This is a genomic window from Exiguobacterium sp. SH0S7, assembly GCF_004337195.1.
Classification (GTDB): Bacteria; Bacillota; Bacilli; order Exiguobacteriales; family Exiguobacteriaceae; genus Exiguobacterium; species Exiguobacterium aurantiacum_A.
Genome location: NZ_SJVA01000002.1, coordinates 173,015 through 612,904, shown reverse-complemented (window position 1 = coordinate 612,904; position 439,890 = coordinate 173,015). Strand labels below are relative to the sequence as shown.

432 protein-coding genes, 14 tRNA genes, 2 rRNA genes, 1 other RNA gene, 1 pseudogene and 5 other annotated features (1 of these 455 running past the window's edge) are annotated in these 439,890 nt (G+C 51.3%); of the genes and pseudogenes, 338 read left to right on the top strand and 112 right to left on the bottom strand.

All coding sequences use genetic code 11. The annotated features are described in order from the left end of the window. The 21 genes from EVJ22_RS06820 to EVJ22_RS06720 all read left to right on the top strand — a co-directional run. Positions 1 to 123: ribosomal RNA gene (locus tag EVJ22_RS06820) — 23S ribosomal RNA — on the top strand; the annotation flags it as partial. 94 nt (positions 124 to 217) lie between these two features. Beyond that, positions 218 to 333 (top strand): 5S ribosomal RNA (rrf, locus tag EVJ22_RS06815). Positions 334 to 341: 8 nt separating this feature from the next. After that, positions 342 to 416, top strand: a tRNA-Asn gene (locus tag EVJ22_RS06810). 15 nt (positions 417 to 431) lie between these two features. Next, positions 432 to 522 (top strand) — tRNA-Ser (locus tag EVJ22_RS06805). Positions 523 to 539: 17 nt separating this feature from the next. Beyond that, a tRNA-Glu gene (locus tag EVJ22_RS06800) sits at positions 540 to 614 on the top strand. Positions 615 to 631: 17 nt separating this feature from the next. Beyond that, positions 632 to 705 (top strand) — tRNA-Met (locus tag EVJ22_RS06795). 6 nt (positions 706 to 711) lie between these two features. Continuing rightward, a tRNA-Asp gene (locus EVJ22_RS06790) sits at positions 712 to 787 on the top strand. A 31-nt stretch (positions 788 to 818) separates the two neighbouring features. Next, positions 819 to 894 (top strand) — tRNA-Phe (locus EVJ22_RS06785). A 5-nt stretch (positions 895 to 899) separates the two neighbouring features. Then, positions 900 to 983 (top strand) — tRNA-Tyr (locus EVJ22_RS06780). Positions 984 to 986: 3 nt separating this feature from the next. Continuing rightward, a tRNA-Trp gene (locus tag EVJ22_RS06775) sits at positions 987 to 1,057 on the top strand. 9 nt (positions 1,058 to 1,066) lie between these two features. Next, a tRNA-His gene (locus EVJ22_RS06770) sits at positions 1,067 to 1,142 on the top strand. 6 nt (positions 1,143 to 1,148) lie between these two features. After that, a tRNA-Gln gene (locus EVJ22_RS06765) sits at positions 1,149 to 1,223 on the top strand. Between the two features lie 4 nt (positions 1,224 to 1,227). Beyond that, positions 1,228 to 1,302 (top strand) — tRNA-Gly (locus tag EVJ22_RS06760). A gap of 12 nt (positions 1,303 to 1,314) precedes the next feature. Continuing rightward, a tRNA-Cys gene (locus tag EVJ22_RS06755) sits at positions 1,315 to 1,388 on the top strand. Positions 1,389 to 1,397: 9 nt separating this feature from the next. After that, a tRNA-Leu gene (locus EVJ22_RS06750) sits at positions 1,398 to 1,478 on the top strand. 6 nt (positions 1,479 to 1,484) lie between these two features. Beyond that, a tRNA-Gly gene (locus tag EVJ22_RS06745) sits at positions 1,485 to 1,555 on the top strand. A 73-nt stretch (positions 1,556 to 1,628) separates the two neighbouring features. After that, entirely contained in the window at positions 1,629 to 2,777 is a 1,149-nt protein-coding gene (gene queG, locus EVJ22_RS06740; RefSeq protein ID WP_131443551.1) for a tRNA epoxyqueuosine(34) reductase QueG, read from the top strand. Next, positions 2,767 to 3,201, top strand: coding sequence for a methylated-DNA--[protein]-cysteine S-methyltransferase (locus EVJ22_RS06735; RefSeq protein ID WP_131441624.1), 435 nt, complete (start codon positions 2,767 to 2,769; stop codon positions 3,199 to 3,201). The genes queG and EVJ22_RS06735 overlap by 11 nt, the downstream gene beginning before the upstream one ends. A gap of 10 nt (positions 3,202 to 3,211) precedes the next feature. Continuing rightward, positions 3,212 to 3,685 (top strand): tRNA (uridine(34)/cytosine(34)/5-carboxymethylaminomethyluridine(34)-2'-O)-methyltransferase TrmL, encoded by a 474-nt coding sequence (gene trmL / locus EVJ22_RS06730; protein ID WP_070327891.1) that lies wholly within the window; start codon positions 3,212 to 3,214, stop codon positions 3,683 to 3,685. A gap of 228 nt (positions 3,686 to 3,913) precedes the next feature. Then, the gene (locus EVJ22_RS06725) at positions 3,914 to 4,471 is read left to right on the top strand and encodes a DUF5366 family protein (RefSeq protein ID WP_131441616.1); all 558 of its coding nucleotides are present in this window, start codon (positions 3,914 to 3,916) and stop codon (positions 4,469 to 4,471) included. 62 nt (positions 4,472 to 4,533) lie between these two features. Continuing rightward, positions 4,534 to 5,364 carry a hypothetical protein gene (locus EVJ22_RS06720; RefSeq protein ID WP_158625504.1) on the top strand — a complete coding sequence of 277 codons (831 nt, stop codon included), beginning with the start codon at positions 4,534 to 4,536 and terminating at the stop codon, positions 5,362 to 5,364. A 25-nt stretch (positions 5,365 to 5,389) separates the two neighbouring features. Here the strand turns inward: EVJ22_RS06720 and EVJ22_RS06715 are convergent, their stop codons facing one another. Further along, positions 5,390 to 7,177: a transglycosylase domain-containing protein gene (locus EVJ22_RS06715; RefSeq protein WP_233589631.1), complete on the bottom strand. Its 1,788-nt coding sequence runs from the start codon at positions 7,175 to 7,177 to the stop codon at positions 5,390 to 5,392. A gap of 152 nt (positions 7,178 to 7,329) precedes the next feature. On the opposite strand from EVJ22_RS06715, the gene EVJ22_RS06710 reads away from it, so the two are divergent. Genes EVJ22_RS06710 through EVJ22_RS06695 form a run of 4 tightly spaced genes read left to right on the top strand, consistent with a single transcriptional unit; the run spans position 7,330 to position 13,519 of the window. Then, positions 7,330 to 8,484 (top strand): glucose-1-phosphate adenylyltransferase, encoded by a 1,155-nt coding sequence (locus EVJ22_RS06710; protein WP_071399201.1) that lies wholly within the window; start codon positions 7,330 to 7,332, stop codon positions 8,482 to 8,484. A 34-nt stretch (positions 8,485 to 8,518) separates the two neighbouring features. Next, complete coding sequence (gene glgD, locus EVJ22_RS06705; protein WP_131441613.1) at positions 8,519 to 9,619, top strand: glucose-1-phosphate adenylyltransferase subunit GlgD; 1,101 nt, start codon at positions 8,519 to 8,521, stop codon at positions 9,617 to 9,619. Positions 9,620 to 9,630: 11 nt separating this feature from the next. Beyond that, a complete protein-coding gene (gene glgA, locus EVJ22_RS06700; protein ID WP_131443534.1) occupies positions 9,631 to 11,064 on the top strand; it encodes a glycogen synthase GlgA in 1,434 nt (477 codons plus the stop codon). A 22-nt stretch (positions 11,065 to 11,086) separates the two neighbouring features. Further along, the gene (locus EVJ22_RS06695) at positions 11,087 to 13,519 is read left to right on the top strand and encodes a glycogen/starch/alpha-glucan phosphorylase (RefSeq protein WP_071399203.1); all 2,433 of its coding nucleotides are present in this window, start codon (positions 11,087 to 11,089) and stop codon (positions 13,517 to 13,519) included. 13 nt (positions 13,520 to 13,532) lie between these two features. On the opposite strand, the gene EVJ22_RS06690 is transcribed toward EVJ22_RS06695, so the two are convergent. Then, a complete protein-coding gene (locus EVJ22_RS06690; RefSeq protein ID WP_233589630.1) occupies positions 13,533 to 14,351 on the bottom strand; it encodes a sulfurtransferase in 819 nt (272 codons plus the stop codon). A 97-nt stretch (positions 14,352 to 14,448) separates the two neighbouring features. On the opposite strand from EVJ22_RS06690, the gene EVJ22_RS06685 reads away from it, so the two are divergent. The 3 genes from EVJ22_RS06685 to EVJ22_RS06675 all read left to right on the top strand — a co-directional run bounded on the left by EVJ22_RS06685 (position 14,449) and on the right by EVJ22_RS06675 (position 17,708). After that, positions 14,449 to 16,176, top strand: a complete 1,728-nt coding sequence (locus tag EVJ22_RS06685) for a phospho-sugar mutase (RefSeq protein WP_071399205.1) — start codon at positions 14,449 to 14,451, stop codon at positions 16,174 to 16,176. A gap of 126 nt (positions 16,177 to 16,302) precedes the next feature. After that, positions 16,303 to 17,061, top strand: coding sequence for a transporter substrate-binding domain-containing protein (locus EVJ22_RS06680; RefSeq protein ID WP_071399206.1), 759 nt, complete (start codon positions 16,303 to 16,305; stop codon positions 17,059 to 17,061). Next, positions 17,058 to 17,708, top strand: coding sequence for an amino acid ABC transporter permease (locus EVJ22_RS06675; RefSeq protein ID WP_016510211.1), 651 nt, complete (start codon positions 17,058 to 17,060; stop codon positions 17,706 to 17,708). The genes EVJ22_RS06680 and EVJ22_RS06675 overlap by 4 nt, the downstream gene beginning before the upstream one ends. 42 nt (positions 17,709 to 17,750) lie before the next feature. Here EVJ22_RS06675 and EVJ22_RS06670 read toward each other — a convergent pair whose 3' ends face one another. Then, positions 17,751 to 18,851, bottom strand: a complete 1,101-nt coding sequence (locus EVJ22_RS06670) for an ABC transporter ATP-binding protein (RefSeq protein ID WP_070327880.1) — start codon at positions 18,849 to 18,851, stop codon at positions 17,751 to 17,753. Between the two features lie 104 nt (positions 18,852 to 18,955). After that, positions 18,956 to 19,807, bottom strand: coding sequence for a PucR family transcriptional regulator (locus tag EVJ22_RS06665; RefSeq protein WP_071399207.1), 852 nt, complete (start codon positions 19,805 to 19,807; stop codon positions 18,956 to 18,958). A 75-nt stretch (positions 19,808 to 19,882) separates the two neighbouring features. On the opposite strand from EVJ22_RS06665, the gene EVJ22_RS06660 reads away from it, so the two are divergent. From EVJ22_RS06660 to EVJ22_RS06645, 4 genes are all read left to right on the top strand, one after another. Further along, positions 19,883 to 20,974: a DUF445 domain-containing protein gene (locus EVJ22_RS06660; protein ID WP_071399235.1), complete on the top strand. Its 1,092-nt coding sequence runs from the start codon at positions 19,883 to 19,885 to the stop codon at positions 20,972 to 20,974. A 37-nt stretch (positions 20,975 to 21,011) separates the two neighbouring features. Beyond that, positions 21,012 to 21,383, top strand: coding sequence for a YlbF/YmcA family competence regulator (locus tag EVJ22_RS06655; protein WP_016510204.1), 372 nt, complete (start codon positions 21,012 to 21,014; stop codon positions 21,381 to 21,383). Between the two features lie 130 nt (positions 21,384 to 21,513). Further along, complete coding sequence (locus EVJ22_RS06650) at positions 21,514 to 23,289, top strand: SLC13 family permease (RefSeq protein ID WP_233589628.1); 1,776 nt, start codon at positions 21,514 to 21,516, stop codon at positions 23,287 to 23,289. 61 nt (positions 23,290 to 23,350) lie between these two features. Continuing rightward, positions 23,351 to 23,827: a hypothetical protein gene (locus tag EVJ22_RS06645; RefSeq protein ID WP_071399209.1), complete on the top strand. Its 477-nt coding sequence runs from the start codon at positions 23,351 to 23,353 to the stop codon at positions 23,825 to 23,827. Between the two features lie 31 nt (positions 23,828 to 23,858). On the opposite strand, the gene EVJ22_RS06640 is transcribed toward EVJ22_RS06645, so the two are convergent. The 3 genes from EVJ22_RS06640 to EVJ22_RS06630 are packed head-to-tail and all read right to left on the bottom strand — an operon-like array spanning position 23,859 to position 26,181. Beyond that, positions 23,859 to 24,071 (bottom strand): YhzD family protein, encoded by a 213-nt coding sequence (locus EVJ22_RS06640; RefSeq protein ID WP_233589627.1) that lies wholly within the window; start codon positions 24,069 to 24,071, stop codon positions 23,859 to 23,861. Between the two features lie 46 nt (positions 24,072 to 24,117). Next, complete coding sequence (gene dinB / locus EVJ22_RS06635) at positions 24,118 to 25,209, bottom strand: DNA polymerase IV (RefSeq protein WP_233589626.1); 1,092 nt, start codon at positions 25,207 to 25,209, stop codon at positions 24,118 to 24,120. 60 nt (positions 25,210 to 25,269) lie between these two features. Beyond that, entirely contained in the window at positions 25,270 to 26,181 is a 912-nt protein-coding gene (locus EVJ22_RS06630) for a magnesium transporter CorA family protein (RefSeq protein ID WP_131443533.1), read from the bottom strand. Positions 26,182 to 26,264: 83 nt separating this feature from the next. On the opposite strand from EVJ22_RS06630, the gene EVJ22_RS06625 reads away from it, so the two are divergent. Continuing rightward, complete coding sequence (locus tag EVJ22_RS06625) at positions 26,265 to 27,224, top strand: HD domain-containing protein (RefSeq protein WP_071399212.1); 960 nt, start codon at positions 26,265 to 26,267, stop codon at positions 27,222 to 27,224. 37 nt (positions 27,225 to 27,261) lie between these two features. Here EVJ22_RS06625 and EVJ22_RS06620 read toward each other — a convergent pair whose 3' ends face one another. Continuing rightward, a complete protein-coding gene (locus EVJ22_RS06620; protein ID WP_071399213.1) occupies positions 27,262 to 28,260 on the bottom strand; it encodes a peptidylprolyl isomerase in 999 nt (332 codons plus the stop codon). Between the two features lie 142 nt (positions 28,261 to 28,402). On the opposite strand from EVJ22_RS06620, the gene EVJ22_RS06615 reads away from it, so the two are divergent. Further along, entirely contained in the window at positions 28,403 to 28,747 is a 345-nt protein-coding gene (locus EVJ22_RS06615) for a DUF1878 family protein (RefSeq protein ID WP_131443532.1), read from the top strand. Here the strand turns inward: EVJ22_RS06615 and EVJ22_RS06610 are convergent. Both EVJ22_RS06610 and EVJ22_RS06605 read right to left on the bottom strand, forming a co-directional pair. After that, positions 28,734 to 29,297 (bottom strand): HTH-type transcriptional regulator Hpr, encoded by a 564-nt coding sequence (locus EVJ22_RS06610; protein WP_071399215.1) that lies wholly within the window; start codon positions 29,295 to 29,297, stop codon positions 28,734 to 28,736. The genes EVJ22_RS06615 and EVJ22_RS06610 overlap by 14 nt on opposite strands. A gap of 60 nt (positions 29,298 to 29,357) precedes the next feature. After that, entirely contained in the window at positions 29,358 to 29,714 is a 357-nt protein-coding gene (locus EVJ22_RS06605) for a hypothetical protein (protein ID WP_233589624.1), read from the bottom strand. A 168-nt stretch (positions 29,715 to 29,882) separates the two neighbouring features. Between EVJ22_RS06605 and EVJ22_RS06600 the strand changes: the two genes are divergently transcribed. Further along, positions 29,883 to 30,218: a hypothetical protein gene (locus EVJ22_RS06600; protein WP_071399216.1), complete on the top strand. Its 336-nt coding sequence runs from the start codon at positions 29,883 to 29,885 to the stop codon at positions 30,216 to 30,218. Between the two features lie 52 nt (positions 30,219 to 30,270). Here EVJ22_RS06600 and EVJ22_RS06595 read toward each other — a convergent pair whose 3' ends face one another. Then, positions 30,271 to 30,699 (bottom strand): HIT family protein, encoded by a 429-nt coding sequence (locus EVJ22_RS06595; RefSeq protein WP_131443531.1) that lies wholly within the window; start codon positions 30,697 to 30,699, stop codon positions 30,271 to 30,273. 132 nt (positions 30,700 to 30,831) lie between these two features. Between EVJ22_RS06595 and EVJ22_RS06590 the strand changes: the two genes are divergently transcribed. After that, on the top strand, positions 30,832 to 31,884 hold the full coding sequence (locus EVJ22_RS06590; RefSeq protein ID WP_071399218.1) for a hypothetical protein: 1,053 nt from the start codon (positions 30,832 to 30,834) through the stop codon (positions 31,882 to 31,884). A gap of 50 nt (positions 31,885 to 31,934) precedes the next feature. Here EVJ22_RS06590 and EVJ22_RS06585 read toward each other — a convergent pair whose 3' ends face one another. After that, complete coding sequence (locus EVJ22_RS06585) at positions 31,935 to 32,189, bottom strand: GlsB/YeaQ/YmgE family stress response membrane protein (protein ID WP_070327866.1); 255 nt, start codon at positions 32,187 to 32,189, stop codon at positions 31,935 to 31,937. Positions 32,190 to 32,357: 168 nt separating this feature from the next. On the opposite strand from EVJ22_RS06585, the gene EVJ22_RS06580 reads away from it, so the two are divergent. Together EVJ22_RS06580 and EVJ22_RS06575 are read left to right on the top strand one after the other, a co-directional pair. After that, positions 32,358 to 33,095: an ABC transporter ATP-binding protein gene (locus EVJ22_RS06580; RefSeq protein ID WP_071399219.1), complete on the top strand. Its 738-nt coding sequence runs from the start codon at positions 32,358 to 32,360 to the stop codon at positions 33,093 to 33,095. Further along, positions 33,092 to 34,222: an ABC transporter permease gene (locus tag EVJ22_RS06575; protein WP_131443530.1), complete on the top strand. Its 1,131-nt coding sequence runs from the start codon at positions 33,092 to 33,094 to the stop codon at positions 34,220 to 34,222. The genes EVJ22_RS06580 and EVJ22_RS06575 overlap by 4 nt, the downstream gene beginning before the upstream one ends. Positions 34,223 to 34,266: 44 nt before the next feature. Here EVJ22_RS06575 and EVJ22_RS06570 read toward each other — a convergent pair whose 3' ends face one another. Continuing rightward, positions 34,267 to 35,565: an ammonium transporter gene (locus EVJ22_RS06570; RefSeq protein ID WP_131443529.1), complete on the bottom strand. Its 1,299-nt coding sequence runs from the start codon at positions 35,563 to 35,565 to the stop codon at positions 34,267 to 34,269. Positions 35,566 to 35,693: 128 nt separating this feature from the next. Here EVJ22_RS06570 and EVJ22_RS06565 point away from each other — a divergent pair, with 128 nt between their 5' ends. The 16 genes from EVJ22_RS06565 (at position 35,694) to EVJ22_RS06490 (ending at position 53,185) form a co-directional block, all read left to right on the top strand. Then, a complete protein-coding gene (locus EVJ22_RS06565) occupies positions 35,694 to 35,999 on the top strand; it encodes a MerR family transcriptional regulator (protein WP_071399222.1) in 306 nt (101 codons plus the stop codon). Between the two features lie 116 nt (positions 36,000 to 36,115). After that, entirely contained in the window at positions 36,116 to 37,165 is a 1,050-nt protein-coding gene (gene hemE / locus EVJ22_RS06560) for a uroporphyrinogen decarboxylase (protein ID WP_070327861.1), read from the top strand. Continuing rightward, the gene (gene hemH, locus EVJ22_RS06555) at positions 37,162 to 38,091 is read left to right on the top strand and encodes a ferrochelatase (protein WP_070327860.1); all 930 of its coding nucleotides are present in this window, start codon (positions 37,162 to 37,164) and stop codon (positions 38,089 to 38,091) included. The genes hemE and hemH overlap by 4 nt, the downstream gene beginning before the upstream one ends. After that, positions 38,084 to 39,469 carry a protoporphyrinogen oxidase gene (hemG, locus tag EVJ22_RS06550; protein WP_071399223.1) on the top strand — a complete coding sequence of 462 codons (1,386 nt, stop codon included), beginning with the start codon at positions 38,084 to 38,086 and terminating at the stop codon, positions 39,467 to 39,469. The genes hemH and hemG overlap by 8 nt, the downstream gene beginning before the upstream one ends. A gap of 84 nt (positions 39,470 to 39,553) precedes the next feature. Next, entirely contained in the window at positions 39,554 to 40,447 is an 894-nt protein-coding gene (locus tag EVJ22_RS06545) for a Cof-type HAD-IIB family hydrolase (protein ID WP_071399224.1), read from the top strand. Between the two features lie 71 nt (positions 40,448 to 40,518). Next, complete coding sequence (gene lplA, locus EVJ22_RS06540) at positions 40,519 to 41,508, top strand: lipoate--protein ligase (RefSeq protein WP_071399225.1); 990 nt, start codon at positions 40,519 to 40,521, stop codon at positions 41,506 to 41,508. A gap of 155 nt (positions 41,509 to 41,663) precedes the next feature. Beyond that, positions 41,664 to 42,137 (top strand): PTS sugar transporter subunit IIA, encoded by a 474-nt coding sequence (locus EVJ22_RS06535; protein ID WP_233589623.1) that lies wholly within the window; start codon positions 41,664 to 41,666, stop codon positions 42,135 to 42,137. Between the two features lie 103 nt (positions 42,138 to 42,240). Continuing rightward, positions 42,241 to 43,785 carry a long-chain-fatty-acid--CoA ligase gene (locus EVJ22_RS06530; RefSeq protein WP_071399227.1) on the top strand — a complete coding sequence of 515 codons (1,545 nt, stop codon included), beginning with the start codon at positions 42,241 to 42,243 and terminating at the stop codon, positions 43,783 to 43,785. A gap of 96 nt (positions 43,786 to 43,881) precedes the next feature. Further along, positions 43,882 to 44,184, top strand: coding sequence for a metal-sensitive transcriptional regulator (locus EVJ22_RS06525; protein WP_070327854.1), 303 nt, complete (start codon positions 43,882 to 43,884; stop codon positions 44,182 to 44,184). A 12-nt stretch (positions 44,185 to 44,196) separates the two neighbouring features. Next, the gene (locus EVJ22_RS06520; RefSeq protein ID WP_071399228.1) at positions 44,197 to 46,308 is read left to right on the top strand and encodes a heavy metal translocating P-type ATPase; all 2,112 of its coding nucleotides are present in this window, start codon (positions 44,197 to 44,199) and stop codon (positions 46,306 to 46,308) included. Beyond that, positions 46,305 to 46,511, top strand: coding sequence for a cation transporter (locus tag EVJ22_RS06515; RefSeq protein WP_071399229.1), 207 nt, complete (start codon positions 46,305 to 46,307; stop codon positions 46,509 to 46,511). The genes EVJ22_RS06520 and EVJ22_RS06515 overlap by 4 nt, the downstream gene beginning before the upstream one ends. A 341-nt stretch (positions 46,512 to 46,852) precedes the next feature. Next, a complete protein-coding gene (locus EVJ22_RS06510) occupies positions 46,853 to 47,515 on the top strand; it encodes a response regulator transcription factor (protein WP_071399230.1) in 663 nt (220 codons plus the stop codon). A gap of 29 nt (positions 47,516 to 47,544) precedes the next feature. Next, on the top strand, positions 47,545 to 48,891 hold the full coding sequence (locus tag EVJ22_RS06505; RefSeq protein ID WP_233589622.1) for a sensor histidine kinase: 1,347 nt from the start codon (positions 47,545 to 47,547) through the stop codon (positions 48,889 to 48,891). 121 nt (positions 48,892 to 49,012) lie between these two features. Further along, entirely contained in the window at positions 49,013 to 49,483 is a 471-nt protein-coding gene (locus EVJ22_RS06500) for a competence protein ComK (protein WP_070327851.1), read from the top strand. A gap of 102 nt (positions 49,484 to 49,585) precedes the next feature. Further along, positions 49,586 to 52,639, top strand: coding sequence for an efflux RND transporter permease subunit (locus EVJ22_RS06495; protein WP_370246364.1), 3,054 nt, complete (start codon positions 49,586 to 49,588; stop codon positions 52,637 to 52,639). Between the two features lie 135 nt (positions 52,640 to 52,774). Continuing rightward, entirely contained in the window at positions 52,775 to 53,185 is a 411-nt protein-coding gene (locus tag EVJ22_RS06490) for a hypothetical protein (RefSeq protein WP_131443527.1), read from the top strand. A 26-nt stretch (positions 53,186 to 53,211) separates the two neighbouring features. Here the strand turns inward: EVJ22_RS06490 and EVJ22_RS06485 are convergent, their stop codons facing one another. Beyond that, entirely contained in the window at positions 53,212 to 53,565 is a 354-nt protein-coding gene (locus EVJ22_RS06485; RefSeq protein ID WP_131441590.1) for a hypothetical protein, read from the bottom strand. 55 nt (positions 53,566 to 53,620) lie between these two features. After that, complete coding sequence (locus EVJ22_RS06480) at positions 53,621 to 54,001, bottom strand: truncated hemoglobin (protein WP_070327848.1); 381 nt, start codon at positions 53,999 to 54,001, stop codon at positions 53,621 to 53,623. 156 nt (positions 54,002 to 54,157) lie between these two features. On the opposite strand from EVJ22_RS06480, the gene addB reads away from it, so the two are divergent. The 9 genes from addB (at position 54,158) to EVJ22_RS06435 (ending at position 69,794) form a co-directional block, all read left to right on the top strand. After that, the gene (gene addB, locus EVJ22_RS06475) at positions 54,158 to 57,598 is read left to right on the top strand and encodes a helicase-exonuclease AddAB subunit AddB (RefSeq protein WP_131443526.1); all 3,441 of its coding nucleotides are present in this window, start codon (positions 54,158 to 54,160) and stop codon (positions 57,596 to 57,598) included. Beyond that, the gene (gene addA / locus EVJ22_RS06470; protein ID WP_131443525.1) at positions 57,582 to 61,184 is read left to right on the top strand and encodes a helicase-exonuclease AddAB subunit AddA; all 3,603 of its coding nucleotides are present in this window, start codon (positions 57,582 to 57,584) and stop codon (positions 61,182 to 61,184) included. The genes addB and addA overlap by 17 nt, the downstream gene beginning before the upstream one ends. A gap of 192 nt (positions 61,185 to 61,376) precedes the next feature. Further along, the gene (locus tag EVJ22_RS06465; RefSeq protein ID WP_070327845.1) at positions 61,377 to 61,739 is read left to right on the top strand and encodes a response regulator; all 363 of its coding nucleotides are present in this window, start codon (positions 61,377 to 61,379) and stop codon (positions 61,737 to 61,739) included. Then, positions 61,736 to 64,294, top strand: a complete 2,559-nt coding sequence (locus tag EVJ22_RS06460) for a sensor histidine kinase (protein ID WP_084813062.1) — start codon at positions 61,736 to 61,738, stop codon at positions 64,292 to 64,294. Before EVJ22_RS06465 ends, EVJ22_RS06460 begins: the two co-directional genes overlap by 4 nt. A 135-nt stretch (positions 64,295 to 64,429) precedes the next feature. Next, the gene (locus EVJ22_RS06455; protein WP_071399240.1) at positions 64,430 to 64,810 is read left to right on the top strand and encodes a YisL family protein; all 381 of its coding nucleotides are present in this window, start codon (positions 64,430 to 64,432) and stop codon (positions 64,808 to 64,810) included. Between the two features lie 101 nt (positions 64,811 to 64,911). Further along, a complete protein-coding gene (locus tag EVJ22_RS06450; RefSeq protein ID WP_071399242.1) occupies positions 64,912 to 65,913 on the top strand; it encodes a class I SAM-dependent methyltransferase in 1,002 nt (333 codons plus the stop codon). Positions 65,914 to 66,017: 104 nt separating this feature from the next. Next, a complete protein-coding gene (locus tag EVJ22_RS06445; protein WP_071399243.1) occupies positions 66,018 to 67,511 on the top strand; it encodes a phytoene desaturase family protein in 1,494 nt (497 codons plus the stop codon). Continuing rightward, positions 67,508 to 68,986 (top strand): phytoene desaturase family protein, encoded by a 1,479-nt coding sequence (locus tag EVJ22_RS06440; protein WP_131443524.1) that lies wholly within the window; start codon positions 67,508 to 67,510, stop codon positions 68,984 to 68,986. Before EVJ22_RS06445 ends, EVJ22_RS06440 begins: the two co-directional genes overlap by 4 nt. Further along, on the top strand, positions 68,955 to 69,794 hold the full coding sequence (locus EVJ22_RS06435; protein WP_131443523.1) for a phytoene/squalene synthase family protein: 840 nt from the start codon (positions 68,955 to 68,957) through the stop codon (positions 69,792 to 69,794). The genes EVJ22_RS06440 and EVJ22_RS06435 overlap by 32 nt, the downstream gene beginning before the upstream one ends. 469 nt (positions 69,795 to 70,263) lie before the next feature. Here EVJ22_RS06435 and EVJ22_RS06430 read toward each other — a convergent pair whose 3' ends face one another. From EVJ22_RS06430 to ybaK, 6 genes are all read right to left on the bottom strand, one after another. Continuing rightward, positions 70,264 to 71,730 carry a phytoene desaturase family protein gene (locus EVJ22_RS06430; protein WP_131443522.1) on the bottom strand — a complete coding sequence of 489 codons (1,467 nt, stop codon included), beginning with the start codon at positions 71,728 to 71,730 and terminating at the stop codon, positions 70,264 to 70,266. A 24-nt stretch (positions 71,731 to 71,754) separates the two neighbouring features. After that, positions 71,755 to 72,822, bottom strand: a complete 1,068-nt coding sequence (locus EVJ22_RS06425) for a glycosyltransferase family 2 protein (RefSeq protein WP_071399247.1) — start codon at positions 72,820 to 72,822, stop codon at positions 71,755 to 71,757. Next, positions 72,819 to 73,517, bottom strand: a complete 699-nt coding sequence (locus tag EVJ22_RS06420; protein WP_071399248.1) for a lysophospholipid acyltransferase family protein — start codon at positions 73,515 to 73,517, stop codon at positions 72,819 to 72,821. Before EVJ22_RS06420 ends, EVJ22_RS06425 begins: the two co-directional genes overlap by 4 nt. Beyond that, on the bottom strand, positions 73,483 to 74,232 hold the full coding sequence (locus EVJ22_RS06415) for a carotenoid biosynthesis protein (protein ID WP_071399249.1): 750 nt from the start codon (positions 74,230 to 74,232) through the stop codon (positions 73,483 to 73,485). The genes EVJ22_RS06420 and EVJ22_RS06415 overlap by 35 nt, the downstream gene beginning before the upstream one ends. Positions 74,233 to 74,322: 90 nt before the next feature. After that, complete coding sequence (gene pssA / locus EVJ22_RS06410) at positions 74,323 to 75,021, bottom strand: CDP-diacylglycerol--serine O-phosphatidyltransferase (protein WP_071399250.1); 699 nt, start codon at positions 75,019 to 75,021, stop codon at positions 74,323 to 74,325. Between the two features lie 19 nt (positions 75,022 to 75,040). Beyond that, positions 75,041 to 75,505 carry a Cys-tRNA(Pro) deacylase gene (gene ybaK, locus EVJ22_RS06405; protein WP_084813064.1) on the bottom strand — a complete coding sequence of 155 codons (465 nt, stop codon included), beginning with the start codon at positions 75,503 to 75,505 and terminating at the stop codon, positions 75,041 to 75,043. A 153-nt stretch (positions 75,506 to 75,658) separates the two neighbouring features. Here ybaK and EVJ22_RS06400 point away from each other — a divergent pair, with 153 nt between their 5' ends. Further along, positions 75,659 to 76,396 (top strand): enoyl-CoA hydratase/isomerase family protein, encoded by a 738-nt coding sequence (locus tag EVJ22_RS06400; protein WP_131443521.1) that lies wholly within the window; start codon positions 75,659 to 75,661, stop codon positions 76,394 to 76,396. Between the two features lie 35 nt (positions 76,397 to 76,431). Here the strand turns inward: EVJ22_RS06400 and EVJ22_RS06395 are convergent, their stop codons facing one another. Both EVJ22_RS06395 and EVJ22_RS06390 read right to left on the bottom strand, forming a co-directional pair. After that, the gene (locus EVJ22_RS06395) at positions 76,432 to 77,790 is read right to left on the bottom strand and encodes an MATE family efflux transporter (protein WP_071399253.1); all 1,359 of its coding nucleotides are present in this window, start codon (positions 77,788 to 77,790) and stop codon (positions 76,432 to 76,434) included. 158 nt (positions 77,791 to 77,948) lie between these two features. After that, positions 77,949 to 79,733 carry a glycoside hydrolase family 13 protein gene (locus tag EVJ22_RS06390; RefSeq protein ID WP_071399254.1) on the bottom strand — a complete coding sequence of 595 codons (1,785 nt, stop codon included), beginning with the start codon at positions 79,731 to 79,733 and terminating at the stop codon, positions 77,949 to 77,951. Between the two features lie 373 nt (positions 79,734 to 80,106). Here EVJ22_RS06390 and EVJ22_RS06385 point away from each other — a divergent pair, with 373 nt between their 5' ends. The 10 genes from EVJ22_RS06385 to EVJ22_RS06340 all read left to right on the top strand — a co-directional run bounded on the left by EVJ22_RS06385 (position 80,107) and on the right by EVJ22_RS06340 (position 92,326). Continuing rightward, positions 80,107 to 81,372, top strand: a complete 1,266-nt coding sequence (locus tag EVJ22_RS06385) for an extracellular solute-binding protein (RefSeq protein WP_084813065.1) — start codon at positions 80,107 to 80,109, stop codon at positions 81,370 to 81,372. A 105-nt stretch (positions 81,373 to 81,477) separates the two neighbouring features. After that, positions 81,478 to 82,830: a carbohydrate ABC transporter permease gene (locus tag EVJ22_RS06380; RefSeq protein ID WP_071399255.1), complete on the top strand. Its 1,353-nt coding sequence runs from the start codon at positions 81,478 to 81,480 to the stop codon at positions 82,828 to 82,830. A 1-nt stretch (position 82,831) separates the two neighbouring features. Further along, complete coding sequence (locus tag EVJ22_RS06375; protein ID WP_071399256.1) at positions 82,832 to 83,665, top strand: sugar ABC transporter permease; 834 nt, start codon at positions 82,832 to 82,834, stop codon at positions 83,663 to 83,665. A gap of 22 nt (positions 83,666 to 83,687) precedes the next feature. Then, positions 83,688 to 85,199 (top strand): alpha-amylase family glycosyl hydrolase, encoded by a 1,512-nt coding sequence (locus EVJ22_RS06370; RefSeq protein ID WP_131443520.1) that lies wholly within the window; start codon positions 83,688 to 83,690, stop codon positions 85,197 to 85,199. A 49-nt stretch (positions 85,200 to 85,248) separates the two neighbouring features. Further along, positions 85,249 to 86,292 carry a LacI family DNA-binding transcriptional regulator gene (locus EVJ22_RS06365; RefSeq protein WP_071399258.1) on the top strand — a complete coding sequence of 348 codons (1,044 nt, stop codon included), beginning with the start codon at positions 85,249 to 85,251 and terminating at the stop codon, positions 86,290 to 86,292. A 234-nt stretch (positions 86,293 to 86,526) separates the two neighbouring features. Further along, positions 86,527 to 87,504, top strand: a complete 978-nt coding sequence (locus EVJ22_RS06360) for a YsnF/AvaK domain-containing protein (RefSeq protein WP_071399259.1) — start codon at positions 86,527 to 86,529, stop codon at positions 87,502 to 87,504. Between the two features lie 89 nt (positions 87,505 to 87,593). Next, a complete protein-coding gene (locus EVJ22_RS06355; RefSeq protein WP_158625503.1) occupies positions 87,594 to 88,403 on the top strand; it encodes a YsnF/AvaK domain-containing protein in 810 nt (269 codons plus the stop codon). Continuing rightward, positions 88,403 to 88,810, top strand: a complete 408-nt coding sequence (locus EVJ22_RS06350; RefSeq protein ID WP_233589621.1) for a general stress protein — start codon at positions 88,403 to 88,405, stop codon at positions 88,808 to 88,810. Before EVJ22_RS06355 ends, EVJ22_RS06350 begins: the two co-directional genes overlap by 1 nt. 224 nt (positions 88,811 to 89,034) lie before the next feature. Further along, positions 89,035 to 91,332, top strand: coding sequence for a glycoside hydrolase family 65 protein (locus EVJ22_RS06345; protein ID WP_131443518.1), 2,298 nt, complete (start codon positions 89,035 to 89,037; stop codon positions 91,330 to 91,332). 145 nt (positions 91,333 to 91,477) lie between these two features. Continuing rightward, entirely contained in the window at positions 91,478 to 92,326 is an 849-nt protein-coding gene (locus tag EVJ22_RS06340; protein ID WP_131443517.1) for a YitT family protein, read from the top strand. Between the two features lie 51 nt (positions 92,327 to 92,377). Here EVJ22_RS06340 and EVJ22_RS06335 read toward each other — a convergent pair whose 3' ends face one another. Then, positions 92,378 to 93,190, bottom strand: coding sequence for a Cof-type HAD-IIB family hydrolase (locus tag EVJ22_RS06335; RefSeq protein ID WP_070327821.1), 813 nt, complete (start codon positions 93,188 to 93,190; stop codon positions 92,378 to 92,380). A gap of 164 nt (positions 93,191 to 93,354) precedes the next feature. Here EVJ22_RS06335 and EVJ22_RS06330 point away from each other — a divergent pair, with 164 nt between their 5' ends. The 11 genes from EVJ22_RS06330 to EVJ22_RS06280 all read left to right on the top strand — a co-directional run bounded on the left by EVJ22_RS06330 (position 93,355) and on the right by EVJ22_RS06280 (position 100,111). Then, positions 93,355 to 93,549 carry a YjzD family protein gene (locus EVJ22_RS06330; RefSeq protein WP_131441566.1) on the top strand — a complete coding sequence of 65 codons (195 nt, stop codon included), beginning with the start codon at positions 93,355 to 93,357 and terminating at the stop codon, positions 93,547 to 93,549. 68 nt (positions 93,550 to 93,617) lie between these two features. After that, complete coding sequence (locus EVJ22_RS06325) at positions 93,618 to 94,037, top strand: thioredoxin family protein (protein ID WP_131441565.1); 420 nt, start codon at positions 93,618 to 93,620, stop codon at positions 94,035 to 94,037. Next, positions 94,034 to 94,819, top strand: a complete 786-nt coding sequence (locus EVJ22_RS06320; protein ID WP_131443516.1) for a phosphatidylserine decarboxylase — start codon at positions 94,034 to 94,036, stop codon at positions 94,817 to 94,819. Before EVJ22_RS06325 ends, EVJ22_RS06320 begins: the two co-directional genes overlap by 4 nt. A gap of 139 nt (positions 94,820 to 94,958) precedes the next feature. After that, the gene (locus EVJ22_RS06315; RefSeq protein WP_070327818.1) at positions 94,959 to 95,585 is read left to right on the top strand and encodes a YqeG family HAD IIIA-type phosphatase; all 627 of its coding nucleotides are present in this window, start codon (positions 94,959 to 94,961) and stop codon (positions 95,583 to 95,585) included. A gap of 133 nt (positions 95,586 to 95,718) precedes the next feature. Next, a complete protein-coding gene (gene yqeH / locus EVJ22_RS06310) occupies positions 95,719 to 96,831 on the top strand; it encodes a ribosome biogenesis GTPase YqeH (protein ID WP_016508207.1) in 1,113 nt (370 codons plus the stop codon). Continuing rightward, the gene (gene aroE / locus EVJ22_RS06305) at positions 96,828 to 97,613 is read left to right on the top strand and encodes a shikimate dehydrogenase (RefSeq protein ID WP_071399265.1); all 786 of its coding nucleotides are present in this window, start codon (positions 96,828 to 96,830) and stop codon (positions 97,611 to 97,613) included. Before yqeH ends, aroE begins: the two co-directional genes overlap by 4 nt. 5 nt (positions 97,614 to 97,618) lie before the next feature. After that, positions 97,619 to 97,915: a ribosome assembly RNA-binding protein YhbY gene (yhbY, locus tag EVJ22_RS06300; protein ID WP_016508126.1), complete on the top strand. Its 297-nt coding sequence runs from the start codon at positions 97,619 to 97,621 to the stop codon at positions 97,913 to 97,915. After that, positions 97,912 to 98,481, top strand: coding sequence for a nicotinate-nucleotide adenylyltransferase (locus EVJ22_RS06295; RefSeq protein WP_131443515.1), 570 nt, complete (start codon positions 97,912 to 97,914; stop codon positions 98,479 to 98,481). Before yhbY ends, EVJ22_RS06295 begins: the two co-directional genes overlap by 4 nt. Beyond that, positions 98,471 to 99,028 (top strand): bis(5'-nucleosyl)-tetraphosphatase (symmetrical) YqeK, encoded by a 558-nt coding sequence (yqeK, locus tag EVJ22_RS06290; protein WP_071399267.1) that lies wholly within the window; start codon positions 98,471 to 98,473, stop codon positions 99,026 to 99,028. The genes EVJ22_RS06295 and yqeK overlap by 11 nt, the downstream gene beginning before the upstream one ends. Positions 99,029 to 99,038: 10 nt before the next feature. Continuing rightward, positions 99,039 to 99,386 (top strand): ribosome silencing factor, encoded by a 348-nt coding sequence (gene rsfS / locus EVJ22_RS06285; RefSeq protein WP_070327814.1) that lies wholly within the window; start codon positions 99,039 to 99,041, stop codon positions 99,384 to 99,386. Next, positions 99,386 to 100,111 carry a class I SAM-dependent DNA methyltransferase gene (locus EVJ22_RS06280; protein ID WP_131443514.1) on the top strand — a complete coding sequence of 242 codons (726 nt, stop codon included), beginning with the start codon at positions 99,386 to 99,388 and terminating at the stop codon, positions 100,109 to 100,111. The genes rsfS and EVJ22_RS06280 overlap by 1 nt, the downstream gene beginning before the upstream one ends. A 41-nt stretch (positions 100,112 to 100,152) precedes the next feature. On the opposite strand, the gene EVJ22_RS06275 is transcribed toward EVJ22_RS06280, so the two are convergent. Next, the gene (locus tag EVJ22_RS06275; RefSeq protein ID WP_131443513.1) at positions 100,153 to 100,566 is read right to left on the bottom strand and encodes a VOC family protein; all 414 of its coding nucleotides are present in this window, start codon (positions 100,564 to 100,566) and stop codon (positions 100,153 to 100,155) included. A gap of 152 nt (positions 100,567 to 100,718) precedes the next feature. Between EVJ22_RS06275 and EVJ22_RS06270 the strand changes: the two genes are divergently transcribed. The 3 genes from EVJ22_RS06270 to nfsA all read left to right on the top strand — a co-directional run bounded on the left by EVJ22_RS06270 (position 100,719) and on the right by nfsA (position 103,782). Next, positions 100,719 to 101,306 (top strand): DUF2238 domain-containing protein, encoded by a 588-nt coding sequence (locus tag EVJ22_RS06270; RefSeq protein ID WP_070327811.1) that lies wholly within the window; start codon positions 100,719 to 100,721, stop codon positions 101,304 to 101,306. Positions 101,307 to 101,419: 113 nt separating this feature from the next. After that, positions 101,420 to 102,889, top strand: coding sequence for a catalase (locus tag EVJ22_RS06265; protein WP_070327810.1), 1,470 nt, complete (start codon positions 101,420 to 101,422; stop codon positions 102,887 to 102,889). Between the two features lie 143 nt (positions 102,890 to 103,032). Then, positions 103,033 to 103,782: an oxygen-insensitive NADPH nitroreductase gene (gene nfsA, locus EVJ22_RS06260; protein WP_071399271.1), complete on the top strand. Its 750-nt coding sequence runs from the start codon at positions 103,033 to 103,035 to the stop codon at positions 103,780 to 103,782. A 584-nt stretch (positions 103,783 to 104,366) separates the two neighbouring features. Here the strand turns inward: nfsA and EVJ22_RS06250 are convergent. From EVJ22_RS06250 to EVJ22_RS06240, 3 genes are all read right to left on the bottom strand, one after another. Beyond that, positions 104,367 to 105,491: a TlpA family protein disulfide reductase gene (locus EVJ22_RS06250; protein ID WP_131443512.1), complete on the bottom strand. Its 1,125-nt coding sequence runs from the start codon at positions 105,489 to 105,491 to the stop codon at positions 104,367 to 104,369. A 63-nt stretch (positions 105,492 to 105,554) separates the two neighbouring features. Continuing rightward, positions 105,555 to 106,955 (bottom strand): MBL fold metallo-hydrolase, encoded by a 1,401-nt coding sequence (locus EVJ22_RS06245; RefSeq protein WP_070327806.1) that lies wholly within the window; start codon positions 106,953 to 106,955, stop codon positions 105,555 to 105,557. A gap of 67 nt (positions 106,956 to 107,022) precedes the next feature. Next, entirely contained in the window at positions 107,023 to 107,319 is a 297-nt protein-coding gene (locus EVJ22_RS06240; protein WP_071399275.1) for a rhodanese-like domain-containing protein, read from the bottom strand. Between the two features lie 114 nt (positions 107,320 to 107,433). Here EVJ22_RS06240 and EVJ22_RS06235 point away from each other — a divergent pair, with 114 nt between their 5' ends. The 7 genes from EVJ22_RS06235 (at position 107,434) to EVJ22_RS06205 (ending at position 115,204) form a co-directional block, all read left to right on the top strand. Beyond that, the gene (locus tag EVJ22_RS06235; RefSeq protein ID WP_233589620.1) at positions 107,434 to 107,805 is read left to right on the top strand and encodes a rhodanese-like domain-containing protein; all 372 of its coding nucleotides are present in this window, start codon (positions 107,434 to 107,436) and stop codon (positions 107,803 to 107,805) included. 41 nt (positions 107,806 to 107,846) lie between these two features. Then, on the top strand, positions 107,847 to 108,626 hold the full coding sequence (locus EVJ22_RS06230) for a sulfite exporter TauE/SafE family protein (protein ID WP_071399276.1): 780 nt from the start codon (positions 107,847 to 107,849) through the stop codon (positions 108,624 to 108,626). 206 nt (positions 108,627 to 108,832) lie between these two features. Next, entirely contained in the window at positions 108,833 to 110,740 is a 1,908-nt protein-coding gene (locus EVJ22_RS06225; protein ID WP_131443511.1) for an LTA synthase family protein, read from the top strand. 400 nt (positions 110,741 to 111,140) lie between these two features. After that, positions 111,141 to 112,622 carry a SulP family inorganic anion transporter gene (locus EVJ22_RS06220; RefSeq protein ID WP_131443510.1) on the top strand — a complete coding sequence of 494 codons (1,482 nt, stop codon included), beginning with the start codon at positions 111,141 to 111,143 and terminating at the stop codon, positions 112,620 to 112,622. 15 nt (positions 112,623 to 112,637) lie between these two features. Continuing rightward, the gene (locus tag EVJ22_RS06215) at positions 112,638 to 113,051 is read left to right on the top strand and encodes a universal stress protein (protein ID WP_131443509.1); all 414 of its coding nucleotides are present in this window, start codon (positions 112,638 to 112,640) and stop codon (positions 113,049 to 113,051) included. A gap of 57 nt (positions 113,052 to 113,108) precedes the next feature. Beyond that, entirely contained in the window at positions 113,109 to 113,723 is a 615-nt protein-coding gene (locus EVJ22_RS06210) for a class I SAM-dependent methyltransferase (RefSeq protein WP_131443508.1), read from the top strand. Positions 113,724 to 113,956: 233 nt separating this feature from the next. Further along, entirely contained in the window at positions 113,957 to 115,204 is a 1,248-nt protein-coding gene (locus tag EVJ22_RS06205; protein WP_199749312.1) for an MFS transporter, read from the top strand. On the opposite strand, the gene EVJ22_RS06200 is transcribed toward EVJ22_RS06205, so the two are convergent. The 4 genes from EVJ22_RS06200 to EVJ22_RS06185 form a co-directional block, all read right to left on the bottom strand. Continuing rightward, positions 115,201 to 116,103 carry an arsenic resistance protein gene (locus EVJ22_RS06200; RefSeq protein ID WP_131443547.1) on the bottom strand — a complete coding sequence of 301 codons (903 nt, stop codon included), beginning with the start codon at positions 116,101 to 116,103 and terminating at the stop codon, positions 115,201 to 115,203. The two genes, EVJ22_RS06205 and EVJ22_RS06200, sit on opposite strands and share 4 nt — an antisense overlap. 104 nt (positions 116,104 to 116,207) lie before the next feature. Continuing rightward, positions 116,208 to 116,402, bottom strand: a complete 195-nt coding sequence (locus tag EVJ22_RS06195) for a hypothetical protein (RefSeq protein ID WP_233589619.1) — start codon at positions 116,400 to 116,402, stop codon at positions 116,208 to 116,210. A 134-nt stretch (positions 116,403 to 116,536) separates the two neighbouring features. Then, positions 116,537 to 117,274: an ABC transporter permease gene (locus tag EVJ22_RS06190; protein WP_070327797.1), complete on the bottom strand. Its 738-nt coding sequence runs from the start codon at positions 117,272 to 117,274 to the stop codon at positions 116,537 to 116,539. Continuing rightward, complete coding sequence (locus EVJ22_RS06185) at positions 117,252 to 118,184, bottom strand: ABC transporter ATP-binding protein (RefSeq protein ID WP_071399282.1); 933 nt, start codon at positions 118,182 to 118,184, stop codon at positions 117,252 to 117,254. The genes EVJ22_RS06190 and EVJ22_RS06185 overlap by 23 nt, the downstream gene beginning before the upstream one ends. A 334-nt stretch (positions 118,185 to 118,518) precedes the next feature. On the opposite strand from EVJ22_RS06185, the gene EVJ22_RS06180 reads away from it, so the two are divergent. Both EVJ22_RS06180 and odhB read left to right on the top strand, forming a co-directional pair. After that, positions 118,519 to 121,365 (top strand): 2-oxoglutarate dehydrogenase E1 component, encoded by a 2,847-nt coding sequence (locus EVJ22_RS06180; protein ID WP_131443506.1) that lies wholly within the window; start codon positions 118,519 to 118,521, stop codon positions 121,363 to 121,365. A gap of 18 nt (positions 121,366 to 121,383) precedes the next feature. Continuing rightward, positions 121,384 to 122,655: a 2-oxoglutarate dehydrogenase complex dihydrolipoyllysine-residue succinyltransferase gene (odhB, locus tag EVJ22_RS06175; protein WP_131443505.1), complete on the top strand. Its 1,272-nt coding sequence runs from the start codon at positions 121,384 to 121,386 to the stop codon at positions 122,653 to 122,655. 36 nt (positions 122,656 to 122,691) lie between these two features. On the opposite strand, the gene EVJ22_RS06170 is transcribed toward odhB, so the two are convergent. Continuing rightward, on the bottom strand, positions 122,692 to 124,287 hold the full coding sequence (locus EVJ22_RS06170; protein WP_071399285.1) for a sensor domain-containing diguanylate cyclase: 1,596 nt from the start codon (positions 124,285 to 124,287) through the stop codon (positions 122,692 to 122,694). Between the two features lie 153 nt (positions 124,288 to 124,440). Here EVJ22_RS06170 and EVJ22_RS06165 point away from each other — a divergent pair, with 153 nt between their 5' ends. The 4 genes from EVJ22_RS06165 to EVJ22_RS06150 all read left to right on the top strand — a co-directional run bounded on the left by EVJ22_RS06165 (position 124,441) and on the right by EVJ22_RS06150 (position 127,305). Then, on the top strand, positions 124,441 to 125,112 hold the full coding sequence (locus tag EVJ22_RS06165; RefSeq protein ID WP_071399286.1) for a DsbA family protein: 672 nt from the start codon (positions 124,441 to 124,443) through the stop codon (positions 125,110 to 125,112). Beyond that, positions 125,109 to 125,528 carry a disulfide oxidoreductase gene (locus tag EVJ22_RS06160; protein WP_131443504.1) on the top strand — a complete coding sequence of 140 codons (420 nt, stop codon included), beginning with the start codon at positions 125,109 to 125,111 and terminating at the stop codon, positions 125,526 to 125,528. The genes EVJ22_RS06165 and EVJ22_RS06160 overlap by 4 nt, the downstream gene beginning before the upstream one ends. Before the next feature lie 4 nt (positions 125,529 to 125,532). Continuing rightward, positions 125,533 to 126,120, top strand: a complete 588-nt coding sequence (locus EVJ22_RS06155; protein ID WP_131443503.1) for an SCO family protein — start codon at positions 125,533 to 125,535, stop codon at positions 126,118 to 126,120. Positions 126,121 to 126,210: 90 nt separating this feature from the next. Then, positions 126,211 to 127,305: an MBL fold metallo-hydrolase gene (locus tag EVJ22_RS06150; RefSeq protein ID WP_233589618.1), complete on the top strand. Its 1,095-nt coding sequence runs from the start codon at positions 126,211 to 126,213 to the stop codon at positions 127,303 to 127,305. Positions 127,306 to 127,330: 25 nt separating this feature from the next. On the opposite strand, the gene EVJ22_RS06145 is transcribed toward EVJ22_RS06150, so the two are convergent. Further along, positions 127,331 to 128,548, bottom strand: a complete 1,218-nt coding sequence (locus EVJ22_RS06145; protein WP_071399289.1) for an MFS transporter — start codon at positions 128,546 to 128,548, stop codon at positions 127,331 to 127,333. 172 nt (positions 128,549 to 128,720) lie between these two features. Here EVJ22_RS06145 and relB point away from each other — a divergent pair, with 172 nt between their 5' ends. Then, positions 128,721 to 128,942: a type II toxin-antitoxin system RelB family antitoxin gene (relB, locus tag EVJ22_RS06140; RefSeq protein WP_071399290.1), complete on the top strand. Its 222-nt coding sequence runs from the start codon at positions 128,721 to 128,723 to the stop codon at positions 128,940 to 128,942. A gap of 62 nt (positions 128,943 to 129,004) precedes the next feature. On the opposite strand, the gene EVJ22_RS06135 is transcribed toward relB, so the two are convergent. Both EVJ22_RS06135 and trhA read right to left on the bottom strand, forming a co-directional pair. Beyond that, positions 129,005 to 129,700, bottom strand: a complete 696-nt coding sequence (locus EVJ22_RS06135; protein ID WP_071399291.1) for a DsbA family oxidoreductase — start codon at positions 129,698 to 129,700, stop codon at positions 129,005 to 129,007. An 86-nt stretch (positions 129,701 to 129,786) separates the two neighbouring features. After that, a complete protein-coding gene (gene trhA, locus EVJ22_RS06130) occupies positions 129,787 to 130,431 on the bottom strand; it encodes a PAQR family membrane homeostasis protein TrhA (RefSeq protein WP_070327786.1) in 645 nt (214 codons plus the stop codon). Positions 130,432 to 130,556: 125 nt separating this feature from the next. On the opposite strand from trhA, the gene EVJ22_RS06125 reads away from it, so the two are divergent. Then, complete coding sequence (locus EVJ22_RS06125) at positions 130,557 to 131,081, top strand: DUF1836 domain-containing protein (RefSeq protein ID WP_071399292.1); 525 nt, start codon at positions 130,557 to 130,559, stop codon at positions 131,079 to 131,081. A 42-nt stretch (positions 131,082 to 131,123) separates the two neighbouring features. Here EVJ22_RS06125 and EVJ22_RS06120 read toward each other — a convergent pair whose 3' ends face one another. From EVJ22_RS06120 to EVJ22_RS06105, 4 genes are all read right to left on the bottom strand, one after another. Continuing rightward, on the bottom strand, positions 131,124 to 131,402 hold the full coding sequence (locus EVJ22_RS06120) for a hypothetical protein (RefSeq protein WP_071399293.1): 279 nt from the start codon (positions 131,400 to 131,402) through the stop codon (positions 131,124 to 131,126). Positions 131,403 to 131,416: 14 nt separating this feature from the next. Then, the gene (locus EVJ22_RS06115) at positions 131,417 to 132,031 is read right to left on the bottom strand and encodes a PH domain-containing protein (RefSeq protein ID WP_071399294.1); all 615 of its coding nucleotides are present in this window, start codon (positions 132,029 to 132,031) and stop codon (positions 131,417 to 131,419) included. Between the two features lie 13 nt (positions 132,032 to 132,044). After that, positions 132,045 to 132,878 carry an aldo/keto reductase gene (locus EVJ22_RS06110; protein ID WP_071399295.1) on the bottom strand — a complete coding sequence of 278 codons (834 nt, stop codon included), beginning with the start codon at positions 132,876 to 132,878 and terminating at the stop codon, positions 132,045 to 132,047. Positions 132,879 to 132,941: 63 nt separating this feature from the next. Further along, positions 132,942 to 133,853, bottom strand: a complete 912-nt coding sequence (locus EVJ22_RS06105; protein ID WP_071399296.1) for an MBL fold metallo-hydrolase — start codon at positions 133,851 to 133,853, stop codon at positions 132,942 to 132,944. 365 nt (positions 133,854 to 134,218) lie between these two features. Here EVJ22_RS06105 and abc-f point away from each other — a divergent pair, with 365 nt between their 5' ends. From abc-f to EVJ22_RS06090, 3 genes are all read left to right on the top strand, one after another. Beyond that, positions 134,219 to 135,916, top strand: coding sequence for a ribosomal protection-like ABC-F family protein (abc-f, locus tag EVJ22_RS06100; protein WP_131443502.1), 1,698 nt, complete (start codon positions 134,219 to 134,221; stop codon positions 135,914 to 135,916). Between the two features lie 12 nt (positions 135,917 to 135,928). Next, positions 135,929 to 136,702 carry a hypothetical protein gene (locus EVJ22_RS06095; protein ID WP_131443501.1) on the top strand — a complete coding sequence of 258 codons (774 nt, stop codon included), beginning with the start codon at positions 135,929 to 135,931 and terminating at the stop codon, positions 136,700 to 136,702. 116 nt (positions 136,703 to 136,818) lie between these two features. Then, positions 136,819 to 137,721 carry a cation diffusion facilitator family transporter gene (locus EVJ22_RS06090; RefSeq protein WP_131443500.1) on the top strand — a complete coding sequence of 301 codons (903 nt, stop codon included), beginning with the start codon at positions 136,819 to 136,821 and terminating at the stop codon, positions 137,719 to 137,721. 41 nt (positions 137,722 to 137,762) lie between these two features. Here EVJ22_RS06090 and EVJ22_RS06085 read toward each other — a convergent pair whose 3' ends face one another. The 3 genes from EVJ22_RS06085 to EVJ22_RS06075 all read right to left on the bottom strand — a co-directional run bounded on the left by EVJ22_RS06085 (position 137,763) and on the right by EVJ22_RS06075 (position 140,377). After that, entirely contained in the window at positions 137,763 to 138,902 is a 1,140-nt protein-coding gene (locus EVJ22_RS06085; protein ID WP_070327777.1) for a zinc-dependent alcohol dehydrogenase, read from the bottom strand. A gap of 106 nt (positions 138,903 to 139,008) precedes the next feature. Then, complete coding sequence (locus EVJ22_RS06080) at positions 139,009 to 139,866, bottom strand: metallophosphoesterase (protein ID WP_131441043.1); 858 nt, start codon at positions 139,864 to 139,866, stop codon at positions 139,009 to 139,011. Positions 139,867 to 139,963: 97 nt separating this feature from the next. Next, positions 139,964 to 140,377, bottom strand: a complete 414-nt coding sequence (locus tag EVJ22_RS06075; RefSeq protein WP_083273990.1) for an organic hydroperoxide resistance protein — start codon at positions 140,375 to 140,377, stop codon at positions 139,964 to 139,966. Between the two features lie 117 nt (positions 140,378 to 140,494). Here EVJ22_RS06075 and EVJ22_RS06070 point away from each other — a divergent pair, with 117 nt between their 5' ends. Then, on the top strand, positions 140,495 to 140,941 hold the full coding sequence (locus EVJ22_RS06070) for a MarR family winged helix-turn-helix transcriptional regulator (RefSeq protein ID WP_070327775.1): 447 nt from the start codon (positions 140,495 to 140,497) through the stop codon (positions 140,939 to 140,941). Between the two features lie 21 nt (positions 140,942 to 140,962). Beyond that, positions 140,963 to 141,883, top strand: coding sequence for a CAP domain-containing protein (locus tag EVJ22_RS06065; protein WP_071399301.1), 921 nt, complete (start codon positions 140,963 to 140,965; stop codon positions 141,881 to 141,883). A 43-nt stretch (positions 141,884 to 141,926) separates the two neighbouring features. Here the strand turns inward: EVJ22_RS06065 and EVJ22_RS06060 are convergent, their stop codons facing one another. Continuing rightward, a complete protein-coding gene (locus EVJ22_RS06060) occupies positions 141,927 to 142,403 on the bottom strand; it encodes a glutathione peroxidase (RefSeq protein WP_071399302.1) in 477 nt (158 codons plus the stop codon). A 159-nt stretch (positions 142,404 to 142,562) separates the two neighbouring features. Between EVJ22_RS06060 and EVJ22_RS06055 the strand changes: the two genes are divergently transcribed. Both EVJ22_RS06055 and EVJ22_RS06050 read left to right on the top strand, forming a co-directional pair. Then, a complete protein-coding gene (locus EVJ22_RS06055; protein ID WP_071399303.1) occupies positions 142,563 to 143,081 on the top strand; it encodes a VanZ family protein in 519 nt (172 codons plus the stop codon). 295 nt (positions 143,082 to 143,376) lie between these two features. Then, positions 143,377 to 144,690 (top strand): murein hydrolase activator EnvC family protein, encoded by a 1,314-nt coding sequence (locus EVJ22_RS06050; protein WP_131443499.1) that lies wholly within the window; start codon positions 143,377 to 143,379, stop codon positions 144,688 to 144,690. Positions 144,691 to 144,721: 31 nt separating this feature from the next. On the opposite strand, the gene EVJ22_RS06045 is transcribed toward EVJ22_RS06050, so the two are convergent. From EVJ22_RS06045 to EVJ22_RS06035, 3 genes are all read right to left on the bottom strand, one after another. Further along, positions 144,722 to 144,919, bottom strand: a complete 198-nt coding sequence (locus tag EVJ22_RS06045; RefSeq protein ID WP_233589617.1) for a hypothetical protein — start codon at positions 144,917 to 144,919, stop codon at positions 144,722 to 144,724. Positions 144,920 to 144,961: 42 nt separating this feature from the next. Further along, positions 144,962 to 145,801: a GNAT family N-acetyltransferase gene (locus EVJ22_RS06040; RefSeq protein ID WP_233589634.1), complete on the bottom strand. Its 840-nt coding sequence runs from the start codon at positions 145,799 to 145,801 to the stop codon at positions 144,962 to 144,964. Between the two features lie 79 nt (positions 145,802 to 145,880). Then, positions 145,881 to 147,095 (bottom strand): dicarboxylate/amino acid:cation symporter, encoded by a 1,215-nt coding sequence (locus tag EVJ22_RS06035; protein ID WP_071399305.1) that lies wholly within the window; start codon positions 147,093 to 147,095, stop codon positions 145,881 to 145,883. 210 nt (positions 147,096 to 147,305) lie between these two features. Here EVJ22_RS06035 and zapA point away from each other — a divergent pair, with 210 nt between their 5' ends. The 7 genes from zapA (at position 147,306) to EVJ22_RS06000 (ending at position 153,735) form a co-directional block, all read left to right on the top strand. Continuing rightward, a complete protein-coding gene (zapA, locus tag EVJ22_RS06030; RefSeq protein ID WP_016508139.1) occupies positions 147,306 to 147,527 on the top strand; it encodes a cell division protein ZapA in 222 nt (73 codons plus the stop codon). 8 nt (positions 147,528 to 147,535) lie between these two features. Next, on the top strand, positions 147,536 to 148,072 hold the full coding sequence (locus EVJ22_RS06025; RefSeq protein ID WP_071399306.1) for a CvpA family protein: 537 nt from the start codon (positions 147,536 to 147,538) through the stop codon (positions 148,070 to 148,072). Positions 148,073 to 148,141: 69 nt separating this feature from the next. After that, on the top strand, positions 148,142 to 149,851 hold the full coding sequence (polX, locus tag EVJ22_RS06020; protein ID WP_131443498.1) for a DNA polymerase/3'-5' exonuclease PolX: 1,710 nt from the start codon (positions 148,142 to 148,144) through the stop codon (positions 149,849 to 149,851). Next, the gene (locus tag EVJ22_RS06015; protein WP_071399308.1) at positions 149,852 to 152,206 is read left to right on the top strand and encodes an endonuclease MutS2; all 2,355 of its coding nucleotides are present in this window, start codon (positions 149,852 to 149,854) and stop codon (positions 152,204 to 152,206) included. 7 nt (positions 152,207 to 152,213) lie between these two features. Beyond that, positions 152,214 to 152,630, top strand: a complete 417-nt coding sequence (locus EVJ22_RS06010; RefSeq protein WP_084813069.1) for a DUF350 domain-containing protein — start codon at positions 152,214 to 152,216, stop codon at positions 152,628 to 152,630. A gap of 141 nt (positions 152,631 to 152,771) precedes the next feature. Continuing rightward, a complete protein-coding gene (locus tag EVJ22_RS06005) occupies positions 152,772 to 153,236 on the top strand; it encodes a hypothetical protein (RefSeq protein ID WP_131443497.1) in 465 nt (154 codons plus the stop codon). A gap of 31 nt (positions 153,237 to 153,267) precedes the next feature. Then, positions 153,268 to 153,735, top strand: a complete 468-nt coding sequence (locus EVJ22_RS06000) for a hypothetical protein (protein ID WP_131443496.1) — start codon at positions 153,268 to 153,270, stop codon at positions 153,733 to 153,735. Positions 153,736 to 153,786: 51 nt separating this feature from the next. Here the strand turns inward: EVJ22_RS06000 and EVJ22_RS05995 are convergent, their stop codons facing one another. Further along, positions 153,787 to 154,803, bottom strand: coding sequence for an ABC transporter permease (locus EVJ22_RS05995; protein WP_131443495.1), 1,017 nt, complete (start codon positions 154,801 to 154,803; stop codon positions 153,787 to 153,789). Between the two features lie 33 nt (positions 154,804 to 154,836). After that, positions 154,837 to 155,151: a hypothetical protein gene (locus tag EVJ22_RS05990; protein ID WP_158625501.1), complete on the bottom strand. Its 315-nt coding sequence runs from the start codon at positions 155,149 to 155,151 to the stop codon at positions 154,837 to 154,839. Positions 155,152 to 155,436: 285 nt separating this feature from the next. Between EVJ22_RS05990 and EVJ22_RS05985 the strand changes: the two genes are divergently transcribed. From EVJ22_RS05985 to EVJ22_RS05955, 8 genes are all read left to right on the top strand, one after another. Further along, the gene (locus EVJ22_RS05985) at positions 155,437 to 155,640 is read left to right on the top strand and encodes a hypothetical protein (protein WP_131443493.1); all 204 of its coding nucleotides are present in this window, start codon (positions 155,437 to 155,439) and stop codon (positions 155,638 to 155,640) included. Between the two features lie 176 nt (positions 155,641 to 155,816). Next, complete coding sequence (locus EVJ22_RS05980) at positions 155,817 to 157,709, top strand: DEAD/DEAH box helicase family protein (RefSeq protein ID WP_131443492.1); 1,893 nt, start codon at positions 155,817 to 155,819, stop codon at positions 157,707 to 157,709. A 2-nt stretch (positions 157,710 to 157,711) separates the two neighbouring features. After that, entirely contained in the window at positions 157,712 to 157,882 is a 171-nt protein-coding gene (locus tag EVJ22_RS15475) for a hypothetical protein (RefSeq protein WP_158625500.1), read from the top strand. A 4-nt stretch (positions 157,883 to 157,886) separates the two neighbouring features. Further along, positions 157,887 to 159,827, top strand: a complete 1,941-nt coding sequence (locus EVJ22_RS05975) for a hypothetical protein (protein WP_131443491.1) — start codon at positions 157,887 to 157,889, stop codon at positions 159,825 to 159,827. A gap of 12 nt (positions 159,828 to 159,839) precedes the next feature. Continuing rightward, positions 159,840 to 160,292: a hypothetical protein gene (locus EVJ22_RS05970; RefSeq protein WP_131443490.1), complete on the top strand. Its 453-nt coding sequence runs from the start codon at positions 159,840 to 159,842 to the stop codon at positions 160,290 to 160,292. A gap of 602 nt (positions 160,293 to 160,894) precedes the next feature. Then, entirely contained in the window at positions 160,895 to 162,394 is a 1,500-nt protein-coding gene (locus tag EVJ22_RS05965; protein WP_131443489.1) for an ISL3 family transposase, read from the top strand. 411 nt (positions 162,395 to 162,805) lie between these two features. Beyond that, complete coding sequence (locus EVJ22_RS05960) at positions 162,806 to 163,009, top strand: hypothetical protein (protein WP_131443488.1); 204 nt, start codon at positions 162,806 to 162,808, stop codon at positions 163,007 to 163,009. A 9-nt stretch (positions 163,010 to 163,018) separates the two neighbouring features. Next, complete coding sequence (locus EVJ22_RS05955) at positions 163,019 to 163,342, top strand: nucleoside triphosphate pyrophosphohydrolase (protein ID WP_131443487.1); 324 nt, start codon at positions 163,019 to 163,021, stop codon at positions 163,340 to 163,342. A gap of 46 nt (positions 163,343 to 163,388) precedes the next feature. On the opposite strand, the gene EVJ22_RS05950 is transcribed toward EVJ22_RS05955, so the two are convergent. From EVJ22_RS05950 to EVJ22_RS05935, 4 genes are read right to left on the bottom strand one after another with little or no spacing between them, the layout of a single operon-like run. Beyond that, the gene (locus tag EVJ22_RS05950; RefSeq protein WP_131443486.1) at positions 163,389 to 163,853 is read right to left on the bottom strand and encodes a hypothetical protein; all 465 of its coding nucleotides are present in this window, start codon (positions 163,851 to 163,853) and stop codon (positions 163,389 to 163,391) included. Beyond that, complete coding sequence (locus tag EVJ22_RS05945) at positions 163,853 to 165,871, bottom strand: AAA family ATPase (RefSeq protein ID WP_131443485.1); 2,019 nt, start codon at positions 165,869 to 165,871, stop codon at positions 163,853 to 163,855. The genes EVJ22_RS05950 and EVJ22_RS05945 overlap by 1 nt, the downstream gene beginning before the upstream one ends. Before the next feature lies 1 nt (position 165,872). After that, positions 165,873 to 166,061 carry a hypothetical protein gene (locus EVJ22_RS05940; protein WP_131443484.1) on the bottom strand — a complete coding sequence of 63 codons (189 nt, stop codon included), beginning with the start codon at positions 166,059 to 166,061 and terminating at the stop codon, positions 165,873 to 165,875. Positions 166,062 to 166,081: 20 nt separating this feature from the next. Further along, complete coding sequence (locus tag EVJ22_RS05935) at positions 166,082 to 167,470, bottom strand: DNA phosphorothioation system restriction enzyme (RefSeq protein ID WP_131443483.1); 1,389 nt, start codon at positions 167,468 to 167,470, stop codon at positions 166,082 to 166,084. A 121-nt stretch (positions 167,471 to 167,591) separates the two neighbouring features. On the opposite strand from EVJ22_RS05935, the gene dptF reads away from it, so the two are divergent. From dptF to dptH, 3 genes are read left to right on the top strand one after another with little or no spacing between them, the layout of a single operon-like run. After that, positions 167,592 to 169,892, top strand: a complete 2,301-nt coding sequence (dptF, locus tag EVJ22_RS05930; RefSeq protein WP_158625499.1) for a DNA phosphorothioation-dependent restriction protein DptF — start codon at positions 167,592 to 167,594, stop codon at positions 169,890 to 169,892. A gap of 23 nt (positions 169,893 to 169,915) precedes the next feature. Continuing rightward, positions 169,916 to 171,325, top strand: a complete 1,410-nt coding sequence (gene dptG, locus EVJ22_RS05925) for a DNA phosphorothioation-dependent restriction protein DptG (RefSeq protein WP_131443481.1) — start codon at positions 169,916 to 169,918, stop codon at positions 171,323 to 171,325. Next, complete coding sequence (gene dptH / locus EVJ22_RS05920) at positions 171,306 to 175,343, top strand: DNA phosphorothioation-dependent restriction protein DptH (RefSeq protein ID WP_131443480.1); 4,038 nt, start codon at positions 171,306 to 171,308, stop codon at positions 175,341 to 175,343. Before dptG ends, dptH begins: the two co-directional genes overlap by 20 nt. A 51-nt stretch (positions 175,344 to 175,394) precedes the next feature. Here dptH and EVJ22_RS05915 read toward each other — a convergent pair whose 3' ends face one another. From EVJ22_RS05915 to dndD (EVJ22_RS05885), 7 genes are all read right to left on the bottom strand, one after another. After that, positions 175,395 to 176,513 carry a cysteine desulfurase family protein gene (locus EVJ22_RS05915; RefSeq protein ID WP_131443479.1) on the bottom strand — a complete coding sequence of 373 codons (1,119 nt, stop codon included), beginning with the start codon at positions 176,511 to 176,513 and terminating at the stop codon, positions 175,395 to 175,397. A gap of 1 nt (position 176,514) precedes the next feature. Continuing rightward, positions 176,515 to 176,895, bottom strand: a complete 381-nt coding sequence (locus tag EVJ22_RS05910) for a DndE family protein (protein WP_131443478.1) — start codon at positions 176,893 to 176,895, stop codon at positions 176,515 to 176,517. Next, a complete protein-coding gene (dndD, locus tag EVJ22_RS05905) occupies positions 176,879 to 178,903 on the bottom strand; it encodes a DNA sulfur modification protein DndD (RefSeq protein ID WP_131443477.1) in 2,025 nt (674 codons plus the stop codon). Before dndD (EVJ22_RS05905) ends, EVJ22_RS05910 begins: the two co-directional genes overlap by 17 nt. Next, on the bottom strand, positions 178,893 to 180,548 hold the full coding sequence (gene dndC, locus EVJ22_RS05900) for a DNA phosphorothioation system sulfurtransferase DndC (RefSeq protein WP_131443476.1): 1,656 nt from the start codon (positions 180,546 to 180,548) through the stop codon (positions 178,893 to 178,895). The genes dndD (EVJ22_RS05905) and dndC overlap by 11 nt, the downstream gene beginning before the upstream one ends. 28 nt (positions 180,549 to 180,576) lie before the next feature. Beyond that, positions 180,577 to 181,677 carry a DNA sulfur modification protein DndB gene (gene dndB / locus EVJ22_RS05895; RefSeq protein WP_131443475.1) on the bottom strand — a complete coding sequence of 367 codons (1,101 nt, stop codon included), beginning with the start codon at positions 181,675 to 181,677 and terminating at the stop codon, positions 180,577 to 180,579. Positions 181,678 to 181,833: 156 nt separating this feature from the next. Continuing rightward, positions 181,834 to 182,229, bottom strand: a complete 396-nt coding sequence (locus EVJ22_RS05890; RefSeq protein ID WP_131443474.1) for a hypothetical protein — start codon at positions 182,227 to 182,229, stop codon at positions 181,834 to 181,836. Positions 182,230 to 182,233: 4 nt separating this feature from the next. Further along, a complete protein-coding gene (gene dndD, locus EVJ22_RS05885) occupies positions 182,234 to 184,480 on the bottom strand; it encodes a DNA sulfur modification protein DndD (RefSeq protein ID WP_131443473.1) in 2,247 nt (748 codons plus the stop codon). A gap of 151 nt (positions 184,481 to 184,631) precedes the next feature. Here dndD (EVJ22_RS05885) and EVJ22_RS05880 point away from each other — a divergent pair, with 151 nt between their 5' ends. From EVJ22_RS05880 to EVJ22_RS05865, 4 genes are all read left to right on the top strand, one after another. Beyond that, complete coding sequence (locus EVJ22_RS05880) at positions 184,632 to 184,880, top strand: hypothetical protein (RefSeq protein WP_131443546.1); 249 nt, start codon at positions 184,632 to 184,634, stop codon at positions 184,878 to 184,880. Between the two features lie 127 nt (positions 184,881 to 185,007). Then, positions 185,008 to 186,546 (top strand): hypothetical protein, encoded by a 1,539-nt coding sequence (locus tag EVJ22_RS05875; RefSeq protein ID WP_131443472.1) that lies wholly within the window; start codon positions 185,008 to 185,010, stop codon positions 186,544 to 186,546. Between the two features lie 249 nt (positions 186,547 to 186,795). Further along, positions 186,796 to 188,142, top strand: coding sequence for a PepSY-associated TM helix domain-containing protein (locus EVJ22_RS05870; protein WP_071399321.1), 1,347 nt, complete (start codon positions 186,796 to 186,798; stop codon positions 188,140 to 188,142). A 5-nt stretch (positions 188,143 to 188,147) separates the two neighbouring features. Continuing rightward, on the top strand, positions 188,148 to 188,615 hold the full coding sequence (locus EVJ22_RS05865) for a hypothetical protein (RefSeq protein ID WP_071399322.1): 468 nt from the start codon (positions 188,148 to 188,150) through the stop codon (positions 188,613 to 188,615). A gap of 43 nt (positions 188,616 to 188,658) precedes the next feature. On the opposite strand, the gene EVJ22_RS05860 is transcribed toward EVJ22_RS05865, so the two are convergent. The 5 genes from EVJ22_RS05860 to EVJ22_RS05840 all read right to left on the bottom strand — a co-directional run bounded on the left by EVJ22_RS05860 (position 188,659) and on the right by EVJ22_RS05840 (position 191,250). Then, positions 188,659 to 189,015: a DUF1304 domain-containing protein gene (locus tag EVJ22_RS05860; protein ID WP_131441014.1), complete on the bottom strand. Its 357-nt coding sequence runs from the start codon at positions 189,013 to 189,015 to the stop codon at positions 188,659 to 188,661. A gap of 1 nt (position 189,016) precedes the next feature. Then, positions 189,017 to 189,310 carry a putative quinol monooxygenase gene (locus tag EVJ22_RS05855; RefSeq protein WP_071399330.1) on the bottom strand — a complete coding sequence of 98 codons (294 nt, stop codon included), beginning with the start codon at positions 189,308 to 189,310 and terminating at the stop codon, positions 189,017 to 189,019. 15 nt (positions 189,311 to 189,325) lie between these two features. Then, positions 189,326 to 189,964 carry a nitroreductase family protein gene (locus tag EVJ22_RS05850; protein WP_071399331.1) on the bottom strand — a complete coding sequence of 213 codons (639 nt, stop codon included), beginning with the start codon at positions 189,962 to 189,964 and terminating at the stop codon, positions 189,326 to 189,328. Positions 189,965 to 189,986: 22 nt separating this feature from the next. Next, complete coding sequence (locus EVJ22_RS05845) at positions 189,987 to 190,397, bottom strand: MarR family winged helix-turn-helix transcriptional regulator (RefSeq protein ID WP_071399332.1); 411 nt, start codon at positions 190,395 to 190,397, stop codon at positions 189,987 to 189,989. A gap of 106 nt (positions 190,398 to 190,503) precedes the next feature. Next, positions 190,504 to 191,250, bottom strand: coding sequence for a hypothetical protein (locus EVJ22_RS05840; protein ID WP_131443471.1), 747 nt, complete (start codon positions 191,248 to 191,250; stop codon positions 190,504 to 190,506). Positions 191,251 to 191,429: 179 nt separating this feature from the next. Between EVJ22_RS05840 and EVJ22_RS05835 the strand changes: the two genes are divergently transcribed. From EVJ22_RS05835 to mnhG, 16 genes are all read left to right on the top strand, one after another. Continuing rightward, positions 191,430 to 191,831: a GntR family transcriptional regulator gene (locus EVJ22_RS05835; protein ID WP_131443470.1), complete on the top strand. Its 402-nt coding sequence runs from the start codon at positions 191,430 to 191,432 to the stop codon at positions 191,829 to 191,831. Further along, a complete protein-coding gene (locus EVJ22_RS05830; protein ID WP_131443469.1) occupies positions 191,806 to 192,687 on the top strand; it encodes an ABC transporter ATP-binding protein in 882 nt (293 codons plus the stop codon). The genes EVJ22_RS05835 and EVJ22_RS05830 overlap by 26 nt, the downstream gene beginning before the upstream one ends. Further along, the gene (locus tag EVJ22_RS05825) at positions 192,677 to 193,804 is read left to right on the top strand and encodes an ABC transporter permease subunit (RefSeq protein WP_131443468.1); all 1,128 of its coding nucleotides are present in this window, start codon (positions 192,677 to 192,679) and stop codon (positions 193,802 to 193,804) included. The genes EVJ22_RS05830 and EVJ22_RS05825 overlap by 11 nt, the downstream gene beginning before the upstream one ends. Positions 193,805 to 193,816: 12 nt before the next feature. Continuing rightward, on the top strand, positions 193,817 to 194,293 hold the full coding sequence (locus EVJ22_RS05820; protein WP_131443467.1) for a DUF4825 domain-containing protein: 477 nt from the start codon (positions 193,817 to 193,819) through the stop codon (positions 194,291 to 194,293). Between the two features lie 136 nt (positions 194,294 to 194,429). Continuing rightward, on the top strand, positions 194,430 to 196,103 hold the full coding sequence (locus EVJ22_RS05815; RefSeq protein WP_071399338.1) for an AMP-binding protein: 1,674 nt from the start codon (positions 194,430 to 194,432) through the stop codon (positions 196,101 to 196,103). Between the two features lie 80 nt (positions 196,104 to 196,183). After that, on the top strand, positions 196,184 to 196,762 hold the full coding sequence (locus EVJ22_RS05810; protein ID WP_070327744.1) for a fatty acid metabolism transcriptional regulator FadR: 579 nt from the start codon (positions 196,184 to 196,186) through the stop codon (positions 196,760 to 196,762). Positions 196,763 to 196,841: 79 nt separating this feature from the next. Then, positions 196,842 to 197,615, top strand: a complete 774-nt coding sequence (locus EVJ22_RS05805) for an electron transfer flavoprotein subunit beta/FixA family protein (RefSeq protein WP_131443466.1) — start codon at positions 196,842 to 196,844, stop codon at positions 197,613 to 197,615. Positions 197,616 to 197,629: 14 nt separating this feature from the next. Then, positions 197,630 to 198,595 (top strand): electron transfer flavoprotein subunit alpha/FixB family protein, encoded by a 966-nt coding sequence (locus tag EVJ22_RS05800; protein WP_131443465.1) that lies wholly within the window; start codon positions 197,630 to 197,632, stop codon positions 198,593 to 198,595. A gap of 107 nt (positions 198,596 to 198,702) precedes the next feature. Continuing rightward, the gene (trxA, locus tag EVJ22_RS05795; RefSeq protein WP_131440988.1) at positions 198,703 to 199,017 is read left to right on the top strand and encodes a thioredoxin; all 315 of its coding nucleotides are present in this window, start codon (positions 198,703 to 198,705) and stop codon (positions 199,015 to 199,017) included. Between the two features lie 373 nt (positions 199,018 to 199,390). Then, complete coding sequence (locus tag EVJ22_RS05790; RefSeq protein ID WP_131443464.1) at positions 199,391 to 201,820, top strand: Na+/H+ antiporter subunit A; 2,430 nt, start codon at positions 199,391 to 199,393, stop codon at positions 201,818 to 201,820. Further along, positions 201,804 to 202,241, top strand: coding sequence for a Na(+)/H(+) antiporter subunit B (locus tag EVJ22_RS05785; protein WP_131443463.1), 438 nt, complete (start codon positions 201,804 to 201,806; stop codon positions 202,239 to 202,241). Before EVJ22_RS05790 ends, EVJ22_RS05785 begins: the two co-directional genes overlap by 17 nt. Then, complete coding sequence (locus EVJ22_RS05780; RefSeq protein WP_071399343.1) at positions 202,241 to 202,582, top strand: Na(+)/H(+) antiporter subunit C; 342 nt, start codon at positions 202,241 to 202,243, stop codon at positions 202,580 to 202,582. The genes EVJ22_RS05785 and EVJ22_RS05780 overlap by 1 nt, the downstream gene beginning before the upstream one ends. Continuing rightward, positions 202,575 to 204,056, top strand: coding sequence for a Na+/H+ antiporter subunit D (locus tag EVJ22_RS05775; protein ID WP_131443462.1), 1,482 nt, complete (start codon positions 202,575 to 202,577; stop codon positions 204,054 to 204,056). The genes EVJ22_RS05780 and EVJ22_RS05775 overlap by 8 nt, the downstream gene beginning before the upstream one ends. A gap of 7 nt (positions 204,057 to 204,063) precedes the next feature. Next, positions 204,064 to 204,549, top strand: coding sequence for a Na+/H+ antiporter subunit E (locus EVJ22_RS05770; protein WP_131443461.1), 486 nt, complete (start codon positions 204,064 to 204,066; stop codon positions 204,547 to 204,549). After that, positions 204,546 to 204,842 carry a Na(+)/H(+) antiporter subunit F1 gene (locus tag EVJ22_RS05765; RefSeq protein WP_199749311.1) on the top strand — a complete coding sequence of 99 codons (297 nt, stop codon included), beginning with the start codon at positions 204,546 to 204,548 and terminating at the stop codon, positions 204,840 to 204,842. The genes EVJ22_RS05770 and EVJ22_RS05765 overlap by 4 nt, the downstream gene beginning before the upstream one ends. After that, positions 204,820 to 205,179: a monovalent cation/H(+) antiporter subunit G gene (gene mnhG, locus EVJ22_RS05760; protein WP_016510023.1), complete on the top strand. Its 360-nt coding sequence runs from the start codon at positions 204,820 to 204,822 to the stop codon at positions 205,177 to 205,179. The genes EVJ22_RS05765 and mnhG overlap by 23 nt, the downstream gene beginning before the upstream one ends. Before the next feature lie 37 nt (positions 205,180 to 205,216). On the opposite strand, the gene EVJ22_RS05755 is transcribed toward mnhG, so the two are convergent. Continuing rightward, positions 205,217 to 206,530: a dihydrolipoyl dehydrogenase family protein gene (locus EVJ22_RS05755; protein ID WP_131443460.1), complete on the bottom strand. Its 1,314-nt coding sequence runs from the start codon at positions 206,528 to 206,530 to the stop codon at positions 205,217 to 205,219. 71 nt (positions 206,531 to 206,601) lie between these two features. Here EVJ22_RS05755 and uvrC point away from each other — a divergent pair, with 71 nt between their 5' ends. After that, positions 206,602 to 208,386, top strand: coding sequence for an excinuclease ABC subunit UvrC (uvrC, locus tag EVJ22_RS05750; RefSeq protein ID WP_131443459.1), 1,785 nt, complete (start codon positions 206,602 to 206,604; stop codon positions 208,384 to 208,386). A gap of 30 nt (positions 208,387 to 208,416) precedes the next feature. Here uvrC and EVJ22_RS05745 read toward each other — a convergent pair whose 3' ends face one another. Next, positions 208,417 to 208,809: a YslB family protein gene (locus EVJ22_RS05745; protein ID WP_233589615.1), complete on the bottom strand. Its 393-nt coding sequence runs from the start codon at positions 208,807 to 208,809 to the stop codon at positions 208,417 to 208,419. A 223-nt stretch (positions 208,810 to 209,032) separates the two neighbouring features. Here EVJ22_RS05745 and EVJ22_RS05740 point away from each other — a divergent pair, with 223 nt between their 5' ends. The 23 genes from EVJ22_RS05740 (at position 209,033) to EVJ22_RS05630 (ending at position 234,018) form a co-directional block, all read left to right on the top strand. Next, positions 209,033 to 209,650 (top strand): succinate dehydrogenase cytochrome b558 subunit, encoded by a 618-nt coding sequence (locus tag EVJ22_RS05740; RefSeq protein ID WP_071399350.1) that lies wholly within the window; start codon positions 209,033 to 209,035, stop codon positions 209,648 to 209,650. 15 nt (positions 209,651 to 209,665) lie between these two features. Then, on the top strand, positions 209,666 to 211,423 hold the full coding sequence (gene sdhA / locus EVJ22_RS05735) for a succinate dehydrogenase flavoprotein subunit (protein ID WP_071399351.1): 1,758 nt from the start codon (positions 209,666 to 209,668) through the stop codon (positions 211,421 to 211,423). An 8-nt stretch (positions 211,424 to 211,431) separates the two neighbouring features. Beyond that, positions 211,432 to 212,220 (top strand): succinate dehydrogenase iron-sulfur subunit, encoded by a 789-nt coding sequence (gene sdhB / locus EVJ22_RS05730; RefSeq protein WP_199749316.1) that lies wholly within the window; start codon positions 211,432 to 211,434, stop codon positions 212,218 to 212,220. Positions 212,221 to 212,229: 9 nt separating this feature from the next. Then, positions 212,230 to 212,670, top strand: coding sequence for an acyl-CoA thioesterase (locus EVJ22_RS05725; protein WP_131443456.1), 441 nt, complete (start codon positions 212,230 to 212,232; stop codon positions 212,668 to 212,670). Between the two features lie 72 nt (positions 212,671 to 212,742). Next, positions 212,743 to 213,006 carry a phosphocarrier protein HPr gene (locus EVJ22_RS05720; RefSeq protein ID WP_021066838.1) on the top strand — a complete coding sequence of 88 codons (264 nt, stop codon included), beginning with the start codon at positions 212,743 to 212,745 and terminating at the stop codon, positions 213,004 to 213,006. Positions 213,007 to 213,123: 117 nt separating this feature from the next. Next, positions 213,124 to 213,930 carry a glutamate racemase gene (racE, locus tag EVJ22_RS05715; protein WP_071399352.1) on the top strand — a complete coding sequence of 269 codons (807 nt, stop codon included), beginning with the start codon at positions 213,124 to 213,126 and terminating at the stop codon, positions 213,928 to 213,930. Then, entirely contained in the window at positions 213,923 to 214,672 is a 750-nt protein-coding gene (gene rph / locus EVJ22_RS05710) for a ribonuclease PH (RefSeq protein ID WP_070327729.1), read from the top strand. The genes racE and rph overlap by 8 nt, the downstream gene beginning before the upstream one ends. Next, a complete protein-coding gene (locus EVJ22_RS05705; RefSeq protein WP_070327728.1) occupies positions 214,669 to 215,259 on the top strand; it encodes an XTP/dITP diphosphatase in 591 nt (196 codons plus the stop codon). Before rph ends, EVJ22_RS05705 begins: the two co-directional genes overlap by 4 nt. 5 nt (positions 215,260 to 215,264) lie before the next feature. Continuing rightward, the gene (locus EVJ22_RS05700; protein ID WP_131443455.1) at positions 215,265 to 215,777 is read left to right on the top strand and encodes a metallophosphoesterase family protein; all 513 of its coding nucleotides are present in this window, start codon (positions 215,265 to 215,267) and stop codon (positions 215,775 to 215,777) included. A 545-nt stretch (positions 215,778 to 216,322) separates the two neighbouring features. Then, complete coding sequence (locus EVJ22_RS05695) at positions 216,323 to 217,228, top strand: hypothetical protein (protein ID WP_131443454.1); 906 nt, start codon at positions 216,323 to 216,325, stop codon at positions 217,226 to 217,228. A gap of 98 nt (positions 217,229 to 217,326) precedes the next feature. Further along, the gene (gene tig / locus EVJ22_RS05690) at positions 217,327 to 218,619 is read left to right on the top strand and encodes a trigger factor (RefSeq protein ID WP_070327725.1); all 1,293 of its coding nucleotides are present in this window, start codon (positions 217,327 to 217,329) and stop codon (positions 218,617 to 218,619) included. A gap of 210 nt (positions 218,620 to 218,829) precedes the next feature. Next, on the top strand, positions 218,830 to 220,098 hold the full coding sequence (gene clpX, locus EVJ22_RS05685) for an ATP-dependent protease ATP-binding subunit ClpX (RefSeq protein ID WP_071399357.1): 1,269 nt from the start codon (positions 218,830 to 218,832) through the stop codon (positions 220,096 to 220,098). Positions 220,099 to 220,169: 71 nt separating this feature from the next. Then, positions 220,170 to 222,473 carry an endopeptidase La gene (gene lon, locus EVJ22_RS05680; RefSeq protein ID WP_070327724.1) on the top strand — a complete coding sequence of 768 codons (2,304 nt, stop codon included), beginning with the start codon at positions 220,170 to 220,172 and terminating at the stop codon, positions 222,471 to 222,473. After that, positions 222,470 to 223,066, top strand: a complete 597-nt coding sequence (yihA, locus tag EVJ22_RS05675) for a ribosome biogenesis GTP-binding protein YihA/YsxC (RefSeq protein ID WP_071399358.1) — start codon at positions 222,470 to 222,472, stop codon at positions 223,064 to 223,066. Before lon ends, yihA begins: the two co-directional genes overlap by 4 nt. A gap of 95 nt (positions 223,067 to 223,161) precedes the next feature. Next, the gene (locus tag EVJ22_RS05670) at positions 223,162 to 224,334 is read left to right on the top strand and encodes an AI-2E family transporter (RefSeq protein WP_071399359.1); all 1,173 of its coding nucleotides are present in this window, start codon (positions 223,162 to 223,164) and stop codon (positions 224,332 to 224,334) included. Between the two features lie 187 nt (positions 224,335 to 224,521). Next, positions 224,522 to 225,865, top strand: a complete 1,344-nt coding sequence (hemA, locus tag EVJ22_RS05665; RefSeq protein WP_071399360.1) for a glutamyl-tRNA reductase — start codon at positions 224,522 to 224,524, stop codon at positions 225,863 to 225,865. A gap of 58 nt (positions 225,866 to 225,923) precedes the next feature. After that, complete coding sequence (gene hemC / locus EVJ22_RS05660) at positions 225,924 to 226,841, top strand: hydroxymethylbilane synthase (RefSeq protein WP_070327718.1); 918 nt, start codon at positions 225,924 to 225,926, stop codon at positions 226,839 to 226,841. Continuing rightward, positions 226,834 to 227,499, top strand: a complete 666-nt coding sequence (locus tag EVJ22_RS05655) for a uroporphyrinogen-III synthase (RefSeq protein WP_071399361.1) — start codon at positions 226,834 to 226,836, stop codon at positions 227,497 to 227,499. The genes hemC and EVJ22_RS05655 overlap by 8 nt, the downstream gene beginning before the upstream one ends. Beyond that, the gene (gene hemB / locus EVJ22_RS05650; protein ID WP_071399362.1) at positions 227,496 to 228,476 is read left to right on the top strand and encodes a porphobilinogen synthase; all 981 of its coding nucleotides are present in this window, start codon (positions 227,496 to 227,498) and stop codon (positions 228,474 to 228,476) included. Before EVJ22_RS05655 ends, hemB begins: the two co-directional genes overlap by 4 nt. Beyond that, complete coding sequence (gene hemL, locus EVJ22_RS05645; RefSeq protein ID WP_070327715.1) at positions 228,473 to 229,777, top strand: glutamate-1-semialdehyde 2,1-aminomutase; 1,305 nt, start codon at positions 228,473 to 228,475, stop codon at positions 229,775 to 229,777. The genes hemB and hemL overlap by 4 nt, the downstream gene beginning before the upstream one ends. 47 nt (positions 229,778 to 229,824) lie before the next feature. Next, positions 229,825 to 230,045: a binding site (T-box leader), on the top strand. Between the two features lie 55 nt (positions 230,046 to 230,100). Further along, positions 230,101 to 232,752 carry a valine--tRNA ligase gene (locus tag EVJ22_RS05640; RefSeq protein ID WP_071399363.1) on the top strand — a complete coding sequence of 884 codons (2,652 nt, stop codon included), beginning with the start codon at positions 230,101 to 230,103 and terminating at the stop codon, positions 232,750 to 232,752. Between the two features lie 95 nt (positions 232,753 to 232,847). Further along, positions 232,848 to 233,633 carry a hypothetical protein gene (locus EVJ22_RS05635; protein ID WP_131443453.1) on the top strand — a complete coding sequence of 262 codons (786 nt, stop codon included), beginning with the start codon at positions 232,848 to 232,850 and terminating at the stop codon, positions 233,631 to 233,633. Between the two features lie 37 nt (positions 233,634 to 233,670). Beyond that, positions 233,671 to 234,018 (top strand): hypothetical protein, encoded by a 348-nt coding sequence (locus EVJ22_RS05630; protein ID WP_071399365.1) that lies wholly within the window; start codon positions 233,671 to 233,673, stop codon positions 234,016 to 234,018. A gap of 201 nt (positions 234,019 to 234,219) precedes the next feature. Here the strand turns inward: EVJ22_RS05630 and EVJ22_RS05625 are convergent, their stop codons facing one another. The 4 genes from EVJ22_RS05625 to EVJ22_RS05615 all read right to left on the bottom strand — a co-directional run bounded on the left by EVJ22_RS05625 (position 234,220) and on the right by EVJ22_RS05615 (position 236,594). After that, positions 234,220 to 234,420: a hypothetical protein gene (locus tag EVJ22_RS05625; RefSeq protein WP_071399366.1), complete on the bottom strand. Its 201-nt coding sequence runs from the start codon at positions 234,418 to 234,420 to the stop codon at positions 234,220 to 234,222. Further along, positions 234,417 to 234,593: a hypothetical protein gene (locus EVJ22_RS15470; RefSeq protein ID WP_158625498.1), complete on the bottom strand. Its 177-nt coding sequence runs from the start codon at positions 234,591 to 234,593 to the stop codon at positions 234,417 to 234,419. The genes EVJ22_RS05625 and EVJ22_RS15470 overlap by 4 nt, the downstream gene beginning before the upstream one ends. A 20-nt stretch (positions 234,594 to 234,613) precedes the next feature. Beyond that, the gene (locus EVJ22_RS05620) at positions 234,614 to 235,057 is read right to left on the bottom strand and encodes an ASCH domain-containing protein (protein WP_071399367.1); all 444 of its coding nucleotides are present in this window, start codon (positions 235,055 to 235,057) and stop codon (positions 234,614 to 234,616) included. A 94-nt stretch (positions 235,058 to 235,151) separates the two neighbouring features. Further along, positions 235,152 to 236,594, bottom strand: a complete 1,443-nt coding sequence (locus EVJ22_RS05615) for a protein adenylyltransferase SelO (RefSeq protein WP_131443452.1) — start codon at positions 236,592 to 236,594, stop codon at positions 235,152 to 235,154. Between the two features lie 114 nt (positions 236,595 to 236,708). Here EVJ22_RS05615 and EVJ22_RS05610 point away from each other — a divergent pair, with 114 nt between their 5' ends. From EVJ22_RS05610 to EVJ22_RS05600, 3 genes are all read left to right on the top strand, one after another. Then, a complete protein-coding gene (locus EVJ22_RS05610; RefSeq protein WP_131443451.1) occupies positions 236,709 to 237,923 on the top strand; it encodes a bifunctional folylpolyglutamate synthase/dihydrofolate synthase in 1,215 nt (404 codons plus the stop codon). A gap of 88 nt (positions 237,924 to 238,011) precedes the next feature. After that, the gene (locus EVJ22_RS05605; RefSeq protein ID WP_158625497.1) at positions 238,012 to 241,752 is read left to right on the top strand and encodes a DUF5057 domain-containing protein; all 3,741 of its coding nucleotides are present in this window, start codon (positions 238,012 to 238,014) and stop codon (positions 241,750 to 241,752) included. After that, entirely contained in the window at positions 241,752 to 242,360 is a 609-nt protein-coding gene (locus tag EVJ22_RS05600) for a hypothetical protein (protein ID WP_131443449.1), read from the top strand. The genes EVJ22_RS05605 and EVJ22_RS05600 overlap by 1 nt, the downstream gene beginning before the upstream one ends. A 41-nt stretch (positions 242,361 to 242,401) precedes the next feature. On the opposite strand, the gene EVJ22_RS05595 is transcribed toward EVJ22_RS05600, so the two are convergent. The 3 genes from EVJ22_RS05595 to EVJ22_RS05585 are packed head-to-tail and all read right to left on the bottom strand — an operon-like array spanning position 242,402 to position 245,044. Further along, complete coding sequence (locus tag EVJ22_RS05595; protein WP_131443448.1) at positions 242,402 to 244,057, bottom strand: hypothetical protein; 1,656 nt, start codon at positions 244,055 to 244,057, stop codon at positions 242,402 to 242,404. Between the two features lie 20 nt (positions 244,058 to 244,077). Beyond that, positions 244,078 to 244,641: a prepilin-type N-terminal cleavage/methylation domain-containing protein gene (locus EVJ22_RS05590; RefSeq protein ID WP_233589614.1), complete on the bottom strand. Its 564-nt coding sequence runs from the start codon at positions 244,639 to 244,641 to the stop codon at positions 244,078 to 244,080. Next, a complete protein-coding gene (locus EVJ22_RS05585; RefSeq protein WP_071399373.1) occupies positions 244,580 to 245,044 on the bottom strand; it encodes a type II secretion system protein in 465 nt (154 codons plus the stop codon). The genes EVJ22_RS05590 and EVJ22_RS05585 overlap by 62 nt, the downstream gene beginning before the upstream one ends. Before the next feature lie 158 nt (positions 245,045 to 245,202). Between EVJ22_RS05585 and EVJ22_RS05580 the strand changes: the two genes are divergently transcribed. The 25 genes from EVJ22_RS05580 (at position 245,203) to EVJ22_RS05460 (ending at position 266,950) form a co-directional block, all read left to right on the top strand. Then, a complete protein-coding gene (locus tag EVJ22_RS05580; RefSeq protein ID WP_071399374.1) occupies positions 245,203 to 246,429 on the top strand; it encodes a G5 domain-containing protein in 1,227 nt (408 codons plus the stop codon). Then, positions 246,426 to 246,707: a hypothetical protein gene (locus EVJ22_RS05575; RefSeq protein WP_071399375.1), complete on the top strand. Its 282-nt coding sequence runs from the start codon at positions 246,426 to 246,428 to the stop codon at positions 246,705 to 246,707. The genes EVJ22_RS05580 and EVJ22_RS05575 overlap by 4 nt, the downstream gene beginning before the upstream one ends. Before the next feature lie 4 nt (positions 246,708 to 246,711). Beyond that, a complete protein-coding gene (locus EVJ22_RS05570) occupies positions 246,712 to 248,370 on the top strand; it encodes a GspE/PulE family protein (protein WP_131443447.1) in 1,659 nt (552 codons plus the stop codon). A 4-nt stretch (positions 248,371 to 248,374) separates the two neighbouring features. After that, complete coding sequence (locus EVJ22_RS05565) at positions 248,375 to 249,412, top strand: type IV pilus twitching motility protein PilT (protein WP_084813075.1); 1,038 nt, start codon at positions 248,375 to 248,377, stop codon at positions 249,410 to 249,412. A 4-nt stretch (positions 249,413 to 249,416) separates the two neighbouring features. Then, positions 249,417 to 250,634: a type II secretion system F family protein gene (locus EVJ22_RS05560; protein ID WP_071399376.1), complete on the top strand. Its 1,218-nt coding sequence runs from the start codon at positions 249,417 to 249,419 to the stop codon at positions 250,632 to 250,634. A gap of 140 nt (positions 250,635 to 250,774) precedes the next feature. Next, positions 250,775 to 251,233, top strand: a complete 459-nt coding sequence (locus tag EVJ22_RS05555) for a prepilin-type N-terminal cleavage/methylation domain-containing protein (RefSeq protein ID WP_131443446.1) — start codon at positions 250,775 to 250,777, stop codon at positions 251,231 to 251,233. 89 nt (positions 251,234 to 251,322) lie between these two features. Beyond that, the gene (locus EVJ22_RS05550; protein ID WP_131443445.1) at positions 251,323 to 252,075 is read left to right on the top strand and encodes a prepilin peptidase; all 753 of its coding nucleotides are present in this window, start codon (positions 251,323 to 251,325) and stop codon (positions 252,073 to 252,075) included. Between the two features lie 12 nt (positions 252,076 to 252,087). Next, a complete protein-coding gene (gene pilM / locus EVJ22_RS05545; RefSeq protein ID WP_131440940.1) occupies positions 252,088 to 253,689 on the top strand; it encodes a pilus assembly protein PilM in 1,602 nt (533 codons plus the stop codon). Then, positions 253,686 to 254,393, top strand: a complete 708-nt coding sequence (locus EVJ22_RS05540; protein ID WP_131440938.1) for a hypothetical protein — start codon at positions 253,686 to 253,688, stop codon at positions 254,391 to 254,393. Before pilM ends, EVJ22_RS05540 begins: the two co-directional genes overlap by 4 nt. A 138-nt stretch (positions 254,394 to 254,531) precedes the next feature. Further along, complete coding sequence (locus tag EVJ22_RS05535; protein ID WP_070327700.1) at positions 254,532 to 255,119, top strand: Maf family protein; 588 nt, start codon at positions 254,532 to 254,534, stop codon at positions 255,117 to 255,119. A gap of 23 nt (positions 255,120 to 255,142) precedes the next feature. Then, positions 255,143 to 255,772 carry a RadC family protein gene (gene radC / locus EVJ22_RS05530; RefSeq protein WP_131443444.1) on the top strand — a complete coding sequence of 210 codons (630 nt, stop codon included), beginning with the start codon at positions 255,143 to 255,145 and terminating at the stop codon, positions 255,770 to 255,772. 85 nt (positions 255,773 to 255,857) lie between these two features. Beyond that, entirely contained in the window at positions 255,858 to 256,274 is a 417-nt protein-coding gene (locus tag EVJ22_RS05525) for a hypothetical protein (RefSeq protein ID WP_131440932.1), read from the top strand. Positions 256,275 to 256,393: 119 nt separating this feature from the next. Next, a complete protein-coding gene (locus EVJ22_RS05520; RefSeq protein WP_071399437.1) occupies positions 256,394 to 257,230 on the top strand; it encodes a DUF2785 domain-containing protein in 837 nt (278 codons plus the stop codon). A 193-nt stretch (positions 257,231 to 257,423) separates the two neighbouring features. Beyond that, on the top strand, positions 257,424 to 258,461 hold the full coding sequence (locus EVJ22_RS05515) for a rod shape-determining protein (protein ID WP_070327697.1): 1,038 nt from the start codon (positions 257,424 to 257,426) through the stop codon (positions 258,459 to 258,461). 13 nt (positions 258,462 to 258,474) lie between these two features. Further along, the gene (mreC, locus tag EVJ22_RS05510; RefSeq protein WP_070327696.1) at positions 258,475 to 259,365 is read left to right on the top strand and encodes a rod shape-determining protein MreC; all 891 of its coding nucleotides are present in this window, start codon (positions 258,475 to 258,477) and stop codon (positions 259,363 to 259,365) included. A gap of 1 nt (position 259,366) precedes the next feature. After that, on the top strand, positions 259,367 to 259,861 hold the full coding sequence (mreD, locus tag EVJ22_RS05505) for a rod shape-determining protein MreD (protein WP_084813088.1): 495 nt from the start codon (positions 259,367 to 259,369) through the stop codon (positions 259,859 to 259,861). Positions 259,862 to 259,866: 5 nt separating this feature from the next. Then, a complete protein-coding gene (locus EVJ22_RS05500; RefSeq protein ID WP_233589613.1) occupies positions 259,867 to 260,535 on the top strand; it encodes a septum site-determining protein MinC in 669 nt (222 codons plus the stop codon). Positions 260,536 to 260,540: 5 nt separating this feature from the next. Continuing rightward, positions 260,541 to 261,398, top strand: a complete 858-nt coding sequence (minD, locus tag EVJ22_RS05495; protein ID WP_071399440.1) for a septum site-determining protein MinD — start codon at positions 260,541 to 260,543, stop codon at positions 261,396 to 261,398. A 41-nt stretch (positions 261,399 to 261,439) separates the two neighbouring features. Then, on the top strand, positions 261,440 to 262,765 hold the full coding sequence (locus EVJ22_RS05490; protein ID WP_131443443.1) for a ribonuclease E/G: 1,326 nt from the start codon (positions 261,440 to 261,442) through the stop codon (positions 262,763 to 262,765). A 55-nt stretch (positions 262,766 to 262,820) separates the two neighbouring features. After that, positions 262,821 to 262,892, top strand: a sequence feature (ribosomal protein L21 leader region). 15 nt (positions 262,893 to 262,907) lie between these two features. Continuing rightward, positions 262,908 to 263,216, top strand: a complete 309-nt coding sequence (gene rplU / locus EVJ22_RS05485; protein ID WP_070327691.1) for a 50S ribosomal protein L21 — start codon at positions 262,908 to 262,910, stop codon at positions 263,214 to 263,216. 5 nt (positions 263,217 to 263,221) lie between these two features. Further along, positions 263,222 to 263,557: a ribosomal-processing cysteine protease Prp gene (locus EVJ22_RS05480; protein WP_070327690.1), complete on the top strand. Its 336-nt coding sequence runs from the start codon at positions 263,222 to 263,224 to the stop codon at positions 263,555 to 263,557. A 12-nt stretch (positions 263,558 to 263,569) separates the two neighbouring features. Beyond that, complete coding sequence (rpmA, locus tag EVJ22_RS05475; RefSeq protein WP_016508537.1) at positions 263,570 to 263,851, top strand: 50S ribosomal protein L27; 282 nt, start codon at positions 263,570 to 263,572, stop codon at positions 263,849 to 263,851. Positions 263,852 to 263,917: 66 nt separating this feature from the next. Beyond that, the gene (locus EVJ22_RS05470) at positions 263,918 to 264,358 is read left to right on the top strand and encodes a Spo0B domain-containing protein (protein WP_070327689.1); all 441 of its coding nucleotides are present in this window, start codon (positions 263,918 to 263,920) and stop codon (positions 264,356 to 264,358) included. Further along, positions 264,359 to 265,648, top strand: coding sequence for a GTPase ObgE (gene obgE / locus EVJ22_RS05465; RefSeq protein ID WP_070327688.1), 1,290 nt, complete (start codon positions 264,359 to 264,361; stop codon positions 265,646 to 265,648). 15 nt (positions 265,649 to 265,663) lie between these two features. Beyond that, positions 265,664 to 266,950 (top strand): hemolysin family protein, encoded by a 1,287-nt coding sequence (locus EVJ22_RS05460; protein WP_071399442.1) that lies wholly within the window; start codon positions 265,664 to 265,666, stop codon positions 266,948 to 266,950. Between the two features lie 36 nt (positions 266,951 to 266,986). Here EVJ22_RS05460 and EVJ22_RS05455 read toward each other — a convergent pair whose 3' ends face one another. The 4 genes from EVJ22_RS05455 to EVJ22_RS05440 all read right to left on the bottom strand — a co-directional run bounded on the left by EVJ22_RS05455 (position 266,987) and on the right by EVJ22_RS05440 (position 270,224). Further along, positions 266,987 to 267,763, bottom strand: coding sequence for an NUDIX domain-containing protein (locus tag EVJ22_RS05455; protein ID WP_071399443.1), 777 nt, complete (start codon positions 267,761 to 267,763; stop codon positions 266,987 to 266,989). A gap of 125 nt (positions 267,764 to 267,888) precedes the next feature. Continuing rightward, positions 267,889 to 268,470, bottom strand: a complete 582-nt coding sequence (locus EVJ22_RS05450) for a DedA family protein (protein ID WP_131443442.1) — start codon at positions 268,468 to 268,470, stop codon at positions 267,889 to 267,891. Positions 268,471 to 268,576: 106 nt separating this feature from the next. Beyond that, entirely contained in the window at positions 268,577 to 269,116 is a 540-nt protein-coding gene (locus EVJ22_RS05445) for a transcription repressor NadR (RefSeq protein WP_070327684.1), read from the bottom strand. Then, complete coding sequence (locus EVJ22_RS05440) at positions 269,094 to 270,224, bottom strand: cysteine desulfurase family protein (protein WP_233589612.1); 1,131 nt, start codon at positions 270,222 to 270,224, stop codon at positions 269,094 to 269,096. The genes EVJ22_RS05445 and EVJ22_RS05440 overlap by 23 nt, the downstream gene beginning before the upstream one ends. 95 nt (positions 270,225 to 270,319) lie before the next feature. Between EVJ22_RS05440 and EVJ22_RS05435 the strand changes: the two genes are divergently transcribed. The 8 genes from EVJ22_RS05435 (at position 270,320) to yajC (ending at position 277,862) form a co-directional block, all read left to right on the top strand. After that, complete coding sequence (locus EVJ22_RS05435) at positions 270,320 to 271,753, top strand: L-aspartate oxidase (RefSeq protein WP_233589611.1); 1,434 nt, start codon at positions 270,320 to 270,322, stop codon at positions 271,751 to 271,753. Then, on the top strand, positions 271,707 to 272,576 hold the full coding sequence (nadC, locus tag EVJ22_RS05430; protein ID WP_131443441.1) for a carboxylating nicotinate-nucleotide diphosphorylase: 870 nt from the start codon (positions 271,707 to 271,709) through the stop codon (positions 272,574 to 272,576). The genes EVJ22_RS05435 and nadC overlap by 47 nt, the downstream gene beginning before the upstream one ends. Continuing rightward, positions 272,539 to 273,618, top strand: coding sequence for a quinolinate synthase NadA (gene nadA / locus EVJ22_RS05425; RefSeq protein WP_131443440.1), 1,080 nt, complete (start codon positions 272,539 to 272,541; stop codon positions 273,616 to 273,618). The genes nadC and nadA overlap by 38 nt, the downstream gene beginning before the upstream one ends. Positions 273,619 to 273,702: 84 nt before the next feature. Next, positions 273,703 to 274,290, top strand: a complete 588-nt coding sequence (gene ruvA, locus EVJ22_RS05420; protein WP_070327680.1) for a Holliday junction branch migration protein RuvA — start codon at positions 273,703 to 273,705, stop codon at positions 274,288 to 274,290. Positions 274,291 to 274,300: 10 nt separating this feature from the next. Next, positions 274,301 to 275,296: a Holliday junction branch migration DNA helicase RuvB gene (ruvB, locus tag EVJ22_RS05415; RefSeq protein WP_071399448.1), complete on the top strand. Its 996-nt coding sequence runs from the start codon at positions 274,301 to 274,303 to the stop codon at positions 275,294 to 275,296. Positions 275,297 to 275,314: 18 nt separating this feature from the next. Further along, positions 275,315 to 276,358, top strand: a complete 1,044-nt coding sequence (queA, locus tag EVJ22_RS05410) for a tRNA preQ1(34) S-adenosylmethionine ribosyltransferase-isomerase QueA (protein WP_083274023.1) — start codon at positions 275,315 to 275,317, stop codon at positions 276,356 to 276,358. Further along, positions 276,355 to 277,500 carry a tRNA guanosine(34) transglycosylase Tgt gene (gene tgt, locus EVJ22_RS05405; RefSeq protein ID WP_070327677.1) on the top strand — a complete coding sequence of 382 codons (1,146 nt, stop codon included), beginning with the start codon at positions 276,355 to 276,357 and terminating at the stop codon, positions 277,498 to 277,500. Before queA ends, tgt begins: the two co-directional genes overlap by 4 nt. An 83-nt stretch (positions 277,501 to 277,583) precedes the next feature. Next, the gene (gene yajC, locus EVJ22_RS05400) at positions 277,584 to 277,862 is read left to right on the top strand and encodes a preprotein translocase subunit YajC (protein ID WP_070327676.1); all 279 of its coding nucleotides are present in this window, start codon (positions 277,584 to 277,586) and stop codon (positions 277,860 to 277,862) included. Between the two features lie 26 nt (positions 277,863 to 277,888). Here yajC and EVJ22_RS05395 read toward each other — a convergent pair whose 3' ends face one another. After that, the gene (locus tag EVJ22_RS05395; protein ID WP_071399450.1) at positions 277,889 to 279,043 is read right to left on the bottom strand and encodes an FAD-dependent oxidoreductase; all 1,155 of its coding nucleotides are present in this window, start codon (positions 279,041 to 279,043) and stop codon (positions 277,889 to 277,891) included. Between the two features lie 176 nt (positions 279,044 to 279,219). Between EVJ22_RS05395 and EVJ22_RS05390 the strand changes: the two genes are divergently transcribed. Together EVJ22_RS05390 and EVJ22_RS05385 are read left to right on the top strand one after the other, a co-directional pair. Beyond that, the gene (locus EVJ22_RS05390; protein WP_071399451.1) at positions 279,220 to 281,019 is read left to right on the top strand and encodes a methyl-accepting chemotaxis protein; all 1,800 of its coding nucleotides are present in this window, start codon (positions 279,220 to 279,222) and stop codon (positions 281,017 to 281,019) included. 14 nt (positions 281,020 to 281,033) lie between these two features. Then, positions 281,034 to 281,330 carry a hypothetical protein gene (locus tag EVJ22_RS05385; RefSeq protein WP_131443439.1) on the top strand — a complete coding sequence of 99 codons (297 nt, stop codon included), beginning with the start codon at positions 281,034 to 281,036 and terminating at the stop codon, positions 281,328 to 281,330. Positions 281,331 to 281,454: 124 nt separating this feature from the next. Here EVJ22_RS05385 and zupT read toward each other — a convergent pair whose 3' ends face one another. Beyond that, the gene (gene zupT, locus EVJ22_RS05380; RefSeq protein ID WP_071399453.1) at positions 281,455 to 282,321 is read right to left on the bottom strand and encodes a zinc transporter ZupT; all 867 of its coding nucleotides are present in this window, start codon (positions 282,319 to 282,321) and stop codon (positions 281,455 to 281,457) included. Between the two features lie 218 nt (positions 282,322 to 282,539). Between zupT and secD the strand changes: the two genes are divergently transcribed. The 8 genes from secD to aspS all read left to right on the top strand — a co-directional run bounded on the left by secD (position 282,540) and on the right by aspS (position 293,886). After that, positions 282,540 to 283,841, top strand: a complete 1,302-nt coding sequence (secD, locus tag EVJ22_RS15695) for a protein translocase subunit SecD (protein WP_084813086.1) — start codon at positions 282,540 to 282,542, stop codon at positions 283,839 to 283,841. Next, on the top strand, positions 283,831 to 284,760 hold the full coding sequence (gene secF / locus EVJ22_RS15690; protein WP_131443438.1) for a protein translocase subunit SecF: 930 nt from the start codon (positions 283,831 to 283,833) through the stop codon (positions 284,758 to 284,760). The genes secD and secF overlap by 11 nt, the downstream gene beginning before the upstream one ends. A gap of 102 nt (positions 284,761 to 284,862) precedes the next feature. Next, positions 284,863 to 287,160, top strand: a complete 2,298-nt coding sequence (gene recJ / locus EVJ22_RS05365; RefSeq protein WP_070327671.1) for a single-stranded-DNA-specific exonuclease RecJ — start codon at positions 284,863 to 284,865, stop codon at positions 287,158 to 287,160. 1 nt (position 287,161) lies between these two features. Next, positions 287,162 to 287,680 (top strand): adenine phosphoribosyltransferase, encoded by a 519-nt coding sequence (locus EVJ22_RS05360; RefSeq protein WP_071399455.1) that lies wholly within the window; start codon positions 287,162 to 287,164, stop codon positions 287,678 to 287,680. Between the two features lie 187 nt (positions 287,681 to 287,867). Continuing rightward, positions 287,868 to 290,057 carry a RelA/SpoT family protein gene (locus tag EVJ22_RS05355; RefSeq protein ID WP_070327670.1) on the top strand — a complete coding sequence of 730 codons (2,190 nt, stop codon included), beginning with the start codon at positions 287,868 to 287,870 and terminating at the stop codon, positions 290,055 to 290,057. A 17-nt stretch (positions 290,058 to 290,074) separates the two neighbouring features. After that, entirely contained in the window at positions 290,075 to 290,518 is a 444-nt protein-coding gene (gene dtd, locus EVJ22_RS05350) for a D-aminoacyl-tRNA deacylase (protein ID WP_071399456.1), read from the top strand. Positions 290,519 to 290,556: 38 nt separating this feature from the next. After that, positions 290,557 to 290,791, top strand: a binding site (T-box leader). A 39-nt stretch (positions 290,792 to 290,830) separates the two neighbouring features. Further along, complete coding sequence (hisS, locus tag EVJ22_RS05345) at positions 290,831 to 292,111, top strand: histidine--tRNA ligase (protein ID WP_131443437.1); 1,281 nt, start codon at positions 290,831 to 290,833, stop codon at positions 292,109 to 292,111. Beyond that, positions 292,108 to 293,886, top strand: a complete 1,779-nt coding sequence (gene aspS, locus EVJ22_RS05340; protein WP_131443436.1) for an aspartate--tRNA ligase — start codon at positions 292,108 to 292,110, stop codon at positions 293,884 to 293,886. The genes hisS and aspS overlap by 4 nt, the downstream gene beginning before the upstream one ends. Positions 293,887 to 293,922: 36 nt before the next feature. Here aspS and EVJ22_RS05335 read toward each other — a convergent pair whose 3' ends face one another. The 3 genes from EVJ22_RS05335 to EVJ22_RS05330 all read right to left on the bottom strand — a co-directional run bounded on the left by EVJ22_RS05335 (position 293,923) and on the right by EVJ22_RS05330 (position 295,402). After that, the gene (locus EVJ22_RS05335) at positions 293,923 to 294,774 is read right to left on the bottom strand and encodes an alpha/beta fold hydrolase (protein ID WP_071399459.1); all 852 of its coding nucleotides are present in this window, start codon (positions 294,772 to 294,774) and stop codon (positions 293,923 to 293,925) included. Positions 294,775 to 294,860: 86 nt separating this feature from the next. Continuing rightward, positions 294,861 to 295,055 carry a hypothetical protein gene (locus tag EVJ22_RS15465; RefSeq protein ID WP_071399460.1) on the bottom strand — a complete coding sequence of 65 codons (195 nt, stop codon included), beginning with the start codon at positions 295,053 to 295,055 and terminating at the stop codon, positions 294,861 to 294,863. Beyond that, the gene (locus tag EVJ22_RS05330; protein WP_070327665.1) at positions 295,052 to 295,402 is read right to left on the bottom strand and encodes an iron-sulfur cluster biosynthesis family protein; all 351 of its coding nucleotides are present in this window, start codon (positions 295,400 to 295,402) and stop codon (positions 295,052 to 295,054) included. The genes EVJ22_RS15465 and EVJ22_RS05330 overlap by 4 nt, the downstream gene beginning before the upstream one ends. A 118-nt stretch (positions 295,403 to 295,520) precedes the next feature. On the opposite strand from EVJ22_RS05330, the gene EVJ22_RS05325 reads away from it, so the two are divergent. Together EVJ22_RS05325 and EVJ22_RS05320 are read left to right on the top strand one after the other, a co-directional pair. Continuing rightward, entirely contained in the window at positions 295,521 to 297,233 is a 1,713-nt protein-coding gene (locus EVJ22_RS05325) for an ABC transporter ATP-binding protein (RefSeq protein WP_071399461.1), read from the top strand. 96 nt (positions 297,234 to 297,329) lie between these two features. Continuing rightward, on the top strand, positions 297,330 to 298,364 hold the full coding sequence (locus tag EVJ22_RS05320) for a zinc-binding dehydrogenase (RefSeq protein WP_131443435.1): 1,035 nt from the start codon (positions 297,330 to 297,332) through the stop codon (positions 298,362 to 298,364). Between the two features lie 50 nt (positions 298,365 to 298,414). Here the strand turns inward: EVJ22_RS05320 and EVJ22_RS05315 are convergent, their stop codons facing one another. Beyond that, positions 298,415 to 299,062, bottom strand: a complete 648-nt coding sequence (locus EVJ22_RS05315) for a YczE/YyaS/YitT family protein (protein ID WP_131443434.1) — start codon at positions 299,060 to 299,062, stop codon at positions 298,415 to 298,417. Between the two features lie 344 nt (positions 299,063 to 299,406). On the opposite strand from EVJ22_RS05315, the gene EVJ22_RS05310 reads away from it, so the two are divergent. The 3 genes from EVJ22_RS05310 to EVJ22_RS05300 all read left to right on the top strand — a co-directional run bounded on the left by EVJ22_RS05310 (position 299,407) and on the right by EVJ22_RS05300 (position 301,746). Next, positions 299,407 to 300,621 (top strand): DASH family cryptochrome, encoded by a 1,215-nt coding sequence (locus EVJ22_RS05310; RefSeq protein WP_131443433.1) that lies wholly within the window; start codon positions 299,407 to 299,409, stop codon positions 300,619 to 300,621. A gap of 75 nt (positions 300,622 to 300,696) precedes the next feature. Then, positions 300,697 to 300,883, top strand: a non-coding RNA gene (ssrS, locus tag EVJ22_RS05305) — 6S RNA. A 95-nt stretch (positions 300,884 to 300,978) separates the two neighbouring features. Continuing rightward, the gene (locus EVJ22_RS05300; protein ID WP_070327660.1) at positions 300,979 to 301,746 is read left to right on the top strand and encodes a tRNA threonylcarbamoyladenosine dehydratase; all 768 of its coding nucleotides are present in this window, start codon (positions 300,979 to 300,981) and stop codon (positions 301,744 to 301,746) included. A 24-nt stretch (positions 301,747 to 301,770) separates the two neighbouring features. On the opposite strand, the gene EVJ22_RS05295 is transcribed toward EVJ22_RS05300, so the two are convergent. Next, positions 301,771 to 303,078 carry a replication-associated recombination protein A gene (locus EVJ22_RS05295; RefSeq protein WP_131440884.1) on the bottom strand — a complete coding sequence of 436 codons (1,308 nt, stop codon included), beginning with the start codon at positions 303,076 to 303,078 and terminating at the stop codon, positions 301,771 to 301,773. A 60-nt stretch (positions 303,079 to 303,138) separates the two neighbouring features. Between EVJ22_RS05295 and cymR the strand changes: the two genes are divergently transcribed. The 4 genes from cymR to EVJ22_RS05275 are packed head-to-tail and all read left to right on the top strand — an operon-like array spanning position 303,139 to position 306,492. After that, on the top strand, positions 303,139 to 303,546 hold the full coding sequence (gene cymR, locus EVJ22_RS05290) for a cysteine metabolism transcriptional regulator CymR (protein ID WP_071399466.1): 408 nt from the start codon (positions 303,139 to 303,141) through the stop codon (positions 303,544 to 303,546). 17 nt (positions 303,547 to 303,563) lie between these two features. Further along, a complete protein-coding gene (locus EVJ22_RS05285; RefSeq protein WP_131443432.1) occupies positions 303,564 to 304,700 on the top strand; it encodes a cysteine desulfurase family protein in 1,137 nt (378 codons plus the stop codon). After that, positions 304,701 to 305,822 (top strand): tRNA 2-thiouridine(34) synthase MnmA, encoded by a 1,122-nt coding sequence (mnmA, locus tag EVJ22_RS05280; RefSeq protein WP_071399468.1) that lies wholly within the window; start codon positions 304,701 to 304,703, stop codon positions 305,820 to 305,822. 4 nt (positions 305,823 to 305,826) lie between these two features. Then, on the top strand, positions 305,827 to 306,492 hold the full coding sequence (locus EVJ22_RS05275) for a tetratricopeptide repeat protein (RefSeq protein WP_199749314.1): 666 nt from the start codon (positions 305,827 to 305,829) through the stop codon (positions 306,490 to 306,492). 54 nt (positions 306,493 to 306,546) lie between these two features. On the opposite strand, the gene EVJ22_RS05270 is transcribed toward EVJ22_RS05275, so the two are convergent. Beyond that, the gene (locus tag EVJ22_RS05270; protein WP_131489884.1) at positions 306,547 to 306,798 is read right to left on the bottom strand and encodes a hypothetical protein; all 252 of its coding nucleotides are present in this window, start codon (positions 306,796 to 306,798) and stop codon (positions 306,547 to 306,549) included. Between the two features lie 87 nt (positions 306,799 to 306,885). After that, on the bottom strand, positions 306,886 to 307,434 hold the full coding sequence (locus EVJ22_RS05265) for a VOC family protein (protein WP_233589610.1): 549 nt from the start codon (positions 307,432 to 307,434) through the stop codon (positions 306,886 to 306,888). Positions 307,435 to 307,552: 118 nt separating this feature from the next. On the opposite strand from EVJ22_RS05265, the gene EVJ22_RS05260 reads away from it, so the two are divergent. The 15 genes from EVJ22_RS05260 (at position 307,553) to EVJ22_RS05190 (ending at position 324,109) form a co-directional block, all read left to right on the top strand. After that, a complete protein-coding gene (locus tag EVJ22_RS05260; RefSeq protein ID WP_071399472.1) occupies positions 307,553 to 308,239 on the top strand; it encodes a magnesium and cobalt transport protein CorA in 687 nt (228 codons plus the stop codon). 67 nt (positions 308,240 to 308,306) lie between these two features. Then, positions 308,307 to 310,517, top strand: coding sequence for an SF1B family DNA helicase RecD2 (gene recD2 / locus EVJ22_RS05255; RefSeq protein ID WP_071399473.1), 2,211 nt, complete (start codon positions 308,307 to 308,309; stop codon positions 310,515 to 310,517). Between the two features lie 310 nt (positions 310,518 to 310,827). Next, on the top strand, positions 310,828 to 313,470 hold the full coding sequence (alaS, locus tag EVJ22_RS05250; protein ID WP_131443430.1) for an alanine--tRNA ligase: 2,643 nt from the start codon (positions 310,828 to 310,830) through the stop codon (positions 313,468 to 313,470). Positions 313,471 to 313,507: 37 nt separating this feature from the next. Further along, a complete protein-coding gene (locus tag EVJ22_RS05245; RefSeq protein WP_035386073.1) occupies positions 313,508 to 313,774 on the top strand; it encodes an IreB family regulatory phosphoprotein in 267 nt (88 codons plus the stop codon). A gap of 1 nt (position 313,775) precedes the next feature. Then, positions 313,776 to 314,198, top strand: coding sequence for a Holliday junction resolvase RuvX (gene ruvX, locus EVJ22_RS05240; protein WP_071399476.1), 423 nt, complete (start codon positions 313,776 to 313,778; stop codon positions 314,196 to 314,198). Between the two features lie 13 nt (positions 314,199 to 314,211). After that, positions 314,212 to 314,508 (top strand): DUF1292 domain-containing protein, encoded by a 297-nt coding sequence (locus EVJ22_RS05235; RefSeq protein ID WP_024369916.1) that lies wholly within the window; start codon positions 314,212 to 314,214, stop codon positions 314,506 to 314,508. 69 nt (positions 314,509 to 314,577) lie between these two features. Continuing rightward, the gene (mltG, locus tag EVJ22_RS05230; RefSeq protein ID WP_084813090.1) at positions 314,578 to 315,717 is read left to right on the top strand and encodes an endolytic transglycosylase MltG; all 1,140 of its coding nucleotides are present in this window, start codon (positions 314,578 to 314,580) and stop codon (positions 315,715 to 315,717) included. A gap of 66 nt (positions 315,718 to 315,783) precedes the next feature. Beyond that, positions 315,784 to 316,425, top strand: coding sequence for an O-methyltransferase (locus tag EVJ22_RS05225; protein WP_131443429.1), 642 nt, complete (start codon positions 315,784 to 315,786; stop codon positions 316,423 to 316,425). A gap of 16 nt (positions 316,426 to 316,441) precedes the next feature. Then, complete coding sequence (gene udk, locus EVJ22_RS05220; RefSeq protein ID WP_071399478.1) at positions 316,442 to 317,080, top strand: uridine kinase; 639 nt, start codon at positions 316,442 to 316,444, stop codon at positions 317,078 to 317,080. Between the two features lie 63 nt (positions 317,081 to 317,143). Then, entirely contained in the window at positions 317,144 to 317,617 is a 474-nt protein-coding gene (gene greA / locus EVJ22_RS05215) for a transcription elongation factor GreA (protein WP_070327646.1), read from the top strand. A gap of 56 nt (positions 317,618 to 317,673) precedes the next feature. Continuing rightward, a complete protein-coding gene (mtnN, locus tag EVJ22_RS05210; RefSeq protein ID WP_071399479.1) occupies positions 317,674 to 318,378 on the top strand; it encodes a 5'-methylthioadenosine/S-adenosylhomocysteine nucleosidase in 705 nt (234 codons plus the stop codon). Between the two features lie 76 nt (positions 318,379 to 318,454). Beyond that, positions 318,455 to 319,414, top strand: coding sequence for a beta-ketoacyl-ACP synthase III (locus tag EVJ22_RS05205; protein ID WP_071399480.1), 960 nt, complete (start codon positions 318,455 to 318,457; stop codon positions 319,412 to 319,414). Next, on the top strand, positions 319,411 to 320,643 hold the full coding sequence (fabF, locus tag EVJ22_RS05200; RefSeq protein ID WP_071399481.1) for a beta-ketoacyl-ACP synthase II: 1,233 nt from the start codon (positions 319,411 to 319,413) through the stop codon (positions 320,641 to 320,643). Before EVJ22_RS05205 ends, fabF begins: the two co-directional genes overlap by 4 nt. 66 nt (positions 320,644 to 320,709) lie before the next feature. Then, entirely contained in the window at positions 320,710 to 322,242 is a 1,533-nt protein-coding gene (locus EVJ22_RS05195) for a peptide ABC transporter substrate-binding protein (protein WP_131443428.1), read from the top strand. A 202-nt stretch (positions 322,243 to 322,444) separates the two neighbouring features. Beyond that, positions 322,445 to 324,109 (top strand): peptide ABC transporter substrate-binding protein, encoded by a 1,665-nt coding sequence (locus EVJ22_RS05190; RefSeq protein WP_071399483.1) that lies wholly within the window; start codon positions 322,445 to 322,447, stop codon positions 324,107 to 324,109. Positions 324,110 to 324,207: 98 nt separating this feature from the next. On the opposite strand, the gene trpS is transcribed toward EVJ22_RS05190, so the two are convergent. Beyond that, complete coding sequence (gene trpS / locus EVJ22_RS05185) at positions 324,208 to 325,209, bottom strand: tryptophan--tRNA ligase (protein WP_071399484.1); 1,002 nt, start codon at positions 325,207 to 325,209, stop codon at positions 324,208 to 324,210. Positions 325,210 to 325,256: 47 nt separating this feature from the next. After that, positions 325,257 to 325,464: a binding site (T-box leader), on the bottom strand. Positions 325,465 to 325,509: 45 nt separating this feature from the next. Further along, positions 325,510 to 325,887: a DUF3899 domain-containing protein gene (locus EVJ22_RS05180; protein ID WP_071399485.1), complete on the bottom strand. Its 378-nt coding sequence runs from the start codon at positions 325,885 to 325,887 to the stop codon at positions 325,510 to 325,512. A 272-nt stretch (positions 325,888 to 326,159) separates the two neighbouring features. On the opposite strand from EVJ22_RS05180, the gene EVJ22_RS05175 reads away from it, so the two are divergent. The 5 genes from EVJ22_RS05175 (at position 326,160) to EVJ22_RS05155 (ending at position 332,077) form a co-directional block, all read left to right on the top strand. Next, positions 326,160 to 327,776 (top strand): peptide ABC transporter substrate-binding protein, encoded by a 1,617-nt coding sequence (locus tag EVJ22_RS05175; RefSeq protein ID WP_071399486.1) that lies wholly within the window; start codon positions 326,160 to 326,162, stop codon positions 327,774 to 327,776. Between the two features lie 302 nt (positions 327,777 to 328,078). Beyond that, positions 328,079 to 329,005, top strand: a complete 927-nt coding sequence (opp3b, locus tag EVJ22_RS05170; protein ID WP_071399489.1) for an oligopeptide ABC transporter permease — start codon at positions 328,079 to 328,081, stop codon at positions 329,003 to 329,005. After that, a complete protein-coding gene (gene opp3C, locus EVJ22_RS05165) occupies positions 329,005 to 330,030 on the top strand; it encodes an oligopeptide ABC transporter permease (protein WP_071399490.1) in 1,026 nt (341 codons plus the stop codon). Before opp3b ends, opp3C begins: the two co-directional genes overlap by 1 nt. Before the next feature lie 23 nt (positions 330,031 to 330,053). Then, the gene (locus EVJ22_RS05160) at positions 330,054 to 331,127 is read left to right on the top strand and encodes an ABC transporter ATP-binding protein (protein ID WP_071399491.1); all 1,074 of its coding nucleotides are present in this window, start codon (positions 330,054 to 330,056) and stop codon (positions 331,125 to 331,127) included. Continuing rightward, on the top strand, positions 331,127 to 332,077 hold the full coding sequence (locus tag EVJ22_RS05155; RefSeq protein ID WP_071399492.1) for an ABC transporter ATP-binding protein: 951 nt from the start codon (positions 331,127 to 331,129) through the stop codon (positions 332,075 to 332,077). The genes EVJ22_RS05160 and EVJ22_RS05155 overlap by 1 nt, the downstream gene beginning before the upstream one ends. A gap of 76 nt (positions 332,078 to 332,153) precedes the next feature. Here the strand turns inward: EVJ22_RS05155 and EVJ22_RS05150 are convergent, their stop codons facing one another. Beyond that, on the bottom strand, positions 332,154 to 332,684 hold the full coding sequence (locus EVJ22_RS05150) for an HD domain-containing protein (RefSeq protein ID WP_070327633.1): 531 nt from the start codon (positions 332,682 to 332,684) through the stop codon (positions 332,154 to 332,156). A gap of 223 nt (positions 332,685 to 332,907) precedes the next feature. On the opposite strand from EVJ22_RS05150, the gene EVJ22_RS15540 reads away from it, so the two are divergent. The 4 genes from EVJ22_RS15540 to EVJ22_RS05135 all read left to right on the top strand — a co-directional run bounded on the left by EVJ22_RS15540 (position 332,908) and on the right by EVJ22_RS05135 (position 335,757). Then, positions 332,908 to 333,045, top strand: coding sequence for a hypothetical protein (locus tag EVJ22_RS15540; RefSeq protein ID WP_167331259.1), 138 nt, complete (start codon positions 332,908 to 332,910; stop codon positions 333,043 to 333,045). Between the two features lie 176 nt (positions 333,046 to 333,221). Continuing rightward, complete coding sequence (spxA, locus tag EVJ22_RS05145; protein WP_015881217.1) at positions 333,222 to 333,620, top strand: transcriptional regulator SpxA; 399 nt, start codon at positions 333,222 to 333,224, stop codon at positions 333,618 to 333,620. Positions 333,621 to 333,795: 175 nt separating this feature from the next. Then, entirely contained in the window at positions 333,796 to 334,452 is a 657-nt protein-coding gene (gene mecA, locus EVJ22_RS05140) for an adaptor protein MecA (RefSeq protein ID WP_071399493.1), read from the top strand. A gap of 69 nt (positions 334,453 to 334,521) precedes the next feature. Continuing rightward, the gene (locus tag EVJ22_RS05135) at positions 334,522 to 335,757 is read left to right on the top strand and encodes a DUF2254 domain-containing protein (RefSeq protein ID WP_071399494.1); all 1,236 of its coding nucleotides are present in this window, start codon (positions 334,522 to 334,524) and stop codon (positions 335,755 to 335,757) included. A gap of 63 nt (positions 335,758 to 335,820) precedes the next feature. On the opposite strand, the gene EVJ22_RS05130 is transcribed toward EVJ22_RS05135, so the two are convergent. After that, positions 335,821 to 336,546 carry an SDR family NAD(P)-dependent oxidoreductase gene (locus tag EVJ22_RS05130; RefSeq protein ID WP_131443427.1) on the bottom strand — a complete coding sequence of 242 codons (726 nt, stop codon included), beginning with the start codon at positions 336,544 to 336,546 and terminating at the stop codon, positions 335,821 to 335,823. Positions 336,547 to 336,629: 83 nt separating this feature from the next. Between EVJ22_RS05130 and cls the strand changes: the two genes are divergently transcribed. From cls to pepF, 3 genes are read left to right on the top strand one after another with little or no spacing between them, the layout of a single operon-like run. Next, positions 336,630 to 338,141 carry a cardiolipin synthase gene (gene cls / locus EVJ22_RS05125; RefSeq protein WP_070327629.1) on the top strand — a complete coding sequence of 504 codons (1,512 nt, stop codon included), beginning with the start codon at positions 336,630 to 336,632 and terminating at the stop codon, positions 338,139 to 338,141. A gap of 12 nt (positions 338,142 to 338,153) precedes the next feature. Next, on the top strand, positions 338,154 to 339,215 hold the full coding sequence (locus EVJ22_RS05120; RefSeq protein WP_071399496.1) for a competence protein CoiA: 1,062 nt from the start codon (positions 338,154 to 338,156) through the stop codon (positions 339,213 to 339,215). A 17-nt stretch (positions 339,216 to 339,232) separates the two neighbouring features. After that, positions 339,233 to 341,035, top strand: a complete 1,803-nt coding sequence (gene pepF / locus EVJ22_RS05115) for an oligoendopeptidase F (RefSeq protein WP_131443426.1) — start codon at positions 339,233 to 339,235, stop codon at positions 341,033 to 341,035. 226 nt (positions 341,036 to 341,261) lie between these two features. On the opposite strand, the gene EVJ22_RS05110 is transcribed toward pepF, so the two are convergent. Further along, entirely contained in the window at positions 341,262 to 341,786 is a 525-nt protein-coding gene (locus tag EVJ22_RS05110; RefSeq protein WP_233589609.1) for a DsbA family protein, read from the bottom strand. A 333-nt stretch (positions 341,787 to 342,119) separates the two neighbouring features. Continuing rightward, a complete protein-coding gene (locus EVJ22_RS05105) occupies positions 342,120 to 342,701 on the bottom strand; it encodes a CYTH domain-containing protein (RefSeq protein WP_199749310.1) in 582 nt (193 codons plus the stop codon). Positions 342,702 to 342,809: 108 nt separating this feature from the next. On the opposite strand from EVJ22_RS05105, the gene yjbM reads away from it, so the two are divergent. The 3 genes from yjbM to EVJ22_RS05090 are packed head-to-tail and all read left to right on the top strand — an operon-like array spanning position 342,810 to position 345,136. After that, entirely contained in the window at positions 342,810 to 343,454 is a 645-nt protein-coding gene (yjbM, locus tag EVJ22_RS05100; protein WP_131443425.1) for a GTP diphosphokinase, read from the top strand. A gap of 11 nt (positions 343,455 to 343,465) precedes the next feature. After that, entirely contained in the window at positions 343,466 to 344,263 is a 798-nt protein-coding gene (locus EVJ22_RS05095) for an NAD kinase (RefSeq protein WP_071399500.1), read from the top strand. A 3-nt stretch (positions 344,264 to 344,266) separates the two neighbouring features. Beyond that, positions 344,267 to 345,136, top strand: coding sequence for an RluA family pseudouridine synthase (locus EVJ22_RS05090; RefSeq protein WP_131443424.1), 870 nt, complete (start codon positions 344,267 to 344,269; stop codon positions 345,134 to 345,136). A 41-nt stretch (positions 345,137 to 345,177) separates the two neighbouring features. On the opposite strand, the gene EVJ22_RS05085 is transcribed toward EVJ22_RS05090, so the two are convergent. Next, the gene (locus tag EVJ22_RS05085; RefSeq protein WP_131443423.1) at positions 345,178 to 346,344 is read right to left on the bottom strand and encodes an FtsW/RodA/SpoVE family cell cycle protein; all 1,167 of its coding nucleotides are present in this window, start codon (positions 346,342 to 346,344) and stop codon (positions 345,178 to 345,180) included. Positions 346,345 to 346,493: 149 nt separating this feature from the next. On the opposite strand from EVJ22_RS05085, the gene fabI reads away from it, so the two are divergent. Next, positions 346,494 to 347,267, top strand: coding sequence for an enoyl-ACP reductase FabI (gene fabI, locus EVJ22_RS05080; RefSeq protein WP_131443422.1), 774 nt, complete (start codon positions 346,494 to 346,496; stop codon positions 347,265 to 347,267). A gap of 83 nt (positions 347,268 to 347,350) precedes the next feature. Continuing rightward, positions 347,351 to 347,539, top strand: a complete 189-nt coding sequence (locus EVJ22_RS05075) for a hypothetical protein (protein ID WP_016510315.1) — start codon at positions 347,351 to 347,353, stop codon at positions 347,537 to 347,539. Between the two features lie 2 nt (positions 347,540 to 347,541). Here the strand turns inward: EVJ22_RS05075 and EVJ22_RS05070 are convergent, their stop codons facing one another. Continuing rightward, a complete protein-coding gene (locus EVJ22_RS05070; RefSeq protein ID WP_131443421.1) occupies positions 347,542 to 348,051 on the bottom strand; it encodes a YjcG family protein in 510 nt (169 codons plus the stop codon). Positions 348,052 to 348,224: 173 nt separating this feature from the next. Between EVJ22_RS05070 and EVJ22_RS05065 the strand changes: the two genes are divergently transcribed. Genes EVJ22_RS05065 through EVJ22_RS05050 form a run of 4 tightly spaced genes read left to right on the top strand, consistent with a single transcriptional unit; the run spans position 348,225 to position 350,072 of the window. Continuing rightward, positions 348,225 to 348,770, top strand: coding sequence for a phosphatidylglycerophosphatase A family protein (locus EVJ22_RS05065; RefSeq protein ID WP_070327619.1), 546 nt, complete (start codon positions 348,225 to 348,227; stop codon positions 348,768 to 348,770). Next, complete coding sequence (locus EVJ22_RS05060; RefSeq protein ID WP_131443420.1) at positions 348,770 to 349,354, top strand: phosphatase PAP2 family protein; 585 nt, start codon at positions 348,770 to 348,772, stop codon at positions 349,352 to 349,354. The genes EVJ22_RS05065 and EVJ22_RS05060 overlap by 1 nt, the downstream gene beginning before the upstream one ends. Then, positions 349,351 to 349,884, top strand: coding sequence for a hypothetical protein (locus tag EVJ22_RS05055; RefSeq protein WP_131443419.1), 534 nt, complete (start codon positions 349,351 to 349,353; stop codon positions 349,882 to 349,884). The genes EVJ22_RS05060 and EVJ22_RS05055 overlap by 4 nt, the downstream gene beginning before the upstream one ends. After that, complete coding sequence (locus EVJ22_RS05050; protein ID WP_131443418.1) at positions 349,881 to 350,072, top strand: hypothetical protein; 192 nt, start codon at positions 349,881 to 349,883, stop codon at positions 350,070 to 350,072. The genes EVJ22_RS05055 and EVJ22_RS05050 overlap by 4 nt, the downstream gene beginning before the upstream one ends. Before the next feature lie 13 nt (positions 350,073 to 350,085). Here the strand turns inward: EVJ22_RS05050 and EVJ22_RS05045 are convergent, their stop codons facing one another. Then, positions 350,086 to 350,373 (bottom strand): hypothetical protein, encoded by a 288-nt coding sequence (locus EVJ22_RS05045; RefSeq protein ID WP_070327615.1) that lies wholly within the window; start codon positions 350,371 to 350,373, stop codon positions 350,086 to 350,088. Positions 350,374 to 350,645: 272 nt separating this feature from the next. Next, positions 350,646 to 351,377 (bottom strand): hypothetical protein, encoded by a 732-nt coding sequence (locus tag EVJ22_RS05040; protein ID WP_131443417.1) that lies wholly within the window; start codon positions 351,375 to 351,377, stop codon positions 350,646 to 350,648. 151 nt (positions 351,378 to 351,528) lie between these two features. Here EVJ22_RS05040 and EVJ22_RS05035 point away from each other — a divergent pair, with 151 nt between their 5' ends. The 7 genes from EVJ22_RS05035 to nadE all read left to right on the top strand — a co-directional run bounded on the left by EVJ22_RS05035 (position 351,529) and on the right by nadE (position 357,151). Continuing rightward, positions 351,529 to 352,095 carry a GNAT family N-acetyltransferase gene (locus EVJ22_RS05035; protein ID WP_070327613.1) on the top strand — a complete coding sequence of 189 codons (567 nt, stop codon included), beginning with the start codon at positions 351,529 to 351,531 and terminating at the stop codon, positions 352,093 to 352,095. 2 nt (positions 352,096 to 352,097) lie between these two features. Then, the gene (locus EVJ22_RS05030; RefSeq protein WP_071399510.1) at positions 352,098 to 353,369 is read left to right on the top strand and encodes an alpha/beta fold hydrolase; all 1,272 of its coding nucleotides are present in this window, start codon (positions 352,098 to 352,100) and stop codon (positions 353,367 to 353,369) included. Positions 353,370 to 353,436: 67 nt separating this feature from the next. Then, entirely contained in the window at positions 353,437 to 353,676 is a 240-nt protein-coding gene (locus tag EVJ22_RS05025; RefSeq protein WP_070327611.1) for a hypothetical protein, read from the top strand. Between the two features lie 70 nt (positions 353,677 to 353,746). Then, positions 353,747 to 354,838 carry a virulence factor gene (locus EVJ22_RS05020; protein ID WP_071399511.1) on the top strand — a complete coding sequence of 364 codons (1,092 nt, stop codon included), beginning with the start codon at positions 353,747 to 353,749 and terminating at the stop codon, positions 354,836 to 354,838. Between the two features lie 240 nt (positions 354,839 to 355,078). Further along, positions 355,079 to 355,273 carry a hypothetical protein gene (locus EVJ22_RS05015; protein ID WP_035386520.1) on the top strand — a complete coding sequence of 65 codons (195 nt, stop codon included), beginning with the start codon at positions 355,079 to 355,081 and terminating at the stop codon, positions 355,271 to 355,273. A gap of 101 nt (positions 355,274 to 355,374) precedes the next feature. Further along, complete coding sequence (locus EVJ22_RS05010) at positions 355,375 to 356,220, top strand: BsuPI-related putative proteinase inhibitor (protein WP_233589608.1); 846 nt, start codon at positions 355,375 to 355,377, stop codon at positions 356,218 to 356,220. Positions 356,221 to 356,335: 115 nt separating this feature from the next. Then, positions 356,336 to 357,151 carry an ammonia-dependent NAD(+) synthetase gene (gene nadE / locus EVJ22_RS05005; protein WP_131443416.1) on the top strand — a complete coding sequence of 272 codons (816 nt, stop codon included), beginning with the start codon at positions 356,336 to 356,338 and terminating at the stop codon, positions 357,149 to 357,151. Between the two features lie 51 nt (positions 357,152 to 357,202). Here the strand turns inward: nadE and EVJ22_RS05000 are convergent, their stop codons facing one another. Then, positions 357,203 to 357,592: a disulfide bond formation protein B gene (locus EVJ22_RS05000; protein ID WP_131443415.1), complete on the bottom strand. Its 390-nt coding sequence runs from the start codon at positions 357,590 to 357,592 to the stop codon at positions 357,203 to 357,205. 110 nt (positions 357,593 to 357,702) lie between these two features. Here EVJ22_RS05000 and EVJ22_RS04995 point away from each other — a divergent pair, with 110 nt between their 5' ends. From EVJ22_RS04995 to EVJ22_RS04975, 5 genes are all read left to right on the top strand, one after another. Continuing rightward, complete coding sequence (locus EVJ22_RS04995; RefSeq protein WP_070327606.1) at positions 357,703 to 358,581, top strand: transcriptional regulator CcpC; 879 nt, start codon at positions 357,703 to 357,705, stop codon at positions 358,579 to 358,581. Then, positions 358,578 to 359,699, top strand: coding sequence for an N-acetyldiaminopimelate deacetylase (locus EVJ22_RS04990; RefSeq protein ID WP_071399514.1), 1,122 nt, complete (start codon positions 358,578 to 358,580; stop codon positions 359,697 to 359,699). Before EVJ22_RS04995 ends, EVJ22_RS04990 begins: the two co-directional genes overlap by 4 nt. A gap of 267 nt (positions 359,700 to 359,966) precedes the next feature. Beyond that, positions 359,967 to 361,355 carry a cytochrome ubiquinol oxidase subunit I gene (locus tag EVJ22_RS04985; protein ID WP_071399515.1) on the top strand — a complete coding sequence of 463 codons (1,389 nt, stop codon included), beginning with the start codon at positions 359,967 to 359,969 and terminating at the stop codon, positions 361,353 to 361,355. Between the two features lie 14 nt (positions 361,356 to 361,369). After that, positions 361,370 to 362,401, top strand: coding sequence for a cytochrome d ubiquinol oxidase subunit II (locus EVJ22_RS04980; protein WP_071399516.1), 1,032 nt, complete (start codon positions 361,370 to 361,372; stop codon positions 362,399 to 362,401). A gap of 107 nt (positions 362,402 to 362,508) precedes the next feature. After that, a complete protein-coding gene (locus EVJ22_RS04975) occupies positions 362,509 to 363,171 on the top strand; it encodes a potassium channel family protein (RefSeq protein ID WP_071399517.1) in 663 nt (220 codons plus the stop codon). A 29-nt stretch (positions 363,172 to 363,200) separates the two neighbouring features. On the opposite strand, the gene EVJ22_RS04970 is transcribed toward EVJ22_RS04975, so the two are convergent. Next, complete coding sequence (locus tag EVJ22_RS04970) at positions 363,201 to 363,989, bottom strand: Cof-type HAD-IIB family hydrolase (protein WP_173647404.1); 789 nt, start codon at positions 363,987 to 363,989, stop codon at positions 363,201 to 363,203. Positions 363,990 to 364,197: 208 nt separating this feature from the next. Between EVJ22_RS04970 and rnjA the strand changes: the two genes are divergently transcribed. From rnjA to EVJ22_RS15460, 3 genes are all read left to right on the top strand, one after another. Continuing rightward, positions 364,198 to 365,865: a ribonuclease J1 gene (rnjA, locus tag EVJ22_RS04965; protein WP_070327600.1), complete on the top strand. Its 1,668-nt coding sequence runs from the start codon at positions 364,198 to 364,200 to the stop codon at positions 365,863 to 365,865. 61 nt (positions 365,866 to 365,926) lie between these two features. After that, positions 365,927 to 367,384 (top strand): phospholipase D family protein, encoded by a 1,458-nt coding sequence (locus EVJ22_RS04960; protein ID WP_084813095.1) that lies wholly within the window; start codon positions 365,927 to 365,929, stop codon positions 367,382 to 367,384. Between the two features lie 43 nt (positions 367,385 to 367,427). Next, complete coding sequence (locus EVJ22_RS15460) at positions 367,428 to 367,601, top strand: hypothetical protein (protein ID WP_158625496.1); 174 nt, start codon at positions 367,428 to 367,430, stop codon at positions 367,599 to 367,601. Positions 367,602 to 367,773: 172 nt separating this feature from the next. Here the strand turns inward: EVJ22_RS15460 and EVJ22_RS04955 are convergent, their stop codons facing one another. Then, a complete protein-coding gene (locus tag EVJ22_RS04955; protein ID WP_131443540.1) occupies positions 367,774 to 369,399 on the bottom strand; it encodes an alpha/beta hydrolase in 1,626 nt (541 codons plus the stop codon). Position 369,400: 1 nt separating this feature from the next. Beyond that, positions 369,401 to 369,940: a peptide deformylase gene (gene def, locus EVJ22_RS04950; protein ID WP_071399520.1), complete on the bottom strand. Its 540-nt coding sequence runs from the start codon at positions 369,938 to 369,940 to the stop codon at positions 369,401 to 369,403. A gap of 332 nt (positions 369,941 to 370,272) precedes the next feature. On the opposite strand from def, the gene pdhA reads away from it, so the two are divergent. From pdhA to lpdA, 4 genes are all read left to right on the top strand, one after another. Beyond that, complete coding sequence (gene pdhA, locus EVJ22_RS04945) at positions 370,273 to 371,358, top strand: pyruvate dehydrogenase (acetyl-transferring) E1 component subunit alpha (RefSeq protein ID WP_070327597.1); 1,086 nt, start codon at positions 370,273 to 370,275, stop codon at positions 371,356 to 371,358. Between the two features lie 3 nt (positions 371,359 to 371,361). Continuing rightward, positions 371,362 to 372,339 carry an alpha-ketoacid dehydrogenase subunit beta gene (locus EVJ22_RS04940; protein ID WP_070327596.1) on the top strand — a complete coding sequence of 326 codons (978 nt, stop codon included), beginning with the start codon at positions 371,362 to 371,364 and terminating at the stop codon, positions 372,337 to 372,339. A 76-nt stretch (positions 372,340 to 372,415) separates the two neighbouring features. After that, positions 372,416 to 373,708, top strand: a complete 1,293-nt coding sequence (locus EVJ22_RS04935) for a dihydrolipoamide acetyltransferase family protein (protein WP_071399521.1) — start codon at positions 372,416 to 372,418, stop codon at positions 373,706 to 373,708. A gap of 4 nt (positions 373,709 to 373,712) precedes the next feature. Next, complete coding sequence (lpdA, locus tag EVJ22_RS04930; RefSeq protein ID WP_071399522.1) at positions 373,713 to 375,125, top strand: dihydrolipoyl dehydrogenase; 1,413 nt, start codon at positions 373,713 to 373,715, stop codon at positions 375,123 to 375,125. A gap of 192 nt (positions 375,126 to 375,317) precedes the next feature. Here the strand turns inward: lpdA and EVJ22_RS15625 are convergent. Both EVJ22_RS15625 and aac(6') read right to left on the bottom strand, forming a co-directional pair. After that, a pseudogene (locus tag EVJ22_RS15625) lies at positions 375,318 to 375,512 on the bottom strand (IS5/IS1182 family transposase); the annotation flags it as partial. 377 nt (positions 375,513 to 375,889) lie between these two features. Further along, positions 375,890 to 376,333, bottom strand: coding sequence for an aminoglycoside 6'-N-acetyltransferase (gene aac(6') / locus EVJ22_RS04920; protein WP_131443413.1), 444 nt, complete (start codon positions 376,331 to 376,333; stop codon positions 375,890 to 375,892). A 75-nt stretch (positions 376,334 to 376,408) separates the two neighbouring features. Between aac(6') and EVJ22_RS04915 the strand changes: the two genes are divergently transcribed. Further along, complete coding sequence (locus EVJ22_RS04915; protein WP_070327592.1) at positions 376,409 to 376,729, top strand: DUF3055 domain-containing protein; 321 nt, start codon at positions 376,409 to 376,411, stop codon at positions 376,727 to 376,729. A gap of 105 nt (positions 376,730 to 376,834) precedes the next feature. Here the strand turns inward: EVJ22_RS04915 and EVJ22_RS04910 are convergent, their stop codons facing one another. Then, positions 376,835 to 378,316: an aminotransferase class I/II-fold pyridoxal phosphate-dependent enzyme gene (locus EVJ22_RS04910; protein WP_071399524.1), complete on the bottom strand. Its 1,482-nt coding sequence runs from the start codon at positions 378,314 to 378,316 to the stop codon at positions 376,835 to 376,837. A gap of 184 nt (positions 378,317 to 378,500) precedes the next feature. Here EVJ22_RS04910 and EVJ22_RS04905 point away from each other — a divergent pair, with 184 nt between their 5' ends. From EVJ22_RS04905 to EVJ22_RS04895, 3 genes are all read left to right on the top strand, one after another. Then, on the top strand, positions 378,501 to 378,767 hold the full coding sequence (locus EVJ22_RS04905; protein WP_070327590.1) for a UPF0223 family protein: 267 nt from the start codon (positions 378,501 to 378,503) through the stop codon (positions 378,765 to 378,767). 248 nt (positions 378,768 to 379,015) lie between these two features. Further along, complete coding sequence (locus EVJ22_RS04900; RefSeq protein ID WP_015881266.1) at positions 379,016 to 379,204, top strand: hypothetical protein; 189 nt, start codon at positions 379,016 to 379,018, stop codon at positions 379,202 to 379,204. A gap of 78 nt (positions 379,205 to 379,282) precedes the next feature. Next, positions 379,283 to 380,536 (top strand): inositol monophosphatase family protein, encoded by a 1,254-nt coding sequence (locus EVJ22_RS04895; protein ID WP_071399525.1) that lies wholly within the window; start codon positions 379,283 to 379,285, stop codon positions 380,534 to 380,536. A 35-nt stretch (positions 380,537 to 380,571) separates the two neighbouring features. On the opposite strand, the gene EVJ22_RS15535 is transcribed toward EVJ22_RS04895, so the two are convergent. Then, complete coding sequence (locus tag EVJ22_RS15535) at positions 380,572 to 380,748, bottom strand: DUF5325 family protein (protein ID WP_167615659.1); 177 nt, start codon at positions 380,746 to 380,748, stop codon at positions 380,572 to 380,574. A gap of 164 nt (positions 380,749 to 380,912) precedes the next feature. On the opposite strand from EVJ22_RS15535, the gene typA reads away from it, so the two are divergent. Both typA and EVJ22_RS04885 read left to right on the top strand, forming a co-directional pair. Further along, positions 380,913 to 382,757, top strand: a complete 1,845-nt coding sequence (typA, locus tag EVJ22_RS04890) for a translational GTPase TypA (protein WP_070327588.1) — start codon at positions 380,913 to 380,915, stop codon at positions 382,755 to 382,757. Positions 382,758 to 382,859: 102 nt separating this feature from the next. Next, positions 382,860 to 383,192: a YlaH-like family protein gene (locus tag EVJ22_RS04885; RefSeq protein WP_071399530.1), complete on the top strand. Its 333-nt coding sequence runs from the start codon at positions 382,860 to 382,862 to the stop codon at positions 383,190 to 383,192. 36 nt (positions 383,193 to 383,228) lie between these two features. Here EVJ22_RS04885 and EVJ22_RS04880 read toward each other — a convergent pair whose 3' ends face one another. Then, positions 383,229 to 383,429, bottom strand: a complete 201-nt coding sequence (locus EVJ22_RS04880; RefSeq protein ID WP_083273976.1) for a YlaI family protein — start codon at positions 383,427 to 383,429, stop codon at positions 383,229 to 383,231. Between the two features lie 113 nt (positions 383,430 to 383,542). Between EVJ22_RS04880 and EVJ22_RS04875 the strand changes: the two genes are divergently transcribed. Further along, on the top strand, positions 383,543 to 383,992 hold the full coding sequence (locus EVJ22_RS04875) for a PNPOx family protein (RefSeq protein ID WP_131443412.1): 450 nt from the start codon (positions 383,543 to 383,545) through the stop codon (positions 383,990 to 383,992). Positions 383,993 to 384,024: 32 nt separating this feature from the next. Then, positions 384,025 to 385,341: a PhoH family protein gene (locus tag EVJ22_RS04870; protein ID WP_071399527.1), complete on the top strand. Its 1,317-nt coding sequence runs from the start codon at positions 384,025 to 384,027 to the stop codon at positions 385,339 to 385,341. 284 nt (positions 385,342 to 385,625) lie between these two features. On the opposite strand, the gene EVJ22_RS04865 is transcribed toward EVJ22_RS04870, so the two are convergent. After that, positions 385,626 to 386,825, bottom strand: coding sequence for a multidrug efflux MFS transporter (locus EVJ22_RS04865; RefSeq protein WP_071399531.1), 1,200 nt, complete (start codon positions 386,823 to 386,825; stop codon positions 385,626 to 385,628). A 148-nt stretch (positions 386,826 to 386,973) separates the two neighbouring features. Beyond that, positions 386,974 to 387,441 (bottom strand): hypothetical protein, encoded by a 468-nt coding sequence (locus EVJ22_RS04860; RefSeq protein WP_071399532.1) that lies wholly within the window; start codon positions 387,439 to 387,441, stop codon positions 386,974 to 386,976. Positions 387,442 to 387,613: 172 nt separating this feature from the next. Between EVJ22_RS04860 and EVJ22_RS04855 the strand changes: the two genes are divergently transcribed. The 4 genes from EVJ22_RS04855 to EVJ22_RS04840 all read left to right on the top strand — a co-directional run bounded on the left by EVJ22_RS04855 (position 387,614) and on the right by EVJ22_RS04840 (position 394,099). Further along, complete coding sequence (locus EVJ22_RS04855; RefSeq protein ID WP_070327584.1) at positions 387,614 to 387,892, top strand: Fpa/YlaN family protein; 279 nt, start codon at positions 387,614 to 387,616, stop codon at positions 387,890 to 387,892. A gap of 86 nt (positions 387,893 to 387,978) precedes the next feature. After that, positions 387,979 to 389,214 carry an FtsW/RodA/SpoVE family cell cycle protein gene (locus tag EVJ22_RS04850; RefSeq protein ID WP_131443411.1) on the top strand — a complete coding sequence of 412 codons (1,236 nt, stop codon included), beginning with the start codon at positions 387,979 to 387,981 and terminating at the stop codon, positions 389,212 to 389,214. 26 nt (positions 389,215 to 389,240) lie between these two features. Continuing rightward, positions 389,241 to 392,690 (top strand): pyruvate carboxylase, encoded by a 3,450-nt coding sequence (locus EVJ22_RS04845; protein WP_131443410.1) that lies wholly within the window; start codon positions 389,241 to 389,243, stop codon positions 392,688 to 392,690. 53 nt (positions 392,691 to 392,743) lie between these two features. Beyond that, entirely contained in the window at positions 392,744 to 394,099 is a 1,356-nt protein-coding gene (locus EVJ22_RS04840) for a cryptochrome/photolyase family protein (RefSeq protein ID WP_131443409.1), read from the top strand. Between the two features lie 66 nt (positions 394,100 to 394,165). Here the strand turns inward: EVJ22_RS04840 and EVJ22_RS04835 are convergent, their stop codons facing one another. Then, positions 394,166 to 395,068 (bottom strand): COX15/CtaA family protein, encoded by a 903-nt coding sequence (locus EVJ22_RS04835; RefSeq protein ID WP_071399536.1) that lies wholly within the window; start codon positions 395,066 to 395,068, stop codon positions 394,166 to 394,168. Between the two features lie 333 nt (positions 395,069 to 395,401). Between EVJ22_RS04835 and cyoE the strand changes: the two genes are divergently transcribed. From cyoE to EVJ22_RS04790, 9 genes are all read left to right on the top strand, one after another. Beyond that, the gene (gene cyoE, locus EVJ22_RS04830) at positions 395,402 to 396,328 is read left to right on the top strand and encodes a heme o synthase (protein WP_071399537.1); all 927 of its coding nucleotides are present in this window, start codon (positions 395,402 to 395,404) and stop codon (positions 396,326 to 396,328) included. A gap of 96 nt (positions 396,329 to 396,424) precedes the next feature. After that, positions 396,425 to 397,402, top strand: coding sequence for a cytochrome c oxidase subunit II (coxB, locus tag EVJ22_RS04825; RefSeq protein WP_131440448.1), 978 nt, complete (start codon positions 396,425 to 396,427; stop codon positions 397,400 to 397,402). A gap of 38 nt (positions 397,403 to 397,440) precedes the next feature. Then, a complete protein-coding gene (ctaD, locus tag EVJ22_RS04820; protein WP_071399538.1) occupies positions 397,441 to 399,309 on the top strand; it encodes a cytochrome c oxidase subunit I in 1,869 nt (622 codons plus the stop codon). Then, the gene (locus EVJ22_RS04815; RefSeq protein ID WP_071399539.1) at positions 399,310 to 399,936 is read left to right on the top strand and encodes a cytochrome (ubi)quinol oxidase subunit III; all 627 of its coding nucleotides are present in this window, start codon (positions 399,310 to 399,312) and stop codon (positions 399,934 to 399,936) included. A gap of 1 nt (position 399,937) precedes the next feature. Then, positions 399,938 to 400,267, top strand: coding sequence for a cytochrome C oxidase subunit IV family protein (locus EVJ22_RS04810; protein ID WP_083273975.1), 330 nt, complete (start codon positions 399,938 to 399,940; stop codon positions 400,265 to 400,267). A gap of 136 nt (positions 400,268 to 400,403) precedes the next feature. Beyond that, positions 400,404 to 401,327, top strand: coding sequence for a cytochrome c oxidase assembly protein (locus EVJ22_RS04805; protein WP_071399540.1), 924 nt, complete (start codon positions 400,404 to 400,406; stop codon positions 401,325 to 401,327). 23 nt (positions 401,328 to 401,350) lie between these two features. Further along, a complete protein-coding gene (locus tag EVJ22_RS04800) occupies positions 401,351 to 401,812 on the top strand; it encodes a DUF420 domain-containing protein (protein WP_016509532.1) in 462 nt (153 codons plus the stop codon). A gap of 20 nt (positions 401,813 to 401,832) precedes the next feature. Continuing rightward, the gene (locus tag EVJ22_RS04795) at positions 401,833 to 402,447 is read left to right on the top strand and encodes an SCO family protein (protein ID WP_071399541.1); all 615 of its coding nucleotides are present in this window, start codon (positions 401,833 to 401,835) and stop codon (positions 402,445 to 402,447) included. Between the two features lie 5 nt (positions 402,448 to 402,452). Further along, entirely contained in the window at positions 402,453 to 402,728 is a 276-nt protein-coding gene (locus EVJ22_RS04790) for a hypothetical protein (protein ID WP_070327574.1), read from the top strand. Between the two features lie 73 nt (positions 402,729 to 402,801). On the opposite strand, the gene EVJ22_RS04785 is transcribed toward EVJ22_RS04790, so the two are convergent. After that, positions 402,802 to 403,161 (bottom strand): YugN family protein, encoded by a 360-nt coding sequence (locus tag EVJ22_RS04785; protein ID WP_071399542.1) that lies wholly within the window; start codon positions 403,159 to 403,161, stop codon positions 402,802 to 402,804. Between the two features lie 102 nt (positions 403,162 to 403,263). Next, positions 403,264 to 404,019, bottom strand: coding sequence for an ATP-grasp domain-containing protein (locus EVJ22_RS04780; protein WP_199749309.1), 756 nt, complete (start codon positions 404,017 to 404,019; stop codon positions 403,264 to 403,266). A 121-nt stretch (positions 404,020 to 404,140) separates the two neighbouring features. Between EVJ22_RS04780 and EVJ22_RS04775 the strand changes: the two genes are divergently transcribed. From EVJ22_RS04775 to EVJ22_RS04755, 5 genes are read left to right on the top strand one after another with little or no spacing between them, the layout of a single operon-like run. Next, positions 404,141 to 404,593, top strand: coding sequence for a YlbF/YmcA family competence regulator (locus tag EVJ22_RS04775; RefSeq protein WP_070327571.1), 453 nt, complete (start codon positions 404,141 to 404,143; stop codon positions 404,591 to 404,593). Further along, positions 404,577 to 404,840 (top strand): YlbG family protein, encoded by a 264-nt coding sequence (locus tag EVJ22_RS04770; protein ID WP_016508973.1) that lies wholly within the window; start codon positions 404,577 to 404,579, stop codon positions 404,838 to 404,840. The genes EVJ22_RS04775 and EVJ22_RS04770 overlap by 17 nt, the downstream gene beginning before the upstream one ends. Positions 404,841 to 404,893: 53 nt before the next feature. After that, complete coding sequence (gene rsmD, locus EVJ22_RS04765; RefSeq protein WP_131443407.1) at positions 404,894 to 405,460, top strand: 16S rRNA (guanine(966)-N(2))-methyltransferase RsmD; 567 nt, start codon at positions 404,894 to 404,896, stop codon at positions 405,458 to 405,460. Between the two features lie 4 nt (positions 405,461 to 405,464). Then, positions 405,465 to 405,959 (top strand): pantetheine-phosphate adenylyltransferase, encoded by a 495-nt coding sequence (coaD, locus tag EVJ22_RS04760; protein ID WP_016509015.1) that lies wholly within the window; start codon positions 405,465 to 405,467, stop codon positions 405,957 to 405,959. Further along, positions 405,956 to 406,948 carry a SepM family pheromone-processing serine protease gene (locus tag EVJ22_RS04755; protein ID WP_131443406.1) on the top strand — a complete coding sequence of 331 codons (993 nt, stop codon included), beginning with the start codon at positions 405,956 to 405,958 and terminating at the stop codon, positions 406,946 to 406,948. The genes coaD and EVJ22_RS04755 overlap by 4 nt, the downstream gene beginning before the upstream one ends. Here the strand turns inward: EVJ22_RS04755 and EVJ22_RS04750 are convergent. After that, positions 406,927 to 408,057, bottom strand: coding sequence for a tRNA(Met) cytidine acetate ligase (locus EVJ22_RS04750; protein ID WP_233589604.1), 1,131 nt, complete (start codon positions 408,055 to 408,057; stop codon positions 406,927 to 406,929). The genes EVJ22_RS04755 and EVJ22_RS04750 overlap by 22 nt on opposite strands. A gap of 157 nt (positions 408,058 to 408,214) precedes the next feature. Between EVJ22_RS04750 and EVJ22_RS04745 the strand changes: the two genes are divergently transcribed. The 30 genes from EVJ22_RS04745 to carB all read left to right on the top strand — a co-directional run. Continuing rightward, positions 408,215 to 408,742, top strand: a complete 528-nt coding sequence (locus EVJ22_RS04745) for a YceD family protein (RefSeq protein ID WP_070327567.1) — start codon at positions 408,215 to 408,217, stop codon at positions 408,740 to 408,742. A 22-nt stretch (positions 408,743 to 408,764) separates the two neighbouring features. Then, a complete protein-coding gene (rpmF, locus tag EVJ22_RS04740) occupies positions 408,765 to 408,938 on the top strand; it encodes a 50S ribosomal protein L32 (RefSeq protein ID WP_081338944.1) in 174 nt (57 codons plus the stop codon). A gap of 108 nt (positions 408,939 to 409,046) precedes the next feature. Beyond that, positions 409,047 to 409,886, top strand: a complete 840-nt coding sequence (locus EVJ22_RS04735; RefSeq protein ID WP_131443403.1) for a ketopantoate reductase family protein — start codon at positions 409,047 to 409,049, stop codon at positions 409,884 to 409,886. Beyond that, complete coding sequence (locus tag EVJ22_RS04730; protein ID WP_255569975.1) at positions 409,886 to 410,239, top strand: DUF3397 domain-containing protein; 354 nt, start codon at positions 409,886 to 409,888, stop codon at positions 410,237 to 410,239. The genes EVJ22_RS04735 and EVJ22_RS04730 overlap by 1 nt, the downstream gene beginning before the upstream one ends. Before the next feature lie 48 nt (positions 410,240 to 410,287). Beyond that, positions 410,288 to 411,820, top strand: a complete 1,533-nt coding sequence (bshC, locus tag EVJ22_RS04725) for a bacillithiol biosynthesis cysteine-adding enzyme BshC (protein ID WP_233589603.1) — start codon at positions 410,288 to 410,290, stop codon at positions 411,818 to 411,820. 168 nt (positions 411,821 to 411,988) lie between these two features. Further along, the gene (gene rsmH, locus EVJ22_RS04720; RefSeq protein ID WP_071399549.1) at positions 411,989 to 412,921 is read left to right on the top strand and encodes a 16S rRNA (cytosine(1402)-N(4))-methyltransferase RsmH; all 933 of its coding nucleotides are present in this window, start codon (positions 411,989 to 411,991) and stop codon (positions 412,919 to 412,921) included. Positions 412,922 to 412,944: 23 nt separating this feature from the next. Next, entirely contained in the window at positions 412,945 to 413,307 is a 363-nt protein-coding gene (gene ftsL / locus EVJ22_RS04715; protein WP_084813098.1) for a cell division protein FtsL, read from the top strand. A gap of 38 nt (positions 413,308 to 413,345) precedes the next feature. Continuing rightward, positions 413,346 to 415,454 carry a penicillin-binding transpeptidase domain-containing protein gene (locus EVJ22_RS04710; protein WP_233589602.1) on the top strand — a complete coding sequence of 703 codons (2,109 nt, stop codon included), beginning with the start codon at positions 413,346 to 413,348 and terminating at the stop codon, positions 415,452 to 415,454. 58 nt (positions 415,455 to 415,512) lie between these two features. After that, positions 415,513 to 416,817: a UDP-N-acetylmuramoyl-tripeptide--D-alanyl-D-alanine ligase gene (locus EVJ22_RS04705; protein WP_071399554.1), complete on the top strand. Its 1,305-nt coding sequence runs from the start codon at positions 415,513 to 415,515 to the stop codon at positions 416,815 to 416,817. A gap of 21 nt (positions 416,818 to 416,838) precedes the next feature. Beyond that, positions 416,839 to 417,798: a phospho-N-acetylmuramoyl-pentapeptide-transferase gene (mraY, locus tag EVJ22_RS04700; protein WP_131440343.1), complete on the top strand. Its 960-nt coding sequence runs from the start codon at positions 416,839 to 416,841 to the stop codon at positions 417,796 to 417,798. 15 nt (positions 417,799 to 417,813) lie between these two features. Continuing rightward, the gene (gene murD, locus EVJ22_RS04695) at positions 417,814 to 419,151 is read left to right on the top strand and encodes a UDP-N-acetylmuramoyl-L-alanine--D-glutamate ligase (protein ID WP_233589601.1); all 1,338 of its coding nucleotides are present in this window, start codon (positions 417,814 to 417,816) and stop codon (positions 419,149 to 419,151) included. Next, positions 419,148 to 420,224, top strand: a complete 1,077-nt coding sequence (gene murG / locus EVJ22_RS04690) for an undecaprenyldiphospho-muramoylpentapeptide beta-N-acetylglucosaminyltransferase (protein WP_131443397.1) — start codon at positions 419,148 to 419,150, stop codon at positions 420,222 to 420,224. The genes murD and murG overlap by 4 nt, the downstream gene beginning before the upstream one ends. Before the next feature lie 13 nt (positions 420,225 to 420,237). Beyond that, positions 420,238 to 421,008, top strand: a complete 771-nt coding sequence (locus tag EVJ22_RS04685) for a cell division protein FtsQ/DivIB (RefSeq protein WP_071399557.1) — start codon at positions 420,238 to 420,240, stop codon at positions 421,006 to 421,008. 255 nt (positions 421,009 to 421,263) lie between these two features. Next, the gene (ftsA, locus tag EVJ22_RS04680) at positions 421,264 to 422,526 is read left to right on the top strand and encodes a cell division protein FtsA (RefSeq protein ID WP_233589600.1); all 1,263 of its coding nucleotides are present in this window, start codon (positions 421,264 to 421,266) and stop codon (positions 422,524 to 422,526) included. 47 nt (positions 422,527 to 422,573) lie between these two features. Beyond that, complete coding sequence (gene ftsZ / locus EVJ22_RS04675; RefSeq protein WP_070327556.1) at positions 422,574 to 423,719, top strand: cell division protein FtsZ; 1,146 nt, start codon at positions 422,574 to 422,576, stop codon at positions 423,717 to 423,719. 53 nt (positions 423,720 to 423,772) lie between these two features. Continuing rightward, entirely contained in the window at positions 423,773 to 424,534 is a 762-nt protein-coding gene (pgeF, locus tag EVJ22_RS04670; protein ID WP_071399559.1) for a peptidoglycan editing factor PgeF, read from the top strand. After that, positions 424,531 to 425,184, top strand: coding sequence for a YggS family pyridoxal phosphate-dependent enzyme (locus EVJ22_RS04665; RefSeq protein ID WP_131443395.1), 654 nt, complete (start codon positions 424,531 to 424,533; stop codon positions 425,182 to 425,184). Before pgeF ends, EVJ22_RS04665 begins: the two co-directional genes overlap by 4 nt. A gap of 23 nt (positions 425,185 to 425,207) precedes the next feature. After that, positions 425,208 to 425,675 carry a cell division protein SepF gene (locus EVJ22_RS04660; protein ID WP_070327553.1) on the top strand — a complete coding sequence of 156 codons (468 nt, stop codon included), beginning with the start codon at positions 425,208 to 425,210 and terminating at the stop codon, positions 425,673 to 425,675. 4 nt (positions 425,676 to 425,679) lie between these two features. Further along, entirely contained in the window at positions 425,680 to 425,952 is a 273-nt protein-coding gene (locus EVJ22_RS04655) for a YggT family protein (protein ID WP_070327552.1), read from the top strand. After that, the gene (locus tag EVJ22_RS04650) at positions 425,953 to 426,723 is read left to right on the top strand and encodes a YlmH family RNA-binding protein (RefSeq protein WP_131443393.1); all 771 of its coding nucleotides are present in this window, start codon (positions 425,953 to 425,955) and stop codon (positions 426,721 to 426,723) included. It abuts the gene before it with no gap. Positions 426,724 to 426,741: 18 nt separating this feature from the next. Further along, positions 426,742 to 427,287 carry a DivIVA domain-containing protein gene (locus EVJ22_RS04645; RefSeq protein ID WP_016509011.1) on the top strand — a complete coding sequence of 182 codons (546 nt, stop codon included), beginning with the start codon at positions 426,742 to 426,744 and terminating at the stop codon, positions 427,285 to 427,287. Between the two features lie 2 nt (positions 427,288 to 427,289). Continuing rightward, positions 427,290 to 427,510, top strand: a binding site (T-box leader). Positions 427,511 to 427,559: 49 nt separating this feature from the next. Then, on the top strand, positions 427,560 to 430,286 hold the full coding sequence (gene ileS / locus EVJ22_RS04640; RefSeq protein ID WP_131443391.1) for an isoleucine--tRNA ligase: 2,727 nt from the start codon (positions 427,560 to 427,562) through the stop codon (positions 430,284 to 430,286). A gap of 59 nt (positions 430,287 to 430,345) precedes the next feature. Next, complete coding sequence (gene lspA / locus EVJ22_RS04635; RefSeq protein WP_131443389.1) at positions 430,346 to 430,819, top strand: signal peptidase II; 474 nt, start codon at positions 430,346 to 430,348, stop codon at positions 430,817 to 430,819. Then, a complete protein-coding gene (locus EVJ22_RS04630) occupies positions 430,819 to 431,730 on the top strand; it encodes an RluA family pseudouridine synthase (RefSeq protein ID WP_071399562.1) in 912 nt (303 codons plus the stop codon). Before lspA ends, EVJ22_RS04630 begins: the two co-directional genes overlap by 1 nt. A gap of 192 nt (positions 431,731 to 431,922) precedes the next feature. Next, complete coding sequence (gene pyrR, locus EVJ22_RS04625) at positions 431,923 to 432,456, top strand: bifunctional pyr operon transcriptional regulator/uracil phosphoribosyltransferase PyrR (protein ID WP_071399563.1); 534 nt, start codon at positions 431,923 to 431,925, stop codon at positions 432,454 to 432,456. Between the two features lie 49 nt (positions 432,457 to 432,505). Beyond that, positions 432,506 to 433,807: a uracil-xanthine permease family protein gene (locus EVJ22_RS04620; RefSeq protein WP_071399564.1), complete on the top strand. Its 1,302-nt coding sequence runs from the start codon at positions 432,506 to 432,508 to the stop codon at positions 433,805 to 433,807. Between the two features lie 130 nt (positions 433,808 to 433,937). Continuing rightward, on the top strand, positions 433,938 to 434,843 hold the full coding sequence (locus EVJ22_RS04615) for an aspartate carbamoyltransferase catalytic subunit (RefSeq protein ID WP_131443387.1): 906 nt from the start codon (positions 433,938 to 433,940) through the stop codon (positions 434,841 to 434,843). After that, complete coding sequence (locus EVJ22_RS04610; RefSeq protein WP_071399566.1) at positions 434,840 to 436,120, top strand: dihydroorotase; 1,281 nt, start codon at positions 434,840 to 434,842, stop codon at positions 436,118 to 436,120. The genes EVJ22_RS04615 and EVJ22_RS04610 overlap by 4 nt, the downstream gene beginning before the upstream one ends. Further along, positions 436,098 to 437,180 carry a carbamoyl phosphate synthase small subunit gene (locus EVJ22_RS04605; RefSeq protein ID WP_071399567.1) on the top strand — a complete coding sequence of 361 codons (1,083 nt, stop codon included), beginning with the start codon at positions 436,098 to 436,100 and terminating at the stop codon, positions 437,178 to 437,180. Before EVJ22_RS04610 ends, EVJ22_RS04605 begins: the two co-directional genes overlap by 23 nt. Position 437,181: 1 nt before the next feature. Continuing rightward, positions 437,182 to 439,890, top strand: the 5' portion of a protein-coding gene (gene carB, locus EVJ22_RS04600) for a carbamoyl-phosphate synthase large subunit (protein ID WP_131443385.1). Its footprint extends 495 nt past the window's final position; the window shows 2,709 of its 3,204 coding nt (coding positions 1-2,709); the start codon lies at positions 437,182 to 437,184; its stop codon lies off the right edge, out of view.

Below are 439,890 nucleotides of genomic sequence, written 5' to 3'. Positions count from 1 at the left end.
GATGAGATTTCCCTTTGAGCAATCAAGAAAGACCCCTCAGAGACGATGAGGTAGATAGGTCATGGGTGGAAGCACGGCGACGTGTGGAGCTGAATGATACTAATCGGTCGAGGCTTTGATCTAGAAATGGTTTGTATTGATGAATCTTCAGTTTTGAGAGTTCAATCTCTTAAAAACATATTGACGTCATTGTTAAATGATGTTAATATAATACTTGTCTGGTGGCGATAGCGAAGCGGCCACACCCGTTCCCATGCCGAACACGGAAGTTAAGCGCTTCAGCGCCGAAAGTAGTTGGGGGTCTCCCCCTGTGAGGATAGGACGTTGCCAGGCAAGATCGTTCCGCAATAGCTCAGTGGTAGAGCAACCGGCTGTTAACCGGTAGGTCGTAGGTTCAAATCCTACTTGCGGAGCCACTTTTTCTCTTCTTTGGAGAGCTGTCCGAGTGGCCGAAGGAGCACGATTGGAATTCGTGTAGGCGGCACAACCGTCTCAAGGGTTCGAATCCCTTGCTCTCCGCCAGTTTATCCATATTGTATGGCCCGTTGGTCAAGCGGTTAAGACACCGCCCTTTCACGGCGGTAACACGGGTTCGATTCCCGTACGGGTCACCATTTAAATTTTATATCGTCGCGGGGTGGAGCAGTCTGGTAGCTCGTTGGGCTCATAACCCAAAGGTCGTTGGTTCAAATCCAGCCCCCGCAATTGTGTGGTCCTGTGGTGTAGCGGTTAACATGCCTGCCTGTCACGCAGGAGATCGCGGGTTCGAATCCCGTCAGGACCGCCATTTTTTTATTTAACTAAATTACTACATACATGGCTTTGTAGCTCAGTTGGTAGAGCAAAGGACTGAAAATCCTTGTGTCGGCGGTTCGATTCCGTCCAAAGCCACCATATGTGGGGGGGTAGCGAAGTGGCTAAACGCGGCGGACTGTAAATCCGCTCCCTCGGGTTCGGCGGTTCGAATCCGCCCCCCCCCACCACTTAGGGGCATAGTTTAGCGGTAGAACTACGGTCTCCAAAACCGTCAGCGCGGGTTCGATTCCTGCTGCCCCTGTTTATCATGGCGATTGTGGCGAAGTGGTTAACGCACCGGATTGTGATTCCGGCATTCGAGGGTTCAATTCCCTTCAGTCGCCCCATTTTGTTGGGCTGTAGCCAAGTGGTAAGGCATCGGATTTTGATTCCGACATGCGTAGGTTCGATCCCTTCCAGCCCAGCCATTTTGCGGAAGTAGTTCAGTGGTAGAATACGACCTTGCCAAGGTCGGGGTCGCGGGTTCGAATCCCGTCTTCCGCTCCATTTAATCTCTTTGGCGCCATAGCCAAGTGGTAAGGCAGAGGACTGCAACTCCTCTATCGTCGGTTCGATTCCGACTGGCGCCTCCAACATAATATGCCGGTGTGGCGGAATTGGTAGACGCGCACGACTCAAAATCGTGTTCCTCTGGAGTGTCGGTTCGACTCCGACCACCGGTACTCTCTGCGGGTGTAGTTTAATGGTAAAACCTCAGCCTTCCAAGCTGATGACGAGAGTTCGATTCTCTTCACCCGCTTCATATCTCTCTGCCCTTAGTGGCGGAGAGATTTTTTGTATGCGAAAATAAGAAGAGTGAGGTGATGAATGGGATGACTCCTGAGATACTAAAACAACAGATTGTCGAGTATGCTGCGTCAATCGGGATCGATGAGTTGAAAGTGACGACGGCCGATCCGTTCATCGTCATGAAACAACGACTCATCAAACAACAAGAGAAAGGTTTCGCTTCGGGATTTGAAGAACCCGACCTTGATAAGCGGACGACGCCTGAACTATTGTTAGAGGACGCCCAGTCTATCATTGCGATTGCGGTCGCCTACCCGAGCAAATTGAAAGATGCGCCCCGAAGCGTGGCGGGCGAACGGCGTGGGCTGTTCGCGCGTGCCTCATGGGGGCTTGATTATCATCGCGCCGTCGGCTCACGGCTTGAACAGCTTCAAGTGTATATCGAAGAACTCGTTCCCGGCGTCAAAACGCGCTCGATGGTCGACACGGGTGAACTCGTTGACCGGGCTGTGGCCGAACGGGCCGGAATCGGGTTTAGTGGAAAAAATTGCTCGATCATTTCGCCGGAGAAGGGATCTTACTTGTACTTGGGCGAGATGATTTTAGACACGTATCTGCCACCCGATACAGCAATCGAGGACGGGTGCGGGGACTGTGATAAATGCATGACCGCCTGTCCGACGACGGCGCTCGTTGAACCGGGTGTGCTTGACGCCAAACGGTGCATCGCTTACTTGACCCAGATGAAGACGCTCATGCCGCGAGAGTTCCGCTCGCAGCTTGGCGGACGCCTTTACGGCTGTGATACGTGCCAACAAGTCTGTCCATATAACCGTAAGAAAGATTGGCGCCATCATGAAGAGCTGTTGCCGGAGGCAGAAGTCGTAAAACCGCTGCTCGAACCGTTGCTCAGCTTGAGTAACCGCGAGTTCAAGGCGAAGTTTGGTCACTTGTCCGGTTCGTGGCGCGGCAAGAAGCCGATTCAACGTAACGCGATCTTAGCGCTCGCACATTACCGTGAACCGTCAGCCGTCTCGGTGCTCGAAACATTCATTCGAACCGATGAGCGTGAAGACATGCGGGCGACGGCTGTCTGGGCGATCGGCGCGATTCTCGGTACTGACGCCGAAGCAATCTATCAAGAGATCGAACGCGTAGAACAATCAGAACTGGTTAAAGAAGAGATTCGTATATTCCGAGAGGAGTGGGAACGTGAAGACCGTGTCATCTAAATGGGGAACGTTATCGTACGAATTAAATGAGCAGGGAAAATTAATCGCGTTAGACTTTGCGGAAACAAAACAGGCAGATGGGAGCGCACCGGTGTGGCTCGTCAACATGATCGAACGGGTCGAACGGGAAGGGCTCCAAGAAATTGACCGCGTGTGGATTGATATGAACGGGACGGTTTTCCAACAAGAAGTGTGGGATGCGTTGTTGACGATCCCGTCTGGAGAGACGCGGACGTATAAACAAATCGCGGAACAGATTGGACGTCCGAAAGCAGTCCGTGCCGTCGGCCAGGCGTTGAACCGTAATCCGTTACCTGTCATCTTCCCGTGCCATCGTGTCGTCGGCAGCAGCGGACAGCTCACGGGTTTTGCGGGCGGGCTCGATCAAAAACAACGATTACTCGATATCGAACAAGTGAAGTGAGGAATAGATTATGGCTAACCATGTAGTAATGTTTCAACCGGAAATCCCGGCAAATACGGGTAACGTCTCGCGGACGTGTGCGGCAACGAACTCGGTGCTCCATCTGATTCGTCCGCTCGGCTTCTCGACGGATGACAAGATGTTAAAACGGGCCGGCCTCGACTATTGGCAGTTCGTCGACGTCCGTTACCATGACTCGCTTGACGAACTATGGGCACAACATCCGGACGGCGAATTTTTCTATATTACAAAGTACGGCGAACAGTATCCGAGTGACCTTGACGTGTCTGACGTCGAGAAAGACTATTTCTTCGTCTTCGGACGTGAGACGAAAGGCTTACCGATGGAAGTGATCGAGGACAACCTTGACCGCTGCATCCGCTTGCCCCAGTCAAACCTCGTCCGTTCGCTCAACGTCTCGAACACGGCAGCCATCATCGTCTATGAGGCACTGCGCCAGCAAAGCTATGCGGGATTAAAGTAAGAAAAAAGAGCCCGATTCGTTAGAATCGAGGCTCTTATTGATTACCTTCAGGTTTTCTGTTGTATCCTGCTGTTAAGATCGCCGCAAGGAAGACGACACTGATTCCGACCATTAATAATAATCCCATTTAAAAATCCCCCTTTTGTTCTCCGTGACTACGAATATTATAATATACTTGATAATAGATTTGCACTGAATATGAGAAATTCTTGTGAAATGAGAGCCTATATGAAAACAAATGTGTACTTGTTAAGCTACGCCCCGTTGATTGGGATCATTCTTTTTTCGATGTCACTCGCTATCGCCACGTCTGAATACGCCATTCAATGGCTGACGCGTGTCGGGGTGTATAGTGAAATCATCGCTCTGTTGTCTGTTCAAGAGACGAAGATCCTCGTGCTCGTCATGTTCTTCACGATATACTTCATGCTGTTTAGCGCTTTCAAACTCGTCGCCGATACGTTCAACCAACTCGGTTTCGCATTTTTTGCGCGTGAGACGAACGGTAGCTCGCTCCATCGCTTAAAGCCAGGAGCAACGATTTTCTTGGTCGGTTCAGGTGTCAGTTTTTTGTTTTTGACTTCACTGCCGGCAGCGATTGCGGTCTTGCTTGGCACGTTTGTCGTCTATTTATTCTACTATATTTGGCAAGTCAGTCAGTTGATGTCGACACTTCGTGCAATCGGGCTCTTGTTGATTCAAGCGATGATGTGGGCGATTCTTTTAAGTGGGCTCGTCTGGGCGCTCCTCAGGCTGTTTAACTCGGTCGGGGATATCATCTTATGAACGGGCCTCACATAAAACTAGCCCCTTCAGAAGCTGTGATCAACGAATGGATCAAGTCGTTTATGCCTGCTCATGATTTGTACTTTATCGATGAACGGCTACTATCGCGGCTCGATCATTCTCCAGGCATATTGCTCATACCAAGAGAAGAGTTCAGTCAGCATCCGACATATCGGGATATTAGCGTCGCCAACAGCTACACATACTGGACGGTCGATCCGGTCGCGACACACGTTGTCCATGCGCCTAGCGGGTGGCTAACATCGTTACCGGACGCGTTGAGAAGCGATGTGCTCACATTTCAGGCCACGGTCGGCCGAGGACTTGTCTTTCGGTTAACGGACGACGAATCCAGACGAGAGTGGATGCCTTATATCATCAACGTGGACGGGGTGAGACACCTCGTCTTGCAACAAGATGTATGGACGCTGATGACGAACTTCGAGCGCCGTCAGCTAGTGCTGAACTACGCGAAAGAATGGGATGTGTGGGACGCACATGATTTACCACTTGAAGCACCAAGTCATTTGACGAGATACGCCAACATGTTCTCGACGGAGGCGGGGAGCAACTGCTTAGCGGCGACACTGTTTGCTGTGACGGGGGAAGACTGGTTGATCACGCAATGGGTCCATCCGAAGACGTTTTTACAGACACTGGCTCATGCGTCTTATACTCAAGTCGATGCGGCAGCTGAGGCAGGGGACGTTCTCACTTTTTGGGATGACGCCGGACGTTTGCAGCATGCGACGTATCGTATAGACGATGAGCTGTTCTTCAACAAGAACGGCCAGACGATGTTTAATCCGTGGAAAGTGATTGACGAAACCGAACTACGCGCAGCTTGGGGCGCATTTACCGTCAAAATATACAGACGGACGAAACAAGGCTAGAGGACGCGTCCTCTAGCCTTGTTTTTTAGCGATGCGCTTCTGTCCAAATGATAGCCGGGTATGCCTGGTTGGCAAGCTCCGGGAACGGACGCGGTGTGTCGGCACCGAGCCAGATCGCCGTGATCGTCTGATCGGTCAAGCCGACATACCACATGTCCTTATGCGAGTTGGTCGTGCCGGTCTTGCCTCCGACGTAAGGGCGTTTGATCTGGCCGGCGTAACGTCCCGTTCCGTACGTTGTGACGGCAGATAACGCTTCTTGCATCGCCGAGGCCGTCTCGTCCGACCAGACGGCTTGTTTCATCATGCCCGGGCTGATTGTCGGGGCGCCCGAAGCAAAGCGGATTTCTTTAATCGTCTGACCAGATACGTACACACCTTTATTGAGAAAAGGCGTGTACGCGGCAGCGAGTTCCTTCGGAGATACTCCTTGTGTCAGACCGCCGAGCGCGCTCGCGAGATTGCTGTCTTTGTCGGGATCCCACTGGCTGAACATCATGTCGGCCGTCTCGTAAGCTCGCTCTTGATCGATCGCCGTGAACGCGGCGAGTGCCGGTGTGTTATACGAGTAAGCGACCGTATCTTGGAGCGTGACGTCGCCTAGGACACGGTTGCCACTGTTCGTCGGGCAATACGTCCCGTAACAGACAGGTCGTCCGTCAAGCACCGTATCGAGCTTCGCTCCGGTCTCTTCGATGTAAGGCGCAAACACAAGGACAGGTTTTATAGCCGAGCCCGGCTGCCGGTACGCTTGGGTGGCCCGGTTGAATTCACCACTCTGCTTCATCTCAGAATCGACGAGGGCGACGATGCGCCCGTTCGGCGTCAATTCGGCATAGCCGCCGTTCAAGCCGTTCGGTAAGCGGCTCATCACTTGTTTCGCTTGGTTTTGACGTTCGACGGACAAATACGTTTCGACTGTTGCTTTATTGCTCGCCAAGTAATCTTTAGCCGCTTCTTCATCGAGGTCATAACGTGTACGGACGAGGCGGACCGCGTCTTTCATGACCGTGTCCATATAGTCTGGATAGCGGACTTTGTGGCTACGATAAGAGGCCTTGAGTTTGACGCCGTGAAACGCATCATATGCTTGCTTCGATAGGACACCCGCATCTCTCAATTGCGTTAGGATGCGATCTTTACGCTCGTAAAAGGCAGGAGATGGGTCAAGCGGATCGTAAAGGGACGGATTGTTCGGTACAGTCAGCAAGAAAGCAATCTGGTTCCAATTTAAATCGTCTAGTGGACGGGAAAAGTACGTATCGGCTGCCGACTGGATACCATAGATGTTATGACCGAAGAAAATAACATTACTGTAAGCGGTCATAATTTCTTTTTTACTATAATTTTTTTCAAGCGCTCGCGCGATCATTAATTCCTTTACTTTGCGCTCATACGTCCGTTCGTGCGTTAAATATTCATTCCGGGCCAGTTGTTGGGTAATCGTGCTCCCGCCTTGGACCGACGATTCGTTCGCGTTGTTGATGAACGCTCGGGCAATCCCTCCGAGGTCATAGCCGGGATGGGCGTTGAACTTCCGATCCTCAATGACGATGATTGCTTCACGGATGTGATTCGGAAGCCCATCGACGGAGACATCGTTGCGGCGACCGTTCAAATACAACTGTTCCGTCCCTCCTTTATAAGTCAGCATGACAGCATGTTTCGATGAGAGCGGAGCGGAGCGGACGGCCTCCTCGCCCCACGCGACAATCGTTTTCGCTTGGTCAATCTCTTCTTTTAAAGCTCCGCTGACTGTGAAGCCGACGGCAACCAATCCAGCAATAAACACAACCCCGAGCCATGCTCTCATCGTCTCACCTCTTTCTCTATTCATTATATCGTCAATCTTTCGATAAAATTCAAAATGTAAACGCTATCATATAATAATTTAAGCAGGAATACATTAGGAAACAGCGAAAAAGGGTAATAGAGGATTATATTATGAATTTAGGAGGCAGTACTATGAAGCAAGAAATGGTTGCGATGCTCCTCGCTGGCGGGGAAGGCAAGAGACTTGGGCCTCTCACACGGAAGACGGCGAAACCTGCCGTCAACTTTGGAGGGAAGTACCGGATTATCGATTTCCCACTATCGAACTGTACGAATTCGGGAATCACGACAGTCGGTGTGTTGACACAATATGAGCCGTTAGAATTAAACCGTTACCTCGGCATCGGGTCTGCCTGGGATTTGGATCGCCGCAATGGCGGATTAGCTATCCTGCCACCATACCAAGCTCAGTCGGGGAAAAACTGGTACGAAGGTACTGCGAATGCGATTTATCGGAACTTAAGTTATATCGATGCCTACGATCCGGAGTACGTGTTGATCTTGTCGGGAGACCACATTTACAAAATGGATTACGAGAAAATGCTCGATTTCCATAAAGAAAAACAAGCCGATGTGACGATTTCAGTCATGGCCGTACCATGGGATGAAGCACCGCGTTTCGGCATCTTGAATACGGGCGATGATTTACGGATCCAAGAATTCGATGAGAAACCTGAGAAGCCGAAGAGCAACTTGGCGTCGATGGGAATCTATATCTTCAACTGGAAAGTGTTGCGGGAACACTTAATTCAAGACGCAGAAGACGAGACGTCAAGCTTTGACTTCGGGAAGAACATCATTCCAAACACGCTCCTCGACGGATTGAATGTCTTTGCCTATAAATTCAAAGGCTACTGGAAAGACGTCGGTACGATCCAGTCGCTATGGGAAGCGAACATGGACCTACTCGAAGAAGATCCACCGTTCGATTTATATGACCCAGACTTTAAAATTTACTCGGTCAACCCGAACCAAACGCCGCAATTCATCGGAAAAGATGCTTGTGTCGAGCAGTCGGTCATCAATGAAGGGTGCCGGATCGAAGGAGAAGTCCAACATTCGGTCTTGTTCTATGACGTGCGTGTCGGCGAAGGGTCGCTCGTGAAAGACTCCGTCATCATGCCAGGGGCCCGCATCGGGAAAGACGTTACAATTCATCGAGCCATTGTTGCCAGCTGTGCCGTCATTGAAGATGGCGCGACAGTTGGTGAGCCGGGGGGCGACATCGTTGTCATCGAGCCGCATGAAAATATCGAAAGTGGAACAGTCTTCAAGCAACGTGCTTGATTATAAAATAGACCGACGCAAGGAGGCGTTATTGTTGACGAATGATTTGTTAGGAATCATCAACTTAGGTACCGAAGAGGGGTTATTCCCGGAGTTAACGGGACATCGCAACTTAGCAGCTGTCCCGTTCTCGGGGCGTTATCGTCTCATCGACTTTACATTGACGAATATGATTACCCAAGGTATCGATCAAGTTGGAATTTTTACACTTGATAAGTATCGTTCTTTAATGGACCATGTGGGATCAGGAAAAGAGTGGGATCTTGACCGCTCACAAGGCGGATTGCATATCTTCCCGCCGGCGCTTAAACCGGATGGCGAAGCCTATCTCGGAGATTTAGCGAACTTCTCGATGCACAGGGAACACTTCGTGCGTAGCAAACAAGCCTACGTTGTCATCACCGGCTCGAACGTGTTGACGACAATCGATTATCAAAACATGCTCGAACATCATAAATCGATGGGGGCGGACATCACGCTCGCCTATACGGAGCATGAACAAAAATGCGGCTACTGTCGTCCGATTCGACTCGGGGAGAATGACCGTGTCGTCGGAATCGGGGAGCGCGGCTTTAGTCCGGACGATGAGCATGCATATACGGAAACAATCGTCATGTCGAAAAACTTATTCCTTCGCCTCGTCGATGAAGCGACGTCAAAAGGGGAGTATGACTTGTTAGATGGAGTTATTCTTCCCCAGCTCCACCGTCTCCACGTTCATGGATATCACTATACGGGTAAAATGCAGGTGATTCATTCGGTGCTTTCGTACTATAATGAAAGTATGCGCTTACTTCGCCAAGAAGGAATCATCTACGACTTCCCTCATATTTACACGAAGATCAAACATGAGCCGCCGACTCGCTACTTGAAAGGGTCGAAAGTGAATGAAGCGCTAGTCGCCAATGGATGTAAAATCAGTGGAGAAGTTCAAAATAGTATTTTGTTCCGAGGTGTGGTCATCAGTGAACATGCGCGCGTCAAAAATTCAATCATTTTATCCAAGTCGATCATCGAAGAAGGAGCTGTCGTCGAGAACGCCATTTTAGACAAAGAAGTGGTCGTGAAACGTGGACAGGTCATTCGTGGAACGGTCGATGAACCGATCGTCATCAGAAAACGGACAACGGTTTAAAGGAGGATATTATGAAAATATGGTATGTCGCTTCAGAAGCGGCACCGTTCATGAAAACGGGGGGGCTTGCCGATGTGATTGGCTCGCTCCCTCAAGCGGTGTCTAGCCTCGGTGAAGATGTCAGTGTCGTAATGCCGAAGTACGGCTCGATTGCGCAAGAATATGTCGATGAGATGGAATATTTATTCGATTTGCTCGTCCCGGTCGGCTGGCGTAAGCAGTTCGGGGCCGTCTTGAAGTTAGAGCGCGACGGGATCACGTATTACTTTATCGATAACGAGTACTATTTTAATCGCGAAGGCGTGCTCTACGGTCATTACGATGATGCAGAACGATTCGCCTTTTTCTCCCGGGCCGTCCTTGAGATGATCGGACAGATTGAAGAAGTGCCGGACGTGTTGCACTGCCACGATTGGCAGACGGGTGTCGTTCCGGCGTTTCTACGAATCCATTATCAACACATCGAAGCGTACCAAAAGATTCGAACGGTCTTTACTATCCATAACCTGCAATACCAAGGGATTTTCCCAGAAGCTGTGCTCGGTGAACTGCTGCAGTTTGGGCACGAGCATTTCACGGCAGAGGGCATCCAACATAACGGCCTCGTCAATTACATGAAGGCCGGCATCGTCCATTCCGACCAAATCACGACGGTGAGTCCGTCTTATCGCGATGAGATCATGGAACCTTACTACGGCGAAGGTTTAGATGCGGCACTACGCCACCGTGCCGTCGACGTCCGCGGCATCTTGAACGGTCTCGATTTGGCGACGAACGACCCGAGCACGGACAAACGAATCGCACAAACGTATGATCTCGACACTTTCAAAGAAGGAAAGCTTGCCAACAAACGCATGCTTCAAGAACGGTACGGTCTCGAAGTGCGTGATGATATCATGTTGATCGGATTTGTGAGTCGTCTCGTCGAGCAAAAAGGTCTCGATTTGATTCATGCGGTGAACCATGAGTTGGGGAATTTGGACTGTCAGTTCGTCTTCCTTGGATCGGGTCAACCTGAATATGAGGCGATTGTCCATGAGATGACGGCAGCCCACCCTGGGAAAATCGGTTCTTACATTGGGTTCGATATCGAACTGGCCCACTTGATTTATGCGGGATCAGACGCCTTCTTGATGCCATCTCGATTCGAACCGTGCGGCCTTAGCCAATTGATTTCGATGCGTTATGGAACACTTCCGATCGTTCGTGAGACAGGCGGACTTCGAGACACGGTCAAACCTTACAATGATTACACGCAAGAAGGGACTGGATTCGGTTTCTTGAACTACAACGCTCACGAGATGCTCGCGACGATTGAAAAATCAATTCGTGTTTTCTACGAGGATAACACTTGGAATGCGCTCGTCCATCAAGCGATGACTTCGGACTTCAGCTGGAAACAATCCGCTAAGCAATACCGTGAGTTATATCACCTATTCGCATGACTGGAAGGAGATTTACACATATATGTTTACAGATAAACAGAGCTTCGTCACTTCGTTTCAAGAAAGATTCGTCGCCTTAAATGGGAAATCGTTCGATGAAGGGACCGAGCAGGAAGTGTATCAAACGTTGGCAACGATGGTGCGTGAACAAGCGATTCCGAAATGGATCAACACACGCGACAAGCAAGAAGCCAAACAGAGCAAGCAAGTCATTTATTTCTCGCTCGAGTTTTTGTTAGGCCGTTTCCTCTATAACAACTTACTCAGTATGGACGTTTTAGAAGTTGTCCAAGAAGGGCTTGAAGAACTCGGTTTTGATTTCACGGAAATCACGGAGTTCGAGCCGGAACCTGGACTCGGTAACGGCGGCCTCGGCCGTCTAGCCGCTTGTTTCCTCGATTCACTTGCCGCGCTCAGTCTGCCCGGTCACGGTAACGGGATTCGTTATCGTTATGGTTTGTTCAAACAAAAAATCGTCGATGGCTATCAAGTCGAGTTGCCGGATAACTGGCTCCGTAATGGGAATATGTGGGAGACGCGTCGCGCCGATCGTGCCGTTGACGTTAATTTTGGGGGCTGGATCGAGATGAAGCAGATCGGAGACCGTCTCCGTGTCGTTCATCACCCAGACGAAGTCGTCCGCGCCGTTCCATACGATATGCCGGTCATCGGTTACAAGAACGACGTCGTGAACACGCTCCGGCTTTGGAACGCGGAGTCGCCATTTGATGACGAAGAGTATATGGAACGCACGAAAGGGTCGTACAAAGACTTGTTGAAACACAAGCAGTCGATTGCGACAATTTCAGAGTTCCTCTATCCGGATGACACGACGTATGAAGGTAAAGTGCTCCGTTTGAAACAACAGTACTTCTTCGTGTCAGCGGGTGTCCAATCGATGATTGCGTCTTACTTGCGACACAACAAATCACTCAAACATTTAGGTGACTACTACGCAGTCCACATTAACGATACCCACCCGGTCGTCGCGATCCCTGAACTGATGCGGATTTTGATGGATGATCACGGGTATAGCTGGGATGAGGCGTGGCGCGTGACGAAGAGTGTCATGTCGTTCACAAACCATACACTTCTCGCCGAGGCGCTTGAAAAGTGGCCGGTCGAGATGTACGAGCGTCTATTACCACGAATCTATCAAATCATTAATGAGATTAATACCCGGTTCTGTAAAGACGTGCTCGTCAATTATCCACACCTTGAACCGCATATGGGTGAGATTGCAATCGTCTCGAACAATTACATTAATATGGCAAACCTTGCCGTCGTCGGATCACATTCGACGAACGGGGTCGCCCGTATTCATACAGATATTTTAAAACAACGCGAGATGCGCCACTTGTACGAAATGTTCCCGCTTCGTTTCAATAACAAGACGAACGGCATCACGCATCGACGTTGGCTCTTGAAATCAAACCCGCGGCTGTCGAACTTGATCACGGACGCAATCGGTCCGTCATGGATCGAGCACCCGAACGATCTTGAGAAGTTGATGGACGTCTCGAAAGATACGAGCTTCCAGGAGCAAGTGATGGAAGTGAAACAACAAAATAAACTCGACTTAGCGGCTTACATTCAAGATGAGACGGGGATCAGTGTCGACCCGAACTCGATTTTCGATGTTCAAGTCAAACGTCTGCATGCGTATAAGCGTCAGCTCATGAACGCGATGCATATTCACGCGCTCTATCAAAAGATTCAAACAGACCCGACGTTCACGATGGTTCCACGGACGTTCATCTTCGGAGCGAAAGCGGCGCCAGGTTATTATTACGCGAAAGAAGTCATTCGCTACATCAATGCCCTCGCGTCGATGATTAACAACGATAAACGGGCGAGTCAGTTCATCAAGATCGTGTTCCTTGAGAACTACCGCGTCTCGATGGCAGAACGGATCTTCCCGGGCTCGGATGTTAGTGAACAGATTTCGACGGCGAGCTACGAGGCGTCAGGAACCGGAAACATGAAGTTCATGATGAACGGAGCGCTCACAATCGGTACGCTTGACGGGGCGAACATCGAGATTCGCGATGCGGTCGGTGACGACCATATCTTCATTTTCGGATTGACGCCGCAAGAAGTCATGAACTATAAAAAATTCGGCGGGTATCATGCGGCCGATATTTATCATGCCAACACCGAAGTACGTAACGTCGTCGACGGTCTCGTCAATGGGACGTTCGATAAAGTCGGAGAATATCAGTTCCAAGCGATCTTTGATTCGCTTCTCGTCTATAACGATGATTTCCTCGTCTTGAAAGACTTTATGTCCTATATGCAGGCACAGCGACGCGTCGATGAAGTGTTCGCAGATAAGGCGCGTTGGGCGGAAAGTTCAATCGTCAATACGGCCAAGTCTGGTATTTTCTCGAGCGATCGCACAATCACGGAATATGCGAACGCGGTTTGGAACATCAAGCCGACGAGTGTGAAATAAAAAAATCCACCCGTTATGGGTGGACCTTATTTTCTGGATAACTGATCCAGTCAGAGTATGAGCCGGGATAGAGACGGACATCGTCTTTACCGAGCGCATGTAATGCCAAAATGTTCACGCAGGCGGTGACACCGCTGCCGCAATAAAAGATTGGGTTCGGGACATCGAGCACGTTGGCGTAAAGTTCGCGCAAATCGTGAAAGTCTTGAAGCGTCCCGAGCTCCGTGACGGCGTCTACGTATGGGCAAAGCAGGGCGTTCGGGATATGCCCGGCTTTTTTATCGATCGGTTCGTGGCTTCCGTCGTAACGGTCGGCCGTCCTTGAGTCATACAGGCCACCTGTTGTCGTTGCGGCGCGCACGTCTTCGATTGTGGCGATCATATCGTCGTTGAAATCAGGGACGTATGTCGAAGCAGGATACGTCGAAATCTCGGTCGTTGTCTCACCACAGTAAGTGATGCCGGCCTGGATTCCGCCTTCGAGCACGATGACGCGCTCATGGCCGGCCCACTTGAATAACCACCAAGCGCGTGCGGCGTATGGGAAACCGTCGTCGTAAATAATGATCAAGTCGTCTTTTTGGATACCGATGCGTCGGAGCGTTTCCGTCCACGCTTCTTTTGACGGGAGCGGGTGACGTCCGCCGTGAACGGACACAGGGCCTGACAAGTCTTCCATCAAGTCGAGATGGACGGCATTCGGGAGATGTCCTTGACGATAAACGTATTTTCCGTATGAAGCGTCGTTCAATGAATAGCGGCAATCAATAAATCGGATTGAGTCCGTATGGACGATTTGTTTCAATTCTTGGGCACGCATAGTTGGAAACATAGTATCACCTCGAAGTTTCGTTACTCCCATCGTATACAAGATGGAACAAATTGGCGAGTACTTCGATTGAATTTGAACGTCGAAAGGGGAATTGACCATGGCATGGCAACAAACATATGAGCGTTGGAATCAATATGAGGAACTTGAACCTTATCTTCGGACCGAATTAGACGAGATGTCACAAAACGAGACGACACTCGAGGAGGCGTTTTATAAGACGCTTGAATTCGGGACGGGTGGTATGCGCGGTGAAATCGGACCAGGTGCCAATCGAATGAACGTCTATACGATTCGTAAAGCGGCGCAAGGATTTGCCGACTTTATTTCGGCGTCAGGCGAGGAAGCGAAACGGCACGGAGTCGTCATCGCCCATGATCCACGTCACTATTCACCTGAATTCGCGCTCGAGTCGGCACGGACGTTTGCATCGAACGGGATCAAGACTTACTTGTTCCCGAGCTTACGGGCAACGCCAGAACTGTCATTCGCCGTCAGACACCTAGGCGCGTTTGGAGGAGTCGTCATCACGGCGAGTCATAACCCGCCTGAATATAACGGCTTCAAAGTGTATGGCGCCGACGGCGGGCAATTACCGCCGGCCGAGGCGGACGAGCTCGTGTCTTACGTCAACGCGATCGAGGACGAGTTAAGCATCCCGGTCCAAGACGAAGCAACGCTCCGCGCCGACGGGACGCTCGTCAACGTCGATGCGTCTGTCGATGCGGCTTACATGGAAGCTCTTCAATCGATTCGAATCCATAAGGACGTCCAAGCAGACGCCCTCAAAATCGTCTTCTCGCCACTTCACGGGACGGGTCGCCGACCGGTCATGGAAGGGCTCAAGGCGTATGGGTTTGACCATGTCACGATCGTCGAAGAGCAAGCCGAACCTGACGGCGCTTTCCCGACGGTCAGTTCTCCGAACCCGGAAGAGCGGGCGGCGTTCAAGCTGGCGATGGAGTACGGTGACCGGGTTGATGCCGATTTGCTCATGGCGACCGACCCGGACGCTGACCGCGTCGGCTTCACCGTGCGTGACCGCGATGGGGAATGGTTCGTCTTGACCGGGAACCAGACCGGAGCGCTCTTGATGGACTACATCCTATCGCAAAAAGTCGAGACCGGCACGATGCCAGCGAACGGATTCGTCGCGAAAACAATCGTCACGTCCGAGCTCGGGGCGGCCATCGCTAAAGCGTATGGCGTGCATCTCGAAAACACGCTCACCGGCTTTAAATTCATCGGTGAGAAGATCAAACAGTACGAGGAGTCAGGCGAGTACGAGTTCTTGTTCGGCTACGAAGAGAGCTACGGCTATTTGATTGGTGACTTCTGCCGTGATAAAGACGCTGTCCAGGCGTGCGTGCTCGGCGCCGAGATGGCAGCTTTCCATAAGGAGCAGGGACGAACGTTGTATGACGCGCTCCAAGCGATTTATGAGAAGTATGGCTTTTATGAGGAATCGCTTCAATCGATGACGTTGAAAGGGAAAGCCGGGCTTGAACAGATCGGCCGGATGATGGAATCGTTCCGTGCCAACCCGCCGCAAGAAGTTGCCGGCTATGAAGTCGTCCGCTTCGAGGATTACAAGCTGCAAGTCGCGACCGACCTTCGTCAAAATACGACCGATGACATCGACTTGCCATCTTCGAACGTGCTCAAATTCGTCTTCGAGGACGGGTCGTGGTTCTGCCTCCGCCCGTCTGGCACAGAGCCGAAGATCAAGTTCTACTTCAGCGTTCACGCGGATAGTGCCGAGACGACGACGGCGAAACGTGAAGCGATTGAACGAGACGTTATGAAGCAAGCAAAAGCAATCGACTGACTAGTGTACCACCGCTCAACTGGGAGCGGTGGTTTTTGTTTGACTTCTTTTAACCTCGTCAGTATGATGAGTATATTGCTCAAAACCATGTAATCATATAAGGATTATCAGGAAGGCGGAAATCACATGAAAAAATCATTAACGGCAGTTCTCGCAATCGGCGCATCGTTCGGGGTGCTCGCAGCTTGCGGTACAGAGACGGACAGTGGATCTGAAGAAACAGTCATCACAGTCGGGACGGAAGCGACATACCCGCCATTCACATACAAAGATAAAGGTGAAATCACAGGGTATGACATCGACGTGTTGAACGAAGCGGCAGAGCGTGCCGGCTATACGGTCGAGTATGAGCCGATGGACTTCAAAGGACTTGTCCCGGCACTCGACGCGGAACGCATCGATATGATCGCGAACCAAATGAGTATCACACCGGAGCGTGAAGAGAAGTATGCGTTCTCGGATACGTACGCGGTATCAGGTGCACAAGTCATCGTCGCTTCAGATAACGAAGACATCCAAGGCATCGACGACCTTGACGGTAAAGTTGTCGGTTCGACACAAGGATCGGTTTACGCCCAGATGGCTGAAGAAGCTGGTGCTGAAGTGAAGTTCTATAAAGGCGCGAACCAAGTGCTGCAAGACCTTCAAGTCGGACGTCTCGACGCAGCACTCAACGACCGTCTCTTCATCTTGACGGAGCTCGAGAAGACAGGCTACGACGTGAAAGCGGTCGGTGACGTCTTCAACAAGAGCGAGGCGGGTTACATGACACGCCAAGACAGCGACGTGCTCGATCAGTTGAACGAGGCGCTTGCTGAAATGAAAGAAGACGGAACGATGGCTGAAATCGGTGATAAGTACTTCGGTGAGGACATCAGTCAATGAATGAACTGATCACGACCGTCATCGAGAACCGTTCGGCCTATATCGAAGCCGTACAATTGACGTTGATCGCCAGTATCCTGTCGATTATCCTCGCCTTGGTGCTCGGTCTGATCATCGCGTTACTTTACAGCAGTCCAATCAAAGTGTTGCGGTTGTTCACTCGGACGTATACCTCGTTCTTCCGGGGCACGCCACTGCTCTTGCAACTGCTCATCTTGTACGTCGGCTTGACCGGATTCGTCCAATTGAGTGGGATGCAGGCGCTCATCTTCGGATTGGGTCTGCACTTTGCGGCTTATATCTCGGAGGCGTTCCGGGCAGCCATCAATTCGGTCGATCGCGGACAAGTCGAGGCGAGTGTCGCCCTCGGGATTCCGCGGGCGAAGCGCTTTAAAGACATTATCTTCCCACAAGCGTTATCACGGGCCATCCCACCGGTGTCGAACTCGGTGATTGATATCATCAAGTCGACGTCGCTCGGGTCGGTCATCGCCGTGCAGGAGTTGACGTACGTCTCAGACCAGATTGCAGCGACGACCTATTTGGTCATGCCGCTCCTCTTGTTCTCGGCCTCGATCTATTGGATCTTGTCGACACTTATCCAAGCGGGGCAGCATCGGCTCGAACGTCGCTATGCGACCCGCTAAACGAAAAATCCCCTCGATTCCAAGAATCGAGGGGATTTTGTATTAACGGATGACGAGCTCTGTCTCAGAGTCGAAGAAGTGTGCTTTCGTCATGTCGAGCGCGAGTTCTACGTCGTCACCCATGCGGATGTTCGAGCGGCCGTCGATGCGGGCCGTGAACTGGTGTCCACCGAGCTCGGCGTAAAGGTAAGACTCGGCACCCATGAGTTCAGATACATCGATGTGTGTTTGGAACGTGTGTGTCGTCGGAGAGTCGATGTAGATCGGCTCATCGTGGATCGATTCTGGACGAATCCCGAGGATGAGCTCTTTACCGATGTAACCACGGTCGCGAAGACCTTTCATCTTGCCTTCAGGCACGTTGATTTCTTCGCCGTTCACGACGAACTTGCCGTCTGCGAGTGTTCCGCGGAAGAAGTTCATCGAAGGCGAACCGATGAAGCCGGCAACGAAGATGTTATCTGGGTTGTCGTATACTTCTTTCGGTGAACCAACTTGTTGGATGATCCCGTCTTTCATGATGACGATACGAGTCGCGAGTGTCATCGCTTCTGTTTGGTCATGGGTAACGTAGATCGTCGTCGTATCGAGACGGTTGTGCAACTGGATGATCTCTTTACGCATTTGTACGCGAAGTTTTGCATCCAAGTTTGAGAGCGGCTCATCCATCAAGAACACTTTTGCATCACGGACGATGGCACGACCGATGGCGACACGTTGGCGCTGACCACCTGAGAGTGCCTTCGGTTTACGTTGGAGGTATTCTTCAAGTCCGAGGATACGAGCCGCATCTTGGACGCGACGGTCGATCTCTTCTTTCGGGAACTTCCGAAGCTTCAAACCGAATGCCATGTTGTCATAGACGCTCATGTGCGGGTAGAGGGCATAGTTTTGGAAGACCATCGCGATGTCGCGGTCTTTCGGCGCCACGTCGTTCATGCGTTTGCCGTCGATGATGAAGTCGCCGCTCGAGATTTCTTCGAGTCCTGCGATCATGCGAAGTGTTGTCGATTTACCGCAACCAGACGGTCCGACGAAAACGATGAACTCCCGGTCTTTAATGTGCAAGTTGAAGTCGCTGACGGCTTTCCCGTCACCACCGTCGTATATTTTATCAATATGATTCAATTGAATTTCTGCCATTGTCGTTAGCCTCCTGAGAATGTGTTCTTGTATAATAGCGCTTACAAGATTGATTATACGATGAAACCGCTTGCACGAGATATGTACACGTTGCACAAAAACAGTTACTCAGATTTGTGCAACGTGACAATCAGTTGGAGTAAACTCGCATCATAAAACTGACGAGCGTCATATCCTGTCAGTTCATAGAGCCGATCGAGCCGGTAATTGAGCGTGTTCCGATGCATGAACAGCGCCTTCGCCGTATGGGACACGTTCAGCGAGTTTGCGAACAGCGCCTCTAACAATTCGACGCTCGTCTTATCGAGTATCGAATACGCCGCCTCGGTCAATTGGAGACGTGTGGCAAAAGTCTCATGGTCTTGTAGCAAGTAATGGTATAATAATTGACTAGCAGGGTAAGTTTTAGTAGGGAGTTTCGCGAACGGGCGCAACGTCATGTGTTGATGGTAAAGCGTCCCCAACACACCGAGCGGCCGCTCACTAAAGATGACGTGCGCTTCGACGTAGCAGTCGCTCGCGCCGGCACGCAATACATCCTCGAAATCAGACAAGTCGACGAGTTGGTTCATCTCAATGATTTCAACGTGATGTCGCGTCATGACGACAATCTCCGCTTCTGGCATGAAGTCGTGTAATATCTCTAAAAATTGCTCGAGCGATTCCCTCTCTTGATAGTGGAGCGATAGCGACAACAGACGGAACGGTTGCGCGATCCGATATGAATCGGTGAGCAGGCGGTTTTGCCATTTTTCTTGACGGGGGTCGGCGGTCGTCAAAAACGGTGTCGCCGACCATTCGAGCAGTTGCCGTTCACGCTCGTTCAACTCGCTTTTTGGCAAGCCGAACACGGTCCCGTCATGTGCTTGATACCAAGCATAGTCTCCGGATGCGTCTTCCGACCGATGGACAACGGTCGGGAAAATCGATTTAATACGATCAAACGTAGTCAACACAATCACCTCTTCAACAATGTATCATATTTCAGAACGGGGGCAGGCAGTTTGGATAGTCTACTAAAAATATTCATCATGATCGCCATTGGGGCGACAATCGGGGGAGTGACGAACTTCCTCGCCATCAAAATGTTATTTCGGCCCCACGAGCCAAAGTACATCGGAAAAGTCCGAGTACCGTTCACACCGGGGTTGATTCCGAAACGCCGCGACGAATTGGCGACGAGTCTCGGCAAGACGGTCGTGAAACACTTGTTGACGCCTGAAGGGATGCGGAAGCGCCTGCTCGACGAACAAGTGAGCGGCCACATCACCTATTTCGTCCAAGAGGAAGTCCGGACGATGCTCCGTTCGGACAAGACGATCCGTACACTAGTCGAACCGCTTTATCCGGACGCCGAGTCGCGTGTGTTGACGGAAGCGGACACGAAACTCCGTCAAGAGCTCCGGCTCGTACTTGCTGACGTCAAGTCACGCAAGCTGTACGAACTGCTCGGTGAGGACGGGATGGACCGTGTCCGTGACGTGATCCCGGAAATCGTCGATGCGATGCTCGTCAAATCAGAAGAGTATTTCTATTCGGCGGAAGGAGAGGCTCAGCTGCGGTATATGGTCGACTCGTTCGTCCAACGCCGGCTCGGGTTTATCGCCGGGTTCATTCAAAATATGAACTTCGTCGAGATGATTCGCCCGGAGATTGTCAACATTTTACGTGGCGGGTCGACTCGGTCTGGAATGGCGACGATGATCACGCGCGAGTTCGAACGGTTCAGTGAGCGTACGGTCGACACACTCTTAGATGAGCGATTAGAAGACCGATTGATCGATGGGGTGACGACAGAAGTCATCACCCGTCTCCCGATCGGCGAATTGCTCGACCGGACCGTCTATTCGTATACACGAGACGTCGAGACGCGCATCGTCGACGATCTCGTCCCGAACGGGGTTCAGCTCGTCATCGAGCGGTTCACCAATCAAATGGAGACGGTGATGGACCGTCTGAAAATCGATCAAATCGTGCAAGAGCAAGTCCAATCGCTCGATACGTCGTACCTCGAGGAGATCGTCTTATCGATCTCGAAACGGGAGTTCCGGGCAATAACATGGCTTGGGGCGCTGTTAGGTGGTATGATTGGTTTGATTCAAGGGTTGATTGCCATCGTTTGATCGGCCACGGCCCTAATAGTATTTAGGAGGACGTCACATGTCACAAACAAACTTGTACGATCATGCTAACCAATTGGAAAAAGCACTTCGCGAATCTGAGGAGTTCACAAATCTCTCTTCATTATACGATCGTGTCAATGCGGATGCAGAAGCGAACCAGTTGTTCGCTGACTTCCGTGATATCCAAATGACGCTTCAGCAAAAGCAAATGCAAGGCGAAGAAATCTCAGAACAAGAGATGATGGATGCTCAAACGAAAATGATGAGCGTTCAACAGAACGAATTGATCATGGAGCTCATGCAAGAAGAGCAACGCATGCATCAACTGGTCACAGAAGTGACAAAAATTATCATGAAACCACTTGAAGAGCTATACGCTCCGATGGTTAATGAAAACGAAGTTCAATAACACCTGTGCGGATGGCTTTCGAGCCATCCGTTTTTTTTGTTGACCGACTTGTCAAATTCATTATGATAGCGCTTACATATTATGGGGTATAATAACCTTGTACATCAATTCACAAGAGAGGGTGGACGTCATGGTCACCTTGTTCATATTAGCGGTCATGATCATCTTTTTCATCGGGGGCTGGTTGCGGGCCGATCTCGTCGCACTCGTCGGGCTAGTCGCGCTCGTATTGACACAGCAACTGTCGCCTGTCGAAGCGATGGCGGGTTTCTCGAATCCGGTCGTCTTGATGATCGCCGGACTATTCATCGTCGGAGCGGGCCTGTTTCATACAGGGCTCGCCGAACGGCTTGGCGCTGGGCTCATTCCTTATGCGAAAGGGAGTGAGGTGCGTCTATTTCTCGTTCTGATGGTCACCGTGACGTTTCTATCGAGTCTCATGTCGAACACGGGGACGGTCGCGCTCTTGATCCCGGTCGTTCTCGCCATGTCGAGACAAACGGGTACGAATCCGGCAAAACTGTTAATGCCGCTCGCGTTCTTTTCAAGCATCGGCGGGACGATGACACTCATCGGGACCCCACCGAACCTTGTCGCCGCCGAGGCGCTCCGTGGTGCCTCAGTCGGAACGCTCGGTTTCTTCTCGCTACTGCCGATCGGGTTCGCCGCCGCCGTCGTCGGGCTGCTCTACTTTTATGTCATCGGGAACCGGTTGCTCGATGCGGGCGAGGTTCGTTCGGTCGTCGTCGCCCGTCTGCCGATGCCCGAGTTGAACATCTACGCGCTCACGCTCACGAAAGGTCATCCGCTCGTCGGGAAAACACTCCGAGATGTGAAGTGGTCACGTGACGGTTTGATCGTCCTCGGTGAAAAGCGAAAAGGGATCGCGCATCGACTCGTCACGGCCCGAGCCGATACGGTGCTCTATGAGGGACGTGTCCTCGTTAGCGGCGCAGAAGCGGATGTTCGACGCGTCGCCCGTCAAGAAGGGGTGGTCGTTGAACCGATGGAGCTGAAAGATGTCTACGGGAAAGAGTCAGGCGTCGCTATTTTCACCGTCCCGTCTGATAGCCCGCTCATCGGTCACTGTCTCTCGGAGAGTCGGTTGCGGAATGACTACCGCTTGAACGTGCTTCAAGTCATCCGCCCGAACGAAGAAATTGCGATGACACGGTTGAAAGATGTCCCGTTAGAGCGAGGCGATATGCTCGTGGCCCAAGGCGAGTGGGGCGATTTAGAAAAAGCGGGTGACGAGACACACTTGTTGCTCGCGAACGAGCGCGTGACCGATGTCGCCAACCGAGCTGTGTCCGAGCGCCATCAACTCGCGGCCGGTCTCATCATGCTCGTCATGATCGTGCTCCTCGTCTTCGAATGGGTCGACCCGACCGTTGCCGTTTGGCTCGCGGCCATCGCGATGGTGCTGACGGGAGCGGTCCGGCATATGGACGTTGCCTACGAGTCGGTCCAATGGTCGTCGCTCCTGTTGATCGCCGCCATGATTCCAGTCGGGACCGCACTTGAAAATGCGGGTGTCATGACCTGGCTCGTCACATGGATCAGTGAGTCGTTCGGACGTGCTGGTCCGGTCTGGGTGCTTGTCGCCATCTTCGTCGCAACGATGGTGCTCAGTCAAATCATCTCCAATACGGCGACGGCCGTCTTGTTCGCACCGCTCGCCTTATCGCTCGCCGCGTCACTTGAAGTCAGTCCGGTGCCGCTCGTCGTCGCCGTCGCGGTTGCGGCATCACTCGCGTTTATGACGCCGTTCGGCTCACCGACGAACGCTATGGTGTTCAGTATCGGCGGCTATCGCTTTTTCAATTTCGTTAAAGTTGGTTTGCCGCTACAATTGATTGTCGCGGTCGTCGCGATTTTTTCGATTTTATCTCTCTTCCCATTCTGAAAGAGGAAATTTTTGTTAGTTGACGAATAAGTTATCAACAATGAACTGATGAGGTGGACAGATGATGTGGAAACGAATCGGCATCTTGTTGGCGGTCGTCTTGCTCGCGGCCTGTTCAGATGCGAGTGGGAAGCCGGAGCCGACGCTAGGGGCGGACGCCAAAATGGCCGAAGCGTATTTAGAAGAGCAAGGTTATGAGCTTGTCTCTTATAAAGGGAATCGGACGTCGAGCTTTGAGAAATCGGATTTGCTTGAGCTGCTGACTCGTAGTACGTGGGAAGTCCAGACGACGCCTCCGGATGAATACATCGGACGCAACATTCGGCAAGAGCATTTTATCGTCCGCAACCATCCGCTCGGTCAGGCGAACGTCTTTGTGATGATGGTGGACGGTGAAATCATCGGCGGTACGTCGTTCCCGGATTCGGCCGAGCCGCTCGTCGGCAGTTCGTATTCGCTAGACGGCAAAACGTCGGAAGAGCTACATCCCGATTATTGGACGTGGCGCGAACAATGGGAGACTAAATATAGCGAATAAACAAGCGCCTCGGGTTCCCGGGGCGCTTCTGTTATGAGGCCGTGCCTTTTAGTTTTCCAGGAAGTTTGCACCGTTCGAAATAGATGAGTTGCCCTTGGCGGACGATGCGCGCTCCTTTATGGTCGTGACCGGCCTCATGGAGCATCGCTAGCCCTGTCGCTTTTCCTTCTTCGTCGTTCGTTGCCTCGAATGAATCATTAAGTAAAATCGTGCCGTCATTCTCGAACGCAGTGACTGTGTACATGTTCAAACGGATCCCCCCCTTTCTTTCCATTGTACTGAATCACCATTCATTCTTCAAGCGATGGTTTCGTTAGTTCGTCGAACGTGAGCTGACGGGCCGTCTCCGTTCGGGGAATCAAATCGGAGACGGTCATGCCGATTAGACGGACCGGCTCGTTGATTGACATCTCGTCGAACAAGCGTCGGGAAAGCCGTTTGATCTCATCATGGTCATGGGTCGGATGGTTCAGCTTGATCTGGTGACTGCGTGCTTGAAACTCGCTCGTTTTGATTTTGATCGTCACGGTTTGACAACTCAATTCACGGCGGTCGAGCTGCTGCAACACGTCTTCGATCTCAGGGATGACGCGCTCATACACTTCCTCCGGGTCGTCGAGGTCAAAGGCGAACGTCGTCTCCGAGCCGATCGACTTGCGTTCACGGGTCGGGACGACGGGACGGCTGTCACGTCCGTGTGCGAGTTCGTATAACTGGACACCACGGTCATGGCCGAGGATGGCCTTCAACTGTTCAGGTCGCGATTGCTGGATGTCGGCAATCGTTTCAAAGCCATGTTTGAAGAGGATTTGAGCAGTCACTTTCCCGACACCGTGCATCGCCGTGATTGACAGCGGGGCGAGGAACGACTCGACTTCGTCCGCGGCGACGATAGTGAGGCCGTTCGGTTTGTCGAACCCGGAGGCGATTTTGGCGACGAACTTGGACGGAGCGACTCCGGCGGAAGCGGTCAGTCCGGTCCGGCGTTTGATCTCACCAAGAATGTAGCGCGCCACGTAAGGAGCCGACGTGCTCATGAGTGAGTTCTCGGTGACGTCGAGGTACGCTTCATCGAGCGATAGCGGCTCGACAAATGGCGTCACGGACTTGAAGATCTCCATCACGTCTTGGCTCACTTGCCGATACGCCTGAAAGCGCGGCTTGACGAACGTCGCTTGCGGGCACAGGGCGAACGCCCGGCGTGACGACATGGCGCTATGCACGCCGTATTTCCTCGCCTCATACGAACAGGTGGCGACCACTCCACGGCTGTGGGGGGCGCCACCGACGACGACGGGCTTATTTCGCAAATGAGGGCGGTCTCGTTGTTCGACGGATGCATAGAACGCATCCATATCGACATGTATGATTAAACGTTCCATCGGCATCTCCTTTCTGTTTCAATCGACTCCTTTCATTATAGCGAACTTTTGTTCGTTTTTTTACTGTTTTGTTCTCTTCCTCTGTTTTTCCATTTGTTTTTGGTTACGGATTTGATTCGGGAATTGTAACAGAGAACCAATCCAATTTTTTTGTTTTAACCAAGCGTAAACTAAGCCCGTGAAGAGAACAATCATGACCCAAGCGAATAGATAGCCGAGCGGCCATTCGAGTTCTGGCATCTGTTTAAAGTTCATGCCCCAGACGGCACCGAAGGCGACGACCGGTGTCGTCAGCGCCGTGAAGACGGTCAACGCCTTCATGATCTCGTTGCCACGGAAATTTGACAGCGTCGAGGCGAGGTCGGTCAAGGCGATGACATCGCCTTGGTAGTGTTCGATCAACGTCAACAGCCGGTCGACACGGTACTCAGCAAGGCGATAAGACTTCAGCTCATTCAACTCTATGTCGAGGAACGCCTCTCGTCCCGCCATCAGTAGCTCGCGGTACGGGACGACGGTATCTGACCAGCGTTCAATCTCGCTCCGCAGCCAAAATATTTCGTTCATGAACTCAGGCGGAACTTGACCGCTCATTTGACGCTGTGCCATCATCAGACGTTCCTCGTATTCATCGATCCCGTGGAAATAATAATCCATCTTTTCGGCGAGCAGGTCATAGAACGCTTCAATCGGTGTGTCATATTGTTTCGCTGCGACGCTATCGCAATACAGATCATCAAACCCGATCGTCCATAAAAAGTCACGCGTCACGAAGTAATGACCGATTTTCTGCGGTTCGCGTTCGAGCTGCTCATAGTCGAGCGTAAGCGAACCGTACATGTAGTCCTGCTCGACGATGATTTTCGTCACTTTGGCCGTTGTCAGTTGTTCGAGCCAATACGTGTATGCTTCCATATAGTAGTCGTCAACGTGTACGATTTCCTCAGGTCGTGTGTACCAAGTCCAGTTCATCTTGTATTCCCCCAATTTTCTTCTCTCCTCAAGTATTCCCGGTTTACTGAGAAAGTTGGCATCTAAGGCGAACTTTCGTTAAGATGGAAGTACTGACAAGAAGAGAGGTGCTTTCATTGACGACTAAAATCGGTCAGCTCAAAGTGGGCGACACGTTAAACCAATATGTAATGATCAAACAATCATATCGAGGGCTCGCCGGGAACGGGAAGCCTTATCTGACGCTCGTTTTATGCGATGAGAGCGGCGAAATCGAGACGAAGGTGTGGGATAGCGCCGATACAGAGAAGTACGGGACGAAAAAGATTGTCCACGCCTCAGGAGAAGTCATGGACTATCGGGGCCGGACGCAACTCAAACTGAAGCAGATCTCGATTATCGAAGGGGAGACGGACATCGCCCCGTACGTCCGCTCTGCGCCGATTCCGAGGTCGGAGCTCGAGACGACGATCCGGGCGTATATCGACGCAATCAGTCACGAGGGTATGCGGGAACTCGTGACGACGATTGTCGACCGAAACGAAGAGACGTATTTCACGTATCCGGCGGCGGTGCGTCATCATCATGCGGTCTATTCAGGTCTCGCGTTCCATGTCATGTCGATGCTCAAGCTTGCTGGAACGATGTGTGACTTGTATCCACAGTTGAACCGTGACTTGCTCGTCTCAGGTGTCGTCTTGCACGATTTGGCGAAAGTCATCGAGCTGTCGGACGCGATCACTCCGGAATATACGCTCGAAGGCAAGCTGCTCGGTCACTTGTCGCTCATGTCGTCCGAGATTGAAGTCGTAGCCCGCGAGCTCGGGACCGACCGCGAAGTCACGACGTTGTTACAACATCTCGTCTTGAGTCATCACGGGAAGCCGGAGTGGGGCTCGGCAAACGCGCCGCAACTTCCGGAAGCGGAGATGCTGTTCTTCATCGACAACATCGATGCCCGGATGAACATGTTCGATAAGGCGTTCGAAGGTGTTGAGCCAGGAACGTTCACAGAACGGGTCATGGCGCTTGATAACCGGGCGTTTTACAAACCGAAATTATAAGAAAAGGCAGGCATCCCGCGGGACGCCTGCCTGTTGCTTATTGTTCTGTCGACTCTTCGGCCGGTGCTTCTTCTGACGTTCCTTCTTCTTCCGCTTTGAGTGCGTCTTTTACTGCGTCGAACTGTGTTGAGGCTTTCGCGTCTTTCACGTCAACGTTGTATTTTTCAATCAACTCAGCGTAGATTTTGTTGGCGTCGACTGAAGCTGCCTTTTCAGTTGCCACTTCTTCACGGATGCGGTCTTTCTCATCTTCGAGTTTGAGATCTTTCTCTTTACGGTCAACGACTTTGATGACGTGGAATCCGTATTGTGATTGGATCGGCTCTGAGACTTTACCGACGACATCTTCTTGGAACGCGTAGTTTTCGAATTCAGGAACCATGGCGCCGAGTGAGAAGTAACCGAGGTCACCGCCTTTTTCACCAGAACCGTCTGTCGATTTTTCTTTCGCGACGTCTGCGAAATCAGCGCCATCGTTGATTTCTTTGATGATCGCTTGCGCTTCTTCTTCCGTCTCGACGAGGATGTGGCTCGCCTTGACTTCAACGTTCTCTTTGGCGAATTGAGCTTCAATTTCTTCGTCCGTCACGTCGACGAGTTCAGACTTCGCAGCATCGACGAGCATCTGGCCGCGGAGCGCCTCTTTGAACTCATCCGTGTCTGTCATGCCAGCCTGTTGGATCGCTTGTTCGAACTCTTCTTTCGAGTTGAACTGCTCTTCCGTCTTGCTGAACTCTTCGTCGACTTTTTCTTGCTCGACTTTGTCGCCATACTCTTTTTCGAGAAGTGCGTTCATCGTTTCTTGGAAAGCGAGTTGTGGGACCATACGGTCGTAGCTCATGTTCGCGATTTCACCGCGCGTGATTTCGCCACCTTCGAAAGAGACAACAGTTGAGTTGTCAGAAGATCCGCCGCTCGTTGCAGCGTACGTTCCACCTGCACCGATGAGAAGCGCGATTGCCGATGCGCCGACAAGGGCACCAGTTGAAAACTTTTTGTTTTGTTTGTTTGGTTCATTCGTCATTCCGTTTGACATATATTCCACCCCTAAAAATCTATAAGTTTCTATGTTCGACTATACCACATTTTGTTAATGATGACAGCTGTTCGGTTACCTGTGTAGTATCATAGCACAGAAACGTATCGTATAATGATGAAAGAGAATGTGAAATGATGGGGTGGGAAACGTGTCGTTAGAAGAGAAAGTTAATCAGTTGTCTTTTCAGATGGAGCTGTTGCTCGGACTAGTCGATTGGTCGAGCCGGCCATTTGAATATGAAGTCATCAAAGCAAACTTGACGAAAGAAGAAGTTGCGGACTTCTATCGCTTGCTCGACGAGATTCGCCATCAACAAAACGAGCAAAGGCGTTACGGCTTGTCGTCCGTAGAGCCTTTGCTCGTCAGTTTCGTAGGGATGTTGCATCCGTCGTTAGACCCTGGAGTCACCTTGGCGGCGTGCGTCAAACAAGGGATTGCTCTCGAAGTTACAGAGCCCCTGTATGCACACGTCAAGCTTCTTTAGTCACTTCGTCATCCTCGGGACGACGTCCGGCCTCTTCAGAAATCATTTTTGATGTTTCAGCGAAGATGTCCATAAAGTTATCGCCGTAAAGGCGGCGGACGATGGCCGTGATGTCCGTCAAGTCTGGGAACTTCCCATATAACTCCTGTAACGGGAGCGAGGCACGGAACACACCGTTCTCTTCAGGATCGAACGCATGAATCGTTTCGAGCAAGAGCGCTTCGCCTTCAGGTGTCAACTGTACATAAGTATTACGTTTGTCCGTTTCTTTTTTAGAGAACGTGAGGAGACCACGATCTTCTAATTTTTTCGAAAAGTTGAACGCGGTCGATACGTGCATCACGCCATATTTCGCAATCTCAGAGATTGAGGCGCCACCGAGCGCGTGGGCGATCCATAAAATATGATGCTCGTTTATGTTCAAATCGAAAGGCTTGATCCAGTTCTGCCAGTCTTTTTCGACCGTCTTCCACAATGCTTTACTGAGCTGAATGATTTTATGGCTATAGAGCATGGCCTCAGGGCCAGAGAATTCTTTTTCATGTTCCATCTCAATTCATCCTTTCCGGATACAAAGTGACTAAAACGACGGACGATGCCTAAAGACCGGTCAGTCGGTCTTCTTCGCTTTCGCTTCGGTCATATCTGACTGTACGTTTGAAAGCTCGTTTAGGTTTCCTTGGATCTGCTCGATTGAAGGCTGAATGTCTTGTTGATAGCGTTCGACCTCGGCTTTCACTTGATCCGTCAATTCTTTGCCTTGTAACTTACCAGCCGCCACCACTTGTGAAGCATCTTTGGCAACTTTTTGGAATTGTTCTTTCAACGTAGTGATTGTAGACGCCCGATGCTGATTCGATGCGGCATCGTTGGCTGTTCCACGAGCAATCTTTTTCACTGTCGCTACGCCTAAAAACGCTACGACAAAGCCAAAAGCAACCCACTCGCGACGATTGTGACTCGACAATACATTCCCCTCCTCAAGCACGATAATGCTAGAATACATTCTTTTCATATTATTTTACCAAAAAAGAGAGATTAAAAACCTATATCTCAAATAAAATTTTTCAGAACATTCAATTTTGACCGAAAAATCATTTTATTTTAAAATGAGGTCAAAGGAAGGTGACCTCCAGTGGACAAGCAAAAGCGTTGGTTCGATGACATGCTAGACTTGTACAACGCGGCGAAACAACTGGGAGATGACCCTTGGGCACATAAAATAATGGAAGCACTCGAGGCGGGATACGAAGCGTCAGAACAGAACGAACAGACGCGTAAACAAACTTTGCTTGAAAAGCGACTTTTTGAAATCGACACCCGTCTAAATGAATTAAGAAAAGAGTTCGAACAAGCGGAGTCTGTCAAATCTCGTCAGCAACTGTATGAGCATGCGATCAAATTGCAAATAGAACGGGCACAAATTGAAGAAGAGCGGAAGCGGCACTTCAATTCGATCAACTCGTCATGACACACAAGAAAACGGACCAGGCTCTCGGAGGAGTCTGGTCCGCTTGTTTCGTTCAAACACGTTGTTTGATTTGAGCCGCGAGCGTGCTCATTTCTTCTGGCGTGTACGCATCGTTATGGGTTTCCCATTTCGCGTCGAAGCCGTCTTCGTGGCCGTATCGCGGGAGCAAGTGAATATGGAAATGGTACACTGTCTGACCGGCGATTTGTTCGGCGTTCGAGAGGACGTTCATCCCGATCGCGCCCGTTTCGCGTTGAATCGCGCTCGCGATTCCCGGGACTGCTTTAAAGACGTCACTTGCGACGTCGCTCGGAAGTTCGTAAATGTTTTTGGCATGATGTTTCGGGATGACGAGGGTATGGCCTTTCGTCACTTGGGAAATGTCGAGAAAAGCGACGACGTCATCATCTTCGTACACTTTGTAAGAAGGGATGTCGTTGTTGACGATTTTACAAAAGATACAATTGGCATCGGTATGCATCGTATTTCCTCCATTCATGAAATGACTGATCGATTTCATCATAACACGGAAGTTCAGGCGAAAGAATGATTGTCCTCGTTCTCACGTCATCCTACAATAGAAGGACAAGAGAAAGTGATAGGAGTGGAGAGAATGGCGTATGAACGATCGAAGAAGACGACAAGGCAGCGCAAGATTCGCCTCGTCATCGTCCTAGCCGTTTTGCTCGTCTTAGCGACGGGGGCAATCTATATATGGGGCTATAAGCCGGCGGAGGCGAACGCGCAAATCCACGTTCGATTCAAAGAGGCTCTGTTGACAGAAGACGTCGCTTTCTTTGAGCAGACGGTTGAATATGAGACTGAGCCGCTTACGCGCGCTGAGGCACTCCGGTTCATGCGTTGGCTGAACGAAGAGAAATCGATTCGAGGTGAGGCGATCTCTGAGGTGGCGGCGGACCGCGCCGATGAACGTCAAGGTATGGAGTCAGTCGGGTTGTTCCGCTTGCTTGATACGGGAGACGGCCGGTTCGGTTTTGCGGATTATCGGATTGAGCTGTTACCGCAAACGTTCGTTGCGACGTCAGACGTGCCGTTGACGAACATATGGGTCGATGGGACACAAGTAGGCCGGATTGATGTGGCGGGCGACAGCTTGACGGTCGAGCGGATGCCAGGCCGGTACGACGTCAAAGCCGTCGCGGTCGTGAACGGGGAGACCGTCACGCGAACGGAGACGGTGACGCTCGTTCGGGAGGAACAGCTCGCTTTCGCGCTACAGCCCGAAGCGAACGAGACGATCGCCGGTCAGTTCGATATCGAGCGGGTCGAGCTGATCGAGATTGAAGTCGAGGCGAGGACCGGGCATTCGCTTGAAACGATTGAGTCGGTTATGAACAAGCGGGAGAAGGCGGTCGTCGAACAGCTCGGTGAACCGCTTGAACGGGACGGCGACGTGTGGCGGTATGACGGCATGGATGTGACATTTGTTAAAAAGAAAGTGAACCAAATTGACATCGATTTGGACAAACGGACGGACGATATGGTCGCCCTCCTCGGTGAACCGAATGAACGAATCGAGACAGAGCTTGGGATCGAGTGGCGTTACGATCGCTCGCTGTTCGAATCGATTTTCACGTTGCTCGGTTTAGAAACGGATAAACGCTTCATCGAACGCGACGGGGCGATGTATTTACTGTTAAGTTGAACGGAAAAACGGGACCCTCGTGTCGAGGGTCCCGTTTTTGTAGCACTGGATTAGCGCTTTTTGTTCATTGATTTCATAACGAACGATACGATCAAGATCAAGATAATCGCACCAAGAAGTGCTGGAATAATCGCGATGTCAGCGATGATTGGTCCGAAATCAGGGAAGATCAATCCACCAAGCCAAGCACCAATGATACCAGCGATGATGTTACCGATAACGCCACCTGGTACGTCTTTACCTAAAATAAGACCTGCTAACCAACCGATGATACCTCCGACGATCAAATAAAGAATAAAACCCATGCAAACATTCTCCTCTCTGTTTTGTCCATTGTTCTCAATAACAATTTTATGGAACAATGGAAGTGATGAATAAGTTTTTAAAATGCCTTACAGTAGAGAATATTCCCATGTGACAATTTTTAAAACATATATCACAAAAAAAAGTTGAAAATAAGGGGTGGAGTTTTCATGTTACACGTCGAACACTTGAACGGCGGTTATATAGGTAAACAAGTGCTACATGATGTTTCGTTTGAAGTAAAAAAAGGTGAGCTCGTTGGGCTGATAGGGCTAAACGGTGCCGGGAAATCGACGACGATCAAACATATTTTAGGATTGCTTGAACCGATTTCGGGATCAGTCGAAGTCGACGGAGAAACGTTGCAATCATCCGAAAAAAATTATCGTAAGAAAATAAGTTATATACCTGAGACACCGATTTTGTATGACACGTTGACGTTACGTGAACATTTGTTGTTGATGGGGAAAGCGTACGAGATCGACAGCCGTGACCTCGAGATGCGGACGGAACGATTGGCCCGCGACATGCGTATGGAGAAACAGTTGGACTGGTTCCCATCCGTCTTCTCGAAAGGGATGCGCCAAAAAGCGATGATTCTGAGCGCGCTCGTGACGAAGACGCCGCTCTTGATCGTCGACGAACCGTTCGTCGGTCTCGATCCGCTCGCGATACGTCAACTGCTCCGCCTATTTGATGAGTATAAACAAGATTGTGCGATTCTCATGTCGACGCATATCCTCGAGACGGCGGAACGTCACTGTGACCGGTTCGTGTTTCTCCATCAAGGAGTCGTGATCGCGACCGGTACGGCAGCGCAGTTGCGTGAAAAATATGCGCTCCGTCCTGACGCGACGCTCGATGACATTTATGTCGAGGCGATCGAGGCCGAGGAGCGGGCGCAATGAGGGTGTTTAACGCTCGGTTTAATGGTTGGATGGAAGAAGTCGTGAAGTATAGCCGCTATGTGGCGAACGGGGGTCTCTTGTTCACGCTCTACTTCACGCTCATTTACGGAGGGTTCGTCTACAATCAATTTTTAAACGAACTCGACCCGGCGTTTCCGAGCGAATGGGTCGTCGCGCTCGTGTTTTTGCTCTTGCCACTCGGGCATCGGCCGCGGACGTTGCTTCAAGAAGCGGACCAAGTGTTTTTGTTGCCAGAGCTCGGTGATATCCGTTCGTATATGAACGGGGTCCGTCTGTTCAACGTCGTGTTTGCGAGCGTTCGGGCGCTCGTCGCCATGCTCGTCGTCTTGCCGCTCATCGTCCGGACGCAAGCGCTCACGCCGGCAGAAGTAGGCGCCATCGTCGCAGCGAGCGTGTTGCTTTCGGCAGCGGGTCGCCTCGCAAAGCTCGAATTGGTCTCAAACGTGGTGCTCTTCAGTGCGCTCGCGAGTGGAGTCATCATGATTTTCGGTGTCCCGTTATTGACGCCGGTGCCGGCGCTTGTCGCGCTTGTCTTGCTTCATCTAAGACGACACGACCGCATCCCGCTCCTTGATTGGCTCACGCTCGAGCAGAAGAGCAAGGCGCAGTTCGACCGTGTCATCAGTTGGTTCGTCGACTTGCCGGCGATGCGGGAAGAAGTGAAGGAGAGAAGTGTCATCGTGCGAGCGCTCGAGCGTTCGGTGCTCAGACGCGCGGATGCCGCACGTTATGTCTATGGCTTACGTGTCATCCGTTCGAAAGACTCGCTCGACCTCGTGTTCCGCCTTTCTGTCGTGGCGTTCATCGTCATGTGGCTGTCGGGTGGCTGGTATGTCGGCTTGGTCGTCCCGCTGTTTGTCGGTTTGACGGCACTCCAACTCGTGCCGCTCTTCAAACGACTCGATACGATGTCGATCGCTTCATGGTTGCCGATCACGCGTCTTGAACGGTTGGCGGGTTACAAATGGTGGATGAACCGCTTGCTGATTGGTCAGTTGGTCGTCCTGACGCTCGGGTCGGTCGCTTTCGGTGCTAGAGTTGACGCGGTCGCGGGAGTCGTGCTCGGCTATCTTGTCATCCGTTACTATTTAGGGCGGTTGAAATGAATAAGGGACACCCTTCCGCGTGGAGGGTGTCCCTTTGACTGCTGTTATTTTTTTGGTGACATGACCGACACGCTCGAGCCGAGAATCTTCGGCAGACGAGCCGGAGTGTCAGTTTCCGCATCGATTTCACCGTACGCCGATACACCGTGCTCGGCGATATCGAGTCCGACGTCTTCTTGCTCCTCAGTGACACGGAGACCGATCGTCATGTCGAGTAGTTTTAAGAAGGCGTAGCTTCCGCCTCCGGCGATGACCATTGCGATCAAGACACCAAGCGCCTGGACGCCGAGTTGTGACAAGCCGCCACCGTAGAAGAGGCCGGCCGAACCGATGCCGGTGATCTCGACGAGACGCGGTGATGCGAAGAACCCGAGTGCGAGTGTTCCGATGATGCCAGCGACACCGTGGACCGAGAAGGCGCAGAGTGGGTCATCGATATATTTCGCCATGAGGATACTCGTGCCGTATGTTGCGATGGAAGCGAGGGCGCCGATGACGACAGCGGCCCATGGTTCGACAAAGGCACAAGCGGCTGTGATGGCGACGAGCGCACCGAGGACACCGTTGACGACTGAAGGGATATCGGCCGTCTTCTTGTGGATCATGACGATGGCGAGCGCGCCGAGCGCACCGGCAGCCGTAGCGAGCATCGTCGTAAGTGCGACATAACCGAAGAATCCGTCAGCGACCGACATCGTCGATCCCGCGTTGAATCCGAACCAACAGAGCCAAAGGACGAGTCCGCCGACGACCGTCAAGACGTGGTTATGACCGGCGAGTGATTCTGTTTTCCGTCGTGGTTTCAAGATGATCGTCGCCATGAGGGCAGCCATCCCACCTTGAAGATGGACGACGGCTGAGCCTGCGAAGTCCTGCATCCCCATTGAGCCGAGGAGTCCACCCGCCCAAACCGAGCGAGCGACGATCGGATAGAGAATGGCGACGAAGAAGATACCGAATAAGACGTAAGCCGACAGTTTAGCCCGTTCAGCAAATCCGCCCCAAGCGATTGCGAGCGCAACGGCGACGAATGACAATTGGAACAAGAATTTAATGTCGAGCGAGACGTTGGCCCAGTCGAGGCTCGTGAACGATCCGTTTAAAAAGAATCCTTCAGTCCCGAACCAGCGGGGACCATCCCCGAATGAGAGGCCGAACCCGACGGCCCAAAAGGCGAGTGCCGCCACAGAGAGGCTGATGATTTGTTTGACAGCGACATGCCCGGCGTTTTTAGCCCGGAGCGTCCCGGTCTCGAGTAAGCCGAAACCAAGTTGCATCGTCAAGACGAGCAGTGCGGCGATGAGTACGAACAGCGTGTCCATATAATACATAATTTCTTCCATGTTGCGATTCCTCCTTTTAGCAAGTGTGATTTCAAAAGTTGGTTTCAGTTTAAGACGAAATGAACGGGTTGGATTGCAATTTGTCAGATTATCTGACATAGTTTTTTTGAGAAGGGAGATGGCGGACGATGGACTACAAGTCGAAGAAAGTGATTGGAATGGGCGTCATTACCGAACTGACCGGGCTTTCTGAACGACAAGTGCGCTATTATGAGGCGAAAGGACTCGTCTTCCCGGAGCGGACAAAGGGAGGCTCGCGTAAATATTCTTTCCATGACGTCGAGCGGTTGATCGACGTGGCGTCAAAGCTTGAGGACGGGTGGCGGATTCAAGACATTAAAGAGCGCGAGAAACGTCTATCGACGAGACAGCGTGATGAATTGATCCGGGGTCAGCTCAATTCGGCGTTCCGTACGTATCCGACAAAGAAATGACACAATGAAAACACAATGAAAATGCTTCACATTAGCATTATTCTAATTAATTTCTGTATAATGTTTTTGAGTTCACATACCTATAGAAGAAGAGTGTAGGAGAATTATAGAGGGGAATGACGCGACGTATGAACGATACTATTTTGAAGGCGTTTCGAGGAGAGGCGACAGACTATGTGCCGGTCTGGTATATGCGCCAAGCCGGACGCTACCAACCAGAATATCGTGAGATCAAGAAAACGAGGACGTTGTTCGAAATCACACACGATTCAGAACTATGCGCCTACGTGACGGAACTCCCGGTCAAGCAACTCGGAGTCGACGCGGCCATTCTGTACAAAGATATTATGACGCCACTCCCGTCGATGGGCGTCAACGTAGAAATTAAGAGCGGGATTGGCCCAGTCATCGATAATCCGTATCGGACGATGGAGGACGTCGAGCGCTTAAAACCGCTGAATGTCGACGACATTTCGTACGTGCTCGAGACGATCCGTTTGCTTCGAGAGCGTCTTGAAGTTCCGCTCATCGGATTCTCGGGAGCACCGTTCACGCTTGCGAGCTATATGATTGAAGGCGGTCCATCGAAAAGCTATCATCGGACGAAAGCACTCATGTACGCTGAGCCGGACGTTTGGAACGCGCTCATGGACAAACTTGGAGACATGGTCATCACGTACGCCAAAGCACAAGCCGAGGCCGGTATCCAAGCGTTCCAATTGTTCGATTCATGGGTCGGGACGCTCAGCCGCAAAGATTATGTCCGTTACATTAAACCGACGACTGAGCGCATCTTCACTGAATTGCGCACACTCGACATCCCGCTCATCATGCACGGTGTCGGAGCGAGCCATCTTGTAGAAGAATGGCAAGATCAGCCAATCGACGTCGTCGGGCTCGACTGGCGCTTGTCGGTTCAAGAAGCGCGCGATCGCGGCATTACGAAAGCGGTGCAAGGAAACTTGGACCCGTCGTTCTTGCTTGCACCATGGCCGGTCATCGAGGAGAAAGTGAAAGAAATCCTCGATGAAGGAATGAAACAACCGGGCTACGTCTTCAACTTGGGACATGGGGTGTTCCCAGAAGTCGACCCGGCCGTACTCGTCAAATTGACAGCATTTATCCATGACTATTCACGTGAAAAAATGGGAGGCAAATCATCATGAAAACAGTCGGATTACTCGTAATGGCTTATGGAACACCATATAAACCGGAAGACATTGAACGATATTATACGCACATTCGTTACGGACGCAAGCCGGCACCGGAAGCGCTCCAAGATTTGACGGAACGCTATGAGGCGATCGGGGGCGTATCTCCGCTCGCGAAGATCACAATCGACCAAGCAGAGACGCTTCGAGACATTTTGAACGAGCGTCACGCTGGTGAAATCGACTTCAAATTATATATCGGTCTCAAGCATATCGAACCGTTCGTCGAGGATGCGGTCGCGCAAATGGCGAACGACGGCATTAAAGAAGCGGTCTCAGTCGTTCTTGCGCCACATTATTCGTCATATAGCGTCAAGTCTTACAACGGACGCGCCCATGAAGAAGCGGCGAAATACGACATCGAGATCCGTTCGGTCGAGTCGTGGTACGATGAGCCGAAATTTATCAATTGGTGGGCTGAAGCGATCAAAGAGACGTTCGCGAACTTGCCGGTCCCAGCTGAGAAGGCATGCTTGATCGTGTCGGCGCATAGCTTGCCAGAGAAGATTTTGGCCGGTGGCGACCCGTACCCGGATCAGTTGAAAGAGACGGCAGATAAGATCGCGCAAGCTGCTGGTGTCATCAACTATGAGGTCGGTTGGCAGTCTGAAGGCAACACGCCGGATCCTTGGATCGGGCCGGACGTCCAAGATTTGACGGCTGAACTTCACGAAAAACATGGCTACGAGGCGTTCGTCTATACGCCGGTCGGTTTTGTCGCTGACCACCTTGAAGTGCTCTTCGACAACGACGTGGAATGTAAAGTCGTTTGTGACCGCCTTGGCGTTCACTATGCACGTCCAAATATGCCAAACGCAGAGCGGAGCTTCATCGAAGCCGTCGCAGATCGGATGGAAAGCGTGATCGTGCATCATGCGTAATTTGACGATTGTCGGTGGTGGGATCACAGGTCTCACCGCCGCTTTTTATGCCGAGCGTTATTTGCCGGAAGACGTGTCGATCACGCTGTTAGAGGCGAATGACCGGGTGGGCGGAAAAATCGATACGTTTGAGACCGGCGAATTCGCGGTCGAGCGCGGTCCTGACTCTTACGTGTTCAGGAAGACGGCGATGACCGAGTTGATCCATGACGTCGGTCTCGGGGACGAGCTCGTCCGGAACGGGGTCGGACAAGCGTACGTCTTGCATCATGACGGGTTACATCCGATCCCGAAACAGACGGTGATGGGCATCCCGCTCGACGTCGACGCGTTCAAGCAGACGTCGCTCTTGTCAGAAGACGAGCACGCGGCATTGCGGACCATGCTGTTGTCGCCCCCAGACATCATTCCCCCAGAGACGGACGTCTCACTTGGCCTCTATCTTCGAGAACGGGTCGGGGATCCGATTGTCGACCGATTGATCGAGCCGCTATTGTCGGGTATTTATGCCGGCGATATCGACAAGATGAGTGCGCTGTCGACGTTCCCGCAGTTTATCGAAGGTGAGAAGAAGTACGGTAATCTATATGAAGGGATGCGCCATCTTCGTCCCGAACAGCGTGTCGCTGAAGTCGGCGCAAAGAAAGTCGGACAGTTCGCTTCGCTCCGGCGAGGTTTGAAGTCGCTGACGGACCGTCTCGCGGAACGGCTTGAGCGGACAGAGGTCATCTTGAACTGTTCGGTCGAACAAGTCGAGGAGATGGAGACAGGCTATCGTCTGCTCACGAATCGTGGCGATATGGATTCAGAGCGTCTCGTACTGACGGTCCCGCCGCGTCTCATTCGTCAGTTCTTACCGAAAGTCGACAGTGATTTCTTGGCCGATATGAAGCCGCATGCGACCGCGACGTGCTCACTCGTCTTTAAAGAGACGGACATCGAGCTCCCGTTCGTCGGTACGGGCTTCGTCACGAGCCAAGAAGCGGACGTGATGATCACGGCGTGTACGTTCATCGATCAAAAATGGCCACACGCCGTGCCGGACGGCTATCATGTTCTCCGTGTCTTCCTCGGCCGTCCTGGTGCTGACGAGATCGTCGATGCACCGGATGAGGACATCGTGGCGACGGCGCTCCATGACTTGGGCGGTTTGATGAACATCAAAGCCGCACCGCTCCAGGCGGTCGTCAGCCGGCTGCGGGACGGATTGCCGCCGTACGCGGTCTTCCACGCCGACCGGGTGCGAGCGCTTCGGGCCGAGATGAGCCGAGTTTATCCGGGCGTGCTGCTCGCGGGGATCGCCTACGACGGGATCGGCATGCCGGATTGTATTAAGAGCGTCCACGAGCAGATCAAACAGTTAGCAGAACTTGGTTAAGGATTTGTGAAGAGAGGTGTCGGATTTTTCCGTCGGCCTCTCTTTTTGTTATAGTTAGAAGCGAAAGAGAAAAAGAGGGAGTGGATGTTGATGACAACGTATAAACTGTTCGTATCCGATATGGATGGCACGATTCTGCACAACCACACAAAAATCGCACCGGAGACGGCTGAAATCGTCCGCGCCGCCGAAGAACAAGGGATTCGCTTTGCGATTGCGACGGGACGCAATTACTTCAACGCGAAAGAGATTCTCGATGAGGCCGGTCTCACATGCCCGATCGTCTCGTCAAACGGAGGCCGCGTCTTGACCGAAACGGGAGAAGTGCTCCATGAAATCGATTTGACGGTAGAAGAAGCGCTCGAAGTCGTGTCGGTGCTTCATCAAGACCATAAGTATTCGGACATTTTCTACGAGATGTATTCGGAAGCGGGACTTGTCGCAAGTCGCCTCGATTTGATCGATGCGACGATGGAGAACTTGAAGCAAAATGGTGACGACCGGTCGCTCGAGATGTATGAGTTCTTCCGGAAGCGTTATTACGTCAACGAAGACGTCCGTCTCGTCGAGGATATCGAGGACTTCATCAAAAACGAGGCTGGACGCGTCTATAAATTCATCGCGTTCTCAAGTCATTTTGAGAAGATGTCATCACTATGGACTGAAATCGATGAGCGTGTCGACGGGGTATACGTCACGTCATCAGGGAACGACAACATCGAAGTGATGGCGAACGGGGCCGACAAAGGTCACGGCGTCAAGAAGCTCGCTGAGCACTTCGGTGTCGATTTGTCAGAAGTCGTCGTCATCGGTGACAACTTGAACGACGTGCCGATGTTTGAAGTCGCCGGCAAAGCGATCGCGATGGGCAACAGTCACGACGACTTGATCGCGATCAGCCACCATGTCACGGAACGTCATGACGAGTACGGCGTCGCGAACGCGTTGAAACGCATCATGAGCGGTGAATGGAAGTAAACAGGTTGTAGAGTGGATGATTCGTCTCGTATAATACAACTAACGAACATCCGATTAGGAGGAAACCGACTGTGAAATTTATCTTTAACCCGGACATCCGGGACCCGAAACTCAACTTGGCGGTCGAGGAGTATATCCTCAAACATTTGAACGTCGAGCACGAGGACTACTTCTTGTTCTATATTAACGGCCCGTCGATCATCATCGGGAAAAACCAGAACACGTCAGAAGAAGTCAACTTGAAGTATATCGAAGAGAACGGGATCGACGTCGTCCGTCGCTTGTCTGGAGGCGGTGCCGTCTATCACGACGAAGGCAACTTGAACTTCAGCTTCATCACGAAAGATGACGGCAATTCGTTCAACAACTACAAGAAGTTCACACAGCCGATCGTCGATGCGCTCAAACAACTCGGTGTCGAAGCGGAATTGACCGGTCGTAACGATATTCAAGTCGGCGAACGGAAAATCAGCGGGAACGCTCAATTCACGACGCGCGGTCGCATGTTCAGCCACGGGACGCTCATGTTCAACTCGAACATCGAGGAAGTCGTCAACTCGCTCAACGTCTCGGAAGAGAAGATGCGCTCAAAAGGCATCAAGTCGGTCCGGAGCCGGGTCGCCAACATTACGGAATTTTTAGAGGAAGAGATGGAGATGGACCGGTTCGTCGAGGCCCTTCTCCATTCGATCTATGATGGTCAAGACCCGGAACGTTACGTGCTCCGTGACGAGGACTGGGAAATCGTTCAAGATATCTCGAAAGAACGCTACGCGAACTGGGACTGGAACTTCGGGAAGTCACCGAAGTTCGACGTCGAATCGAAGCGTCGCTTCCCGATCGGCACGATTGACGTTCGTTTGAACGTCAATAAAGGGACGATCACAGAAGCGAAAATCTACGGCGACTTCTTCGGCGTCGGTGATATCCACGACGTCGAGCAAGCACTCGTCGGGACGCGATTCGAACGAGCCGCGATTCGGGAACAATTGTCACACCTCGACGTCAAGCATTATTTCGGTAACGTCGACTTAGAAGAACTGGTCGATCTCATTAGCTGAGGCGATTTTGCAGGAGGATGGTCTGTTTCAGAGACCATCCTTTTTGGCGTTTTCGTGAAACCTTGTGTGTAGCATTGCGAGTCGTTGTGGGAAGGCGTATCATAATCAGTGCAAGCGTTTTCTTTAATGGAGATGAGCCAATAGGAGGAATGAAGATGTGCCGTTTCATCACAGAATGGATGGACACGAATTGGATGTGGGTGACCGATCAACCGACGTTCGAGCGAGCCGTGCTCGCGATTGGTCTCGAGCTAGAAGGAAAAGGGATTGTCGATGATACGTTCGCGCAAGTCATCATCGAGCAGGAGCACACGATCCCGTCCGGAGTGACGGACGTCGCCATCCCGGTCGCTGTCATCGACGTGCCGAACCGGATCTCAAAGCGCGATGGCATCACGCTGCTCCACTTGAACCGTCCGTTCGACATGCGGACGATCGCCGGAGAATTGGTCTGTGCAGAAATGATCTTTATCATCACAGCGACGACTGACGAGAAGAAGCAGACGTTCCATAAGTTGATCGACGATCTGCTCATGGATGACGAGTCGCTGCAAGCGCTCGTACATGTGCAAAGTCGGACTGGGTTGTATCATTTGCAGACGATGGATTTGAAAGCGTTTTCTTCATGAGGCGTTTCATGTACAATAGAGATAACTGAAAAAGGGCGCGGTTGCCGTGCTCTTTTTTACGGCTCAAGAGTGAATCGTCATTCATTTCTAAAGGGGGATTACTATGGCAAACTTAGTAACAGCGTTACAAGGGGTTGTGGCCGCGCATCCAAATAAGGCGGCCTACGTGTTCGGGGAGGACACGGTCAGCTACGAGCAGTTTTTCGGACAAGTCCAAGCGATGGCATCGACGCTTGAACAGAAGGGGATCGACAGAGGGGACCACGTCGCGCTCGTCCTCGGGAATAGCCCGGCGTTCTTGATTTCTTATTTTGCGGTCCTCGCGCGAGGGGGAATCGTCATTCCGATCAACCCTACATATACGCCGGACGAGATGGCTTATATTTTACTCGATGGAGACGTGAAAGCGATCGTCGCCTTGTCGCCGCTCGTCGCGCAAGCCGAAACGGCGCTCACGAACTTGCCGCAGTTGAAACTTGTCATCTCGGTACCGTATGCGGATGTGCCCGCAATCGAGCGCACAGGGGATATCGAATTTATGGCGTTTTCAAAAGCGTTCGCCTCGGGCGTGACGGCGCTAGTCGAGGTCGATGAACAAGACGTCGCCGTCATCTTATATACGAGCGGGACGACAGGTAAGCCGAAGGGGGCGCTGTTGACCCACCTCAACTTGTTCTCGAACGCGCACTCGATCGGAGAATATCTCGAGATCACACCGGACGATAAGGCACTCGCGGCGCTGCCGATGTTCCACGTCTTCTGTTTGACAGTCATCGTCAACGCACCGCTCCTGCGCGGGGCGACGATCATTATCTTACCGAAGTTCTCGCCGCAAGACGTATTCGATCTCATTCCGAAGCACCAGGTCAGCATTTTTGCCGGTGTGCCGACGATGTACAACTTCTTGTTGCAAACGGCGCTGAAAGTACCGGCTTACGCGTCGGCGCTCAAGCACGTCCGCGTCTTCGTCTCGGGCGGGGCGAGCTTACCGGTCCAACTGCTCGAATCGTTTGAACAAAAGTTTGAGTGTAAGATCCTTGAAGGGTATGGCTTGTCAGAGGCATCGCCGGTCACTTGTTTCAACCCGCTCCACGGAGAACGGAAAGCGGGATCGATCGGTCCGTCGATCGTCCACGTCGAGAATAAAATCGTCGACGAGCTCGGTGAAGAAGTCGGCGTCGGCGAAGTCGGGGAACTGATCGTCCGCGGTCCGAACGTCATGAAAGGCTATTACAAACTGCCTGAGGAGACGTCGATGACGCTTCGGGACGGATGGCTCTATACGGGCGACTTGGCGAAACGTGACGAGGACGGATATTTTTACATCGTCGACCGGAAAAAGGACATGGTCATCGTCGGTGGTTATAACGTCTACCCGCGAGAAGTCGAAGAAGTGTTATACCAACACCCGGGCATCGTCGAGGCTGCCGTCATCGGCGTGCCGGATGCCGAGCAAGGTGAAGCGGTGAAGGCGTTCATCGTCACCCGCGATGAACTTTCGGTCGACGAGATCCGCGCGTTCGCGGCGACGAAACTTGCCAAGTATAAACAGCCGAGCCACATCGAGATCATCGATGAGTTACCGCGAAATACGACTGGTAAGATTTTGCGGACCGTTTTGAAAAGCGAGGCGTTTCAACGCAACTGAATCAAGCAAGGGCGACACATAATTGTCGCTCTTTTTTTATTTCGTACGTTTGACACCGTTACGGGGTAGGGGTATATTAGACGTGAGGTGATAACAATGGATGAATTCTTGCACGAACAACCGCTCGTCCCACGCGAAGACGCCGAGCGAGTTGCGCTCAGTAAACGGCTGCGCCGGATCGAAGGACAAGTCCGTGGGATTCAAAAGATGGTCGAGAGCGACCGATATTGCGTCGATATCTTGACGCAGACGTCGGCTATTCAAGCCGCGTTAAAGCAAGTCGAGATGCAGCTGCTTGAGCGTCATATGCGCAAATGCTTGGTCCATGCGAGTGAAACGGAAGACATGGATCCATACATTGATGAATTGATGACAATTGTCAGCCGCATTAAAAAGTAAGGAGGTGCCCGTATGAAGACCGTCGAACTGTCGATTCAAGGAATGACATGCGCCGCATGCTCGGCCCGAATCGAGAAAGTGTTGAATAAGATGGACGGGGTCGAGGCGACCGTCAACTTGCCGCTCGAGACGGCGACAATTCGCGTCGAGGACGGCATCACCGAAGAGGAGCTGATCGCCCGAATCGAGAAGATCGGCTACGGGGCGGAACGGAAAGTCGAGCTTACACCGAAACATGACCTCCGCCCACTAGAACGGAAAGTGCTCATTTCGGCGCTTCTTTCGGCGCCGCTCTTACTCGTCATGATTACCCATATCCCTGGGTTAATGTTCCATGCCGATTGGCTCATGAACCCGTGGTGGCAATTCGCGCTCGCGACACCGGTCCAGTTTTGGATCGGGGCCCAGTTTTATCAAGGGGCGTATAAGAGCCTGAAGAGCGGGGCGGCCAATATGGACGTCCTCGTCGCGACGGGGACGTCCGCCGCCTACTTCTATTCCGTGTTCGAAATGCTCATCCATCCGATGAATCCGTCCCTTTACTTCGAGACGAGCGCTGTGTTGATCACGCTCGTATTGCTCGGGAAATGGTTGGAGGCACGGGCGAAAGAAAAAACGACAGATGCGCTCAAATCGCTTCTGTCATTGCAGGCGAAAGAAGCAATCTTACTCGTCGACGGGGAAGAACGGTCGGTGGCGATCGACCTCGTCAACGTCGGCGACGTGATCGTCGTCCGTCCAGGTGAGAAAGTGCCGGTCGACGGTAAGATCATTGAAGGTGAAACGGTCATCGATGAATCGATGTTGACCGGAGAATCGATCCCGTCGGAAAAAGGTGTCGGTTTTGATGTCGTCGGTGGAACGATCAATCGATCGCATCGCTTCTTGATGGCGGCAGAGCGTGTCGGTAGCGAGACGATGCTTGCGCAAATCGTCCGTGTCGTCGAACAGGCGCAAACGGACAAAGCGCCAATTCAACGACAGGCCGACCGAATCTCCGGCGTGTTCGTGCCGATTGTCGTCGCCATCAGTGCCGTCACGTTCGTCGTTTGGTTGTTCGGGTTTAATGATCTCGATATGGCGATTCGGTCTTCGATCGCCGTCCTCGTCATCGCTTGTCCGTGTGCGCTCGGACTTGCGACCCCGACCTCGATCATGGTCGGGACCGGCCGTGCGGCTGAACAAGGCGTCCTCTTTAAAGGGGGCGGTCAACTCGAATCATTGAACGGTGTCGATATCGTCGTGTTCGATAAGACGGGAACGCTCACGAACGGGACGCCTGAAGTCGTGGCGACGTTCGGTGACGAGTCGTTCTTACAACGGGCGGTCATGGCCGAGCGTCAGTCGACGCATCCACTTGCGGAAGCGATCGGTCGTGGCGCCGGCGTCGGGCACGTAGAACGGGTCGAAGAGTTATCGGGCCGAGGATTGAAAGCGGTCGTCGATGGGAAAGAGCTTCTTATCGGTTCAAGTCGAATGATGCGCGAGGTCGGATTCGCTCTGCCTGATTGGGACATGCAAGCGATGACGCCGGTTTACGTGGCGAGTGAATCTGAAGTCGTGGCGGCGTTCGGTCTTCAAGACCGGTTGAAGGAAGGTAGCCGCGCCGTCGTGCAACGACTTGCGACGACGAGACAAGTGTACGTTTTGACGGGGGACCGAAAAGAAGTCGCGCTCGACGTGGCGCGTGAACTAGGCATCGCTGAAGCGAATGTTATTGCCGAAGTGTTGCCCGTCGAGAAGGCAGATCACATCGAGGCACTGAAACAGCGTGGCCGCGTTGCCATGGTCGGTGACGGGATGAACGATGCGCCTGCGCTCGCCGTCGCGGACGTCGGTATCGCCTTTGGCAGCGGGACGGACGTCGCTTTAGAAGCGGCGGACGTGACGATCATGGGTCGAGACATCGGAGGCGTGGATCGGGCGATCGAGATGAGTGCACTCACGATGCGAAACATCCGTCAAAACCTGTTTTGGGCACTCGCCTATAATAGCTTTGGTATACCGATTGCCGCGGCCGGTTTGCTCGCTCCATGGATTGCCGGGGCGGCGATGGCGTTCAGTTCGGTTTCGGTCGTATTGAACGCACTGCGATTAAAAAAACAAGGAGGACATCAAAAATGAATGAGACAGTCTTGAAAGTAGAAGGTATGACATGTAACCATTGCAAGGCAGCGGTTGAAGGGGCTTTGACCGAGTTAGAAGGCGTCGAGTCGGCCATCGTCTCGTTGCAAGATCACCGGGTCGATGTCATCCATAACGATACGATTTCCGTCAAAGCGATGATCGAAGCTATCGAAGAACAAGGTTACGACGTCAACGCATAACGACCGAATCCCGCCTGTGAGGCGGGATTTTTTTGTGATGTTCTCATGCTAGAAACTATGATATAGTATAGATGATAATGAGAATCGGTATCAACGGGAAGGTGGGGTTACGATGGAACTCGTCATGATCAGCGGTGTGTTGGCGTTACTTAGCGGGGGGACGGCCTTCCTCGCTCAACAATTGCGGACACGGCCGACACGGTGAGGAGGGGAAACCCTTCTTTTTTTTCGTTAACTTACGCGATTGACGGTACATCCAGACGGTTCAAAACGAGTGATTTCCCATCATTCGTCGACAATTGTTTGATATGATGTTAAAAAATGCTGCAGAGGTGACTAAAATGTACACAATCTATTTAGTCGATGATGAGGTCAATTTAAACAAAATGCTCGTCACGTATTTAGAGCAAGAAGGCTACCATGTCCGTTCGTTCACAGATGGTGTATCAGCGCAAGCCGCGATTCAAGACGAACCTGACTTATGGGTGCTCGATATTATGCTGCCGGACCTCGATGGCTTTCAGTTGTTGAAGCAAATCAAGGCGACGAACGCCAATACACCGACGATCTTCATTTCGGCCCGTGATGAGGATATCGATAAAATCATCGGACTGGAGATGGGTTCGGATGACTACATCGCGAAACCGTTCTTACCGCGCGAGCTCGTCATCCGGGTCAAAAAATTGATCGATCGGGTGTACGGGTCGAAATCGAACGAACATATCGAGTATGGGGAATACACGATTTATCCGGACAAACGACTGATCAAGCATGCTGCGGATGATATCGATTTGACGTCCAAAGAGTTCGATTTGTTGTTGCTCTTCCTCGAACATCCGGGCTCGGCGCTGTCGCGTGAGCAAATATTAGAAGGTGTTTGGGGTCGCGACTATTTCGGCTCAGACCGTGTCGTCGATGACTTGGTCCGACGCTTACGGAAGAAGTTGCACCGACTCGAACTTGAGACGCTGTATGGGATCGGTTATCGACTCGTTAAGCCATGAGACTTCACGAACTTAAGCCAAAACGGCTCATGTGGAAAATCTGGGTATTGATTTTGCTCATCATCGTCACCTTGGCGTTGATGATCTTGTTGACGGTCCGCTCCTCGATCACGCAGTTCATCGATGAACAAGTGTATGAGACGCTTCAAGATGTCGATTATTACCTCGGAAATACGAACGAGCTCGAAAATATTCCGAGCAACCCGATCGAGTACGATCGGCGTCAGCAAGAATCACGTTCGGTCAATCAGCTTATCTTTTTGCCGAACGGACGCATCATTTACGGCTCGGCCCCGCTCGAGCTGACGAATCGGATGTATCAAGAGGCGCTCGAACAGACGAGCGAGGTCGCCAAATATCAGACGACGATCGATGGGGAAGACGTCTACTATACGATTCGTCAAAACGAATATGACGGTGCCCTCATCTACCAGGCGTCATACGCCTGGGACGCTTATCGCCGTGAGCTCGTCTCGACATTGTTCTGGCGTATCTCGATTTTAATTGGTGTCATCAGCCTCCTGTCACTCATCCCGGCCCTTTGGATGTCGAGAGAGTTGACGAAGCCGATCGTCGAGATGGAACGGGCCGTTGAGAAAATTTCGAACCGCCAATGGGAGACGGTGTTACCACTCGCCAGGGAAGACGAGCTCGGACAATTGGCGCGGTCAATCGACGCGATGCGCCAAGAACTGCAAGAGCAAGATTTGGCGCAACAGGCGCTCTTACAAAACATCTCTCACGATTTGAAGACGCCGATCATGGTCATTCGCGGCTATGCCCAGTCAATCGGGGACGGCATCTATCCGACCGGAGACTTGAAAGGGTCGGCCGAAGTCATTGATGAAGAAGCATCGCGTCTCGAGAAAAAAGTGGTCGACTTGTTATACGTCACCAAGTTGGAGTATTTTAAAGGTCAAGAGATGAAGCTCGATCCGATCAACCTCGATAAGTTGGTCGAACTGCTCATCGACCGCTTCAAACTCCGAGGCAATCTCGAGTGGACGTTGACCGGCCACGCAGGCGAGATGCTCGGTGACGGGGAACAGGTTCGGGTCGCGCTCGAAAACGTGCTCGACAATGCGATTCGTTACGCCGAGTCGACGATTCAGGTCGAGCTCGAACGAACGGATGCAGGAATCGACATCGTCATTAAAAATGACGGCCCGTCGGTCGATGAGAACCTTGACCTGTTCCATCAATTTTCCCGTGGGAAACAAGGCAAGTTCGGTCTCGGCTTATTTATCGTCCAGCGCATCGTGACCCTCCATGGCGGAACCGTTACCTTGGGTAATACGAACGATGGAGTTGCTGTCCAATTCCACTTCCCACACCTGAAAGACACACAAAAATTAAAAACAGATGACAGATTTTAAAAACCAGCCTGCGAACGGCTGGTTTTTTTAGTGGGAAATGTCGACGAGCCGTTTGCACACGTTTAAGGAACTTGTTATGAATAACGTGTAAGTCATATCATACGTTTTGGAGGAAGAACAGATGACACAGTTGACGAATGATACAAGAGCGTTGGTTCCGGTATTTAATGAGTACGGTGAGGCCGAGACACTCGTCTATCAGCCCGATGGCGTTCACCGTCTAAAAGGCTCTCCGATTCACTTGCTCGAATCGGCTTGTCTCTATTATGGATCAAGTATTCAAGGGCGAATCGAAGCGGCCCGTCACGTGCTTGGTCCTCATCGAAAAACCCCTGTCGTCATGGATTGGCATGCCGATGCCGTCTTTTTCCCGACGATCGCCAAAGAGAGTCCTGATTGTGCGTGGATCAATTTTCAACATGTCACGGGCATCAAAAAGTTTGGTAACGGGACCCGGATTCAATTTCTGACCGGGGAATCGATTCAAGTCCCTGTCTCCGATCATACGGTCCAACGGCAGAAGCAGCGGTCGATTGAATTATCTTATGCGTTCCAAAAACGTTTCCATAGTAGCACATTGCATCACGTTTAAGGATTGAAAACTGATTCAAACCCCTCTATGATGAAGAAGAATAGTTCATATGTGTATTTGCACACCATCCGAAAGCGAGGGGTCAATATGTTTTTTCAGAAAATGATTGAGCGAGGAAAATTGATTATTGTATTTTTACTCGTTGCAATCGTCGTCGGGGTACTCACGTTTTTCCAGCTCCCGAAACGTGAAATCCCAGAGACTAGCGTCAATATCATTCTCATTCAGACCCCATATCCAGGGGCGACCGCTGAAACGGTCGAACGGAACGTCACAAACATCCTTGAAACCGAGCTAAGAGGGCTTGAAGGGGTTGAGAACGTATCGTCGCTGTCGGCGTCGGAGTTCTCGAATATCACCGTCGAGTATGAAGACGGATTTGATCAAGGCGAACTGCAAGCGAACGTGAGACAGGCGATCTCAGACGCGGCGCCTCGGTTACCTGACAACGCCTTAGCACCGACGGTCAACGATTCGATCGGTCAGCTTCCGGTCGCTTCCTATTTGTTGACGTCGAGCGATCGCGAGTCACTTGAAGCGGTTCGAGAACATGTCGAACGGCTAGAAGACCGTTTGTTACGAACAGATGGTGTGACCGGGTTCACGATCAAAGGGCTCCCGGAAACAGAATTTGTCGTCTCGCTGGATTCCGAAGCGCTTGGGGAACGCCAACTCGCATTCCCAGACGTCTTGACGGCAATCAACGAAGAATATAAGACGACACCGCTCGGCCGTCAATCGACGGACGACGGTATTTATCAATTGGCGATCGATAACTTGACGAACGTCAACGACATGAATCAAGTCATCGTCGGGTCTGTCGACGGTGAACCGGTCCGCCTTGCCGATGTCGGTACGGTCGAAGAGACGACGAAAGCAGTCACCGACCTCGTCTCACTCGACGGCGAACCGGCAATCTCGCTCACAGTATCAATCGAGTCAGGTCAAGACATCCCGACGTTGCAACAACGCGTCGACGAAGTCGTCGCTTCTGAAGTGGGAGACCTAGACGGGGTCGAACTCGTCACTTATTACGATCAAGCGAAAGCGGTCGATGCAATCTTCTCGTCACTTACGAAAGAATTCATCATCGCCATGATCGCAGTTATCGTCGTCACGACGATCGGGTTGACGTTCACAGGGTCACTCATCGTCAGCTTGGCGATTCCATTGTCATTCTTGATCGCACTCATCCCACTACGCTTCACGGGAGTCGATTTGAACCAAATCTCGATCATCGGGGCAATCATCGCGCTCGGTATTCTCGTCGATGACGCGATCGTCGTCAACGACAACATTTTGCGTCGCTACCGGAAAGGCGATACAGCCATGGTCGGTGCCGTTCGCGGAACGAAAGAAGTCTGGGGATCGATCGTCACGTCGACGCTCGCCGTCGTCTTCGCGTTCTTACCGCTGACACTCTTGTCAGGCGCGAACGGGAACTTTATCCGAGCGTTACCGACAGTGCTCGCGTTGTCGGTGCTCGCATCGATGGTCATCAGTTTGACACTCGTGCCGATCGCACAGTATTGGTTGAACCGGAAGAAAGTGAAAGTGTCGAAGCGGGAGCCAGGCTGGCTCGGCGGACCGCTCAACCGTCTCAGTAATTTTTATGCGGATCGGTTGCTCCCGTTCGTCGCTAAACGGCCGTGGACGTTCGGAGTGGTCGGGTTTGTCATCACGACAGCACTATACGGGCTGATTTTGTTGACACCGTTCGAGTTCTTCCCGGCTGCAAACCGACCAGAAGTCGTGACGAGCGTCACGTTCCCGGTCCAAACCGACTTAGAAGAGACAGAACGTCGCCTCCAACAGATCGAGGCCGAATTTCAACAGATTGACGGTGTTACCGAGACCGCCATTTTCGCTGGCGGCGGGCTTCCGAGCTTGTTCACCGGTGGACTCGACCAGTCAGGTGACAATGCAGGACAAGTCGTCGTCCGAGTCGACAACGAACAAATCGATGCGATTCAGTTGATTGATGAGTACACGTCGCAAATACGCGAAAACTATCCCGACGCTGAAATCTTCTTAGATACGCAGCAGCAGGGACCACCGACGTCTGCCCCGGTAGAGTTCACAATGCGCGGTGAAACGATCGAAGAACTTGTCGCTGCACGGGATACGGTCAAGGCTGACCTCGAAGACATCGATGGTGCGCTCGTGCTCGACAACATTAAAGAACCGTTCCAGACACTCACGTACGAATTGAACCGAGAAGCGATGGCTGCTTCTGGAGTGACCGCGAAAGCAATTAGCGATCAAATCCGGTTAGTCACAGACGGCATCCCGATCGGTACGTTCGACGATGGTGTCGAACAACGTGATGTGAAAATCGTCGTCGATGCGGCCGCAAACCGCGAGGCGCTCGCCCTTGACGAGATTCTCGTCCCGGTCGACACGGAAGCCGGTCCGCCGGTCGCACCGCTCAGTACGTTCGTCACCGAAACGACGACTGAACAGATCCAACAGATTCCGCGTGAGAACGGGGAGCGGATCGTCACGCTTCAAATCTATGCGACTGAAGGGATGGACGAAGATGCGTTCAAACAAGACGTTGAACAGATCCTTGATGACGCAAAATCAGACTTGACGAGCGATGGCATCTCGTTCGAACAGTCAGGAGCGAGCGATACACAAAACGAGTTCTTCGTTGAACTCGCGACGTTGTTCATCGTCGTCTTGTTCTTGATTTTCTTGATCATCGCATTCCAGTTCAATTCACTCTCATTGCCGCTTCTCGTCTTGTTCACGATTTACTTGGCGATTGCCGGTGCGGTCGTCGGGCTGTTCATCACGCAGACGCCGTTTAGCTTCATGGCATCGATGGGGATGGTCTCACTCGCCGGAATCGTCGTCCGGAACGCGGTCGTCTTGTTCGAATTCATCGAGCAAGGAATTCGCAGTGGAATGTCCGTCACGACAGCGGTATACGAGGCAGGACGTGCTCGGATCCGTCCGATTCTCCTGACGGCGTTGACGGCGGTCGTCGCGCTACTACCGGTCGCGTTCGGTGAAGACCCGCTCTTCAAACCGCTCGCCATCTGTATCGTGTCGGGAATTCTGTTCTCGACCGTACTGACACTCGTCCTTGTTCCGGCTTATTACTTGATCTTGGCGAAACGTCGCCATCGGGATAAACCGTTCACGGATTGATCAGCAAGCGAATCGGCGCCCGGTCCAAATTAGGACCGGGCGCCTGTTTGTTTGTCTCGTCAAGACTGATGTTTTCGTCAGATGTTGTATGGGTATAATATGAAGAGATACTTCAGCATATTGGAGGGAATATAGATGAACGATTCATACACTTGGTTAAATCGTCGTAAGATCCGTCCGGCCTATAGTGCGACCGGGGCTCGTACATATACGAGCGAACGTGTCGTCCGACCGGATGCCGCACGTGGGAAGCGAGTGACAGACGTCAAGCGGGTTCGCCGGCCTTACACGGATGAATATGGAAACCGCCGCTATACGACAGGACGCGTCGTCGTGACGGACGCGGCCCGTAAAGCACGGGCGAACGGTCACGGTGAGACGGCCGTTCAACTTGAATTGTCGGTTCCGACACCGTACGAACGTGTCAAAAAGATGATTCCGACGAAGAAAATCCTCGTGCCTGCGATGGCTGGGATCGCCGTCGCCGGAGGAATCGCCGGAGTGATTTACGCGCTTCGCAAGAAAAAACGAAACAAGAAACAATAAAAAAAATCGCCCGCGGGCGATTTTTTTTATTTGAGTCGATCGGCAAGAATCCGCTTGAGCTGTTGCTCACCGAGTTTTTGCATCTCTGCTTCGTTCTCTTCGTCGTAGGCATCATCTGTGAAACGCCCGACAAATTCGACTTTCCCGTTTCCAAGTTCACGGAACACGAGGTTTTTACGGTCGTGATAAAAGACGACGCGATACTCCCGTCCGTTCTTTTGTGTATAGTTGAACACACCTTTGATGTGGTCCATGTTCTTTTCTTCGGGTAAATCTTCTTCCTCATCCTCTTCAAGGACTTCGGCGAGGACTGCCGTAGGTTCTACTTCTTCCGTTTCCTCTTTAGCTGAAACGGTCTCTTTTTTCTCTTCTTCTGTCATGAAAACCGACCTCCTTTGCTTACTTTCCTATCATACCCGCTTTTTTAAATGATGACTACTCAAAATGGTGCGAGCAGACGCGGATGACGTTTGACGACGACATGATCAGACGTTGAAACAATTGTCGCTTGATTGCTTCCGGTGCGTCGACCGTCTTGAGCGCTTGTTCCATGCACCCGAGCCAATGACCGGCGTGTGTTTCTGAGATTGGGTGATCGCGGTGGATCATCGCCAAGTTGCCGCCGCCACGTCGTTCCGTATACAGTTTTGGTCCTCCGAGCAGTTGCGTCAAAAATTCGAACTGATGTTGTTTTACCCGGTCTTTGTCGTCCGGAAACAGTGGCAACAGTACGGGATCAGCGTAAACGAGTTCGTAAAAAGCGTCGACGAGCTGCTGGACGCCGCGTTCGCCTCCGAATTGTTCATATGCACTCATAATATTCCCCCTCATACGTTCAGTCTAATCGATTTTCGAACGAATGGGATACGAGAAGGTTGTGTTTTTTTCTTGCAAGGTAGCCGGCAGGTTTCCCTCTACAAACAGCAGGCGATGCGTCATAATAAAAGAAAAAGGGAAGGGGTGTTCGCCTAAATGACGGTCACTTTTCATGTCGGACGGTCGGGTAGCGGTAAGAGCGAGCGGATGATCAATCAAGTCATTCAAGAGCTAAAGCGCGATCCGAGCGGCCCGACCATCTATATGCTTGTTCCAGACCAAATGTCGTTTGAAATGGAACGGAAGATGGCGATGACAGACGGTTTAAACGGATCGACGCGAATTCAAGTGCTGTCGATGCGCCGTCTCGCATTCTTGATCATGCGCGATCACGGTGTCGCGACCGAGCAGTTTTTAGACCAGACAGGGACCCATCTTTTGTTACGGCGTGTCGTCGAGATGAACGAGGAGCGGCTGACGCTGTTCCGGCGCACGATGAACCAGTACGGGTTTTACGAAGAGCTGAACGAGTTGATCACGATGTTGAAACGCGGCCTCGTCGAGCCGGAGCAGTTGCTTCGCCTGAGCGAGCAAGACCAACATCGGGCCTTGAAGCTGCAAGACCTCTCCATCCTCTATGAAGGCTTCTTGACGATGACGGCCGGCAAAACGCTTCACGCCGAAGACTACTTCAAAGTGATGTTGCAGTTGTTACCGGAAGTCGATTTAACAGGGACTCACTTTTATGTGGACGGGTTCAACGAGTTTTCGGAGCAAGAGCTCGCGGTGCTCGTCGCTTTAGCCGAGAAGGCGCCGCTGGACGTCTTGTTGACGGTCGACCCGGACTCGCTCTATCGTCCGCACCCGTTGTTCGGACCGACACAGCGGACGCTGATGCGCCTTAAAGAGCTGCTCTCAGAACGTCAACTTTCGTCGACGGATGAACTGTATCATGGGGTGCATCGTTTTAAACATCCAAGTCTCGCTTATCTCGAGGCGACGTTCGGGCAAGTGACGGCAGCGCCGTATACGCGGGCGGAAAATCAAGTCGCCTTGAATGCAGCCGTCGACCGGACCGTAGAAGTAGCGGCCGCTGTCCGTGAGGTCACACGACTTGTCCGCGAAGACGGCTACTGCTTCCGAGACATCGTGTTCATCTCAAGGTCACTTGAAGAATATGGGGACTTGGCGTCACAAGCGCTTCAAAAAATGAACTTGCCGTTCTTCCTGGATGAACGGCAGCCGATGCTCGATCACCCGGTCGTCGAGTTGTTGAAGGCGACGATCGAAGTCGCGCTCCGCGGCTACCGGGAAGAAGCTATATTCCGCGCGTTGAAGACCGAGCTGATCGTGCTCGACCGAAATCATCGGCGTACGTCTGTCGATCGGCTCGAGGCGTTCGTGATTGAGCGGGGCATCAAACATTATCACTGGCATGACGAGTGGCAATTGAAACGCCGGGCCGAAGATGAGGCCAAGTTGACGGGTGAAGAACTCGATACGGAAGCGGCACTCAACGCCTATCGTCAAACCGTCGTCGAAACGTTCGATCCGCTCCTCACCGATTTGAAAGCGGCCAAGACGATGCAGGCCTACACGCACGCCATTTACGCTTTTCTAGACCGAATCGACGTCTCGTCATGCCTTGCCCATTGGCGCGAAGAAGCGCTCGACGCATCACGCCTGATTGAAGCAAGAGAGCATACACAAGTATGGGACGCGGTCCTCCATCTTCTCGAGCAACTCGAGGCGGCCGCGCCGGAAGAGACGCTCTCGACGGAACTGTTCCTGCAAATGATGGACACCGGCCTCGATAGCCTTCGCTATGCACTCGTCCCGCCGTCACTCGATCAATTGACGGTGACCGATTACGTGCGGGGGCGTTTGATCGATAAAAAAATCGTCTTCTTGCTCGGTGCCAACGAAGATCAAATCCCGCTCGTCGCGACACAATCGAAACTGTTGACGGACCACGATATGGACTTCATGCATGAGAACGGTGTCCGGGCGGGGAAAGCGACCGAGCACTTGTTTGACGATGAGACGTACTACTTGTATAAAGCGTTGACGGCGCCAAGTGACCGGTTGTACGTCAGTTACGCACTCGTCGACCGGAGCGGGAAAGCGATTCAACCGGCGAGTTTCATCGCTGACGTCAAGGCGAGACTCGGTAACGGCAAGGCCATCAAGACCCACTTCGCAGAAGCGGGAGAGCATCGCCCGACAGATCAGCTCGCCTTCATCACGAACGTGAACCAGACAGCGGCCGTGACGGCGCTCGAGTTGCAACGGCTCAGCCGTCACTACCCGATTCAAGAGACGTGGTTCACGGTGTACAACGAACTGTTGAAGCATCCGGAAGGACGCGAGCGAATCCGACTGTTGACGAGCGCGTTGTTTTATCAAAACGTTCCCGAGCCATTGCCAGAGTCGGTCGCGAAGTCCCTTTACACGAACTCGATTCGGGCGAGTGTGTCCCGCCTCGAGACGTTCCAAGCCTGCCCGTTCCGTCATTTTGCGAACTACGGCTTGCGTCTGAAAGAACGACGGCTCTATCGGCTCGAGGCACCGGACATCGGTAACTTGTACCACCGGACGCTCGAGCATATGTCTCAAACCGTCAAGATGGACGGGAAAGAATGGCGTGACGTGTCGCCCGACCAATGTGCCTCACTTGCGGAGTCGGCCGTCGAACTCGTCACACCGGAGATTCAAAATGCGATTTTGATGAGCTCGAACCGCTACGGTTACTTGAAGAAAAAGCTGACGGACGTCGTCAGTAAGACGGCAGAAGTATTGATCGAGCAGTCGAAACGTGACGGGTTCGATCCCGTCGCGTTCGAACTCGCGTTTGGGAGCGGCAACTTCCCGCCGGTGTCGTTCACGCTCAGCAACGGGGCGACGTGTGAACTTGTCGGCCGGATCGACCGGGTCGATACGGCACAGGTCCATGATCAGCTGTACGTCCGCATCGTCGATTACAAGTCGAGCAAACGGGAGATCGACTTCGCTGAGATTTATTATGGCTTGGCGATGCAGATGCTCATCTATTTGAAAGTGTTGATCGAGCAGGCGGATGCTTGGGCAAAAGGGTCCGTGGCACCTGCAGCCGCGTTGTATTTCCACGTCCACCGACCGCTCGTCACGCCGGCTGAGACAGATGCCGAAACCGAGCGGAAAGTGCTCGAGTCGTATCAGATGCAAGGGTTGCTCGTCGACGATCCGGCCATCCTAGAGGTGATGGACAAGACGGCGAAAAGGGAACAGAAAAAATCGATCGTCATTCCGGTCAAATATAAGAAAGACGGGACGCTCGATGCGAACACGACGAAAAAAGTCGTCTCACCTCCTCAGCTCGAGCAGTTGATGGACCACGCGCTCGACCTTGCCGAGACGAGTGTGGAGGCGATGTATGATGGGAAAATCGGTGTCGAGCCTTATGAATATAAAGAGCGGCGTCCGTGCCAGACGTGTCCGTATCAAAGTGTCTGTCATTTTGACGAGGCGCTCGCCAACGAGCCCCGTCAGCTGAAAAAGTTAGATAAAGAAGAAGTTTTGTTTAAATTAGGAGGTGACGCCGATGAAGTGGACGAGTGATCAACAAGCAGCCATCGACGCACGGGGGTCCCATGTACTCGTCTCGGCGGCAGCCGGTTCAGGGAAGACGGCCGTGCTCGTCGAACGGCTCGCCAGCCGCTTGCTCGATGAAGCGGACGAGTTGACGGCGGACCGTATGCTCGTCGTGACGTTCACGAACGCGGCAGCGGCCGAGATGAAACGACGGATCGCCAAAGCGCTCGATCAGGCGCTGCGGGAACATCCGGAAAACGACTATATACGAAAACAACGGCAAATGCTGAACCGGGCGCTCATCACGACGATTCATTCATTCTGTTTAGAAGTCATTCGCGAGAATTACTACTTGCTCGACCTCGACCCGGCCTTCAAGATCGCCGAGGAACGGGACTTGGTGCTCTTGCAAGACGATGTGCTCGAAGACGTGCTCGAAGAACAGTACGGTCAAGAAGACAGCTCGTTTTTCGCACTCGTCGATGCCTATACGTCTGACCGTGGTGACAGTGAAATCGAAGAGCTGATCCTCGGTTTGTATCAATATGCGCGAACCCTTCCTGATCCGGAGGCGTATTTAGATGAGCTGGTCTCCCTTTATCAGTTTGAAGGTGACCCTGACGAGGAGCGACTTCTCGTCGAGTTCGGGCAGTTGCTCTGGGTCGATATTGAAAAAGCACTTCGGCAACTCCGGCGTGTAGCGATCGAACTCCGGCTTGCCGGTTACGAGGCGCAATCGGAAAATGTGTCCAAAGCGATTTTCCCGTTCCAAAACATCGACAAAGACACGCTCAAATGGAGTGAACTCGAGACGGCGTCCCGAGCGGTTAAATTCGGAACGATGAAACCGGTCCAGAAAAAAGACGAGCATCACATCTATCACACGGTGTTGAAGCCGGCCTATGACCAAGCGAAAAAGCGGCTTGTCGATGCGGTCGGTCAAGCGAGTGTCAGCGGAGCTGATCATTTAGACGTCTTGCTGTCACAGCGTCCGCTCGTCGAGACGCTCGTCCGAACCGTCCGAACGTTCGGGGCCGCTTACGAGCAAGCCAAGCGGGACCGCGCCTTCGTCGACTTCAGCGATCTCGAGCATTACGCGCTCGCCATACTACGGGACGGGGACGCCCCGTCATCGGTCGCGTCGCTCTACAAACAGCGATTCGCCGAAGTGTTGGTCGATGAGTATCAGGATACGAACGAGATCCAAGAGACGATCATCGGACTCGTCAGCAATGAGAGTGAACAGCTCGGCAACTTGTTCATGGTCGGGGACATCAAGCAATCGATCTACCGGTTCCGGCACGCCGAGCCGAGGTTGTTCATCGAGAAAGCGACGCGGTTCAAACAAGCCGGTTCGGGGCAACGGATCGACTTGTCTCAAAACTTTAGAAGCCGCTCCGAAGTGCTGGACGGAATCAATGACCTATTCATTCAGTTGATGGACGAAGAAGTGAGTGAGATCGAGTATGACGAGGCGGCACGTCTCGTACCGGGTCGGGCGTATGAAGAACTCGAGGCAAGTCCTGAACTCTTGATCGTCAACGGAGAAAGCCGGGACTTATCGAAACAGGAGCTTGAAGGCCGTGCCATCGCCACACGTATATTAGAGCTCGTCTCTGGTGATGAGCCGTTCAAAGTGACGGACGAGGCGACCGGATTGCTTCGTTCCTGTGAGTACCGGGACATCGTCATCTTGGTCCGTTCGAAAAAAGAGCGGGTCGAGCAGTTGATGGACATTTTGACACAGTATAATATCCCGGCTTATACCGATTCGGACGGCGGCTATTTCCAAGCGACGGAAATTCGAATGATGTTGTCGCTCTTGAAGTTGATCGACAACCCGCTCCAAGACATCCCGCTCGCCGGAGCGCTCCGGTCACCGATGTTCGGTTTCACCGATCAAGAGCTGGCCAAGATTCGCTTAGAGTCGGAAGCGTCGTTTTTCGATGCGCTCAAGGCGAAAGCAGACGATGACGACGAGCTCGGATTGAAGTGCGGGGACATGCTCGATCAGTTGTCGGAATGGCGCACGTTCGCCCGCAACCACAGCTTGTCGGAGTTGATTCAGCAAGTGTTCAACGACACCGGGTTTTACGATTTTGCCGGTGGGCTGCCGGGCGGGAAAGGGCGTCAAGAGAACTTGAAGGCGCTCTATGACCGGGCCCTCTCCTATGAACGGAGCGGCTACCGTGGATTATATCGCTTCTTGCGGGTCATGGACCGGCTTCAAGATAATGGTGAAGATTTATCGGAAGCACGTTCACTCGGAGAAGAAGAGAACGTCGTCCGCATCATGACGGTCCATAAATCGAAGGGGCTTGAGTTTCCGGTGACGATCGTCGCCCAACTCGGCAAACAGTTCAATAAACGTGATCAGATGCAACGTGTCATCTTCCATAAGCGATACGGCATCTCCCTTGACGCGATCGATGTCGTCACCCGGACGAGAACAGAGACGTTCGTGAAAGAGATGATTCGTCGGGATCTCGATGCGACGATGAAAGCCGAAGAGATGCGCGTCTTATACGTCGCGCTGACCCGGGCGAAAGAGAAGCTGATCTTAGTCGGGACGGTCGCAGAACCGGCTAAACAGATCAACCAATGGCTGCAGGTCGAAGCGACGGGTGAGACGTTGTCCGCTGACGCACGACGCGAGGCGAAGACGTATCTGGACTGGGTCGCGCCAGCGCTCCTCAAACTAGAAGGCGCAGTACCGTTCATCGAGGAGATGGGCTTACCGGTCTTTTCGCCGATACGGGAAGCGACGAGCTGGACGTATCGAATCATCGGACAAGATGATTTGGCGGAAGTGGCCACACTCCAAGCGATGATGGCCCAGCTTCATCATGTGCAACAGTTCGAGGCGATTGATTTTCCAGTCAAAGACGAAGAAGCAACGATTCAAGTCGTCAATCGAGCTTTTTCGTACAGCTATCCAGCCCAAGCCGCGACCGAGACGGCAGCGAAACAGACCGTGACGGAATTGAAACGAGCGATTCAACTCGAGCAAGCGGCGTTCGAAGACACGTTCCGCCCGAGCGATACCCCGTATCGGGAGCCGAAATGGAAGCAGACGAAGCAGACAGGTGCCGAGCGCGGGACGACGCTCCATCTCATCTTCCAATTGTTTGAGCCGACTGAACCGCTCGACATACAAATCGACCGGTGGGAAAATAATGGGATGCTCGGTCCGATCGAGGCGGAGACGGCACGGCTGGCGCTGCCTGAAATCGAGTCGTTCTTCAGCTCGGAGATCGGTCGGTCGCTATCCGAAGCGCTGCAAGCCGGAAGAGGATGGCGCGAGTTGCCGTTCACGTATACGGTGCCTGCGGAGCGAGTGAATCCGACGGCGACGTTCACGGACGAGCACGTGTTGATTCAAGGGATCATCGATTGCCTGTTCTTCGATGGTGAGACGTATGTCCTGCTCGACTATAAATCGGACTCGGTCTTGTTCGCGAGCGCGTCGCGAGAAGAAGCAAGACAGTTGCTTCGTGACCGCTACGCTGTTCAGCTGTCGCTCTACCGCGAAGCGATCGAGTCGATTTGGAATATCCAAGTCGGGACAACGGTTATTTATTCTTTGGAATTGCAGGAAACTGTTGTACTATAATGTAGACGATATGATTGTAAAGGTGTACGGTTATAAACCGTGCATCTTTTATTTTTGTGATTACGAAATAGATTAGGTAAAATAATGAAATGAGATAATATACGAAATAGATTAGGTAAAATAATGAAATGAGATAATATACGAAATAGATTAGGTGAAATAATGAAATGAGATAATAATGGAGGAAACGTCATGGTGAAAATTCTACTAGCAGAAGATGAAGAAGTATTGCGCATGCTCGTATTAGATACGTTAGAAGATGAAGGATACGATATTGATGAAGCGCCAGACGGTCTTGAAGCCTATCGGCTGATCGAACAGAACGAGTACGATCTCGTGATTGTCGACCATATGATGCCAGGAATGACAGGTCTTGAAGTCATTGAGAAAGTGAGGAAGTTGCCGGGACGTCAACATACGAAAGTGATGATGTTGACGGCGAAGAGCCAACAATCTGACCGTGATTGCGCGAATGAGATTGGGGTCGATTATTTCATTTCGAAGCCGTTTAGTCCGCTTGAACTTGTGAAGATCATAGGAGGCATCGTGAAGTGAATAAATGGTTTAAACAAAAACTAGGACGTGACATCATGACCGCCCTATATTCTTTCCTCGCGCTCGCGCTCGTCGGATCGATGATCATGTACGTACAGATGGAAACGAGGGTCAGAGAGAATGAAGCCCGTCTCCAACAAGTCGATGAACGGATCAACCGATTGAATACACTTTGGGACGAATGGCAGAGCGCGCAGTATGACTCACGGGGCTACTTGCTGTTCGGCGATGCGGAAGCGCTCGAGCGGGCCCAAAGTAAAGAAAATGAGTTCCAACAAGAAATCAACTGGTTCAAGGGCGCTGTCGAAACAAAACAAGGTGAGATCTTCGCAGCCGACTTACAAACCTTTCACGATTTTTACTTCGATGTGATCATGCCGGTCACGGCGGAATATGGTCAACTGCGAGCGTCCGGGGAAATCACCGAGAACACGATTGATCCTGAAACCATATTGGCGTTGCCGACAGCCGAACGGTTGATTGAACAAGGAACCGTACCGTACGATCCGGAACGCGGTATCGATACACTCGGTCCGATTCAACAGATCGAATCGTCACTCATCGACTACAAGGCGTTGATGAACAGCGAGAAAAACAGAGTGTACGCCGACTGGAAAGTGAACAATGATGTCTTACAGTTCTTATGGATTGCGAGCATCTTCTCGTTCGCGGCATTGATTCTACTATTCGTCCAACCGTTCTTGCGTCGTCAGTCCCGTCTGATCTCACGCTTGTCGGTCGCATCTGACCGCTTATTGAAAGGTGAGATCGTCGACTTGAGCGATCAAATGGAGCGCGAAGACGAGATCGGGACGATGTCCCGTTCGTTCAACAAGATGGCTGAGACGCTCCGTGAAAATGAACGTCACTTGATTGAGAAGAACCACGAGTTGCAGGCACAACAAGAAGAATTGATCGCCCAGCAAGAAGAGCTGCAAGCGCAGCAACAAGAGCTTGAAGAGATCTTGGAGCAGACGCAACAGAACGAACAGCACTTGGCGTACCGAAACGAATTGACCGAGACGCTCGCGGCTCGCGATTCGTTGACGGCTTACCCGGAGATCATCGAGAAACTTGTCGCCATCACCGACTCAGAAGTCGGGGCGCTCGTCTTCCTCGATGCGACAGGCTCGTTCTCTATCACGAGCCACGGGCTGAACGAGACGTTGTCGCGTAAATTGCTCGATAGCGAGAACTCCGTGTTGACGCGGGCGATGACGCTGCGGACGACGGTCCATTCGTCGAAACAAGTCGCAAGCGACCATCCGCTGCCGTATCCGTACTACATGTATGAGACGGCCGTACCGGTCCACGACCCGACTGATGACTCAATCATCGCCTTCATTTATCTCGTCCGTTACAAAGACCGCTTCACGCAGACGCAAATGGGCGATATCATGTCGTTCGCACGTCAGCTGTCGTTGTCGTTACTTCGGATGCGTCTGTTTGAAGAGATGACCCGTGAAAAAGGCAAGACCGAACGGATCCTCGATTCAATCCGAGAAGCTGTCATTTACGTCGAACATTCGACCGATGACGTGTTCGTCAACCGACCGCTTTACGAGATGTTCCCAGAGCTCGATGCGATCACATCGAGTCAGCTCGCGGAATTGTCTTGGAACGAGTGGCGGGAGACGATCGCGACGACGGTCGACCAAGACGATGACTTCATGACATATACAGACCGTCTGTTCACAGACGACTTCCCGCACGACAGTGTCAGTTTCTCGATCCGTAAAGGGGAGATGAACTTACAGATGTATGCCGAGCGGATTGTCGTCGGCGGTTTGTCGAAAGGGACGCTGCTCGTCTTCCGTGATATTACGAGTGAGACCGAGGCCGAGCGCTTGAAGAGCGAGTTCATCTCGACGATCTCGCATGAGTTGCGGACACCGTTGTCTTCGATTTATGGGTTCACCGAGCTCATGGTCAAGAAACAGTTGCCGAACGAGAAACAGGCGAAATATTTGCAGACAATCCACGCTGAGACGGAGCGGTTGACGCATCTCGTCAACGACTTCCTCGACGTACAGCGCATGGAATCAGGTAGCCAAATGTATGACCGGGAACAGCTCGATATCGAGCCGGTCATCCATGACATGATGACGTTCTATGAAGCGTCGTCATTGAAACACAAGTTCGAGCTGGTCACGGTCGACGACCGACCGTACGAACTGTTCGCAGACTGTCAGAAGTTCAAACAGCTGATGAGCAACTTGCTCTCGAACGCCGTGAAGTACTCACCGCGTGGCGGGAAGATCACGGTCGAGCTGGCCCATCATGATCAATCGATCTCGATTAAAGTGAAAGACCAGGGGATCGGCATTCCGAGCGACGCCCTCGATCGTCTGTTCGATAAGTTCTACCGCGTCGACAACTCGGACAGCCGTGAAATCGGCGGCACGGGACTGGGTCTCCCCATCTGCCAAGAGATTGTGCGCGGTCACGCCGGACAGATCCATGTCGAGTCCGTCCAACATAAAGGCTCGACGTTCACCGTTGTGATTCCGAGCTTCGAACACGCTGTTCGGGAAGAAGAACAAACGACGGCTTGATTAAAACAAGAGGAGGAGACGTGCCGTTCAATCGCGACCGGTACGTCTCTTTTTATCGTTTGTTAACAGCTTGACCGAAAAGTGGCTTGTTCGTGTACAATAGTAGTTGTACATAATGAAAAGGGGGATTTTTAAATGCCATTGACAGCATTTCTACACACGCACGTCACGAGTTGGATTTTACTGCTCGTCTTGTTCGCTGTCGCCTACATCGGCTACAAGAACGGAAACAAGAGCGGCAAGATCGCGCATATGGCGTTTCGGCTCATGTTGCTCATCGCGTTCGGCACAGGACTTTATTTGTACTTGCAACTGAACGGAGGCGGCATGTTCTACCACGTGAAAATCACGGTCGGATTGCTCGCACTCATCTTCGGTGAGATGACGCTCATTCGTTTGAAAAAAAGAAAACCGTCGGGCGCTATGCTTGGCGGCTTCGTTGCACTGTCACTCGTGACGATCTTTATCGGTTACGCGTTGCCGTACGGTCAGTCGTTCTTCAGCAACTTTATTTGAGTCACATCCCACTTCACACATCGAAGTGGGATTTTTTTGTTTGTCCGCAAATTATTAGGGGAAAATAAAAAAATCAGTGATAACGATGATGAGGTGAAACAATGGATCAACAAATGAATGAATGGTCGCGTGTACTACATGCGCGTAGATGGATGAAGCAAACCGAATCGTTCTTGCCGTTATGGCACGGCTACATCGGCTACAAATACGGATTGTTCGACGCGCTTCAAGGCGGGGCGAGCTTCGCTGAAATGACGCTGCGCTTGAAGCAGCCGCTCACGAAACTCGCACTCGAGCGTTGGCTAGAAGTTGGCGTCGCCGTTCGCCACTTGAAGAAGAAAGGGTGGCGTTATTTTCCGACACGTAGCTTGAAGTATCAACTCTCGCTCAAAGACGAGCGCAGCATCGGGTTCATGCTTCAAGAGATGATGGAACTTCATATCCCGGCACTCATCGCCTACCCAGACTTTTTAGAGTCCGGCAAACAGAATACGTTCGACGGTGCGACACACGGGAAAGTCGTCGCTCAAACGTCGACGCTCGTCGAAACGGTCGCTTTCCCGGTCGTCCAACAGCTGCTCCGCCAAGCGGACGTCAAGACGATGCTTGATATCGGTTGCGGCCACGGGGGCTATTTGCGAAAACTCCATAGTCTTGAGCCGGATTGGAAGTTGACCGGCATCGACCTCGAACAAGAAGTCGTCGAAGAGGCACGTGAGCAAGATGAGACGGGTGAGATTCGTTACGAAGTGGCCGATTTCATGGAATGGGATCACGACGAGCGGTTCGATGCCGTCATGATGAACAATATGCTTTACTACTTTTCGCCCGAGCAGCGGATCGGACTGTTAGAGCGGATGCTCAGCAATCTCGATACGGCAGGTGTCGCCGTTCTCGTTACGCCGCTCGCGGAGTCACCGCTCGGCGCCCGCTTCGCTTCGGCGTTCAATGCGTTCATGACGCTCCACGATAACCTCCATCCACTCCCGACGACTCGTCAGTTGCGCCGGCAATTGGAACAGGTCGGCTTTGAGAAAATACGTTTCATTCCGTTTATTCCGGAAGGATCTTGGTATATCGTCATCGCCGAACGTGGAGATTGAAGCATACAGCGCACAGCGAACCGATTCAGATTTGAACTTGTCTCCAGTCATTTCTATAATAGAATAGAAGCATAAGAGACTTTTCACATAGGGAGTTGTTCAACGTGTCGGAAAAAAGAGTCGCAGTGATCGGTGCCGGGCCAGGCGGGCTTGCTGCCGCAATGATCTTGTCGAGCCGTGGTGTGAATGTAACCGTATTTGAGAAACAACCGTTTGTCGGTGGACGGACGTCACGTCTGCAAGTCGGGGAGTTCGCGTTCGATCGTGGCCCGACTTTTTTGAATATGCCATATATTCTTGAAGAAATGTTCGAAGAGACGGGGCGGGATTTGGCTGATTATGTCGATATGAAGCGATTAGAACCGATGTACGATCTTTATTTTGATCGCGGACAAAGCGTGCTATCGATGACGACCGACCGCGACCAGATGCGCCAATCGATTGAAGAGATGTTCCCCGGTAACGGTGAAGGGTATGACCGGTTCATGGCAGACCAGGCGGTCAAACTATCGAAGCTCATGCCGGTGCTCCAAACCGCCCATGATAAGCTGACGGATTACGTGTCGACACGCGTCTTGAAGGCACTGCCGTTCCTCTCGATCGGAAAATCGCTATACGACGTGCTGTCTGAGTACTTTACAAGTGAAGAACTTAAATACTCGTTCACGTTCCAAGCGAAGTACCTCGGGATGTCGGCTTGGGACTGTCCGGGCGGTTTCTCAATCTTGTCTTATATGGAACACGCGTACGGCGTCCATCACCCGATCGGCGGAGTGAACCAACTTTGTTCGGCGATGGCCCGTGTCATCGAGGAAGAAGGCGGGACGATCCGGTTAGGTGAAGCGGTCGACCGTCTATTGCTCGACGGGAAACGTGTCAACGGACTCGTGGCGGACAACGTCCATTACGCGTTTGACGAAGTCATCGTCGGGGCGGATTTTGCCCATGCGATGACGACGCTCGTACCGAGCGATACGCTCACGCGCTGGAGTCCGAAACAGTTGAAGAAGAAGCGCTATTCTTGCTCGACGTTCATGCTCTACCTCGGACTCGATCGCGTCTATGATGAGGTCGGCCACCATTCGATTCACTTTGCGGATGATTATGAGCGTAACGTCAAAGAGATGACGCAAGACTTGAAGCTGAGTGAGGACTTCTCGTTCTACGTCCAAAACGCGTCACGGATCGACCCGACGCTCGCGCCAGCAGGCAAGTCGTCGCTCTACGTACTCGTACCGGTGCCGAATAATTTATCAAACCTCCCATGGGAGACGCTTCAGGCGAAGATGACGGAGAGTGTGTTGGACGCACTCGAGACACGTTCGCCTTACAGAAACGTCCGAGACCATATCGAAGTGATGCAGGCGCTCACCCCGAACGATTGGGAAGCGTTTGGAGTCTATGAAGGGGCAACGTTCAACCTGGGACATAACTTGTCGCAAATGATGTACTTCCGTCCACACAATCAGTTCGAAGAGCTCGACCATGTCTGGCTCGTCGGCGGAGGGACGCATCCAGGAAGCGGACTGCCGACGATTTTTGAATCGGCACGAATCACGGCCAACTTGCTTCGGGACCGGGCGGGTGTCGGGCGATGAACATCAGTTTCGTTGGTGCCGGTATCGGGTCGCTTTACGCCGCCTTGCTATGGACTCATAAGCATCCATCGACCCAAGTGACGATTTATGAGAAAGAGGACCGGGTCGGTGGGCGCCTCAACTATGTCGAGTTTGAGAATGGTGCTCGTATCGACGAAGGACCGACAATCGTCTTGCTGCCGAGCAAGCTGAAGAGCCAACTACAAGAAGCAGGGTTTCCCGAACAGGAACTCGAACTGCTCGAAGTCGATCCGCTCTATCGCCTTCGTTACGAAGATGGGACGACGTTTCATAAATATCACGACATCGATCGTCAAGCCGAAGAGATTGAACGATTTTTCGGCGAAGGCGAATCGTTCCGTCGCTACATGGGGCAAAAGCGCGAAGAATACAAAATCGGTTTTGACACGTTTTTAAACCGTGGCTATAAAGGTAAGACCGACTTGTTCGAGCCGAGACTGCTCATGTTGCTCATGCGCCTGAGAGCGTATGAATCGGCTCATGAGAACATGAAGCGGTTCTTTAAAGATGAGCGGCTCCGGGTCGCCTATAGTCTGCAGACGCTCTACATCGGCGGCAATCCCTATGAGACGCCGTCTCTGTACGGCTTGATCCCATATCGCGAGCAAGAGGAAGGAATCTGGTACGTACGAGGAGGATATTTTTCGCTTGCGACGAAGTTAGAACAAGAGCTGAAGAAACGGGGCGTCACGTTCAAGTTGAACACGCCAGTAGACCGCGTCCGCGTCCAAGACGGCCGCGCCAACGCCGTCGTCGTCGATGGAGTCCCTCATCCGTATGATGCGGTCATCGTCAATGGAGATTTTCCGCTCATGGAACGTCTGATCGATGGAATCAAGCCGAAAGCGTACGAACCGTCGAGCGGCACGTTGCTCCTCTATTTCACGGTGGACGGCAAGATCGAACTCCCGGTCCATCAGTTCGATTTGCCAAACGACTTTGCCGGGTCGATGCGTACGATCTTTGAAGATGGTAAACTGAGCAAGTATCCGGCGATGTATACGTTCAATCCATCGCTCATCGATTCGACGCTCGCACCAGTTGGGACGAGTGTGCTTTATGTCCTTGTGCCGGTACCGCGCAAGTTAGAGCGACAAGATTTTGAACAGAGCGAGGCGATTGAACATCTCGTGTCCCGGATCGAAGGGATGGTCCCTGAATTTAGAGACCGTGTCATCGAGATGAAAGTCCGGACACCGATGGATGCGGAACGGTTCGGGTTGTTCGAAGGCGGAAGCTTTGGGATTGCCCCGAAACTTTCACAGTCGGCCGCATTCAAGCCGCAAGCCCGTCCATACGCTCAAATCGATCGCCTCTATGCCGTCGGTGCCTCCGTACATCCATGCGGTGGTGTCCCGATCGTGATGATCGGCTCACAGTTGTTAGTGAAAAGAATGGAAGAAGAAATGGGGGCATTGTACCATGACGAGGCAAGAAGCGTATCGTCAATGTGAAGAAGTGATGAAGAAAGGCTCGCTCACGTTTTATCGGGCCTTCTCCCTGCTTTCAAAACCGGACCGCCAGGCTGTCGCTGCGGTCTATACGTTTTGCCGGACGTTAGACGATGCGGTCGACGAGTCAGCGTATCCTGAGGAAAGTTTGACCGCATTTCTGGCGGAGTTCGACCGCTTTTTAGCCGGTAACGACCCAGACGGCGCTCTTTGGATTGCTTTACGTGACGTTTGGCAGCGCTATGACATGGACGTCGAGCCGTTCTTCGAGTTAGCGGAAGGGATGAAGTGGGATTTACATAAGACACGCTACGCGACGCTTGAAGAGACGGAGCAGTACGGCTATTACGCGGCTAGCACCGTAGGTTTGATGTTGTTACCAATCCTTGTCCCGGACGCGAACATGGAAGCGCGACAACAACTGAAGCAAGGCGCGATCGACCTCGGCATCGCCATGCAGTTGACGAACATCCTTCGCGACATCGGTGAGGACTTGGATCGGGACCGGATTTATGTACCGCGCACGCTCTTAGCGCAACACGCGATGTCAGAGACCGACCTGTTCGAACGGAAAGTGACGCCTCAGTTCGTGAAAGTGTGGGAGACGATGGCCACCCGAGCGGAGACGCTATACCGCAGTGCCCGTGAGACGCATCACTTGTACCCAGTGACGAGCCGAAAGCCGGTCCAAGCAGCGGCGCTCCTCTATGAAGGCATATTAGACGCAGCCCGAAGTAACGACCATGATGTCTTTACGAAGCGCGCTTACGTATCGACACTTCAAAAAGGAAAGCTGTTAGCAAGACTTTGAAAGAGACCCGATTGCGAGCAATCGAGTCTTTTGCTGAACATACTCGAGCCTGTAGACATCGTCTGCAGGCTTTTTAGATACAAAAAAAACCACTTTTGGCGGGGGACCAAAAGTGGCGTAAGCGTTATGTGATCCGTTCATCGGGGAAACGAACGAATCGGACGTGATGAACCCTAAAGATGTGCCTCGTTTCATGGGGAATGTAACGATGGGGCATCTTCGCTGAAGTAGGATGCTTGATGGACTAAGGGGGAACATCAGACGCATGCTATTCCAGCAGCGGGAAACGAGTGGGGAAACTCGCTCATCACTTTTTTCTCGGGTGTGACAAGTTCAAAACGCGATTGGCTCGGGGAAGCCATTCGATCGCTACAGGTGTAACAAACGTTACAATACTGCTTGAACTCGATATGATGTTATCACGTCTGTGACTTGTCGACAAGTGTCGAATCTTCTGTTCACAAAATGTTCAAATTGTCAGAGGTATGTCCTCCAACATCGAACGAGCAGCGAACTGTCCTGAAAGCGTCACCATTGGGCTACCGCCTCCAGGGTGGGTCGATCCACCCGCGAACCAGATGTTCGAGACGTCTTCCGAGCGCGAAGCCGGACGGAAAAACGCACCTTTTTTCGAGTTTGCCGACGTTCCGTACAACGAGCCGTAATACGCATAAAAATCACGCGTCAAGTCAAGCGGAGTCACGCGACGGTGGAACAAGACGTCAGCATCGTCCCAGTCGACGCCGAATGTGCGCAGCCGTCGACGAATCAAATGTTCATACGTCTCGGCATCGATGTCGGTCAAGTGGGCCGGAGCGTTGACGAGGATGAACAGATTGTCCCCGGCCTCACCCATGGACGGGTCGGTGTAGGACGAGTTCGAGATGTAGATCGTCGGCTCGTCAGCGTAGCGTTCTTCGTCGAACAAGGCACGGAACTCAGCCTCGTAATCGTCCGAGAAGTAGACGTTATGATGAGCGAGATTTAGATGTTTGTTCAGTCCGACCATCATGACGAAAGCAGAGACGGATGGCTCGACCGTATCCCGGGTCGGTACCGGGAACGAGGGACGATGGACCGCATCGACGAGCCGAGGATATTGGGTCAGCAGTTCCCCGTTCAAAAGGACGGCATCGCAAGACATGACTTCTTCATGGTCGATGACGACAGCATGCGCCTTACCGTTCATCACTTCAATCTTTGTGACTTCATGGCCGAGTCGAAACTCGACACCGAGCTCGCTCGCGCGTTTGGCGAAACCTTTGGCAATCGTCCAGTTCCCGCCTTTGGCGAAATAGACGCCATCGTTCAACTCGAGATGTGAGATCAAGGCGAACGTGCCGGGCGTGACGTAAGGGCTGCTGCCGATATACGTCGCGTAACGGTCGAGTGCTTGGATGATGCGGGGATCTTTAAAATATTTTTTATGGAGCGCGTGCAAACTCTTAAGCGGATGGACTTTCATCATATCGGCCCAAAGACCGGTATCGATTTTTGTGTCCATTCGAGTGAAGAAACGATTGTTGGCAATCTCAAATAGCTTTTCAGCCTCGTCCAAGTACGCCGCCAATTGATTTTTGTCGGCTTTGTCACCGGTCAAGCGCCGGACTTCAGCTTCCATTTGTTCCCGTTCGGAGTGGAACGTGAACGTCGACCCGTCGGAGAAGTGATTGACGGTATGCGAGTCGAGTTTGACGAGTTCAAAATAATCCTCTGGGTTGGCCCCGCTGTTCCGGATGACGGAACGGAACACGTCCGGCATCGTGATCGTGTTTGGCCCGAAGTCGAAGCGGTGACCGTCCGTGATGATCGGCATGAGCTTACCACCGACGTGTTCATTTTTTTCGATGACGGTCACATCGTACCCGCGAGCCGCTAGTGTGACGGCGGCGCTCAGGCCTCCGAGACCGGCCCCGATAATAGCGATTTGTTTCATTGCAATGCGCCTCCTAACGATTTTCTAATGATACATCCGGCCTTTCCAAGTGATCGGTTTTCGTCTCCATTTTCGGACGACCGCGCTCGTGAGTAGGACGAGGTAGGCAACCAGACTGAACGGATGGAGCCAAAAATGGCGCCCGCCCGACTTCAAGTCGATGGCTAGCCGTGCGAACAAGACGAACAGGCTCGCTCCGAGCGACATCCAGTCTGGTCGGATGAGCAGGAAGACGAACGCCGATAACTGGACGCCGTAGTAAAGGGAAAAATAAAGGGCGATGCCCACTGCTTCATTCATTCCCTTGAATACGTTTTTTGAAAACCCGTTCCAGACTTCCTCGTTCGTCGCATACATATCGCATGTGATATAAGGCGAGACGTTGACGAGCGACGTCACTTTTTTACGGCGCTTAAATTCGCGGCATAAATCGATATCATCAATCAGGGAGTCGTGGATCGAGGCGTGACCGCCGACTTCCTCGTAACTAGCCCGTTCGACCAAGACGTTCATCCCGTTCGCGGCGGCGAAGGCGGGATGTCTCACTTTTCGCCAAAACAGCGGCAAGTGCTGGGCGATCAAGACGTGTTGCATCGGAATGAGCAGTTTACCGAGCCACGTCGGCGTCGGAAAGCGGGGGAAGCCGGATAAAAAGACGGCGCCTTCCCGGACGAGCGTTCCGTGCATGCGGCCGACGAAGCTCGGATCGATGGTCACATCGGCATCGAGAAACAATAAGTAAGGCTCACGGGTCTGCGTCGCCAATTGATGACAGGCGTGTACTTTTCCAGACCAGCCGTCGGTGAGCGGCACACCGCGCAAGATCGTGAACCGGTCGTCCGAGGCGATTTCCCGCACGAGCGCGTCGTACGTGCCGTCCTCAGAGCGATCCTCATATAAGTAGACGTGACAGCCGGCGGTGAGGGCCGGCTTTAAACTGTTGATCAATTTCGGGACGTTCCGCTCCTCGTTGCGGAGCGGAATGCAAATTGCGGTCGGCGGCACTGAGATTGGGGCCGTGAGCGGACGAAGAAATGCCAAGTTGACCAACGTGAAGAGAAACATGAGTCCAGTGAGCACGAATAGAATCATCGTTGCCTCCTCCCGATGGTGAGCAAGTGCTCCGTCCAGTCGGCGAGCCCGCGTCGTGGCGGGAACAACGAAATGTACCGGTCCGACTGAGCGATCACATCGGCGCGCGTGTCGTCATAGAGCCGTTCGAGCGCTTTCGCGAGCTCTTGCTTTTGCTCCCGGCGTGTCGTCGAGACGACGGTATGGGTCCGGAACCGGACGTAGACGACCGGGGACGCATGCGACGCGAACGCGTAGTAGATGGCACAAAGCCGGACCTCAGGTTTTGCGAGTAGCATCGTCGCACCGGCCCCGATCTCAAGCGGCCGGTGCTCTTGCGGGTATTCGCGGCCTTGCGGGAACACCCACACCGATTTCCCGACGGACAAAAGCTGATTGGCATAGTTGAGAGAAGCGCGAACGTCGGATAACTTCCCTTTTTTGATTGAAAAGGCGCCTAAGTGACGGAAGAACGGAAAGCGTCGCAATCCGTCCTCATCCATCAGGACGTGAACGTCGTGCCGTAAATAGTACTCGTTCAACATGAGCAAGATGAGTCCGTCCCACCACGAGCTGTGTGTGCTTAAAAAGAGGCCCGGTGTCGGAACGTCATCAGCCCGAACGTTGATCGTGTGAAAGGACGGTCGGATCTGGCGTTCTTTGACGAACGTTGAAAAGATGTTACTGAACCATTTCTTTTTGTTCGCTTCGATCATGACGCAACCTCCGTTCCAAATAGATGACACTTGCCGTTACAAGACTTAGCACACCGATTCCGTAAAGACCGGCGTTGACCGCGGTGACGCCGAACAAGGCGTGAAGCATGACGAACAAGTAACGTCCGTGCATAAGTAAAGTCGGCTCCGCTTCGACTTCGAAGCGGTCGAGTAACCATGAGAAGATGAGCGACAGTCCGAACCATCCGACGAAGTTTTGCGTCGGGATGTCATAATAGAGACCATCATTTGCCCATTCCCAGTAGCCTTTCACGTTGGCTGCAACCGGATCGATCGCCATGTCTAACCAGACCGCCAAAAATGGGACGAGCCAGAGTGTCCGTCGCTTGAACGCGAACAGGCGGGCGACAGCGAAGCTCGCGCCGATGACGGCGAGCCACGCTGCACCAATCGTTACCGGTACGCCGAACACGGTCGGACCGAACGCTTCAGCGTAAATATACTCGCTGAACGGGAACCCGGTTTTGACACCGAGCGTCTCGACGGCAATCGAGCCGAAAAAGATGAACGGCACGATGAAACGGGCGTGACGGACTCCGTCCGCGATGACAAATCCTCCGATGAGGCCGGCTAGCCATAAGAAGACCGGGTTCGCCCATTCGAGCCAACTCGGCAGTAAATCAAAGCCGACGAGAACAACGCCGACGACGTACCAAACTAAAAATAATTTCCAAATCCATGGATACACTTTCATCAAATCACCTCACCTTCTATTCTAAAGAGGTTTTCGACATCCGTCTAATGAATGCATGCACAAAAAAAGAGCCCCTGCTAGAGGGACTCATCAATTCGCCATGCGCTTCCGTTTTTTCACAAATGAGAAAGCGATGAACAAGATGTAGAACGGGATGGCGATGAACCAAAATGTCGGCCATTCCTGCCACCTTGCGAACGTCATATACGTCAAATAGACGAGACTGAACGTGATGATGAACGAGTGACGCGGCAACGGCACGTCTTTAAAACTCGGAATACGAACCCGGCTCACCATGAGCAAGGCGAGACCGGTAAAGAAGATCGGGGTGAGCAGTTCGTTGACGCGGTCGCCAAACGTCGTTACGACAGCGAGCAGTCCACCGGCTGCCGTGATCGGAACGCCTGAGAAATAGCTGGCCGTGACGTTCGTCGCCGACAAGTTGAACCGGGCTAGGCGATAGGCGCCGAAGAGCGGGAATAGGGCGGCAAAGAAGAGCCCGTAGTTTCCGTAATCGATAAAGAACGTATAGTAAGCGAGCAGCGCCGGAGCAACGCCGAACGTGACGACGTCAGCGAGCGAATCAAGCTCTTTTCCGAAGTCACCGTCTACCCCGAGCATACGGGCGAGACGGCCGTCGAGGCTGTCGAGCATCATCGCGATGATGATCAGGAGTGTCGCATTCGAGAAATCGCCACGCGCGGCGTAGACGATGGCGAGGACGCCACAAAATAAGTTACCGAATGTAAATGAGTTAGGAACCCACGATCGGATTCGTTCTTTCCACATAGTATTGCCTCCATCTTTGTCATTGAGTAAACCAGCGGCCGTCCGTGAAGCGGATCAAGTCGTCCGGTGTTAATTCGATCTGATAGCCGCGTTTTCCAGCCGAGATGATGATCTTGTCTTTTTGTTTCGCGCTGTCATGCAAGAAGACGGGGAAGCGCTTTTTCGCTCCGATCGGTGAGACGCCGCCGCGGATGTAGCCGGTCAGCGTTTCAAGCTCTTTCATCGGGACGGGCGACGCTTTCTTCGCGCCCCACGCTTTAGCGGCCGCCTTTAAATCGATATCTAAATCTCCTGAGATGAGGAAGAAGGCGTACTTCCGCTGCTCGTTCTCGAGGCAAATCGTCTTATACAGTTGGTCGAGCGGCTTATCGAGTGATGCGGCGACATGTTTTGCGGAGACATCGGACTCATCCACTACATAAGACAGATAAGTGAACGGGATGTTCCGTTGTTTTAATTGTCTTGCGGCATTCGTCAGTTGCACCAGTCCCACCCTTTCGTTGAACGACTCCCCTAAGAATAGCAAATAGTGGTAGCGTCGGGCAATCGAACTTGAAAAGTTTTGGTGTCAGGAAGGAAACAGAATGGCCGATAGAGAAATGAACAGTGATTCATTTTTTAAAAGGGGGATTATTTCATGGAAACAATTCAATTGGAACGACACAACGGGGTAGGCTGGCTCAAATGGAACCGTCCGGAAAAGTTGAACGCGCTGAATGAGACGTTGTTGCGCGAAGCGAGACAGGCGCTCGAACAACTTGAAGCCGACGAATCGGTCCGGGTCATCGTACTGATCGGGGAAGGGCGCGCCTTCTCGTCCGGTCAAGACTTGACGATTGAGAGTGACGCCGATTATGGCACGTATTTAGAGGACGTCTACCATCCGCTCGTCCGGGCACTCTCGGATTGCCGGAAGCCAGTCATTGCCGGCATCCACGGTGTCGTCGCTGGCGCAGGACTCAGTCTGGCGCTTGCGGCCGACGTTCGCCTCGTCGCCCGTTCGACGAAGTTCAGCTCGGCGTTCATCAAGATCGGCCTCGTTGCCGACGCCGGCGGTCCATATCATTTGCGTCGTTTGATGCGCCAAGACGTCGCGCTCGATTGGATGTGGAGCGGCAGCACGATCGACGCCGAACAAGCTGAAGCGTTCGGGCTTGTCACTGAACTCATCGAGGATGAGGAGTATCTTGCCCGTCTCACGGCCTACGCCGAGACGCTCGCGGCAAAATCACCGACGGCCGTACAAGGGATGAAGGCACTCCTTCGCGAGTCATCGTTTGAAGACGGGCTCGCGCAAGAGATCCACTGGCAACGGGAATGCGGCAAGACCGAGGTTCATCAACGGGCGATGCAAGCATTTTTAAGTAAAAAATAAGGGAAGCGGTCGTGTTGACCGCTTCCCTTATTCGTTCACGAGGATGGTTTGGCTTCGAACTGGAAGCCTTTTTGTTGCCACTTGCCGTACTTCCAGCGTCGGAAAGCGAAGAAGCCGCGGAACCACTCGTCGAGCGAGAACGCAAGCCAAATCCCGAGCACACCGAGTCCCATTTGAATCCCGAACAAGTAACTGAAGACGACCGCGACGCCCCACATCGAGGCAATCCCAATCATGACCGGGAAGCGAACGTCTCCGACCGACTTGAGTGACCCCATCAGAACGATGTTCATGGCGCGACCCGGCTCAAGAATGAGCGTCGCCCATAGGATCGGGATACCGACGGCGATGATGTCCGGGTTCGACGTGAACAAGCCGAGCAAGGATTTCCCGAACACGGCGAGGCCGAGTGAGGCGACGAGCGAAGAGAACATGGCGATCTTCAACGTCCGGACCGCCCGAGCATACGCCTCTTTGAACCGCTTCCCGCCGACGTCGCGGGCAATCAATAGCTGTGTCCCTTGGGCGACGGCGACCGTGAACAAAAATGCGAGCATCGATAAGTTCATCACGTAAACGCGAGCGGCGAGCGAGGCGTCACCCATCGTCGCGATGAAGCCGGTGATGACAATTTGTGAAAACTGGTACGACAAGTTCTCTCCTGCCGACGGAACACCGATTTGTAAGAGTGCTTGAATATCATCGCGTTTTGGACGGATCAACTCTTTGATCGGGAAACGCATCATGAGGCGGCGTTTGACGATCCAAAACAACAGCACCATGGCCGAAAAACGAGCGATGACGATGGCCCAGGCGACACCGGCGACACCCGTCACCGGGAGACCGAACCAGCCTGTCACGGCGAGCATGGCTCCTACTGCCGTGATGACATCGATCAAAAGCGTCGCGAGCATGGCGTGTTTCGTCATACCATGACTGCGCAACACCGCGCTGAGCGCCATGATGAGCGCTTCGGTGAAGAGCGATAAGCCGACGATTTGTAAGAACAATAGGCCGTAGTCGAACAGTTCATCCGACAGGCCGAACAAGCGAAGGAACGTCTCGCCGAACAAGAAGACGACGACGACCATGACGACGCCGAGCCACATGTTCAAGCTGACGGCAGAGCGGGCAAAGTCCCGGCTCTTCTTCATCCGACCGGCACCGATTGCCTGGCCGATCAAGATCGTCGCACCGACCGAGGTGACGCTAAAGACGATCAAAAAAACGTTCAACAATTGGTTGGCGACGCCGACCGCTGAAGCGGCGGCATCGGAATACTGGGCGAGCATGAGCGTGGCGATGATCCCGGTACCCATGTGGAGCGCGAGCTCGATGAAGATCGGCCACGAGATTTTAAATAGACTGAGCTGTTCGGTATCTTTGGTTGGCATGAATGTTCCCCTTTTGTTTAAAAATTCTTTATATGAAATATTTATCTTTTAAAAATTACAATGGTCATGTTACTCCTTTTGAAATGAAAAAGAAAGGGGGTTCACTAAATTATTTCCAACAAAAATAACCACCCAAGCAAATGGGTGGTCAAACGTCGTCATTTCAGTTTCAAAATGGAAACGCTATACGGTGCGAGTTCAAGTTCGAGCGAGTCTACGTCCCGGTCGTTGAGTAAATCGTGGGCACCACCTGTATGCCAGAGTGGGTTGAGCGTAGACACCGTATCTGAGTTATTGAAGTAAATCAAATACGTCTCGTCTTTCGAGCTCCGTTCGACGATGAGGGCGTTGTCTTCATCATCGACGAGATTGAACCGGTACGATCCGCCGTTCGCGAGCACCGGATGATCTTTGCGGAGCTGGATCAACTTCTGGACGAAGCGGAACAAGTCACGGTCTTCCTCGGCCTCGTCCCACGGCATGCAGCGGCGGCAACCCGGATCTTGCTCGCCTTCGAGCCCGATCTCATCACCATAGTAAATACATGGACTACCCGTATACGTGAGCATCGAGGTCATGAGGAGTTTGAACTTCCCTTTATGCCCTTTTGCCCGAGTGAGGGCTCGTGGGGTGTCGTGAGAGTCGATCAAGTTGAACGTCACTTCGTTCACGTTCATCGTGTTCATCATCTCGACGCGCGTCAACTCGTCACGGAACTCCGACGCCGTCGTCCGATCGAGCGCGAAGTAGTTTAAGCTCGCGTTCGTGAACGGATAGTTCATGACCGCATCGAACTGGTCGCCTTGAAGCCACGGTTGGGCATCGTGCCAAATCTCACCGAGGATGTAAGCTTCGGGATTCGCTTCTTTTACAGTGCGACGGAAGTCACGCCAGAACGCGTGGTCGACCTCGTTCGCGACGTCTAGGCGCCAACCGTCGATGCCGAACTCTTCGACCCAATAACGGGCTACATCTAATAGATAAGCTTTCAACGCCGGGTGTTCGGTGTTGATCTTCGGCATGTTCTTCTCGAAAGCGAACGTATCGTAGTTCGGCTTCGGTGCCGTCTCAATCGGGAAGTCGCGGAGGTAGAACCAGTCGCGATACTCGGAATGAGGCCCGTTCTCGACGACGTCTAAGAACCAAGGATGGTTGTAGCCGACGTGATTGAACACCGCATCGAGCATGACTTTGATCCCGTTCTCATGAAGCAAGTCGACCAATTGTTTGAACTGCTCTTTCGTCCCGAACTGCGGGTCGATTTCCATATAATCAAGCGTGTCGTATTTATGGTTCGTCGTCGCTTTGAAGATCGGGCAGAAGTAAATGCCGGTGATCCCGAGTTCGACGATGTGGTCCATATGGTCGATGATGCCTTGGAAGTCGCCACCGAAGAAGTTTGTGATCGTTGGCTCAGTGCTGTTCCATGCGAGCGTCCCTTCAGGATCGAGTGACGCGTCGCCGTTCGCGAACCGGTCAGGGAAGATTTGATACCAGACCGTGTCCTTGACCCATGACGGGGCGTGGAAGATGTCGATCGGGTTGATGAACGGGACACAGAAGTAATAACCCGTATCGTCGAGCGGTTTATCTTCGAACCAGCCTTTTTCCGTATAGACGGCCGTCTCGTTGCCGTCATGGAGCCGGAACCCGTAACGGAGGCGACGGAACGGCGGCTTGATTGCGATGAACCAGTAGTCGTATTGGTCGTCGTGGCCGATTCGTTCCATAGGTGTCTCGAACGTGCGCCAGTAGCTCGGCTTGTCCGGGTCAAAGTTCCACATCGCTGGGTCTTCTGAATGCCAGTCGTATGGATCATTCCAAATTAAGTCAATAGATTGGATATCATTTCTTTTCGTATGAAACCGAATATGAATCGTTTCCCGGTCGTATTTATAAACGAAAGGGGACATAGCGCGATGATAAATAGCTTCTTTGATCAAGTGAAATCGTTCCTTTCTCGATTGGGATTGTAACCATTTTACACTGTCTGTTCCGAAAAGAAATGACAGTTGCGAAAACGTTTGCTCAAGCAAAGGGTAATAAAGCGTTTACATTTTGTCAATCACTGTTCACGACATTTATTGAACAATTGAACACATAAAAGTTGAAAAAGAGATAAATGGGATACCTACGAGAAAAAATCGAAAAAAAAAGTCTTGTAAAACGCTTACACAACTGTATAATAAAAATTGAGGTGAGGATGCAAACGTTTTCACTGAATGACTGATTTCGTAGCGGAGTTGATTAAAATCAGTCGTTTAGTACGTGTGCGCAAATCTGACCATACTAATTTCCTTGGGGAGGTTTTTCATCATGAAGATGAAAAAAATGGTAGCAGGACTTTCAACAGCAGTATTAGCATTCGGTGCACTTGCTGCATGTGGTGGCGGTACGGATAACGGTTCTACTAACGAAGGCGGTTCTACTAGCGAGAACAAGCCAGAAAAAATCGTAATTTGGGAAGATATTGAAAAGTCGGAAACGACGAAAGAAGTTGCGAAAGCGTTTGAAGAAGAACACGGCGTCGCAGTAGAAGTCGTCGAAGTTCAAATGACGGACCAAAAAGACAAGTTGGCGCTTGACGGCCCAGCTGGTAAAGGTCCGGATATCGTTCTCGTACCGCATGACCAAATCGGCACGATCGCTGACCAAGGTCACTTGGCACCGCTCGCTGACGAAGGTGCGCTCGAAGCGTTCACAGATGCTTCGAAATCGGCTGTCATGTTCGACGGACAAGCTTACGGCTATCCTAAATCAGTTGAAACACCAGTCCTCATGTACAACAAGGATTTGGTTTCAGAAGCTCCTGCTTCAATGGACGACCTTTACAAGTTGTCTACAGATCTTAAAGACAAAGGCGAGTACGGCTTCCTCGGTCTTTGGGATAACTTCTACTTCGCTCACGGTGTAGTTGCAGGCTTCGGCGGTTACGTCTTCAAAGAAGACGGCGGCGCGCTCGACCCAACCGACATCGGCTTGAACAACGAAGGCGCAGTTGAAGGATTCGACTACATCGGCAAATGGTACCAAGAAGGCCTCTTCCCTAAAGGATTGATCGGCGAGTCTGGCGGCCAAGCGATGGACCAACTCTTCACTGAGAAGAAAGCACACACAGTTATGAACGGACCTTGGGCTGTTGCTGGTTACGAAGATGCTGGCGTCAACCTCGGAGCGGCGGCAATGCCAACACTTCCGAACGGTGAGCCAATCAAGACGTTCATGGGTGTGAAAACATATGCACTCTCTGCTTACACTGAGAACCAAGAGTGGGCTGAAATGTTCCTCGCAGAACTTACAAATGAAGAGAACGCATTGAAAATGTTTGAAGCATACAACGAGATCCCACCGGTAGCAGCACTCGAGACGAATGAGACAATCACGGCGAACGAAGTTGCGAAAGCGGTATTCGATCAAGCGACAAATGCAATCCCAATGCCTAACATTCCTGAAATGGGACAAGTTTGGGAGCCAATGGCACAAGCGCTTCAGCTCGTAGCGACTGGCAAGCAAGATGCACAAAAATCAGCTGACGATGCTGTTAAAGTCATCGAGCAACAAATCCAAGCAAACAACCAATAAGGCTGTGAAATGACGGGGTACGCCACATGGCGTTCCCCATCATTTTCTGAAATTGAGCAAACGCTTGCTCGATTGATTTGCTCAAATTGAAAGGAGAAATTGAGGATGGCTTCAATTCCGAACCCAAAAACACCGGAACAACGACCGGACAAACCGACCAATCATGCTCGGAACGCCGCATTACTCTCGATCATTCCGGGAGCGGGGCAGTTCTATAACAACCAACGTGCGAAGGCGATTGCGTTCTTTATCGTCATCATGTCTTATTTTGCAGTAAACTACGATCTATTTTTCAAAGGGGCGGGCGCAGGACCTGGTGACCGTGGTGGCCTTTGGGGATTGATCACGCTTGGCGAAGTAGCAGGACCTCGTAACGACCACTCCATCTTCTTGATGGTAGAAGGTATTGTCGCAATAATTTTACTGTTCTTCGGTATCGCGTTCTACATTTGGAACATTCGTGACGCTTACCGAGTCGGTCGCATTCGTGATCAGCACCTAAACGTGCCAACGTTCCAAGTGCAACTTCGCAACTTGCGCGACCATGGATTCCCATACTTGATGTTGATCCCGTCGCTCATCTTGCTCGTCTTCACAGTCGTGTTGCCGCTGATCTTTACGTTCTTGATCGCGTTCACGAACTATCGTTACAACAACGCGCCACCGGCAAAACTCGTCGAGTGGATCGGGTTCGAAAACTTTACACGCATCTTTGAAATCGACATTTGGCGCGACACGTTCGTCGGCGTTCTCGGTTGGACGCTCGTCTGGACGGTCGCTTCAACGGTCGGTGTCATCGCGATCGGGATTTTCCTTGCCGTTCTGTTGAACCAAGAAGGACTTCGGTTCCGTCGCTTGTTCCGTTCAATCTTGATCTTGTCATGGGCCGTACCAGCGTTCATCACGATCTTAATTTTCCGCTCGATGTTCAACGAGTCGTTCGGTGTGTTCAATACGACAATCTTGCCGGCCTTTGGTCTCGATCCGATTAGCTGGATGACCGACCCGACAGCGACACGTAGTGCGCTCATCTTGATTCAATGGTGGCTCGGTTTCCCGTTCATCATGACGCTCATGACCGGTGTCTTGCAGTCGATCCCGGGCGACTTGTATGAAGCTGCGACGATTGACGGCGCGAACATCTTTGATAAGTTCCGTCTGATCACATTGCCGATGCTCTTGTTCGCAACAGCACCGATTCTCATCACGCAGTTCACGTTCAACTTTAACAACTTTAACATCATCTATCTCTTCAATGGTGGTGGGCCGGCTGTCCCAGGACAAACTGCCGGTGGTACCGACATCTTGATTTCATGGATTTACAAATTGTCGCTCGGGGCTAACCCGCAATACGGACTTGCGGCTGCGATCACGCTCATCTTGTCATTCTTCATCATGACACTAGCCGTCATCCAGTTCCGTCGGACAAAATCTTTCAAAGACGAGGATATGGTCTGATATGAAAAAACAAAAACGAATCAATTTGGCGTTCTCTTATGTCATCTTGACGCTTGCGTCGATCATTATTCTCTATCCGATGCTTTGGGTAGTAGGAACGTCATTTAACCCGGGTCGTACGATCACGTCAACGATCATCCCATCAAACCCAACGCTCATTCACTATAAAAACTTGTTTGATCTAACAATTTCGGATTATAGTTTATGGTATGTGAACACATTGAAGATTGCTTTCATCACGATGGCGCTCGCTGTAATTTTAGTTACGATTACTGGTTATGTGTTCTCGCGTTACCGTTTCGTCGGACGGAAGAACTCGCTCATCTTGTTCCTCGTCTTGCAGATGGTCCCGCAATTCGTTGCCATCATCGCGATTTTTGTGTTACTCAACATGCTCGGCCTTCTTGATACGCATACAGCGCTAATCTTGCTGTACGCCGGTGGGGCGATTCCGATGAACACGTACCTGGCGAAAGGTTACTTCGATACGATTCCGAAGGAGCTCGATGAGGCTGCTCGGATGGATGGTGCCGGTCACCTCCGTATCTTCTGGCAAATCATTTTGCCGCTCGCGAAGCCAATTGTCGCAACGATCGCCTTGTTCAACTTCATGGGCCCGTTCAACGACTTCATCTTGGCATCGCTCGTCCTTCGTACTCCTGAGAAGCAGACGCTAGCGGTTGGACTTTACAATATGATCTCGCGACAATTCGACAACAACTTTACGTTGTTCGCGGCAGGAGCCGTCCTTTCGGCCCTCCCGATCGTCCTCTTGTTCTTCATATTCCAACGTTACTTCGTCTCCGGTCTCACTGCGGGTGGTACGAAAGGTTAATACTCAAAAAGGGGGAAGCGATATGAGGCGAGGCGTCGTGCTCGTTCTCCTGTCGCTTCTTTTGTTTCCTACAATCGTCGGAGCGAAAGAAGCAGCAACATGGGAACAAGAACGCATGTACTTTATTATGGTCGACCGGTTCGTTGACGGGAATCCTGACAACAACGACCAAGTCGACAAGAATGATCCAAAAGCGTTTCACGGAGGCGACATTCAAGGTGTGATCGAGAAGCTCGACTACATCGAATCGCTCGGATTTACGTCGATTTGGTTGACGCCGGTGTTTCAGAACATGCCGGACGGTTACCACGGCTACTGGATCAAAGATTTTTATGACATCGATCCCCAGTTCGGGACGAAAGAAGATTTGCAAGAACTCGTCGATGAGGCGCATAAGCGCGATATGAAAGTCATTCTTGACTTCGTCGTCAACCATGTCGGTCCGAAACATCCATGGGTCGAGGAACGACCGGATTGGTTCCATGACGAGTTGCCGATCGTGCTCTGGCAAGACCAAGAGCAAGTCGAGACGCACTGGTTGTTCGACTTGCCGGACTTTAAAACGGAAGACCCTGAAGTGAAAGATTATTTGATCGACGCCGCTACTTATTGGATTGAAGAGACCGGCATCGATGGCTATCGACTCGATACGGTCCGCCACGTCGACAAACCGTTTTGGAAAGATTTTGTCGAAGCGGTGCGGGCGGTCGACCCTGACTTTTACTTGTTGGCCGAAGTGTTCGACCCGAATCCACAATACGTCGCTGAGTACGACAATTTAGGATTTAACAGCGTCACAAACTTTACGTTCTATGATCGCGTCTCGAAGACGATGACGCAAAAGCACGCCAACGTCGACGAAATCGATGTGGCGGCAAGCTATGCCCAGACATTTTTCAACGATCCGAACCAAATGGCGACGTTCCTAGACAACCATGATGTCGAGCGGTTCATGCACGTCGCTGGACTTGGTGGAGCCGAGTCGGCAGAACGGCGACTTCGCCTGGCACTGTTCACGCTCTATGCGTCGCCTGGTATGCCGATTTTATTTCAAGGGACAGAAAACGCACAAACCGGTGGGGCCGATCCGGCCAACCGGGTGATGACGGATTTCCCAGGGAATGAAGAGTTACATGAATACGTCGCGACGATGAACCGGATGCGGGAAGACTATCCCGTCTTCGCCACTGGAGAGCAACGGATGATTGCCTCGAAAGACGGCATGGCCGTGTTCGAGCGTCGTGACGGCGATGAGGTCGCCTTGTACGCCATCAATATGAACGATGAGGATACAGAGATTGAATTCGAGGTAAGCGAAGTCGGTGAAGATCAACGGCTCCGCGGTCTCTTGTTCTCACAACTTGTCACGGAAAAACGTGGCACGTTCACTATCAAGCTCGCTGGCGAAAGCGCCAACGCCTATGTCGTCGAAGAATCGGAAGTGAACATGTGGACGATTGGTCTGCTCGTCGTCGCGATTCCGCTGTTCTTGACGGGTCTGGTCATGTGGAAGCGCCGCAAGAGCGTGAGCTAAATACCCTGTCGCAGGGAACAATGAATTAACGGAAGCAAGGGGGAGCACCATGCAAATCACGATCAAAGATGTCGCAAAACACGCCAACGTCGCACCGTCGACAGTGTCCCGCGTCATCGCCAACAGTCCGCGAATTAGCCAGAAAACGAAAGAACGTGTTCGTAGTTCGATGGAAGAACTCGGGTACCATCCGAACATCCATGCAAGAAGTCTCGCCAACCGCTCGACACAATCGATTGGTCTTGTTATGCCGAGCGCGGCGACGAAAATCCTTCAAAATCCGTTCTTCCCGGAAGTGTTGCGCGGAATCAGTACGAAAGCCCATCAAAACGGTTATTCGCTGTACATGACGACCGGCGTGACCGAAGAAGAAGTGCTGTCGGGTGTCATCGAGATGGTCCAAGGTCGCCGGGTCGACGGTGTCATCGTCCTGTATTCACGTGAAGACGATAAAGTCGTCCAATATTTGCGCCAGACGAAGTTCCCGTTCGTCGTCGTCGGGAAGCCGTTCGGGGACGCCTCGTCGATCACGTACGTCGATACGGACAACTACTTGGCTGGCCGTGAAGTGACGAAGCACTTGTACAACCTCGGTCACCGCCGCATCGCCTTCATTGGCGGATCGGATAAATTGGCCGTCACCCAAGACCGTCGCAACGGGTACGCGACGGCGCTTATGGAAGCCGGGATCCCGGTGCGGGAAGACTACATCGCCCGTGCCGAGTTCATGACGAAAGGCGGCGCTAAAGCGGTCCGGGAGTTGCTTCACGTCGATGAGCCACCGACGGCTGTCGTCGTCAGTGATGACATGATGGCGCTCGGTGTTATCAGCACGCTCAGTGAGATGGGTTTGAGAATCCCTGAAGACGTCGCTGTCGTCAGTTTCAACAACGTCTATATCGCCGAACATTCGAATCCGCCGCTCACGTCAGTCGAGATCAACATCTTCGGTCTCGGTTTCGAGGCGACGAACTGCCTGATCGAACAGATCGGCGATAGTGCACCACCGTACGGGAAACGTGTCATCGTCCCGCACTATCTAGTCGTCCGCCAGTCGTGTGGTCAAAAAAAGAATAGCCATGCGGCTGAATGAGTTGAAACCTTCCGTTTTCGTGCGGAAGGTTTTTTTGTGCGGATTCTGATGCATATAAAGGAAGAACGTTCAATCCGGCAAAAGTCATGGCGTTACAAACAGATTACAGTTGTGCGAGAAGCGGTTGAAAACAAAGCGCGAGGGAACACTTATATTACCGGCAGAATAGCAAATCACGATAGAGCAGCCCGGCCAATAACCAAAAAATATAGAATTTGAAAGGGAGATACAATCATGGATAACAAACGTTACGTAGGGACTTACTATCAAGAATCAGAGCTTGTTTCGAAAATTGATGAACTTCGCGCGGCGGGACACCGCGAGGACGACCTGTACGTTGTTGTAAAAGATAAATCGAACCTTTCGATGGTTCGCGGCGAAACGGATGCAGAAGTAAAAGAAACGAAAGCATCGTGGCTCGATCGCTTCTTTGGAGTCGCAGACGGCGGCGATGAAGTGCGCCATACGTTTGATAAACTCGGCTTCTCAGAAGAAGAGACGGCACGCCATCATCAAGATATCGAAAACGGCGGCTTCGTCTTGTTATTAGATACAGACGACGGCGTCTTGGACAACGGTCGCAACGACACGTTCGAAGGCGGTCGCACGTCAGCGGGCTATGGTTCTGAAGGGAACGAGGCTGGAAACATGACGGCACGTGACCCGCTAACAGCGGCAGGAACAGGTGTCGGAGCAGCCGGCACTGGGCTTGACGCGACGGGAACGAATCATGATTCGACGCGTCACCATGACATGGACGAGGACATTCGCAACCGCACCGATTTGACGGACGAGCAAAAACTTCAACTACACGAAGAGCGTCTCCAAATCAATAAAGAACGCGTTCAGACCGGTGAAGTCCGAGTCGAAAAAGAAGTCGTTGAGCACGAAGAACGGGTCGACGTCGAAGTCGAGCGTGACGAAGTGTACGTCGAACGACGTCAAGTCGACGGAGACCGTGAAGCGACGGGACATTCGTTCGATGCGACAACAGACCGCGACGAGATTCGTGTACCAGTCACAGAAGAGCGCGTCGACGTCACGAAGAAAGACGTCGTGGCCGAAGAAATCGTCGTCGGCACAGACAAAGTGAAAGATACAGAGACGGTACGCGAGACGCTTCGTAAAGAAGAAGCCCATATCGAAGGCGAAAACAGCCATCGGAAACATGACGCTGACCATACGCGCCGTGATGAGCGCGACCGGATCTAATTGGATGACCAAGCACCTCGACAAGGATGGCTCTCTCTGAGGGACCATCCTTTTTTTCGCCAATTCATCTTACAGGAGGAACGAATGTTATGAAACATGCCATCATCTCTGAAGTATTTGACCAGCCCGAGGTGTTGCTCAAGCGGACGGTCGATTTGAAGCAAGAAGGATATAAAGAAGAAGACATGTATGTCTTCGTCAAACGAACTGAGACGGCTGACGCCATCCGACGCCATTCAAAACTATACGTACTCGTCGCGGATGAGCCGGATACGGTGGCGTCTCTCGTCACGTCAAGCGAACGGCCGATCGAGCGCTGGCTCAGCAGTATGCGGTTGACGCGCGAGCAGCGGGAACGATTCGTGGGTGAAGTCGAGCGAGGGCGGTTGTTCCTTTATGTCGACGCGGATCAAAACGAGGAGATGGCGGACATTAAACGATCGCCGCGCGCCACTTCCAAGGAGCACGAAGAACAGACGCTTGAACTGCATGAAGAGCGACTCGCGGTTGAAAAAGAAACGGTGCAGACGGGGGAACTCGTCATCGACAAGCATGTAACCGAGACTGAACAGACGATTGAAGTACCCGTTCGGAGGGAACACTTACATGTAGAGCGCCATGCTGGTTCTGAAGATGTGATTGAAGACTACGACTTCGACAAACCCGGCATCCGGACGATTGACGAAGGGGACCAGCTACGTATCCAAGTCATCGAAGAGCGCGCCTTCATCGTCAAGCGTCCGGTCGTAGTCGAAGAGATCATCGTCCGCAAGCAAGTGGATGAAGATACGAAGACGGTCACCGAGACGCTCCGTAAAGAAGAGATCGATATTAGGCAAGTGGGACAAGGCAAGATCACGATCGAGGACAATCCAACATCTAGAAAGGATGATAAATGATGAGTAACAAACGATTTGTTGATACGTACAAAGACGAGGCGGCACTCGTCTCAAAAATTGATCAACTGAGCCAAGACGGGTACGACGAGAAAGACCTTTACGTCGTCGCGAGAGACGAGGATAACGTGTCGCTCGTCAAACGGAACACTGACGCGAAAGTCGAGGAAGCGAGCGCTTCTTGGATGCAGAAATTCGCGGGCGTCGCCGAAGGAGAACAGGAAGTGAAACGGGCGCTCCTCGATCTCGGTTTGGCTGATGACGACGTCAACAAAGCGTACGGGGACATTATGGACGGTGGGTATGCCCTCATTCTCGATGAGCCCGATACCGGATTCAACGATGGCGACAACCCGGCCTTTGAAGGTCATGAAGCGAACGCCGCCTTCGGTCGCGATTCAGACGTGTGATATAGACATACCTACTTTGGCCCAATGCGCCAGGGTAGGTTTTTTTTCGTTCCAAAAGTGACAAAAAAAGAATGAAAAACTTTTATGCAAACGATTGCATTCTCGGTGTAGTCGTGTAAAATGAGAGGTGAGATTAAAAATACAGCGCTTTCATAGACAAGCGGTTGTACGATTCGGTTGTCTACTGACAAGTAGCCTTGTAGAGAAAAAGGAGTGGCAGACAGATGAAACGATTGTTTGCAGTCGATGAATGGAAAGTAACGGAAGAAGGGCTTCACTCGAACGATAACCGTCTCGCAGAATCGATCACCTCGCTCGGTAACGGGCACATGGGGATGCGCGGGAATTTTGAAGAAGATTATTCAAATGATACGCACCAAGGATTTTACGTGGCGGGCGTCTATTATCCCGATAAGACGCGTGTCGGTTGGTGGAAGAACGGATATCCAGAATACTTCGCCAAAGTATTGAACGCGACGAACGTGGCCGGCCTGCGTGTCGCGATCAACGGGACGCCTGTTGACTTGGCGAAGTGGGAAGTCAAAGGCTTCACACGCGAACTCGATATGCAGCGTGGTGTTCTCACACGGACGTTCACGCTCGTGAACGGAGCCGAGGAGACGAACGTCGAAGTCGTCCGCTTCTTCTCGATCGTCGACAAAGAAATTTTGGCGATTCGCTACAACGTCACGCCGGTGAACTATGAAGCGAAAATCGAATTCACTCCTTATCTAGACGGGGACGTCGTCAACGAAGACTCGAACTACGATGAGAAATTCTGGTTGCCGGTCGAACATGGCGTCGAAGAACGGTTCGGTTTCGTCACGACAAAAACGAAGAAACTTGATTGGCATGTCACGGCGTCGATGATCGCTGACGTCGAAGGTGCACGCTGTGAAGTTCTCGATGCTACCGACCTCTACGTCGCTAACCGTTTCACGGTCAAAGCGGCAGCGGGTGAGACGGCAACGGCGTACAAGTACGTCTCGGTCGTCACGAACCGTGACCACGAAATTGACAATTTGCAAGGAGTCGGTATGCAGCGCGTCGAAGCCGCGTTCGAAAAAGGGTTCGAGACGCTCTTGGCAGAGCAGACGGAAGCTTGGCTCGCTCGTTGGGAAAACGCGGACGTCCGCATCGACGGCGACGCGGAAGCGCAACAAGGCATCCGTTTCAACATCTTCAACATGTATCAAACGTATACGGGCGAAGACTCACGTCTCAACATCGGACCGAAAGGGTTCACGGGCGAGAAGTATGGCGGCGCCACGTATTGGGACACGGAAGCGTATTGTCTCCACTTTTACTTGGCGACGACGAAGCCGGAAGTGTCGTGGAACTTGCTCAAATATCGTCACAATCAATTGCCGCAGGCGAAAGAGAACTCGGTCAAAAACGTCGGGATGAAGGGCGCCTTGTATCCGATGGTGACGATGAACGGTGAAGAGTGCCATAACGAGTGGGAGATCACCCATGAAGAGATTCACCGGAACGGTGCGATCGCCCACGCGATCTTCAACTACACGAACTTCACGGGCGATAAGTCGTACCTTGGACAATACGGACTTGAAGTGTTGGTCGAGATCTCGCGTTACTGGGCCAGCCGCGTTAACTTTGTACCACACAAAGACGTGTACATGATCCTAGGCGTCACAGGTCCGAACGAATACGACAACAACGTCAACAACAACTGGTACACGAACTTGATCGCCGCTTGGACGCTCGAGTACACGCAAGAAGTGTACAACTACTTGAAAGAAGCAGAACCGGCACGACTCGACGAGTTGACAGCAACGCTCAACTTGACGGATGCGGAACTCGCGAAGTGGGCTGATATCCAAACGAAGATGTACTATCCGAAAGACGACCTCGTCCCGGACGTGTTCATGCAGCAAGACGGGTTCATGGATAAAGAGCAAATCTTAGTGAAAGACCTTGATCCGAAACACTTGCCACTTAACCAAAATTGGTCGTGGGACCGCATCCTCCGTTCGAACTTTATCAAGCAGGCGGACGTGCTCCAAGGCCTGTACACGTTCAGCGACCGCTTCACGCTCGAGCAAAAACGTGCGAACTTCGACTTCTATGAGCCGCGTACGGTGCATGAGTCGAGCTTGTCGCCTTGTGTCTACTCGATCGTGGCAGCTGAAGTCGGTTATGAAGACAAAGCGGTCGAGCTGTACCAACGCTCAGCCCGACTCGACCTTGATAACTACAACAACGATACAGAAGACGGTCTTCACATCACATCGATGGTCGGTTCGTGGATGGCAATCGTCCACGGCTTCGCAGGGATGCGCGCCCTCGAGACCGAACTCACGTTCAGCCCGATGATCCCGAAAGATTGGGACGGTTACTCGTTCAACGTGCTCTGGCGCGGCCATCACTTGACGGTCACATCGACGCGTGAACAAGTGACGATCAAACAGACAAATGGAACGGACGTTACGATTCGTGTGTACGGAAACGCGGTAACGGTTCCGGCGAATGATTCAGTGACAATCGAGACAGTGAAAGCGTGACCAAACGTATCAGGTCAACAAGTCGGCTTCGGCCGGCTTGTTTTTTTGTGATACAGGCAGGCACATCGCAGTATTTTTGTTGTAGGCATGGCTTTGAATGTATGTTATCTTGATGCTTAGCTAATTTTGAAAGGGGAGACAGAACTTGACGGAATCCGTTAAAGAACACGCGCGCATCGGGATTGTTTCGATCATCGGGGGAGTGTTCGTTGCATTATCCATGACATTATTCTTAATCCCGGCGGGGGTTTACTCGACTGGGTTTACGGGCTTGGCCCAAATTTTCACGACCTTATTTGCCGGTACGCCGTTTGAGCTCGGTGAAGGCATTTGGTTCTTCATCTTGAACGTACCGCTTTTAGTCGTCAGTTATTTTATGCTCGGAAAGAACATGATGATCCATACGTTGATCAGCGTCGCCTCGGTCACCTTGTTCATTCGCGTACTTCCGCAAACGCCTCTCCTCTCGGACGATCCGCTGTTGAACGCCGTATTCGGCGGGGTATTGCTCGCCATCGGGTCAGGCATCACGATTCGGTTCGGTGCCTCGACCGGAGGGTTTGATATCGTCGCCCTCATCCTAGCGAAGTTCACGAACAACTCGGTCGGCGTCTACTTGTTCCTCATGAACATGATGATCGCGCTTGGGGCCGGTGCTTTGTTCGGATGGCCGACGGCGCTGTATACGATCGTCTTCTTGTATGTGACGTCGAAAGTCATCGATGAGATTTACACGAACACGCAGCGGCAGACGCTCTTCATCGTCACGAATCATCCGGACGAAGTGACGCAAGAGTTGCACCAACACGTGTTCCGCGGCATCACGCTCATGCCGGCGATCGGTACGTATTCGAAAGTCGAGAAAGCGACGCTCATGATGGTCGCCCAACGCCACGAAGTCCGTGAGATCACACGTATCTGCAAAGATGCCGATTCACACGTCTTTATTAACGTCGTTCCGACTGAAGACGTTGAAGGGGCGTTCCGACGCTAAACAATTTAGAAACGTCAAAAAACCCGCTGAACGGTTTTCAGCGGGTTTTTGTTATGATTTGATGCCAAATTTCTCTTCGAGGTAGATGGCGATGCCGTCATCCATGTTCGAAGCGGTCACTTCGTTGGCGACGACTTTGAGCTGGCTGATGGCGTTGCCCATCGCGACGCCCGTGCCGACGTAGTCGAGCATTTCGAGGTCGTTCTCTTCATCGCCGAACGCGATGATGTTCTCACGGCTAATGTTCAAGTGCTTCGATACTTCGCGAAGGCCGAGCGCCTTCGATGTATTTTGGCTCATGACTTCGATCATGTGCTCGGGCATACGCCATTGACGGTTCAAGACGGCTTCGGCGTGCACTTTGTTCAAGCTGGCCCGGACGTTGTCGACGTGTTCTTTCGTCGCGTGAATCAAAAGCGACGTCGGCTCGTCTTGCAAGTGCTTGAGCAAGTCACCCGATGTGACGCTGAGTGCCCGTTCGGCGTAGGGACCGTAAAATTCTTGCGGGTCTTTATGGAAATAGACGTGGTCGGTCACTTCGACGACGATGTTGTGGGCTTTCGTCTCCGATACTTCTTCGATGATGTCGTGTGCTGTTTTAAGTGGGATCGGACGGTGTGTGACCGCATAGGACGTATCTTTCGGGTGATGGACGAGCGCTCCGTTGAAGTTGATCAAAGGCGTCGTCAAGCCGAGTTGTTCATAATACATGATCGAGTGGCGATGGGGCCGTCCTGTTGCGATCATGACTTCATGGCCGGCATCACGAGCCGCTTGAAGAGCGCGGATGTTCCGTTCGCTGATCGTCTTGTCATCTCGTAACAACGTACCGTCTAAATCGACTGCGATTAAATAACGTGACATAAGTCATCCTCTTTTCTACATTGTGTACTATTTCTCTGACCGTACCATATTTCACGTTTCGACGGAAAGAATATACAATCGAGGTCGCATATTGTACGGCAACAATGATATACTATTGCCGTATGGAATTTTATGAATCATCTGTGAGATGGAGGGGACTTTCGATGCGTTACTTAGTCACATTGTTCTGGGCGATCTTGCTTTCGAATACAGCAGTCTTTATCATTTCAGCTGTCGATGGCGTGACGTTCAATGCGGTGCTCGCAACAGCCTTTGGCGTGGTCATCACAATCTTTATCGCGTTCTTGGATACGCTTAACCAAGACATGGGAATCAACGACGTCGCCCAAGAAAAGTAAGACGTCCACAACCAAACTGGCTCATATCCGAGTCAGTTCTTTTTATACACATTTAGGAGGGATCGACCATGAAAAACAGTGCCAAACGCGCCAACTTCATTACGTTCGCCATCATCGGTGCCATCATCGTGATCGGGATCGCGCTCTTATTCTTCTTGAATAATGCGAATGAAGAGACCGGCGTCAACGCCGTGTCAGCGGACGAGCTCGAACAGAAAATTGACGAAGAAGAAGAGGTCGTCGTCTATTTCTGGCAGACGGGTTGCGAATATTGTGAGCAAGTCAAACCGTATGTCGAACCACTCATCGAAGAGTATGACGCCGTCTCGATCAACTTGGCCGATCATGACGTCTGGACGACCTATGGTATTAACGGAACACCAACGATGATTCGTTTTAAAGACGGTCAAGAAACGGGTCGTGTCGAAGGTGCCGTCTCGGAACAACAATACGAAACGTTCTTTAAAAACGAGGAGGCCGCACAGTGATCAAAAGCCGCTTGTATCAGACGTTGTTTGAATTGAATGCGACACCGTTCATCGCCAAGCGGCTCCGTCAGTTCGCCGAATCGAAGGCGAGCCGCGCGTTCATCCCGTCGTTCGCGAGAACGTATCAAATCGATATCGCTGAAGCGGCAGAGCCGATCGACGCTTATCCGAGTCTGCACGCCTTTTTCACGCGCCACTTGAAAGACGGGGCGCGCCCGATCGATGCAAACACGGACACGGTCGTATCACCGTGCGACGGACAGCTGTCGATCGTGTCCGCCATAACAGACGAGAGTCGGTTTGAAGTGAAGGGGCAGTCGTATACGCTCGCCGAGATGCTCGGTTCACAGTCAGAGGCGAGACGGTATGCCGGCGGGACGGTTTGCGTGCTCTACTTGAGCCCGCGTGACTACCACCGTGTCCATGTCCCGCTCGCGGGCCGAGTGCTCAGCCATTACGAGCTCGGCGACCGTTCGGCGCCGGTGAATGAACTCGGTTTGACGGAGACGGTCCGCCCGTTGTCACGTAACTATCGCCGTGTCACACGCTTTGAGAGCGTGGCCGGACGTTACGAGCACATCATGGTCGGCGCTTTGAACGTCAATACAATCGAATGGACCCATGACGGCGAACGTGTCGATAAAGGGGCCGAGGTCGGTTACTTCTCGTTCGGCTCGACCGTCATCCTCTGTTTTGAGAAAGATCGTGTCGTCATCGACCCGGCGAAAATCGGTCCGGTCCGGCTCGGTGAAGTCATCGGTTCGATTCAATCGAACTCGTGACTGGTAAGTGAATAGACAACAATTTTCTGGCCGGTCAAACGAGACACTAGTCGTTTGGCCGGTTTTCGTATAACATAGAAGGGATATCAATACTTGTATAAGCTGTTGAATCGCTTTAGCTAATTGGAGGAATACAAACGTGTTTAATCGACTTTATCCGAAACAGTTCGTCGCGTCAGTATTTGACATCGACCTTGAAGACTTGAAAGACCGTGGTGTCCGCGTCATTTTGACGGACCTTGATAATACACTCGTGGCCTGGGACGTCCCGCACGCACCTGAGCTTCTTTTGCTATGGCTCGAGAAAGTGAAATCACATGGACTCGATGTCATCGTCGTCTCGAATAATAACGAGAACCGCGTGCGCACGTTTACGGAACCGCTCGGTCTTCATTATGTGGCGCGTGCGAAAAAACCGTTGCCGTCTGGGTTCAAGCAAGCACTTGCCAAGTACGGCTATTCAACCAAAGAAGCGATTTTCTTAGGCGATCAAATCTTCACCGACGTGCTCGGCGCCAATATGGCAGGCATTCACGTCGTTCACGTGCAGCCTGTCGTCAAGACGGACGGTCTCGTCACGAAGTTCAATCGCATGCTGGAGAAAGTCGTATTCGCGCATATGAAGCGTCGCGGGAAGTACGTGTTGATCACGAAAAAAGTGGAGGAAATCGCAGTCGATGCGAAGCGGGCCAAAGTGGCCGTCGCTGAAAAGATCGGCGAGGCGATGCACTCACGTTCAGAAGATTCACATAAAAAAGATAAATAAGGGCCTCGAACGCATAGGAAGAAGGAGGCTGTCTTGTACGGCGCGTAAGACGTCGGAATTAACGCTTCAGGAGTAGCGGCGAGGCGCTACGAAGAATGAAGAAGAGGAAACTTAAAGGACAGCACATACGAATATGGAAGAAACGAAACGTTATTGCGCCGGTTGCGGCGTTCTCATTCAAACAGAAGACCCGACAGCAGTCGGTTATGCACCAAAATCGGCACTGGATCGTGAGATCGTCATATGCCAACGCTGCTTCAAATTGAAGCATTACAACCAGATCCAAGACGTCGAATTGACGGACGATGACTTCTTGCGCATCTTGAACGGAATCAGCGCCAAAGAAGCGCTCGTCATCAAAATCGTCGATATTTTTGATTTCAACGGAAGCTGGCTCCCGGGACTTCAACGTTCGGTCGGATCGAACGATGTCTTGTTAGTCGGGAACAAAGTCGATCTACTGCCGAAGTCGGTCAACCCGAACCGAATGGCGAACTGGATGAAGACCGAGGCGAAAGAACTTGGTTTGACGCCGGTCGATGTCCATTTGATCAGCGCTAAAAAAGGTCACGGCATCGACGAACTAGCAGAGAAGATCGAGTACTATCGCAAAGGGAAAGACGTCTACGTCGTCGGTTGTACGAATGTCGGGAAATCGACACTCATCAACCAAATCATCAAGCGCTTCGGTGCTGAAGATGAAGCGATCATCACCGTCAGTCATTTCCCGGGAACGACGCTCGACTTGATCGACGTCCCGCTCGACGATGATGCGAACCTGTACGATACGCCAGGGATCATCAACCGCCATCAAATGGCGCATTACGTCGACGCGCGCGATTTGAAGACGATCACACCTAAAAAAGAGATCAAGCCGCACGTGTTCCAATTGAACCCGCAGCAAACACTCTTCTTTGGTGGTCTGGCTCGTCTCGATTATCTGGAAGGCAATAAACGTTCATTCGTCGTCTACATGTCGAACGAGTTGAAGACACACCGGACGAAGCTCGACAAAGCAGATGAGCTTTATGAAAACCATATCGGCAAAATGCTTAACCCGCCGAACGAGAAGACGTTGCAATTGTTGCCGCCGCTCGTGCGTCATGAATTTAGTCTCCGTGACGGCGTCAAGACGGATATCGTCTTTAGCGGACTCGGTTGGGTCGCCATCCACGGAAAAGGTGGACGGATTGCCGCTTGGGCACCAAAAGGAGTCGTCGTCACATTACGCGAGGCGCTCGTATGAGACTGGCCGTCATCGGTCACCCAATCGCTCATTCGCTCTCTCCCTCCCTGCACGAGCAGTGGCTGAGAGCGTCTGGGCTTTTCGGGCGGTATGACGCGCTCGACGTTACAGCGGACGAGCTCGCCCCGTTGTTTCAGGCGATGCGGGATGGGGACTATGACGGGTTCAACGTCACGATCCCGTACAAGGAAGCGGTCATCCCGTTGTTAGACGACTTGGAGGACTCAGCCAAGTCGGCCGGTGCCGTCAACACCGTCTATAAGCGGGACGGACGTTTGATCGGCGCGAACACGGACGGCGTCGGTCTTGTGACCGCACTCGACCCGTACACCGACTGGTCTGGTCGTGTGCTCGTCATCGGGGCGGGTGGAGCGGCCCGCGGGATCATCAGCGCGTTGCCGACCCGAAACGTCACGGTCACGAACCGGACGATCGACCGGGCCGAGCGTCTCGCGAAGACGTTCGGCATCGAGTCACAACCGCTCGGTGATGTCGACGTCGCCCGCTACGACGTCATCATCCAAACGACATCGGTCGGCATGGATGGAGTACAATCCCCGCTTCCGTTAAATGGATTACGACAAAACACCGTCATTTGTGATATCATATATCGTCCACTCGTCACACCGTTTTTAAGCGACGCCACAATCCGAGGCGGTAAAACCGTGAACGGGACTGCCATGTTCGTCGGGCAGGGAGCGTTGGCGTTCGAACGCTGGACAGGTGTGAAACCGGATCAAATTGTCGGAATGAAGTTAATTGAAAGCTTATTGGAGGAATAAAAATAATGTTATCAGGTAAACAGAAGCGATTTTTACGCGCCGAGGCACACAACCTCTCGGCCATCTACCAAGTCGGAAAAAACGGCGTCAGTGAAGCGATGTGCAAAGACATCGGCGATGCGCTCGAAAAGCGTGAACTGTTAAAAGTCCAAGTTCTTCAAAACTGTCTCGACACGCCGAAAGACGTGGCTGGAGAGTTGGCTGAAGGAACGAAGGCAGAAGTCGTTCAAGTCATTGGAAAAGTCATCGTCTTGTACAAACAGGCGAAAGAGAAAGAGAATCGCCAAATCAAGCTTCCATGAGTCGCATCGGGCTGATGGGGGGAACGTTCGACCCGCCTCATCTCGGTCATCTGTTGATCGCCGAGCAGGCGAGAGAACAACTCGAGCTCGACGAGGTCTGGTTCTTACCGGCAGCGATCCCGCCCCATAAGGCCGGGTTCAGCCGGGCGGACGACCGGATCGAGATGACGCGGCGGGCCATCTCCGGTCACCCGGATTTCAAGCTCAACTTGATCGAGTTCGAACGAGCTGAACCGTCATACACGGTCGAGACGATGAAACGGTTGCGGGAGCAGTATCCGGCTGACACGTTCTTCTTCTTGATCGGAGCAGACTCGCTCGATGCGCTCGAGAAGTGGCGCGATTATGAGACGCTGACTACGCTCGTGACGTTCGGTGCGGTCGCACGGCCCGGAAGTCGTTACCGGATCCCGAGCCGAGCTGACGTCCGTACGATCGACATGCCGCAGCTTGAGATCTCGTCGACCGACATTCGGGAACGCACGAAGCGGAACAAGTCGATCACGTATCTCGTCCCGTCTGAAGTCGAAACTTATATCAAGGAGCACGATTTGTATGACGTATGAACAGGCACAGGCATTGATTGAACGAACGTTGCCTGAGAAACGGTACATCCATACGCTCGGTGTCGTCGAGACGGCAGAACGTCTCGCCCGAACGTATGGAGAGGACGTGGACCAGGCCCGGCTCGCGGCAATGTTGCACGATTATGCGAAGTACCATGACCGTGACGAGATGCGTCAAATCGTCTTAGACGAGCATCTCGACCCGTTGTTGCTCGAGTTTGATGACGAACTGCTTCATGCGCCGGTCGGAGCGGTCTTGTTAGACCGCGCCTACGACCTCGACGCTGAAGTCATATCGGCCATCAAAAACCACACGACCGGCGAACCTGGCATGGCGCGCCTCGATCAAATTTTATTTGTCGCGGATGCGATTGAACCGAATCGTCGGTATCCCGGTGTCGACGTGTTGCGCGATTTGGCAGACGTTTCACTTGAAGCGGCCGTCGTCGCGACACTGCGCCATACGATTAACTATTTATTGAAGAAGTCGGTGCGGATTTTCCCGCAGACGATTACGACATATAACTATTATTTGAACACACCTTAGGAGGGTCTATATGACTGTAAAAGAAGAACTTGAATTGATTGTAAAAGCTGTTGACGATAAACGTGGGGAAGACATCGTCGTCCTCGACATGGAAGGTATCTCACCGATCGCCGATTATTTCGTCATCTGCCACGGTAACTCAGAGAAGCAAGTCGAAGCGATCGCACGTGAAATCAAAGACGTGGCGGGCGAGAACGATTTGCCGCTTAAAAAATTCGAAGGCATGGACTCGGCACGTTGGGTGCTCGCTGACCTTGAAAACGTCGTCGTCCACATCTTCCACCGTGACGACCGTGACTACTACAACCTCGAAAAATTATGGGCTGACGCGCCGCACGTCGACGTGGAAGTCGGCTAATGACGTACGAAGGGTTCGCCTACGTATACGATGAGTTGATGAAAGATGCCCCGTACGCGGATTGGGTCGCGTTCGTGCGGCGCCACGTCGCGGACGGTGCATCGCTTGCCGACGTCGGATGCGGGACGGGCTCAGCGACGATCCGGCTGGCCGAGCATTACGACACGATCGGTCTCGACTTATCCGAGTCGATGCTCGAAGTCGCCCAAGAGAAAGCGCTCGAAGCGGGCGTCACGCTGCCGCTCTGGCAACAAGACATGCGTGAGCTCGAACTGCCGGCTCCGGTCGATGCCGTGACGATCCTTTGTGACTCGCTCTGCTACCTTGCAGACGAGGCCGACGTCGTCGACACGTTCGAGGCGGTATATGAGCAGCTGAAGCCGGGCGGGACGTTCATCTTTGACGTCCATTCACCGAACAAGATGGAGACGCTCTTCAACCAGAAGACGTACGCGTCGAACGGGGAAGACTGTTCTTACATCTGGTTCGCTGACCCGGGCGAGAAGCCGCTCTCGGTCATCCACGATTTGACGTTTTTCGTCGCGCTCGAGGATGGCATGTATGAACGCGTCGAAGAGACGCACGAACAGCGGACGTATGAGCCAGGGCAGTATATGCAATGGCTCATCGGTGCCGGTTTCCACGTGAAATCGGTCACGGCCGACTTCACGGATCAAGCCCCGGGCCAAAACGCCGAACGAATTTTCTTCGTCGCCCAGAAATAAACGAGACCCTATCGCGTGAAGCGATAGGGTCTTTGTCATGATTAAACCTCGTGACTGAACTGCCACTGGACGCCAAACCGATCCTCGACCGAACCGTAAGCTCTGCTCCAAAACGTTTCCTGAAGCGGCATGAGAATACGACCACTGACAGATAGAGCAGAAAACTCACGAGTGATTGCGTCCAAATCATCCGTCACGACGGCAAGCGTGATGTTTTGACCGAACGTGACCGGACCATCCGGCATCGCATCGGAAAACATGAGCGATGTTCCATGGACATTGAGCCGAGCGTGAAGGACGAGATGGGCCATGTCTTGAGGTACGGCCTCTCCGCCCGAACCAGTCTGATCACCGAACGCCATGATATCAGGCGTGGGTTGTCCGAACACTTGTGCATAAAACTCGAGGGCATGGCGACAGTTCCCATTGAAGTTCAAGTACGGATGGATGGGCATACAAGTTCCTCCTTGAATCATTTTCTTAATTATAGAACATATGTTCGTTTTTTTCAAGTCGATAAAGGATGGCTGCCTCCGCTCGATTGTTCAATCTGATAGGGAAACGGGAATAAGTGAAGAGAGAGTTTCTGAGAAAGAGGGTGCGGAAGATGAAGCTGACACGAGGAAGTATGCTAGAATTCGGATTCGTCTTGTTCATGGGGATTATTCTCATCACGTCAATCATTCAAGGGGAGTGGTTTAACGCGAGTGTCGCCGGGGCGGGAATCGTCTCGGGACTGATTCCGTTCATGTTAGAGAAAATATTTAAAACCGAGTTCGATGCCAAGATGAAAATCGCCTATATTATTTTCTTGTTCGCCTCGCAATATTTGGGTTCGATTGTCGGGTTATACAGCAACGGATGGTGGGACACGTTTTTGCACGTGTTGAGCGGGGTGTTTTTGGCGTTTCTTGGCTTTGATTTCTTTAGTCGTCTCGATGAAGACATCCGGCTCGAGATGCCGAAGCGCTTCCTCTTCGTCTACATCGTCGTCTTCTCGATGGCGGGCGCGGCGCTATGGGAGATGTATGAGTTCACGTCCGACATTGTGTTACGGACGACGATGCAAGGGAACGGGAACGATGACACGATGGTCGATATAATTGCCGGATCGCTCGGTGGGGTCATCGCTGCCTTATTGGTGACAGAAATCCATCGGAAAGAGCAGATTAAAAAGAAGAATGGAACCACCTAAAAATAATAGCGCTTACAAAACGTTCGAGACGTCTCGAGCGTTTTATTTGTAATAATTATTATCTTTTAATATTATTAATTTAGTAATAATGATTATTAAGAGGAGGCAACAATATGGATCAACATCGTCATCTAACTACTAACCAAGGCGTTCCAATCGGGGACAACGCCAACTCCATCACAGCCGGCCGCCGCGGCCCAACGCTTCTCGAAGATTATCAGCTAATTGAGAAACTCGCCCACTTTGACCGTGAGCGCGTGCCGGAGCGGGTCGTTCATGCCCGTGGTGCTGGAGCACACGGTGTCTTCAAAGTTAAAAATAGCATGAAACGATATACGAAAGCCAAGTTCTTGCAAGAAGTTGGCCAAGAAACACCAATTTTTGCCCGCTTCTCGACGGTCATCCACGGTCTCGGTTCACCGGAAACGCTTCGTGACCCGCGTGGATTCTCAGTCAAGTTCTACACCGAAGAAGGGAACTACGACTTCGTCGGAAACAACTTGCCGGTCTTCTTCATCCGTGATGCGATCAAGTTCCCAGACGTGATCCACTCGCTCAAACCGGACCCACGGACGAACCTTCAAGACCCGGACCGTTTCTTCGACTTCATGTCGCTCACACCGGAATCGACGAGCATGCTCGTTCACTTGTTCAGTGATGAAGGCATCCCGGCGTCGTACCGTCACATGCGCGGTTCATCGGTCCATTCGTTCAAATGGGTAAACGAATTTGGGAACACGGTGTACATAAAGCTCCGTTGGGTTCCGAAGCAAGGCATCAAAAACTTATCGATGGACGAAGCGGCCAAAGTGCAAGCGGAAGACTTCAACCATGCGACGCGCGACTTGTTCAACTCAATCGAAGAAGGCGACTTCCCGGAGTGGGACCTTTACGTCCAAATCCTCGACCCGGCCGACATGGACAACTTCGACTTCGACCCGCTTGATGCGACGAAAGACTGGTTCGAAGACGTCATCCCGTACCAACTCGTCGGTACGATGACGCTCAATAAAAACGTCGACAACTACTTTGCGGAGACGGAATCGGTCGGTTTCAACCCGGGTGTGCTCGTCCCTGGGATTCAACCATCTGAAGACAAGATGCTGCAAGGTCGTCTGTTCTCATACTCAGATACGCAACGCTACCGGATTGGGGCGAACTATCTCCAACTCCCGATCAACTGCCCGTTCGCGCAAGTAGCGAACAACCAACGTGACGGCGCGATGCCGTTCAAACAACAGACGAGCCCGGTCAACTACGAGCCGAACCGTTATGAGGACACACCGAAACCGGATGCGGCTTATATCGAAACCGAGCAACCGATTTCAGGAGTAACGGGTCGTCAGAAAATCGAGAAGACGAACGACTTCGGGCAAGCGGGTGAAGTGTACCGCCGCTACTCGCAAGACGAGAAAGATGGTCTCGTACGTAACTTGGTCGCCCACATTAAAGAAGTCCGTCATGAGAAGACGGTCCTTCTCTTGATCTGCAACTTCTATCGTGCTGACCGTGACCTCGGGGAACGCCTCTCGAAAGAATTGAACGTCGATATCACGCCGTTCTTGAGTCAAGTGACGGAATAAATCATCAGCAACAGAGATACCTAACCGTATCTCTGTTTTTTTGTTTACCGTGGATACTCTACGAAGTGCAAACGTGAGTGAAAGCCTCCAAAATTGTCGGGAGTCTTCCCGTATGCCAAGATAAGAAAAAAGGGGGAAGCTGCATGAATCAAATCATCGAAACATTACTGAACCACCGCTCCGTCCGCTCGTTCACGGACGAGACGCTGACCGACGAACAGATCCGTCTCATCGTTGAGAGTGCTCAGCGCGCTTCGACGTCGAGCTTCATCCAGGCGTATTCGATTATCGGCGTGACCGACCCGGAGAAGAAGGCGCGCCTCGCCGAGATTGCCGGCAATCAGCAGTACGTCGTCGACAACGGTCATTTCTTCGTCTTTTGTGCTGACCTTTACCGGCACGAACTGATCGGGCAACTGCAAGAAGCCGCCGTCAACCCGACGCTCGAGACCGATGAGAAACTGCTCGTTGCCGTCATCGACGCCACGCTCGCGTCACAGAACGCCGTCGTCGCCGCCGAATCGATGGGGTTGGGCATTTGTTACATAGGCGGGGTCCGCAACGATATGTCGGCGGTCAAAGAGTTGCTCGGTTTGCCGGAGCGGGTGTTGCCGCTGTTCGGGCTCGCGGTCGGTGTCCCGGCGCACGTCGAGGATCAAAAACCGCGGCTCCCGCTCGAGCATATCTATCATGAGAACACGTACGACGCTGATCCGATTCAACTGAAGCAAGAGCTCACAGCTTATGACCAGACGATTCACGATTACTACGCAGCGCGCGGATCGAACCAACGGAGTGACACATGGACCGGACAGATGGGACGGATGTTGTCGAAACCGACACGGCTCGATGTGAAAGACTTCTTGAAGACACAAGGCTATTTAAAGCAATAAGAAAACCGACGGGAGGCGGTTTTCAGTTTGGGGGATACGTCGTCTTAAAAATGAAGGGAGACAATCACAATTAAAGGAACTAAATCTCTATTAATCTGTATATTGATCGTTTCAACCATACTGGTTGTCTTTACATCTTTGGAATTTCTAATTTTGAAGATACTTGGTCTACAGTATGAGTCGTTGTGGAGTCTGCTACTCTTCTTCATCGTATATGGAATTTCTGAAATCCCGACCAACTTGTTTCTATCTGCATGCTTGCAGGCGTTGACTACTCTCGATATCATCCCATCCCATACAGGGGTGTTAGCCCTGTTTCTGCACATCATCGACCGATTGATGGCGTCGGTGTCGATTTCTCAACTCGGGATTCTTGTTTTTTCCCTTGTTATCGGTCTAGTAGGTTGGCTATCCATTCAAAATGATCCTGGACCTCCAAAGAGAGGATCGAAAGAATTTGAAGACTACAAAAAAAGAATCAATTGAGTTTCAGACGAGAGAAGCATAGTGCCCGTCATAGGAAACAATTCGAGACGAACAAAGGAGCGGCTAATCTCAATCGAGAGAAAGCCGCTCCTTCGTTTTCAATTTGTATGGGCATTGAGCCAAGCGAGGTCAATCGCCCCGAACTGTTTGGCTGTGATGACACCATTTTCATCGAGCACATACGTCGTCGGCATCGCTTGGATCCGGTAGGCGTTCCCGACGGCACCGTCCTCATCGTAGACGACTTGGAACGCGTCTTCATAAGGCGCGACGAACGACCGCGCCTCGTCGACGTCACGTTCACTCGTCGTCGTGTTGACGGCGACAATCGTCACGTCATCTTGCTCGCGGGCAAACTTGGCCATATCGGGCATTTCGGCCCGGCACGGTGGGCACCATGACGCCCAAAAGTTGACGACGACACGCTCTCCGCGTAAGTCTTTCAAGTTGAACGTCGTCCCGTCCGTTCGTTTCAATTCGAAATTCGGCGGAACTTGGCCGATGTTCAGCCCGGCTGCTTGAGACGAGTCGGCAACGAGCGTTGGTGTCTCGTCCGGTAAGCTCGCGTTGATGACGGCGAGCAGGACGACGAGCCCGAGCCCATATTGGATCGCTTTTTGAGACGGTCGCGCCACGTATATGGCGATGGCGACGAGCACGAAGAGCAGGATTAGCCCCCACCATTCGAACGTGCCGGTCACATAAGTTCCGATCGACCAAATCGCCAACGCCCCGACTAAGGTCCAGAGTTGTGCCCCGAGCGTGGGTGTCCGCATCCAGCGCCACGTTGCGACGAGTAATAAGGCGATGAGGAAAGCCAGGTATAAATGGAGCGGCTGCGGCGATGAAAGCAATGGGAGCGTTCCGTACTTCGGCACGACGATCGTCACACCGAACCATAAAAGTAGGGCTGAAAATAGCCAATAACCCCGAAGTCCGGGAGCAAGCCGGAAGACAAAAAATCCGATCGTTGCAATGGCGACGAGGATCGACCAGATGCCGCCCGTCGCGTACAGCGATAGCGCCAAACTGCCGGTCGAAGCGAGGCCGATGATGATGGCGCTCAGTTTCCAGGCAAGAAACCCGGCGAACCACGTCCCGAGGACGGCGTCGCGGTCTTTTTCCGTTAAGCCGATTTTTTTGAAGCCGATGTAGAGACCGAGCAGACTGACCATGAAGACGAGCAGGTCGAGTCGGACGTTCAGTGGACCGATTGCAAACACGATATCCCTCCTAGAGAAAAAGCGCCCAAACGAGTGGGCGCTTTCTTTGTTTTTAGTATAGCATTAGCCGATTTGTTCTGCGTTGAGGACGGTCTTCATCGCGGCATAGCCACCGAGGATGTTTTGAATATCCTTGTAGCCGAGCGATTGAAGGACGCTCGCGGCCATACGTGAACGGACGCCTGACGCACAGTGGACGGCGATCGTCTTGTCTGTCGGTAGACCGTCGTGGTCACGCATGAGTTTACCGAGCAAGATGCGCTCTGCTTTCTCATAGTGACTCGCGTTCCATTCTGTCGCGTTGCGGACGTCAAGGACGAACACGTCGTTCTTCTCAGCTGATTCGATCGCTTGTTCAGCCGTCACGTCCGTGTACGTTTCTGTCAATAGTTCTTGACCGAGCTCTTCGACAGGGACGATGAAGCGGAGACGGTCAAGACCGATCGATTGAAGGTCTGTCTGCACTTCTTCGACGTCTTCCGCGCTCGCGATGAGCGTGATGTCTTTGTCGAAGTTCACGAGCCAGCCGGCCCATGAGACGAATTTCGTGTTGTAAGGGATGTTGATCGTCCCAGGGACGTGACCTTGCGCGAAGTCTTCGCCTCTACGTGTGTCGACGACTTGTGTCGCTTCGACGAGTGTGTCGAGCCGGTCCGTGCCGACGACTTCCGGACGAGCGATCTCGTTCGTCACTTGGATACCTTCTTTGTTCACTTTTTTCATCATTGCGAAGTAGTTCGGCGGTTCTGGTTGGTCCGTCGTCAACTCTTTGATGAATGCGTCTTTGTCTGTCATCTGGAGCGCCCAGTTCGTCGCTTTCTCATATCCGACCGTTGACGTTGGGATCGCGCCGAGTGCTTTCCCGCAAGCGCTGCCGGCACCGTGGCCAGGCCAGACTTGAACGAAGTCAGGGAGCGCCTTGAATTTGTTGAGCGAGTGGAACATTTGCTCGGCACCGATGGCCGTCGTTCCTTTCACGCCGGCCGCTTCTTCGAGCAGGTCAGGGCGTCCGATATCGCCGACGAAGACGAAGTCGCCTGTGAAAATACCCATCGGTTGCGTTTGGTTGCGGTCATAGAGCAAGAACGAAATGTGTTCCGGTGTGTGGCCTGGTGTGTGCATGACTTCGAGCGTGACGTTACCGACTTTGAACGTGTCGCCGTCTTTGACGAGTTTCGAGTCGATGTCTTTCGCGAACGCATATTTCCATGACGCGTCACCTTCATCTGACAAGTAGGCTGTCGAGCCGGTGCGTTTCGCAAGTTCGAGCGAACCTGAGACGAAGTCGGCGTGGATGTGTGTCTCAGCCGTCGCGACGATCGTCATGCCTTCTTTTTCAGCTTCTTGCAAGTACGGTGTGATGTTGCGTGCTGGGTCGATGACGACCGCTTCACCGGTCATTTGGCAACCGACCATGTAAGATGCCTGTGCTAATTTTTGATCATAGAAATAACGTAATAACATATGATATACCCCCTAGAATAGTTGACTGTAAACGTTAGTTGTTGTGCTGCTTTATATTAAGAAGTGATTAAACCGTTTCGCCTGTCCAGCTCATCATGCCGCCGTCGACGTTGATGACGTCAAAGCCGAGTGAGTCGAGGTAAGCTGACGCGTTCATGCTGCGTCCGCCTGCCGCACAGATGACATGAATCGGTTTCGTGCGGTCGAGTTCATCGACTTTCGCACTGAATTCAGACAACGGTACGTTTTTCGCTTGTTTGATGTGTCCGCCTGCAAATTCATCCGTTTCACGAACGTCGATCAAGTTGAGCATTTCATCCGTGCTTAGCAATGTTTCTAATTCAGTCGTCGTAATCGTCTTCATGTGGTATTAATCCCCTTTTCTAATCAAGTTATTTTTAAAGTGAGGTTCTTTCGTTGTTTTTAATATACCCCCTAAGGTATACTCAATGCAAGGAAAAGAATTGGAGGTCAAAAATTGCGTAAATTAACGATCATCTTAACGATTTTAGTGATTGTGACTGTCGGAATCGTAGTTTTCACTTCGAAAGAGGATGGGATCACCCAAATTGACGTCGAAACACTACAAAACAGATTGGAAAACGAAGAAATAACCTTGTTGGACGTCCGTGAATTAGATGAATACGAGGGGGGGCATATTGAAGGAGTGGTGAACGCACCACTTTCTTCATTAAATGAAACCAAATTACCTTATGCGAAAGATGAACCGATCTATATCATTTGCCGCAGTGGCAATCGAAGCGCCCAGGCGGCCGAGTTGTTGCAGGATCGAGGTTATACGGAAATTTATGACGTCTCAGGCGGTATGATCGCTTGGGAACAAAAATAAAACTTACTTATCTAATAGGGTAGGAAACTGGAGGAGCTAGTATGGAGTTAGAGTTTATCATCACAATCTTTTTGATTGGCTTTATCGGATCATTCATCTCAGGGATGGTCGGGATCGGCGGATCAATCATCAAATATCCGATGTTGTTGTACATTCCGCCGCTTCTTGGCTTCGCGGCGTTCAGCGCCCACGAAGTATCTGGAATCAGCGCGATTCAAGTGTTCTTTGCGACGATCGGTGGGATTTATGCGTATCGTAAAGGCGGCTATTTGAATAAACAACTCATCCTGTATATGGGTGTCGCCGTCTTGATCGGAAGTTTCATCGGGGGCTACGGCTCGACGCTGTTGTCGGAGAACTTGATCAACGTCGTCTATGCGGTCCTCGCGACGATTGCGACGATCATGATGTTCTTGCCGAAAGCTAACGTCGAAGATATGCCGCTCGACCAAGTCACGTTCAATAAACTGATCGCGGCCAGTTCGGCGTTTATCGTCGGGATCGCAGCCGGGATCGTCGGGGCGGCAGGAGCGTTCATCTTGATGCCGATCATGCTCGTCGTGCTCCGTATCCCGACGAAGATGGCGATCGCGAGCTCGCTTGCGATCACGTTCATCTCATCGATCGGGTCAACGGCAGGTAAGATCATCACCGACCAAATCGTCTGGGAGCCGGCCTTCGTCATGATCGTCGCGAGTTTGATTGCGGCACCGATCGGGGCGAACATCGGAAAAAACATGAAGACGAAGTCACTTCAGATGATTTTGGCGTTGCTCATTTTAGCGAGTACGGTCAAGATCTGGATGGACATCATCGGCTAAATGAATCGTGTTTCAAAGGCTATCGAGTTCACTCGATAGCCTTTTTTGGATGAAGATTGCAATAAAATTGTTAAGTTTATGTAGCATTGTAAACGTCAAAAAGTTGAATTAAGTTCAAAAGAACGTTAAAATACTCTTTATACGTCTGTACGTTTGTTAGTCGACGCACTAACTTACCATATGAAAATGACCTAAGGAGTGTTTGAATGAATCACACGAATCAATCGAAAGGGAAATTAGAGCGGTTCCGCCACGCGGCAAGCGACTCGTTCCGGACGCATCGCCTGTTTTGGATGTTTACGATCCTGTTATGGACGAAGTCACTGATTGCGTATCAGTTCTTCTTCAACATGCCACCTGAGAACGCGGTCCAAGCGTTCATTCTGTTCATCAACCCGTTAAGTTTCACGTTGTTCTTGTTTGCCTTTAGTTTCTTCTTCGGAGGCAATAAACGGAAGTGGGCATTATACGGTCTTTACACGGTGTCCTCGCTCATCTTGTTTGCGGATACGACCTACTACCGTGAGTTCACTGACTTCTTGACTGTGCCGTTATTGTTCCAATCGTCGAACCTAGAGACGTTATCGTCGTCGTTCCTGTCGTTGCTTGAATGGAAAGACTTGCTCCTGTTAGGAGATCTCGTCGTGCTTCCGTTCTTGCTCTGGAAAATAAAAGAGACAGGCAAAGCGTCACAACGACGCGTGTTGCTCACGTTCGGTGCAGCTGCCGCCGTGTTCGGCTTCAACCTTGTCCTCGCAGAGACAGAGCGCCCAGAACTGTTGACGCGTTCGTTCGACCGTGAACTGCTTGTTAAAAACTTAGGGACGTTCAACTTCCACGTCTATGACGCGATGCTTCAAACGAAGACATCGGCGCAAAAAGCGCTCGCGGACGGTTCTGAACTCGATGAAGTCGAGAATTATACGCGTCAGAACTATGCGGCGCCGGACCCGGACATGTTCGGGAAGTATAAAGGCAAGAACGTCATCGCCATCTCGCTCGAATCGACACAGAGTTTTACGCACAATATGAAAGCTTCGAACGGCGAGTACATCACGCCGAACTTGAACAAGTTGATCGACGAGTCTCACTTCTGGCCGAACTATTACCATACGACCGGTCAAGGGAAGACGTCGGACTCTGAGTTCGCGCTCGACAACTCGCTGTACGGATTGTCGCGTGGCGGCGTCTACTTCACGAACGCCGACAATGAATATGATGCGCTTCCTAGTGTCATCAAAGAAGACAACTACTATTCGGCGGTGTTCCACGCCAACAACAAATCGTTCTGGAACCGCGATCAGATGTATCAAAACATCGGAGTCGATGAGTTCTTTGATGAGAAGAGCTACGATTTAGGCGACCCGGCCAACATGACGGAATGGGGTCTCCTCGACGATGAGTTCTTCTTACAGTCGGTACCGATGCTTGAAGAACTGCCAGAACCTTACTTCGCGAAGTTCATCACGCTGACGAACCATTTTCCGTTCACGATGCCGAGTGCGGACCATGAACTCGTCCCGAAATTCGAGACGAACTCGACGACGCTCAATAACTTCCCGCAAGCGCTCGCGTATCAAGACTACGCCCTCGGGTTGTTCATTGATGAGTTAAAAAAGAACGGGACATGGGACGATACGATCTTCGTCGTTTACGGTGACCATAACGGCATCTCGACGAACCATAACGCTGCCATGGCCGATTTGCTCGGAAAAGACGAGTTGACGCCATATGACGTGGCAAAACTTCAGTCAGTCCCGTTCGCGATTCACTTGCCTGGTCAAGACAAAGGTGAAGTCCACGAGACGGTCGGAAGCCACGTCGATATGAACCCGACGATTCAGCATTTGCTCGGGTTCGATACGTCTGATCAAATCGGGTTCGGGAACGACTTGTTCGCGCCCGAGCGCAACGATCGCGCCATCTTCCGTGACGGTACAATCGTGACAAGCGACTATTTGTTCACCCAGTCAACGTGTTATGACGCCGAGACAGGAGAAGTCGTCGATGACGCGAAAGTATGTACGCCACTTGAAGACGAGGCGAACAAAGTACTGGAGATGAACGATAAGATCATCTATTCGGACTTGCTCCGCTTTAAAGACAATAACTAAACACGCGAGAGAAAAGATTTTAAAAATCTTTTCTCTCTTTTTTGTTGTCTGAAAAATAAATCGGCGGTGAAACCGGATTGACTATGGTGGAAATTAGGGTGGGTTAGGTAAGCGATTACATGATTGGTGTGAAGGGGAATACGAAGTCGAAACAGCGAGAGAAAGTGAAGAGAAAAAACGAAGTGTGTCGTTATAGTCTTATAAAAATGAACGAATCCGCTCGCAGATAGCTCGGAAAAAGTTGATGCGCATCGGTTGCCATCGTGCTCATTCTCGGGTAACATCTGAGTTGTTGTGAAGTTATGAACGAACTGTGAATACGGCTCCTATAATTTAATTAAGTTGATTTCTGTGAGAGTCAGAAATCAATTTAAAAATTTTTATAGAGAGGTGTGTTCATTTGGAAAAATTGAATACGGTAAAACAAGAATGGCTCGGAAACGTTCGAGTCGAAGTAATGGCAGGGATCGTCGTGGCCCTTGCACTCATTCCGGAGGCAATCGCCTTCTCACTGATCGCTGGATTAAATCCGATGGTAGGACTATATGCGTCCTTTATCATCGCGATGGTCATTTCGATTACAGGAGGACGCCCCGCGATGATTTCGGCCGCGACGGGCGCGATGGTACTCCTTGTCGTCGATCTCGTAAAAGATTATGGACTTCAGTACTTGCTCGCTGCAGGGATACTAGCTGGTATTATCCAAATCGTGCTTGGTTTTCTTGGTATAGCTCGTTTAATGAAGTTCATCCCGCGTGCGGTTATGGTCGGCTTCGTTAACGCCCTTGCCATTTTGATCTTCCAAGCCCAGCTTCCGCAATTTGGAGGCGAGACGTGGATCATGTGGGCCATCGTTGCAGCATCGCTTGCAATCATCCTTCTGTTCCCGCGCATTACGTCAGCAATCCCGGCGCCGCTTGTCGCCATCGTGGCGATGACGTTGCTCGTGTTCTTTATGGGACTTGAGACGAAAACGATCGGAGATATGGGGACGATCACGGCAACGCTGCCGATGTTCCTCTTGCCGGACCTCCCGCTCACACTCGAGACACTTATGATCATCTTGCCTTATTCGTTCTCGCTCGCCTTTGTCGGTTTGATTGAGTCGCTATTGACGGCTCAAATCGTCGATGACATGACGGGTACAGATTCGAATAAGAACCGTGAATCAAAAGGTCAAGGGATCGCCAACATCATCGCTGGTTTCTTCGGTGCGATGCCAGGATGTGCGATGATCGGACAATCGGTCATCAACGTCTCGTCTGGAGCACGGGGTCGCTTGTCGACGTTCTCGGCAGGACTTGCGCTCCTCATCATGATCATGACGATGAGTAACATTTTAATGCTGATTCCAGTCGGGGCGCTCGTCGGTGTCATGTTCTTCGTCGCCTATGCGACGTTCGACTGGGGCTCACTCAAAACGCTCAAGACAGGTCAAAAGACCGATTCGCTCGTCATGGTCACGACGGTACTCGCGACCGTGCTCACGCACGACTTGTCAATCGGTGTCATCACGGGAATCGTGACGGCCGCCGTCATCTTCGCTGCGAAAATTTCGCGTGTCGAGCTGAAGCGCCACCAAGACGGACACCGTGCTCACTATGAAGTGAACGGACAATTATTCTTCGCGTCTACGTCTGACTTTGTCAACCAGTTCGATGTCGAAGAGGATGTCGAAGCAGATGTGAAACAAGTCAGTATCGACTTCGCCAACACCCATCTTTGGGACGATTCGGCCATCGGGGCCATCGATAAAGTCGTCTTCAAATATCGGACGGTCGGAATCGAACCAGAACTGTTAAACTTGAACAAAGATTCAGAGAAGCTGTTGAACACGCTGGCGCTCCATCTTCGTCAACAAGATGCGAACGTCGGCCACTAAAAGGGGGAACTTACAATGAGTAAAATCTTTCTAGCGATTGATGGTTCAGACCATTCGATGCGTGCCACCCAAAAAGCGGTCGAACTCGCCAAAGTGACATCATCTTCAATCGATGTCGTCCATGTCGTGTCACCGAAAGAATCAAAAGAAAGCGCCCTTCAATCGACGGGTAAAATCGATCTTGAAGTGAGACGGAAACAACGTCTTCAAGTGTTTTTCGATGCGATCACCGAAGCGGGCGTTTCGTACGAGTATATCGAACTCCGCGGCGAACCTGACGTTGAACTCGTCAACTACGCCAACCATGAACCGTTTGAATTCGTGGTCGTCGGCTCGCGCGGTCTCAATACGTTCCAAGAGTTCGTATTGGGCAGTGTCAGCCACAAGCTTGCTAAACGATCGTTGTCACCTGTGATCATCGTTCGTTAACAGACAGCGCCACGAAACTTTCGTGGCGCTTTTGCTGTGTAAAAAAAGGAGGAGCTTATGACATTAGATTATACGGGAGAGCGGGTCATCCCAGATCAAATGAACCCGATGAACGGCATGTTGCTCGAACATATCGCCCGCTATCAGTTCGCCGCGTTGTTTCTCGAAGGACGTGTGCTTGATTTTGCGAGCGGGAGCGGGTTTGGCAGTCAATTGATTGCGAAGATACAAAAAAAATCGGTCGCTGAGGTCGTCGCGCTCGATATTTCAGAAGATGCGATTCGATATGCGCAAGGTCGTTACTTTCACCCGAAAGTGAAGTATATTGTCGGAGACGTGCTCGACCGGACGCTACCAGATCAACTCGGCACGTTCGACTGTATCGTCAGTTTTGAGACAATCGAACACGTTGAAGACTTTGCAGGGTTCATGGCGAACGTTTCAGAATTGTTAAAGCCGGGTGGCATGCTCGTCTTGTCGACGCCGTTCGGTCAAGGCATCGGTAAACCGACGAACGAACCGTTCCACGTTCATCAATTTACCGATCAAGAGTTTAAGGCGCTTTTCACGTCATTCAGTTCGACAGATTTTTATTACCAACGTGGCGTGCTGATCGAACCGAAACGAGAAGCGGTACATTATCCGATTGGAATTGCCGTCGCTATTAAATGATGTGAACGTGTTGATGAGGCCAAGCAGGAGGTGATGAGATGAGTGTGAAAATCATTTGTCCCGAGTGCGATGGGGTCGGGACCGTTCCCATCATGAAAGGATTTCCGTTCGTTAAGGAATGTCCGGTTTGCCAAGCGAGCGGAAAGAAAAAAATAAAACGCAGAAAAAAACGTTCAATTCTTGTAAGATGAGGATTGAACGCTTTATTTTACATAACGAAAGGGGCAGAAAACATGAAAGGTCTTCGAAAACCATCCTACTACGGATGGTATATGGTCATGATCGCGGGCCTCGGTGTATTTTTCTCGGGTCCCGGTCAGACGTACTTTATCTCAGTTTTTATCGACCAATACATAACCGACTTTGGCTGGTCGCGCTCTGAAGTATCAAGCGTTTATTCGGCCGCGACGCTCGCCTCGGCCGCCTGTTTATTTTTCGTCGGTCGATTGATCGACCGCTTCGGGCAACGGGCGATGATGGTCATCGCCTCGATATTGCTGGCGGTCGCTTGTCTGTTCAACAGTTACGTCACGAACTTGACGATGCTCTTCTTCGGGATCTGGATGCTCCGCCTGTTCGGGCAAGGGTCGATGACGCTCATCCCGAACACGCTCGTCCCGCAGTGGTTCATCACGAAACGTGGCCAGGCGCTCAGCTATATGGCAATCGGAGGGTTCTTGAGCTCGGCCGTCTTTCCGCCGCTCAACGTCTGGCTCGTTGGTTTGATCGGTTGGCAAATGACGTGGCAAGTATGGGGACTGCTCGTGCTCGTCTTGTTCACACCGCTCGCTTATCGTTTCGTCCGCAACCGCCCAGAAGACATCGGACTGTTGCCGGACGGAGGGACGAATCCTCATCCGAGCAATAAATCGACGACGACACCGATTCATATCGATGTCGATTTCACGTTCCAAGAAGCGCTCAAGACACGTGCTTTTTGGCTGATCTTGTCGTGCATCGGCATCCCGGCGCTCGTCAACACAGCGATCACGTTCCACTTGATCTCAATTTTTGAAGAGCAGAGCCTACCACCGGTGACGGCCGCGATCGTTTTGAGCTTGATGGCGATCCTCGGCTTCCCGGTGACGTTCATCGCGGGACGGATCATCGATGTCGTGAAAATCAATTATGTATTGATTGGCATCTTCGTGACCGAGATCATCTTTATGATCATCCTGCAATATACGTCAACGTTCTCAATCGCGATGCTGTTCGGGGTGATCTGGGGCATCAGTAACGGCTTTGAGCGTATCGCCTTAAACTATGTTTGGCCGTACTACTTCGGTCGGGCTGCGCTCGGCAGCATCAGCGGCCTGGCGACGTCGGTCATGGTACTTGGCTCGGCGGTCGGACCGTTGCCGTTCGGGATCGCCTACGATCTATTCGGCAACTACGAGTCGATCATATGGTATTCGCTCGTCTTCCCGGTCATCGGCATCCTCGCCGCCTCGTTCGCCGTCAAACCGACGCTCGTGCGCTAACCGAGTCGACGTTCGGCTCGATTTAGTCGCCGGATCATGAAGGAAGCGGCGACGAGCACCGGCAATTCGATCAACGGCCCGATGACCAAGACGAGGGCGATGAGCGGCTCGTTCGGGAATGCGGTCGTCGCAATGGCGAGCGCGATCGGTGAATTCCGCGCGAGCGTCGTCATTTGTAGACTCGTCACGGCCGCGTCTTCACGCAACAGTTTCTTGCCGACACGGCGGCTTATGGCAAAATTGACGATGAAAAATAACAGCAACGGTACAATTAACAATCCGAGAATCGAGACGTGCTCGATCAAGAGCCGCCCTTGTGAGGCAAAGATCGACATGACGGCGAGACTCAACAAGATGATTGGCCATAAACTGACCCGTTCGAGCAGCCGCAACTGGTTCGACTTGGCAAGAAAGTACCTCAGTCCAATCGCTGAGCCGAGCGGGATCGCTAAAACGGCTAGACTATGTAGGAACACCGAAACTGAGATCACGCTCGACGTCCCTGTCAAAACATAAAGATAGACCGGTAACAGCGCGAGTTGAAGTATAAGGTTGAGCGGCAAGATGCTGAGCGAAGCGACGACATCGCCTTTCGCGAGACCGGTGAAGACGATATACCAATCGGTGCATGGCGTGACCATGAGCATGATGAACCCGATCCAAAGCGCCGGGTGGTCGGACAAGAAGAAGCTCGCAAGTGCAAATGCGAATACGGGTGTCCAGACGAAGTTAAGGACGAGACTCGTGATCGTGAACGTGCGGTTTGAAAACGAATGCCGGATTTGGGCGAACGGGATTTGAATGAACGTAAAGAATAGCATCGCCATGAGCAATGGAACGATCGCACCGTCCGCGACTCGACGCAGCGCCTCGATCGTCCCGAACGCGAGACCAGTCACAACAGATAGAAGTATGAATACGGGGTATAATTTCTCGAATCGACTCAAAGGGCCACCTCTTTTCCATTAACAAAAACGTACCACAAAAAAACTCGATGAACGAGTCATCGAGTGATGAAATAGTATAGCAGTCCGAGCGCCACGAATGCGACCGGGAATAGGACGATATACGTCCAAGACACCAGCGACCAGCTTTTCTTTTGGCTATAGTCTGATTTGTCTTTTCCGAGACCGACCATGATCGTGAAGACGAGGGCGATCAAACAGACGACTAGCGATAATCCAATTGTGAGATACATCATGTCACTTCCTTCATCATTTCTTCATATCTTTAGCATAGCCGAAATTCGATACAAAAAGCCTCTGAAATGTTGGGATTGTGTGTCCAACAATCAGAGGCTTTTATCACATTTCTAGAGTGATAGGTGCGGATTTATTCCGCAAACGTCTTGCTGCGGAACATGAACGCCGTGATGATATAGAAGGCGATAATATGGATCAATACGTAAAACGCTGAGAACCAAATTGTCACGTCCATCGTCTCCATGAAGCCAGGGCTTTGGTAATAGATAGACAAGTCCGTGTGCAAAAAGACGATCCATTTAGCAATGGCCGGCTTCCATGCGATGAGGAGGCCGCCGATCATCGTCGAGACGAAGTTTGCGAGCACGGTGAACCCAATGACGACACCGACCGATTTGAAGACGACCGAGAACATGAGCGTCAAGAAGATGACGAACACGCCGCTCGACACGCTGAGTAGGACGTTACGGAACTGCTCGAACGTCAAGTTCCCGTCAAGCGTCAAAGCGAAGCCGTACGTCACGGCGAGGATGAACACGAACTGAGCGAGCATGATCAGGATTGCGGCAACGAGTTTCGACAGCAAGATCCGGTCACGGGAGTACGGACTCATGAGCAAGTGTTTCAACGTGTCGAACTTCAGTTCATTCCCGATCATCTCAGCGGTGAACACGATCGTGAAGATACCGAGGAATGTCATCGCGGCCATCGTGGCATAGTTGACGAACGTTGTCGCATCTCCCGACTCGTTTCCACTCGTGACGATGACGTACGTTAAAATGATAATCCCGGTATACATGCCGAGGGCGATCAGCGGCTTGATCGTGCGCCGCCATTTCATAAACTCATTGGCTAGTAATGAACGCATTGTTCGTTCCTCCTTCTTTCTTCGTCACTTTGAGGAATTGATCCTCGAGCGTCTCGTACTTCATCCCGATTTGGAAGACGTTGATGTCTTGATTGATGAGTCGTTTCAACAGAACCGGGATATCCGTCTCAGGGCGGGGGACGAGGAACGTCTCAGCCGATTGCTGAACGATTTTCACATCGTCAAACAGCATGGCGGCCACGTCGAGCGCCTCGTTCATCTGCTCGCGTGATACTTTACATAGAATGACGCCTTCTTCACGCGTCGTCCCGTCTTGGACCGATTTGATTTGACCGTGGTCGATGATTGCGAACCGGTCCGTGATCAGTTCCATCTCACTAAGTAAGTGGCTCGAGATCAAGATGGCGATGCCGCGGTGCTCGGCGAGGTGCCGTAAGTAGTTGCGCAGGTCGGCGATGCCGGCCGGGTCGAGCCCGTTCGTCGGCTCATCGAGAATGAGCACTTTCGGATTGTGGAGGAGCGCACGGGCGATCCCGAGCCGCTGCTTCATCCCGAGCGAGTACTGTTTGACTTTCATGTCGAGCTTCGATTCGAGCCCGACGAGTGCCCCGAGGGCGTTCAAGTCGACTTTTTTCAAATTGGGGATCAAGTTCTTGGCGTGGATCAAATTTTCTCGACCGGTCAAGTAAGGGTAGAACGCAGGGTTTTCGACGATGGCGCCGATGCGACTGAGCGCCTCTTGGCGGTCGGTCGATACGTCGAACCCGTCGACGGTAACGGAGCCGTGCGTTGCCGGCATTAGACCGGTGATGATACGGATTGTCGTCGTCTTTCCGGCACCGTTCGGACCGAGGAAGCCAAAGATTTCGCCGGGTGTGACTTCGAAGCTGACGTTGGTCAGAACGTTCGTCTGGCCCAGTTTTTTGTGGACATTTTGGACGGATAACATGTTGTCACCTTGCTTTCGTTGAGATTTATTTCCAATCTTGCTAACATTGTATACGACAAGACTGAAAGAAGGTTTCACCTTTTTTTGAAACAATTGAATCAAACGACAAGTTTCACAATTAGTCGATAAGTAAAACTTATTGAATTAGTATGGACGAATTGTGAATTTGAAAGGGTCTTTCGACCTGGAAAGGTGTAGTATGAAGAAGAGAGTAAGAGGCAAGATTTGGCTCTTTTCACGGCCTGAATCAGCTGGATGAACTGATTCGCGCGGCCTTAAAAAATGAAAGCGTTCACACATTGGGCGCATAGGAACGGACAGGGGGATTTATTCAATGGGAGAGTCGTCGAACGGTCGCGAGCAATCGCAAACATTTTATGGTCCAAACTTAGGCTACATCGTTGAATTGTACGAGCAATATTTGGAAGACAGAGAATCGGTCGATGCGGAGACGCGTCGTTACTTTGATGAGAACGGTTCACCCGATCAAGCGGTACCGGTCGCACCGGTCGCTTCATTTGATTTGGAAAAAGTCGTGGCAGCGACACGGCTCGTCAACGACATCCGGGCGCTCGGTCATAAAGCGGCTGATATTTATCCGCTCAAAGACCATCCGCGTGAGCACGGGTTGTTTTCGTTCGACCGTTACGGGTTGAACGAGTCAGACCTCGAGCAGATCCCGGCACACTTGCTGTCAGAAGACGTGCCGAAGCCCGGCGCGAACGCACTTGAACTCGTCCGTCATTTACTTGACGTCTATACAGGGACGGTCGCCATCGAGTTGCGCCACTTGGATGATATGGAAGAGAAGCGCTGGATTCGCCGCCGCATCGAGCAAGGTGCATTGAAAGCCGCGTATTCAAAAGAAGAGAGACTCGAATTGTTCGAGCGTTTAGCCGAGACGGAACTGTTCGAATCGTTCCTTCATAAGACGTACGTCGGACAAAAACGTTTCTCGATCGAAGGACTCGACAGCATGGTCCCACTCCTTGACGCGATGGTCGGACGGCTCATCTCGAGCGGTTCGGAACATATCAACATCGGGATGGCACACCGTGGACGTTTGAACGTCCTCGCCCATGTGCTCGGTAAACCGTACGAAATGATCTTTGCCGAGTTCCAGCACGCACCAAACAAAGAACTCATTCCGTCAGAAGGTTCGATCGGCATCAACTTCGGCTGGTCGGGTGACGTGAAATACCATCTTGGACTCGACCGCCGCGTGTTAGATGAGAAGAAAGAAGTCCGCTTGAACCTCGCCAACAACCCGAGCCACCTTGAATTCGTCGGCTCGATCGTCGAAGGTTACACGCGTGCCGCCCAAGACGACCGCTCTGCAAAAGGGATGGCGGTCCAACACGATGACAAGGCTGCTTCGATCTTGATCCACGGGGACGCAGCGTTCCCAGGCCAAGGCATCGTCGCCGAGACGCTCAACATGACGAACTTGACGGGCTACCGCACAGCCGGGACCGTCCACGTCATCGCCAACAATACGATTGGTTTCACGACGGACCCGAGCGACTCGCGCTCGACACGTTATGCGAGTGATATCGCCAAAGGCTACGAAATCCCGGTCTTCCACGTCAACGCCGACGACCCGGAAGCGTGTGTCGCCGTCGCGAAATTGTGTAGCGAATATCGTGCCAAGTTCCATAAAGATATCCTTGTCGACTTGGTCGGCTACCGCCGCTATGGGCACAACGAGATGGATGAGCCGATGAACACGAACCCGGTTCTGTATAAAGCGATCAAAGAACATCAATCGGTCCGTCACGTCTATGCTGATCTTCTCGAAGCTGAAGGTGTCATGACGAAAGAAGACAAAGCGAAGATCGAGCAATCGATTGAAGATCGCTTGAAGTCAGCGCGCGACCTCGTCCCGGCTGAGGAAGAAGATGCCGACATCGTCTTGCCGGAAGCGGTCCATAAAGGATTCCCGTACGTCGATACGGCAGTCGAACGCGACTTGTTACAGCAGTTGAACGATGAGCTTCTCGTATGGCCTGAGGGGTTCGGCGTGTTCCATAAGCTTCAAAAAGTACTCGACCGTCGTCGTGACGCGTTCGGGGACAACGGGAAGATCGACTGGGGCCATGCCGAGACGCTCGCCTACGCCTCGATCATCTCGGACGGGACACCGATCCGGTTGAGCGGTCAAGATTCAGAGCGCGGGACGTTCGCGCAGCGTAACATCATGTTGAACGATGTCGAGACCGGCAAGAAATTCTCGCCGCTCCACGAGTTGTCGACGGCGAAAGCCTCGTTTACGGTGCATAACAGCCCGCTCTCGGAAGGCTCGGTCCTCGGTTTTGAATACGGCTATAACGTGTTCGCACAAGATACGCTCGTGTTGTGGGAAGCGCAGTACGGTGACTTCGCCAACTCGGCCCAAGTCATGTTCGACCAGTTCATCTCGGCCGGTCGTGCGAAATGGGGCCAAAAATCGGGTCTCGTCATGCTGTTGCCGCACGGTTATGAAGGACAAGGTCCGGAGCACTCGAGCGCGCGGATGGAACGTTATTTGACGCTCGCCGGAGAAAAGAACTGGACGGTCGCTAATTTGTCGACGGCTGCCCAATACTTCCACATCTTGCGTCGTCAGGCGAAGATGCTCGGCACTGAAAAAATCCGACCGATGATCATCATGACACCGAAGAGCCTGCTTCGTCATCCGCTTGCAGCCTCAACGGTCGAAGAGTTGTCAGATGGTAGCTTCTGTCCGATCGTCGAACAACCGGGTCTCGGCGAACAGCCGGACAAAGTCGAACGCCTCGTCTTCTGTTCAGGGAAGATGGCGATCGATCTGCAAGAAGCGACGATGAAGTCAGAGGAGTCACTCGACTTCCTCCACATCATCCGCGTCGAAGAAATCTATCCGTTCCCTGTCCGTGAGATTCGCGACGTCATCAGTCGCTACCCGAACGCCAAAGAAATCGTCTGGGTACAAGAAGAACCGAAAAACATGGGAGCTTGGACATACATCGAGCCGCGTCTTGAAGCGGTGACATCGAACCGTCTGAACGTCCGTTACATCGGTCGCCGTCGCCGGTCAAGCCCGGCTGAAGGAAATCCGACAGCACACAAACAAGAACAAGCACGCATCATTCGTGAAGCCTTATCCCGTGACGCCGTCTCAAGTGCGGCTGGAGCGAGCACATACCAAAAAGATCGTAAATAAGTTAAGGGGGAACTCATTGTGATCGAAATTAAAGTACCGGAATTAGCAGAGTCCATTACGGAAGGAACGGTCGCGTCTTGGCTCAAGCAGCCAGGCGACCACGTTGAAAAAGGGGAGGCCATCGTCGAGCTCGAGACAGACAAAGTCAATATCGAAGTGCCGGCCGATGAGTCAGGAACGTTAGAAGAACAACTCGCCGGGGAAGGCGACACGGTCCAAGTCGGTCAAGTCATCGCCCGCTTAAGTTCAGGTTCATCAGGCGGCACAGCCGTCGCGACGAAGACGAAGACAGAAGCGGCGACAGAAGCTGCTCCGGCTCCAGCCGAGACGAAAACAGAAAAAGTCGGCGAAGCGAAAAAAGTCGAGCGTCGTGAAGAGCACGTGGCAAGCCCAGGTAAAGGCCCGATCGCGACACCGGCGGCACGCAAGCTCGCTCGTGAGAAAGGCATCGATCTCTCGGCCGTTCAGACGAACGACCCGATCGGCCGCATCAACGTCCATGACGTGTCGAACCATGACGCAACACCGGCTCCAAAGCCAGAAGCACCGAAAGCACCGGCTGCGGCGCCACAACCGGTCGCGAGCGGCAAAGATGAAGAGCGCATCAAGATGACGCGTCGTCGTCAAACGATCGCGAGCCGTCTCGTCGAAGTCCAACAGACGGCGGCGATGCTCACGACGTTCAACGAGATCGACATGACAGCGGTCATGGCGCTCCGGAAACGTCGCCAAGAGAAGTTCATTAAAGATAACGACGTCAAACTCGGCTTCATGTCGTTCTTCACGAAAGCGGCCGTCGCGGCTCTGAAACGGATGCCGTATTTGAACGCTGAAATTCAAGGCAACGAGATCGTCTTGAAGAAATATTACGACATCGGCATCGCCGTATCGGCACCGGACGGACTCGTCGTCCCGGTCGTCCGGGAAGCGGACCGTAAAAACTTTGGGGAGATCGAGAAGGATATCATCCATCTCGCCGACAAGGCACGCAACAATAAGCTCGGGCTTAGCGACCTGACTGGCGGCACGTTCACGATTACGAACGGCGGCGTGTTCGGTTCACTCTTATCGACACCGATCTTGAACGGACCGCAAGTCGCCATCCTCGGGATGCACACGATCCAACTTCGTCCGATCGCGATCGACGCCGAGACGATTGAGAACCGTCCGATGATGTACGTGGCGCTCTCATACGACCACCGCATCGTCGATGGCCGTGAGGCCGTGACGTTCCTCAAACACATCAAAGATATGATCGAAGACCCAGAACAGTTGTTGTTCGAAGCGTAAAAAACAGGTCCATGTCGCAAGTGACATGGACCTTTCTTATGCGATCAGCGATTCATCGAGCGTGATCTGGTTCTTGCCGCTCGCTTTCGAGCGGTAGAGCGCTTGGTCGGCCCGTTCGATGGCAAGATGCGGCGGCGTGTTCGAACGCCAGAGCGCAGCGCCGATACTCACACCGACAGCAGCCGTCCCGCCGTCAAACGATACGGGCGCGGACAACGCGGCGATGACATCTTCCCCGATCTGCTGGACGTCGCGGTCACTTCGGTTGTTTCGTTCGAACAGAAGGAAGAACTCATCTCCGCTCAATCGGACCGGGTACAGCCCTTCGAGAGGCAGTTGCTTCAGCCGGTCGGCAATCTCGACCAACACTTCGTCGCCCGACGCGTGCCCGTACGTATCGTTGACTGCTTTAAAGCCGTCAAGGTCGATATAGAAACAGACGTAGTCGTTCGTTGTCAGTTGTGCGTCATTCAAGTACTGACGGAGCGCCGTCCGGTTGGCGAGACCGGTCAATACATCGTGGTTGGCGAGTGATTCGAAGCGGATCCGTTCTGTCTCTGAATTGGTCAGCGACGTGACGAGTGACTCAAGGGCGAACGCGAGCGATTCGATCTCACGGATACCGGACTGATGAGGGAACGTTTTCACTTTCCCTTGCTTCATGAGCGTCGCTGTCTCGGTGATTTTTTGCAATGGCCGCGTCACAAACAAGGCGAGCAGCCAACCGAGCAGGGCGGTCACGATCGAAGCGACGAGACCGATCCATAAGATGTTGTTTTGCAGCGACGTGACGGGGGCGAACGCCACGTCGACCGGTTGCCGGACGACGACACTCCAGCCGAGGCCAGCGTAGTCGTCGTAACCTTCCCCGATAGCGACACCGGTCAAGTATGACTTTCCATCTTCCCACGTCTCGACGTGCCAGCCGTCATTGAACGTCGTCGGCAGCGGTGTCCCGACGAGATGATCGGGACCGAGCAACACGGTGTTGTCACGTCCGCTGACGACGAACATGTCGGTATAGTCCGAGTGATGATGCAACGTGCGGTTAAAGTGTTGGAGCATCTCATCTCCCCATTCCCAGCTCAGGTGGGTCGCCAAGACGCCTTTAAACTCACCGTCGCGCATGATCGGGACGCTGATGTCGACGAATTGGAGAGGTTCTCCACTCGGATTTGGGAGCTTTTCAGCGAGGAGAACGGCCTCGTGGACGTCCCCGATGAACGGTTGTTGTTGCGCTTCCGAGAAGACGGGACGTTCGGCGATCGACATCCCTTCTAAAATCCCGTCCGTCGAGGCGGTAACAGTCCCAGACGCATCGGTCACACCTATCCACGAGAAAGCAGGGATGTTCGTTTGGACTTCATCGAGAAGGACCCTTCTTTCGCGCGGTTCGGTCAAGGCGTCGAGTCCTTGAAGCAATTGGACTTCCTGATAGCGCGACCACATATAAAAGTCGAGTTTATCGACGAGCTGATGCGATGTCGTCGATAGACGTTCCCCGATTTCTCGTTCAAGCGACGCGGCCGACCGCTCGCTGATCGTATACGTTAAAGCGAGTGTTAGAATAAAGACGAGACTGGCAATGCTGAGCCCCAAGATTAACCCGAGGCGCATCGAAAACGATTTCATGAAGTATTCCTCCTACAATAGACATCCACTTTATTCATCGTCAAAATGTGGACGACTTAAAGCAAAGTCAGTATTAAACAAGTCGATTTCGTGGAATCGGATAGCGCTTTCGCTATAATGAAAGACGAATCGATAAAAATAGAGGTGAGACGAATGAAACAAAATCAAACATTGGTCGTCGGGACGCTCATCGCGGTCGCACTCATCGCGGTCGTGGTCGTTCTCTTGAACCGACCGGCCGAGCAGGCAGAGACGGCGGCGCCGGCTACGAACGAGCACGTGCCGACGGACGGGCAACCGACGCTCGGGGAAGCGGACGCACCGGTCTCGATTGTCGAGTTCGGGGACTACAAATGTCCGTCTTGTAAACAATGGGGCGAGACGATCTATCCGCAACTAAAGGCGGACTATATCGATACGGGCGACGCGAGCTTCAGCTATATCAACGTCTTGTTCCACGGACAAGAGTCGATTTTGGCGTCACTCGCTTCAGAATCGGTCTATAAGCAAGACCCGGATGCGTTCTGGGACTTCCATAAGGCACTCTATGACGCGCAACCAGCGAGCCAGCAGCACGACGAGGCGTGGGTCACTGTCGAGCGGTTGAAGCAGATCGCAGGCGAGACGACGTCGGTCGACATGGCGAAGTTCGAAGACGACTTGAATGAAAACTCGAGCGTGCTCGAACAGGTGAGTCTAGATGACGGACTCGTCAAAGAATACGAGGTCCAGTTCACGCCATCGATCATGATCAACGGCGTCATGCTAGAAGACCCGTTCGACTATGAGGCGATCGAACGGTTGATTGAACAAGGGGCACCATGAAGCAGTCGTTCCTGAGCCGCTACGGCTTGTATCTCGCTTGGCTCGTCGCGCTCACGGCGACGCTCGGCAGTTTATATTTCAGTGAGATCCGCGAATTCGTCCCGTGCGAACTGTGCTGGATCCAACGTATCTTCATGTACCCACTCGTCTTCGTGCTCGGTATAGCTGTATTCACGAACGATCGTCAAGTGAAGAAATATGTATTGTCGCTAGCAATCGTCGGCGGTATGATTTCACTTTACCATTATCTAGTGCAAAAAGTACCCGGTTTTGCCGACATCAAACCGTGTGTCGAAGGTGTGCCGTGTAACGTGCAGTACATCAACTGGTTCGGCTTCGTGACGATCCCGTTCCTCGCGCTCACGGCGTTCACACTCATCACGCTATTAATGCTCAACATAAAAACGGACAAGTAAGGGGATGGAACGTTTGAAAAAATGGATGCTGATCGGGCTAGTCAGTTTACTCATTGTGCTCACCGCTTGCGGCAATGAGATTGAAGACCCGCTCAACTGGGAGATCGAATCGTTCGATTATATGAATCAGGATGAAGAGATGGTCAGTCTCGACGACTTGAAAGGGAAAGTATGGATGGCCGACTTCGTGTTCACGAACTGTGAGACCGTCTGTCCGCCGATGACATACAACATGACGAAGCTAAATGAAGCGCTCGTTGAAGAAGGTGTCGAGGACGTCCAGTTCGTGTCGTTCAGTGTCGACCCGAACGTCGACACACCGGATAAGATCAAACAGTTCATGTCCGGATACGATTTGGCAGAAGCCGACTGGCAGTTCTTGACCGGCTATTCGCAAGACGAGATCGAGGCGTTCGCGCAACAGAACTTCAAGGCGCTCGTCCGCAAGCCCGACGAAGGCACGCAAGTCGATCACGCGACATGGTTCTATCTCGTCGACCAAGACGGGAAAATCATCAAGGCGTACCAAGGGTTCCAAGACGTACCGATCGAGGAGATCGTCAACGATATTAAAATTTTGCAAAAATCTTGAGGGCGACGCGTTGTCGTCCTTTTTTGCGTATTCAAAAACAGGGGAATCCGGCATGTTGCCGTATAATAAGCAGTAGAGGAGAGGATACTTTTGAAAAAATCATTACTCGTTTCATTGATGGGTTTGGCTGCTGTGACGGGTACAGCACTCACACAATATAAACCGCTCGGACGCAAGCCAAAAGCGCTCCAGTCGCCGAATCTTGTCAACGGCAAGTTCCGCAATCAGCTTGAGACACCGATGCGGTTTTCAAGCGATGATATGATCTCGATGTCGAAAGAATTTTTGCATCCGGACTCGCTCCGGAAGCCGAGCGTTCGGTTGCCGGTCGTCCCGATCGACTTAACCGAGACACTTGGCTCGAGCTTCACCCGCATCTATTGGCTCGGCCATTCAGCGATGCTCGTCCAAATGGACGGCAAGACGATGCTCGTCGACCCGATGTTCGGCCGAAGCCCGTCACCGCTCCCGTTCGCGAAGAATGAACGGTTCAGCGAGGACTTGCCGTTCGAGCTCGACGATTTGCCGTCAATCGACGTCGTCTTGCTGACGCATGACCATTACGACCATTTGGACTATGCGACGATTCAAGCGATCAAAGGCAAAGTCGCCATGTTCATCGTCCCGCTCGGCGTCGGCAGCCATTTGAAACGTTGGGGCGTCGGGTCCGAACGCATTATCGAACGCGATTGGGGCGATACGTATCAGTTCGGGACGTGGACGTTCGTCTGTACACCGGCCCGTCACTTCTCCGGTCGATCGCTCACCGACCGCAATGCGACGCTTTGGGCGTCATGGGTCGTCATCGGTGAGACGGACCGCTTGTTCTTTAGCGGCGACGGCGGTTACGGTCCTCACTTTAAAGACATCGGGGACGAGTACGGACCGTTCGATTTCGCGGCACTCGAATGCGGGCAATACGATGAGCGTTGGCCGGATGTGCACATGCAGCCACGAGAGACGGCTCAGGCGTTCCGCGACGTGCGGGCCGATAAGATGTTGCCGATCCATTGGGGCGCGTTCACGCTATCGTTCCACGCCTGGTACGACCCGGCCGAACAGATGACGCAGTTGTTGCCGCAAGAACACGTACTTACTCCGATGATCGGGGAACGGATCACGCTCGACGGACGCAACGATACAAACACGTGGTGGCGTGACATCGAGGACATGAACAAGCGCTGACCGAATTCGGTCAGCGCTTGTTTTGTTAGGACGAGATCCGTTCGGTCTCGTCCGTTTCGATATAAAGCTTGTGTTTCCGCGTATAGACGAGGAAGGAAGCGGTCATCGCGATCGAACTTACCCCGAACAAGACGACCATGAGCTGCAGACCGATCAAGTCGAGGAAGAAGCCGGTGACGAGCAACACGACTTGGAAGACGATGCGGTCGAGCATGTTCCGGAATGAGAAGAAGCGCCCGTGATAGTCTTTCGGCATCCGCGTCTGGAAAATCGTCACCGCGGTCGGGAAGAAACAACCGACCGAGAAGCCGAACAAGACGAACGCCGCGATCGAGACGACTGGGATGTCGGCGAAGTACAGCATGAGCTGAGCGATCCCGATCAAAAACGAGAACGTGAACAAGATTGAGAATACGGAGAACTTCTCACCGATCCGTTTGATGACGAACGCGCCGACCATGAAGGCGATCCCTTCCGCCGTATAAATCCAGCCTTTGATCGCGGTCGAATCTTGCAGCTCGCTAATGTTGATGACGAGCAAGTTGAACCCGCCGATGAAGAGGAGCGGGATGAGCGTCATGACGAGCGTCATGAAGATGACCGGGATCGACTTGATGATCGGGAAGACGTCCTTGAATCCGCCTGACGACTTCGTATCGACTTTTCGGGCGGACGGTGTCGTCGTCTCGTCGATGTTCAAGAACCACGTCGCGACGGCGAGCAACAAATAGGCGACGAGCGAGAGCGCATAGACGTCCCGAAGTGAGATGAGCGTGAGCAGAATCCCGGCGATCGCCGTTCCGATGACGCGTGATAATGTCGACACGTTCATATGGACCCCGTTCAAGGCGAGCAGCTCGCGTTCTTTGACGATGAGCGGGATGGCTGCTTGGAGCGCCGGGAAGTAAAACGCGGCCGACCCTTGCAAGAAGACGAGGAAGACGACCATCCAAAGCACGCTTCCCGTCTCGATGGCGACGAACATGAAGAGAACGCTCAGCGCCCGGACGATGCTCGAGATGAGCATGATTTTCTTTTTGGAGCCCTGATCGGTGAGACGACCGGCGAGCGGTCCGATGGCGACGCCTGCGAGCAGCCCCCCGGCGAGGATGAGCGCCTTGATGAAGTCGGACGGCACTTTCTCCTGCATGAACTCCAAATTGCCGATGATACCGAGCCAAAGCCCGAGACCGGCGACGAACTCCCCGGTCAAGATGATCCAGACGTTCCGATTTTTCCACATATGTTAAGTCCTCGATTCTTATCAGTTAATAATAATTATGCTCGAGAATGATTCATTAAGCCACAAAAAAGAAGCCGAGATTCGACTTCTTCTCCCATTCATTAATTCATGCGAACTGATTATATAAACACTCTGATTTCGTAATACAATGTGTATGAAGGAAGGTGATTGTATGGGAACGATATCTGTGCGACTCAATGAGGAAGACGAACTTCTCATTAGAGAGTATGCGAAAACAAAAAATCTTACCCTCTCTATGCTTGTTCGGGAAGCTGTCCTAGAACGAATAGAAGATGAATTAGACATAGTGCTTTATCATGAAGCAATGAGTGCACATCAAGAACATTCTGAAGCAATTTCATTCGAGGCCATGCTAAAGGATTTGCAAACTTAGATTAAACCTAAAAAAGCATTCGTCCGTATTCAGACGAATGCTTCTCTGTCGTTCTTTTGAAGTCAAATATCGCAGTTATCGTCCGTGCACGTCGCACCGCCCGAGAGCACTTGAAGTGTCGGTGCCGATTCGGCCCACGTCTTCTCGAGTACTTGTGTGAACGCCTCGGTCGGTTGGGCGCCTGAGACGCCATACTTGCCGTCGAAGACGAAGAACGGGACGCCGGTGATGCCGAGATCGCTCGCGCGTCTTTCTTCAGCGCGGACGTCTTCCGTGTATACGTCTGAAGCGAGTACGTTTTTCACGGCGTCAGCATCGAGCCCGACACTTGTCGCGATCTCAACGAGGACGTCGTGGTCACCGATATGTTTCGCCTCGACGAAGTACGCTTTGAGGAGCGCTTCCGACAGTTCTTTCTCTTTCCCGACCGTCTTCGCATAGTGCGTCAACCGGTGCGAGTCGAGCGTGCCGGTGACGACCATGTTGTCAAAGTCATAGTCGAGTCCGACTGATTGAGCTTGAGCGGCGACTTGGGCCGTCGTCGTTTTCGCCTGCTCGAGCGGCATGCTGTATTTTTTCGCGAGCACTTCATAAATCGAACGTGAGTCGTTCGTCGGCGCGTTCGGGTCGAGTTCGAAGCTCTTGAACTCCACTTCGACCTTGTCCGCGTGTTGGAACTGTTCGAGTGCTTCTTCTAGACGGCGCTTACCGATATAACAGAACGGACAGACGTAATCTGACCAAACTTCAATTTTCATAGTGAATCCCTCCTACAGTCAGTGTAGAATGTCTTGAATTTGAAGTAAATGAATGTGCTTACAAAAAAAGCCCTCACGATGAGGACTTAAAAGACGTACCAGAACACGCAGACGAAGTGGGCGAAGCTTCCAAACAAGATGAACAAGTGGAACACCTCATGAAAGCCCCAACCGCGCCAGTTGACGAACTTCGGCTTAAAGCCGTAAATGAGACCGCCGACCGTGTACATGAAGCCCCCGAGTAGGAGCCAGAAGATGCCGCCGTTGCCGATCACGCTATGGAGCGGTCCGATGAAGAACACCGACAGCCAGCCCATGCCGATATAGAGTGCCGTCGACAAGAAGCGTGGGGCGTGGAACCAGACAAGTTTGAAGATGATGCCGAACAAGGCAAGGACGTGGACGATACCGAACAGCACCCAACGCATCGGACTTTCGAGCGCGAGCAGTGTGAGCGGGGCGTATGTCCCGGCGATCAAGGCGTAAATCATCGCATGATCGATTCGTCGGAAGAACGCGATGACTTTCGGCGAGGCGATGATGCTGTGGTAGAGACCAGACGATAAGTAAAGAAAGACGAGACTGATCCCGAACAAGATCGCCGCCATGATGGCGAGCGGTGAGCCGAGCAGTGACGCTTTCACCGTCATCGCGATCAAGGCGATGAAGGCGAGTACCGCCCCGGCGAGATGGGTCAGCGCGTTAATTGGTTCCCGAAAAATCGAATTCATGCAAAAACACTCCTTATGACGTCATGTAGTATCCATAACTACATGATAAGCGGTATGGGCAAGAAGAACAAGGTTTTTGTTTCGACAAACGACGATTGTCCGTATACTGAAAGTGAGGTGATTCGATGAAACCGAACGAGATTGTACGGACGGAAGGCACGCTCCCGAAAGCGGTATTGCCGACGATCGACTTATATATGGACCAAGTCATCCAACTGTTCGAGCAACATTACGGCAAGATGAAGCGTAATGAAGACGAGACGATCTTGACGAAGACGATGATCAACAACTACGCCAAAGGGAAGTTGTTCCATCCCGTCAAAAACAAGAAGTACACGAACGAGCATTTGATGCTCCTCGGGTTGATCTATGAGATGAAGGGGCTGTTGTCGATCAACGACATCAAGGAGACACTCCGTCCGTTGAACGAATCGGACGAGGCGTTCTCGCTCGAAGACTTTTATGACGCCTATCAAGCTCAGAAAGAACAGAACTTGCAGGCGTTCGAGACGCAAGCCGAGACGTTGCTCGAGAACGTGAAAGCGACTGAAGCGAGTGAAATCCAACAGTCACTCGCAATCGCCTCCGCGGTGCATATGAGCCACTTGTACCAACGGCTCGCCGAAAGGTTGATCGACGAAGGTAAATAAAAATGTCCCCTAGACTCCGTTTGTAGTCTAGGGGACATTGTGTCATTTTAGATGTTCGCGTTCGAAGCGCTCACCTTTGTTGTATATTTTAACGACGAGAAGTGGTGCTAAATAACTGATGGTCACAAGAATGAAAAGCGTCCATAAGAGATTATAATCTAACATTAGACGCTCATACGTGAACGACAAAAACAAAATGACGGTGATATGAACTAACGGGTGGAGGTTCCTGAGCAAGGCGTTGAGCACACTACTGATGAATACAGTCAAAATCACGAGCATGAACAAGAAAAACGCAATCAACAACCACATATAGTCCATACGTCACCACCAAGTTAATTATTGATGTACTTCTCGAACACGTCACCGAAATCTTTCCGGTTCCATTCGTGATAGTGGCCTTGGAGCCAGTCGAACGATTGTTGCGACAAGTCTTTAAACGTCGTCGCGACGTTCATGTCGCCTTGACGGAGGCCGCTCATTACCGACACGGAATGCGTGAGCGACGTGTTGGCAAATTCAAGCATCTTCCGGCCTTCGCGTTGTTTCTCGGCGATGGCGAGGAGTGATTTGTACAAGTCTTTGACGTGCTCGATTTGCTTCTTGTTCACGTCGATCGAGTATGGCTTGTCACCGATCGTGAACTTGATCTCGACGTCTAAGTCGACCGTGCCAGCCGTCTCGAACATGACGTGTTGAAGCGGATGCTGCGCGTACGGATAACGATACAAGACGCGCTTCGAACTGATGGCGCTCGCGCCGTCGAGATGGATCATCGCGAGGTTCGTGAAGCAGTACTCGTCCGATTTCGACTTGATCAAGAAGTAAATCTTCTCGTTGTCCTCATGTAAGACGTAATCGTCGGCATCGGCCTTGTCGAAGTCTTTCGGGTCGATGACTTCACCGATATCGCTAAAGCCTGTCAAATCAGAAGCTAGTTTTTTGAACATGTACAGTCTCTCCTCAGTAGTGGATTTTGTGCATCTCGACCGGGTCGGACCCGGTCCGTTCGTTCCGGTTGAGTCCGTCGATCGCTGCCATGTCTTCTTTCGTCAACGTGAAGTCAAATACCTGTATATTTTCACGAATCCGACTCGGTGTGACCGATTTCGGGATGACGGCGACACCGTTTTGAAGATGCCAGCGCAAGATGACTTGGGCCGGGGACTTGCCGTACTTGCTCGCGATGTCGACGATCGTCGCATCCTCGAGCGCCTCACGACCTTTCATGAGCGGACTCCACGCTTGGATCTGGATGTCATAACGCTTGCAGAACGCGATCAATTCTTTTTGGGACAAGTATGGGTGGATCTCAACTTGATTCACCGCGGGTACGATCGCGCACGATTGGATGATCTGTTCGAGGTGTTGAATCTCGAAGTTCGAGACACCGATGGCCCGTACTTTGCCTTCCTCATACAACTGCTCGAGCGCTTTGTACGTCTCGACGAACTTACCGAAGCGCGGCATCGGCCAATGGATCAAGAACAAGTCGACATAGTCGAGGCCAAGTCGGTCGAGGCTGTCTTGAAACGCCTGGAGCGCCTCGTCGTAGCCGTGAAATTCGTTCCACAGTTTCGTCGTCACGAAGATATCTTCGCGCGGGACGCTCGACTCACGGATCGCCTGTCCGACGCTCTCTTCGTTCTGATAGATAGCGGCCGTGTCGATCAACCGGTAGCCGGCGTCGAGTGCCGCCTTGACCGTGTCGACCGTGACCGTCCCGTCTTCAACTTTGTACACACCGAGCCCGAGCATCGGCAGCTTCACATCATTATTGAGTGTTGTCCATTCCATAATTTGATTCCCTCCCTCTCACCTCTAACGTTACCGAAAATCACGACAAAGTGAAAGCGAAACCTACAGCCGAATGCTTTCTCCGTGCGCTTTGATCACGATTTGGTCGCGTTCGAGCTTGGCCGCGGCGACGAGGCGGTCATACGGCTCTTCGACCGGCTCGTACGATAAGACGAACGTGTCCCAGTGCATCGGGAAGAACCGTTTCGCACCGCTCTGTTTGAACATCGTCCACGCCTGTTCCGGGGTGCAGTGCGCTTCTTGGAACGAGTCCGGTTGATACGCACCGATCGGGAAGAAGGCGAGGTCGATCGGTTCTTTGTTCGCGAGCCCGTTGAACGCTTCGGTGTACGCCGTGTCGCCGGCGAACAGCATACGGACGCCTTTATATTTCAAGACGTAACCGTTAAAGCCCATGTGCTTGTCCCACGGGAAGCGGTTGCCCCAATGCTTGACAGGAATGGCACGGACATCGAGCCCGTTCGCGAGTGTCAACTTGTCGTGGGGATGCATCTCGAGCGTCTGTAGGCTCGGATAGTGACGCAACAGTTTGCTCGTTCCCGGTGCCGAGATGACGACCGTGTCGCGGGTGATGAGCCGCTTCAAACTTTTATGGTCGAAGTGGTCCATATGGGCGTGGCTGAGCAAGATGACGTCGACGTGGCCGATTTCTTCGATCGTGAGGGCAGGGGCGGTATGCCGTTTCATGCCGAACGTGACGGGACCGACGTGGACACCGATCCGTTTTGAGAATACCGGGTCGGTCAAAATTTTGAGGCCGTACCAATGGATGAGCACGGTCGAGTGGCCGATCCATGTCGCGCTCACGCTCGTCTCGTCGAAGACGGACAAGTCAGGTTTGATCGACGCCTCTTTAAAGTCTGGACGCGGTAACCGCTGTTTCAGTCGTGTATAAAAGAACGTGCCGACGCTTGCCAAGACAGCGCTCGGGACGAGTAAGTTGCGTAATTTCATGTGAGTCACCTCGATATATAGAATAGTTTCATCTTAACGCTGACGACTAAGACATGCATCCGCCCATAGGCGTAGAAACGATGGGAGATTGTGGGTTTGCTGGTTGCGAATCCGCTTACAATTTGGTAAGGTGGCAGTAGATTAGGAAAGGAAGGTACATCGCGCCATGAAAAAGTCACGCTCACTCAACTGATGAAACGAATCATCACTGTTCGCACGAACAGTCAAGGGTGAAGTGTGTCCAATCTCAAGCTGCGGGGTGACCCTTTTTTCCGCTTGACCGGAGATCTTCACACCATCGCTTTGTAGCGAATGGTGTTTTTTGTTTCATCGCGTATCGGACAAACAAGCGAGGTGAGACAACTATGTTATCAGTAAATCAAGTTCGGTTCGACTTCGACCAGCAACCGCTATTCGACAGCGTCTCGTTCGATGTGGCAACAGACGAACGGGCCGTCTTGTTCGGCCAAAACGGGTCAGGGAAGACGACGTTGTTCAAATTGCTCGTCGGTGAACTGAGCCCTCAGGCCGGTCGAATCGAAGTAGCAGGGAAAGTCGGTGTCGTCGAACAGACCGTTTTTGTTGGGGAGGGGACGACGCTCGCGTACGTCATGAAAGGTGACGACGAACGGTTCCGTTTGTACGAAGAAGTCACATCGGGCGACACTGAGCGCGTGCTCGCGGTGTATGACGAGGCGATGGCGTGTGACGCTTTCGGACTCGAGGCCGAGGCGAACCAGGCGTTGAAACGGATCGGCATGGACGGAATGGGATTAAGACGGCTTTCTGACTTGAGCGGCGGCGAACAGACGCGGGCACAATTGGCCCGGCTCATGATGCGTCACGTCGACGTCGTATTGCTCGACGAGCCGACGAATCATCTCGACGTCGACTCGATCGACTGGCTGACGCGCTGGGTGCGTGAGTTTCCGGGCACGGTGCTCGCCATCTCCCACGACCGCCAGTTCATCGATGACGTCGCAACGGTCATCCTTGAACTGAGTGGCGGCGAGGTCGTCCGCTATCCGGGCAACTATAGCGCCTATAAGCAGCAAAAAGCCGAGGAACGGGTGCGTGACGAGCGGGCCCACGCGCGCTATGTGGCGCGCAAGTCGGAACTGCTCGATATGATCGCCCAGTACAAAGGCTGGCACTTGAAGGCGAAAGCGACGGCGAGCGTCCGCAGTCCTGGTGCTCAGAAAGGGGCGGCGAACCTTGCCGTCAAGATGAAAGCAAGGGAACGAAAACTCGATCAGCTCGAACAAGGGCGTCCCAACAAACCGAAAGACTCGGGGCGCGTTTCGGTCCGCTTCGAAGCGGAACCGCTTGAGGCGAAGACGTGGATCACTGTCGAGAATGTCGCGTTCGGATATGACGAGCCGTTGTTCGAGCATCTTTCGTTCACGTTCAATCGAGGAGATCGTCTGTCGATCGTCGGACCGAACGGGAGCGGCAAGACGACGCTGTTGAAGCTGCTTTTAGGGCAGCTTGAGCCAAACGAGGGTGCTGTGCATCGCCATCCGAAACTGAAAATCGGCTACTTCTCACAGACGCTCGAACGGTTGCCCGAGGATGGGACGCTGCTCGACGCACTATTATCCGCGAGCGACATTCCGGAGACGGAAGCGCGGACGCTCCTGGCCCACTTCTTGTTCCGTCGTGACAACGTCTATAAACCGATGCGTGAGGCGAGCATGGGCGAGAAGTGTCGGATCGCATTCCTCATCCTTTACTTCTCGGATGCAGACATGCTCGCGCTCGATGAACCGACGAACTATTTAGACGTCGCGACACGCGAACAGATCGAGGCGGCCTTATCGATCTACCGGGGCGGGCTCATCCTTATCTCGCACGACCGGACGTTCCATCAGTTGACGGACCGGACGATCGAGCTCGGTGAGACGGTGCGAATTTTAGAAGCCGGACAAGACACGCCCCCAATCGACGTCGAAGCGACGATTCAGACGCTCGAGGCTCTGACGAATGACGAACAAAAATTTGTCGACGAGGCAGGAAACGTGAAGCCGTTTGACGAATCGGAACAGATGAGACGAAACGAGTAGGAGTGGAGAATAATGAAGGAAGAAGTTCGGTCATCACGGGCCGCGTCAAGGAAACGAAAACGGTTGTTACGGTTAGCGACGGCGGTCTTGTTGATCGCTTCATTGATCGGTGTCATCGCGTTCGCGGCGTACATCGATTCGCAAAAGCAGACGGCACTGCCTGAGTCGGACAACATCTCGACAGAAGAAGTCGATAGCGGGACAGAGGCGGAACCTGAAGAGGAAGCGACTGAAGAAGAGCCGAGTGAGGACGTCGTCTACATCGCGACGCCGTACACGAAAGTGTATGCCGATGATCGTGTGACCGTTCTATATGAGGCGGATCTTGGAGACCGGTTCGAACGGCTCGAAGCCGTCAGTGGATTCGTCAAACTTCAGTTGAACGAGCGGACGACCGGATGGGTGACGGAAGAGCGTGTGACCGAGGAAGCGACTAGCGTCTCGGACGATGAAGTGGAACAGGCGTGGCAAACGGTCGTGCCGACGGCTTCAGCGTCTGCCTTGGATTTGCTCGGACAAGACGTGGCGACGGTCCGGTCGACACTCGGGGCACCGGCGTCCGTCCAGCGCGACCAAGTGAACGAGTACCACTTCTACAATGGCTTCTTTTTAATGGTGCGTGATCAACGAGTGAAAGCGATCGATTGGGACCGTCAGACGGCCGTGACACCCGAACTTGAGGCGTCGAGCGCCCAAAGCGCGGGCAGCTGGTATGATGGGGAGACGCTTCAATTGAAGCTGTTCCCGTATAACGGGGTCATGCGGGTCCGGATTGAACAAAAGTAAGTGCTGGCGTCGAGAGGGTGCATCCTGTCGACGCTTTTTTTTTGATTACATTCAAACGAACATTTGAATGATGGGAAGAAAAGGGATATAATGAAAGGAGAGAGGAGCGATGACGCATGGGACAACATGATCATGGCCACGAAGGCCACCACCATACAACGAATCAACGAGCGTTATTGCTAGCATTTCTGTTGATCGTCACGTTCATGATCGTCGAAGTCATTGGCGGTCTGTGGACGAACAGCCTCGCGCTCTTATCGGACGCGGGGCATATGCTCGGCGACGCGGCAGCGCTCGGGCTCAGTTTCTTGGCGGTCCGGTTCGGCGCCCGTAAGGCGACACCGCACCAGACGTTCGGGTACCGCCGCTTTGAGATTTTGGCAGCGTTCGTCAACGGATTGACGCTCCTTGTCATCTCAGGTTATATCATCATCGAGGCATATAAGCGCTTGTTCGCGCCACCAGAGATTTTAAGCGGCGGCATGCTAGCCATCGCCGTCATCGGGTTGCTTGTCAACGTGCTCGCGGCGTGGATCTTGATGCGTGGCGAGCAGGACAACTTGAACGTCCGGAGCGCGCTCCTGCACGTGTTCGGAGACTTGCTCGGATCGGTCGGGGCCATCACTGCGGCACTGCTCATTCTAATGTTCGGGTGGACGCTCGCTGATCCGATCGCCAGTATGTTCGTCGCACTCCTCATCTTGGTGAGCGGATACCGCGTGACTCGGGACGCCGTCCATATCTTGATGGAAGGGGCGCCTGACAAAGTTGACGTCGTAGCGATGCAGCGTGACCTTGCGACCGTCGAAGGGGTCAAAGAAGTGCATGACCTCCACGTCTGGTCGATCACGTCTGAGGAGTACGCCGTCACGTGCCACGTGTTGATCGATGAAACGACAGATGATCAACGCGTGCTGCACGATGTGACGGAGCGGATGAAGCAGTATGGTTCGTTCGGCCGTTCGACCGTTCAAATCGAACGAGAGACGGCACACTGCGAGGAACGAACGATCTGGTAAACGCACGAGCGGTCCCTGACAAGAGTCGGGGACCGCTTTTGTTATGGTTTCAGGACGACTTTGACGCAGTCGTCGAGATGGTCGTTGAACATCTTGTAGGCGTCCGCGGCTTGTTCAAGCGGCAGGCGGTGGGTGATGATGTCGGTCGGGTCGAACTTCTTGTCGACGATCATCTGGAACAACTCAGGCATGTAGTGGATGACCGGAGCTTGACCAGTCTTAAGCGTGACGTTGCGCGTGAAGAAGTCACCCATCGGAAACTGGTTATAGTTCATCGGATAGACACCGGTCAATTGGACCGTACCGAACTTGCGGACGGCTTCTTTGGCGACTTTGATGGCGCTGAGCGTTCCGCCTTGGATCATCAGCTTTTGCTCGACTTTCTCGATCGGGGTTTTCTTCCCGTCGATGCCGACACAGTCGACGACGATATCGGCGCCGCCACCCGTGATTTCCCGGATGTATTTGCCGGTCTCGACCGGGTCTTTCAACAAAACGGTTTCGACGTTGTTTGAGAGCTTGGCTCGGTTCAATCGATAAATCTCCGGGTCGACAGCGATGACTCGTTTTGCGCCGCGCACCCAGGCGAGTTTTTGTGTCATCAAGCCGACAGGGCCCGACCCAAGGACGACGACCGTGTCGCCGGCCTTCATCCCGGCGTTATCCAAGCTCCACCATGCGGTTGGGATGACGTCGGAGAGGAACAACAGTGCCTCATCCTCGAGCTCGCACGACTCGGGGATGACGAGCGGCATGAAGTTACCATACGGTACTTTCAAGTATTCGGCCTGACCACCGGGGTGGTTACCGAACTGTTCAGTGTAACCGAACAGTCCGCCCGCATCTGTGTGCGGGGCGTGGTTCGAGTTGTCGCACTGGCTCTCCATTTCATTCTCACAATAGAAGCAATGGCCGCAAGAGACGTTGAACGGTAAGACGACGCGATCGCCTTTTTTCACTTTCGTCACGTCTGGTCCGATGTCTTCGACGATGCCCATCGGTTCGTGTCCGATGATAAACCCGTGCCGGGCCGGCATGTTGCCTTGGTAAATGTGAAGATCAGACCCACAGATGGCCGTCGACGTGATCTTGACGATGATCTCTTCTCGGTTCTCGATTTCCGGGTCCGACACATCTTTCACTTCGATGTTTTTCGTCCCTTGATAAGTAACAGCACGCATACGTTGGTTACCTCCTTTTTTGAAAGACAGGTGAACGACGACATGGTTACTGTACCCGTATGGTGCGAGCATGAATCTACCCGCGAACGGGAATAGAAAAAGGGACTCACAAAGGAGTCCCAGTGCCTGCGATGTCGATGACGACGATCTCGGGTGGATTGAAGATACGCGGTACGCTGACTGTGTAGTTGAAGCCGCGGCCGATGATATGGGTGAACGAATCGTGTTCATACAGGCCGCCCGCATATTTTGGAAAGAAGCCTTGGTCAGGCGCGTAAAGCCCGTTCAACAGATAAGGGATACGGACCTGACCGCCATGGGCGTGGCCCGACAAGACGAGGTCAAACGGAAGCTCGGCGTACGTCTCGACTTGTTCCGCCCGGTGGGACAAGAGCAGGCTGAACGTGTCGTCCGTTTCGACGTCGTCAAGTGCGGTCAAGACGTCCTGCTCCCAGCTCCCGTATATGTTTTCGGCGTACGTACGAAGCGGGTCCTCGACGCCGCCGATGATGAGTTCGACTCCGTTGACCGTCACGGTCTCGGCTTCGTTCTCGAGCACGATCACACCAAACGAACGAAACACGTCTTTGACGTCGTGCCGGACGAAATCACTTGATTCATCAATTTCATGGTTGCCGGTGACGAAATACATCGGGGCGATTCCTTGTAGCCCTTCGATCAGTTCGAAAGCGGCGTCTGGCGAGCGGTATCGGTCGAGCAAATCACCCGGAAGCGCGATCAAGTCAGGTTGCTGTTCACGAACTTTTTCAATCAGATTTTTTTGGTCCTCACCATACGAATAGCCGTGCAAATCCGAGAGGAGGATGACGCGTAACGATTGACCAGTTTCGAGCTTCTCGGTCGTCAGCTCATACTCTCTAATCGTCAGCCCGTTGTAAAGGGCGGCGAACAGAAAGACGACCACGATGCCGAACGTGATGTACTTTCGTTTTCCTTTTAGCATCGTGTCGCCTCCTCGGTCGGATGTTTGTCTTTTCATTCTACTCTGTTAATAGGTATGGACGCAAAAAAAGCCCACTCATATTTGAGCGGGCAGGGGATTAGGCGACGTTTGTCGTCAATTTGACGTCGACGTTGCCGCGTGTCGCTTTCGAATACGGGCACACTTGGTGCGCTGCTTCGACGAGACGCTCAGCAGTTGCTTGGTCGACACCTTTGATTTCGACTTCGAGCTCGACCGAGATGAAGAAACCTTCGTCGTTCTGGTTGAGTGTGACGTGGCCAGTTACGCTCGTGCCATCCGTCTTGACGCGCTCTTTGCCGATGACGAGGTTCAACGCGCTGCCGAAGCAAGCTGCGTATCCGGCTGCGAACAATTGCTCAGGGTTCGTCGACTCTTCTGCTTGTTTCGATCCTGGCATTGCGACGCTCAAGTCGATGACGCCGTCCGTAGATGTGACGCGACCTTCGCGGCCACCTAGAGCTGTTGCTGAAGCTGTGAATAATGGTTTCATAATTTAATTCCTCCGTTTCGTTTTTAATAATTAAGTTGTGCACAATTTAATTATAGGGCAGTCAAACAGATATTCAAGTGATATGCTTGACCTAAGACTTTAGCCGGAGGAATTTATATGAAAAGTTCGTTAACATTAGAGCATCAGATTTGCTTTCAGCTCTACACCGCCTCAAAAGAATTGACACGTTTGTATCGGCCGATCTTAGAGCCGCTCAAACTCACATACAGCCAGTATTTGGTCATGCTCGTTTTATGGGAAGAAGATCACATCGATTTGAAACAGCTCGGGGAACGGTTGACGCTTGATTCGGGCACGCTGTCACCGCTCATCAAACGATTGACCCAACTCGGATACGTGGAGAAAATCCGGGCGACCGATGATGAGCGCCGGGTGTTGGTGTCGCTCACTGCATCGGGCAGCGCACTTCGTGAGCAGGCCGAGGACGTGCCGGTCAAAGTGAGTGGTATGCTAAATATAGACGAAGCGACTTATTTCGCTTATATGGAGATGCTCATCGATATCAAATCGCGTCTGCGTGAATTCGGTGAGCGACAGGGCTAGGTTCTCACGAAAGGAGACGATATGTTTCGTAAACTGTTTATTCTATTGATTGGGATTGGTCTATATACGGCTTGGAACTATGAGGTGCCGAACGTATCAGCGCCGACGAGCGTCCAGGTGAAGTCGACGGAAGTGGTGGAAGAGCGCGTCGCGACCGACGCTCCAAAGTTCGCGAGCCAATATGCCGGCCACGACTGGTATTTGCTCGAGAAAAATGGCGACCGAACGCTTGAGCTCGTCGATGAGGATGGTGCCAAAAAAGGGCAATACCAATTCGAGTCGGGCAGTACGTTCGAAGGGCTCGTCCTTGACCAGACGACACGACAACAAGTCGAGAACATCGGCTTCGACGAAGTGAAGTCTTACGATAAAGGGTTGAAACGTTACTTGATCCCGGACGATCCTTCGTTCTCGGTCTATGCGATGAACGGCAATTACGTCACGATGTTCTTTGACCAACATGACGAAGACAAGCTGAAAGCCGTCCTTTCCATTGAACGGAACGTCGAGGAGTCGAGCGACGGGTATTATGGAGACGTCTCGGAAGAGAGCATCGTGTCTAACGAGGCGCTCATGCGTATGCTCATGAACTGGGACCGTCAAAAGTTTGGGCTGTCCGCACTCGCTGACTATGAGCCGCTGCTCCCGGTCGTCCGGGCGCATAGTGAGAACATGGCGGTGAACAACTTCTTCAGCCACACCGACCCCGAAGGACGCGACCCGTTCGAACGGATGAATGAGGCCGGACTTGCCTACTCGCTCGCCGGGGAGAACTTGGCGATGGGACAGATGAGCGTCTTTCATGCTCACTGGGGACTGATGAACTCGCTCGGTCACCGCGAGAACATCTTGAAGCGGGACTTCACGCACGCCTCGGTCGGTCTTGTTTATAATGAAGACAACAGTCCGTTCTATACGATCAACTTCATTACACCACGATAAAAGGATGGTCTGCCCTAGAGGGGCGGACCATCCTTTTTAGCGGTCAGAGCAGGCGTTTCAAAGCTCGCTCGATCTCGTCCGGTGTCGTCTGTGGTGAGAACCGTTCGATGACGTTGCCTTTCCGGTCGACGAGGAACTTCGTGAAGTTCCACTTGATCGTTTTCGAGCCGAGCAGGCCAGGCGCTTCTTTCGATAAGTATTGGAAGAGCGGGTGCGCGTCTTTGCCGTTGACGTCGACTTTCGCGAACATCGGGAACGTCACGCCATAGTTCAATTGACAGAACTCGCTGATCTCTTCGTTCGAGCCCGGGTCTTGGTTGCCGAACTGGTTGCACGGGAAGCCAAGAATATGGAAACCTTGACCTTGATAGCGTTCAAATAGCTTTTCAAGGCCGTCTAATTGAGGGGTGAAGCCGCACTTGCTCGCCGTGTTGACGATCAAGAGGACGTCCCCCTCGTATTTGGATAAAGGCTGCAGCTTGCCACTCATGTCGGCTGCTTCGTACTGATAGATCATCATCTGATTCCCCCTTTTTCTTTTCATTATAGCAAGCCGTTCGATTGCGAACGACTTTGAACTGCTTGTCCGCAATCAAATTGTCACGAAACGATGAGGTCGTTGTTACAATGAAATCAAACGGAACCCGTATAATGAATCGTTGTAGAGAGGAAAGGTGTTATGTACATACTGAAAAATGAATTTATTTGGATCGCGTTGATCCTGATCGGCTTGTTCGTCTCGAGTGCGACGCCGTACTCTGACCAAAGCATCGTCTCGCCGCTCGAACGCTTCGATTGGACGTGGGCCGAACCAGCCCTCTCGAACGTCGACTTCGACTATGCCGGCAGCCCGGTCTCGCTCGAAGACAAAGGAAGCGTCGGCTTGATTGAATTTTTAATTCGGAAAGCGGCACACTTCACGGTCTTCTTCGCTTTAGGTGCGTTGTTCGTCAAAGCCGTGTCACGGACGAGACTGAACGCATGGCTCGTGTTGTTGTTCGCTTGGGCGCTCGCGAACACGGTCGCCATCTTTGATGAGTTTCATCAGAGCCTGACCCCGGAACGCACCCCGCTCATTCAAGACGTCGTATTAGACAGCTTCGGTGCTTGTTGCGGCGTCCTGCTCTTCGGTGGCTATTATCTGTTCGTGAGAAAACGTAACAAACACCAACGGAGAGGTTATGTATCGGTCAGGTAGATAAAAAATAGTATAGGTCATTATTTGAAAAGCGCTTTCATAAAGCGTTTTTCTTTTTTTACTAAATTCATATTTTGTGACAATTTGTTGATTGAGTCCGTTAAATACCCACGTTTTGTCGAGGATAAAACCTAAATCAGGTCAATGTAACGCGAATGAAATATAAGTGTAAAATAACTTCAGGTTTAGATTGCTATAATGAGTCACAGGGCGAGACGGATTCTCGCAAAACTATACAGAACTCATTCATCTATTATTCTATAGAAATTCACACGACTCAGCGGAGGTAAGCACATTGATTAACTTGAAGAAACTTGCAGCAACCGTCACTTTAGGCGCTCTTCTAATCAGCGGCACGACACCTGGTTTTGCAGCGTCACTTACAGACAAGCAAAAAAAGGTCCAACAGCAGCAACAAAAGAATAGCACTGAGCAGAGCAAAGCGAACTCTTCGATCCAATCACGTGAAAAAGCGATCAGCAAAGAGCAACAAGAAATCAACAAGCTAGACGCTGAACTCCAAGACGTCATCAACGACGTCGCACAAAAGAAAGCTGAGATTCGTGCTACGCAAGAAAAAATTGCCGCACTTGAAAAACAAATCAAGCAGTATGAAGCAAAAATGAAAGCACAAGAAGAACTTATGAAAGAGCGCATGGCAACGATGCAAAAGAACGGCGGCGGGTCGATCGACTGGGCCGAGTTCATCTTCGGGTCAAAAGACTTCGGTGACTTGCTTACTCGTATGATCACAGCAGGTACGATTCAAGAGAACGACAAGCAAATTTTTGATGAGTACGAAGCGACGAAAGAAAAGCTTGCGACAGCACAGGCTGAATTAAAAGCCGAGCGTGACGCTCTCGTGAAACAAAAGCAAGAACTTGAAGAACGCAAAAAAGCGCTCGACAAGAAAATGAAAGAGCGGGCGGCTAAAATCAAGAAGCTCAACGCTGAGAAAATCAAGTTCGAATCGAAATTGATGAGTTTGAAAGAAATGGAATCAACGCTCCAAGCACAAGAAGCTTCAATCAAAGCAGAAATCGAAGCACAACGTCGTGCGGCTGAAGAAGCGAAACGTAAAGCAGCGGCGGAAGCGGCAGCAGCTGCAGCAGCAGCGAAACAACAAAAGCAACAAGGTTCGTCAAGCCAGCCAAGTGCATCAGCGACAACGCCTGTAGCGGCGGCACCGGCAAGCGGCGGCATGTTCCAACGTCCTGCTAGCGGTCGTCTCACACAACCTTTTGGACCTGCAAGTGGTGTGAACGGTTATACGTTCCACAACGGTCTTGATATCGCAGCAGCTGTCGGCACACCGATCTATGCAGCACAAACAGGTACGGTCACGACGGCAGGATGGGGCGGCGCCTACGGGAACCACGTCATCATCACGCACGTCTTGAACGGACAAGTTTGGACGACGGTCTACGCGCACATGAGCTCGGTATCTGTCTCAGCTGGCCAACGCGTCTCACAAGGTCAGAACATCGGCGGCATGGGCAGCACAGGTAACTCGACTGGCTCGCACTTGCACTTCGAGATTCACCGTGGCGGTTACTCGTACTCGTCTTCGAGCGCGGGCAGCACGGTCAACCCAGCTTCATTCTTCTAATCACAGAAAAAGTGATCGACGAACGCGTCGATCACTTTTTTATTGCCCGATAAGCGATAAACGTCAGCAAGGCGGCCCCGATGACGCTCAGCAAGAGCGTGTCGAGATTCGGGTCGGCGAAGACGCTCATGCCACCGACGATCAGCATGTAGGCAACGATCGAGCCGACGAAGACCGTCGACACGACCGAACGGACTCGTTTCGGGATTTGCTTCCACCAGTTCCTCATAAAAATCGCCTCCACCTATTAGTATAGGGGAGGCGGGATGATTCATCTAGCGAGTCGGATCCACGAAGATTCCATGATCGGCCGGTAGCCGACTTCTTGATAAATCTTGTTTGACGTCGGGTTGGTCAAATCGGTGTAGAGGGTGCAGAACTGTTTATCGGTTAGCAGCTTTCGGCTCAGTTCGGCGACGAGGCTTCGGGCATACCCGTTCCCGCGCCTCCTCGGATCGGTATAGACGAATGAGACGGTGACACCGTTTGTGGTCGGTCGCGACCGTTTCGCGCACGAGACGGGCGTGCCGTCGACTTCCCAGATGACGGCGTCGTCGTTTTCAATCATCGCTGTCACGACAGCGACCATTCGTTCATCAGTTGATGGTTCGAGTCCCGAGTCTAGCTCGAAGGCGCGATACCATTCCTCTAACAATGGTTGGTCGGCGCGTGTCGCCTGGCGCATCAATCCGTCGGCCATGTCGATGTCGTCGACGTGGTCCAATCGATAGAGGCCTTGCGACATGAACGTCGATGCTTGTTCATTCGTATGCTTCTGCCACACGGCAGCGAACGCCTCGGCATGGGCTCTTTCCGACACGACTTCTGTGAACGGGATATCTAACCGAAGTAAGGTCGGAATGACAGCCGCGTGGATCGATGTTGCCTGAGACGTGTCGACGACGACGTAATTGAGCGGGTGCGGCGGTGTGACCTGCATGATGGCGAGGAGCTGTCCATCGTCCTCGACCGTCAACTGATGGTAGGTGTCGTATAGGTCTCGCTTAATATTTTCAAGGATGCCGATCATCAAGCTGTTCTCGGCTTCTTTTTTCAACAATTCCGACATGACGCGTTCCGAAAACGCGAACGGGTCGTTCCAAACTTTCACTTCCAAAGTCGACACCTCTCTTCATATGTATAAAAACGGGCAAACCGTAAGGCCTGCCCGTTGTCTAACTCGTAACTCGTTATGCGATGTCTTCGCGCGCTTTCGCGTCGTCGAGCAAGTTCGTGTTGCGTTTGAAGTAATGGACGATTTTGGCGATAGCGCCGTCACCTGTGACGTTCGTCGCCGTACCGAAGCTGTCTTGCGCCAAGTAGAGCGCGATGACGAGGCTTTGCATCGTCGCATCGAATCCGAGGATCGATCCGAACAATCCGAGTGATGCCATGACGGCCCCGCCAGGAACACCAGGCGCCGCGATCATCGTCACGCCAAGGGCGAGGATGAACGGGAGGATGATCGCGTATGACATCGGCATGCCGTTCAAGTACATGAGGGCGACACCGACCGATGTGAGCGTGATCGTCGAGCCTGACAAGTGGATCGTCGCGCAGAGCGGGACGACGAAGTTAGCGACGCCTTCATCGACGTTGTTCAATTTTGCCTGACGAAGCGTGACTGGTATCGTCGCGGCTGACGACTGTGTGCCGATGGCTGTGAAGTAAGCCGGCATCATCGTCTTGAGCAGTTTGAACGGGTTCTCTTTATTGAGCCCGCCTGCGATCGAATATTGAATCATGAGCATCGTCGCGTGAAGGACGATGATCGTGACGAAGACGAGCGAGAACACCGACAAAATCTCGGCGACTTGGCCGGCGTACGTCATGTTCATGAAAATTCCGGCGATGTGGATCGGTAAAAATGGAATGATGACTTTACTGATGAGTAGTTCGATAATATCGCGGAAGTCCATGGCGAGGTCGAGTGAGCGTTTGCTCTCGATCGCGGCGATCCCGATCCCGATGACGAAAGCGAGAATGAGCGCTGTCATGACACCGAATACCGGTGGAATCTCAAACTCCATGAAACCTTTCAAGAGTGCTTCTTCTGGGTTTTCAGCTGATGCCGTGCTGCGTGCTAAAATCTGTGGGAACAGGTTGCTCGTCGCGAAGTAGGCGAGTGTACCGGCGACAATCGTCGATACGTAAGCAATCGCGGCCGTCAAGCCGACTAGTTTCCCGGCGCCTTTTCCAAGTTCCCCGATACCTGGGATGATGAAGGCGAGAATGATGAGTGGGATGGCGAAGCCTAAGAATTGTCCGAAGACCGTGTTGAACGTGACGAACGTCCGTACAATCCAGTTCTGGCTTTCTGGTACGATGCTACCGACTAATATCCCGAAAGCGATAGCGATGATGATGCGGCCTAGAAGACCAATCCTTAATTTCAAATAAATCATCCTTTCTAAATGTTTGAATTGTTGCTATTTTCGCACATTTCCCTGCGTGTTGCCAGCCTATCTTCGAATTTTACTGAAGATTGACGTTTGACAACTTCTGAACAGGGTATCACAAAATGTTAGTGATAAAAAGGAAGGGGTCTTCTCCTTTTCCTAATATACAAACGATGTTATGATTAATTTGGAACAGACGTAAAGGAGGGGTGACACGTGCAGGTACAACGAACAACGATTCACATTGCGGGGCAAGACTATACAATTGTTAGCGAGGAGTCAGCCGATCATGTGAGGGAAGTGGGCTTTCTCGTCGATAGTAAGATCCGCGAGATTCGTGAACAGTCCCCTCAGCTAGACGCTCGTCAGGCAGCGGTCCTCGCCGCGATCCAAATTGCGAGCGATCACGTCAAAACTAAACGAAATACGGGAGAATAAATCAATCCATGGTTACTCTACTTATACTGTTTTTCTTGTTTATCGGGATCATTAACGGCTTCCGCCGTGGTGCGATCCTCCAGCTCGGCCATTGGGTCGCGCTCATCATCAGTTTCTTTGTCGCCAACGCCTATTACCGGGATCTCGCCGAAGCGTTCAAGCTTTGGATCCCATACCCGTCGCAACTTGACGGGACGTTACCGGGCGGTGTGCTCGACTTGAACTCACTGTCAGGCATCGAGATGACATTCTATAACGTTTTTTGGTTCGTCATCTTGTTCCTGATCACGAAGCTCGTCTTGCATCTCATCTTGTCGATGCTCGACTTCTTGACGGACTTGCCGATCTTGCGCCAATTGAAAGGCATCATCGGTGCCGTGCTCGGATTCTTCGAGTCATACGTCATCACGTTCTTCATCCTTTGGGTGATCGCGTTCGTCCCGATGGCGGGCGTCCAAACTGCGGTCGACAACTCGTCGCTCGCGACGTTCATCATCCAGGACACGCCATACCTATCTGACTGGTTCTCGAATAAGATGCTGTGACACGACAGGCCGGAATGCAAGCAAGCGCTTGTGTCTCGGTCTTTTCTGTATGAAAAAGGGGGAAATACGATGAATAAAGTTGAGGCGATGATGCTGTTAGAGAAAATCGCGCAATATATGGAGATCAAGGGTGAGAATCCGTTTAAAATCAACGCGTTTCGGAAAGCGGCGACGGCGCTCGAGAACACCGAGCTCGAACTCGACGACATCGATGATTTGACGACGATCTCAGGTATCGGTAAAGGGACGGCAGCTGTACTCGAGGAATGGCGCCAGACGGGACGGAGCGAGGTGCTCGAGTCGCTCCAAGAAGAGATTCCGTTCGGCTTAATGAAGCTGCTCAAAATTCAAGGTCTCGGTGGCAAGAAACTGGCCCAGTTAAGAGAAGTCGGCGTCGTCGACCTCGAGTCGCTCATCCGTGTATTGGAAGACGGCACGGCGTCAGAATTGCCGCGCTTCGGCACGAAGAGCGTCGAGAAGTTGCTCGCAGCAGCACGGAACTTGGAATCCCGTCCGGAACGCCTGTCGTACGCGATGATGCGCCCGGTCGTCGACGAGATCAACAAAGTGTTAGAAGGCGAGGCGCTCGTCCTCCGGCATTCGGTCGGGGGCAGTTTCCGCCGGGCCGAGGAGACGTGCAAAGACTTGGACTTCATCATCGCGACCGAGGAGCCTGTCGCTTTGCGCGACAAACTGCTCGCGCTCCCGTTCGTCAATGAAGTCATCGCAGCCGGTGAGACGAAAGTGTCGCTCGTCTTAGAGCGCGAGGAGATGGTGTCGGTCGACTTCCGGATGGTCGAGCCCAGTGCTTTTGCCGCGACGCTCCACCACTTCACCGGCTCAAAAGACCATAACGTCCGCATGCGCCAACTCGCGAAAGCTAAGGGTGAGTCGATCTCCGAGTACGGGGTCGAGACCGCGGACGGCCTATGGCAGCCGGAGACGGAAGCGGAGCTGTTCGAACGCTACGGCCTCCCGTTCATCCCGCCGGAGCTACGGGCAGGGAATCTTGAGTTCGAGTACGACATCTCGAAGCTCGTCACGCTCGACGATATCAAGGCCGACGCGCATATGCACACGGTCTGGTCGGACGGGAAGCTGACGGTCGATGAGCTCGTCGCCGCGATGAAAGCGCGAGGTTACGAGTGGATCGCCATCACCGATCATGGCAAGTACATGTCGTTCGTCAACGGTTTGACCGAGGAACGATTAGAAGCGCAAGGGGAAGAGATCCTTGCCGCGGCGAAAAAATACGATATGCACGTCTTGCGCGGTGTCGAGATGGACATCCGCCCAGACGGGACGCTCGACTACGAGCCTGAGTTTTTAGCGACGCTAGACTACGTCGTCGCCTCGATCCATTCAAAGATGGACCAAGGTGTCGACGAGATCATGGCGCGGCTCGAGAACGCCTGCCGTTCGCCTTACGTCAACGTCATCGCCCATCCGACCGGGCGCTTGATCGGACGTCGTGACGGCTACCCGATCGACGAGGAGCGCTTGATCGCCCTCGCGAAAGAGACAGGGACGGCGCTCGAACTGAACGCCAACCCGAACCGTCTCGATTTGACCGCCTCGACGCTGAAAAAAGCGAAGGCGGCCGGTGTCAAACTGATGGTCAACACCGACACGCACCACCCTGATATGATGGAAGATATGGCACTCGGCGTCTTGCACGCAAGAAAAGCCTATCTCGAACCGTCAGACATTATTAACTGCCTCACGTTCGAGGACGCCAAGGCGTTCTTCGACGCGAAGCGACAGAAAGGAACATGCTAGATGGATCACGCGTTACGCGTATTAGAATATGAAAAGTTACGTCAACAGCTCGCCGTGCATGCGGCCAGCTCGCTCGGGAAAAACCGGGCGCAAAACATGCAGCCTGACTACTCGTACGACCGGGTACTCGCCAACTTGAACGTCACGCGCGAGGCGACCGAGGTCGTCCGGCTCCGGGACCGTTTGCCGCTCGGCGGTCTCTCAGACGTCCGCGCCGAAGTGAAACGGGCCGCCATCGGCTCGGTGCTCTCGACGAGCGAACTGCTCGCCGTCGCCGCCGTCATGTACAGCGGCCGCCAAGTGAAAAACTTCTTTGAGAAGTTGCACGAGGACAACGAAGACATCCAAATCCCGCGCCTCGACGAATATGCCGAGCGCTTGACGAAGCTGATCGAGGTCGAGCAATCGATCCGTCACGCGATCGATGACCAAGGTACGGTCCAAGATTCGGCGAGCTCGCAACTGCGCGGTCTGCGGACGCAACTCCGCAGCTTTGAGGGCAGTGTCCGCTCGCGGATCGACAACATCCTCCGCAACAACGCCAAGATGCTCTCAGACGCGATCGTCACGATCCGGAACGACCGCTTCGTCGTCCCGGTCAAGCAAGAGTATCGCCAAGCGTTCGGCGGGATCGTCCACGACCAGTCGGCGTCAGGGCAGACGCTCTTCATCGAGCCGCAAGCAATCGTCTCGATCAACAATGAAATCCAAGAAGTCCGCTTGAAAGAACGCTCGGAGATCGACCGCATCTTGACCGAACTGTCAAATCTCGTCGGCGGCGTAGCCGATTCCGTCGTGACGAACCTCGACGTCTTGGCCGAACTCGACTTCGTGTTCGCGAAAGTCGCGTACGGACATCAACTGAAAGCGACGGAGCCGAAGTTGAACGACGCCCGCGAGATCAAACTGAAGCAGGCGCGTCATCCATTCATCCCGCAAGATGAGGTCGTCCCGATCACGGTCGAGCTCGGGGAAGACTTCACGTCGCTCGTCATCACCGGACCGAACACGGGTGGTAAGACGGTCACGCTCAAGACGATCGGGTTACTGCAACTGATGGTCCAGTCAGGGCTCTATGTCCCGGCCGAGTTCGGTACAGAGCTCTCGGTGTTCGACGCCGTCTACGCCGACATCGGTGACGAGCAGTCGATCGAGCAGAGCTTGTCGACGTTCAGCTCGCACATGACGAACATCGTCAGCATGCTCGACAAGGTCGACTTCATGTCGCTCGTCCTATTCGATGAGCTCGGTGCCGGGACCGACCCGCAAGAAGGGGCCGCGCTCGCCATCGCGATTCTCGATGAAGTGAAGCGTCGCGGGGCCCGCGTCGCGGCGACGACCCACTATTCCGAGTTGAAGGCGTACGCCTATAACCGAGAAGGTGTCGTCAACGCCTCGATGGAGTTCGATATCGAGTCGCTCAGCCCGACGTATCGTCTATTGATCGGCGTGCCGGGACGGTCGAACGCGTTCGAGATCAGCCGACGCCTCGGTCTGTCCGAACAAGTGATCGATAAGGCGCGGAGCCACGTCGGCACCGACGCCGAGTCGGTCGAATCGATGATCAACGAACTCGAGTCGGCGAAGCAACGCGCCGAACAGCTCGAGCAAGAACTGATCATCAAACGTCACGACTTCGAACAAGAGCAAGCGGCGTTCGAGGCGAAGATGAGTGAATTCGAGACTGAACGCGACACGATGTACGGCGAGGCCGAGGCACGTGCCGAGAAGGCCGTCGAGAAGGCGAAGCGGGAAGCGAACGAAGTCATCGACCGGTTGAAGAAGCTACGCGCAGAAGGCATCGTCAAAGAGCACGAGATCATCGCCGCGAAGAAACAGCTCGAATCGGCGAAACCGACGCTCCAAGATAAAAAGATCCAAAAAGTGAAACAAAAAGCGCAACAAAAACGTACGTTCAGTAAAGGCGAAGAAGTGAAAGTGACGACGTTCAACCAAAAAGGGTACATTGTGAACCAGATCAACGACAACGAGTACAACGTCCAAGTCGGGATCATGAAAGTGAACGTCAAAGCGGACGACCTTCAAAAAGTCGGACCCTCGAAAGAACAAGCGCTCCAGTCGAAAGGCAGCTCGCTGAAGCGCCAGAGCTCGACGAAGTCGGAGCTCGATCTTCGCGGTGTCCGGGTCGAAGAGGGACTCTCGCGCCTAGACAAATATATCGACGAGGCGCTCGTGTCCGGATACGACAACGTCCGCATCATCCATGGGCTCGGTACGGGCGCGATGCGACAAGCGACGCAGGAGTATTTGAAAGGACATCGTCACGTGAAGAGTCAACGCCCGGGTGGTATGGGCGAAGGTGGACTCGGGGTCACGGTCGTCGAATTGAAGTGAGGGACGCATGATGATGGGGAACGTAACGTTTGGCGTGATGCTCGAATCGCTCGGCCTGTACACGATCGCCGGACTGATGATCGTCGTCGGGCTCGCCATCTTTGAAGTGACGACGCCATACAGCAACTGGCGCGAGATCCAAAAAGGGAATATCGCCGTCGCGCTCGCGACCGGGGGCAAGGTCGTCGGCCTCGCCAACATTTTCCGTGTCGTCGAGAGTCATCACGAGCGGATGATCGACGTCTTAGTCGGAGGGAGCTTTGGCTTCTTCTTACTGCTCGTCACGTATTGGTTGTTTGAATTTTTGACGCCGTCGCTCAAAGTGAACGAGGAGATCGGGAAAGGCAACATCGCGGTCGGATTGCTCGCGTTCATGCTCTCGCTCGGAGTCTCGCTCGTCGTCGGCGCAGCGTTGGTGAGGTGAAGACATGGTATACGAACGATTGGCAAAGATTCTCTTTATCGGGGCCGGACTGTTTTTAGTGGCAGCGGTGCTGTGGTTTATCTTCTATTGAGTGAAAGCGACGTTTTCGGACGTCGCTTTTTTTGAAAGGGGGAGACAAGCGTGGCGATTGATTTAGATTTCTTGATGACGACGGAAGACTACGTGCTCGATACGGAATCGTTTCAGATGAAGGGTGTCACTTATTATCCGCTCGAGTGGACGTGTTTCGGGGCGAATGACGCGACGATGCTGTTGACGTGGGACGAGGGGCGTGACCGAATTTTGATACGTTTCGAACAGTATGCGGTGTTTCTCGGGACGCTAGAAGAGCACGGCATGCCCGAGGACGGCCTTGCTAACGCGTATCCGGTTGTGAAACTGAAGACATCTCGTTTCAGTTCGTTCGCCGCAGAATGGATGAAGACGGACCACGTCAACACCGACCGAGGCGAACTGTCGCATTACGTCATTCGCACGATGGAGCAGGAGTTTCATGTGTTGGCGTATGAGGACCCGACCGTCTTGGATTTGGGGAAAGTCGGAGATACAGGGGTTGTGGTCGAAATTATAGAGGGGCTTTCTTAAGAAAACGAACAAGTGCGAAGGAGAATCGATGATGAAAAAGTTACTCTTATCCGTCTCTCTGTTCGCAGGAACAACGATGGCTTTAACAGGTTGCGGAGGAAACGGCACGGTTGAAACGATTGACGACAGACCGGTCATTCATTTCGACGCCACTTCAATCATTTCGTCAGCCCGCGACCATCAAATCAAGATGCTCACGCTATCGAGTGTCCCGACAGATGTAGTCGCCGTATCCGGAGCGGTTAAAGAATTGCAGGGGTTGAAAGCAGACAACGACATGTATTTGGCCGAACTTGAGGGCCTGCAGCATGAAGATTCTGCTGCCGATGAGTTGAAAGACCTTGTCGTCGAATATCTCGAAGCGGAGAACTCGTATATCGATCAAACAATCGAGAAGTTATACGGTGGAGGCACGAACCGTCCAAATCGATTCTCGATGGAGACCCTTTACTCGAGAGCAAATGCAAAAATATCAGATTTTCGATATGAGCCAAAATGATAAAAGCCAAAGGAGCGCCATCCCAGGAAGGGACGACGCTCCTTTTTTCGGTTAAGGTACTTCGATTTTGACGGTGTACACTTTCGGCATGGCACCGCTTGAGGCGTATAAAACAAGTGTTTTCTCCTGTTCAGGAACGAGGAAGACCAAATCAATCTCGGACTTCTCTCCTGTGAAATAACGAAAACCGTTCTTGAACGCTTTTTTATTGTGGTTGACCATATCGACTGGACTATATTTTGTCCCGTCTGGTGTATACATGCGGAATCCGTTTGGACGATAGTCCATATAGCCATCATACTCATCGGCTTCATGGAATAAAGAAATCGGTAGACTGACGAATCGTTTTCCGGCTTCGGGTTCGGTCCCGTCCGGTGAAGCGAAGACCGGTTCACCAACTTGGAATTCACGTTTCTTCAGTTCCGGATCGCCGATGAACGTTTGGAACGTACCGAGGTTCATAATTTTTTGAAGATCGTCTTCTTTTGGAGCAGTTGTTTCTTTCGGTTTCGTGTCTTTCAAGTCAGCTTGTTTCGTACCGGTCGTCTGCGCGGTCGGTGCCGGCGTCGTGCTCGCTTCTTCCGTCACTGGCTTCACTTCGGGTGACGTGAAGCCAAACAAGCTGATAATCCCGACGACGAGTGCGGTCGCAGTCGTGCCGAGGGCGAGACGGAACCGTTTTTCGACTTTCTTCTGGTTGACGACGTGTCCGCCGATGGCTTCGGCCGGTGTGATGCGGACGGCCCGCTCAGCCGGGAGCAACGCCCCGAGGACACCGGTCACGACCGGGATAAGGATGGTCGCGAACAAGAACGGCAACTCGGACGTCGGGAACTGTTGATACATGATCGTGACGATAATGATGGTGACCTTCACACCGAGCAGTCCGGCGAAGAAACCGGTCAGCGCGCCTTCCGTTAAGACGAGACGACGAATCGACGTGTTCTGCCAACCAAGCGCTTTCAAGACGGCGAGCTGCGGCTTGCGCTCCGAGACATTTTGCCACATGATTTCGGTCGTCGTGAGCATCGCGATGAGCAAAGCGACACCCATGGCGACGTAATGCATCGTCCCGACTTCAAGGGCGACGAACTCGCCGATCTATGTCGTGTACAAGACGCCTCGAAGGCGGAACGTGACGAACAGTAAGAAGCCGAACAGGCTCGTCGGTAAGGCGATGGCGAGAATCGACAACGTCGTCCGCGGCCAATACGTCACGAGCTGGTTCAAGCTCATACCGACGCTCAAGCGACGTCCTTTCGAGACTTCGCCAGACTGCATCGTCTCATACGGTTTGATGTTCCGGACGAGTCGAATCGGGATGAGCGTGCCAATCAAGCTGAGCAACTTTGATTTGTCCGAATCGGATGGACCGATGATCGAGATGAAGTCGGCATGTACAAAGTGGAGGTTCATATCGTCAAGCGCGAGGGTGGCTATGTCGCCGTTATCAAATCGTTTTGTAGGCTGGTTGCATTTAAAATCATAGGCCATAATAAAATTCCTTTCTGTAATGGAATGAATGAAATAATAAATATGTAATTACACGTAATTTTCTTACTGTTTAAATTAGTTTACAAGAAAATATTTCCTTATATAAACGTGTCAAATATTCGTCTTGGTTTACGGAGGAGAATTGGTTTGAATGGGGAAAAGGTTAGGAGACGAATGCAGGCAAGTAAGGAGAGGGGAGTAGAGACGATGAAACAGTTCGAAATTGAATTTCATATGATCAATGATGAGGTGTTGACGCAAGTTGTCGAGGCAGAAAGTCGCTATGCAGCGCTTGAAGCGATTTATCAGTCGTTCCGACATGCGTCGGATGGCTTCGTTCAATTCGAGGACGAATGGATTATTTTCCTCGACCATGTCGTGTATGTGAAGGCGTTTGAGATTGTGGAGTAAGATGGGGAGTTGTAAAGCGTAACGGGCTGGTCTGTGATGAATTAACTGAACTAATTCGAGAGAAAGTCTATGCTTTTTGAACTGATTTTTTCTTATGAACTTAGTATTTTAATTGCTTAATTTATATAGTTAGATTTTTATTGCATTTAATGTTATGAGAGAAGGTGTTAATCACGATGGATAACTATCCTAAAATTCCTCTTGTTTTAAATTCGTCAGATAACAATTTTACATTAGAATTATATGATCCATGCTTTAAGTGGGCGAATAAATATGATAGAGGTGTCGGTTATTTCACTTCAGGATGGATAGCAAAGAACGCATACGGATTAAGTCATTTTGCATCAAATGGAGGTTCTGCTAGATGGATTACAAGTCCAATACTTGAAGAAAAGGATTTACTGTCACTCTCAAGAGGTTTAATCGAACCAAAAGATATTGATTTAGAATCAATTTTAAAAAAAGATGTTAAACAGCTTCAAAAATATTTAGAAGAAGAAACACTTAATTCTATTGCTTGGCTTATATATGATGAAATATTAGAGTTTAAATTTGCAATTCCAACAAAAAAATTAAATGGTGGAGATTTTCATGATAAATTTGGAATATTTTACGGAGAACATGAAACATTATCGTTTAATGGATCCGTTAATGACAGTATTAAAGGAGAAAGTAATTACGAAAGTATAAAAGTATTTCCTACATGGAGAGGATTAAATGAATTTGTTGAAAATGATATAAAAAGATTTGAAAAAATATGGAATAACAAGGATGAAAATCTAATCGTCTATGATTTGCCTAACGCAATAAAAAATGACGTTTTCAAATTACGCACTTCAAAGAGACCTTATAAACTTCCCAAAGAAAGAAGTGTGAAAAATCAATGGAGGCATCAAGATGATGCTATAAGAGAATTTTTAAATGTCGGTAATGGAGTCCTTGAGATGGCTACGGGAACTGGAAAAACTAGAACCGCATTAAGTATCGCGAATATTCTTAAAAATAATAAATCCATAAAAAGTGCAATCATAACTGTGGAAGGGACAGATTTATTAGACCAATGGGCTAAAGAAATAGGGTTACGGACTAAGTTTAAAATTTTCAAGCAATTCGGAAAACACAAAGAGGTTGCAGAATTTTTATTAAACCCAGATGAAAGTTTTTTAATTATTTCTAGAGATTACTTAGTAAACAATATTGATTTTATAATTAATAAAGTTGCCAAAGAATCGATAATTATCTGTGACGAAGTGCATGGTTTTGGTTCAAAAAATTTAGTTGAAAATTTAAGCGGGAAAATTCATGTATTTAAGTATAGATTAGGACTTAGTGCGACTCCTGAAAGAGCATTTGATGAAATAGGAAATAAGTTTATTAAAGAAGAGATTGGAGTTAAGTTATTTGAATTTAGTCTTGTAGATGCAATAAAACGAGGAATACTATGCGAGTTTGATTATTCTTTCTTAGAATTCGAATTGACAGACGATGACAAAAAGATGATTCGTAAGACAATCGCAGCATTTAAAGCAAAGCAAAAAGCTGGAGAATTCGTATCAGTGGAAAGCCTATATAGAGATTTAGCAATGGTAAAAAAAATTTCTAAGGCTAAATTGCCTATATTTCATTCGTTTTTAAAATCTAACAGTCACATTTTAAAGAGGTCAATTATTTTTGTCGAGACAAAAACTTTTGGTAAAGCTGTACAAGACATCATTATTAGGTTCGAATCTAACTACCATACGTATTACGGAGAAGATGATAGGGATAACTTACTTCGTTTCAGTAATGGAGAATTGAATTGTTTGATTACAAGTAAAAGAATTTCAGAAGGCATTGACATTAGTTCAGTAAATAATATTATTTTATTTTCTGCTGATAAAGCTAAGGTTCAAACTATTCAAAGAATTGGTCGAAGCCTAAGACTTGATTTAAATAATCCAAATAAACGTGCATTTGTATTAGATTTTGTGCAGTTTGATGATGATGAAAATATAGATAAAGAAAACACTGATCAAGAACGAAGTAAATGGCTAAGTGAAATTGCTAAAACGAGAATAGGAGAGACATAAATATGGACAAAAATAAAGAATTAAATGAGGCTATTGAAGAGATATTTGAAAAAATTGAGGAGAGCGAAGAATTTAAAAGAAGGGCAAAACATCTTATTAACAATGCAATGCTAGATTCATATTATGACGATGATGTATTAAGTGTAATCAATCTTATGCAGAAGGAGGACTAAAAAAATGAATTTGAAAATAATTGACTGGAAATATATGAATATTAGAGGGGTGAATAATCTTAAAATTTCAGTTGAAGATAAATCAAATGTGCCTTATAAAATAAATCTTATAATGATGCCTAACGGCTATGGAAAAACAACTACACAGATTTTGCTTAGAGCTATTTTTGATGAGTCAGCTGTTAGCTGGAATCGAGAACAGGTTTTAAGTTTTAGACCACCAGAATCAAGAGAAATGGAAGGAGAATTTAAAGTTACCTTGTTAATTGATGGCTCAACATATTTAGTAGCTTTGAAGTTAAACTATTTAGAGGGTAAAGCATACTATCAAACAACTAGATCTGGCGAAATAGGTGGTCTTGAAAGTGGTCTGAAGTTGCCATCAGTTTTAAAAAGTACATTTACAACCGAATTTGTAAAACGTTTTGTGTTTGATGGTGAATTAGCTAAAGAAATTATCGGTAGTCAAAGTTTAGAGGCTGAAAGAACGATACGTTATCTATATCAACTTAATCGGATTAGTGACATAAAACATAGAATTGACTCAATAGTTACCGAGAAACAAAAAAACATGGAGAAAACTAATGCTAAAACTGAAAAAGGACTGACACGTCTGAAAAAAGAAGAAGAAAGGTTCAACACTATATTAGTGCAATTAAATAAAGATAAAGTAAGTCTTGAAATTGAAAAAGAGGAGAAAGAAACTAGACTCGAACATGTTTTAAAAGAAATATCAGAGCATATTAAATCGGACGATACGCTGAGAGAGCAAGTTGAAAGTTTAGAAAAAGAACGCAAAAATATTGATATCGAAATAAGTAAACAAACATACGACATTTTAAACGATATTAGAGATCCATTTTTGATATCTAAACAAGTAGCAAGTAATTTAAATTCACTTTCTTCCAAAATGCAAAAATTAAAATTACCTCGAACAATGTCAAAACAATTTTTTGAAGATTTATCTAATAGTGAAAGTTGCGTGTGTGGAAGATCAATTAGCGAAATCGAAAGACAACACATAATTGAAAAGTCGGGAGATTTTTTAGGGGATGATCAAATTGGTGTAATAAATGCAATAAAAAGCTCAATAAATGGAAGAGAATTTAGCGAGAATGTTCAAGAAGAAATTGAAAAATTGAACTCGTTAATAATCAGAAGAAACGAATTAAAAAATGATTGGGATAGAATTCAAACTGAGCGAACCGAAGCTGGAGATGTAGAATTACAGAATTTAGAGATTGAAAAAAAGATGTTAGAGCAAAGTATTGACGAATTATTTGAAAAATTACGAGTCCTAACTACTAAGGATAAATTTGAAAAGCAAATTATTAATGAAATTGAAAATATATCGTTATGTTACGAAAAGCTCACCATTATTAGAGAAAAAATTGCTGAAGCATCAGATACTGTTTTGTTGGTTAAAAATTCAGAAAAATTAAAGTTGTTTCTAACAAGTATTGAACAACTTACCATAGAAAAGCTAAAAGGTAGGATTAAGAATGAAACAAACGAAAAGCTTTCACAAATTATTAAAAATGAGAGAATCGAAGTGGAAGAGATAAAAGGGTATTTAAAATTAGCAAGAAAATCTGGAGCTAGTGAAGGTCAGTCTTTAGCAATTGCATATTCATTTTTAGGATCTATGTTTGAAACTTCTTCTCATGACTTGCCGTTTATAGTCGATTCTCCAGCAGGTTCGTTAGATTTGTCCGTTAGAAGACAAGTCTCTCGAATAATACCAAATTTATTTAATCAGCTTATTATATTTATAACTTCTGGTGAACGAGAAGGATTTGCAGATTATTTTTATAGCATTGAAGAAGATGTTCAATTTCTAACAATTCTAAAGGAAAACGAAGAAACTTATTGTATTCAAGGAAAAGAAGAATTTTCTACATTTCAAGAAGAAGACGAAAATGAAAAAATTACTATTAGTGAATAGGAGATTAGACAAATGGGTTTTAAATTGCCTAGAGAAGCAAGAGAATATTATAAATTGATTGATCAAAAAGAAAAAAGATTTAAAATGATGTTTGATAAATATTATATGTGTTTAATAATGGGTTTGGATAATAAAAAGCTTGGAAGACAAGAAGAGTATGAGAATGCTGATTTTATTGAAGGGTATCCCCAACCTTACCAAGATAAATCTCATTTAATCATAGGACTATTGATTAACGCGGAGATGGAAAGACAAGGAATAGATGCTGAAGATCGTGCAAGTGTTGAAAGTTTAATTTTACAATTAATTGAAACTGATTCAAGTACAAAACTCAGTGAGAAAGGAATGGAGTTATTAAACAGATATGCAGCTGGTGGAATGAATATCATAAGGGATTCAATTCCAAAAACTGGAGACTTAGAGGTGTTCTTAGTATCATATCATCGACTGCTCAATTCAAACTGATATACTCTCTAAATCACAAATTTAGTATACTATCTATTTTTTAATACTTTGAAATTGATTTATAGTTTTAAAATGATTAAGTTTACTGTTTTTTGCCGCCAAATAACGTTTTTATACCGGGCGGCGCCATGCACTTACAGTCTTATGAATTAAAGTCCAGTGGATAAAGAAATGCGGAGTTATGAGCAACTAGTTGTTGATGAATGAGCCACGGAATGCAGAGAGAAAGTCTTTTTCTTCGGTGACCCATATGACTCTGGCTAGCCTTTGGTTTGCAGAAAATCTGGAACATGACCTTATGCTTGTTCGCACAAGTATCGTAACGTCGAATGAAATTCTTATAAGAGCATAAAATGCGTTTGTTAAGAAGGCAGTCAAGTTCGGACTCGCAATGCAGGAGTGAAAAAGTGATGTTCGACTCACTCGTTCAAAGCCGACTGGCTCTTAACCTGATTATCAAATCTACTTCTCAATGAAGAAGTTTACCTCAACACATTTGTCAATGATCACATGTCAACAGCGGTTTAAAATTGGTTCTTCCTCACTTTTGATGAGGCCCGTCTTCGGGAATTAGTTCACTAAAAGGATTGAAGGGATCAATCATGTTAGATGAGTTTCTTCCGGAACTAGAAGTGGTCGATGCGAACCATTTCGAAGAAACATATCAGATCATTTGTCATGGAAAAAAGTCATGTGCACCCTGTCCTCATTGCAATACTGTCTCACATCGTATCCACAGCCGATACATCAGGACGTTGAAGGATGAGCGCGTGTTCGGGATGGATGTACAACTACGGATTCAGGCAAGACGTTTTTTCTGCGACGATCCTGCCTGTCTCACGAGTATCTTTACAGAAAGGTTTCCTTCCCTTTGTCGACCACATTCCCGCAGAACAATTCGTTTGGATCGCAGTCTGTTGAGGCTATTGAGTGGGATGAGTGCAATCGGGCTGGAACGTATTTTGAACAACATCAGCGACAGTACGCTACTCCGAATGTTGAAACAATCGGAACATCATGTGAAGAAACCTGCTCCTCGCGTTATCGGCATCGATGACTGGGCATGGAGAAAACGAAAAAAGTATGGGACGATCATCTGCGATCTTGAGACCAGACGACCAATCGCGCTGCTTCCCTCTCGGGATGTTAACACTGTCTCTGCCTGGATTCGTTCACACCCAACCATACAGGTCGTGGCAAGGGACGGGTCCGTCGAGTTCCGGGAGGCCATCCGCTTGGCCGATGAGACGATCCAACAGGTGAGTGACCGATGGCACTTGTTTCATAATTTAGGAAAGAAAATTGAAGAAATCTTGAAACGACGCCTTCCATCAAGCGAAAAGATTCTTTTCGAACCGGATGGTCTAAGCGTCGAACGTGAGTTGACAAATGCCGAGAGAAGGAAATGGACACTTATTCTGGCCGTACAGCAGGATGCAAAACAAGGGGTCCCGATTTCCGAGTTGGTCAGACGGCATCAAATCGATCCGAAGACGTGTCGGAGATATCTGAAGCTGACAGAGCCACCAAGAATCAGTCGGTCATATCGACGACACAGTGCAGACGTCCACAAACAAGACATCGTCAGATGGATCCGCCAAGGAAGGACGACAGAATGGATGTATCGGGCATTGAAACGAAAAGGATACGTCCGTGGAATCAGTACATTTCGACCCTATGTCGCAAAGTTGAAAAAAGCAGTCCCACACGAAATAATCATCAATCGACGAATCATCCAGAAAGTCCTTTGGGAAGATGAGCCTTCCAACAAACCACTTCTCCTAAAGATACTGGGTATCTATCCTTTCTTGAAGCAATTGAACAAGCTCGTCCGTTCGTTCAAAGAACTTTTCGGGGAGACGACGTCTGAACAGGATATCTTGAATTGGTGTGAACAGGCAGAACGGATGAATGAAACACCACTATCCTCTTTCGCCACCTATATACGATGCGACGTCGATGCGATCCGGCTCGGGATGACGCTGCCCTGGTCAAATGGCATGGTCGAGGGACAGGTCAATCGACTGAAAACAATCAAACGTCAAATGTATGGTCGGGCGGGATTGGAACTGTTGCGCATCAAAATATTGAGTGTAACTTGAATCCTGATGTTCTACAGATATATGAATCGATATCTACATAGCCACAGAGATGGAGCGTTTCATCAAAAGTGAGGAAGAACCATTTTAACAGCGTTGATTACAATCACATTGTTGTACGAAACTACCAAGCGCTTTTGTATTTCTCGCTCGATTACTAACGTCACTTTTTTAATGTGAGTTATTGGTGCTAGATTCGAGAACTCATTAATTAAAGTCCTTCTTTTTAGGTTTAAAAATGTCGCAATGGCAAATCATTTAAATAGCTCTCAGGCAACAATGCCTCAACAGTGGATATTTATATCGGTTTTGGAAAGAATGGTCGGTGTCTTGGCTTCGCATGGTAAATTATTAACCGTTATTTTTTAAATAAGATTGAAAGGGTACATGTAACTGCCTTAATTAGTGAACACGATGAAATCGTACGAGGTTGAATCTCATTTGATCAATGATGAGGTGTTGACGCAAGTGGTAGAAGCGGAGAGTCGCTATGCGGCGCTCGAAGCGATTTATCAGTCGTTCCGGCATGCTTCGGACGGCTTCGTCCAGTTCGAGGATGAGTGGATTATCTTCCTCGATCATGTCGTGTATGTGAAGGCATTTGAGATTGTAGAGTAGGAGGCAGCTATGGTGAAGCACAATAAGTTGGTCCGAGATCGTGTACCCGAACTAATTCGGGCGGACGGAAAACAAGTCATAGTCAAACAGTTGAATCAAGCCGAGCACTTTGAACAGGCACGCTTGAAGCTATATGAAGAACTGAAAGAGTATGAAGACGCGAACATCGATGAGGAATGTCTTGAAGAGCTAGCCGATATCCTTGAACTCGCGTATGAACTTGGGAAGATGCATGGAGCTTCGTTTGAAGAGATGAATGCGATTCGTGCCGAGAAGCGGGAGCGGAAAGGCGGATTTGAGAAAGGATTGTATTTGGAGGAAGTTCTGGAGTGAAAAGCTACAGCCTGCAAACTGTTAATGAGTTTGCAGGCTGTCTAAATTAATTAAAAGGAAGCTCGTTAATTAAGTCTTCCGTATTAAATTCTTTTTGTTCATACTTTAACATTAAATCTAAGTAAGCATTTTGAGCTGATTCCGAATCGGTTAGAAAAACTTCTAACTCATGATATAAAGCGTCTAATCCGCCAGCAGCATATTCTTCAATAATATCGAAGTTTTCAAGAGGCGCTTCCGCATCATCTTCTGAATCGTGATCTACTGAGAAGTTTTCAAATGCATTTTCTAAATGCATAATTAGTTTAATTAGTTGCAAATCTTGCTCTGAGAAAACCGATAAAGGTATTTCTGAACCGGCTTTGATTTTCTTTCTTCGCTCGTTGCTATAACCAAATAGTAATGCTGCCATGAATGTATCTTTGTAAGTATCAAATAATTGAGCATCTTCTTTTAACGTCATATACATATGATCTTGTGTGCCGTCACGGCGTAAAGAACGTTTTGCCATTACATTACCTCCGCAATTTCCGTATATTCACCCGATTCATCATTCGTATGGTTGAGTAATTTATATGATTTTCCAATACGATGATTGATTGCTTCATCCACTTCACCACGCCACTGCGATGTGGACACGATTACGACGACTTGATCCGACAATTTAGGTAAATTTGTGGCCACTCTGGAGCGGTGGTCGGCATCAAGTGCTCCAAACGGAGAGTCCATGACAAGCGGGAAGATATTTCCGAGCTTTAGCTCTTCATCTAAAGCATGACCTTTTTCCTTATCTTTGTACTCACGTGTCAAATCGACAATGGCTCCGATAAAGGCTAAACTAGTAATTTGTGATTCACCTTGTGATAAACCAATACTTCCGCCGTTAACATCAGAAACAAGAAGCTCATAATTGTCTGTTAATGAAATTGGATATTCTTTTCTTAATAGCTGGGAATAGGTTAATTTAATTTTCTCTTCTAACTCCGATTTCACTTGAGATTCTCTTAATTTTAAAAGGCCAACCAAAGTATTTTTTACTTTTGTCGCAGAGTCTAGCGCAAGTTGGAGTTTAAGTTGTCGCTCTTCTGCTTTGGTCAATTTACTCACTTCTTTATTCAGTTGTTCCTCTTCTCTTGAAATTTCTTCAATTGAGCGTAGTAAATCTTCTATGTTAGCCTCTGCTTTCACAATGGCAGTACGAACTAAAGATTCTCTCTCAATCAAATTAGTAGAGTTTTCGATATTACGTGAACTTGACTTCATTCGCTCTTCGATTTCACGTAACTCATCTTCCAGACTTCTCAGTGTCTCTCGTAATTCCTCACGCTCTCCAACGAGACGTCTAATTTCCACATAGAAATGTGTTCTCGCAACTTCCCAACCGCTTAATTGGAAATAGAGGTGGTCCATTTCATTTTTTGAACTTGATAAGTCTAATACTTCATGTTGAACTTTTTCCAATGTTGAGATTGCAGCTGTTTCAAGTTCGTGTCCGCAAAGACATTTACCGTTTGAGAGAAGAGATGGAATCAACTCGGGATGAATCAATTTTTCAATCGTGTCTCGACTGTCAGAATGAGCAATTCGTTGAAATCTTTTCAGTGGCAAAGTCGAAAAAGCTAAATGACCTGATCGAGACAATAAACTTCTCAACTCTTTTAATTTGTCATCAAAAGCATTTTTCGTTTCAATGATGGATTCGACAAGATGATCTCGAGTGACTTGAAACGTTCTTGTCTCTTCACCGTTACGAAGTGCATTTTCGATACTTTTTAACTCATTTTGAGCGGCAGTCAGTTCTTGTTTTGTTTCAGCGAGTCGATGTTTCTTTTTACCTTTGTCATCTTCAATCTGGTTAATACGTACATATTTCTCACTCAGTTCACTTTTAACGTTTTTAGAAACTTCGTCACGCAATTTAATAATGGTTTTGCTTAGATGCTCGATTGAGTTATCGAATAATTCTAACCCCATCATCCGTTTAATTGAATCTCGAATTTCCATGTAAGCTTCTTTTTTCCCTAAGTGATCCATGCGTTCACCGTCGAAGAAAAAGAATGTATGCAGTTTGTATGGCAAGATTCGATTGATTTCATATGAGATATCTTTAATTTTTGTTGATTGATTCGTATCTACGTTTCGTTTTGTCAGTTCGACTTTTTGATTGATTGTTTTATTTTTAGGTAAATTCAGTACATTTTTTTCGTTATCAAATTTTGCATATAATACCCTGCACAGTTCATATTCGTATTCATTATGTTCGAATTTGATTTGAACTGATGTGCTTAAATCGTTACGATTATTTGTACTTTCTTGAATGGCTTTGTTGTTGAAAATGGACTCAGGGTTCGGTAATTTAAGTTCTCGACCATAAAACCCCCAAATTAATGCAGTTAATAGAGCGGTTTTGCCACTACCATTTTCTCCGTGAATGACAGTAACGTTTTTACTAGATCCATGTGCAAATTCAACTTCGTTCTGCCTATAATATTGGCGGAAATTTTCAATGACGATTTGCTTAAGAATCATGTTAGATGTACTCCTTTTTGATTAGTCTAGAGAATTCGTCGGGGAGTTGTGCAGCAGTAAATGAACCCTCTTTATCTAAGTAGTCCTTCTCTAAGCGAATAATATTTTGCAGAATCTGCTGTTCTGTTTCTGATAACTCGCTTAGTAATGCATATACATCTTTTTCGTTGGTTGATTGAGTGGGATTCATAGTATTCACCTCATAATTCATTATAGGTCGACGAGATTAAAAGCCTCTTTTATAGGGTTTAAGACACGAAGTGCTTGATAGTGATTTTCAGAGATTGATGCAAATTCATTAACACGTTTAAGTTCATTCATTAATAGTCGTCTCTCGATGTTAAATTCTTTATCCGTGAGCATGTCGATTTCTGACAAGGGGCGAGGAATCACAATGTAATCATGGATATAAGCATACTCTTTTCCTGGGTGTTTCCTTAAAATCCGTCCTCGGCGTTGAATGAACTCTTTCGGGTTGGTCGTACTAGCTAAAATGTAAGCGGTCTCAGCCGAGGGTACGTCTACGCCTTCATCTAAACAACGAATGGCAACGAGTGCCTGAATGTTATTCTCTGAAAAATCTCTTAACAACGTCTGTCTAATTTCTTTTGTTTCAGTCGAAGTGAAGGTTTTGGCAGTTATTTTCAAATCATCGTTTAAGAATTGAGCAATGTGATCGACATGTCGTTGGTCTTCCTTAGAATGATCACCACAATACACAATGGTATGAGTCAAACTATCTTGAGTGCTAAGTTGCTGCTTCAACAATATATCTTTTTCTTGCGCTGCGTTAATTAAACGTGCCCGCTTAATTAATAGCATCTCCAACATCCCTGTATCATTCCCTGACGATTCGATTGATTTGTCATCAGACAGGTTAATCAATTTTGAGATTTTATTTGTAAGCTCATGATAAATTTCAAGCTCTTCTTCAGTAAGTGACACTAGGTGAGGGTAGTAATAATACTTTGTCAAAAACCCTTTTTTAATGGCCTCTTCCAAAGTAAACTTATAGATTGATCCACCAAAATAATTTAATAGCTGTTCCGTTCCGATTTCATCATGATGCCGTATTGGTGTAGCGCTAAGTGCTAACCGATTTTTAAATTGTATTGGAAGCGACTGTAATGATTGCTTCGTTCCTAAATTGTGCGCCTCGTCAGCGACAAGCATGCCTGCATCTGCAATTCGATTAAGTTGAGCCTGAAAATGAGCATTTTTGAATGTACTGTTGGTAGTGATGACACACATGAAATTTTTGATTTTGAAGTTATATTGCGTGATTTTTCCTGAAAGAGTAGCGCTCCATTGAGACTTTGAACCGTAGCAAAGGATTGGATCCATACCAAAGGCTTTAGCATCTTTAGCCCATTGATCTACTAAATGCTGATAAGGACATAAAATAACGACAGCCAAACGTCCACTTTCTTCAATCCGCTTCGTGATAGCGGTGAGAGCCGTAAGCGTTTTTCCGGTACCGGTAGCCATCTCTAATAGACCGTGATAATTATTGGCTCTCCATTCGGAGATTGCTTCTAATTGATAGTCTCGAGGTGTAAACCATGCAGGTAAAGATGGAAATTGAATGGTTGAATCCATGTTATAGCTCCTTTATCATAGATAGAACTAGGTAAAACCTACCATATACTCTTATTATAGATATAATAAAGAATATAGTTAATAAAAAAGTTATTAAGGTTGATTGAAAGGAATGAATGACATGGAATATTTTTTCTCATTTCTAAAACCCATTAATTCAAAGGCAGAAGAGTTAGGGCAAATCGTTCAAGATAAATACTATACTGACCCTGAGAGCGCCTTATTGAATTCACGGAAAATGATTGAAGCCATCGTAAATGGATGGTTAGAAGTTTGTGGTTTCCAAAATACATATAATTTGAATGACAATATTCGAATTCTTTTAACCGAAGAAATTATTGACCGTCCTATCGCAACCGATCTTCATTATGTACGTAAGAATGGGAATAATGCGGCTCATGAACTATTCACGAAAGAAGCACATGAGATTCTACCAAAAATTTGGTCCAGTCTATACAACATTGTCGATTCATACGTCTTAAGTTACGAAAATCCCCCTGCAGTGCCTAAGTATGCGCCACCTAAGCCTCCTACTCCCAAGAATGATGGGGTCAGTCATGACGATATTCTGAAAATCGTAGAAGAACAACTCAAGGCTAAACTTCAGGCACTAGAGGTCAGCAACAAAGTGGAAGAATCTCCTGCAGTGACAATCGAAGAAGAAACAAATAAATTGTATGACTTTGTTCCTCATATCGAGAGTCGTAACGAGAGTTATCTTTACAACCTTTTATCTAGATTAAACGAGTCATCAAAAGAGGCAGTTGAAAGTGCCGAACTTCCATTGAGTTCTCTAAAGCAGTATCTACACGTTGAACGGCCAATCGAGAAAAAGTTGCTTCAGCTTTTACAGCAACCTGAACAAAAACGATTAACGCTCTTGATTGGAAGTGTAGGCGATGGAAAATCACACATCCTATCTCACCTACAGTCTGCTGAGCCTGAATTGATGAACCGATATAAAAATAAAATTTGGAATGACGCGACGGAAAGTCTTTCTCCACATAAGACAGCAATGGAAACCTTATATGAGAAGCTCATTCCATTTTCAGACCAACGTTTGACGGAAGGCTCAGATGAGTTTGTTCTGGCTATAAATCTAGGTGTATTACATAAGTTTTTATATGATTACGTGCATTCATTGGACGGTGACTATACATTTAACGAGTTAATAGCATACGTCGAGCAATCAGAAATATTTGAGAATGAAATTTCTCAAGCCGTTGAGCACGATTGTTTTTCAATGGTTAGTTTTTCGGATTATCCAATGTATGAACTCACGAAAGGTGGGGTGGAGTCGAACTTCTTGATGCAAATTTTATCGAAGATGTTCGATCAGAACGATGACAATCCATTTTACTTGGCATATGAGGAAGATATGAAGCAAGATATTGACTCCATCGTTCATCGTAACTTTTTACTCATGAATAATTTGAATGCACGGCGCAACCTTGTGAATCTAATCGCCCGTTCTCTTTTAAAGGAAAAAGCGGTTTTATCGATGCGCCAATTTTTCAATTTGATTTATGAAGTGATGGTTCCAGGAAATTGGGCGAACATTAGTAAACAGAAAATTGTCCTTGAGACGTTACTCATACACGGTCTTCATCAAAAAATCTTTACGAGTCAAAACGACTCCCCGATTTCGGTAATGTTAAGAAACGAGGATCCAATTGCTTATCGCTCTGAAGAAATTGATCAGATCATTCTTCAAATTAATCTTGAGGCGGACGTAAGTGGTTTCGTTTCTAGGTTCGATGTGTCAACTAGACAAACGTATCAACTTGATTTATTGGATCGAGAACTTGTGACGGAACATACGCAATCGTTACTGCGGTTGCTTTATCTATCTAACCCTCGAGAGATGAATATTTCTCAAACAACGATTGAGACATTTTCAAAATATTTGTATGCCTACTACACGGGACAAAGATATGAGCTCAAGTCTCTTTATGAGAAGTTTGAAAATGCGCTCATGTTATGGTTCGGTTTTAAAAAAGACCAAAAGAAATATCTGTTCGATACAAGTGCAAAAGTTTCAAAACGTTATCGCATTGCAAAACCGGTCAGCTTCACTTTAGACCCAATCAGCATGGTGGCGAAGAATGAAGAACAAGTCGTTCAGTTCCGCAACTCGTTATTTATTCAGTTTGCTGTAGGTGAAAATAAACAACGAATCAAACTTGAAATCGATTATAAAATGTTCAATTTAATTACGAAAATTGATCAAGGCTACCAACCATCCAAGATTGATTTTGATGATGCGATTCGATTCAGTGAATTTGCAAATGCCATCCGTACGTATAATTCAAACAATGAAGAAGTGTTGATTTATATAATTCAAACGGGAGAAACGTTTGTCTTAAAACAAGAAGCAGATCCATTTAGTAGTGAAGAGAAAATTGTGTTCAGTAAATTGTAAGCTCTGAAAGTGGGTGTAAAATGATGAGATTATTACCAGAAAAAATATTTGATGAGAAACAAGTGATTGTTCTAGATAAGGATCGAAAAAAGATAGCAAAACGCCAAACCTCAAATTTTTATCAAGTTCTTCCTTTTACTACAGGGAAGAGTGATTCGATTAAAAATGCCCTCGCAGATTGGGAAAAGGAAGTCGGGGCTTTCTCTAGAAGACTTCTCAATCGAGATCTATCAGCTAAATCATTCAATACAGACCATCTTTTAGAAGGGGTGTTGGATCGAGTCGAGAGTTTACCTGAACACGAAGATGAAATTCATACTTTTTTCAGTGATTTGCTGCTTCAAAGAGATGGCGGATTGAATGTTACTCATCCGAGTATGTTCATGTACATTCAAGGAAGTCCTGCTACAAAGAAAAAATTAGGGACTTTTTTAGCAGACTTGACACATCATGCTTTGGAAGAAGAACAAATCGAACAGATTAGACAAATTTTTATGTCTGAGCAAAATGAGACGTTGTTAGACAAAATGATTGTGAACTTACTGCCTAATCTTACTGAGAAGAAGTATAGCGTGGAGCATGCTCTTTATTCTTCGTTACCAATAAAATTACTGGGCGAAGATTTGATTTATTTAGCACAGCATCCTCAATACTTTTTGAAAGAAATCAACCATTTACTTAAGTACTACTTACACTATGTTGTTTCCCAGACAACAATTAAGATTAATAATTTTGAATCGTCTAATTGGCATCAACCATCAAAATTATTTTATACCATTCATCACGAAACGACTGTTACCTCAAGACGTAAGACGATGAACTCAGGTATGGGACTATTAAATAGTGCTAGTGAGAATATATTTGTACATGAGTTGACGATGGCACAATTGAGTTGTAATTCTCATAACCAATCATTAGAGCAAGATAAGTCTAAAATCATGACTTACGATGAAGTTTATAAGTATTTTGAATCTCTAGAAGAGGCGGACCAAATTCAATTTTTAAATGATATTGATTTGCAAAGTGAACGGATTCTCACATACGCTGGCTTAGAAAATCAAGTGAAACGTAGTGTGACATTTAACGAAGCGGTTAAACAATTGTTCAACACGATGAAAATTACGACTCCTAAAGAGGCACAGTCACGTTATGGCGATCACGTCAAGAACATTGCAAAGTCGCACTTTACGAAACGTCGAGGACGTCTAGGATACGTATTATCGTTGAACCAAGAAATGTTGATCCTGATGTGTGCCGTTAGTTGTAAAGATGATCGAATCACATTTGTAGAGCTGCTGGAGCGTTTGAGTCATAGAGGCATCAATTTTGATAACGAATCATCAACAGTACTCTTACAATTATTAGAAAAAATAAACGTCATCGATAAGAAGAGCGATAGTGGGGAGGCGCAGTATGTCAAACCAATTTTATGAGTACGTCACTAAAAAAATAAACGGTCATTTTTTAGTAAACACTCCGCAACCTGGAGACAAATATTACTTGCAGCTAGAAGAAGAAAGTCATGTTAAATATTTGAAAGACTATCTTGAACAAGAAGCAAGCGAACGAGTAAAAATGTTTGAGTACGAGCTCAATGGTGTTACTGAATACCGCACAATTGCAATTGATTACGGTACAAGCGAGTTGATTATTGCAACTCAAATCGAAGGCGTTCAACCCGATTTCTTCGTTAAGCTTCGCAACTTGGTCAGTGAACAAGAAGGGGAAGGCGTGAACCGCTCACTCCTTGTGATTTATCATGGACAGCTCGACAGTATTGATGGTGGTGGCGCCAACCTTCAAAAAGAAGGAATGCCTTTGAACCCACAAAAAATTCTAGAAGAGCTGAAGAGTGAATTAAAACAGATGGCCGAACGTAAGGGCGCGTTAGTTGAAGTAATTGATTTTCATTTGAAAGAAATTGAAGAAGAATTCAGCTCGTTCAAAGGTGTCTCGTTCTTTGATTTTGAAGAAATCTTATCCCTCATGCAAAAATCAGAACTTTCAAAGTCTGATTTTCTAACGTTACGATTTTTCCATGATCAAGAGCTAGAATCGTTTGTGCAGACATCTTCCAAAAAAGAAATACGAGAGAGACTGCGTGAAAACCGAGATTTATTTGAGTTTGTTCAAGATAGTCATTTCAACGAAACGACGGAGACGCAATTACCTAAAAAGTTCAATGAACAAGGTGTCAATAAACTCAAGCATGACCATTGGAATGAACTCACGTTGCAAGATGTCATCAAGCTGAAAGCTGAAAAAAACAATAAAGTGTTTGAAATTGATGAAATTACAATCGTCAATGAACATTCGTCGGTAGTTGTTTGGGACCGACCACACAAAACAACTAAGACTGGAAAACGTACGCGCTATGTCGCAATCTTCAATCCGTCTCACGAGCAAGAAATCAAATTGCGAGCTAAATATGTGATTGAAGGAAAGGGTGTTCGCAAGAGTTTAGAAGAATCACAGGTCAAAATTGAGTATTGTAATCCTTTACTCGAAGTGACGCCAAGTGTGAAAACAAACAATCTATATGTGACGCTCACTTCTTCGCAAACTCAGCACGCTACACAGTGTACCGTGAAATATAAAGTGAAAAATGAAAATACACTTTATTCAGAGTTAAATATCATGGTGTTCCCATTCTCAAGTGAGATCTTTAAAGACTATGCTGGAACTTATGAAGTGAAGCGAGTAAAAGGGAATGATACCGAATATTTGATTTTAGGAAACAAAGAAGGCGAGCTGCGATTAGGCGACGGTTCACAAACGCCTGTTTTTCAAGAGCAAGCGCTGGTAAAAGTAGATGATGAACCGAACGTCACGTATCATTTTGATCAGGATTTGTTTGAAGAAGATCAATTTTTGCAGTTGAGCGTTGGAGAATCAACTCCAATTAATATCAAGCTTAGTGTTGATGCCTCTAAACCGCATCCAATCGCAAATATTAGATTGTATAAAGAGAAACGTGAGAAGCGTTCTTCGATTGTCCATGGCACGGATGGAAAACTAATCTTAAAGAACCAAATTTACTATCCACAAAATGAATATAAAGATTTTTTAGAGTATGAAATGGAATGGCTTGATCAAAGCATGCAAACAGCTGTATTGTCTTCAGGTGTCATCAGTCCCGTCAATTTAGAGTTTGGTGCTTTTTATGAGCTGAGAGAAGCGTACAATCTATTCCTAAATCACTTTAAAATCAAAAAGACTGTCCCGATGTTAGCTTATTGGGATGATGAATATAAACGAGTCGCTTTGAATTATGTGGAAGCCTATGTAAAAGCGATTGAATCAATTCAAGAGGCCGACCGGTTATTTGAAGTCGGGCACTCGATTTTAAAATTAGGTGTGTTGTTTAACAAAAAAGAAGAAATCGTCTACTTCACTCCATTCCATCCGGTTAACGTTGCGTTTCAGTTAGAGTTGAATACTCAACTTGGTGATGAAGAAGTGTCGGAAAGTGTGCTTAAACGTTTACGTGTTGATGCACTGGCCCCATACCTTTGGTTTGAAGGTAGAGCATATAAAGCAGAAGCTCAGTCGAATTTACCGGAGTGGATAATTTATCGAGTAAAAGAAGAGGTTGTTGTAGCTGAGGCTGACCGCTTCCTGTCAGAAGTGGTCAAAGAAAAGTTAAATCAGTTTGTAGACCACTTCACCTCACTGTTTTATCAGACAAATCAAGTCGTTAGAGCTCCTTTATATTTAAATGTGATTGAGATCCGAAATGATGAGATGGTATTAAAAGGTGTTGTTGAATGGATTTTCCGTCAACTAAAAGACAGCTATGAAAAAAATAAAGATGAAGTGATTCCTGTTGAAGTAAAGCTTTATTGCGATTCTGGTCGATACAGAAGTGCCTTTGATCAATTTGCAGCTAAAGACTTCATGGAAGACGATTGGGAGCAGTTTGAGTATTTATACACGCTCATTCCAAACAACTTTATTCTGTCTCCTCAAGAAGTGGCTGAGAAGATTCAATCCTTCATCAATCACTATCATATTCAAAATGAACAATTTAATGATTTTGATTATGCTCACATTAGTTTCTATAAGATGAGTGGTGAGGAGCAAGTCATTACCGATAAAATGGAGTACATTAAGAGCGGAAATGCGATGAGTGGTTTGTATTCGACGCTCGCACCGACCATCAAAGATGGACAATTTAGTATGGGCTTTGGACTTCGCGGTTATGAAATTGAAGACAATGATTTACTCTTGCGCTGTGCTAAGTCGTTTAATGAATTGAACGTTCATATGAAAGACAATGGTAGCAGCTCATTCGCACATGGTGTCACGGCACTGGCTAGTATTACTGATGCAAGGGATGGCTACAAATTGCAGAATATCTATGAAAGTTCCCACTGGGTCACGTTAATTGAACCGACTGTCGACCTGGGATATTTTTCATCAAAGCAAGGAAATCCAGATAATGAATTGATCATCATTCACTATAACGATCAATCTTCTTCTTATAGGTATGATGCGATCACTGTTACGAAAAAGACTGCGCAGTATCAAGCCGTTATTAAAGATTATCTGAATCATGAAAAACCTGATTTGAATACAGATGAGAGTATCAAAGAGATTATTCAAACATTTAACGTCATTAACGGTGAATGGCTGCTCTCTATGATTCAACAAGGGCTTAGCAATGAAACAGCTCGAAACATCCATAAGAGTCGAGAAAAATTCAGTTTGTTGGCAGCTGTGAAATATTCGTTGGCCATGTTCACAACCGACGACATCACGTGGGTTCCAATCTCTCTAGAGGAAATTTTGCGTGTGGCAAAAGCGATTGGGTTAAACCATGCGAGTTCGCCGTTCACTGTAAAGGCTTTAGGTAAGTCAGGAAGCTACTCAGACGATTTACTCTTGATTGGTATTCAAGAGACGGAAGGCAAATTAAAAATGCACTTCTATCCGATTGAAGTGAAAATCGGGAGAAACTTGAACAATGTATTAGATAAAGCTCGGAATCAAGTCGTCCGGACAAAATCACTCTTTGACTACGAATTGGGTGTTGGAGAGACGGAGACTACATTCTCTCAACAGTACTATCGGATGTTCTTTGCCCACTTATTCTTAGCGAATGCCAAGAAGTTGTTCGAAGGAAACTTGTGGCGTGAAAAAGATCAGGATTATGATTTTGAGAATGAGCGCCTTTCAGTCGTCGAGAAACTGATGAAAGGCGACTATGAAATTTCTAACGAATTAGCAAATTACTTCAACAAAGGTGTAGTCGTGTCGTTTAAAACCGAAGAGACCATTTCGTCAGTAGAACGAGTGGAGGATGACATCCTGTTGCTCAATCTACCAGAACAATATGGAATCAGTGGTGGTTCATATTCGATTGAAGAGATTCGACAATCAATTATTCACGGGAAAAAGGACATTCCTAGAGAAGAAATGCTCGAAACATTTAAAATTAATAAAGTTTGAACTTAAAAGACCGGCTCAATTTAAGATGAGCCGGTCTTATTGTGATGTTCTTTAAAGTTCTTTAAAAACATCCAATTCTTTTGGAGAAATGCTTGAAGATAGAGAGAATCTAATCGACGATCGCACCTCATCCAACGTTAATCCGATTGCTTGTAACACGTGACTCGGCTTACTTGAGCTACATGCTGAACCTGTGGAGACCGCCATTACAGGTGCTAGCTGTTTCACAAGTACCTCATTGTTAATCCCGATAAATTGAACATTCACAATTCCAGGTATTTTATCAGTATGATCACTGTTGAACCGAATATTTGATCCGAACTTTTCGGATAAAAGATGAACCAAGTGCTGTTCAAGTTTTTGCAATTTTTGAATGTTCTTAGACAAGGATGCCTGATGCATTTCAGCGGCTTTCCCCATCCCTACGATTAAAGGAACAGCTAACGTTCCACCGCGCTCGCCTTGTTCTTGCCCACCACCATGTATTAAGGGTGTCAGCTTTCTTGGAATGCCATCCTCATCTTTTTGCACATAAGCGACGCCAACACCTTTTGGGCCGTTGAACTTATGCGCAGAAGCAGACAGGAAATGAACGTTCGTCAGTTCTGAGAGGTTGATTTTCATCTTTCCGACGACATGTGTCGCATCGGTGTGGAAGAATGAACCATATTGAGCAGCTAGTTCAGAAGCTCTCTGAATGTCATTTAATGACCCTAACTCGTTATTTCCCCAGATGATTGAAACGAGTGAAGTAGGGCGTTTTTTTAATAAAGACTCTAATTCAGAGAAATCGATTCTACCGAACTGATCAACAGATAGATACTCGACGTTAATTTTCAACTGTTCACTCAAATACTTGGCAATCTCCAAGTTTGATGAATGTTCGGCTACCGTTGTAATCACTTGATGGTCAGGTAGGGTAGAACTCACACTTTTTAAAATCCAATTGTTACTTTCTGTGGCGCCCGAAGTGAAATAGAGCTCTGAAGAAGAACAGTTGAAAAATTTACTTAACTGTTCTCGAGCCTGTTCAACAGCATCCTTGGAGTTCTCTGCGAGCGAATAATACTTACTAGAAGGATTCCCGAACTCTTCGAGAAAGTAGGGGAGCATCGCTTCAAGTACTTCAGGATAAACAGGTGTTGTCGAACTGTTGTCTAGGTATAACATGTTACCCCTCCTGTAGAGCCAATAACTCTCTTAAGAATTGATTCGTACTTCTTGAGAACTGAAACATTTGATAAAGCTCTTCAGCGCCTCTAGTAATGTGTGCGTTGAAATGGTCAGGGAAGTAATGCTCTTCCTCAATGTGCTTATTTGCATGTTGAAGAATCATCATTTTGAACATCTCGTCATGCTCCCCAGTTAACGTCGCGCGATTGATTTCAAAATTTGAAATCGTTTGGCCCTTAATGCTGGATGGAGCTTGCTTGTTCTTTAATGAAATACCAACGGCAAAACGAGCCAATATATTTGGCGTGATATGAGTCGAGTTTGAAATCTCCTTAAAGTAGAGATGAGTTTGCTCTGTTAATTTAAGACGGTAATTCATTAGTTTTCACCTGCGCGTTTTCAAATTCAAAATACGATGGAATGACTTGTGTTTCTAAAAGCTCGTTATCAAATTGGAGACTATACTCCCTCGAAATAGAAGGTTTTAATACGTCGTAATAATCTTTACTGATTTCTGAATCAGTAGATAGTACCAAGACCTGTTCACCGAAGTTAGGCAGCAAGTTGCGAAGAATATTATAACGATGGTCTCGGTCCAAGCGACCTAACAACGTATCGAAAATAAAGGGCATTTGGTTTTCAGAAACTTTAAAGATTGCCCAAATCAATGAAAGCAATAGAATCTGTTTCTCACCAGAAGACAAAGTGGCCACAGAGATTCGAGACTGATCTTTAGAGAGTAGCGTGAGTGAGAAGTCCTCAGGCATAATCGATAACTTCTCAATGTAATCTTCTTTGCGCATCAATGTTTTCAACATCCGTAAAGCATTTTCTTCAACATTACGAATGACTTTGTAGCGCTGTTGTAGTCTAAAATCTTCAAGCAAAGCTAACGTAAGATTTGCGTTTTGCGAAAGAAGGCTCGATTTTGAAGTGATTTTCTCGATTTCTTGTTTGAGTAGAGCATTTTCTTCTACTAAACTCGAGTAATGAGCTTGAAGTTCATCTTCCGCTTGAACGATTTTTTCAAAACGTTCTTTCAAGTGAAGGTGATTTACTTTTAATCGATTTAGCTCTTCAAATTGCTTCTCGAAATCGACATGATTCTCTTCTCGAATGATCAGTTTTTTTCGTAATGTCTTCAATTCCTCGATAATTTCATCATCTCGATTGAGGTTTGACAATAGGTCTGAAGATGAATGAGCATTTACAAGCGAGAGCATATTTTCCACTTTTGCTTTCGAGCTGAATGAAGCATCGTGAATGATTTCAGTGGATGGAACCGCCATTTTTAAAGCAGCATTAAATTCATTTTTTAACAAATCGTGTTGAACGGTACCGCCTAAGTTGCGCGAGACATTTTTGTAGAACTCATCGGAGAAGACCTTTTCTAAGTCCTCAACGCTTCGCACTAATAATTCTGACTCCACTTGATCAGCAGCTTGCTTAAGTAAGTCGTGATTAATCGTAAAGGCATAATATTCACTAAAGAAGTCTGAATTCGATTGCTTCAACAATTGACGCTCATGTTCGAGTCTTCGAATGTCATCTTTTAATTTCGCTTCTTCTTCTTTACTAATTACATCATGGGCTTTTAATGATTCAGAAAAAGAGGTGACTTCAGCTTCACTGATTTCGATTTTCTGAAGAGCCTGTGATTTTTCAATCTGATTTTTTTGAAGCTTTTGTTCAGCCTCAATCAAGTCATTCTTGATTTCATCCAAACGTTTTGATTTTTCTTTACTCAGTTTCGTCTTCGATTCATCGCGAACAAGCGTTTCAATGGTCTCCGTCAATAAGTCAGGAATTTCCAACTTGAAGGCGCTTTTCATTAAGTCATCAAGGTATTCCGAAAGTTTTCCTTCGTTGATGATTTGGTTAATTGTCTCCCCATCAAATAAAGAGACATTGAAGAGGTATAACGGAGTTCGTTCCAAGAATAATGAATAGACTTGGCTCTGATCTTTCTCTGCTAAAGGTAGGGTACTCCCGTCCCGATAGATATTAAAATATTCTTTAATATTTTTTGCGTCGATTCCCCAAGACCGTTCAAACAGATAGCGAGACGTTGTTTGATTCGTAGTCGTAGTGAACGTGATTTGAATCTTTGAAATCACTTTTTTCACGTTATACCATTCACGCTGTTCTCGAATTTCGCTATTGATTAACTTTTCAATCTCACGGAAGTAAGAGGGAGTTGGCGCTTTGATACCAAACGCCTGACTCCCGTATAAACCTGTGCGGAGAGCATTCAAAAATGTCGTTTTACCTGCGCCATTTTTCCCTCCGATTAAAACAACATTTTTATTGGAGTTTTGATTCGTAAAATCAAACGTTTGATTCTTATAGGCTCCAATGTTTCTCAGGACAATCGATTCAATCTTCATAGCTCTTTAAATCTCCTTGCTCTTTATACAGATTCAAATAATCTTGGCTCAATAATGCAGCGACATCTTTATTGAATCCACGCTTTACTTTTACACCTAGAAAATCATTTGCCGTCGTAAATAATTTTTGAACCATGTTGAAATCAAGACCATGCTTTTGAGAGAGTAGCTCCAAGTCATTTGCTTGGTCACTCGTCAAGATTTGGCGATCATCTTGTTCCCAATCCAAATCGACACCGAATACTTCACGATATAGTCCAGGTAACGTGTCTTTCCAATCACCCTCACGAAGCCATAGACGACGAATTGCACGAAGTTCATCATTTTGAATCAACTTATATTCCACCGAGTTTGGAACTTTTAAGTCACGTTGTAAGATGAGTAAATCACGCATCAGTTCAATTCGAGTAGCTAACGTGAACGGTCCGAGTCCAAGATGTGAGTAAACAGCTTGTCCGTCTTCATTCGTTTCAAGAACGACAAATTGAATATTGAATTCCTCTGGTTTACTCAAATCAATATTATGTGTCGCAATGAACTGACTTAATTGACGTTTCGGAACTGCAAGAACGCTCTCGTCTGTTAAGTCCTCAATACGATCTACAACTTTATGAGAAGTGGCTGCACGACCACCTTTTTTCTTTTGAGCGATATAGATACCATCTTCTTTAATTTCGTGTGGAACTTCTAGCAAGTAGAAGGCACCGTTCATCCGCTTATGCATACGTTTCGAACGATCGTCTCGAATAAGTACCATCTTATTACGGAATTTCAATAAAGGCTTCAACCAATCATGTTCACCAGTTTGAATGAAACCAGTTAAAGATTTATCTTGATTGACGACGGTACATGTCCAACAGCCAAAGCGACTATTTCCACATGACCCGGCGCTTTCTTTGATGTTCTGGTCTACGACTAAAGGACATTCGCTACTTGAGTCCATATACATCTTCTGAAGTTTGTGATGATCTTCTCCCCAAGGGGCGGGGTTTTGAAGAAGGTAGCTCCAAACATCATCTAACACAAACTCTTTGATTGGTGCGAAAACATATGCATTAGCCAATGAAGTGTGCCGCATCAATTCGCTACCAGAAATCTCATGATCTTTAATTGATTGACCACGACTCGTGCTTTCAGATGAGCGGACACCAAGGACCATGATGATTTCACCATATTTAGAAACTTTATCTTTAATAAAACGGTTGGCTGGATCAATTTTTAATCGGTCGGTACACCATCTAAATGTCTGGTTAGGAGTAGGGTAACCACGGCCGATAATATTCGTCCAAAACGTCTTTTCCGTAAGCGGTTTGACCTTCTGAGTTTCAATCGGGAGATTATATTTTAACGCGGCTTCTTGCATCCGATGGAGCGAACCATTAATCATTGAGACAACGAGTGGGTTCTCAACCAATGTATCAGATGAAATGATAAATACTTTTTTATGGAGTTGTTCTGGTGAAAGCTCCAACAGCGCTTCAAAAATAAGTTGTGTCGTCAGCGTTGAGTCTTTTCCGCCGCTGAATCCAACTACCCATGGACGTGAGTCATTTAAATAGACTCGTTTAATCAAATCAATGGAGCGTCTAGAGACCGTGTCTCCTTCATGCTGAGTAAATAAGTTACTAATAATGCCTTGTGTCATAAATCATCATCCTCTCGTGCCAAAACAGTTATATAACGTTCATGCTAGATTTTTGTTGGTCAAAGTCTTTTTCTTCTTTAGTAAGTTCGATGCCAAGTAAAGATTTAATGCGAATGGCAGTTAAACGAATCGTATAGTTGTTTTTTAAAATTCGTCCGTTCTCGTTGAAGGCACGGCCTTTCCAGTCTTTCTCATTCGATCGACTCCAATCGATGTCTTTGAATTTTGAAAGATATGCAGTCCATGTATCAGGTTTATGTTCAATTAAAGCACGTGCCACTTCTGCAGCCGCTTCAATGAATAGACCTTGACCAGCAATTGAAATCATACGGAGATCACGGGGAGAGATTTCTTTATTGAATACCTGCTCCCATTCATGAATACTATTGCATAGAGTCGTCCAAAACGTTTTAATGTTCAATGCGTCTTCTTCAGTTAAAAGCGCACCTTTTTTCTTGTTGATTAAGCGCTTATTCGCATTGTAAATATGATTCAATGCCAATAGTTTTGGCGAGTTTTTAGACAGCGAAGTCTTTTCCATTTCTGTATAGCGCTTTAAAAGCGGTATCTCTTCGACAAGTTCCTTTGTCAAAAGTGACAATTGATCCCGGTGATCGTATAAAATCCCAATCGAAGACGTAGTGTTCACGGCATGACGGTTCAAATCCGAGAATATCTGTTGAGAACGCTCTAATCCTTCGTCATGGAAAAAGACGACCGAAATCGTTTCATTTCCTAACTCAGGCATAATCTTAAGGGCTTCTTCAATGGCGGCTCGTCGATGTTGGCCATCGTTGATTAAAAAGCGTGAATCTAGCGCGATGGCGAGTTTTCCTAAGTCCTTAAAATTCGGTTCGTCTGAAAATGGAGTAAATTGAATCTCACCATCAATCGATGCAGTCAAAGAAGAAAAGACATAATCCTTTGATTGATCTACGATATAATTTGTAATTTCAGGAACTCGAGATTTATTCAATATACGTTGTGAGCGGTATTGTGGAGGAACTTCTTCCTCGTCAAAAAGAAAGATTTTTGGAATTAATTTAAGAGGGCACATCACCACGAAATATTCTTTTTCGGCTTGATGGCCTCGTAAAGCAGGGAAGTTATAACTGAAATTAGGATCCATATCCAATCTCCTTTAAAATAAATTACGTACGTAATTTAAAGAAAGTACAATGTTTTATTAGGTAAAGTTTATCATATGCTTCTTTTCAAAAGTAGCGAACAGCTCAATAAAATTAGAAATTTCCGCAATAAAAATCTCAGCGATAATTCGCTGAGATCATGCAGACAGTAGTTTGATTAAAAACTCTTCTTCAAAAATGTCATCATCGGATTCGAGAAGGGAAGCAACATGTGCTACGCCTAATTCGATGAATCGTTTCATATGGTCACGGATGATTTTTTCATCTTCTACCTCTTCTTGCAACTCATTGATGATGAGATGTTTGGCAAGAAGGTAGTCGTTACCGTTGATGATTGACCCCATATCCCATGCCCCAGAACTTAGTTCAGAAGGGAGCTCGGATGTGACAGAGTAGTTTTCGATTCCATGCATCAAACTGAGCTTAACGACAAACGGTCTCGGCTCTTTCGGTACATAGTGCTCCAAGTGACTGATAATGTTGTCGATTCGATTTTTACTTACTTGTGACAGCTTAATTCCTTTTGAGTCCATGATTTTATCCTTTCACTAGTTCGAAGTAACCTTCACGAATCAATGTATACTTCTCTTTTTGGTTATAATCCAACATGATTTGCTTGGACGTGTATTCTTTCATCAGTTCTACATACTCAGGTGTGATTTCCGTATCTGTCGACAGGATCACAACTTGTTTACTGAGATGCTTGTAAAAATGTTCTACTAAGTTTTTACGATGATAGCTATCCAAACGACCGAGTGGGGTGTCGATGATCATCGGCAAGTCCAAATCAGCGGCTTTAATCATTCCCCAAATAAATGCAGATGAGATGATTTGCATCTCGCCCGCTGAACGTTCCTCGACTGAAATTTCAGCACCGCGTTCATTCTCGATTCGAATGATCATTTTATGGCGATCGACGAAGGCACGACCAAACTCATCTTGTTTTCGCATGAGCGTATTCAGCATTTTATCGAATTCGCTGCTAATCACATCGATTTTCCAGCCTAAAACTTTTTCGGCGTATTCATCGATGGCCTCTTTGATCTTACGATACATATCTACATCGTTTACCAACTCATCGGCGTTTAAGGCAGTGGATTTGGTTCCTTTTAACTTGGCTTCCAATGAACGAATCTCTTGGACGCACTCTTGTTCTTTCTTCTTGATATTCATATGAATGCTCTTCGTTCTTCCGAGCACTTCCGTAATTTCTTGAATTTTTTTATCTTCTTCATCAACACTAATTGCCGATGGGGCCAAATCAATTTTTTGTTGCAACGACTCAATTGAATGCTTAATGTTGTTTGCCTTCTTAATCAAGTCAACAATTTGTTGCTTAACAGAAGAAGCATTAACACCCATGATAAATCTGCGGTCATTTGGTGACAGGTCGTGCCAAGTTTGTTGATTCTCTGATGAAGTCGAAGCCTTATAGTTCTCTTTTGACAACCAAATTGCTTTTCCAATTTCATCTACTTGGTGTAATTGCTCTTCAGTCAAGGGCGGATCGATTGGCTCAGAAAGAAGTTTCGACATAAATTGATGATAAGGCGTCAAAATTTGTTCAACTCTTTGCTGATCAGTAGCATATTGTTGTTCCAAATTTAAGCGTTTTTTTAAAGCATCAATCTTTGTAGGGGCAAAAGACGGAATTCCTTGCTCACCAAACAGTTTAGAGATTTGCTCCATGATTTGAGTATGCTGAGCTGTCAATGAACTCATGGTTGAGATGAATTTTTCTCGTGATTCGTTGTTTTGCATCAGCTTCTCATTTCGAAGCTTTTTGAATTGATCAAGTTGTTTATTATATGTGGAAACTCGCCCTTCGGCTTTGGTTCTTTTTTCCGTCAGTTCACTTAATTGATCTTTTAATTCAGAGATTTTTTTGTTGAATTTTAATAACTCAGTGCTCTTTTGAGCAGTGGCTAGTTCATTGACTTTTCGTGAATAGATTTTGTCTAAATCGCCTTTCAGTTCATTAAAGTATGACATCCCGTTCATCCGTCGAATTGTTGCTTTAAAGTCTGCTGAATTACGAGACGAAATAATCCGTCGAATCTCTTCACCATCAAAAATCAAAAATTGCGACGCTTCAAATGGAATCAATTTGTCGATGGTGCGGTTGAAGTCATCAACATTGTGCGACCCGATTTGTTCATTCCGTTTAGGACGAGCAGCGCCAATGGTGCGTTTGCTGAACGTTTTGCTTTCCGAGACAACCTGTTTCTTACTATTGTATTGCCACACGACTTTTATTTCGTAGTGGTGGCCATCCCCGGGCTCGAACACAAGAGAGGCACTAGCTTCACGTCCACCTTGTTCGAAGAATGAATTATTTATGGTGTTCGTGAACTGTTGTTGAAACTCAGCATCAGTCATGCCCCGCTTACCGTATAATAAGTAGCGAACGGCCTTCAAAATCGTTGTTTTCCCGGCACCGTTCAAGCCACCGATGAGAATTATGTTTTTATCGTCCGAGTGTGTATCGAAATTAATTGTTTGTGAATTTAAGTATGTTTTGTAATTATTTAATTGAATGCGAACTAACTTCAATCCGGATCTTCTGCTTGATGAAGCCGAGTGGGTTAATGAGTCCCCTTTTTTGATTAAATATTTAAGTTCTTCTTCTAATTCTTTTTGGCGTTTAGTAGGGGATATTGCTTCACCGTAATAATTAGCCTTTGAAGTAGTGAGAACGTTTTGAAGTAGGTTAGGAGATAGTTGGTGATTGGCAGAAACTTCTTTTAGAATGTCTTGCTCATTCTCATAAATCTTGTGATTCATAGTAAAATCCTTTCTAGAAAATAATATGTGTGACTATATTGTTAGTATAAAGGAAAACAGCCTAAAAACCTGTAACTTTTTTAGAAAGGGTATGGATAAATAAACCATGTTCTTACTACATATATAATAAGGAGAGATTAAATTGAATAGAATGCTACTTCGCAAAATCCAATTCGCCCTCCAGCACTACGGTGGGACGGCGTCATTGAAAGAAATCTATGAATACATCGAGCGCTCTTACTATCAACTTGAACTCGATCGTTATAAAGATTGGAAGGCTCACGTCAATAAACAGATTCGGGCCCATTCGAGCGATTCGGCTAGCTTCGCGGGGAAAGATGACTTGTTTTATGCCACGGGAAATAAGGGCATCTGGGGCCTTCGCCAACCGAATACCTAACCGAAAGCGGAACCATTTCAGTTGGTTCCGCTTTCAAAGTTTACAATACGTCACACCCCCTTGTCACAGAATGTTCAATCCTGTAAACTTCGAAACAGTGTGAAAAAAATGTATAAGGGGTTACTTCATGGAAATCGTTCAGCAATTATCGCAAATGCAATTACTCAACCAATTCTGGTTACTCGTGGCCTTCATCATCCCGATGGTCATTTTATCACGGATGGTCGTGGCCGGTTCACGGTTCTCACCAATCCTCGTCATCGTCATCTTCGGCCTTGGTCTCGGCTTCGCCATGGTCGAGATGGGCATCGCGACACCGGGTCTCCCTGAGTTCCCGCTCGTCGACTTCCTATCGCGCACGACGATCATCGCGCTCGTCGTCTCGTTCTTCGTCGGTGGGCAAGAGCTTCGTAAGATCTTAAGCAAGCAAGAGCTCGATATGAAAGACATCGTCGTCCCGTCGACAGAAGAGATGTTCCTCGGAACAGGGCGCACGCAGTTCATCTTCATCGTTCGCTCGTTCTTCTTGCTCGTCGGACTCGAAGGGTTCTTCCGCATGATGATCCAACCGGGAGCGGCAGAGGGCATCACGCTCTACTACCCGATCCTCGCGTTGATCGGTCTCGCGGCATCGTTCCTCTTGATCGACCATAAAGCACAGATCGACGACAAGCACGTCTATATGAAGAAAGGCTTGATCGAGACGTCGTTACTTCTCGTCATCTTGTTCATCTCGTACGCGATCGCTATGGCTGTTCAACCGGTCATCGCCTTGCCGCAAATCTTCTTTGCGATGCTTCTGTCATCAGCACTCGGTGCCATCTTCCAAAACTGGACGTACGGACCGACCGTCCGCGCGCTCTTGTTCGCCGGGATCCCGGTCGTGTTGGCGGCCAACTTCATGGTCGGTGGATCACGAATCGGTGACGCCTTCGCCATCGAAGGCATGAACTCGATTCTCGTTTACGGTTTCTTCGGTCAATTGTTCTGGATGTTCGGTGGGATCGCGCTCCTCATGTGGTTCGCACGCACGGGGCATATCCGTAACCTCGCACCAGGGATGGCGGGATCACTCTCGCACAGTGGTCTCACAGGTGCATGTACGGCCGGTGACTTCGGTCAAGTGGCGGCAAAACGTGCGCCAATCATGATCAACATCCCGTTCTTCGGTCACATCTTCGTGTTCTCGATCTTGGCAGTCAGTGCCGACAATGGGGCGCTCTGGATCTGGCCGACGGCGATCATCGTCTTGGTCGGTCTCGTCTTGACGGCACTCGCACTTAAAAACTTGCGCGGTGCGAACGGTGAGGACTTCAAAGAAGTGAAGGCGCTCATGCAGTTCTCGTTCGGTTGGCAGATGATGGCGGTCTTCGGTGGTCTCGTCATCCTCAGCTTCAGTACGATCGCGTTCGACTACACGACGATGGCGCAATCGTCAGCGATCTCGCACTTCGGTCTCTTCGCAGCGGTCCAAGGCGGTATGTTCGGGACAGAAGCGTCGCTTCTCATCCCGCTCATCTTCTCGATGCCGTTCCTCGTCCACCCGCTCGTGTTCTTCATGTTCGGGAAGGCGCTCGATAACAACGGTGAAATGCCGCGCGTACCAGTTTACGCGATGGCGCTCATCGGTGTCGTCGGTGTCTCGTTCGCGATTCTCGGCGTATAATCAAACAGCCGCTTCTACCAATGCGTAGAAGCGGTTTTTGTGTGCTTATTTTTCTCCTGAAGGTCGCCAATAAGGGGCTTTCATTTTACAAATCAACGCATGTGTTGTGTGATTTCGATGAATCTAACTTCACGTTTATTTCGCTGGATAGACGAATAACAGACACAAAGTAAGCGGTCACAATAAGTGTGAGTGAGTACAATTGATTTGTTCACATATTGGACACAATACATAACCGGGGGAAAGTTTATGACATCATCTTCATCAGGGCGTGACTGGTACCGTGCCGTTTGGCGTTGGCATCTGTACGCTGGACTCATCATCGCACCGTTCTTGTTGGTGCTCGCGGTCACAGGGGCCGTTTATTTGTTCAAGCCACAAATCGAGCAAGTACTCTACGCCGACTACTATCAAGTCGAACCGGCCGGAGAACGGATGAGTGCGACCGAATTGTTCAATAGGGTCCAATCCGAGTATCCGGACGCACCGGTCACACGCTATCGGCCTGGCGAATCGGCCGACCGCTCGACCGAGTTCCGCCTCATGACGGAAGACGGGGCGACGACGGTGTTCGTCGATCCCTACAAAGGCGAAATCATCGGGAGTCAATTGAACGCCGATCGATTCATGAGCCAGGTCGAATTGATCCATGGCGAATTGATGATCGGGACAATCGGTGACCGCATCGTCGAGCTCGTCGCCTGCTGGACGATCGTCTTGATGGCGACGGGGCTGTATCTATTTTGGCCACGAAACGGACTACAAGCACCGGGGACGTTATATCCGCGTTTGACGAAAGGCAAGCGGATCTTCCGGCGCGACCTTCACGTCGTCCCTGGATTTTGGGTGACGGCCGGACTGCTCTTTCTCGTCTTGACCGGTCTTCCGTGGTCCGGCTTTTGGGGAGCGAACTTCCAATCAATTGCGACGAACGCCGGTGTCGGCTATCCGCCGTCGATTTGGGGCGGTGAGACACCGACATCAAACGTGAAGACCGAGGACGTGGCGGACGTGCCATGGGCGGCTGAGACGTTGCCGGTACCGAACTCCGCCGTTGCCGGCTATGTGCCGCTGTCGCTCGACCAAGTCGACACGATCGCCGAAACGGCCGGGATGGACCCGAGTTATACGATCAGCCTACCGAGTACGTCAGATGGCGTCTTCACATTATCCGCTTATCCGGACCGGGCTCAGGATGAGGCGACGATTCATCTCGACCAATATTCAGGTGCGGTCCTCGCTGACTATCGCTACGACAACTACGGCATCGTCGGTAAGGCGGTCGCGCTCGGGATCACGCTCCACAAAGGGACGCAGTTCGGATTACCGAACCAACTGATCAGTCTCGCGATTTGTCTCGGCGTCATGCTTGTCGTCGTGAGCGGCGTGTATTTATGGTACTCGCGCAAACCGAACGCGAGAAGCGGGGCACCGTCTGCGCCAAGTCGGACAAAACGGAACGTCTTCTTCGTGTTGATCATCGGATTCGGCATCATCTTTCCGCTCGTCGGGTTGTCGCTCCTCGTCGTCGCCGCGATTGATTGGTTGATCGTCCGTCGATCGACTACATTACAACGATTTTTGAATGCGGGGTGAATCAGATGAAGCGAAAGCGATTACTCATTATTTTTAGTATGTTGGCGATGACGGTACTTTCGGCTTGTGCGGTCGATTCAAGTGCAAGTGAATTGTACAAACAAGAGACGCCGCTCCAAGCGACGCTTGATTTTCCAGAAGTCGTCGAAGCGGGAGAGCCGATCACGTTTGAAATCGGCTTGACGAAACAGGATAGCGTCTCACCAGACTTCGTGCATCTTGAATTACAAAAAGTGGACGGGACGTTATCTTACGGGATGCAGGAGGCGGCACGTCTCGATGACGGCACGTACGAACTGACGACGTCCGTCAAAGAGGACGGGCTCTACATCGCCCGCGTCCATGCCCAGGCGGACGGTTCGACCATCTTCCCGGCGAAGCAGTTCATCGTCGGAAAGTTGACGGAAGCCGAATGGGCCGCTTTATATGAAGGGGCTGCACCGGTCGAAGCGGTGACAGAACCGCACCATTAAAAAAGTTCTCCTTCCAAAGAATTGGAGGGAGAACTTTTTGGTATCACAGTAGCATGGACAACAGCGTTAAAATCGCCAATCCGCCTTGCGTGAGGATGATCTTTTTATTGCTTGTCACACTGCCATACAAAGCGACGAGCACGATATAGATGAGGATCATCGTGACGATTTCAATCGATTGACTCACGAACAGACCGTATAACAATCCGACACCAATCAATCCGTTATAGACGCCTTGGTTCTTGAACAGCACCGACACGGAGTCGCGCGCGAGCTCTTGTTCCGTCATGTTGAAGACGCGAGCCGTCGTTTTCGAACGAGTGGCGAACGTCTCTAAATACAAGATGTAGAAGAATTCGAGCGCGACGAGCGTTCCGAGGACGAGTGTGAGCGAAGACATGTTAGTTGGTCGAAGCGACTTCCGTCACATGGAGCACCGGTTTCGCCGTCACGTAGTTGGCTACGTTTTGGGCGAAAGCGATCAAGTCCGGGTTTTGGTTGTGGCGTTCGATTGCCGCTTGGTCGGCCCAGTTCTCGATCATGACGAAACGGTTCTCCGACGATGTCGATTGGAACAATTCATAGCTCAAGCAACCGTCTTCTTGTTTCGACGAGTCGATGAGCTTGTTGATATCGGCTAAGAAGTTGTCAAATTCCGTTTCTTTCACATCAAAAATGGCATTCACTAAGATCATGTTGAATTCCTCCGATTATTTAAAGTTTGTGATCGTTTCTGCGTCGAGACGGACCGATTGGTAGCCTGCTTCTGCCGCTTTACCGACCGAGAGAATCATGACCGGCACGTAACGGTCTTTGTCTAAACCGAATGCTTCAGCGAGCTGGTCTTTCTCAAACCCACCGATCGGGTTCGTGTCGTAACCGTGGGCACGGGCGACGAGCATGAACTGCATCGCAGCGAGACTTGAGTCGATTTTGACGATGTCGTTCATCTCTTGTTTCGACAAGTTTTTGTAGTAAGGAATGATAGCGTCGAGTTGTTGGTCGCGTACTTCTTGTGGCATCTTGCCTTCAGCGACGGCTTGATCGTAGATTGTTTCGCCGAGCTCGTAGCATTCCATGTCACCGAAGATGAGAAGCATCGCGGCCGACGTATCGTTTTGACGAACGTTGAAGCGGATGAGCGGTTTGAGCGTCTCTTTTGCTTCCGGGCTCTCGACGACGACGAAGCGCCATGGTTGCATGTTGACTGACGACGGAGCCGTCGTCGCTTCTTGGATCATCTCGAGCATTTCGAGTTGTGGAATTTTGACCGTTTCGTCATAGACGCGAATTGATTTTCTGTCGAGCATTACGTCCGTTAATGTGTTATTTTCAAATGTAGTTGCCATGGGTAATCTCCTCTTTCTCTCTTTAAATGTTGTTTAATTTTTGTAGCAGGGTGGATAGCTGTTGCATCTCCGACTCCGATAATACTTTGGCGATCAAATGGTTCGTCTGATCATGGTTTTGTTCACAGTGCTGCAACTCGCGTGTCGCTGTCTCCGTCAAGCGGACGAACACTTCGCGGTTGTTCGCGACGTTCCGTTCACGTTGGACATGGCCTTTCTCCTCGAGGATCTTCAAGTGACGGGTGATCGCCGCATTGTCGATCTTCATCTCTTGTTGGATCTCGCTTTGCGAGCAGACGCCTTTGTCGTTGACGATCATGAGCATCTCGTAGCGGGTCAGGCTGAAGCCTGTCTCGCGCTCGAACGATGTCGCGACGCGCTGGTCGGCGAGTTTGATTTGATAAAGTAATCGACTCATGTCTCGTAGTTCCATTGCGTCCCACCTTTCATGTTTGACTCATCAATCATTGACAAGTCAAATGTTAGCAAGTCTATTTGATTCTGTAAAGCAAGACGACTCGAGAAAAGACACTACCGGATTAGTCGGCAGTGTCTCGCTCGATTTTTGTCCCGTCAAATCGGTATTCGCTGATGAACGTCGTCTTGTCAAAGCCGTATAAGCGGTCGTGGCGGTTCAAGTCGTCGATCGTTTGGAGTGAATTGAACGACGGATCGCCGGCTTGGGGCGTTCGTGATACGTTCAAATAGCGCTCGGTGAAGTCGTCATCCTCGTTCGGAGTCCCGTCGAACGAGAAATGGATCGACTCCACGTCGTCCTCGAGCAGACGGATGATGTCGAGCACGCGCTGTTTCTGTTCATTGGTGTTGTCCCATGCTTCATGCAGCATGACGGAAGCGCCTAAAAACGTCTCTGGATTCAGTTCGAAGATAGACGTCGGTTTCTTTGTATTTACGTCGCGCATTCGCACCGCGTCTTCCGGTACGTTCGCCCGGACCGTCTCTTCACGTGACAAGACGTTCGCGGTGACGAGTCGGTCGTGTAGCGTCGTCTCGGCTTCTTTTACCCAGTAGGCAGGCATGACATCGTCCTGGATCGTGCCGTCCCCATACGTCCGCGCGGAATACGTCCCGCGAAGCGGTGTCGTCTCCAGTTTGAACGTCGCCTTGTATCCAGTCAGTTTCCAGTCCTGTGATACGTCGACATCGACACGCTCCCCGTACGTGTCATAGATGTAGTCTGTATAGCGCTCCGTCGCTTCGCTTCTCCCGTACATCGATCCGGCGACGAGCAAGCCGACTGCGCCAATTAACAACCTTTTCTTCATTTTCTGTTCACCTCTACTACAATGTACCCGAAAAGACCGAATCCCGTCTCGGTCCAAAGTCGTATTCTATTTATTCCCAATTTCCTGTAAACTGAAAGTGCCCTCTAAGAACTATTGCTTTTACGTGTACTAATACATATAATACACTTATACCACGTTTACAAGAGAGGGTGTGACCTATGTTATATAAGATCGATATGAAAAGTGCGGAACCATTATATGAACAAATCGTCAATCAGACGAAAGCGCTCGTCATCCGCGGCATCTTACGACCGGGCGACAAAGTCATGTCGGTCCGTGAGCTCGCGACGGACCTCGTCATCAATCCAAATACCGTCAGCAAGGCGTACCAAGAACTCGAGCGGCTCGGTTTGCTCGAGATGCATCGCGGGCGCGGGACGTTCGTCTCGAAAGACTGGGTTGACCAAAGCGTGTCGCGTGAACCGGTCATAGTTGCGATTAAGAAACTCGCCATCGACTGCCATTATGCGAATGTGGCGCTTGATGAGGCGATAACGATATTTGAGACAGAGTATAAGAAAGTAGGGGAGAACCATGCTGACAGTACAGCAACTGAGTAAGAAAATCGACCGCCAGACCGTGCTTGATGCGATTGACTTCTCGGTCAGACCAGGAGAGATCATCGCCCTCGTCGGTCGTAACGGGGCTGGCAAGACGACACTCTTGCGGACGATGGTCGGCATCATCAGACCCGACACCGGGGACGTCCGCTACGGACCGTCGAGTATTTTTGAGAAAGCTGAATTGAAACGGGACGTCATTTTCGTTCCGGATTCAGCCGACGCGCTCAAACATTACACCGTCAACGAGGCGATGGATTTATACGCCTCGATCTATCCGTCGTTCGACCGGGCCGCGTTCACTGAGACGCTCACGCGCTACAACATCGGCAACAAAAAGATCCGCCAACTGTCAAAAGGGCAAAAGGCGATGGTGACGCTGTCGCTCGCCTTCGCCGTCAAAGCGAGCTATTACCTGCTCGATGAGCCGACTGATGGACTCGATGTCGTCGCCAAGTCCGACGTCTTGAAATTGATGATCGCCCAAGTCGAGGCGCGCAACTGCTCGATTATCGTCTCGAGCCACCAGTTGCACGAGCTCGAACGGATCGCCGACCGCATCATCATGATTGAGAAGGGACGGGTCAAAGCGATCATGTCGCTCGAAGAGGCGCGCGAGTCGAGCGTCAAGCTGCAAGTCGTCTTCAACGACCAAGTACCGGTCGAACTGCTCGAACGAAAAGATATTGAAATCATCAACGTGACGGGACGCGTCGTCTTGTTCATGGCGAAAGAACGGACACAAGAGCTCGACGCGTTCGTCGACGCCCACGACCCGATGCTCGTCGAAGAGATTCCGATGTCGCTCGAAGACATCTTCCGTGTCCAATTAGGAGGTGAGGCAAGTGTCATTTAACGTGTTGTTGAAAAAAGATTGGAAACAAGTTTCGTTGTTATGGATTTTGCTTGTCTTCCTTGGGATTGTCGCGTACACGCTCCCGGTGTGGACACAAATGCAGTCGTTCGATGAACAAGTTCAGGACATTCAAATGAATCCGGACGAGTATGCCGAGTGGTTTAATGGTGATGCGTCGAACGCATCAGTTGAAGAGTTGTTCAACCCGCAATCTAGTTACTGGATTGGCGATTTACAGACACTCATCCCGTATGGTGGAGTCATCTTTCTCTATATCATCTTCGGCTTCTTGATGGCGTCTGTCTTGATTGGCAGTGAACGCAACAGCCAAATGTCTGACTTTGCGATGTCCCTCCCGTTCAACCGGAACCAGTTGTACATATCGAAATGGTTGATTGGGACGAGCGGCATCGTCGTCTCGACACTCCTTGGTGGACCGCTCATGCTTTGGATGATCCATGCGTCACGCTATTCGTTCTTAATTGAAGGACATTCGTTGAAAGTCGCAGCGCTCGTTGGTTTTATGCTATTGACCGGAATTGCTGTTTTCTCGTTGGCGTTATGGATGGGTTCGTTTGGTGGGGAGGCAATCTCGCAAGTGCTCTGGTCGGTCGTCGCACTATTGTTCCCTGTCGGCATCTTATTGCTGATTCAAGGATCGGTCATATCGTTCACTCAAAATACAGAGGGTGTATATAGTGTATTCGAACGTGCGATTGAAAGTGTGTTCTTGCGCGTGATTTCACCGCTTGCGAATGTAATTAACGTCGACACGTATAACCTATATACAGACAACAGCGTGTGGCAAGAGTTCCTAGCCGTTGCTCCATTAAGCGTACTTGCTTTTATTGTCCTATCGTTTGGACTCGGACTCCTTACATTCAACCGGGCCCCGCAAGAGAACAACGGCCGCTTCTTCATGTTCTCGAACTGGCTCTGGTTCGTTCATCTGATGATGGTACTTTGTTTCGCTATGCTTGGTGGGATTATCTTAGCGAATATCGCGTATTCGACGAACAGCATCCTTTACGTCGTCGGCTTCTTAATTGGCGGCTTCCTCGCCCACTTGCTCGCCAAACGTTTGCTCTATCGCTTCAACCTGCAACTCAAATCTTAAGGAGGACGTATCATGAAACGGTTCAGTCTGTTAGTCGTCGCATTGTTGTTTGTACTTTCAGGGTGTAGTGATCCCTCGAAGCGGCCCCCGAGTGCCTTTCAATACGAGGGCACATACGTCGGCGATATCAACGCTGTCGTCGGCATCGCCAAGACGTTGCCGATGCACAACTGTTATAAGTCGATTGAGCTGCAGACGAAAAAACGTCCCTATGGCTTGACCGTCCGTTATCATGATCCGGAGATTGAGCGCATCGAGCAGGAGCAACTCGCCATCCGTAACGCGGCGACGTATTTCACGCTCGTACAAAATACGGAGATCGTCCGTTTCGCGTTCCCGAACCGGACATACGCGTTCTCTCGTCCCGAGATGGAGGCGTGGCTCGGGATCGACTTCTCGACGATCGAGAAAGAAGAAGAGTTGATTGCCCGCTTGGATGAAAAAATTGGGAATGAAGAGCAAACTGAAGCGTACTTCAGACGCGTCTAAAGTGTATGGATTTTTGAATCCATGCACTTTTTTTCGATATTTTCTGAAAATTATCGGGTAAAGGGTAGATGAAAGCGTTTTCTTAGCATTATAATGGAATTAAATGAATGGCTATTCATTCTAAGGAGGAGAATCAATGGAAAAACCGTGGTTACAAGATTATCCAGCTGACATGCCTGAAACGATTGACTACGAGGTGAAACCACTCTATGAGGCACTCAGCCGCGCCGCTAAAGATTTCCCGGACCGGACCGCCGTCTCGTTTATCGGCAAGGATTTGACGTTTGCCCAAATCGATGATGCGGCCCACCGTTTGGCGACGATGTTGCAGTCGAGAGGGTTGCAAAAAGGGGACCGGGTCAGCCTGATGCTCCCGAACTGTCCACAGTACGTGATCTCGTTCTACGCCGTCCTGTATGCCGGTGGGACTGTCGTCCAGACGAACCCGCTCTACACCGAGCACGAGCTTGAAAACTTGATCACCGATTCCGGCGCGAAGATCGTCATCACGCTCGATCTCCTCTATCCGAAGTCGCTCCGGGTGAAAGAGAAGACGGACATTCAAACGATCGTCACGACGAGTATTGCCGACTACCTGCCATTCCCGAAAAATAAGCTGTACCCGATCAAAGTGAAACGTGAGAACAATATCGTCATCGATACGACGGGTTCGGTCGCGTTCAAGGACTTCAAGAACTTTGGACCGGTCAAACCGATCGAGATCGACCCGAAACAAGACGTCGCTGTGCTCCAATACACGGGCGGGACGACCGGACTGCCGAAAGGCGTCATGTTGACGCATTTCAACTTGACGGCGAACGTCGACCAAATTTCGAACTTCTTCTATAAATATAACCGCGGTGACGAGAAGCGCGTCTTGAGCGTCGTCCCGTTCTTCCACGTCTACGGCATGACGTGTTGCTTAAACTTCGGGATGGCGAACGGGTATGAACTCATTCTCGTGCCGCGCTTTGACGTCACCGACGTCTTGAAGACGATCAATAAGAAGAAACCACATTTCTTCCCAGGCGCACCGACGATGTATGTCGGCATCTTGAATGACCCGAAACTGAAGAAATACGATTTGTCCTCGATTGAGGCGTGTATATCAGGATCGGCTCCACTCCCGGTCGAAGTGCAAGAACAGTTCGAGGACATTACGGGCGGGCGCATCGTCGAAGGATACGGCTTGTCCGAGACGTCACCGGTGACGCACGCCAACTTCTTGTGGGATAAACGCATCGTCGGCTCGATTGGGGTGCCGTTATCCGATACTTCTGCTAAAATTGTAAAGGCAGACGGCGAGACACCGGCTGAAGTCGGTGAAATCGGCGAAGTGTTCCTGAATGGACCGCAAGTCATGAAAGGCTACTGGCAAAAACCAGAAGAGACGGCGGCCGTCTTGAAAGATGGATGGCTCGCGACCGGTGACCTCGGCTATATGGGCGAGGACGGGTTCTTCTATATCGTCGACCGGAAGAAAGACATGATTATCGCCGGCGGCTTCAACGTCTATCCGCGCGAGATCGAAGAAGTGCTGTACGAACATCCGGCCGTTAAGGAAGCGGTCTGTATTGGTGTGCCGGATCCGTACCGCGGTGAGACGGTCAAAGCGTTCATCGTCACGCGGGACGGGGTAAATGTGACCGAAGATGAGCTCGACAAGCATTGCCGTGAAAAGCTCGCGGCGTATAAAGTACCAAAGCTGTATGAATTCCGTGACGAGTTGCCGAAGACGTTCGTTGGTAAGATCCTGCGCCGCGTCCTCGTCGACGAAGAGAAGGCGAAACAAGTGAAACAAAGCAGTTGACACCTCTCTTTGACATGATAGAATAATAAATGAATGAACCATCATTCATTTTTCTGCAGCAATAAGGAGCATGGGTGTCTATGAAAAAGAATGTATCAAAAAGTGACCGCATTATCGATGCGGCAGTGAAAGTGATCGCGGACCATGGTTATCACGGTGCAAAGGTGACAGCCATCGCCAAAGAGGCTGGTGTCGCGGACGGAACGATTTATTTGTACTTCAAAAATAAGGAGCATCTGTTGATCGAACTGTTCCAGACGAAGATGGGCCTGTTCATCGACTACTCGAAGCAACAGATCGAGCAGGAGACGACGGCAGGCGACAAGCTGTACCAGTTGATCGAGTCGCATCTCAAGCAGCTGTCGGTCGACTACGACCTCGCCGTCGTGACGCAAATCGAGCTCAGACAGTCGAACTTGGCGCTCCGCCAAAAAATCAGTGAAGTGTTGAAGCCGTATTTGAACTTGATCGATGCGGTCGTCAAGCACGGCATCGAGACCGGGGAGTTTGACCAGGACCTCGACTACCGGCTGGCGCGACAAATGATTTTCGGCACGATCGATGAAGTGGTCACGAGTTGGATGGCGAGCGGCTTCAAGTACGACTTGATGTCGACGTTACCGAAAGTACACCATATGTTGAAAAAAGGGCTTGCTTAACCGTAAGCCCTCTCGCTAGCTCAAAAAATGAATGCTGATTCATGAATGATGGTGCGAACAACTTAAAGGGGGAACTACGATGAATATTTTTGTGTTGCTGAAGCGTACGTTCGATACAGAAGAAGCGATCCAACTTGAGAACGGGGAGATCCAAGAAGACGGTGCCGAATTCATCATCAACCCATACGACGAGTATGCGGTCGAAGAAGCGATCCGCAAGCGTGACGATCTCGGGGGAGAAGTCACGGTCGTGACGGTCGGACCGGACGACGCGGACAAAGAACTACGGACGGCGCTCGCGATGGGGGCAGACAAAGCGGTCCGCATCTCGATCGAGGACGATGTCGAGGACGCGGATCACGTGACGATCTCGAAAGTGCTCGCCACATACTTGAAAGAGCAAGCACCTGACCTCATCTTCGCCGGTAACGTCGCCATCGACGGCGGCAGCGGACAAGTGGCGCCACGTGTCGCGGAACTTTTGGACATGAACTACGTGACGACGATCACGAAGCTCGACATCAACGGCACGACGGCGACGGTCACACGTGACGTCGAAGGGGACACCGAAGTGATCGAAGTCAATCTCCCACTCCTCGTGACGGCACAACAAGGGTTGAACGAACCGCGCTATCCAAGCCTTCCTGGCATCATGAAAGCGAAGAAGAAGCCGCTCGAAGAACTCGAGTTGTCAGACATTGACCTCGATGAAGACGAGATCGGCGCGAAAATCGAGACGATTGAACGGTTCTTGCCGGAAGAGAAGAAAGCGGGACGTATCCTTGAAGGGGACACGTCGACACAAGTGAGCGAGCTCGTTCAATTACTTCGCACGGAAGCCAAAGTCATTTAAGGGGGACATCACATATGAAAGCTTTAGTACTCGCAGAAGCGCGCGAAGGCGCGTTACGGAACGTATCATTTGAAGCGATCGCCGCAGCGAAACAACTGACGGACGACGTGACGGCAGTCGTCATTGGGGATGACGTCAAAGCACTCGCGACTGAACTCGGGGAGTACGGCGCAGCGCGCGTCCTCGTCATTGAAGACGAGCGACTCAAACATTACACGCCGGACGGTTACGGCCAAGTGCTCCGCCAAATCATCGACCAAGAAGGACCGGACATGATCGTCCTCGGTCACACTGCACTCGGAAAAGATATCGCACCGAAACTCGCGGCCCGTCTTGACGCCGGTCTCATCAGTGACGTCGTCTCGATCGAAGGCTCAGGGCGAGACGCCGAATTCGTCCGTCCGATCTACTCGGGTAAAGCGTTCGAGAAAGTGAAGTTCAAAGATTCGGTCATGTTCTTCACGATCCGTCCGAACAACATCGACGCACTTCCACGTCAAGCGGGGGCGAGCGTGTCGGTCGAGACGCCAGCCGTCGAATTGAAAGACCTTGCTATGATTGTCAAAGAAGTCGTCCGTAAAGCGACCGGCAAAGTCGATCTCGCGGAAGCGAAAGTCATCGTCGCCGGAGGACGTGGCGTCAAGAGCGAGGACGGATTCAAACCGCTCGAAGAACTCGCTGAATTACTCGGCGGCGCGGTCGGTGCTTCACGTGGAGCCTGTGACGCGGACTATTGCGACTATGCACTCCAAATCGGTCAGACTGGTAAAGTCGTCACGCCGGACCTTTATATCGCCTGCGGGATCTCTGGGGCGATTCAACACTTGGCCGGGATGAGCAACGCCAAAGTCATCGTCGCGATCAACAAGGACCCGGAAGCGAACATCTTCAGCGTGGCCGACTACGGCATCGTCGGCGACTTGTTCGATGTCGTGCCGCTCTTGACGGAAGAGTTCCGAAAACACCTCGTCAATAGCTGATGGGCATAACGTTTGGGGAAAGTTACCCTCCGTGGTATACTCTGAACATGAAATGCAAGAGAGTTCTTAATTGAACTGTCTCATCTTACTGGGGAGGTATTTACCAAATGGCTATTAAACATGCAACGACTCAAACATTTGAACAAGAAGTGAAAGAGGGCGTCGTCCTCGTTGATTTTTGGGCAGCATGGTGTGGACCGTGCCGCATGATCGCACCGGTTCTTGAAGAACTCGATCAAGAGATGGGCGACCAAGTCCAAATCGTTAAACTCGACGTTGACGAAAACCCTGAAGTAGCGGGCGCTTTCCAAATCCAAAGCATTCCGACACTCATGATGTTCAAAGACGGACAACCTGTCTCGAAAACAATGGGCTTCCAACCAAAAGAAGCGCTTAAAGAGTTTATCGCGTCAGCACAATAAAACGTACAGCCGATTGGGAGACCGATCGGCTGTTTTTTGTTTACTTCGTTAGGGAAGAAGGAGTTTAGTGAGCGAGCGAAGAATTAATTGGGTTAAGGTTTACCATCGATACGGAAGCGAATCCACATTTGAAATCCGGCTTGAGAGAGCTTACATATGGCGTTCGAATTCAATTTTTTTTAGTCGTTTTTTGTCGACTCCCTTCATATTTAACAGTTCAGGTTTTTTTAGCCGCGGCTAGAAAAGCGGGAAGCTTTTATCATGGAAACAGCCTGAAAATTTAAGCTATACTCATGAGGAAGACGTGATGGCGTCAAATGAACTTAATATTTGATGCCATCGTTGTAAGACTCTGTTCGAAGGAGGAATTTTCTTGTCGGTGTTACATTTAGCTATCTTATTGCCGCTCCTCGCGGCACCGTTCATCCCGTTTTTGTTTCGGGCGTTGAAACGGATCCATACGGGCTGGTTCGTACTGGTCGTCCCGGTACTCCTGTTCGTCTACTTCTTCCGCTTCATCGGAATCACGAGTGCGGGAGACGTCGTGAGCGAAACGGTCGAGTGGATGCCGTCGCTCGGGATCAACTTTACTGCTTACGTGGACGGGCTTGGACTACTGTTTGCCCTCCTCATTACAGGGATTGGGGCGCTCGTCGTCCTGTATTCGATTTACTACTTGAACAAAGATAAAGAGTCGCTCGGGCACTTTTATGTGTACTTGCTTCTCTTCATGGGTGCGATGCTCGGTGTCGTCCTCTCGGATAACATGGTCGTCATGTACATGTTCTGGGAACTCACGTCGATTTCGTCGTTCCTGTTGATCGGGTATTGGTATGAGAAAGAACGCTCTCGCTATGGGGCCCGCAAGTCGATGCTCATCACCGTGTTCGGTGGTCTGTCGATGCTCGGCGGGATCGTCATCTTGGAGTCGATCGTCGGATCGTTCAGCATCCGCGACATGGTCGCGAATCAGGCGCTTATCGCCGAAAGTCCGTTCTTCGTCGCCGCCATGATTTTGATTTTGCTTGGGGCGTTCACGAAGTCGGCGCAATTCCCGTTCCACATCTGGTTGCCGGACGCGATGGAAGCACCGACCCCGGTCAGTGCGTACTTGCACTCGGCGACGATGGTCAAGGCCGGGCTCTACTTGGTCGCCCGGATGAGTCCGGTGTTCCAAGAGTCGTCACTCTGGCTATGGATCATCGTCTCGGTCGGAACGTTCACGTTGTTCTGGGGATCATTCAACGCCGTCAAACAGACGGACTTGAAAGGGATACTCGCGTTCTCGACGGTCAGTCAGCTCGGTCTCATCATGTCGCTGCTCGGCCTTGGCGCCGCGGCGCTTCACTATGACGGGATCGACGACAACATCTTCATGGTCGCGACGATCGCGGCCATCTTCCACTTGATCAACCACGCCACGTTCAAAGGATCGTTGTTCATGATGGTCGGGATCGTCGACCATGAGACGGGCACGCGTGACATCCGCAAGCTCGGCGGTCTCATGACCGTCATGCCAATCACGTTCACGATCGCCGTCATCGGCTCATTGTCGATGGCCGGGTTACCGCCATTCAACGGCTTCCTCAGTAAAGAGATGTTCTTGAAGGCGACGACGAAAGTGTTCTCGATGGACTTCTTCGCGCTTGATACGATTGGGATCTTGATTCCTGTCGTCGCGTTCATCGCGAGTGTGTTCACGTTCATCTACAGCTTGATCATCTTTACGCGGACGTTCATGGGGAAAGCCAAGTTCGACGAATTGCCGAAACAGCCGCACGAGGCACCGATCGGGATGCTCATTCCGCCGGCGATTTTAGCCATCCTCGTCGTCGTCCTCGGTTTCGTTCCGAACGTGTTGTCGAACTCGCTCATCAAGCCTGCCGTCGAGTCGATCTATCCGACGCTCGTCGCGAGCGGGCAAGAGGTCAAAGTCGACATTTACTTCTGGCACGGACTTACTCCAGAGCTATTCATGACGCTCGGGATTATCGCCCTCGGGACGCTCATGTTCTTCATGATCAACAAGTGGATGGGGATCTACAACCATATCCCGAACCGGTTGACGCTGAACGGCATGTATGACGGGTCTCTCGTCTGGTCGAACAAAGCAGCTTACCGTTTTAAAGACAATTACATGACCGGATTCATCCGGTCCTACTTGATCTACATCTTCCTGTTCTTATCAGGGATGCTGTTGTTCTCGATGTACTGGTTCGACCTGTTCAACTTCTCGTTCGGCGAGATGGAGGCTGTCGCACCGTATGAATATGTGCTCGGGGCGGTCGTCATTTTGGCGGCGCTCGCGATTCTGTTCATGGGCTCACGCCTGCCATCGATCATCTTGCTCGGGGTCATCGGCTATTCGGTCGCCTTGTTCTTCGTGTTCTTCGGAGCACCGGACCTCGCCTTGACGCAGCTCGTCATCGAGACGGTATCGGTCGCCTTGTTCTTGCTCGTGTTCTATCACATGCCGGAGATCAGCAGAAAAGAAGTTCGCATCAAATTCAAAGTGGAGAACGCGATCGTGTCGGTCATCGTTGGGGTGACGGTCATGTTGCTCAGCTTCATGGCACTATCAAACCGGTCGTTGTCCTCGATCTCTGAATATTATAAAGAGAACGTCTACGACTTGGCAGCTGGGAAGAACATGGTCAACGTCGTTCTTGTCGACTTCCGGGGCTTTGATACGCTGTTCGAGATCGTCGTACTTGCCGTTGCGGCAATCGGGATCTATACGATGATCAAGTTTAGAACGACAGAACGCACGAAAGGAGCACATGAACATGAATCGGAAAAATGATCAAGTGAATGACGTCATCTTACAGACGGCCGCGGTGATCATCTTCTTCATCATCATCATGTTTTCAATCAACCTATTCTTCGCCGGGCACTATTCTCCAGGCGGCGGGTTTGTCGGTGGATTGATGACGGCTGCTGCTCTCGTGTTGTTACTGCTCGCGTTCGACTCGAAGACGCTTGCGAACGTCTTACCGTTCGACTATCGGATCATGACGGCAGTCGGTCTTGTCATTGCGATGCTAACATCGCTCCACAGCATCTTTTGGGATCGTCCGTTCCTGACACACGCTTATGACAAGTTCGATTTGCCGCTGCTTGGTGAACAGACGCTTCACACGGCCATCGCTTTTGACTTAGGCGTCTACCTTGTGGTCATCGGTGTGACGATGACGATCATTCAAACGATTGGAGAGAGTGAATAATGGAAATCTTCGTTAGCATCATCATCGGGGTACTGACGATGAGCGCGGTCTACATGATTCTCTCAAAGAGTTTGTTGCGCATCATCATCGGTACCGGCCTGCTCAGTCACGCAGCCCACTTGCTCGTCTTGACGATGGGTGGACTGAAGACGGGAGCGGCACCTGTCCTCGTCGACGGGGTCACGGAATATACTGACCCGCTGCCGCAAGCGCTCGTCTTGACGGCGATCGTCATCAGCTTCGGTGTGACGGCGTTCTTCTTGGTACTCGCTTATCGGACGTACCAGGAGTTGACCACGGATAATATTGAGGAAATGAAAGGAACGGAATCGAATGATTAACTTACCAATCTTTCCGATTGTCATCCCTGCACTTGCAGCTATCATTTTGATGTTCGCACCGAAACAGGTACGCCTACAACGTGTGATGGCACTCGGGGCTTTACTTGTCACGTTCGCGGTATCGGTGTTGCTCGTCTTCACCGTATCGCAAGACGGTATCTTGACCGTCAACCTCGGGAATTGGCCCGCACCGTTCGGAATCACGCTCGTCTCGGATATGTTGTCGGCACTTCTCGTCACAACATCGACGGTGATCGTATTCTTCATCGTTTGGTTTGCGACGCATTATTTCTCGGACGCTTATGAATCGAACTACGTGTACGTCGCGATGTTATTTTTACTCGTCGGTGTCAACGGCGCCTTCACGACGGGCGATATTTTCAACTTGTTCGTCTTCTTTGAAGTCTTCCTCATCTCTTCGTACGTCTTGATCGTACTCGGTGGGAAAGGCGTCCAGTTGCGCGAGTCGATCAAATACTTGCTCGTGAACGTCATCGCGTCGGCGCTGTTCGTCATGGCCGTCGCACTTCTTTACGGCGTCGTCGGGACGCTCAGTCTCGCTGACTTGGCACAGAAGATCCCGCTCGTCGAAAATCAAAACGTCATCACCGTCATCGGTGTCTTGTTCGTCATCGTGTTCGGTATGAAAGGGGCGCTCGTCCCGTTGCACTACTGGCTGCCTGGATCGTACGTCGTTGCCCCGACGCCGATCCTCGCTATGTTCGGTGCCTTGCTCACAAAAGTCGGCGTCTATTCGATCTTACGGACGTACACGCTCTTGTTCGACACGGGGTCGTTCATGCAGACGTTCTTGATCGTGCTCGCCGTGCTGACGATCGTCATCGGGATGACCGGGGCGATCGCCTATAACGATGTGAAGTTGATCATCATCTACAACATCATGATCGCGGTCGGCGTCATCCTTTACGGGATCGCTCTCAATACGCAGACGTCGCTTGAAGGGGCGCTCTACTATTTGATGCACGACATGCTCATCAAGGCCGCCTTGTTCATGCTCGTCGGGATGATGATCGGGATCACCGGTTCCGGTCAACTTCGCGACATGGGTGGATTGATCACTCGGTTCCCGCTGTTCGGATGGACGTTCTTCATCGCCGCGTTGTCACTCGCCGGCATTCCGCCGCTCAGTGGCTTCTTCGGTAAATTGTTGATCGTTCAAGGCGGGGTGGCCGACGGCGACTTGTTCGGCCCGCTTCTCATCTTGCTGTCGAGCTTGTTCGTTCTGTTCTCGGTTATTAAGATTTTCCTCTATGGGTTCTGGGGAGAAGAGAGACGCGTCTATGACGGTCCGCTCGTCCCGTATATGAACCGACTCATCGTGCCGACGTTGTTACTCGTCGCAGTGGCCGTCGCGTACGGATTTGGAGCCGAGGCGATGCATCCGTTCATTACCCAGGCAATCGAACCGCTCATCGAACCGGAAATCTACATCGATGCCGTGATTAAGGAGTGATTTAGACATGGCTTACCAACTACTCATCAACTTTTTCTTGGCGTTCATCTGGATGTTCTTCTCCGGTACGTTCACGACGAGCGGGTTTCTCGTCGGTTACTTGCTCGGGTTACTCGTCATCTTCATGATGCGGCGGTTCTTCAAATCTGAAGGTACGGGCTTTTACTTCACACGTGTGATCAAGCTGTTCAAGCTGTTCTTGATTTTCGCACGTGAGCTCGTCATGGCGAACTTCGAGGTGTTACGTCTCGTCTTGAGCCCGAAATTGAAGATTCAACCTGGTATCTTCCGATATGAAACGTCACTTCGCTCGAGTTGGAAAATCAGCCTGTTGTCGATGCTGATCTCGCTCACACCAGGGACGCTCGTCGTCCAAGTCTCAAAAGATAATAAAATACTTTATATCCACGCACTCAACATGCCGGATAAAGAGGCGCTCAAACGCGACATCTACAATAACTTTGAATCAACCATTAAGGAGGCGACGGAATGAGCATATTAGATATTGTAATTTACATTGCGCTCGCCATTCTCTTGTTTGCCATGCTCGGCATGCTGTATCGGGTCATCAAAGGGCCGACGACGGCTGACCGTGTCATCGCGCTCGACTCGATCGGGATCGCGTTGATCTCGGTCGTCGCGCTATTGTCGATCTTGCTCGACACGACGATGTTCTTCGAGGTCATTCTTTTGCTCAGTATCCTCGCCTTCATCGGTACGGTGGCGTTCTCGAAATTCTTAGAGAGAGGGGAGATCATTCATCATGACCGCGACAACGATCTTTGATATATTGACTGGCGTTTTCACGATCATCGGAGTGTTCTTCACGGTCGTTGCGGCGATCGGCCTCATCCGTTTGCCGGACGTCTATTCGCGGACGCACGCGGCATCGAAGTCGGCGACGCTCGGCGTCATGTTCGTCTTGTTCGCGGCGGTGCTCCACGTCTGGGTCGACCAACGTATCTTCGATGCACGTCTCTTGCTCGGCTTGTTCTTCGTCTTGTTGACCGCACCGGTCGGCGGACACTTGCTCGCTCGGGCGGCTCACGCTAAAGGCGTCCCGCTCTGGGAGAAGTCGTTACAGGACGCGCTCAAAGAAGATAAGGAAAAAGGGATCGAATGACGAAAGGCTCTTCCATACGACATGGAAGAGCCTTTTTTTACATCAAGTGTGTCAAATCAGAGGCGGACGTCGGATAGGCGAACTCTAAGTGCTTAACGTGTTGATGGCTGATATTGTTTTGTATAATAAACGAGAACAAGTTGATGAGCTCGGGCGCGTGTTGCCCGATCAAGTGAGCGCCGATGACGCGGCCGTCTTTGCTGAGTAAGACGCGCGAGAAGGCGGACGCGTCATTGACCCGTTCATACGTAAGGAAGTGGGACATGTCATTATCCCTGCATTCATAGTCGATCCCGAGCGATTTCGCCTCGTCGACCGTCAGACCGACTTTGGCGATTGGCGGCGTCGTGAACACGACCGTCGGGGCCGGGCGCTCCGGCAACGGACGTGTGTTGTTCCGCAACAGGTTAAGGGCGGCGATCCGTCCTTCTTGCCCGGCAAACGGAGTGAGTGCCGGGTTCGGACTTTTGGCGACGTCGCCGGCAGCATAGACGTTCGCGTTCGTCGTCTGTAAATAGTCGTTGACGGTGATCCCGTCCTTGTCCGCCTCGATGCCGGCCGCATCCAACCGTAGCCGCTCGATGCTCGGGATACGACCCGTGGCGTTAAGGACGAGCCCTTCTAGGGTAGAGTCATCTGATAACGTCAAGACGTTCCCGTCGAGCTTGACGGGCTCGAGCCCGAACCGGACGTCGATGCCGATGTGGACCGTCTCATCGATGAGCCGCTTCACAATTTTTCGGTCGAACTGTTTAAGCGCCCGCGACCGGATGAGGAGCGTGACAGCGCTGCCGAACCGGCGGAGAATGTGCGCGAACTCGAACGCGATGTATCCGGCACCGACGATGGTGATCCGCTCGGGCACGTCCTCGAGGTCGAATACGTCGTCGCTCGTGATGGCGTCTTCACCTCCTGGGATGTCGAGCGGTCGCGGAAGTTGGCCGGTCGCGATCAAAAATTGATGTGCCGAGATCTCATGGCCTTCGATGACGATCGAGTCCTCATCGATAAAGTGGGGCTCGCCCTCGTATAAGTCGATGTCATCTTCTTTCCACTTGTGCATTTTCGTCGTCGGGATGGCGAAGCGGTATTCATCGATACGTCGCTTGAAGGCGCGCCAGTCGAGCGTGATGTCACCTTTGACGCCGAGCGGTTTCATGCGTTCGACTTTGGCGATGAGTTCCGCCCCTTCCGCGAGCATCTTTTTCGGGTCGCACCCGCGTTGTGGGCACGTCCCGCCGAACGTCCAATTCTCGACGATGGCAATCCGTTTACCGGCGTCGCGTAAAACGCTCGCGGCTTGACTCGCTGCCGAACCGCTGCCGATGATGATTACGTCATATCGTTTCATCAAAAACCCTCCCTCTGAGACTACACCAATTTTTTCCCGTCTTGGAGGAAGCTAAACTGAGGTGATAAAATTTGAGTCAAACTGACCACATTAAACATAAATTGGCGCTGCTCCCGGACGAACCGGGCTGTTACTTGCATAAGAACGAGTATGGCGAGATCGTCTACGTTGGGAAAGCGAAAAACTTAAAGAATCGCGTCCGCTCTTATTTTACTGGGGCACACGATATTAAAACGATGCGTCTCGTCGCCGAGATCCGTGACTTCGAATATATCGTCACGGCGAGCGAGCTCGAGGCACTCTTGCTCGAGATGACGCTCATTAAAAAACACGACCCGAAATACAACATCCGGTTGAAAGACGACAAATCGTATCCGTATATTAAAGTCACGAACGAGCCGTACCCGCGGCTGCTCACGACACGTAAGTTGAAACGAGACGGCGGCCATTACTTCGGGCCATACCCGAACGCCTACGCCGCCAACGAGACGAAACGGTTGCTCGACAAGCTGTATCCGCTCCGGAAATGTCAGCCGATGCCACGGAAGCTCTGTCTGTACTACCACATCGGCCAATGTCTCGGTCCTTGTGAACTCGCTGTCGACACCGACGAGCAGAAGTCGATCGTCCAAGAGATCCGCCGTTTCTTGAACGGGGAGACGAGCGAGACGCTCGCCAAGCTCCAAGTCGATATGCATCTTGCGGCCGAGGATATGCAGTTCGAGCGGGCGGCCGAGCTCCGCGACCAGATCCGGGCCGTCGAGTCGATCATGAACAAACAGAACATGATCACGGCCGACCCGACGGCGCGCGACGTCTTCGGCTATACGCTCGACCGGGGCTGGATGTGCGTCCAAGTGTTCTATATGCGCGGCGGCAAGATGATCGAACGCGACGTCTCGTTGTTCCCGCTCCACGGGGAACCGTCAGAAGAACTCGAGAGCTTCATCGTCCAGTTCTATGAGCAGAACGTGTTGCCAAAAGAAATACTCGTCCCAGAGATCGTCCGAATCGACTTGTTAGTCGAGGCGCTCGGGACGAAAGTGATGCAACCGAAACGCGGAGCGAAACGACAGTTGCTCGAGCTTGCGACGAAAAACGCGGGCATCGCCTTGAACGAGAAGTTCGAACTGCTCGCGCGTGATGAAGAGCGGACATTGCTCGCGATGCGTGAACTCGGTGAGGCGATTGGCATCCCGAACTTGTCGCGCGTCGACATCATCGATAACGCCAACATCCAAGGGGCTGACGCCGTCTCGGCGCTCGTCGTCTTTGAGGACGGCAAGCCGCTCAAGAAAGAATATCGGAAGTACAAGATCCGGACCGTCCAAGGACCGGACGATTACGAGACGATGCGCGAAGTCGTCCGCCGCCGTTTCAGGCGATTGTTGACCGAGGAGAAACGTCTGCCGGATCTTCTATTGATCGATGGGGGACTCGGCCAGTTGAACGCCGCCCTTGACGTGTTGCAGAATGAGTTCGGCCTCGATTTGCCGGTCGGATCGCTGAAGAAGGATGACCGCCACCGGACGAGCCAGCTTCTGTTCGGTGAAGGCGGCAGTGTCGTCGAATTGAACTCACGGTCAAGCGCATTCTATCTGTTGCAACGGATGCAAGACGAGGTTCACCGTTTCGCCATCACGTTCCACCGCAGCTTGCGGACGAAGAAGATGACGCAGTCGGTGCTCGACGATATCCCGGGTGTCGGACCGAAGCGGCGTCAGCAACTGATCCGTCATTTTGGGTCGATGAAACAGATCCGTCTCGCCTCGCTCGAACAGTTGAAAGAAGCGGGACTACCTGAGAAGCTCGCCCAAATCGTGCTCGAGCATGTGCATGAGAAGACAGATGAATAAGAAGAGCCGATGCGGTCGCATCGGCTCTTCTTATTCGTACGTATCTTTTCGGTCTAATTGGACGGTGATGTGGACGGCCTGACGCCCCGGGTCGGCATAGCCTTCAGCGACGCATTGGAAACGCCCGGCAATCTGTTCAGCCAAAAACCCAGCCTCGAGTTGGTAATATCCGTTCGCTTTCTCTTGGGTCGCAGGCGGTGGAGTGAGTTCGAACACGAACTTGCTCTCTTTTTCTTTCACGAGCGTCAAATCTCCCCAACCGGCTTCCGAGAAGAACGCAGTCAGTTCTTCATTCGGCATCGTCGGGAATTTGCGGGCGACCCGTTTTCCGGACCAATAGATGACTTGGGCGTAATCGTCCCCAAGCAAATCTGTCAACACATAGTCGCGAAGCAGTTCGATCGCGAAAGTGGGTTGGCTCATCGTTTCCATCTTATTCCATCACTCCAATCTTTCTATACTATTATAACGACAAATTTGGATTTGGTCACCGGGTATTTTCTAAAAGAATGTGGGACAAATCGGCTAGGTTATCTTGTCATACAAATTTCACAAGAGTAGAATAGGAGACAGAAAGCTATATTTACATTTGAAAACGCTTTTATTTACAAAACGAGCCAAGGGCTCGTGAAAAGGGGGAACTAGAATGGCAGCGCGTCGTGACTATTTCAGTCGTAAAGTCCATTCGCTACTTGGGGTCATTCCAATCGGCCTGTTTTTGATCGTCCATTTGTCGGTCAACTACTATATCGTCGATGGGGTGGAATCGTTCAACAAGGCAGCAAAATTTATGGAGAGCTTACCGTACTTGTACTTCCTTGAAGTGACAATCATCGCTTTGCCGATGATTTTCCACGGTGTGTACGGCGTGTATTACGCCTTCCTCGGTTCGATCAATACGAACCGATACTCATACGCGCGGAACTGGATGTACATGATCCAACGCTTCACGGGCGTATTCCTCGTCATCTTCATCGCGTGGCACGTTTGGGAAACGCGCTTGGCGAAGTTGCGTGGCGTCGAGGTCAATGCGGAGATGATGCAAAACATCGTCGACAATCCGCTCATGCTCATCTTCTACATAGTCGGGATCCTCTCGGCTACGTTCCACTTCGCGAACGGTCTCTGGTCGTTTGCCATCACGTGGGGAATCACACAGTCGCCGCGTTCACAACACTTCATGAGCTACGTCTCTGGAGCCGTGTTCTTGGCACTATCTTTTGTCGGCATCCGTTCAATCTTGACGTTCGCGGGCATCTTGTAATAGGGGGAAATGTATATGGCAAATCAAAGTTTGATCGTCATCGGTGGCGGTCTAGCTGGACTCATGGCGACAATCAAGTCGGCAGAGATGGGTGTTCCGGTTAAACTATTCTCGCTTGTACCGGTCAAGCGTTCACATTCAGTTTGTGCTCAAGGCGGCATCAACGGAGCCGTCAACACGAAAGGGGAAGGGGATTCTACTTGGCAACACTTCGATGACACGGTTTACGGCGGGGACTTCCTTGCCAACCAACAGCCAGTCCAAAAGATGGCAGAAGCGGCACCGAAGATCATCCACATGTTCGACCGGATGGGCGTCATGTTCAACCGGACGCCAGAAGGTTTGCTCGACTTCCGCCGCTTCGGCGGCACGCTCTATCATCGGACGGCTTACGCCGGCGCGACGACAGGGCAACAGCTCTTGTACGCGCTAGACGAACAAGTCCGTCGCTTCGAGGCGCAAGGTCTTGTCGAGAAGTATGAGGGCTGGGAGTTTCTCCGTGCCATCGTCGACGAAACGGGTATCTGCCGCGGTGCGGTCTGTCAGGATTTACGCTCGATGGAAATTAAAGCGTTTCCATCGGATGCGGTCATCCTCGCGACAGGCGGCCCAGGTGTTATCTTCGGCAAATCGACGAACTCGGTCATCAACACAGGCCAAGCGGCTGGAGCTGTTTACCGCCAAGGTGCCGTCTACGCCAACGGGGAGTTCATCCAAATCCACCCGACGGCGATCCCAGGGGACGACAAGCTTCGGCTCATGAGTGAGTCGGCGCGTGGAGAAGGTGGACGTGTTTGGACATACAAAGACGGAAAACCTTGGTACTTCCTTGAAGAGAAGTATCCGGACTACGGAAACCTCGTACCGCGTGACATCGCGACACGTGAGATTTTCGAAGTCTGCGTCAACCAAAAGCTCGGCGTCAACGGCGAGAACATGGTCTATCTCGATTTGTCGCATAAAGATTCGAAAGAACTCGACATCAAGCTCGGCGGTATTCTTGAAATTTATGAGAAGTTCGTCGGCGACGATCCGCGTAAAGTACCGATGAAAATCTTCCCGGCCGTTCACTACTCGATGGGTGGACTATGGGTCGACTACGATCAAATGACGAACATCCCAGGGCTGTTCGCAGCCGGCGAGTGTGACTATTCGATGCACGGGGCGAACCGTCTCGGTGCGAACTCACTCTTGTCTGCCGTTTACGGTGGGATGGAGGCCGGGCCTGCGGCGGTCAACTACATGCGCGGTCTTGACCAAGCGACCGAGAGCGTGCCAGAAGCGCTCTTCAACTTCAACGAACGTGAAGAAATCGAGCGGTTCAATGACATCCTCGCGATGGAAGGTACGGAGAACGCCTACCAGATTCACCGGGAACTCGGCGAACTCATGACCGACAACGTCACGGTCGTTCGTTACAACGATAAGCTCGAAGCGACAGACTTGAAGCTTCGCGAGCTACGCGAACGCTACAACAACATCTCAGCGACCGATACGGCGCGCTGGAGCAACCAAGGTGCCTCGTTCATCCGTCAACTCGACCACATGCTCGACCTCGCGCGCGTCATCACGCTCGGCGCCCTTAAACGCGACGAGAGCCGTGGCGCTCATTACAAACCGGACTTCCCGGAACGGAATGACGAGTTGTTCATGAAGACGACGATGGCACGTTACAACGAAGGGGAAGTCGATATCTCGTTTGAAGAGATCGACGTTTCGTTAATCCCGCCACGTAAACGGGATTACTCGAAGAAAGGGGCGAAGACGAAATGACGACGCCGATGCAGTCTGAGCATAAAGATATTCGTTTTATCATCGAACGCCAGGACGGTCCGGATCAAGCGACCTATACGGAAGAGTTCTCGGTCCCATATCGTCCGAACATGAACGTCATCTCGGCGCTCATGGAGATCCGCCGCAACCCGGTCAACGCTGAAGGCAACAAGACGACACCGATCACCTGGGACATGAACTGTCTTGAGGAAGTGTGCGGCGCTTGTTCGATGATCATCAACGGCAAGCCGCGCCAGTCGTGTACGGCGCTCGTCGATAAACTCGAGCAGCCGATCCGCCTTGCTCCGATGAAGACGTTCCCGGTCATCCGTGATCTTCAAGTCGACCGTCAGCGCATGTTCGACGCTTTGAAAAAAGTGAAGGCGTGGGTACCGATCGATGGCACGTACGACCTCGGTCCAGGACCACGGATGCCAGAGAACAAACGTCAATGGGCATATGAGTTGTCGAAATGTATGACGTGCGGTGTCTGCCTTGAGGCTTGCCCGAACGTCAACGACAAGTCGAACTTCATCGGCCCGGCCGCACTCTCACAAGTCCGTCTCTTCAACTCGCATCCGACCGGCGCTTTCCACGCGGAAGAACGTCTCGAAGCGCTAATGGAAGATGGAGGCATCATGCAGTGCGGAAACGCGCAAAACTGTGTCGAGGTTTGTCCGAAAGGCATTCCGCTCACGACGTCAATCGCCGCGATGAACCGTCAGACGACGCTTCACTCGTTCAAACAGTTCTTCGGCAGCGACAAAGGTCGTACCGGTTCTGCGGTCGAGGCGTAACGTTTGCCGATGTCAAAGTATTTTCGGGAACCCGGTTGGGAAACGCGTGTCAGGTCAGGAATCGAGCTCGACGTCAAAGTCCGTTTTTCGGAGTGCGACCCGTACGGCCATATGAATAACACGATCCCGTTCATCTATTTTGAGGATGCGCGGATCGAGCTGCTCGAAGCGACAGGATTTTCCTTGAAAGACGGTTTCGTCGTCGTGGCGGACGCCCAGTGCGATTACGTCCGACAAGTGATGCCGCGGCAACAGTTGAAGGTGTATGCCAATGTCTTGACGGTCGGAAACACTTCATGTGATATTCATTACGGCGCATATGATGGAGATCAACTCATGTTCGCGGGCCGTACGAGCCTCGTGCATTTGTCAAAAACCGGTCGCCCGGTCGAATGGACTCCAGAATATAAAAATCGCTTGCAGAATTTTTGCGAATCCGCTATCATTTGATAATGAGTTCACAAACAAAAATTTCTGCCGGTTCGCCTGCAGAATTCAGATTTGAAGGGAGACTATCACGTCATGGAAAAAACATTCACAGTCGTTGCTGATTCAGGAATCCACGCTCGTCCAGCTACTCAGTTGGTCAACACAGCTTCTAAGTTCCAATCAGATATCAACCTTGAGTACAATGGTAAGACAGTTAACTTGAAGTCGATCATGGGTGTACTTTCACTCGGAATCGCTAAAGATTCAACAATCAAGATCACTGCAGCAGGTGACGATGCAGAAGAAGCGGTTAACACGCTTTCTGACATGCTCACTAGCGAAGGTCTTGCTCAGTAATTCGAGCAACGGACGAGGCGGCCAATCGGCTACCTCGTCTTTTTTGTTTGTCATGACACCGTTTCTTTTTTGGATACGGCTTTTTTGGTAAGATAGATGGGAATGGAAGTGATATTTATGAAACGAGCGATTGGAGTACTCGATTCAGGTGTTGGCGGCTTGACCGTAGTCAAAGAACTGATCCGCCAGCTGCCGAAAGAAGAAATCATCTATATCGGCGACACGGAGCGCTGTCCGTATGGGCCGCGCCCGCACGATGAGATTGAAGCATATACGTGGGAATTGATTGAATTCCTATTAGAAAAAGACGTTAAGATGATCGTCATCGCCTGCAACACGGCGACGGCTGTCGTCTTGAAAGAAGCGCGCAAGCGCCTCAACATCCCGGTCATCGGTGTCATCGACCCGGGCGCCCGGGCCGCCGTCAAAGGCACGCGCAACAAACATATCGGTGTCATCGGCACGAAGATGACGGTCGAAAGCAATTCGTACGAGACGGCGCTCCGTCACGTCGCGGGCGAGATTGATGTCTATTCGCTCGCTTGCCCGCCGTTCGTGCCGCTCGTCGAAGCCGGCGAACTGAGCGGCGAACGCGTCCGGTCGATCGTCGCCGAGACGATTCTTCCGCTCCAAGATTCGGAGATGGACACGCTCATCCTTGGGTGCACCCATTATCCGTTGCTAGCGCCGGTCATCCAAGACGTCGTCGGACCCGATGTCCACTTGATTTCGTCAGGTGATGAGACGGCGCTCGAAGTGGCAGCGATCCTTGATTTTAAAGAACTTGAGAACGATTTGGATACCATCCCGACGCATCAGTTTTATGCGACCGGGGATGTCGCCATCTTCAACCGATTGGCGACAGAGTGGCTTGGCCAACCCGTGAAAGCGGAGAAAGTAGAGGTGTCTGGTGTCGATGCGTAACGAAAGACAACATGATGAACTGCGTACCGTTGAGATCATTCCGCACGTAAACAAACATGCCGAAGGCTCGGTCTTGATCTCGATCGGGGACACGAAAGTGATCTGTACCGCGACGGTCGAAGAACGCGTCCCGAACTTCCTGCGCGGGAAGAAGCAAGGCTGGATCAACGCCGAGTACGCGATGCTGCCACGGGCGACGGGCAACCGGACCGTCCGGGAATCCGTTCGCGGTAAGCAGACAGGACGGACGATGGAGATTCAACGGTTGATTTCGCGCTCGCTCCGTTCGGTCGTCGACTTGGAACGGCTCGGTGAACGGACGATCTGGATCGATTGTGACGTCATCCAAGCGGACGGCGGCACACGGACAGCGTCGATCACAGGCGGTTTTTGTGCGCTCGTGCTCGCGGTCGACGCGCTCATCCGTCAAGGCAAGCTCGGCGACACGCCAATCAAAGAAGGCGTCGCCGCCATCTCGGTCGGTCGGACGAACGAGCTGTTGCTCGACTTGAACTATGAAGAAGACGCGGCGGCCGAAGTTGACATGAACGTCGTCATGACGGCGAGCGGACGCTTCGTCGAAGTGCAAGGCACGGGTGAAGAAGCGACGTTCACGCTGCAAGAAATGAATGAGATGCTCCAGATGGCCCAAGGCGGGATCGAGACGCTGTTCAAAGCAGCAGAAGACGCGCTCGGTGCCTCATGGTGGTATGTCGGGGAACAAATGGAGGAAACGATATGAAACTGATTGTCGCGACACGCAACAAAGGGAAAGTGGTTGAAATCGAAGGGATGCTCACGCCGCTCGGATTTGAAGTCGAATCGCTCTTAGATTATCCGGATGCACCGGAAACGGATGAGACGGGCACGACGTTCGAAGCGAACGCCGAACTGAAAGCGACCGAGGCGGCCCGTTACTTCGGACACGCCGTCCTCGCCGACGATTCGGGGCTTGAAGTCGATGCGCTCGACGGTGCCCCAGGCGTCCACTCGGCCCGCTTCGCCGGTCCTGAGAAGTCGGACGCGGCGAACAACGCGCTCCTGCTCGAGAAGTTGAACGGGGCGAACGACCGCTCGGCTCGCTTCGTCTGCGCGCTCTGCCTCGCCAAACCGACAGGCGAGATGTTGACCGTGCGCGGGACAATCGAAGGTACGATCGGCTATGCGCCCCACGGGGAAAATGGATTCGGGTACGACCCGCTCTTTATCGTCCCGTCGCTCCATAAGACGGCAGCAGAGCTCGAGCGTGACGAAAAGGCGGCGGTCAGTCATCGCGGTCAGGCGTTAAGAAAACTAGAGGCAGAAATCATTCCATTTATGAAAGGTTGAGGTGTATGCGTTTTCTAGTAGTCAGTGACAGTCACGGATTGACAGACGAACTAACGACCATCTTTACTCGGCATGAAACTGAGATTGAAGACGCGTTCCATTGCGGCGACTCCCAGCTCGTGCTCGTCGACGAGCACTTGCTGCCGTATCGGACCGTCCGCGGAAACTGTGACTTCGGGGGCGATTTGCCGCTCGAACGGGTCGAAGAGACACCTGAAGGTACGGTTTTAATCGTCCACGGCCATCACCATGACGTGAAGTTCGATTTGAACCGGTTGCGTTATCGGGCCGAGGAAATCGGGGCGAGCGTCGTCTTGTACGGTCACTCGCACGTGGCCGGGGCCGTCATCGAAGACGGGGTGCTCTACGTGAACCCGGGCTCGATCCGGATGCCGCGCGGACGCTCGGACAAGACGTACGCGTTGATCGACCTTGACGCCGGTCAGGCAGCGGTCCGGTTTTACCGGTCTGAGGACGGGACGCACGTCGAAGATTTGGACTTGTCAGGACAACTTTGAACAAAACAGAAAGAACCAATTGACAGCAAAGCATTTTTCTATTATAGTTTTCTTGTCAATGTCCCAATAGCTCAGCTGGATAGAGCAACGCCCTTCAAGACAAATAGGAGCCTTTATAGGGAAACAGAAACCTATAGAGTGGACGACACTATATCGGTGAAGCCTTAACAGATCATGCTGATGGTAATACCGAGGAAACTTGTATCCTTTCGAGGTCAAGGTGGTTCAAAGGACTAAAGGGTCAGCCTTTAGAGGTAGAACCATTGAAGGAACAATTTGTTCGTGAGGTTCCGTAGAGACTACACGTGTCGCACCTGAAATGGTGAAGATATAGTCCAGACTACAAACAACATGCGTTGGTGGCGAAAGCCATGGTGGTAAGCTAAGGCGTCGGTCGGGGGTTCGAATCCCTCTTGGGACACTTCCATTTAAAATAGAGATAGCCTCCACGGAGGTTGTCTCTTTTTTCGTTTTCCGGGGTATTGATTGACAACGCAGCAATTCCTAAGGAAGATGGAGATGGATGGAAGAAAGGGTGTGTGAAGATGGAAAAAGAGCGGGAGTACCCGTTTCCAGGGAACTGGTCGCGGCTGCAGAAGATGATTCAAGAAGCGGATGCGGCCGGGGAGCGGCAACGGGTCGAGCCGATCCTATGGGATTGGTACGCAGCCGTCAAAGGCGATCAGTTTATTTTCATGGAAATTTTTCAATGTTTGATGGAGCGTCCGGAAGAGCCGGAAACGCTTGAAAAACTCGAAGAACTCGTCACGACGCAGATTCATGAGGCAGAAGAACCGGCAGCCGGCGGGCTTCAAATCGCCCAGTACTACATCATGCGTGACCAACCGTTCGAGGCGGCACACTGGATCCATCAATATTTAGAGTGGCAAGACAAGGCCGACCAAGTGAACACCCAAGCTTACCAAGTGCTCCAAGTACTTAAGATGACCGAGTTTCCGGCGGCGATCGCCAAACTGAAACGGACGGTCCATCGTGGCAGTATCGGGGAACAGATTGAACTGCTCGAGCACGTCCATTTCAATATCGATGACGTACTCGACAACGTATTGAAGGGACTGCTCCTTGAAGATCGCCCAAAATTGATGAAACTGATCGTGCTCGAAAAAGCGTTCGAAGAACTGCCTGTCATCGAATGGGTCGACCTCGAAACGCATCATCGGCTGACGCAGGCAGAGGCACAAGTGAAGATGGACGAATGGGAGCATGTGGTCCACGATTTGCAGAAGGCTGTCAAAGGCGACGAAATCGCGACGCAACTGCTCATGAACTACATGTATACGCACTATCCGTTCACACCGGGTGAGACATCTGAAATCGAGACAGCCGTCGTGAAAGCGAAAGCAGCGATCCTGAACGATGAAGAAACAGACGGGCTCGCGGCTGAAATTTTAGAGGCGGACATCCGGTTCACGCAAGCGTTTCTAGACTAAATCCTTGTGTGCAGTCACCGGATTTATGCTATAATACTGATTGTTGTACATTTTTGTACGGTATAGAAGAATAAACGAATTTGTTGGAGGGACTTAGCATGACAGCAAAATGGGAAAAAACATCAGGTAGCCAAGGCGTACTCACGTACGAAGCACCTGCAGAAGCATTCAATAAAGCAGTCGACGCAGCATTTAAAGATGTCGTCAAAAACTTGAACGTACCTGGCTTCCGTAAAGGGAAATTGCCACGTCCAATGTTCAACAAAATGTACGGAGAAGAAGCACTCTTCCAAGATGCGCTTGATATCCTCTACCGTGACACAATCCAATCTGCAGTCGAAGAAGCTGGTTTCGAACCAATGGCTCTCGAAAACATCGACGTTGATGGCACGCTCGAAAAAGGTCAGCCGGTTACTTTCAAAGTAACATTCGTGGTTGAACCAGAAGCTGAGCTCGGCGACTACAAAGGTCTCGAGTACGATGCTGTAGAAACGAACGTCACAGACGAAGAAGTCGCAGCAGAACTTGACGCCCTCAAAGAGCAAGGCGCAGAACTTGCTGTTAAAGAAGGCGCAGTCGAAAACGGCGATACAGCTGTCTTTGATTTCGCAGGTTTCGCTGAAGGCGAGCAATTCGAAGGTGGCACGGCTGAAAACTACACACTTGAAATCGGTTCAGGTCAATTCATTCCTGGATTCGAAGAGCAAATGGTAGGCATGACTGCTGGTGAAGAAAAAGACATCGAAGTAACATTCCCTGAAGAGTACCACGCTGACAACTTGGCGGGTAAACCAGCGACGTTCAAAGTCAAACTTCACGAAGTAAAAGCGAAGCAAGTTCCTGAGCTCGACGACGAGTTCGCAAAAGACATCGACGAGTCAGTAGCATCACTCGACGAGTTGAAAGCGAAAATTCGTGAGCGCTTAGAAGCTGCGAAGCAACAAGAAGCTGATGGCACGATGCGCGACCAACTCGTTGAGCAAGCAACTGCTAACGCGACAATCGACGTACCTGCAATCCTCATCGACCAAGAAGTAGACCGCATGGTTCAAGAGTTCGGTACTCGTGTATCTTCACAAGGCATCGACCTCAACATGTACTTCGAACTCACTGGCACAACAGAAGAAGCTATGCGTGAAGAGATGAAAGAGCAAGCTGAAGAGCGCGTTAAAGCTCGTCTCGTCTTGAAAGCAATCGCTGAAAAAGAAGCGATCGAAGTAACTGATGAAGATGCTGAGAAAGAACTCGAAGAAATGTCTAAACTCTACAACATCGCACCGGATCAACTCCGTACGATGCTCGCACCGCAAGGCGGAATCGAGACACTTAAAGGTGACCTCAAATTCCGTAAGGCGATCGACATCCTCGTTGAAACTGGTAAAGCGAAGTAATTAGATGAGAGGAGGGCGACTGCGACGCAGTCGTCCTTTTTTCTGTCACGACACATTACGTGTGTTAATCTTTGAAGTCGCTATATGTTCATGCTACAATTATTGCAACGCAGAGATGTAAATGTTTTTTCGTGAGTGCTTTGCACCTGAAAATACAAATAGGCGATTTATCGCACTTACATCCATTTCCATTCAGAAGGGGTGTACCGAATGTTCAAATTTAACGAGGAAAAGGGACAACTTAAATGCTCGTTTTGCGGGAAATCGCAAGAACAAGTCCGTAAACTAGTCGCCGGTCCTGGCGTATACATTTGTGACGAATGTATTGAACTTTGCAATGAAATCGTTGAGGAAGAGCTCGGTGTCGAAGAAGAAGTTGAATTCAAAGACATTCCAAAACCACAAGAGATCCGTAATATCCTTGACGAATACGTCATCGGTCAAGACCGGGCGAAACGTGCGCTTTCGGTAGCTGTCTACAACCACTATAAACGTATCAATGCCGGTGGCCGTTCTGATGATGTCGAACTTTCGAAGTCGAACATCGTCATGATCGGACCAACTGGTAGCGGTAAGACACTTCTCGCTCAGACGATGGCTCGCGTCTTGAACGTCCCGTTCGCTATCGCGGACGCGACGAGTTTGACAGAAGCCGGTTATGTCGGGGAAGACGTCGAGAACATCTTGCTCAAGCTGATCCAATCGGCTGACTACGATGTCGAAAAAGCTGAAAAAGGGATCATCTATATCGATGAAATCGATAAGATTGCCCGCAAGTCGGAAAACCCATCAATCACGCGTGACGTGTCTGGTGAAGGGGTCCAACAAGCCTTGCTCAAGATTCTTGAAGGAACGACTGCGAGCGTACCGCCACAAGGTGGACGGAAGCATCCGCATCAAGAGTTCATCCAAATCGATACGACGAACATTCTTTTCATCGTCGGTGGCGCATTCGCCGGCATCGAAGCGGTCGTCAAACGCCGCATCGGGAAGAAAGTCATCGGTTTCGGGAACGATCAAGAAAATCGCGAGATGACGCAAGAAGACTTGCTCGCCCGCGCATTGCCGGAAGATCTTCAAAAATTCGGCTTGATCCCTGAATTTATCGGACGTCTACCGGTCATGGCGACGCTCACGACGCTCGACGAGGAAGCACTCGTCGAAATCTTGACGAAGCCGAAAAACGCGCTCGTCCGTCAGTACGAGAAGATGCTCGAACTCGACGATGTCGAACTCACGTTCACAGACGAGTCATTGATTGAAATTGCCAAGCTTGCGATCAAACGCAAGACAGGTGCACGTGGTCTCCGCTCGATTATCGAAGAAATGATGCTCGATGTGATGTTCACTGTCCCATCGCGTGATGATATCGAGAAAGTCATCATTACAGAAGAAACGATTACGGGTCTTGCCGGTCCGAAATATGTTCTCCGTGATGGTACTGTCGAACAGACTGGGGACAACAAAGAGACAGCATAATCTTTTAACGAAAAAGGCTCAAACACTCGGCACACCCGAGTTTTGGGCCTTTTTGCACAGGAGGCGTTGTAATGGAACAATTACCAATTCTTCCTTTGCGTGGAGTTGTCGTTTATCCGCTGATTGGCGTGACGATCGACGTCGGGCGACCGCTCTCATTACGAGCACTCCTTGCCGCAAAGGAACACGAGACAGACTTGATTGTCGTCACGCAAAAAGAGACAGGCAAAGAATCACCTGAACCGGAAGACCTTTACGCGATCGGGACGCGGGTCCACATCGCCAAGATGAGCGAACTGTCGAACGATACGGTACGGGTCCGCCTCGTCGGGAAAGAACGCGTCAAAATCAACGCCGTCGAAGCGACGAAAGACGGCTGGTTTGCTGACGTCGACTCGCTTGAACTCGTCGAAGGGGAAGAAGTCGAGCGGACGGCACTCGTGCGTCTCTTGAAAGAACAGTTCGGCAAACTCGTCGGGACGATCAAAGGCTTGTCACCGGACGAGCGTCGTCGGTTTGAGATGTATGAGCGGCTCGAGTCATTGACCGACTATATCTCTTCAAAACTCGATGTCGATGTCGACATTCGCCAAGCGATGCTTGAAGAACCAGACGCGGTCAAACGCGGGCTCGAACTGCTCGAGATCATGACGCACGAAGTCGAGATCATCGAGCTCGAGCAAGAGTTGCGTGAACGGACGAAGAAGACGATTGAACAAGCGCAAAAAGAGTACTACTTACGTGAACAGATGAAGACGATTCAACAAGAACTTGGGGACCAGTCGCAAGAGTCGGAACCGAACCGTCTCCTCGAGAAGCTCGAGGCGCTCGACTTGCCGGAAACGACACGGAAGAACGTCATGCGGGAAGCGGAACGGTTGAACGTCGTCCCGGCGACGTCACCTGAGTACGCCGTCATCCGCAACTACCTCGATTGGATCGTCTCGCTGCCGTGGGGAATTGAAACCGAAGATAAATTGGACGTCAAACATGCGGCCGGTGTCCTCGACGATGACCATTACGGGCTCGAATCGGTCAAAGACCGGATCCTCGAATACTTGGCGGTCCGTCAATTGACGAACTCGCTGCGTGGACCGATCCTTTGTCTCGCCGGACCTCCTGGGGTCGGAAAGACGTCGCTCGCCCGCTCGATCGCTTCGGCGCTTGAACGTAACTTCGTCCGCGTCTCGCTCGGCGGGGTGCGTGATGAGGCTGAGATTCGCGGCCACCGCCGTACGTATATCGGCGCGATGCCAGGGCGGATCATCCGTGGCTTGAAGCAAGCTGAAAGTAAGAATCCGGTGTTCTTGCTCGATGAGATCGACAAGATGGCGTCGGACTTCCGGGGCGACCCGGCTTCGGCGATGCTCGAAGTTCTCGACCCGGAACAGAACGTCTCGTTCTCGGACCATTACATCGAGGAGCCGTTCGACTTGTCGAACGTGCTGTTCATCGCGACGGCGAACGACGTCTCGCAAATTCCGGCCCCGCTCCTCGACCGGATGGAACTCATTCAAATCGGCGGCTACACGGAGCTCGAAAAAGTCGAGATCGCGAAACGCCACTTGATTCCGAAACAATATAAAGAACACGGCTTGAAAAAGAGCCAGCTCACGATTAAAGAAGACGCGCTCTATGAAGTCGTCCGTCGCTACACACGCGAGGCCGGCGTCCGTAACCTTGAGCGTGTCATCGGATCGCTTTGCCGGAAAGCGGCGAAACAGATCGCGATCGGCGAGAAGAAACGTGTCACCGTGTCGCTCAAAGTCCTAAGCGACTACCTCGGGAAACCGAAGTATCGTTACGGCAAAGGCGAGACGGAAGACTCGATCGGAGCGGTCACAGGCCTCGCTTACACGGCGTTCGGCGGCGATACGCTCACGATCGAAGTCGCGCTCGCACCGGGCAAAGGCAAGCTGCAGTTGACGGGGAAACTCGGCGATGTCATGCAGGAGTCGGCGCAGACGGCGTACAGTTACGTCCGCTCGAACGCGGAACGGTTCGGGATCGACCCGACGTTCTACGAGCGGCAAGACGTGCACATCCACGTCCCGGAAGGTGCCGTCCCGAAAGACGGGCCATCCGCCGGGATCACGATCGCGACGGCGCTCATCTCGGCCTTGACCGGGAAGAAAGTCCGACGTGACATCGGGATGACCGGAGAGATCACGCTCCGTGGCCGTGTCCTGCCGATCGGCGGCTTGAAAGAAAAAGCGCTCGCCGCGCACCGGGCCGGACTCACGACCATCATCATCCCGAAAGACAATGAACGTGACATCGATGACATTCAAGACACCGTCCGTGAAAAACTGACGTTCGTCCCGGTCACGATGCTCGATCAAGTATTAGAAGTAGCATTTGGAGGAAAACAATGAAAATCAATAAAGCAGAATTTATTACGAGTGCCGTGGCGCCGGACCATTATCCGGTCCACGAGTTGCCAGAAGTCGCACTCGCCGGCCGTTCGAACGTCGGGAAATCGTCATTCATCAACAAGATCTGTCAGCGTAAAGCACTCGCCCGGACATCATCAAAACCGGGGAAGACGCAGACGCTGAACTTCTTCAACATCAATGACGAGATCATGTTCGTCGACGTCCCGGGCTACGGGTATGCCAAAGTTTCGAAGACCGAGCGTGAGAAGTGGGGCGTCATGATGGAGCAATACTTGACGTCGCAAAGCGCACTCAAAGGTGTCGTCCTCTTGGTCGATATCCGACACGAGCCGTCGGGTGATGACGTGACGATGTACAATTTCTTGAAACATTATGAGATTCCGGTCATCGTCGTCGCGACGAAACTCGATAAGATCAAGAAAGCGCAGCGCCAGAAACATGAGGCGGCCGTGAAGCGGAAGCTTCAATTCGAATCGACTGACCGATTCGTATCTTTCTCGGCCGAAACGGCAGAAGGAAAAGACGAAGCGTGGAAAGCCATCTACGATTTGTTGACGGACGACGAGGGATAATCCCCTCGTCTTTTTGTTTTTAGGGTTACGTGAACGGGTAAGTATCGTATAATTGTCATATTGTATAGCAATACATTAATGAACGAGGTGGAAAGATGCAGAGAATGTTTGAAAGCAAATGGTATCGCTTCTTATTTTGGACGTTGACGATCTTCTTAGTGATCTTGGTCGGGACAGAGATCTCATTCGTGTTCGAACCAATCCAAGTCATATTGGCGCTCGTCACGGTACCGCTTATTATTTCAGGACTTTTCTTTTATTTTCTCGTTGGAGTCGTCGATTATTTAGAACGACGGTCCGGGAAACGTGGCATGTCAGTCGCAATCACGCTAACATCGCTTATCCTGATCATCACGCTCGTGTTCAGTATTCTCGGGCCGGTGCTCGTCGGACAAGTGACCGATCTCGTCAACGCGATGCCGAGTATCGCCAAAGAGTTACAGCAACAAGCGTTCTCAGTGCGTGACTCGCTCATGCAAAACGAGTTCCTATCGCGCTTCATGGCGGAGAATGATGACATGTTCACCGATTTGACCAACAACGTCACCACATACCTCGGTGATATTTTTGGCAACATCGCTTCTTCATTCGGCCAAGTCATCGGATTCATCACATCAGCCGTCATCACGATCGTCGTCATTCCATTCATGCTGCTCTATATGCTACTCGACGGGAAACGGTTGCCGGACTCGATTGTCAAGCTATTGCCATCGAGCTATGAGAAAGAGACACGAAAAATTTTGAACGACATGCATACGACCGTTAAAAACTATGTGCATGCCCAGCTGATCGTCGCGTTCTTCGTCGGGATCACGTCGCTTATCGGTCTTTGGATCATCGGTGTAGACTATGCCATCTTGCTCGCGCTCTTCATGATGGTGACGAACATCATCCCGTATGTCGGACCGTTCCTCGGGGCTGCACCGGCCGTCGTCGTCGCCTTCATCCAAGATCCGATCAAAGTGCTCTGGGTTATCCTCGTCATCATCATCGTCCAACAGATTGAGGCGAACGTCATCTCCCCGCTCATTCAAGGGAAGACGCTCAAAGTGCATCCGCTTACGATTATCATCGTCTTGCTCGTGGCCGGTAACTTGGCTGGGATCATCGGGATGTTGATCGCGGTTCCGACGTATGCGGTGGCGAAAGTGGTCGTCAAAAACATCGTCCGCATCTACAAGCTGAAAGAACGGAAACATTATCTTGAAGAACAAGAAGATGAGCGAAAAGAAAGCACGATTATCACAGATTCATCGTCACTTAAATGACGAAACAAGTAGAAATGGCCAATTTGACCGTTTCTACTTTTTTTCGTCACAAAAAGTTCTTAAATTATTTCACAAAAATCGAACAGAAGATTATAGTTCCTAAATAAAAATTGTTATAATGTACGGTAGAGATGTAAAAAAAGAAAAGACAACCGCCACTGTGATTTTAGATGAGGGGAAGAGGTACATGCATATTGTCGTCGTCGGACTAAATAACAAGACAGCCCCTGTCGCGATTCGGGAGCAGTTCTCGTTTGGGGAGCAAGAAATCGTGGACGCGATGATCGCGCTCCGCGAAGAGAAAAGCATTTTTGAATCGGTTATTTTGTCGACCTGTAACCGTACCGAGCTATACGTCGTCACAGACCAGCTCCATACGGGTCGTTATTATACAAAACGTTTTTTAGCGAACTGGTTCGATCTTGAGATGGATCAGTTCACACCATACTTGTCGATCCGTGAAGGGGAAGAAGCGATTCGTCACTTATTCCGTGTCACGTCAGGTCTCGACTCGATGATTATCGGGGAAACGCAAATTTTAGGACAAGTGAAGTCAAGTTTCTTCCGCGCCCAAGAGAACGGGACGACGGGGACAGTGTTTAATAAATTGTTCAAAGAAGCCGTGACGCTCGCCAAACGGGCCCATACTGACACGCAAATTGGGGAAATGTCGGTATCGGTCAGCTCGGCTGCGGTCGCGCTCGCGCAAGAGATGTACACGCGCCTCGATGACAAACAAGTCGTCGTCGTCGGTGCAGGCGAGACGGGTGAGCTGACAACGCTCAACTTGTTCGAAGCCGGCGCCAAACAAATTGCGGTCTTCAACCGGACTGAAAGCAAAGCGAAAGCGGTCGCTGACAAGTTCAAAGGCCGGGCCCACTCGATTCGCGAGATCGCCTGTGGACTGCTCGATGCTGATATTTTAATCAGCTCGACTGGCGCCAAAGAAGCCGTTATCGCGTATGATGACGTCGCCGCAGCGCAATTGTTGCGCCGGGAACGTCCACTTCTTCTCATCGACATTGCTGTGCCGCGAGATATCGATCCAGCGGTCCGGTCGCTTCCGGGCGTCCATTTGTTTGATGTCGACGACTTGAACGGGATCGTCAATAAAAACTTGGCAGCCCGTCTCGTCGAGGCAGAGAAGATTGAAGTGAAGATTGATGAGGCGATTCAAGAGTTCCAAGCGTGGCTCGTCACGCTCGGTGTCGTGCCGATCATGAACGAGTTGCGCTCACGTGCGCTCACTGTCCAAGAAGAGACGATGGAAAGTCTTGAGCGCAAGCTCGACCATCTGTCGGACCGGGACAAGAAAGTCATCGGCAAGCACATGAAGTCGATCATCAACCAGATGCTTCGTGAACCGATCGACTACATTAAAGACGCGGCCGCTCAACCGGACGCGAACACGCGCATCGCCCAGTTCGTCGAAGCGTTCGCGCTAGACGTCGACGTTCCGACTGTGGACACAGAACCGGAAGAACTAGAAGCGATGGCGGCTAAAGCACCACTTCGCGCATTGATGCGCTAATACAAACCAAAAAGGCGGCGGATCTCGTCGCCTTTTTCTATGAAGGGGACTAAACATTATGCGTAAAATTATCGTCGGCTCACGCCGCTCACAACTCGCGATGACACAAACGAAATGGGTCATCGAACAATTGAAGCAAGCCGGGGCCCAGAACGAGTTCGAGATCAAAGAAATCGTGACGAAAGGCGACCAAATCGTCGACGTCCAACTGTCGAAAGTCGGCGGGAAAGGCTTGTTCGTCAAAGAGATCCAACAACAGATGCTCGCAGGGGATATCGATTTTGCCGTCCACAGCATGAAAGACGTCCCGGCCGAACTGCCGGAAGACCTCTTTATCAGCTGTATGCCAAAACGTGTCGACGCACGTGACGTGTTGATTTGCGAGGACGGCTACACGCTCGAGACGTTGCCGCAAGGCGCAGTCATCGGGACGAGCTCGCTCCGTCGCGGTGCGCAGATGCTCGCGGCCCGTCCGGACTTCGAGATCCAATGGATTCGCGGCAACATCGACACGCGCTTGAAAAAACTCGATACCGAGAACTTCAACGCCATCTTGCTCGCGAAAGCGGGACTTGAGCGCATGGGTTGGACCGACCGCGTCAAGTTCGAGGCGCTCGATGCCGACATGATGGTACCGGCCGTCGGACAAGGCGTGCTCGCGATCGAGAGCCGGAAAGACGACGCCGAAGTGACGCAGATTTTACAGCTCCTTCACGATGACGTAACGGCGAAAGCTGCGACGGCGGAGCGGACGTTCTTGAAGGCGATTGAAGGCAGCTGCCACGTACCGGTCGGCGGCTACGCGACGGTCGACGGGGACACGGTCACGCTCACCGGCTTGATCGCCTCGGTCGACGGCAAAGACGTGCTCCGTGTGACGAAAACGTCAACGGACGAAGTCGCGCTCGGTCAAGACGTCGCTGACGACTTGCTCGGACGCGGCGGACGCGAGATCCTCGCCTCGGTCAATGTGTGACGTCTGGTACACAGGGACAAAACGACTGACCGCTTCGCAACGGGCCTTGCTCGACGCGAGCGGTCTTTCCGTTCATCACGTCCCGATGATCGAGACACGGCTGACCGGGAAACCAATGCCAACTGATTCGTTCGATTGGCTCGTCGTCACGAGTCAAACCGCTGTCCCAGCGCTTCAAGACGTTCCTCGGAACGTTCAAGTCGCTGCCGTCGGCGAGAAGACGCGGGACGCGCTCGAGGCAGAAGGATTCACCGTTTCGCTCATGCCAGAGACGTATACGGGCGAGGCGTTGTTCCGCGAGTTGGCTAACGTCGTCGGGGAGGATGACGTCATCTTGTTCGCCCGTGGGGATTTGGCGAACACCGAGCACATGCAGCAATTGCCGCATGTGTACGATTGGGTCGTCTATGAGACGGTCGAGAAAGCACTCACGGCCGATCAAGCGGCCGCGCTCGAACACGTCGAGGCGCTGCTCGTGCTCAGCCCATCCGCGGTCCACGCGCTCACACCATACCTCGAGCGGTTCCACGGCACGTGGTATGCCATCGGCGAAGTGACCGAGCGGGCCGTCCGAGAAGTGTCGACGTTACCGGTCCGAGTGCCTGAGTGTTATACTATGGATGCATTAATACAGTGTGTAGGGGGAGATTTTTCATGAACCAATTCGACCGTCACCGTCGTCTGCGCTCGTCGAAGTCGATGCGTGCACTCGTACGTGAAAACCATGTTCGGAAAGAAGATTTGATTTATCCGCTCTTCGTCGTCGAAGGGACAAATATTAAACGCGAAGTCAGCTCGATGCCTGGCGTCTTCAACTTCTCGCTCGATCGTCTCGAAGACGAGATCCGTGAGCTCGTCGACCTCGGGCTCGAGTCCGTTCTCTTGTTCGGTGTACCTGAGCATAAAGATCCGGAAGGCACGGAAGCGTACCACGACCACGGCATCGTCCAAGAAGCGATCCGCAAAGTGAAAGAGTGGGCACCACAGCTCACGGTCATCGCCGACACGTGCCTCTGTGAATATACGTCGACGGGCCACTGTGGCATCGTGAAGAACGGTGACGTCGATAACGACGCGTCACTGCCGCTTCACGTCCAGACGGCAATCACGCAAGCGCAAGCGGGCGCAGACATCATCGCGCCGAGCTCGATGATGGACGGCTTCGTCGCCGCCATCCGCGAAGGGCTCGACCAAAACGGCTTCAGCCACATCCCGATCATGAGCTACGGCGTCAAATACGCATCGGCGTACTACGGACCGTTCCGTGACGCGGCGCAGTCGGCGCCTGGTGAAGGCGACCGCAAAGGCTATCAGATGGACCCGGCCAACCGCCGCGAGGCGTTCCGGGAATCACAGTCGGACGTCGAGCAAGGTGCCGACTTCATGATCGTCAAACCGGCGCTCGCGTTCATGGACATCATCCGCGACATGCGCGACTCGCTCGATATGCCGATCGTGGCGTATAACGTGAGCGGGGAGTACGCGATGATTAAAGCGGCGTCGATGAACGACTGGATCGATGAACAACGTATCGTCATGGAGACGATGGTCGGTTTCAAACGGGCCGGTGCCGATTTGATCGTCACGTATTTCGCAAAAGACGTCTGTCGCTATTTGGAAGGAGAATTCGCATGACATACAAGCAAACTCGCTCAGAAGCAGCGTTCAAACAAGCACTCCCACTCATGCCGGGCGGGGTCAACAGCCCGGTCCGTGCCTATAAATCTGTTGGGATGACACCGATCTTCGCCGAACGCGGTGAAGGTTCACGCGTCTACGACATCGACGGCAACGAGTACATCGACTACGTCCTCTCATGGGGACCACTCATTCTCGGTCACCGCGACCCGGTCGTCATGAAAGCGATCCAAGATCAGGCTGAAAAAGGCTGGACGTTCGGGACACCGACGGAGCTTGAGACAAAGATGGCCGAGCTCGTCATCGACCGCGTCCCATCGATTGAGATGGTCCGCATGGTCAACTCCGGTACGGAAGCGACGATGGCGGCTCTCCGCCTCGCACGCGGCTATACGGGCAAGACGAAGATCTTGAAGTTTGAAGGCTGCTACCACGGCCACGGGGACTCGCTCCTCATCAAAGCCGGATCTGGTGTCGCGACACTCGGTCTCCCGGACTCACCGGGCGTCCCAAAAGACTTGGCGAGCCATACGCTCACCGTCCCATACAACGACCTCGACGCGCTTCGCATCGCGTTCGAGAAGCACGGCGACGACATCGCCGGCGTCATCGTCGAACCGGCTGCCGGCAACATGGGCTTCGTCCCGCCGCAGCCAGGATTCCTCGAAGGACTTCGTGAAATCACGGAACAAAACGGCGCGCTCCTCATCTTTGACGAGGTCATGACCGGCTTCCGCGTCGGCTACAATTGCGCCCAAGGTTACTTTGGCGTGACGCCTGATCTTACGTGCCTCGGCAAAGTCATCGGCGGTGGCCTTCCGGTCGGCGCTTACGGCGGCAAACGGGAGATCATGGAACACATCGCACCGCAAGGGCCGATCTACCAAGCAGGGACGCTTTCAGGCAACCCGCTCGCGATGATCGCCGGCTACACGACGCTGTCGCAACTCAAGCCTGAGCACTACGAGGAGTTCGAGCGCAAAGCCGACCGCCTCGCGGCAGGTTTCACGGCAGCGGCCGAGAAATATAACATCCCGCACGACACGAACCGGGCCGGCTCGATGTTCGGCTTCTTCTTCACGAACGAGAAAGTGACGAACTTCGAGAAGGCGAAAACGTCGAACCTCGACATGTTCCGCTCGTACTATCAGAAGATGGCGGCGCGCGGCGTGTTCTTGCCACCGTCACAGTTCGAAGGCTTGTTCTTGTCGACTGTGCATACGGACGAGGATATCGACGCGACGCTCGCTGCGGTCGATGCGACGTTTAAAGAGCTGCAACAAGAGTTTTCACTGTAATCTTGACTGAAACGTCTTCAATCGCTACAATTGTTTAACAGATACGTTTAAAAGCTATGATGAGGAATAGTACGCAACAACACTCCTTTCTAGAGACGCGGCCGCACGGTGCAAGGTCGCGAGGGAAGTGTGCGGAAGTCGCCTCGGAGCTGACCTTTTGAATCAAGTAGGAAGGTTCGGTCCATCGACCGTTATTCGATTTTGAGGGCGCCACGTGTTGGCGAACTAAGGTGGTACCGCGGAAGATACGGCTTCTTTCGTCCTTAGCGTTAAGGACGAGAGCAGCCGTTTTTTGTGTAGACAGATAGAGGAGGATTGGCACAATGACCAACGAAACAAACGAAATCAGCATGCCGACGAAGTACGACCCGAGTGCGACGGAAGCGAAATGGTACGACTATTGGATGGAGAACAACGTGTTCAAGGCGGACGAGGACGACTCGAAACAGCCGTACACGATCGTCATCCCACCACCGAACGTCACAGGGAAACTTCACCTCGGACACGCGTGGGATACGACGCTCCAAGATCTACTTACGCGCTTGAAGCGCATGCAAGGCTATGACGTCCTCTGGCTCCCAGGGATGGACCACGCCGGTATCGCGACACAGGCAAAAGTTGAACAGAAGCTCCGTGAGGACGGCATCATGCGTTACGACCTCGGACGCGAGAAGTTCCTCGAGAAGACGTGGGAATGGAAAGACGAGTACGCCGACACGATCCGTGCCCAGTGGTCAAAACTCGGCCTCGGTCTCGACTACTCGCGTGAACGGTTCACACTCGACGCGGGACTCTCTAAAGCGGTCCAGGAAGTCTTCGTCCGTTTGTATGAAAAAGGCTTGATCTACCGCGGCGAATATATCGTCAACTGGGACCCGGCACAAAAAACGGCCGTCTCCGACATCGAAGTCATCTATCAAGAAGTCGAAGGCGCGTTCTACCATATGAAATATCCGCTCGCTGATGGCTCAGGCCACATCGAGATCGCGACGACACGCCCCGAGACGATGCTCGGCGATACGGCCGTCGCTGTCAACCCGAAAGACGAGCGCTACGCGCACCTCGTCGGTAAGACAATCATGCTCCCGGTCATGAACCGTGAGATCCCGATTGTCGCGGACGACTATGTCGACGTCGAGTTCGGTACCGGTTGCGTGAAGATCACGCCGGCGCACGACCCGAACGACTTTGAGATCGGGAACCGTCACGAGCTTCCACGTATCCTCGTCATGGACGAGTCGGGGACGATGAACGAGAATGCTGGCAAGTACGAAGGGCTCGACCGCTTCGACTGCCGCAAGCAGCTCGTCAAAGACTTAGAAGCGGATGGCACGCTCGTCAAAATCGAGCCGCATACGCACTCGGTCGGTCATTCGGAACGTTCAGGCGCGGTCATCGAGCCTTACTTGTCGAAGCAATGGTTCGTCGATATGGAGCCACTCGCGAAAGCGGCGCTCGCAGCGCAAGGCAACGACGAGACGAAAGTCAACTTCGTCCCAGAGCGGTTCGAAGGCACGTACCTCCGCTGGATGGAAAACATCCGTGACTGGTGCATCAGTCGTCAACTTTGGTGGGGCCACCGCATCCCGGCTTGGTACCATAACGAGACAGGCGAAGTCTATGTAGGCAAAGAAGCGCCGGCTGACATTGAGAACTGGCATCAAGACGAAGACGTGCTCGACACGTGGTTCTCGTCAGCGCTCTGGCCGTTCTCGACGATGGGCTGGCCGGACACGGACTCGGCAGACTTCAAACGCTACTTCCCGACGAGCGCGCTCGTCACGGGTTACGACATCATCTTTTTCTGGGTATCGCGGATGATCTTCCAATCGCTCGAATTCACGGGCAAGCAGCCGTTCAACGACGTGCTCATCCACGGTCTGATCCGTGACTCGGAAGGCCGCAAGATGTCGAAATCGCTCGGTAACGGCGTCGACCCGATGGAAGTCATCGACCAGTACGGTGCCGACTCGCTCCGCTGGTTCCTGCTCACGGGCTCGACACCAGGGAACGATCTTCGCTTCTACTGGGAGAAAATCGAATCGACATGGAACTTCGCGAACAAGATTTGGAACGCGAGCCGCTTCGCCCTCATGAACATGGACGGGATGAAGTTTGAAGATATCGACCTCTCAGGTGAGAAGACGCTCGCCGACAAGTGGATCTTGACGCGCTTGAACGACACGGTCGACCAAGTGACACGCCTCGTCGACAAGTACGAGTTCGGTGAAGCCGGTCGTTACTTGTACAACTTCATCTGGGAAGAGTTCTGTAACTGGTACATCGAGATGGCGAAACTCACGCTCTACGGTGAGGACGAAGCGGCGAAAGCGACGACACGTTCGGTGCTCGCGCATACGCTCGATTCGATCATGCGTCTCATGCATCCGTTCATGCCGTTCTTGACAGAGGAAATTTGGCAGCACTTGCCGCACGAAGGCGACTCGATCGTCCGTGCGAGCTATCCGACGCGTCGTGACGACCTCCACTATGCGGAGTCGGTACCGGCGTTCGAAGCGGTCATGAACGTCATCCGTTCGGTTCGTAACATCCGTTCGGAAGTGAACGCACCGATGTCGAAACCGATCCAACTGTTCATCGCGACGAGTGACGACACGACACAAGGCTACTTGAGCGAGAACGAAGCGACGATCGGCAAGTTCACGAACGCGACAGAGCTCGAAATCGGTCGTGGCTTGACGGCGCCTGACAAATCGATGTCAGCGATCATGACGGGCGCGGAGCTGTTCATCCCGCTCGCCGACTTGATCAACTTCGAAGAAGAGATCGCCCGTCTTGAAAAAGAAGTGACGAAGTACGAGAAAGAAGTCGAACGCGTGCAGAAGAAACTCGGTAACCCCGGTTTCACCGGCAAAGCACCGGCTCACGTCATCGACGAAGAGAAAGCGAAAGAAAAAGACTACCTCGACAAGCGTGACGCCGTGCGTGCGCGTCTTGAAGAGTTACGCAAGTAAGACATCAACCTTCTTTGGAGAATTTGTTCTCCGAGGAAGGTTTTTTTGTGGTTTGGGAGAATTTAGGGAAGGAGACAAGATAAAGGTGGAGTGATATGAGACGAATCGCAATGGTGTTGAGTCTAGCGATGATTGGATTGAGTGCGTGTGCCATGGACGAACAAAAGGTTGTGGAAAGAGAACCTGCGCATACAGAAGTTACAATCAATGTGAAGGAAGAAGAGGCAAAGTCGTCAGAAGTGGAGGTTGCCGAAGCGGATGAGAAAGAAGTGTTAGGCTCGATGATCGAGGACGTGCCGAAAGGGACCAATCGTCTCGTCGATGCGGTCGTGGCTCAATACACGATTCAATATACAGATGGCACGTCCGAACGACCTTCGAGAGACGGCGTCCTCTATGAATCGGTCATCGGCGATATCGGACTCATCGCGATCAAGTTACCTGACCACGACAGTTCGTTTGGCGTGTTCAACTATTCTCGAAACGAAGAGTGGGTCCTGCATGGCATTCAAAATTTTACGGTCCCCGAGGCGGCCGAAAAAGTCCGTCATGGGTTGGACCTGCCTAAAGAGGAGCTATTTGTCGCAAACTTCGAGATGGATCAACTTGAGCGGCCTGTGGAGATGTGGACACTTTACGATGAAACACAACGTATCACCATTTGGGTGACCGATGCGTTTAGTGTGGCAGAAGGTGAATTGATCGAACGCCGAGACGCTTTGAATAAGCGATACCGCTTAAATCAGCCGAATGGGAATGGCTTGTTTCATCTAGAGCAAGGCAAGCTCATTGTTGTGACAGGGAACGTATCGGAAGAGGTGCTGCTTATACTATCAGACTCATTGCCGGAAGTGTGGGCGGTAGATTTTCCAATGAAGTGAACAAGCTACTTTCAATCATTCAGGAGGAGGGAAGACCATGGCGTACACTCATGAATTCGGTGTATTAGATGCAACAATCCGTCAATCATCATTTGACGATTATACTCCAGAGAAATACGACTGTATCTCGGTGGACGGAGAGTGTGTAGATGCTTTTATCGATGAGCTAAATCATATGCGCACGTATTCTCATTCCTATGACCGTCCCGGATACGGATTAGAGGAGTGTGGAGTCACACTCATTCCGTATGAGTCACTGGCATTATTCTATCAAGTCGTCAAAGCGATGATGTATATGCATGAATCCAAGCAACTGAATCGACTCGTTTTGAAAATCGCTCAAGCCCAAGTTGAAAAGAAAGATATGATTCATTATGGGCTTTAAATCTAGAGTAAAGAATAACCCCGAGCATCGTCATCGATGTTCAGGGTTTCGTTTGCGTCCAACGTGGATGAGGCCAGAGAGAACGATAGCAATGAGAAGGTGAAACAAAGTCGGTTGAGGATGTCCGATACGGAATAGATGAACGGCATAGACGAGATAGAGGATGCTACCGAATCCTAGTAAGATGGAAAAAAAGAACTTTCATACGTCCTCTTCCTCTGGCTCTGTCCAAAACGATAATCGTTTCGTCGTCACGAAGTAAGACGACGTGAGCAGGGCGCCAATCGCAAGCCCGGTGAATTGTGGCTGAATCGATTGATTCGTCAACGACAGATAAAAACTGTAGACGAGGTAGGACGTGGACACGACGATTATCGTCATGAGCAAGACGGTCCTCTTCATTTCGAGTCACTCCATTCGAGCTCGTTCAAATGCTTCATGAATTGGACTAACGAGACACCTAGAAAGAAGGCTGGCATCGTCCATACCCAATTGCTTAGAAATGGACCTTGCCATAGCTCGAGCGAAATCAGACAAGCGAAACCGAGAGAAATGAGTGAAGCAAGTAATCGCATAGTATTTTCTCCTAATAATGTTAAATTTGATGTACGACCTCGAAGCGTTCACAGACGACTTTCATATCTTCTGTAAATGAACGTTGATACGTGCTGAGCAAATCTGTAAAAAACCGCTTGTGTGCATGCCACCACTCCGCGTAATCACCTTCACCTTCGGACAATACGAAATCTTCTGAGATTTCATTCATTGGCTGGATTGTGACTTCTGTCGTCCGAATGATGGCGACGGGGTGATCTGTGGCATCGAGAACGATGGCGTACTGACCGACGTACGGAAGAGGTTCTTGCTCAATCTCATATAAGATATAAGCAGAACATGTGGCTGTTTTTTGACCTGAAGTGACAAGTTTTGCTAAGTGGTTCGCGTCATCACCGAATTGAAAAGCTTCGACATCATCCGGCTGAAGAGTAGAATCTTGTTCCCAAAATTGATTCCAATACGAAATCGTCTGTTCATTCATAAGCGTTACCTCCTTCTATACATTCCTTCAACTTTACGAAAGAATTAAACAAAGGTTCCCACCAAAAAAAACCATCCCGAAAGAACGGAATGGTTTATGTGCCACAAAACGTCTGATATGGATACGTCCGCTCTGGTCCCGTCGAGACGTAACGCCCGTAATCGGCTTCGTAGTCATACGGCTGACGCAACACGTCGAGCAAGGCGGTTGTCGGACCGAAGTCCCCTCGCTCGGCTGCCATAATCGCTGATTCGACGTGATGGTTGCGCGGGATGACGGCCGGGTTGTGTTGGCGCATGAGTCGCGTCACATCTTCGTCTGGGAGAGCTTGTTCAGCGAGACGTTTACGCCATGCCGAAAGCCAGGCCTTTCCATCGTCACGCGACGCGAACGGAAGTGACTCCGTTTCTCCTAGCGTGAGCGCGCGGAACGTGTTCGTGAAGTCGGCCTCGGTCTCCATCATGAGTCGGAGCAGTTCGTCCGTCAGCGCGTCATCGTCGTCTTTTCGGACGTAGAGACCGATCTTATGGGCGAGTCCGGTGAAGTACGTTTGTTTATAAATCTCCGTATAATCGTTCAACAAACGATTGGCGATGTCGACGGCAGCTTCTTGCGTGTCGGCGAGCAGCGGCAACAGCGTCTCGGCGAGTCGGGCCAAGTTCCAAGATCCGATATACGGCTGGTTCGCGTAGGCGTAACGGCCCTCGCGGTCGATCGAGCTGAAGACGGTGTGCGGATGGTACGAGTCCATGAAGGCGCACGGGCCGTAGTCGAGTCCTTCGCCGCTGATGAACGTGTTATCCGTGTTCATGACACCGTGGATGAAGCCGACGAGTTGCCAGTCGGCGATCAGTTTCGCCTGACGTTCGATGACGCGTCCGAGGAACGCCTCGTAGCGGTCGGGACGACCTTCAAGACTTGAGTCGTGACGATGGATCGCATAGTCGGCGAGGGCGGTGACGTCATCGATCGACCCGGCCGCGGCCGCGTATTGGAACGTGCCGACGCGGATATGGCTCGAGGCGACGCGGGTCAAGACGGCACCGTGCTTCGGCCCTTGACGCATGACCGGCTCACCAGTCTTGACGACGGCAAGTGCCCGGTTCGTCGGGATGCCGAGCGCGTGCATCGCTTCACTAATCAAATATTCGCGTACCATCGGCCCGATGGCGGCCCGGCCGTCACCACCGCGTGAGTATTCGGTCGGTCCTGAGCCTTTCAACTGCACGTCGACCCGTTTACCGTTCGCTGTGACGTGTTCCCCTAAGAAGAGGGCGCGTCCGTCACCGAGCATCGTGAAGTTGCCGAACTGATGCCCGGCGTACGCTTGCGAGAACGACGTGTCAGTCTGCCGATTACCGGACAGGAGCGCCACGTCTTCTTTCAATGCATCAATATCGAGTCCGAGTGTCTCGGCGAGGGGTTCATTCAATAAGACGAGTTCTGGTTTGTCGACCGGGTTGATCGGCCCACGGTCGTAAAACGTATCACGAAGTTCGACGTACGTCGCTTCAAAGTTCCAACCTGTGTCTTTCATCTGAATTCCTCCTATCTCTGTTCGCTTCGAGTATAGCACAGCCGATTCTCTGCGTAGGCCTTCGTGAATTTTGGTAAGATGGGAGGGAAGTGTTAGAACAGGGGTGGGTTAAAGATGGAGACAAGACAAGACGTATTTGAATGGCTGAACGGACAACTGCGGTTCGGGATCAAGCCTGGATTGAATCGAGTCGAGTGGATGCTCGAGACGTTACAGATTGACGAATTGCCGTCGATTCACGTGGCCGGGACGAACGGGAAGGGATCGACCGTCGCATTTTTGCGGGCGATGGCGATCGCTGAAGGGTTGAACGTCGGGACTTTCATCTCGCCGTACATCATCCAGTTCGAGGAGCGGATCATGTTGAACGGCGAACCGATTCGCGAGGTTGATCTCGTCCGTATCGCGAACCGTGTCCGTGACCGTGCCGATGAGTCGCCGGAGACGTTGACCGAGTTTGAACTGCTGACGGTCATGGCGTGGCTGTACTTCCATGAACAGCAACCGGACCTTATCATTTGGGAAGTCGGTCTCGGGGGCCGGCTCGATTCGACGAACGTCTTGAAGCGACCGCTCGCGACGATCGTGACGTCGATTGGCCACGACCATCAAGGTATACTCGGTGATACGCTCGCAGAGATTGCCAAGGAGAAGTTCGGCATCATGAAACGAGGCGTCCCGATGTTCCATAGTTTGGACGATGCGCAGTTGATCGCTTTGCTCGAACAACAAGGACGGACGATGGAGGCACCGGTGCATGCGGTCACACCGCTCATCGAGTCGATCGAAGGCGGGGCCGACACAACCGTTACATATGAAGGACTGCCTGCTGCGGCGCTCGGCTTGACGGGTCATCATCAAGCCTACAACGGGGCGTGCGCCGTCGCGGTCGCCCGTCATCTCGGGTGGAAGACCGAGTCGATATTGACAGGGCTTGAGACGGCACAACATCCGGGGCGCTATGAGATCATCTCAAAAGAGCCGCGGATCATTTTAGACGGGGCGCATAATGCGGAAGGCGTAGCGGCACTCTGTGAGCAACTTCGTCTAGAAGAAAATGTCACCGTGCTTGTCGCGACTCTTGCCGATAAGGACCGTGAAGCGATAATCAAATCGTTAGGGATGCTCGCGACCGTTTATGAGACGACGTTCGACTTTCCGCGGGCACGGACGCAAGCGAGTCTAGTTGAAGCAGGAGCGAACTATGTGGAGTGGACAGGCTGGTTGGTGGAATGGATGCGTTCGCCACAAACGAAAACGCTCGTCGTGACGGGGTCGCTTTACTTTATTAGTGAAGTGAGAACGTATTTCCAAAGTTTTCAAAAATGACCTTGTTTTCACCATGGATTCAGAGTATGAATAAGTATGAGTACTTATGTCAAAAAATCCATTCACAACACCAGGGAGGAAACGCAGCATGGTCAGTCAACCTAGATTGAAACGACCCGTGGCGGCACTCGTTGCCATCGTCTTTTTAGCCTCACTCCTCATAACGACCATCTTTGAGGTCTATACAAAAGTTTCAGCGAGTACACCGGTCAAACCAGTGATTTTAGAATTGACCGATCTTGCAGAAAAAGATAAAAACACGACGGATGTGACATATGTCATCCCGTCACAATTAAATTTGGGAGCCGAATATACGGTCGAAACGATGACCGTTAAACAGTTTAATGCATCTCGAGAAGACTTATTAGGGAAGTATGATGCTGTCGTATTTGGACCGTCGCGGGCAACTGGCACTCAAGCAAAATATAGCTCGAGTACGGTCACATACGACTCTTCGTTAAACGGGTCTAGTGCCATTCGGACGGTTACTCAAAAATCGCATGATACAAGATTTCTAGACAATGATTTAACTTTGTTAAAAGCAAAACAAATTCAGGAAGATTTACTTGCTAATGGAATTCCTGTTTTACTTCATGAAGATGTATTTGTTAACGAAAATAGTTCTCCAAAACAATTTGATCAATTGAAACAAACCGAAGCACGCACTTATAAATCGGTAGATGAAGCGAAAAAATATTTGCAGACTTATTTTGCAAGCAACAAACCGAATAAATTCAATCGCGTGACAACCCTACAAGATGCTAAAACCCTTACTTCTTTAGTAGATGTCAAATCAGCTTCTTCGATTGTCCCCGCAGTGCGTGGTAAAGCAATTCAATTTGATTATTCACTTGATAACAAGCCATCTGATAGCGCGACTGTCGAGCTTTATATCGATTTTGATAGTAACGATCGCTTCACTCAAAATGAATGGATTGAAACGGTACAGGCTAAACAAACAGGTTCGCTTTCATATACAATCGATGCGCCGAGTTACACGAGTCCCCGTTATTGGAAAATCATCATGAAAGATCCAGTCATGAAAACGTACTCGTATAAAACAGGACGCTTTTTACTGAAAGATGAAAAAGCAGTGGCAAAAGTGCTACAAGTTACAGCCGATACTTCAGATACAGCGAGTACTGGAAACTTAAAAAATACGTTCACAAATAATCAAATGCTAAGTTACGGAGATTTATATGAATTTGATTTGGAGACGATTAGTTATAAGCAACTAACGGATAGAATCTGTGGGCAAAATCTCAACAAGAACAAAGAATGGTTTTATAGTAAAGATTTAATTATATTCGGATTCAAAGATTCATACATCTCTGGGCTTACGAATACATGTACGCATTCAGAATTGAAGGAATTTATGGATCAAGGTCGTGGAGTTATGTTTACGCACGATATGCTATATCGCACTGAAAGTAGTGGCAGATTCAATGTGAAAAATATGTGGGAGAATAATTTCGCATCACGTTTTGCGACAAGAGAATACACGAATATGGGAATTTATGCTCAAAATCCTTCAACAGAAGTCGTTCAAACCGCGACAGGGCTATTCACTGAGTATCCTTATAAAATAAGCTCTAGTTCAATAGCGAAGAAAAAAGTCAAAACAACACATAATCAATACTTCTCACTAAATTTAGAAAATGAAGATTTGACGACGTGGTTTAATCTTGTCGGAAGCAACCGTACCGCCGGCGATAGTTCCAATCACTACTATATGTATACAGTTGGAAACTTGACATATTCCGGAGCAGGTCATGTTCAAACGTTTAACGAGCAAGATGAGAAAGAGATATTTGTGAACACGATGTTCCGTGCCTTCATCGGATCGAACCATGCTCCGAAAATTGAGGTGATCAACCCTCAACTGGAACAGGATCGACAAGCAAGCGTATACGACATTGAACCGCTTTACTTGTCATGGAAGTCGCTTGACTATGATTTTGCAGACCGCTTTTTAGATACACGTGTCTTGATCAACGAGAAGCAAATTTATCCAGCGGAGAACGGAAAGTTTGCCAGTGTTCGAAACGGGGAGACGAGCGGTTTCTTTTATGAACATAACGCACAGGCTGGTTCGCAGTTAAACGTTCGGATTGAGACGAAAGAACAGCGTACTAAAGGTGCAATCACATCGACTGAATCCTTTGTCGTCAATGTCTTAGAATCTGAGGAGGCTGCGTTCGTGTCTCGGACGATTAGCCCGTTAACGACAGAAGTCGAGAATCAAATCGCTCTTACGTACAACCTGAACTATTCGGTACCATTTATTCAAAAGCCGAACGGTAACGCGTATAAAGAATTTGCGTGGATTGTGAACGTTGAAGAAACGATTCCAAGCGGTTATTCAGTTCTAGACAGTTCGTTACCAACAGGATGGAAGCGAGTCGGCGATAAACTTGTCGGGTCGATTACAGATCAATGCGTCATTCAGAACGGTGATCGAAGCTGTAAGGTGAATGATACAAAAGTAGAAGTTAAGCTTGTTGCGAATAAAGTAGGAAACTATACGTTCGACCGAGGGACATTTGATTATGTTTTTGAAGCGAACCATAATTCGAACGGTACGGACAAGCATGATGTTGAGAAAGAAGGGGCTGGTAAGCTTTCTTCAGTCAATACGACTGTTCTTGAAAAAGAAATTGAACGGTTGCAGCTCGAGGGCCCGATTTATTTGAATATCGGGGAAACACGTCAAGTGACACCTATTCTCACCCCTGAAACAGCACGCAAACTCGATTTAAAATGGGTAATTGGCTCTTCGGCTGTAGAGTTGACGCCGAGCTACGTCAACAACAGTGCGTCGATTAAAGGGATGAAGCCAGGGAAGACGACAGTACGAGTAGAATATACATCTCCAGTGACGGGGAAAACGATTCGATCAAATGAGATCGAAATCATTGTCGATGATCCGCCAACGCAGTTCTCAGCGAATAACTTAAATTTGTTGGTCGGTGAAGATGGGATCATTCGACCGTCTATTAAAACGACGAATGATGAGTATCGGAACTTCCGATTTGATATCGTTTCAGGTCAAAACACCGTCAACGTCGTTCAGCAGACGAAGCAAGAACTTAAGTTGAGCGGAAACGCACCAGGAACGGTTCAAGTCAAAGTATCGCTTGTGAATCAACCGGCGAATCAGCCGGTTGCACCAATCTTTGTCAATGTACAGGTTTCACTGCCGGCGTTGAGTGTGTCTCCGACTGAGGCGACGTTATGGGTATACCGTGATTCAGAAGGAACACTGGTTCAACAATCAACCAATCTATCTCTTATTCAAACAGGGTCAGTCCGATTGCCGGTCAGTTGGGAGCTTCCATCCGGTACAAGTGAAATCACGTTAGGTGCGCCACGAGCTGATGGTGTGACTGTCCAGGCTGTTCAAGGGACAGGGACGATGCAGCGCTTGATTCCTGTCACAGGAGCATTCACGAACTTTGCTTCTCAACGCGTCACAGCGATGATTGATGTTAAAGAGTACCCGCAAGACATGCTAGCGTCGAACATCGAGCTTTACATGGAAAACTCACCGTACACGTATGAACCGGTCTTCTTGCCGAGTACAGCAAACGTTCGAGGTTTTGGAATGCAGGTGGCTGAAGGTTCAGACGTCGTAGAAATCGTGGATCAAACAAAACTGCGGTTGAAAAAACCAGGACTTGCAAAAGTACGAATTGCGACAGAAGACGTCAGCCGCTTCTTCCCTGGAACGAATGGGCCGAAAATTGTTTATCGTGAATTTTATGTGCGAGTTCGTGAAGGCGCAGATCCTAATCCCGGTTCACCGGAAGATGCAGGAGATTACTATTGATGAAATGGAAAGTAATTAGTGTCATCCTGTTCGTCGTTTTCATTGGTGCGGCAGGATGGGGCTATACCTATTACCAGACAAAACAAGTAGATGAATCGCTTCAAACAGCTGATACTGAACAACTCGCTACGATTTTAGAGCGACCGCTCGTCAACGTACAAGCCGAGTGGATGGAGAAGGCAGTTGAACAGTACGATGTTCCTTCAGTGCTTGTTTTGTACGAACACGGTGGAGTTCTTACAGATAAGCAATGGATTTACTTGGCTGACTTGATGACGTTTGAAGAATTCGAACGCATGGTGAAGGCCGGTGCACCGCTTGATGTTTCAATCCCTTCGAGCACGTTGTTAGAAGGGTTGTATAGCTTGAATGACGAGCCAGAAAAATGGCGCTTGGCTCACGAACGGATTGATGTTGCGTTTTTAAATACACATCCTAATATTCTGATTCAAGCGGTCTATGATGGGAATACGGAGGCCTTTACAGACTTGATTGAACGTATGGATACAGAAATTGTGCCATATGAAGAAGTCGCACCGGTTGTCATGGAAATGAATCAGCAATTGATGTTAGAAGCGATGGTTAAAAAAGGGTATCAGCCCGAATGAAAACAAGGACAATCCTGCGACGGATTGTCCTTGTTTTCATTTTAACGAATTTGCACAGGCTGACTGACGAAGAACTGCAGTTGATTTGTTACTGGCAACGTATCTAATTGATTGAAGACTGCATCGTTATACGAAAGTTTCAGTCGTGATTGTGACGCGTCGTGCGCAGGAATACGGCTATCGAAGTATTCAGCCGGGCTCAGATTGTCTTGAGTGCTGAACGTTCCACGAAAGACGTTCACATTCATCGGACCTTTACTATACAGTCCACCTTTAATCTGTAAAATTGAGCCGACGGCATAGACGTATGTCGGTTCGGAAGAATCGCTATACAGAAACGCCTGTAATGTCGTCGGAGTTTGGTCGAACTCATTGATTCGGTTCAATAAAATCTTCCCTTTTGAAAGCAAAATCAAAGAGTTCCCTTTTGACTCGTCAATCGGTAAAATATTGGCCCGATCGATAAACGTATCACCGAGTGTATAAACGGTCGATTCAAACGAGACGTTGCCTCGAATTGTCAAATTCCCTCTCACAATAAGTGGTCGTTCAATCGTCAAACGATCAGTCGATTCGATGACTAAATCTCCGTCAAATAGCAATGGGGCTGATGCTTTCGCAATTGATTCGGTCACATACATGGCACGATCAGATAACGTCGTTGGCAATTTGATAATTGTTGGGTTCGTGAACGCGTTATACGTGCGTGCGGTTAAGTAAGGAGTAGGTCTTTCAATGACCGTTACACCGTCTTCGGCGAGAATACGCTCGACTTCGAACACTTGATCTGTTGATGGAATCAAAACACCATTGAAAATCGCAGCGTCGACGGTGCTCGTGTAGCTTAACTTTTGATTCAAATAGCGATTTAAAAATTCAATAATCGAATAGTCATATTGGAATGGAGAAAACTGACTCGTCGATATACCGGCGTCCGGCAATTCGCCAGCCACTTCTTCACCGGACGTGAAATAGTTCAATTTGCTGCATGTCGTACAATCATTCGGATTCTTCAGGTCGATACGACCATCTAGATGGAGCAAGCTTGTATCAATATTGTCTATTCGTTTCGCCACGCCGTTCAGCTGGTAATTTGCCGTCCGGTCAAACGCCAAAGGCCCACCTGAGAAGATGTTCCCTTGCACGGTCGGCATTCCGTTCACCGTCAACTGCTCGTCCGACCCGAGTACGTAATACAAAAACGCGGGCAGAGCCGTCAAATAAAGGTCTTGTGTGTATTCGACCGACAGGAGCGGTTGCTCTGGATTCGTCTGTCGGCTCGCGACGACGTTTACTTGTAAAATCTTCGTGAACGGTGCAGTATCGAGCAGGTTCGCGTCCGCATTCTCTTTTAATTGAATTGAATAGCTGATCTCGCTGTCGCTCTCGCTCGGGAGATTAAGGAACGGTTCGTTTGAGACGAGTGCGCCTTGAATCGCGTCATTAAAAGCGGACTCCGATTCCATATGAGCCGGTACATCATTTGCGTCATGAAGTGGGAAACGATTTCGAACATCCGCCGCAATCAGATTGAGCGCACTTTTTGCGTCTTCGTTCAGCTGCGTATCTTCCGTGCGGATGACCGTCAGCTTATTCGTGACCAAGTTCACTTGCATGGCAGCGAGCGATAAGACGGCGAGCGCGGCCATCGTCACGAGGACGAGTACGAGGACATAACCTTCTTCTCGTTTATGCATAAGTGGTGCCTCCTTTCTTCTCAAAATGGGATCGAGCTTTTAAACGTTTTAATGGAATCGGGATTTGCCTTCAACGATAGGTTCATCTCGATTTCAATCAAGCCGCTCGTCATATAGTTCGGTCGCCGTGGATCATAGACGGGCTCAATCAGTTGAATCGTAATGTTATCTAGTAAGACGTTCGGATTACTCGGCACGTATGAATCTGCTGATAAGTTCAAGCTGATCGGTTCGTATCCGGCTTCCCGATAAATCATCCCAGTCGATGAGATGCGAGGTTCGGATAGTTGGTGGAATTGGTAGGTGTCATCTACTTCGGTGACGGCATCGAATTCACTCCGGTTGACTTCGGATAGGATGGACGTGACTAAATAGTCGGCCTCACTGCGTAGTTCGCTCGTTTCGTTCGTCAATTGAAAACCGAGCGTTCCTGAAATGAAGGCAGTGATGATGACACCGCTTAAGATCGAGGCAACGACGACGGTCACAAGGAGCTCGACGAGCGTAAAACCTTCGGACGCTTTACTGAACGAGTTCACTTTCTGGGACAGCCGTTTCAGGGAACGGCTCACGTAACGTTGCATTCGAAATCACTCCTTTCAACGTGACAGGTGTTCGGAGTCGATCGGTCGTCACGGAAATCTCGACTTCGATTGTATTTGACGGCAGCGTTGACAATTGGGTGATGGTAGCGACGTACGTCTCACCATGGATCCGATAGTCAGAACAAAAATCACATTCTGAACTCACGCCGTTTCGATTCAACAGTTTATTCAAGTCAAGCGTTTCTTGAACAGCTGAGGCTCGTCGATCTAATGTATGCAGTGCGTTTTGAGCGACTTGGTTGGCGATGGTCGTACTCAGACTATCATTCGTCGTCTTCAGGCTTTGGCTGAATATGTTTAACAAGGAGAACGAGACAATCGATAAAATGACGATCGACACGAGTACTTCGACGAGCGTAAAACCTTTTTCGGAACGGGCCAACGCATTGACCTCCTTTTCAAATATAATAAAATACTAGGAAAAAAGCGTATGATTACCTAAATAAATGTTAATTTATGTCCAATGCATATTATACTAAAGTTAGAGTACGAAAGGATAGTAAATCGAAAGTCTCAGTTTTTTACATAGGGGGAATTGGAATGAAGCAATATGGGATGCACTTTTTCATCCTGACATGTCTTGTGTTGCTCGTATCGTTACCGACGATCGGGCTCGTCAACTATCTCGACGCGTCAGCGAAGACGAGTGCTACATATAAAGACACACGTGTCGCCGGGATCGATATATCGGGGATGACGAAAGAAGAGGCGGTCGTCCGTCTTGACAATGCCGTCAAAGACTTCGCAAACGCACCGTTCACGGTCACGCTCGTCGACGGGACGGCGCTCGAAGTCGGGAAAGACGTCGTGACGTTTAACGTGAACGATACGCTTGAAGCTATATCCGAACCAGGGGACTATCCGCTCATCACAACAATCGATGAAGAGCGAATCGCTCCGTATTTAGAGAATCAACCCGTCACGATGACGATGGTGACCCCACCGCTCGTCGCCTCAGCGTCTGAGCTCGATTCGAACGTTGCCCTTGAGATGGTCGCAGAAGAGAACGAGGTCGTCGCGTCGATGACGATTAGTCCGACACCGGCAATGCGCTCGGCGTTAGAACGGATGAACGGATTTGAAATGGATGCAGGCGACATGTTCAGCTTGAAGTCGTTCGGGGAAGATTTTGAAGCACTCACGCCGCTCGGCTCATCGCTTTATAAATTGTTTGCGGCGACTCCGTTCAAAGTGCTCGAGCGTGTCCCGCATGAAGTGCTTCCGAGCGGCATCGAGCTTGGCTACGACGTCAAAATCGATGCCGGCTCGAACTTCGCCGTCCAAAACACGGAACAATCACCTTACGCCATCATCGTCCTAGATGAAGGGAACGTGATGACGGTGCAACTGCTCGGGAAAGCGTTCGTCGGCGCGTACGAATCGCGGGTCGAAGAAGTCGCAAGCGTGCCGTACCAAAACGTGATCCGCTTCTCCCCATCACTCCCGGCCGGAAGTTCTTCGGTGACGCAATCCGGTCAAACTGGAGAGTCAGGGAAGTTGTATCGCATCCGTGTCACCGAGGCAGGCGAGACGCGTGAACTGTTGGGCTTTGATTTCTATGAGCCGGTACCGGAGATCGTGACGAAAAGTTCGGTCCCACTACCGCCGCCTGAACCGGTTGAACCGGTCATTCCAACGTTCCCGGACGAAACACTGGACGACGATCCGTTTAATGACGATATAAAAGATGATGGATTGAATGAATTTGAAGAGCAACCGCCGGTGGACGAGGACGTCCCGGCGTCTAGCGAGGAGGCAGTCGGATGATCGGATATGTAATACTGCTCGCTTTTTGGGTGCTGGCCACGTTGACGCTGTTTGCCTTGTCAATCCCATACGTACGGAAGCGCGAGACGAAACTCGTCGTGTCGGTACTTGTGGCCGTGTTATCGCTCGGTATGTATATGTTGTATGCGGAATCGCTTGAACGGACGTGGTGGGCTTGGCTCCTCCTCGTCATCGGTTTAGCGGGCGGCGCAGCGTTGAGCGTCTTCATTGAACAGCGAGACGTCGAGCAGGAGGTACCTCAGAGGATGGTGAAGTAATAAGATGAGACGAACGAAAAAACGATTAGGCGAGATGTTGACCGAGGCTGGATTGATTACGAACGAGCAACTCGACGAGGCGCTCGCCCAAAAGCGGCGAGGCGAAAAACTCGGCGATGCACTCATGCGGTTGCACTATTTGACCGAGACACAATTGATTCAAGTACTTCATGAACAACTGGACGTACCAATCATCGCACTATATTCGCAAGACATTAACGTGACCGTCACAAAACTCGTGCCAAAAGCGATTGCACAAAAGCACGACATCATGCCGATTGAATTACAGGGGAACACGCTATTCGTTGCGACGGCGGATCCCCTTGATTTGATTGCAATCGATGACGTCCGGTTGCAGACCGGAATGAATATCGAGGTCTACATCACGACACGTGAACAAATCCGGAAGACGATCAGTCGGTATTACGAGATGGACGCCTCGCTCATCGAGATTTTAAAAGAAGAGGCGCCGGAATTCGAACGGCAAGAGACGGCATCGCGCGACGATGCCCCGGTCATTCGGCTCGTCAACCAGCTGTTTTTGAGCGCGATCGATCAACGGGCGTCAGATATCCATTTCGATCCACATGAGAAGCAACTACACGTCCGCTTCCGCGTCGATGGTGATTTACGGACAGAAGCGGTTTATCCAAAGAAAATTCAAAGCGTCATGCTGACGCGACTTAAAGTGATGAGTAATCTAGACATCACGGAAAGTCGGCTGCCTCAAGACGGTCGGATCAAGTACACGCTACGCGATCGCCCATACGACTTCCGCGTTTCGACGCTCCCGACGATGTACGGCGAAAAGATCGTCATCCGGGTGCTCGATTCTTCACAAGGGTTGACCGACTTGACGAAACTCGGGTTCGGCGACCATAACGAGATGTTGTATCGCGACATGTTGAAGCGGCCGAACGGCATTATTTTGATCACAGGGCCGACCGGTTCGGGTAAATCGTCAACACTGTACGCATCGCTCAAAGAACTAAATGACGAGTCGAAGAACATCATCACAGTCGAAGATCCGGTCGAGTATCAACTTGACGGTATCAATCAGGTCCAAGTCAATGCGAAAGTCGGGCTTACGTTTGCTTCCGGCCTCCGCTCGATCCTCCGCCAAGACCCGAACATCGTCATGGTCGGGGAGATTCGGGATACCGAGACGGCCGAGATTGCGATCCGGGCCTCGCTCACCGGACATTTAGTCTTATCGACGCTCCATACGAACTCGGCGATCAGTTCGATCACCCGCCTCGTCGATATGGGGGTCGAACCGTTCCTCGTCGCGGCTTCAACGTCCGGCCTTGTCGCCCAACGCCTCGTCCGCCGCGTCTGTCGCGACTGTGGTCATGAGCAACCGGTCTCGAAACGGGAACAAGAACTGTTCGACGCCGAACATGTGGCGATCACACGCGTCATCCGCGGAAACGGGTGCTCGTCGTGTAACTTTACAGGCTATCGTGGGCGACTCGCCATCCATGAAGTCGTGCCGATTGATGAAGAATTGCGTCGTTTGATCATGAACCAAGCGACCGAGGCCGAGATGGTCGAGCAAGCGAAGCGATCCGGTGCCCGGTTCTTGCTCGCCGACGGTCTCGAGAAAGTCGCTCAAGGTTTGACGACGACCGAGGAAATACTGAGAACAGTCATAACGGAGTGAACCTATGATCCATCAATCAATCGAAGCGATTTTAACGAAAGCGGTCGAACAACGTGCCTCAGACATTCATCTGACCGCCGGTTCGCCACCGATTTTCCGGATTGACGGCAGTCTGATTACGATGGGCGAGGAGAAAGTGCTCCCCGTCCACATCGAAGGCTACTTAAAAGAGATCATGACCGACGAGATGCGAGGCCGCCTCGAGAACCAGCGCGACCTCGACTTTTCGTTCGGCGTGCCCCGCGTGTCGCGCTTCCGTGTCAACGCTTACTATCAACGTGGCACGATCGCCATCGCGTTTCGTTCTATTTCCGGGGAAATCCCGACGTTGAACGAACTCAATTTACCGCCGGTGCTCAAGCGCCTCATCGAGAAACCACACGGGTTGATCCTTGTGACCGGGCCGACGGGGTCTGGGAAATCGACGACGCTCGCGGCGATGATCCATGAGATCAACCGGACGCAGCGAAAGCGCATCATCACACTTGAAGACCCGATCGAATATTTACACTCGCACGATCAGAGCATCGTCGACCAGCGGGAAATTGGATCGGACGTCATGAAGTTCGTGAACGGCCTCCGGGCGGCGCTCCGCCAAGATCCGGACGTCATCTTGCTCGGGGAGATGCGCGACTTAGAGACGATCTCGACGGCGATGACCGCCGCTGAGACCGGTCATCTCGTCATGGCGACACTCCATACGTCGAGCGCGATGTCGACCGTCAGCCGGATCATCGACGCTTTCCCGGCCGAACAACAAGATCAAATCCGGACCCAACTCGCCAACGTGTTGCTTGGGGTCGTCAGTCAGCGCCTGTTCCCGCGTGTCGACGTGCCGAAGGGTCGGGTCGCGGCGATGGAGATCATGATCGGGAACGCAGCCGTCGCCAACTTGATCCGGAACGAGAAGGAGTTTCAGCTCCCGACCGTCATCCAGACGAACCGGCAGAACGGGATGCAATCGATGGAAATGTCGATTGAACAGTTGATCCGTCAAGGGGTCATCAATCCAAGCGCCGTGCCAAGCGAAGAAATGAGGTGAGACTATGGCCATCTTTCAATACGAAGGAAAACTGCTGAACGGGAAGCGCAAGAAAGGGCGGATCACCGCCGTATCGCTCCGGGAAGCCAAAGATAAACTTCGGCAAGAGTCGATTCTCGTCACTGACTTGTCCGAACTCGAGTCGACCGGACTGAACACGGAAGTCAACTTATTGCCGGAACGCGTCAAGATCGAGCATTTGATCATGTACGTCCGCCAGTTCGCCACGCTCATCCGGGCCGGCGTCCCAATCGTCCGGGCGACGTCGATTTTGCGCGTCCAGACGGAATCAAAGCTGTTGAAGAAGACGCTCAGCCAAGTCGAGGACGACCTTCGAGAAGGGATTGCCTTTTCGGAAGCGATCAAAAAACATCCGCGCGTGTTCTCGAACTTCTTTAGTTCGATGGCACTCGCGGGTGAGGCGAGCGGTAACTTAGAAGAAGCACTCGACCAAATCGGGCTCCAACTTCAGAAACAATATGATATTAAACGTAAAGTCATTTCGGCGCTCACGTATCCACTCGTCGTCTCGATTGTCGCGATTGGCGTCGTCGCTTTCCTCATGGTGAACGTCGTCCCGACTTTTGCGACCATTTTCGGACAGCTTGGCGGTGAGCTTCCGCTCATCACCCGAATCGTCGTCGCCGTCTCAGACTTCGTCGCCGCCTATTGGTGGTTATTGTTCGGTGGTGCACTGCTCGGCGTCCTCCTGTTCTCGTGGATGTTAAAGCGTGACAAGGAACGGTTCTTGATCGACGGGTTGTTGCTGAAGATGCCGATTTTCGGACCGATCGTCCTAAAGTCACAGATCGCGCTCTTGACACGAAGCTTGGCCGTCTTACTGCAAGCGGCCGTGCCGATCTTGTCAGCGATCGAGATCACGGAGAAGATCGTCTCGAACCGGGTCATCCGTAAAGGGCTCGGACAAGCGCGCAATATGATGGCGCAAGGGATCCCGCTCCATGAACCGCTCGAACGGAACCCGAACTTTCCGCCACTCATGACACAAATGATTGCTGTCGGTGAGGAAAGCGGAGATTTAGATTCGATGTTGAACGAAGTCGCCGAATTTTATGAGACCGAGGTCGAGACGACGACAGACCGGTTGAAGTCGATCATCGAGCCGCTGTTGATCGTCGTATTGGCCAGTATCGTCGGGGTCATCGTCATCGCCATCGTCGTCCCGATGTTCCAAATTTATGGAGATATCCAAAATCAGTAGAAAATTCTTAGTTTATGCATATAAACTACTTTTCAACACCATATTTTGAATGTATAGTAAAATTGCACTACTTATTTTAGTACTACAGTAATGAATCCAGCACAAAATACAGCAAAACACGTAAAAGGGGAGAATCAGTCATGTTAGAAAAAATGAAAATGATTTGGCAAGATGCGAAACAATTGAAAGATGAGCGCGGACTCACACTCGTCGAGTTGCTCGTCGTCGTCGTTATTTTAGGGATTATCGCAGCCATCGCCGTTGTCGCGATCGGTGGGATCATCGAGAACTCGCGTAAAGATGCGATGGTCGCTGACGCGAAACAGATGGTAAGTGCAGCAAAACTATATACTGCTTCTAATCCAAAAGCGGCAACACTTGATTTTGCATCGGGAGGAAACGGAGTTCAGTACCTTTCACAATTAAAAGATCCTTTTGGTGGTGGTAGCTATACTACTTCTAATGTAGTGATCACTGAAGACGCCACTACAAAAGGTAAGTTCAATTATGCAGTTAATTTAGAAGGCACTAAATATAAGTATACAGGTGTTGTAGAAGGTTCTCTCGACAAAGAAGCAGCTAACTTAGTAGCGAAATAAAAATTCTTTCCGGCTGGCGCTGGGCTCTCGCTCAGCCTAGCCGGTTTTCTGTTTTTGGCATATACTTACAAGTAAGGAAGTGACCAATTTTGGTTGACCTCATTGGACTCATTTACAGCATCGTGCTCGGAATGATCATCACCTCGTTCACAAACGTCGTCGGGCTCCGCGTGCCACGCAAGCAGTCGATCGTGACGCCGCGGTCGCATTGTCCGTCGTGCGGACACGTCTTGTCCGCTTGGGAACTCATCCCGGTGTTCGGTTACATATTGTTACGCGGCAAGTGCCGCGGCTGTGGCGGACGGATCGCGCCGACGTATCCGCTGTTCGAACTGCTCGGGGCGGTCGGTTACGGCTATAGCTTTTGGCTGTACGGATTCTCCGGGACGACGTTGCTCGCGTTCGTCTTCTTATCGACGCTGCTCGCACTGGCGATGTCTGATTTGTCGACGATGCTCGTACCGAACGTGATTCTTCTATTTGCGGCGCCACTGCTGCTCATCCTCGCTTATGCGTCCGGAGCCACATGGTGGAGCCCGCTCGCCGGGGCCGCGCTCGGTTTTTCTGTCCTCGCCACCGTTTTTTTCGTCTCAAAAGGGGGACTTGGGGCCGGCGATGTCAAACTGTTTACAGTGATCGGGCTCGTGCTCGGACCACGTGACGTATTGGTCGCCTTATTTTTAGCGAGCTTGATTGGAGCGGTCGTCGGACTGTTACTGATCGGATTGAAACGGATCGGACGCAAGCAACCGATCCCGTTCGTCCCGTCGATCGCACTCGGTACGATGCTGACGTTTTGGTTCAGCGAACGTTTTTTTGATTGGTATTTTGATTTGATGTAGGGGGAAACAAGCATGAGCCGGGCTATAGAGAAAGGAACGGTCGCGTACTTCTCGTTCGATGCACTCAGCATCCACGGGGCCGTGATTAAACAAGGCGTCTTTAAACGAAGCGCTTCCGTCCAATTGGCGAAAGGTGCCTATGCGGAAGGTTTGATTCAAGACGAGAACGCGTTCGGACTCGCCTTTGACGAGTTGTGCCGTAAAATAAAAGTAAGAAAAGGGATGGTCTGTGCCGTCGATATGGCGGAGACGGAAGTGCTGTCCCGCAAAGTCGAGATTCCATCGAATATCCCGAAAGACGAGATCCGTGGCTATTTGTTCATGGAAATCGGCAGCTCGATCATCCTGCCGTTCGACGACGTCGCCTTCGACTACGAAGTGCTCGGCGAGACGGATATGAAGACCGAGGTCATGTTGCATGCCGTCTCGGTCGATTTGACGAAAGCGATCCGCGCCTACATGAAGAAACGCGGCTTCGCCTTGAAAAAAATTGTCCCGCGTCCGATCGCGATCGCGAACGGGGTGTCTCGACTCGAGACGCTCGACCCGCTCAAGTCTACGCTATTGTGGCACGTGACACCGTTCGCGCACCAACTGCTCGTCCTCGAGGAAGGACAGGTCCGCTTCATCCGTGCCATCGAGACTGACTTAGCGTATCGTGCCGACACGACAGACGGCATCGTTACATATACGTTCAACGGCTCAAGCGAGGCGTTAGCGAATCGGACCGATGAATGGTTGAACGAGCTCGCCCGTTTCCTCGACTTCTACCGTTACTCGCTCCGTACGGACGGACGCCCAATCGATGAGCTGATCATCTCCGGGACGGTCCCGGAACTCGACGACCTCGTCCGGACGATTGAACTGGAATCGATGGTGCCGGTCAAACGGATCGAAGACCCGTTGCCGTTGTCGCATGCGACACCGCTAACCCATCAGATGCTGCCGCTTCTCGGGATGGCGACGCTCGACCGCGACCATGACGCCAACTTCATCAATGCGACCGACGTGACGCTGCGTTGGCCAATCATTGCGAGTCTAGCCGCCTTGTTGATCGGCGGCGGACTGACCGGTTATCTTTATTACGAGGTGAATGGGATCGAACAGGACAAAGCACAAGTGAACGAACAGTTACAGCTCGTCCGCATCTACCAGACCGAACAAGTGAACTCGAAAGGGCAGCAAGTCATCTCGCTCGAGCAGACGGTGACCGCGCTGACGACTGAAGAGAAGCAGGCGGTCCCGGCGCTCCGTGCGCTGACCGAACAGTTGCCGCCGACAGGTTACGTCTTGACGTACAACTATGCCGACGGTTCGCTCATGAGCGTCCGGACCCAGTTTGAGACGTTACCTGACTTGAACGCGTTCCAACGAGCGCTGTTGAACGATCCACGGTTCGATAACGTCAAACTGCTCGGTGTGACGACCGAGACGAAAGCAGAAGCGGACCAAGACGCGGAAACGGATACGGGGACACCGGTCCTAAATGCGTCAGATGAGCCGCTTCCACGCTATATCGGAGAGTTCACATTCACGTTTATCGATGCCGAACCTGAGACGCCTGAAGGCGAGACGGAACAACCCGAGGAAGATGAGGAGGTGGTGAGCGAATGAAACGTTCAACGATTTATTTGATCTTTACAATTTGTTTGTTCGCAGCCATCGCCGTCCCGTCGTACTTCGGCTACCAGTACTTTATCAACCAAGGTGAATTGAAGGCGCTCGATCGCGAGCTATCACTCGAACAGACGAAGCTCGAACTGTTGCGCCAAGAAGGCGAAGTCGTCGACGTCGCCGACTCGCAGCGCTTGCAGACACGCGTCCCGACGGAGCCGGCCCTCGATACGGTCGTTGAGACGCTATCGCAAGCGAGCCAGCTGTCTGACGTGCGTGTGACGAGCATCGCTTTCGCGGACGGACTCGTCGCCGAATCGGAAGTGCCGGAACCAATCGACGAACCGGAACCGAACGATGTGAGCGAGACGGCCGAACCGGCTGAACCGGTCGAGATCACACCGGTCAACGCCTCGTCCGTCCGCTCGACGGTGTCGCTCCAAGCGGAGACGTATGAGGCGCTCGTCCTCTTCCTCGAGTCGGTCGAGTCGATGAACCGGGTCCACATTTTGCGGACCGTCCAGTTCACGGGACCTGCCGAAGCGGGCCCGAACACGACCGAACCTGCCGCACCGCTCGACTTCACGGTCGAACTCGATGCGTTTTACCGGCCCGACCTCGATCAACTCGTTCCGGATCGCTACGTACCGACGCAGACGTTCCCACGAAAAGATATCCCGGTGTACGATTACACGACACCGTGAGCAGACGTCCCTTCGAAAAAGAAGGGGCGTTTTTTTTGGCGGCTTGGATTGTGTTCGGGTGACGCTTTGCCTACAATCAACAGAGAAGCGTGAAACGGCAAGGAAGCCCGTTTCGAAAGTATGGAAGGAGTCGATACAATGAACACAACACAGAAACGTGTCATCCTCGCCTCGATGTCGCCGCGGCGGACCGAGTTGTTGAAACAAGCCGGCATTTTGCACGAGGTGATCCCGTCAAACGTCATCGAAGGGACTGACGGACGTGAGCATCCGGACGAGTACGTCGGACGTCTCGCCCGTGAGAAAGCGATGGACGTCGCACGAGACAACCGCGACGCGATTGTGATCGGGTCGGACACGGTCGTCGTCCTAGACGGAACGATTTTAGAGAAACCGAACGACCGCGATGACGCACGCCGGATGCTCAAGCATTTGTCAGGGGCGACCCATGAAGTGCTCACTGGCGTCAGCATCATCGGACCAGACCGGCATGACTTGTTCGTCACGACGACGCACGTCACGTTCATCGACATCCCGGAGTCTTGGCTCGACGGCTACCTCGATTCGTCGGAGCCGTATGACAAGGCCGGTGCCTACGGGATCCAAGGGTCGGGCGGTTTGTTCGTCGAACGGCTCGAAGGGGATTACTATAACGTCGTCGGCCTCCCGCTCCGGCCGCTCGTCGAGACGCTCGAGCGTCACGGGGTATCGCCGCGCTTTCTGTGAATGATGCGAGAGTAGGTGAAGGAATGACTATGGTGCTCGACCGAAGTGTTGAATCCGCTATTGCCAGACTGCTTCAAATCGGTGGACGGGGCGGGGACCCGCAGGCGACGGCCCGGCGGTTGTCAGATGTATATCCGACGCTTCGGGCACTGTCACAGGCGTCCGTGCACGACCTCTGTCAAATCGAAGGGATGACGAAGAAGAAAGCCGAGCAGTTGCTCGCGGCGTTCACAATCGGCATCCGTTACGTCGAAGAGCCGAAAGTAGAGTCGCCGACGATCCGGTCGCCGCAGGATGCGTACGAGCTGCTGCGTGATGAGCTCCGGCTACTTAATCAAGAACATTTCGTCTGTTTGTACTTAAACACGAAAAATCAATTGATCGCGCGCAAGACGTTGTTCGTCGGCGGATTAAATTCGTCGATCGTTCATCCGCGCGACGTCTTCCGCGAAGCGCTCAAGCTGTCGGCGGCGTGTTTCATCGCTCTGCATAACCATCCGAGCGGGGACGCGACGCCGAGCCGGGAAGACATCGAAGTGTCGGAGCGCTTGGTCGAAGCGGGCAACATTGTCGGGATCGCGTGCCTCGACCACGTCATCATCGGCGAGGATCATTATGTCAGTATGAAGCAACGGGGCTATATGAATGGGTGAAATGGAATTAATTTTCCAAATGAGACATCTGTTTGTTATACTGACAGACGAGGTGTTTACATTGGAGAAATTAATTTGGCTTTTAATGATTAGCTTTGCATGTTTAGCGAGCTTCGTTCCGCTCGACCCAATCGTATTATCACTCGTCGTCTTCGTCCTGTTCGTTTTGATCAGTATTGCGTTATATTACCGACTACAGAAACATCATTGGCTCGATCGCTTCTCACCGCTCGTCGGCATCGGAATCGGCCTCACCGCACTCGTCGCCTATCTAGCTGTGTTTCTCGCTTGGGGGAATGCAACGCTTGATTCACAAATGTGGCAGATGGTCGGACAACTCACTTTCACGTACGTCGGGGGTTATTTGTTCGTTCTGATCATCTCAAGCTTTGTGGCTGGAGCGACGCGTCAAAAGCCATCGCGGTTTTATCGGCCGGTGCTTCTCCTCTCCGTAATTTGCTACGGGGCGATGCTGTTAATGTCACTTTCGACGCGAACTTGAATCGGCCGTAATTTGAAGCAGGCGCATATCCGCCTGCTTTTTTGTATTTTAGAGGAGTCGTCAATCACCGCGTTGAAGATGTAAGGACAGAAGGTTAATCAAAGGGGACATGAAAATACATGAACGAGGAGAGTATTTACAGTGAACAAGAGTTAAAGCTGACGTTGAAGGCCATCAAAAACCGGACAGCTCAGTTACACGAATTAGACGAGGATCGCGTCATCCAATCGATGCTCCATCATATCGGTTCGACGGACCCCGAAATGCGAGACCAGTTGATTTATACGCTCTTTTACCGGTTCATCATCGAAGACGAGCAACTGACGAACGAACAGTTGACGAACATGTTGAAGACAACGCTCAAATACCACTTGTTCCACGGAATCGGAGAAGCGGAATCGGATACGGTCTTCACACGGTCGTTCTCGACGTTGTTGATTGCCTTGATTGTGTATCAAGACCGTCAACAAGGATTTTTACCGGAAATGGATATCGAGATGTTGAAAGCAAAGCTCCTGGCGTATCTTGATTGTGAAATCGATACGAGAGGCTATGTGCCCGCAAAAGGTTGGGCTCATTCCATCGCCCACGTGGCCGATGCATTCGACGAACTAGTCTTGCATCCGAAACTTGACGAGACGGAGTTCAGCGAAATCTTGGAGGCGCTATGGAACAAAGTCATGATTCCGACTGTCTATCTGCATGACGAGGACGAGCGCTTGCTGAATCCCATTTTTGCCTTGTTACATCGCGGGATGGACGAACACGAAATTATCATTCTGCTAGAAGGCTTGCCTGCTAGATTGAGTGTACAAAAACAGCAACTCGAGGCCGAACAGTATTGGCACGTCGTTTGTAACGTGAAGTCGTTTTTGAAAAGCTTTTTTGTGAAATCATTTGAGATGAACCGACCGATGCTTCAAACCACCGTGTCTGAAACGTTGAAGCAGATATGACGAGGTCCAGGCAGGCGCTTCCATGCGTCTGCTTTTTGATTTGCGTTTTTGTTGAAAAGAAGGCACACTAATATACGGTGGAACAGGACTGAGATGAAGGGGATTGTAAATAACCTGTAATCGATTGAACGTTTTCAAACATGATTTTTCCGTTATAATAATAATTAGTGTAACCAGGAGAGGGGCAGTACGTATGTTTCGTAGTTTTAACCGAGAAATCGGAATCGACCTTGGAACGGCAAATACGCTCGTTTATGTAAAAGGTCAAGGCATCGTTGTTCGTGAACCGTCCGTAGTGGCGTTCCGTACAGATACAGGTAGAATTGAGGCCGTAGGTAATCAGGCCAAAGATATGATTGGACGTACGCCGGGGAACGTCACGGCACGCCGTCCGATGAAAGATGGGGTTATCGCTGACTTCGAAACGACAGCAACGATGATCAAATATTTCATGGAACAAGCACAAAAATCAAAGAGCGGGTTGTTCTCATCGAAAACGAACGTTATGATCTGTGTGCCAAGCGGCATCACGTCAGTTGAAAAACGTGCGGTTGAAGATGCGGCCAAGCAAGCAGGCGCTCGCGAAGCGTATACGATTGAAGAACCGTTCGCGGCAGCAATCGGCGCCGGTCTCCCAGTTTGGGAACCGACAGGCTCGATGGTCGTCGATATCGGTGGCGGTACGACCGAAGTCGCAGTGATCTCACTCGGCGGCATCGTGACGAGCCAATCGATCCGTGTCGGTGGTGACGAAATGGATGACGCCATTATTCGTTACATTAAAAACAAATACAACCTCATGATCGGGGAACGTACGTCAGAAGCGCTCAAGATGGAAATCGGTTCGGCCCGCATCGACGAGTCGAACGAAAACGAAACGATGGAAATCCGCGGACGCGATCTCGTGACCGGTCTCCCGAAACAGATCGAAGTAGGGGCAGTTGAAGTGTGCGAAGCACTTTCAGACACGGTCGACGCGATTCTAGCCGGTGTGAAACAAACGCTCGAACAAACACCGCCAGAACTCGCAGCCGACGTCATGGACCGCGGTATCGTCCTTACAGGCGGCGGCGCGCTCCTTAAAAACTTGGACGGTGTCATCTCTGATGAGACGCATATCCCGACTCTCATTGCGGATGAACCGCTCGATTGCGTTGCGATCGGGACTGGAAAATCTCTTGAAATGATGGACGTCCTCCGTTCAAAATCAGGCATCTCGTCACGCCGATGAAAGGTGTTAAACGATGAGCCGGTTTGTACGTAATAAAAAGCTCATCATCACGCTGATCGGTATCATTTTATTTCTTGTCATTTTAGGAGTTTCGATTCGAGGACGGTCGGAATCCGCCTGGTACCAAGACGTCACGCGTGATGTGGTCGGAACGTTCCAACGGGTGTTCACGGTGCCGATCGGCTGGATGGATAGTACCGTGTCCTCGATTTCGAACGTCCGTGAAATTTATGAAGAGAACCGTGAATTGAAGCAACATTTGACGAAATACGCCGAAGTGTCTGTCGAAGCTGACGACCTGCGCCGTGAGAACGAGGAGTTGCGTCAAATGGTCGAGGCGGGCGAAAGCTCGCTCCGTGACTTTGATTTGATTCCGGCAGAGGTCATCGGGCGCACGCCGAACGACTGGCAGCGCTATGTGACGATCAACGTCGGGCAAGAACGCGGCGTTGAAAAAGGCATGGCTGTGACGGCCGCTGGCGGCATGGTCGGGCGCGTCATTCAAACGAGCGCCTATACGTCACAAGTTCAGCTCCTGAGCGACAACAACCGGACGAACAACGTCTCTGCGGTCGTCAAAGATGCGGACGGTAAGGCGGCGTACGGAACGATCGACGGCTTCGACAGCGAGACGAACGAACTCTTTTTCACAAAGGTTTCGAACAGCGTCAAGTTGAAAGAAGGCGAGATCGTCTCGACGTCAGGGCTCGGCGGACGTTATCCGGCCGGTCTCGTCATCGGTAAGGTGAAGTCGATCGAGACCGATGAATATGGTGTGTCTCAAGTTGCCCGCATCACGCCAGAGGCGGACTTCAACGAGTTCTCGCAAATGTTTGTCATCGATCGAACGCTAGACGAACCGTTTTTGACGGGTCCCGAGGAAGGAGGAGCAGCGGGTGAGTAACATGAAAGTGTTCATCGCCCTGTTCCTCCTCTTTCTTATTGAAGGGACATGGGCTGCCATCTTTTCATGGCACTACGCGACGCCGTTCGTGTATTTGACGTTGATTGGGTTAATGTACGTCGGTTTGTATGGCCGGTTTGAGTCGGCACTCGGATTCGGTCTCGTATTCGGGTTATTGTATGACATCGTCTACACCGACTTGCTCGGAATTTACTTATTTACTTTTTCACTCATTCCTCTCTTAGTCAGCTTCGTGTTAAAATATATAGGTGAGAACTTCTTCTCGGTCGTCATCACGTTCACGTTCATGATTCTCGTCTTCTCCTTCGGGATATACGGTATCATGGCAGCGGTCGGTGGGACGACGATTACCATACAAACACTATTAGTTGAACAGATTCCAGGGACGCTCGTCGTCAATGTGATCGCCGTCGCGATTCTTTATTATCCGATGACGCGATACGTGGCGGTGCGCCCTGTAGCGAAAAGAGGGTAGCCATGATGGAGCGTAAACGACACATTACGATAAAAGGACATCGCAACGGTATTGCAATCCACTTCAATCCACGGAGTGGCGTCGATGAGGTGCTCGGAGAGCTTGAGGCCACGTTACAAGAAATGGAGCCGCCCTCTGGGGAGATTGCACTCAAGTTGCACGCGGGTACTCGTTATTTGGACGAGGAGCTGTCACGTCAAATTCGTGAAGTCGTTGCTCGTCATGGCGTTTTTTATATCGAGGAGCTGTCGAGCGAGGTCATGTTGACCGAAGAGGCGAAAGCGACTTACGGGAAAAAGACGTTCCATTACCATAGCGGTACGATCCGCAGCGGGCAAGTGCTCTCGTTTGAGGGTTCGGTGCTCATTGTCGGCGACGTCAATCCGGGGTCTGAAGTTCGGGCGACGGGAAGTATCTATTGTTTAGGCACGATACGAGGAAATGTCCGGGCCGGTGTCGAAGGATGGGAGGACGCGGTCATTACCGCAAGCCTATTGCATCCGCTGTTTCTAGCGATCGGTGAACACGTGCTCACGCCAGACGACGATGCCGAGATGCCAGAGATCGAGATGGGCTGCGCGTATCAGACGAATCATGGCATTGAAATGACGCGTCTCCGCCAAGTCATGACAGGGCTTAAAGACGCATATGCAATGGAATTACAGAGAGGGTGAGTTTGATGGAGCAAGTAGTAGAGCCTGTACATACAGCAAAAGAAGTGAAGAAAGGTCGGGCCATCGTCGTGACGTCGGGGAAAGGTGGCGTCGGCAAGACGACGACGACCGCTAACCTCGGGACGGGTCTCGCATTGTCCGGACACTCGGTCTGTCTCGTCGATACGGACATCGGTCTACGGAACTTGGATATCATCCTAGGACTCGACAACCGGAGCATCTATAACCTCGTCGACGTCATCAACGGGCAGTGCAAGTTGCCCCAAGCGCTCGTCCGTGACAAACGGTTCGAAGAGATGTACCTGTTGCCGGCGGCCCAGTCAAAAGACAAGACATCGGTCCAACCGGAGCAAGTCAAAGAGATCATCGACCAGTTGAAGACGGAATATGATTTCGTCTTGATCGACTGCCCGGCCGGAATCGAGCAAGGATTCATGAACGCCATCGCCGGCGCCGACGAGGCTATCGTCGTGACGACGCCTGAGAAGGCGGCCGTCCAAGACGCGGACCGCATCATCGGTATGCTCGAACAAGCGGAACACGTCGCGGCGCCTAAACTCATCGTCAACCGCGTGAAGAATCATCTCGTCGCATCGGGCGACATGCTCGACATCGATGACATCATGCGCATCCTGTCGATCGACCTGCTCGGCGTCGTCGTCGATGATGAAGAAGTCATCGCCGCGGCAAACCGGGGTGTCCCGGTGACAATGAACCCGGACAATAACGCCGGACAAGCGTATCGCAACATCACACGCCGTATTCTCGGTGAGTCGGTGCCGCTCATGTCCATCCAGACGGACCAACAACCGACCGGATTTTGGGCACGATTGCTATTGAAGTTTGGAATGAAAAAAGTCTAAGGCAACGAAAGTTGCCTTTTTGTGTCGAAAGGAGTGCTCGTATGAAACTCATCTATGAACGGACCCCGTCAATCGAGCGGGCCATGCTCGTCGACGGCGAGCGTCTGCTTGAAGTCGAGGAGCGCTTTGTCGATCAGCTCTCGGTCGGGACGATCCTTGAAGCCGCGATCGAACGGATTCATCCGTCACTCGGTGCCGCTTTCCTCGTCAACGGCGAGACGACATTTTTCTTGCCGATCGCCGAGACGCTCCGGGCGCTCGCTGCCTACCCGGAAGTCCCGGGTATCGGTCAGGCGGCCGTCGTCGGGGAGAAACGTCTCGTCCAAGTGACGAAAGAGGGCATCGGGGGCAAGCACCACAAAGTGACCGAGAACATTCGGTTCGGAGGGCGCTATCTCGTCTACTTCCCGTATGGACGGCGCCAGTTGTTCAGCCGCAAGCTCGACCTCGCTACGCAGGACCAGTTGTCGAAAGTGTTCACGCTCAATGAGGCGGAAGGTGTGTTGTTCCGGACCGAATCAGGACAAGCCAGTCCAGAGGCGCTTCGCGAGGAGCTGGCCTTGTTGCGGGCCCGGGCAGCTGACGTCGAGACGGCGCGCCGCGGTCAAGACGAACTGCTCTGTGAGCAGTTCGTCCGGCGTCATTCGGTCGAGTCGGTACTGTTGAACGATAAAGAGGCGCAAGAGCGTTTGAAGCGGCTCGACGTCCCGGTCGAACGCCACATCGGCAAAGGCCGGATGAAAGAAGCCGCGCGTTTAGACACAGCGATCGAGAAGCTCGGGAACCGTGTCGTCTGGCTCGAAGGCGGGTCTTACGTCTTGGTCGAACAAGTCGAGACGATGACTGTCATCGACGTCAACAGCGGCAAGAACGTCGCCGTCAAAGACAAAGGGCGCGCCGCCGACACGATCAATGAGGCGGCGCTGTATGCGATTATGGAACAGCTCCGCCTGCGCAATATCGGCGGCATGGTCGTCATCGACTTTTTACGCGGGTCAAAAGACGGACAAGACCGACTTTTGAAACGAATGAAAGAACTCGGGGCCCGTGACCCACGTCGTGTCGAAGTGTACGGCTTCACACGGATGGGACTGTTCGAACTATCGCGCGAGCGGACCGGACGTTCGATTCAAGACCGGATGACGTATAACGGTGCACCGTCGAAGCTGGCCGTGTTCTCGCGGATTGAACGCACGCTCATGGAGCTAGACGGAAAACGGGAGGCGGTCGTACTGTCGCTGCCGGCGAAGTGGCAAGACGGGGCCTGGGACGCGTCAGGTCTTCATGTGTTCTTTATAGAAGGAGAGCCCGGCGTCGCTTTTCATGGTACACTCGAGGAATGTGAGAACTTCGTATCTCGTCATTGACAAGCCTCGCGCGAGAGTGGTAATATCTATAACGTTAGTTCGTTTGGAAGCACCCAAATGGCTACAACCGCACAGAACGGGTTGAAACGGTTTCGCCCTGCCCTGGATGGCGAGTCTGAGTTTAATAAGGAGGTGCACGTATATGTACGCAATCATCAAAACTGGTGGTAAGCAAATCAAAGTTGAAGCAGGTCAAGAGATCTACATCGAAAAACTCGATGCTGATGTCGAGGGTACTGTAGAATTCGGTGAAGTTCTTTTCGTTGGTGGTGACGATGTTAAAGTCGGAGCTCCATTCGTAGAGGGCGCTAAAGTAGTAGCAACTGTCGTTAAACACGGTCGCGCGAAAAAGATCACTGTCTTCAAAATGAAAGCTAAGAAAAACTACCGTCGTAAGCAAGGTCACCGTCAGCCTTACACGAAAGTTCGCATCGAGAAAATCGAAGCGTAATTTCTATGATTCAAGTAACGGTCAGACGAGACGAGACGAAGTCGATTCGTTCCGTCGAAGTGACAGGTCACGCCAACTTTGCTGAACCCGGTTCTGACTTAGTGTGTGCCGGCGTTTCCGCTATCATTTTTGGGGCGTATAACGCTGTTGAGGTACTCGCAGGCCAGTCGCTTCTTGTAGAAATGGCAGACAAAACAGAGGGTGGTTACTTTTATGTCGAGACATATCCTGAACTATCACCGCAGGATATGACTCGCACCCAGCTGTTATTAGAAGGGATGCTCGTGCAACTAGACACGATCGCCCAAAGTTACGGTGATTATATCCAAATTGAACAATAGGAGGTGGACCTCATGTTACAATTGAACCTTCAGTTCTTCGCATCGAAAAAAGGAGTTGGATCGACTAAAAACGGTCGTGACTCGATTTCGAAACGCCTCGGCGCTAAACGCGCTGACGGACAGACAGTTTCAGCTGGATCGATTCTCTACCGTCAACGCGGTACGAAAATTCACCCAGGTGAAAACGTCGGCCGTGGTGGCGACGACACATTGTTTGCTAAAGTTGACGGCGTAGTACGCTTCGAGCGTCTTGGTCGCGACAAGAAACAAGTGAGCGTTTACCCAGTTGCGTAAGTAGAACCACGCAAAAGACTCTAGCCACTTATTTGGTTAGAGTCTTTTTTACTAGGAGAGGATCAAATGGACTCACAGGCAACGCTGAAATTATTATCGACCGTCCGTCACGAATGGATGAATCGGCTTCAGATGATCTCCTTGTATGCGGCGCTCGAGCCTGATAGACTCGAGGAGCTGTACGAACGTTATCGTCAGCACGCCGACGAGGAGAGTGCGCTCGTTCGCTTAAATATGCCGGCGACTAGTCTCGTCATCATACAGGCGAATTGGGAAGGGCGGTTGACCTATAAGGTATCGACCGACCGTGCGTCGTTGGACGACGCACGCGTGGCGGATAAACTTGTCCGTCTTCTGTCAGGAACGGATGGACCGATTCATGTGACGTTCACGGACGGACTGGCGGTTCGCGTCTTCGGCAACGTGCCGGGAGATGTGTTCACGTCAGACGAAGTGCACGAACAGACTGTAGAATGTTCTACGTTTCGTTTAAAAGGAGGGAATTAAATGTTTGTCGATCAGGTGAATATTTTTGTAAAAGCTGGAGACGGTGGTAAAGGAATGGTCGCGTTCCGTCGCGAGAAGTATGTTCCAGACGGTGGACCAGCAGGTGGTGACGGTGGTCACGGTGGCGACGTCGTCTTTGAAGTAGAAGAAGGATTACGGACGCTCGTTGATTTCCGCTTCTCGAAGAAGTTCATCGCCTATAACGGTGAAAAAGGAATGTCGAAAGGGATGCACGGACGTAAAGCGAAGCCGCTCGTCGTCAAAGTCCCGCCAGGCACAATCGTCTTCGATTCAGTGACGGATACTGTCATTGCCGACCTTACCGAGCACGGCCAACGGGCCACGATCGCTAAAGGCGGCCGCGGTGGACGCGGAAACTGTCGATTTGCGACACCGTCGAACCCGGCACCAGAAATCGCTGAAAACGGGGAACCGGGCCAAGAGCGCGAGTTGCGTCTTGAACTGAAACTCCTCGCCGACGTCGGTCTCGTCGGATTCCCGTCAGTCGGGAAATCGACGCTCTTGTCGGTCGTCTCATCGGCACGTCCGAAAATCGGAGCGTACCACTTCACGACGATCACACCGAACCTCGGTGTCGTTAAAACAGCTGACGACCGTGACTTCGTCATGGCCGACCTTCCTGGACTTATCGAAGGTGCGAGCCAAGGCGTCGGTCTCGGTCACCAGTTCTTGCGTCATATCGAACGGACGAAAGTCATCGTCCATATGATCGATATGAGTGGGATCGAAGGACGTGACCCGTTTGAAGACTACACGACGATCAACCGTGAGCTCGAGTCGTACAATTTACGTCTCCTCGAGCGTCCACAGATTGTCGTCGCCAACAAGATGGATATGCCGGATGCGCCAGAACTTCTTAAAGAGTTCCAACAGAAAGTCGGCGATGACGTCAAAGTCTTCCCGATTTCGGCACTCGCGAAAGAAGGACTTCGCAACTTGCTCATCGAAGTAGCTAATCTCGTCGACGCGACACCTGAATTCCCACTTGAAGAGCTCGAAGCGAAAACAGCCACACCACGTGTCGTCTATCGTTACGAGAAGGAAGAGAAAGGGTATCAGATTCATGTCGATGAGTACCAACGCTTCGTGATCACGGGGCCGCGCATCGAGAAACTATTCAAGATGACGAACTTCGATCACGATGACTCGATCAAACGATTCGCCCGTCAGATGCGTCAAATGGGCGTCGATGAGGACCTTCGTAAGCTAGGTGCTCAAGATGGCGACGTCGTTGCGATCTCTGACTTTGAATTCGAATTTGTCGAATAATCTTTTAAATAGGAAATGGAGTGTGAAGTAAACGTGGACCCTGTGCCCTCGTCTAGTTTAATTCTTTATGCAGTTCTAGTATTTTTGTCAGCTTTCTTCTCTTCAGCAGAGACCGCGCTCTCGAGCGTGAACCGCGTCCGGATGATCCGGATGAGTGAAGACGGGGACAAGGGCGCCAAACGCGTTCTCCACCTCGTCGACCGGTTTGACGATACGCTCTCGACGATCCTCGTCGGGAACAACATCGTCAACATTGGTGCCGCGACCGTTTCGACGGCGATCGCCACGAGTATATTCTCGGGTGGGACCGGCTTGATTGTCTCGACGTTCGCGACGACCGTTGTCATCTTGATCTTCGGTGAGATCTTGCCGAAATCACTCGCCAAAGAATTCGCTGAAAAGTATTCACTTTTGATCAGCGGAATCTTGTTGTTCCTTGTTAAAATCCTGAAGCCGGTCACGATGATCTTTACAGGTCTCAAGCGCTTGACGCTTCGCATGATCGGGATGGCCGACAAAGAACCGTCGGTGACGGAAGAAGAGTTGAAAGTGCTCGTCGATATGGGTGAAGAAGAAGGAGTGCTCGGTGAGAAAGAAGCCGAACTGGTGCATAGCGCCTTCTCTTTCAACGACATCACCGTCGATGACGTGTTGACGCCGCGGATCGACATCCTCGCCGTCGACATCGACGATACGCTCGAAGAGATCAAAGACACGATCTTTAGCGGGGGGCACTCTCGTCTCCCGGTGTATAAAGACTCGATTGACAACGTCATCGGGGTGTTGTCGGAACGTGACTTCCTTCGTTCGATGATGCGAGACGAAGTGACGGATATCCGTTCACTCATTCGTCCGCTCACGTACGTGTCACCGCAGACGAAATTGATCGAACTGCTCCCGATTCTGCAGCAAAAACAATCACACATGGCTGTCGTCCTCGATGAGTTTGGTGGGACGGCTGGTCTCATCACGCTCGAGGATATGCTTGAAGAGCTCGTCGGCGATATTTGGGACGAGCACGACGAATCGATCGTCTACTTGAGACGGCTTCGAGACGGCGTATACGAGTGTATGGCCGACATGGACGTCGATCAGTTCGCTGACGAGATGGGGATTAAAGAACCTGAAGTAGATGCCAACACGATGGGTGGTTGGATCGTCGAGCTGCTCGGCGACATCCCAGAGAAAGGTGCGCGTGTCACGTATGACGACATGACGTTCACCGTTCTCCACGTCGAAAAACGACGCATTCGCAAACTGTTAGTCGAAACGAGTCAATCCGAATCGGCTGAACAGGCATAAGAAAAGGAGATCGCCACGTGGCGATCTCCTTTTTGTTTAGACGGTATGGTGGCGCTCGACGCGCTCGAGCAACTCGTAAGGACGAACCTTGTAGATTGCGTGCGGGATGTACGTCGGGTCGATCGCATCAATGAGACGCATCTGGAAGTGGTCACGTTTGATGTAGTCCGACACGTTCGACGCATCGATCGGGAAGAAGCCGACCTCGTGTGTCTCGCCTGCTTGCGGACGAAGGTCGCCCGAGACGTAACGCCCATGGAACGAGACGCAGAGGACGCGTGACGACACGTTTTGATAGATCCCGATGATGCCGTCGATTTCGACGTCGGCCCCGGTCTCTTCTTTCACTTCACGATGGATCGCATCGATGATCGATTCGTGTTCTTCGACCTGTCCGCCCGGCATCTCGTACGTGTCGCTCCGGTGCGTGTTTTTGACGAGCAGCACCTCGCCGTCATCGTTCGTGATGTAGGCGGTCACGGAGACGATCGTGCGCGGCGGGGTGTAGTGTCCGGTCGGCATCATGAACTCTTCGCTCGACTTGATGTACAAGTCTTTCCCGAGACGGGCCCGCTTCTTCATCGCCTCGCGACGGAGTGCGCTCGAGCGGTAATCGCGTTCGACTTGTTCATAGTGCTCACGGTCGCGGTATTCCCAAAGTGCCATGACCTCGGTTTGGTCCTCGGTCACCCAACGGCCGACGAGCCGTGCGCCGTGCGATACCTGAATCGGATACAGGTATGTATGGAAAAACTCAGTGAATTCTTGCAAGCGTTCGGGACGGATCGTATACGTTTTTCGACGATGGAACATGAAAATTCCTCCTTTGACGGTTGCTGTCTCTGTGCTTTAGAAATAGATTGATTTCCTCACTATGACGTATTCGCCATACGTATCAGTTTACCCTCTATTTAAAAAAAGTCAGCCCGAACTTTTGTTCAGGCTGACTTTTTCATGAAGTTCGGATGTGAGCGGATATAGCGGGCGACAAAGAAGATGCCGATGCCGAGCCCGATATAAGGAAACAGGCCGTGTGTGTATTCGCCGATATATCGCCAATTACTGCCGAGCATCATGCCGACTTTGACGAAGACGAACGACCAGATCGCAAAGACGATCGTTGTCATCGTCAGGAATTTACGGAACGACAACCGCATCACGCCGGCGCTGATGGCGAACAATTGACGCCAAATCACGCTGAGGCAGACGATCCACGCCCCGTACTTCTCAAACCACGACTCGGCTTGAAGCTGTTTCTCCTGCTTGATCCGAAACGAGCGATACAATCGCAGGGCGACCGGTCGTCCGCCGTAGCGGCCAATCCCATACAATGCGACCTGGGTCACGACGAAAGCCGACCAAGCGAGCAAAAAGATGAACAGGAATGACGCGTCAAGGGAACCGACGAGATAACCGCCGTATGCGAGGACGAGCTCGTTTGGGATGACTTGGATGAAGATGCCGAGCGGGATACTGAAGACGCCGCATCCGGCCAAGAGTTGCTCGAGGAAGTGCCACATGACAGATCACTCCTTTCAATACGTAGTAGGGAATTTGTTCCATCCATCAGTATAACGGACAAACTAGGAAAGCAAAAGAAAAGATGTCACAAAGGCGTGACATCTTTTAGTCGAGTTCGGAAACGAGCACGCCGAGGCGCTCAAGTTCAGAGACGGCGGCATCGATCGCGTCCGCACTGTCGGCTTCGAGCGTGTGAATGTGCAGCCCACCCGTCAAATGGGACAGTGGGGCAGCCTGGTTGGCCTCAACGCGTTCGAGGAAGGCCCGGACGTCGCGCCGGCTCTTCACCATCAACTGACCAGTCAGCGACCCGTAGACGGGGTGGTCGATGATGACGTCACGAATCGTGACACCTTCGTCGACGATGGCGTTCATCTCGGCTTCCATGTCCTCGGCTTCGTGCCGACAGACGACTTTTCGTGTGTAGGCGGACGGTGACGCCTCGCCGGGTAGATAGACGTAGCCGCGGGCGGTCGCGACGATTTGGTGGCCTTTCGCCTTCAAGAGCGACAAGTCTTGGACGATGACTTGGCGGCTGACCGCGACGCGGCGGGCGAGCTCGGAACCGGTGATCGGTTCCGTACTCGCTTCAATCAATTCCAATAAAGTGCGCCGGCGTTCTTCACCGGCTAAACGTTTGTTCATGGTGTTCAACTCTCCTTGCTAAAGTGACGATGGCATCGGCGAGTGCCGCCGTGGCTTCGGCGGTTGTCTGTTCGCCGAAGGAAATTCGAACGAGCCCGTGGCAGGCGCTCGTCTCATAGCCGAGTGATTCGAGCATGCGGTTCGGTCCGTTTTGACCGGCCCGGCAAGCCGAGCCGGCCGACACTTGGAAGCCGAGTGCGTCGAGTTCGGTCATCCACCATTGGCCGTCCCGTTTGTCCGAGACGAATGAGAGGATGGCCGGACTTTGGTCGTCGAACTCGAGCCAGTCAACATGTGACGATGTCTTCTCTTTCAAGATAGCACGAAACGCTAAGAAATTTCTTTCGTGACGTGTCCGATTCTCGTGCCGATTGGTGAACGCCTTGACGAACGCAGAGATGCCGGGCACGTCAATCGTCCCGGGACGGATGCCGTACTGATGGTGACCCGGGTAGTAGGGTGGAGGCAATAGACGTTCCATATAGAGACCGCCGACTCCTTTCGGCCCGCCGACTTTATGGGCGCTGAACGAGTAAGCGTCGATCCCGTCGACCGAGACCGGTATTTTTCCGAGCGCTTGTACTCCGTCGATATGGAGCAGTACTTTCTTATATTTAAGTTTACAGAGGATGTTATGGAGCGGCAAAATCCAGCCGGTGTCCGAGTTGACGTGCTGAAACGTGACGAGTCCGATATCACGATCGAGCAAGTGGAGGAACTTGTCGTGGTCGAACTGGCCGTCTTTCAGCTTGAGGCGATGGACGATCACACCTTCAGCTTCCCACTCGTCGAGGAGGAGCGAGACCGAGTCGTGCTCTTGCCAGGACGTGATGACTTCGCTGCCTTTCATGCGTTTGCGCAGACTCGTCAGCGCGATGTAATTGCTTTCCGAGCCGCTCCCGGTAAACAACAGCTTCCCTCTCAGCATATCGAGACCGAGCGCCTGCTTGACGAGCCGGCGCGCCTCTGTCAAATAGTCCTCGGCTATGAACCCATGCGTATGAAGGGACGAGGGATTGCCGGGGACGCCTTTGGCCATGGCGACGTAATGGTCAAGGGCGGGTTGGGTCATCGGGTGTGTCGCCGCGTAGTCAAAGTAACCGTTCATCGAAGTATCCCCTTTTCTCATGTTGTCTTCTTCACAAAATTATGCGAAACTAGTTTACAAGTCAACATTACATATGAAATACAGGTGATATACAGATGTCTTTACAATTAAAACAAGTCGATGTTTTGATTATCGGGGCGGGGTTGGCCGGGGTCACGGTGGCACTCCATTTGCCGGAGACGTACCGCATCCTCCTCGTCTCAAAACGTGACGTGACCTCCTCGAACTCTGACCTCGCCCAAGGCGGGATCGCGAGTTCATATTTGGAGCCGTCGAGTCTCGATCACGCACACGATACGCTCGTCGCTTCCAAGATGACGGCGCAAGCGGACCGGGTCGTCACGCTCGTCGAGGACGGCCGTGGTGTCGTTTCAGAGATGGAGCGGTTCGGTGTTGCGTTCGACCGGGACGAGTCCGGGTATAAGATCGGCCGAGAAGGCGCCCACGGGAAACATCGGATCTACCACGTCGGAGGTGACGAGACCGGACGTCATGTGATGACCGCGTTACGGGAACGGCTCCCGCAAAACGTTGAAGTGATGGAGCACGTCTTGATCGACGGACTGACAAAAACGGGAGGCCGAGTCGTCGGTGCGACCGGTTTCCAAGGTGACGAACGAATCCATATTCAAGCGGGCGCGGTCGTCTTGGCGACAGGTGGCATCGGCGGGCTCGTCGATTGGACGTCGAACTGTCGGGCCGTGACGGGGGATGGACTCGTCTTGGCGAGCGCTGCCGGTGCCGAACTTTCCAACTTGACCGAGATTCAGTTTCATCCGACACTGCTAGCGGTCGAGACGCCGCACCTCGTGACCGAGGCGCTGCGAGGTGCGAGTGCGGAACTCGTCGATGAGGACGGGTGTCACGTGATGCGGCACCATCCGCTAGGCAGTCTGGCGCCCCGTGATGAAGTGGCGGCCGTGCTCACGCGTCACTGCGGCCCGGTCTATCTCGATACGAGTCGCGTCAAAGACATTGCGGCCCGGTTCCCGAAATTGTGGGCGACGTGTCAGGCCGAACGGATCGACGTCGCTCGCATCCCGGTCCGGCCGGGTCTGCATTTTCATATGGGCGGGGTGCGGGTCGATGAAACCGGATCGACGGGTGTGGCCGGGCTTTACGCGGTCGGTGAAGTCGCCGACACGGGTGTTCACGGGATGAACCGGTTGGCTTCTAATTCACTACTTGAATGCTGGGTGTTCGGAAAACGGGTCGCTGCATCGGTGCGACTTGAAGAAAGGCCGTTCACGGTGACTGAAGTGACCGCTTATGAGTTATCGAAGGAGGCGTTTCAAGCGTATCGTCGGCGATTAGGCAACTGGCTGACAATCTCGCCTGAGTTTGGAGAAATGAGAAGTTTCTTAGAAAATACCCAACAACTGGCACGGACGAAACACGTGACAAGACAATTGGCAGAACGAACATTACAACTTGAGGCGGGCCGGATTTTAGCACGCGCCTTTATGAGAACGGAGGAGTTCCATGAACAGAACGTTACTGCGCGAACAGCTCACACAATTTCTAACTGAGGATATCGGATTTGGAGACGCCTCGAGCGCGCTCATCGACCCGCTCGACGGGGCGACAGCCGTCGTCACCGCCAAGGCGGACGGGGTCTTCGCCGGTGTTGACGTCGTGATGGAACTCGCGGCGATGCAGCGGCTCGTCGTCGAACAGTGCCGTGACGATGGGACGGATTTGAAAAAAGGTGACGTCATGTTCGCTTTGCGGGGCAAGACGCGGACGATCCTCGAGACGGAACGGGTACTGCTCAACCTCGTGCAACACATGTGCGGCATCGCCACGCTGACAAGGTGCTGTGTCGAGGCGCTCGCCGACCCAGCGATCCGGGTCACCGACACGCGGAAGACGACGCCGGGACTGCGGATGCTTGAAAAATACGCCGTCCGATGTGGTGGGGGGTACAACCATCGGCTGCGTCTTGACGATGCGGTCATGATCAAAGACAACCATATTGCGGCACTAGGGGGCATCACGCGGGCCGTCGAAGCGGCGAGAGCTCAAAACGGGCACACGACACCGATCGAAGTCGAGGTCGAGACGATCGAGCAGTTGCGTGAGGCGATCGCGGCAAGTCCTGACATCATCATGCTCGATAACCGGTCACCGGAAGAGTTGAAGGCGTGGGTTGCGCTCGTGCCGTCCCACATCACGACGGAAGCGTCGGGTGGGATCACCGTCGACACGATCGCCGCCTACCGCGGTACGGGCGTCGACGTCATCTCGGTCGGACAGTTGACGAATTCGGTGACGGCTCTCGATTGCAGCTTAAATCTTAAAGGAGGGGTCAAATATGCAGTTACTCGGAACGATGCCAGCACAATACGCTAATATGACGATCGAACAGATGGAAGCACGGATCGAAGCCATTAAAGCACGGCTCGGCAGCCGGCTGTTTCTACCGGCACATCACTATCAAAAGGATGAGGTCGTCCAGTTCGCGGACGCGACCGGAGATTCGCTCCAGCTCGCACGACTCGCCGAACAAATGAATGGGGCCGAGTTTATCGTCTTTTGCGGCGTCCATTTCATGGCCGAGACGGCCGACATGCTGACACGCGACGACCAACTCGTCATCTTGCCGGACATGCGGGCCGGTTGTTCGATGGCGGATATGGCCGATATCGACCAGACCGAGATTGCTTGGGAGGAATTGACCGACTTGTTCGGTGACGACATCATCCCGATCACGTATGTCAATTCGACGGCAGCGATCAAGGCGTTCGTCGGAAAGAACGGCGGTGCGACCGTCACGTCGTCAAACGCCCACGACATCGTCCGTTGGGCACTCGAGACTGGCGAACGGATTATGTTCTTGCCAGATCAACACCTAGGGCGCAACACGGCGTTTGATCTCGGTGTGCCGCTGGCGGCGATGGCCGTCTGGGACCCGCTTCGTGAGCGTCTCGACTACGAGGGCGACATCGAAGACGTACGGGTCATCCTCTGGAAAGGGCATTGTTCGGTCCACGAGAAGTTCAATGTCGCCCAAATCGAGGCGTTGCGGAAGCATGACCCGGAACGACGCATCATCGTCCATCCCGAGTGTACGTTTGACGTCGTGCAGGCGGCGGACGAGGCCGGGTCGACGTCATACATCATCGACCAGATCGAGGCGAGCGCTCCGGGGACGAAGTGGGCCGTCGGGACGGAGATGAACTTGGTCAATCGACTAGCAATGACGCATCCCGAGCAAGACATCGTCTCCCTCAACCCGTACATGTGTCCGTGTCTGACGATGAACCGCATCGATTTGCCGCATCTGTTGTGGGCGCTCGAGTCGCTCGAGACGGATCCGGTCAACATCATTCGTGTCGATGAGGAAACGACGAAATGGGCAACGCTCGCCCTTGAGCGGATGTTAGCGAGATAACGGACAGGCGATCGCCTGTCCTTTTTTCACGACGTTTTCTATGGTACAATGAATGCAGTTTTCCTATGAAGAGGAGATAACAAAGTGATTGAATTCGTAAAAGGATCCGTCGCCTACGTGTGTGCGGAATATATAACGTTGGATGTTTCGGGCGTCGGCTACAAAGTACATGTGCCTAACCCGTTTTTTTATCGTGAACAAGACGAACATGTAATCGTGTTTACGCACCATTACGTCAGAGAAGATCAACAGACGCTGTACGGTTTCCGGTCACGCCGGGAGCGCGAACTGTTCAATAAACTGCTCGGCGTCAACGGCATCGGACCGAAAGGCGCGCTCGCCATCGTCGCCTCGGGCGACATGGACGCGTTGATTGACGCAATCGAGACCGAGAACGAGAAGTACTTGATGAAGTTCCCGGGCGTCGGCAAGAAGACGGCCAAACAAATGGCGCTCGATTTAAAAGGGAAGTTGTCAGAGCTCGCACCGGACTACGTGCCGAACACAGGCTTGTTCGCACAAGGCTCGTCAGAACTTGACGAAGCGTGTGAAGCGCTCGCCGCTCTCGGTTATTCGGAACGTGAGATCACACGTGTCCGTAAAGAGTTGAATTCAGAAATATTGACGACAGACGCTTACATAAAGCGCGCCCTGCAATTGTTGTTGAAATAAGGAGGAACCTATGGACGAACGATTGTTGTCACAATCCCACCAACAGTATGAAGACTCTGAAGAGTGGAGCCTGCGTCCGCAACGGTTCGAGCAGTATATCGGACAAGAGAAGGCGAAAGGGAACTTATCCGTCTTTATCCAAGCGGCAAAAATGCGGAGCGAGACGCTCGACCACGTCCTCCTTTACGGGCCACCCGGTCTAGGGAAGACGACGCTCGCGCAAATTATCGCCAACGAGATGGGCGTCGGCATCAAGACGACAGCCGGCCCCGCGATCGAACGGCCCGGCGACTTAGCAGCGATCTTGTCAACGCTCGAGCCGGGAGACGTCCTGTTTATTGACGAGATCCATCGGCTCAGCCGGACGATTGAAGAGATCTTATATCCGGCGATGGAAGACTACTGTCTCGATATCGTCTACGGGCAAGGCGAGATGGCGCGCAGCGTCCGCATCGACTTGCCGCCGTTCACGCTCGTCGGCGCGACGACACGGGCCGGCATGTTGTCGGCCCCGCTCCGTGACCGTTTCGGGGTGACGCTCAAACTTGAGTATTACGAGGCACACGAACTCGCGGCCATCGTCAGCAGGACGGCCCAGCTGTTCCGTCTGTCGATCTCACCGGAAGCGAGCGGCGCGATCGCCAAACGCGCACGCGGGACGCCACGGATCGCCAACCGGCTGTTGCGTCGTGTCCGTGACTTCGCGCAAGTGGAAGGGACGAAAGAAATCGACCCGGCCATGGCATCGAGTGCGCTCGATCGCCTGCACGTCGACGCCCTCGGGCTCGACGAGGTCGACCATCGGCTCTTGCGGGCCATGGTCGAACGGTTCGGCGGCGGTCCAGTCGGGCTCGAGACGCTCGCCGCGACAATCGGTGAAGACGCCCAGACGATCGAGGACGTCTACGAACCATACTTGTTACAACAAGGCTTCCTCCAGCGGACACCGCGAGGACGCATGATCACACAATACGCTAAGACGCATTTTGGATACGAAGAGGAGTAAATGATGCAAGATATTCAATTGAACGTAAACGACTATGATTTTGACTTGCCAGAAGAATTGATCGCCCAAGTCCCGCTCCTTGATCGGACGAGCTCACGTTTGCTCGTCCTCGACCGTGACACAGGTGACATCGAGCACCGCCACTTCCGTGACGTGCTCGACTATTTACAAGCAGGCGACGCGCTCGTCGTCAACGATTCACGTGTCTTGCCGGCCCGTCTGTTCGGGGCGAAACAAGAGACGGGCGGCAAAGTCGAGCTGCTGCTCTTGAAGCAGACCGAAGATGACGTCTGGGAAGCGCTCGTCAAACCGGCGAAGAAAGTCCGCGTCGGCGCCATCGTCGAATTCGGGAACGGATTGCTCCGGGCCGAATGTGTCGAGGAGCTCCCGGAAGGCGGACGCCGCTTCAAGTTCGAGTATGACGGGATCTTCTATGAGATTTTAGACGAGCTCGGCACGATGCCGCTCCCGCCTTACATCCGCGAACAGCTTGACGATCAAGACCGCTACCAGACCGTCTACGCCCGCGAACGCGGCAGTGCGGCCGCACCGACGGCAGGTCTTCATTTCACAGAAGAATTGCTCGAGGCTGCCCAGGCGAAAGGGGTCAACTTGATCCCGCTCACACTTCACGTCGGGCTCGGGACGTTCCGCCCGGTCACGGCCGATACGATCGAAGAGCATACGATGCATAGCGAGTACTTTGAACTGTCCGAGCAATCGGCACGGGCGCTCCGTGACGTCCGCGCGAGCGGCGGCCGCGTCTTCGCGGTCGGAACGACGTCGACACGGACGCTCGAGACGATCATGCGCGATCACGGGGATTTCGTCGAGTCATCGGGCTGGACGGACATCTTTATTTACCCTGGCGTCGAGTTGAAGGCGATCGATGGACTGATCACGAACTTCCATCTGCCGAAGTCAACGCTCGTCATGCTCGTCTCGGCGTTCGCGTCACGCGACATCATCTTACACGCCTACCGAACCGCGGTGGAAAACGAATACCGCTTCTTCAGCTTTGGAGACGCGATGCTCATTACGAGGAAGGAAGAAAACAAATGACCAAACATGCAGTCACATACGAACACATCCACACGTGTAAACAATCAGGAGCGCGGCACGGGATCGTCCATACGCCGCACGGCTCGTTCGAGACGCCTGTCTTCATGCCGGTCGGCACGCAGGCGAGCGTCAAGACGATGGCACCTGAACAAGTGAAAGCGATGGGTGCGAACATCATCTTATCGAACACGTACCACCTATGGATTCGTCCCGGACACGAGGTCGTCAAGCAAGCGGGCGGACTTCACAAGTTCATGAACTGGGACGGCGCGATCTTGACGGACTCAGGCGGCTTCCAAGTGTTCTCACTCGCTGACCTGCGTAACATTCAAGAAGAAGGCGTCCATTTCCGTAACCATTTGAACGGGGACAAGTTGTTCTTGTCACCAGAAAAGGCGATGGAAATCCAAAACGCGCTCGGTGCGGACATTATGATGGCGTTCGATGAGTGCCCGCCGTTCCCGGCGACGCATGAATACATGAAGAAGTCGGTCGAGCGGACAAGCCGTTGGGCCGAACGTTGCCTCGCGGCGCACGAACGTCCGGAGGACCAGGCGCTGTTCGGCATCATCCAAGGTGGCGAGTACGAAGACCTTCGCCGTCAAAGCGCCGAAGACCTCGTCTCACTCGATTTCCCGGGTTATGCGGTCGGCGGTTTGTCGGTCGGCGAACCGAAAGACGTCATGTATCGGGCGCTCGAGTTCACGACACCGTTCATGCCGGAAGATAAGCCGCGCTACTTGATGGGCGTCGGATCACCGGATGCGTTGATCGAAGGTTCGATTCGCGGGATCGACATGTTCGACTGCGTCTTGCCGACACGGATCGCCCGTAACGGCACGCTCATGACGTCTAAAGGTCGCGTGACGATCAAACACGCCAAACATAAGACGGACTTTGGCCCGATCGATGAGAAGTGCGATTGCTATACGTGTAAGAACTATTCACGGGCATACGTGCACCATTTGATCCGTGCCGATGAGATGTTCGGTCTCCACCTTTGCTCGACGCATAACCTTCATTTCCTCGTGAATTTGATGGAGCAGGTCCGTCAAGCGATCCGCGAAGACCGTCTCCTCGATTTCAAAGAAGAGTACTTCGAAGAATATGGATATAACAAACCGAACGCCAAGAATTTCTAATTCTTCTAACAGCGATTATGTGACAACGAATCGGTTTCACGGTATAATGAACCTGATATTGAAGGAAAGGGTGAATTCTACAAATGGAAACTCTCGTAGCACTATTACCGATGATCCTTATTTTCGTCGTGTTCTACTTCTTGTTGATCCGTCCACAGACGAAGCGACAAAAGCAAGTACAAACGATGCAAAATGCGCTTGAGCGTGGCGATCATGTCGTGACGATTGGCGGCCTTCACGGTGTCGTCCATCAGATCGAAGACACAGAAGTCACATTGAAATGCGACCAAGCACTTCTCAAGTTCAATCGCAGTGCGATTGCTGAAGTGACGAAAAAAGGAAACTCTTCATTCGCTGAGTAAGCAAATGACGCCTGACCAGTATATGGTCAGGCGTTTTTTCGTGCGGGTAATAGGCGAGGAATGATACGACGAGCCCCTTCTTGACCGCCGTAGATGGCACGAGCGAACGGACCGACGATCAAGTCGGCGTAAGCGCCAGTCATGTAGAAGTTGTCTGTCCAAGCGAGTGAGGCATCAAGTACCGGTGTGCCGCATGGGGTGAGCGGTAAGTCGAGCTGCTCCATGAGCGGCCGTAAAAACGTCTCTTTCGGATGGAGCGGGCGGATCCCCGTGCAGCAGACGATCTCGTCAGACGGCAACGCAATCCCGTCGACGAATAACTGGTCACCGTCACGGACCGCTTCTCCAATGATGTGTCGAATTTCACCAAGTTGCACGAGCCGCTTCACTTTCAAGACGAGGTCGTTCGGGGACGTCCCAGGCTTTCGTTCTTGCTTGACGAAGTCACGTTTCTCGATCCAGTTGTCTTCCAACTGATGGAAAGCGCGTAACCCCTTTGGACCCATGAAACTGCGGTCGGCGTCGAACTGGCTCACCTCGAGCGGGCGCTTCGTGACGAGCGTGACGTCATGGCCTTTACTATGACGCGATACCGTATAATGTAACGCCGTGATCCCGCCGCCGACGACGGTAACGTTCGATTGTTCCGGCTGATCGTTAGCTGAAAAGACGTGTCGGCATGTCGGGATGTCCGCAAAGCCCGGTAGATGCATCGAGCTCGATTGACCGGTCGAAACGATGACCGTCTCGGCGGTAATCCGTCGAGTCGATGTCGTCACTTCGTAGACGTTGCCGGACCGTTTAATCGAGGAGACGGGTTGATTGCCTAAAAAACGAGAACGAAGATTAAAGTCCGCGATGAGTTGATCACAATGATCGTTGAACAACGCTAAAGACGGTCGGCCGAACGTATCCTTGAAATGATAAGAGCCATAGTCGTTCGCCGCCGCGAACTGTTTCAACGCGTATGGATTAGACGATATATGATGGACGCGCGTCGAGCGCAAATGTGACATTTCAATATGAGCGGTTTGGGACTTCCAGTTCTTGAGTAGTTGATCGTGAGCGTCAATTAGCAGAAGCTCTTCTAACGCACCGCCTTGTTCTAAATAAGATACAGCGAGGGTCATACCGTGAACGCCGGCGCCGATGATTAATACCCGTGTTGACAGATCAGTCATGCTTCCACCTCTTAAATAGTAATAGTTACGATTTGTATCATAGGGTAAGTGTCTGCTTTTTGTCAAACTTCATCAATCCCTCGAATCATCGACCTCATTTCCAAAAATCAAATTGATTAGTGAAAACGTTTGCATTAATGTCAAGTTGAGAAGAAATTGGAAATGAGGAAACGGACATGGACGTTAAACGATTATTACAACCGATTAAAAAATGGCAAGGTTGGGCTCGCGTCAAACGACTGAAAGGACGTTCGTCGATCAAACGAACGAAAGGCCGTTCATCGATGCGACGGAAGATGGCGATCGCGCTCGTGCCGACAATCATTGCCTTGCTCCTCGTCGGCGCGCTCGGTTCTTATCAATTAAAAAATGCCACTGCTGAGTACGATCGGGTGTTGAACGAAGGTCTCCGTGACATGTTGATCGCCGAAGATTTGGCGTTGACCGTTACAGATGCCGAGCGCTACTTGAATTATTATTTACTCGTCTCGAACCCGAAGACGTTAATCAGCTTAGAAGCGTCGCAACAAAAGCGTGACGAATTGATGGATGCACTTAAAAAGTCTTCATCTGACGACAAAGTGCTCAGTTGGCTCGGGGACTTAGAGAAGTTCAATCAACTGCTCGATACCGATATGGCACGTGCCATCGAGCTGCGCCAACAACAAGATGAGATCGGGTACAAGACGGTACTCAACACGAGCGTGACCCCGACGACCGATCGGGTCCGGATGACGGTCACCGATCTCGTCGCCCATCAAGCGGAGATGCTAGACGATGAGACGGCGGCTGTGCAAGCAAACGCCGGCACCTCGATCGTCTGGATGATCATCATCAGTATCATCGGTGTCGCCATCGGGCTGTTGTCGCTCTATGCGCTCCAAAAACTGTTCTTAACACCGATCAACCGTCTCGTCCGTGAAGCACGAGTCGTCGCGGAAGGGGACTTGACCGGTGAAGACATCGCCGTCGAATCGAATGATGAGCTTGGTGATCTCGTGACGGCCTTTAACGAGATGAAACACAACCTCGTCGGGTTGATCCGCCAGGTCGGAGCTGCTTCGGATAAAGTGACGGCGTATTCGGAAGAGTTATACGCGAGCACGGACCACGTCGCGACGACGACTCAAGGCGTGGCTGGACTGTTCGAAGACATGAATATCGCGGCCCAAGTGTCGGCCAAGCGCGCCGAGGAAGGGACGTCTGGCGTCAATCAGGCTGTCACCGGCTTGAATCAAATCGCTGCCGCCTCCCAAGGTGTGAATGAACAGACGATTCATACACTTGAGGCGGCGAGCGGCGGACTTGAGACGATTCAGTTGGCCGAGAGTCAGATGCAAGAGATTCAACGGGCCAACGACCTGACCCAACAGATGGTCGAACGTTTATCGAACCAATCGCTTGAGATTGAAAAGATCACCCGGTCGATCACGGCCATCACCGAACAGACGAACTTGCTCGCTTTGAACGCCGCCATCGAGGCAGCGCGGGCAGGGGAGCACGGGAAAGGGTTCGCGGTCGTCGCCGCTGAAGTCCGTAAACTCGCCGAAGAGTCGAAACAATCGGCCAAGAAGATTCAAGCGGTCGTCGTCGATATCCAACGCGACACGAAACAAGTTGAGGCGGCGTTTGACGTGACGAGCGGTCATGTGACGAACGGCGTCGCCCAAATGGGTGAAGTCGCCGGGGCGTTCCGTGAAATCGTGTCGGTCATTCAAGAGACGTCGCGTCAGATGAGCGAAATTGCCGCGGCGACAGAGGAAGTCAGTGCGAATACGACCGAAGTCGCGGTCTCGGTCGAGGACATGTCGACGAACGCGGTTTCGACGCAACGCAGTGTCGAAGAAGCGGGGGCGAACGTGGAAGAACAGCTCGCCGCGATTCAAGAAATCAATGGCATCGCCGAGACGATGAGCCATATGTCGGTCGAGTTGAAAGATCTCGTCCACTTGTTCAAGACTTCTACACCGCATTGAAAAGGGGTTTAAGTGTGGACAATACGAGCGATTTAATCGGGATATTAGTAGACAAGACAGCAAATGATGCAGAAAGAGACGATGCTGCTATCGATTTGGGTTTTATTTCAAACAATGAAGCAATAGAGATTGCATTGTTGACCGTCGCAAATGATGAAGGCACGGATGAGATGATTCGAGCAAGTTGTGGAGAATCTTTAGCACAAATTTGGATTGAAAATAATGTATTAAACCTTAAAAACATTTCATTGCTGACAGGAATCGCTTTTTTTAAAGCGCTAGAAATTTTTAAGAAGAAAAACTCTGAATGATGAGTAGAGAACAAAATCATCTTAAGTGAACTACTATCTATGAAATGAAAAGAGGTCATTGAGACGGATAATCCGTTTCAACGACCTCTTTATTGATAGGTGCATAGATTGACACATGTCTTCGTTACATTAAAAGAACAAGACTCGCTGCCATAACCATCATTCCGGCGACCATGCCGTATACCGCATGATGGGCTCGGCCGTATTCACGGGCGGCCGGTAACAGTTCGTCGAGCGAGATGAATACCATGATCCCGCCGACGGCTGCGAACAACAAACCGAAGATCGTATCGTTCAAGAATGGCATCAAAATCAAGAAGCCGACAATGGCACCGACCGGTTCCGCTAGACCTGACAGGAACGAGAGTTTTAACGCTTTCTTCCGCGAGCCGGTCGCGTAGTAAATCGGCACCGACACGGCAATCCCTTCCGGAATATTGTGCAAGGCGATGGCAATCGCGATGGCGATACCGACGGCCGGGTCGTCGAGCGCGGAGATGAACGTGGCTAGTCCTTCAGGGAAGTTATGAATCGTGATGGCGAGCGCCATAAACAGACCCATTTTGTGAAGACGTTGTTTTGTCTCCTGATTTAACGGCACAGGCTCACCCTCTGTTGCGGTTGCGGTCGTGGCCAGTTCTTGTGACGACGGATCGTTTTGCATCGTCTCGACGAATTTGACTTCATGCGGGTTTTCAGGGGAGGGGATCAACTTATCGATTAAAGCGATCAGAAGCATCCCTCCAAAAAATGCGAGCACGGTATAAATTGTGCCGGCTTTTTCCCCATGGGCACCGACGAGTTCGACAAGCGCTTTCGGGAAGATCTCAATGAACGAGACGTAAATCATGACACCGCCCGAGAAGCCGAGCGAGATTGACAGAAAGGCTGTGTTCGTCCGCTTCGCGAAGAAGGCAATCATGCTTCCGATCCCGGTCGCGAGCCCAGCGAATAGTGTCAATAAAAAGGCGAAAATAATTGTACTATCCATTGTAGAGGACTCCTTTGCAAACGTGATATATTTTCGATAGTCATAGCATAACGCAAGTTTTGCCCTAATGCAACTTTTAGTCGTTCGGGCAAAAAAGCCAGAAAATCTCGAGGTTGATGTTACAATTTTAGGAAAACGATTGATAAATGTTTAGAATATTTGTAATGTTAACGGGAGAAGTTTTATATAGAACACGTATCTAGAAAGGAAATAGCCGTATGTACAAAAAAGGGAATATCGCGATTTTTGCGGTCATCATGATCGCAACGATCTTGCTCGCTGTGTTCACGACGCCATGGGTCGTCAAGAACACGAACCTTGGACTCGACTTAAAAGGCGGATTTGAAGTGCTGTACGAAGTCCAGCCACTCGAAGACGGTGATGTCATCGATCAATCAGCGATGAATGCAACCGTTCGCGCTATCAACAACCGTGTCAACGTCTTAGGTGTCTCTGAACCGGATATCCGGATTGAAGACGAGAACCGAATTCGTGTCCAGTTAGCTGGTGTCTCGAATCAGAATGATGCGCGGGAAGTGCTGTCGTCGACAGCGCAGCTCACGTTCCGTGACATCGATGACAACGTCTTGCTCGATGGGAAAGACCTCGCACCACGTGGGGCTGCCATCAGTTATGACCAACAAGGGAACCCGGTCGTCGAGTTGACGCTCCAGTCAGCGGAACAGTTCGGCGAAGTGACGTCGAAAATCGCAGAGCGTCCGGCCCCAGAGAACCGTCTCGTCATCTGGTTAGACTTTGAAGAAGGCGATTCATATGAAGAAGAGATTCAAAAAGAGAACTCGAAGATCGTCTCAGATGCTTCGGTCAACGGACCAATCCTATCTGACAAAGCGATCATTTCGGGCGGCGATATCGATGCCGAAAGCGGACAACGCTTGGCCGACATTTTGAACGCCGGCGCGCTTCCAGTCAAGCTCGAAGAGATTTACTCGACGTCAGTATCAGCCCAGTTCGGACAAGACGCGCTCGATAAGACTGTCTTCGCTTCGCTCATCGGGATTGCAGCTGTCTTCTTGTTCATGTTGTTCTTCTATCGTTTACCTGGACTCGTCTCGATCATCACGCTCGTCTTGTATATCAATTTGATCATGTTGTTCTTTAACGGTATCAACGCCGTCTTGACGCTGCCAGGAATTGCCGCTCTCGTCCTCGGGGTCGGGATGGCAGTTGACGCGAACATCATCACGGCCGAGCGGATTAAAGACGAGCTTCGCTCAGGCAAGTCGGTACTGTCGGCGTTCCGCGCCGGTAACCGCCGTTCGCTCAGTACGATCATCGATGCCAACTTGACGACGCTCATCTCAGCCGCTGTGTTGTTCTACTTCGGGACAAGCTCGGTTCGAGGGTTCGCCATCATGCTCATGATCTCAATTGCGATGACGTTCATCTCGAACGTCTTCATCTCACGTTATTTGATGCACCTCCTCGTCGCTAGTCGCTTGTTCGACAAACGAAAAGGTTGGTTTGGTGTGAAGGAGAGTGAAATCCGTGAACTTTAAGCTCACTGAATTAAATTATGTGAAACATATGCGCACGCTGTTCATCATTTCGTGTGCCGTCGTTATCATCGGTCTCGGTATTTTATTCTTCCGAGGGTTAAACCTTGGAATCGACTTCGCGTCAGGGACGCGTGTCGAAGTGCAGACGGAGACACAAGTGTCACAACAAGAACTTGAAGCCGCCTTTACAGAAGCAGGCGTCAACGAGTCAATTTCTTCGATTCAATATGCCGATGGCGGGTCGCTTGCGAACGTGACGTTCGTCGGTCAGCTCAGCCAGGATGAAGTCGCTTCAGTTAAAACTGTATTTACGGAAACGTTTGGAAGTGATCCGAATATTAGTACCGTATCAGCCGAAGTCGGTCGCGACATCGCCCGTAACGCCGTCTATGCGGTCGCCCTTGCGTCGCTCGGGATCATTCTCTACATCACGTTCCGATTCCAATTCTCGTATGCGCTCGCGACCGTCGTCGCGATGTTGCACGATGCGTTCTTCATGATCGTCGCGTTCTCGATTTTTGGGATCGAAGTCAACTTGTACTTCGTCGCCGCGATCTTGACAATCATCGGGTACTCGGTCAACGATACGATCGTCACGTTCGACCGGGTGCGCGAGAATATTCAAGCGTACGAAAAAGAGCGGAAGATTAAGTCGATGAACGTCTACCGCGATATCGTCAACACGTCGATTCAAGAGACGATTGTCCGTTCGGTCAACACGGTCATCACCGTACTCGTGACGGCGCTCGCTTTGTACATCTTCGGAGCCGAGTCGATTCGCGGCTTCGCGGTCGCGCTTCTCATCGGACTTGTCATGGGGATGTATTCATCGATCTTCATCGCGTCATACCTCTGGCTCATGCTCAAAAAATTAACAATCAATAAAAAGAAACAAGCCACACCCGCCCCTGAGGCGTGATGACAAGGTCTTCCGATTCGTTCGGAGGACCTTTTTCATATGTCAAGACGGCAAAACACGTCCCCGTTCTGATATAATCAACAGTTGATTGGAGTGAAGGATATGTATCATGCAAAGAAACGGTGGGTGTATCCGGAGACGGATGCGGCCGCGATCGAACAACTACAGACAGAACTAAATATATCGGAACAACTCGCGACGTTGCTCACGCAACGAGGCCATCGAGAGCCTGACGCAGCGAAGGCGTTCCTTCAGATCGAGGATGAACTCGAGTTCCACGACCCGAACTTGTTCGAGCAGATGCCGAAAGTCGTCGAGCGCTTGAAGCGAGCGGCTGACGAAGGCGAGATGGTGCTCATCTATGGGGATTACGACGTCGATGGGGTCAGTGCCTCGGCTGTTATGTGGCATGCGTTGACTGAGATCGGGGTCATGGCCGAGTGCTATATCCCGAACCGGTTCACGGAAGGATACGGGCCAAACAAAGAAGCGTTCAGTTGGGCGGCAAGTGAAGGGTTCACGCTCGTCATCACGGTCGACTGTGGGATCTCGGGGATCGAAGAAGCGGCGCTGTTGAAAGAACTGAACGTCGACTTGATCATCACCGACCACCACGAGCCGAAAGCGACGCTACCTGACGCGTTTGCGATCATTCATCCACACATCGATCCGTCGTATCCATACGACAAACTCGCCGGAGCCGGAGTCGCCCTTAAAGTGGCACACGCCGTGCTCGGGCGGATGCCTGACGAGCTGCTCGACTTGGCTGTCCTCGGGACAATCGCCGATCTCGTCCCGCTCGACGGAGAAAACCGTCTGCTCGCGAAGCTGGGTCTCAAGGCGCTCGATGAATCGAAGCGGCCCGGGATTTTAGCGCTGCGCGAAGTTTGTGCCTTGACGGACAGCACGCTCAACGAAGAGTCGGTCGGGTTCGCGTTCGGTCCCCGCATCAATGCGGCCGGACGACTTGACTCGGCGATGCCAGCCCTCCAGATGCTGCTCGCCGAAAGTGTCGAAGAAGCACTCGTCTTAGCGAATCAACTCGATAAACAAAACAAAGAGCGTCAAGACATCGTCAAGACGATCGCGAAAGAAGCAACCGAACTCGTCGAAGCATCGATGACGGACGACCGTGTCCTCGTCGTCGCGAGCGAACGTTGGAATCCGGGTGTCGTCGGAATCGTCGCCTCACGTCTCGTCGAGGCGTACTATCGACCGGTCATCCTGCTCTGCCACGATCCGAAGACGGGGAAAGCTAAGGGTTCGGGCCGCTCGATCGATGGTTTTGACTTATTTAAAGAGCTTTCTAAAAACGAAGATATTCTCCCGCACTTCGGGGGACACCCGGCAGCGGCCGGGATGACGCTCATGTCAGAGAATGTGGCGGAGCTGAGACGACGCTTGAACGAGCAAGCGGAATCGATTCCGGACGAGACGTTCGTCGCCCGCGTGAACGTCGATTTGAAGCTCGACGTCAGCGACGTATCGCTCGACTTGATCGCAGAAATCGGCAAGCTCGCCCCGTTTGGGATGGGCAACCCGTCACCGCGCGTCGTCGTCGCGGACGCGAAACTGCGCGATATCCGTCAAATCGGGCGCGACAACACGCATCTTAAAGTTCAGCTTGCTGGAGACAAGCGCGAACTCGACGGCATCGGCTTCGGGTTCGGTCACGTCGTCTCGGAAATCTCGAAGATGGCACTCGTCTCGGTTATGGGGAGTCTCCAAGTGAACGAATGGAATGGGATGCGCAAGCCGCAACTCATGATCCAAGACATCCGTGTCGATGGGTTCCAAGTGTTCGATTATCGAGGTAAGAAAAACTCGATTGATGAATTGAGACAGCTTCCGAGTGACGCGACATCGTACGTGTCATTCAGAGGCGAGTCGAACGAGTTTTCACTCCACGATTTCAAAACGCCGGTCAAACGGTTCGTCGTCTTGCTCGATTTACCGGACGACGAGACGGCGCTGTCCGACCTGCTCAATGAAGACGTCGAGCGCGTCTATTGCGCGTTCGGCCAAGCGGGCAATTCGTTTTTCGAGAAATTGCCGAGCCGGGAAGATTTCCGAACGTATTACGTCCATATGGCCACGTGCGAACGGAAACACCTGCGTGAAAACTTGATTCGTTTGTCAATCGAACGAAAATGGACAAAAAATACGATTCAATTTATGCATCAAGTATTCTCTGAACTCGAATTTCTTGTTACAATGGAAGACGGACTGCCTGGAGTGAATCCAGAAGCACCGAAACGTGATTTGACCGAAGCGCCTTGTTACAAACGTCGCGTCGGACGAGAACAACTCGAAGAACGTTTCGTCTATGCGTCGTTGGCAGAGCTGAAAGAGCGGTTACAATCATTGCGATCGAACAAGATGCAGGAGGCTTACACATAAAATGGATTTCAAACAGCATATTAAAGAAGTAGCGGATTACCCGAAAGAAGGAATCAGCTTTAAAGACATCACGTCGCTCATGCAAGACGGACCTGCCTATAAGAAAGCGGTCGACGAATTGATCGTCTACGCGCAGGAACGTGGCGCTGAACTCATCGCCGGACCAGAAGCACGTGGATTCGTCGTCGGATGCCCGGCGGCTTACGCCCTCGAACTTGGCTTCGTCCCGGTACGTAAAGAAGGCAAGTTACCACGTGAGACAGTTCGCGTATCGTACGGTCTTGAATACGGTACGGACATTTTGACGATGCACAAAGATTCAATCAAGCCAGGTCAGCAAGTCGTCATCCTCGACGATTTACTGGCGACGGGTGGCACAATCGAAGCGACGATCAAAATGATCGAACAACTCGGTGGTGTCGTTGCTGGAATCGGGTTCTTGATCGAACTCGACGGCCTCGGTGGACGCGAACGTCTCGAAGGATACGACTTGTTCTCACTCATCCGCTACGAAGACTGAGGAAACGGGAAGCTCATGCTTCCCGTTTTTTGAATAGTTTTTGAGGAAAACAACCTACAACCTTTGACAGTTCGTCAGATTTTTTTGATAATGGTAATAAAAAATAGAATAACTTGTACGCAAACTACTACCATGCTGCGACGAATCCGAGACGTTGGGAGCGGTAAGAAAAAGGGTGTCGAATGTTATGACCAAAAAACAAATCGTAAGTATTGAGGATCTTCTCGACGCGCTCGGGAAGTATATGGATGAGCATGATGTTGCCGAAGTGAAACGCGCTTACGAATACGCAAAACTTCATCATACCGGTCAGTTCCGACGTTCAGGTGAACCCTACATCCTGCACCCGGTGCAAGTGGCCGGTATTCTCGTCGACATCGGCTTAGATGCGACGACGATTGTCGGTGCCTTGTTGCACGACGTTGTCGAGGACACGGATGTCACGCTCAAAGAACTAACTGACGAATTTGGGGTTGAAGTCGCCATGCTTGTCGATGGTGTGACGAAGCTTGGGAAGATCAAGTATAAGTCGAAGAAAGAAGAACTCGCGGAGAATCACCGCAAGATGATCATCGCGATGGCTGAAGACGTGCGCGTCATCTTGATCAAACTCGCCGACCGCTTGCACAACATGCGGACGTTGCAGCATATGCCGAAAGAGAAGCAAGTCCAAAAAGCCGAGGAGACGCTTGAAATCTTTGCGCCGCTCGCGCACCGGATGGGGATCTCGACGATCAAGTGGGAGCTTGAAGATATTTCGTTACGCTATATCAACCCGCAGCAATACTATAAGATCGTCTCGATGATGAAACAGAAACGGACAGAGCGTGAAGCGCTCGTCTCATCGGTCATCACCGAAGTGAACGCCGTGCTCGATGAAGTGAGTATCGAAGCCGATGTCAACGGTCGACCGAAACATATTTACTCGATTTACAATAAGATCGTGAAGCATAATAAAGAGTTCAATGAAATTTACGACTTGATGGCGGTCCGGATCATCGTCGATTCGATCCGTGATTGCTACGCTGTCCTCGGGATCATTCATACGCAGTACAAGCCGATGCCGGGTCGTTTCAAGGACTATATCGCCATGCCGAAACCGAACATGTATCAATCGCTTCACACGACGGTGATCGGACCGAAGGGTGAGCCGCTCGAGGTGCAGATCCGGACGAAGGACATGCACTTCATCGCCGAGTTCGGGATTGCCGCGCACTGGGCTTATAAAGAAGGCAAAAATGTCGCGACGAACGGGTTCGATGAAAAGATTGCCCATCTTCGTGAAATTTTAGAGTTGCAAAAAGATACGACCGACGCCGAAGAGTTCATGGAGTCGCTCAAAGTCGACTTCTTCAGCGACATGTTGTACGTCTTCACGCCAAAAGGTGACGTGTTCGAGTTGCCGAAAGGCTCGGTCCCGATCGACTATGCGTACCGCATCCATACCGAGATCGGTCATCGGATGACCGGTGCGAAAGTGAACGGACGCATGGTGCCGCTCGACCATAAACTTGAGACGGGTGACATCATTGAGATCATCACGTCGAAACATAGTTATGGACCGAGCAAGGACTGGCTCAAACTCGCCGTCTCGAGTCAGGCGAAGAATAAGATCCGCCAATGGTTCAAACGCCAGCAACGCGAAGAGAACGTCGAGAAAGGCAAAGAACTCGTCGACGTCGAGATCAAGAAGCTCGGCTTCGAACCGAAAGAAGTCATCGATGACCAGTCGATCAGCATCGTCGTCGAGAAGTTCAACTTTGGGAACGAAGAAGAGATGTACGCCGCCGTCGGCTATCACGGCATCACCGCGGCCCAAGTCGCGCACAAGTTGACGGAGAAGCAACGGAAAGAGCCGAAACTCGAACTGTCTGACGCGATCAACGAACTAAAAGTCAGCCAGTCACCGAAGAAGAAGACGGCCGAGGCCGGCGTCTCGGTCAAAGGAATCGACAATATGCTCATCCGGATGAGCCGGTGCTGTAACCCGGTGCCGGGCGACGAAATCGTCGGATATATCACCCGCGGTCGCGGCGTCTCGATCCACCGGAAAGACTGCTTAAACATCATCAACGAGCAACACCCGGAACGCCTCTTGACCGTCGAGTGGGAAGCGGGCCAGGCGAAAGAGAAGAACTACAACGTCGATATCGAGATCACCGGTTATGACCGGTCGGGACTGTTGAACGACGTGCTCCAAGCCGTCTCAGCGACGAACACGAACATCATCGCCGTCAGCGGACGTGGGGACCAAAACAAACAAGCCCGCATCTCGATGACGATCTCGATTCCGAACGTGAACCATTTGCAAAAAGTCGTCGACCGGATTAAACAGATCTCGGACGTATACTCGGTCAGCCGAGTCATGATGACGTAACGAAAGGAAGATTTTAAGTGCGTGTATTGTTGCAACGAGTGAAGGAAGCATCTGTCAAAGTCGATGAACAGACGGTCGGACAAATCGACGCCGGCTATCTGCTCCTCGTCGGGGTGACCCATGAGGATACCGAGCAGGAAGTGAACTGGCTCGCCGATAAAGTGGCGGGGCTCCGTGTGTTCGAAGACGCGGAAGAGAAGATGAACTTATCGATTCAAGACGTCGCCGGCAAAGTGTTGTCAGTGTCGCAGTTCACGCTGTACGGCGATACGTCGAAAGGCCGCCGTCCCGCGTTCACGCAGGCTGCGAAACCCGACATCGCCGAACGTCTTTACGAACAGTTCAACGCCCGTTTGCGGACGCACGGACTCGTCGTCGAAACCGGAAAGTTCGGGGCGATGATGGACGTCGGGCTCGTCAATGACGGTCCGGTCACGCTCATGCTTGAAAAAAACGCTTGACAGAAGGCGCCAAAATTCGGCATCATGAACCATATAACCTAACACCTACGATAAAGAGAAGTACGGTCACCCCACCAGCAAAGAGAGCGATGCCGAGGCTGAAAGCATCGACTGGATGATGACCCGAACGACACTTTGGAGGTGCTTCCTTGAACGTTTAGTAGGGGAAGCCGTTTCATCGGGCGTTAACCGATTTCGAGTGGCAGAGTATCGATTTTGGCTCTGCAACGAGGGTGGTACCACGGGAAACTTTAACAGGCTCTCGTCCCTTTGCGGACGAGGGCCTTTTTGTATTCTAAGGAGGGAATTTTGATGAAAGCACCACGCGGTACACAAGACCTGCTCCCGGGCACGGTCGAGACGTGGCAGTATGTCGAAGACAAGTTACGCGACATTAGTGCCCGCTACAACTATAAAGAGATTCGCACACCGATTTTTGAAACGACGGACCTGTTCACACGCAGCGTCGGCGAGACGACGGACATCGTCCAGAAAGAGATGTTCACGCTCGTCAAAAAAGGCAAGGACGAGTACACGCTCCGTCCGGAAGGAACGGCCTCGGTCGTTCGCGCTTTCGTCACGAACAAACTGTTCGGCAGTCCCGATCAACCGACAAAGCTGTACTACATGGGGCCGATGTTCCGTTACGAGCGTCCGCAAAAAGGCCGTTTCCGCCAGTTGCACCAGTACGGTGTCGAGGCGATCGGCAGCAGTGACCCGGCCGTCGACGCCGAAGTGATCAGCCTCGCCTACACGATCTACAAATCGTTCGGCTTACAAAAAATCAAAGTCGTCGTCAACTCGCTCGGTGACGCGGAGAGCCGCAACGCCCACCGCGAAGCGCTCATCCGTCACTTCGAGCCGGTCCAAGACGAATTATGCCAGGACTGTCAGACGCGCCTGCACCAAAACCCGCTCCGCGTCCTCGACTGTAAAGTCGATCGCGATCACCCGGCGATGAAGTCGGCACCGTCGATCCTCGACTTTTTGAACGAAGAGTCGAAAGCGTATTTCGACAAAGTGCTCGAGCATTTGGACGCGCTCGGTGTCGCATACGTTGTCGACCCAACACTCGTCCGTGGCCTCGATTACTACACGCACACGGCGTTTGAGATCATGTCGGAAGCAGAAGGCTTCGGCGCGATCACGACGCTTTGCGGCGGTGGACGCTATAACGGCCTCGTCCAAGATATCGGTGGACCGGATATGCCAGGTATCGGCTTCGGGATCGGGCTCGAACGGCTCATCCTCGCGCTCGAGAACGAGAACGTGCTCCCTGAGCTTGCAACCGGGCTTGATGTCTTCGTCGTCGCCCAAGGCGGGAAAGACGTCGAGACGACAGCGACGCGCCTGTTGCAACTCCTCCGTATGGAAGGGTTCAAAGCCGATCGCGATTACCTCGGACGTAAGTTCAAAGGTCAATTCAAACAAGCCGACCGCTTAAATGCGGCATTCACCGTCATCCTCGGAGACGATGAAGTCGAACGCGGCTCGGCCTCGCTCAAAGTCATGGCAACTGGAGAACAAGTCGACGTGCCACTCTCGGCCGTCGCAGACAAAATTCGTGAACTATCGGAAGGAGCAGGACAATGATCGGACGCACACATATGAACGGCCGCGTGACAGAGTCACTGATCGGCCAAGAAGTACAATTGAAAGGTTGGGTCCAAAAACGACGCGACCTCGGAGGACTCATCTTCATCGACCTTCGTGACCGCACAGGCATCGTCCAAGTCGTCGTGCGCCCTGAGAACGAAGCGGTGCACAAGCTCGCGGAATCAATCCGTAGCGAGTACGTCTTAGACATCAAAGGGACCGTCCTCGAACGTGAAAACAAAAACCCGAACATGCCGACAGGGAACATCGAAGTCATCGCTTCAGAGATCAACATCTTGAACGCAGCGAAGATGACACCGATCCCAATCGGCGACGAAGCGGAAAATGTCTCTGAAGACCTTCGCCTCAAATATCGTTACCTTGACCTCCGTCGTCCGGCACTCCAAGAGACGTTCCGCCTCCGCTCGAAGGCATCGAACACGATCCGTAACTTCTTGACGGAAGAAGAGTTCCTCGAAGTCGAGACGCCGATCTTGACGAAGTCGACACCGGAAGGCGCGCGTGACTACCTCGTCCCGAGCCGTGTCCACGGCGGCGAGTTCTACGCGCTCCCGCAATCACCACAGTTGTTCAAGCAACTCCTCATGGTGGCCGGGTTCGACCGTTACTTCCAAATCGCCCGTTGTTTCCGTGACGAAGACCTCCGGGCCGACCGTCAACCGGAATTCACCCAAGTCGACATCGAGACGAGCTTCATGGACGTCGAAGACTTGATGGCGATGATGGAAGCGATGATGGGGCAAGTGATGGAAGCGACGCTCGGTCGCACCGACACACCGGCCAAGTTCGAGCGGATGACGCACGAGGAAGCGATGCGTCGCTTCGGTTCGGATAAGCCGGACACACGTTTCGGTCTCGAACTCATCGACGTTGCCGACGCCGTTACAGGCGCTGGTTTCAAAGTGTTCGATATGGCGCTCGAGTCGAACGGACACGTCAAAGCGATCAACGTGAAAGGCGAGGCTGACAAGTTCTCGCGTAAAGACATCGACAAACTTCAAGAGTTTACGGCTGTCTATGGCGCGAAAGGCCTCGCATGGCTCAAAGTGACGGCTGAAGGCTTGAACGGACCGATCGCGAAGTTCTTCGACGAGACGTACGCAGCGAAATTGATCGAAGCGACGAACGCGGAAGCGGGCGATCTGCTCTTGTTCGTGGCGGCAAAACCAACTGTCGTCGCCGACAGCCTCGGCGCCCTTCGCGTCAAGCTCGGTCATGAGCTCGGACTCATCGACGAGTCGAAGTTCAACTTCCTTTGGGTGACGGACTTCCCGCTCGTCACGTTCGAAGAAGAAGACGGGCGTTTCTACGCCAACCACCACCCGTTCACGATGCCAAACCGTGACGACCTCCATCTTCTCGAGACGGACCCAGCAAGCGTGCGCGCGCTCGCGTATGACCTCGTCTTGAACGGCTATGAGCTCGGTGGCGGATCACAGCGGATTTATGAGCGCGACATTCAAGAGCGGATGTTCAAACTGCTCGGCTTCACGGTCGAAGAGTCGGTCGCCCAGTTCGGGTTCTTACTCGAAGCGTTCGAATACGGCACACCGCCGCACGCGGGTATCGCGCTCGGTCTCGACCGCCTCGTCATGATCCTCGCGGGTCGTTCGAACCTTCGCGACACGATCGCCTTCCCGAAAACGGCGTCGGCAAGCTGTCTGTTGACGCAAGCACCAAGCCCGGTCGCGGACGCGCAACTCGAAGAGTTGTCAATCCGGACAGCGGTGAAAGAGAAGAAACAAGGATAAACGAAAGGAGGTTCGCCGCGGCGAACCTCCTTTTGTTTACACGGAAACAGATATGACCCAGTTTTCTTTGATTTCTTGAACGATGCGGTCTGGATTTTCCCAATGTAACATGTGTGAGACAGATGGAACCGCTTTGACGGTCGCACCGGTCAATTTGGCAAACTGACTTGACGCATCAACTTTAAATGGCTCATCCGATTCTGGAAGAGTGGCTCGCAACAGGATCATCGAGTTCGTTTGCACCTGGCTCGAAAAATCGAGCACTTCGTCACGATACATCGATCGAATGATGGCTGCACCAGTGCTTCCACGAGCATGCCAATAGTAACGGTTATCATTATGTAAGGCCAGGTCTTGCGCGGCCAGGTCCAAGAGCGGTGAACGTCTCGAGATGCCATCGTACACCGCAATCGATTCAAATTCACCCCATGACTCACAAAAGTCTTCGAAGTCTTTCTCATAAAATGAGGATTCGTTTTCAGGAGAGTTTCCGCGAAGTCGCTTACTTTGATAACCGCCATCAATCAAGATGGAGCCGTCGACACGCTCGCCTTGATTAATCAAATAGTAGAGGTGAATGAATGACCCCCAGGAATGAGAGAGAAAATAAAAGCGATTCACATCGAGCATGTCGAGCACTTGATTCAACCACTCACAAAAACGCGGAAAGTCATATGAATGGTCATCACGGAAAGATTGTGACATTCCATGGCCCGGTGCATCAATTGCGAGGATGCGGAAGTCGTTTTGCAGTTTGTCCGCAACTTCGATGAAACTGAGTGCTGTACTGCCGAGGCCGTGTAAACAAAAGATGACTGGCTTGTCGCGCTCACCCCATTCGGTCACGCGGATATCGATGTCTTGGCAATGAATCATATAGCGTCTCATTTTCAAATTCCTCCAAATCGTATGTATAAAAAAAGAAGGGCCGACTGAATCGTACGACACCTTCTCTAATAATTCTTTATCTCTTGTTATTTATCCTCTTGCTCATGCATCTTCTTTGCTGTCCGCTGCAACGCAAACCCGAAGGCGAACAGCGACGCAATCACGGCCGTCATCGTATAAACGGAGTCGGTGAAAGCGAGGTAGATGCCGAACAAACCGAGGCCGAAGCTGAGGAGGAACCAAAGCATCAACTTCGGGTGCTCCTGGAGCGCTTGTTTCATGCGCTCGGAACGTTCAGCTGGCAACCGGTCCCATCGGTCACGAGCAGGTTCGAGTTGAACACTTGGCCGTTGCTCTTCAAGACGAGCGACCGTTTATCGTCGCGGTAGTCGATGATCATGTCTTCGTCCAAAAAGACTTTCGTCCAGTTCTTGATGAGGATTGGCCCGACGTTCGAGTCGATCTCGACGTCTTCCGGTGTCGTCTCGGTCACGTAGCGGATCTCGAAGATGCCGCTATTGCCGCAACCGCAGCCTTCCGTCTCATAAAACAAGTGCATCTGTCCGTCACGGTCACCTTTCAAGGCGTTGATACGCTCGTTCGCGCGGTCTGTAATCTGTACGTTCATTGTTATCACTCCTTACGTCCATTATACATCGTCTGAAAAAAGATTGAAAAAGACGTGCTTCCCATTTTCCACTTCCTGCAAAAAAGCGTAAACTATTTGTTTAGAAGGGGGAAAGGAAATGATCTCACGTTTTTTTAGTTATTACCGTCCACATAAGAAGTTATTCATCCTTGATTTCTCGTTCGCCATCCTCGTCGGCCTGCTCGAGCTTGGCTTCCCGCTCGCTGTGAAATGGTTCATCGACGTTCTGTTACCGGGCGGCGAATGGAACTGGATTATTATCATCAGTATTGGCCTGCTTATTCTGTACATACTCGCTATGATGATGCAGTACGTCGTCAACTATTGGGGACATAAGCTCGGGATCAATATCGAGACCGATATGCGCGAAGAACTGTTCACGCACATCCATAAGCAATCGTTCCGCTTCTTCGACAACCATAAGACCGGTCACTTGATGAGCCGGGTCACGAACGACTTGTTCGACATCGGCGAAGTGGCACACCACGGCCCGGAAGACTTCTTCATCGCCATCATGACATTGCTCGGCGCATTCGGAATCATGTTCTCGATCAATCCGCAACTTGCGCTCGTGACGGTCATCGCCGTGCCGTTCCTCGTCATCATGATCACGTACGCCAATAAAAACATGAACAAGGCGTGGCAGAAGATGTACGGCAACATCAGTGAAGTGAACGCCCGCGTCGAAGATAGCGTCTCTGGCGCGCGTGTCGTCCAGTCGTTCACGAACGAGACGTTCGAAATCAACCGGTTCCAACAAGACAACAACTTCTATCGCGGTTCGAAGATCGAAGCGTATCGGGTCATGAGTAAGTCGCTCGCCGGGATCTATATCACGACACGGCTCATGACATTACTCGTCCTCGTCTACGGGGCGTACTTGACGTATGAAAACGAATTGACATACGGTGAGCTCGTCGGTTTCATCTTGTATATGAACTTGCTCATCAAACCGGTCGAGAAGATCACGGCGCTCCTCGAGATGTATCCGAAAGGGATGGCCGGCTTCAAACGGTTCACAGAACTGATCGATGAGGCACCGGACATCGAGAACCGTCCGGACGCGGTCGAGGTCAGTTCACTGAAAGGGAACATCGCTTTCCACGATGTCTCGTTCGGCTACTCGGACTACCGAGAAGTGTTGACGCATATCGACCTCGACATCACGACCGGGTCGACAGTCGCCCTCGTCGGGACGAGCGGTGCTGGCAAAACGACGATCTGTTCGCTCATCCCGCGCTTTTACGACGTGACGGATGGGGCCATCACAATCGACGGAATCGACATCCGTGACATGACGAAAGAGAGTCTACGTCGCCAGATCGGGATCGTGCAGCAGGACGTGTTCTTGTTCGCCGGGACGCTCCGCGAGAACATCGCCTACGGCAAGCTCGAGGCAAGCGACGCGGAAGTCATGCACGCGGTCGAGAAGGCACATTTGAACTCGCTCGTCGACGAACTCGAGCACGGGCTCGACACACAGATCGGAGAGCGGGGACTGAAACTGTCGGGCGGACAGAAACAACGGATCGCCATCGCCCGCATGTTCTTGAAGAACCCGCCGATCTTGATCTTAGATGAAGCGACGTCCGCCCTCGACACCGAGACGGAAGCGATCATCCAGGAATCGCTTACGGAACTCGCGGCCGACCGGACGACGCTCATCATCGCTCACCGTCTTGCGACCGTGAAGAATGCCGACCGCATCCTCGTCGTCACCGCCGACGGCATCGTCGAGGACGGCACGCACGACGAGTTGAGTGCCAAAGGCGGCGTCTTCGCCGGGCTGCTCAGACGGCAACAACTATAACTAGTCGGGCAGCCACCAGTGATTCAAGTCTTGGTGGCTGTTTTGCGTAAAATGGGTATAAACAAGCATCAGTGTGTGTGAGGAGGAAACGAATTGATGAAAGCAGTTCAAGTCATCGGATACGGTGACGTCGATCAATTACAGGTCGTCGACGTCCCGGTCCCGACACCGAAAGACGATGAGGTGCTCGTCCGCGTACAGGCGTGCGGCATCAACAATACGGAGATATGGATGCGAGAAGGGGCGTACGGGACGGAGCAGGAATCAGGCTGGCGTCCGGAGGGAGTCCAGTTTCCACGGATTCCAGGATCAGATATTACCGGAGAAATTGTCGGGGTCGGGAATCAAGTGGATGAAGGGATGATCGGCCGACGTGTCGTCTTGTTTCCGTTCACGTCGAGTGGGGCGGACGGTGCGGAGCATATCGCTCCCGACATGTCGTTCATCGGCTCGGAATATGACGGCGGTTATGCGGAATATGTCGTCTGGCCGGCCGAGCTTTGTTATGACATGCCGCTCGACAGTTTCGTCGACAGCGCCGTCTTCTCGGTGAGCGGGTTGACGGCGTGGCACATGAACGAGCAAATTCAAATCCGTCCTGGTGAGACGGTCGTCGTCACCGGTGCGAGCGGCGGTGTCGGCTCGTTGAACGTGCAGATTGCAGCGCACGTGTTCGGAGCGAACGTCATCGCCATCATCGGCGATTTGAAAGACGCACCGAAACTGAAAGCGCTCGGGGCGAGCCACGTCGTTTCCTATCGGTCGAAGACGCTCGCGGACGAGATTTTAGCAGCGAACGGTGGACCGGTCGATGCCGTGCTCGACGTCGTCGGGGATGCGTTGTTCGCAACGTCGCTCGATGTATTGAAGAACGGCGGTAAGTTTTGCATATCCGGATCGGCCGGGGGACAACGGACCGATCTCGATTTCCGTACGCTCTACTTGAAGCACATTACGATGTATGGATCGGTGCTCGGGACACGAGCGGAATTCAAAGCGATGCTCCAAGCGAGTTCGAGCGGTCAAATCAAGCCTGTCGTCGACCGCACATTCCCGTTAGAAGAGGCCCGGGCGGCGCAAACGTATTTCAAACAGCAAGGCAAGGTCGGTAAGATCGTCCTCGTCCCGTAACAGCAAAGAGAGGAAATCGGACCCCTTGAGTCCGATTTCCTCTCTTAAATTCAGGCGATATCGGCTTTCGCCCGGTCGATGACCGAGACGAGCCGGAGGAACTGTTCGAGCCAAAACTGGAAGAACGGACCGATCAAGAAAATCGACAGCACCGTCCCGAAAAAAACGGGACCGCCGAGCACCCAGCCGATCAAGCAAGCGGAGAGTTCCATCCACGTCCGCATCATGCGGACCGACGTATTGAAGCGGTCGGCCAAGGCGAGCGTCAGTCCGTCACGCGGGCCGGCGCCGTAACCGATGGCGACATACAGCCCGGCGCCGATACCGATGACGAAGATGCCGAGGACGAGCCAGGCGATATTGAGTGCGGTGCCGTCGAGCGTCGGTAACCAGTGATGCTCGAGGATCAAGTTCATGAACACGCCGACGAAGACGGCGTTGACGAGCGTCCCGAACTGCGGTCGGATGCGGTCCAATATGTATTTGCATAAGACGAGCAACAGTCCGACGAGGAGAATGATCGTCCCGACCGAGATAGGTGTGTGCCGGGCGAGCCCGAGATGGAGCACGTCCCACGTCGAGACGCCGAGGTCGGCCGTGATCATCATCGACGACCCGAGGGCGAGTAGGAACAAACCGCCCATGAACAACGCCCACTTCAAACTGATTCGTAAAGATTGTATCCATACCGACTGCATGTTGGTCGCCTCGATTCCCTAAAATGTTCCATCATCATATCATAATTGGTTTCAAGGCGAGAAAAAAACGCCTCAGCTTGGCTGAGACGTCATTGATTATTTTTTAGGTGTTTCTGCTTTTTTTGCTTTGTTCTTTTTATAATAATTGTAGACGAACGGAGCGACCGCCGTCGCGACTTTGATGAGTGTACCAAATTTTCCTTTTCTAGCCATGTTGTTGCACCCCTTTCTCTTCTCTAAAGAGTTATATTCCACACGTTGCGGAAATGAAAACATATTTCGAACAGGTTCGACACGATTGATGGCACATGCATCACGCATAATAGAGCCAGGAGGCGAAGAATATGAAGACGATTATTTGGTATCAGAACGATTTACGGATCGATGACCATCGGCCGCTCGAAGAGGCGCAGAAACATGATGAAGCGATCGAGGGGCATTACTTTATAAGGGAAGACGAGCTGAACGAAAATCAGTTCGGCGTCATCCCGCTCGGGGACAGACGGCTTCAATTTTTAAAAGAGTCGCTAGAAGACTTGGCCGGATCGCTCGATGTGCTCGGGATCCCGCTCTACGTGCATGTCGGTCACCCGCTTGACATCCTCGACCCGACAGACCGGCTGTTGTTTCAACGCTCGATCGGATTGAACGAACGCTTGCTTGAAAAAGACGTCATCGCACGTTGGCAAGGGGAGTGGCAATCGTTCGACGGATTCACGCTGTACCCACGCACCGAAATCCCGTTTAAAAAAATGCCGTTTTTGTTCACCGAGTTCCGAAAAGCGGTCGAGGACGATGCCCGTCCTGAACAGCTGATCGAGCGGACGAGCTCAGGTCAGTCGCGTCCGCTCCCGTTTCCTGTCCCGTTCGAGCGTCCGACGCTTGACGCCCGGTCCGCTTTTCCGTTTCAAGGCGGCGAGACGTCGGGGCGGAAACGTCTGAGCGAGTATTTGGCAGGCCCCGTCCGCACGTATAAAGAGACGCGGAACGGCTTTGGGGTCGACGACTCATCCAAGTTGTCGGCTTTTCTTGCCAACGGGTCGCTCTCGCCGCGGCGTGTGCTCCATGAACTAGAGCTTCATGAACGACAGCACGGGGCGAACGAGTCGACATATTGGCTCTATTTTGAACTGTTGTGGCGCGAGTTTTTCCAATGGGTCGCGCTCGAGCAAGGGAAGCGGTTGTTCCGTCGCCAAGGGATACGTTCGAAGGACAAGGCGTGGAAAGTGGACGAGGATGTGATTCATCGGTGGCAGCAAGGCGAGACGGGCGTCGCGTTCGTCGATGCGTTCATGCACGAGTTGAACGCGACGGGATGGATGTCGAACCGGGGCCGGCAAATCGTCGCGAGCTATTTCGCCAAAGAGCTCGGACAAGATTGGCGCTATGGTGCGGCCTACTTCGAAGCGATGCTCATCGACTACGACGTCGCCAGCAATTATGGCAATTGGGCGTATCAGGCCGGTGTCGGCAACGATTCACGCGACCGGCGTTTCAACGTCTCACGCCAACAAGATACGTATGACCCGACGCGTGCGTTTCGTGACACGTGGATGTGACGAAACCGTCACCGGAAATCGAGGTTTCTGATTGACTTCTTTTTACATGGGATGCTATAGTAAGGGCATCAGATGGGATACCTGAGGTGTTCGAGAGCCGCCTTCGTTATTTTGAGCCAACACTTTGAATACGGGAGATCGAACTGCCAGCCGGATCAACTGCCTCATCACGTGCAGGAGGACTTGTGAAGGGGACGCTAGATCACCCACCTGCTTAAGCAGGTTCAAAAGCAGGGCATCGTCACGGCACTCCGGGCCCCATCGATTTTATTGTAAAAACGTCGCTAGACGTCTTTTTTTTGATTATAATTCCGAGTAAAATAGTGTGAAAAAATAGTATTAATTTGGAGGAAGATTATGTTACACCAGTTTTCGCGTAATGAGTTGGCCATCGGTCAAGAAGGTATTGAAACGTTGAAAGGAAAGACGGTCGCCATTCTCGGCGTCGGCGGTGTCGGCTCGTTCGCAGCAGAAGCACTTGCCCGGAGCGGTGTCGGTCGGATCGTGCTCGTCGATAAAGACGATATCGACATCACGAACGTCAATCGTCAAATCCACGCGCTCTTGTCGACAGTCGGACAACCGAAAGTCGAGGCGATGGGGGCGCGTCTGCTCGACATCAATCCGGACGTCGAACTTGTCCAGTTGAAGATGTTTTATACCGAAGAGACGTTCGAAGAGTTCTTCGCTCAAAACATCGATTTTGTCATCGATGCGTCAGATACGATCATCTACAAGATTCATTTGATCGTCGAGTGTAAACGTCGTGGTATCCCGGTCATTTCAAGTATGGGGATGGCCAATAAGATGGATCCGACCCGGATTCAAGTCATCGACATTAAAGACACGTCATACGATCCGATTGCGAAGATGGTGCGGACGCGTCTGCGTAAACATAACATCTATAAAGGCGTGCCGGTCGTATTCTCGGATGAGTCACCGATCGTGACGCGTGAGGACGTGAACGAGGTCGTCGGTAAGAAAGACGCCCCGATCCGTAAAGCGAAGATGCCACCGAGCTCGAACGCGTTCGTGCCATCGGTCGCGGGACTCGTCGCCGCCGGGTACGTCATCAATCAAATGCTCGAGACGGCTGGTGTCGAGATCAATCGCATCCAGAACTGAGAAAACGACGCCGACTCGAATGAGTCAGCGTCGTTTTTCCCAATAGTCGAGCCGTTTTTGGAGTTGTTGCTCGAAGCCACGGCTCGTCGGTGTATAATATTTAGGACGTTTCCGGGCCAAATTTTCCGGCCAGTAGTTTTGTGGGACGTATCCGTCTTTCTCGTCATGCGGATATTTGTAGCCGGCGCCATTACCGAGCTCGCGTGCCCCAGGGCTATGCGCGTCGCGGAGATGGACCGGGACGGGACCACCTTCGACCGTCCGGACGTGATGGATCGCCTTATCGATCGCGGTGATGACGGCGTTCGACTTCGGTGCCGTCGCGAGATAGAGGACGGCCTCGGCCATCGGGATGCGTGCTTCCGGGAACCCGATATGTTCGCTCGCCCGTGCGGCCGCGTCGACGATGACGAGCGCGTTCGGGTCACTGAGCCCGATATCTTCGGCCGCGTGAACGTACAGGCGGCGCATGATAAAGCGTGGCGATTCGCCCGCCTCGATCATGACGGCGAGCCAGTACAGGGCGGCGTCCGGGTCCGAGCCGCGGATCGATTTGATGAACGCCGAGATGACGTCATAGTGTCGGTCGCCCGTCTTATCGTATTTGATGGCTTTTTGTTGGATCGACTCTTCGGCGACGTCGAGCGTGATTTGAATCTTGCCTTCGATTTCCGGCGTCGTCAAGACGGCGAGTTCGAGGGCGTTCAATAAGACACGATAGTCACCGTCCGCCATTTTGATATAATGGTCAACAGCCGCGTCTTCGATTTCAACCGGGTAGTTGCCGAGCCCTTTCTTGTCGGCGAGCGCACGCTCAAGCACGACCCGGAGCTCGTCTTGTCCAGGCGGCTCGAGCCGAAACACCGTCGCGCGCGACAATAGCGCCGCATTGACCTCGAAACTTGGATTTTCGGTCGTCGCCCCGATCAAGACGAGCTTGCCGGCCTCTAGCGCCGGTAGCAACGCATCTTGTTGCAGTTTATTGAAACGATGGATCTCGTCTAAAAATAAAATCGTCCGCTCTTGCTCGAAATCAAATCGAGATTCGGCTGCACGGATGACGCTCCGAAGCTCATCTAGTTTTGCCGTGACAGCGTTCAATTGAACAAACGTCGCTTTCGTATAGTTTGAAATGACGCGAGCGAGCGTCGTCTTGCCAGTGCCGGGCGGACCATAAAGAATAATGGTGCCGAGCCGGTCGGCCTCGATGGCGCGGCGCAACAGCTTGCCTTCACCGATGATGTGGCGTTGACCGATGACTTCGTCTAACGTCTCCGGGCGCATCCGGTTGGCGAGCGGCCCGCTATTCGATTGTTGAAATAAATCACTCATACGTACACGTTCCTTTCGACAAACGTTTGTTCGAACAGTATAACAGAAGGAGAAACCAATATGAAAATATCTACTAAAGGCCGTTATGGTTTAACGATTATGATCGCGCTTGCCCGTGAGACGGACAACAAACCGCTCAGTTTGAAGAAAATCGCGGCGCGCCATGAACTGCCAGAACATTACTTGGAACAATTGATCGGCCCGCTCCGTAACGGCGGTCTCGTCAAAAGTGTCCGCGGTGCCTACGGTGGTTATCAGCTCGTCAAAGCACCGAGCGATATCACGGCTGGTGAGATCATTCGTCTGCTCGAAGGTCCGCTGACGATTGTCGAAGACTCGGAGACGGACGACGCCGTGAAGCGAAAACTTTGGGACAAGATCAAAGCGGCGATCGAGACGGTGTTAGAAGAAACGACACTCGCCGATCTCGCGGAAGAAGATTCAGAAGGCTACATGTTCTATATTTAACGATGAGGTGAACGGATATGAACTATTTTGACCACGCGGCCACGACGCCGATGCGTCCCGAGGTGCTCGAGGCGATGACTCCATATTTTTTAGAGCAGTACGGTAATCCGTCGAGCATACATGGTGTCGGCCGGAAAGCTCGGGCGGCGCTCGACGCGTCACGACGGACGCTCGCGACATGGATCGGTGCGACGCCAAACGAGATCGTCTTCACGTCGGGCGGGACCGAGTCAGACAATTACGCCTTGTTCGGCGCAGCTTATGCGAACCGACATAAAGGGAAGCATGTGATCACGACGAAAATCGAGCACCACGCCGTCTTGCATGCGATGGGGCAACTCGAGCGTGAAGGGTTCGACGTGACGTACTTAGACGTCGACGAGTCCGGTGCCATATCGGTCGCTGCGCTTAAAGACGCGCTCCGTGACGATACGATTCTCGTCTCGGTCATGTACGGCAACAACGAGGTCGGGACAATCCAACCGATTGCTGATATCGGGACGTTGCTAGCCGACCGGGATACGTTGTTCCATACCGACGCGGTCCAGGCGCTCGGCACAGAAGCGATCGACGTGCACGCGCTCGGCGTCGACTTGTTGTCGGCGTCGGCGCATAAAGTGAACGGTCCGACAGGTATCGGTTTTCTTTTTATAAAAACAGGTGTAAAATTAGCGACGCGTTCTTTTGGAGGACAACAAGAACGGAAACGTCGAGCCGGCACGGAAAACGTTCCGGGTGCCGTCGGGTTTAGCCGAGCGGCTGAACTGGTCATAGCCGAACGGAACGAGCGGGTGACAGCTTACCGAGAGATGGCTGACACGTTGCTACACACGCTTGATGAACTTGGCGTCGAGTACGAAGTGAACGGGGCGAACCGCTTGCCTCACATCGTCAACTTGTACCTGCCGGGTATCGAGCTTGAGCCGTTCCTGATCATGATGGACATGCGCGGTTGTGCCATTTCGAGCGGCAGCGCCTGCACGGCTGGAACGATTGAGCCGTCGCACGTGCTGACGGCCATGTACGGTCAATCTGACCGGACGAAACAATCGGTCCGCATCAGTTTTGGACTGGGCAACACGGTCGATGACGTGACACGGCTCGCCGAACGACTACATGAAGTCGTCTCGACATTTATGAACGGAGTGAGATAGATGAACTTACGAACAAAAGCCCCTGAAGACACGACGGTCGTCGTCGGAATGTCAGGCGGCGTCGATTCTTCGGTGACGGCCCATCTGTTAAAAGAGCAAGGGTATAACGTCATCGGGATCTTTATGAAAAACTGGGACGATACGGATGAGTCTGGATTCTGCACGGCGACAGAAGACTATGAGGACGTCATCGCGGTCGCCAACCAAATCGGGATCCCGTACTACGCGGTCAACTTCGAGAAAGAATATTGGGACCGCGTCTTTGAATACTTCTTGGCCGAGTATCGCCTCGGGCGGACGCCGAACCCGGACGTCATGTGTAACAAAGAGATCAAGTTCAAGGCGTTCCTTGATCATGCGCTCCGACTTGGGGCCGACTTCGTCGCGACAGGGCATTACGCCCGCGTCGAGTTCGTCGACGGCGAGCACCGCCTGTTGCGTGGGAAAGACGACAACAAAGATCAAACGTACTTCTTGAACCAATTGTCGCAAGACCAACTCGCGCGGACGATGTTCCCGATCGGGCACATGGACAAAAAAGACGTCCGTGTCATCGCTGAAGAAGCTGGACTCGCGACGGCGAAGAAGAAAGATTCGACTGGCATCTGCTTCATCGGAGAGCGGAACTTCAAAGAGTTCCTCGGTCAATACTTGCCGTCACAACCAGGTGAGATGCAGACGCTCGACGGGATTGTGAAAGGACGCCACGACGGGCTCATGTATTACACGCTCGGTCAGCGGCACGGTCTAGGCATCGGCGGAGACGGAGAGCCGTGGTTCGTCGTCGGAAAAGACGTCGAAAAGAACATCCTCTACGTCGGCCAAGGCTTCCATCACGACGCGCTCTATTCAGACGCGCTCTTTGCGTCACAATTGTCGTGGACCGGCTCGGCTCCTGAGGCGGAGTTCCGGGCGACGGCGAAGTTCCGCTATCGTCAACAAGACGTGCCGGTAACGATCGCGCCGCTCGATGGTGGCGAAGTACTCGTCAAATTTGATGAGCCACAACGTGCCATCACGCCAGGACAAGCCGTTGTCTTTTATGACGGCGATATCTGTCTAGGCGGAGCGACGATCGACAAAGCGTATATTAACGGGAAACAACTCGACTATATCGGATGAGGTGATGACAGTGAACGCAAACGAACAAGGCATCCAAGCGATGCAGCGAGGTGAATTTGAACAAGCGGCCAAACATTTCAACGACGCCATCGAGTCGAATCCGACGGACCCGACCGGTTACGTCAACATGGGCACGCTGCTTCAAGCGATCGGTGACCATGAACGGGCGGTCGTCTTTTACGATAAGGCGCTCGAACTCGACAATGCGTTCGGTGCGGCCCATTACGCGAAAGGCGCGCTCGCCTATGAGCTCGAACAAGTCGACTTGGCCGAGGCGTCGCTACGACAAGCGCTCCTTTCCGGCATGAATGATGCAGACTTGCACTTCATGCTCGGTTTGACGTACAAAGCGATGGGCGACTTCGTCCGCGCGTTGCCGCGACTTCGGGAAGCGAAAACGCAAGCGCCGGAAGACGTCGAGATCACGTTCCAATACGGGCTCGCGCTCGCGCAAAACGAACAGCTCGACTTGGCGGTCGACGCACTCGAGGACACGCTCGACTTGGATGCGTCTCATACGGACGCCCGCTATAACTTGGCCATCGCCTATGCGTTCCTCGGTGAGCAGGACAAGACGTACGCCGAACTCGAGCGCGTACTCGAACTACAGCCGGACCATGAGCTCGCACGTGACGCGAAAGCGAAAATGGATGAATTGCTCGGAAACTGATTACGAAAAGCGCCTCTCGCTATTTTTTTGCGAGAGGCGCTTTTCGTCCCGTTGTCAGTTCACAAGTTCTCCGGCGAACCAGACGAACAAGTTCAACGTCGTCAACAAAAGTGTGCAGGCGAGCACAATGTAGCTCCACACGACGCGTTTCCCTGATTTAGCCCGGCGTATACCATCCGTCAAAATGAGGAAGGTCACACCGAATGAGACGAATGTTAATGCGGCAAAAGAAGTCGGGCGATCGAGCGTCGGAAAAGCATCAATCATGAAATACAATACAAACGTGAGCATTCCGAGACCAATCATGAGCAGAAGAGGGAAGAATCGCATCTGGCACAACCTTTTCCATTTTCTCTCATCTTATCATGAAGAGAGAACAGTCGAAAACAGCCGTCATAGCTGTTTCGTCGTGATCTTCACCGGCTCGCCGGCAAACTCGCCGTATGCCTCGTCCATATTTTTCGTATACAGTTCGATGACGTTCTTACTCGGGTCTTTAAAGTAGGCCGAGCGCTCTTTGCCGTTGACCGTCTCGTCCTCGTCCCACGTCCGCAGCTTCGTCGGGATCGCTGACGCCTCGAGCACTTCTAGCGCTTGATCGAACGATTTCATCGGCACGAAAAAGGCGCAATGGACGTGGGCGCCGCCTTCGTCATACAGCGTGTCCCATTCGGTCACTTGTTGCTGGCGATTTTCTTCTTCGTCTGTCGTAAAGTCACGCTTCAGCCATAGACCGAGCCGCGTATTGCCGCCGACGTACAGCCATGTCGCCCATGGCTCGTTCGCACCTTCTTGCGATGCGCTCGGTTCGGCGTCATCGCCAATCCATTGCTCGACGACCGGCAAACCGAGCTTGCCGTGCCAGAAATCGACGGCCTCGGTCATGTCGGTCACTTCTAAGACGAGTTCACATAGTCCACTGATTGGTAGCCGTTTCGTCATCATTGTTTCCTCCTTCATGGTTTCACTTCGACAGTTCCCGCTTTGATTCACTGAAAAACGTGCATAGCTTGTTTCAGGTTCGGGGAAAAGAAGGGGAACGCTAGAAAGGGGAGACATCATGCGCATACTTAGTCTATTCAGTGTCGTCGTATTCTTCATTGTCGAATGGTTCATGCTCGGACGTTTATTTACAGCGGTCGATGACCGGCTTGCCAGCGGGGAGTGGACGAACAACGTGCTGTACCGGGTCGTCATCGAGTCCGAGCGGGCGACGTCGACGCTTTTGTTATTGTTTGTGACGTTCCTCGTCGTCGGGATCCTCATGCATTGGCTATTGTCGTTAAACCGGTCGTGGACCAAGACGCTCGGGACGATCGGGGTGGCGTGGGTCGTCCCAGCAATGCTCGCGCTCACCGCTTGGTTCATCCCGAACCCATACATTCAACTCGTTATCATCGTCTTGCAGCTCTCGTTCATCCCGCTCATCCCGTTCGTCGGACAGACGGTACGGCTCGGTCACGTCGTTCTCAACTGGGGTGTCCACGTAGTGGCCGCCGGGCTCGTCTTCTTCATTCAACGACCGTCACTCGAGCAGCTGTTCCGCATCGAGCGGACCGAGCTATTTGATCGGCTCGAAGGATACGTCAACTCAGGTGAACTCGAACGGTTCGAGCGGTTGCTAGAGACCGTCGACTTGGAACAACTCGAACGCATCTTAAATCGGGTCGATATCGACCAATTGATTCGGTTGCTCGAGCGGCTTAACCTCGATCAACTCGAGCAAATCTTGAATCTATTCAGTTAGTCCATTTGTTCTACCGTTCGAACTCGGGCTATAATGGGGAATGGAAAACTAGCTGGAGGTGGCTCGAATGATAGCAGCACCTTACGAGTTGACAGGAAAAGTCATCCGCGTCCTGTTTCAATCGGAAGAAGAAGCGCATACTATTGCGCTCGTACGTATAAAAGAGAAAAATTTTGAGACAGACGAGACTGAAATGGTCATCGCCGGTGTCGGTGTCGGCATTGAGAAAGGCGAGACGTACAAAGCGCACGGCCGTCTCGTCGACCATCCACGGTTTGGCAAACAGATGAAAGCGGATTGGATCCGTCGCGTTGTCCCGATGACGAAGCGGGCCGCTGTCCGTTTTTTGACGAACGGATCGTTCCCAGGGATCGGCCAAAAGACGGCACAAAAAATCGCGGACACGCTCGGTGACGATTGTATCGACCAGATCGTCAAGCATCCCGATGTCTTATCGAAAATCGATGGGTTGAAAGAAAAACAAGCCCGCGTCATCACCGAGCGGTTGAACGTCTTATATGGGGTCGACCAGCTGTTGCTGTTTTTAGCCCCGTTCGACGTGACCCCGCGACTCGCTTCGAAGATTCATAAAGAGTATGAAGGACGGGCTATGGAGACGATTGAAAAGAATCCATACGCGCTCATGTATGACGTTCCAGGCATCGGCTTCAAGACGGCCGATGCCATCGCCGCTCACTTCGGGATTCAAGGCATCCATCCGGAGCGGATCGCGGCGGCGGTATTGTATGTACTCGAACTCGAGCAAGGGAACGGACACTTGTTCGTCACGGCCGATCAACTCGCGAGTGAGATGCCGCGCATCATCGGTGGCGATCCGGCCGAGGCGCTCAATGCCGCGCTTGAGACGCTCGTCAAAGATGAACGGATCATCGTCGAGGACGGTGTCGTCTATCACCCGCGCGTCTACCGGGCTGAACGGAAAGCAGCCGAAGAACTAGCCCGGATCATGTCGACATCGACGACCGAAGACGTTGATATGACGACGATTTTTGACGCCGTCGGTCGGGTCGAAGAGATGTTTTCGATCGAATATGCCAAGCAACAGCGCGAAGCGATCGAGCTCGCCTTGAAGTCCCCGCTCATGGTACTCACCGGCGGACCGGGAACAGGGAAGACGACCGTCGTCCGCGGCATCATCCACGCCCTCAGCGACGTGTTCGATTGGAAGCTCGAGCCGGTACCGAACCAACCGTTCCCGTTCGTCCTCGCCGCACCGACCGGCCGCGCCGCCAAGCGGCTCAGTGAATCAACTGGGCTACCGGCTTCGACGATTCACCGGTTGCTCAAGTTCGACGGCAGCTCATTCCAAGTCGATGACACGAACCCGCTCGTCGGCAAAGTGTTGATCGTCGACGAGGCATCGATGATCGATATTTTCTTGTTCCGCAGCCTGCTGCGGGCCGTTCCAAACGGGATGAAGATCTTGTTCGTCGGCGATCGTGATCAACTCCCGTCGGTCGGACCGGGCCAAGTGCTCGCCGACTTGATGGCGACCGGCGGCATCCCTGTCGTCCGGCTCGACGTCGTCCATCGCCAGGCGTCCGAGTCGAGTATCCTGCGTTTGGCGCACGCGCTCAACGCGAAACAAATGCCCGACGACTTGCTCGCGGCGTTGCCGGACCGCCGCTTCTATACAGCGAACCAAGAGACGGCGTTGCAGGCGATCTGTCAGATGGCCGGCGCCGCACTGCGAAAAGGCTATTCGCCGTTCGACATCCAAGTGCTCGCCCCGACGTATCGGGGGGTGTGCGGCATCGATGGGTTGAACGAGGCGCTCCAAAACGTGTTCAATCCGAAGTCGGCGGCAAGGGAAGTAAAACACGGCAATCGGACGTACCGGAGCGGCGACAAAGTGCTCCAACTCGTCAACAACGCCGAAGAGAACGTCTATAACGGTGATATCGGCGAGATCACGAACATCTTCTTCGCCAAAGAGAACGTCGACAAAGTCGATAAGATCTACATCCGCTTCGACCAGACCGAGGTCGAATACAACCGCAGCGAATGGGACCAGTTCACCCACGCCTATGCGATCACGATCCATAAGTCGCAAGGCTCCGAATTCCCGATCGTACTCATGCCCGTCTTCTTCAACGGCGGCTTCCGCTCGTCGCGCAACTTGATCTATACGGCCGTCACGCGGGCGAAGAAGAGTTTGCTCTTGTTCGGCGACGTCCGGGCGCTCGAGGCGGCGACGCGGGAAGAAGAGCCGGTGCGGCGGACAAAACTCGTCGAACGGCTTGGCGGCAAGTCTTGACGTCTGGTTTCTGACATGTGATAATGACCAATAGAAAACTGAAACGATTAAAGACGATGAAGGAAATGAGTAAGTCGTAACCGCCTCACCAGAGACATCTTCCTAGGCTGTGAGAAGATGGGGGTCGGTCGACCGAAGCTAGTCTGGAGTCCCCACTCACCCTGGGCGTCTCATCCGCGTTATCGGATGTTTCGAGGCACGGTAAATCCGTGCGAACGAGGGTGGTACCACGAAGCGATGCTTTCGTCCCTTTCCACAGGGACGGGCATCGCTTTTTTTTCGTTTCGTTCAGAATAAGGAGGAATTGTTGATGAAACCGCTCAAACCATTAACTGGCGCCGAGATTCGCCAAATGTATTTAGATTTCTTTAAGTCAAAAGGACACGCGGTCGAGCCGAGTGCCTCACTCGTACCGGTCGAGGACCCGACACTTCTTTGGATCAACTCAGGCGTCGCTACGCTTAAAAAATATTTTGACGGTCGCGTCATTCCGGCAAACCCGCGTATCGTCAACGCCCAGAAGTCGATTCGGACGAACGATATCGAGAACGTCGGGAAGACGGCGCGTCACCATACGTTCTTCGAGATGCTCGGGAACTTCTCAGTCGGTGAATATTTCCGCGAAGACGCTATCAAATGGGGTTGGGAACTACTCACGAGCGACGACTGGTACGGGCTTGACCCGGACTTTTTGTCGGTAACGATTCACCCGGACGACGAGGAAGCGAAACAAATTTGGCTCGAGTTAGGTGTTCCTGCTGACCGGATCATCCCGCTCAAAGAAAACTTCTGGGAGATTGGCGAAGGCCCGTCTGGCCCGAATACGGAGATCTTCTTCGATCGTGGCCCGGCGTTCGGTGACGACCCGACTGACCCGGAACTTTATCCAGGCGGCGAAAACGAGCGATACCTTGAAATTTGGAACATCGTCTTCAGCCAGTTCAACCATGACGGTCACGGCAACTATACCGAGCTCCCGCGTAAAAACATTGATACAGGGATGGGACTCGAGCGAATGGCGAGTGTGCTTCAAGACGTGCCGACGAACTTCGACACCGACTTGTTCATGCCGATCATTCGCGAGACAGAAAAAATCAGCGGTGAGACGTATCGGGCTGACAACAGTAAAGACGTGGCGTTCAAAGTAATCGCCGACCACATCCGGACCGTATCGTTCGCGATCGGGGACGGGGCACTCCCGTCAAACGAAGGCCGCGGCTATGTGTTGCGCCGTCTGCTCCGTCGTGCCGTCCGTTACGCGAAGATGCTTGGAATCGAGCGTCCGTTCATGTTTGAACTCGTCGACGTCGTCGGTGACATCATGGTCGACTTCTATCCAGAAGTGAGTGAGAAAAAGGACTTCATCAAAAAAGTCATCAAGAACGAAGAGGAGCGTTTCCACGAGACGCTTCACGACGGCCTTGCAATCTTGAACGAAGTCGCGAAAGCACAAAAAGCAACTGGATCGAACGTGATCAGTGGAGAAGACGCGTTCCGTCTATACGATACGTACGGCTTCCCGCTCGAGTTGACGATCGAATACGCAGAAGACCACAAGTTGACGGTCGATGAGGATGGATTCAAGCAAGCGATGAACGCACAACGTGAACGGGCCCGTACGGCGCGTGCTGACGTCGAATCGATGCAAATTCAATCAGGTGTCCTCGCTGACATCACGCTCCCGTCATCATTCGTCGGGTACACGAACCTTGAGTCTGAAGCGAAAATCGTCAGCTTGATTCATAACGGCGAGCTTGCGGACGTCGTCGCGGCAGGAGAAGAGGCGCAAGTCATCCTTGACCACACCCCGTTCTACGCCGAAAGCGGCGGTCAAGTCGGCGACAAAGGCCGAATCGTCGGGACGGACTTCGTCTTGCGCGTCACGGGTGTATCGAAAGCACCGAACGGTCAAAACTTGCATACGGTCGTCGTCGATTCAGGGATTGCCAAGGCTGAGGTCGCGGTGACGGCTACGGTCGATTTCGATTCGCGCCAAGCGATCATCAAGAACCATACGGCGACGCACTTGTTGCACCGCGCTTTGAAAGATACGCTCGGTGAGCACGTCAATCAAGCCGGATCTCTCGTGACACCGGACCGTCTCCGCTTCGACTTCTCGCACTTCGGTCAAGTGACAGCGGAAGAAATCCAGTCGATCGAACGTCAAGTGAACGAGAAGATTTGGGCATCGATCGGTGTCGATATCGAAGAGATGAACATCGCCGACGCGAAAGCGAAGGGAGCGATGGCATTATTCGGAGAGAAGTACGGGGACGTCGTCCGCGTCGTCGCGGCCGGTGATTACTCGGTCGAGCTATGCGGAGGTTGCCACGTCGCCAACACGGCTGAAATTGGGTTGTTCAAAATTTTGTCTGAGTCAGGCATCGGGGCCGGGACTCGCCGGATCGAGGCGGTCACAGGCGCTGGCGCGTATGAAGTCATGAACCAACACATCGAGACGCTTGAAGCGGCTGCGAAACTGTTGAAGACGAAACCGTTCGAAGTGCCTACTCGCGTCCAAGCGCTTCAAGTTGAAATGAAAGAGACGGAACGTGCGGCTGAGTCGTTGAAAGCCAAACTTGCGAACATCGAGGCGTCAACGCTCACGGATTCGATCGAGACGTACGGCGACGTCCAATTGATTGCCAAACGTGTCGACGGACAGGATATGGATGCGCTCCGGGGCATGGTCGACGAGTTGAAAGGAAAACTTGGATCAGCCGTCATCATTCTCGGATCAGCGAACGGCGACAAGGTCAACCTCGTCGCAGGTGTGACGAAAGACTTGAACGACCGTGGTTTCCACGCCGGGAAATTGATTAAAGAAGTCGCGACTCGTTGCGGCGGCGGCGGCGGCGGCCGTCCTGATATGGCTCAAGCCGGAGGTCGTGATGCGACAAAACTGGACGAAGCATTGAAGTTTGCTTCACATTACGTTCAATCACTGGCATAATAGAATGTGAAGTGCAAACGGAAAGAGGTGGATTCTTGTGAGCCAAATGGATCGCACGATGCAATTCAATTTTCCAGAAGATGATAATCGAGCCAATACTCGAGAGACACTGATCACTGTGTATCAAGCACTCGAGGAAAAAGGCTACCAACCGATCAATCAAATCGTCGGATACTTGTTGTCAGGTGACCCTGCCTACATTCCGCGTCATAACGATGCGCGAAACTTGATTCGCAAAATTGAGCGGGATGAACTGCTCGAAGAGTTGGTCAAATCGTATTTGAACGATCGGAAAGAGGACTAATATGAAGCGAGTTATGGGGCTTGATGTCGGTTCGAAGACGATTGGGGTCGCAGTGAGCGATCTCATGGGTTGGACGGCGCAAGGTGTGGAGACGGTCTATTGGACGGAACCCGACTTTGAACAGGCTGTTCGTTTGCTTCAACCGATTATCGAGCAGTACGATGTGAAAGAAATCGTCGTTGGTCTTCCGAAGAACATGAACGCAACGATCGGTCCTCGGGGTGAGGCGTCACAGGCGTTTGCCGCCGCCCTCACCGAGGCGACCGGTTTGCCGACGGTTCTCGTCGACGAACGTTTAACGACGATGCAAGCGGAGCGGATGCTCATTTCAGCAGACGTCAGCCGTAAAAAGAGAAAGGCCGTCATCGATAAGATGGCAGCCGTCATGATTTTACAAAATTACCTGGATCGTTCAGGGAAATAAGGAGGAACTACGCATGGCAGAAATCCGTCGTGAAGAAGAAATGTACCGTATTCCAGATGAAAATGGAGACGAGCATTTATTTGCAGAAATTTTCCGTATGACGAGCGACCGTTCGAAAAAGACGTTTGTCGTCCTCGAACCAGTCGGTAACCCGGAAACAGAAGATGAAGATACAATCGAAGTTTACGCGTTTGAAATCGAAGAACTTGAAGATGGTGAGTTCATCTTGAAACTCGTCGAAGATGATGATGACTTTGAAGAAGTGATGGAAGCGTTCGACATCGTCAACGACGAAGTCGGATTAGACTAATAAATGGACGGGCGGCTAGGGTAAACCCTCGTCGCCCATCTTCATACAGAAGAACAGGGGAGAACACGCATGAATCATCCATCGATGTCTGATGAGAAGCGTGCGCGTAGCCGGATCGTTCGACGCATCACGGTTATTATCCTTGCTGTCTTTCTTCTTGTCATCGCCACGGGCGCCGCTGTCTCGTATGCATTCGTAAAGCGGTCACTTGAGCCGGTCGATCCCGCTTCGTCCGAAACGGTCGAAGTTGAGATTCCGCTCGGTGCAGGCTCAGGTTATATTGGCGAACTACTCGAAGAGAATGGACTTGTGAGGAATAGCACGGTTTTCCGTTTATACACACGGTTTAAAAATGAGTCATCGTTCCAAGCGGGGACGTATACGATGTCACCGTCACAGTCACTTGACGAGTTGATCGCCACGCTGAAGACGGGGAAAGTGATTGTCGTACCTGACATCAAACTCGTCATTCCAGAAGGATTCACGATCGATCAAGTCATCGCGCGGCTCGCCAACGTGGCTGAAATTCCGAAAGAAGAGATTTCGGCACAGCTGAGCGATCAGGAATATATCCGTTCACTCGTTGCCGAACACGATATGTTGACCGAAGAAGTGTTAGCAGACGGGATTTACCATCCGCTCGAAGGCTACTTGTTCCCGGCCACGTATGAGTTCGACAAAGGTGTCACGCTCACACAAATCATCGATGAGATGCTGAAGCCGACCGAACAGCTATATCTCGAGTATGCTGATACTGTCGAGGCGTCGGGACGTACGTTCCACGAGACGCTCGCTCTCGCTTCCGTTGTCGAAAAAGAAGCGGTATCGACAGAAGACCGTCAAGAGATTGCCGGCGTGTTTGAGAACCGGCTTGCGGACGGGATGAAGTTGCAGTCCGACCCGACCGTTTGGTACGGAACGGGCGAGACGTCAATTTTCACGTCGTTCAATGATTTGCAAAACGATTCACTGTATAACACATATCGTTACCCAGGGATCCCGATTGGTCCGATTGCCTCGGTCAGTCGTGACGCGTTCGTAGCGACGCTCAACCCGAACGATACAGACAACGTTTATTTCTACGCACGGCCGCCTCGCGAAGGTTTCCCTAGCGGAGAAGTTCTGTTTGAAGTGACATATGAGGCACATCAACAGAACGTCAACAAATATCGCCCTGAATGGGAAGCGTTCGAAGAAGCGAACAACTGATAGATATGCGACCGGAGGCCTTGGCTTCCGGTCGTTTGAATGAATAGAGAGTAAGAGGTGTAAGACGTGGAACATTCATCCTATGAAGGATACGTGGAGGGCTTGATTTTAAACCGGTCACCGCTCTTAGCGGAGATGGAAGAGTTTGCGCGCGTTCATCACGTGCCGATTATGGACTTGACCGGCTCAGAGGTGTTATTATCGTTACTCGCGATGCAACGGCCGCAGCGTATACTTGAAGTCGGGACGGCGATCGGATACAGTGCGATCCGCATGGCTGAGCTGTTGCCTGAGGCCGAAATCGTCACAATCGAACGCAATGCACGTCGTTACGAGGAAGCGCTCGGCTTTATCGGACGGTCGGACGTCTCGGACCGGATCACCATCATTCACGGCGATGCGGTCGAACTGATTGGGTCGATCGAAGGACCGTTTGATGCGGTTTTCATCGATGCAGCCAAAGGCCAATATCAAAAATTCTTTGATGGGTATGGCGCTTTAGTACCAATTGGTGGTACTATTTACAGCGATAATTTGTTTTTGAGAGGAGACGTCCTGCTCGAAGACGTGTCAGTTCTTGACCGTCGGAGACGCCGGCTCATCCGTCTCGTAAAACAGTTTACTGAGCAATTGATGGCACGGACCGATTATCACACCGCGATTTTGCCTCTCGGTGATGGCCTAGCAATCAGTCGTAAATTACGATGAGGAGGATTTAACTTTGATGCAACATAAACCCGTCATTATCGGCGTGGCCGGTGGGACTGGATCTGGAAAGACGACCGTCGCCCGTGCACTCGTGGATGCGTTCAAAGGACAATCGGTCGTCATGATCGAGCAAGATGCCTACTATAAAGACCAGTCAGAAATGACGATGGAAGAGCGATATAAGACGAACTATGACCACCCGTTCGCATTCGACAACGATTTGTTGATCGAACAGATCAAGCAGTTGCAAAATCATCAAGCGATCGAGAAGCCGGTTTACGATTATGCGGCCCATACACGTTCGAACGAGACGATTTTGATCCAACCGGTCGACGTCGTCATCGTCGAAGGGATTTTAGCACTCGAGGACGACCGTCTTCGTGAGTTGATGGATATTAAAGTGTTCGTCGACACAGACGCCGATGTTCGGATTTTACGCCGGATGCAACGCGATCTTAACGAGCGGGGACGCTCGATTGATTCGGTCGTCGCGCAATATACGAACGTCGTCCGTCCGATGCACTTGCAATTTTGCGAACCGACGAAGCGCTACGCGGACATCATCGTCCCTGAAGGCGGCGAGAATTTTGTCGCCATCGATCTTCTCGTGACAAAGATCCGCTGGGTGCTTACGGAACGCAATCGGGCCTACTAAAATAAATCGTTTTCAATTTTGATGTGCTGTAATATACTAGGAGACAATGAAGGAGTGACAGACATGGCTGAAAAGCAACATTACATGACGTTAGAAGGACAAGACAAGATTGAACATGAATTGAATGAACTGAAGACAGTGCGCCGTAAAGAAGTCGTTGAAAGTATTAAGATTGCCCGTGACTTCGGAGACTTGTCTGAGAACGCTGAGTACGATGCAGCGAAAGAAGAGCAGGCTATGGTCGAAGGACGCATCGCACAACTTGAAGAGATGCTTCGTAACGCTGTCATCATCAAAGACGACGGTGCGGACAACTCAATGGTCGCAATCGGGAAAACGGTGACGTTTTTCATTCAAGCAGACAATGAAGACGAAACATATACAATCGTCGGCAGTGCCGAGGCTGACCCGTTCACAGGGAAAATCTCGAACGAATCGCCGATCGCGAAAGCGCTTCTCGGTCGTACTGTCGGAGACGTCGTGAACGTGCAAACACCTGGCGGCGACATGGTCGTCGAAATTAAAGAAATCAAATAATGACTAAAAGAGCGGCATCCAATTGGAGGTCGCTCTCTTTCTGAGGAGGCTATCACATGAAAATCGGAATCATCGGGGCGATGGAAGAAGAAGTGAACTTGCTTCGTAACGAATTGACAGAACGGACGGATACAGAGATTGCGAACTACCACTTCTATGAAGGATATCTTGGCAGCGTCCAGGTCGTCATCTTAAAGTCAGGGATCGGAAAAGTGAACGCGGCCATCGGGACGACGCTCTTGCTCGACAAGTTCAAACCAGACGTCGTCATCAACACCGGTTCTGCCGGGGGCTTCAAGAAAGGGATGAAAGTCGGAGACGTCGTCGTCTCGACGGAAGTCCGCCACCATGATGTCGACGTGACAGCGTTCGGCTATGAGTACGGCCAAGTTCCGGGCATGCCTGCTGCGTATAAAGCGGACGCGCACTTGGTGGACGTCTGTAAGGAAGTCATTGAGAGCTTGCACGATGTGAACGTCCATACCGGGCTGATCGTCACAGGGGACTCGTTCATCAACGATTCGAAACGGGTCGCGGAAATTTTAGGACACTTTGATGGTGTCGCAGCCGTTGAAATGGAAGCGGCCCCGATCGCCCAGACGTGCCACCAGTTCGGAGTGCCGTTCGTCGTCACACGTTCAATCTCAGACAGCGCCGACGAAGAGGCGAATTTGTCGTTCGATGAATTTTTAGAGACGGCATCGATCAACTCGGCGAAAATGGTCATGGCGGTCACGAAACGACTCGGACAAAGTGAATAATTCGAGAGGGATGCGTTGACATCCCTTTTTCATTCCCTTATATTAGTACCAGATACTAAGAATAGGGGTTATAGCTATGAACATTGGAATCATCGGCATCGGTTCATTCCTTCCGGATAACCGGGTCACGAACGTCGATTTGGAAAAACGTATGGATACGAGCGACGAATGGATTCGGACCCGAACCGGGATCGAGGCGCGTCATTTGGCCGATGCGGACATGTCGGTAGCGGACATGGCGACTCGGGCCGCTGAACGGGCGCTTGCGAGCGCGGGTGTTTCGATCGAGGACATCGACGCGATCGTCTGCGCGACGGCGACGGCACCATCATTCCCAGCGACGGCTTGTCTCGTCCAAGCGAACTTAGGCGCGAAACGCGCCGTCGCATTTGACGTCAGCGCCGCCTGCAGCGGCTTCATCTTCGCGATGGATACGGCGAAGAGCTTGATGCAGTCGAAAGGTTTTAAACGTACACTCGTCATCGGGGCCGAAAAGATGGGCAATTTGATTGATTGGGACGACCGCTCGACCGCCGTCTTGTTCGGTGATGGCGCAGGTGCTGTCGTATTAGGGGAAGATGACGTCGCGTCAATCGATTCGATCGTTCTTGGGAGCGATGGTACGGGTGGGAAGTTCTTATATGAGAATGCAGATGGTAAAATCGTCATGAACGGGCGCGAAGTGTTCAAGTTCGCGGTCCGAAAAATGCCGGACATCGTGTTAGAGGCGCTTCATCAAGCCGGTAAAGACATTGCCGACATGGACGTCTTAGTCCCGCATCAAGCGAACCGCCGCATCATTGACGCGGCGATTGAGCGGTTAGGGCTCGCTGAAGACAAAGTAGTCGTCACGATTCAAGACCATGCGAACACATCGGCCGCCTCGATTCCGCTCGCGCTTGCTGAAGCGGTTAAAATCGGGAAGGTCACGGCCGGACAAACGGTCGTCATTGCCGGCTTTGGTGCCGGGCTCACTTGGGGAGCGAGCTGTCTCACATGGAATAACGCTAAAATCACGGAGGAGATTTGTTCATGAAACGAGTAGTCATTACAGGGTTAGGTGTCGTATCACCGTTAGGCAATGATGTCACAGAAATGTGGGGTCGGCTATTGAACGGGGACAATGCGGTCGATACGTTGACGAAGATTGATATTAGCCAGTACCCGGCAAAAGTCGGCGCTGAAGTCAAAGAATGGAATATCGAGCATTTGGTTGAGCCAAAAGAAGCTCGGAAGATGGACTCGTTCATCCAATACTCAATTTTAGCAGCGGACGCCGCACATCGGGATAGCGGTCTAGATGTGACTGCGATGGCGGACAAAGTCGGGACGTGGATCGGGAGCGGAATCGGCGGCGTCGAGACGATCGATAAACAAGCGAGCATCTTGCATGAACGCGGACCGCGCCGAATCAGCCCGTTCTTCATTCCGATGATGATCCCGAACATGGCGAGCGGCCAAGTCTCGATCTACCTCGGGGCGAAAGGACCGAGCAACTGCTCGGTGACGGCTTGTGCGTCGGGCACGAACTCGATCGGCGAAGCGTTCCGCGTCATTCAACGCGGCGATGCGCTCGCGATGTTCGCAGGCGGGGCCGAAGCACCAATCACACCGTTGTCGTTTTCAGGGTTCTGTGCCAATAAGGCGCTATCGACGAACCCAGATCCGGCGACGGCATGCCGTCCGTTCGATGCAAATCGTGACGGGTTCATCATGGGTGAAGGGGCGGGAGTCCTCGTTCTCGAAGAATATGAGCACGCGAAAGCACGCGGTGCCAAAATGTATGCCGAAGTCGTCGGATACGGGATGAGTTCGGACGCCTACCATATCACGGCACCGTCACCTGAAGCGGAAGGCGGGTCGAAAGCGATGAGTGAAGCGATGCGTGACGCCGGAATCGCACCGGAAGACGTCCAGTACATTAACGCCCACGGGACGAGCACACCACTTAACGATATGCTCGAAACGAAAGCGATCCGCAACGTGTTCGGGGAACATGCTGATCAGCTCGCCGTCAACTCGTCGAAATCGATGATCGGGCACTTGCTTGGTGCTGCGGGCGGCGTCGAAGCGGTCATCACGGCGTTGTCGATTCATGAGGGACAGATTCATCCGACGATCAACTGTGACGAACCGGCAGAAAACTGTGACCTTGATTATGTTCGAGAAGGAAAGCGGGAACTTGATATTCAGTACGCACTGAGCAATTCACTCGGCTTCGGGGGACATAATGCGACACTTGCATTCGCGAAAGTGACAGACTGATTGTAGAAAAACAGGTCAAAAACGGGTAGGGTATAAGGGTTGGTCTAACAGAAGGGAGAATGCCGAATGAAACGATTTATCATCGGTGCCGCCTTGTTGGGTTCAGTCCTTATACTTTTTTTAATCATTTGGAACGGACAACGCGAGCAGGCACGTGAACTAGTACCGCAAGAAGAACAAGTCGTGACGATCCACGGAGAGACGTTACCGGAGCAGCCGAACACGTTACTCGCCATCGACCCGAGTTCCCAGACGATATTGTCTCATGTCTATGAGGGATTGTATCGCTTCGGGGCGGACGGTGAAATTGAACCGGGTCTCGTCGAGAACTTGACCCGATCAGAGGACGGTGCGACGTACACGTTCTCGCTAAAACCGAGTCAGACTTTGGGCGGCAAGGCGGTAACCGCCGAGACGTTCGTCGACCATTTCAGAAAACTCGCGGACGACGATACGAACTCACCGTTTAGTTTCTTACTTGAAGATGTTAAAAATGGAAAAGCGATCAGTCTCGGAACAGCCGAGCCGGAGACGCTCGGTATCAAAGCGGTCGATGCGCAGACACTCGAATTGACGCTCGAACGACCGATGGAAGGGTTCGAGGAGATTTTGGCAATGCCGGCGTTTCTTCCACAAACAGCCATCGGGGCTTGGCAAGAACTCGATGCGAACGGACCGTTTCAAATTGAATCAATCGATGCGGCCCAAGTGACGCTGACGAAAAACGAATCTTACCACGACGCAAGCAATGTCACGCTCGAGCGGATCATCATGTGGGCGGACGAAGCGCTCGGGACGGAAGCGACAGGCATTCACCCGCTTCCTTATGGGACGGAAGAAAGCGTGATCGATTCACTTGAAAGTGAAATCGTCGACGTACCTCGGAGCGGTGTCTTCTATTTGAAATCGAACGTCGATGAATATCCGTTCGATGATCCTGACTTCCGCCGGGCGCTCGCGATTGCGCTCGATCGAGAGGCGTTCACCGATGCACTCGCCCGCGCCGAACAAACGACGGACCGGTTGCTCGTCACAGACGGCAGTGCGCAAGACGTCTCGTTTGAAGAAGATGCGTCTTCGTTGTTCGAGTCGGTCAAAGAACGCTACGAAGAAGAAACGATTGACATCGAATTACTCAGCTTTGTCGATGAAGAAGCGAGACAAATTGCAGAGACGATTGAAACCGAACTCGAAAAACTTCCGGGGCTGTCTGTTTCCATCACGGAACTGCCTCTCGGTGACAAAGTTAGGAAAGAAGTTGCAGGTGATTATGCGTTGTCGCTGTCTGGTTGGCAACCGGATTATCCGGCGCTCAGTGCTTATTTGACTCAATTCGAAACAGGAAATTATTTGAATTCGAGTGGTTATAAAGACCAGACGTTCGATCGGTTGATGGAGGAGGCACGCTCGACTGAGGTACTCGAGGCGCGGAACGAAGCGTATCGTCAAGCAGAAAAACGCTTGTTGGAAGAGGCGGTCGTTATTCCAATCTACCAAGCTGGAAGAGCTTACGCGGTTGATTCAACCTATGCAGAAATTGGATTTCCGGTCATCGGTCCTTCGTACGTCCTAACTTTTTCAAAAGTTTATAAAAAATGAGCTAAAAGCCCGTCTCTCTAGGCGGGCTTTTAGCCTATGATAAAAATTTTTTAGAAAAATCAAAATAAATACTTTGCAAAATTATCAGAATATTGTATTATTGCATCAACGGGATTGTGGTAGCAAATTTTGTAAAGTTAACTTTCAGAATTTTCTACCATCGTTCATTTCGTTAAACCGAAAAAATCAGGGGGTCATCGTAATGAATAAGAAAAAAGGTTTTGCGTTAGCAACGTCGGTAACGCTTCTATCTAGTGCGTTCCTAGCAGCTTGCTCGGGTGGGGAAGAAGAAACAACGACAACAAACGGAGATGGAGGTTCAGAAGGCAGTGCAGATGAAGCGCAAGTCCTCAACTTGCTCGACAGTGCAGACATTCCTTCACTTAACCCAACTCTCGCGACTGACGCGGTATCGTTCAACGTCTTGAACAACGTTAACGAAGGTCTCTACCGTATGGACGAAGAAGACAACCCGACACCAGGGATGGCTGAGTCACACGAAGTATCTGAAGACGGTAAAACGTACACGTTCAAAATCCGTGAAGGCGCAACATGGTCTAACGGTGAGCCTGTAACGGCAAACGACTTCGAATACGCTTGGAAAGAAGTTCTTAATCCGGACAACGGATCACAATATGCTTACGTATTTTCAATCATCGAAGGCGCTGAAGCTTACAACACTGGCGAAGGCGAGCGTGACGCGGTCGGCGTTACAGCAACTGACGATCAGACACTTGAAGTTAAATTGACAGCACCAGCTGAATACTTCCTTGGTCTCACAAGCTTCGGCGTATTTATGCCTAAACTTGAAGCGTTCGACGCGGAACAAGGCGAGAACTTCGGTACGTCTGCAGAGACGACGCTCTACAACGGACCGTTCAAACTCGAAAGCTGGGAGCGCGAGCAAGGCTGGAAAATGGTCAAAAACGACGACTATTGGGATGCTGAAGCCGTCAAACTCGACGAAATCGACGTTAAAGTCGTTAAAGAAGTTTCAACAGGCGTCAACTTATACGAAAACGGCGACGTTGACCGCACTGGTTTAACTTCTGAACTCGTTGCTCAATACCAAGACAGCGAAGAATTCTCGACTGTCGTTGAACCGACACTCTTCTACCTTCAGTTCAACACTGAAGTTGAAGCGTTCGATAACCAAAACATTCGTAACGCGATCGACAAAGCGTACGATAAAGCAGCAATCTCTGAAACGCTTCTCGCGAACGGTTCAGTACCTGCGAACTACCTCGTGCCGAAAGACTTCGTAACAGGCCCAGACGGTGCAGACTTCCGTGACGCTAACGGCGACATCGGTGGTTACAACGTTGAAGAAGCACAAAAACTTTGGGAAGCAGGACTTGAAGAGCTCGGGACAGATTCTGTCGAAATCGAACTCCTCAACTACGACTCAGAGTCTGCGAAGCAAATCGGTGAGTTCATCAAAGGTGAACTTGAGAAGAACCTTCCAGGCATGACGCTTACAATCAAGCAACAACCGTTCAACAACAAACTCGACCTCGAGAACAAAGGTGACTTTGAGCTTACATTCGCAGGCTGGGGACCTGACTACCAGGATCCAATGACGTTTGTTGACCTCTTCGTAACTGACGGACCATACAACCGTGGTAAGTGGTCGAACGAAGAATTCGATGCACTCATCGAATCTGCGAAAGCGAACACAGATGCTGAAGCACGTTGGAAAGAGCTTCAAGATGCAGAGAAAATCGTTCTTGAAGAGAACGCGATCTCGCCAGTTTACCAACGCGGATCAGCTCGTCTCACGAAGCCGTACGTTAAAGGAATCGTTGAACACGGATTCGGCGCTGACTACTCGTACAAGTGGGCATTCATCGAAGGCAAAGAGCAATAAGCAACATTCACCAGAAAGAGACAGGGACGCCTGTTTCTTTCTTTTTTTGTGTTCTTCCATAAAGAAGCCGCCCAACGCATGTGTTGGGCGGCTCTGGCTTATTTTTTCACTTTGGCACGTTTCCGGCTCAAGCCCATCGCTTTCTCGATCTTGGCGAGGTTTTTGTTCGCGACCGCTTCGGCTTTCTCACGTCCCGAGTCAAGGATCGCATCAAGCTCTGACGAGTCGACGAGTTCGTGATAGCGCGCTTGAATCGGTTCGAGCATAGCGACGACCGCTTCGGCGACGTCTTGCTTGAACGTTCCGTAGTTCGAGTCTGCGTATTGGGTCACGAGATCTGCTATCGAAGTACCCGTCGATAACGAGTAAATCTCGAGCAAGTTCGAGATGCCCGGCTTATTCTCCCGGTCGAAGCTGATGACGCCGCTAGAGTCCGTGACGGCGCTCTTGATTTTTTTATGGATGACGCTCGGTTCGTCGAGCATCGAGATGAAGCCTTTAATGTTCGCGTCCGACTTCGACATCTTCTTCTCGGGATTCGTCAAACTCATGATCCGAGCCCCTTCTTTTTGAATGAGCGGCTCAGGAATCTTGAACGTCTCATAATAGCGTTTGTTGAACCGTTCGGCCAAATCGCGCGTCAGTTCGATATGTTGTTTTTGATCGTCACCGACCGGCACGAGCTCTGTCCCATAAAGTAGAATGTCCGCCGCCATGAGTGTCGGATAGATGAACAGCCCGGCCCCGACGTTATCGCTGCCTTGCGATTTATCTTTGTACTGCGTCATCCGACCGAGTTCGCCCATCCCGGCGATACACGTCAACATCCATCCGAGCTGTGCGTGCGCTTTTACTTCTGACTGGACGAAGATCGTTGCCTTCTCAGGGTCAAGTCCGCAGGCGAGATAGAGTGCCGCCAGCTTGCGGGTGTTATCCATCAGCTCGACGCGGTCGAGTTGGACCGTGATCGAGTGAAGATCGACGATACAATAGTACGCGTCATGTTCTTCTTGAAGATCGACGAATTGTTTCATCGCCCCTAAGTAGTTACCGAGCGTCACGACGCCGGTCGGTTTAATACCTGAAAATATCGTTGCCATGCCTACACCTCCATAAAATATAAAAAACCGCAGTTCTCCGCCCGAAAAATCGGGACGAATAACCGCGGTGCCACCCAAATTTGCATGAAATCATGCCACTTGATCGCGTTAACGGGCGTAACCGTCTCACCGTACTCAAGTTCAGGTGAGCCACTCTGAAGTCCATTCGCTTGAACGCTCTCCGTCTACTCGCAGCAACGTAGACTCTCTGGGGGAAAGGGAGTTCGAGGTACTTGTCTTCTTCCTTGTGTTTCCTATGTTCTGCATTTAGTTTAGCATATTGCTGGAAAAACAAAAAGGTCAAACGAGAGTGATGACGTAGGACAGGATCACACTGGCAATCCCGACATATACCCAACGCCAAGCCGATTGTTTACGGGCGGAACGTTCTTCTTTCATCTCGTCGTCGTCTTTTTCGTCTTCTTCATAATCGGAATCGATTTCCTTTAGTTTGGCGCGGCGATTTCGTTTAAACCCGTACATGATCCCGTCGAACAATCCTGAAGCGCTCATCTGTGAGAACATCCCGAACGCGAAGACGATCATGCCGGCGACGAACAAGCCGCCGCTCAAATGAAACGCGAACGATTCCGCACGGTAGTACGACACATACGACCAAACCGTATAGGCAATTGTGACAATTCCCCAAACGATTAATATACTTCTAAAATTTTTCAATGTGACAAACTCCTTTCAACGTGACGACGTCAATTTGTCACGTTTGCTTATGGTTCTATGATACGCGTAGTCCCGCTATTATGGCGAGAAGGAAGTTTTTCAAATGACAGCGGTTTATTCCGTAGTTGACAGTTTGATTAAAAATTTTTTACAATAGCCCTAACGTTCTTTCGTCGGATACTTTATGTAATATTCAGAAAATTAAAGAAAAAGAGTAAGATGTTAGTCCGACGGAATGCTAAGCTTCACGAGATTAGAAAGGGGACATCGCAATGAAGAAAAAATCGATTTTGCTAATGATGACACTCATCTTGGCACTCGGTACAGTGCTCGCCGCTTGTTCGACTGGCGGAGACTCTGACGGCGGTTCGTCTTCGAACGGAGAGAAAGTACTTCGTTTGACGGACACGTCTGACATTACTACAGCCGACCCGGCGCTCGCAACGGACGCAGTCGCGTTCAACTTGATCGCCAACACAATGGAAGGTCTTTACCGTCTTGACCAAGAAGGGCAAGCCGTTCCAGCCATCGCCGAAGGAGAGCCGGAATTGAACGAAGACGAAACTGTCTACACGTTCACGCTTCGTGACGCCGAATGGTCTAACGGTGAGCCGGTTACAGCGAATGACTTCGTTTACGCTTGGCAACGTGCCGTGGACCCAGAAACTGGTTCACAATATGCGTATATCATGAACACGGTAAAAAATGCCGAAGCAATCAACACGGGTGAGCTTCCTAAAGAAGAACTCGGTGTGAAAGCAATCGATGAGAAAACGCTAGAAGTTACACTCGAGCGTCCGGACCCATCGTTCGTCTCACTCACATCGTTCGGTACGTTCACACCGATTAATGAAGCGTTTGCAACTGAGCAAGGAGCGGACTTCGCAACAAACACAGAGAACCTTCTCTACAACGGTCCGTTCACATGGTCAGAGTGGGATCGTGAACAAGGTTATGTCTTGACGAAAAACGATACGTACTGGGATGCCGAAAACGTCGCCCTCAACAAAGTCGACGTTCGCGTCGTCAAAGATACGTCAACGGTCGTCAACTTGTATGAAGCAGGCGATGTTGATTACGCAGGCCTCGCGTCTGAGCAAGTCGCTGCTTTCCAAGAAGACGAAGACTACAACACAGGACTTCGTTCAACAGTCGGTTACTTCAAGTTCAACCATGAAGATGAAGTATTCGCTGATGTGAACGCACGTAAAGCAATCGCTCGTGCTGTTGACCCGGCCGGTATCATCGACCAACTGTTGAACAACGGTTCAATCGCAACGACTTCGTTCGTCCCGAAAGAATTCATCAAGTATGAAGACGGAACGGATTACACAGAAGGCGTCCAACACTTCGAGACGAATGCTGACGAAGCAGCAACACTTTGGGAAGAAGCAACTGGTGGCGAAGCGATCACAATCGAATTGCTTTCATTCGACAGTGAAGTTTCAAAACAAATCTCAGAGTACATGAAAGGCCAAATCGAGTCGAACTTGCCGAACGTAACGGTCAACATCTCGCAACAACCGTTCAACAACAAGCTCGAACGCGAAGCGAACGGGGACTACCAGATGTCATTCGCCCTTTGGGGACCTGACTATCAAGACCCGCTCACTAACCTTGGCATCTTCACGTCAGACAACGGTCAAAACGACATCAAGTACAAGTCAGCAGCATACGACAAGTTGATCGATGAAGCTTCGGCTGAAACAGAGATCGATGCTCGTTACGATAAATTCAAAGAAGCAGAAACGCTCTTGATTGAACAAGACCAAGCGATCATGCCGATCTACCAGGCCGGTGTCGCTTACTTGATCCGTCCGAACATCGAGAACTTCAACCGTCAACTTTTCGGTGCTGATTACCAGTACAAATACGTTGATATCAACTAAATAGGAGAGGGGACATGCGTAAGCATGTCCCCACTTTTCTAAAAAAAAAATCGAATTGAGAGAAAATACTATTCAAATGTTTTGTTGGTAAAGTATAATGGAGTAACAGTGAAAATTCAGAATACTTCAGAAACTGAGGGTTTTTTGATTTTCATATGCTGTGCTAAGAGCCTTGAGATGACGTTTGACCTATTCTTTCAGAAAATTCCTTTCATTTTGTGAATTCAAGAAAAGGGAAATATGTCATAGTGACGCTGTTGGTGCAAGCATAGACACAATTAGAAAAATAGGGGGTTTTTATTATGGGACGTTATATTCTTCAGCGGCTGGTTTACGGCCTCATCACGTTCTTCTTGATTGCGACGTTCACATTTTTCCTGATGGACCTGCTTCCAGGTTCGCCGTATCAGAACCAGGAAAAATTAACGGACACGCAAATTCAGATCTTGAACGATCGTTACGGACTCAATGATCCGCTTCCAGTTCGTTACGCGACTTACTTAGGTAACCTTGTCCAAGGCGACCTCGGCGTATCGTTCCGTACGGCCAACCGGCCAGTGACGGAGTTGATCATGGAACGAATCGGACCATCGGCCCAGTTAGGTATTCAGGCACTAGTGCTTGGTACGTTAGCCGGACTATTGCTCGGGATCGTTGCAGCGATTCGCCATAACACGTACATCGATTATGGTTCAATGTTCGTGTCGGTAATCGGGATCTCTGTCCCGTCGTTCGTCTTTGCGGCCCTCCTTCAATACTACGTTGGAGTAAAATGGGGCGTATTGCCTGTCGCGTTCTGGGACTCGCCGGCACATACAATCCTTCCGACCATCTCGTTGTCGCTAGGGGTCACCGCATCGATCGCCCGTTTCGTACGGACCGAGATGCTAGAAGTGACCGGGCAAGACTATGTCACGCTCGCGAAAGCGAAAGGATTAACCGGGAATGCAATCGTGTGGAAACATATGGTGCGTAACGCGATGATTCCGGCGATCACAATCCTTGGACCGATGACTGCTGCGCTACTCACAGGTACGTTCGTTATCGAGAAAATCTTTGCTGTTCCGGGACTTGGTGAATTGTTCGTAACGTCGATTACGTTGAACGACTATTCGGTCATCATGGGCACGACGCTCTTCTTCTCGGCTCTGTTCATTGTAATTATTTTACTTGTTGACTTGCTCTACGGAGTCGTTGACCCACGTATTCGTCTTGGGGGGGATAACTGATGATTGAAAATAAAAAAGATTTCGAGCAGTTCGACCAAGACATGTTCCAACGTGTCGAGATGAACGAACAGCTCGGTGAACGAATTGCCGGAAAAAGTTTGAACTTTTGGCAAGATGCATGGCTTCGTCTCAAGAAAAACAAAGCGGCCATCGTCTCGCTGTCTATTATTTTGATTCTCGTATTGCTCGCGTTGTTCGGTCCGATGCTTTCAGGCCGTGACGCTTATGAACAAAATATCTCGCAAGCTAAACTACCGCCTAAAGTCACAGGACTTGAGTGGGCCGGATTTGACGGCATGGCCAACCTAGGTGGGCGTGACATCAACTTCTATGAACAGAAAAACGTCGAAGAGAATTTCTGGTTCGGAACCGATTACCTTGGCCGTGATCTTTGGTCGCGTGTTTGGGAAGGGACTCGGATCTCGCTCTTCATCGGTTTGATGGCCGCAATCATCGATACGGTCATCGGTGTCGCATACGGCGGCGTCTCGGCTTACTTCGGTGGCCGCATTGACAACATCATGCAACGGATCGTCGAAATTTTGACTGGTGTTCCTAACTTGATCTTGATCATCTTGTTCATCTTGATCTTTGACCCAGGGGTCTTCACCATTATCTTGGCGATGGCCATCACCGGCTGGATCGGGATGAGTCGACTCGTCCGCGGTCAGATTTTGAAACTGAAAAACCAAGAGTTTGTGTTGGCTGCCCGTACGCTCGGTGCCTCAAGTAACCGTTTGATTTTCAAACACTTGATCCCGAACACGCTCGGTGCGATCATTATCACACTCATGTTCACGATTCCATCTGCCATCTTCTTCGAGGCGTTCCTCAGCTTCATCGGGATCGGACTTCAACCGCCACAAGCGTCACTTGGTACGTTGATCAACGACGGATACAAAGAGCTACGGACGTTCCCGTACTTGCTCGTCATCCCGTCAATCATCATCGTTTTGCTCATGGTCAGCTTCAACTTGCTCGCCGATGGCTTGCGTGATGCGTTCGACCCGAAAATGCGTAAATAATTTAAACAGAGGGGGACTCGTGCATGGAAACGATTTTATCTGTCCGAGACTTAGCGGTCTCGTTCCATACGTATGCCGGAACGGTACAAGCCGTCCGCAACGTATCGTTTGATTTGAAAAAAGGCGAGACGCTCGCAATCGTTGGTGAATCGGGTTCTGGTAAATCCGTCACATCGAAAGCGATCATGCGTCTCATTCCGAACCCGCCAGGTGAGATTACGAACGGAGAAATTTTGTTCGAAGGAAAAGACTTGGCGAAGTTGTCAGAAAAAGAAATGTTGAAAATACGGGGACGTGACATCGCGATGATCTTCCAAGATCCGATGACGTCACTCAACCCGACGATGACAATCTTCAAACAGATTGCCGAAGGATTGAAGCAACACCAAGGATTGACGGGGGAAGATGCGAAGAAGCGTACGCTCGAATTGCTCACGCTCGTCGGGATCCCGAACCCAGAGGCACGTCTTAAGCAATATCCGCACCAACTTTCAGGTGGTATGCGTCAACGGATCGTCATCGCGATCGCGCTCGCATGTAACCCAAAAGTATTGATTGCCGATGAGCCGACGACAGCACTTGATGTAACGATCCAAGCTCAAATTTTAGAATTGTTGAAAGACATTCAGCAAAAAACGGGTACGGCTATCATCTTCATCACACACGACCTTGGTGTCGTCGCGAACATGGCTGACCGTGTCGCCGTCATGTACGCCGGTAAAATCGTCGAAAGAGGAACGGTCGATGAGATCTTCTATGAGCCGCGTCACCCGTACGCTTGGGGACTGCTCGGGTCGATGCCGCGTCCGACCGACGATCCGAACGAAGCGCTCCCGGCCATTCCGGGCACACCGCCTAACTTGCTTGACCCGCCGAAAGGCGACGCGTTCGCACCGCGTAATCCGTATGCGATGAAGATTGATTTTGAAAAAGAACCGCCGATGTTCCAAATTAGTGATACACACTATGCAGCGAGCTGGCTCTTGCACCCACAAGCACCGCAAGTGACGCCGCCGAGAGCGATTCGTGAGCTCGCGCTCAAGTATCGTCCTGACAGCGCGTTCGCGAAATCGATTTTGAAAGGTGGTGCTGAATAATGGAACGTGAGAAATTACTAGAAGTACGAGACCTGAAGCAGCACTTTAACATTGGCCGAGGCCGCGTCGTCAAAGCGGTCGACGGCATCTCGTTCGATATTTACAAAGGTGAAGTGCTCGGCCTCGTTGGAGAGTCGGGTTGTGGTAAATCGACGACAGGCCGTACGATCATCGGCCTTTACGATGCAACCGATGGTGATGTTCTTTTCAAAGGTGAGAACGTCCACGGGAAAAAGAATAAGGCTGAAAAGTTGAAATTCAACCGGGCTATGCAGATGATCTTCCAAGATCCGTATGCATCGCTCAACCCGCGTATGACAGTCGCTGACATCATCGCTGAAGGCATCGATATCCACAGCCTTGCCAAGACGAATGAAGACCGGATGAACCGTGTGTACGACCTTCTCGAGACAGTCGGTCTCACGAAAGAGCACGCGAGCCGTTACCCGCATGAATTCTCAGGCGGACAGCGTCAGCGGATCGGGATTGCCCGAGCGCTCGCTGTTGAACCGGAATTCATCATCGCCGATGAGCCGATCTCAGCACTCGACGTGTCGATCCAAGCTCAAGTCGTCAACTTGATGAAAGAGTTGCAACGTGATCGTGATCTCACGTACTTGTTCATCGCCCACGATTTGTCGATGGTCAAGTATATCTCGGACCGGATCGGCGTTATGTATCAAGGCCACCTCGTCGAGCTTGCGCCGGCAGAGCGCCTGTACGAGAACCCGATTCACGCTTATACGAAATCGCTCTTGTCTGCGATCCCGCTTCCGGATCCAGAACACGAACGGACACGTAAACGGATCGTCTATGAGTCTGGCTCACTTGGTGCTGTCGGACGGTCGGATGAAGATTCGAGTATCCCTGCGCTTCGCGAAGTCGAACCAGGTCACTATGTTTCGCTCACAGACGCAGAATATGAGGCGTATAAAGCTCAGCTCGTCTAATATGAAAAGCCCCGAATCCAATTGGATTCGGGGCTTTTTTGCTCAAACGAAAACACCGTGGGAGACCCGGACGGTGTTAGGCGTTTGAGATGCGCGGCAAGTTCGAGAGCCGCTCGACGACGGCATCGATCAAACGGACGCGAGCGAGCGCGTCTTCAATCTCCATCGTCTCGTAATGGTGGAGGCCGCCCGGCTGTTCGACGAACGTATCGGCATCATGGACGAGTTGTTGAAGCGGGGTCCGTTGGATGCGGTTAGGCGGAAGGTAAGAATCCGTATGAAGCAAGATCATGACGGAAATTTCCTTGGCCCGAGCCGGATCTTCTCCGAGCCGGATCAACAGTTTATGTGCGCGTTCCGCGCCTTTGATGGCGTGGATATCGTTTTGGCGATACAAGTCGTAGTTCCACTTACCCTCGGTGTACCATTCGTAATGACCGATGTCGTGGAGCAGTGCAGCCTTCGTTGCTAGATCGGTGTCGAGCCCTCGTCGTGTCGCCAATTCGAGAGCGCGTTCACAAACGTCAACGGCATGTTTTAATCCAGATCGTGTCAAGTATTTCTGGGTGACGTGATGCTGCATGATCGTTTCTAACGTGATTCTCATTCGTGCTCTCCTCCTTGGTGATTTCAAAGATTATTTCTATTAACTATACGGGAATGGATAAGTAAATGCAAATTTGGAACGTGTGAAATCATGATTTTTTACGAGATTGTTCAACATTTTTCAATAGGATGTGCTATAATTCAACTATAGATTAGTGCAACTTTAAGATTTTTAGATACAGTAATGGTTGGTTTTTTCCTTTCGTCCATGGGGGTGAGAGACCATGAAAGAGCGTGACAAAGTACTGCAACAAAAAAAGAAACTGTTAAAAGAAGTGCTCAAGAAGAAATTGAAAGACTTGCAAGTGAAGCCAGGGAAGGAAACGGTGTCACAACCGGTTTCTCGGATTCCAGCTTCGTAGAACGGTCGATCAAGGTCGCATTCTTCTGAATGCGTCCTCTTTTCTTACCCGGATGAGAAAGAATATCATTGAAGTTTCAATAAATAAGAATTATTATAATTACGTGAACGAGATTTTGGGTATACAAGAAGAGTCACTAAAAAAATGGACGAACATTTGATCAGGGAGGAACGAAAATGGTCACACTTTATACGTCTCCGAGCTGTACATCGTGCCGAAAAGCACGGGCTTGGCTCGAAGAGCATGATATCCCATTTACAGAACGAAACATATTCTCAGAACCACTCTCACTCAATGAGATTAAACAGATTTTACGCATGACAGAAGACGGCACAGATGAGATCATCTCGACCCGCTCAAAAGTTTTCTCGAAAATCGATGTATCGGTCGACGCACTTTCGCTTCAGCAGTTGTACGATTTGATTCAAGAATATCCGGGCCTCCTTCGCCGTCCGATTTTGATTGATGAAAAACGCCTTCAAGTCGGATATAACGAAGATGAGATTCGTCGATTCTTGCCTCGCAAAGTTCGTACGTTCCAACTTCAAGAAGCGCAACGACTCGTCAACGAGTGAGGAAGCATACTGTCTAAGCAGTGTGCTTTTTATTATCTCGTTTTTCCGATAAAATAGTGGTACACACCCCATCATCAATAGATTGACAGGTCAAAAAAAGGGTACTATGATAACAAGACAATTTCCCCTCTCCTCCTTAAGAAGTAGGAGTGAGGTCAGAAGGGAGTGGACAATCGTGAAAATTGAGCGCATCAATGACAATACCGTCAAGTTTTTCATCACTTATGTCGATATCGAGAAACGCGGATTCGCCCGGGATGAAATTTGGTACAACCGAGAACGTGGTGAGCAGCTGTTCTGGCAGATGATGGACGAAGCGCACGAACGGGAAGATATCTCGTTCGATGGTCCACTATGGATACAAGTACAAGCGTTTGAAAAAGGACTTGAAGTGACCGTCACGATCGCGAAAAATGTGATCGACACAGAAGACGACGCAGAACTCGGGTCGCTCTTGCGCAACGCAATCGACGAAGCGCGTGATCAACAGTCTGTTCTCGACCAGTTGAGTGAACTCGATGAAGTCGAAGCTGAACCGGAGGCGTGGGCTCCGTTAGCTATGGATACGGATGACTTTGAGGCGATTATCGCTCTGAGCAAACGGGCCGGTGATACGCTGAGTAACGTCACCCTCAAGTTATTCCATTATGAAAACCGTTACTACTTGTGGATCGACTTCCCGGACGAGATGGAGCCGGAAGAAGAAGAGAACGTCCTCAGTCTTTTAGCCGAATATTTGTCGTTCAGTACGCAAACCCTCGCTATGCTCGAGGAGTACGGTAAACCGATTCTCGACGGCGACGTGTTCTCGAAAGTACGTCACTATTTCTAAACTCGAATCGCCTGTTCAAGCGGACAGGCGATTTTTTTACTAATCTATACATATTGAAGAGGTGACTTGATGCTCAAGCGTTTACAATTGACGTTGTCAGACAGTACGTGGTTCGTCCCGTTTTTGTATGGGACAGGTGGTATCGTATTAACGTTTCTGACGCAGTATTTCGGTAGCTTTTTCCGCGAACTGTTGCCAGAAATCATTTATTTGGATCAGGATTCAGCCGCTTCCGTCCTTTCGTCGTCGTTCACGAGTCTCATGACGATGATGACGTTCAGTTTTTCGACGATTTTAGTCGTGCTGACGACGTATTCATCTCAATTCTCGCCCCGTACGATCAATAACTTTTTAACAAACTCGGCTTCGAAACATACGCTCGGTATTTTCATCATGACGACCGTGTACGGGATCACGAATTTATTTCTCATTCGGACTTCGGAAGAGGACGCCGTCCTCGCCTCAGGTGTCAGCGTCGTATTAGTCGTCAGTTCGATCTGGGCGTTCGTCAAGTTCATTCAGACGATCAGCGTCTCGATTCAAGCTGAACGCCTGTTATCGTCCTTACATCGAGAGGCACTGTCCGTCATTGTCAAACAGAAACAAGCGGTCGAGGACGGGAAGGTGAGCATCGTGCTGAAGCGATCGGTCCATACGTTCGAAGCAGGGCAAGCGGTGTACGCCTCACGGACCGGCTATGTTCAACTGTTCTCGAGCGAGAAACAAGAAGATCATGACATCAGTTTCGAATCGGTCGTCGCGGTCGGCGACTTTGTGGCGGAAGGAGATATTCTCGGATATTGGCTAGGGGATGACGCTCTCGACAAAGATGTTTTTCAAATCGGCGAGATCCGTTCATCGATTCAAGACCCGGCCTTCGTCATCGAAAAATTGAGTGAGATCGCCCTTAAAGGAGTGTCACCGGGAATTAACGACCCGAACACGGCGATTCATGCGATTCACTATATCGGGGACATCTTACGGGAATTAAGTGAACTTCCGGAAGGGGATTTCGTCTTCTCAAACGGCAAGAGTGATTGGCACATCAAACGGAAAGCGATGGAAGCGACGTTGTTCGAGGCGCTCGCGCCGATCAAGACGTACGCGAGCCATGACATTTTCGTGATGGCGTCGATTTTCGAGGCGATCCGAATCGGACGCCTGCGCGCTCATCCAACGCATCATGACACGTTTGAAGAGTTCGTCGATTACATTGAAGACGTGCTCAACTGGGACGACTTGCATCCGCGCGAAAAGGCGTTCTTGACGACCCAGATGATGCAAGCGAGGAAGATCAAGGCATAATATACATCTGTTCGCACAAAAGCGAAAGGGGCCGTCTAATTCGTAGACGACCCCTTTTCGCGTTCAAGACAGGCTGTAGCCACCGTCGATGGTGATGGCTTGGCCGTTAATATAGCTCGATGCATCACTCAATAAAAACGTGACGACCGGTGCGACTTCTTCCGGTGAAGCGGCATTCCCGCGGAAATGATGGCTCATCGCGTCTTTGAATTTCGCCTCGCCGCCGTACAGCTTATGGCTGAGCGGCGTATCGACCGGTCCGAAACAGACGGCGTTGAAACGAATCTTTCCTTTCATCCGATGGGCGAACGTCTTCGTCAGCGCGATGACGGCCGCTTTCGAAGCGGCGTATGGACCGAGCATCGGCGGGAACTTGACGTGTCCGACGATCGCTGCATTGTTGACCACGCTTGAACCAGTCGCGAGGAGCGGAATCGCGCGTTGAATGAGGCGGTTTGTCGCCAACACGTTTAGTTCGAATACTTCCTCAAAAGCAGAGGCCGGCAACCGTTCAGGCGTACCGGGACGACCGAACGTCGCGGCGTTGTTGAATACTCCGTGCAGGACGACTTGATCGGCTACGAGGCGATCCATGAGCGCCTCGACCTCGTCAGCTTGAGATAAATCACATTTCAGGAACGTGATCGTGTTATCCGATTCGAGTTCGAGTGTCGCACCTCTCGTCTCATCACGTCCGACGCCTAAGACGTCGTGTCCTTCTTCCGTTAACCGTAAGGCGACCGCACGACCGATGCCACTCGTCGCCCCCGTCACTAGAAAAGTCCCCATATTTTCTCCACTCCCCTCAAAAAGATATCGTTCCGATGTATAATTAATGATAATACATGACAGAAACGGGGTCAGCTTATAATATGTTGCGACGCATACAAGTACTATTATCCCTTCTTTTGCTCGCAGGGCTCATTGCCGTATTATCTTATTACTGGAGCTCGCAAGTGATTGGGCTGTTCACGATCCTCGTCTTTCTGACGACGTTTAGCATCTTGCTCGTCATCTTGCTCGAGAACCGTAATCCGCAACGAACGCTCATCTGGGCAATCGTCATGCTCGGATTTCCGGTCGTCGGTTTATTCGCATACTTCGTCTTCGGTCAAAACTATCGGCGGAGACGCATGTTCAATGAGAAGGCGATGTTGGATGAAGAAACGTATCTCGCTTATCGGCAAAAAGCGATGACACTCTCGCCATCGCTCATGTTTCCGCACGATGATTATGAGAAGTTGCTCCACTTAACGTCTTCATTGAATCAATTACCCGTCTCGTCGAACACGTATACACAAATCCTCACGAACGGAAAAGAAAAGTTTTCGAAACTATTGCCAGCCTTGAACGGGGCGACGCGTCACATTCACCTCGAGTACTACATTTTCCGGGAAGATCGTATTTCTCGGGAAATTCAACGTATTTTGATTGAAAAAGCGCGGTCAGGGGTCGAGGTCCGGTTTTTGTACGATGCGGTCGGATCGATCCATACGAGCAGTTCTTTTTTCGAAGAGATGCGACAAGCTGGTGTCCACGTCCAGGCGTTCTTTCCCGTCGTCTTACCGCTCGTCTCGAGCAAGACGAACTACCGGAACCACCGGAAAATCGTCGTCATCGACGGGACCGAAGCGTTCACAGGCGGTTTGAACGTCGGGGACGAGTATTTAGGGGAGCATACGAAGTTCGGATTTTGGCGTGACACGCATCTCTACGTCAGAGGGGAAGGGGTATCGGAACTGCAGCTGATCTTCCTGCAAGACTGGTACTATATGACGGGTGAGCGCTTGTTCACGCCGTTCTACCTAGAGCCGCTCGAGACGGTACGTAGCGCGAGCGGCGGTGTCCAAATCGTCGCCAGCGGACCGGACGAGCCGTACGAGACGATGAAGTCGATTTATTTCGCACTTATCAACGCCGCCAAAAAATCGGTGTACATCTCGTCACCGTACTTGATTCCTGACGAGGATATTATGAGTGCGTTGAAGACAGCTTCTTTGTCGGGGATCGATGTCCGCATCGTCTTACCGAGCTTCCCGGACCATAAAATCGTCTTCTATGCGAGCCGATCTTATTATGAGGAGTTGCTCAGCTCTGGCGTCAAGATTTATTTGTACGAGGAAGGATTCATGCACTCGAAAGTCATCGTCATCGATGACGGCCTGGCGACGATCGGGACGGCAAACATGGACTTCCGCAGTTTTCATCTCAATTTTGAAGTGAACGCACTGCTGTACAACACGAACTCGGTTCATCAGCTCAAGCAAGACATCTACAAAGATTTTGAAGGGTCTCACGAGTTGGAATTGGGCGCGTTCGCAGAACGATCTTATTTCATCAAACTCGTTGAATCTTTGGCACGAATGTTTTCACCATTATTATGAGGGGGAAGCGGGATGCGGTTCGCAATCGATCAGACAGGGGAGTACGTCGATGCCCATACGTTGAGTCGGAGGCAAATCGAACCGGCTGCCCCTTTTTCATGTCCACAGTGCGGAGAACGGGTCATTGTCAAACGAGGAGCGAAACGACGGCTCCATTTTTCTCACGTTCAAACGTGTGGGAGCGGAGAGTCGGCTGGTCACCGAACCGATAAATGGGGCGTCAGACAATGGCTGCAGGCGGGCGGATATGATGTCGAGCAAGAAGTGGATCTGAACGGGAGACGGGCTGACTTGGTCGCGACAAAAGCGGGGTCGTCATTCGTCGTCGAAATACAGGCCTCACCGCTAGCAATCGATTCTTACGTAGAACGGACGAGACACTATGAGCGAAACGGTCTTGCCGTCATCTGGATCGCGAGCGGATTACGCCTTGAACCGGTGCCGTCCTTCTCACCGTGGATGAGGTACGAGATCGCACGGCGGCGCACGCTGATCGTTCCGGTCAAGAACGCGTTGTACCGGTTCGTCGGGTGTCCAATCTCGCTCAGACGGGCACAAGGTGCGTGGGTGCCAGCGACATCTTTTGACGTCTCGCCGTTTGAGCCGTTTTATCGGTTTGATGCGCACCGATGGATTCAACTCGTGCGGCGTAAGCGCATGACGCCGCCTTATCCGACGCCGCTCTACAGACGGCTGATCTTGAATCGTCTCTATCCGCTCGGCATGTTACCGTCACTTTTGCCGACGGTCTGTTATTTGCCGCTCCCGGCGCTGTGGGGTGTTCATGTTCATCCGTTCGAATTTCAAACGGTCTTGTATTTAAATCGATGGGAAGCGCCCAAGGATTCGCTCGCTTTTAGCATCGAGAAGACATGCCGTCAGTTCAACGCGACCCCGACAAGCGACTTTGTTTCTTCGTTTCAGTTACAATGGAGACAACTCTTGAACGTATTCGGCTTGTCAGAAAACGTCATCGACTGGCAAGTCCCAGTCACGCTCGAAGCAGCACTTCGTGACGATATTCGTTTGTTTCAAGGGTTTCAGCGATTCATGGCGAAATCGTATATAAACTGAGAAAAGGAAGTGGACATATGTCAGAAGTACTAACACGACAACAAGTACCCGTCGAGGAGACGTGGAACTTAGAAACCATCTATGCAGACGACAAAGCGTGGGAGCAAGACTTTGAGACACTCAAAGCCCGAATCCCTGAACTCGTTGAATTCAAAGGGAAACTCGGGGAGTCGGCCGAGACACTTTACGCGGCGCTGCAGCTCCGTGACGAAATCTCGCGTCAACTGCATAAGCTGTATACATACGCCCATATGCGCTATGACGAAGATACGGCCAACAGCCATTATCAGGCGCTGAACGACCGTGCCGGGTCACTCGCCGCTCAAATTTCGGCTCAACTTGCCTTCATGACACCAGAACTGCTCGCCATCGACGAAAGTGAGATCACTGCGTTCATGGGCGGCCACGAAGGGTTGACCGTCTACCGTCATGCGTTCGATGAGTTGGCGCAAGAGCGGCCCCACGTCTTGACGGAAGCGGAAGAAGCGATCCTCGCCCAAGCCGGAGACGTGCTCGGACAATCGAGTTCGACGTTCGGCATGCTCAACAACGCCGATTTGAAATTCCCTAAAGTGAAGAATGAGCAAGGAGAAGAAGTCGAACTGACGCACGGTCGTTACATTACGTTTTTAGAGTCGGCAGACCGGAGCGTGCGTGAGACGGCTTTCAAAGCGATGTATGGGACGTACAAACAATACTTGAACACGTTCGCGTCAACTCTGTCTGGGAGCGTGAAGAAGGACAACTTTTATGCGACGGTGCGCAAGTTTGAGAGTGCGCGTCAATCGGCACTCCACAACAACTCGATTCCTGAATCGGTATACGATGGACTCGTTGAAGCGGTGAATGAACGGCTCGATCTGTTACACCGTTATGTCGCGCTTCGTAAACGAGCGCTCGGTGTAGACGAAGTGCACATGTATGACCTTTACACGCCACTCGTCAAAGACGTCGAGATGAAAGTGCCTTATGAAGAAGCGAAAGAGCTCATGGTCAAAGGTCTGGCTCCACTCGGAGACGAGTACGTCCAAATCGTCAAAGACGGTCTCGACTCACGTTGGGTCGACGTCCGGGAGACTCGCGGCAAACGTAGCGGTGCCTATTCGTCTGGCGCGTACGACACGCAACCGTTCATCTTGATGAACTGGCAAGACAACGTGAATAACTTGTTCACACTCGCCCACGAGTTCGGTCATTCGGTACACAGTCACTACACGCGTGCCACGCAACCGTACCCGTATGGGGACTATTCGATTTTCGTGGCAGAAGTCGCCTCGACGACGAATGAGGCGCTCTTGAACGACTATTTGTTGAAGACACGGACGGACAAAGCCGAGCGCCTTTACTTGCTCAACAATCAACTCGAGACGTTCCGGGGGACGCTGTTCCGTCAGACGATGTTCGCCGAGTTCGAACATAAGATCCATCAAGCGGCCCAAGGTGGCATCTCGCTCACACCAGAATACTTGAACGAGACGTATCTTGAGTTGAACAAGCGTTACTTCGGCGACGACATCGTCATCGACGAAGAGATCGCGTTCGAGTGGGCCCGTATCCCGCACTTCTATTACAACTACTATGTATATCAGTATGCGACAGGAATTTCGGCGTCAGCGGCGTTGTCGCAACAAATCATGGACGAAGGTGCGCCTGCCGTTAAACGTTATATCGACAAATTCTTAAAAGCGGGGTCGAGCGATTACCCGATCGAGGTGTTGAAGGCGGCCGGCGTTGACATGACGACGAAAGCACCTGTGTTAGCGGCGCTCGATCAGTTTGAATCCGTCCTCGATGAGATGGAATCACTCCTGTTTTCGTAATCGCGCACGTGCGTGAACATTATGTGACAATATGAACAAAGTGCTTGTCAATAGGCGAGCCTATGGTTATATTATAAGTGTGAAATCAATCACAAACCCCTTTATTGACCGTAAACTTTCTCCCGTCTTGACACCTTCCCCGGGTGTTAAGATCGGCGTCTCTTGTCCCCGCTTGAGACGTCAAAAACCCACGGCTCCCCGGCCGTGGGTTTCTTTTTGTATCCGTTTATTTTTGTGTGGCCCATGCTTGACCGCTGCATCCGGGGACGGGGCGGCAACGTTGCTGGAGCGACAGTTTTTTCAGTTCCCGTTCGATGACCGGCTTGTCGAGCTCTAAGATGAACGCGAGCTCAGTGATTGTCGAGGCGTCGTAGTGACGTAACACTTTTTCAACGTTCCAACCGGTTTGCCGATTCGGTACGTATCCGAGCAGTTCACTCATAACGGATTGGTACACGTCGTAAGGATAGACGCCTTCGATTTTGAGCGCCTCGTCACGAGTGACGAACGTCATGGCAGGAAGCGATTCGATTTCCCAGTCTTTTAATATTTGATGGTCGACAGCGAGGGCGCTCAAGAGTTGATTCGACTGCATATCTGCCGCCAACTCATCGATGTCGAGTCCGTATCCAGCGTAAGAGCGCGCGATCTCCCACAGGTCGGCATCATTAGAAGCATCCTTCGTAAAGGCGTCGTTAATATGAAGGTGACGCAAAAAACGCATCGCATGTCGTTTCCCTTGTAATTCCATAGCCTTGATCATCGTGAGAAGGCGAACCTCTTCCTGACATCCGCCAACACAACTAGGAACTGTCGAGACCATCCGAAAACGAATCAAGTGCCCGTATTCGAGCTCGAGTTTTTTAATGAGTGTCATCACGTGAAAACCGTCGGGATCAGAGATGTCCATGAAATAGAATAACTCTAATGGCTTATATGTTACTTGGATAGAAGATTCTTCCAGTGAACAGGATGACTCATTACATTGTTCAAGTTCCATTGTGTCGCCTCCTCTCGTAAACAAAATCAAATATATCGTATGCTCATTGTAGCAACGAAAAAAAAAGGTTGGCAACGTATCTGCTCAACCTTCACTCCGTCCCATCTTTTCTTCCATGAATCGGACGATTTTATTTTTGGCCGGACGTAACGGGATATTATGGCTCGAGAGCAGCTTTTCAAACGCGATTCGGCCTGCCGTTTCGTCCGTCACTTCGAATTCTATTTCGTAATCACAAATCTCCAAATAATGACTTTCATCGAGCACGAGCAGACCGTCTGACGTCTCGATTTCAGCACGCTTCGTCTCGAGCCGGCCCAAATGTTCGAGCGGTCCGGTCAAATTGAACGTGGCGAGGGCTTGTTTCATCTGTTCGTCGTGGACGATGCCGTACTTGAACAAATTTTCTGCCGCTTTTTCATCGATCGGTGCATGCGTCTCGAGCAGTCCGACATCGTGCGGTTGTTTGAGTGTCAAAACTTGACCGCTCTTCTTCTCACGGATGCGCAAGGCCGCGCCTTGGCTGCGCAGTTCAAACGTGGGCGTATCGAAATAATCGTTGGCTTGCCATTTGACTTGGTCGGATAACTGATACGATTCGAGCAACGTCTCATACTCATCCTTCGTCAGCATCGATTTAAACTCAATTTCCACTTCTTGGGTCATTCGTCATCGCTCCATTCTATGAACAATTGTTGGTTTATGATACCATACAATCGGATACATACGGAAAAAAGCAAGGTTTTCCGAAACGAACGAAAGTGGTGACAGCATATGCAAGCAGTGGACTGGGATCAATTTTTAGTGCCGTATCAAATTGCGGTCGATGAACTGAAAGTGAAGTTTAAAGCGATCCGTAAGCAATACAACTCGCAAAATGACCATTCTCCGATCGAGTTCGTCACCGGCAGGGTCAAGCCGGTTGGAAGCATCCTCGAGAAAGCGAAACGCAAACAGATCGCCTATGATCACTTGTCGACCGAGATGCAAGACATCGCCGGGCTTCGAATCATGTGTCAATTTGTTGATGATATCGTACAGGTCCTCGAGCTGTTGCACCACCGGACCGACTTTAAAATTGTAGAGGAACGGAACTACATCACGAATCAAAAAGAATCGGGTTATCGGTCGTATCACATTATCATCGAATACCCGGTCCAGACGATCCACGGGGAATTCCCAACGCTCGTTGAAGTCCAAGTTCGGACGCTCGCGATGAACTTTTGGGCGACAATCGAGCACTCGTTGAACTATAAATACGATGGCGACATGCCGCAAGAAGTCCAAGAACGGCTGCGCCGGGCCGCGGAGGCGGCGTTTCTGCTCGATGCTGAGATGAGTCAGCTCCGCGTCGAGATTCAAGATGCGCAGCAAGTGTTTCGTGATAAAGAAATGAACGTCCAAACGGACCAAGACTAGGGGGTGAGTGTATGCAGTTTGCGATTGTGTCAAGGGGAGATGCGCGTTCCGCGGAGATTGCGCGTGAGTTGACAGACAAGTTGACCGGGGCGGGACATTCCGTCTCGGAACAACCTCGGATCGTCGTTTCGGTCGGTGGGGACGGGACGATGCTACAGGCGTTCCATGAATATGTCGACCGGCTAGACGACACCCTTCTCGTCGGCATCCATACGGGCCATCTCGGTTTTTACGCCGACTGGCAACCGGACGAGCTCGATGAATTGACAGAGATGATCACGAGCGAGTCGTTCGAACCGGTATCTTATCCGCTCGTCGAAGTGTTGATCGACTATGAGGACGGGACGACCGAGCGGCAGTTGGCGATGAACGAGTGTACGATTAAAAATTACAAGCGCACGCTCGTGTGTGACTTGTCGATCCGTGACGATTACTTTGAAACGTTCCGGGGAGACGGTCTTTGCATCTCGACACCGTCCGGATCGACCGCCTACAATAAAGCGCTCGGCGGTGCGATCGTCCATCCATCGATCGAGGCGATCCAAGTGACCGAGATGGCGTCGATCAATAATCTCGTCTACAGGACGATCGGCTCACCATTGTTGTTGCCGAAGCACCACCAAGTCAAAATCAAGCCGCATACGAAAACGGAGTTTGAGCTCGCGTTCGACCATCAGGAAGCACTGTCGTGGTCGAACGTCCAGTCGATCCGTTGCGCGGTCGCGAAAGAAAAAGTGACGTTCGCCCGGTTCCGTCCGTTCCCGTTTTGGCGTCGGGTGCGCGAATCGTTCATCGAGGAAGGGAAGTAACATATGTACGGTTTTACATTACGTCGTGTCGCGGAGACGAACGTCCCGCTGCGCGACTTTTTGATGGGGGATTGTGGCATCTCACGCAAGATGTTGACGCAAGTCAAACACGGTGGCCTCATCTTAGTGAACGGGAAGCCGCGAACTGTTCGCTTTGATGTGTCGAGCGGCGATGAAGTTGCGGTTCATTTTCCGCTTGAGCAGCCAGCGGAGACGATGGTCCGTTCACGGCGTCCGCTCACGGTCATCTACGAGGATGACTATTTGCTCGCCGTCGACAAGCCGGCAGGCATCGCGACGATCCCGTCTCGGCTTCATCCTGACGACACGCTTGCGAACGCTGTGCTAGGTTACTATGAACGAATTGGATTGCACTCGGCGATTCATGTGATCAATCGGCTCGACCGGGACACGTCTGGTGTCGTCTTGTTCGCTAAATATGCATACGTGCACCATCGCTTCAGCGAACTTCAAAAGCGAGGTGGTTTGTCCCGGACGTATATCGCTCTCGTCGAAGGACTAGTCGAACGACAGACGATTGATGCGCCGATCGGTCGGGCCGAACACTCGATCATGGAACGCGTCGTCACAGACGACGGGCAACGAGCCGTCACACACGTCCGTCACGTCGAGTCGCGCGGTGACTATACGGCGTTGACGATTCAACTCGAGACCGGACGGACCCACCAGATACGCGTCCACATGCGCCACATTGGTCATCCGTTACTCGGGGATACGATGTATGGCGGACGTCCCGTGATCGCCCGTCACGCGCTTCACAGCTCGTCTGCCGCGTTCGATCATCCTTTGACAGGGGAGAGTATCGTAATCGAAGCGGCTTACCCCGACGACTTTCAACTCGAACACGAGTGAACAAAACATAGCCCCGCGCTCAAATGAGTGCGGGGCTATGTTTAATCGTCGTCAAACATATACGATTTCGATTTCGAGGCGACGTTCATGACGAGTCCGATGGCAATCATGTTCATGATGATCCCGGTACCCCCGTAACTGATGAACGGCAAGGTCAGGCCGGTGATCGGAAGGACACCGATTGTCATACCGATGTTTTGGAAGATCTGAAACGTGAACATGGCGATGACGGCGGTCACGATGTAACTTCCGAACGGGCTGCTCGCTTCGAGCGCGATATGGATCATCCGATATAAGAACAAGAAGAAGACGATGATCACGATTGCTGCACCGATAAAACCATAATGTTCAGCGATGACGGCAAAAATAAAATCGGTCTGCGACTCTGGTAGATAAACTAAACCTTGACCATAGCCAGTTCCGAACATTTGACCAGAACCGATGGCTTGAAGCGATTTGATCAACTGGAACGCTAAATCGTCAGAGTACTCATATGGGTAAATCCATGCTTGAAATCGATTCAAGGCATGACCCGGCACGAACCGTTGCAACAACTCGAAATGCGAGAAGAACAGGTACATGAAGCCACCGATTGTTAAGGCGGCAGCGCTAAATAGACCGAGCAACCACTTCCAACCGATTCCTGACACAATGATGATGGCACCGAGCATCGTGATTAAAACAAGCCCGGTCCCTAAGTCTGGTTGCGTGACAATCAGCCCAAGAGGTGGGATAGCCAGTAATACTAGTTTCATTAACAGCCACGCATCTTGTTGAGACGAACCGTAACGTTTATTGTGGTCGTAGACGATCGTAGCCATGGAAATCAGTAAAAACAACTTCATAAATTCAGCTGGTTGAAAACTGAAACCAGGCACATTATACCATCCATACGCCCCATTAATATTTGGAACGAGTGTGGTATCCCGGAGCGGAATTAAGCCAACTAAAAGCAACAAACCAAAGGAGTAGAGATACCAATGAATTTTGCGCAACTGTTCGTATTCGATTGTCATGATGGCAAACATGGCGACGAATCCGATGATATAACGGATTCCTTGATCGAAGGCGAAGTTAATATGTTGTAATCGTGTTGGCAACATCGGTTGTGCCGTGTAAATGGCACCTAGGCTAATGACCATCAAGAAGAAGACGATTGTCAGAAGTGTCGTGTCTAAACTTTTTAAATAAGATTGAATGCGGTTCATGATGAAGTCGTCTCACCCTTTCTATACGTATTTTATCTTACCGTAACTATAAAAAATCGCAATACGTTACGAGGCGGTTGACAAAACAGACACCATTCTGTAATCTGATAACAGATGTTATAACCAGGTACTAAAAAGGGGAGTTCACAATGTCAATTTATCCAACGTTAACGAACAAGACGTACGTCGTCATGGGGATTGCCAATAAACGCTCGATCGCTTGGGCGATCGCGAAAACGCTCGACGCGGCAGGGGCGAAGCTCGTGCTCACTTATGCGTCCGAACGTTTCAAGTCAGGTCTCGAATCACTTGCTGCTGAATTGAGCCAAGAAGCACTGTTGCTTGAGTGTGATGTGACGAACGATGAAGCGATCGACACGACGTTCCGCTCGATCCATGAGCAGGCGGGTAACATTCAGGGGATTGCACATTCAATCGCTTTCGCGGATAAAGAAGCGTTGCGCGGTGAATTCTCGGAGATGACGCGCAGTCAGTTCGCGCAAGCGCTCGATATTTCGGCGTATAGTTTGACGGCGGTCGTCAAGGCGGCAAAACCTTACTTCGCAGAGAACGCCTCGGTCATCACGCTCACGTATCTCGGAGGGGAACGGGTCGTACCGAACTATAACTTGATGGGTGTCGCTAAGGCCGCGCTCGATTCGAGCGTCAAATATTTGGCGAACGAATACGGCCCGCAAGGCGTACAAGTCAACGCAATCTCGGCTGGACCGATTCGGACGTTGTCGGCGAAAGGCGTCGGTGACTTTAACAGCATCTTGTCTGAGCTCGAGCAAAAGGCACCACTGCGCCGGAACGTCTCGGCCGAAGAAGTGGCTTCGACCGGTCTGTTCTTGTTATCGGGTATGGGGAGTGGCATCACGGGAGAAGTCATCCACGTCGACAGCGGCTACCATATTTTATAAGTTCGGGAAAGAGCGCGTAAATGCGCTCTTTTTGTATTATAGCGTAACCGTTTGGGGTAAGGACTTGTGAGGGAGGGAAGATCATGGGTCCTTATCAGATTGATTTTACGGTCGTCCAATACGGGAATCGCCAGGTCCAACCGACAGAACGGGCGAACATCGAACCGGTCACTCGCATCCAGCGGGTCCAGCGGATTATTCCGCGTCAAGAAGAATGGTTAGAAGCTGAACAAGAAAAAAGCCCCGGTCGTTTCGTCGACCGGAGCGTATAATATTAACCTCGGAACCGGAACGTCTCATAGACGTTCCATGTTTCGTTTTCGAGCTCGTACATGACGGCCATACGGTTGATCGTCTCTTCAAAATGGACTTGTTCCATCCGCATCCGTTCGAGCACATCGAACAGCTCGGCGTCGGTCAAGTCTTGTCCGATCGTGATGTGCGGGAGGAACTCGTACTTCGGAGGCTGATCGAGTGCACCTTCGTGTAAACGAGCGTGTAGCGCTTCGAGTTCGCGCGTCGGCAACACTTTTAAGTAAAGGACGTTGTTCGTCGGCGCGAACGAGCGGGCACCGTCGATTTTCAACTGAATCGGCTTCGTCGTTTCAGCGATTTGTTGTAAATACTCGAGCACTTTTGGTAACTCGGCTTCGTCGACTTCGGTACGTTCTTTGATCGTCACGTGTGGCGAAATCAAAGCGTACTTCGTATCGTACCGTTTTCGATACGAGTTGGCGAAGTCTTGCACTTGTTTTGATGGAAATAAGACTACCCCAATCTTCATTCCAGTTCCCCCTTTATGAATGGTCTACTAGTTTATGATGACCGATTTATCGAATGAAGTCAAAGTGGGCTTAGTGTTTTTTTAAAGTTTTCAGTATAATAGAGAATGAGTACTTCGAGACATGCTGTTCTCGAGATGAAGGGATGTGACGCGGGTAATTGCCCGCAACAATTATGAAACAAGTACCACACTCACGAGACGTAACAGAGGCTGCACGGGCCCGTTTGATTGAACGGGGCGTATCGATCGAATCGATCGCAGAGATCGTCTACCAAATGCAGGCGCCTTATTCACCGCACTTATCATTAAAAGACTGCATCGAGTCGGTTGAGGCCGTCCTTGAGAAACGCGAACTCCAACACGCGATTCTCGTCGGCTCAGAGCTCGATATGTTAGCCGAAAAAGGGCAGTTGTCAGAACCGCTCCTTTCAATCGTCGCTTCAGATGAAGGTTTATTCGGCGTCGATGAGACGATCGCGATCGGGGCCGTCAACACGTACGGATCGATTGCCGTCACGACGTTCGGTTACTTAGATAAAGCGAAGATCGGGATCATCAAGCAGCTCGATACGAAGATGGACGACGGTCAAGTTCATACGTTCATGGACGACCTTGTCGGTGCGATTGCGGCTAACGCATCGGGCCGTCTCGCGCACCGGTTGCGCGACATGAACGATTTCGGTGAAGACGAGATGCGTGAACGCAAAGGATTATACTGATGCATCGCGCAAAAACACTGACAATCGCCGGGACGCTTGGCTTCGCCATCGTCTCGGTGATTGTCATTTTAGGTGGGGCGGCTTCGCTCGACGGGTTCGTCTATCGGATTGTCGCGCCGTTGTCTGGCCCGCTGTTCGCCTATGTGACGGAACTCGGCAGTGTGAAGGTGTTGATCGCCCTGACCTTTGTCGGCATGCTTTATTGTTTATGGCGCGGGGACAAACTTGAAGCGTTTCGATTACCGCTCGTCGTCATCGGGACGTTAGTTTTGACGCAACTATTGAAGCGAGTGTACGGGATCGACCGGCCGCTCATCGATGCCGCTCTCGATGCGACGACGTATAGTTTTCCGAGCGGGCACGCCTCGGGTTCGCTCGCCTTGTACGGCTTGTTCGCTTTTAGTTTATACCGGCGAAAGTACTCGCCCGTTTGGGTCGCGGCGCTCGTCGTTTTACTCGTAGCCGTCTCGTTCAGCCGGGTCATTTTAAACGTTCACTATTTCAGTGACGTCGTGGGCGGATGGCTCGTCGCGTTCACGGTGATTGCCTGGTCGGAATGGATCATAGGGAGGAAGAATCGTTGATACTCGTATCTGAAGTCGAAAGTTGGTTGTTTATAGGAAGAGATCAAGCGGACGCGGCTAGTTCGCCGACGATATTGGTCGAAAAAGATGCGACTGGCGCGAAGTCGTTTGCGTCGATGCGGACGTTGTTTCAATTGAAGAAATGGACGGGACAACGCCGCTTCGTTCCGCTCCTATCATGTGATGAAACGGGTTATCGCGCCTTTGAGGTGTTTCATGTCGATGCGAAGCCACCTTTCGCGTTGCTCGAGCACGGACGTGTTCTTTTGAAAGAAAATGAGATGGACGCGGCCTATGCAGCGGCTCTTGCGAACGAGGGAACAATGTCTGCGGATGAAGTGATCACGTTTGCTTCCGGCTACATCGAAGCAGCACTCGGTGAACCGGTCGTGCTCGCAATCAATCGAGAGATTCCGTCGCATGCACACGTGCCGATGGAACTGTTCGTACCGGGAGACGCGATTCAAACGGGTGAGTACTTATTTGCCTGGGCGAACGAAGCGCAGAAGGAAAGGAATGAAGCAAAATGAACGAGTGGGAACAAAAGGTCAAAGCGTTACTCGACGGCTCAATCGATGAGTTGCTCGTACCGAAAGACGAATTTTTGACAGTCCGGTCACTGTTGATTGAGAAAGAATGGTTGTTCCAAGTCGTGGGCGCTGCCAAACATGGGGGCGTCACCATCTATCGGAGGAATGAACAAAGCGCGCCCTCATGAGGACGCGCTTTTATTAAGCGTTTGAAGCCAATTTGATTTTTTGTCGTTTTAATTTGTGAAGCAGCCATGCATATAACACTTCACAAGAATGGTGAGGAAGGGTCAGTTCCACGAGTGGGCGCGACTGACCGAATATAGTGAAGCGCGAATGGTCCTCGTCGAGCATCGAGACTTGAATATCGGTCGCTTCTTGAAGCGAAATCCGCTGCTCGCCGGCAATTGCGTCTTTTAATTTCAGCATGTTTCCATTCGTCGCAAACTTGGTGAACGAAGAAATTCCCTGTACTTTCAGTTGTTCCATTTCGTAGATCTATCCATCGACAGATGAATAGATTTTCACCTCGCTTTCTCTATATTGCCTTCCGTCCCTCCAGAAGGTTATTCCTAGTATAACGTCCTGTCGTTAAAAGAAAAGACTTAATTTAACGAAAAATTAAGACAATTTGTTATCAATTTTTAAAAATAACGATAAAGTCGTTAGACAAAGCGATTTGGAACGAAATAAAGACGAGCGCGATAGCAAAAAAGAGCCTGAATTTTACAGGCTCTTTTGACTTTCATACACGTATGAACTTAAAATCGTTCGATTTCCCATGCTCGGCGGCGATAGGTCAATTGCCCTTTTAAGGCGATCGATTCCTTTTTGGCGTCAAAGTCTTCTTCAAGCACAGACATGTCCTCGTATCGTCCGGCGACGTAAAACGAGATGGCGACTTGTCGATTGAACAGACTGCGTTTCGTATGGTCGAAATCGATAATCAGCCCTTGTGGGGATAAAGCCACGATTTCATCGATGACAGGCAGTGGGATCGGGACGAAGCTGATATTACGGATGTCACGGTCGAGTTTACTTTGAAGCACGCTTTGCAGGAACTGATTGATCGTCGACCAGTCTTTTATGTAGAGGCTACTGTGACGATCGTTCGACTCGTTGAAATAAGCGATCTCATTTTGGATCGAGTTAAGGAACGGCGCTTTCAGGCCTCGTTCCATATGGCTCAAAAACAAGATTTCCGCAATCTCATGGTCTGATAATGACTCGAGTAAATTATAGTCGGGAAAGTCGATGGCGGTGAAACTCGTCTGGTTGTTCAAGTATTTCGTCGAGAACGTTGAGAGTTCGTGTGCCTCGATATAGCGAAACCTCGTCCGGGATGATTGTCTCATCCCTTTAATGTCTGTTCGACAGATGATCATCGGTCGGGCGATTGATAACGCTTCGACGACATCCGTCAGTGTCACCCCATGAAGGGTAAAACGTTGTAGTTCCCGGTCTTGTTTAATGTAGAACAACTGTTTTGACATATTAATCCCCTCAGTTCGAAGTCACTACAATTTGATTTTAGCAAATCCGTCCCGAGTGTGCCATATTGGAGCGGTCGAGATGATTGAGATGATGGTTTTTGAGGAAAACTAGGTATAATTAGAGAAAAGGTAGAAGAAAGGCGGGTTCAGCATGTGGGGGTTGAAGAAGAGTTTTCCAGAGCTCGCTACAGATCGTTTTATCCTGAGAGAACTCGAGCCTAGGGACGCGCGGGCACTCTACGTGATCCTCTCGACCGAGGAAGTCATGCGCTATTACGGATCTGATCCGTTGCTTGCCGTGTATGAGGCGAAGAATGTCATCGCCTATTTTAAAGATCAATTTCAACAAGGGAAAGCAATTCGATGGGCGATATGTGACCGTGTGACCGATGAGCTCGTCGGGACGATCGGCTTTCATAACTGGACGCCCCAATATTTCAGGGCTGAAATCGGATTTGAAGTCGCGCCTAGTCATTGGCGCAGAGGTGTCGCCTATGAAGCGGCGACAGCCGTCATCGGGTACGGGTTCGACGAGTTCAAGTTTCACCGGATCTCGGCGCTCGTCGCACCAGAGAACGATGGGTCAAATCGGTTAGTACGAAAGCTCGGCTTCACCGAGGAAGGCTTGCTGCACGACTATGCTTACAGTCACGGCCGTTTTATGGACTTGACGATGTACCGTTTACTAAAAGACGAATGGTCACAGAGAGGGAGATGACGATGAGACAAGTTGTATTGCTTCATGGCCTATGTGGGTCACCGGATTATTTTGACGAGCTTGTCCCGATGCTTGAAGCGGATGTTTACGCATTGACGCTTCCGGGACATGATGACACCGAATCGGGTCCCGAGACGATCGATCAATTCGCGGATTGGGTGATCAGAGAGATTCGTTTGCGCGAGCTCGATCGTCCGGTCGTACTGGGACATTCGTTCGGCGGATACATCACGACGAACCTTGTTCGACGCTATCCGGATGAATTATCGGGCTTCGGGTTGATTCATTCGACGGCCGGCGCGGATTCGGATCAAGCGAAGGCGAAACGAAATGCCGCGATTGAGAAAGTGATTGAAGAAGGTGTCCATCCGTTCATCGACGAGATGATCCCAGGCGTGTTCGCCCCGGATTCTGATCAGACACTCATCGAACGTGCTAAACGGATCGGCTTCAACATGTCGAAAGAAGGAATCATCTCAGCTCAAGAAGCGATTCGGGACCGGAATGATGAGACAGGAACGATGCGCGAGACGAACCTGCCCGGATTGTTTATTTACGGCTCGAAAGATCCGAACATGGACGCGGAACGAGCTTTCATGGGGGCGGAGCGTCATACAAAACAGACGGTGCAAGCCAGTCATATGGGGATGATGGAGGCGCCAGAAACCGAAGCGCAACTCATTAACGCTTGGCTCGACGCGGAAGTGCGCTCGGTGCATAAGTTCAAACTGATCGCCGTATCAGGCAGTTTGCGTAAAGCATCGTTCAATACGGCGCTACTTCATTCGATCATCGAACTCGGTCGTGATCGGTTTGACGTGGAGGTCGCATCAATCGAATTGCCGCTCTATAATGACGACTTGATTGACCCGGATGAACCGGACGTCGTTGTCGCGTTCAAGCAAGTGGTCAGAGAAGCGGACGGTCTGCTCGTCGTTACCCCGGAGTACAATCACAGCATACCCGGCGTCTTAAAGAATGCGATCGACTGGCTATCGCTCGAACCGGGAACGCCGCTTCGTGATAAACCGGTCATGATTGCCGGCGCCTCACCCGGCATGCTCGGGACGGTAAGGTGCCAAGTCCACCTCCGACAAGTATTTGCCACAAATCGGGCAAACGTTTTACCAGGAAACGAAATCTTTATCACGCATTGCAAAGAGAAGATTGGTGCTAAAGGACTTGAACATGAACCATCAATCCAACAAATTGATAGAGTGTTATCTGAGTATTACAATTGGATTGATTTTTGGAAGCGTAACGCAAAAAAATAACTTGAAGTCACGACCTTTGTCTGATAGAAATGAATTGTGAAAACAAACACAAAGGGAGCGACAACACATGGAAACGTATATCGAACTGTACAACGGCGGCGAGTTAGGGGACCAGGCAGTCATCAATGACGGGATGACGTTCGGCCGGGTCACGATTGTGGAATTATTTTATCAGACGAACCACATCTTCGGTTACGTGAAAGCGGACGGGGAGAAACGCTTCTTCCTAGAACCGATCGCTGGAGATGACACGTTCGACGTCGAAGGAGAGCGCTATTCCCTCCAACAGTTCATCGCCCTATTTTGACGTTCACGACGCAAGCGACTCGCTTGCGTTTTTTTGTTGTTTTCGTCACGATTGGTGTGAGGTGATGAAGATGAAACTTGTAGCAATTGAACCAACACCAAGTCCGAACAATTTAAAGATCATTGTCGAACCGGCTTTTTCTGGCCGCGGGATCACATATGACAAGGCGAGTCAGGACGTCCCGGAGACGATCCGAGACATCATCGCATTACGAGGCGTCAAATCGGTATACGCCGTCTCTGATTTTTTAGCGGTCGAACGGCATCCGAAACACGATTGGCACGACGTCATGAACGACATCCGTCGTGCGTTCGGCGAAGACGTCGCTGAAGGAGAAGCGAGCCAGTTGACGGCAGACTATGAGCCGGTCCACGTATCGGTTCAGTTCGTATTAGACGTCCCGATGCAGCTGAAACTCGTCAAAGGCGACGAGGAGAAACGGGTCGGTTTGTCTAAACGTTTTGTCGACGCAGCGATGCAGGTACAGCAGCAAGTGAAAAACGTCATTCAAGATCGCCGCTGGGTCGAACAAGCCCCGCGTTACGGGGAACTCGAAGACGTGAGTGCTGTCGCCCAAGAAGAACTTGAAGCGGCGTACCCAGAGGAGCGGGTCATCCGCATCGTCGCTCGTGCGTTTGGACGTGAGGCCGACTACGAGACGAACGCGAATCAGCTTCAGTCAGATGATTGGAAAGCGCGACTGGCGTTCTTGGACGAACTTGAGATTGTTCCGGAGAATATGGTCTATTTTCGCCGGGCACTCGAGGACAAAGTTATGGCCATCCGGCGTCAAGCGGTCGTCATGATTGGTATGTTCGAAGAAAATCGAGAACAGTACGTCACTTATATCGAGCAGGCACTTGTCGATCCGTCACCGATCGTGAGACGGACCGCGGGGGACACCGTCTCTGATTGGGCGTTGTCAAAATCTCAGCCATCGATGATCGAGGCGCTTAAAGACAAGAGCAAGCTTGTCCGCTGGCGGGCCGCCCGCTTCTTGTTCGACTGTGGTGACGAGCAGGCCGTACCGGCTTTGAAAATCGCCGAGGACGACCGTGAGTTCGAGGTTTCTCTCCAAGCACGTCTCGCCAAAGAGCGAATTACGAGCGGAGAAACGGCACTCGGAACGGTGTGGCAACAAATTTCGAACCGTTCGAAATAAACCATTCGACAAGTCAGGTTTGTTCAATTTTACAGTTATAGGAAGTGAGAGGAGTTCGCTTGGCGAATACCCTCTCTTTTTCATTTGTCCTTACATAATTCAACCAACCGACTAACAATCGGTACCAGTTATTCGACAGACAAGTCGAGCTCGGAGCGGGACTGTCGAACGATAGGACGTTTTTATTTGAATAACGTTGGTACACTGAAAGTATCTTATTTGGACAAAGGAGCAACACTCATGATTCTTTTTGCAGAAACAACTGAACTCGTAGCTTACAAAGAAGTGGTCGATGGCATGATCACCGTCATTTTTGAGACGATTCATAGTGAGACGTTCTCAATCTCTGCACAAGTTCGTTCTGACATCGATGTCGCTGACTCGTTGTTCGTGACCGGTTGGCAGCAATACGTGGAAAACTTAAAAGTTTCTTAAAAAAGGTAAATAATATAGGGAAATCCATTACAAACGTCTGCACGAACGTATACACTAGTGCTATAGACGTTTTTTTTATTTTGTTGAGGAGAGTGGAATACGTGAAAAAAACTTGGTTGCTAGTCGTGGTCGCTGCGATGATGCTCGTGGTAGCGGCGTGTGGTAAAGAAGAAGCAACTCCGAGCGATGTGGACGGGAACTCGTCGGCAGCTCCTGCTTTATTGACGCTTGAGACGGACGCGAGCTACAATGCCGACACAAAACAATTATCGGCGACGGTTTCGATGACGAACCCGAATGAAGAGCCGGTCAAGGTGACCTTCAATTCGTCGCAACGTTTTCAGTTGACGGTCATGAACGGAGAAACGACCGTTTTTGATTACGGCAGCGAATATATGTTCACTGAATCAATTATCGAAGAGACGTGGGAACCAGGTGAGACGAAAGTGTTTGACGAAGTGTTCCCGCTCACACTCGAGAGCGGAGAGTATACGGTTGATTTCGTCAGCCTCGCTCAAGTCGAAGGCGCACCAGAGATGGCAGCCACCGATCAAAAGGCGTTATCAGTTGAAGCGGTAGAGGCACCGCCTGCGGAAGAACCGGCAGAAGAGCCTTCAGAAGAGTCTTCAGAAGAGTCTTCAGAAGAACCTTCTGAAGAACCGAAGGATGAGTCGAGCGAGCAGCCGGTCCAGACGGACGGTGCGTTCAGCGATGTCTCGATTAAGAGAAACGGGAATTTGATTGAAGTGGCTGGGTACACGAACGTCGAGGAGTTCGAATGGAGCGTCTCGGACGGGCATAACGTGTTTGCACAAGGCGCGTCGCAACCGACGGCCGGCGGCTTCACGTTCGGTGTGTTATTAGATGAGGAGCCGACATCAGGACAGTCGCTCTTCCTAGAGATGACACCGATCGGCGGAGACGTCGCATCGTTCCGCGTTCAATAACCGTTAGACGGAAACTCACGTTTCCGTCTTTTTTTGATAACCAAACGTATTGACGACAAAACCAGATTGTCAGACAATAGGGCAAACCGACTTACAAACAAGGAGGAAATGAAAGATGCAACAACACATCATCGAGTCGACTCATGTGAAATCGCACATCGATCCAGTTCAAGAAGTCCGTCGACGAATCGACTTTTTAAAAACGTACGTCAAACGTGTGGGGGCGAAAGGACTCGTTCTCGGTATTTCAGGTGGGCAAGACTCGACACTCGCGGGCAAGTTATGCCAACACGCGATGGAAGAGTTGCGGGCTGAGACCGGCGGCGACTATACGTTTTATGCGGTGCGCCTCCCATACGGCGAACAACATGACGAAGACGACGCCAAGCGAGCGCTCGATTTCATCCGGCCTGACAAGACGTTCACCGTCAACATCAAGCCTGCCGTCGATGCTTCGGTCGAGGCGTTCAAACAAGCGACGACGCTCGAACTCGGCGATTTCCATAAAGGGAACACGAAAGCGCGTGAACGGATGAAAGTCCAATACGACATCGCGGCGACGTTCGGGGCGCTTGTCGTCGGGACTGACCATGCGGCAGAGTATGTGACTGGATTTTATACGAAGCACGGGGACGGGGCAGCCGATTTGACGCCGCTCACGGGACTGAGCAAGCGCCAAGGAAAAGCGTTGCTCCATGAGCTCGAAGCGCACGAGAGTCTGATCTATAAAGTGCCGACGGCTGACCTCGAGGACGACAAACCGGGTCTTCCCGATGAAGTCGCACTGGGGATGACGTATGACCAGCTCGACGATTACTTAGAAGGGAAAGCCGTCGACCCGGCTATCGCCGAGCGGATCGAGACGATCTTTAAACGGTCGCGCCATAAGCACCATATGCCGGCGTCGCTCTATGACGAGTGGTGGCGATGAGCGAAAGAAAGAGGAGACGCGGTCGAAATTGACCGTGTCTCCTCTTTCCATTCAACGAACAGTACGTTTTGGAACGAATTGAATGACTAAAATCAGCGTGAACGCGATGAAGCTCAAGAGCGGGATCGTGACGAACCCGAAGTAGTTCACCCAACGGATGAGACAGTCGTTGCTGCAAAACGCATCCCCGTTCGGAACCCGTTCGAGCACGACGTGATATAGGCTGATCAGCCAGCCGGCACCGGCCATCAGTCCGATGAAGAGACGGTTGACTTCACGGTTCGTTAACATGATAGTCAAGTAATAAATCGCGAGCGGGTACATGAATATGCGCTGAAACCAGCACAGCTTGCAGGGCAGATAGAGCATGACTTCGGAGAAGTACAAACTTCCGAGCGTCGCGACGGTCGCGACAATAAAGGCAAAATGATGACGTTGCATACGATTTCCTCCTGACGACTCAAAAAGTGCGAATGAACATGATATGATACAGGTTAGCAACAATGAATTTAGTATACAGTCTTAGAAACGATATAGAAATAGGTGACGTCATGCAAGTATCAGAAGTAGAAGTGTTGATCGTCCTCGCCGAAGAGTTGAATATGAGGAAAGCCGCCGAGCGGTTGTTCGTCTCCCAACCGGCTTTAAGCCAACGTCTCGTCACGATCGAGCATCAGTGGGGCAAGAAGATTTTCGTCCGCTCGACGCGAGGCCTCGCCCTCACCCCGGATGGTGAGAAAATCATCGACTTCGCGAAAAAGATGTATAGCGAAGAGCAAGAACTTCGGGGAGAGTTGACGGCCAAGCAAGGCGAAGTGTACGGGACGCTCAAAATCGCGGTCGCCTCGATCATGGGACAGTATTGGTTGCCCCGCGTCTTGAAACGGTTCATGGAACGGTATCCGTCCGTCCGGGTCAAACTCGTGACGGGCTGGTCGAGCGAGATGATGCGCTATATGCTCGAAGAGAGTTTCCATATCGGGATCATTCGCGGTAACCCGGACTGGCGCGGAGAAAAGATGAAACTGTTCTCAGATTCGCTTCACCTCGTTGATATGCGGATGACCGATTTAAAGCAGTTGAAAAATAACGAGCGCTCGTTCATTCAGTTTAAGAGTGACTCGACCTATTATCAAGAAATCCTTGAGTGGTGGCAAGAGCGGTTCTCGAGTCCTCCGCTCACGACACTCGTCGTCGATCAGATCGAGACGTGCAAACAGATGGCGCTGCATGGGATTGGTTTTGCCATCTTGCCGGAGTCGACGATTCGCGATGTCGAGGCGATCAATAAGATTCCGCTCACGTCGTCGAACGGGACACCGCTCGTGCGTGACACGTGGATGTTGTCGACCGACTCGATGCTCGAGCTCGCGCAAGTGAAAGCGTTTTGGGAAATCGTTGAAGAAGTGACAAAGGAGAGTGTGGAATGAGTTGGGCCATAGAAGCTAGAAGACAGTTACATTTGATTCCAGAACCGGGTTACGAGGAGTTTAAAACACAAGCGACACTTGAAGAGTTGATTCGTTCGTTTAACTCGTCACGGGTCCACATCTCGCATTGGCGCACCGGACTGTTCGTGCGTGTCGACGGTCTTGTCGGCGACAAGACGATCGGGTATCGGGCCGATATGGACGGATTGCCGATCACGGAAGAGACCGGACTTGAGTTCGCCTCGGTCCATGAAGGCATGATGCACGCGTGTGGCCATGACGTCCATATGGCAATCGCGCTCGGCTTGATCAAACGCGCAATCGAAGAGCCGCTCGATCATCATCTCGTCGTCTTTTTCCAACCGGCCGAAGAAGGACCGGGCGGTGCGGAACCGATGGCGATGTCGGAGTTGTTCTATCATTTCCGTCCTGACGCGATGTTCGGTCTCCACGTGGCGCCGGAATACCCGGTCGGCACGATTGCCTCACGACCGGGCGTCTTGTTCGCGAGTGCGCGTGAGCTCCACCTCACGATTCACGGCAAGGGTGGGCACGGCGCTTTCCCGCATGCCGGGATTGACGCTGTCATCGTTCAGGCGGCATTGATCATGCAGCTGCAGACGATCATCTCTCGCAATATCGACCCGATGGGGAGCGCCGTGATCAGTATCGGTAAAGTCGCTGCCGGCACGAAAGAGAACATCATCGCCGAGACGGCCAAGCTCGATGGGACGATCCGGGCCCTGTCGGATAAAGAAATGGTCGTCCTTGAGCGTCGGATCCGTCAAGTCATCGCCGGTGTCGAGATGACGTATAACGTCCATATCGACCTCGAGTTTGGTAACCGGTACCATGAAGTGGTGAACGACGAACGATATTTGTTCCAGTTCGAGGAAGCGGTCGAAGACGTCGGATATTCGTATAAGACGTGCGTTCCGGCCATGACTGGTGAGGATTTCGGCTATATGTTGAAACAAGTGCCGGGGTTCATGGTATGGCTCGGGGTGAACGATATGGGTTCAGGTCTTCATCAAGCAACGCTCAATCCGGATGAGCGGGCGATCGATGTCGCGGTCGAACTGTTCGATCATTTCTTTAGAACGGTCATTGTGAAGTGAACGAAGCGGACACGTTGTTGTCCGCTTTTTTTGTTGAAATGTGTTGAATTATGCTTCCGATGTGAGAAAAAAGGGAATTTACTATGATTGTAAAGCGTCAATATTGTTAAGCTTGTTCAAATGTGAACATTTTGCGAACTCAAGCATTGAGACATTACAGCGCTATATAAAATCATTATGATAGGGGTATCCAAAGGAAATCATCTGTGATGTTTCGTTTCACGCATCGGTGTGAAGCGCTAGAGAGAGATAGGAGGTAATCAATAGATGTTTCAAGATCCTGTCCTGATGAGTCGGGCGTTAACGGCACTCACGTTAGGCTTTCATGTGATTTTTGCCACAATCGGCGTCGGGGTTCCACTATTAATTTTATTGGCAGAGTTTTTAGGTATTAAAAAGAAAGATCCGAAATACACCTTGATGGCTCGTCGGTGGTCGCGGGGCTATGTCGTGACCGTCGCGGTCGGTGTCGTCACCGGTACAGCCATCGGGCTGCAGTTATCATTGCTATGGCCAAACTTGATGCGCGTCGCCGGTCAGACGATCGCGTTGCCGTTGTTCATGGAAACGTTCGCGTTCTTCTTCGAAGCGATCTTCCTCGGCATTTATTTGTACACGTGGGATCGGTTTAAAAACCCGTGGCACCATATGTTGATTGGGATTCCAGTCGCCGTTGGTGCGCTGTTCTCAGGCTTCTTCATTACAACGGTCAACAGTTTCATGAACCAACCTGTCGGATTTGATATCGTCGATGGGAAACTTGCGAACGTGAGTCCGCTCGAGGCGATGTTCAGTCCGGCGATGCCGACGAAGATGGCTCACGTATTAACGTCGGCCATTTTGACATCGGCGTTCATCTTGGCGGCGATTGCGGCCGTGCAGTTATTGCGCCAACGCCGTAACCAGCTCGACAAATTGTCTATCGAGTATCACAAAAAGGGTCTTCGTTTAACGATGACCGTCGCGCTCATCTTTGCGATTGCGACTGCGCTCGTCGGGGACTTCTCAGGTAAATACTTGGCGAAGTACCAGCCGGATAAGTTGGCGGCGGCAGAGTGGCATTTTGACACCTCCTCCGAAGCCGAACTCATTTTGGGCGGTTGGCTCGAAGACGATGGTGAAGGTGGTTACGAAGTACGAGGGGCCATTAAAATCCCTTATGCGTTGTCAATCTTAGCGGGCGGTGTCCCGAACTATGAAGTGACGGGTCTCGATGAATTTGCGAAAGAGGATCAACCGCCACTGTTCATCCACTATCTGTTTGATGCGATGGTCGGAATCGGGATGCTTCTTGCGCTCATCTCATTCCTGTTCGTCCTCGGACGCTATATTAAGCGATTGCCGCAATTCAGTAAACCGATGCTGATTGCGATTGCGGCGGGAGGTCCTCTCGCCATGATGGCGATCGAGTTCGGGTGGTTCTTCGCCGAGTTTGGCCGTCAGCCATGGGCGCTCTATGATTTGATGCGCACGAGTGAGGCAGCGACGACGTCGGCTAACGTAGGTTGGATGCTCATCGCCTTCGCGATCCTGTATGCGGTTCTTGGCGTGGTCACAGTGCTCGTCTTGACACGTCTGTTCAAGGACAACCCAGTCGGGAAAGAACTAAAACAATCGGAACATCGCGGCGAAGCGATGTTTGCGGATGAAGTGTGATCGGAGGATATGACATGCAAATTCAAGAATTAGGGATTGCCGTATTATGGACGTTTTTATACGGCTATCTCATCGTTGCATCGATTGATTTCGGTGCCGGCTTCTTCGCTTTCTATAGTAAGTACACGAAGCGAGACCAAAAAATCAATCGCCTGATTCAACGGTATTTGTCACCGACATGGGAAGTGACGAACGTCTTCTTCGTCTTCTTCTTCGTCGGAATCGTCGGGTTCTTCCCGGATACGGCTTACTATTATGGAACGGCCTTGTTAGTACCAGCCTCTGTCGTGTTGATCTTGCTCGCGATTCGCGGAAGTTTTTATGCGTTCGCGAACTACGGTTCGAAAGAGAGTACGTTTTACGTGTTCTTGTACGGGGCGACAGGTTTATTGATTCCGGCGGCGATGTCGACCGTGCTCACGGTCAGCCAAGGCGGATTCATTAACGAGACAGAGTCGGGTGTGTTCTTTGACGGATTGAAATTGTTCACAAACTTTTACTCGTGGACAGTCGTTATCCTTGCGATCGTGTCGGTGCTCTATATTAGTGCGATGTTCCTCTTGTTCTATGCGGACAAGGCACGTGATGTCGAAGCAGTCGGCCTCGTACGCAAATGGGCGCTCTTCTGGAGTGTTCCGACGATCCTCGCTTCGGGCCTCGTTTTCTTCGGCTTGAAATCGCAGGCGGCATGGCACTATGAAAGCATTTTGGCGGGTAACTGGTGGTGGTTCGCTGCGAGTTTCGTCTTCTTCATCATCGCCGTATCGTTCGTCTACTTGAAACGCAACTACGGAATCGCTTTCTTGATGGTCATGGGTCAGTTCTTCATGGCGTGGTTCGGATATGGCTATACGCATTTGCCGTATATCCTCTATCCGTATATCGACATTAACGGAAGCGTCGTCAACGAGTCGATGGCGATCGCGCTCGTCATCGTATTCATTCTAGGATTGCTCTTACTCGTACCAGCGTTGTATTTATTGCTTCGTCTGTTCTTGTTCGACAATGATTATGTGCGTGGAACACGTTCAAGCGGTAAAGCATAAGACCGGGATTCCCCGGTCTTTTTTGTATAGTTTTTTTAGGGCGAATCGGTTACACTGTACGAAGAATCGGGAACAGAAACCGCTGTATGGAAAGGGATGTTTTGAATATGACAGGTGAATTTGCAGTCATCGGGTTAGGTCGGTTTGGTGGGTCGATCGTGCGGGAGTTGTCGTCGAACGGATATGACGTGCTCGCCATCGACGTAGATGAAGAACGCGTCAATGAGTTCATGGGCCTAGCCACGCACGCGGTCATCGCCGACACGACCGATGAGAACGTCTTAAAGAGTCTTGGGATTCGTAACTTCGAACATGTGATCGTGGCAATCGGAGAAAACATTCAAGCCTCGATTTTGACGACGTTGATTTTGAAAGAGCTCGGTGTCCAAATCATCACGGTGAAAGCGACGAACGACTATCACGAAAAAGTCCTACGTCGAATCGGTGCGGATAACATCGTCCACCCGGAACGCGATATGGGCGTCCGGATCGCCAACGGATTGATGAGCCAAAGTATCTTGGACTACCTCGAACTTTCAAATGAACATTCGATCGTCGAGATCAAGGCTTCTGATAAACTATCGAATAAATCACTGATCGATTTGGACCTTCGTGCCAAATACGGAGTCAACATCGTCGCCATCCGTCGTGGTGACGACGTCTTGATTTCCCCTCAAGCCGACGAGATGATCCTGCCGGAAGATATCTTGATCATCATCGGAAAAGATACTGACCTCGACCGGCTCGAACGCTCGCTTCGGTCAAGATAAAAACGAGAGGCGCGCGCCTCTCGTTGTTTTTAGATTAGCTTCATAGTTTTTAGTCCGTACTCGATCCCGTCTTCAAGAATCGATTTCGTCACAAAGTCGGCCGCTTCTTTTGCCTCGGCTCGTCCGTTGCCCATCGCGATGCCTGTACCGACGTATCGGAGCATCGCCAAGTCGTTTAACGCGTCACCGAAGGCGTATGTGTTCTCGAGGCGATAGCCGTTCGTCTCGATGAAGTGGCGAATGCCGTCCGCCTTGCTCGCCCCGCGATTGATGACGTCCATCGCATGCGGGTGCCACCGGATAAAATCGAATTCGCTATAAGCGTCGAGATAATGATGCTCTTCTTCAGGCGTGCAGTAGAGCAACGTCTGATAGACGTCCTGTTCAATGTGGAAGTTTGGCGCGTACGTCGGGATCGGCATATCGAGTTCACCGAGCGACTGTTCGACGACGTGGTCGTTCGGCTTCGTCGCGCCGCCACGGTCTTGTCCGAGATAGACGAGTGTGTGGTCAAACGTTCCCGCATGGTCCGTCAAACGGCTGAGCGCATGAGTCGGTAGCGTGTTCCGATAGACGATTTCCCCACGGTGGACGACGATTTGGCCGTTGTAGCACACCATGCTCTCGATTCCAAGTTGCTGCGGGATGTCTGAGAGCATCGCCGGGCCTCGTCCCGTCGCGATGAACGTCTCGACTCCGTTCGCACGAAGTTGTTCGATCGCCGCAATCGTCGAAGGTGGAATATACGTCCCTTCGTGGAGAAGCGTGCCGTCAATATCAAAAAAGACTACTTTTTTATCTTCCATTCGAATCACCATGCTTTCTCTGTCTTGTTTAGGGTATTTCTATACAGAAAAGCATACCACGAAATCAAGAAACCGCCCTCAATCTGACGTCATTAGTGAAATTTTGTCACAATATGAGCTATAATGAAGAAAGAATCTTACGGAGACATAACTTTATCACGAGAATCACTTATGTATCACATAGATGAAAATCAACTAACTAGAAGTAAGGAGAGATTAAATGAAGTTTGTAAAGAACCATCAAACCGCTGTGTTCGCATTAGGCGGACTCGGAGAAATCGGGAAGAATACGTATGTCGCTCAATTTCAAGATGAGATCATTGTCATCGACGCCGGGATTATGTTCCCAGAGGATGACTTGCTTGGGATCGACTACGTCATTCCAGATTACTCATACTTGATCAAAAACAAAGAAAAAGTAAAAGGGGTGTTCATCACCCACGGTCACGAAGACCATATCGGTGGAATCCCGTTCTTGTTGAAACAAGTCAAACTGCCGATCTATGCGACAAAGCTCGCCCTCGGGTTGATCAAAGTGAAACTTGAGGAGCACGGCTTGCTTCGTGAGGCCGAATTGCATGAAATCGATGAGGATACGATCGTCAAGTTCAGAAAGACGAGTATCTCGTTCTTCCGGACGACTCACTCGATTCCGAACTCGCTCGGTGTCGTCGTCAAGACGCCACAAGGCAACATCGTCCATACCGGCGATTTCAAGTTCGACTTCACACCGGTCGGCGAGCCGGCTGATATCGCCAAAATGGCTGAAATCGGGAAAGAAGGCGTCCTTTGTCTCTTGTCAGACTCGACGAACGCAGAAATCGAAGGGTTCACGATGAGTGAAAAAGTCGTCGGTGGGACGATCAGTGAGACGTTCCGTAAAGCGGAAGGGCGCATCATCTTCGCGACGTTCGCCTCGAACATCTATCGTCTGCAACAAGTCATCGACTCTTGTGCTGAGACGGGACGCCACTTGCTCATCTTCGGTCGCTCGATGGAAAAAGTCATGACGATCGGACAAGATCTCGGCTTTATCAACGTACCAAAAGGAATGATTATCGAGACGAACCAGATGCGCAACTTCCAACCACATGAAGTGGCGATTCTCTGTACCGGATCACAAGGTGAACCGATGGCTGCGCTCAGCCGGATTGCGAATGGGACACACCGTCAAGTTTCGATCATCCCTGGCGACACGGTCATCTTCTCATCGTCACCGATTCCTGGTAACGCCGTGTCGGTCGGTAAAACGATCAACCAACTGTACAAAGCGGGCGCTGACGTCGTCTACGGTAAACTCACGAACATCCATACGTCAGGTCACGGATCGCAACAAGAGCAGCTGCTCATGATCCGGTTGCTCAACCCGAAATTCTTCATGCCGATTCACGGAGAGTACCGCATGTTAGTGAAACATGCCGAGCTCGCGCAATCGGTCGGGATCCCGAAAGAGAACACGTTCGTAATGGACAACGGCGAAGTGCTCGCCGTCGATGCCGATTCGGCTGCCATTACAGGCAAAATTTCGGCGAACGCCGTCTATGTTGACGGAAACGGCATCGGTGACATCGGCAATATCGTCTTACGCGATCGCCGAATCTTGTCAGAAGATGGACTTGTCGTCGTCGTCATCAGCATCGACGGCAAGACGCGAAAACTCGTCTCCGGACCCGATATCATCTCGCGCGGATTCGTGTACATGCGTGAATCGGGCAGCCTGATTCGTGACGGTGAGCGCTTGCTCAAGAAGACGGTCGAACAAGGCTTATCGAACAAGCAGATGAAATGGTCAGAGATGAAGCAACTTGTCTCGGATACACTCACGCCATACTTGGCTCAAAAAACACGAAGACACCCAATGGTTCTTCCGATCATTATGGAAGTATAAACGAACGGGCTGTAGGTGACTACAGCCCGTTTTTTAGAGAATGAAAAAAGGGGCGGTGCGTATGGAACGGAAGAAGCGTAAGACAGGTTGGCTCAAGTGGGGACTTGCAGCATTTGCGATCTTATTTTTAGTCACGATGATTTATCATCAAGTAAAACCGCTGCCAGAAGGGGTGTCTCGAGCATCCGAACCGGTAAACATCTCGGATGACCAAATCGATTTTTTGTCTGATTTGACATACCAAGGAGAAGACACCGAAGTCAATGAGCAAGAGATCTTCCAAGATGTCGAGCGATCGATCCGCGAGGCCCGGGAGTATATCGTCATGGACTTTTTCTTATTCAATCCATATTCAAATGAAGATCGACAATATCCGGACATCACGGCCCGCCTGTCGTCAGCACTCATAGAACAGATGGAGCTATATCCGGACTTGAACGTCGTCTTGATCACAGACGAGATCAACACGACGTATAACGGTCACGCGTCTGACCATTTAGACGTGCTCAAGGAAGCCGGCGCGGAGATTGTCTACACGAACCTCGACGCGTTACGTGACCCGAATATCTTGTACTCGACGTTGTATCGCATCGGATTCCAATGGTTCGGGGACAGCCAAAACGGTTGGCTCCCGAACCCGATGGCGAAATCGGCACCGGACATCACGATTCGTTCTTATTTACGGTTACTGAACGTGAAAGCGAACCATCGCAAAGTCATGGTGACGGAGAACGACGGGTTCGTCCTCTCGGCGAATCCGCATGATGCGTCCGGTTACCATTCAAATGTCGGCGTCCGACTCGACGGTCCGATCCTAGCTGACATTCTTGAAGGGGAAGAGGCGATCGCCCGGTTCTCGAAAGGGGACGCGAGCCGTTTCCCGAGTGAAGAAAAGCTCAGCGCCTTACGTGACGAGGATTCGGACGGACCGATGCAGGTTCGTTACGTCACCGAGTCGAAAATTCAAGAAGCCGTCGTGAAAGCGATGGACGAGGCGGAAGCGGGCGAGACGATTTGGATCGGGATGTTCTATTTGGCCGATCGGAACATCATCCAAGCAATCCACGATGCCGCCGAGCGCGGCGTGTTCGTCAAGCTCATCCTTGACCCGAACACGAACGCGTTCGGGCGTGATAAGTCGGGTCTCCCGAACTTGCCGGTCACGGCTGAGCTCGTCGAAGTCAATCCGGAACAGATCGAGGTCCGTTGGTACGAAGTCGGGAAAGAACAATATCATCCGAAGATGCTCTACGTCGAAGGCGAGCAGCGTGTCGTTGTGATCGGGTCTGGCAACTACACGACCCGGAATATGAACGACTATAACCTCGAGGCGGACGTCGAAGTGACGACTGCGACCGAGACCGAGTTCATGCGTGAAGTCGATAGCTATTTCAAACGGCTTTGGAACAACGAGGACGGGACGTACACCGTCGCTTATGATGAGATTCAGACCGACTTGCCGATCGGCAAGTACTTGCTCTACTGGTTACAGAAGTTGACGTGGACGATGACCTACTGACCTAAAACAAGCCCGCCCTCATCAGAGGGCGGGCTTCAGCTTGTTGACTAACATGATTGATATCGCTCGTCCTTTCGACGCCCACGCTTTCCGCAGGCGATTCCGGAGCCGCATCGCGACTCGTGTCGCTGCTGGGGCTATCCTGCAGGAGTCGGGGCGCCATCGGACGAGCAACGCACACGGTCCCATCTGGCGGCGGTCACTGCACAAAACATGAAGAAGCTGACCAGTTTATTGGCCTGGAGAGGCCGTATACATACCATTTTTTCAATCTTGTGCCGAGCAGAGTGACTCGAGGTCATCGAACATAAAAAAGACGAACCAATTCGCGAAAAGCGAATTGGTTCGTCAACAGCCTAAGCCGGCCCTCATCAAAGGGCGGGCTTGTTTTATTGCGTTTCGACTGGATTGAACTCATTTGAATACTCGTATAAAAACTCGCCTGTCTCACGGAGCACGTCCGTCTTCCGATGAAGCGAGAAGTGATCGTACGGGACGGTCTCGGTACCGATGTTGTTCGTGTATTCCTCGAGCAAGAGCGAGCTCGACGGTTCAATCAAGTTGAATTCGCCGCCTCGTCCTGAGAACGAATACACTTGGACCGAACGGGGCCACGTCTCAAGCTTGGCCTGGAACGACTTGAGCCCATCGGAACTCGGCGACAAGTCGCGGATGGCCGGACTGCCCGTGTTCACACCGAAGTTGCTGGCAGATAAACCGAAGTTGGCTAGTCGCGTCCCGGCGAACGGGCTATCAAACGTAACGAACTTATCGACGATATACTCGTCTTGGTTCAAGATGTAGTTGGCTGCGGCGACACCGCCCATACTGTGACCGATCACATACATGCGGTCGAACGAACGGTTTCGTTCCGATTTGTACTCTTCGATGGCGAGGTTCAACCATTTCGTCTGGTTGTTCAAGGACGCTTCTGCATCCTCATATTCAATCCGGACGATCGGGCGGTTCGAACTGTAATCATTGATGACGCAGTCGACCGCCCCTTTCACTGTCACCGTACAAAGCGCACCGTCTTTGGCGAGTCCGCGCTGCTCCATGTATTGGGAGAAGCGGAGGAACGTCCGGTCGGTCCCGAGTAGGCCGTGGACGGCGAACGTCGGGATGAACTCATCGGTTTGAGCGGCTTGACGGATGGCTTCGACTTTTCGGTCGTTCGTCAGCTCTTCACGAATGGTCACGATAATGATGGCTAACGCTAACAGGATGATCAACGTACCGAGCACACGCGAACGAATCGATGTCCGGTCGGGGTTTCCGACGTTTTTCCGAGATCTCCGCCAAACAAAGAAAGCAGTCACACTAGCGATGACAGCAACAACGATCGTGATGATCCACGCTTTGACGTTCGGTACGTGCGCGACAAGCGTCATATTGTTTTGGCGTCCGCCGTACACTTGCCACTCGACTTGTTTCATCGAACGAGGATCAAGGCCAGTCCCGTCCTCGACGAACACACCGGTCGGTACCGTCAAATTGAAACGGATGTCGGCTTGGCGGATGTAACGTTCGGCGAGTTCTTTCGGGGAACCGCTCAAGTTGACACCAGGCAAGTCGACGCGATCGAGACGTAGATCCAAGTTCGTCTTCAACACATATGAATCGAACCAAATGCCGTCTTCCTTTTGAACGTCAAATTTCACGTCGGGGGGAACGAGGATACCGGCCGGTCCGGTCTTCCATTCCTGTTTAATGTTTTGCAGCTCATCGACGTTTTTGAACGTCTTCTTTAATACCATACCCTCGTAATCGTCTTCGCTCGAATAGTCTCGAGTCGCATAGCCGTTATCGTTCGCTTGTTGTTTCCACGTTTCCCAGTCGAGCCGTAAGTTTAATAGCTTCATGACCGGGTGATCGCGGAACGCATACGTCGTCTCGAGAGTGACAGACTGATCATAGTGGACAGTGGCGTCGTATTCGATTCGGACGCATCCACCGATTAAAAGAAACAAGAATGGGAATAGGAACAACAGTGTCTTTTTTTTCACGCTCGTCACCTCAGATCGGTTCACCGTATGTTTCTAGCGGATTGGTCGTATTAATGCGGTCATAAAACAGGATGCCGTCCAAGTGGTCGAGTTCGTGTTGGCAGACGATGGCTCGCATCCCGCGAAGGCGTAACTTGATCGGATTGCCATCACGGTCAAATCCTTCGAGGGTGATGCGACGGTGACGCGGTACGTTGCCTTTGACGATGCGGTCGACAGATAAGCAGCCTTCACCGCCGTTCAAATACGTCTGTTCGAGAGAATGACTCGTGATTTTCGGATTGAAGATCGACAGCTTGAACGTCTCTTCCTCTTCTTTTAGCAGGACGGTGAAGAACCGGCGATTGACACCGAGTTGTGGTGCGGCAATCCCGACACCGCCGCGAAGCTCATATTTCTCACTAATCTCAGGGTCTTGGCTGTTGACGAGGAATGTTTCCATCTCGTCGAGCAGGGCGAGGTCTTCTGCTGTAGGTGGAAGCGAGACTTCACTTGAACGGTTACGGAGCCGCTCATCTCCTTCACGAATCACGTCTATCATTGTTAACATGGGTAAACTTCCTTTCCAATTGCGATATGTCCAATTATATCATATTTAATGAACGAATCGCTCTGATGGTACAGAAGGTGAAATGAAAATGATACAGAGCGTAAAATATTCGGAAAATGTGTTCGTGTAAGCGTTTTTATGGAGTGAGCATATTTTTTGCGTTATTGTAACAACCCGTTTTATACTGACAAGGAAACGGCAGGAGAAGTCATACTTTCCTGAATCACGTTAATACAGATTGCTTTTTTGGACAGATACACTTAAGATTTGAGGTAGTGTTTGATCACAAAAAAAGACAATTGTCTCATAGTTGAAAGGATGAGGTGAAACGAATGAACAACGTTCAGGTACTTCAAAACGTGGAAGAAAACTTCCAAACGTTCCGTATTCTCGACGAGAAGGGCGAGGTCGTCAACCAAGACGCGATGCCAGATGTAACGGACGAGCAACTTCAGGAGCTTATGCGCCGCATGGTCTATACTCGAATTTGGGATCAGCGTGCCATCTCGCTTAACCGTCAAGGACGCCTAGGTTTCTACGCGCCAGTGGCAGGGCAAGAAGCAACGATGATCGGGACGCAATACGCGCTCGACAAGCAAGACTGGATTCTCCCGGGTTACCGCGATATCCCGCAACTCGTATTCCACGGACTTCCGCTTTATCAAGCGTTCTTGTTCTCACGTGGTCACGTGGCAGGAAACCGCATCCCAGAAGACGTTAACGTCTTAATGCCACAAATCATCATCGGTGCACAAATCATTCAAACAGCGGGTGTGGCCATGGGTCTCAAACGCAACGGCAACACGAACGTCGCCATTACTTACACGGGTGACGGCGGATCGTCACAAGGTGACTTCTACGAAGGTATGAACTTCGCAGGTGCATTCAAATCACCAGCCATCTTCGTCGTTCAAAACAACCGCTTCGCAATCTCGACACCTGTTGAGAAGCAGACGGCAGCTAAAACGATCGCGCAAAAAGCTGTAGCAGCGGGCATCAACGGAATCCAAGTTGACGGTATGGACGTACTTGCTGTCTTCGCCGCAACACAACAAGCGCGTAAAGACGCACTTGACGGGACACCGACGCTCATCGAAGCACTCACATACCGTTACGGACCACATACGCTCGCTGGGGATGACCCAACACGTTACCGTACGAAAGAACTCGATTCAGAGTACCAAGAAAAAGATCCACTCGTACGTTTCCGTCTTTTCCTCGAAGGCAAAAAGCTTTGGAGCGAAGACATGGAGAACGAAGTGATCGAACAAGCGAAAGCAGACGTGAAAGAAGCGATCAGCCTCGCGGACAAAGAACCAAAACAAAAAGTTTCGGACTTCATCAACAACATGTTCGAAACACTCCCTTCAAACTTGAAAGAGCAGCTTGAAGAATATACAGCAAAGGAGTCGAAGTAAGTTATGGCTCAAATGACAATGATCCAAGCGATTACTGATGCGATGCGCGTTGAAATGAAGCGCGACGAGAAAGTACTTCTTTTCGGAGAAGACGTTGGTAAAAACGGTGGGGTCTTCCGTGCAACGGAAGGTCTCCAAGACGAGCTAGGCGAAGACCGCGTCTTCGATACGCCACTCGCTGAGTCTGGTATCGGTGGTCTCGCGATCGGTCTTGCACTCACAGGCTTCCGTCCAATCATGGAAGTTCAATTCTTCGGATTCGTATTCGAAGTGTTTGACTCAGTTGCTGCCCAAATGGCACGTATGCGTTACCGTTCAGGCGGCGCTTACAGCCAGCCGGTTACAATCCGTTCACCGTTCGGTGGCGGCGTTAAAACACCAGAACTTCATGCGGACAGCCTTGAAGGATTGATGGCTCAGACACCTGGTCTTAAAGTCGTCATCCCGTCAACACCATACGATGCAAAAGGTCTTTTGATCGCGTCAATCCGTGACAACGACCCAGTCGTATTCCTCGAGCACATGAAACTTTACCGTTCGTTCCGTGGCGAAGTACCAGAAGGCGACTACACGATCGAGCTTGGAAAAGCAGACGTGAAACGCGAAGGTACCGACGTTTCGATCATCACATACGGTGCGATGGTTCATACTTCACTCAAAGCAGCTGAAGAGCTCGAAAAAGAAAACATCAACGTCGAAGTAATCGACCTCATGACAATCAGCCCGCTTGATATTGACACAATCGTCGAGTCAGTTAAAAAGACTGGCCGCGCGATCGTCGTTCAAGAGGCACAGCGTCAAGCAGGGATTGCGGCTAACGTCGTAACTGAAATTCAAGAACGCGCGATTCTTCACCTCGAAGCACCAGTGCTTCGTGTAACTGCACCAGACACGGTCTTCGCTTTCGCACAAGGTGAAGATGCATGGTTACCTGACCATAAAGATGTCGTTGCAAAAGTTAAAGAAGTTATCAACTTCTGATCGTGTTCATTTAACGATGAGGGAGAATTGTCTCCCTTGTCGTGTTTACATGATTATTCGATAGGAGGAAAAACCAGTGGCAGTATTTGAATTTAAATTACCAGACATCGGTGAAGGAATTCACGAAGGTGAGATCGTCAAGTGGTTCGTCAAAGCAGGGGATACAGTGAAAGAGGATGACATCCTCCTCGAAGTTCAAAACGACAAAGCCGTCGTTGAGATTCCTGCTCCGGTCGACGGAACAGTCAAGGAAGTTAAAGTCTCTGAAGGAACAGTTGCCATCGTCGGCGACGTCCTCATCACGTTCGACATCGAAGGTGACGCACCAGCCGGTGAAGAAGAAGCAGCTCCTGAACAGCCAAAAGCTGAAGAGAAGACAGAAGACATTCAAGAAGACGTGAAAGAAGACGGTCCACGTGAAGTTCAACTTCACAAGTCTGAGCGCGTCATCGCCATGCCTTCGATTCGCAAGTACGCTCGTGAAAAAGGCGTCGACATCCGCGAAGTCAAAGGAACTGGCGACAACGGTCGCGTTCTTAAAGAAGACATCGATGCGTTCGCAAACGGTGAAGCACCGACAGCGGAAGCTACAACAGAGAAAACAGAATCTGTAGCGACGGCCTCGGCTGCGAAGACGGAAATCAAGCCTTACGAGTCAGCTACACCTGAACTCGAAACGCGCGAGAAAATCCGTGGTATCCGTAAAGCGATCTCGAAAGCGATGGTCAACTCGAAACATACGGCTCCGCACGTAACACTCATGGACGAAGTCGATGTCACGAAACTTGTCGCACTCCGTAAAGAGTTCAAACAAGTCGCGGCTGACCAAGGCGTGAAACTCACGTACTTGCCATTCGTCGTCAAAGCATTGACAGCGGCAGCGAAAGCTTACCCAACGATCAACGCGTCAATCGACGATGTAAACGAAGAAATCGTCTACAAAAACTACTACAACATCGGTATCGCAGCTGACACGGATAACGGCCTCGTCGTTCCTGTCGTCAAAGATGCGGACCGTAAATCAGTCTACGCACTTGCAAACAACATCAATGAGCTTGCTGGCAAAGCCCGTGAAGGCAAACTTGCTGGGGACGACATGAAAGGCGGATCGATCACAATCACGAACATCGGTTCAGCTGGTGGACAATGGTTCACACCTGTCATCAACCACCCGGAAGTTGCAATTCTCGGTATTGGCCGCATTGCTGAAAAAGCTGTCGTCAAAGACGGCGAGATTGTCGCAGCACCAGTGCTCGCACTTTCATTCAGCTTTGACCACCGTCTCATCGATGGTGCGACTGCTCAAAACGCGCTCAACATGGTCAAACGTTTGCTTCAAGATCCAGCACTTCTAATGATGGAGGGATAATAACATGGTAGTAGGAGAATTCGCACAAGAAACTGATTTACTTGTCATCGGCGCTGGTCCTGGTGGATACGTCGCAGCAATCCGCGGCGCACAACTTGGACTCAAAGTTACAATCGTTGAAAAAGGCAACTTTGGCGGTGTCTGCTTGAACGTCGGTTGTATCCCATCTAAAGCTTTGATTACGGCTGGACATAACTTCCAGCACGCTAAAGGTCACTCGTCAATGGGAATCACATCTGACAACGTGTCAGTTGACTTCACGAAAGTCCAAGACTGGAAACAGTCGGTCGTCAACAAATTGACTGGCGGCGTCAAAGGTCTTTTGAAAGGCAACAAGATCGAGATCGTTCAAGGTGAAGCGTTCTTCGCAGCTGAAGACACAGTTCGTGTCATCACAGAAGATAGCTCAACTCCTTACAAGTTCAAGAAAGCGATTATCGCGACTGGTTCGACACCAATCGAGATTCCATCGTTCAAATGGTCAAAACGCGTTCTTTCTTCAACTGGCGCATTGGCTCTTCCAGAAGTTCCGAAAAAGCTCGTCGTCATCGGTGGCGGCTACATCGGAATGGAACTTGGGACAGCGTATGCGAACTTCGATACTGAAGTCGTAGTCGTTGAAGGCGCAAGCGACATCTTGTCTGGCTTCGAGCCACAAATGACGCAAATCGTCAAAAAGAAACTCAAACAAAAAGGCAACGTCACGATTCACACGAACGCTCTTGCAAAAGGTGTCGAGGAAACGGAAGACGGCGTTATCGTGAAGTTTGAAGTGAACGGCGAAGAACAGACTGTTGAAGCGGACTACGTCCTCGTCACAGTCGGACGCCGTCCGAACACTGGCGACATCGGCCTCGAGAATGCTGAAGTTAAAATCAGCGACCGCGGCATCATCGAGATCGACGACCAGTGCAAGACGTCGAACGAAAACATTTATGCAATCGGCGACATCGTACCAGGACCACCGCTCGCACACAAAGCTTCTTACGAAGCAAAAGTTGCAGCGGAGGCAGCTGCAGGTAAGCCGGCTTACCTCGACTACTCAGCAATCCCAGCGGTCGTCTTCACTGACCCTGAACTTGCGACAGTCGGTTACACAGAACCGCTCGCTAAAGAAGAAGGACTCGATTTCACAGTATCGAAATTCCCATTCGCAGCGAACGGTCGTGCCCTCGCTCTCGACGAGCCAGACGGCTTCATGAAGCTCATCACGCGTAAAGAGGACGGTCTTTTGATCGGTGCTCAAATCGCGGGTACAGGCGCTTCTGATATGATTGCCGAGCTTGGTCTCGCCATCGAAGCAGGCATGACAGCTGAAGATATCGCGCTCACAATCCACGCTCACCCATCACTCGGTGAGATGGCAATGGAAGCGGCAGAAATCGCAATGGGTATGCCAATCCACGTCGTCAAGTAATACAAAAACTCTCTCGCTATTCGCGGAGGGCACTGAAAAACCTCCGCTCTGTCCGAGCGTGAGAACGAGAAAGGGCGACCGTTCCGACAAAAGTCGGGATGGTCGCCCTTTTTCCATGCCCTTATTCCTTTTGTTCTCCCCTGAGAGTGATGATTCGCTTCAGGTTGACCGCGACGATGGCCATCACGCTCTGTGTGTTCTCGATTTCGCCCCATCCTTGTAACATCCCTCGCGCAACGGACACTGCTTGCATAACTTGATGTCGAAGTATTGTGTCTCTTTTTGATTCTTCCCGATGTTCTTCGTCCCTGTACGGGCCTTCCGGATGGCCATCCGCCCGTTGTCGTGACAATACGTGTCCGCGAGCAGGTCGGTGACGAAATCGAACGATACGAGATCGTGGATGAGCCGTAGCTCGTCATCGGCAGGGATCAACAGATCGTAAAGCGCCGCATACGGGCTCGGCGGCATGTTCGGCAGGTCTGGCATCATCGGGATCGCCTCCAGGATTGTAGTTATAGCCAGTTTAGTCCGGAACGGCAAGGACGTACAGCGTCGTCCCGAGGGCACGCCGACTCCCGGGGGAACAGCGGGCAAGGCGAGACCCAGCAGCGACATCGTCGCGATGCGGCTCGCTGACCGCCCCCAGGAAAGCGGCGTGCCGGACAGGGCGGCTTGAAGGGCAATGAGAGCAGAGGAGCGCCATCCCATCCGGGATGACGCTCCTCTGCTCAAAATTATTTGAAGTTTTTCAGTGCCCTCCGCTACTCGCGGGAGAGTTTTTTGATGTAGTGGACGGTCCGTTCGACTTCATCGAAACCGATTCGAGCATGAAAACGTTGGCTCCCCTCATTGTCAAGCTCTGTATCGGAAGCGAGTTCGTCACAGCCTTTCGACCGAGCGTATGATGCGGCGGCTTCGACGAGCCGGGTCGCCACATCCTGCCCGCGTACAGATTCGTCAACGTATATCCCTTCTAAGAACGCAGTCGGAGAAGAGGCGGCGCCGGGAACATAATCATGTCTGAAACTGAGCTGGCAAAATCCGACTGCCGTGTTGTCGGTCGCCAAAAAATAATGCATCTTGCCGGAACGCAATCCGAGACGAAGCTCGGCCCTCAACTCGATCAACGGGGCGTCGGGCCAGAGCGCTCGCATGAGCGTCAATAGTGCGGCCTCGTCGCGCGCGCTTGCTTTTCGAATGTTCATGAGTCATCCTCCCTAGGTTTCACAAGTTCAGTATAAAGGAAAATAGTATATGAAGTCAGAAAGGAGGGAATGATCATGGCGTTTGATGAGGAGCTATTATATACCGTTTCCGAGACGAGCCGCGTTCGGTTTACCGGCATCGAAACCGAAACGTCTCGTTATGATTTCGGATTTGTCTATACGCACCAGTTCATGGGGAAAGTACTCGTTGTCTGCATGCAGACCGGACAGTCAGCCCTTCTCGATATGCATGCGCTCGAGGAACCGAGACAGCTTTATCCGATGCTCGGAATCAATTTGTATGACACCGACCATGTTGCTGAATTTTTGCGTCTTTGTCTTGAGGAGGGGACGAAAGACGAAAAAACTTCAGAATCACCTCTTGAAAAAATGTAAGCGTTTTCTTATAATAGGTAGTAGGGGAAGCAATTCGATCATCATAAGCATCTTTTCTTCTGATGACACAAAGCGAGCCGGTCAATTTGACCGGCTCGCTTTCGTTTAGCGGATTGCTTTCGTTTGTTGGATGACTTTAATCATTTGAAGCGACTCGTCTTCAAGACCTTGAACCGGTAAACCAGCTTCGATATTGGCCGTGATGTACTCAAGTGTCGATGCCGTGATCAATTCTCCAGGGATGATGATAGGAATCCCTGGTGGATACACCATGATGAACTCAGCCGAAATTCGTCCGACAGCGTTCTCGAGCGGAATCGTTTCCGTCTCTTCGTAGAACGCGTCTCGTGGGCTGAGCGCGAGTGGTGGGATCTCTGGGAGCATGATCGATAAAGAATCGTTCCCAGACTGCTTATACACCGATACGACATCGTGCATCGCATCGACAAGTGCTTGAATCGTCGACTCATCGTCGGCACTCGTCACGATGAAGAGGACGTTCAATAAGTCAGACATCTCGACTTCGATGCGGTGATGTTCGCGCAAGTATTTCTCGATTTCAAATCCGGTAATCCCGAGCTCACGAACCGATACGAGTACTTTCGTCTCATCTAAGGCGTACGTCGACTCAGAATGGAGCTCAGAGTGACCGTATACCGATAAATGCGGCATGTTGTTGATGGCGACGCGTGCCATTCGTGCGAGCGTGAGGGCGCGTTCGTTCATGGCCTCACCTTTTGTCGCCAATTGGCGCCGGGCTGCGTCGAGCGAGGCGAGAAGCAGGTAGGACGTCGACGTCGTCGTAATCATCGAGAGCATCGCGTGGATCCGCTCTGGCGAGACAAGACCGCGGCGTACGTTCAAAATCGAGCTACCTGTCATCGAGCCACCGAGCTTATGCACGCTCGTCGCAGCGACGTCTGCGCCCGCTTGCATCGCCGACAGTGGGAGCTCGTCGTGGAACGGCAAGTGGACACCGTGCGCTTCGTCAACGAGTACAGGGACGTCCTGAGCGTGAGCAACGGCGACGATACGTTCGAGGTCACCAGCGACACCGAAGTACGTCGGGTTGATGACGAGGACGGCTTTCGTGTCAGGATGCAGCTCGAGCGCGCGCTCGACAGCGCTTGCCGTGATGCCGTGTGCGATCCCGTACGTTTCATCATATTCAGGATGAATGAATACAGGATGGGCTCCGGTCAAGACGAGCGCTGACATGACGGATTTATGCACGTTACGCGGGACGATAATTTTTTCGTTCGGCCCGACGACGCCCATGATCATCGCCATGATGGCGCTCGATGTGCCTTGGACCGAGAAAAATGTCTCGTCAGCACGGAACGCTTCAGCAGCGAGACGCTCGGCTTCAGCAATCGAAGCTTTCGGATGATGCAAGTCATCAAGTGGAGCGATGTTGATCAAATCGATTTTTAAAGCATTTTCGCCGATGAAGTCACGAAATTCGGGATCCATTCCTTTTCCGCCTTTATGACCAGGAATATGGAACGCAATCGGATTTGTGTTGACGTGTTTGAGCAACGTCTCAAATAGCGGCGTGTCGAGCTGTGTAGACCCTTTAATTTTCAATAGTAAGCCCTCCTTGAAGTCAGCGTTTGTATGGGATCGGTCGTTTACGTATACTAAGTTTCTTTACCCGATGAATGATTGGTCTGCTATGCAGAAAAACGATGCAACAAAAAAACTATAGAGATTTCCAAGTCAACTTGCAATAGTTTTTTTTGTTGATACAATGGTTGTCGAGGTGAAGAATATGCAAATCAACTATCCAATCAATCCGGACTGGACGACAGAAGAACTGATCGAAGTCGTCGAGTTCTATAATCAAGTCGCACTCGCCAACGAAGGCGGCGTCGATCGGGAAGAATTTTTAGCAACGTATCGGTCGTTCAAACAAATCGTGACATCAAAGTCAGAAGAGAAGCAACTGAGCGCTGTCCACGATGAGCAGACCGGATACTCTACCTATCGTACGGTCCAAGCGGCCTTGAAATCAAATACTAAGATTATCAGGTTGTAACAAATGAATTGCAGGAACCGACGAATCTGTCGGTTGCTGCTTTTTTTAGTTAGTACCTTAAGAAATAGGGTACATATCACTAAAGGTTATTTAAGGTTTAGGACCGGTTGAAGTGGGAATATATCCACTAAGATAAAAAATTCAAAATAGTCAGACAATTTTCTTTCTTTTTTGAATCTCATCTGATATACTCAATTCAACTTACTAAACCGTAACTTGTAGCCCAACAAAAAGGAGTGTGGCATCTCATGAAACAAGTGATTGAGGCATTCAAAAGAAAAGACGCAGAAAAACGGATTCCGGTGCTGCGCCTAGAGATTGATTATGAATTGGCAACACTCTTCGATGCAATGGCGTCACAAGACGATGCCACTGTCCAGGCTAGCAAGCATCGGTTAGAGAAGTACCGCCAAGAACTTTTGCGTCTCGAAGCCTGACCCACAACCGCTCATTCAACCAGTATTCCACGCGAATGCTGGTTTTTGTTTGCTATAATACATAGAGAGGTGATAAATATGTTGGAATGGTTTGCGATTGATCTAATCAAACAAGCAGGGGAATATATCCGTCAACAAATCGATGAAAGTTATCGGATCGAGCGGAAGACAGGTAAAGGGGACTTGGTCACTGAAATCGATCGAGCGGTCGAACAACTGATTGTCGACCGTATCCGAGCGGCGTATCCGGAGCATCAGATTGTCGGAGAAGAAGGCATCTCGACACAGCCTGACAAGTTGACAGGGACGGTTTGGTTTGTCGATCCGATTGACGGGACGCTCAATTTTATTCATCAAAAACGGATGTTCGCCATCTCGATTGCGATTATGGTCGATGAGGTCGTCGAATATGGATTCGTCTATGATGTGATGGCTGACGAGCTGTTCGTGGCACGGCGTGGTTATGGGGCGACGCTCAACGGACGGAAGTTGCCGCAGCTTCATGAACATCACGTCCGTGACGCATTTTTGAGTATGAATGCGACGTGGGTGACTCCGAACCAACAGATTGCACCGGAAGTGTTGGCACCGATCGTCCGTGACGCTGTCGGGACACGAGCGCACGGGGCCGCCTCACTCGAACTGGCTTGGGTTGCGGCCGGACGGGTCGATGGCTATATCACGATGCGCAATATGCCGTGGGACTACGCGGCCGGAAAACTACTCGTCGAAGAAGTCGGGGGCCGCGTCGTCTCTTTATACGGTGAACCCGTCAGCTATAAAGGGAAGACATCGGTCCTCGGCGGGAGCGAGACGTTCGTCAAGGACGTCATCAAACATTACGTCATCGCCAAAAACGTGACGCCTGAAGTGAGGCCAGACCTTGCGATCGAACCGAACAAAACGTACGACCGTGTGCGTGATTTGCTCGTCTTGGCGAATCCGAACGAGGCGATGGTGCAAGCGCAATACGCACAGGGCACGACATTTGAGGCTTTACTCGGCGGGGAACTCGTCGGGGCGTATATGCTCGTCCGTCGCAGTGCGGAATCGGTCGAACTCGTCAACATCGCCGTCAAACCGGATCGTCAAAACCAAACGATCGGGCAACGGATGCTCCAAGACGCCATCCGTCGGGCGGCTAGCGGAAGTGCGAGCGAATTGCTCGTCTGCACGGGCAACTCAAGCATCGTCCAGTTACGCTTCTATCAACAAGCCGGATTCCGTTTTGCTTCTGTCGAACGCGATTATTTTTCGAACCATGGCTACGAGGCGATCGAAGAAGACGGCCTCGTGTTGCGAGACCGCATCTGCTTGACGCGAGAACTATAAAACAAGGCCCAAGGCGCTCGCCTCGGGCCTGTTCGTTATGGACGCCGGTCTGCTAGGACACGGCGGCGCAAGTTGATGCCGAAGAATGTAGCGACCGCGCTCAACGCGAGACTGCCAACGATGATGGCGGTACTCGCTTCGGCGACACCGATGCCGATACCGACAAAACCGGCGACGACGGCGATTGCGATCAAGACGAACATGAGTTGCATCGAGATTCCCCCTTTTTTTCTTGGCTCTATCCCATTGTAAGCAAAATCAGCGCAATTGGAAACGGTAACAGACTATATAACGTGACAAAGGTGGTAGCACCTGTGCTATACTCTTTAAGTTGAATACAAAGTTGAAACTTTTCAAATAAGAGAGGAATAACTACATGAATTTAAGAACTAACCTCCGTAACGTAGCCATCATCGCCCACGTTGACCATGGTAAAACAACGTTAGTCGATGAACTATTGAAACAGTCTGGTACTTTCCGGACAAACGAAATGGTAGCAGAGCGCGCCATGGACTCGAACGATATCGAACGTGAGCGCGGGATCACAATCCTCGCTAAAAACACGGCAATCGATTATAAAGATACTCGCATCAACATCGTAGATACGCCAGGACACGCCGACTTCGGTGGTGAAGTTGAGCGGATCATGCGTATGGTTGATGGCGTTATTCTTGTTGTCGATGCACGTGAGGGCTGTATGCCACAAACACGCTTTGTATTGAAGAAAGCACTTGACCAAGGACTTCGCCCAATCGTTGTCGTCAACAAAATCGACAAAGCGATGGTCCGTCCGCTCGACGTCGTCGATGAAGTCGTAGACTTGTTGATCGACCTCGGAGCAGATGAAGATCAACTTGAATTCCCTGTCGTCTATACGTCTGCAGTCAGCGGTTCAAGTTCGTTCGATCCTGATCCTGAGAAGCAAGAAGATACAATCACGCACGTACTCGATACGATTCTTGAGAACACACCGGCACCAATCGACAACTCGGATGAGCCGCTTCAGTTCCAAGTCACGATGCTCGACTACGATAACTACCTCGGTCGTATCGGAGTCGGTCGCGTCTTCCGTGGGAAAATCAAAGTCGGAGACCAAGTCTCACTTTGCAAAACGGACGGATCAATCAAACAACTTCGCGTCACGAAGTTATTCGGTTACTTCGGACTCAAGCGTGTTGAAATCGAAGAGGCTAAAGCTGGTGACTTGATCGCCATCGCGGGGATGGAAGACATCAACGTCGGTGAAACGGTCACACCGGTCGGTAAAGAAGAGCCGCTCACGCTTCTTCGCATCGATGAGCCAACGCTTCAAATGCGTTTCATGACGAACAACTCTCCATTTGCAGGACGCGAAGGCGATTTCGTGACAGCACGTAAAATCGAAGAGCGTTTGATGAAACAACTTGAGACGGACGTTTCGCTCCGTGTCGAAAACACAGACTCGCCTGACCAATGGGTCGTATCAGGACGCGGTGAACTTCACCTCGGTATCTTGATCGAGAACATGCGTCGCGAAGGGTACGAGATCCAAGTTTCAAAACCACAAGTTATCATCCGTACAGCTGAAGACGGTACGAAAATTGAGCCGTTCGAGCGCGTCATCATCGACGTACCGGAAGAGTACACAGGTTCAGTCATGGAATCGATCGGTCTCCGTAAAGGTGAACTCGCGAACATGAACACGAACGATAACGGTCAAACTCGTATGGAATTTATCGTTCCTTCACGTGGTCTCATCGGATATCGTAACGAGTTCTTGTCGGCGACACGCGGATACGGAATCTTGAACCATACGTTCGAAGAGTATCGTCCGTTCATTCCTGCTGATATCGGCGGCCGCCGCAGCGGTGTCATGGTTTGTATCGAAGCTGGTAAGTCAACGGCTTACTCAATCGGTGCACTCGAAGACCGTGGGACGATCTTCATCGAACCAGGTACAGATGTATACGAAGGCATGATCATCGGTGAGTGTAACCGTGACGTCGATCTCGCGATCAACGCCGTCAAAGGGAAACAGTTGACGAACATGCGTGCATCATCGAAAGACTCGACACAAGTCTTGAAACGTCCGCGCGTCTTCTCGCTTGAAGAGTCGCTTACGTTCTTGAACGATGACGAGTACTGCGAAATCACACCGCTCTCGATTCGACTCCGTAAAAAGGTCTTGAACAAGAACGAACGTGAAAAAGCTGACAAGCGTCGTAAACTTGGTAAAGAATAAGTAGAAAAGGGAGCGCCGAGGCGTTCCCTTTTATTTTGATTCGTGTAGAATAGACGTGTAGGAAACAAAGGGGGATTATTTGCCTTGAAAGCTTCTCAAACGATGGACATTACCCAAATCGACGTTCCGTGGATCGCCTCGCTATTAGGTGTCGGCAGTGACGCGGACGACTTTTCGGTCGGCTTTAACGCCTTGATCATCACGGTCATCTTATTGACGTTGCTCGTCTTTAAATTAGGTTTTGCCAAACAACTCGCGTGGTGGAAAGCGCTCATCGTCTACATCATTCTCGCGCTCGGAGCGGGGACGATGGCGCTCGTCTTCTTCACGTGGCCGATCCCGGAAGTATTGGTTGTCATGGCGGTCGTCCTAGCCATTTATCGGGGCCGCCTCTGGTGGAACCGCCGTCAAGACCAAGTCAATGAACCAACCTAAAAAATGGACGCCCCGTTGACGGGACGTCCATTTTTGTTACCATCTTCGCTTTTGGCGAAACGATGGATATAGGTGGAATTGGCCTGTTGCCGCACGCTCAGCCGTTCGTTCCGTAATGCGTGCATGACACTCTTGGCACATGTAAGTTTTAGCAGGTTTATTGCGAAGTCGTTTCGCTTCGAACGACCACGAATCAATCGTATCGACTTTATCACAAAGAGAGCACTTTACGCGCATGGTCTCACCTTCCTCTCCGTTGATTATAGCATGATTTCCAGATAGAAAAGCAGGGAAAGAAGTCATTAAGGGCGAATCCATTTCATATACCCGTTTAAGAAGGAGGGGAGTGCATGGCGAGTAAAGCAACGTTCGAACTTTCCCGGGCGCAACAAGAAACGTTAAACGAGATGCCGTTGACGTTTCTCGTCGCGTTTGATGAAGCGAAGCGGTGGCCGACCACCCACGCCATCAGTTGGGTGCAGGCGACCGATCGACAGACAGTCCGATTTGCCCTGATAAAAAACTCGCATCTGATTACGCTGTTGACAAGCGAAAAGACGGCGGGGCTCATCTTTTTAGAGGACGGTCTCGCTTACAGTGTGACGCTCTCGCACGTCCATGAATTTGAACCGACTGTGAAACCGGGACTGCACCTTCGCTTTTTTAAAGGTTCGGTCGAAGAAGTCCGCAACATCTCCTTTTACGGGGCGACGTTCGGGCAACCGGACATCGTCAAGACGTACGATATCGAAGCGGCGGAAAAATTGGACCGAGAAGTGAAGGAAAGCTTGAACTCTTGAACACCAACAATTTTCGAGGGGCGGCAAACTTTATGAAAAAAACGTATGTGCTCGATACGAACGTACTTCTACACGACCCACTCTCACTCTTTCAATTCGATGAGCATGACGTCGTCATCCCGGCCATCGTCCTAGAAGAACTCGATGGAAAAAAACGAAACATGGACGAGCTTGGCCGTAACGCCCGAGAAACGGCGCGTGTGCTTGACCAGCTCCGATCGACCGGCAAACTTCATGACGGGGTGCCGCTCGAGAATGGCGGCCATCTCTTTGTTGAGATCGGCCATGAACATACAGTCGACTTCCCGTTTGACGTCATGACGAATGACAACCGGATTTTGACGGTCGCACTCGGCTTGATGAAACAGTATGAGCATGATCACAACCGGAAAGTCGTCGTCGTCTCAAAAGATATACTGGTCCGTGTCAAAGCGGACGCAATCGGCATCGAAGCCGAAGATTATTTGACAGACCATATCGTCGACACGACGAATCTGTACGCCGGCTATCGAGAAATCGAGGTCGATCAGGCGATAATTGATGAATTCTATCAAGTTCGCCAGCTACCGACGTCGGCTTTTTCAAAAAACCAACTGTACCCGAACTCATTTGTCATCTTAAAGAGTAACGTTTCGAAAGCGAGCGCACTCGCGGTCGTCGATCCGTTACAACCGATCGTTCGACCGTTATCGCTCGACGCCGAACACGTCTGGGGCATTCATCCGCGGAACGTGCAACAACGAATGGCGCTCGATTTACTGCTTCGCGACGATGTTCCGTTCGTGACGCTCCTCGGGAAAGCCGGGACCGGGAAGACGCTCCTCGCTCTCGCGGCGGGGCTTGCCCTCGTCGAGGACGAACGTCGCTTTAACAAACTCGTCGTGGCGCGTCCGGTCGTGCCGATGGGCAACGACATCGGATACTTGCCGGGTGAGATGGAAGATAAGCTTCGTCCGTGGATGCAGCCGATCTATGACAATCTTGAATTCTTGTTTAATGCCAACTCGAAAGACGAGCTCGGAAATATCCTCGCCGGCATCAAATCGATTCAGCTCGAGGCGCTCACATATATTCGGGGGCGAAGTATGCCGGATCAGTTCATCATCATCGATGAAGCGCAGAACTTGACGAAGCACGAGATTAAGACGATTTTGACCCGGGTCGGGGAGAATTCGAAGATCGTTCTCGTCGGCGATCCATATCAGATCGATCATCCGTATTTAGATGAATATTCGAACGGACTCTCGTACGCCGTCGAACGGTTCAAAGGGCAAAACGTATTCGGTCACGTCCAACTCATCAAAGGCGAACGCTCGTCGCTCGCCCGGTTGGCGGCCGATTTGCTATAGAAATAGACGTCGAGCGTAAGCTCAACGTCTCAGCTTGTTGACCAACATGAATAATATTGCTCGTCTTCCGGCGGATTGCTGTCCTGCAAGAGTCGGGGTGCTATCGGACGAGCAACGCAAACGGTCGCCATCTGGCGGCCATTTGTCTTTTTTTGAGGCCTCGACAGTCGAGAGAAAAAGCCCGATTTATGTCGGGCAGACTTCAGACATAAAAAAGACGAACCAGATCGCTATTAGCGACCTGGTTCGTCAACAGCCTGAGACGGCGAGCGTGAGCGCGACGTCTATTTTGTGTTTGGGTGGAGCAAAACTTGGACGTTCGCTTTCTCAAGCAACGCGTTCGTCAACATGATCAAACCGGTCACGATGAAGAGCGCGGAGAAGCCGAAGTGGGCGACGATTTGTGAGCCGAACAACGGTCCGAGCAGGTTGCCCATGAACTGGGCCGACTGGTTGTAAGAAAAAATCCGTCCTGTCGCGTGACTCGGTGTATGTTTCCTTAGCAGCGACTGCACCGACGGCATGAGTGCCGCAGTCGCGAAACCGAGGCCGAAGCGCAACATGACGAGTTGCGTCGTCGACGTCACGAACGCCTGAGGAATCAAGAACGCAGTGTAAACGATGAGCGCCCAAAACAAAATCCGTTCCGGACCGTGCCGGTCTGACAGCCGTCCGAGATGTTGCGCGGACAGGAGGGCGGCCACCCCCGGTGCTGAAGCGACGATCCCCGCGATGAACGCGAGGGAAGTCGTGTACGGGTTCAGTTCACGGACGTACAGTGTCAACAGTGGTCCGATTGACTGCGTTGAAAACTGTATTAAAAACGTCGTCAAAAACAAGCTGAAGACGAGTTGAGGATGACGGAGCGAGGCAATGATCGACTTTGTCGAATCAAGTCGCTCGCGCGCCACCGGGACGAAATCTTCTTTCACGAACAAGAGTGTGATTAAAAACGTGACGAAGAGTGCGCTGCCGGTAAAGAGAAAAACGGGTCGAAGCCCAATCCAGTCTGCGAGCAATCCACCGATCAATGGACCGAGGAGTCCGCCGGTGATGCCACCGGTCGACAACGTGCCGAGCGCCCAGCCGCTTTTCTCTTTTGGTGTCTGTGAGATGACGAGAGTGATGCCGGCCGAGATGAATCCGGAGACGGCACCCATGATGAGTCGTAAACCGACGAGTTGATAAACGTCTTGCACGAAGCCGATCAAGAACATGACGACGGCCATTCCGAGGCTCGCCCGAATCAACATGAGCTTGCGCCCTTTCTGGTCAGCGAGTCGGCCCCAAAGCGGGGAGACGATGGCGGCCACGAGGAAAGTGGCGCCGAAAGCGACGGCGGACCAGGTGACGACGTGGTCAGGGTTGGTCACGCCGAGCTCTTCGATAAATAAGGGCAGGAACGGCAAGACGAGGCTCATCGAGGCGGCCGTCAAGAAGCTGCCGATCCAAACGATGATCAAGTTCTTTTTCCATAAAGGTATCGTAAGCGTCACGCCCTTTCTACATAGAGTATATTTCGATATCACACATGTTACACTTTGTGAAGTAAAAAGTCCAAAAAAAAAGACGAACGAGATCGCTTATAGCGACCTCGTTCGTCAACAGCCTGAGACGGCGAGCGCCTTCCTATCAGCCATCCGTTCGGACGACGATATGGTCGACCTGACGAATGATTTGGTTGTTGTAGAGTGCATAGACCGGTCCGTCAGCCAACACTTTTCCATCTTGTGAAAACTGAAGATAAATCGAACCGACTTCGGCGAGCGGGATCGTCAATACCGTCTCCCCATAAAAGCTGACGTGCGTCGCCGTATTGAGCGGCTCGGCATTTTGGAGAAATGGTGCGAACGGCATCGCGAACGAGTCACGAAGCGCAGCGTCTTTATCGGCCCGCGACATCGGCTTATTGTGGTCGACGCGCGTCCCTAGTGTCAATCCGTCGTCCCATGCCTTCCCCATTTTGGCATAGTAAGCGTCTGAATCATTCTCGACGGCTTGGTCGAGTTCTTCGACTTTGCGTTTACGTTCGTCAAAAATCCATACGGTCGGGTCAATCGTCAGCGCGTGACGGACCGCTCCATCTAACGGAAAAATCATTGATACTCCCCCTTAACTAGCGATACAATGTATATTATACAGCTCTTCCGTGCAAAAAGGAAAACTGCGAGAAACACGCTTTGAATCTAGACTGTTCATTGAATTATGATGAAATATAATGTACAGTTGAGTTATGACAAACAGTCTGTCATTGTACGGAGGAGGGGTCGTAGTGGCGACAAATTTGGCTGCAGTCCAACGGGAACAGGCGCTTCACTTGCTTGAAGCAGATGCTGAAAAAATCCGTTGCTTGATTGAAGTGCAATTAGAAAACTTGAAAATGCCGAAGTGCCCGCTTTATGAAGAGGTACTTGATACACATATGTTCGGTCTGTCGCGCCAAATCGATTTTGCGGTCCGGCTTGGACTTATTTCAGATGTCGAAGGCAAGCAACTGATCGATTCATTGGAACAAAAGTTATCCGCGCTCGCGGAAGCTTCAGAATTATGAACCTTATACTCAAACTGTGCAGGCGGCGCTGTTTGAGTATTTTTTTATAACGGGTTGCGGATTGCTGTACATAAGGAAGTGAAAACATGAAAACTCGGTTTCGGTACTTTGATTTCTCACTGTTCATTGCGGTGCTCTTGCTCGTTGGGATCAGCTCGATCATGATTTACAGCGCCAGTGTTTGGAATCGTGGTGATTACGCGAACAGTAGCTTGTTTTATCGGCAACTGTTCTATGCAGGGTTTGGGATTGTCGTCTATTTGATCGCGACGATGTTCCGGTATGAAAACTTCCGCAAAAAGAACGTGTTGCGAAGCCTGTATGCGCTCTCGGTCATTCTATTGTTTGTCACTTGGGCGATGCCACCGCTGAACGGTGCCCGGGCTTGGCTCATCATCGGCGGTTTCACGATCCAGCCAATCGAAATCGCCAAGTTCGTGTTAATTTTATTGCTCGCTAACTACTACCATCAGTTATGGAATCGTGAACTGACAGGATGGCCGGGCCGAATCGGCCGCACGGCGATCGAACAGAAAAAGCTACGCGCCCAAATCGGGGCCTTTTTCGTCATCCCGGGCTTGTTCTACTTTTTTCCGTATGCCTTCGTCATAAATGGACAGCCTGACCATGGCGGATTGTTCGTCTTAGGGGTGATTATGTTCATGATGTGGTTAGCTGCCGGGGCCCCACTTCGCATCATCATCCCGGTGATTATTGCTGGAATTGGTTTTGTTTATGCTATGTATACGTTTGTTTTCACAGAAAACCAAGTTAGTCGGATTAACGTCGTCTTCAATCCATTCATGGACCCAGAAGGCTACGGGCACCAACTTCTCATGTCGATCATCTCGATCGTGCATGGGGGATTGACCGGCGTCGGACTTGGGAATAGTTATCAAAAGTATGGCTATTTGCCGGAGCCGGAGACGGACTATATCATGTCGATCATCGCCGAAGAACTTGGCTTTATCGGCGTACTCGTCGTCTTGGTGTTGCTCTTTTTCATCGCGTTCCGGGCAGTAAATATCGCCAACCATACCGACAACCATTTTGCGATGTTCGTCTCGTTCGGGATTGCCGCGCAAATCATGGTCCAAACCGGAATCAATATCGGGGCGATGTCGGGCTGGTTCCCGGGTACGGGTGTGACGCTTCCACTCGTCAGTTACGGCGGCACGTCGCTGATCATGACGATGGGAATTCTCGGTGTGCTCAGCAGTATCTCGATGCGTAACCGTCACCGAGAGGCGACACGCCGCGCGGGAATTCGCGAAAAATCAGAAGAAAACGTTCAAAATGCATCACTACATGTAGTAAGGTAAAGATGTATATGTAAACGATTTCCAAAATGGGGGGATTTAGGTTGAAATCAATTAGCAAATTGCTTGTAGCCAACCGTGGAGAGATTGCCATTCGTGTATTTAGGGCAGCCTCAGAATTAGGAATGCGTACTGTCGCCATCTATTCGCAAGAGGATAGTGGATCGTTACATCGTTTTAAAGCCGATGAAGCGTATTTGATCGGTCTCAACAAGAAACCGATCGACGCCTATCTCGACATTGAAGACGTCATTCGAATCGCGAAGCAATCGGGGAGTGACGCGATTCACCCGGGTTACGGTTTCTTATCGGAAAACATTGAACTAGCTCGTCGTTGCCGCGAAGAAGGCATCATCTTCGTCGGACCGGACGAATCTCACTTGCACGCGTTCGGAGATAAAGTTCGGGCTCGTCAAAACGCAATTGCAGCCGGGCTACCGGTCATTCCAGGCTCGAACGGTCCATTGACTTCGTACGAAGACGCGCTCGACTTTGCGAACGTGCATGGTTTCCCGCTCATGGTCAAAGCCTCAATGGGCGGCGGCGGACGCGGTATGCGCGTCATCCGGACCGAGGCCGAGATGAAAGATTTGATTGAACGTGCCAAGTCAGAGGCGAAGCAAGCGTTCGGCTCAGACGAAGTGTACATAGAAAAACTAGTTGAACGTCCGAAGCATATCGAGGTGCAAATTCTCGGGGATGATCACGGGAACATCATCCATTTGTTTGAGCGTGACTGCTCGGTTCAACGTCGTCACCAGAAAGTCGTCGAAGTCGCACCGTGTGTGACGTTGTCGGAGGCGTCTCGTCAAGCAATCTGTGACGCGGCGGTTCAAGTGATGCGTCACGTCGGCTATGTGAACGCCGGGACGGTCGAGTTCCTCGTCACTGAGGATGAGTCGTTCTACTTCATCGAGGTCAACCCACGGATCCAAGTCGAACATACGATCACGGAGATGGTTACCGGGTTCGATATCGTCCAAACACAGCTCATGATCGCCCAAGGCGAGTCGCTTCACGGTGACGTGATTCACATGCCGAAGCAAGAAGATATCAAACTGCTCGGCTATGCGATCCAATCCCGTGTCACGTCGGAAGACCCGGCTAACAACTTCATGCCGGACACAGGGAAAATCATGGCGTATCGTTCGCCAGGCGGTTTTGGGGTTCGTCTCGACGGCGGGAACGCCTACGTCGGGTCTGAAATCTCGCCGTACTACGACTCGCTCCTCGTCAAGCTGTCGACGCACGGGATGACGTTCGAACAAGCGGCAGCGAAGATGGTCCGTAACTTGAACGAGTTCCGGATTCGCGGCATCAAGACGAACATTCCGTTTTTGATCAACGTCATGAAGCACCAAAACTTTATTAGCGGGGACTATAGTACATCGTTCATCGATGATACACCCGAACTGTTCGTCTTCCCGAAACGGAAAGACCGAGGGACGAAACTCCTCAACTATATCGGGGACGTCACCGTCAACGGATTCCCGGGTGTCGGCTTGAAAGATAAGCCGATCAGCCGCTCGGTCCGAATCCCGCAAAATCTTCCGGCCGAAGCGAAGCCGGGGGCGAAACAAATCCTGACAGAACTCGGTCCAGACGGTTTGGCTGACTGGATCAAACGTCAACCAGAGCTGCTCTTGACGGATACGACGATGCGAGACGCCCACCAGTCGCTCCTCGCGACACGGATGCGGACGCAAGACATCTTGAATATCGCCGAGCCGACGAGTAAACTCATGCCAGAACTGTTCTCGGTCGAGGCGTGGGGCGGGGCAACGTTTGACGTCGCCTACCGTTTCCTCTCGGAAGACCCGTGGGTACGTCTCATGCGCCTTCGTGAGAAAATGCCGAACGTCTTGATTCAAATGCTCCTTCGCGGTGCCAACGCCGTCGGGTATAAAAACTATGCTGACAACGTCATCGAGAAGTTCGTCCACGAGGCGGCTTATGCCGGCGTCGACATCTTCCGAATCTTCGACAGCTTGAACAACATTGAATCGATTAAACTCGCGATCGACGCGACGCTGCCGACAGGGAAAGTCGCAGAAGCGGCAATCTGTTACACCGGTGACTTGTATGACGGAAACCGTCCGAAGTATCACTTGCCGTACTACGTCGATCTCGCCAAGCAGCTCGAAGCGAGCGGAGCTCATATTCTTGCGATCAAAGATATGGCTGGCCTCTTAAAACCTGAATCGGCGTATGCGCTCGTGTCGGCACTGAAAGACGCCGTCGACTTGCCGATTCATTTGCACACGCACGACGCTTCGGGGAATGGGATCTTCACTTACGCACGGGCGACTGATGCGGGCGTCGATATCGTCGACGTCGCAGCGAGCTCGATGTCGGGTATGACGTCGCAGCCTTCAGGTGGAAGTTTGATTTACGCACTCGACCATCACGAACGCCAGCCGAAGATCGATGCGAAGCACTACGAAGTCATCAGTGACTACTGGCAAGACGTGCGTCATAACTATGAACCGTTCGAAAGTGACATGCGTGCATCGAATCCATCGGTGTATGAGCATGAGATGCCGGGCGGACAGTATTCGAACTTGCAGCAACAAGCGAAAGCGGTCGGTCTCGGTGACCGCTGGAGTGAAGTGAAGTCGATGTACGCCCGCGTCAACATGTTGTTCGGCGATATCGTCAAAGTGACCCCGTCGTCTAAAGTCGTAGGGGACATGGCACTCTTCATGGTCCAACATAACTTGAGCGAACAGGACGTCATCGAACGAGGAAATCAACTCGATTTCCCAGACTCGGTTGTCGAGATGATGCGCGGTGAGCTCGGGTCGCCTCCAGGAGGGTTCCCGAAAGACGTCCAACAAGCGATTCTCAAAGGTGAGGCGCCGCTCGAGGTCCGTCCGGGTAAACTGATCAAGCCGTACGACTTTGAAGCGGCTCAAACGAAGTTATTTGAGAAGCTCGAACGTCCGGTGACGGACTTTGAACTGCTCGCGAACGCGCTTTATCCGAAAGTGTTCGAGGACTATGTGACCCATACGAACACGTACGGTGACGTCTCGGTGCTTGACACGTTGACGTTCTTCTATGGATTGAACGTCGGCGAAACGATTCAAGTCGAAATCGAGACAGGGAAGACGCTCATCATCAAGCTCGTTCAAGTGAGCGCTGCGAACGAAGACGGAATCCGCCTCGTCTCGTATGAGATGAACGGCGTACCACGTGAAATCGAGATTAAAGACGTCAACGTGAAGTCGGCGACGACGAGCCGACCGAAAGTGGAACGCTCGAATTCGAAACAAGTCGGGGCCTCGATGCCAGGTTCGGTCTTGAAAGTACTCGTCGAACCAGGAAGCCGAGTGCACCGTGGGGAGCAACTTCTCGTCACTGAGGCGATGAAGATGGAGACGACGATCCAAGCCGCACAAGACGGTGAGATTAAAGCGATCCATATTAAAGAAGGCGACACAATCCAAAGTGACGACTTGTTGATTGAATTTGTATAATCAAAAGAAGCATAGCCAAGCTATGCTTCTTTTTTAGATAGGGAGTGGGAAAGATGAGACGAGTATGTTGGTTCCGGTCAGATTTTCGATTAAGTGACAACCATATGTTACACCGGGTCTTGAAAGACGCCGCCGATGACGATGACATCGAGTTCGTCTTTTGGCTCAATCCGAAATACTGCGAGCCGTTCGAGACGAGACACGATTATTTTTTCGCGACGATGAAGCAGTTCATGCAGGAGCTCGCCGATCAAGAGATCGGGCTTCGCACCATTGTTGCCGACTCAGCGGAAGCGTTTGTCGAGCAGCTCGGACGACCCGACGCGCTTTATTTTAACGCTGAGTATGTCGAGCCGTTCAAACAACGTGACGATGCGGTCATCGAAGCGCTCGGGGGAGACGTGTTAGTCATCCGTTTACTCGACCGTCATTTATTCGCCCCGAACGCGTTCACGAAAAAAGACGGTACTCCGTATAAAGTGTATACGCCATTCAAAAAAGCGGTGTACGCCGAGACGCCGCCACAACCGTACGACGTCGACGTCGCTCGATTGAAACAACTCGCGACGAAGCAACATGAACTGCCTGATGAATTGAAACAGCAGTTTGACCGGTGTGAACGTTCGTGGAAAGCGCTCGGAGAGGAAGCGGCTATGAAACGGTTACGCGATTTTGTGGAACACCGGGTGACGAGTTACGCTGAAGACCGTGACATCCCGGCGATCGCCGGGACGAGCCGGCTGTCACCGTATTTACGGACCGGTGTGTTGTCGATTCGTACGGTCACAGCAGCCGTCCTCGAGGCGCGGCAGTCAACAGGACGTGACACGTATTACGATGAGTTATTGTGGCGCGAGTTCTACTATATGATCATGGTCCAGTTTCCGGGACTGAAAGACCGGCCGTTCAACGATAAATATAAACATCTCGACTGGGAAGACAATGACGATCAGTTTGAGAAATGGTGCCGTGGCGAGACCGGGTATCCGATCGTCGACGCGGCGATGCGTCAATTGAACGAGACCGGTTGGATGCACAACCGGCTCCGGATGATCGTCGCTTCGTTTTTGACGAAACATCTGTTGATCGACTGGCGCAAAGGCGAGCGCTACTTCGAACGGAAGTTGATCGACTACGAGGCCGCCTCGAACATCGGCGGATGGCAATGGGCCGCTTCGGTCGGAACGGACGCCGTGCCGTATTTCCGGATCTTTAATCCGACGATCCAGTCGGAGAAGTTCGACGCGGACGGGACGTTTATCCGCAAATATGTAACCGAGTTGGCTGACGTTGACAGGAAAGCGATCCATTTCCCGGACCCGTCAGATCGGGACGGTTATATCGAACCGATCGTCGATCATAAGGCGGCGCGTGCAAGGGCGCTCGAGCGGTTCAAGGACGCACAGTGACAAATAGGCATACAAAAAGGAGCGGTCGCCCGCTCCTTTTTGTGATTCGTGATTTAGTTTGATTCGTCAGACCGTTTCTTTTCGAGCTGCGTCTACCGCTCGATTGGTGCTTCGATACGCATGGTACGCCAAGTACGAGATGATCCCGAAGTAGCACGTGATCAAGAACGCGTGCAAGAGCGGTACGTATGTGGCGTGGCCGCCAAGGACGATCCATGCACCCGTGCCGACTTGAAGCATGATGAAGAATAGTGAGGCCCACATGCCCCGTTCGACGAGACGGTTCGTTTCGCGTCGGGCCAAATAAAGGACGTAGAGCGTGTAGAAGACGAGGAGTGCCGCCATGATGCGATGCCCCATTTGAACGTATGATTCGAACGTCCACACGTTTTGCTCACAGATCGGCCAACCGACACAGGCGTATGTCGCACCGAGGTGTCTGACGTAAGCTCCTGTGTAGACGACGACCATCGTGTAAATCGTCAACCCGTACAAGTGAATCTTTAGTTTTTCGGATACGGCTTTGTGTACCCGTTCACCTTCGAATAAAAGAATCGTCAGGATGAGTAAGGACGCGAACGAGACGAGCGAGATCCCGAAATGGAGCGCGAGAATCGCGTCCGACTGTTGCCAGATGACGGCTCCGGCGCCGATGATCGATTGAATCAACATGAAAATGAACGCTAGGAACGCGAACACTTTGACATCGAATCGATTTTTGACGACCGTGAACGTCCAAATCGTCAAGGCGATGATAAGGAGTCCCTCAATCCCTGACACGACGCGGTGACTGTATTCGATCATCGTCTCGACGCTCGGGTTCGTCGGGATCAGTTTCCCGTGACAGAGCGGCCAGTCCGTCCCGCAACCGTCACCTGAGTCGGTTTTCGTAACAGTACCGCCCATGATCAAGACGAGCATCATACCGAGGGTGACGAGGCTTGAGAATAGTGCGAGTTTTTTATGCATTCGTTTCCACCTGCTTTTTGAGAAAAATCACTAGAATTGTGCCTTGTATGTTTTTATTTTTTTCGCCATACTTATTATACGGCTTTAGTCCGGAAAAACGAAACGGAAAAGCTTGCAATCGCTATCAAAATCGTTATCCTAGTATTAGTACAGGAATTTTACTGTGACAATTATCACACGTTCGCCATAAAAAACTCGCTATTTTACAAGCATAAACGACGTATTCTTTTTGAAAATATGGTATCTTTGTAATGAGTTAGGTGTACTTTGTTCATATTGTGTTTTTTCTGTGAAAAGAATACGAGGATTTCGTGATTATGTGGGGGGGTCAGCATGACAAAAGTCAACCCGGGAACAGTGGCAGAAGTAGACTATACAGAATCAGCCGCCTCGTTCCGTGACTATGTTGCTTTGGCAAAAATGGGAATCGTACGCGCTAACCTTTTGTTAGTGTTCGCTGGTTTCTTTGTGGCAACAACATACCAGAGTGATACGCCAGTGCTTTATTTGTTTGAAGTTTGGCCACAGCTCTTATTAACGATGTTAGGAAGCGCGCTCGTCATTTCCGGGAGTTGTTACCTAAACAACTTCGTGGACCGTGATATCGACTACTTGATGGGACGTACAGACAATCGACCGAGTGTCACCGGTAAAATTTCAGGGGAGCGCATTTTACTTCTCGGACTTACGCAACTTGCGGTCGGGACATTGCTTTTATTGATCGTGTCTTACGTAGCAGCAGTCTTCGGTTTAATCGGGGCATTTTTTTATGTCGTCATTTATACGATGTGGCTAAAACGGACACATACGTTGAACACGGTCGTTGGCAGTATTTCCGGAGCGGTTCCACCGCTGATCGGATGGGCCGCGATTGACCCGGCGCTTCATATCGACGCCTGGCTTATGTTCCTCGTCATGTTCTTGTGGCAACCGCCACACTTTCTCGCGCTCGCGATGCGACGCGTCGAGGAATACCGGGCGGCAGGAATTCCGATGCTGCCCGTTGTAAACGGCTTCGCGATCACCAAGCGGCAAATCATTTGGTGGATTGCGACGCTCATTCCAGCATCGCTCTTGTTTATGCATTACGGTACGGTCTACGTGATCATTGCGGCCGGTCTTGGGGGCTACTGGTTATATCTCGGTTTGAAAGGATTTAAAGCCGAAGATGAGATCAAGTGGGCTAACAAAATGTTCTTTTATTCATTAATTTATTTAGTCGTGTGGATTGTCGCGCTGGTATTGACGGCACTTTGGTAATCGCACTCACTATATAGAAACCATTGCACATCATTTTGGGAGAAAGTGGGGATTGTTGTGAAATCATTTAAGAAGCTTCTGTTTGGCATCGTCCCGATGATGATGTTCGCGCTGCTATTGTCAGGGTGCGGCGTAGAGGGATTGTCTGCATTGAAGCCGATGGGAGAAGGCGCTGAAATTCAGCTCCGGATCATTCTCATCAGTTTGGCAATCATGCTCTTTGTACTTGTCATCGTAACGGTCATTTACGTGTACGTGCTCATGAAATTCCGTCGGAAAGATGAATCGATTCCGAAGCAAGTGGAAGGTAGCAGCACGCTCGAGATGATTTGGACAGTCGTTCCAATCATCTTGCTCATCATTCTCGCTGTTCCGACAATCACAACGACTGTCGAGCTCGCGAAAGCGAAAGAAGCGAAAAAAGAAGAAGAAATTAACGTTACAGCCAACCTGTATTGGTGGGAGTTCGAATATCCGAACGCTGGTGTTGTCACAGGACAAGAACTTGTCATCCCGGTCGGTAAACGGGTCGGCATCAACTTGACATCAAAAGACGTCATTCACTCGTTCTGGGTACCGGCTTTGTCTGGTAAGACGGATACGAACCCAGGGTTAGATAACGAGATGTGGTTGCATGCGAACGAAGCAGGTACGTTCTACGGTAAGTGTGCCGAGCTTTGTGGACCATCGCACGCGCTCATGGACTTTAAAGTCATCGCCCTCGAGCAAGCTGATTACGATCAGTGGCTCGAAGACATGAAAGCGAAGCAAGACGAAAATACAGAAAAACTTGTCGCTGACAACCAAAACTTGACGACAGGTGAGCAAGTGTACGTCGAAAGCTGCTTGAGCTGCCACGGTGGCGGTAAAGTCGCGCCTAGCTTGACGAACTTCGGTGACCGCGAGTGGTTGGCGGGTTACCTCGAAAACAACGAAGAAAAATTGAAAGAATGGATTCGTGATCCACAAGCATTAAAACAAGGCGCGCTCATGCCTGGCTTCAGTGAAGGCCAAATCAGTGATGAAGAGTTAGATGCACTCGTTGACTTCTTGTACGATCAGAAGATTGACTAACGGGAAAAGGGGGATTTCACGTGGCACAGACCACTGCTATGCAGCAACCGCGTAAATACAATGGCATCATGGATTGGGTTACGACGGTTGACCACAAAAAAATCGGTATTTTGTATTTGTTCTCAGGAATCTTCTTCCTCCTTCTCGGTGGAATTGAAGCGTTACTTATTCGTTGGCAACTCGTCCGTCCGATGAACGATTTCGTCAGCGGCGAAGTGTTCAACCAGTTGATCACGATGCACGGGACGACGATGATCTTCCTTGCGGCGATGCCGATGCTATTCGGTTTCATGAACGCCGTCGTGCCGCTTCAAATCGGGGCGCGCGACGTCGCGTTCCCGTTCATTAACTCGCTCGGTTTTTGGTTGTTCTTCTTCGGTGGACTCATGTTGAACCTTAGCTGGTTCTTCGGCGCTGCACCGAACGCGGGTTGGACGGCTTACGCGCCGCTCTCGACGCAACCGGAAGCGACAGGGGTCGACTTCTACGCCCTCGGTCTTCAAATCTCAGGGTTCGGTTCACTCATGGCCGGGATTAACTTCCTCGTCACGATTTTGAACATGCGGGCACCAGGCATGAAACTCATGCGGATGCCGCTCTTCACTTGGACGACGTTCGTCGCTTCGGCGTTGATCGTCTTCGCGTTCCCGCCGCTTACAGTCGGCTTGTTCATGTTGATGTTCGAGCGTCTGTTCGGTGCCGTTTACTTCAATCCGGCAATGGGCGGTAACGTTGTCATTTGGGAACACCTCTTCTGGATCTTCGGTCACCCAGAAGTTTACATTTTGATTTTGCCGGCGTTCGGTATTTTCTCGGAAATCATTCCGACGTTTGCCCGTAAACGCTTGTTCGGTTACACGACGATGGTATTCGCTACGATGCTCATCGGGTTCCTTGGCTTCATGGTTTGGGTTCACCACATGTTCACGGTCGGTCTTGGACCGGTCGCAAACTCGATCTTTGCCGTCGCGACAATGGCTATCGCCGTTCCGACAGGGGTCAAAATCTTCAACTGGCTGTTCACACTTTGGGGTGGGCAGATCAAGTTCAACGTCGCGATGCTTTACTCGGTGGCGTTCATCCCATCGTTCCTCGTCGGAGGGATGACAGGGGTTATGCTCTCGGTCGCACCGGCTGACTATCAGTACCACGATAGTTACTTCGTTGTCGCCCACTTCCACTACGTAATCGTCGGTGGGGTCGTCTATGGTCTTTTCGCAGGACTTTACTACTGGTTCCCGCTCATGTTCGGCAAAGCGCTCTCTGAGAAGCTTGGCTACTGGCAGTTCTGGTTGTTCTTCATCGGGTTCCACTTGACGTTCTTCCCGCAACATTTCCTCGGATTGTTCGGAATGCCACGCCGCGTCTTCACATACTTGCCGAATCAAGGGTTTGAGACGTTGAACTTGCTGTCGACGATCGGTGCCTTCTTCATGGGTGTGTCGACGATCATCTTGCTCATCGCAGTCGTCAAGGCGTTCTTGTCGAAAGAAGTCGTCAAACCTGACCATTGGGAAGACGGACGTACGCTCGAGTGGACACTTCCTGTGCCGACTCCAGAGTACAACTTTGCACAAACGCCGCTCGTCAAAGGGTTGGATACGTTCTGGCTCGAGAAGATGGCGGGTAATAAACGGGTTTCTGTCGCTGAACCAGTGTCAGACATCCATATGCCGAATAACTCATTGATCCCGTTCTTCATGTCACTCGGGTTATTCATCGCTGGACTTGGCGCGATTTTCCAAATGGACAACGCGGTTGTCGGTTGGTCACTGATCGTCATCGGTTTACTCATCACGTTCGTGTCGATGTTCCTCCGTTCATGGATCGACGACCACGGATTCTACATTCCAAAATCACAAATCGAAGCGGATTTGAAAGCGATTCGTGAGAAAGGAGAGCAATAAATGGCACATGCAGTTGAAAAACACCCAGTGACCGGTATTCCGGCCAATCCAGAGAAAGCCACACTGGAAGGGAAGAATAAATATGTGGCCTTCTGGTTCTTCCTTGGAGGAGAGACCGTTCTCTTCGCCTCGTTGTTTGGAACGTACGTCGGGCTTCTAAATTCTGGTGCACCAGAGGAACTTCGCTCGTACAATATCTTTGAAATGGGGCTCGTCTTCTTGATGACGATGCTCCTCCTCACGAGCTCGCTCACGAGCGTGCTCGCGATGATGAACATGAAAGCGAACAATCCAGGTCGAATGAAGTTTTGGTTGATCGTGACGCTTCTTCTCGGAGCAGGGTTCTTAGGGGCTGAGATTTACGAGTTCATCCACTACTACCATATCGGTCACACGTTCACGTCGAGTGCGTTCGGTTCTGCGTTCTACACGCTCGTCGGATTCCACGGCGCTCACGTCACGTTCGGTCTCCTTTGGATCACGACGCTGTTGATTCGCAACTGGAACCGTCCGATCGATGTCTACAACGCACCGAAGTTCTACGTGTCGAGTTTGTATTGGCACTTCATCGACGTTGTTTGGGTCTTCATTTTCTCGATCGTCTATCTCTTAGGGATGGTGAGCTGACATGGAAAAAAATCCAATGAACGAAACACACAAACAGTTAGAGCTTGAAGTGAAGGCAGAGTCGAGACGCGAGTATCAACTTCAGTTGATCAGTTTCGCGATGATGATTTTGCTCACGTTTGTCGCGTTCGGCGCGGTCTACGCGGAGCTCATGCCGGTATGGGCAGCGGGTGGCTTCTTGATCATCCTCGCCATCATCCAAGTGTTCTTGCAGTTGTACATCTTCATGCATATGAACAACCGTGGCAACACGTGGATCGTCGGAATGATGTGGCTTGGTATTTTCGTAGCCATCATCACTGTCGCGGCACTTCGTTTGCTCATTTGGTAAAAATGTGACAAAGGATTGAACATCTGTGGAAACATAGATGATTCAGTCCTTTTTGCTTTACTTCAAAAATAAAGGAATAGTAATCTTGAAGTGAACGGTTTCATTGGTTTGGGAGAGAAAGAAAAGGGGTGAAGGGATGCTCTGGAATACATCAGAGCTACTCAAACAGTTCGATTGGATAACACTTTGGAGTCCATTGTTCGGATTGTTGATGGTAGGGTTGTACGTCCTCTATGCGTTCGTCACAGAGAGAATGGCGAAACGAGGGTACGAGTCGACCACGTTGCTACAAAAGTTCAGCATGTTGTTTGCGATCGTTCTCTATTACATCGGATTTGGTAGTCCAGTCGATGTGCTCGCGCACATTATCTTCTCGGTGCATATGTTGCAGATGGTGCTCGTCTACGTGTTAGCGCCGGCGCTCGTCATTTACGGATTGCCGTATTGGGTATTTGAAAAATTATTTAGTTATAAAGTAATCGGGCCGACGCTCAAGTTTATGACGAAACCGCTGATCGCGCTCGTGTTGTTCAACGCGTTATTTACGTTTTACCACATGCCATTCATCTTTGATTACGTGTTAACGAACTATGGGGTGCATCGCATCTTTCACGGGGCTCTCGTCGTCTTCAGTTTGACGATGTGGTATCCGGTCATCGCCCCATTCCTCTCCGATGAAGAAGAGGGGATGTCCGATTTGAAACGGATGGTGTACATCATCGCAAATGGTGTTTTGCTAACGCCTGCTTGTGCGTTCATCATCTTCAGTCAAGGAATTCTCTATAACGCCTATACGGACGTTGAGACGTTCGCGACGGTGCTCGGATACTGTATGCCGAACGGAGACGTATCCGGTCTCGACTTAAACGCCTTGATGGGTGCGACGAACAGCGCCCTCGAAGACCAGCGCTTCGGCGGGGTATTGATGAAGCTTGGTCAGGAAGTCGTGTACGGTTTCTTCTTCGGCTGGACGTTCTTCGGTTGGGTACGCCGGACGAAATCGCTCGCGCTTGACGAAGGCATGTCATTCACACCGAACGAACCGAAAGAGAAAAAATGAACTAAGTCAAAGGGGAAACATCGATGAACTATCTTGCCTTAATTAGTGTGACATTCATTGTAATCAGTGCGATTTTGGTCGCCATCGGCTGGACGATTATCGCGCGCGACCGCCGCAATATTGAAAAGCATAAGAAAGTCATGACAGCAGCTGCCGTCGCGGCGACAACGTTCTTTATCCTTTACGTCTCGCGGACGATCTTTGTTGGGAATACAGCATTTGGAGGTCCGGACTCGGTGAAGCCGTACTATCTCGCTTTCATGATTTTCCACATCATCCTGGCGACGACAGGTGGTATCCTCGGATTGATCACACTCTATCTTGGCTATAAAAACAAGATCGAGAAACATCGTAAAATCGGACCGAAAGCATCAGTCGTCTGGTTTTTCACAGCCATTACAGGTGTGATGGTCTATGTTCTTCTCTATGTGGCGTTTGAACCGGGTGAGACGACGAACGTCTTCCGGGCCATCATTGGAGGATGACCGAAGAGAGGGGGATGAGCATGAAACGAAATAGTTACTTGACGGTCGGGTTGACGGTCGTCATTTTGATTGCTATCGGAGTGGGCTCGTATTTTCTCTTCTTCAAAGAAGATGATTTGCCGGTCATCCAAGAGCCGACCCCGTTCACGTTGACGAACGCGCTCGATGGCCAACCGTATGACTCAGATAACGGAAAAGTCAAAATCGTCACGTTCTTTTATACGAACTGTCCGGACATTTGTCCGCTCACGCTACGCGACTTCATGAAACTCGAGCAAGACTTGAAGGCGAACGACTTGTACGGCACTGACGTCGAACTCGTCGCCATCACGGTCGACCCGGAAGTCGATACGATCCCGGTACTTGAGAACTACGGAGCGGCGTTCCAAGCTGAGCCAACTGGATGGAAGATGTTGACCGGTGACAAAGCCGACATCGACCGGATCACCCGTCAGCTTCAGTTCTATTATTCGAAAGCGAATAGTGGACTTGTCACCCACGCGACGACGATGTATATCATCGACCGTCACCATGATGTTCGTGCAGTCGCGCAAATGGCGACGACAGGAGAAAAACCCGTCGACATCGAAACCATTATGGAGGACGTGTTGGTGCTCGTTGCAGAAAAGGAGTGAAGAAGATGAACGATACGATGGCTGTCATCGGAAACGATTATTCATACGGAGATGTGACGATTGCAGAGCGGGCGATCGAGGATTTGATTGCGTGCAGCGCGATCGAATTCGGGTTGCGCGAAGTGAAAGTCGTGTCGCTCTCGAAAGAGCGGTACGATTATCTACTGATCGCACCCGTCTCGCTTAGCGAGGCAGAGCGGTTGTACCGTTACGTCCGCGACCAGTTCGATCTATTGCTCGGACAAGTCGACGTGACACTCAATGTGATTGCAAGTCGTTAAGCGTATGTAAAAATGGAGAACCCACAGCGGGTTCTCCATTTTTGTTGAGTGGCCAAAAGAAAAACCCCTTCGTTTAGAGGGGTTTGACTTCTAATGTTTCCGCAAGAGCCGCGAGACGACGCTCACAGTCGCGAACGATTTCTTCTGGGAACTCTTCATCGTACTCGACGCCGTGCGGGTAGTAATGTTTCCCGAGGATCGGTGTTATCATTTTCACGACTGCGTGACGGTCCTCGATTTGGCCTTCAATCGCATAAACCGGCAAGCGCAGGTAAAACGTCTCGCCCGTCGATTGCTTCTCGTACTTCATATCATACGTCGCACGCTCATAGTCCCAAGCGCCTTCACGGATGAAATGATGATGATCCATGATCGTCTCGAGCAAACCGAAGCGGATCTCTTTTCCCTCGATGTGGAACTGCTCAAATTTCATCATAATCCCCCTTTTCCCTAATAAACCTCATATGTCATCATATCATATTCGAAAACGTTCTTGGAATAACGTGTGTTCAAATTGTGAAAAAAAGATGAACGGTCAAGACATCGTTTCGAGATACCCCGCAATCTTGTCGGTAAGTCTCACGCCGAGCGGCATCAATCCTTCTGAACCGAAGAAGACGTTGAATTCCAAGATGTAAAAATTATCCCCTGAGACGATGACGTCGAACGCGGCGTGATTGATGTGAAGCGTCTTCGCGATCGAGAGCACTTCTTCCACGACGTGACCTGGGATATCGTCATACGAGAAGTGGGCACCTTGGGCGACGTTGTTTAAAAAGGCCTCACTGACGCGCCAATAAGAACCGACGACTTCTTCGCCGATGACGATGATGCGCAGGTCACGGTCGTTCGGGATGAACTGTTGGACGTAAAACGTCTCGTGTTTGTCGACGTATTCGAGCCATTCTTGTTCATTTTTAATGAGCCAGACGCCTTGACCCATCGAGGACTTGGCGGTCTTGGCGACGAACGGGTATTCGAACTCTTCAAGGACGCGTTCGATCGTGTACGGGTTCTTCCCGTAAATTAACGTCTTCGGGATGCGATGCGGGAACGTCGCTGTGAAAGCGCGTGTCATCTCGATTTTATCGTGCCCGAGGTGGTACGTCGCCGGAGACGGGAAGATTGGTTTGTTCAATCCGTAAATGATCGAGTTGACCATCCAGTACTCCGGGAAGAGGACGAGATCGGCCGCCCGGACTTTATCGAGTTGATCATAATAATATTCTGGTTTCGCATAGTCGGTTTTCATACCGGCCGAGCGAATCATGTTAAACGAGACTTTTTTCATCGTACACCGCACGAAGCGGTGGTTCACTTCCTTTCTGCATTTACGTCACGTTCAATTATAAGTCCGATTGCTCACAGAGGGAATCAATTGTGGTAAAATCATGTCAGAAAGGGTGAAAGCCATGATTATTACTGAACAGACGATTGATTTGCTCGATCAAACAGAAGCATTGACTGCCTTGATCGAGACGAGCGAATCGTTCCAAACATATATCGCGACAAAACAAGCTCGCGCTCGCTCGAAAGAAGCCCAGGAAGTCGAACGGGAATTTTTACGAATGAAAGAAGATTATGAGTACGTGCAACGGTTCGGGAAACATCACCCGGATCACGATCGTATTAAAAAAGAGATGCATCTCGTGAAGCGTCGTCTCGACGTGCAACCGGAAGTGGCCGCCTTCAAAAAGGCGGAACGTAACTTAGATAAGTTACTCGGAGAAGTGAGTGAGCTGTTGGCGTTCTCGGTATCTCCAAAAATCAAAGTGCCTACCGGCAACCCGTTCTTCGATGAGGGTGGCTGTTCCGGTGGCGGAAGCTGTGGCGGAGGAGGCGGAAGTTGTGGATGTGCTGGCTGAATCATTCGAGTTAAAAGGTCGAATCGGACTCGTCGTTTACGTGCAGTCGCTCAAACAAGTGAAAGCGCTACGTCGCTACGCAAACTTATATTACGTCTCGAAGCGTGAGAAGTACGCCTTTTTATATACGGACTTAGAAGACCATGAGACGATCATCGAGAAAATCAGTGCCTTGCCATTCGTCGACGCGGTCGTTCGGAGCGAACGGCCTTTCATTGCCGAGACGTACGAGCCAAAGCAGAAATAAACGGGCGAGATGAAGGTGGTGACGCCTTCATCTTTTCTAATGGAGGATCAACGATGCGAGTCATTTCAGGAGAACGAAAAGGGACGCGCCTAAAGGCGGTCCCAGGGTCGACGACACGACCGACGGCAGATAAAGTAAAAGAATCATTGTTTAATATCATCGGCCCTTACTTCGCCGGGGGGGATGCCCTCGATCTTTACGCGGGGAGTGGCGGTCTCGGGATCGAGGCGTTATCACGGGGGTGCGACCGTGCCGTCTTCGTCGATCGTCATGGGAAGGCGATTCAAACGATACAGGACAATCTACGGGCGACGCGTTACGAGGCACAAGCGACGGTTCAAAGGCAAGACGCGCGGGCCGTCCTCGACCAACTCGCCGAGACGGGGCGGTCGTTTAAACTCATCTTCATGGACCCGCCGTACCATGAGGAAGAACATGAATCGTTTTTACAACTCATTGAATCGAACCGACTGTTGACAGACAATGGCGTCGTCGTCTGCGAACATGGCAGCGAGACGACGTTGCCGGGTCGGGTCGGTCTGCTCGAAAAAATTAAGGTTCAACGCTACTCGTCTGTCATTACGATCAGCCTTTACGAGTATGCAACGACCGAGGAGTGAACATATGAAACGGATCGCGATTTGCCCGGGGAGCTTTGACCCGATTACGAACGGACATTTAGATATTATTGAGCGGGCGGCAGCCATCTTTGATGAAGTGATCGTCGCGGTGCTCGAAAACTCGAGCAAGGCACCGTTATTCAACGTCGAAGAGCGGCTCACGCTCATTCGGGAAGTGACATCGCATTTACCGAACGTGTCAGCGGACGCGTTTGGCGGGCTGCTCGTCGAGTATGCCGCTAAAAGAGAAGCAGCGACGATCGTCCGCGGTCTTCGGGCCGTCTCTGACTTCGAATACGAACTTCAGATCGCTTCGATCAACAAGAAGTTAAACGAGGACGTCGAGACGCTGTTTATGATGACGAACAGCAAATACTCGTTCCTCAGCTCGTCGATCGTTAAAGAAGTCGCCAAATACGGCGCCTCGGTCGCTGAACTCGTTCCCGAACAAGTCGAACAGGCGCTTCGGAAAAAATATGAAGTGAGTCAACAGCAATGAAGTCGCTGAAGATCGGCTTCGGTATCCTCGTCGCCGTGCTCATCTTTCTATTTGCCCCGTTACCTTATTACATCACGTATCCGGGCGAAGCGACGACCATCGAAACCTTTATGACAGTTGAAGACGGGACGAAAGATGCGGGTGAACTGATGATGGTCACGATCTCGCAACGACGGGCGACACCACTTTGGCTCGTCGGGAGCTGGTTCACGCCGTTCACGGAAGCGAGTCCGTCTAGTCGCTATTTGTATGACGGCGAAGGGGAAGACGATTACGAGCGAAGACAGCAGCTGCTCATGTCATCGTCGCAGCAAGCGGCCATTCAATACGCGTACGGTCTAGCCGAAGAGGACGTGACCGTCACGTTTGACGGCATGTACGTCTCGGCTCCAATCACCGGGTCGCTCGCGGCGAACGTCCTTAAACCAGGTGACGTCATTACAGCACTTGACGGCCAATCGTTCGCGTCACGTCTTGATTTCATCAAGCGCGTCTCGGCGTTCGAGGCGGGGGATGAAGTGACGATCACGCTCGAACGGGATGGACGGGAACGTGTCGTGAAGACACTCGTTCAACCGCTCGACCGGAGCGGGGACCGTGTCGGTCTCGGAATTTATGAGCCACTGCCGGTGCAAAATGTGCGCACAGAACCGGACGTCACGTTTGAACTGACGAACGTTGGGGGCCCCTCGGCCGGTCTCATGTTCACGCTAGAGATTTATGATCAGTTGACGCCGGGTGACTTGGCGGGCGGTGAGACGATTGCCGGTACTGGCACGGTCGATGAAGAAGGAAACGTCGGTCCGATCGGTGGGGCGTGGCAAAAAATCGTCGCGGCTGACCGAGCCGGTGCCTCGGTGTTCTTCGTGCCGGCTGGTTCGAATTATGATGAAGCGCTGGAATCACTCGACCGGCTCGAGAGCGATATTGCAGTCGTTCCGGTCGAAACGGTCGAGGATGCCATCGATTATTTGGAGTCGATGAATTGAGGGGTTTGCATATGCTCGAGCAGTGACCGGTTGCCGAGAGGTAACCGGTACGCCTCGGTCACACGGGCTTCGAACGCTAAATCGGGTTGGTACTTGCTGACGAGCGGTACCGTTTTTTTTATGTCTTTTAAGACGCTACGGCCAATCGCATTGAATGCGAGCGGACGGACGTATGGGACTTCGTCAAATCGTTCCGGAAGTTCGTCACGTTTCCAATGGATGAGGACCGAGACGAGAGCGCGCTGGATGGCGGTACGTGTATAGCGTCGCGTCAACAGGCCGCCCATAGCTTGTTCGAACGTCGATGCGAGACCGGCTTCGATCAAGCGAGGGGACAACGAAGCGTCAATGCCGACGAGTTGTTCGAGTTCTGACTTTGGGGTCGTCCGTAACTTGAATTGCAAGACAGGCCAATAGAGCGACCAGTGGGCCATCGACGTCTGCTGGAATAACGCCCGTGTCGCTTCTGGGACAGCCCGGACACTCCCGGTCTCGAGATAGTGGGCCCGGACGCCCGTTGCCGACATGACGTCCGAGACGCCTGTATCGTGGTAGCCGGCCCCAAGACGCTTTACGGTATGGAGTGAGATGGTGCGAGCGGCTTTCGCATAATGATAGGCGAGAATGTTGTTTGGGAGCGTCAAGTCAAAAGTTGGATAGAGTGCCGCAAACGCCTCGCTCGATGCTTTGGCGGATGACTTGCCTGCTTTTAAGGCGTGTTGGAGCGCGTCATGATAGGCGGGTGTCGCTTCGATGCCAGCGTGTGCCGCGCGCCGGATCGCATCGGCGTCGCCGCTCTCACTGCCGAACGAGAGCGTCTGGCATCCGATTTGTTCCGCGATGGAGACAGCCGCGCTCGCGAACCGGTCGGCGCGTTGGACGCCGTAACAAGTCGGCAGTTCGATCACAAGGTCGATCGCCCCTGTTTTGACTGCCGCCGCAGCCCGGCTCCACTTGTCAAAAGCAGCCGGTTCACCGCGCTGTGTGAATTGAGCACTCATGATGGCGATCATGGCGTCGGCATCCGTTTCGATTCGAGCTGTTTTTGCCTGATAGAGATGTCCGTTATGGAACGGATTGTACTCCGCGATGATGGCCGTCTTTTTCATAAATTTACTCCTTTGCATTGTCGATTGGATTGGTGTAAGATAGGTAAGTACGCTTTGGCAAAGCGCCGTCGCCAACTGATTTTAGTGTAAAGAAAAAACATTGACAAAACAAGTTGGCCTATCTATAATTCATATTGTTGCAATTGAGGTGATTCGGATGAAGTGGTCTATTGCACAGCTACTTAAGCTACGAAACCAGGATGACAGTTTTTCCATCGATGAGATGGTTGAACTCGAAGAGCTTACTCAGCTCCATCCGGATATCCGTTCGATTCGCCCGGTGCATGTGCACGGGGATGCGTCGTTCACATCTAATCAAGTTACATTCAATTTGAAGGTTCAAGGGGACCTGACGTTGCCAGATGCGCGTACGTTAGAAGATGTCGTCTTTGAATTTGATATTGAATCGCTCGAGCCTTTCTTTTTGGAGAATGGGCGTTATACGGAGCAATTCGATGATGTCAATTTGCCAGAAGGAAATACGATTGATCTGCGACCGATCGTAAAAGAGCTCATCATGTTAGAAGTCCCGATTCAAATTTTCGGGAACGAAACAGACAAAACTCAGGTTGAAGGGGAAGGCTGGTCTCTCATTGACGAACAGCCGGACGACCAACCAAAAATCGACCCGCGCCTCGCGGGCCTTGCTGACTTGTTCTCTAAAAAAGAGGACGAGAACGGCTAACTTTTCAAGGAGGTGGACAACGATGGCAGTACCATTCCGTAGAACGTCGAAAACTCGCAAACGTCTTCGTCGTACTCACTTCAAACTTAACGTACCTGGTATGAACGAGTGCCCGAACTGTGGCGACATGAAACTTTCACACCGTGTTTGCAAATCTTGCGGACATTACAACGGTAAAGAAGTAACAAGCAAATAATGCGAAAAGAAGCGGTCTCCTTGGAGATCGCTTCTTTTTTTATTGTGTGGTCCTGGAAACAGATTGTGGTAAAATTCTTTGTGCACACTGTTTGTGGAGGGATAGCGAATGAAGCCGATCAAACGAATTGGGATTATCGGGAACGGGGCTGTCGGGATGTTGATGGCGTCGTTACTCGCGAAAGACTATAGCGTCACCTTATACGGTCGAGGCGAAGGAACGAAAGACGTCATGATCGAACGAGTCGGTATGACGGAGGGGACCGTCGCTGTCCCGCTCAAACCGGTACATACACTCAACGAGACGGAAGCGGACGTCTTTTTCGTGACGACGAAAGCGCACCAAGTGCGCGCGGCGACAGAACGGCTTACCGGGGGCGTCCCTGTGTTCATCTGCTCGAACGGGATTGCCCATCTCGAGTACGCTCGGGAACGAGGATTCCACTTAGGCGTCATCGAGCACGGGGTGACGCAAGACGGGAATCGAATTAACCATAGCGGCCTCGGCCGAGTTCGGATCGGGAGCTTGCATACTCTACAGCCGCTCACGTTCATCGCCTCGCCGCTCCAAGTCGTGTGGGAAGCGGATATCGAACAAGTCGTCGTTGAAAAGTTGTTTGCGAACGCGATCATCAATCCGATCACCGCACTTTGTCGCGTCCCGAATGGAGCCGTCGCCGAACCGCCTTGCCGCGAAGTCGCGCAAACGATCTATGAGGAGCTGACACCGCTGTTCGATCAGTTCGTACCTTATACATATATTGAGACGATCATCGAGAAGACAGCTCAAAACCGCTCTTCGATGCTTCGAGATATCGAGGCCGGACGTATGACCGAGGTCGATGCCATCTTGACCCCGCTCTTGAAACGGGCCGAGGACAGAGGCCGAAAACTGACGGTCATCCCACTCATGCAAAAATTGATAATAGGAGCGAGCGCATCTTGTTAGTGTATATCGTTTCATTTCCGCTTGTCATATGGTTTATGGTGTATATGATATTTAGAAAAATTATGCCGAAATCGGTCAATACGTTTAAACTTGTCTGCGATGCCGGAGTGTTCCTCTGGTTTTATGCGTGTACGGTCCTATTAGAGACACTCGTCGGGGACGACGTCTTTTGGTTGCTCTTAGCCATCTGCTGCGCTATTTTTCCGGCAAATGCGATTTGGCAGCGAGTCCGACACGAAGAAGTCTTATATACAAAAATGTTCGTACACGGCTGGCGATTGTTATTTTTACTACTCGTCCCGTTACACGCCGTGTTGTTTACGCTCGGTGTCGCAAATGAAATGATTCATTGACCGTTTGAAAGGAAGTCGTTATACGTGAGGATAGAGTCGCTAGACGCCATGTACAGTCCATCTTCCCCGATGATCCAAATCGAAGCGGAATATACGAAGTGGCTGGACTATAAAGGAATGGACGAGCTCGAAGCTCGAGCGAGCGAGCTTGAAGGACGCTCATACCCGCATCTGGAATCGTTAGCAGAGATTCTTCGGGCGCAACAGACGGTTCACGGGCCGCTCTCGGACGTGCTTGACTCAAAACTCGACGCGCTCGCGAAAGGCGAGGCGTTCACGATTGTGACCGGACAGCAAGTCGGCGTCTTCGGGGGCCCGTTGTTTGCGGTGTATAAGCTGTTAACCGTGCTCAAACGAGCGAAACAGGCGGAGGCCGTGCTCGGTAAGCCGGTCATCCCGATTTTTTGGATGGCGACCGAGGATCATGACTTCGCCGAGATCAACCATGTGTACGCCCCCCAGCCGTTGTCACGGCAACTGCGGAAAGAAGCGTTGTCGACCGTTCCGCTCGCAGGGAAGGCATCGGTCGGAGAACTCGAATTCGACCGTCTCAAAATCGAACTTGTCCAAATGTTGCAACGTCTGTTCGTGTCGGAGACAGAGACTGTCCATACGGCGACGCTTTATCATGAGCTTGTCGCCTTACTCCAAGCGAGTCACTCGTTCGCACAATTTTTTGGGAAGATGATGCGGCGTTTCGTCGGGAACGATTTTCTCCTGTTCGACCCGCATCAGCCTGGTGTACGCCGGCTCGAACGTGAGGCGTTCAAACAGTTGATCGTGCAACACGACCGCTTGCACGAAGTGTTCCGCGACTCATTCGAGGACGGCATGCCGACCGTAGAACTGAACCGCGATGCGGCCCACGTATTTTATCATGACGGGACGCGTGAATTGTTGACGAAAGAACAAGATGTCTTCACGACGAAACGCGGTCACCGCTTCACGGAGGCGGAACTGTTACAAGAAATTGATGAGCATCCCGAACGGTTCTCGAATAATGTCGTGTCCCGGCCACTCATGCAAGATTACTTGTTCCCGACGCTCGCATACGTCGCCGGTCCGGGGGAAATCGCCTATTGGCTCCAACTTCGTCCGTTGTTTCATGTATTCGGTTGGAAGATGCCGTTGTTGATCCCAAGACTTGGCGCTGTCGTCATGTCGACGAACGACGAGAAAAAACTCGCTCAAGAAGGGACCACGCTCGTCGATTACTTGACGAATCCGCTCCCGGACCATTCGTTCGATGACGAATCGTTTGACCAAAGTCTGTATGCCTACCGCACGCTGTCTGAAGCAATCGGGCAAGAGGCAGGAAAGCGCGGGCATCGCTTTGAGACGAACGCGCGAAATATCCTTGACCGTCTTGCTGACGAGATGCGGGCCGAGGCGAAGCGCGAGCAGTATCGTTTGAATCGACGTCGGATCCATCTGTCGACACGCTTGTTGCCGATGGACGCACCGCAAGAGCGGATCTGGTCGATGGTCCCACTGATGAATCGTCACGGAGACGATTTATTCGTTCGGTTACGCGCCGCCTATGAACAGGCGGAATGGGAGCGTTGTTTAGTCAAAATTTGATTGTGAAATCGTAAATGATCGAGGTTCTCCACTTGTTTGGAGAACCATTTTTTGTTTGTTACCTTTTTGTTTCCTATTTTCGCTAAAAACCAATGCGTAGCTTGACATTTTTATGATAAAGTAAATGTAATAAACTAGTTGAAAAATGTAGGTTGAGAGGGTTTTTGTATGTTTGAGCATGAAACGGTTTTAAAAATGGAGTCTGTTGATGGACTGAACATCAAACCGGACGGAATTTACGTCGATTGTACGTTAGGGGGAGCCGGTCATAGCGAAGAGATTGTGAAACGCCTGACGACGGGCCATCTTTACGCCTTCGACCAGGACGACGTCGCACTCACGCACGCTGCTGAGCGTTTGGCTCCATATGAGGACCGGGTTACGTTTATAAAGAGCAACTTCGTCCACCTGAAAGACGAGTTAGCGGTACGAGGTGTGACAAAAGTCGATGGAGTATTATTTGACCTCGGTGTCTCTTCACCACAGTTAGATGAGGCAGAACGCGGCTTTAGCTATAATTTTGACGCTCCGCTCGATATGCGAATGGACCGGTCACGAGATTTTTCGGCGTACCACGTCGTCAACGAATGGCCGTTCGGGGACCTCGCCCGCATTTTCTTTACATACGGGGAAGAGAAGTTCTCGAAACAGATTGCGCGTAAGATCGAACAAGCTCGTGCCGTCAAGCCGATTGAGACGACGTTCGAACTCGTCGAATTGATTAAAGACGCAATTCCGGCGCCGGCGCGACGCAAAGGCGGCCATCCGGCGAAACGGACGTTCCAAGCGATCCGTATCGCTGTGAACGACGAATTGAACGTGTTCGATCGTGCCGTCCAAGACGCGATTGACATGCTCGCCATCGGTGGACGGATTTGTGTGATCACGTTCCATTCACTTGAAGACCGCATCTGTAAGCAGGTTTTCAAAGAGAAGAGCCAGTATCCACAGTTGCCAAAAGGATTGCCGATTATCCCAGAAGAGTTCGAACCGGAATTGAAGCTGATCACACGCAAGCCGATCACTGCCGGAGATAACGAACTTGAAGACAACCGCCGGGCCCGGTCGGCCAAACTTCGGATCGCCGAAAAACAAAAATAGATTGTACGTAGGAGGGATACCTGATGCCAGAAGCTGCCCGCAAGGCTCTGCAGCCTCAAATTTCACCGAATCGAAATCCGATTCCGCAAGAACGACCAATACCAGCTCCGAAACGACGTACGTTGACCTTGTTCGAATCCATCCTGTACCCGACGATGATTTTCTCGGTCGTCTTGTTCGGTGGCATCACGGTGTCGAAACATAACGAAGCGTACAATATTATGCGAGATACTGCTGTCATCAGCCAAGAGATGAACACGATCTCGAAAGAGAATGAAGAACTGAAGTATGAGATTGCCCAACTAAGCTCACCTGAGAGAATTTATGCGATTGCTGAAAAGCTCGGCATGCAGTTCAATGAAAAGAACGTTTTGGTGATCGACTGATGAATTCTCTACAACAGAGTAAAAAAAGAGTGGCGTGGGTGGCGATCGTTTGCTTCACACCGCTCTTTTTATTTTTTGTCGGCTGGTTCCTCTACTTGTCCGTCTTTCAGACGTACAAAGGGGAGAACATGCTCGCTTTCGCTGAAGAAGAGCGTTGGAAGGCTGTCAGTACACTTAAGGCAGAGCGTGGAGAGATTTTTGATCGGTTCGGGCAACCGATTGCCATCAATATCCCGTCCTACCGGATTGTCGCGGTCTTGAAGCTAGGGGGAGAGCGGGTCGAAAACAAGACGCTCTTGCCTGACGAATTTAAAGGTGCGTCTAAAGAGCTTGCGACGGTCATCCCGATGACTGAAGCCGATATTTTGAAACGGCTCGAACAAAATGTCGATCGCGGTCAAATCGAGTTCGGGGTACCGGGCCGTGATTTGACGGTCGAACAAAAAGAAGCAATCGAAGCGTTTGAGATTCCGGGCATCACGTTCGTAGAAGAACCGAAACGCTATTACCCGAATAAAGTCTTTGCTTCATCCGTCGTCGGCTACGCCCAAAAGATTGATCAAAACGGGCGCATCGAACTCGTCGGAGAACTTGGGATTGAAAAATCGCTCAATGACGTGCTGAGTGAATCGTACGGTTTATATCGTTTCGAGAAAGATTTAGCAGGCAGGCAGCTCGTGTCGAGCGATGAACAACTAAAAATCGACCCGGAAGACGGGGCGGACGTCCAGTTGACGCTCGATCATCGCATCCAACAACTGCTTGATACGAAAATGGATGAACTGTATAAAGAATATAAACCGAAAAATGCGACGGCGATCATCATGGATCCAAAGACCGGTGAGATCATCGCTTTGTCCGATCGTCCGTCTTTTGATCCGAATACCCGTGAGATCACGTCTTACAGCAACTTCTCTGTCTCATCACGCTTTGAGCCAGGTTCGACGATGAAAATCTTCACACTCGCCGCAGCAATCAATGAAGGTGTTTACAACCCGAACGAGCTGTACAAATCCGGGTCTTACAAGTATGGCAAGACGGTGTTCAATGATTATAACGTTACCGGATGGGGTACGATTCCTATGGTGGAAGGCGTCTGGCACTCTTCAAACGTCGCCTTCTCGATTTTAGCGAATGACCGACTCGGACTCGACCGATACGAAGATTACTTCAAGGCGTTCAAGTTCGACCAACGAACGGGCGTCGATTTGCCGGGAGAAGTGAACAGTCAATACGACTTCGATAGTCCGATGAACGTGTTGATCACAGCATGGGGACAATCGACGGCGATGACACCGATGCAAATCCTACAAGCGACTTCCGCGATCGCGACCGACGGGACGATGAAACAACCGTACGTGATTAAAAAAGTCGTCAACCGTGAAACGGGCGAGACGATTCGGACGACCAATCCGAAAACTGTCGGTCAACCGGTCACGGAAGAAACGGCCAAGCTGACACGCGAAGCACTCGACGGTGTCGTCAATAGTGATCTCGGAACCGGTCAACTGTATGCGCTCGATAATTATCGCGTCATCGGAAAAACCGGGACGGCTCAAATTGCCGAAAATGGGAAGTACTTGAGCGGTCAGTACATCCACTCGTTCGTCGGAATGGCACCGAAAGATGATCCGGAACTTGTCATGTATATTGCGGTCGACCGACCGAACGGCGACTCGTCGACGACGGGTCCGCGCATCATGGCGCCGCTGTTCAAGGATGTCATGGACGTGGCGTTGCGTTATCGAAGCGTCGAACCGGAAAAACAAACGAAAACAATCGATGCGTCGACGAAGACGACGGAAACATACGTCGAGCTTGGTCGTGATGAGGCGGTCAAGCAGGCGAAAGCCGCTTCGTTCGAACCGATCTTACTCGGTAGCGGGGACGATGTCGTCGCTCAAAGCCCGGTCGAGGGGCAATCGTACGTCGTCGGGGAGCGTCTCCTGTTGAAGACGGAGGACTCGTTCACGATGCCGAACCTATCAGGCTGGTCGCTTCGTGATGCGAAACGATTGGCGACGCTCTATCAATTGAATTTAGAAATAGACGGAACGGGCTTTGTCACTTCCCAGTCAATCGGGAAAGGCAAGCCGGTCAAGAACGGGGCGACACTCAAAGTGAGGCTCCAATCGCCGTCGAACTAACGCATAGGGATGAAGAGGGCCTCGGCTCTCTTTTCCTTTGTCACAGGAGGAAATAAGGATGGAACAGTTAACGATACAGACACTTGCTTCTTGGTTTGGGATGGAGACGGACGACACTCGTGAGGTCCGTCATGTCGCGACCGACTCGAGGGACGGTAATGAGGATGGATTGTTCGTGCCGATCATCGGGGCTCGCGTCGATGGCCACGACTTCATCGATGCGGCCGTCCAAAAAGGCGCAATCGTGACGTTTTGGGAGCAGGGGCGTCCGCTGCCGGAAGGGATTGTGGCGATTCCTGTCGAGTCACCGCTAAAGGCGCTGCAAGAAGCGGCGGCACGATACTTGGCTGAAATCGATCCGTTCGTGGTCGCGATCACCGGTTCAAACGGCAAGACGTCGACGAAAGACATGGTTGCCGTCGTTCTCGGGGAAAAGTTCAAAACCCACAAGACGGCTGGAAACTTCAACTCGGACGTCGGTCTGCCGCTGACCGTACTGCGAATGCCTCGTGACACGGAAGTCGCGGTGCTCGAGATGGGGATGAACGGATTCGGGCAAATCGAGTTGTTATCGAAACTTGCCAAGCCTGACGTCGCGTTCGTGACGAACATCGGCGAGTCGCACGGCGAACAAGTCGGAGGTCGCTCAGGGATCGCTAAAGCAAAACTTGAGATTAAAGCCGGGCTCAAACCGGACGGGGTGCTCATCGTCGATGCCGACGAGCCGCTTTTGGCCAACGAAGGTTACCGAGTCGGTTACGACGCGACGGCGGATGGGAAACTTGAAGTCGTCGAATCGACGTTTGACGCCTCGATTTTCCGCTACAATAACGAGTTTTATGAGTTAAAAGTGCTCGGAGCCCACCAAATCCGGAATGCGGCGTATGCGATCGCGTGCGGGCTCAAATTAGGTCTTGATCACGAGACAATCCAACGCGGCCTGAATCGGGTTCAATTGACATCGATGCGGATGGAGAAGCAAATGTTCGGTGACGCGCATTTGATCAATGACGCCTACAACGCGAGCCCGACATCGATGATTGCCGCCATCGAGACGGTGAAAACGTTAGAAGGCTTTAGCCGTCGTGTCCTTGTCCTCGGGGATATGTACGAACTCGGAACAGATGAACAGGCCCAGCACGAGAGTGTCGGCCACGTCATCACGGCGCCTGTGACCGATTGCGTGCTGATCGGCGACAAAGCGAAATGGATCACACAAGGGATCAGTGACCCGCGCGTGAATGTGACGATGGTCCCAACGGTAGAGGAAGCGAAAGCACTCCTCAGCAGTTATCAACGGCCACAGACTGTGATATTGTTAAAAGCATCGCGAGGACTTGCGCTTGAGCGCTTAGTCCAATAAATAGAGTAGTGAGGTACGAATATGTTAATCAGTTTAATCGTCTTAATCAGTTCATTATTGACCGTATTGGTCGTCATGCCGCGAGCCATCCCGGCGCTTCGTAACTTAAAGTTTGGTCAGGAGATCCGGGACGAGGGTCCGGATTGGCATCAAAAGAAATCAGGGACACCGACGATGGGCGGGATCGTCATCCTGCTCGCACTTCTCGTCGGATTCTTCGTATCGCTCGTGTTTGGAGAAGCGGTCGCCGGATTCGGGACGCTCTTGTTCGTCACGCTCGCGTTCGGGATCATTGGATTCCTTGACGACTACATTAAAGTCGTCAACAAACGCAACCTTGGATTGACATCGCTCCAAAAGTTGATTGGCCAAATCATTGTCTCGGTGTTGTTCGTTTGGTTCTTATCACTTGGCGGCGGGCTCGACACAACAATCAGCATTCCGTTCACATCGATCGCGTTTGATACGGGCTGGTTCTACATCGCCATCGTCATCTTCTGGCTCGTCGGCTTCTCGAACGCCGTCAACTTGACGGACGGTTTGGACGGTCTCGTTTCGTTCTCGGCCATCCCGACGTTTGCGTTCTTTGGAATTTATGCGTTAGGACAAGACGAAGTCGGCATCGCTTGGTTTGCGTTTAGTACGGTCGGAGCACTCCTTGGGTTCCTCGTCTTTAACAAATACCCGGCGAAAATTTTCATGGGTGACACGGGTTCGCTCGCTTTAGGCGGAGCGGTCGCTGGTCTCGCCCTCATGTTGAAACTTGAATTATTACTCGTCTTCGTCGGTATTATTTTTGTCATCGAGACGCTCAGTGTCATCTTGCAGGTCATCTCGTTTAAAACGACGGGGAAACGAATCTTTAAGATGAGTCCGATCCACCACCATTTCGAGATGGTCGGCTGGTCAGAATGGCGCATCGTATTGACGTTCAGTGGAATTAGCTTGATCACGGCAGTATTGTCGTTACTTCTCATGTAATGGATGGTGGAAGACATGAATCAACAGTGGAATGGTAAGCGAGTCCTCGTACTCGGGGCGGCTCGGAGCGGTATCGCAGCTGCCGCCTATTTAAAGGCGGTTGGCGCAGACGTAGTGATCAATACGGGCAGTGAGCCAACAGAAGCAGAGCAGGCAAAGATTGAAGCGCTAAACGTAAAAACTGTCTTCGGCTCGCATCCGCTTGAACTGTTAGACGAAGCTGAACTGATCGTCAAGAATCCGGGTATCCCTTATCAGATCCCGTTACTAGAAGAAGCGATTGCGCGTCACATCCCGATTTATACGGAAATCGAGCTCGCTTATTTGGCAACAGAGGCAGATTTTGTCGCCATCACCGGGTCGAACGGTAAAACGACGACGACGACGCTCGTCCATGAGCTGTTAAAAGGTGGCAAACGCCCCGTCCACGTGGCGGGGAATATCGGGTTTCCGGCCATCGAAGTCGCGACGCAAGCCGCGCCGGGCGACCTGATCGTGATCGAACTATCGAGTTTTCAGCTGATGGGAGTGGAAGCGTTCCATCCCCGCTCGGCAGCGCTACTCAACTTGTCAGAAGCCCATCTTGACTATCACGGTGACTTCGAATCGTACGCTGACGCGAAAGCGAATCTGTTCCAAAACATGACGCCTTCAGACCGGGTCGTCGTCAAAGGAGAGGATCGAGAAGTCATGAAGCGAGTGCCGACTGGACTTTCGGCTCAAACGTTTGGCTATGAAGCCGGTGACGCGCATGTCGATTCAGGATGGATCACTTTGCATGGCGCACGGATCATGCCGGTGTCAGAACTTGCGCTTGGAGGCGCCCATAACGTCGAGAACGTATTGGCCGCGCTCTTGTTGATCGAGCCGTTTGCCATCCCGACTGATCATATCGAGCACGTCTTACGCACGTTCGGCGGCGTCGCCCATCGGACGGAGAGCCTCGGCCGTGTGCTTGGCCGAAGTGTCTACAACGATTCAAAAGCGACGAACAACGTCGCTGCCGAAGCAGCGCTCACTGGTTTTGAGGCACCGATTGTTTGGTTATGTGGCGGGCTCGAACGTGGAGCCGACCTGACATCACTCGTTCCGGCGATGAAACGGGTGAAAGCTGTCATCGCTTACGGCGAGACGGCTGAAAGGTTCAAAACGTTAAGTGAATCAGAAAATATTCCGGCGCAAGCCGTCGCCACGCTCGACGAGGCGGTGCCGCTCGCGTTTGAACAGTCCGTTGCAGGCGACGTGATCTTGCTGTCGCCGGCCTGTGCGAGCTGGGATCAATATAAGACGTTTGAAGAACGAGGCGAACATTTCGTCAAGCTCGTGAACGCATATGAGGAGGCAAACCGATGAGAGTCATCATTTCTGGTGGAGGGACGGGTGGTCACATCTATCCGGCGCTCGCCCTGCTCGATATGTTGAAAGAGCGGCATACCGATTTAGAGGTGCTCTATATCGGGACCGAGAACGGGCTTGAAGCCGATCTCGTACCGCGAGCAGGTATCCCGTTCAAATCGATTCGAATCAGTGGCTTGAAACGGTCGCTTTCGATTGAGAACGTCAAGACGGGTTATCGGTTCGTCCAATCGGTTCTCGCATTGCGAAAAGACATGAAAGCGTTCCGACCTGACGTCGTCATCGGAACGGGCGGTTTCGTGTCCGGGCCTGTCGTCTTCACCGCACAACTGCTCGGTATTCCGACGATTTTGCATGAACAAAACAGTATCCCGGGACTGACGAATAAGTTTTTGTCTAAAAAAGCAGATCGTGTCGCGCTGTCGTTCGCCGGTTCTGAACAACATTTCCCAGGGGCGAACGTGCAAGTCATCGGGAATCCACGGGGCAGTGAGGTCTTGAAGACAACGGCAGACGAGATGAAACTGCGCACCGAGTATGGGATTGACGAACGACCGATTGTTCTCATCTATGGCGGAAGCCGAGGGGCGGAAGCGATCAATCGAGCGGTCATCGAGGCGATCCCAGAACTCGCGACTGAACCTGTGAACGTCTTATATGTGACCGGAAAAGTGCATTTTGACGATGTCGTCGCCAAAGCGCCGAGCTCAGATAACGTCCAAATCTTGCCTTACGTCTACGATATGCCAGAACTCCTCGCTTGTGCGAGTCTCGTCGTCTCACGGGCCGGTGCTTCGACCATCTCGGAATTGACTGCACTCGGTTTGCCGAGCGTTTTAATCCCAAGCCCTTACGTGACAGCGGATCATCAGACGAAAAATGCGTCGGCGCTCGTCGAGAGCGGTGCCGCTGAGCTGATAAAAGAGCAAGCGTTGACAGGCGCGACGCTCGTCGCGTCGATCCGTCACGTCTTGGACAACCATGACGAGATGGCCGCAGCATCGAAACGATTAGGATTCCCGCATGCCGCGGAATCACTCGCCGACCTTGTTGAAGAAGTAAGCCGATAAAGGAGAGAAGTTAATGGAGACGCGTCAGAATACCGTTCGCAGTTTGGAAGATCGGATTCCGTATATGAAGGACCAACGGCGCAAAAAAGCGAATCGACGCTTGGCGACGATTCTACTCTTGTTTGCCGTGCTCATCGCACTCGTCGTCTATATGCAGACGTCGGTTTCTGACGTGAAGGCCGTGAATGTGTCCGGACTCGACTGGTTGACTGAAGCCTATGTCCTTGAGGGGACGGATCTTGACACGTCTTCAAAGATTGTTCGCATCTCTCCGAACGACATTGAGCAGACGATTCGCGCACTCCCGGGAGTGCGGGACGCCAAAGTCGATCGGTCTTGGTATAACATCGTCACCGTGGACGTCGAAGAAGAGAAGATGATCGCTTACTCGCGAAACGACTCAGAAGAAGTCGTCGTGCTCGCAGACGGATCACTTCACCCGACCGGACAAATCGATGATCCGGAGAAGTTGCAGGATGGTCCGCTCTTACGTGAGTTCACGGACGTCGCCGAGCTCGAGAAAGTGGCAAGTGAACTCGAGCAAGTCGATGACGCGATGCGGGCCCGGATGTCTGAAATCGTCTTTTCGAAAAAAAAGGATGAACCAGTCCAGTATGAGATTTATATGAACGATGGAAACACGTTGCTCACACCGACGTTCAAATTGAGCGAAACCGTCTCAAAATACGGGGATATCTTTGAAAACATCCCAAAAGGCCAACGCGGAACCGTCGTCATGGACGGAGGCTTTTACTTCGTCCCTTACGAAAAAACGAAAGAATAATCTGAATTTTTACAGTCCTTAGACACGTAAGGGCTGTTTTTTTATGGTTTGTAATCGAATTGACACCCCAAAACCGCTTAATTTGTAGGATTCTACCTTTTCTCACTATGTTATTTGTTGTAAACTTAAACGTGAGATATCTTGCCGGACCTATCAATATTTTTGGATATCTGTAACAATGTAACGGAAATTCAGAAACAGAAATTTAAGCGCGGAGGTGTTTCCCTTTTGGAAGCGAACGGTTATGTTGCCGCATTGGATATAGGAACGTCAGAAATTAAGCTCGTCGTGGGCGAATTGCTCGGAGGAACGCTTAACATTTTGGCGGAGGGGTGCGCCCCGTCTGCAGGAGTAAAACGTGGCGCCGTCGTCGACATCGATAAAACGGTTCAAGCCATTAAGCAAGCCGTCGAACATGCCGAAGCGGCGCTCGGTGATCAAGTTCGTTCGGTATATGTTGCCATCGAAGGGGAACACATTCAAATTGCCCCGTGTCATGGAATCGCATCGGTGAAACGAGAAGACCAAGAAATCACGGATGTCGACGTCATCGAAGTCATCAATTCGGCGCAAGTGATGCGTTTGCCGGATGAGATGAGCGTCATCGATGTCATTCCGTCGTCATTCACAGTCGACCAACAGACAGGGGTCGTCGATCCCCGTGGTATGCTCGGCTATCGGTTAGAAATGCACGGGAAAATGGTAACGGGTTCAAAAACGGTCCTACATAGCATCCGTCGTTCGATTGAACGGGCAGGTCTTACGCTAGAAGGATTTGTGCTCGGTAACTTGGCGCTTGGAATGAGTGCTGCTTCCGTCGATGAAATCGACCTTGGAATCGGCCTCGTCGACATCGGACATGAAAAGACGACCGTCTCTGTATTTTATCGCGGTGATCTCGTCTACTCGTATATCCTCCCAGTCGGTGGGGACCACATGACGCGAGACTTGGTATATAAACTCAACTGTAAGTACCAAGACGCAAAAGTGGCGAAAGAAGAATACGGACTCGCACTCGAAGAAATGGCGGACGCTTCTGAAGGATTCTCGTTCACGAATATTAACGGGGAAGTGGCATTCGAGCCACAAGCAGAAATTAGTTACGTTTTAGAGGCGCGAATAGAGGAAATGTTCACACTCGTGTTGAATAGAGTGCAAAAGGTAGGTGTTCCACCGCTCAGCGGAGGTTATCTCCTCTGTGGCGGAGCGGCTGCCTTGCCTGGCATCCAGGAATTGGCGACGCGCGTCATGGGTCAAAAGACAAGACTCTACCAACCTTCGTCGATTGGTGTCAGACATCCGAAATACGCGACGGCTGTCGGTGTTCTCAAGTATGTGCTCATGAGCGACCATCATGTCTCGAAGTCGCAACTTGAGAAGCCAGACGAGCGTGTGACTGTTCCGACACCAACTGGCGGGACAGAACGCGACATCGATCGTGATGACGAGCCTGAAACAACAGAGCGCGAATCTAAAAATGGATTCGGGCGTTTAATGGAAAAATTATTTGGCGTGTAAGCTGATGATGTGTTAACAATTGGAAATTACGTAGGGGGATACCTGAAATGATGTACTTTGATGAGGCGATTGACGCCGTAGCAAAAATTAAAGTAATTGGAGTCGGTGGTGGTGGTTCAAACGCCGTCAACCGAATGATCGAGCACGGAGTGCAAGGTGTCGAGTTCATCGCGGTCAATACAGACGCACAAGCACTCAATATGTCGAAAGCGGACGTCAAGCTCCAGCTTGGCGCTAAATTGACACGCGGCCTTGGTGCCGGTGCGAACCCGGATATCGGCAAGAAAGCGGCTGAAGAAAGCCGTGAGCAATTGATCGAAGCACTTGACGGTGCCGATATGGTCTTCGTCACTGCCGGTATGGGTGGGGGAACAGGTACGGGCGCTGCACCAGTCATCGCTGAGATTTCAAAAGAAATCGGAGCGCTCACAGTCGGTGTCGTCACGAAACCGTTCATGTTCGAAGGACGCAAACGGATGCAGCATGCGCAACACGGAATCCAAGCGTTCAAAGAAAAAGTCGATACACTCATCGTCATCCCGAATGACAAGTTACTTGAAATCGTCGAGCGGAACACGCCGATGATCGAAGCGTTCCGCGAAGCGGATAACGTGCTTCGCCAAGGTGTCCAAGGGATTACAGACTTGATCGCCATCCCTGGTTTGATCAACCTTGACTTCGCCGACGTGAAAACGATCATGACGGAAAAAGGATCGGCGCTCATGGGTGTCGGTGTGGCGACTGGTGAAAACCGTGCCATCGAAGCAGCGAAAAAGGCGATTTCATCTCCATTGCTCGAGTCTTCGATCGAAGGCGCGAAAGGTGTCTTGATGAACATTACAGGCGGACTCAGCCTCAGCCTGTATGAAGTAACAGAGGCTGCTCAAATCGTTCAAAGCGCAGCTGATGAAGAAGTGAACTTGATCTTTGGTTCGGTCATCAACGAAAACTTGAACGAGGAGATCATCGTCACTGTCATCGCGACTGAGTTTGCGGAAGAGTCACAAGGCACGAACCCGTTCCTTCAGCAACCGAAGAAACAAGCGGAACCTGAGGCGAACAAAGAAGTTCAACCGAAACCGACTGAACCCGCTCAACAAGAAGAAGGGAACTTCCATAGACCAGTCTATGGTGGGGACGTCCCAGACGAGACGATCAACATCCCAGCGTTCGTAAGACAACGCCGTAACTAAACAACAGGGGGTGCCGTTCTCGGCACCCCCTTTTTCTAAAAAAGGAGACTGGTATGCAACTCATACATACATGGGAAACCGAAGCGTATCGCTATCTGGCTTACGTGACGACTCGGACGGATGGACACAATGAAGGCAATGTCGGTTTGCACGTCGGCGATGATGCGGAACAAGTCATTGCCAACCGGGAACGTTTCTTCACCGAAGCAAACTTGTCGCTCAGCGATTCGGTTTGGGCCGATCAAGTGCACGGGACGCGTGTCGCGACCGTCGACGAAGCGGACAAGGGCAAAGGCGCCTATCGATACGATGAGGCGATTCAAGCGACTGACGGGCTCGTCACGACCGCTACCGATTTGCCACTCGCTCTCGTGTTCGCCGATTGCGTCCCGTTGTTCTTTTGTGCGAAAGATCACGGAATCATCGGCATGGCTCATGCCGGATGGAAAGGGACGGTCGGAAACATCGTGTCTTCGATGGCGGACGCATTCGCTCGGCTCGGGGTTCCGGAACAAGACATCGAGATGTACGTCGGACCGGCCATCACGGCCGAGCATTATGAAGTCGATCGCCGTGTCCTAGATGCCGTCAATGCCGTCTCGCCCGAAGCGTATGCGGCCTCGGTGTATAACGAATCAGAACGTCATGCGAATCTATCATTGCAACGAGTCAATGAGACACTCGCTGTCGAAAGAAACATGGACGTCACGCAGTCGAACTTGTCGACCGCTTCCGATCGAGACTTTTTCTCGTATCGGAACGGAGACGCCAAACGTCGATTTGCCGCCGTCCTCGTCAAGGAGAAGAAATTGTGAGCATAGCTGATAACGTCAAACAAGTGAAACAGAATATTGAGAACCGTCAATCTGAAACAGCGGTGACGCTCATCGCGGTCACGAAGTCGGTCGGTGTCGACGTCGCGAACGCGCTTTACGTAGAAGGGGTCCGTGATTTCGGTGAGAACCGTCCGGAAGGCCTGCTCGAAAAAGTCAATGCGATGCCGTCGGACGCCAAGTTCCATTTTATCGGTAGTTTACAGACACGCAAAGTGAGACAAGTCATCGATCATGTTGCCGCAATCCATTCGCTCGATCGATTATCGCTCGCCGAAGAGATTGACAAACGGTCCGACCGTGTCATCGATTGTTTCGTCCAAGTGAACGTATCGGGCGAGACGTCAAAACATGGGCTTGAAAAAGAGGAAGTCATCCCGTTCATCGAGAACTGTAGACAGTATCGCCATATTCGGGTCATCGGACTGATGACGATGGCTCCGTTCACAGAAGATGAAGGTGTGATCCGTGAAACATTCCGTGCTTTGCGCGAATTGCGCGACCGCGTCGCGGCAAATCGCTTCGAACATGCACCATGCAACGAATTGTCGATGGGTATGTCTAACGACTACGAGTTGGCAATCGAAGAAGGCGCATCGTTTGTTCGTATTGGGACCGTACTTGTGCAATAATATATTCTAAGGAGGAATCCGTTATGTCAATCAAAAACAAAATGAAAGACTTCTTTGGACTTGAGGAAGATCCGAATCACGCGTATGAAGGGGAAGAGTATGCTGTCGCAGAGACGAACACTCAACCGACGACTGATGCGCTCGTCAAAACCGAGGAGCGTCCGAAACCATCGAACAATCTCGTCGCGCTAAACACGAAGAAGAAAGAACGTTCGAAAGTCGTTCTTGCCGAACCGCGCGTCTTTGCCGAGGCACAAGATATTGGCGACCAGTTGAAAGAAAATCGTGCCGTCATCGTCAATCTTCAGCGCATGTCGAAAGAGCAGTCTCGTCAAGTTGTAAACTTCTTATCGGGTGTCGTATACGCCCTAGAAGGAACGATGACGTCGATTGGACATAACACGATTCTATGTGCTCCGAACAATATCGAATTGACTGGATCGATTTCGAATTTGATTTCGGAGGACGAACTAAACAGTAAAGGGTGGTAAATGAATGGAAAATGCGATCCCTGCATTAGGCAATACGATTGTTACGCTTCTTGGATATTATAGTTGGGTCTTGATTGCCTATATTTTATTATCGTGGTTCCCGAATGCGAGAGAATCAAAATTCGGACAGATTTTGACATACTTGTGTGAGCCGTTTCTTAACCCGTTCCGTCGGATCATCCCGCCAATCGGCGGTATGCTCGACATTTCTCCAATCGTCGCCCTGTTCGTGCTTCGTATGGCGCAAGCAGGAGTGCGAGCGATTTTCGGTCTGTAAATGAGCGTCTTCGATCATTATCGACCGAATGAACGCCCGTTTGTCGAGCAAGTGCTCGACTGGGTGCGACAAGTCGAGGACAACTACTTGTTTAAATTGACGGATTTTTTAGACCCACGTGAGCAACAAATCGTCAGGCAACTCGTTGGCAAACGGCTCGCCATCTACGAGGACGGCGGTTTCCCTGGAGCTGAGCGGAAACGGCTTTTATTGACGCCCGACTACTATGAACTCGACGTGAACGACTTTGAAGTCAAGATTCTTCAAATCGATTATCCGACGAAGTTTGTCGACTTGACCCACCGCCAAGTGACAGGCACGCTTCTTAACGCGGGCCTGAAACGGCAAAAGTTTGGCGACGTTGTCCTCGCTGACGGGATCGCTCAGTTCGCGACGACGGCTGATGCGGCTGGATTCATCGAAATGAACGTGGATCGCGTCGGCAAAGCCCGGGTGCGGCTGTCTGATGTACCGGCCGCTTCGATTTTGACCGTCCCAGAAGTCAAATGGAGCGACGAGTTTGGCATCGTCTCCTCACTCCGCTTTGACGCGGTCGTGAGCGAGGTGCTCGGTCTATCGCGCCAGAAAGCACAGGCGCTCGTCAAACATGGTGACTGCAAAGTCAATCATAAGGCGATCACGGACGCGAGCTTTTTACTCGAACCAGACGATTTAGTTTCAATCCGGGGTTACGGTCGTGTCAAATTGATGGCAATCCTCGGCTCGACAAAGCGTGAGAAAATAAAAATCCAGTATGGCATCATACGTTGAATTTAGGAGGAAAGTCGAATGGCGTTGACACCGATTGATATTCATAACAAAGAGTTCTCGACTCGTTTCCGCGGGTACGATATCGATGAGGTCAATGAATTTTTAGATCAAATCATTAAAGAGTTTGAGCTATTGATTCGTGAAAATAGAAGGTACGAAGAACTCGTCAACGATATGCAAGCCCGTATTGACTACTTCTCCTCGATGGAAGACACGTTGAATAAATCGATTATCGTCGCACAAGAGGCGGCAGAAGAAGTCAAGACCAATGCGGCCAAAGAAGCCAGCCTCATCTTGAAGCAGGCTGAACGCGAAGCGCTCGCCCGAGAAGAGGAAGCGTCGCGTAAAGAGCAGATGGCCGAGCGTGAAGTCATTCAAATGTTGAAAAAAGTCGAACTGTACCGGACCCGGTTCCGTGTTCTCGTCGACGCACAGATGGAACTTCTAAATAGTACCGAATGGGACACGATTGTCGGAGAGCCGCCTGTCCAGACGGTTCTTGACGATACGAGTGAACTTGCGTATAATGACGACGAAGTCACACCAAACAAACATCACGGATAATAAACAATACGTTGATTAGGACACGTCAATAAAGTCACACCTACGAAGCGACTTAGGGAAGGTGCAAGCCTAAGAGAAAGACTTTATTTGGTATCCCCTATGAGTGTCATGCTGAACTGAGTAAGCGTGACCGCTTGACCTCGTTATCGGTTACCGAGAGCGGTCTCAAGGTCTACTTGAGATTAGTAGGGTGGTACCGCGAGTCGATGAACTCGTCCCTATTTGGGGGCGGGTTTTTTTTGTTTTTCAAAAAAGATGCAGGAGGAGTTTCAATGAACTACAAAGACACATTATTGATGCCTGATACAGAATTCGCGATGCGTGGAAATTTGCCGAAGCGCGAGCCAGCAATGCACGAGGCTTGGGAGCAGATGGACTTGTACAACCGCGTTCAAGAAAAGAATGCAGGAAAGCCGCAATACATTCTACATGACGGACCTCCGTACGCCAACGGTGACATCCATATGGGCCATGCACTCAACAAAGTGTTAAAAGACATCATCGTCCGTTTCAAGTCGTTGAACGGCTATCAATCACCGATGATCCCAGGTTGGGACACACACGGTCTCCCGATCGAAAACGCGCTTCAAAAAGCAGGCGTCAACCGTAAAGAGATGACTGTCGCCGAGTTCCGCGAAAAATGTGCCGCTTACGCGATGGAGCAAGTGAACTCACAACGTGAACAGTTCAAGCGTCTCGGACTGCTCGCTGACTTTGACAATCCATACATCACGCTCCAGCCTGAATATGAAGCGGCGCAAATCCGCCTGTTCGGCACGATGGCTGAAAAAGGATACATCTATAAAGGGAAAAAACCGGTCTATTGGTCACCGTCTTCTGAATCGGCACTCGCTGAGGCTGAAATCGAGTACTATGACAAAAAATCACCAGCCATCTATGTGGCATTCCAAGTCGTCGATGGCAAAGGCGTCCTCGGGACGACCGACCATTTCGTCATCTGGACGACGACACCGTGGACGATTCCGGCCAACCTCGGGATCGCTGTCAGCGATGAGCTGACATACACACGGATCGAACACGATGGCAAAGGGTATATCGTTGCCGAGACGCTCGTCGAAGAAGTGACGACAGCACTCGGCTGGGATGAGTACTCAGTGAGCGGGTCTTGGAACGGACGCGAGTTCGAACACATGACGGTACAGCACCCGCTTTACGACCGGACGTCACTCCTCATCCTTGGCGACCACGTCACGGCTGAAGCGACAGGCTGCGTCCATATCGCACCTGGCCACGGGGAAGACGACTACCGTGTCGGCCAAGCGTACGGACTTGACGTGTTGTGCCCGGTCGACGACCGTGGGTATATGACGGACGAAGCACCAGGCTTTGAAGGACTGTTCTATGAAGATGCGAACAAAGAGATCGGCATGAAGCTCGAAGCAAATGGCAACTTGTTGAAGCTCAAATTCATCAAGCACTCGTACCCGCACGACTGGCGTACGAAAAAGCCGGTCATCTTCCGGGCGACACCGCAATGGTTCGCTTCGATCAAAGACTTCCGCAGCGACATGTTGCGTGAAATCGAAGAAGTAAACTGGGTACCGGAATGGGGCATGACGCGCCTGTTCAACATGGTCCGTGACCGTGGCGACTGGGTCATCAGCCGTCAGCGGGCATGGGGTGTGCCGATCCCGATTTTCTACGCAGAAGACGGAACGGAAATCATCACGAACGAAACGATCGACCATATCGCCAACTTGTTCCATGAGCACGGATCAAACGTCTGGTACGAGCGCGAGGCGAAAGACTTGTTGCCATCCGGCTTCACACATCCGAACAGTCCAAACGGCGAGTTCCGTAAAGAAGTCGACATCATGGACGTCTGGTTCGATTCAGGTTCGTCACACGCAGGCGTGCTCGAACAGCGCGACAACTTGCGCCGTCCGGCCGACCTGTACCTAGAAGGTTCGGACCAATACCGTGGTTGGTTCAACTCGTCACTGTCGACTGCAGTCGCGACGACCGGCAAAGCACCGTATCGCAACGTCCTCAGTCACGGCTTCGTCCTTGACGGCGACGGCCGGAAGATGTCGAAATCGCTCGGCAACACGATTGCACCGAACGACCTCGTGAAACAGTACGGTGCTGAAATCGTACGTCTTTGGGTCGCGTCTGTGGACTATCAGTCAGACGTCCGCGCCTCGCATGACAACTTTAAACAAGTGTCAGAAGTATACCGGAAGATCCGTAACACGTTACGCTTCTTGCTCGGTAACTTGAACGGGTTCGATCCGTCGATGCGCGTCGCGTTCGAAGATATGCCGGAAGCCGACCGCTTCATGGCGACGAAGCTGAAACAACTTCAGACGAAAGTCGTCAAAGCGTACGATACGTTCGACTTTATGGCTGTTTACCACATGAGCCACAACTTCTGTGTCAACGAATTGTCGTCGTTCTATCTCGACTTCACGAAAGACATCCTCTACATCGAACGTGAAAACGATGCGCGTCGCCGTGCCGTTCAGACGGTCATGTATGATGCGGTCATCACGTTGACGAAGCTGCTTGCCCCGATCCTCCCGCATACGGCGGACGAAGTTTGGCAAGAAATCCCGGCCAAGACGGCGGATAGCGTCTTCTTGTCGGACCTTGAAGAAGTGGCGCCGCTCACGGAAGCAGAGACGGAATTACTCGCGAAATGGTCGAAATTCCTCACGTTCCGCGACGACGTCTTGAAAGCGATCGAGATCGCCCGCGGCGAGAAGTTGATCGGGAAACCGCTCGAAGCAAAACTTCAAGTCGCACCGAAGGGTGAGACGAAAGCGCTGCTCGATACGATCGATAACGTTCGTCAACTCCTGCAAGTGTCACAACTCGACTACGTCGATACGGCCGACGTCGACTACGCGACGGCGAAGATCAGCGTCGCGAAAGCAGACGGTGCCGCTTGTGCCCGCTGTTGGACGTATTCGACCGAACTTGGTCAGAACGCAGATCATCCAGAACTTTGCCCGCGCTGTACAGAAGTCATCGCATGAGCCGGACCGGAGTGGCGCACAGTCCACTCCGGTTTCTTATGACTTGAAAGGAGAATTTGATGAAACGTTATTACGGATTAGCAGTCGTTCTCATTTTGCTCGACCAAGTGACGAAATGGATCGTCGTCCAGACGATGACGATCGGTCAATCGATCGAATTGATTCCAGGATGGCTCTATTTGACATCGTACCGCAACAGAGGCGCGGCCTGGGGCATGCTCGAGGGACAGATGGTGTTCTTCTTCGTCGTCACCGCCATCGTCGTCGTCGGTCTGATCTACTTCTTGCATAAAGAAGTGAACGGGTTCAAACTGCTCGGCTACAGTGTCGGCTTACTGCTCGCCGGAGCGATCGGCAACTTTATCGATCGTCTGTTCCGGGGCGAGGTCGTCGACTTCGTCGACACGTACCCGTTCGGCTACAACTTCCCGATTTTTAACGTCGCCGATATGGCACTCACGTTCGGGGTCATCTTTATGATCATCGGCGTCTTGTTCGAAGAAAAATTAAACAAAGAAAGGGGACAATCGTAATGGAAACTTACACATTTGTCGCCGAAGAAAAGGCACGGATCGATAAATGGATGAGCGAACGAAGTGACTGGTCACGTTCGCAAATCCAAGACTGGATTAAGGCGGGGGACTTGCTCGTCAACGGTCAAGTCGTGAAGCCGAACTATAAACTGCAAGAAGGGGACGAAGTCGTCGTGACGGTGCCAGAAGCCGTCGAACTCCAAGTCCTCCCCGAAGATATTCCGCTCGACGTCGTGTTCGAGGACGAGGATGTCATCGTCGTCAACAAAGCACGTGGCATGGTCGTGCACCCTGCGGCCGGTCATACGTCTGGAACGCTCGTCAACGCGCTGTTATATCACTGTGACGACCTCTCAGGCATCAATGGTGTGAAGCGTCCAGGTATCGTCCATCGCATCGATAAAGATACGACGGGACTGCTCATGGTCGCGAAAAACGATATGGCGCACGAGTCACTCGCGCAACAGTTGAAAGACAGAACGATCAAACGCGAATACGTCGCCCTCGTCCACGGCGAGCTCGTCCATGAGCTCGGATCGATCGAGGCGCCGATCGGGCGCGACACGAACGATCGTCAGCGCATGACGGTGACAGACAAGAATGCGAAAGAAGCGGTGACACACTTCCGTCTGCTCGAGCGCTATAAAGACTTCACGCTCGTCGAGTGCAAGCTCGAGACAGGACGGACGCATCAAATCCGTGTCCATATGCGCTATATTGGCCATCCGCTTGCCGGAGACCCGAAATACGGACCGCGTCGGACAATCGATTTGAACGGGCAAGCGCTCCATGCAGCCACGCTCGGCTTCCATCATCCGCGGACGAACGAATGGCTCGAGTTCGAGGCGGCACTCCCGACCGACTTCGAGGCAGAGCTCGCAAAATTGGACAAAATCGAGAAAACACGTTGACTTTCAACCGATTCAGATTTATAGTCTAGAAAGCATAACACCTTTAAACCCAGTCCAGAGAGGCTGTGAAAGGATCGTGGCCGCGGCCACAACCGTCTATCATATACGGCACTCGTTTGCCTTCGTGAAGACTTCCTTTCCAGCCGGATAAGGAAGTCTTCTTTTTTTATAGATTACGAGAGGAGGAATCATATGAAACGCTCGACCATACTAGACGAAGCCGCGATCCGACGCGCCTTGACGCGAATCGCCCATGAGATCATTGAACGCAACAAAGGGACGGACAACGTCGTCCTCGTCGGGATCAAAACGCGCGGTGAGACGCTCGGCGACCGACTCGCCCATCGCATCGAAGAAATCGAAGGAAAACCGATCGCGCTCGGTAACTTAGACATCACGCTCTACCGGGACGACCTATCGAAAAAGTCGCTCGACCCAGAAGTGAAAGCGACCGAACTCCCGCACGATATCAATGGCAAGACGGTCGTCCTCGTCGATGACGTCTTGTACACGGGACGGACGGTCCGGGCCGCGATGGACGCACTCGTCGACCACGGCCGGCCGGATTACATCCAACTCGCCGTCTTGATCGACCGGGGGCACCGAGAGTTGCCGATTCGCCCAGACTTTGTCGGGAAAAACGTCCCGACATCGAAAACAGAACAAGTCGTGGTCCGACTCAGTGAAGTCGACACGACAGACGAAGTGTACATCCAACAGCATTAAATCCAAAACCTTTAAGGTGGTCCAGAGAGGCCAGGAAGGAGAACTATTTATGAAACAACCCATCCTCAACATCCACGAGCGTCCCGCTCACTTGCCACAATGGCTGCTCTTCAGCTTGCAACACGTCTTCGCCATGTTCGGAGCGACGATCTTAGTCCCGATTTTGACCGGACTGAACACGTCCGTCGCCCTCGTCGCTTCCGGTGTGGCCACGCTCTCATTCCTAGTCATCACCCAATTCAAAGTCCCGACGTATCTCGGGTCAAGTTTTGCCTACATCGCACCGATCATCGCGGTCAGCCAGCAATGGGGCGTCGAAGCCGCACTGTTCGGCGGTATTATCGCCGGTTCGGTCTACGGTGTCGTGTCGCTCATCATCTTTAAGACGGGCGTCGGTTGGCTGTTACGACTGTTGCCGCCGATCGTCGTCGGTCCGGTCATCATGGTCATCGGCTTATCGCTCGCACCGGTCGCCATCGACATGTCGATGAACCGCGACGGAGCGTATAACGGCACGTTCATCACGGTCGCCCTGCTCACGCTCGGCATCACGATCCTCGCGATGACAAAGTTAAAAGGAGTCTGGGGCGCGGTTCCGATCTTGTTCGGCATCGTCGGCGGATACGCCATCGCCGCCATGTTCGGCATCATCGACTACTCGGCGATCGGTCAAGCGAGCCTGTTCCAACTGCCTGACTTCACGATGGTGTTCGTCGACTACATGCCGATGTGGCAAGTCGGGGCACTCCTCGCCATCGTCCCGGTCGCGCTCGTCACGATGACGGAGCACATCGGCGACCAAATGGTCACGTCGAAAATCATCGGACGCGAGACGATGAAAGATCCAGGCCTGCACCGGACGCTCCTCGGCGACGGTGTCGGCAAAGCTATCGCCTCAGCGCTCGGTGGACCGCCGTGTACGACGTACGGTGAAAACAACGGCGTCATGGCGATCACGAGAGTGTACAGCGTCTACGTCATCGCCGGAGCAGCGCTCATGGCCATCAGCTTCGGCTTCCTCGGTCACGTCGAGGCGTTCATCTCGACAATCCCGAACCCGGTCAAAGGCGGTATCTCGATCCTCTTGTTCGGTGTCATCGCCTCGAACGGACTGCGGACGATGGTCGACAGCAACGTCGACCTTGCCGAGAAACGCAACCTCATCATCGCCTCGGTCATTCTCGTCGTCGGACTCGGTGGGGCGATGGTCCAACTCGGCAGCTTCCCGGTCCAAGGGATGGCGCTCGCGACGGTCGTCGGTATTCTTTTGAACGCGGTGTTACCGAAAGAAGAAGTCGAACCGGCTTCGGTCGATACAACTGAAGAAACGAAACAGGCAAGTAACTTTTAATTCGATCCCGTGAGGTCGGCAAAGTGAAGGCTCGTTTATTTGGGTGCAGTCTACCCAAATGAAGGCGTCCCTTCACGTAGGTGAAGAGACGCCTTTTCTCTTTGCCTCCAAACAAAAGGAGGAGACGAACATGAATTTGATCAAACAACAACCGAACCATTTTGTCAGCTTAGACACGCTCACCCTCGAAGAGATCATGGGGATGATCGAAGAGTCACTCCGCTACAAACAAGGGGACATGCCGCCGCTGTTTGACGGGAAGACGGTCGCGAACTTGTTCTTCGAAAATTCGACGCGGACGAAAAACTCGTTTCAAATGGCCGAGCGGCACTTGAACATCCAAGAGATCCCGTTCGACGTGGCGACGTCGTCGGTGACGAAAGGTGAGACGTTATACGACACGTGCAAGACGCTTGAAGCGATCGGGGTCGACACGCTCGTCATCCGCCATCCTGAAGCGGGATACTACCATGAGCTCGTCGAGAAGCTGACGATCCCAGTATTAAACGGCGGGGACGGGAGCGGGGAACACCCGTCACAGTCGCTGCTCGACCTCGTCACGATTTATGAAGAGTTCAAGACGTTCGAAGGCTTGAATATCGCCATCTGCGGCGATCTCGTCCATAGTCGGGTCGCCCGCTCGAACGCAGGCGTGTTGAAACGGCTCGGGGCGAATGTCGTCGGTTGTAGCCCGGAATCGTGGTGGGATGGTTCGATGGGGCTTTCGCACCGCGACCTTGACGACATCTTACCGGACTGCGACGTCGTCATGTTGCTCCGCGTTCAGCACGAGCGCCACATTATGGGCGACATCTTTTCTAAAGAAGACTATCATGCGCGCTACGGCTTGACGGTCGAGCGGGTCGAGCGGATGAAACAAGGCGCCATCATCATGCATCCGGCCCCGGTCAACCGGGACGTCGAGATCGCCGGCAGTTTGATCGAACATCCGTCATCGCGCATCTTTCCACAGATGAAGAACGGCGTTTACGCACGGATGGCCATCTTAAATCGAGCATTAGGGGGACAACAATGATTATTCAACACGCAACATGGTATGACGGGAAGACGAAACGGACGAGCAATCTGTTGATTGAGGGCGGCACGATCCGTTCGGTCGATTACGACGGGACGACCGAAGGACACGAAGTGATTGACGCAAATGGGAAGCTGTTGATCCCAGGTCTCGTCGACGTCCACGTCCATTTACGCGAGCCGGGTGGCGAGGCGAAAGAGACAATCAAGACCGGGACCGCTGCGGCTGCGGCCGGAGGATTCACGACGATTTGCGCGATGCCGAACACACGACCGGTCCCGGACGACCGGGCGACGCTCGATGACTTGCTCGCTCGGATCGAGCGTGACGCCAGCGTCCGCGTGCTCCCGTATGCGGCGATCACGAAACGGCAGCTCGGTGTCGAACAAGTCGATATGCCGTCACTTGCGGACGCGTTCGCGTTCACAGACGACGGGGTCGGCGTGCAGTCGGCGGCGATGATGCGTCAAGCGATGCGGGAAGCGAAACGGCTTGGGAAAGCGGTCGTGGCCCATTGCGAAGACAATACGCTCAAGGCCGGTTCCGTCCATGAAGGGATGTTTAGTGAGACGCACGGCATCCAAGGTATCCCGAGTCTCGCCGAGAGCATCCATATCGCCCGTGACGTGTTGATCGCCGAAGAGACAGGCTGTCACTATCACGTCTGTCACGTGTCGTCACGTCAATCGGTCCGCGTCATCCGTGACGCCAAACGGGCCGGGATCCACGTCACGGCGGAAGTGACACCGCACCACCTCGTCTTATCGGAAGACGACATCCCGGGGTTAGATCCGAACTTTAAGATGAATCCGCCGCTGCGGAGCCAAGACGACCGCGCGGCGCTCTTAGAAGGGCTGTTCGACGGGACGATCGATTTGATTGCGACCGATCACGCCCCGCATACGGCTGAAGAGAAAGCACAAGGGATGGAGCGCGCCCCGTTCGGCATCACCGGATTCGAGACGGCGTTCCCGCTCCTTTACACGACGTTCGTCAAAACGGGACAAATGGAAGAGGCGGCGCTCATCGACTGGATGACGAGACGACCGAGCGAGGTGTTCGGTCTGCCTTACGGCGTGATTGAGGTCGGCCGGGCGGCGGACCTCGCGCTGATCGATACGGAGACGGTGCGTCCGGTCGACCCGACGACGTTCGCGTCAAAAGGGAAGAACACACCGTTCGCTGGGAAAAGACTCACAGGTTGGCCGGTCGTGACGATCGCGGCCGGAGAAATCGTATATAAGGGGAGATTCGATGAAACGAACATTATGGCTTGAAGACGGGACAGCATTTGTAGGCAAGGCGTTCGGCGCGAACGCCGAGACGATCGGGGAAGTCGTCTTTCAAACAGGAATGACCGGCTACCAAGAGATTTTATCGGACCCGTCTTATTGTGACCAGCTCATCGTGTTGACGAATCCACTCATCGGAAATTATGGCGTCAACCGTGAAGACTTTGAGACGACCGTCCCGATGGCAAAAGCGCTCATCGTCAAAGAAGCGTGTGATCTGCCGTCGAACTTCCGCTCGACGGCGACGTTGCCGGAGACGCTCGAACGCTTCGGGATACCAGGTCTAGAAGGTGTCGATACGCGCATGTTGACGCGTCACCTTCGTTCACGCGGCGTCATGCGCGGCGTGTTGATCGACGGTGAGTCGACGTGGGCAGACGTTTCGATGCGCTTTGAAGCGAGCTTCCCGACCGATCAAGTGGCACGTGTCTCGACGAAACGGGCTTACGTCAGCACCGGGAGCGGCCGCCGGATCGCCCTCATCGATTTCGGGGCCAAACTCGGGATCATGCGCGAATTGTTGAAGCGCGACTGTGAAGTCGTCGTCTTGCCGCACGACGTGACGGCTGAAGAAGTGATGCGCTATGAGCCGGACGGGGTCATGCTCTCGAACGGACCAGGCGACCCGAAAGACGTCCCGACGGCGCTCCCGCTGATCGAAGCACTCATGCCAAAACTCCCGATGTTCGGGATCTGTCTCGGCCATCAGTTGATTGCTCTCGCGAGCGGTGCCAACACGTTCAAGCTTCCGTTCGGACATCGTGGTGCCAATCATCCTGTCCTCGAACTTGAGACCGGTGCTGTGACGATCACGTCACAAAACCACGGCTACGCCGTCGACGAGACGTCGCTCCTTGAGACGCCGCTCATCGTGACGCATCGCGCCGTCAACGACGGGACGATCGAAGGCATCAAACATTTACATCATCCGACGTTCTCGGTGCAATATCATCCGGAAGCGGCGCCAGGACCATATGACGCCAACGACCTATTCGACCGCTTTATGACACTCGTCAACGAAAACAGACAGAAAGTAGGAATGTGACATGCCAAAACGACCAGATATTCAGAAAATCCTTGTGATCGGATCCGGCCCGATCGTCATCGGACAAGCGGCAGAATTTGACTATGCTGGTACCCAGGCGTGTCTTGCCTTAAAAGAAGAGGGCTACGAAGTCATCCTCGTCAACTCGAACCCGGCGACGATTATGACTGACCCATCGACGGCGGACCGCGTCTATATCGAACCACTCGAACCGGAGTTCGTGGAGCGGATCATCCGTCAAGAACGTCCGGACGCGCTTCTCGCGACACTCGGGGGGCAGACCGGACTGAACTTGGCGGTCGAGCTCGATAAACGCGGCGTGCTCCGCGACTGCGGCGTCGAACTGCTCGGAACGAAATTGTCGGCGATTGAGCAGGCAGAAGACCGGGAACAGTTCCGCGACCTCATGTACAAGCTCGGTCACGGCGTCCCAGACAGCGATATCGTCCATTCACTCGACGCCGCCTGGAGCTTCGCTGACCGGATCGGCTATCCGATCATTATTCGTCCAGCTTATACGCTCGGCGGAACCGGTGGGGGAATCGCCCACGACCGGGAACAGTTCGAGCAGATTGTCGAATCGGGACTCAAGGCGAGTCCGGTGACGCAAGTGCTGCTTGAAGAGTCGATTGCCGGCATGAAAGAAGTCGAATATGAAGTGATGCGCGACTCGAGCGACCAGGCCATCATCGTCTGCGCCATGGAAAACTTCGATCCGGTCGGTGTCCATACCGGTGACTCGATCGTGTTCGCCCCGACCCAGACGTTGTCTGATCGTGATTATCAAATGCTCCGCAGCGTCTCGCTCGACATCATCCGGGCGCTCGGCATCGAAGGCGGATGTAACATCCAGTTCGCGCTCGACCCGGACAGCTTCACGTACTACGTGATCGAGGTCAACCCACGCGTCTCGCGGAGTTCGGCTCTCGCCTCAAAAGCGACGGGATACCCGATCGCCAAGCTCGCCGCGAAAGTCGCGGTCGGCTACAAGTTGTCGGAACTAAAAAACCCGGTGACGGAGACGAGTTACGCCTCGTTCGAGCCGGCGCTCGACTACGTCGTCGCTAAAATCCCGCGCTTCCCGTTCGACAAGTTCGAGACCGCGGACCGTCGTCTCGGCACACAAATGAAAGCGACGGGCGAAGTCATGGCCATCGGTCGGAGTTTAGAAGAAACGCTCTTGAAAGCCGTCCGTTCGCTCGAACTCGGTACGGAAGACTTATACGTACCACGCCTTTCCGAATTGACGGCTGAACAACTGGAACGAGAACTGACGACACCGACCGACGAACGGTTGTGGATGCTGTACGAAGCGCTTCGCCGCGGCTACTCGACAGAACAGCTTCACGGCTTGACGAAAATCGACCGGTTCTTCTTATCAAAACTCGATCGGATTTGGCGTGAGGAAGAAGTACTGCGCAACGAGCCGTTGACAGAGGAACGGTTGCGCGAAGTGAAGCAACGTGGGTTCAGTGATCGCATGATCGCCCGCATCACGGACCAAGCCGTCGAGACGATCGCGTCGTTACGCGATGAGTGGAACGTTCGGCCAGTGTATAAGATGGTCGACACGTGTGCCGCCGAGTTCGCCTCGGAGACGCCGTACTTTTACGGCACGTACGAAGTCGAGAACGAAGCGGTGAAAACGGATAAACCGTCCATCCTCGTACTCGGTTCAGGCCCGATCCGGATCGGGCAAGGCGTCGAGTTCGACTACGCGACCGTCCATTCGATCCAAACGATCCGTGACGCCGGATATGAGGCGATCATCGTCAACAACAACCCGGAGACGGTATCGACCGACTTCTCGATCTCAGACCGTCTCTACTTTGAACCGCTCACGACAGAAGACGTATTAGAAGTCGTTCGCAATGAACGACCGCTCGGGGTCATCGTCCAGTTCGGCGGGCAGACGGCAATCAATTTGGCCGCCTCGCTCGAAGCGAACGGCGTCCAAATTCTCGGGACGTCACTTGAAGACATCGACCGGGCCGAAAACCGGAAAGCGTTCGAGGCGACGCTCACGAAAGAACGGCTCGCCCAACCACCGGGCAAGACCGCGGTCACGGTCGAGGAAGCGGTCGCTTGTGCCGACATGCTCGGCTATCCCGTACTCGTCCGCCCATCGTATGTCCTCGGCGGCCGGGCGATGGAGATCGTCTATGAGCGTTCGGAGCTCGAGCGGTATATGCGCCACGCCGTCGTCGCCTCGAAAGATCGTCCCGTCCTCATCGACCGCTACTTGACCGGGATCGAAATCGAAGTCGACGCCATCTGCGACGGGACGGACGTCTACATCCCGGGCATCATGGAACATATCGAACGGGCCGGGGTCCACTCTGGCGATTCGATCGCCGTCTATCCGCCGCAACGGCTGAGCGAGGCGTTAAAACAAAAAGTCGTCGATTACACGATCAAACTCGCCAAAGCGTTCCGCATCAAAGGGTTGCTCAACATTCAGTTCGTCTATGCGGACGACTTGTACGTCATCGAAGTCAACCCACGGGCGAGCCGGACGGTGCCGTTCATCTCGAAAGTGACGGGACTTCCGGTCGCACGCATCGCGACGCAGACGATTCTCGGGACGACGTTGAAGCAGCTCGGACTCGGAACGGGCTTGCACCCAGAATCTGACGCCATCTCGGTCAAAGTACCGGTGTTCAGTTTCGCGAAACTAAAAGAAGTCGACCCGTCACTCGGGCCAGAGATG

Excerpts from the sequence above, each read along its gene's own strand:
- EVJ22_RS05770 (WP_131443461.1), top strand. The coding sequence starts at position 204,064 with ATGGCTTACCAACTACTCATCAACTTTTTCTTGGCGTTCATCTGGATG.
- EVJ22_RS06625 (WP_071399212.1), top strand. The coding sequence starts at position 26,265 with ATGGAAGTACTGACAAGAAGAGAGGTGCTTTCATTGACGACTAAAATC.
- EVJ22_RS05060 (WP_131443420.1), top strand. The coding sequence starts at position 348,770 with ATGCATCGCGCAAAAACACTGACAATCGCCGGGACGCTTGGCTTCGCC.
- EVJ22_RS06590 (WP_071399218.1), top strand. The coding sequence starts at position 30,832 with ATGGCGTATGAACGATCGAAGAAGACGACAAGGCAGCGCAAGATTCGC.
- EVJ22_RS05855 (WP_071399330.1), bottom strand. The coding sequence starts at position 189,310 with ATGATCTTAGTGAATGCCATTTTTGATGTGAAAGAAACGGAATTTGAC.
- EVJ22_RS05470 (WP_070327689.1), top strand. The coding sequence starts at position 263,918 with ATGGACTCACAGGCAACGCTGAAATTATTATCGACCGTCCGTCACGAA.
- EVJ22_RS06435 (WP_131443523.1), top strand. The coding sequence starts at position 68,955 with ATGACGAGGCAAGAAGCGTATCGTCAATGTGAAGAAGTGATGAAGAAA.
- EVJ22_RS06710 (WP_071399201.1), top strand. The coding sequence starts at position 7,330 with ATGAAGCAAGAAATGGTTGCGATGCTCCTCGCTGGCGGGGAAGGCAAG.
- greA (WP_070327646.1), top strand. The coding sequence starts at position 317,144 with ATGGCTGAAAAGCAACATTACATGACGTTAGAAGGACAAGACAAGATT.
- EVJ22_RS04705 (WP_071399554.1), top strand. The coding sequence starts at position 415,513 with ATGGAACAGTTAACGATACAGACACTTGCTTCTTGGTTTGGGATGGAG.
- hemB (WP_071399362.1), top strand. The coding sequence starts at position 227,496 with ATGAACCAATTCGACCGTCACCGTCGTCTGCGCTCGTCGAAGTCGATG.
- EVJ22_RS04805 (WP_071399540.1), top strand. The coding sequence starts at position 400,404 with ATGCTCTGGAATACATCAGAGCTACTCAAACAGTTCGATTGGATAACA.
- EVJ22_RS05875 (WP_131443472.1), top strand. The coding sequence starts at position 185,008 with ATGGAAATCGTTCAGCAATTATCGCAAATGCAATTACTCAACCAATTC.
- EVJ22_RS06355 (WP_158625503.1), top strand. The coding sequence starts at position 87,594 with ATGAAACATGCCATCATCTCTGAAGTATTTGACCAGCCCGAGGTGTTG.
- EVJ22_RS05670 (WP_071399359.1), top strand. The coding sequence starts at position 223,162 with ATGCAGAGAATGTTTGAAAGCAAATGGTATCGCTTCTTATTTTGGACG.
- rsmH (WP_071399549.1), top strand. The coding sequence starts at position 411,989 with ATGTTTGAGCATGAAACGGTTTTAAAAATGGAGTCTGTTGATGGACTG.
- cymR (WP_071399466.1), top strand. The coding sequence starts at position 303,139 with ATGAAAATATCTACTAAAGGCCGTTATGGTTTAACGATTATGATCGCG.
- EVJ22_RS05120 (WP_071399496.1), top strand. The coding sequence starts at position 338,154 with ATGCGGTTCGCAATCGATCAGACAGGGGAGTACGTCGATGCCCATACG.
- yjbM (WP_131443425.1), top strand. The coding sequence starts at position 342,810 with ATGCAAGCAGTGGACTGGGATCAATTTTTAGTGCCGTATCAAATTGCG.
- clpX (WP_071399357.1), top strand. The coding sequence starts at position 218,830 with ATGTTCAAATTTAACGAGGAAAAGGGACAACTTAAATGCTCGTTTTGC.
- EVJ22_RS06545 (WP_071399224.1), top strand. The coding sequence starts at position 39,554 with ATGTTGATGACAACGTATAAACTGTTCGTATCCGATATGGATGGCACG.
- lpdA (WP_071399522.1), top strand. The coding sequence starts at position 373,713 with ATGGTAGTAGGAGAATTCGCACAAGAAACTGATTTACTTGTCATCGGC.
- EVJ22_RS05990 (WP_158625501.1), bottom strand. The coding sequence starts at position 155,151 with ATGAACCTCCACTTTGTACATGCCGACTTCATCTCGATCATCGGTCCA.
- glgA (WP_131443534.1), top strand. The coding sequence starts at position 9,631 with ATGAAAATATGGTATGTCGCTTCAGAAGCGGCACCGTTCATGAAAACG.
- EVJ22_RS05435 (WP_233589611.1), top strand. The coding sequence starts at position 270,320 with ATGTCTTTACAATTAAAACAAGTCGATGTTTTGATTATCGGGGCGGGG.
- EVJ22_RS04880 (WP_083273976.1), bottom strand. The coding sequence starts at position 383,429 with ATGCGCGTAAAGTGCTCTCTTTGTGATAAAGTCGATACGATTGATTCG.
- EVJ22_RS05540 (WP_131440938.1), top strand. The coding sequence starts at position 253,686 with ATGAAACGTTCAACGATTTATTTGATCTTTACAATTTGTTTGTTCGCA.
- EVJ22_RS04795 (WP_071399541.1), top strand. The coding sequence starts at position 401,833 with ATGAAACGAAATAGTTACTTGACGGTCGGGTTGACGGTCGTCATTTTG.
- EVJ22_RS05335 (WP_071399459.1), bottom strand. The coding sequence starts at position 294,774 with ATGAGACGCTATATGATTCATTGCCAAGACATCGATATCCGCGTGACC.
- rsmD (WP_131443407.1), top strand. The coding sequence starts at position 404,894 with ATGCGAGTCATTTCAGGAGAACGAAAAGGGACGCGCCTAAAGGCGGTC.
- coxB (WP_131440448.1), top strand. The coding sequence starts at position 396,425 with ATGATGATGTTCGCGCTGCTATTGTCAGGGTGCGGCGTAGAGGGATTG.
- EVJ22_RS06210 (WP_131443508.1), top strand. The coding sequence starts at position 113,109 with ATGACATTAGATTATACGGGAGAGCGGGTCATCCCAGATCAAATGAAC.
- EVJ22_RS04800 (WP_016509532.1), top strand. The coding sequence starts at position 401,351 with ATGAACTATCTTGCCTTAATTAGTGTGACATTCATTGTAATCAGTGCG.
- fabF (WP_071399481.1), top strand. The coding sequence starts at position 319,411 with ATGAAACGAGTAGTCATTACAGGGTTAGGTGTCGTATCACCGTTAGGC.
- EVJ22_RS05520 (WP_071399437.1), top strand. The coding sequence starts at position 256,394 with ATGAACGAGGAGAGTATTTACAGTGAACAAGAGTTAAAGCTGACGTTG.
- EVJ22_RS04745 (WP_070327567.1), top strand. The coding sequence starts at position 408,215 with ATGAAGTGGTCTATTGCACAGCTACTTAAGCTACGAAACCAGGATGAC.
- nadC (WP_131443441.1), top strand. The coding sequence starts at position 271,707 with ATGAACAGAACGTTACTGCGCGAACAGCTCACACAATTTCTAACTGAG.
- EVJ22_RS04650 (WP_131443393.1), top strand. The coding sequence starts at position 425,953 with ATGAGCGTCTTCGATCATTATCGACCGAATGAACGCCCGTTTGTCGAG.
- EVJ22_RS06070 (WP_070327775.1), top strand. The coding sequence starts at position 140,495 with ATGAAAAGTTCGTTAACATTAGAGCATCAGATTTGCTTTCAGCTCTAC.
- aroE (WP_071399265.1), top strand. The coding sequence starts at position 96,828 with ATGAGACTGGCCGTCATCGGTCACCCAATCGCTCATTCGCTCTCTCCC.
- EVJ22_RS05325 (WP_071399461.1), top strand. The coding sequence starts at position 295,521 with ATGATCTCACGTTTTTTTAGTTATTACCGTCCACATAAGAAGTTATTC.
- EVJ22_RS04835 (WP_071399536.1), bottom strand. The coding sequence starts at position 395,068 with ATGCATAAAAAACTCGCACTATTCTCAAGCCTCGTCACCCTCGGTATG.
- hemH (WP_070327860.1), top strand. The coding sequence starts at position 37,162 with ATGAAAACAGTCGGATTACTCGTAATGGCTTATGGAACACCATATAAA.
- opp3b (WP_071399489.1), top strand. The coding sequence starts at position 328,079 with ATGGGACGTTATATTCTTCAGCGGCTGGTTTACGGCCTCATCACGTTC.
- EVJ22_RS05050 (WP_131443418.1), top strand. The coding sequence starts at position 349,881 with ATGAACGAGTGGGAACAAAAGGTCAAAGCGTTACTCGACGGCTCAATC.
- EVJ22_RS04630 (WP_071399562.1), top strand. The coding sequence starts at position 430,819 with ATGGAAACTTACACATTTGTCGCCGAAGAAAAGGCACGGATCGATAAA.
- EVJ22_RS06125 (WP_071399292.1), top strand. The coding sequence starts at position 130,557 with ATGAAACCGAACGAGATTGTACGGACGGAAGGCACGCTCCCGAAAGCG.
- EVJ22_RS05460 (WP_071399442.1), top strand. The coding sequence starts at position 265,664 with ATGGAGTGTGAAGTAAACGTGGACCCTGTGCCCTCGTCTAGTTTAATT.
- aspS (WP_131443436.1), top strand. The coding sequence starts at position 292,108 with ATGATCGGACGCACACATATGAACGGCCGCGTGACAGAGTCACTGATC.
- EVJ22_RS05090 (WP_131443424.1), top strand. The coding sequence starts at position 344,267 with ATGTACGGTTTTACATTACGTCGTGTCGCGGAGACGAACGTCCCGCTG.
- EVJ22_RS05320 (WP_131443435.1), top strand. The coding sequence starts at position 297,330 with ATGAAAGCAGTTCAAGTCATCGGATACGGTGACGTCGATCAATTACAG.
- fabI (WP_131443422.1), top strand. The coding sequence starts at position 346,494 with ATGTCAATTTATCCAACGTTAACGAACAAGACGTACGTCGTCATGGGG.
- EVJ22_RS06610 (WP_071399215.1), bottom strand. The coding sequence starts at position 29,297 with ATGGAACATGAAAAAGAATTCTCTGGCCCTGAGGCCATGCTCTATAGC.
- EVJ22_RS05940 (WP_131443484.1), bottom strand. The coding sequence starts at position 166,061 with ATGAATCCCACTCAATCAACCAACGAAAAAGATGTATATGCATTACTA.
- relB (WP_071399290.1), top strand. The coding sequence starts at position 128,721 with ATGGGAACGATATCTGTGCGACTCAATGAGGAAGACGAACTTCTCATT.
- EVJ22_RS04785 (WP_071399542.1), bottom strand. The coding sequence starts at position 403,161 with ATGAAATTTGAGCAGTTCCACATCGAGGGAAAAGAGATCCGCTTCGGT.
- EVJ22_RS05695 (WP_131443454.1), top strand. The coding sequence starts at position 216,323 with ATGGAAAAAGAGCGGGAGTACCCGTTTCCAGGGAACTGGTCGCGGCTG.
- EVJ22_RS05390 (WP_071399451.1), top strand. The coding sequence starts at position 279,220 with ATGGACGTTAAACGATTATTACAACCGATTAAAAAATGGCAAGGTTGG.
- EVJ22_RS04850 (WP_131443411.1), top strand. The coding sequence starts at position 387,979 with ATGAAAACTCGGTTTCGGTACTTTGATTTCTCACTGTTCATTGCGGTG.
- EVJ22_RS06630 (WP_131443533.1), bottom strand. The coding sequence starts at position 26,181 with ATGAACTGGACTTGGTACACACGACCTGAGGAAATCGTACACGTTGAC.
- EVJ22_RS05515 (WP_070327697.1), top strand. The coding sequence starts at position 257,424 with ATGTTTCGTAGTTTTAACCGAGAAATCGGAATCGACCTTGGAACGGCA.
- EVJ22_RS04815 (WP_071399539.1), top strand. The coding sequence starts at position 399,310 with ATGGCACATGCAGTTGAAAAACACCCAGTGACCGGTATTCCGGCCAAT.
- mnhG (WP_016510023.1), top strand. The coding sequence starts at position 204,820 with ATGACCGCGACAACGATCTTTGATATATTGACTGGCGTTTTCACGATC.
- EVJ22_RS06015 (WP_071399308.1), top strand. The coding sequence starts at position 149,852 with ATGGATCACGCGTTACGCGTATTAGAATATGAAAAGTTACGTCAACAG.
- nfsA (WP_071399271.1), top strand. The coding sequence starts at position 103,033 with ATGAATCAAATCATCGAAACATTACTGAACCACCGCTCCGTCCGCTCG.
- EVJ22_RS05030 (WP_071399510.1), top strand. The coding sequence starts at position 352,098 with ATGAGACAAGTTGTATTGCTTCATGGCCTATGTGGGTCACCGGATTAT.
- rph (WP_070327729.1), top strand. The coding sequence starts at position 213,923 with ATGCGTAACGAAAGACAACATGATGAACTGCGTACCGTTGAGATCATT.
- EVJ22_RS06295 (WP_131443515.1), top strand. The coding sequence starts at position 97,912 with ATGAGTCGCATCGGGCTGATGGGGGGAACGTTCGACCCGCCTCATCTC.
- EVJ22_RS06570 (WP_131443529.1), bottom strand. The coding sequence starts at position 35,565 with ATGGAAGAAATTATGTATTATATGGACACGCTGTTCGTACTCATCGCC.
- EVJ22_RS05075 (WP_016510315.1), top strand. The coding sequence starts at position 347,351 with ATGGGTCCTTATCAGATTGATTTTACGGTCGTCCAATACGGGAATCGC.
- EVJ22_RS05890 (WP_131443474.1), bottom strand. The coding sequence starts at position 182,229 with ATGGACTCAAAAGGAATTAAGCTGTCACAAGTAAGTAAAAATCGAATC.
- EVJ22_RS06170 (WP_071399285.1), bottom strand. The coding sequence starts at position 124,287 with ATGAAATCGTTTTCGATGCGCCTCGGGTTAATCTTGGGGCTCAGCATT.
- EVJ22_RS15470 (WP_158625498.1), bottom strand. The coding sequence starts at position 234,593 with ATGCGATTACTTGCTTCACTCATTTCTCTCGGTTTCGCTTGTCTGATT.
- EVJ22_RS04645 (WP_016509011.1), top strand. The coding sequence starts at position 426,742 with ATGGCGTTGACACCGATTGATATTCATAACAAAGAGTTCTCGACTCGT.
- queG (WP_131443551.1), top strand. The coding sequence starts at position 1,629 with ATGACTCCTGAGATACTAAAACAACAGATTGTCGAGTATGCTGCGTCA.
- EVJ22_RS05955 (WP_131443487.1), top strand. The coding sequence starts at position 163,019 with ATGGTGAAGCACAATAAGTTGGTCCGAGATCGTGTACCCGAACTAATT.
- obgE (WP_070327688.1), top strand. The coding sequence starts at position 264,359 with ATGTTTGTCGATCAGGTGAATATTTTTGTAAAAGCTGGAGACGGTGGT.
- bshC (WP_233589603.1), top strand. The coding sequence starts at position 410,288 with ATGTACAGTCCATCTTCCCCGATGATCCAAATCGAAGCGGAATATACG.
- EVJ22_RS06485 (WP_131441590.1), bottom strand. The coding sequence starts at position 53,565 with ATGACAGAAGAAGAGAAAAAAGAGACCGTTTCAGCTAAAGAGGAAACG.
- EVJ22_RS06060 (WP_071399302.1), bottom strand. The coding sequence starts at position 142,403 with ATGATGATCTATCAGTACGAAGCAGCCGACATGAGTGGCAAGCTGCAG.
- EVJ22_RS04780 (WP_199749309.1), bottom strand. The coding sequence starts at position 404,019 with ATGAAAAAAGTCTCGTTTAACATGATTCGCTCGGCCGGTATGAAAACC.
- EVJ22_RS04970 (WP_173647404.1), bottom strand. The coding sequence starts at position 363,989 with ATGGTGATTCGAATGGAAGATAAAAAAGTAGTCTTTTTTGATATTGAC.
- EVJ22_RS06385 (WP_084813065.1), top strand. The coding sequence starts at position 80,107 with ATGAAGATGAAAAAAATGGTAGCAGGACTTTCAACAGCAGTATTAGCA.
- hemL (WP_070327715.1), top strand. The coding sequence starts at position 228,473 with ATGACATACAAGCAAACTCGCTCAGAAGCAGCGTTCAAACAAGCACTC.
- EVJ22_RS06075 (WP_083273990.1), bottom strand. The coding sequence starts at position 140,377 with ATGAAACCATTATTCACAGCTTCAGCAACAGCTCTAGGTGGCCGCGAA.
- yqeK (WP_071399267.1), top strand. The coding sequence starts at position 98,471 with ATGACGTATGAACAGGCACAGGCATTGATTGAACGAACGTTGCCTGAG.
- EVJ22_RS06720 (WP_158625504.1), top strand. The coding sequence starts at position 4,534 with ATGCCTGCTCATGATTTGTACTTTATCGATGAACGGCTACTATCGCGG.
- EVJ22_RS06655 (WP_016510204.1), top strand. The coding sequence starts at position 21,012 with ATGTCACAAACAAACTTGTACGATCATGCTAACCAATTGGAAAAAGCA.
- EVJ22_RS05700 (WP_131443455.1), top strand. The coding sequence starts at position 215,265 with ATGCGTTTTCTAGTAGTCAGTGACAGTCACGGATTGACAGACGAACTA.
- EVJ22_RS05820 (WP_131443467.1), top strand. The coding sequence starts at position 193,817 with ATGAAACGGTTCAGTCTGTTAGTCGTCGCATTGTTGTTTGTACTTTCA.
- EVJ22_RS06645 (WP_071399209.1), top strand. The coding sequence starts at position 23,351 with ATGATGTGGAAACGAATCGGCATCTTGTTGGCGGTCGTCTTGCTCGCG.
- EVJ22_RS05000 (WP_131443415.1), bottom strand. The coding sequence starts at position 357,592 with ATGCAACGTCATCATTTTGCCTTTATTGTCGCGACCGTCGCGACGCTC.
- EVJ22_RS05915 (WP_131443479.1), bottom strand. The coding sequence starts at position 176,513 with ATGTTATACCTAGACAACAGTTCGACAACACCTGTTTATCCTGAAGTA.
- EVJ22_RS05300 (WP_070327660.1), top strand. The coding sequence starts at position 300,979 with ATGTTACACCAGTTTTCGCGTAATGAGTTGGCCATCGGTCAAGAAGGT.
- EVJ22_RS06420 (WP_071399248.1), bottom strand. The coding sequence starts at position 73,517 with ATGATCGAAGCGAACAAAAAGAAATGGTTCAGTAACATCTTTTCAACG.
- EVJ22_RS06660 (WP_071399235.1), top strand. The coding sequence starts at position 19,883 with ATGATCGCCATTGGGGCGACAATCGGGGGAGTGACGAACTTCCTCGCC.
- EVJ22_RS05970 (WP_131443490.1), top strand. The coding sequence starts at position 159,840 with ATGGGTTTTAAATTGCCTAGAGAAGCAAGAGAATATTATAAATTGATT.
- EVJ22_RS06455 (WP_071399240.1), top strand. The coding sequence starts at position 64,430 with ATGCCATTGACAGCATTTCTACACACGCACGTCACGAGTTGGATTTTA.
- EVJ22_RS06085 (WP_070327777.1), bottom strand. The coding sequence starts at position 138,902 with ATGCGTGCTGTTACTTATCAAGGGACGAAAAACATCGAAGTGAAAGAT.
- EVJ22_RS06525 (WP_070327854.1), top strand. The coding sequence starts at position 43,882 with ATGGATGAATTCTTGCACGAACAACCGCTCGTCCCACGCGAAGACGCC.
- EVJ22_RS05840 (WP_131443471.1), bottom strand. The coding sequence starts at position 191,250 with ATGAAGAAAAGGTTGTTAATTGGCGCAGTCGGCTTGCTCGTCGCCGGA.
- EVJ22_RS05105 (WP_199749310.1), bottom strand. The coding sequence starts at position 342,701 with ATGACCCAAGAAGTGGAAATTGAGTTTAAATCGATGCTGACGAAGGAT.
- EVJ22_RS05745 (WP_233589615.1), bottom strand. The coding sequence starts at position 208,809 with ATGAGCCAACCCACTTTCGCGATCGAACTGCTTCGCGACTATGTGTTG.
- EVJ22_RS05445 (WP_070327684.1), bottom strand. The coding sequence starts at position 269,116 with ATGAACAAACGTTTAGCCGGTGAAGAACGCCGGCGCACTTTATTGGAA.
- EVJ22_RS05635 (WP_131443453.1), top strand. The coding sequence starts at position 232,848 with ATGAGACGAATCGCAATGGTGTTGAGTCTAGCGATGATTGGATTGAGT.
- EVJ22_RS04960 (WP_084813095.1), top strand. The coding sequence starts at position 365,927 with ATGGAACGGAAGAAGCGTAAGACAGGTTGGCTCAAGTGGGGACTTGCA.
- EVJ22_RS06045 (WP_233589617.1), bottom strand. The coding sequence starts at position 144,919 with ATGAGGAACTGGTGGAAGCAAATCCCGAAACGAGTCCGTTCGGTCGTG.
- EVJ22_RS05815 (WP_071399338.1), top strand. The coding sequence starts at position 194,430 with ATGGAAAAACCGTGGTTACAAGATTATCCAGCTGACATGCCTGAAACG.
- trpS (WP_071399484.1), bottom strand. The coding sequence starts at position 325,209 with ATGGCAACGATATTTTCAGGTATTAAACCGACCGGCGTCGTGACGCTC.
- EVJ22_RS05480 (WP_070327690.1), top strand. The coding sequence starts at position 263,222 with ATGATTCAAGTAACGGTCAGACGAGACGAGACGAAGTCGATTCGTTCC.
- EVJ22_RS05620 (WP_071399367.1), bottom strand. The coding sequence starts at position 235,057 with ATGAATGAACAGACGATTTCGTATTGGAATCAATTTTGGGAACAAGAT.
- EVJ22_RS06575 (WP_131443530.1), top strand. The coding sequence starts at position 33,092 with ATGAGGGTGTTTAACGCTCGGTTTAATGGTTGGATGGAAGAAGTCGTG.
- ftsZ (WP_070327556.1), top strand. The coding sequence starts at position 422,574 with ATGATGTACTTTGATGAGGCGATTGACGCCGTAGCAAAAATTAAAGTA.
- EVJ22_RS05765 (WP_199749311.1), top strand. The coding sequence starts at position 204,546 with ATGAGCATATTAGATATTGTAATTTACATTGCGCTCGCCATTCTCTTG.
- EVJ22_RS06345 (WP_131443518.1), top strand. The coding sequence starts at position 89,035 with ATGAAACGATTGTTTGCAGTCGATGAATGGAAAGTAACGGAAGAAGGG.
- EVJ22_RS06335 (WP_070327821.1), bottom strand. The coding sequence starts at position 93,190 with ATGTCACGTTATTTAATCGCAGTCGATTTAGACGGTACGTTGTTACGA.
- EVJ22_RS05655 (WP_071399361.1), top strand. The coding sequence starts at position 226,834 with ATGTGTGACGTCTGGTACACAGGGACAAAACGACTGACCGCTTCGCAA.
- EVJ22_RS06440 (WP_131443524.1), top strand. The coding sequence starts at position 67,508 with ATGAACATCAGTTTCGTTGGTGCCGGTATCGGGTCGCTTTACGCCGCC.
- EVJ22_RS05040 (WP_131443417.1), bottom strand. The coding sequence starts at position 351,377 with ATGTCAAAACAGTTGTTCTACATTAAACAAGACCGGGAACTACAACGT.
- trmL (WP_070327891.1), top strand. The coding sequence starts at position 3,212 with ATGGCTAACCATGTAGTAATGTTTCAACCGGAAATCCCGGCAAATACG.
- EVJ22_RS06515 (WP_071399229.1), top strand. The coding sequence starts at position 46,305 with ATGAATGAGACAGTCTTGAAAGTAGAAGGTATGACATGTAACCATTGC.
- EVJ22_RS04980 (WP_071399516.1), top strand. The coding sequence starts at position 361,370 with ATGCAAATTCAAGAATTAGGGATTGCCGTATTATGGACGTTTTTATAC.
- EVJ22_RS05130 (WP_131443427.1), bottom strand. The coding sequence starts at position 336,546 with ATGGGGACTTTTCTAGTGACGGGGGCGACGAGTGGCATCGGTCGTGCG.
- EVJ22_RS05450 (WP_131443442.1), bottom strand. The coding sequence starts at position 268,470 with ATGTGGCACTTCCTCGAGCAACTCTTGGCCGGATGCGGCGTCTTCAGT.
- EVJ22_RS06095 (WP_131443501.1), top strand. The coding sequence starts at position 135,929 with ATGAAGGAAGAAGTTCGGTCATCACGGGCCGCGTCAAGGAAACGAAAA.
- EVJ22_RS06595 (WP_131443531.1), bottom strand. The coding sequence starts at position 30,699 with ATGCATACCGATGCCAATTGTATCTTTTGTAAAATCGTCAACAACGAC.
- EVJ22_RS05865 (WP_071399322.1), top strand. The coding sequence starts at position 188,148 with ATGAAGCGAAAGCGATTACTCATTATTTTTAGTATGTTGGCGATGACG.
- EVJ22_RS06495 (WP_370246364.1), top strand. The coding sequence starts at position 49,586 with ATGATTGAGCGAGGAAAATTGATTATTGTATTTTTACTCGTTGCAATC.
- hemE (WP_070327861.1), top strand. The coding sequence starts at position 36,116 with ATGACGCGACGTATGAACGATACTATTTTGAAGGCGTTTCGAGGAGAG.
- pgeF (WP_071399559.1), top strand. The coding sequence starts at position 423,773 with ATGCAACTCATACATACATGGGAAACCGAAGCGTATCGCTATCTGGCT.
- EVJ22_RS05870 (WP_071399321.1), top strand. The coding sequence starts at position 186,796 with ATGACATCATCTTCATCAGGGCGTGACTGGTACCGTGCCGTTTGGCGT.
- pyrR (WP_071399563.1), top strand. The coding sequence starts at position 431,923 with ATGAAACGCTCGACCATACTAGACGAAGCCGCGATCCGACGCGCCTTG.
- EVJ22_RS05160 (WP_071399491.1), top strand. The coding sequence starts at position 330,054 with ATGGAAACGATTTTATCTGTCCGAGACTTAGCGGTCTCGTTCCATACG.
- EVJ22_RS06520 (WP_071399228.1), top strand. The coding sequence starts at position 44,197 with ATGAAGACCGTCGAACTGTCGATTCAAGGAATGACATGCGCCGCATGC.
- EVJ22_RS05260 (WP_071399472.1), top strand. The coding sequence starts at position 307,553 with ATGCGCATACTTAGTCTATTCAGTGTCGTCGTATTCTTCATTGTCGAA.
- EVJ22_RS04620 (WP_071399564.1), top strand. The coding sequence starts at position 432,506 with ATGAAACAACCCATCCTCAACATCCACGAGCGTCCCGCTCACTTGCCA.
- racE (WP_071399352.1), top strand. The coding sequence starts at position 213,124 with ATGAAACGAGCGATTGGAGTACTCGATTCAGGTGTTGGCGGCTTGACC.
- EVJ22_RS06725 (WP_131441616.1), top strand. The coding sequence starts at position 3,914 with ATGAAAACAAATGTGTACTTGTTAAGCTACGCCCCGTTGATTGGGATC.
- dptG (WP_131443481.1), top strand. The coding sequence starts at position 169,916 with ATGAGATTATTACCAGAAAAAATATTTGATGAGAAACAAGTGATTGTT.
- EVJ22_RS06430 (WP_131443522.1), bottom strand. The coding sequence starts at position 71,730 with ATGAAACAAATCGCTATTATCGGGGCCGGTCTCGGAGGCCTGAGCGCC.
- EVJ22_RS05755 (WP_131443460.1), bottom strand. The coding sequence starts at position 206,530 with ATGAAACGATATGACGTAATCATCATCGGCAGCGGTTCGGCAGCGAGT.
- EVJ22_RS05065 (WP_070327619.1), top strand. The coding sequence starts at position 348,225 with ATGAAACAAGTACCACACTCACGAGACGTAACAGAGGCTGCACGGGCC.
- EVJ22_RS05910 (WP_131443478.1), bottom strand. The coding sequence starts at position 176,895 with ATGAATTACCGTCTTAAATTAACAGAGCAAACTCATCTCTACTTTAAG.
- EVJ22_RS05025 (WP_070327611.1), top strand. The coding sequence starts at position 353,437 with ATGGAAACGTATATCGAACTGTACAACGGCGGCGAGTTAGGGGACCAG.
- EVJ22_RS06055 (WP_071399303.1), top strand. The coding sequence starts at position 142,563 with ATGTACATACTGAAAAATGAATTTATTTGGATCGCGTTGATCCTGATC.
- EVJ22_RS05330 (WP_070327665.1), bottom strand. The coding sequence starts at position 295,402 with ATGAACGTACAGATTACAGACCGCGCGAACGAGCGTATCAACGCCTTG.
- EVJ22_RS05455 (WP_071399443.1), bottom strand. The coding sequence starts at position 267,763 with ATGTTCCATCGTCGAAAAACGTATACGATCCGTCCCGAACGCTTGCAA.
- EVJ22_RS05630 (WP_071399365.1), top strand. The coding sequence starts at position 233,671 with ATGGCGTACACTCATGAATTCGGTGTATTAGATGCAACAATCCGTCAA.
- typA (WP_070327588.1), top strand. The coding sequence starts at position 380,913 with ATGAATTTAAGAACTAACCTCCGTAACGTAGCCATCATCGCCCACGTT.
- EVJ22_RS05835 (WP_131443470.1), top strand. The coding sequence starts at position 191,430 with ATGTTATATAAGATCGATATGAAAAGTGCGGAACCATTATATGAACAA.
- EVJ22_RS05580 (WP_071399374.1), top strand. The coding sequence starts at position 245,203 with ATGAAGCAATATGGGATGCACTTTTTCATCCTGACATGTCTTGTGTTG.
- EVJ22_RS05805 (WP_131443466.1), top strand. The coding sequence starts at position 196,842 with ATGAATATTTTTGTGTTGCTGAAGCGTACGTTCGATACAGAAGAAGCG.
- EVJ22_RS04615 (WP_131443387.1), top strand. The coding sequence starts at position 433,938 with ATGAATTTGATCAAACAACAACCGAACCATTTTGTCAGCTTAGACACG.
- EVJ22_RS06110 (WP_071399295.1), bottom strand. The coding sequence starts at position 132,878 with ATGGAATGGACAACACTCAATAATGATGTGAAGCTGCCGATGCTCGGG.
- EVJ22_RS05720 (WP_021066838.1), top strand. The coding sequence starts at position 212,743 with ATGGAAAAAACATTCACAGTCGTTGCTGATTCAGGAATCCACGCTCGT.
- EVJ22_RS05310 (WP_131443433.1), top strand. The coding sequence starts at position 299,407 with ATGAAGACGATTATTTGGTATCAGAACGATTTACGGATCGATGACCAT.
- EVJ22_RS05155 (WP_071399492.1), top strand. The coding sequence starts at position 331,127 with ATGGAACGTGAGAAATTACTAGAAGTACGAGACCTGAAGCAGCACTTT.
- spxA (WP_015881217.1), top strand. The coding sequence starts at position 333,222 with ATGGTCACACTTTATACGTCTCCGAGCTGTACATCGTGCCGAAAAGCA.
- EVJ22_RS06120 (WP_071399293.1), bottom strand. The coding sequence starts at position 131,402 with ATGGACTATATGTGGTTGTTGATTGCGTTTTTCTTGTTCATGCTCGTG.
- EVJ22_RS05945 (WP_131443485.1), bottom strand. The coding sequence starts at position 165,871 with ATGATTCTTAAGCAAATCGTCATTGAAAATTTCCGCCAATATTATAGG.
- EVJ22_RS05565 (WP_084813075.1), top strand. The coding sequence starts at position 248,375 with ATGATCCATCAATCAATCGAAGCGATTTTAACGAAAGCGGTCGAACAA.
- mtnN (WP_071399479.1), top strand. The coding sequence starts at position 317,674 with ATGAAAATCGGAATCATCGGGGCGATGGAAGAAGAAGTGAACTTGCTT.
- EVJ22_RS05785 (WP_131443463.1), top strand. The coding sequence starts at position 201,804 with ATGAATCGGAAAAATGATCAAGTGAATGACGTCATCTTACAGACGGCC.
- EVJ22_RS06165 (WP_071399286.1), top strand. The coding sequence starts at position 124,441 with ATGAAACAAAATCAAACATTGGTCGTCGGGACGCTCATCGCGGTCGCA.
- sdhB (WP_199749316.1), top strand. The coding sequence starts at position 211,432 with ATGCAGTCTGAGCATAAAGATATTCGTTTTATCATCGAACGCCAGGAC.
- cyoE (WP_071399537.1), top strand. The coding sequence starts at position 395,402 with ATGACAAAAGTCAACCCGGGAACAGTGGCAGAAGTAGACTATACAGAA.
- dndD (WP_131443473.1), bottom strand. The coding sequence starts at position 184,480 with ATGAATCACAAGATTTATGAGAATGAGCAAGACATTCTAAAAGAAGTT.
- EVJ22_RS06160 (WP_131443504.1), top strand. The coding sequence starts at position 125,109 with ATGAAGCAGTCGTTCCTGAGCCGCTACGGCTTGTATCTCGCTTGGCTC.
- EVJ22_RS05360 (WP_071399455.1), top strand. The coding sequence starts at position 287,162 with ATGGATTTCAAACAGCATATTAAAGAAGTAGCGGATTACCCGAAAGAA.
- coaD (WP_016509015.1), top strand. The coding sequence starts at position 405,465 with ATGAAACGGATCGCGATTTGCCCGGGGAGCTTTGACCCGATTACGAAC.
- EVJ22_RS06115 (WP_071399294.1), bottom strand. The coding sequence starts at position 132,031 with ATGTTCAAAAAACTAGCTTCTGATTTGACAGGCTTTAGCGATATCGGT.
- EVJ22_RS06245 (WP_070327806.1), bottom strand. The coding sequence starts at position 106,955 with ATGTTATTACGTTATTTCTATGATCAAAAATTAGCACAGGCATCTTAC.
- EVJ22_RS06205 (WP_199749312.1), top strand. The coding sequence starts at position 113,957 with ATGAAAGGTCTTCGAAAACCATCCTACTACGGATGGTATATGGTCATG.
- EVJ22_RS05490 (WP_131443443.1), top strand. The coding sequence starts at position 261,440 with ATGAAACTCATCTATGAACGGACCCCGTCAATCGAGCGGGCCATGCTC.
- EVJ22_RS05295 (WP_131440884.1), bottom strand. The coding sequence starts at position 303,078 with ATGAGTGATTTATTTCAACAATCGAATAGCGGGCCGCTCGCCAACCGG.
- EVJ22_RS05775 (WP_131443462.1), top strand. The coding sequence starts at position 202,575 with ATGATTAACTTACCAATCTTTCCGATTGTCATCCCTGCACTTGCAGCT.
- EVJ22_RS05610 (WP_131443451.1), top strand. The coding sequence starts at position 236,709 with ATGGAGACAAGACAAGACGTATTTGAATGGCTGAACGGACAACTGCGG.
- EVJ22_RS05850 (WP_071399331.1), bottom strand. The coding sequence starts at position 189,964 with ATGGCAACTACATTTGAAAATAACACATTAACGGACGTAATGCTCGAC.
- EVJ22_RS05985 (WP_131443493.1), top strand. The coding sequence starts at position 155,437 with ATGAAACAGTTCGAAATTGAATTTCATATGATCAATGATGAGGTGTTG.
- EVJ22_RS05275 (WP_199749314.1), top strand. The coding sequence starts at position 305,827 with ATGACAGTGAACGCAAACGAACAAGGCATCCAAGCGATGCAGCGAGGT.
- EVJ22_RS06135 (WP_071399291.1), bottom strand. The coding sequence starts at position 129,700 with ATGAAAATTGAAGTTTGGTCAGATTACGTCTGTCCGTTCTGTTATATC.
- EVJ22_RS06500 (WP_070327851.1), top strand. The coding sequence starts at position 49,013 with ATGACACAGTTGACGAATGATACAAGAGCGTTGGTTCCGGTATTTAAT.
- EVJ22_RS05595 (WP_131443448.1), bottom strand. The coding sequence starts at position 244,057 with ATGCATAAACGAGAAGAAGGTTATGTCCTCGTACTCGTCCTCGTGACG.
- EVJ22_RS06425 (WP_071399247.1), bottom strand. The coding sequence starts at position 72,822 with ATGATTCTATTCGTGCTCACTGGACTCATGTTTCTCTTCACGTTGGTC.
- EVJ22_RS06330 (WP_131441566.1), top strand. The coding sequence starts at position 93,355 with ATGCGTTACTTAGTCACATTGTTCTGGGCGATCTTGCTTTCGAATACA.
- def (WP_071399520.1), bottom strand. The coding sequence starts at position 369,940 with ATGTTAACAATGATAGACGTGATTCGTGAAGGAGATGAGCGGCTCCGT.
- EVJ22_RS04605 (WP_071399567.1), top strand. The coding sequence starts at position 436,098 with ATGAAACGAACATTATGGCTTGAAGACGGGACAGCATTTGTAGGCAAG.
- zupT (WP_071399453.1), bottom strand. The coding sequence starts at position 282,321 with ATGGATAGTACAATTATTTTCGCCTTTTTATTGACACTATTCGCTGGG.
- EVJ22_RS06065 (WP_071399301.1), top strand. The coding sequence starts at position 140,963 with ATGTTTCGTAAACTGTTTATTCTATTGATTGGGATTGGTCTATATACG.
- EVJ22_RS05705 (WP_070327728.1), top strand. The coding sequence starts at position 214,669 with ATGAAACTGATTGTCGCGACACGCAACAAAGGGAAAGTGGTTGAAATC.
- EVJ22_RS06450 (WP_071399242.1), top strand. The coding sequence starts at position 64,912 with ATGGATCAACAAATGAATGAATGGTCGCGTGTACTACATGCGCGTAGA.
- EVJ22_RS06190 (WP_070327797.1), bottom strand. The coding sequence starts at position 117,274 with ATGCGTTCATTACTAGCCAATGAGTTTATGAAATGGCGGCGCACGATC.
- EVJ22_RS05355 (WP_070327670.1), top strand. The coding sequence starts at position 287,868 with ATGACCAAAAAACAAATCGTAAGTATTGAGGATCTTCTCGACGCGCTC.
- hisS (WP_131443437.1), top strand. The coding sequence starts at position 290,831 with ATGAAAGCACCACGCGGTACACAAGACCTGCTCCCGGGCACGGTCGAG.
- mltG (WP_084813090.1), top strand. The coding sequence starts at position 314,578 with ATGAATCATCCATCGATGTCTGATGAGAAGCGTGCGCGTAGCCGGATC.
- EVJ22_RS05600 (WP_131443449.1), top strand. The coding sequence starts at position 241,752 with ATGAAATGGAAAGTAATTAGTGTCATCCTGTTCGTCGTTTTCATTGGT.
- EVJ22_RS06505 (WP_233589622.1), top strand. The coding sequence starts at position 47,545 with ATGTGGAAAATCTGGGTATTGATTTTGCTCATCATCGTCACCTTGGCG.
- EVJ22_RS05780 (WP_071399343.1), top strand. The coding sequence starts at position 202,241 with ATGGAAATCTTCGTTAGCATCATCATCGGGGTACTGACGATGAGCGCG.
- EVJ22_RS04885 (WP_071399530.1), top strand. The coding sequence starts at position 382,860 with ATGGACATTACCCAAATCGACGTTCCGTGGATCGCCTCGCTATTAGGT.
- EVJ22_RS06155 (WP_131443503.1), top strand. The coding sequence starts at position 125,533 with ATGGAACGTTTGAAAAAATGGATGCTGATCGGGCTAGTCAGTTTACTC.
- rpmA (WP_016508537.1), top strand. The coding sequence starts at position 263,570 with ATGTTACAATTGAACCTTCAGTTCTTCGCATCGAAAAAAGGAGTTGGA.
- EVJ22_RS06580 (WP_071399219.1), top strand. The coding sequence starts at position 32,358 with ATGTTACACGTCGAACACTTGAACGGCGGTTATATAGGTAAACAAGTG.
- EVJ22_RS04995 (WP_070327606.1), top strand. The coding sequence starts at position 357,703 with ATGCAAGTATCAGAAGTAGAAGTGTTGATCGTCCTCGCCGAAGAGTTG.
- EVJ22_RS06375 (WP_071399256.1), top strand. The coding sequence starts at position 82,832 with ATGAAAAAACAAAAACGAATCAATTTGGCGTTCTCTTATGTCATCTTG.
- dptF (WP_158625499.1), top strand. The coding sequence starts at position 167,592 with ATGGAATATTTTTTCTCATTTCTAAAACCCATTAATTCAAAGGCAGAA.
- murG (WP_131443397.1), top strand. The coding sequence starts at position 419,148 with ATGAGAGTCATCATTTCTGGTGGAGGGACGGGTGGTCACATCTATCCG.
- EVJ22_RS04655 (WP_070327552.1), top strand. The coding sequence starts at position 425,680 with ATGGAAAATGCGATCCCTGCATTAGGCAATACGATTGTTACGCTTCTT.
- EVJ22_RS04900 (WP_015881266.1), top strand. The coding sequence starts at position 379,016 with ATGAAACAAGTGATTGAGGCATTCAAAAGAAAAGACGCAGAAAAACGG.
- EVJ22_RS05960 (WP_131443488.1), top strand. The coding sequence starts at position 162,806 with ATGAAATCGTACGAGGTTGAATCTCATTTGATCAATGATGAGGTGTTG.
- EVJ22_RS04990 (WP_071399514.1), top strand. The coding sequence starts at position 358,578 with ATGAGTTGGGCCATAGAAGCTAGAAGACAGTTACATTTGATTCCAGAA.
- EVJ22_RS05235 (WP_024369916.1), top strand. The coding sequence starts at position 314,212 with ATGGCAGAAATCCGTCGTGAAGAAGAAATGTACCGTATTCCAGATGAA.
- pssA (WP_071399250.1), bottom strand. The coding sequence starts at position 75,021 with ATGTGGAAAGAACGAATCCGATCGTGGGTTCCTAACTCATTTACATTC.
- EVJ22_RS04685 (WP_071399557.1), top strand. The coding sequence starts at position 420,238 with ATGGAGACGCGTCAGAATACCGTTCGCAGTTTGGAAGATCGGATTCCG.
- EVJ22_RS06715 (WP_233589631.1), bottom strand. The coding sequence starts at position 7,177 with ATGAGAGCATGGCTCGGGGTTGTGTTTATTGCTGGATTGGTTGCCGTC.
- addB (WP_131443526.1), top strand. The coding sequence starts at position 54,158 with ATGACGGTCACTTTTCATGTCGGACGGTCGGGTAGCGGTAAGAGCGAG.
- EVJ22_RS05560 (WP_071399376.1), top strand. The coding sequence starts at position 249,417 with ATGGCCATCTTTCAATACGAAGGAAAACTGCTGAACGGGAAGCGCAAG.
- rplU (WP_070327691.1), top strand. The coding sequence starts at position 262,908 with ATGTACGCAATCATCAAAACTGGTGGTAAGCAAATCAAAGTTGAAGCA.
- tgt (WP_070327677.1), top strand. The coding sequence starts at position 276,355 with ATGACCAAACATGCAGTCACATACGAACACATCCACACGTGTAAACAA.
- EVJ22_RS06620 (WP_071399213.1), bottom strand. The coding sequence starts at position 28,260 with ATGTCAAACGGAATGACGAATGAACCAAACAAACAAAACAAAAAGTTT.
- EVJ22_RS06225 (WP_131443511.1), top strand. The coding sequence starts at position 108,833 with ATGAATCACACGAATCAATCGAAAGGGAAATTAGAGCGGTTCCGCCAC.
- EVJ22_RS05800 (WP_131443465.1), top strand. The coding sequence starts at position 197,630 with ATGAAAGCTTTAGTACTCGCAGAAGCGCGCGAAGGCGCGTTACGGAAC.
- trhA (WP_070327786.1), bottom strand. The coding sequence starts at position 130,431 with ATGAATTCGATTTTTCGGGAACCAATTAACGCGCTGACCCATCTCGCC.
- secD (WP_084813086.1), top strand. The coding sequence starts at position 282,540 with ATGTACAAAAAAGGGAATATCGCGATTTTTGCGGTCATCATGATCGCA.
- yqeH (WP_016508207.1), top strand. The coding sequence starts at position 95,719 with ATGGAAGAAACGAAACGTTATTGCGCCGGTTGCGGCGTTCTCATTCAA.
- EVJ22_RS04790 (WP_070327574.1), top strand. The coding sequence starts at position 402,453 with ATGAACGATACGATGGCTGTCATCGGAAACGATTATTCATACGGAGAT.
- EVJ22_RS05860 (WP_131441014.1), bottom strand. The coding sequence starts at position 189,015 with ATGTCTTCGCTCACACTCGTCCTCGGAACGCTCGTCGCGCTCGAATTC.
- radC (WP_131443444.1), top strand. The coding sequence starts at position 255,143 with ATGACTATGGTGCTCGACCGAAGTGTTGAATCCGCTATTGCCAGACTG.
- EVJ22_RS04660 (WP_070327553.1), top strand. The coding sequence starts at position 425,208 with ATGTCAATCAAAAACAAAATGAAAGACTTCTTTGGACTTGAGGAAGAT.
- EVJ22_RS06350 (WP_233589621.1), top strand. The coding sequence starts at position 88,403 with ATGAGTAACAAACGATTTGTTGATACGTACAAAGACGAGGCGGCACTC.
- EVJ22_RS05270 (WP_131489884.1), bottom strand. The coding sequence starts at position 306,798 with ATGATTGGTCTCGGAATGCTCACGTTTGTATTGTATTTCATGATTGAT.
- EVJ22_RS06395 (WP_071399253.1), bottom strand. The coding sequence starts at position 77,790 with ATGCCAACCAAAGATACCGAACAGCTCAGTCTATTTAAAATCTCGTGG.
- EVJ22_RS06035 (WP_071399305.1), bottom strand. The coding sequence starts at position 147,095 with ATGATTTATTTGAAATTAAGGATTGGTCTTCTAGGCCGCATCATCATC.
- dndD (WP_131443477.1), bottom strand. The coding sequence starts at position 178,903 with ATGAAGATTGAATCGATTGTCCTGAGAAACATTGGAGCCTATAAGAAT.
- EVJ22_RS05950 (WP_131443486.1), bottom strand. The coding sequence starts at position 163,853 with ATGGCAAAACGTTCTTTACGCCGTGACGGCACACAAGATCATATGTAT.
- EVJ22_RS06280 (WP_131443514.1), top strand. The coding sequence starts at position 99,386 with ATGACGTACGAAGGGTTCGCCTACGTATACGATGAGTTGATGAAAGAT.
- mreC (WP_070327696.1), top strand. The coding sequence starts at position 258,475 with ATGAGCCGGTTTGTACGTAATAAAAAGCTCATCATCACGCTGATCGGT.
- trxA (WP_131440988.1), top strand. The coding sequence starts at position 198,703 with ATGGCTATTAAACATGCAACGACTCAAACATTTGAACAAGAAGTGAAA.
- EVJ22_RS05035 (WP_070327613.1), top strand. The coding sequence starts at position 351,529 with ATGTGGGGGTTGAAGAAGAGTTTTCCAGAGCTCGCTACAGATCGTTTT.
- EVJ22_RS05195 (WP_131443428.1), top strand. The coding sequence starts at position 320,710 with ATGAAACGATTTATCATCGGTGCCGCCTTGTTGGGTTCAGTCCTTATA.
- EVJ22_RS04810 (WP_083273975.1), top strand. The coding sequence starts at position 399,938 with ATGGAAAAAAATCCAATGAACGAAACACACAAACAGTTAGAGCTTGAA.
- EVJ22_RS04870 (WP_071399527.1), top strand. The coding sequence starts at position 384,025 with ATGAAAAAAACGTATGTGCTCGATACGAACGTACTTCTACACGACCCA.
- EVJ22_RS06585 (WP_070327866.1), bottom strand. The coding sequence starts at position 32,189 with ATGGGTTTTATTCTTTATTTGATCGTCGGAGGTATCATCGGTTGGTTA.
- EVJ22_RS05535 (WP_070327700.1), top strand. The coding sequence starts at position 254,532 with ATGAACACAACACAGAAACGTGTCATCCTCGCCTCGATGTCGCCGCGG.
- EVJ22_RS04845 (WP_131443410.1), top strand. The coding sequence starts at position 389,241 with ATGGGGGGATTTAGGTTGAAATCAATTAGCAAATTGCTTGTAGCCAAC.
- EVJ22_RS05315 (WP_131443434.1), bottom strand. The coding sequence starts at position 299,062 with ATGCAGTCGGTATGGATACAATCTTTACGAATCAGTTTGAAGTGGGCG.
- EVJ22_RS06080 (WP_131441043.1), bottom strand. The coding sequence starts at position 139,866 with ATGCTAAAAGGAAAACGAAAGTACATCACGTTCGGCATCGTGGTCGTC.
- EVJ22_RS06215 (WP_131443509.1), top strand. The coding sequence starts at position 112,638 with ATGAGTAAAATCTTTCTAGCGATTGATGGTTCAGACCATTCGATGCGT.
- addA (WP_131443525.1), top strand. The coding sequence starts at position 57,582 with ATGAAGTGGACGAGTGATCAACAAGCAGCCATCGACGCACGGGGGTCC.
- pilM (WP_131440940.1), top strand. The coding sequence starts at position 252,088 with ATGAGCCGGGCTATAGAGAAAGGAACGGTCGCGTACTTCTCGTTCGAT.
- lon (WP_070327724.1), top strand. The coding sequence starts at position 220,170 with ATGGAACAATTACCAATTCTTCCTTTGCGTGGAGTTGTCGTTTATCCG.
- EVJ22_RS06480 (WP_070327848.1), bottom strand. The coding sequence starts at position 54,001 with ATGAGTGCATATGAACAATTCGGAGGCGAACGCGGCGTCCAGCAGCTC.
- EVJ22_RS05135 (WP_071399494.1), top strand. The coding sequence starts at position 334,522 with ATGCTCAAGCGTTTACAATTGACGTTGTCAGACAGTACGTGGTTCGTC.
- EVJ22_RS05500 (WP_233589613.1), top strand. The coding sequence starts at position 259,867 with ATGGAGCGTAAACGACACATTACGATAAAAGGACATCGCAACGGTATT.
- EVJ22_RS06025 (WP_071399306.1), top strand. The coding sequence starts at position 147,536 with ATGGTTACTCTACTTATACTGTTTTTCTTGTTTATCGGGATCATTAAC.
- recD2 (WP_071399473.1), top strand. The coding sequence starts at position 308,307 with ATGATAGCAGCACCTTACGAGTTGACAGGAAAAGTCATCCGCGTCCTG.
- ctaD (WP_071399538.1), top strand. The coding sequence starts at position 397,441 with ATGCAGCAACCGCGTAAATACAATGGCATCATGGATTGGGTTACGACG.
- EVJ22_RS06360 (WP_071399259.1), top strand. The coding sequence starts at position 86,527 with ATGGATAACAAACGTTACGTAGGGACTTACTATCAAGAATCAGAGCTT.
- EVJ22_RS05285 (WP_131443432.1), top strand. The coding sequence starts at position 303,564 with ATGAACTATTTTGACCACGCGGCCACGACGCCGATGCGTCCCGAGGTG.
- EVJ22_RS05020 (WP_071399511.1), top strand. The coding sequence starts at position 353,747 with ATGAAACTTGTAGCAATTGAACCAACACCAAGTCCGAACAATTTAAAG.
- EVJ22_RS04610 (WP_071399566.1), top strand. The coding sequence starts at position 434,840 with ATGATTATTCAACACGCAACATGGTATGACGGGAAGACGAAACGGACG.
- EVJ22_RS05570 (WP_131443447.1), top strand. The coding sequence starts at position 246,712 with ATGAGACGAACGAAAAAACGATTAGGCGAGATGTTGACCGAGGCTGGA.
- EVJ22_RS05015 (WP_035386520.1), top strand. The coding sequence starts at position 355,079 with ATGATTCTTTTTGCAGAAACAACTGAACTCGTAGCTTACAAAGAAGTG.
- EVJ22_RS05095 (WP_071399500.1), top strand. The coding sequence starts at position 343,466 with ATGCAGTTTGCGATTGTGTCAAGGGGAGATGCGCGTTCCGCGGAGATT.
- EVJ22_RS05440 (WP_233589612.1), bottom strand. The coding sequence starts at position 270,224 with ATGAACGGTTACTTTGACTACGCGGCGACACACCCGATGACCCAACCC.
- EVJ22_RS05590 (WP_233589614.1), bottom strand. The coding sequence starts at position 244,641 with ATGCAACGTTACGTGAGCCGTTCCCTGAAACGGCTGTCCCAGAAAGTG.
- EVJ22_RS06270 (WP_070327811.1), top strand. The coding sequence starts at position 100,719 with ATGAAGCTGACACGAGGAAGTATGCTAGAATTCGGATTCGTCTTGTTC.
- EVJ22_RS05995 (WP_131443495.1), bottom strand. The coding sequence starts at position 154,803 with ATGCATTACGTCGCCATGGGTGTCGCTTTGCTCATCGCGATGCTCACG.
- EVJ22_RS05045 (WP_070327615.1), bottom strand. The coding sequence starts at position 350,373 with ATGGAACAACTGAAAGTACAGGGAATTTCTTCGTTCACCAAGTTTGCG.
- EVJ22_RS06675 (WP_016510211.1), top strand. The coding sequence starts at position 17,058 with ATGAATGAACTGATCACGACCGTCATCGAGAACCGTTCGGCCTATATC.
- abc-f (WP_131443502.1), top strand. The coding sequence starts at position 134,219 with ATGTTATCAGTAAATCAAGTTCGGTTCGACTTCGACCAGCAACCGCTA.
- opp3C (WP_071399490.1), top strand. The coding sequence starts at position 329,005 with ATGATTGAAAATAAAAAAGATTTCGAGCAGTTCGACCAAGACATGTTC.
- EVJ22_RS06490 (WP_131443527.1), top strand. The coding sequence starts at position 52,775 with ATGAACGATTCATACACTTGGTTAAATCGTCGTAAGATCCGTCCGGCC.
- EVJ22_RS05975 (WP_131443491.1), top strand. The coding sequence starts at position 157,887 with ATGAATTTGAAAATAATTGACTGGAAATATATGAATATTAGAGGGGTG.
- EVJ22_RS06090 (WP_131443500.1), top strand. The coding sequence starts at position 136,819 with ATGGGACAACATGATCATGGCCACGAAGGCCACCACCATACAACGAAT.
- EVJ22_RS06510 (WP_071399230.1), top strand. The coding sequence starts at position 46,853 with ATGTACACAATCTATTTAGTCGATGATGAGGTCAATTTAAACAAAATG.
- rnjA (WP_070327600.1), top strand. The coding sequence starts at position 364,198 with ATGAAGTTTGTAAAGAACCATCAAACCGCTGTGTTCGCATTAGGCGGA.
- EVJ22_RS06400 (WP_131443521.1), top strand. The coding sequence starts at position 75,659 with ATGGAAACAATTCAATTGGAACGACACAACGGGGTAGGCTGGCTCAAA.
- EVJ22_RS05740 (WP_071399350.1), top strand. The coding sequence starts at position 209,033 with ATGGCAGCGCGTCGTGACTATTTCAGTCGTAAAGTCCATTCGCTACTT.
- polX (WP_131443498.1), top strand. The coding sequence starts at position 148,142 with ATGAATAAAGTTGAGGCGATGATGCTGTTAGAGAAAATCGCGCAATAT.
- EVJ22_RS06275 (WP_131443513.1), bottom strand. The coding sequence starts at position 100,566 with ATGCCCATCCATCCGTACTTGAACTTCAATGGGAACTGTCGCCATGCC.
- EVJ22_RS04750 (WP_233589604.1), bottom strand. The coding sequence starts at position 408,057 with ATGAAAAAGACGGCCATCATCGCGGAGTACAATCCGTTCCATAACGGA.
- EVJ22_RS06370 (WP_131443520.1), top strand. The coding sequence starts at position 83,688 with ATGAGGCGAGGCGTCGTGCTCGTTCTCCTGTCGCTTCTTTTGTTTCCT.
- dinB (WP_233589626.1), bottom strand. The coding sequence starts at position 25,209 with ATGGAACGTTTAATCATACATGTCGATATGGATGCGTTCTATGCATCC.
- EVJ22_RS05980 (WP_131443492.1), top strand. The coding sequence starts at position 155,817 with ATGGATAACTATCCTAAAATTCCTCTTGTTTTAAATTCGTCAGATAAC.
- EVJ22_RS04775 (WP_070327571.1), top strand. The coding sequence starts at position 404,141 with ATGATTATTACTGAACAGACGATTGATTTGCTCGATCAAACAGAAGCA.
- yihA (WP_071399358.1), top strand. The coding sequence starts at position 222,470 with ATGAAAATCAATAAAGCAGAATTTATTACGAGTGCCGTGGCGCCGGAC.
- EVJ22_RS04875 (WP_131443412.1), top strand. The coding sequence starts at position 383,543 with ATGGCGAGTAAAGCAACGTTCGAACTTTCCCGGGCGCAACAAGAAACG.
- EVJ22_RS04975 (WP_071399517.1), top strand. The coding sequence starts at position 362,509 with ATGACAGGTGAATTTGCAGTCATCGGGTTAGGTCGGTTTGGTGGGTCG.
- EVJ22_RS04755 (WP_131443406.1), top strand. The coding sequence starts at position 405,956 with ATGAAGTCGCTGAAGATCGGCTTCGGTATCCTCGTCGCCGTGCTCATC.
- EVJ22_RS04735 (WP_131443403.1), top strand. The coding sequence starts at position 409,047 with ATGAAGCCGATCAAACGAATTGGGATTATCGGGAACGGGGCTGTCGGG.
- ruvB (WP_071399448.1), top strand. The coding sequence starts at position 274,301 with ATGGACGAACGATTGTTGTCACAATCCCACCAACAGTATGAAGACTCT.
- EVJ22_RS15465 (WP_071399460.1), bottom strand. The coding sequence starts at position 295,055 with ATGAAACAAGCGCTCCAGGAGCACCCGAAGTTGATGCTTTGGTTCCTC.
- EVJ22_RS06695 (WP_071399203.1), top strand. The coding sequence starts at position 11,087 with ATGTTTACAGATAAACAGAGCTTCGTCACTTCGTTTCAAGAAAGATTC.
- dndC (WP_131443476.1), bottom strand. The coding sequence starts at position 180,548 with ATGACACAAGGCATTATTAGTAACTTATTTACTCAGCATGAAGGAGAC.
- EVJ22_RS05625 (WP_071399366.1), bottom strand. The coding sequence starts at position 234,420 with ATGAAGAGGACCGTCTTGCTCATGACGATAATCGTCGTGTCCACGTCC.
- EVJ22_RS06530 (WP_071399227.1), top strand. The coding sequence starts at position 42,241 with ATGGCAAACTTAGTAACAGCGTTACAAGGGGTTGTGGCCGCGCATCCA.
- EVJ22_RS06180 (WP_131443506.1), top strand. The coding sequence starts at position 118,519 with ATGGGAGAGTCGTCGAACGGTCGCGAGCAATCGCAAACATTTTATGGT.
- EVJ22_RS05615 (WP_131443452.1), bottom strand. The coding sequence starts at position 236,594 with ATGAAAGACACAGGTTGGAACTTTGAAGCGACGTACGTCGAACTTCGT.
- ftsL (WP_084813098.1), top strand. The coding sequence starts at position 412,945 with ATGCCAGAAGCTGCCCGCAAGGCTCTGCAGCCTCAAATTTCACCGAAT.
- EVJ22_RS04915 (WP_070327592.1), top strand. The coding sequence starts at position 376,409 with ATGGCGTTTGATGAGGAGCTATTATATACCGTTTCCGAGACGAGCCGC.
- EVJ22_RS06010 (WP_084813069.1), top strand. The coding sequence starts at position 152,214 with ATGATGATGGGGAACGTAACGTTTGGCGTGATGCTCGAATCGCTCGGC.
- yhbY (WP_016508126.1), top strand. The coding sequence starts at position 97,619 with ATGTTATCAGGTAAACAGAAGCGATTTTTACGCGCCGAGGCACACAAC.
- EVJ22_RS06240 (WP_071399275.1), bottom strand. The coding sequence starts at position 107,319 with ATGAAGACGATTACGACGACTGAATTAGAAACATTGCTAAGCACGGAT.
- EVJ22_RS06265 (WP_070327810.1), top strand. The coding sequence starts at position 101,420 with ATGGATCAACATCGTCATCTAACTACTAACCAAGGCGTTCCAATCGGG.
- tig (WP_070327725.1), top strand. The coding sequence starts at position 217,327 with ATGACAGCAAAATGGGAAAAAACATCAGGTAGCCAAGGCGTACTCACG.
- EVJ22_RS06650 (WP_233589628.1), top strand. The coding sequence starts at position 21,514 with ATGGTCACCTTGTTCATATTAGCGGTCATGATCATCTTTTTCATCGGG.
- EVJ22_RS05085 (WP_131443423.1), bottom strand. The coding sequence starts at position 346,344 with ATGAACCGCATTCAATCTTATTTAAAAAGTTTAGACACGACACTTCTG.
- EVJ22_RS05525 (WP_131440932.1), top strand. The coding sequence starts at position 255,858 with ATGATTAGCTTTGCATGTTTAGCGAGCTTCGTTCCGCTCGACCCAATC.
- pepF (WP_131443426.1), top strand. The coding sequence starts at position 339,233 with ATGTCAGAAGTACTAACACGACAACAAGTACCCGTCGAGGAGACGTGG.
- EVJ22_RS06185 (WP_071399282.1), bottom strand. The coding sequence starts at position 118,184 with ATGTTATCCGTCCAAAATGTCCACAAAAAACTGGGCCAGACGAACGTT.
- EVJ22_RS15540 (WP_167331259.1), top strand. The coding sequence starts at position 332,908 with ATGAAAGAGCGTGACAAAGTACTGCAACAAAAAAAGAAACTGTTAAAA.
- EVJ22_RS04940 (WP_070327596.1), top strand. The coding sequence starts at position 371,362 with ATGGCTCAAATGACAATGATCCAAGCGATTACTGATGCGATGCGCGTT.
- EVJ22_RS05190 (WP_071399483.1), top strand. The coding sequence starts at position 322,445 with ATGAATAAGAAAAAAGGTTTTGCGTTAGCAACGTCGGTAACGCTTCTA.
- EVJ22_RS06380 (WP_071399255.1), top strand. The coding sequence starts at position 81,478 with ATGGCTTCAATTCCGAACCCAAAAACACCGGAACAACGACCGGACAAA.
- EVJ22_RS06145 (WP_071399289.1), bottom strand. The coding sequence starts at position 128,548 with ATGTGGAAAAATCGGAACGTCTGGATCATCTTGACCGGGGAGTTCGTC.
- hemC (WP_070327718.1), top strand. The coding sequence starts at position 225,924 with ATGCGTAAAATTATCGTCGGCTCACGCCGCTCACAACTCGCGATGACA.
- EVJ22_RS05110 (WP_233589609.1), bottom strand. The coding sequence starts at position 341,786 with ATGGAATTACAAGGGAAACGACATGCGATGCGTTTTTTGCGTCACCTT.
- nadA (WP_131443440.1), top strand. The coding sequence starts at position 272,539 with ATGCAGTTACTCGGAACGATGCCAGCACAATACGCTAATATGACGATC.
- dptH (WP_131443480.1), top strand. The coding sequence starts at position 171,306 with ATGTCAAACCAATTTTATGAGTACGTCACTAAAAAAATAAACGGTCAT.
- EVJ22_RS06195 (WP_233589619.1), bottom strand. The coding sequence starts at position 116,402 with ATGTATCTCACAATTGGATTATCGCTAGTCGTCTGTTTGATCGCCCTC.
- EVJ22_RS05845 (WP_071399332.1), bottom strand. The coding sequence starts at position 190,397 with ATGGAACTACGAGACATGAGTCGATTACTTTATCAAATCAAACTCGCC.
- pdhA (WP_070327597.1), top strand. The coding sequence starts at position 370,273 with ATGAACAACGTTCAGGTACTTCAAAACGTGGAAGAAAACTTCCAAACG.
- dndB (WP_131443475.1), bottom strand. The coding sequence starts at position 181,677 with ATGGATCCTAATTTCAGTTATAACTTCCCTGCTTTACGAGGCCATCAA.
- EVJ22_RS05725 (WP_131443456.1), top strand. The coding sequence starts at position 212,230 with ATGTCAAAGTATTTTCGGGAACCCGGTTGGGAAACGCGTGTCAGGTCA.
- EVJ22_RS04985 (WP_071399515.1), top strand. The coding sequence starts at position 359,967 with ATGTTTCAAGATCCTGTCCTGATGAGTCGGGCGTTAACGGCACTCACG.
- EVJ22_RS05175 (WP_071399486.1), top strand. The coding sequence starts at position 326,160 with ATGAAGAAAAAATCGATTTTGCTAATGATGACACTCATCTTGGCACTC.
- EVJ22_RS05395 (WP_071399450.1), bottom strand. The coding sequence starts at position 279,043 with ATGACTGATCTGTCAACACGGGTATTAATCATCGGCGCCGGCGTTCAC.
- EVJ22_RS06565 (WP_071399222.1), top strand. The coding sequence starts at position 35,694 with ATGGACTACAAGTCGAAGAAAGTGATTGGAATGGGCGTCATTACCGAA.
- mraY (WP_131440343.1), top strand. The coding sequence starts at position 416,839 with ATGTTAATCAGTTTAATCGTCTTAATCAGTTCATTATTGACCGTATTG.
- EVJ22_RS06000 (WP_131443496.1), top strand. The coding sequence starts at position 153,268 with ATGAAAAAGTTACTCTTATCCGTCTCTCTGTTCGCAGGAACAACGATG.
- murD (WP_233589601.1), top strand. The coding sequence starts at position 417,814 with ATGAATCAACAGTGGAATGGTAAGCGAGTCCTCGTACTCGGGGCGGCT.
- sdhA (WP_071399351.1), top strand. The coding sequence starts at position 209,666 with ATGGCAAATCAAAGTTTGATCGTCATCGGTGGCGGTCTAGCTGGACTC.
- EVJ22_RS15535 (WP_167615659.1), bottom strand. The coding sequence starts at position 380,748 with ATGCAACTCATGTTCGTCTTGATCGCAATCGCCGTCGTCGCCGGTTTT.
- EVJ22_RS04895 (WP_071399525.1), top strand. The coding sequence starts at position 379,283 with ATGTTGGAATGGTTTGCGATTGATCTAATCAAACAAGCAGGGGAATAT.
- EVJ22_RS05575 (WP_071399375.1), top strand. The coding sequence starts at position 246,426 with ATGATCGGATATGTAATACTGCTCGCTTTTTGGGTGCTGGCCACGTTG.
- EVJ22_RS06640 (WP_233589627.1), bottom strand. The coding sequence starts at position 24,071 with ATGTACACAGTCACTGCGTTCGAGAATGACGGCACGATTTTACTTAAT.
- EVJ22_RS06680 (WP_071399206.1), top strand. The coding sequence starts at position 16,303 with ATGAAAAAATCATTAACGGCAGTTCTCGCAATCGGCGCATCGTTCGGG.
- EVJ22_RS04840 (WP_131443409.1), top strand. The coding sequence starts at position 392,744 with ATGAGACGAGTATGTTGGTTCCGGTCAGATTTTCGATTAAGTGACAAC.
- hemA (WP_071399360.1), top strand. The coding sequence starts at position 224,522 with ATGCATATTGTCGTCGTCGGACTAAATAACAAGACAGCCCCTGTCGCG.
- lspA (WP_131443389.1), top strand. The coding sequence starts at position 430,346 with ATGAAACGTTATTACGGATTAGCAGTCGTTCTCATTTTGCTCGACCAA.
- EVJ22_RS06690 (WP_233589630.1), bottom strand. The coding sequence starts at position 14,351 with ATGTTTCCAACTATGCGTGCCCAAGAATTGAAACAAATCGTCCATACG.
- mreD (WP_084813088.1), top strand. The coding sequence starts at position 259,367 with ATGAAAGTGTTCATCGCCCTGTTCCTCCTCTTTCTTATTGAAGGGACA.
- udk (WP_071399478.1), top strand. The coding sequence starts at position 316,442 with ATGCAACATAAACCCGTCATTATCGGCGTGGCCGGTGGGACTGGATCT.
- rsfS (WP_070327814.1), top strand. The coding sequence starts at position 99,039 with ATGACTGTAAAAGAAGAACTTGAATTGATTGTAAAAGCTGTTGACGAT.
- EVJ22_RS05265 (WP_233589610.1), bottom strand. The coding sequence starts at position 307,434 with ATGACGAAACGGCTACCAATCAGTGGACTATGTGAACTCGTCTTAGAA.
- nadE (WP_131443416.1), top strand. The coding sequence starts at position 356,336 with ATGCAACAACACATCATCGAGTCGACTCATGTGAAATCGCACATCGAT.
- EVJ22_RS04905 (WP_070327590.1), top strand. The coding sequence starts at position 378,501 with ATGCAAATCAACTATCCAATCAATCCGGACTGGACGACAGAAGAACTG.
- EVJ22_RS04860 (WP_071399532.1), bottom strand. The coding sequence starts at position 387,441 with ATGATTTTTCCGTTAGATGGAGCGGTCCGTCACGCGCTGACGATTGAC.
- EVJ22_RS05070 (WP_131443421.1), bottom strand. The coding sequence starts at position 348,051 with ATGAAGATTGGGGTAGTCTTATTTCCATCAAAACAAGTGCAAGACTTC.
- EVJ22_RS06230 (WP_071399276.1), top strand. The coding sequence starts at position 107,847 with ATGGAGTTAGAGTTTATCATCACAATCTTTTTGATTGGCTTTATCGGA.
- hemG (WP_071399223.1), top strand. The coding sequence starts at position 38,084 with ATGCGTAATTTGACGATTGTCGGTGGTGGGATCACAGGTCTCACCGCC.
- ileS (WP_131443391.1), top strand. The coding sequence starts at position 427,560 with ATGAACTACAAAGACACATTATTGATGCCTGATACAGAATTCGCGATG.
- mnmA (WP_071399468.1), top strand. The coding sequence starts at position 304,701 with ATGAACTTACGAACAAAAGCCCCTGAAGACACGACGGTCGTCGTCGGA.
- EVJ22_RS05605 (WP_158625497.1), top strand. The coding sequence starts at position 238,012 with ATGGTCAGTCAACCTAGATTGAAACGACCCGTGGCGGCACTCGTTGCC.
- EVJ22_RS05935 (WP_131443483.1), bottom strand. The coding sequence starts at position 167,470 with ATGGATTCAACCATTCAATTTCCATCTTTACCTGCATGGTTTACACCT.
- EVJ22_RS05965 (WP_131443489.1), top strand. The coding sequence starts at position 160,895 with ATGTTAGATGAGTTTCTTCCGGAACTAGAAGTGGTCGATGCGAACCAT.
- EVJ22_RS06325 (WP_131441565.1), top strand. The coding sequence starts at position 93,618 with ATGAAAAACAGTGCCAAACGCGCCAACTTCATTACGTTCGCCATCATC.
- ruvX (WP_071399476.1), top strand. The coding sequence starts at position 313,776 with ATGAAGCGAGTTATGGGGCTTGATGTCGGTTCGAAGACGATTGGGGTC.
- EVJ22_RS05205 (WP_071399480.1), top strand. The coding sequence starts at position 318,455 with ATGAACATTGGAATCATCGGCATCGGTTCATTCCTTCCGGATAACCGG.
- alaS (WP_131443430.1), top strand. The coding sequence starts at position 310,828 with ATGAAACCGCTCAAACCATTAACTGGCGCCGAGATTCGCCAAATGTAT.
- EVJ22_RS05150 (WP_070327633.1), bottom strand. The coding sequence starts at position 332,684 with ATGAGAATCACGTTAGAAACGATCATGCAGCATCACGTCACCCAGAAA.
- cls (WP_070327629.1), top strand. The coding sequence starts at position 336,630 with ATGTTGCGACGCATACAAGTACTATTATCCCTTCTTTTGCTCGCAGGG.
- rpmF (WP_081338944.1), top strand. The coding sequence starts at position 408,765 with ATGGCAGTACCATTCCGTAGAACGTCGAAAACTCGCAAACGTCTTCGT.
- EVJ22_RS05640 (WP_071399363.1), top strand. The coding sequence starts at position 230,101 with ATGACCAACGAAACAAACGAAATCAGCATGCCGACGAAGTACGACCCG.
- EVJ22_RS06535 (WP_233589623.1), top strand. The coding sequence starts at position 41,664 with ATGTGCCGTTTCATCACAGAATGGATGGACACGAATTGGATGTGGGTG.
- EVJ22_RS05810 (WP_070327744.1), top strand. The coding sequence starts at position 196,184 with ATGAAAAAGAATGTATCAAAAAGTGACCGCATTATCGATGCGGCAGTG.
- EVJ22_RS05830 (WP_131443469.1), top strand. The coding sequence starts at position 191,806 with ATGCTGACAGTACAGCAACTGAGTAAGAAAATCGACCGCCAGACCGTG.
- recJ (WP_070327671.1), top strand. The coding sequence starts at position 284,863 with ATGTATCATGCAAAGAAACGGTGGGTGTATCCGGAGACGGATGCGGCC.
- EVJ22_RS15475 (WP_158625500.1), top strand. The coding sequence starts at position 157,712 with ATGGACAAAAATAAAGAATTAAATGAGGCTATTGAAGAGATATTTGAA.
- EVJ22_RS05555 (WP_131443446.1), top strand. The coding sequence starts at position 250,775 with ATGTTAGAAAAAATGAAAATGATTTGGCAAGATGCGAAACAATTGAAA.
- EVJ22_RS06105 (WP_071399296.1), bottom strand. The coding sequence starts at position 133,853 with ATGAAATTACGCAACTTACTCGTCCCGAGCGCTGTCTTGGCAAGCGTC.
- EVJ22_RS06415 (WP_071399249.1), bottom strand. The coding sequence starts at position 74,232 with ATGAAAGTGTATCCATGGATTTGGAAATTATTTTTAGTTTGGTACGTC.
- EVJ22_RS05880 (WP_131443546.1), top strand. The coding sequence starts at position 184,632 with ATGCTACTTCGCAAAATCCAATTCGCCCTCCAGCACTACGGTGGGACG.
- EVJ22_RS06465 (WP_070327845.1), top strand. The coding sequence starts at position 61,377 with ATGGTGAAAATTCTACTAGCAGAAGATGAAGAAGTATTGCGCATGCTC.
- yajC (WP_070327676.1), top strand. The coding sequence starts at position 277,584 with ATGGAAACTCTCGTAGCACTATTACCGATGATCCTTATTTTCGTCGTG.
- EVJ22_RS06670 (WP_070327880.1), bottom strand. The coding sequence starts at position 18,851 with ATGGCAGAAATTCAATTGAATCATATTGATAAAATATACGACGGTGGT.
- EVJ22_RS06685 (WP_071399205.1), top strand. The coding sequence starts at position 14,449 with ATGGCATGGCAACAAACATATGAGCGTTGGAATCAATATGAGGAACTT.
- EVJ22_RS06365 (WP_071399258.1), top strand. The coding sequence starts at position 85,249 with ATGCAAATCACGATCAAAGATGTCGCAAAACACGCCAACGTCGCACCG.
- minD (WP_071399440.1), top strand. The coding sequence starts at position 260,541 with ATGGAGCAAGTAGTAGAGCCTGTACATACAGCAAAAGAAGTGAAGAAA.